This window comes from Pseudoprimorskyibacter insulae (genome assembly GCF_900302505.1).
In the GTDB taxonomy this organism is placed as follows: Bacteria; Pseudomonadota; Alphaproteobacteria; order Rhodobacterales; family Rhodobacteraceae; genus Pseudoprimorskyibacter; species Pseudoprimorskyibacter insulae.
The window spans coordinates 57,672-512,064 of the sequence record NZ_OMOJ01000002.1; the positions used below are offsets into that span (position 1 = coordinate 57,672).

General features: G+C 60.6%; 425 protein-coding genes, 2 tRNA genes and 2 pseudogenes (2 of these 429 only partly in view). 204 read left to right on the plus strand and 225 right to left on the minus strand.

The annotated features are described in order from the left end of the window. The 16 genes and pseudogenes from PRI8871_RS05830 to pip all read right to left on the minus strand — a co-directional run. A protein-coding gene (locus PRI8871_RS05830; protein ID WP_108885268.1) for a hydrogenase expression/formation protein HupK crosses the window boundary here: on the minus strand, positions 1–347 show its 5' end (the start). Its footprint begins 526 nt before the window's first position; 347 of the gene's 873 nt are visible here — the first part of the coding sequence; its start codon is at positions 345–347; its stop codon lies off the left edge, out of view. Next, positions 347–1,132, minus strand: a complete 786-nt coding sequence (gene hybE, locus PRI8871_RS05835) for a [NiFe]-hydrogenase assembly chaperone HybE (RefSeq protein WP_108885269.1) — start codon at positions 1,130–1,132, stop codon at positions 347–349. The genes PRI8871_RS05830 and hybE overlap by 1 nt, the downstream gene beginning before the upstream one ends. After that, positions 1,129–1,968, minus strand: a complete 840-nt coding sequence (locus PRI8871_RS05840; RefSeq protein ID WP_108885270.1) for a hydrogenase expression/formation protein — start codon at positions 1,966–1,968, stop codon at positions 1,129–1,131. Before PRI8871_RS05840 ends, hybE begins: the two co-directional genes overlap by 4 nt. 18 nt (positions 1,969–1,986) lie before the next feature. Then, positions 1,987–2,370, minus strand: a complete 384-nt coding sequence (locus PRI8871_RS05845; RefSeq protein WP_108885271.1) for a thioredoxin domain-containing protein — start codon at positions 2,368–2,370, stop codon at positions 1,987–1,989. A 9-nt stretch (positions 2,371–2,379) separates the two neighbouring features. Then, positions 2,380–2,751 carry a HypC/HybG/HupF family hydrogenase formation chaperone gene (locus PRI8871_RS05850; protein ID WP_370741875.1) on the minus strand — a complete coding sequence of 124 codons (372 nt, stop codon included), beginning with the start codon at positions 2,749–2,751 and terminating at the stop codon, positions 2,380–2,382. After that, entirely contained in the window at positions 2,702–3,310 is a 609-nt protein-coding gene (locus tag PRI8871_RS05855; RefSeq protein WP_108885273.1) for a HyaD/HybD family hydrogenase maturation endopeptidase, read from the minus strand. The genes PRI8871_RS05850 and PRI8871_RS05855 overlap by 50 nt, the downstream gene beginning before the upstream one ends. 281 nt (positions 3,311–3,591) lie before the next feature. Beyond that, a complete protein-coding gene (gene cybH / locus PRI8871_RS05860) occupies positions 3,592–4,335 on the minus strand; it encodes a Ni/Fe-hydrogenase, b-type cytochrome subunit (protein ID WP_108885274.1) in 744 nt (247 codons plus the stop codon). Between the two features lie 10 nt (positions 4,336–4,345). After that, complete coding sequence (locus PRI8871_RS05865) at positions 4,346–4,546, minus strand: HupE/UreJ family protein (protein ID WP_108885275.1); 201 nt, start codon at positions 4,544–4,546, stop codon at positions 4,346–4,348. Between the two features lie 14 nt (positions 4,547–4,560). After that, on the minus strand, positions 4,561–6,354 hold the full coding sequence (locus PRI8871_RS05870; RefSeq protein ID WP_108885276.1) for a nickel-dependent hydrogenase large subunit: 1,794 nt from the start codon (positions 6,352–6,354) through the stop codon (positions 4,561–4,563). A gap of 3 nt (positions 6,355–6,357) precedes the next feature. After that, entirely contained in the window at positions 6,358–7,446 is a 1,089-nt protein-coding gene (locus PRI8871_RS05875) for a hydrogenase small subunit (protein WP_108885277.1), read from the minus strand. Positions 7,447–7,701: 255 nt separating this feature from the next. Then, a pseudogene (gene hypF / locus PRI8871_RS05880) lies at positions 7,702–9,937 on the minus strand (carbamoyltransferase HypF). A 73-nt stretch (positions 9,938–10,010) separates the two neighbouring features. Next, positions 10,011–11,444, minus strand: coding sequence for a nickel-dependent hydrogenase large subunit (locus PRI8871_RS05885; protein WP_108885278.1), 1,434 nt, complete (start codon positions 11,442–11,444; stop codon positions 10,011–10,013). Beyond that, on the minus strand, positions 11,441–12,433 hold the full coding sequence (locus PRI8871_RS05890; RefSeq protein ID WP_108885279.1) for an NADH-quinone oxidoreductase subunit B family protein: 993 nt from the start codon (positions 12,431–12,433) through the stop codon (positions 11,441–11,443). The genes PRI8871_RS05885 and PRI8871_RS05890 overlap by 4 nt, the downstream gene beginning before the upstream one ends. Continuing rightward, positions 12,430–13,764: a PAS domain-containing sensor histidine kinase gene (locus PRI8871_RS05895; protein ID WP_108885280.1), complete on the minus strand. Its 1,335-nt coding sequence runs from the start codon at positions 13,762–13,764 to the stop codon at positions 12,430–12,432. Before PRI8871_RS05895 ends, PRI8871_RS05890 begins: the two co-directional genes overlap by 4 nt. 113 nt (positions 13,765–13,877) lie before the next feature. Continuing rightward, a complete protein-coding gene (locus PRI8871_RS05900) occupies positions 13,878–15,404 on the minus strand; it encodes an ABC transporter substrate-binding protein (RefSeq protein WP_108885281.1) in 1,527 nt (508 codons plus the stop codon). Positions 15,405–15,422: 18 nt separating this feature from the next. After that, positions 15,423–16,403: a prolyl aminopeptidase gene (gene pip, locus PRI8871_RS05905; RefSeq protein ID WP_108885282.1), complete on the minus strand. Its 981-nt coding sequence runs from the start codon at positions 16,401–16,403 to the stop codon at positions 15,423–15,425. Between the two features lie 51 nt (positions 16,404–16,454). On the opposite strand from pip, the gene ubiG reads away from it, so the two are divergent. Further along, entirely contained in the window at positions 16,455–17,192 is a 738-nt protein-coding gene (ubiG, locus tag PRI8871_RS05910; RefSeq protein WP_108885283.1) for a bifunctional 2-polyprenyl-6-hydroxyphenol methylase/3-demethylubiquinol 3-O-methyltransferase UbiG, read from the plus strand. On the opposite strand, the gene PRI8871_RS05915 is transcribed toward ubiG, so the two are convergent. The 4 genes from PRI8871_RS05915 to PRI8871_RS05930 are packed head-to-tail and all read right to left on the minus strand — an operon-like array spanning position 17,193 to position 19,461. Continuing rightward, positions 17,193–17,636, minus strand: a complete 444-nt coding sequence (locus tag PRI8871_RS05915; RefSeq protein WP_108885284.1) for a MarR family winged helix-turn-helix transcriptional regulator — start codon at positions 17,634–17,636, stop codon at positions 17,193–17,195. After that, positions 17,633–18,466, minus strand: coding sequence for a carbon-nitrogen hydrolase family protein (locus tag PRI8871_RS05920; protein WP_108885285.1), 834 nt, complete (start codon positions 18,464–18,466; stop codon positions 17,633–17,635). Before PRI8871_RS05920 ends, PRI8871_RS05915 begins: the two co-directional genes overlap by 4 nt. Continuing rightward, positions 18,466–18,723: a glutaredoxin 3 gene (grxC, locus tag PRI8871_RS05925; RefSeq protein WP_108885286.1), complete on the minus strand. Its 258-nt coding sequence runs from the start codon at positions 18,721–18,723 to the stop codon at positions 18,466–18,468. The genes PRI8871_RS05920 and grxC overlap by 1 nt, the downstream gene beginning before the upstream one ends. A gap of 18 nt (positions 18,724–18,741) precedes the next feature. Next, on the minus strand, positions 18,742–19,461 hold the full coding sequence (locus PRI8871_RS05930) for a double zinc ribbon domain-containing protein (RefSeq protein ID WP_108885866.1): 720 nt from the start codon (positions 19,459–19,461) through the stop codon (positions 18,742–18,744). Positions 19,462–19,491: 30 nt separating this feature from the next. On the opposite strand from PRI8871_RS05930, the gene PRI8871_RS05935 reads away from it, so the two are divergent. Together PRI8871_RS05935 and hemH are read left to right on the plus strand one after the other, a co-directional pair. Next, on the plus strand, positions 19,492–20,307 hold the full coding sequence (locus tag PRI8871_RS05935) for a methyltransferase domain-containing protein (RefSeq protein ID WP_108885287.1): 816 nt from the start codon (positions 19,492–19,494) through the stop codon (positions 20,305–20,307). Positions 20,308–20,371: 64 nt separating this feature from the next. Further along, positions 20,372–21,421, plus strand: coding sequence for a ferrochelatase (gene hemH, locus PRI8871_RS05940; protein ID WP_108885288.1), 1,050 nt, complete (start codon positions 20,372–20,374; stop codon positions 21,419–21,421). Between the two features lie 80 nt (positions 21,422–21,501). Here hemH and PRI8871_RS05945 read toward each other — a convergent pair whose 3' ends face one another. Further along, positions 21,502–21,687 carry a hypothetical protein gene (locus PRI8871_RS05945; protein WP_108885289.1) on the minus strand — a complete coding sequence of 62 codons (186 nt, stop codon included), beginning with the start codon at positions 21,685–21,687 and terminating at the stop codon, positions 21,502–21,504. Positions 21,688–21,842: 155 nt separating this feature from the next. Then, positions 21,843–22,445 (minus strand): L,D-transpeptidase, encoded by a 603-nt coding sequence (locus tag PRI8871_RS05950; protein ID WP_108885290.1) that lies wholly within the window; start codon positions 22,443–22,445, stop codon positions 21,843–21,845. 164 nt (positions 22,446–22,609) lie between these two features. Between PRI8871_RS05950 and dalA the strand changes: the two genes are divergently transcribed. Continuing rightward, complete coding sequence (gene dalA, locus PRI8871_RS05955; RefSeq protein ID WP_108885291.1) at positions 22,610–23,125, plus strand: divisome-associated lipoprotein DalA; 516 nt, start codon at positions 22,610–22,612, stop codon at positions 23,123–23,125. Between the two features lie 72 nt (positions 23,126–23,197). Here the strand turns inward: dalA and PRI8871_RS05960 are convergent, their stop codons facing one another. Both PRI8871_RS05960 and PRI8871_RS05965 read right to left on the minus strand, forming a co-directional pair. Beyond that, positions 23,198–23,866, minus strand: a complete 669-nt coding sequence (locus PRI8871_RS05960) for a YiaD family glycine zipper/OmpA-like lipoprotein (RefSeq protein ID WP_108885292.1) — start codon at positions 23,864–23,866, stop codon at positions 23,198–23,200. Positions 23,867–23,968: 102 nt separating this feature from the next. Further along, a complete protein-coding gene (locus tag PRI8871_RS05965; protein WP_108885293.1) occupies positions 23,969–24,814 on the minus strand; it encodes a methylated-DNA--[protein]-cysteine S-methyltransferase in 846 nt (281 codons plus the stop codon). Between the two features lie 95 nt (positions 24,815–24,909). Between PRI8871_RS05965 and nth the strand changes: the two genes are divergently transcribed. Together nth and PRI8871_RS05975 are read left to right on the plus strand one after the other, a co-directional pair. Continuing rightward, entirely contained in the window at positions 24,910–25,554 is a 645-nt protein-coding gene (gene nth, locus PRI8871_RS05970) for an endonuclease III (RefSeq protein ID WP_108885867.1), read from the plus strand. Then, the gene (locus tag PRI8871_RS05975; RefSeq protein WP_108885294.1) at positions 25,551–26,543 is read left to right on the plus strand and encodes an adenosine kinase; all 993 of its coding nucleotides are present in this window, start codon (positions 25,551–25,553) and stop codon (positions 26,541–26,543) included. The genes nth and PRI8871_RS05975 overlap by 4 nt, the downstream gene beginning before the upstream one ends. Here PRI8871_RS05975 and PRI8871_RS05980 read toward each other — a convergent pair. After that, positions 26,540–27,295, minus strand: a complete 756-nt coding sequence (locus PRI8871_RS05980; RefSeq protein WP_181389388.1) for an SDR family oxidoreductase — start codon at positions 27,293–27,295, stop codon at positions 26,540–26,542. The two genes, PRI8871_RS05975 and PRI8871_RS05980, sit on opposite strands and share 4 nt — an antisense overlap. 92 nt (positions 27,296–27,387) lie before the next feature. Here PRI8871_RS05980 and PRI8871_RS05985 point away from each other — a divergent pair, with 92 nt between their 5' ends. Beyond that, the gene (locus PRI8871_RS05985) at positions 27,388–27,984 is read left to right on the plus strand and encodes a TetR/AcrR family transcriptional regulator (protein ID WP_146188658.1); all 597 of its coding nucleotides are present in this window, start codon (positions 27,388–27,390) and stop codon (positions 27,982–27,984) included. Here the strand turns inward: PRI8871_RS05985 and PRI8871_RS05990 are convergent. Next, positions 27,981–28,799, minus strand: a complete 819-nt coding sequence (locus PRI8871_RS05990) for a sulfotransferase family protein (RefSeq protein WP_108885297.1) — start codon at positions 28,797–28,799, stop codon at positions 27,981–27,983. The two genes, PRI8871_RS05985 and PRI8871_RS05990, sit on opposite strands and share 4 nt — an antisense overlap. Before the next feature lie 123 nt (positions 28,800–28,922). Here PRI8871_RS05990 and PRI8871_RS05995 point away from each other — a divergent pair, with 123 nt between their 5' ends. Together PRI8871_RS05995 and PRI8871_RS06000 are read left to right on the plus strand one after the other, a co-directional pair. After that, the gene (locus PRI8871_RS05995) at positions 28,923–30,500 is read left to right on the plus strand and encodes a DUF5928 domain-containing protein (protein WP_108885298.1); all 1,578 of its coding nucleotides are present in this window, start codon (positions 28,923–28,925) and stop codon (positions 30,498–30,500) included. Between the two features lie 12 nt (positions 30,501–30,512). Continuing rightward, positions 30,513–30,881: a histidine triad nucleotide-binding protein gene (locus tag PRI8871_RS06000; protein ID WP_108885299.1), complete on the plus strand. Its 369-nt coding sequence runs from the start codon at positions 30,513–30,515 to the stop codon at positions 30,879–30,881. A 37-nt stretch (positions 30,882–30,918) separates the two neighbouring features. Here PRI8871_RS06000 and PRI8871_RS06005 read toward each other — a convergent pair whose 3' ends face one another. Together PRI8871_RS06005 and PRI8871_RS06010 are read right to left on the minus strand one after the other, a co-directional pair. Continuing rightward, a complete protein-coding gene (locus PRI8871_RS06005; RefSeq protein ID WP_181389389.1) occupies positions 30,919–31,410 on the minus strand; it encodes a YqhA family protein in 492 nt (163 codons plus the stop codon). Positions 31,411–31,477: 67 nt separating this feature from the next. Continuing rightward, positions 31,478–32,413 carry an ABC transporter ATP-binding protein gene (locus PRI8871_RS06010; RefSeq protein ID WP_108885300.1) on the minus strand — a complete coding sequence of 312 codons (936 nt, stop codon included), beginning with the start codon at positions 32,411–32,413 and terminating at the stop codon, positions 31,478–31,480. 74 nt (positions 32,414–32,487) lie between these two features. On the opposite strand from PRI8871_RS06010, the gene PRI8871_RS06015 reads away from it, so the two are divergent. Beyond that, entirely contained in the window at positions 32,488–32,667 is a 180-nt protein-coding gene (locus tag PRI8871_RS06015) for a zinc-finger domain-containing protein (protein WP_108885301.1), read from the plus strand. 94 nt (positions 32,668–32,761) lie between these two features. After that, a complete protein-coding gene (gene polA / locus PRI8871_RS06020) occupies positions 32,762–35,560 on the plus strand; it encodes a DNA polymerase I (protein ID WP_108885302.1) in 2,799 nt (932 codons plus the stop codon). Positions 35,561–35,563: 3 nt separating this feature from the next. On the opposite strand, the gene PRI8871_RS06025 is transcribed toward polA, so the two are convergent. The 5 genes from PRI8871_RS06025 to PRI8871_RS06045 form a co-directional block, all read right to left on the minus strand. Next, a complete protein-coding gene (locus PRI8871_RS06025) occupies positions 35,564–36,661 on the minus strand; it encodes a flagellar basal body P-ring protein FlgI (protein ID WP_245897784.1) in 1,098 nt (365 codons plus the stop codon). Positions 36,662–36,666: 5 nt separating this feature from the next. Further along, positions 36,667–37,620 (minus strand): flagellin, encoded by a 954-nt coding sequence (locus tag PRI8871_RS06030; protein ID WP_181389390.1) that lies wholly within the window; start codon positions 37,618–37,620, stop codon positions 36,667–36,669. A 60-nt stretch (positions 37,621–37,680) separates the two neighbouring features. Continuing rightward, a complete protein-coding gene (flgK, locus tag PRI8871_RS06035; protein ID WP_108885304.1) occupies positions 37,681–39,129 on the minus strand; it encodes a flagellar hook-associated protein FlgK in 1,449 nt (482 codons plus the stop codon). Positions 39,130–39,153: 24 nt separating this feature from the next. Next, positions 39,154–40,455, minus strand: a complete 1,302-nt coding sequence (locus tag PRI8871_RS06040; RefSeq protein WP_181389391.1) for a flagellar hook protein FlgE — start codon at positions 40,453–40,455, stop codon at positions 39,154–39,156. Between the two features lie 91 nt (positions 40,456–40,546). Continuing rightward, complete coding sequence (locus PRI8871_RS06045; RefSeq protein WP_108885305.1) at positions 40,547–41,374, minus strand: flagellar motor protein MotB; 828 nt, start codon at positions 41,372–41,374, stop codon at positions 40,547–40,549. A 288-nt stretch (positions 41,375–41,662) separates the two neighbouring features. Here PRI8871_RS06045 and PRI8871_RS06050 point away from each other — a divergent pair, with 288 nt between their 5' ends. Both PRI8871_RS06050 and PRI8871_RS06055 read left to right on the plus strand, forming a co-directional pair. Beyond that, positions 41,663–43,684, plus strand: coding sequence for a YjbH domain-containing protein (locus tag PRI8871_RS06050; protein ID WP_281258615.1), 2,022 nt, complete (start codon positions 41,663–41,665; stop codon positions 43,682–43,684). After that, a complete protein-coding gene (locus PRI8871_RS06055) occupies positions 43,681–44,364 on the plus strand; it encodes a YjbF family lipoprotein (RefSeq protein WP_108885307.1) in 684 nt (227 codons plus the stop codon). Before PRI8871_RS06050 ends, PRI8871_RS06055 begins: the two co-directional genes overlap by 4 nt. Here PRI8871_RS06055 and PRI8871_RS06060 read toward each other — a convergent pair. Next, positions 44,346–44,972, minus strand: a complete 627-nt coding sequence (locus PRI8871_RS06060; protein WP_108885308.1) for a sugar transferase — start codon at positions 44,970–44,972, stop codon at positions 44,346–44,348. The genes PRI8871_RS06055 and PRI8871_RS06060 overlap by 19 nt on opposite strands. Before the next feature lies 1 nt (position 44,973). Then, positions 44,974–45,786 (minus strand): NAD-dependent epimerase/dehydratase family protein, encoded by an 813-nt coding sequence (locus tag PRI8871_RS06065; RefSeq protein ID WP_181389392.1) that lies wholly within the window; start codon positions 45,784–45,786, stop codon positions 44,974–44,976. A gap of 118 nt (positions 45,787–45,904) precedes the next feature. Between PRI8871_RS06065 and PRI8871_RS06070 the strand changes: the two genes are divergently transcribed. Next, a complete protein-coding gene (locus tag PRI8871_RS06070; RefSeq protein ID WP_108885871.1) occupies positions 45,905–47,032 on the plus strand; it encodes a polysaccharide biosynthesis/export family protein in 1,128 nt (375 codons plus the stop codon). Between the two features lie 66 nt (positions 47,033–47,098). Here the strand turns inward: PRI8871_RS06070 and PRI8871_RS06075 are convergent, their stop codons facing one another. Next, a complete protein-coding gene (locus PRI8871_RS06075; RefSeq protein ID WP_108885310.1) occupies positions 47,099–47,509 on the minus strand; it encodes a c-type cytochrome in 411 nt (136 codons plus the stop codon). Positions 47,510–47,657: 148 nt separating this feature from the next. Here PRI8871_RS06075 and idi point away from each other — a divergent pair, with 148 nt between their 5' ends. Then, complete coding sequence (gene idi, locus PRI8871_RS06080) at positions 47,658–48,206, plus strand: isopentenyl-diphosphate delta-isomerase (protein WP_108885311.1); 549 nt, start codon at positions 47,658–47,660, stop codon at positions 48,204–48,206. Here the strand turns inward: idi and PRI8871_RS06085 are convergent. From PRI8871_RS06085 to PRI8871_RS06095, 3 genes are read right to left on the minus strand one after another with little or no spacing between them, the layout of a single operon-like run. Then, a complete protein-coding gene (locus PRI8871_RS06085; RefSeq protein WP_108885312.1) occupies positions 48,203–48,796 on the minus strand; it encodes a Smr/MutS family protein in 594 nt (197 codons plus the stop codon). The two genes, idi and PRI8871_RS06085, sit on opposite strands and share 4 nt — an antisense overlap. Continuing rightward, entirely contained in the window at positions 48,793–49,833 is a 1,041-nt protein-coding gene (mltA, locus tag PRI8871_RS06090; protein WP_108885313.1) for a murein transglycosylase A, read from the minus strand. The genes PRI8871_RS06085 and mltA overlap by 4 nt, the downstream gene beginning before the upstream one ends. Next, on the minus strand, positions 49,830–50,489 hold the full coding sequence (locus PRI8871_RS06095; RefSeq protein WP_108885314.1) for a Tim44/TimA family putative adaptor protein: 660 nt from the start codon (positions 50,487–50,489) through the stop codon (positions 49,830–49,832). The genes mltA and PRI8871_RS06095 overlap by 4 nt, the downstream gene beginning before the upstream one ends. 100 nt (positions 50,490–50,589) lie before the next feature. Between PRI8871_RS06095 and PRI8871_RS06100 the strand changes: the two genes are divergently transcribed. Further along, a complete protein-coding gene (locus PRI8871_RS06100; RefSeq protein ID WP_108885315.1) occupies positions 50,590–51,075 on the plus strand; it encodes an FxsA family protein in 486 nt (161 codons plus the stop codon). Positions 51,076–51,133: 58 nt separating this feature from the next. Beyond that, entirely contained in the window at positions 51,134–51,640 is a 507-nt protein-coding gene (gene secB / locus PRI8871_RS06105; protein ID WP_108885316.1) for a protein-export chaperone SecB, read from the plus strand. On the opposite strand, the gene dnaQ is transcribed toward secB, so the two are convergent. The 4 genes from dnaQ to PRI8871_RS06125 are packed head-to-tail and all read right to left on the minus strand — an operon-like array spanning position 51,641 to position 54,384. Beyond that, positions 51,641–52,372 carry a DNA polymerase III subunit epsilon gene (dnaQ, locus tag PRI8871_RS06110; RefSeq protein ID WP_108885317.1) on the minus strand — a complete coding sequence of 244 codons (732 nt, stop codon included), beginning with the start codon at positions 52,370–52,372 and terminating at the stop codon, positions 51,641–51,643. It lies immediately after the preceding gene. 1 nt (position 52,373) lies between these two features. After that, the gene (coaE, locus tag PRI8871_RS06115; protein WP_108885318.1) at positions 52,374–52,958 is read right to left on the minus strand and encodes a dephospho-CoA kinase; all 585 of its coding nucleotides are present in this window, start codon (positions 52,956–52,958) and stop codon (positions 52,374–52,376) included. Next, a complete protein-coding gene (locus tag PRI8871_RS06120; RefSeq protein WP_108885319.1) occupies positions 52,955–53,788 on the minus strand; it encodes a shikimate dehydrogenase in 834 nt (277 codons plus the stop codon). The genes coaE and PRI8871_RS06120 overlap by 4 nt, the downstream gene beginning before the upstream one ends. After that, a complete protein-coding gene (locus PRI8871_RS06125) occupies positions 53,785–54,384 on the minus strand; it encodes a Maf family protein (protein ID WP_108885320.1) in 600 nt (199 codons plus the stop codon). Before PRI8871_RS06125 ends, PRI8871_RS06120 begins: the two co-directional genes overlap by 4 nt. Positions 54,385–54,801: 417 nt before the next feature. Between PRI8871_RS06125 and hemJ the strand changes: the two genes are divergently transcribed. The 7 genes from hemJ (at position 54,802) to PRI8871_RS06160 (ending at position 62,177) form a co-directional block, all read left to right on the plus strand. Beyond that, on the plus strand, positions 54,802–55,251 hold the full coding sequence (hemJ, locus tag PRI8871_RS06130) for a protoporphyrinogen oxidase HemJ (RefSeq protein WP_108885321.1): 450 nt from the start codon (positions 54,802–54,804) through the stop codon (positions 55,249–55,251). 114 nt (positions 55,252–55,365) lie between these two features. After that, on the plus strand, positions 55,366–56,637 hold the full coding sequence (rho, locus tag PRI8871_RS06135) for a transcription termination factor Rho (protein WP_108885322.1): 1,272 nt from the start codon (positions 55,366–55,368) through the stop codon (positions 56,635–56,637). A gap of 21 nt (positions 56,638–56,658) precedes the next feature. Further along, positions 56,659–57,930: a tRNA uridine-5-carboxymethylaminomethyl(34) synthesis GTPase MnmE gene (gene mnmE, locus PRI8871_RS06140; RefSeq protein WP_108885323.1), complete on the plus strand. Its 1,272-nt coding sequence runs from the start codon at positions 56,659–56,661 to the stop codon at positions 57,928–57,930. 11 nt (positions 57,931–57,941) lie between these two features. Then, positions 57,942–59,810 carry a tRNA uridine-5-carboxymethylaminomethyl(34) synthesis enzyme MnmG gene (gene mnmG / locus PRI8871_RS06145; RefSeq protein WP_108885872.1) on the plus strand — a complete coding sequence of 623 codons (1,869 nt, stop codon included), beginning with the start codon at positions 57,942–57,944 and terminating at the stop codon, positions 59,808–59,810. 1 nt (position 59,811) lies between these two features. Then, positions 59,812–60,426, plus strand: a complete 615-nt coding sequence (gene rsmG / locus PRI8871_RS06150; RefSeq protein ID WP_108885324.1) for a 16S rRNA (guanine(527)-N(7))-methyltransferase RsmG — start codon at positions 59,812–59,814, stop codon at positions 60,424–60,426. Then, a complete protein-coding gene (locus PRI8871_RS06155; protein ID WP_108885325.1) occupies positions 60,419–61,228 on the plus strand; it encodes a ParA family protein in 810 nt (269 codons plus the stop codon). The genes rsmG and PRI8871_RS06155 overlap by 8 nt, the downstream gene beginning before the upstream one ends. A gap of 31 nt (positions 61,229–61,259) precedes the next feature. After that, positions 61,260–62,177, plus strand: coding sequence for a ParB/RepB/Spo0J family partition protein (locus PRI8871_RS06160; RefSeq protein ID WP_108885326.1), 918 nt, complete (start codon positions 61,260–61,262; stop codon positions 62,175–62,177). On the opposite strand, the gene hemW is transcribed toward PRI8871_RS06160, so the two are convergent. From hemW to rph, 3 genes are read right to left on the minus strand one after another with little or no spacing between them, the layout of a single operon-like run. Then, positions 62,171–63,361: a radical SAM family heme chaperone HemW gene (gene hemW, locus PRI8871_RS06165; RefSeq protein WP_245897787.1), complete on the minus strand. Its 1,191-nt coding sequence runs from the start codon at positions 63,359–63,361 to the stop codon at positions 62,171–62,173. The genes PRI8871_RS06160 and hemW overlap by 7 nt on opposite strands. After that, on the minus strand, positions 63,324–63,935 hold the full coding sequence (rdgB, locus tag PRI8871_RS06170) for an RdgB/HAM1 family non-canonical purine NTP pyrophosphatase (protein ID WP_108885327.1): 612 nt from the start codon (positions 63,933–63,935) through the stop codon (positions 63,324–63,326). The genes hemW and rdgB overlap by 38 nt, the downstream gene beginning before the upstream one ends. After that, entirely contained in the window at positions 63,932–64,645 is a 714-nt protein-coding gene (rph, locus tag PRI8871_RS06175; protein ID WP_108885328.1) for a ribonuclease PH, read from the minus strand. Before rph ends, rdgB begins: the two co-directional genes overlap by 4 nt. Before the next feature lie 116 nt (positions 64,646–64,761). Here rph and hrcA point away from each other — a divergent pair, with 116 nt between their 5' ends. Both hrcA and PRI8871_RS06185 read left to right on the plus strand, forming a co-directional pair. Next, complete coding sequence (hrcA, locus tag PRI8871_RS06180; protein ID WP_108885329.1) at positions 64,762–65,826, plus strand: heat-inducible transcriptional repressor HrcA; 1,065 nt, start codon at positions 64,762–64,764, stop codon at positions 65,824–65,826. A gap of 9 nt (positions 65,827–65,835) precedes the next feature. After that, positions 65,836–66,393 carry a nucleotide exchange factor GrpE gene (locus tag PRI8871_RS06185; protein ID WP_108885330.1) on the plus strand — a complete coding sequence of 186 codons (558 nt, stop codon included), beginning with the start codon at positions 65,836–65,838 and terminating at the stop codon, positions 66,391–66,393. A gap of 49 nt (positions 66,394–66,442) precedes the next feature. Here the strand turns inward: PRI8871_RS06185 and PRI8871_RS06190 are convergent, their stop codons facing one another. Next, positions 66,443–67,918, minus strand: a complete 1,476-nt coding sequence (locus tag PRI8871_RS06190; RefSeq protein ID WP_108885331.1) for an NAD-dependent succinate-semialdehyde dehydrogenase — start codon at positions 67,916–67,918, stop codon at positions 66,443–66,445. A gap of 100 nt (positions 67,919–68,018) precedes the next feature. Here PRI8871_RS06190 and PRI8871_RS06195 point away from each other — a divergent pair, with 100 nt between their 5' ends. From PRI8871_RS06195 to PRI8871_RS06230, 8 genes are all read left to right on the plus strand, one after another. Beyond that, a complete protein-coding gene (locus tag PRI8871_RS06195; RefSeq protein WP_108885332.1) occupies positions 68,019–68,807 on the plus strand; it encodes a hormone-sensitive lipase in 789 nt (262 codons plus the stop codon). 158 nt (positions 68,808–68,965) lie between these two features. Beyond that, positions 68,966–70,042, plus strand: coding sequence for a GumC domain-containing protein (locus tag PRI8871_RS06200; protein WP_108885333.1), 1,077 nt, complete (start codon positions 68,966–68,968; stop codon positions 70,040–70,042). Further along, on the plus strand, positions 70,032–70,313 hold the full coding sequence (locus PRI8871_RS06205; RefSeq protein WP_108885334.1) for a hypothetical protein: 282 nt from the start codon (positions 70,032–70,034) through the stop codon (positions 70,311–70,313). Before PRI8871_RS06200 ends, PRI8871_RS06205 begins: the two co-directional genes overlap by 11 nt. Then, on the plus strand, positions 70,310–71,428 hold the full coding sequence (locus tag PRI8871_RS06210) for a hypothetical protein (protein WP_108885335.1): 1,119 nt from the start codon (positions 70,310–70,312) through the stop codon (positions 71,426–71,428). The genes PRI8871_RS06205 and PRI8871_RS06210 overlap by 4 nt, the downstream gene beginning before the upstream one ends. 69 nt (positions 71,429–71,497) lie before the next feature. Continuing rightward, positions 71,498–73,417, plus strand: a complete 1,920-nt coding sequence (locus tag PRI8871_RS06215; RefSeq protein ID WP_108885336.1) for an AAA family ATPase — start codon at positions 71,498–71,500, stop codon at positions 73,415–73,417. After that, complete coding sequence (locus tag PRI8871_RS06220) at positions 73,417–74,748, plus strand: DUF6638 family protein (protein ID WP_108885337.1); 1,332 nt, start codon at positions 73,417–73,419, stop codon at positions 74,746–74,748. Before PRI8871_RS06215 ends, PRI8871_RS06220 begins: the two co-directional genes overlap by 1 nt. Before the next feature lies 1 nt (position 74,749). Continuing rightward, positions 74,750–75,016, plus strand: a complete 267-nt coding sequence (locus tag PRI8871_RS06225) for a hypothetical protein (RefSeq protein WP_108885338.1) — start codon at positions 74,750–74,752, stop codon at positions 75,014–75,016. Positions 75,017–75,026: 10 nt separating this feature from the next. Continuing rightward, the gene (locus tag PRI8871_RS06230; protein ID WP_108885339.1) at positions 75,027–75,674 is read left to right on the plus strand and encodes a DUF1523 family protein; all 648 of its coding nucleotides are present in this window, start codon (positions 75,027–75,029) and stop codon (positions 75,672–75,674) included. Here the strand turns inward: PRI8871_RS06230 and PRI8871_RS06235 are convergent. Further along, the gene (locus tag PRI8871_RS06235) at positions 75,634–76,560 is read right to left on the minus strand and encodes a nuclear transport factor 2 family protein (RefSeq protein ID WP_108885340.1); all 927 of its coding nucleotides are present in this window, start codon (positions 76,558–76,560) and stop codon (positions 75,634–75,636) included. The two genes, PRI8871_RS06230 and PRI8871_RS06235, sit on opposite strands and share 41 nt — an antisense overlap. Before the next feature lie 183 nt (positions 76,561–76,743). Between PRI8871_RS06235 and PRI8871_RS06240 the strand changes: the two genes are divergently transcribed. Beyond that, a complete protein-coding gene (locus PRI8871_RS06240; RefSeq protein ID WP_108885341.1) occupies positions 76,744–78,141 on the plus strand; it encodes a hypothetical protein in 1,398 nt (465 codons plus the stop codon). Beyond that, positions 78,138–79,436 carry a glycosyltransferase family 4 protein gene (locus tag PRI8871_RS06245; protein WP_181389393.1) on the plus strand — a complete coding sequence of 433 codons (1,299 nt, stop codon included), beginning with the start codon at positions 78,138–78,140 and terminating at the stop codon, positions 79,434–79,436. Before PRI8871_RS06240 ends, PRI8871_RS06245 begins: the two co-directional genes overlap by 4 nt. Here PRI8871_RS06245 and PRI8871_RS06250 read toward each other — a convergent pair whose 3' ends face one another. Together PRI8871_RS06250 and PRI8871_RS06255 are read right to left on the minus strand one after the other, a co-directional pair. Then, complete coding sequence (locus PRI8871_RS06250; RefSeq protein WP_281258610.1) at positions 79,437–79,925, minus strand: serine O-acetyltransferase; 489 nt, start codon at positions 79,923–79,925, stop codon at positions 79,437–79,439. It lies immediately after the preceding gene. Positions 79,926–79,952: 27 nt separating this feature from the next. After that, complete coding sequence (locus PRI8871_RS06255) at positions 79,953–80,711, minus strand: WecB/TagA/CpsF family glycosyltransferase (RefSeq protein ID WP_108885342.1); 759 nt, start codon at positions 80,709–80,711, stop codon at positions 79,953–79,955. A gap of 259 nt (positions 80,712–80,970) precedes the next feature. Between PRI8871_RS06255 and PRI8871_RS06265 the strand changes: the two genes are divergently transcribed. The 6 genes from PRI8871_RS06265 (at position 80,971) to PRI8871_RS06290 (ending at position 89,249) form a co-directional block, all read left to right on the plus strand. Next, complete coding sequence (locus PRI8871_RS06265) at positions 80,971–82,095, plus strand: Gfo/Idh/MocA family protein (RefSeq protein WP_108885344.1); 1,125 nt, start codon at positions 80,971–80,973, stop codon at positions 82,093–82,095. After that, positions 82,083–83,051 carry an NAD-dependent epimerase/dehydratase family protein gene (locus PRI8871_RS06270; RefSeq protein ID WP_108885345.1) on the plus strand — a complete coding sequence of 323 codons (969 nt, stop codon included), beginning with the start codon at positions 82,083–82,085 and terminating at the stop codon, positions 83,049–83,051. The genes PRI8871_RS06265 and PRI8871_RS06270 overlap by 13 nt, the downstream gene beginning before the upstream one ends. Beyond that, positions 83,048–84,307 (plus strand): glycosyltransferase family 4 protein, encoded by a 1,260-nt coding sequence (locus PRI8871_RS06275; RefSeq protein ID WP_108885346.1) that lies wholly within the window; start codon positions 83,048–83,050, stop codon positions 84,305–84,307. Before PRI8871_RS06270 ends, PRI8871_RS06275 begins: the two co-directional genes overlap by 4 nt. Continuing rightward, positions 84,297–85,265, plus strand: a complete 969-nt coding sequence (locus tag PRI8871_RS06280; RefSeq protein ID WP_108885347.1) for a glycosyltransferase family 2 protein — start codon at positions 84,297–84,299, stop codon at positions 85,263–85,265. Before PRI8871_RS06275 ends, PRI8871_RS06280 begins: the two co-directional genes overlap by 11 nt. Before the next feature lie 11 nt (positions 85,266–85,276). Further along, positions 85,277–87,382 carry an NAD-dependent epimerase/dehydratase family protein gene (locus tag PRI8871_RS06285; protein ID WP_108885348.1) on the plus strand — a complete coding sequence of 702 codons (2,106 nt, stop codon included), beginning with the start codon at positions 85,277–85,279 and terminating at the stop codon, positions 87,380–87,382. 172 nt (positions 87,383–87,554) lie between these two features. Beyond that, the gene (locus tag PRI8871_RS06290; protein ID WP_108885349.1) at positions 87,555–89,249 is read left to right on the plus strand and encodes an SMC family protein; all 1,695 of its coding nucleotides are present in this window, start codon (positions 87,555–87,557) and stop codon (positions 89,247–89,249) included. On the opposite strand, the gene PRI8871_RS06295 is transcribed toward PRI8871_RS06290, so the two are convergent. From PRI8871_RS06295 to PRI8871_RS06340, 10 genes are all read right to left on the minus strand, one after another. Beyond that, positions 89,250–90,566 (minus strand): GumC family protein, encoded by a 1,317-nt coding sequence (locus PRI8871_RS06295; protein ID WP_108885350.1) that lies wholly within the window; start codon positions 90,564–90,566, stop codon positions 89,250–89,252. A 255-nt stretch (positions 90,567–90,821) separates the two neighbouring features. Continuing rightward, the gene (locus PRI8871_RS06300; RefSeq protein WP_108885351.1) at positions 90,822–91,514 is read right to left on the minus strand and encodes a 4'-phosphopantetheinyl transferase family protein; all 693 of its coding nucleotides are present in this window, start codon (positions 91,512–91,514) and stop codon (positions 90,822–90,824) included. Between the two features lie 3 nt (positions 91,515–91,517). Beyond that, the gene (locus PRI8871_RS06305; RefSeq protein WP_108885352.1) at positions 91,518–94,844 is read right to left on the minus strand and encodes an AMP-binding protein; all 3,327 of its coding nucleotides are present in this window, start codon (positions 94,842–94,844) and stop codon (positions 91,518–91,520) included. A 15-nt stretch (positions 94,845–94,859) separates the two neighbouring features. Beyond that, the gene (locus tag PRI8871_RS06310; RefSeq protein ID WP_108885353.1) at positions 94,860–95,843 is read right to left on the minus strand and encodes a glycosyltransferase; all 984 of its coding nucleotides are present in this window, start codon (positions 95,841–95,843) and stop codon (positions 94,860–94,862) included. Between the two features lie 3 nt (positions 95,844–95,846). Continuing rightward, positions 95,847–98,183: a thioesterase domain-containing protein gene (locus PRI8871_RS06315; protein ID WP_108885354.1), complete on the minus strand. Its 2,337-nt coding sequence runs from the start codon at positions 98,181–98,183 to the stop codon at positions 95,847–95,849. Between the two features lie 30 nt (positions 98,184–98,213). Beyond that, positions 98,214–101,837, minus strand: coding sequence for an SDR family NAD(P)-dependent oxidoreductase (locus tag PRI8871_RS06320; protein ID WP_108885355.1), 3,624 nt, complete (start codon positions 101,835–101,837; stop codon positions 98,214–98,216). A gap of 140 nt (positions 101,838–101,977) precedes the next feature. Beyond that, positions 101,978–103,342, minus strand: a complete 1,365-nt coding sequence (locus PRI8871_RS06325) for an oligosaccharide flippase family protein (protein ID WP_108885356.1) — start codon at positions 103,340–103,342, stop codon at positions 101,978–101,980. Further along, positions 103,339–104,217: a glycosyltransferase gene (locus PRI8871_RS06330; protein ID WP_108885357.1), complete on the minus strand. Its 879-nt coding sequence runs from the start codon at positions 104,215–104,217 to the stop codon at positions 103,339–103,341. The genes PRI8871_RS06325 and PRI8871_RS06330 overlap by 4 nt, the downstream gene beginning before the upstream one ends. A 124-nt stretch (positions 104,218–104,341) precedes the next feature. After that, entirely contained in the window at positions 104,342–106,384 is a 2,043-nt protein-coding gene (locus PRI8871_RS06335) for a calcium-binding protein (protein ID WP_146188659.1), read from the minus strand. 56 nt (positions 106,385–106,440) lie between these two features. Then, on the minus strand, positions 106,441–107,370 hold the full coding sequence (locus PRI8871_RS06340) for a LysR substrate-binding domain-containing protein (RefSeq protein WP_108885359.1): 930 nt from the start codon (positions 107,368–107,370) through the stop codon (positions 106,441–106,443). A gap of 101 nt (positions 107,371–107,471) precedes the next feature. On the opposite strand from PRI8871_RS06340, the gene PRI8871_RS06345 reads away from it, so the two are divergent. From PRI8871_RS06345 to PRI8871_RS06405, 13 genes are all read left to right on the plus strand, one after another. After that, positions 107,472–108,473: a class 1 fructose-bisphosphatase gene (locus tag PRI8871_RS06345; protein ID WP_108885360.1), complete on the plus strand. Its 1,002-nt coding sequence runs from the start codon at positions 107,472–107,474 to the stop codon at positions 108,471–108,473. 14 nt (positions 108,474–108,487) lie between these two features. Continuing rightward, positions 108,488–109,360 carry a phosphoribulokinase gene (locus PRI8871_RS06350; protein ID WP_108885361.1) on the plus strand — a complete coding sequence of 291 codons (873 nt, stop codon included), beginning with the start codon at positions 108,488–108,490 and terminating at the stop codon, positions 109,358–109,360. Between the two features lie 10 nt (positions 109,361–109,370). Next, the gene (gene tkt, locus PRI8871_RS06355; protein WP_108885876.1) at positions 109,371–111,368 is read left to right on the plus strand and encodes a transketolase; all 1,998 of its coding nucleotides are present in this window, start codon (positions 109,371–109,373) and stop codon (positions 111,366–111,368) included. 3 nt (positions 111,369–111,371) lie between these two features. Next, positions 111,372–112,373, plus strand: coding sequence for a type I glyceraldehyde-3-phosphate dehydrogenase (gene gap / locus PRI8871_RS06360; RefSeq protein ID WP_108885362.1), 1,002 nt, complete (start codon positions 111,372–111,374; stop codon positions 112,371–112,373). Next, complete coding sequence (locus PRI8871_RS06365) at positions 112,370–113,581, plus strand: phosphoglycerate kinase (protein ID WP_108885363.1); 1,212 nt, start codon at positions 112,370–112,372, stop codon at positions 113,579–113,581. Before gap ends, PRI8871_RS06365 begins: the two co-directional genes overlap by 4 nt. A 13-nt stretch (positions 113,582–113,594) precedes the next feature. Further along, positions 113,595–114,674 carry a class II fructose-bisphosphate aldolase gene (gene fba / locus PRI8871_RS06370; protein WP_108885364.1) on the plus strand — a complete coding sequence of 360 codons (1,080 nt, stop codon included), beginning with the start codon at positions 113,595–113,597 and terminating at the stop codon, positions 114,672–114,674. Positions 114,675–114,695: 21 nt separating this feature from the next. Further along, the gene (locus PRI8871_RS06375; protein ID WP_181389395.1) at positions 114,696–116,165 is read left to right on the plus strand and encodes a form I ribulose bisphosphate carboxylase large subunit; all 1,470 of its coding nucleotides are present in this window, start codon (positions 114,696–114,698) and stop codon (positions 116,163–116,165) included. Positions 116,166–116,242: 77 nt separating this feature from the next. After that, a complete protein-coding gene (locus PRI8871_RS06380) occupies positions 116,243–116,632 on the plus strand; it encodes a ribulose bisphosphate carboxylase small subunit (protein ID WP_108885365.1) in 390 nt (129 codons plus the stop codon). Positions 116,633–116,729: 97 nt separating this feature from the next. Next, complete coding sequence (cbbX, locus tag PRI8871_RS06385) at positions 116,730–117,659, plus strand: CbbX protein (protein ID WP_108885366.1); 930 nt, start codon at positions 116,730–116,732, stop codon at positions 117,657–117,659. After that, positions 117,656–118,339, plus strand: a complete 684-nt coding sequence (gene rpe / locus PRI8871_RS06390; protein ID WP_108885367.1) for a ribulose-phosphate 3-epimerase — start codon at positions 117,656–117,658, stop codon at positions 118,337–118,339. The genes cbbX and rpe overlap by 4 nt, the downstream gene beginning before the upstream one ends. Before the next feature lie 15 nt (positions 118,340–118,354). After that, entirely contained in the window at positions 118,355–118,912 is a 558-nt protein-coding gene (locus PRI8871_RS06395) for a thioredoxin family protein (RefSeq protein WP_108885368.1), read from the plus strand. Continuing rightward, positions 118,912–119,571, plus strand: coding sequence for a phosphoglycolate phosphatase (gene gph / locus PRI8871_RS06400; protein WP_108885369.1), 660 nt, complete (start codon positions 118,912–118,914; stop codon positions 119,569–119,571). The genes PRI8871_RS06395 and gph overlap by 1 nt, the downstream gene beginning before the upstream one ends. Next, the gene (locus tag PRI8871_RS06405) at positions 119,568–120,254 is read left to right on the plus strand and encodes an HAD-IA family hydrolase (protein WP_108885370.1); all 687 of its coding nucleotides are present in this window, start codon (positions 119,568–119,570) and stop codon (positions 120,252–120,254) included. Before gph ends, PRI8871_RS06405 begins: the two co-directional genes overlap by 4 nt. On the opposite strand, the gene PRI8871_RS06410 is transcribed toward PRI8871_RS06405, so the two are convergent. The 6 genes from PRI8871_RS06410 to PRI8871_RS06435 all read right to left on the minus strand — a co-directional run bounded on the left by PRI8871_RS06410 (position 120,251) and on the right by PRI8871_RS06435 (position 126,682). Further along, positions 120,251–120,991, minus strand: a complete 741-nt coding sequence (locus PRI8871_RS06410; protein ID WP_108885371.1) for an ABC transporter ATP-binding protein — start codon at positions 120,989–120,991, stop codon at positions 120,251–120,253. The two genes, PRI8871_RS06405 and PRI8871_RS06410, sit on opposite strands and share 4 nt — an antisense overlap. Before the next feature lie 2 nt (positions 120,992–120,993). Beyond that, entirely contained in the window at positions 120,994–121,707 is a 714-nt protein-coding gene (locus PRI8871_RS06415; RefSeq protein ID WP_108885372.1) for an ABC transporter ATP-binding protein, read from the minus strand. Further along, positions 121,704–122,690 carry a branched-chain amino acid ABC transporter permease gene (locus PRI8871_RS06420; protein ID WP_108885373.1) on the minus strand — a complete coding sequence of 329 codons (987 nt, stop codon included), beginning with the start codon at positions 122,688–122,690 and terminating at the stop codon, positions 121,704–121,706. The genes PRI8871_RS06415 and PRI8871_RS06420 overlap by 4 nt, the downstream gene beginning before the upstream one ends. Before the next feature lie 3 nt (positions 122,691–122,693). After that, positions 122,694–123,650 (minus strand): branched-chain amino acid ABC transporter permease, encoded by a 957-nt coding sequence (locus PRI8871_RS06425; RefSeq protein WP_219929007.1) that lies wholly within the window; start codon positions 123,648–123,650, stop codon positions 122,694–122,696. A 78-nt stretch (positions 123,651–123,728) separates the two neighbouring features. After that, entirely contained in the window at positions 123,729–124,982 is a 1,254-nt protein-coding gene (locus PRI8871_RS06430; protein ID WP_108885374.1) for an ABC transporter substrate-binding protein, read from the minus strand. A gap of 71 nt (positions 124,983–125,053) precedes the next feature. Further along, entirely contained in the window at positions 125,054–126,682 is a 1,629-nt protein-coding gene (locus PRI8871_RS06435; protein ID WP_108885375.1) for a GMC family oxidoreductase, read from the minus strand. Positions 126,683–126,926: 244 nt separating this feature from the next. On the opposite strand from PRI8871_RS06435, the gene PRI8871_RS06440 reads away from it, so the two are divergent. The 9 genes from PRI8871_RS06440 to PRI8871_RS06480 all read left to right on the plus strand — a co-directional run bounded on the left by PRI8871_RS06440 (position 126,927) and on the right by PRI8871_RS06480 (position 136,437). Next, positions 126,927–128,333 (plus strand): AfsR/SARP family transcriptional regulator, encoded by a 1,407-nt coding sequence (locus PRI8871_RS06440; protein ID WP_146188660.1) that lies wholly within the window; start codon positions 126,927–126,929, stop codon positions 128,331–128,333. A gap of 85 nt (positions 128,334–128,418) precedes the next feature. Continuing rightward, positions 128,419–129,660, plus strand: coding sequence for a cytochrome P450 (locus PRI8871_RS06445; RefSeq protein WP_108885377.1), 1,242 nt, complete (start codon positions 128,419–128,421; stop codon positions 129,658–129,660). Positions 129,661–129,662: 2 nt separating this feature from the next. Continuing rightward, positions 129,663–130,730, plus strand: coding sequence for a PEP/pyruvate-binding domain-containing protein (locus PRI8871_RS06450; RefSeq protein ID WP_108885378.1), 1,068 nt, complete (start codon positions 129,663–129,665; stop codon positions 130,728–130,730). Positions 130,731–130,770: 40 nt separating this feature from the next. After that, positions 130,771–132,585 carry a PEP-utilizing enzyme gene (locus PRI8871_RS06455; protein WP_108885379.1) on the plus strand — a complete coding sequence of 605 codons (1,815 nt, stop codon included), beginning with the start codon at positions 130,771–130,773 and terminating at the stop codon, positions 132,583–132,585. 53 nt (positions 132,586–132,638) lie between these two features. Next, entirely contained in the window at positions 132,639–133,244 is a 606-nt protein-coding gene (locus PRI8871_RS06460) for an HD domain-containing protein (RefSeq protein WP_108885380.1), read from the plus strand. Positions 133,245–133,254: 10 nt separating this feature from the next. Continuing rightward, positions 133,255–134,694, plus strand: a complete 1,440-nt coding sequence (locus PRI8871_RS06465) for an aldehyde dehydrogenase family protein (RefSeq protein WP_108885381.1) — start codon at positions 133,255–133,257, stop codon at positions 134,692–134,694. After that, a complete protein-coding gene (locus tag PRI8871_RS06470; RefSeq protein WP_108885382.1) occupies positions 134,691–135,347 on the plus strand; it encodes an HD domain-containing protein in 657 nt (218 codons plus the stop codon). The genes PRI8871_RS06465 and PRI8871_RS06470 overlap by 4 nt, the downstream gene beginning before the upstream one ends. Next, on the plus strand, positions 135,341–136,102 hold the full coding sequence (locus PRI8871_RS06475) for an SDR family NAD(P)-dependent oxidoreductase (RefSeq protein WP_245897788.1): 762 nt from the start codon (positions 135,341–135,343) through the stop codon (positions 136,100–136,102). The genes PRI8871_RS06470 and PRI8871_RS06475 overlap by 7 nt, the downstream gene beginning before the upstream one ends. A gap of 11 nt (positions 136,103–136,113) precedes the next feature. Further along, the gene (locus PRI8871_RS06480) at positions 136,114–136,437 is read left to right on the plus strand and encodes a 2Fe-2S iron-sulfur cluster-binding protein (protein WP_108885383.1); all 324 of its coding nucleotides are present in this window, start codon (positions 136,114–136,116) and stop codon (positions 136,435–136,437) included. A 2-nt stretch (positions 136,438–136,439) separates the two neighbouring features. On the opposite strand, the gene PRI8871_RS06485 is transcribed toward PRI8871_RS06480, so the two are convergent. The 7 genes from PRI8871_RS06485 to PRI8871_RS06515 form a co-directional block, all read right to left on the minus strand. After that, a complete protein-coding gene (locus PRI8871_RS06485) occupies positions 136,440–137,213 on the minus strand; it encodes an SDR family NAD(P)-dependent oxidoreductase (protein ID WP_108885384.1) in 774 nt (257 codons plus the stop codon). Further along, positions 137,210–139,204 (minus strand): acetoacetate--CoA ligase, encoded by a 1,995-nt coding sequence (locus PRI8871_RS06490; protein ID WP_108885385.1) that lies wholly within the window; start codon positions 139,202–139,204, stop codon positions 137,210–137,212. The genes PRI8871_RS06485 and PRI8871_RS06490 overlap by 4 nt, the downstream gene beginning before the upstream one ends. Beyond that, positions 139,201–140,034: an HAD-IIA family hydrolase gene (locus tag PRI8871_RS06495; protein ID WP_108885386.1), complete on the minus strand. Its 834-nt coding sequence runs from the start codon at positions 140,032–140,034 to the stop codon at positions 139,201–139,203. The genes PRI8871_RS06490 and PRI8871_RS06495 overlap by 4 nt, the downstream gene beginning before the upstream one ends. Next, entirely contained in the window at positions 140,031–141,500 is a 1,470-nt protein-coding gene (locus PRI8871_RS06500) for a biotin carboxyl carrier protein (protein ID WP_108885387.1), read from the minus strand. Before PRI8871_RS06500 ends, PRI8871_RS06495 begins: the two co-directional genes overlap by 4 nt. Further along, positions 141,497–142,861 (minus strand): acetyl-CoA carboxylase biotin carboxylase subunit, encoded by a 1,365-nt coding sequence (locus tag PRI8871_RS06505; protein WP_108885388.1) that lies wholly within the window; start codon positions 142,859–142,861, stop codon positions 141,497–141,499. Before PRI8871_RS06505 ends, PRI8871_RS06500 begins: the two co-directional genes overlap by 4 nt. Positions 142,862–142,865: 4 nt before the next feature. Beyond that, entirely contained in the window at positions 142,866–143,318 is a 453-nt protein-coding gene (accB, locus tag PRI8871_RS06510) for an acetyl-CoA carboxylase biotin carboxyl carrier protein (RefSeq protein WP_219929008.1), read from the minus strand. A gap of 71 nt (positions 143,319–143,389) precedes the next feature. Then, positions 143,390–144,223: a helix-turn-helix domain-containing protein gene (locus PRI8871_RS06515; RefSeq protein WP_181389396.1), complete on the minus strand. Its 834-nt coding sequence runs from the start codon at positions 144,221–144,223 to the stop codon at positions 143,390–143,392. 73 nt (positions 144,224–144,296) lie between these two features. Here PRI8871_RS06515 and PRI8871_RS06520 point away from each other — a divergent pair, with 73 nt between their 5' ends. After that, the gene (locus PRI8871_RS06520) at positions 144,297–144,755 is read left to right on the plus strand and encodes a GFA family protein (protein WP_108885390.1); all 459 of its coding nucleotides are present in this window, start codon (positions 144,297–144,299) and stop codon (positions 144,753–144,755) included. On the opposite strand, the gene PRI8871_RS06525 is transcribed toward PRI8871_RS06520, so the two are convergent. Together PRI8871_RS06525 and ahcY are read right to left on the minus strand one after the other, a co-directional pair. Next, a complete protein-coding gene (locus tag PRI8871_RS06525; protein ID WP_108885391.1) occupies positions 144,752–146,239 on the minus strand; it encodes an aldehyde dehydrogenase in 1,488 nt (495 codons plus the stop codon). The two genes, PRI8871_RS06520 and PRI8871_RS06525, sit on opposite strands and share 4 nt — an antisense overlap. A gap of 138 nt (positions 146,240–146,377) precedes the next feature. After that, positions 146,378–147,766, minus strand: a complete 1,389-nt coding sequence (gene ahcY, locus PRI8871_RS06530; protein ID WP_108885392.1) for an adenosylhomocysteinase — start codon at positions 147,764–147,766, stop codon at positions 146,378–146,380. Between the two features lie 159 nt (positions 147,767–147,925). Here ahcY and PRI8871_RS06535 point away from each other — a divergent pair, with 159 nt between their 5' ends. Then, the gene (locus PRI8871_RS06535; protein ID WP_108885393.1) at positions 147,926–148,522 is read left to right on the plus strand and encodes an HD domain-containing protein; all 597 of its coding nucleotides are present in this window, start codon (positions 147,926–147,928) and stop codon (positions 148,520–148,522) included. Beyond that, complete coding sequence (locus PRI8871_RS06540) at positions 148,519–149,007, plus strand: GNAT family N-acetyltransferase (RefSeq protein ID WP_108885394.1); 489 nt, start codon at positions 148,519–148,521, stop codon at positions 149,005–149,007. Before PRI8871_RS06535 ends, PRI8871_RS06540 begins: the two co-directional genes overlap by 4 nt. A gap of 159 nt (positions 149,008–149,166) precedes the next feature. On the opposite strand, the gene PRI8871_RS06545 is transcribed toward PRI8871_RS06540, so the two are convergent. Next, positions 149,167–149,721 carry an ActR/PrrA/RegA family redox response regulator transcription factor gene (locus tag PRI8871_RS06545; protein ID WP_108885395.1) on the minus strand — a complete coding sequence of 185 codons (555 nt, stop codon included), beginning with the start codon at positions 149,719–149,721 and terminating at the stop codon, positions 149,167–149,169. Between the two features lie 72 nt (positions 149,722–149,793). Further along, a complete protein-coding gene (locus PRI8871_RS06550) occupies positions 149,794–150,417 on the minus strand; it encodes an SCO family protein (RefSeq protein WP_108885396.1) in 624 nt (207 codons plus the stop codon). Positions 150,418–150,504: 87 nt separating this feature from the next. Here PRI8871_RS06550 and regB point away from each other — a divergent pair, with 87 nt between their 5' ends. From regB to radC, 13 genes are all read left to right on the plus strand, one after another. Next, on the plus strand, positions 150,505–151,896 hold the full coding sequence (regB, locus tag PRI8871_RS06555; protein WP_108885397.1) for a sensor histidine kinase RegB: 1,392 nt from the start codon (positions 150,505–150,507) through the stop codon (positions 151,894–151,896). 64 nt (positions 151,897–151,960) lie between these two features. Further along, entirely contained in the window at positions 151,961–153,487 is a 1,527-nt protein-coding gene (locus PRI8871_RS06560; protein WP_108885398.1) for a PAS-domain containing protein, read from the plus strand. Positions 153,488–153,527: 40 nt separating this feature from the next. Continuing rightward, positions 153,528–153,989: a tRNA (adenosine(37)-N6)-threonylcarbamoyltransferase complex ATPase subunit type 1 TsaE gene (gene tsaE, locus PRI8871_RS06565; protein WP_108885882.1), complete on the plus strand. Its 462-nt coding sequence runs from the start codon at positions 153,528–153,530 to the stop codon at positions 153,987–153,989. Next, entirely contained in the window at positions 153,986–154,951 is a 966-nt protein-coding gene (locus PRI8871_RS06570) for an aminoglycoside phosphotransferase family protein (protein WP_108885399.1), read from the plus strand. The genes tsaE and PRI8871_RS06570 overlap by 4 nt, the downstream gene beginning before the upstream one ends. Next, positions 154,948–155,631, plus strand: coding sequence for a nucleotidyltransferase family protein (locus tag PRI8871_RS06575; protein WP_306418440.1), 684 nt, complete (start codon positions 154,948–154,950; stop codon positions 155,629–155,631). Before PRI8871_RS06570 ends, PRI8871_RS06575 begins: the two co-directional genes overlap by 4 nt. After that, positions 155,624–158,551, plus strand: coding sequence for a double-strand break repair protein AddB (gene addB, locus PRI8871_RS06580; protein ID WP_108885400.1), 2,928 nt, complete (start codon positions 155,624–155,626; stop codon positions 158,549–158,551). The genes PRI8871_RS06575 and addB overlap by 8 nt, the downstream gene beginning before the upstream one ends. Next, positions 158,548–161,955, plus strand: coding sequence for a double-strand break repair helicase AddA (gene addA / locus PRI8871_RS06585; protein ID WP_108885401.1), 3,408 nt, complete (start codon positions 158,548–158,550; stop codon positions 161,953–161,955). Before addB ends, addA begins: the two co-directional genes overlap by 4 nt. A gap of 46 nt (positions 161,956–162,001) precedes the next feature. Further along, positions 162,002–162,325, plus strand: coding sequence for a thioredoxin (trxA, locus tag PRI8871_RS06590; RefSeq protein WP_108885402.1), 324 nt, complete (start codon positions 162,002–162,004; stop codon positions 162,323–162,325). Between the two features lie 63 nt (positions 162,326–162,388). Next, positions 162,389–163,534, plus strand: coding sequence for an amidohydrolase (locus PRI8871_RS06595; RefSeq protein WP_108885403.1), 1,146 nt, complete (start codon positions 162,389–162,391; stop codon positions 163,532–163,534). 76 nt (positions 163,535–163,610) lie between these two features. Then, positions 163,611–164,165 (plus strand): ATP-dependent protease subunit HslV, encoded by a 555-nt coding sequence (gene hslV, locus PRI8871_RS06600; RefSeq protein WP_108885404.1) that lies wholly within the window; start codon positions 163,611–163,613, stop codon positions 164,163–164,165. Between the two features lie 44 nt (positions 164,166–164,209). Beyond that, positions 164,210–165,514 (plus strand): ATP-dependent protease ATPase subunit HslU, encoded by a 1,305-nt coding sequence (hslU, locus tag PRI8871_RS06605; protein WP_108885405.1) that lies wholly within the window; start codon positions 164,210–164,212, stop codon positions 165,512–165,514. Positions 165,515–165,633: 119 nt separating this feature from the next. Continuing rightward, a complete protein-coding gene (locus PRI8871_RS06610; RefSeq protein WP_108885406.1) occupies positions 165,634–166,311 on the plus strand; it encodes a D-lyxose/D-mannose family sugar isomerase in 678 nt (225 codons plus the stop codon). Between the two features lie 60 nt (positions 166,312–166,371). After that, positions 166,372–167,106 carry a RadC family protein gene (gene radC / locus PRI8871_RS06615; RefSeq protein WP_370741961.1) on the plus strand — a complete coding sequence of 245 codons (735 nt, stop codon included), beginning with the start codon at positions 166,372–166,374 and terminating at the stop codon, positions 167,104–167,106. On the opposite strand, the gene PRI8871_RS06620 is transcribed toward radC, so the two are convergent. From PRI8871_RS06620 to secA, 3 genes are all read right to left on the minus strand, one after another. Continuing rightward, positions 167,107–168,666 (minus strand): substrate-binding domain-containing protein, encoded by a 1,560-nt coding sequence (locus tag PRI8871_RS06620; protein ID WP_108885408.1) that lies wholly within the window; start codon positions 168,664–168,666, stop codon positions 167,107–167,109. Positions 168,667–168,687: 21 nt separating this feature from the next. Continuing rightward, positions 168,688–169,644: a translocase gene (locus tag PRI8871_RS06625; RefSeq protein WP_108885409.1), complete on the minus strand. Its 957-nt coding sequence runs from the start codon at positions 169,642–169,644 to the stop codon at positions 168,688–168,690. Positions 169,645–169,787: 143 nt separating this feature from the next. Then, positions 169,788–172,508, minus strand: a complete 2,721-nt coding sequence (gene secA, locus PRI8871_RS06630) for a preprotein translocase subunit SecA (RefSeq protein WP_108885883.1) — start codon at positions 172,506–172,508, stop codon at positions 169,788–169,790. Positions 172,509–172,696: 188 nt separating this feature from the next. Between secA and PRI8871_RS06635 the strand changes: the two genes are divergently transcribed. The 4 genes from PRI8871_RS06635 to PRI8871_RS20115 all read left to right on the plus strand — a co-directional run bounded on the left by PRI8871_RS06635 (position 172,697) and on the right by PRI8871_RS20115 (position 175,442). Next, entirely contained in the window at positions 172,697–173,533 is an 837-nt protein-coding gene (locus PRI8871_RS06635) for a peptidylprolyl isomerase (RefSeq protein WP_306418441.1), read from the plus strand. Then, positions 173,534–174,760 carry a bifunctional glutamate N-acetyltransferase/amino-acid acetyltransferase ArgJ gene (argJ, locus tag PRI8871_RS06640; protein WP_108885411.1) on the plus strand — a complete coding sequence of 409 codons (1,227 nt, stop codon included), beginning with the start codon at positions 173,534–173,536 and terminating at the stop codon, positions 174,758–174,760. It begins immediately after the preceding gene. After that, positions 174,757–175,155: an 8-oxo-dGTP diphosphatase MutT gene (mutT, locus tag PRI8871_RS06645; protein ID WP_108885412.1), complete on the plus strand. Its 399-nt coding sequence runs from the start codon at positions 174,757–174,759 to the stop codon at positions 175,153–175,155. The genes argJ and mutT overlap by 4 nt, the downstream gene beginning before the upstream one ends. A 152-nt stretch (positions 175,156–175,307) precedes the next feature. After that, positions 175,308–175,442, plus strand: a complete 135-nt coding sequence (locus PRI8871_RS20115) for a hypothetical protein (protein WP_281258612.1) — start codon at positions 175,308–175,310, stop codon at positions 175,440–175,442. A gap of 88 nt (positions 175,443–175,530) precedes the next feature. Here the strand turns inward: PRI8871_RS20115 and glpK are convergent, their stop codons facing one another. Both glpK and glpD read right to left on the minus strand, forming a co-directional pair. Beyond that, positions 175,531–177,018, minus strand: a complete 1,488-nt coding sequence (gene glpK, locus PRI8871_RS06650; protein WP_108885413.1) for a glycerol kinase GlpK — start codon at positions 177,016–177,018, stop codon at positions 175,531–175,533. A gap of 22 nt (positions 177,019–177,040) precedes the next feature. After that, complete coding sequence (glpD, locus tag PRI8871_RS06655; protein WP_108885414.1) at positions 177,041–178,624, minus strand: glycerol-3-phosphate dehydrogenase; 1,584 nt, start codon at positions 178,622–178,624, stop codon at positions 177,041–177,043. A gap of 179 nt (positions 178,625–178,803) precedes the next feature. On the opposite strand from glpD, the gene PRI8871_RS06660 reads away from it, so the two are divergent. Further along, positions 178,804–179,568 carry a DeoR/GlpR family DNA-binding transcription regulator gene (locus tag PRI8871_RS06660; protein ID WP_108885415.1) on the plus strand — a complete coding sequence of 255 codons (765 nt, stop codon included), beginning with the start codon at positions 178,804–178,806 and terminating at the stop codon, positions 179,566–179,568. 56 nt (positions 179,569–179,624) lie between these two features. On the opposite strand, the gene infB is transcribed toward PRI8871_RS06660, so the two are convergent. The 5 genes from infB to PRI8871_RS06685 all read right to left on the minus strand — a co-directional run bounded on the left by infB (position 179,625) and on the right by PRI8871_RS06685 (position 187,760). After that, positions 179,625–182,156: a translation initiation factor IF-2 gene (gene infB / locus PRI8871_RS06665; protein WP_108885416.1), complete on the minus strand. Its 2,532-nt coding sequence runs from the start codon at positions 182,154–182,156 to the stop codon at positions 179,625–179,627. 9 nt (positions 182,157–182,165) lie between these two features. Beyond that, positions 182,166–182,801 carry an RNA-binding protein gene (locus tag PRI8871_RS06670; protein WP_108885417.1) on the minus strand — a complete coding sequence of 212 codons (636 nt, stop codon included), beginning with the start codon at positions 182,799–182,801 and terminating at the stop codon, positions 182,166–182,168. A 22-nt stretch (positions 182,802–182,823) separates the two neighbouring features. Next, positions 182,824–184,443, minus strand: coding sequence for a transcription termination factor NusA (gene nusA, locus PRI8871_RS06675; protein WP_108885418.1), 1,620 nt, complete (start codon positions 184,441–184,443; stop codon positions 182,824–182,826). Positions 184,444–184,448: 5 nt separating this feature from the next. After that, positions 184,449–185,030 carry a ribosome maturation factor RimP gene (rimP, locus tag PRI8871_RS06680; RefSeq protein WP_108885419.1) on the minus strand — a complete coding sequence of 194 codons (582 nt, stop codon included), beginning with the start codon at positions 185,028–185,030 and terminating at the stop codon, positions 184,449–184,451. Between the two features lie 96 nt (positions 185,031–185,126). Beyond that, positions 185,127–187,760 (minus strand): hybrid sensor histidine kinase/response regulator, encoded by a 2,634-nt coding sequence (locus PRI8871_RS06685; RefSeq protein ID WP_181389397.1) that lies wholly within the window; start codon positions 187,758–187,760, stop codon positions 185,127–185,129. A 200-nt stretch (positions 187,761–187,960) separates the two neighbouring features. On the opposite strand from PRI8871_RS06685, the gene PRI8871_RS06690 reads away from it, so the two are divergent. Further along, positions 187,961–188,566 (plus strand): response regulator transcription factor, encoded by a 606-nt coding sequence (locus tag PRI8871_RS06690; RefSeq protein ID WP_108885421.1) that lies wholly within the window; start codon positions 187,961–187,963, stop codon positions 188,564–188,566. A 4-nt stretch (positions 188,567–188,570) separates the two neighbouring features. On the opposite strand, the gene PRI8871_RS06695 is transcribed toward PRI8871_RS06690, so the two are convergent. The 3 genes from PRI8871_RS06695 to PRI8871_RS06705 all read right to left on the minus strand — a co-directional run bounded on the left by PRI8871_RS06695 (position 188,571) and on the right by PRI8871_RS06705 (position 189,610). Further along, the gene (locus tag PRI8871_RS06695; protein ID WP_108885422.1) at positions 188,571–188,921 is read right to left on the minus strand and encodes a hypothetical protein; all 351 of its coding nucleotides are present in this window, start codon (positions 188,919–188,921) and stop codon (positions 188,571–188,573) included. Positions 188,922–188,942: 21 nt separating this feature from the next. Then, positions 188,943–189,206 (minus strand): hypothetical protein, encoded by a 264-nt coding sequence (locus tag PRI8871_RS06700; protein WP_108885423.1) that lies wholly within the window; start codon positions 189,204–189,206, stop codon positions 188,943–188,945. Positions 189,207–189,277: 71 nt separating this feature from the next. Next, positions 189,278–189,610: an ElaB/YgaM/YqjD family protein gene (locus PRI8871_RS06705; protein ID WP_108885424.1), complete on the minus strand. Its 333-nt coding sequence runs from the start codon at positions 189,608–189,610 to the stop codon at positions 189,278–189,280. Between the two features lie 171 nt (positions 189,611–189,781). Here PRI8871_RS06705 and PRI8871_RS06710 point away from each other — a divergent pair, with 171 nt between their 5' ends. Continuing rightward, positions 189,782–189,958, plus strand: a complete 177-nt coding sequence (locus PRI8871_RS06710; protein WP_108885425.1) for a DUF1328 domain-containing protein — start codon at positions 189,782–189,784, stop codon at positions 189,956–189,958. A gap of 69 nt (positions 189,959–190,027) precedes the next feature. Here PRI8871_RS06710 and PRI8871_RS06715 read toward each other — a convergent pair whose 3' ends face one another. Beyond that, positions 190,028–190,840: a response regulator gene (locus PRI8871_RS06715; RefSeq protein WP_108885426.1), complete on the minus strand. Its 813-nt coding sequence runs from the start codon at positions 190,838–190,840 to the stop codon at positions 190,028–190,030. A 102-nt stretch (positions 190,841–190,942) separates the two neighbouring features. On the opposite strand from PRI8871_RS06715, the gene PRI8871_RS19540 reads away from it, so the two are divergent. Genes PRI8871_RS19540 through PRI8871_RS06725 form a run of 3 tightly spaced genes read left to right on the plus strand, consistent with a single transcriptional unit; the run spans position 190,943 to position 193,408 of the window. Further along, positions 190,943–191,110 (plus strand): NepR family anti-sigma factor, encoded by a 168-nt coding sequence (locus PRI8871_RS19540; RefSeq protein WP_181389398.1) that lies wholly within the window; start codon positions 190,943–190,945, stop codon positions 191,108–191,110. Next, the gene (locus PRI8871_RS06720) at positions 191,100–191,681 is read left to right on the plus strand and encodes an RNA polymerase sigma factor (RefSeq protein ID WP_108885427.1); all 582 of its coding nucleotides are present in this window, start codon (positions 191,100–191,102) and stop codon (positions 191,679–191,681) included. Before PRI8871_RS19540 ends, PRI8871_RS06720 begins: the two co-directional genes overlap by 11 nt. A 59-nt stretch (positions 191,682–191,740) precedes the next feature. Next, positions 191,741–193,408, plus strand: a complete 1,668-nt coding sequence (locus PRI8871_RS06725; protein ID WP_146188661.1) for a sensor histidine kinase — start codon at positions 191,741–191,743, stop codon at positions 193,406–193,408. Positions 193,409–193,464: 56 nt separating this feature from the next. Here PRI8871_RS06725 and PRI8871_RS06730 read toward each other — a convergent pair whose 3' ends face one another. The 5 genes from PRI8871_RS06730 to PRI8871_RS06750 are packed head-to-tail and all read right to left on the minus strand — an operon-like array spanning position 193,465 to position 197,927. Next, positions 193,465–194,409 carry a Gfo/Idh/MocA family oxidoreductase gene (locus PRI8871_RS06730; RefSeq protein WP_108885429.1) on the minus strand — a complete coding sequence of 315 codons (945 nt, stop codon included), beginning with the start codon at positions 194,407–194,409 and terminating at the stop codon, positions 193,465–193,467. A 12-nt stretch (positions 194,410–194,421) separates the two neighbouring features. Then, positions 194,422–195,276 (minus strand): class III extradiol dioxygenase subunit beta, encoded by an 855-nt coding sequence (locus PRI8871_RS06735; RefSeq protein ID WP_108885430.1) that lies wholly within the window; start codon positions 195,274–195,276, stop codon positions 194,422–194,424. After that, complete coding sequence (gene ligA / locus PRI8871_RS06740) at positions 195,276–195,680, minus strand: protocatechuate 4,5-dioxygenase subunit alpha (protein ID WP_108885431.1); 405 nt, start codon at positions 195,678–195,680, stop codon at positions 195,276–195,278. Before ligA ends, PRI8871_RS06735 begins: the two co-directional genes overlap by 1 nt. 24 nt (positions 195,681–195,704) lie before the next feature. Further along, positions 195,705–196,652 (minus strand): DUF1932 domain-containing protein, encoded by a 948-nt coding sequence (locus PRI8871_RS06745; protein ID WP_245897789.1) that lies wholly within the window; start codon positions 196,650–196,652, stop codon positions 195,705–195,707. Between the two features lie 30 nt (positions 196,653–196,682). Then, positions 196,683–197,927: a LysR family transcriptional regulator gene (locus PRI8871_RS06750; protein ID WP_108885432.1), complete on the minus strand. Its 1,245-nt coding sequence runs from the start codon at positions 197,925–197,927 to the stop codon at positions 196,683–196,685. Positions 197,928–198,064: 137 nt separating this feature from the next. Between PRI8871_RS06750 and PRI8871_RS06755 the strand changes: the two genes are divergently transcribed. The 6 genes from PRI8871_RS06755 to PRI8871_RS06780 all read left to right on the plus strand — a co-directional run bounded on the left by PRI8871_RS06755 (position 198,065) and on the right by PRI8871_RS06780 (position 203,018). Continuing rightward, positions 198,065–198,802: a PIG-L deacetylase family protein gene (locus tag PRI8871_RS06755; protein WP_108885433.1), complete on the plus strand. Its 738-nt coding sequence runs from the start codon at positions 198,065–198,067 to the stop codon at positions 198,800–198,802. Next, on the plus strand, positions 198,799–199,491 hold the full coding sequence (locus PRI8871_RS06760) for a 4-carboxy-4-hydroxy-2-oxoadipate aldolase/oxaloacetate decarboxylase (protein WP_108885434.1): 693 nt from the start codon (positions 198,799–198,801) through the stop codon (positions 199,489–199,491). Before PRI8871_RS06755 ends, PRI8871_RS06760 begins: the two co-directional genes overlap by 4 nt. A gap of 96 nt (positions 199,492–199,587) precedes the next feature. Further along, positions 199,588–200,643 (plus strand): 4-oxalomesaconate tautomerase, encoded by a 1,056-nt coding sequence (locus PRI8871_RS06765; RefSeq protein WP_108885435.1) that lies wholly within the window; start codon positions 199,588–199,590, stop codon positions 200,641–200,643. A gap of 4 nt (positions 200,644–200,647) precedes the next feature. After that, positions 200,648–201,538 carry an amidohydrolase family protein gene (locus tag PRI8871_RS06770; RefSeq protein WP_245897790.1) on the plus strand — a complete coding sequence of 297 codons (891 nt, stop codon included), beginning with the start codon at positions 200,648–200,650 and terminating at the stop codon, positions 201,536–201,538. Positions 201,539–201,797: 259 nt separating this feature from the next. Next, entirely contained in the window at positions 201,798–202,157 is a 360-nt protein-coding gene (locus PRI8871_RS06775) for a protocatechuate 4,5-dioxygenase subunit alpha (protein WP_108885436.1), read from the plus strand. Positions 202,158–202,169: 12 nt separating this feature from the next. Beyond that, the gene (locus PRI8871_RS06780) at positions 202,170–203,018 is read left to right on the plus strand and encodes a class III extradiol dioxygenase family protein (RefSeq protein ID WP_108885437.1); all 849 of its coding nucleotides are present in this window, start codon (positions 202,170–202,172) and stop codon (positions 203,016–203,018) included. Here the strand turns inward: PRI8871_RS06780 and PRI8871_RS06785 are convergent. After that, a complete protein-coding gene (locus tag PRI8871_RS06785) occupies positions 203,015–203,857 on the minus strand; it encodes a helix-turn-helix domain-containing protein (protein ID WP_181389399.1) in 843 nt (280 codons plus the stop codon). The genes PRI8871_RS06780 and PRI8871_RS06785 overlap by 4 nt on opposite strands. Before the next feature lie 101 nt (positions 203,858–203,958). Between PRI8871_RS06785 and pobA the strand changes: the two genes are divergently transcribed. Beyond that, complete coding sequence (gene pobA, locus PRI8871_RS06790; protein WP_108885438.1) at positions 203,959–205,131, plus strand: 4-hydroxybenzoate 3-monooxygenase; 1,173 nt, start codon at positions 203,959–203,961, stop codon at positions 205,129–205,131. Here pobA and PRI8871_RS06795 read toward each other — a convergent pair. Further along, positions 205,128–205,793 carry a TetR/AcrR family transcriptional regulator gene (locus PRI8871_RS06795; RefSeq protein ID WP_108885886.1) on the minus strand — a complete coding sequence of 222 codons (666 nt, stop codon included), beginning with the start codon at positions 205,791–205,793 and terminating at the stop codon, positions 205,128–205,130. The two genes, pobA and PRI8871_RS06795, sit on opposite strands and share 4 nt — an antisense overlap. A 98-nt stretch (positions 205,794–205,891) precedes the next feature. On the opposite strand from PRI8871_RS06795, the gene PRI8871_RS06800 reads away from it, so the two are divergent. Further along, a complete protein-coding gene (locus tag PRI8871_RS06800) occupies positions 205,892–207,781 on the plus strand; it encodes a bifunctional sugar phosphate isomerase/epimerase/4-hydroxyphenylpyruvate dioxygenase family protein (RefSeq protein WP_108885439.1) in 1,890 nt (629 codons plus the stop codon). On the opposite strand, the gene PRI8871_RS06805 is transcribed toward PRI8871_RS06800, so the two are convergent. Both PRI8871_RS06805 and PRI8871_RS06810 read right to left on the minus strand, forming a co-directional pair. Further along, positions 207,778–208,182: a YbaN family protein gene (locus tag PRI8871_RS06805; RefSeq protein WP_108885440.1), complete on the minus strand. Its 405-nt coding sequence runs from the start codon at positions 208,180–208,182 to the stop codon at positions 207,778–207,780. The genes PRI8871_RS06800 and PRI8871_RS06805 overlap by 4 nt on opposite strands. Positions 208,183–208,377: 195 nt before the next feature. Next, positions 208,378–209,367, minus strand: coding sequence for a complex I NDUFA9 subunit family protein (locus tag PRI8871_RS06810; protein WP_108885441.1), 990 nt, complete (start codon positions 209,365–209,367; stop codon positions 208,378–208,380). Positions 209,368–209,511: 144 nt separating this feature from the next. On the opposite strand from PRI8871_RS06810, the gene PRI8871_RS06815 reads away from it, so the two are divergent. The 4 genes from PRI8871_RS06815 (at position 209,512) to PRI8871_RS06830 (ending at position 215,707) form a co-directional block, all read left to right on the plus strand. Continuing rightward, positions 209,512–209,598, plus strand: a tRNA-Leu gene (locus PRI8871_RS06815). Between the two features lie 93 nt (positions 209,599–209,691). Further along, a complete protein-coding gene (locus PRI8871_RS06820) occupies positions 209,692–211,062 on the plus strand; it encodes a site-specific integrase (protein ID WP_108885442.1) in 1,371 nt (456 codons plus the stop codon). A 63-nt stretch (positions 211,063–211,125) separates the two neighbouring features. Then, positions 211,126–214,578: a class I SAM-dependent DNA methyltransferase gene (locus tag PRI8871_RS06825; protein ID WP_306418442.1), complete on the plus strand. Its 3,453-nt coding sequence runs from the start codon at positions 211,126–211,128 to the stop codon at positions 214,576–214,578. A 223-nt stretch (positions 214,579–214,801) separates the two neighbouring features. Then, positions 214,802–215,707 carry a ParB N-terminal domain-containing protein gene (locus PRI8871_RS06830; RefSeq protein ID WP_181389400.1) on the plus strand — a complete coding sequence of 302 codons (906 nt, stop codon included), beginning with the start codon at positions 214,802–214,804 and terminating at the stop codon, positions 215,705–215,707. 537 nt (positions 215,708–216,244) lie between these two features. Here the strand turns inward: PRI8871_RS06830 and PRI8871_RS06835 are convergent. The 3 genes from PRI8871_RS06835 to PRI8871_RS06845 are packed head-to-tail and all read right to left on the minus strand — an operon-like array spanning position 216,245 to position 219,803. Further along, on the minus strand, positions 216,245–217,321 hold the full coding sequence (locus tag PRI8871_RS06835) for a DUF1513 domain-containing protein (RefSeq protein ID WP_108885887.1): 1,077 nt from the start codon (positions 217,319–217,321) through the stop codon (positions 216,245–216,247). Positions 217,322–217,323: 2 nt separating this feature from the next. Continuing rightward, positions 217,324–218,292: an imelysin family protein gene (locus PRI8871_RS06840; protein ID WP_108885445.1), complete on the minus strand. Its 969-nt coding sequence runs from the start codon at positions 218,290–218,292 to the stop codon at positions 217,324–217,326. Then, complete coding sequence (locus PRI8871_RS06845; protein ID WP_108885446.1) at positions 218,292–219,803, minus strand: di-heme oxidoreductase family protein; 1,512 nt, start codon at positions 219,801–219,803, stop codon at positions 218,292–218,294. Before PRI8871_RS06845 ends, PRI8871_RS06840 begins: the two co-directional genes overlap by 1 nt. A gap of 230 nt (positions 219,804–220,033) precedes the next feature. On the opposite strand from PRI8871_RS06845, the gene hemP reads away from it, so the two are divergent. The 4 genes from hemP (at position 220,034) to PRI8871_RS06865 (ending at position 224,112) form a co-directional block, all read left to right on the plus strand. Continuing rightward, positions 220,034–220,210, plus strand: coding sequence for a hemin uptake protein HemP (gene hemP / locus PRI8871_RS06850; RefSeq protein ID WP_108885447.1), 177 nt, complete (start codon positions 220,034–220,036; stop codon positions 220,208–220,210). Between the two features lie 5 nt (positions 220,211–220,215). Then, on the plus strand, positions 220,216–220,689 hold the full coding sequence (locus PRI8871_RS06855) for a hypothetical protein (protein ID WP_108885448.1): 474 nt from the start codon (positions 220,216–220,218) through the stop codon (positions 220,687–220,689). A gap of 21 nt (positions 220,690–220,710) precedes the next feature. Beyond that, entirely contained in the window at positions 220,711–221,967 is a 1,257-nt protein-coding gene (locus PRI8871_RS06860; RefSeq protein WP_108885449.1) for an imelysin family protein, read from the plus strand. Between the two features lie 120 nt (positions 221,968–222,087). Next, a complete protein-coding gene (locus tag PRI8871_RS06865) occupies positions 222,088–224,112 on the plus strand; it encodes an NADPH-dependent 2,4-dienoyl-CoA reductase (RefSeq protein WP_108885450.1) in 2,025 nt (674 codons plus the stop codon). On the opposite strand, the gene PRI8871_RS06870 is transcribed toward PRI8871_RS06865, so the two are convergent. The 5 genes from PRI8871_RS06870 to deoC all read right to left on the minus strand — a co-directional run bounded on the left by PRI8871_RS06870 (position 224,109) and on the right by deoC (position 229,022). Beyond that, positions 224,109–224,555 carry a hypothetical protein gene (locus PRI8871_RS06870; protein WP_108885451.1) on the minus strand — a complete coding sequence of 149 codons (447 nt, stop codon included), beginning with the start codon at positions 224,553–224,555 and terminating at the stop codon, positions 224,109–224,111. The genes PRI8871_RS06865 and PRI8871_RS06870 overlap by 4 nt on opposite strands. A 179-nt stretch (positions 224,556–224,734) precedes the next feature. Further along, positions 224,735–225,274 carry a hypothetical protein gene (locus tag PRI8871_RS06875; protein ID WP_108885452.1) on the minus strand — a complete coding sequence of 180 codons (540 nt, stop codon included), beginning with the start codon at positions 225,272–225,274 and terminating at the stop codon, positions 224,735–224,737. Positions 225,275–225,387: 113 nt separating this feature from the next. Then, positions 225,388–227,727 (minus strand): aldehyde dehydrogenase family protein, encoded by a 2,340-nt coding sequence (locus PRI8871_RS06880; RefSeq protein ID WP_108885453.1) that lies wholly within the window; start codon positions 227,725–227,727, stop codon positions 225,388–225,390. Continuing rightward, positions 227,724–228,023: a hypothetical protein gene (locus PRI8871_RS06885; protein WP_108885454.1), complete on the minus strand. Its 300-nt coding sequence runs from the start codon at positions 228,021–228,023 to the stop codon at positions 227,724–227,726. The genes PRI8871_RS06880 and PRI8871_RS06885 overlap by 4 nt, the downstream gene beginning before the upstream one ends. A 3-nt stretch (positions 228,024–228,026) precedes the next feature. After that, positions 228,027–229,022, minus strand: coding sequence for a deoxyribose-phosphate aldolase (gene deoC / locus PRI8871_RS06890; protein WP_108885455.1), 996 nt, complete (start codon positions 229,020–229,022; stop codon positions 228,027–228,029). A 193-nt stretch (positions 229,023–229,215) separates the two neighbouring features. Here deoC and PRI8871_RS06895 point away from each other — a divergent pair, with 193 nt between their 5' ends. Beyond that, positions 229,216–232,140, plus strand: a complete 2,925-nt coding sequence (locus PRI8871_RS06895; protein ID WP_108885456.1) for an error-prone DNA polymerase — start codon at positions 229,216–229,218, stop codon at positions 232,138–232,140. Here PRI8871_RS06895 and PRI8871_RS06900 read toward each other — a convergent pair. Both PRI8871_RS06900 and PRI8871_RS06905 read right to left on the minus strand, forming a co-directional pair. Continuing rightward, complete coding sequence (locus tag PRI8871_RS06900; RefSeq protein ID WP_108885457.1) at positions 232,137–232,475, minus strand: DUF2794 domain-containing protein; 339 nt, start codon at positions 232,473–232,475, stop codon at positions 232,137–232,139. The two genes, PRI8871_RS06895 and PRI8871_RS06900, sit on opposite strands and share 4 nt — an antisense overlap. A gap of 164 nt (positions 232,476–232,639) precedes the next feature. Continuing rightward, entirely contained in the window at positions 232,640–234,295 is a 1,656-nt protein-coding gene (locus PRI8871_RS06905) for a Y-family DNA polymerase (RefSeq protein WP_108885458.1), read from the minus strand. A 117-nt stretch (positions 234,296–234,412) separates the two neighbouring features. On the opposite strand from PRI8871_RS06905, the gene PRI8871_RS06910 reads away from it, so the two are divergent. Continuing rightward, on the plus strand, positions 234,413–234,847 hold the full coding sequence (locus PRI8871_RS06910) for a c-type cytochrome (RefSeq protein WP_108885459.1): 435 nt from the start codon (positions 234,413–234,415) through the stop codon (positions 234,845–234,847). Between the two features lie 2 nt (positions 234,848–234,849). Here the strand turns inward: PRI8871_RS06910 and zapE are convergent, their stop codons facing one another. Next, the gene (gene zapE, locus PRI8871_RS06915; RefSeq protein WP_108885460.1) at positions 234,850–235,911 is read right to left on the minus strand and encodes a cell division protein ZapE; all 1,062 of its coding nucleotides are present in this window, start codon (positions 235,909–235,911) and stop codon (positions 234,850–234,852) included. Positions 235,912–236,131: 220 nt separating this feature from the next. Here zapE and PRI8871_RS06920 point away from each other — a divergent pair, with 220 nt between their 5' ends. Next, complete coding sequence (locus PRI8871_RS06920) at positions 236,132–237,370, plus strand: MFS transporter (protein WP_108885461.1); 1,239 nt, start codon at positions 236,132–236,134, stop codon at positions 237,368–237,370. On the opposite strand, the gene PRI8871_RS06925 is transcribed toward PRI8871_RS06920, so the two are convergent. The 4 genes from PRI8871_RS06925 to PRI8871_RS06940 are packed head-to-tail and all read right to left on the minus strand — an operon-like array spanning position 237,367 to position 240,284. After that, positions 237,367–238,278 carry an ornithine cyclodeaminase family protein gene (locus PRI8871_RS06925; RefSeq protein WP_108885462.1) on the minus strand — a complete coding sequence of 304 codons (912 nt, stop codon included), beginning with the start codon at positions 238,276–238,278 and terminating at the stop codon, positions 237,367–237,369. The genes PRI8871_RS06920 and PRI8871_RS06925 overlap by 4 nt on opposite strands. Before the next feature lie 14 nt (positions 238,279–238,292). Then, the gene (locus PRI8871_RS06930) at positions 238,293–238,895 is read right to left on the minus strand and encodes an HAD family hydrolase (protein WP_108885463.1); all 603 of its coding nucleotides are present in this window, start codon (positions 238,893–238,895) and stop codon (positions 238,293–238,295) included. 7 nt (positions 238,896–238,902) lie between these two features. Beyond that, positions 238,903–239,352: a YaiI/YqxD family protein gene (locus PRI8871_RS06935; protein ID WP_108885464.1), complete on the minus strand. Its 450-nt coding sequence runs from the start codon at positions 239,350–239,352 to the stop codon at positions 238,903–238,905. 2 nt (positions 239,353–239,354) lie between these two features. Beyond that, positions 239,355–240,284: an AEC family transporter gene (locus PRI8871_RS06940; protein ID WP_108885465.1), complete on the minus strand. Its 930-nt coding sequence runs from the start codon at positions 240,282–240,284 to the stop codon at positions 239,355–239,357. A 203-nt stretch (positions 240,285–240,487) separates the two neighbouring features. Here PRI8871_RS06940 and PRI8871_RS06945 point away from each other — a divergent pair, with 203 nt between their 5' ends. Beyond that, on the plus strand, positions 240,488–242,293 hold the full coding sequence (locus PRI8871_RS06945; RefSeq protein WP_181389401.1) for an autotransporter assembly complex protein TamA: 1,806 nt from the start codon (positions 240,488–240,490) through the stop codon (positions 242,291–242,293). A 44-nt stretch (positions 242,294–242,337) separates the two neighbouring features. Next, the gene (locus PRI8871_RS06950) at positions 242,338–246,369 is read left to right on the plus strand and encodes a translocation/assembly module TamB domain-containing protein (protein WP_219929009.1); all 4,032 of its coding nucleotides are present in this window, start codon (positions 242,338–242,340) and stop codon (positions 246,367–246,369) included. A gap of 2 nt (positions 246,370–246,371) precedes the next feature. Here PRI8871_RS06950 and PRI8871_RS06955 read toward each other — a convergent pair whose 3' ends face one another. Next, a complete protein-coding gene (locus PRI8871_RS06955; RefSeq protein ID WP_108885468.1) occupies positions 246,372–246,854 on the minus strand; it encodes an RNA pyrophosphohydrolase in 483 nt (160 codons plus the stop codon). 8 nt (positions 246,855–246,862) lie between these two features. Then, complete coding sequence (locus tag PRI8871_RS06960) at positions 246,863–247,861, minus strand: asparaginase (protein WP_108885469.1); 999 nt, start codon at positions 247,859–247,861, stop codon at positions 246,863–246,865. A 165-nt stretch (positions 247,862–248,026) separates the two neighbouring features. Between PRI8871_RS06960 and PRI8871_RS06965 the strand changes: the two genes are divergently transcribed. Then, positions 248,027–248,557: an invasion associated locus B family protein gene (locus PRI8871_RS06965; protein ID WP_108885470.1), complete on the plus strand. Its 531-nt coding sequence runs from the start codon at positions 248,027–248,029 to the stop codon at positions 248,555–248,557. Between the two features lie 128 nt (positions 248,558–248,685). After that, positions 248,686–249,870, plus strand: a complete 1,185-nt coding sequence (gene rlmN / locus PRI8871_RS06970) for a dual-specificity RNA methyltransferase RlmN (protein WP_108885471.1) — start codon at positions 248,686–248,688, stop codon at positions 249,868–249,870. On the opposite strand, the gene PRI8871_RS06975 is transcribed toward rlmN, so the two are convergent. From PRI8871_RS06975 to PRI8871_RS06985, 3 genes are all read right to left on the minus strand, one after another. Beyond that, positions 249,871–251,646 carry a hypothetical protein gene (locus tag PRI8871_RS06975; RefSeq protein ID WP_108885472.1) on the minus strand — a complete coding sequence of 592 codons (1,776 nt, stop codon included), beginning with the start codon at positions 251,644–251,646 and terminating at the stop codon, positions 249,871–249,873. 172 nt (positions 251,647–251,818) lie between these two features. Further along, entirely contained in the window at positions 251,819–252,799 is a 981-nt protein-coding gene (locus PRI8871_RS06980) for an SLAC1 anion channel family protein (protein ID WP_108885888.1), read from the minus strand. Between the two features lie 71 nt (positions 252,800–252,870). Continuing rightward, positions 252,871–253,842, minus strand: a complete 972-nt coding sequence (locus PRI8871_RS06985) for an aldose epimerase family protein (RefSeq protein ID WP_108885473.1) — start codon at positions 253,840–253,842, stop codon at positions 252,871–252,873. A gap of 141 nt (positions 253,843–253,983) precedes the next feature. Here PRI8871_RS06985 and PRI8871_RS06990 point away from each other — a divergent pair, with 141 nt between their 5' ends. Beyond that, positions 253,984–255,231, plus strand: coding sequence for an MFS transporter (locus PRI8871_RS06990; protein ID WP_108885474.1), 1,248 nt, complete (start codon positions 253,984–253,986; stop codon positions 255,229–255,231). A 42-nt stretch (positions 255,232–255,273) separates the two neighbouring features. Here the strand turns inward: PRI8871_RS06990 and trhO are convergent, their stop codons facing one another. Continuing rightward, the gene (trhO, locus tag PRI8871_RS06995; protein WP_108885475.1) at positions 255,274–256,200 is read right to left on the minus strand and encodes an oxygen-dependent tRNA uridine(34) hydroxylase TrhO; all 927 of its coding nucleotides are present in this window, start codon (positions 256,198–256,200) and stop codon (positions 255,274–255,276) included. A 115-nt stretch (positions 256,201–256,315) separates the two neighbouring features. Between trhO and pncA the strand changes: the two genes are divergently transcribed. Both pncA and pncB read left to right on the plus strand, forming a co-directional pair. Further along, positions 256,316–256,912 carry a bifunctional nicotinamidase/pyrazinamidase gene (pncA, locus tag PRI8871_RS07000; RefSeq protein WP_108885476.1) on the plus strand — a complete coding sequence of 199 codons (597 nt, stop codon included), beginning with the start codon at positions 256,316–256,318 and terminating at the stop codon, positions 256,910–256,912. Positions 256,913–257,046: 134 nt separating this feature from the next. Next, positions 257,047–258,339: a nicotinate phosphoribosyltransferase gene (pncB, locus tag PRI8871_RS07005; RefSeq protein ID WP_108885477.1), complete on the plus strand. Its 1,293-nt coding sequence runs from the start codon at positions 257,047–257,049 to the stop codon at positions 258,337–258,339. Positions 258,340–258,408: 69 nt separating this feature from the next. On the opposite strand, the gene PRI8871_RS07010 is transcribed toward pncB, so the two are convergent. The 3 genes from PRI8871_RS07010 to smpB all read right to left on the minus strand — a co-directional run bounded on the left by PRI8871_RS07010 (position 258,409) and on the right by smpB (position 261,028). After that, positions 258,409–259,596, minus strand: a complete 1,188-nt coding sequence (locus PRI8871_RS07010; RefSeq protein ID WP_108885478.1) for an amino acid aminotransferase — start codon at positions 259,594–259,596, stop codon at positions 258,409–258,411. Further along, positions 259,596–260,453 (minus strand): 3-mercaptopyruvate sulfurtransferase, encoded by an 858-nt coding sequence (gene sseA, locus PRI8871_RS07015; protein WP_108885479.1) that lies wholly within the window; start codon positions 260,451–260,453, stop codon positions 259,596–259,598. The genes PRI8871_RS07010 and sseA overlap by 1 nt, the downstream gene beginning before the upstream one ends. Before the next feature lie 101 nt (positions 260,454–260,554). Next, positions 260,555–261,028 (minus strand): SsrA-binding protein SmpB, encoded by a 474-nt coding sequence (gene smpB / locus PRI8871_RS07020; protein ID WP_108885889.1) that lies wholly within the window; start codon positions 261,026–261,028, stop codon positions 260,555–260,557. A gap of 130 nt (positions 261,029–261,158) precedes the next feature. On the opposite strand from smpB, the gene PRI8871_RS07025 reads away from it, so the two are divergent. Continuing rightward, positions 261,159–262,508, plus strand: a complete 1,350-nt coding sequence (locus tag PRI8871_RS07025) for an aminotransferase class III-fold pyridoxal phosphate-dependent enzyme (protein WP_108885480.1) — start codon at positions 261,159–261,161, stop codon at positions 262,506–262,508. A 3-nt stretch (positions 262,509–262,511) separates the two neighbouring features. Here the strand turns inward: PRI8871_RS07025 and mtgA are convergent, their stop codons facing one another. The 4 genes from mtgA to PRI8871_RS07045 form a co-directional block, all read right to left on the minus strand. Further along, positions 262,512–263,222: a monofunctional biosynthetic peptidoglycan transglycosylase gene (gene mtgA, locus PRI8871_RS07030; RefSeq protein ID WP_108885481.1), complete on the minus strand. Its 711-nt coding sequence runs from the start codon at positions 263,220–263,222 to the stop codon at positions 262,512–262,514. 327 nt (positions 263,223–263,549) lie between these two features. Then, positions 263,550–268,088, minus strand: coding sequence for a glutamate synthase large subunit (gene gltB, locus PRI8871_RS07035; protein WP_108885482.1), 4,539 nt, complete (start codon positions 268,086–268,088; stop codon positions 263,550–263,552). 88 nt (positions 268,089–268,176) lie between these two features. Beyond that, complete coding sequence (locus tag PRI8871_RS07040; RefSeq protein WP_245897791.1) at positions 268,177–268,632, minus strand: GFA family protein; 456 nt, start codon at positions 268,630–268,632, stop codon at positions 268,177–268,179. Between the two features lie 9 nt (positions 268,633–268,641). Then, positions 268,642–270,075 carry an NAD(P)-dependent oxidoreductase gene (locus PRI8871_RS07045; RefSeq protein ID WP_108885484.1) on the minus strand — a complete coding sequence of 478 codons (1,434 nt, stop codon included), beginning with the start codon at positions 270,073–270,075 and terminating at the stop codon, positions 268,642–268,644. 222 nt (positions 270,076–270,297) lie between these two features. Here PRI8871_RS07045 and PRI8871_RS07050 point away from each other — a divergent pair, with 222 nt between their 5' ends. After that, complete coding sequence (locus PRI8871_RS07050; RefSeq protein WP_108885485.1) at positions 270,298–271,101, plus strand: undecaprenyl-diphosphate phosphatase; 804 nt, start codon at positions 270,298–270,300, stop codon at positions 271,099–271,101. On the opposite strand, the gene rlmH is transcribed toward PRI8871_RS07050, so the two are convergent. The 9 genes from rlmH to PRI8871_RS07095 form a co-directional block, all read right to left on the minus strand. Then, positions 271,102–271,572 (minus strand): 23S rRNA (pseudouridine(1915)-N(3))-methyltransferase RlmH, encoded by a 471-nt coding sequence (gene rlmH / locus PRI8871_RS07055; protein ID WP_108885486.1) that lies wholly within the window; start codon positions 271,570–271,572, stop codon positions 271,102–271,104. 2 nt (positions 271,573–271,574) lie between these two features. Further along, a complete protein-coding gene (rsfS, locus tag PRI8871_RS07060; RefSeq protein ID WP_245897792.1) occupies positions 271,575–271,940 on the minus strand; it encodes a ribosome silencing factor in 366 nt (121 codons plus the stop codon). Between the two features lie 189 nt (positions 271,941–272,129). After that, a complete protein-coding gene (locus PRI8871_RS07065; protein ID WP_108885487.1) occupies positions 272,130–273,464 on the minus strand; it encodes a lytic murein transglycosylase in 1,335 nt (444 codons plus the stop codon). Between the two features lie 83 nt (positions 273,465–273,547). Then, entirely contained in the window at positions 273,548–274,228 is a 681-nt protein-coding gene (locus PRI8871_RS07070; RefSeq protein ID WP_108885488.1) for a helix-turn-helix transcriptional regulator, read from the minus strand. Positions 274,229–274,444: 216 nt separating this feature from the next. Further along, entirely contained in the window at positions 274,445–276,724 is a 2,280-nt protein-coding gene (rnr, locus tag PRI8871_RS07075; protein ID WP_108885489.1) for a ribonuclease R, read from the minus strand. A 137-nt stretch (positions 276,725–276,861) separates the two neighbouring features. After that, positions 276,862–277,434: a TIGR04282 family arsenosugar biosynthesis glycosyltransferase gene (locus PRI8871_RS07080; RefSeq protein ID WP_108885891.1), complete on the minus strand. Its 573-nt coding sequence runs from the start codon at positions 277,432–277,434 to the stop codon at positions 276,862–276,864. Then, positions 277,434–277,856: a GNAT family N-acetyltransferase gene (locus tag PRI8871_RS07085; protein ID WP_108885490.1), complete on the minus strand. Its 423-nt coding sequence runs from the start codon at positions 277,854–277,856 to the stop codon at positions 277,434–277,436. Before PRI8871_RS07085 ends, PRI8871_RS07080 begins: the two co-directional genes overlap by 1 nt. After that, positions 277,853–278,992, minus strand: a complete 1,140-nt coding sequence (gene dapE, locus PRI8871_RS07090) for a succinyl-diaminopimelate desuccinylase (protein ID WP_108885491.1) — start codon at positions 278,990–278,992, stop codon at positions 277,853–277,855. Before dapE ends, PRI8871_RS07085 begins: the two co-directional genes overlap by 4 nt. Then, positions 278,989–279,321: a DUF8846 family protein gene (locus PRI8871_RS07095; RefSeq protein ID WP_108885492.1), complete on the minus strand. Its 333-nt coding sequence runs from the start codon at positions 279,319–279,321 to the stop codon at positions 278,989–278,991. Before PRI8871_RS07095 ends, dapE begins: the two co-directional genes overlap by 4 nt. A 93-nt stretch (positions 279,322–279,414) precedes the next feature. On the opposite strand from PRI8871_RS07095, the gene PRI8871_RS07100 reads away from it, so the two are divergent. Then, positions 279,415–280,473, plus strand: coding sequence for a transporter substrate-binding domain-containing protein (locus tag PRI8871_RS07100; protein ID WP_245897793.1), 1,059 nt, complete (start codon positions 279,415–279,417; stop codon positions 280,471–280,473). 59 nt (positions 280,474–280,532) lie between these two features. On the opposite strand, the gene dapD is transcribed toward PRI8871_RS07100, so the two are convergent. After that, a complete protein-coding gene (dapD, locus tag PRI8871_RS07105; RefSeq protein ID WP_108885493.1) occupies positions 280,533–281,360 on the minus strand; it encodes a 2,3,4,5-tetrahydropyridine-2,6-dicarboxylate N-succinyltransferase in 828 nt (275 codons plus the stop codon). Between the two features lie 137 nt (positions 281,361–281,497). Between dapD and PRI8871_RS07110 the strand changes: the two genes are divergently transcribed. Continuing rightward, the gene (locus tag PRI8871_RS07110) at positions 281,498–282,343 is read left to right on the plus strand and encodes an LOG family protein (RefSeq protein WP_108885494.1); all 846 of its coding nucleotides are present in this window, start codon (positions 281,498–281,500) and stop codon (positions 282,341–282,343) included. A gap of 16 nt (positions 282,344–282,359) precedes the next feature. Here PRI8871_RS07110 and PRI8871_RS07115 read toward each other — a convergent pair whose 3' ends face one another. After that, positions 282,360–284,228 carry a polysaccharide biosynthesis protein gene (locus PRI8871_RS07115; RefSeq protein WP_108885495.1) on the minus strand — a complete coding sequence of 623 codons (1,869 nt, stop codon included), beginning with the start codon at positions 284,226–284,228 and terminating at the stop codon, positions 282,360–282,362. 348 nt (positions 284,229–284,576) lie between these two features. On the opposite strand from PRI8871_RS07115, the gene PRI8871_RS07120 reads away from it, so the two are divergent. After that, entirely contained in the window at positions 284,577–285,599 is a 1,023-nt protein-coding gene (locus PRI8871_RS07120; protein ID WP_108885496.1) for an aspartate-semialdehyde dehydrogenase, read from the plus strand. A 393-nt stretch (positions 285,600–285,992) separates the two neighbouring features. Next, a complete protein-coding gene (locus PRI8871_RS07125) occupies positions 285,993–286,334 on the plus strand; it encodes a hypothetical protein (protein WP_245897794.1) in 342 nt (113 codons plus the stop codon). A gap of 2 nt (positions 286,335–286,336) precedes the next feature. On the opposite strand, the gene PRI8871_RS07130 is transcribed toward PRI8871_RS07125, so the two are convergent. Further along, positions 286,337–286,987 carry a carbonic anhydrase gene (locus tag PRI8871_RS07130; protein WP_108885497.1) on the minus strand — a complete coding sequence of 217 codons (651 nt, stop codon included), beginning with the start codon at positions 286,985–286,987 and terminating at the stop codon, positions 286,337–286,339. Positions 286,988–287,127: 140 nt separating this feature from the next. Here PRI8871_RS07130 and PRI8871_RS07135 point away from each other — a divergent pair, with 140 nt between their 5' ends. Genes PRI8871_RS07135 through PRI8871_RS07145 form a run of 3 tightly spaced genes read left to right on the plus strand, consistent with a single transcriptional unit; the run spans position 287,128 to position 289,775 of the window. Next, entirely contained in the window at positions 287,128–287,508 is a 381-nt protein-coding gene (locus PRI8871_RS07135) for a hypothetical protein (RefSeq protein ID WP_146188663.1), read from the plus strand. A 57-nt stretch (positions 287,509–287,565) separates the two neighbouring features. Further along, positions 287,566–288,951 (plus strand): leucyl aminopeptidase family protein, encoded by a 1,386-nt coding sequence (locus tag PRI8871_RS07140; RefSeq protein WP_108885499.1) that lies wholly within the window; start codon positions 287,566–287,568, stop codon positions 288,949–288,951. Beyond that, entirely contained in the window at positions 288,948–289,775 is an 828-nt protein-coding gene (locus PRI8871_RS07145) for a C40 family peptidase (RefSeq protein ID WP_181389403.1), read from the plus strand. Before PRI8871_RS07140 ends, PRI8871_RS07145 begins: the two co-directional genes overlap by 4 nt. 67 nt (positions 289,776–289,842) lie before the next feature. Here the strand turns inward: PRI8871_RS07145 and arfB are convergent, their stop codons facing one another. The 6 genes from arfB to PRI8871_RS07175 form a co-directional block, all read right to left on the minus strand. Beyond that, on the minus strand, positions 289,843–290,262 hold the full coding sequence (arfB, locus tag PRI8871_RS07150) for an alternative ribosome rescue aminoacyl-tRNA hydrolase ArfB (protein ID WP_108885501.1): 420 nt from the start codon (positions 290,260–290,262) through the stop codon (positions 289,843–289,845). Positions 290,263–290,520: 258 nt separating this feature from the next. Beyond that, positions 290,521–291,171 carry a queuosine precursor transporter gene (locus tag PRI8871_RS07155; RefSeq protein WP_108885502.1) on the minus strand — a complete coding sequence of 217 codons (651 nt, stop codon included), beginning with the start codon at positions 291,169–291,171 and terminating at the stop codon, positions 290,521–290,523. Between the two features lie 91 nt (positions 291,172–291,262). Further along, on the minus strand, positions 291,263–292,156 hold the full coding sequence (locus PRI8871_RS07160) for an esterase-like activity of phytase family protein (RefSeq protein WP_108885503.1): 894 nt from the start codon (positions 292,154–292,156) through the stop codon (positions 291,263–291,265). After that, entirely contained in the window at positions 292,129–293,031 is a 903-nt protein-coding gene (gene mepA, locus PRI8871_RS07165; protein ID WP_108885504.1) for a penicillin-insensitive murein endopeptidase, read from the minus strand. Before mepA ends, PRI8871_RS07160 begins: the two co-directional genes overlap by 28 nt. Then, the gene (locus PRI8871_RS07170; protein ID WP_108885505.1) at positions 293,006–294,397 is read right to left on the minus strand and encodes an MFS transporter; all 1,392 of its coding nucleotides are present in this window, start codon (positions 294,395–294,397) and stop codon (positions 293,006–293,008) included. The genes mepA and PRI8871_RS07170 overlap by 26 nt, the downstream gene beginning before the upstream one ends. Positions 294,398–294,452: 55 nt before the next feature. Continuing rightward, complete coding sequence (locus PRI8871_RS07175; RefSeq protein WP_108885506.1) at positions 294,453–294,989, minus strand: acyl-CoA thioesterase; 537 nt, start codon at positions 294,987–294,989, stop codon at positions 294,453–294,455. A 133-nt stretch (positions 294,990–295,122) separates the two neighbouring features. Here PRI8871_RS07175 and PRI8871_RS07180 point away from each other — a divergent pair, with 133 nt between their 5' ends. Continuing rightward, the gene (locus PRI8871_RS07180; protein ID WP_108885507.1) at positions 295,123–295,410 is read left to right on the plus strand and encodes a YggT family protein; all 288 of its coding nucleotides are present in this window, start codon (positions 295,123–295,125) and stop codon (positions 295,408–295,410) included. 74 nt (positions 295,411–295,484) lie between these two features. Continuing rightward, entirely contained in the window at positions 295,485–297,533 is a 2,049-nt protein-coding gene (gene recQ, locus PRI8871_RS07185; protein WP_108885508.1) for a DNA helicase RecQ, read from the plus strand. Positions 297,534–297,543: 10 nt separating this feature from the next. Here the strand turns inward: recQ and PRI8871_RS07190 are convergent, their stop codons facing one another. Beyond that, positions 297,544–297,795, minus strand: coding sequence for a hypothetical protein (locus tag PRI8871_RS07190; RefSeq protein WP_108885509.1), 252 nt, complete (start codon positions 297,793–297,795; stop codon positions 297,544–297,546). Between the two features lie 154 nt (positions 297,796–297,949). Here PRI8871_RS07190 and yaaA point away from each other — a divergent pair, with 154 nt between their 5' ends. Beyond that, positions 297,950–298,723, plus strand: coding sequence for a peroxide stress protein YaaA (yaaA, locus tag PRI8871_RS07195; RefSeq protein WP_108885510.1), 774 nt, complete (start codon positions 297,950–297,952; stop codon positions 298,721–298,723). Here the strand turns inward: yaaA and PRI8871_RS07200 are convergent. Continuing rightward, positions 298,660–300,897 (minus strand): ATP-binding protein, encoded by a 2,238-nt coding sequence (locus PRI8871_RS07200; RefSeq protein WP_108885511.1) that lies wholly within the window; start codon positions 300,895–300,897, stop codon positions 298,660–298,662. The genes yaaA and PRI8871_RS07200 overlap by 64 nt on opposite strands. 128 nt (positions 300,898–301,025) lie before the next feature. Here PRI8871_RS07200 and PRI8871_RS07205 point away from each other — a divergent pair, with 128 nt between their 5' ends. Beyond that, positions 301,026–306,458, plus strand: coding sequence for an alpha-2-macroglobulin family protein (locus PRI8871_RS07205; protein WP_108885512.1), 5,433 nt, complete (start codon positions 301,026–301,028; stop codon positions 306,456–306,458). Beyond that, positions 306,458–308,488: a penicillin-binding protein 1C gene (pbpC, locus tag PRI8871_RS07210; protein ID WP_108885513.1), complete on the plus strand. Its 2,031-nt coding sequence runs from the start codon at positions 306,458–306,460 to the stop codon at positions 308,486–308,488. Before PRI8871_RS07205 ends, pbpC begins: the two co-directional genes overlap by 1 nt. Here pbpC and PRI8871_RS07215 read toward each other — a convergent pair whose 3' ends face one another. Both PRI8871_RS07215 and PRI8871_RS07220 read right to left on the minus strand, forming a co-directional pair. Further along, positions 308,489–309,667, minus strand: a complete 1,179-nt coding sequence (locus tag PRI8871_RS07215) for an acetyl-CoA C-acyltransferase family protein (RefSeq protein WP_108885514.1) — start codon at positions 309,665–309,667, stop codon at positions 308,489–308,491. A gap of 151 nt (positions 309,668–309,818) precedes the next feature. After that, positions 309,819–310,688, minus strand: coding sequence for a LysR family transcriptional regulator (locus tag PRI8871_RS07220; RefSeq protein WP_108885515.1), 870 nt, complete (start codon positions 310,686–310,688; stop codon positions 309,819–309,821). Positions 310,689–310,784: 96 nt separating this feature from the next. Here PRI8871_RS07220 and PRI8871_RS07225 point away from each other — a divergent pair, with 96 nt between their 5' ends. Further along, the gene (locus PRI8871_RS07225; protein ID WP_108885516.1) at positions 310,785–311,066 is read left to right on the plus strand and encodes a DUF1330 domain-containing protein; all 282 of its coding nucleotides are present in this window, start codon (positions 310,785–310,787) and stop codon (positions 311,064–311,066) included. 6 nt (positions 311,067–311,072) lie between these two features. Here the strand turns inward: PRI8871_RS07225 and fdhF are convergent, their stop codons facing one another. Then, the gene (fdhF, locus tag PRI8871_RS07230) at positions 311,073–313,832 is read right to left on the minus strand and encodes a formate dehydrogenase subunit alpha (protein WP_108885517.1); all 2,760 of its coding nucleotides are present in this window, start codon (positions 313,830–313,832) and stop codon (positions 311,073–311,075) included. Between the two features lie 242 nt (positions 313,833–314,074). On the opposite strand from fdhF, the gene PRI8871_RS07235 reads away from it, so the two are divergent. The 5 genes from PRI8871_RS07235 to PRI8871_RS07255 all read left to right on the plus strand — a co-directional run bounded on the left by PRI8871_RS07235 (position 314,075) and on the right by PRI8871_RS07255 (position 317,844). Continuing rightward, on the plus strand, positions 314,075–315,370 hold the full coding sequence (locus PRI8871_RS07235; RefSeq protein ID WP_108885518.1) for an NAD(P)/FAD-dependent oxidoreductase: 1,296 nt from the start codon (positions 314,075–314,077) through the stop codon (positions 315,368–315,370). Beyond that, entirely contained in the window at positions 315,367–316,116 is a 750-nt protein-coding gene (locus PRI8871_RS07240) for a DUF1365 domain-containing protein (protein WP_108885519.1), read from the plus strand. Before PRI8871_RS07235 ends, PRI8871_RS07240 begins: the two co-directional genes overlap by 4 nt. Before the next feature lie 28 nt (positions 316,117–316,144). Further along, positions 316,145–316,705 carry a DUF3833 family protein gene (locus PRI8871_RS07245; protein WP_108885520.1) on the plus strand — a complete coding sequence of 187 codons (561 nt, stop codon included), beginning with the start codon at positions 316,145–316,147 and terminating at the stop codon, positions 316,703–316,705. Next, entirely contained in the window at positions 316,702–317,436 is a 735-nt protein-coding gene (locus tag PRI8871_RS07250) for an SDR family NAD(P)-dependent oxidoreductase (RefSeq protein ID WP_108885521.1), read from the plus strand. Before PRI8871_RS07245 ends, PRI8871_RS07250 begins: the two co-directional genes overlap by 4 nt. A gap of 78 nt (positions 317,437–317,514) precedes the next feature. Beyond that, positions 317,515–317,844 (plus strand): DUF3775 domain-containing protein, encoded by a 330-nt coding sequence (locus PRI8871_RS07255; protein WP_108885522.1) that lies wholly within the window; start codon positions 317,515–317,517, stop codon positions 317,842–317,844. 3 nt (positions 317,845–317,847) lie between these two features. On the opposite strand, the gene PRI8871_RS07260 is transcribed toward PRI8871_RS07255, so the two are convergent. Continuing rightward, positions 317,848–319,101, minus strand: coding sequence for a DNA polymerase IV (locus PRI8871_RS07260; protein WP_108885523.1), 1,254 nt, complete (start codon positions 319,099–319,101; stop codon positions 317,848–317,850). Between PRI8871_RS07260 and PRI8871_RS07265 the strand changes: the two genes are divergently transcribed. Then, positions 319,100–319,612 carry an NUDIX hydrolase gene (locus PRI8871_RS07265; protein ID WP_306418444.1) on the plus strand — a complete coding sequence of 171 codons (513 nt, stop codon included), beginning with the start codon at positions 319,100–319,102 and terminating at the stop codon, positions 319,610–319,612. The genes PRI8871_RS07260 and PRI8871_RS07265 overlap by 2 nt on opposite strands. Before the next feature lie 38 nt (positions 319,613–319,650). Here the strand turns inward: PRI8871_RS07265 and PRI8871_RS07270 are convergent, their stop codons facing one another. The 3 genes from PRI8871_RS07270 to PRI8871_RS07280 all read right to left on the minus strand — a co-directional run bounded on the left by PRI8871_RS07270 (position 319,651) and on the right by PRI8871_RS07280 (position 320,992). Continuing rightward, positions 319,651–319,902: a hypothetical protein gene (locus PRI8871_RS07270; protein ID WP_108885524.1), complete on the minus strand. Its 252-nt coding sequence runs from the start codon at positions 319,900–319,902 to the stop codon at positions 319,651–319,653. A 77-nt stretch (positions 319,903–319,979) separates the two neighbouring features. After that, positions 319,980–320,669 (minus strand): orotidine-5'-phosphate decarboxylase, encoded by a 690-nt coding sequence (gene pyrF / locus PRI8871_RS07275; protein WP_108885525.1) that lies wholly within the window; start codon positions 320,667–320,669, stop codon positions 319,980–319,982. A 71-nt stretch (positions 320,670–320,740) separates the two neighbouring features. Further along, positions 320,741–320,992 carry a hypothetical protein gene (locus PRI8871_RS07280; RefSeq protein WP_108885526.1) on the minus strand — a complete coding sequence of 84 codons (252 nt, stop codon included), beginning with the start codon at positions 320,990–320,992 and terminating at the stop codon, positions 320,741–320,743. A 327-nt stretch (positions 320,993–321,319) separates the two neighbouring features. Between PRI8871_RS07280 and clpB the strand changes: the two genes are divergently transcribed. Continuing rightward, positions 321,320–323,935 (plus strand): ATP-dependent chaperone ClpB, encoded by a 2,616-nt coding sequence (clpB, locus tag PRI8871_RS07285; RefSeq protein WP_108885527.1) that lies wholly within the window; start codon positions 321,320–321,322, stop codon positions 323,933–323,935. Between the two features lie 48 nt (positions 323,936–323,983). On the opposite strand, the gene PRI8871_RS07290 is transcribed toward clpB, so the two are convergent. Then, positions 323,984–324,421, minus strand: coding sequence for a DUF302 domain-containing protein (locus PRI8871_RS07290; protein WP_108885528.1), 438 nt, complete (start codon positions 324,419–324,421; stop codon positions 323,984–323,986). Positions 324,422–324,536: 115 nt separating this feature from the next. On the opposite strand from PRI8871_RS07290, the gene PRI8871_RS07295 reads away from it, so the two are divergent. After that, on the plus strand, positions 324,537–326,009 hold the full coding sequence (locus tag PRI8871_RS07295) for an FMN-binding glutamate synthase family protein (protein ID WP_108885529.1): 1,473 nt from the start codon (positions 324,537–324,539) through the stop codon (positions 326,007–326,009). 10 nt (positions 326,010–326,019) lie between these two features. Here the strand turns inward: PRI8871_RS07295 and PRI8871_RS07300 are convergent, their stop codons facing one another. From PRI8871_RS07300 to PRI8871_RS07310, 3 genes are all read right to left on the minus strand, one after another. Next, positions 326,020–326,790: a FadR/GntR family transcriptional regulator gene (locus tag PRI8871_RS07300; RefSeq protein ID WP_108885530.1), complete on the minus strand. Its 771-nt coding sequence runs from the start codon at positions 326,788–326,790 to the stop codon at positions 326,020–326,022. Between the two features lie 116 nt (positions 326,791–326,906). Beyond that, positions 326,907–328,124 (minus strand): TsoY family (seleno)protein, encoded by a 1,218-nt coding sequence (locus PRI8871_RS07305; RefSeq protein ID WP_108885531.1) that lies wholly within the window; start codon positions 328,122–328,124, stop codon positions 326,907–326,909. A gap of 141 nt (positions 328,125–328,265) precedes the next feature. Next, positions 328,266–328,718: a GNAT family N-acetyltransferase gene (locus tag PRI8871_RS07310; protein ID WP_108885532.1), complete on the minus strand. Its 453-nt coding sequence runs from the start codon at positions 328,716–328,718 to the stop codon at positions 328,266–328,268. 188 nt (positions 328,719–328,906) lie between these two features. On the opposite strand from PRI8871_RS07310, the gene smc reads away from it, so the two are divergent. After that, positions 328,907–332,365, plus strand: coding sequence for a chromosome segregation protein SMC (gene smc, locus PRI8871_RS07315; RefSeq protein ID WP_108885895.1), 3,459 nt, complete (start codon positions 328,907–328,909; stop codon positions 332,363–332,365). 3 nt (positions 332,366–332,368) lie between these two features. On the opposite strand, the gene PRI8871_RS07320 is transcribed toward smc, so the two are convergent. Together PRI8871_RS07320 and PRI8871_RS07325 are read right to left on the minus strand one after the other, a co-directional pair. Continuing rightward, on the minus strand, positions 332,369–333,871 hold the full coding sequence (locus PRI8871_RS07320) for a calcium-binding protein (protein ID WP_245897795.1): 1,503 nt from the start codon (positions 333,869–333,871) through the stop codon (positions 332,369–332,371). A gap of 16 nt (positions 333,872–333,887) precedes the next feature. After that, positions 333,888–335,060, minus strand: a complete 1,173-nt coding sequence (locus tag PRI8871_RS07325; protein WP_108885533.1) for a lytic murein transglycosylase — start codon at positions 335,058–335,060, stop codon at positions 333,888–333,890. A 209-nt stretch (positions 335,061–335,269) separates the two neighbouring features. Between PRI8871_RS07325 and PRI8871_RS07330 the strand changes: the two genes are divergently transcribed. Continuing rightward, positions 335,270–335,632 carry a response regulator gene (locus tag PRI8871_RS07330; RefSeq protein WP_108885534.1) on the plus strand — a complete coding sequence of 121 codons (363 nt, stop codon included), beginning with the start codon at positions 335,270–335,272 and terminating at the stop codon, positions 335,630–335,632. A gap of 2 nt (positions 335,633–335,634) precedes the next feature. Here the strand turns inward: PRI8871_RS07330 and PRI8871_RS07335 are convergent, their stop codons facing one another. The 3 genes from PRI8871_RS07335 to PRI8871_RS07345 all read right to left on the minus strand — a co-directional run bounded on the left by PRI8871_RS07335 (position 335,635) and on the right by PRI8871_RS07345 (position 339,187). Further along, on the minus strand, positions 335,635–336,609 hold the full coding sequence (locus PRI8871_RS07335) for a glutathione S-transferase family protein (RefSeq protein ID WP_108885535.1): 975 nt from the start codon (positions 336,607–336,609) through the stop codon (positions 335,635–335,637). Positions 336,610–336,701: 92 nt separating this feature from the next. Then, on the minus strand, positions 336,702–337,961 hold the full coding sequence (gene chrA / locus PRI8871_RS07340; RefSeq protein WP_108885897.1) for a chromate efflux transporter: 1,260 nt from the start codon (positions 337,959–337,961) through the stop codon (positions 336,702–336,704). 47 nt (positions 337,962–338,008) lie between these two features. Then, complete coding sequence (locus PRI8871_RS07345) at positions 338,009–339,187, minus strand: MalY/PatB family protein (protein WP_108885536.1); 1,179 nt, start codon at positions 339,185–339,187, stop codon at positions 338,009–338,011. A 103-nt stretch (positions 339,188–339,290) separates the two neighbouring features. Here PRI8871_RS07345 and def (PRI8871_RS07350) point away from each other — a divergent pair, with 103 nt between their 5' ends. The 5 genes from def (PRI8871_RS07350) to PRI8871_RS07370 are packed head-to-tail and all read left to right on the plus strand — an operon-like array spanning position 339,291 to position 341,764. Beyond that, entirely contained in the window at positions 339,291–339,809 is a 519-nt protein-coding gene (def, locus tag PRI8871_RS07350; RefSeq protein ID WP_108885537.1) for a peptide deformylase, read from the plus strand. Next, positions 339,806–340,303, plus strand: a complete 498-nt coding sequence (def, locus tag PRI8871_RS07355) for a peptide deformylase (protein WP_108885538.1) — start codon at positions 339,806–339,808, stop codon at positions 340,301–340,303. The genes def (PRI8871_RS07350) and def (PRI8871_RS07355) overlap by 4 nt, the downstream gene beginning before the upstream one ends. A gap of 60 nt (positions 340,304–340,363) precedes the next feature. Next, on the plus strand, positions 340,364–341,275 hold the full coding sequence (gene fmt, locus PRI8871_RS07360) for a methionyl-tRNA formyltransferase (RefSeq protein ID WP_108885539.1): 912 nt from the start codon (positions 340,364–340,366) through the stop codon (positions 341,273–341,275). Between the two features lie 3 nt (positions 341,276–341,278). Continuing rightward, a complete protein-coding gene (locus PRI8871_RS07365; protein ID WP_108885540.1) occupies positions 341,279–341,515 on the plus strand; it encodes a hypothetical protein in 237 nt (78 codons plus the stop codon). Positions 341,516–341,524: 9 nt separating this feature from the next. After that, positions 341,525–341,764: a GlsB/YeaQ/YmgE family stress response membrane protein gene (locus PRI8871_RS07370; RefSeq protein ID WP_108885541.1), complete on the plus strand. Its 240-nt coding sequence runs from the start codon at positions 341,525–341,527 to the stop codon at positions 341,762–341,764. Between the two features lie 123 nt (positions 341,765–341,887). Here PRI8871_RS07370 and rnhA read toward each other — a convergent pair whose 3' ends face one another. From rnhA to ispH, 3 genes are read right to left on the minus strand one after another with little or no spacing between them, the layout of a single operon-like run. Continuing rightward, a complete protein-coding gene (gene rnhA / locus PRI8871_RS07375) occupies positions 341,888–342,340 on the minus strand; it encodes a ribonuclease HI (RefSeq protein WP_108885542.1) in 453 nt (150 codons plus the stop codon). 39 nt (positions 342,341–342,379) lie between these two features. Continuing rightward, positions 342,380–342,829: a DUF3429 domain-containing protein gene (locus PRI8871_RS07380; RefSeq protein ID WP_108885543.1), complete on the minus strand. Its 450-nt coding sequence runs from the start codon at positions 342,827–342,829 to the stop codon at positions 342,380–342,382. Positions 342,830–342,889: 60 nt separating this feature from the next. Beyond that, positions 342,890–343,834: a 4-hydroxy-3-methylbut-2-enyl diphosphate reductase gene (gene ispH, locus PRI8871_RS07385; RefSeq protein ID WP_108885544.1), complete on the minus strand. Its 945-nt coding sequence runs from the start codon at positions 343,832–343,834 to the stop codon at positions 342,890–342,892. A gap of 113 nt (positions 343,835–343,947) precedes the next feature. Here ispH and PRI8871_RS07390 point away from each other — a divergent pair, with 113 nt between their 5' ends. After that, positions 343,948–344,388 (plus strand): c-type cytochrome, encoded by a 441-nt coding sequence (locus PRI8871_RS07390; RefSeq protein ID WP_108885545.1) that lies wholly within the window; start codon positions 343,948–343,950, stop codon positions 344,386–344,388. Positions 344,389–344,466: 78 nt separating this feature from the next. On the opposite strand, the gene PRI8871_RS07395 is transcribed toward PRI8871_RS07390, so the two are convergent. Next, positions 344,467–345,039 (minus strand): LabA-like NYN domain-containing protein, encoded by a 573-nt coding sequence (locus tag PRI8871_RS07395; RefSeq protein WP_108885546.1) that lies wholly within the window; start codon positions 345,037–345,039, stop codon positions 344,467–344,469. 91 nt (positions 345,040–345,130) lie between these two features. Between PRI8871_RS07395 and folK the strand changes: the two genes are divergently transcribed. The 8 genes from folK to PRI8871_RS07435 all read left to right on the plus strand — a co-directional run bounded on the left by folK (position 345,131) and on the right by PRI8871_RS07435 (position 351,849). Next, positions 345,131–345,736, plus strand: a complete 606-nt coding sequence (folK, locus tag PRI8871_RS07400) for a 2-amino-4-hydroxy-6-hydroxymethyldihydropteridine diphosphokinase (protein ID WP_245897796.1) — start codon at positions 345,131–345,133, stop codon at positions 345,734–345,736. A 78-nt stretch (positions 345,737–345,814) separates the two neighbouring features. After that, on the plus strand, positions 345,815–346,168 hold the full coding sequence (gene rpoZ, locus PRI8871_RS07405) for a DNA-directed RNA polymerase subunit omega (RefSeq protein WP_108885547.1): 354 nt from the start codon (positions 345,815–345,817) through the stop codon (positions 346,166–346,168). Positions 346,169–346,188: 20 nt separating this feature from the next. Next, positions 346,189–348,327 carry a RelA/SpoT family protein gene (locus PRI8871_RS07410; RefSeq protein ID WP_108885548.1) on the plus strand — a complete coding sequence of 713 codons (2,139 nt, stop codon included), beginning with the start codon at positions 346,189–346,191 and terminating at the stop codon, positions 348,325–348,327. Between the two features lie 18 nt (positions 348,328–348,345). Further along, positions 348,346–348,996: a DUF2062 domain-containing protein gene (locus tag PRI8871_RS07415; RefSeq protein ID WP_108885549.1), complete on the plus strand. Its 651-nt coding sequence runs from the start codon at positions 348,346–348,348 to the stop codon at positions 348,994–348,996. A gap of 32 nt (positions 348,997–349,028) precedes the next feature. Further along, a complete protein-coding gene (locus tag PRI8871_RS07420) occupies positions 349,029–349,778 on the plus strand; it encodes a pyridoxine 5'-phosphate synthase (protein ID WP_108885550.1) in 750 nt (249 codons plus the stop codon). Further along, positions 349,778–350,080, plus strand: coding sequence for an RNA 2'-phosphotransferase family protein (locus PRI8871_RS07425; RefSeq protein WP_108885551.1), 303 nt, complete (start codon positions 349,778–349,780; stop codon positions 350,078–350,080). The genes PRI8871_RS07420 and PRI8871_RS07425 overlap by 1 nt, the downstream gene beginning before the upstream one ends. 27 nt (positions 350,081–350,107) lie before the next feature. Beyond that, complete coding sequence (acpS, locus tag PRI8871_RS07430; protein WP_108885552.1) at positions 350,108–350,515, plus strand: holo-ACP synthase; 408 nt, start codon at positions 350,108–350,110, stop codon at positions 350,513–350,515. Positions 350,516–350,580: 65 nt separating this feature from the next. After that, positions 350,581–351,849, plus strand: coding sequence for a PAS domain-containing protein (locus PRI8871_RS07435; RefSeq protein ID WP_245897797.1), 1,269 nt, complete (start codon positions 350,581–350,583; stop codon positions 351,847–351,849). A 1-nt stretch (position 351,850) separates the two neighbouring features. Here the strand turns inward: PRI8871_RS07435 and PRI8871_RS07440 are convergent, their stop codons facing one another. Further along, positions 351,851–352,717, minus strand: coding sequence for a branched-chain amino acid aminotransferase (locus tag PRI8871_RS07440; protein ID WP_108885553.1), 867 nt, complete (start codon positions 352,715–352,717; stop codon positions 351,851–351,853). Between the two features lie 148 nt (positions 352,718–352,865). Here PRI8871_RS07440 and PRI8871_RS07445 point away from each other — a divergent pair, with 148 nt between their 5' ends. The 6 genes from PRI8871_RS07445 to dxs are packed head-to-tail and all read left to right on the plus strand — an operon-like array spanning position 352,866 to position 358,173. Further along, positions 352,866–353,378 (plus strand): MarR family winged helix-turn-helix transcriptional regulator, encoded by a 513-nt coding sequence (locus PRI8871_RS07445; RefSeq protein ID WP_108885554.1) that lies wholly within the window; start codon positions 352,866–352,868, stop codon positions 353,376–353,378. Continuing rightward, positions 353,375–354,076: a response regulator gene (locus PRI8871_RS07450; protein WP_108885555.1), complete on the plus strand. Its 702-nt coding sequence runs from the start codon at positions 353,375–353,377 to the stop codon at positions 354,074–354,076. Before PRI8871_RS07445 ends, PRI8871_RS07450 begins: the two co-directional genes overlap by 4 nt. Positions 354,077–354,122: 46 nt before the next feature. After that, positions 354,123–355,049, plus strand: a complete 927-nt coding sequence (locus PRI8871_RS07455; protein ID WP_108885556.1) for a histone deacetylase family protein — start codon at positions 354,123–354,125, stop codon at positions 355,047–355,049. Beyond that, positions 355,046–355,288 carry an exodeoxyribonuclease VII small subunit gene (locus PRI8871_RS07460; RefSeq protein WP_108885557.1) on the plus strand — a complete coding sequence of 81 codons (243 nt, stop codon included), beginning with the start codon at positions 355,046–355,048 and terminating at the stop codon, positions 355,286–355,288. The genes PRI8871_RS07455 and PRI8871_RS07460 overlap by 4 nt, the downstream gene beginning before the upstream one ends. Continuing rightward, entirely contained in the window at positions 355,288–356,187 is a 900-nt protein-coding gene (locus tag PRI8871_RS07465) for a polyprenyl synthetase family protein (RefSeq protein ID WP_245897798.1), read from the plus strand. The genes PRI8871_RS07460 and PRI8871_RS07465 overlap by 1 nt, the downstream gene beginning before the upstream one ends. Positions 356,188–356,244: 57 nt before the next feature. Then, a complete protein-coding gene (gene dxs / locus PRI8871_RS07470; RefSeq protein ID WP_108885558.1) occupies positions 356,245–358,173 on the plus strand; it encodes a 1-deoxy-D-xylulose-5-phosphate synthase in 1,929 nt (642 codons plus the stop codon). Here the strand turns inward: dxs and PRI8871_RS07475 are convergent. Together PRI8871_RS07475 and PRI8871_RS07480 are read right to left on the minus strand one after the other, a co-directional pair. Beyond that, positions 358,170–358,760 carry an exopolysaccharide biosynthesis protein gene (locus PRI8871_RS07475; RefSeq protein ID WP_108885559.1) on the minus strand — a complete coding sequence of 197 codons (591 nt, stop codon included), beginning with the start codon at positions 358,758–358,760 and terminating at the stop codon, positions 358,170–358,172. The two genes, dxs and PRI8871_RS07475, sit on opposite strands and share 4 nt — an antisense overlap. Positions 358,761–358,798: 38 nt before the next feature. Beyond that, complete coding sequence (locus tag PRI8871_RS07480) at positions 358,799–359,656, minus strand: SDR family oxidoreductase (RefSeq protein WP_108885560.1); 858 nt, start codon at positions 359,654–359,656, stop codon at positions 358,799–358,801. 169 nt (positions 359,657–359,825) lie between these two features. Between PRI8871_RS07480 and PRI8871_RS07485 the strand changes: the two genes are divergently transcribed. From PRI8871_RS07485 to PRI8871_RS07495, 3 genes are all read left to right on the plus strand, one after another. After that, the gene (locus PRI8871_RS07485; protein ID WP_370741914.1) at positions 359,826–360,278 is read left to right on the plus strand and encodes a lytic transglycosylase domain-containing protein; all 453 of its coding nucleotides are present in this window, start codon (positions 359,826–359,828) and stop codon (positions 360,276–360,278) included. 95 nt (positions 360,279–360,373) lie between these two features. Then, positions 360,374–361,858 (plus strand): AMP nucleosidase, encoded by a 1,485-nt coding sequence (locus PRI8871_RS07490; protein WP_108885561.1) that lies wholly within the window; start codon positions 360,374–360,376, stop codon positions 361,856–361,858. Between the two features lie 128 nt (positions 361,859–361,986). Further along, entirely contained in the window at positions 361,987–362,274 is a 288-nt protein-coding gene (locus PRI8871_RS07495; protein ID WP_108885562.1) for an HU family DNA-binding protein, read from the plus strand. Between the two features lie 61 nt (positions 362,275–362,335). Here PRI8871_RS07495 and PRI8871_RS07500 read toward each other — a convergent pair whose 3' ends face one another. Together PRI8871_RS07500 and mutY are read right to left on the minus strand one after the other, a co-directional pair. Next, positions 362,336–363,463, minus strand: a complete 1,128-nt coding sequence (locus PRI8871_RS07500) for an alkane 1-monooxygenase (RefSeq protein WP_108885563.1) — start codon at positions 363,461–363,463, stop codon at positions 362,336–362,338. A 47-nt stretch (positions 363,464–363,510) separates the two neighbouring features. Further along, positions 363,511–364,557 (minus strand): A/G-specific adenine glycosylase, encoded by a 1,047-nt coding sequence (gene mutY / locus PRI8871_RS07505; RefSeq protein WP_108885564.1) that lies wholly within the window; start codon positions 364,555–364,557, stop codon positions 363,511–363,513. Between the two features lie 91 nt (positions 364,558–364,648). Here mutY and PRI8871_RS07510 point away from each other — a divergent pair, with 91 nt between their 5' ends. From PRI8871_RS07510 to PRI8871_RS07550, 9 genes are all read left to right on the plus strand, one after another. Continuing rightward, the gene (locus PRI8871_RS07510) at positions 364,649–365,155 is read left to right on the plus strand and encodes a DUF721 domain-containing protein (protein WP_108885565.1); all 507 of its coding nucleotides are present in this window, start codon (positions 364,649–364,651) and stop codon (positions 365,153–365,155) included. Between the two features lie 61 nt (positions 365,156–365,216). After that, the gene (locus PRI8871_RS07515) at positions 365,217–365,804 is read left to right on the plus strand and encodes a DsbA family protein (RefSeq protein ID WP_245897799.1); all 588 of its coding nucleotides are present in this window, start codon (positions 365,217–365,219) and stop codon (positions 365,802–365,804) included. Beyond that, complete coding sequence (locus PRI8871_RS07520) at positions 365,804–366,922, plus strand: CaiB/BaiF CoA transferase family protein (RefSeq protein ID WP_108885567.1); 1,119 nt, start codon at positions 365,804–365,806, stop codon at positions 366,920–366,922. The genes PRI8871_RS07515 and PRI8871_RS07520 overlap by 1 nt, the downstream gene beginning before the upstream one ends. Positions 366,923–367,158: 236 nt before the next feature. Further along, on the plus strand, positions 367,159–368,079 hold the full coding sequence (locus tag PRI8871_RS07525) for a manganese-dependent inorganic pyrophosphatase (RefSeq protein ID WP_108885568.1): 921 nt from the start codon (positions 367,159–367,161) through the stop codon (positions 368,077–368,079). Positions 368,080–368,218: 139 nt separating this feature from the next. After that, positions 368,219–369,091: a TIGR01459 family HAD-type hydrolase gene (locus PRI8871_RS07530; protein WP_108885569.1), complete on the plus strand. Its 873-nt coding sequence runs from the start codon at positions 368,219–368,221 to the stop codon at positions 369,089–369,091. Positions 369,092–369,193: 102 nt separating this feature from the next. Continuing rightward, on the plus strand, positions 369,194–369,637 hold the full coding sequence (locus tag PRI8871_RS07535) for a MaoC family dehydratase (RefSeq protein WP_108885570.1): 444 nt from the start codon (positions 369,194–369,196) through the stop codon (positions 369,635–369,637). Positions 369,638–369,798: 161 nt separating this feature from the next. Further along, the gene (locus PRI8871_RS07540; protein ID WP_108885571.1) at positions 369,799–370,731 is read left to right on the plus strand and encodes a bifunctional riboflavin kinase/FAD synthetase; all 933 of its coding nucleotides are present in this window, start codon (positions 369,799–369,801) and stop codon (positions 370,729–370,731) included. Further along, positions 370,728–371,198, plus strand: coding sequence for a YcgN family cysteine cluster protein (locus PRI8871_RS07545; protein ID WP_108885572.1), 471 nt, complete (start codon positions 370,728–370,730; stop codon positions 371,196–371,198). The genes PRI8871_RS07540 and PRI8871_RS07545 overlap by 4 nt, the downstream gene beginning before the upstream one ends. 21 nt (positions 371,199–371,219) lie before the next feature. Further along, the gene (locus PRI8871_RS07550) at positions 371,220–372,263 is read left to right on the plus strand and encodes a threonine aldolase family protein (RefSeq protein WP_108885573.1); all 1,044 of its coding nucleotides are present in this window, start codon (positions 371,220–371,222) and stop codon (positions 372,261–372,263) included. 31 nt (positions 372,264–372,294) lie between these two features. On the opposite strand, the gene PRI8871_RS07555 is transcribed toward PRI8871_RS07550, so the two are convergent. Genes PRI8871_RS07555 through PRI8871_RS07565 form a run of 3 tightly spaced genes read right to left on the minus strand, consistent with a single transcriptional unit; the run spans position 372,295 to position 374,962 of the window. Continuing rightward, complete coding sequence (locus tag PRI8871_RS07555) at positions 372,295–373,665, minus strand: glutamate--cysteine ligase (protein WP_108885574.1); 1,371 nt, start codon at positions 373,663–373,665, stop codon at positions 372,295–372,297. A 59-nt stretch (positions 373,666–373,724) separates the two neighbouring features. Then, a complete protein-coding gene (locus PRI8871_RS07560) occupies positions 373,725–374,243 on the minus strand; it encodes a hypothetical protein (RefSeq protein WP_245897800.1) in 519 nt (172 codons plus the stop codon). Then, positions 374,240–374,962 carry a 16S rRNA (uracil(1498)-N(3))-methyltransferase gene (locus tag PRI8871_RS07565; RefSeq protein ID WP_108885902.1) on the minus strand — a complete coding sequence of 241 codons (723 nt, stop codon included), beginning with the start codon at positions 374,960–374,962 and terminating at the stop codon, positions 374,240–374,242. Before PRI8871_RS07565 ends, PRI8871_RS07560 begins: the two co-directional genes overlap by 4 nt. Positions 374,963–374,974: 12 nt before the next feature. On the opposite strand from PRI8871_RS07565, the gene ubiA reads away from it, so the two are divergent. The 3 genes from ubiA to PRI8871_RS07580 are packed head-to-tail and all read left to right on the plus strand — an operon-like array spanning position 374,975 to position 378,213. Next, a complete protein-coding gene (gene ubiA / locus PRI8871_RS07570) occupies positions 374,975–375,934 on the plus strand; it encodes a 4-hydroxybenzoate octaprenyltransferase (RefSeq protein ID WP_108885576.1) in 960 nt (319 codons plus the stop codon). Positions 375,935–375,992: 58 nt separating this feature from the next. After that, positions 375,993–377,900, plus strand: coding sequence for an OmpA family protein (locus PRI8871_RS07575; protein WP_108885577.1), 1,908 nt, complete (start codon positions 375,993–375,995; stop codon positions 377,898–377,900). Next, positions 377,887–378,213, plus strand: coding sequence for a hypothetical protein (locus PRI8871_RS07580; protein WP_108885578.1), 327 nt, complete (start codon positions 377,887–377,889; stop codon positions 378,211–378,213). Before PRI8871_RS07575 ends, PRI8871_RS07580 begins: the two co-directional genes overlap by 14 nt. A gap of 53 nt (positions 378,214–378,266) precedes the next feature. Here PRI8871_RS07580 and PRI8871_RS07585 read toward each other — a convergent pair whose 3' ends face one another. From PRI8871_RS07585 to PRI8871_RS07605, 5 genes are all read right to left on the minus strand, one after another. Then, positions 378,267–379,928 (minus strand): KpsE/RkpR family capsule polysaccharide export protein, encoded by a 1,662-nt coding sequence (locus PRI8871_RS07585; RefSeq protein ID WP_108885579.1) that lies wholly within the window; start codon positions 379,926–379,928, stop codon positions 378,267–378,269. After that, complete coding sequence (locus PRI8871_RS07590; RefSeq protein WP_108885580.1) at positions 379,906–380,565, minus strand: ABC transporter ATP-binding protein; 660 nt, start codon at positions 380,563–380,565, stop codon at positions 379,906–379,908. The genes PRI8871_RS07585 and PRI8871_RS07590 overlap by 23 nt, the downstream gene beginning before the upstream one ends. Before the next feature lie 175 nt (positions 380,566–380,740). After that, positions 380,741–381,988, minus strand: coding sequence for a Na+/H+ antiporter NhaA (locus PRI8871_RS07595; protein WP_108885581.1), 1,248 nt, complete (start codon positions 381,986–381,988; stop codon positions 380,741–380,743). A gap of 228 nt (positions 381,989–382,216) precedes the next feature. Beyond that, positions 382,217–383,239, minus strand: a complete 1,023-nt coding sequence (locus PRI8871_RS07600; protein WP_108885582.1) for a permease — start codon at positions 383,237–383,239, stop codon at positions 382,217–382,219. Further along, the gene (locus PRI8871_RS07605; RefSeq protein ID WP_108885903.1) at positions 383,232–383,573 is read right to left on the minus strand and encodes an ArsR/SmtB family transcription factor; all 342 of its coding nucleotides are present in this window, start codon (positions 383,571–383,573) and stop codon (positions 383,232–383,234) included. Before PRI8871_RS07605 ends, PRI8871_RS07600 begins: the two co-directional genes overlap by 8 nt. Positions 383,574–383,670: 97 nt before the next feature. Here PRI8871_RS07605 and PRI8871_RS07610 point away from each other — a divergent pair. Together PRI8871_RS07610 and PRI8871_RS07615 are read left to right on the plus strand one after the other, a co-directional pair. Next, positions 383,671–384,255: pseudogene (locus PRI8871_RS07610) on the plus strand (uracil-DNA glycosylase family protein). Further along, on the plus strand, positions 384,252–385,043 hold the full coding sequence (locus tag PRI8871_RS07615; RefSeq protein WP_108885583.1) for an SseB family protein: 792 nt from the start codon (positions 384,252–384,254) through the stop codon (positions 385,041–385,043). Before PRI8871_RS07610 ends, PRI8871_RS07615 begins: the two are co-directional and overlap by 4 nt. Before the next feature lie 13 nt (positions 385,044–385,056). On the opposite strand, the gene PRI8871_RS07620 is transcribed toward PRI8871_RS07615, so the two are convergent. The 11 genes from PRI8871_RS07620 to PRI8871_RS07670 all read right to left on the minus strand — a co-directional run bounded on the left by PRI8871_RS07620 (position 385,057) and on the right by PRI8871_RS07670 (position 397,024). Next, complete coding sequence (locus PRI8871_RS07620; protein ID WP_108885584.1) at positions 385,057–386,061, minus strand: P1 family peptidase; 1,005 nt, start codon at positions 386,059–386,061, stop codon at positions 385,057–385,059. Between the two features lie 113 nt (positions 386,062–386,174). Next, positions 386,175–386,915, minus strand: coding sequence for an SDR family oxidoreductase (locus PRI8871_RS07625; protein ID WP_108885585.1), 741 nt, complete (start codon positions 386,913–386,915; stop codon positions 386,175–386,177). Positions 386,916–386,927: 12 nt separating this feature from the next. Continuing rightward, positions 386,928–387,665, minus strand: coding sequence for an SDR family NAD(P)-dependent oxidoreductase (locus PRI8871_RS07630; protein WP_108885586.1), 738 nt, complete (start codon positions 387,663–387,665; stop codon positions 386,928–386,930). A 15-nt stretch (positions 387,666–387,680) separates the two neighbouring features. Then, positions 387,681–389,126: an aldehyde dehydrogenase family protein gene (locus PRI8871_RS07635; RefSeq protein WP_108885587.1), complete on the minus strand. Its 1,446-nt coding sequence runs from the start codon at positions 389,124–389,126 to the stop codon at positions 387,681–387,683. Continuing rightward, positions 389,104–390,807 (minus strand): ABC transporter ATP-binding protein, encoded by a 1,704-nt coding sequence (locus PRI8871_RS07640; RefSeq protein ID WP_108885588.1) that lies wholly within the window; start codon positions 390,805–390,807, stop codon positions 389,104–389,106. Before PRI8871_RS07640 ends, PRI8871_RS07635 begins: the two co-directional genes overlap by 23 nt. Beyond that, positions 390,804–391,619 carry an ABC transporter permease gene (locus tag PRI8871_RS07645; RefSeq protein WP_108885589.1) on the minus strand — a complete coding sequence of 272 codons (816 nt, stop codon included), beginning with the start codon at positions 391,617–391,619 and terminating at the stop codon, positions 390,804–390,806. Before PRI8871_RS07645 ends, PRI8871_RS07640 begins: the two co-directional genes overlap by 4 nt. Next, positions 391,616–392,563, minus strand: a complete 948-nt coding sequence (locus PRI8871_RS07650; protein WP_108885904.1) for an ABC transporter permease — start codon at positions 392,561–392,563, stop codon at positions 391,616–391,618. Before PRI8871_RS07650 ends, PRI8871_RS07645 begins: the two co-directional genes overlap by 4 nt. A gap of 65 nt (positions 392,564–392,628) precedes the next feature. Then, entirely contained in the window at positions 392,629–393,093 is a 465-nt protein-coding gene (locus tag PRI8871_RS07655) for an acyl-CoA thioesterase (RefSeq protein ID WP_245897801.1), read from the minus strand. Beyond that, complete coding sequence (locus PRI8871_RS07660) at positions 393,051–393,818, minus strand: TIGR02186 family protein (RefSeq protein ID WP_108885591.1); 768 nt, start codon at positions 393,816–393,818, stop codon at positions 393,051–393,053. The genes PRI8871_RS07655 and PRI8871_RS07660 overlap by 43 nt, the downstream gene beginning before the upstream one ends. After that, entirely contained in the window at positions 393,815–394,729 is a 915-nt protein-coding gene (locus PRI8871_RS07665; protein ID WP_108885592.1) for a sulfite exporter TauE/SafE family protein, read from the minus strand. The genes PRI8871_RS07660 and PRI8871_RS07665 overlap by 4 nt, the downstream gene beginning before the upstream one ends. 102 nt (positions 394,730–394,831) lie before the next feature. Continuing rightward, positions 394,832–397,024 (minus strand): primosomal protein N', encoded by a 2,193-nt coding sequence (locus tag PRI8871_RS07670; protein ID WP_108885593.1) that lies wholly within the window; start codon positions 397,022–397,024, stop codon positions 394,832–394,834. 103 nt (positions 397,025–397,127) lie between these two features. Here PRI8871_RS07670 and fsa point away from each other — a divergent pair, with 103 nt between their 5' ends. From fsa to PRI8871_RS07695, 5 genes are all read left to right on the plus strand, one after another. Continuing rightward, a complete protein-coding gene (fsa, locus tag PRI8871_RS07675) occupies positions 397,128–397,781 on the plus strand; it encodes a fructose-6-phosphate aldolase (RefSeq protein ID WP_108885594.1) in 654 nt (217 codons plus the stop codon). 169 nt (positions 397,782–397,950) lie between these two features. Then, positions 397,951–398,655 carry a DUF484 family protein gene (locus tag PRI8871_RS07680; RefSeq protein WP_108885595.1) on the plus strand — a complete coding sequence of 235 codons (705 nt, stop codon included), beginning with the start codon at positions 397,951–397,953 and terminating at the stop codon, positions 398,653–398,655. Then, positions 398,652–399,578, plus strand: a complete 927-nt coding sequence (locus PRI8871_RS07685; RefSeq protein ID WP_108885596.1) for a tyrosine recombinase XerC — start codon at positions 398,652–398,654, stop codon at positions 399,576–399,578. Before PRI8871_RS07680 ends, PRI8871_RS07685 begins: the two co-directional genes overlap by 4 nt. Next, positions 399,550–400,203: an FMN-binding negative transcriptional regulator gene (locus PRI8871_RS07690; protein ID WP_370741915.1), complete on the plus strand. Its 654-nt coding sequence runs from the start codon at positions 399,550–399,552 to the stop codon at positions 400,201–400,203. Before PRI8871_RS07685 ends, PRI8871_RS07690 begins: the two co-directional genes overlap by 29 nt. A 57-nt stretch (positions 400,204–400,260) precedes the next feature. Continuing rightward, positions 400,261–400,863, plus strand: coding sequence for a glutathione S-transferase (locus PRI8871_RS07695; RefSeq protein ID WP_108885598.1), 603 nt, complete (start codon positions 400,261–400,263; stop codon positions 400,861–400,863). Here PRI8871_RS07695 and uvrC read toward each other — a convergent pair. The 13 genes from uvrC to PRI8871_RS07755 all read right to left on the minus strand — a co-directional run bounded on the left by uvrC (position 400,860) and on the right by PRI8871_RS07755 (position 413,647). Next, entirely contained in the window at positions 400,860–402,746 is a 1,887-nt protein-coding gene (gene uvrC / locus PRI8871_RS07700) for an excinuclease ABC subunit UvrC (protein ID WP_108885905.1), read from the minus strand. The genes PRI8871_RS07695 and uvrC overlap by 4 nt on opposite strands. Positions 402,747–403,053: 307 nt before the next feature. Further along, positions 403,054–403,833 (minus strand): SDR family oxidoreductase, encoded by a 780-nt coding sequence (locus PRI8871_RS07705; protein ID WP_108885599.1) that lies wholly within the window; start codon positions 403,831–403,833, stop codon positions 403,054–403,056. 8 nt (positions 403,834–403,841) lie between these two features. Next, positions 403,842–404,780: a calcium/sodium antiporter gene (locus PRI8871_RS07710; RefSeq protein WP_108885600.1), complete on the minus strand. Its 939-nt coding sequence runs from the start codon at positions 404,778–404,780 to the stop codon at positions 403,842–403,844. Between the two features lies 1 nt (position 404,781). After that, positions 404,782–404,949: a hypothetical protein gene (locus PRI8871_RS19545; protein WP_219929010.1), complete on the minus strand. Its 168-nt coding sequence runs from the start codon at positions 404,947–404,949 to the stop codon at positions 404,782–404,784. Position 404,950: 1 nt separating this feature from the next. Then, on the minus strand, positions 404,951–405,748 hold the full coding sequence (locus PRI8871_RS07715) for a S49 family peptidase (protein WP_108885601.1): 798 nt from the start codon (positions 405,746–405,748) through the stop codon (positions 404,951–404,953). Positions 405,749–405,851: 103 nt separating this feature from the next. After that, entirely contained in the window at positions 405,852–406,817 is a 966-nt protein-coding gene (locus tag PRI8871_RS07720) for an ABC transporter permease (RefSeq protein WP_108885602.1), read from the minus strand. Positions 406,818–406,820: 3 nt separating this feature from the next. Further along, positions 406,821–407,915, minus strand: coding sequence for an ABC transporter permease (locus tag PRI8871_RS07725; RefSeq protein WP_108885603.1), 1,095 nt, complete (start codon positions 407,913–407,915; stop codon positions 406,821–406,823). Beyond that, positions 407,908–409,473, minus strand: coding sequence for an ABC transporter ATP-binding protein (locus PRI8871_RS07730; protein ID WP_108885604.1), 1,566 nt, complete (start codon positions 409,471–409,473; stop codon positions 407,908–407,910). Before PRI8871_RS07730 ends, PRI8871_RS07725 begins: the two co-directional genes overlap by 8 nt. Positions 409,474–410,064: 591 nt before the next feature. Next, positions 410,065–411,069, minus strand: a complete 1,005-nt coding sequence (locus tag PRI8871_RS07735; RefSeq protein ID WP_108885605.1) for a BMP family lipoprotein — start codon at positions 411,067–411,069, stop codon at positions 410,065–410,067. Between the two features lie 150 nt (positions 411,070–411,219). After that, positions 411,220–411,639: a GNAT family N-acetyltransferase gene (locus tag PRI8871_RS07740; protein WP_108885606.1), complete on the minus strand. Its 420-nt coding sequence runs from the start codon at positions 411,637–411,639 to the stop codon at positions 411,220–411,222. Beyond that, positions 411,629–412,285, minus strand: coding sequence for a tRNA (adenosine(37)-N6)-threonylcarbamoyltransferase complex dimerization subunit type 1 TsaB (gene tsaB / locus PRI8871_RS07745; protein ID WP_108885607.1), 657 nt, complete (start codon positions 412,283–412,285; stop codon positions 411,629–411,631). The genes PRI8871_RS07740 and tsaB overlap by 11 nt, the downstream gene beginning before the upstream one ends. 75 nt (positions 412,286–412,360) lie before the next feature. Further along, positions 412,361–412,924 carry a NifU family protein gene (locus tag PRI8871_RS07750; RefSeq protein WP_108885608.1) on the minus strand — a complete coding sequence of 188 codons (564 nt, stop codon included), beginning with the start codon at positions 412,922–412,924 and terminating at the stop codon, positions 412,361–412,363. Positions 412,925–413,029: 105 nt separating this feature from the next. After that, positions 413,030–413,647 carry an FMN-dependent NADH-azoreductase gene (locus PRI8871_RS07755; RefSeq protein WP_108885609.1) on the minus strand — a complete coding sequence of 206 codons (618 nt, stop codon included), beginning with the start codon at positions 413,645–413,647 and terminating at the stop codon, positions 413,030–413,032. A gap of 131 nt (positions 413,648–413,778) precedes the next feature. Here PRI8871_RS07755 and PRI8871_RS07760 point away from each other — a divergent pair, with 131 nt between their 5' ends. Beyond that, complete coding sequence (locus PRI8871_RS07760) at positions 413,779–414,348, plus strand: CGNR zinc finger domain-containing protein (RefSeq protein WP_108885610.1); 570 nt, start codon at positions 413,779–413,781, stop codon at positions 414,346–414,348. Between the two features lie 17 nt (positions 414,349–414,365). Here the strand turns inward: PRI8871_RS07760 and PRI8871_RS07765 are convergent, their stop codons facing one another. The 6 genes from PRI8871_RS07765 to panB all read right to left on the minus strand — a co-directional run bounded on the left by PRI8871_RS07765 (position 414,366) and on the right by panB (position 419,394). After that, positions 414,366–415,409, minus strand: coding sequence for an alpha/beta hydrolase family protein (locus tag PRI8871_RS07765; protein WP_108885611.1), 1,044 nt, complete (start codon positions 415,407–415,409; stop codon positions 414,366–414,368). A gap of 40 nt (positions 415,410–415,449) precedes the next feature. Further along, positions 415,450–415,905, minus strand: coding sequence for a universal stress protein (locus PRI8871_RS07770; RefSeq protein ID WP_108885612.1), 456 nt, complete (start codon positions 415,903–415,905; stop codon positions 415,450–415,452). 55 nt (positions 415,906–415,960) lie between these two features. Beyond that, on the minus strand, positions 415,961–416,728 hold the full coding sequence (locus PRI8871_RS07775; RefSeq protein WP_108885613.1) for a hypothetical protein: 768 nt from the start codon (positions 416,726–416,728) through the stop codon (positions 415,961–415,963). Beyond that, positions 416,725–417,585, minus strand: a complete 861-nt coding sequence (locus tag PRI8871_RS07780) for a branched-chain amino acid aminotransferase (protein ID WP_108885614.1) — start codon at positions 417,583–417,585, stop codon at positions 416,725–416,727. Before PRI8871_RS07780 ends, PRI8871_RS07775 begins: the two co-directional genes overlap by 4 nt. A 124-nt stretch (positions 417,586–417,709) precedes the next feature. Continuing rightward, complete coding sequence (gene panC / locus PRI8871_RS07785; RefSeq protein WP_108885615.1) at positions 417,710–418,561, minus strand: pantoate--beta-alanine ligase; 852 nt, start codon at positions 418,559–418,561, stop codon at positions 417,710–417,712. Then, a complete protein-coding gene (gene panB, locus PRI8871_RS07790; RefSeq protein ID WP_108885616.1) occupies positions 418,558–419,394 on the minus strand; it encodes a 3-methyl-2-oxobutanoate hydroxymethyltransferase in 837 nt (278 codons plus the stop codon). Before panB ends, panC begins: the two co-directional genes overlap by 4 nt. 205 nt (positions 419,395–419,599) lie before the next feature. On the opposite strand from panB, the gene PRI8871_RS07795 reads away from it, so the two are divergent. Then, the gene (locus tag PRI8871_RS07795) at positions 419,600–421,057 is read left to right on the plus strand and encodes an ABC transporter substrate-binding protein (protein WP_370741964.1); all 1,458 of its coding nucleotides are present in this window, start codon (positions 419,600–419,602) and stop codon (positions 421,055–421,057) included. A 126-nt stretch (positions 421,058–421,183) separates the two neighbouring features. On the opposite strand, the gene PRI8871_RS07800 is transcribed toward PRI8871_RS07795, so the two are convergent. The 3 genes from PRI8871_RS07800 to PRI8871_RS07810 all read right to left on the minus strand — a co-directional run bounded on the left by PRI8871_RS07800 (position 421,184) and on the right by PRI8871_RS07810 (position 424,899). Beyond that, a complete protein-coding gene (locus PRI8871_RS07800) occupies positions 421,184–422,089 on the minus strand; it encodes a LysR family transcriptional regulator (RefSeq protein WP_108885618.1) in 906 nt (301 codons plus the stop codon). A 222-nt stretch (positions 422,090–422,311) separates the two neighbouring features. Continuing rightward, on the minus strand, positions 422,312–423,013 hold the full coding sequence (locus PRI8871_RS07805) for a response regulator transcription factor (protein ID WP_108885619.1): 702 nt from the start codon (positions 423,011–423,013) through the stop codon (positions 422,312–422,314). Continuing rightward, positions 423,010–424,899, minus strand: a complete 1,890-nt coding sequence (locus tag PRI8871_RS07810; RefSeq protein ID WP_108885620.1) for a hybrid sensor histidine kinase/response regulator — start codon at positions 424,897–424,899, stop codon at positions 423,010–423,012. Before PRI8871_RS07810 ends, PRI8871_RS07805 begins: the two co-directional genes overlap by 4 nt. A 200-nt stretch (positions 424,900–425,099) precedes the next feature. Here PRI8871_RS07810 and PRI8871_RS07815 point away from each other — a divergent pair, with 200 nt between their 5' ends. The 9 genes from PRI8871_RS07815 to PRI8871_RS07855 all read left to right on the plus strand — a co-directional run bounded on the left by PRI8871_RS07815 (position 425,100) and on the right by PRI8871_RS07855 (position 435,608). Beyond that, positions 425,100–427,064 carry an AMP-binding protein gene (locus PRI8871_RS07815; protein WP_108885621.1) on the plus strand — a complete coding sequence of 655 codons (1,965 nt, stop codon included), beginning with the start codon at positions 425,100–425,102 and terminating at the stop codon, positions 427,062–427,064. 127 nt (positions 427,065–427,191) lie between these two features. Continuing rightward, positions 427,192–428,010 (plus strand): ABC transporter ATP-binding protein, encoded by an 819-nt coding sequence (locus tag PRI8871_RS07820; RefSeq protein WP_108885906.1) that lies wholly within the window; start codon positions 427,192–427,194, stop codon positions 428,008–428,010. 12 nt (positions 428,011–428,022) lie between these two features. Then, entirely contained in the window at positions 428,023–429,009 is a 987-nt protein-coding gene (locus tag PRI8871_RS07825) for a branched-chain amino acid ABC transporter permease (protein ID WP_108885622.1), read from the plus strand. Between the two features lie 22 nt (positions 429,010–429,031). After that, positions 429,032–429,289 (plus strand): hypothetical protein, encoded by a 258-nt coding sequence (locus tag PRI8871_RS07830; RefSeq protein WP_108885623.1) that lies wholly within the window; start codon positions 429,032–429,034, stop codon positions 429,287–429,289. Next, positions 429,289–430,365: a branched-chain amino acid ABC transporter permease gene (locus tag PRI8871_RS07835; RefSeq protein ID WP_108885624.1), complete on the plus strand. Its 1,077-nt coding sequence runs from the start codon at positions 429,289–429,291 to the stop codon at positions 430,363–430,365. Before PRI8871_RS07830 ends, PRI8871_RS07835 begins: the two co-directional genes overlap by 1 nt. Before the next feature lie 83 nt (positions 430,366–430,448). Next, a complete protein-coding gene (locus PRI8871_RS07840; RefSeq protein ID WP_108885625.1) occupies positions 430,449–431,732 on the plus strand; it encodes an ABC transporter substrate-binding protein in 1,284 nt (427 codons plus the stop codon). A 71-nt stretch (positions 431,733–431,803) separates the two neighbouring features. Next, the gene (locus tag PRI8871_RS07845) at positions 431,804–432,631 is read left to right on the plus strand and encodes an ABC transporter ATP-binding protein (protein ID WP_108885626.1); all 828 of its coding nucleotides are present in this window, start codon (positions 431,804–431,806) and stop codon (positions 432,629–432,631) included. A 49-nt stretch (positions 432,632–432,680) separates the two neighbouring features. Beyond that, on the plus strand, positions 432,681–433,904 hold the full coding sequence (locus tag PRI8871_RS07850) for a phenylacetate--CoA ligase family protein (protein WP_108885627.1): 1,224 nt from the start codon (positions 432,681–432,683) through the stop codon (positions 433,902–433,904). Positions 433,905–433,964: 60 nt separating this feature from the next. Then, a complete protein-coding gene (locus PRI8871_RS07855; protein WP_108885628.1) occupies positions 433,965–435,608 on the plus strand; it encodes a peptidoglycan-binding protein in 1,644 nt (547 codons plus the stop codon). Here PRI8871_RS07855 and PRI8871_RS07860 read toward each other — a convergent pair whose 3' ends face one another. The 3 genes from PRI8871_RS07860 to PRI8871_RS07870 form a co-directional block, all read right to left on the minus strand. After that, on the minus strand, positions 435,609–437,312 hold the full coding sequence (locus PRI8871_RS07860; RefSeq protein WP_108885629.1) for a PHA/PHB synthase family protein: 1,704 nt from the start codon (positions 437,310–437,312) through the stop codon (positions 435,609–435,611). A gap of 155 nt (positions 437,313–437,467) precedes the next feature. After that, on the minus strand, positions 437,468–437,593 hold the full coding sequence (ykgO, locus tag PRI8871_RS07865) for a type B 50S ribosomal protein L36 (RefSeq protein ID WP_008562923.1): 126 nt from the start codon (positions 437,591–437,593) through the stop codon (positions 437,468–437,470). Positions 437,594–437,666: 73 nt separating this feature from the next. Continuing rightward, a tRNA-Val gene (locus PRI8871_RS07870) sits at positions 437,667–437,741 on the minus strand. A gap of 147 nt (positions 437,742–437,888) precedes the next feature. On the opposite strand from PRI8871_RS07870, the gene PRI8871_RS07875 reads away from it, so the two are divergent. Then, positions 437,889–438,749 carry an N-formylglutamate amidohydrolase gene (locus tag PRI8871_RS07875; protein WP_108885630.1) on the plus strand — a complete coding sequence of 287 codons (861 nt, stop codon included), beginning with the start codon at positions 437,889–437,891 and terminating at the stop codon, positions 438,747–438,749. A 4-nt stretch (positions 438,750–438,753) separates the two neighbouring features. Here the strand turns inward: PRI8871_RS07875 and lpxK are convergent, their stop codons facing one another. From lpxK to PRI8871_RS07890, 3 genes are read right to left on the minus strand one after another with little or no spacing between them, the layout of a single operon-like run. Continuing rightward, positions 438,754–439,749 carry a tetraacyldisaccharide 4'-kinase gene (gene lpxK / locus PRI8871_RS07880; RefSeq protein WP_108885631.1) on the minus strand — a complete coding sequence of 332 codons (996 nt, stop codon included), beginning with the start codon at positions 439,747–439,749 and terminating at the stop codon, positions 438,754–438,756. Continuing rightward, positions 439,746–440,960, minus strand: a complete 1,215-nt coding sequence (locus PRI8871_RS07885) for a 3-deoxy-D-manno-octulosonic acid transferase (protein WP_181389406.1) — start codon at positions 440,958–440,960, stop codon at positions 439,746–439,748. Before PRI8871_RS07885 ends, lpxK begins: the two co-directional genes overlap by 4 nt. Positions 440,961–440,970: 10 nt before the next feature. Further along, a complete protein-coding gene (locus tag PRI8871_RS07890) occupies positions 440,971–441,210 on the minus strand; it encodes a DUF4170 domain-containing protein (protein ID WP_108885633.1) in 240 nt (79 codons plus the stop codon). A gap of 131 nt (positions 441,211–441,341) precedes the next feature. Between PRI8871_RS07890 and PRI8871_RS07895 the strand changes: the two genes are divergently transcribed. Continuing rightward, a complete protein-coding gene (locus tag PRI8871_RS07895; protein WP_108885634.1) occupies positions 441,342–441,941 on the plus strand; it encodes a DNA-3-methyladenine glycosylase I in 600 nt (199 codons plus the stop codon). Here PRI8871_RS07895 and PRI8871_RS07900 read toward each other — a convergent pair. Then, entirely contained in the window at positions 441,938–442,711 is a 774-nt protein-coding gene (locus tag PRI8871_RS07900; RefSeq protein ID WP_108885635.1) for an inositol monophosphatase family protein, read from the minus strand. The two genes, PRI8871_RS07895 and PRI8871_RS07900, sit on opposite strands and share 4 nt — an antisense overlap. Then, on the minus strand, positions 442,698–444,044 hold the full coding sequence (locus tag PRI8871_RS07905) for a TldD/PmbA family protein (protein ID WP_108885636.1): 1,347 nt from the start codon (positions 444,042–444,044) through the stop codon (positions 442,698–442,700). Before PRI8871_RS07905 ends, PRI8871_RS07900 begins: the two co-directional genes overlap by 14 nt. A 117-nt stretch (positions 444,045–444,161) precedes the next feature. Here PRI8871_RS07905 and kynU point away from each other — a divergent pair, with 117 nt between their 5' ends. From kynU to holA, 5 genes are all read left to right on the plus strand, one after another. Then, positions 444,162–445,355, plus strand: a complete 1,194-nt coding sequence (kynU, locus tag PRI8871_RS07910; protein WP_108885637.1) for a kynureninase — start codon at positions 444,162–444,164, stop codon at positions 445,353–445,355. Between the two features lie 27 nt (positions 445,356–445,382). After that, a complete protein-coding gene (locus PRI8871_RS07915; RefSeq protein ID WP_108885638.1) occupies positions 445,383–446,135 on the plus strand; it encodes an SDR family NAD(P)-dependent oxidoreductase in 753 nt (250 codons plus the stop codon). Between the two features lie 226 nt (positions 446,136–446,361). After that, a complete protein-coding gene (gene leuS / locus PRI8871_RS07920; RefSeq protein WP_108885639.1) occupies positions 446,362–448,923 on the plus strand; it encodes a leucine--tRNA ligase in 2,562 nt (853 codons plus the stop codon). Beyond that, positions 448,910–449,401, plus strand: coding sequence for an LPS assembly lipoprotein LptE (lptE, locus tag PRI8871_RS07925; protein ID WP_108885640.1), 492 nt, complete (start codon positions 448,910–448,912; stop codon positions 449,399–449,401). Before leuS ends, lptE begins: the two co-directional genes overlap by 14 nt. Further along, on the plus strand, positions 449,398–450,429 hold the full coding sequence (holA, locus tag PRI8871_RS07930) for a DNA polymerase III subunit delta (RefSeq protein ID WP_108885641.1): 1,032 nt from the start codon (positions 449,398–449,400) through the stop codon (positions 450,427–450,429). Before lptE ends, holA begins: the two co-directional genes overlap by 4 nt. Here holA and PRI8871_RS07935 read toward each other — a convergent pair. Genes PRI8871_RS07935 through argH form a run of 3 tightly spaced genes read right to left on the minus strand, consistent with a single transcriptional unit; the run spans position 450,426 to position 452,289 of the window. After that, positions 450,426–450,728, minus strand: a complete 303-nt coding sequence (locus PRI8871_RS07935; RefSeq protein ID WP_108885642.1) for a DUF2834 domain-containing protein — start codon at positions 450,726–450,728, stop codon at positions 450,426–450,428. The two genes, holA and PRI8871_RS07935, sit on opposite strands and share 4 nt — an antisense overlap. Further along, the gene (locus PRI8871_RS19550; RefSeq protein ID WP_181389407.1) at positions 450,728–450,901 is read right to left on the minus strand and encodes a hypothetical protein; all 174 of its coding nucleotides are present in this window, start codon (positions 450,899–450,901) and stop codon (positions 450,728–450,730) included. Before PRI8871_RS19550 ends, PRI8871_RS07935 begins: the two co-directional genes overlap by 1 nt. After that, on the minus strand, positions 450,898–452,289 hold the full coding sequence (gene argH / locus PRI8871_RS07940; protein WP_108885643.1) for an argininosuccinate lyase: 1,392 nt from the start codon (positions 452,287–452,289) through the stop codon (positions 450,898–450,900). The genes PRI8871_RS19550 and argH overlap by 4 nt, the downstream gene beginning before the upstream one ends. 22 nt (positions 452,290–452,311) lie before the next feature. Between argH and PRI8871_RS07945 the strand changes: the two genes are divergently transcribed. The 3 genes from PRI8871_RS07945 to PRI8871_RS07955 form a co-directional block, all read left to right on the plus strand. Further along, positions 452,312–452,878, plus strand: a complete 567-nt coding sequence (locus tag PRI8871_RS07945) for a TlpA family protein disulfide reductase (RefSeq protein WP_108885644.1) — start codon at positions 452,312–452,314, stop codon at positions 452,876–452,878. A gap of 161 nt (positions 452,879–453,039) precedes the next feature. Beyond that, positions 453,040–454,305: a diaminopimelate decarboxylase gene (lysA, locus tag PRI8871_RS07950; RefSeq protein ID WP_108885645.1), complete on the plus strand. Its 1,266-nt coding sequence runs from the start codon at positions 453,040–453,042 to the stop codon at positions 454,303–454,305. Between the two features lie 37 nt (positions 454,306–454,342). Next, a protein-coding gene (locus PRI8871_RS07955) for a TIGR02302 family protein (RefSeq protein WP_108885646.1) crosses the window boundary here: on the plus strand, positions 454,343–454,393 show its start. Its footprint extends 2,511 nt past the window's final position; the window shows 51 of its 2,562 coding nt (coding positions 1–51); its start codon is at positions 454,343–454,345; its stop codon lies beyond the right edge, outside the window.

A 454,393-nucleotide genomic window follows, 5' to 3' on the forward strand; every position in this document is an offset into this window, starting at 1 on the left:
TCAAACCCGTCAACGGGGAACCGATCCTGCCCGAACAAGGCCCAACGCTGTTCCGCCGCATCCTGCGGCAGAACCAAGCGCGGGGCGCCAAGGCGCGACGGCAGGATGACCGCTAGGCGCAAGGCATGTTCACGGCAAATCTCGGCCCGAAGGGCTTGCTTATCCGTGGGCGTAATCGCCCAACCAGCGGCAGCTTTGATCGCCAAAGTCTGTGCCATCGGGCACAGGTTGAATATGCGGGGAATGATCGCCGCAACCTCTTCGACCGGGCGGCCAAGCACAAGCCGCGCAACAGGGGGCGTGGCCCCCGCAACGGCCTGAAGCCGGATATCCGCCCGATCAAGCATCACTCTGCCATCCCTGCCGAGATGATCTGGCGGCGCGTTGGAACAACGGGCTCTGCATCGGCCTCCGCCTGTGCTTCGGCCTCTTCGACCGCTGCAACCTCGGCTTCACGCGCAGCGCGGATATCGGCGGACCGATCCGTCTCCGCGCGGTTTTCCTCGTTGAACAAGGCCGTCATCACCGCATTGGCCACATCAACGGCCTGCTGCTGCGATTTGAATTCCCCCATCGGCGAGAACAGCGAACAGGCCTTATAGCCCCCAGTCATCTCGCGGACGTTGTGGATGAATTCATACTCACCCGACGGGAAGCCGATCACCTCTTTCGCGGTGGCGGTCAGGCCCGACCAATCCTCGCCCTCAGCCGGAAGCAGCACGAGATTCATGAACCACGGGCTGATCAACACACCGAGCGGGCGACCTTCGTGCATACGCCAACCCGTGGCCTGCACGTGCAGCACTTTGTTGACCATGGGCACATCGCGCATTTTGGCGTGCCAGACTTCGGTGAAATCCGATACCAGCGCCTTGGTCTTTTCGTTCAAAAACGCCGCTTCGCGCAGCAGGTCCGAACCGGGATCTTCCAGCACCATGAACTGCTCTTTCGGGGCTGAACAATTCGGGCAGGACCAATCATGCGGCAGCTCAATGAACGGCGTACCTTCAAGGATTGAGCGCGTGTCGTCCCCTTCCGCCGGATCGTAGGGCGTCCAGCATATCTTACACTCCATGATCGCCATCGGGCTGATGCGGTCATTCGCGCCAAGGTAAGAGCCTTCGAAGCTCATCGGATCGCCTCCAACACTTCGAGGATGCGGCCCGCGCTGTCGCTTAGGTCTTCGTCGGCGGCAATCACCACCTCGGGGAAATCGGTGATTTCGAACGTATCAAGGATCAGCGTGTCCATCGAGTTGAAGAACTGCACGCGCCAGACATGCGCCTGCCCTGTCGCCGTCACACGGCAGTTTCCATAGCCGCGCGACAGAATATCGACCGAGCCTTTGCCCATCGCCTCATCCAGCCAGACCAGATCTTCTTCGGTGTGGGGCAGCAGGCTCAGGTTGATGACATGGACCTCATCGCCGTCTTTGTAGTTCCGCGAACGGTCCATCAGCTCAACCGCGATAGACGGCGCATTCAGCACACCGATTTTCTTGGGCGTCAGTGGGCCAGCGGCGGGTTGACGGGCTTGGAACGCACGTTCCGCGGCCATCTCGGGCATTTTGCCGACTTCGACGGCATCCAGCCCCGCGCCTTTCAGCACCCAAACCCCGGCAAACACACTTTCTTGCGCTGCAACCGCAGGCACGCCGTGCATCTTTACCGAGACTTCACCCTCGCCCATCGTTTCGGCGATCAAGTCGCGGTTCGGCTTGTCCAGCTTGCTCAGATCAAAGCGCACGTTGTCGCCCGTTTTGGCCGCATGGGCCGCCGCATCGGCGATGTCCTTCAGCAGGTTCATCGCGGGGCTGAGCGCCTCAGTCACCTCAACGTATGGGACATGCGCCGAATACGCGCGCATATTCTGCGGCATTTGCAGATACTCCAGTTCGCTGCCGTCTTCTTCGGGCGGTTGCGAACCGGGGCCATAGCCCATCGGGGGCATGTGGAAATTGCCAACCATCGTGTCTCTCCTTCGGGCTTATTCGGCGGCGACGGGCGTCGCCAGGATTTGTTGAATGCGGGCCATGTAGTCATCCCAATCCCGCACCTTGGGGATACCGCCGATCATCTGCCCTTCGCGGTAGAAGATCAGGCTGGGGGTTTTCAGAACGCGGGTGTCTTCACGCAGCCATGTTTCGATGGCATCGCCCACGACAGCACAGTCGAACTGGCCCTGAAAGGCGATGCGCAGTTCAGGCAGGATCACAGCCACATCGGCACTTTCCAGATTACGGTTGAAATCACCGGGCACGAACAGCGCGTGGTTTCCGGGGCGCGATGTGAACTCGGTCAGATCGTTTTCGTTATCAAGAACCGGCCAGCCGAATTCGGTGGTCAAACGGTCAATCAAGGGGTGAGACATTGTTCCTCCTCAGGCCTTTGTCTGGCCGTTGTCCAAAGCAGCTTGCAGGTGGGGCGGCAGTTGCGGGCCGCGCGCTTCGAGATCGGCAAAAGCGTCGCCCAGATCGCCACCGTTCATAAGCGAGCGCAGCCCGTCCAAGGCGTTGCCGATCTTCTGCGCCTGATCTTCGGTGATGACTTCGCGGGCGGTGCCAAGAAAGGTCAGCACCCAGTCACCCACCGGCACAGGGCCGGTCAGCGACAGGTCGATCAACTCGACGGTCCGGCCATCGCTGGCCTTAGCCGCCAACCCATCGACCGACTGGATTTGCATGGGCACACCAACGCACATCTCAGCCGGCCTTCGGGAAGAAACGGTCATCGCCTGTCCGACAGGCGTCATCGGCGCTGGGGCGGCCGCCTTCGTAGGCGTCCAACGTCAGCGAGGCGTCGGGCATCTGGCTGGTGTCGCCCTTGCCAGCGGTCGCGGTGATCCCCCAGCTTTCCAGCTTTTCCAGTGCGATCTGAATGGACGGATCAATCTGGGCGGCCACGATATCGCGCAGGCTGCCGCCGTAATCCTCAAGCTCTTCTGGTTGGCAGCCGATCAGCAGCAGCGTTTCGGGGCAGTAACCCATCAGTTGCGCGGTGGCGATGACGTCCTGAAACCCGGTCTGGTGCAGGCTCATTTTCTTGGCGCCCATGAAACGCGGCACCTCGTCATTCTCGACGATTTTCAGCGTTCCGGGCTCCAACCCGTAATCGACCGCATCAAAGACGACCAGAATGTCTGCGGCCTCAAGAAACGGCAGCAAGTAAAGCCCCTGCGTACCACCATCGAGCAATTGCACATTCGGACCAAAGGCATGGGTTTCGGCCAAGCGTTCGACGCAACGAACCCCAAAGCCCTCATCGGCCCAAAGCACGTTTCCGATGCCAAGGATCAGCACATTGGCTGTCATATCTCTCCTCCCACGGTTTGGCTGGTTGCCAGCTTACCGGTTTTGTTCTGTTCTGAGATCTTACCTGCGCAATGCACCAAGGATACAAAAAGGCACTTTCGGAAGTTAGGATTTAATAAAACGTATTCTCAGTGGCTTAGCGAAACTTCGGCAAACATCACATACAGAAAACTGGAAAGTTACTTTTCATTCATCCATGATTTTGAAACACGACCGACCAAATCAAAAAGGCGGACCGTTGGCCCGCCTTCCTGTGCTGCTCGATTCTGGTAGGTCCGTAATCAATCGGGCCGGTCGTCCTTGAAGGTCCGGTGCCCCGAAATCATCGTCGACACGATGGACTGGCGCGACATGATATCTTCGCGGATGGCCACGTAGATGTGCACGATCATAAAGATGATGATCCACCACATGCCCAGGTGATGATACGTGTGAACGTAGTGAGAGTTCTCGCCAAAGATCGTCAGAACCCAGCCAAACAGGCTATGCAACAGGCTGTCCTGCCCAAGTCCTTCCGAATACAGCGCAAGGCCCGTGAAGATCATGAAGGTCACGCCAAGCGTGATGAAGCAGAACATCGCCATCTGAGCCAGCGGGTTATGCCCCACGTATTTCTTCGGCTCTTTCTCGATGAAAAGATACCAGCGCACTTCGAAGAACAACTCGCGCCAGAAGTGGCCGCTCCAGAACGGAATAAAGAACAACTGACGGGCGTGGTGGTTGCCGAAGATGGCCCAGTAGATGCGGCCCAGAAAGCCGACGGCCAGAATCCAGCCCGCCGCGAAATGGGCAAAGCGGATATATCCGAACACGAACTGGTGGGTGGCTTCCCCGATCTGCATAGACGGCAGCGGAGAGCCGATGAAATAGCCGGTGACACACAGGACAAGGATCGCCAAAGCGTTGATCCAATGCCAGATGCGCACCGGGGCCTCATAGACGTAGACGCTGGTCTGGCGGCTGACGCTCGCCAGATCTGTTGCGTCGGCGTCATGCAGGCCAGCGGTGTTTTCCGTGGCTGACATGACGACCCTCTTACGCTTTGGCCCGGCGCGCTTTCAGCGCGTCACGAACATAGCCCACACCGATCGAGGCCAGCGCCCCAAGGGCGGCGACCACCAGAAGGTGATCGGCCTGAATAAGCCAATGCGAGGCCCCATGCACAACGGCGGCATCATGGCCGGTATGGGCAAAAGCCGCGCCCGGCATCAGGGCAAGAAGAAGTGCTTTTTTCATTCTGGTGTCCTCCCTTAACGCACTTTGACGGTGGTCAGCTCTTCGCCATCCGGCGACATGACGTGGGTCGAGCAAGCCAAGCACGGGTCGAAGCTGTGCAAGGTCCGCAGAATTTCCACGGGCTCCTCGGGGCGCTCCATCTTGGTGTCCATCAAGCTGGCCTCGAACGCGCCGATATTGCCGGCGGTGTCGCGGGGCGAGCCGTTCCACGTGGTAGGAACCACGCACTGATAGTTCTCGATCCGGCCATCCTTGATCTTGATCCAGTGGCCCAAGGCGCCACGCGGCGCTTCTGTCATGCCCACGCCCTTTGCCTCTTTCGGCCAAGTGCTGGGATCCCACTTTTCGACGTTCGCGGTGCTTTCGTCGCCGTTCTTGATGTTCTGCACCAGCTTATCAAAGAAGTGCTTCTGCAAACGGCCACAGTATTCAGACTCAAGCGCGCGGGCGGCGGTGCGGCCCAGCGTCGAGAAGACAGCCGACAGCGGCAGGTTCATATCGCGCAGCAGGCCGTCGACCTGATCCTTGATATCTTCGTGACCCTTGGCATAGCCCACGACGTAACGGGCCAGCGGGCCCACTTCCATCGCGTGACCTTTCCAGCGCGGAGCCTTGATCCACGAGTACTTGCCGGCTTCATCCAGCTCTTGGATGTTGGTCTTGGTGCCCTTGGCGTTCGGCCCAAGCTCATACTTCGGCTCAGTGACGCCATCCCACGGGTGCAGACCTTTGCCCGCCTCGCCATAGCTGTACCAGCTGTGGTCAACGAACTCCTGCACCTGTTCAGGATCACGCGGATCAACGTCGTGCACCTCGTTGAGGTTGCCGTTGATGATCGCGCCGCGCGGCAGGTGAAGCTGCTCGGGCGAAAAGTCGTTCGGGTTCTCGGGGATATCGCCATAGGCCAAACACGCCTGAGACGACAAACCGCCACCATAGAGCCAGTTCTTGTAGAACCCGCCAATGGCCTTCACGTCGGGAATGTAGACGTTCTTGTTGAACTCGATGCACTTGTCGATGATCGACGACACAAGGTTCAGGCGCTCCATGTTGATCGCGCCAACGGCCCCGGTGCTATGCACGTTGATCGGGCAAGGCACGCCGCCCACCAGCCAATTCGGGTGCGGGTTCTTACCACCGAAGATGGTGTGAACCTTGACGATCTCTTTCTGAAGATCCAGCGCTTCAAGGTAGTGGGTGGTCGCCATCAGGTCTGCCTCGGGCGGCAGCAGATAGGCAGGGTTGTCCCAGTAGCCGTTCTTGAACAGGCCAAGCTGACCCGATTCCACGAACTTCTTCAGGCGGTTCTGCACATCGCGGAAATAGCCCGGCGACGACAGCGGGTGCGACGGGCTAACAGCCTGTTGCAGTTCCGAGGTGGCCTTGGGATCGGCGCGCAGCGCGTTGACCGGGTTCACCCAATCCAGCGCGTGCAGGTGGTAGAAGTGCACAACGTGGTCATGGATTTGCAGGTTCAACTGCATCATGTTGCGGATCGAGTTCGCGTTGTCGGGAATGGTGATCCCCAGCGCGTCTTCCACCGCACGCACCGAGGTCAGCGCGTGGGTGCCGGTGCACACACCGCAAATCCGTTCGGTAAAGGCCCAAGCGTCACGCGGATCGCGGCCCTTCAGGATCACTTCCAACCCGCGCCACATGGTGCCGGTCGAAACTGCGTTGCGGATGATGTTGTTCTCATCCACGTTCACTTCGCAGCGCATGTGGCCTTCGATACGGGTCACCGGGTCAACAACGATACGCTGGCCCGAGTTGTCGAGGTTAAAGCCGTTCGGCGTTTGTACGACCATGGCTTACGCCTCCTCTTTGTGGGATTGGGTCTTTTTCTGTGCAGCCTTGAGCGCGCTAATGGCGGCATGGGCCGCGACGCCTGCGCCCACGACACCAGCAGCGGCCATCCCCACTTTGTCCGCGTTGGCTTCAACGCCGAACTGGGTCAGATCGGTGACACGGTTGTAGAAACTGCCCTGATCCCAGAACCCATCTTCCGAACAGCCGATACAGCCGTGACCGGATTGGATCGGGAACGAGGTGCCTTCGTTCCAGCGGATGGTCGAACAGGCGTTGTACGTGGTCGGGCCTTTGCAGCCCATCTTGTACAGGCAGTAGCCCTTGCGCGCGTTTTCATCGTCCCATGCTTCGACAAACTGACCGGCGTCGAAATGCGGCCGGCGATAGCATTTGTCGTGGATGCGCTGGCCATAGAACATCGCGGGGCGGCCCTGACGGTCCAGCTCGGGCAGGCGGTCGAAGGTCAGCATATAGGTGATAACGCCGGTCATAACCTCGGCGATGGGCGGGCAGCCCGGAACCTTGATGATCGGCTTGTCGGTGATGACTTTGTGCACCGGAGTGGCCTGCGTTGGGTTCGGCTTAGCCGCCTGAACGCAGCCATAGGACGCACAAGCGCCCCAGCTGATGATCGCCTTTGCGTGCTCGGCTGCATGGCGCAGTTGTTCGACAAAGGGCTTACCGCCGATGATGCAGAACATCCCGTCTTCGTTCAGGGGCGGATTGCCCTCAACGGCCAGAATGTAGTTGCCCTTGTACTTCTCGATGGTCTCTTCCAGCGCCGCTTCGGCCTGATGCCCTGCGGCCGCCATCAGCGTGTCGTCGTAGTCCAGCGAGATCATCGACAGAACCACGTCTTTCGCCAGCGGATGCGCCGAGCGAATGAAGCTTTCCGAACAACAGGTGCATTCCAGCCCGTGCACCCAGATCACCGGCGTGCGGGGTTTGGTTTCCATGGCATGCGCGATCTTCGGCACGAACGAGGGCGACAAGCCCAACGCCGCCGCCGTGAGCGAGCAATATTTCATGAAGCTGCGGCGGGTAATCCCCTGCCGACGCATCACGTCATAAAAGGTTTCGATCTGGCTCATTGGTCCTCCCGTGAAAGACGATTCGGCTGGATGCGATTGCATACAGAACGCGCATTGGTCTGATTTCACATGCGAAGAGGGGGCCGTTCCAAGGAAATGCGCAAAACCTGTGCACCTTGAGAAGGTCTATGTTTTACAGATATTTAAGCGAAAATTTGGGGGGATTTCTGCACCCGCAATCGGGAAGGTGGTAACCAATTTTCCGAAATAGGTGATAAGCGGCTTACCGATTGCGGGCCGCCGTAGGGTGGGTTTTCAACCCACCGCCCCCTGCGCAGCAGCGATCACCGCCTGCCCCAGGGCCAGACCGCCATCATTCGCGGGTGTCCGTTCGTGCAGCAACACCGGCAAGTCGCCCAAGGCTTTGCGCGTCAGGGTCAATAGCAGTGCGTTCTGGAAACACCCACCGGATAAGGCCGCAGCCTTTGCCGCGCCATCCGCAACCAAACCACGCGCTTGCGCCGCAAAGGCCCGTGCAAGCCAATCGTGAAATGCCCAAGCCAAGCGGTCCGGGCACTCCCCCGCCTCAAGCCCGGCCACCAAAGCGCGGATCATCGCGACGGGATCAATCTCGGCCCCATCCGGCACGTCCCACAAGGGCCCAAGACCAGACCGCGCTGCCATGGCCTCAAGCCGCATGGCCGCCTCACCCTCATAGCTTTGCGCCTCAGGACAAATGCCCAGAATCGCCGCCACCGCATCAAACAGCCGCCCCGCGCTGGACGACATCGGCGCATTCAGCCCCTTGTCCGCCGCCATCCGCGCCATCGCCAAGGGCAGCCCTGCAAACACCCGATCCGCCCAATCGCCAAGGCCCGCCTGATCGAGCCGCACCAAAGCATTGCGCCAAGGCTCGGCCTGCGCGCGGTCACCGCCGATCAAGGGCGCAGGCTTCAGCCAAGACCGCCGCTCATACCCCCGGTAATCGCCCAGCAACACCTCGCCGCCCCAAACGGTGCCATCGGGACCAAGCCCCAGCCCATCCAAGACGATCCCGGCCACTTCGCCGCCTTCCAATGGCCAGCCATTTTCGGCCAAGCAAGACGCCAAATGCGCGTGGTGATGCTGCACCTCAATCAGCCGCGCCCCCCTCCGCCTCGGCCCGCGCGGCCCCATGCCGCGAGGGACGAAAATCGGGGTGCAGATCCACAGCCACAACCGTAGGCTTATGGTCAAACAGGTCTGCGTAGTCCCGATCTGCGGCCAAGAACGCATCCCAGGTCAGCGCCTCATCCAGCTCCCCCAGATGATGCCCCAGCAGCGCCTGCCCGTTCTTCAGCAAACAGATCGCGCCTTTCATCTGCCCGCCATAGGCCACCACCTGCGGCGCATCCTCAAACCCATTGGGCAAAGGCACTGTCCCAGGCACCCGCCCCCGCGCCCGGCGCAGCACCATCGGCGGATCGGCGCGCTCAACGCTGTCATCCAAGCGCCGCGCGATATCGCGGTCATGCATGAGGAAGGCATCGGCAAAAGCGCTTAGCTTGTCGCGTGCCTCATCATTGCCAATCACCTGCGGCTCACCCGAGAGGTTGCCCGAGGTCATCACCAAGGGCCGGCCAACCGCCTCCAACACCAGATGATGCAACGGCGTATAGGGCAGCATCCACCCCAGCTGCCCCTGCCCCGGGGCCAGCGCCTCAGGCAAAGGCTCACCTTCAATCGGCAGCAACACAATCGGCGCGGCAGGATCGGCGAGCAAAGCCTCTGCGCTCTCCGATAGATCCGCATATCTGCGCACCATCTCCAGCGTGCCCATCAAGGCCAATGGCTTCCCCGGACGGCGCTTCCGCTCGCGCAATAGATCCACAGCCACCGCATTCGTCGCATCCACAGCCAAGTGAAACCCGCCAAGCCCCTTGATCGCCAGCACCTGCCCCGCCAACAATCGCTCCGCCGCCGCTGCAATCGGATCATCGGCCTCCGGCTCAATCCAAACACGAGGCCCGCACACCGGGCAGGCCACCGGCTGCGCGTGAAACCGTCGATCCGCCGGATCGCCATATTCCGCCGCGCAGTCCGAACAGAGCGCAAACCGCGCCATCGTTGTCCGCCACCGATCATAGGGTAGTCCGGTCACGATCGTGAACCGCGGCCCACAATGGGTACAATTCACAAACGGATAGCCATACCGCCGGTCTGAGGCATCGCGCATCTCGGCCAAGCACGCCTCGCAACTCGCCGCATCCGGCGTCACCCGCGTTTCGGCCCCAACCCCTTCGCTGGCACCGATCTCGAACCCCTCACCAATCTCAACGCGCGCCGCCGCGACCTCAACGGCGTCCACCCGCGCCAAGGGTGGGGCCTCGTCCCGCAACGCCGCTGCGAACACAGATACATTCGCACAAACACAGCGGATCAAAACACCTTCAGGATCGTTCAGAACAACGCCGCGCACCCCCATCCGCCGCGCCAAAGCCCAAACAAAGGGACGAAATCCAACCCCCTGAACCTGGCCCCGCACCCGGATAAGAAAACCGTCCTGCTGCATTTTCTGACCTCAAATATTCCTCGGGGGTGAATGCGCCGCAGGCGCAGAGGGGGCAGACAGCCCCCTTGCCCGGTCAATGCACCGTGCACACCATGCAAGGATCAAAACTGCGCACGATATGCTGCACGGCGATGGGCGTGTCTTCGCCGGGGCGCACAGGTGCACCAACCAAAGCGGCCTCAACCGGCCCAGCAACACCGCGATCATCGCGCGGACTAAAGTTCCAGGTCGTGGGTGCGATGATCTGATAGCCGGTGATCTTTCCGCCTTCGATGGTGCACCAATGCCCCAGCGCGCCGCGTGCTGCCTCAACCATACCGGCGCCCTGCCCATCACGCGGGGCTGCGGCCTCGACCATAAACCGCTCTGCCGGATCTATCCGCGCCAACAGCGCCTCAAGCGCGATCTGCGTCTGCGCCAGTTCCAGCAATCGGCCCATCACCCGCGCCCGCACGCCGCCTTCAGCCGCAAGGGCCAGCGCCAGTGGGTGGCCATCGACGATCTGCCGCGCCAAGGCGCCGGTCTCAACCGTTTGGCCGTTCAGGCGCGGGGCCTTGCACCAGCTATAGGCCGCATCCCGCATCGCCTCATCGGGCAGTGTGTCGCCCTGCGACGGATGCGCCGCCGATCCCAGCATCCAGCTATGACCCAGCTCTTCAACGATGCCGCCGGCGTCAACCGGGCGCACTGCGCCCCCATCCCAAACGCCCGAGGCAAAGATCGGCCCTTCGGGATGCGGATAGGCCCCGAAGGACATATAGCGCCCCTCGCCCTTGCCCATCGCCTCTAGCCCGCAATCCCGCGCGATGGTCACGAACAGGCCCAGATCGCCGGTATCCCACGCCTCAAGCTGATCGAGCGTCGTCAGGTCGGCCACGGCCTCAACCGGTGCGCCAAAAACCTGATCCTCAAGATATCGGCGGAAGGCCCGCAGATCCGCGCCAATGCGGATCTTGTCGCGCATGGTGGGCGCACGTGTCACCCCGCCGGGCTGAATGGCCAGCGTATGCGGCCACTTGCCCCCCAGAAGCCCAACGATATGCAGCAGCTTGGCCCGCGCTTCGATCGAGGCACGCAGGGCCGATCCGCGCTGCGCGGTAAAGCGGTCCACCGCCGCACTGTGCCAAGGGCGATCTGCATACACCGGTCGGGCAAAATCCGGCATAAAGAACAGGTTAAAGTGGGTCACATGGTCAGCCACGTTTTCAACCGCATGCAATAGGGCCGCCACCCGCGCCCCGTTCGGCGCAGGCGTCACCCTGCCCGCATCGGCCAGCGCCAAAGCCGCCGCCATGGATTGGCTGATCGAACAAATCCCGCAGATGCGCGGCGTGATCGTCAGGGCATCCATCGCGCCTTTGCCCAGCAGCATCCGTTCGAAGCCGCGAAACAGGGGCGAATTGACATAGGCCGCGCCGACCGCGCCATCGGCCACATCCAACCGGATTTCCAGATCGCCTTCGACGCGGTTGAACGGGCCAACAAGCAAGGTGGTGTCTTCGGTCATGGTTTCGGCTTCTTCAGGCTGGGCGGAACGGCGATACGGTCCTGCGTGGCATTGACCCCGATCCGGTGCGGTGTCGCCGCCTTGGACAGTGACGCCAGCGCCATGAACCACGCTTTGGGCATGTCAGAGGGCAAGCCAACGGGAATGCCCGCGAACTTGGGCGTTTCGGTAAAGCCGTGGCCGGGGTCTTCGAATTCGGGGGCGGTGCAGTTGATGCAGGGATAGCCCGCACGGGTGCAACTGCCCGCGCCATTCCAGCCGCGAATGTTGCAATCGCCAACCGCCTGCGTGCCGATGCAGCCCAAATGCTCCATCATGCAGCCCATTTCCGACAGTTGCGTTGCGCTGGCTTTGTATTCGTAGAATTCGTTCTTGGGGCAGGCGTGATGCACCAGATTGTCGGCGTAGAACCGGGGCCGCCCATAGCCGTCCAGCGCATCAGAGCCCATGGCCCCTTCGGCCAGCATCAGCAGCGTTTCGGTCACCCAATCGGGATGCGTCGGGCAACCCGCGATATTGATCACCGGCAGCCCGGATTTGTCGCGAAAATCGGCAGGCAGCGCGCCACCAATGTGCGATCCGTCATATTGCACGCCAATCGCATCGGCGGGGTTCTCACCGGCGGTGGTGATGCCGCCATAGGTCGCGCAAGTGCCAACCGCCACCACGTGCCGGGCCAGCGGGGCCAAGCTGCGCAGCCAGTCCAGCATGGACCGGCCAGTGCCTGCCAACATTTGATAGCGGCCCGAGCCATTTGGCCCCATCAGGATCGAGCCTTCGACGCAAAGGATATCCAGCGGGATTTCCCCCGCCTCAACCTGCGCCAGCAATCGCCGAACCTCGGCGCCGGTCGCCTCGCTCAGCGAAGGGTGCCACAGGAAGTGCAAGCCTGCGCCGTCCAGCAAATCAAAGACGTTTGGATCTTCGGCACAAAGCAGCGACATCGTGCAGCCGCCGCAGCCCGCCGATTGGAGCCACAGGATATTCATTTTTGTGCGCCTCCACGGCCCAGCGTCAGGCGAAAGCACGCGCCCTCCCTGCCCTGAACCAGTTCTAGCTGACCGCCGTGTTCTTCCATGATCTTGTGCGAAATCGACAGGCCAAGCCCGGTGCCGCGCCCGGCGGGCTTGGTGGTGAAGAACGGATCAAAGATGTGCTGCGCCACATCCGGCGGCACGCCCGGCCCGGAATCGCGGATGGTCAGAACAGACCAAGGCCCGTCATAGGCCAGCGTGATCGCGATCTTGGGGGTTTCCACCCCCTCCATGGCATCAACGGCGTTCTGCACGAGGTTCATCAGCACCTGCTGGATGTGGCCGGGGCGACCCATGGCCATGCACTTCGCCTCGCCCTGCCAGTGGATATCAACCTTGGACTTGGTCCCGCGCTCTACCCAATTGACGGCGATCCGGGCGGTGTCGGTCAGATCGAACAGGGTCATTTCCCCGGCCCCATCGGCGGACAGGCGGCGCAGGTCTTCGACAATGTCGCGCACCCGCTCAGCCCCATCCCGAGCGCCCACAATCGCGGTGCGCAGGTTCTTCAGGTCGCGATCCAGCCGCAGTGATTGCCGCAGATCGACCAGTTCGCTGCGCGGCGCACCGGCTTGCACCCGTTCGAAGTAGGTTTCAAACCGGTTCACGTATTTTTCCAAGGCATGGGCGTTGGCATAGACAAAGCTGATTGGGTTGTTCAGCTCATGCGCGACACCGGCCAGAAGGCGGCCAAGCGAGGCCAGCTTTTCGTTGCGCACCAACTGGCTTTGAGCGTCTTTCAGGTCTTTGTGGCTGGCCTCCAACTCAGAATAGGCACGGCGGAGTTCACCCAAAGGGCGGCCCGTCAGAACAACTCCCGTCGCCTTGCGCCGCCGATCCAGACGGGGCGCGACGCGAAATTCCACCGGATCGGGGCCTTTGTCGGTCATCAACTCGGCCTCGATCGTGGCGGGCTGGCGCGTGGCGAAGACCGTTTCAATGGTGTGTTGCATGCGGGCGCGGGCCTCGGGGTCAAAGAAATCACCCAATTGTCGCCCTGACAGTTCGTGGATCGAGGTCGAGACCATGTCGCAGAAAGATGCGCTGGCATCGGCGATTTTGCCATCCCGGCCCGACACGATCAGCAAGTCACTGACAGACGCCATGACCGACCCCAGAAACTCACGCAATGCGGTCAGTTCGGTGTTTCGGGCTTCTAGCTGTTCCTGATACTCGACCAGTTCGGCATAGGTCCGGTCAACGGCCAACAGAACATCAGCCCACGCGCGGTCCCCCATGTCCGCAGGGCGATCAGACGAGTCTGGGCTAAGTCCTTGGTCTACCATGAAGGACAGCCTATTGGGGGTCGCGAAAAATGGGAAGCCGTCGCGTTGTGCGATTTTTCCGGCGCTGCGGCCGCAAGTGGAAAGCGATCAGCCAATTGCGCCCGAATGCGCGATCAGGCCATCCACCACCGTTCAGCCAAGCGCGCATTGTCCAGCGGCCAGTGGCTGCCGACGGTTGCACCATGGGCGATGCGTTTGGACACGCCCTGAACATCGGCCACAAAGGCCGGAATCAGCATATTGCCTTCGTCGCGCAGGATGAATTGCAGTTCGGCATAGATGTCTTGGCGCTTGATGCTGTCCAATTCCGACCGGGCCGAGGCCAGAAGCGATTGGAAGCGTGGGTGATCCCATCCGCCAAAGTTCCACGGTGCGCCGGCGGCATAGGCTGTGGTCAGCATCCAATCTTCGGTCGCGCGGCCAGACCACCGGGCGGCGCAGCAGGGCCGTTCAAAGCGCAGATCGCTGATGTCGCTTTGAAGATGCAGCGCGATCCCCGCCGCCTCAGCCGAGGCGCGGAACACCTCGCCCGCCTCTTCGGCCTGTGCGAAATCGGTGGGCGCAATGCTCAGATCCAGCGATAGCCGATCAAGCCCGGCTTGACGCAAGTGATACCGCGCCAGATCCGGGTCATAGGGAATGGCGGGCAGATCTACGTAATACTGGTTGGCCGGGCCAACAGGGCTATCGGCCGCCACTTGCCCGCGCCCGCCCAGCGCAACATCAAGCATGGTTTCGCGGTCGATCCCGTGTTTCAGCGCCTTGCGGACAGACAGTTGATCCAAGGGTGACGCGGACATGCGCAGCCCAAAGCTGACATGTGCGTTGCCGTTGGTTTCCAGCAGGTTCAGGCCCGGATGCGCCTGAACTTTGGGCGCAAGGGCCGGGTCCACTTGGTCGATCACATCGACACGGGCCGCCATCAAGGCGCGGGCGCGATCGCGGCCATGCGGCACGGCGGTCAGCTCAATCCGGTCAAAGAACCCGGCGCTATCGCCCTTGTAGTGGCTGCCGACGCGCTGGGCGGTCAGCAATTTACCCGGCTCAAACCGATCCACGCGATACAGCCCCGTGCCGATGCCCCGCGCAATGGCGGCTTCGATCTGGCCTTCGGGGTAGATCAGCAGGTGATAATCCGACAGCAGATAGGGGAAATCGGCATTGCCTTGGTGCAGCGTGATCTGCATCTGATGCGGGCCCAGCGCGGTCATGTCTTCGATCATCGCAATGATCGGACGCGCCGGGGAGGCGACAGCCGGATCAAGGTGCAACTGGAACGAGGCGATGACATCGCGCACGTTGAACGGCTTGCCGTTGTGGAAGGTCACGCCTTTGCGCAGGTCAATGGTCCAGACACGCGCATCCGCACTGGCCTGCCATTGGGTCGCCAATTCGCCGCGCAGCGATCCATCGGCCGCGATCTCGGTCAGGGTGTCGAAGACCGCGCCTTGCCCCGCGACCATCATGAACAGGTCACGGTGATAGCGGGCGTCCCACGTATCATGCACCGACGCGCCCGACAGCCCAACCCGCAGCGTTCCGCCACGCCGGGCCGAGGCCGACAAGGGCAGACCACTGGCGGCCAGCACACCTGCCGCAGCACCCGAGGTCAGAAGGCCGCGTCGGCTGATACGGGTCATGTCTGCGCGTCTCCTGTCTTAGGCCACCGAGAGGCTGGCGATTTGGTTCATGATGCGGACCAGTTCGGCACTGATCCCAGGTTCTGACAGAGCATGGCCCGCATTGCGTATCATCCGCAAGTCACAACCCGGCCAAGCCTTGGCCAAACCATAGGCTTTGTGCGGCGGGCAGATCATATCGTAGCGTCCCTGAACGATGAAACCGGGGATATCGGCCAGATTGTTCACGCGGTTCATGATCCAGTCGTCTTCCCCAAGGAAGCCGTGATTGACGAAGTAATGATTCTCAAGCCGGGCAAAGGCCCGCGCGTAATCCCCCGGAGATTCGCCGCCCTGCCCGTTGGAATAGACCGAAGCCAGCGCATTTTCCCATGCGGACCATTCGCGGGCGAACCGCGTTTCCTGCGGCAGATCGCCACTGAACAGCCGCCGGTGATAAGCCGCGATCATGTCGCCGCGTTCGTCTTCGGGGATGGGGGCGGCGAACCGCGCCCAGGTTTCCGGCCAGAACTGCGCCGCGCCGCCACCATAGAACCAGTCCAACTCGCTCTGTGTCATCAGGAAGACACCGCGCAGCACCACCGCTGACACGGCCTGCGGATGGGTGATCGCATAGACCAACGCCAGCGTCGCGCCCCAACTGCCGCCGAACAAAATGACCTTATCTAGGCCCAGTTCGGCCCGGATACGCTGCATATCCTCGACCAGATCCCATGTCGTGTTGTTCTTGACGCTGGCATGGGGCGTGGACCGCCCGCACCCGCGCTGATCGAACAGGACAACGCGATAGAACGCCGGATCGAAATACCGGCGCATTGCAGGGCTGCATCCACCGCCCGGCCCGCCGTGACAAACGATCACCGGCACGCCCTGCGGATTGCCGCATTGCTCGACATAGACTTGATGTCCATCACCTGTGTCGATCATCCGCTGATCGAACGGATCAATCGGGGGAAAGAGATACTGGGTTGCGCGCATTTGGCTCGGGAAATTATTCATGCGCCAACTATATTGGGCATATGTCCGAAAAGACCATGGGATTTCTCAGCAATGAGCACAACGACAGTCGACCCCGCAGAGATTGCCAAGTTTGAAGCAATGGCCGCCGAATGGTGGGACCCGAATGGCAAGTTCAAGCCGCTGCATATGCTGAACCCCTGCCGGTTGGATTACATCACCACGCAAATCGCGGGCGAATATGGCCGCGATCTGAACACCGCCCGCCCGTTCGAAGGGCTGCGCCTGCTGGACATCGGTTGCGGCGGCGGATTGCTATGCGAACCCATGGCCCGGCTTGGGGCCACGGTGATCGGCGTTGATGCGGCCGAGCGGAACATCCCCGTCGCAAAAGCCCACGCCGCGCAATCGGGTCTTGAGATTGACTATCGTTTCACCACCGCCGAGGCGATGGCCGCCGCGGGCGAACAGTTCGACGTGGTGCTGAACATGGAAGTGGTGGAACATGTGGCCGACCCGCTGGCCTATCTGACCGCCTGCCAGCAATTGCTGAAACCGGGCGGGCTGCACCTGTGTTCGACCATCAACCGCAACCCCAAAAGCTTTGCCATGGCGATTGTTGGCGCGGAATACGTGATGCGTTGGCTGCCCAAGGGCACGCATGAATGGCATAAGTTCATCACGCCCGATGAACTGTTCGACCTGATCCGAAATGCAGGGCTGGACCCGGTTGACCGCAAAGGGTTTGTCTTTAACCCGGTGACTTGGGGCTGGAAGATTTCAGACCGGGATCTGAGCGTGAACTACGTCACCGCCTCGATCAAACCATAATCAGCTCGTCTCGATCTCAAGCTTGACGCGCAATTCGCGCAGAATGGGCAGGGCGGACCGGACTTTCTGGTCGCCCAGTTCGTCCACCATTTCCGTGATGATCGGCGTGATCACCGCCATGGCCGCATCCCGCGCGGCCAGACCCGCCGGGCTGATCGACACCATCTTGCGGCGGGCATCGTCCCAATCAGGGCGGATGTGCACATATCCGGCCAGTTCCAATTTGCTCAGTGTGTTGGTCATTGCCCCGCGCGTGACGTGAAAGCTGCGGGCCAATTGGGCGGGCGTGCGTTCGGAATTGCCACGTGCCAAATGATTGAGCACCGAGAAGTGAGAAATTTCCATCTTGTTCGGCAAAACGCGCGTCAGGCGGTTCCGAAGAAGCTGATCCGCTGTCAAAAGCTCACTGAACAGCGAAATGGCAAGGGCGTTGCTGTCACTCATTCAGGGCCTTTAAACGAAATATCATGTTGTAATGACGGAATTTTATGACGGGCTTGGGCAACCTCGTCGAGGTCCAAGTCTACAATGTGGACGCCGGGTGCCATTTTTGCATCACACAAAACCTCCCCCCACGGGGAAATCACCATGCTGTGCCCATAAGTTGTGCGTTGACGGCCAACTTCGGCTGAATGCGTGCCGGTTTGTGCAGGCGCAATCACGAAACAGCCTGTCTCAATCGCACGCGCCTTGAGCAGTGGTTCCCAATGCATCGGGCCAGTGCCGGGTGAAAACGCAGCAGGCACCGTCAGGATCTGTGCACCGGCCTGCGCAAGGGCGCGATAGAGATAAGCGAACCGCACGTCATAACAGATGGTCAGGCCAAATTTGCCCAAAGGCGTGTCGGCCAGAACCGCCTGATTGCCCGGCGCATACCCGCTCGATTCGCGGTAAGTTTCCGCCTCGCTGACTTGCACGTCGAACATGTGCATCTTGTCATAGCGGGCCACGATCGCGCCATCCGGGCCAATCAGGAAAGACCGGTTGGCAAAGCGTTCTTCGGGTGGGTCGGATTTGAGCGCCACTGACCCAATCAGCAGCCAGACGCCATGCCGCTTGGCCGCATTGCGCAGACCGGCCAGCGTGGCATCTTCGGCCTCAGTGCGCAGAACTTCTGCCTGATGCGCACGGCTGGCGGAAACGCAGTTCGTGACCTCAGGCGTTGCGATAAACTCTGCCCCCTGAGCCACGGCATCGGCAATCATCCCGGTCACCATTTGCAGGTTCGCGGCAGGATCGTCGGACGACGTGATCTGAAGCAGAGCGACGCGCATCAGCTTTGCAGCAGCGGGTCAAGCTTGCCCGCTTTGTCGAGGGCATAAAGGTCGTCGCAGCCACCCACATGGGTGTCGCCAATGAAGATCTGCGGAACGGTGCGACCACCATTGGCGCGCTCGATCATTTCGGGCTTGCGCGCGGGATCTTCCCAAACGTCGATTTCCGTGAACTCGACGCCCTTTTGCTTCAGCAGGCGTTTGGCGGCGTGGCAAAACCCACAAAGGGGCGAGGTATAGATTTCGACAGCAGGCATAGTGCGGACCTTTCTTGTTCAGGTCTTTATGTAAGCCTCCTTGGTGACACGCGCCAGTGCTGCAACGCATACATCTTTTGCGCCCGCAGCATAGGCCGCTGTTGTTGTGGCAGAAAAAGTTGCCCCGCTGGTCATCACATCATCCACAATCACAACTGCGCGACCTTGCAAACTGTACTTGGGGTTCGGGGCGATTGCATCGGACATCAGCGCGTGCCGTTCATCCCGTGTCAGCCCGCCAAGACTTCGGGTGCGGGTCGTGCGGCGCAAGGCATCGGGGGCCCAGTCGCACCCCAGAACATCCGCCAGATCCTGCGCAATCAGCGCCGATTGGTTGAACCGCCGCGCCAGCCGCCGCCACGGGTGAAGCGGCACGGGCACCAACACTGTGTCCGCCGTCACCAGATCGCGCAGCGGGCGGGCCAGCCATGTGGCCGCCGGTTTGCTAATGTCGTGACGATCCCCATGTTTTAAGGCCAAAACCAACTGCCGTGCCGTACCAGAGTACCCCAGCGCCGCCACCCCCCGCCGCCACGGGCGCGGCGCGGTCAGACAATCGTCGCAATACGCCTCCTCGCCCGGTTGAAGGGACGGAAGCGGCGCGGCACAGCCATAGCACCCTGCCCCAAGCAATGGCAGATCGCGCCAGCACGGGCCGCACAGCCCGTTCAGACCATCCACCATGCCGCCACAGCACAGGCACCGCGCCGGATAGAGCAACGAAAGCGATGATTGCATCAAAGACGTCAGACGCATAAATACCGCCCCATGAGCCAGGATCTGATCGACCGCCACGCGCTGATGCGCCAAAGGGCCCGGATTTCCGGCAACCCGGTGACATTTCTTCACGAAACCGCGTGCGACGATGTTCAGGATCGCCTGATGATGGTTAACCGTTCGTTTACGGCGCCAGCAATTGTCACGCCCTTCCCCGAGATTTGGCGAGCGGCTTTCCCGGATGCGGTGATTGTCCCCGATGATGATGTCTTGGCGCTTCAGCCCGGTGCGCATGATCTGGTGATCCACGCACTTTGCCTGCATTGGTCGAACGATCCGGTGGGCCAGTTGATCCAATGCCGCCACGCGCTTCGGCCCGATGGGTTGATGATGACAATCACCTTTGGCGGCCAAACGCTGAATGAGTTGCGCACCGCACTGGCCGAGGCCGAAACCGCCGTGACGGGCGGGTTGTCGCCTCGCGTTCTGCCCATGGGCGAGATCCGCGACTACGGCGGGTTGTTGCAGCGGGCCGGGTTTGCCCTGCCGGTCGCCGACAGCCTACCGCTGAAAGCCAGCTATGCCTCGGCGCTGCATCTGATGCGCGATCTGCGCGGGATGGGCGAAGGCAATGCCATGACCGCCCGTCTGCGCCGCCCGTCACGCCGCGCTGTGTTGCTAGAGGCCGCCCGCCGCTATTCCGACGCGCATGCGCTGCCCGACGGGCGCATTCCGGCAACGTTTGACCTGATCACCCTGACAGGCTGGGCACCCGACGCCAGCCAACCCCAGCCCCTGCGGCCCGGATCGGCGGCGGCCCGTCTGGCCGATGCGCTGGGAACGCAGGAAAAAGCGCTGCGTGATTGAACTTTGATCCAAAGCCGATCACCCTGCGTATAAATCAAAAAACACCGAAGCCAGGACAGTGACCATGAGCGCAGCCAAGCCCCCTTTCGCCCCTGCCAATCACCCGGCCATGCCGGCCAGCAAGGTTGGCGTGTTGCTGGCCAATTTGGGCACGCCGGATGCCTATAGCTATTGGCCAATGCGCCGGTATCTGAACGAATTCCTGTCGGACCAGCGGGTGATTGATTACCCCAAATGGAAATGGCAGCCGCTGCTTCAGTTGATCATCCTGACCAAGCGGCCGTTTTCATCGGGCAAGGCGTATAAATCGATCTGGAACGAAGAGCGGAACGAAAGCCCGCTGATGACGCTGACCAAACAGCAGACAGCGGCGATTGCCGAGCAGATGAAGGCCCGTTACGGCGACTCAGTCATGGTGGATTTCTGTATGCGCTACGGCAATCCCTCGACCAAGTCCAAGGTCCGCGAGATGGTCGAGGCGGGCTGTCACAAGATCCTGTTTTTGCCGCTTTATCCGCAATACGCGGGCGCGACCTCTGGCACGGCCAATGACCAATTCTTCCGCGCCTTGATGGAGGAAACATGGCAACCGACGGCCCGCGTGGTCGATCCTTATTTCGAAGATCCGAAATACATCGACGCCTTGGCCCAATCGGTTGAACGCGCCTATGCCAAACTGGACCATGACCCGGACCTGCTGATCGTGTCCTATCACGGGATGCCGAAACGCTATCTGATGCAGGGCGATCCCTACCATTGCCAATGCCAGAAAACGACGCGTCTGCTGAAGGAACGTCTGGGCTGGGCAGATGACCGAATCCGTACGACGTTCCAATCGGTCTTTGGGCCTGAGGAATGGCTAAAGCCCTATACCGTCGAAGAAGTGGCGCGTGTGGCCAAGGATGAAGGCAAGAAGCGCATCGCGGTCATCGCCCCTGCCTTTTCGGCCGACTGCATTGAGACGCTGGAAGAGATCAACGAAGAGATCCGCGAAAGCTTTGAGCATGCAGGCGGCGAGAGCTTTACTTACATCCCCTGCCTGAACGACGACGAAGCCCATATCGGGGCGCTGTCGGACATCATCAGCGACAATCTCAAGGGCTGGCTGGACTAAGCCGCCCGACCATCCCCCGGAAAAGAAAAAGGCGGAGCAAACGCTCCGCCTTTCTCATATTCATCCAAGTCAAGAATGACTTAGTTGTTTGCAACTGCTGCTGCGATGGCGATCAGAACCAGCGGAACGATCAGACCAGCCGACGACGACGAAGCGGCTTGCTCTTCAACAACAACAACCGGCTCCATTACGGGCTCGGCCATGTTGCCAGCGAATGCGGTCGAAGCAGCGGCGGTCAGAGCAGCGGCGAGAACGAGTTTTTTCATAGTAGTATCCTCCAGATATTCGCCTGGCGTCTCCCACAACGGGAACAAGAACGACAAGCACCCAAGACTTACCTCGTAACTTTTGTCTAACCAGTAAATCCTTGGGAATGCAAACCCATCTTTAAGGTTAGACCCTGTGGGCTGCTAAAATGTCGTCAAATTAGCAACACCTGAGTGCCTACATTCGCAAGGCTAAAAAGTTCGGCAATATGTTCATTATAAAGCCCGATGCAGCCGTTCGAAGAACGCCGCCCGATCTTGCGCGTGTCGTGGGTGCCGTGAATCCGGTAATATTGCCAACTTAGGTACAAAGCATGGGTCCCAAGCGGGTTATCAGGCCCCGGCCCAACGTAGTCCGGCCACTCGGGATTGCGCAGTTTCATCGACGGAGTCGGGCGCCATTCCGGGCCTTCGACCTTGCGCACAACATTTGTGCGGCCACGGCGCGTCAGATCCTCGGTAAGCGGCACAGAGGTGGGATAAAGCTTATAATTTTCCCCGTCAGCCGACCAGTAATGCAGCGCCCGTGAGGTGATATCGACAAGAATCGCCCCGTTGTTCAGGTTGCTGAAATAGGGTTGCCAATCCAGCGTCCGAAAGCTGGAGATGTTGCGCCGCACGACGGTCGAGATGTCGCGTTCGATTTCAACCGTGTCCGCGCCGTTCAAGTCCTGCGCCACGGCCGGAACACCAACGGTGGCCGCTGCGCCCGCCAGAAAAGCCCTGCGGTTAAGGGCGGTATGTGCCGGTTTGGCCATGACCTGTAACTCCGTTCAGTAAAACTGCCTGTGTCATTTTTATGGCGAGAATGCCTCAGTCGCAAATCAAAGACTTGTCAGGTGGCGTGTTCACGCTGTTGTGGGTTTGATTAGCCACTTTGAACGCGCTATCTCAGGTCTAGCAAGATCAAAGGTACTGCTTAATGACCAGAATTTCCGCGTTGCTGTCCGTCCTATTGCTGGTTCTGGCGTCATGCACCACCACAACCACTGCGCCGACCCTTGGGCCGGATGGCAAACCGCTGCCCCGCGTCTATCGGATGAGCGCGCGCGATGAAGGCAAAATCCAGTTCCGTATGCTCGACTCGGTCAACTCGCTCCGCACCGCAGCGGGGGATGCGCCCGTTCAGCTGAACGCGCAACTGAACGCCGCTGCCGCGACTCACGCGCGCGATATGGCGGTTCAGAACCGTCCTTGGCACTTCGGGTCGGACGGGTCGTCGCCGATCGACCGTGTGGCGCGTGTGGGATACCCCGGCACCCTTCTGGGTGAGACGATCTCGGAAACCTATGAGACCGAGCTTGAGACCCTCAGCGCCTGGATGGAAGAACCTTCGACCCGCGCGATCCTGCTGGATGCGAATGCCCGCGACATGGGCTTTGCCTGGTACCAGGAGGCCAATGGCAAGATCTGGTGGACGTTGGTGATGGGCGGCTGATCCGCCCCACATTTGGACAAACGAAAAGGGTGCCGCGATTGCGACACCCTTTTTTGTTGCCCGCAAATCAGATCAGGCGTTCGGCAGGATCACGATTTCCACGCGGCGGTTCTGCTGACGGCCTTCCGGGGTCAGGTTGCTTGCCACAGGCTGCGACTCGCCCCGGCCAAAGGCCTGAACGCGGTAGGACTGAACGCCTTCGCCAACCAGAACATTGGCAACCGAGCGAGCGCGGCTAACCGACAGGTTTTGGTTGTAGGTGGCATCGCCCGTGTTGTCGGTGTGGCCGATGACCTGAACCGTGGTGTCCGGGTAGGCGATCAGGTTCTGTGCCACCGTGCGCAGATCACGCGTCAGGTCCGGGCGCAGCGTCGCGCTGTCGGTCGCAAACAGGATGTCCTGCGGCATGGTCACGATCAGGCGGTCGCCGGTGTTTTGGATCGTCACATTGTCATTGCCAAGCTGGTTGCGCAGATCGGCCTCTTGCTTGTCCAGCTGGTTCCCGATGATCGCGCCGCCCGCGGCGCCGATGATGGCGCCTTTGATGGCGTTCTGGCGTTTTTCGGCGCCATTGTCGCCCGACATGGCGCCCAGCAGGCCACCGATGGCCCCGCCCAGCAACGCGCCTTTTTGCGTTTTGGTGGCAGGCTGCGGGTTAGGTTGATAGGCCGGCTGGCTACAGGCGGTCAGAGTCAACACCGACAGGGTGACGACGGTCAGGGGAATGCGTGCTCGAATCATAGGTGCCCTTCTCGTGGCAGATGTCTGTTCTGCCTTTGTGTTTAGCGCAGGCGAACCAAAAACGCACAATAAGGCTGATTGGTTCCGGCAAAGATCCGCCAATTATGCCTCAAGTCGGGCAGCTTCCCACGCAAGCAGGCATCTTTTCACCGGCAAGCCCCAATGATAGCCGCCCAATCCGCCCGATTTCCGCAAGGCCCGGTGGCAGGGAATCAGATAGCTGATCGGGTTGCGCCCCACGGCCGTTCCCACCGCGCGCACCGCTTTGGGGTGGCCAATGTGCTGAGCGATCTCGGAATAGGTGGTGACATGACCTGAGGGAATGGCCAGCAGCGCCTCCCACACTTTGATCTGAAAGGGCGCGCCAATCAGATAGAGCGGCGTTTCGGTCAAATCCCCCGATTGCCCAAAGGCCGCCAGAACCCAAGGCCGCAACCGCATCGGGTCTTCGACGAAATCCGCCTTGGGCCAGCGACCTACCAGATCCTCCATGGCGTGGGCCTCATCGACTTCAGACGCAAAGCCGATGCCGCAAATGCCCTTCTCGGTGCCCATCACCAAGGCCGGGCCAAAGGGGCTATCGAACCAGCCCCAGTAAATGGTCAGCCCAGCGCCCTGTTTTGCGTAGTCGCCGGGGCTCATCGCCTCCCACCGCACAAACAGATCATGCAGGCGGCCAGACCCCGACAGGCCAACCGAATGCGCCGCGCTTAGCGTGGTGAACCGGTCTTGCAGCAACGCCTTGGCATGGCCAAGCGTCAGATACTGCTGATACCGCTTTGGCGACACGCCCACCCAGCGCGAAAACACCCGCTGAAAATGGGCGGGGCTCATGTTCATGTCACGCGCCAGCGCCTCCAGCGTGATGTTGGGCTCGGCCCCGTCGATGGCGTCCAATGCCCGGCGCATGACGTGGAAATGGTAGCCTTGGTCGTCTGAAGTGCTCATGGGGCCTCCTATCGGTGCAAACATACTGAAAGATTGCACCGCGTCACGCGACCCGATTGTTGCGCATCATGCGCGGCCAAGGCATAGACAATGCGATGGCCAAACAACTCGATTATCACACGATCCGCGAGATCTTTACCCGCTTCCAAGCGTCCGAGCCCGAACCCAAGGGCGAGCTGGAGCATGTGAACGTCTATACCCTTGTCGTTGCCGTGGCATTGTCGGCGCAGGCGACAGATGCGGGTGTGAACAAAGCCACGCGCGAATTGTTCAAAATCGCCGATACGCCCGCCAAGATGCTGGCCTTGGGCGAAGAGGGCGTGATTGAACATATCAAGACGATCGGCCTGTATCGCAACAAGGCCAAGAACGTCATCAAGCTAAGTCAGATCTTGGTCGATCAGTACGGCGGCGAGGTGCCCAATTCCCGTGCCGCATTGGAAAGCCTGCCGGGCGTGGGCCGTAAAACCGCGAATGTGGTGCTGAACATGTGGTGGGGGCATCCGGCGCAGGCCGTCGATACCCACATTTTCCGTGTCGGCAACCGCAGCGGCATCTGCCCCGGCAAAGACGTGGTGGCCGTGGAACGCGCCATCGAAGACAACATCCCCGCCGATTTTCAACGCCATGCGCATCACTGGCTGATCCTGCATGGCCGCTACACCTGTGTCGCGCGGAAACCGAAATGCAACGCGTGCTTGATACGCGACCTCTGTGAGTTCGAGGATAAGACCCCATGAAAAAGTATCAGGTTGTCGGTATCGGCAACGCCATCGTTGACGTGCTGACCCGCGCCGAAGACACCTTTCTTGAGATGATGGGCATCCAGAAAGGCATCATGCAACTGGTCGAAAAAGACCGCGCGCAGGTGCTGTATGGAGCTATGGAAAGCCGCGTTCAGGCACCCGGCGGATCGGTTGCCAACACCTTGGCGGGTCTGGGCAATCTTGGCCTGCGCACCGCGTTTATTGGCCGCGTCCATGACGATGCCTTGGGCCGTTTTTACGCCAGCGCGATGGAGAAAGACGGCACCGATTTCGTGAACGCCCCTGTTCCGGGCGGCGATTTGCCAACCTCGCGCAGCATGATCTTCGTCTCGCCCGATGGTGAGCGGTCGATGAACACCTACCTTGGGATTTCCGCCGAACTTGGCCCCGAAGATGTGTCCGAAGACGTCGCCGCCGAGGCCGAGATCGTGTTTCTTGAGGGCTATCTGTTCGACAAGCCCAAGGGCAAAGAGGCGTTTATTCGCACCGCCCGCACCTGCCGCGCGGCGGGTGGCAAGGCCGGGATCGCGATCTCTGATCCGTTCTGCGTTGAACGTCACCGAGAGGACTTCATCAAGCTGATCCAGAACGAAATGGACTATGTCATCGGCAACGAAGACGAGATCCGCTCGCTGTTCCAAGATCAGGATCTGGATGCCGATCTGGCCCGCGTTGCCGCGATTTGCCCGTTGGTTGTTTGCACCCGTTCTGGCGATGGTGTGACGATCGTCCATAACGGTGTGCGCACCGATGTGCCGGTGAAAAAGGTGATCCCCGTTGATGCGACCGGCGCGGGCGACCAGTTCGCCGCTGGCTTCCTTTATGGGTTGGCCACGGGCCGCGATATGGAAACCTGCGGCCGCATGGGCACGATCTGCGCGGGCGAGGTCATCAGCCACATGGGCCCGCGCCCTGAGGCCAATATCGCCTCGTTGTTCCGCCACGCTGAGTTGATTGGCTAAGCCTGCATCCGGCGCATGATCCGATGGGTCAGCGCCGGAGACACCAGCATCAAGCGCGGCAGCAACCGCGCTTTGCCGATCAAAATCTCATGCTTGTTCCGGGCCACCCCATCCAGAATGGCCGCTGCCGCCTCGGACGGGGGCATTTTCCGTTCAGGCCGACCGCGTGACAGCGTGGTATCAACCACTGGCAGAATGGCTTCGAACGTTTGAATGCCTAAATTGGCGTCTTCGATCTGATAGCGCAGCGTCCGGGTAAAGCTGCGCATTGCAGCCTTGGTGGCGCAGTAAACCGGCGCGTCCGCCTTCGGTGCAATCCCAAGCCCCGAGGTCACGTTGACGATAAACCCGCCGGGTTGGCCCGCCAGAACTTGAAGCATACCGGTCGCCAATTGCATCGCCGAGATAAGGTTGATCTGAACCTCTTCCGCGATCGCATCGTAATGCTGGTCAGGCGTATCGGTCAGAACCGGGTAGTTCATGATTGCCGCGTTGTTCATCAGCCCCGCGCAAGTGGGATGCTGATCCAGAACCCAGTTCACCACCCCCCGCGCGATGTCCGGTTCGACCAAATCCGCCTCTAGCACATCGACGACGCAAGCCTCTTGAGATTGGAGCCTTGCAAGCGCCGCCGGATCACGCGCCACAGCCAAGACCTTGCCGCCCCGCGCCCCGATCTGGCGCACCAATTCGCGCCCAATGCCACGTGTCGCGCCCGTCACCAGAATGCGTTTCCCTGAAATATCGCCCATACCCAAACCTTTGAATTGCACATGCCCTAACTGGCCTTCAGAATGTGAGGAATTGCTCAGATTCTCTACTCGCATTGGGGGATATCGCCGAAATGACCGAAATTCTTTTGCGAAAACAACCGCTTCAGGCGCGATCCAAGGCCAGCTTTGAAGCGATCCTAGAAGCAGCGGCTCAGATTTTGGTGGGGGCGGGGTTTGCCGCGTTCAACACAAATACGATTGCCGAACGGGCCGGCGTTTCGGTTGGCACCTTGTATCAGTACTTTCCGGGGAAAGAGGCGATCTTGGCCGAGTTGGTCGCGCGTATGCGCCAGCAAATGCTTGCCGATCTGGCCGAGGCAAACCGCCAATCCGAAGGTCAGACTTTGGCCGAAGTCGCGCATCTGTTCATCAACGCCTCGCTTCGCCACCATCAACGCAATCCGGCGCTTGCCGAAGCACTGGAACAAGCCGAATGCGGTCTGGCGCTAGAGGACGGGTCGTGCGAGATCAAGTTTCAAATCAATGACTTGATCATCGCTCAGTTAGAGCGGTTTGAGGTGCCCGATCCGCAGATCGCCGCGCGGGATCTGTCGGTCATGGTCCAAGCCATGGCAGATGCCGCCACCCAAGCGGGCGAGACCGATTTCGACGCCCTAGCCAAGCGCTGCGGACGTGCTGTGAAGGGCTATCTGAGGATCGCCCCTTAGTCGCCCAGCTTGGCGTGAATTTCGTCCAGATCGATTTCACCGATCGGCAACTTGTTGGCTGGGTTTTCAAAGTCATACTTAAACAGACGAAAATCGCGTTTGTAGATCTCATACATCAGGTGCATCGACAGGTCGTCGAAGTAGTCCTCGACCGGGTGGGCGCGTTTGGGGCCGTGACCCTCGGATTCATTGAAGCGCGGAATAGACGCCAGATCGACCTTATGGGGCGTCTGGATGTTAGACAGCACCTCAGCCATGCCGTCATTGAACTTTTCGGTCCACATGATCTTGTCATAGTGGCCGCCGTTCACGATGAAGGTGCTGACATGGCCCGACGTCGCCGACCAGTGAATGTCGGGGTCCATCGGGCGGCGCCAGCGAATGGTATCACGGACAAACAGCAGAAACCGGCGGAAGCTTTTGATCTGGTCAAAGTCTTGCGTGCCGCCATCGCCGCCAACATCCACCCCGTATTTCTGCACCAGCATCGGCACCAGATTGCCCCGATAGCGGCGGCCATTGCGTTGAATTCCGCAGATTTTATCGAAAAACGACGACAGAATTCGGGTGTATGGATTGCGGACGCAGGTAAAAGAATAGGACTTATGACCGGCGACATTGGCTTGGATCAAAGCCTGACTGCTTTCTATGCCCCATTTATGAAGACCGGACTGGGCGTCATGAATGTCGCCGTCAAAGAATTCGCCGTGGTCTGAGTAGTACAGGATCTGCCCGATGGTCGAACATGCGCATTTCGGCACTACACGATACACGACGCTTTCGCTTTCTGTCATCCAAGTGCCGGGGAAACCCATTTTTTACTGCCTCTGCTCTGACGTTGTGCTACCCGTGATCCAGACCTGTATCAAAAGCCCGTGGTGGATCGCAGGTAAAATAAATAAAACAATCGGGCAAAAATAGGGCGTATCGTTTCTGTAATGGCAAGAATTGCCTTCATACTGTTGTGTCACCGCGACCCGGAAGCCGTCATCAAACAGGCCAGGCGCCTGACCGCGGCTGGTGACTACATTGCGATTCACTTTGACGGCAACGCCAATGACGATGATTTCCGCAAAATCACCCAAGCCTTGCAGGACAACCCCAGCGTTTGTTTCGCAGATCGGCGGGTGAACTGCGGCTGGGGTGAATGGTCTTTGGTCGAGGCCACGTTGCAGGCCTTGAACGCCGCCGTCCGGTCCTTTCCGCGCGCCAGTCATTTCTATCTGATGTCCGGCGATTGCATGGCGATCAAGTCCGCCGAATACGCGCATAACTTCCTCGATGCCGCCGACCAAGACTACATCGAAAGCTTCGATTTCTTCACTTCGGACTGGATCAAAACCGGGATCAAAGAGGAACGCCTGATCTACCGCCATCTGTTCAACGAACGGAAGAACAAGAAACTGTTCTATGCCTCGATGGCGCTGCAAAAGCGGATGGGGCTGCAACGAAATCTGCCCGACGACATGCAGATCCAGATCGGCAGCCAGTGGTGGTGCCTGCGCCGCCGAACGATTGAAACGATCCTGGACTACATCGCCAAGAACCGCCGGATTGTCCGGTTCTTCCGAACGACTTGGATCCCGGATGAGACATTCTTTCAGACGCTTGTCCGTCACCTTGTTCCCGCCAGCGAGATCAATTCGCGCACGCTGACGTTCTTGATGTTCACCGATTATGGAATGCCGGTGACCTTCTACAACGATCATTATGACATGTTGCTGAGCCAGGATTTCCTGTTCGCCCGCAAGATCAGCCCCGATGCCCGCGAGTTGAAGCGGCGGCTGGGCGTTCTTTATTCCAGCAAGGGCACGACCTTCGAAATGTCGAACGAAGGCCGCACGCTGTATGACTTCCTGGCCAAGAAAGGCCGGATCGGGCACCGCTTTGGCCCGCGTTTCTGGGAGACCGAGGCAACACTGGGCCGTTCGCGCGAACTGCTGATTGTCGTGGCCAAGAAATGGCATGTGGGCAAACGGTTTACCAATGCCGTTCGGGCGCACACCGCCATTCCCGTGGCCGAATATCTGTTCAACGAAGAAACGCTCAACCTGCCGGATCTGGGCGGGATCGAAAACAGCCTGCTGAAACGGCACCGCCATCGCCGCGCCCTTCTGCGGCTGATGTACAGCTACTACAAATCGGACCGCTTGCTGATCTGTATGGACCCGTCCTCGACCGAGTTGATCGAGGATTTCTGTACCGACAAGGCAACCGTTCGCCTGCTGGAAATTGAGACCGAATTTACCGACGATTACCTGACCGGCCATGCCAAGCGCGTGGGGCTGGCGGGCCCGCATACGCCGCGGGACACCTTCCAGCGCTTGCTGCCCAGCATCCGCAACGACCTTGCTCAAGAAAGCGAGAAACTGCGCGAAATGAAGTACTCGTCTTTCAATAAGATCCGTGAAACAAACAGGCTCGAAGTGAATGCCCGCGCGCTGGCTGAGTTTCTGTCGACGACCGAAGACACGGCCACCCGGATCGCAAACACCGACGAATTGTTCAAAGACTAAGGACCGCGCCGCATGGCCTATACCTATGACGATGAAAACATTTTCGCCAAGATCCTGCGCGGCGAAATTCCCAACCAGACCGTTCTGGAAACGGATCACAGCCTGGCCTTCCGCGATATCTATCCGCAGGCCCCGACCCATGTGTTGGTGATCCCCAAGGGCAAATACGTCTGCTACGACCACTTCGCCCAAGAGGCGACGGATGCCGAGATCCTCGATTACACGCGGACGATTGGCGAGGTGTGCAAGATGGAAGGCGTGGCCGATGGCGGGTTCCGCATGATCGCCAATGCGGGCGAAGCGGGCGTTCAAGAAGTGCCGCACCTGCATGTGCATATTCTGGCAGGCCGCCCGCTGGGCCGGATGCTGCAAAAGGCCTAAAACGCCCCTTGGCGCAGCGGGCAATCGTCGGCTGCGCTTAGTCCTGCTTGTCCTTCGGGGCGGGTTTACCGGGCTTTGCGCCCATGAACCACGCCAGCGCCGCGATCACTGCGCCGATCCCGACACCGAGGCCCATCACGTCGGATTGGCCATCCCACGACACGACATTCCCCAAAAAGAGCACCGCCAGAACAACAATTACTACCGAGATCAGCTTGGTCTTCAGATCGTCCAGCGTTTTGATGGCCAGCCATGCCGGCAGCTTGACCCGGCTGTCGATAAACAGCTCATACAAGCCAAGCGCGACGATATAGAACACCGTTCCCATCAGGAACATGTCAATAATTTCAATGCTTTCAAGCGCAATTGCCTTGGCGGTTTTTCGGCTGACATAGTCTTCGGCCAGCGTTGCCTGAACCAGATGAACGGCTTGCGCGAACCCGTAAACCAGCAACAGCGTGGCCGCCACAAACGCCCCTGCCACGGCGATCAGGATCAGATATCGGCTTAGGCCCAAGACCTTGTTCATTGCGCGCTCCCTTCGATGTGCTGGCCTTTATGCCTATCACAAACCCGGTTGAGGCCCTGCCAAAACGTCACGCCGAGGACCGCGTCAGCGACAGGAATACATCTTCGAGGTCCGCCTGTTCCGTGCGCACATCACGAATGCGGATGTTTTGGTCGCGCACGGCGGATAACACATCCTCTGCCGTGGTTTTTGTGGACCGGTAGGTGATCGCGATGGCGCCGCCCTGACGTTCCTCAACACTTAGCCCAACTGCACTGGGCAGTTCTGCAATCGGATCTTCGGGGTGAATGACCATAGTTTTCGCATCAAGTTGACCCAGCAGATTGGCCGTGCTGTCGCGTGCAACAAGGCTACCTTGGTTGATAATCGCGATCTCGTCGCACATTTCCTCGGCCTCTTCGAGGTAATGCGTCGTCAGAATGATCGTCATCCCTTCTTCGCGGTTCAGCTTGCGAACATTGTTCCACAGCATTTGACGCAATTCGATATCAACCCCCGCCGTCGGTTCATCCAGAACCAGAACGTTGGGATTGTGGACCAGCGCCTTGCCCAACAACAGCCGCCGCCGCATCCCGCCCGAAAGCGTGCGCGCATAGGCGTTGGCTTTGTCCTCAAGGCCAATCATCCGCAAAATTTCATCGCTGCGGCGTTTGGATTTCGGCACGCCGTACAGGCCCGCCTGCACCTCAAGCGCGGCGCGGGGCGTGAAGAACGGATCAAGGTTCAGCTCTTGCGGCATCACCCCGATTGCGGCCCGCGACTGGCGCGGGTTGTCATCCTGATCCCAGCCCCAGATCTGCACATTGCCCGCCGTTTTCACCACCAAACCGGCCAGAATATTGATCAGCGTGGATTTTCCCGCACCATTCGGCCCCAGCAAACCAAAGACAGACCCCGACGGAATGGTCAGATCAATGCCTTTCAGCGCCTCTTTCGGCCCCTGCCCCTTTTGCGAGGCGTAGGTTTTGCGCAGCCCTTCGATCCGAATTGCATCCTGTGTCATCGCGTGTCTTGCTCCTCTGCGTCGGATCGCTCATAACGCAGGTAGTGCATCGAAAGCCAAAAGGGAACGCCGCGATGACCACGCAAGCGCCGGAAACCAAGATCGTAGACGCCTATCGCATTGCCTGTGACGGTGGTGAGGGGGCCCTTGGCCATCCGCGCGTCTGGCTGCAAATCCCGCATGACACAGGCTATGTGGAATGCCCCTATTGCGATGCGAAATACATCCAGAAGGACTTTGAAGGCAAAGTCTGAGACGGGCAAAATCCTGCCCTTCTAAAACTGTCGCTGGAAGATTGGCGCGACCCATGGCAAACCGTTGGCACACGCGACGGGAAGGAATAGCGCCATGGGTACGTTCGGCAAAGACAGCCATCTGCATCTGATCGACGGATCGGCCTTTATCTTTCGGGCCTATCACGCCCTGCCGCCTTTGACGCGCAAATCCGATGGCCTGCCGATTGGCGCGGTCAGCGGCTTTTGCAACATGCTGGACCGCTATGTTGAGGGCAAAACCGGCGACGATGCCCCGACGCATATTGCGGTGATCTTCGACAAGGGCAGCCACACGTTTCGCAACGATATGTACGATCTGTACAAGGCCAACCGCGAAGCCATGCCTGAAGATCTGCGCCCGCAGATGCCCCTGACCCGCCGCGCGACCGAAGCGTTCAATATCGCCTGCAAAGAGCTTGAGGGCTATGAGGCTGATGACATCATCGCGACCCTGTCCTGTCAGGCGCGGGATGCGGGCGGGCGTGTAACCATCATCAGTTCTGACAAAGACTTGATGCAACTGGTGGGCAATGGCGTCGAAATGTTCGACGCGATGAAGAACAAACGCATTGACCGCGAAGGCGTGTTTGAAAAATTCGGCGTTTACCCCGAAGGCGTGGTTGATGTGCAATCGCTGGCCGGGGATTCCGTCGATAACGTGCCGGGCGCGCCGGGGATTGGTGTAAAAACCGCGGCCCTGCTGATCAACGAATACGGCAGTTTGGAAGCGTTGCTGGAACGCGCCGAGGAAATCAAGCAGCCCAAACGCCGCCAGACCCTGATCGACAATCGCGCCCAGATCGAGTTGTCGAAGCGGCTGGTCGCCCTGGATTGCAACACGCCGCTGGATTTTACGCTGGATGATCTGGAAGCGCGGCAACCAGTGCCGGAAACCCTGCTGGGTTTTCTGGCGGAAATGGAGTTCCGCACCCTGACCAAGCGGATCTCGGACCGGTTCAACGTTGATGCGCCGGTCATTGCCGATGCGCCCGCGGCTGAGACACCCGCCGCTGCGCCCGAATTTCCAACAATCGCCCCGGATGCCTATGACTGTGTCCGCAGCCTTGACGACCTCGATGCATGGATCGCGCAGGCCCATGAAACGGGCTGGGTCGCTGTCGATACCGAAACCACCGGGCTGAACGAAATGCGGGCCGATCTGGTGGGGATCAGCATGGCGATCGTGCCGGGCAAGGCATGCTACATCCCGCTGACACATAAAACCGGGAATGCCGATGACCTGTTCGGCTCGGACGAGCTGGCCGAGGGGCAAATCCCGCTTCAGGCTGCGTTGGACCGCTTGAAACCGCTGCTGGAAGATCCGTCCGTGATCAAAATCGGCCAGAACATGAAGTACGACGCCAAGCTGCTGTCGCGCTATGGGGTCGAGGTCGCGCCGATCGACGACACGATGCTGATGTCCTACGCGCTGCATGGTGGCGAACATGGGCATGGCATGGATCTGTTGGCCGAAAAATACCTGGGCCACCAAACCATTCCGATCAAAGATCTGCTTGGAAGCGGCAAAAGCCAGATCACCTTTGACCGCGTCGGGATTGACGATGCGGTGAAGTATGCCGCCGAGGATGCCGATGTCACGCTGCGCCTGTGGCATCTGTTCAAGCCGCAATTGCATCAGGCCAAGGTCACCCGCGTTTACGAAACCATGGAGCGCCCCTTGGTGCCCGTGCTGGCCAAGATGGAAATGTCGGGAATCAAAGTAGATCGCGATACGCTGTCGCGCATGTCTAACGCCTTTGCCCAGAAAATGGCCGGGCTTGAGGCCGAAATTCATGAACTTGCGGGCGCGTCCTTTAATGTTGGGTCGCCCAAACAGTTGGGCGAAATCCTGTTTGACAAAATGGGCCTTGAGGGCGGCAAGAAGGGCAAGACAGGCGCCTATGCAACCGGCGCCGATATCTTGGAAGATCTGGCAACAGAACATGAATTGCCGCGCCGCGTTTTGGATTGGCGGCAACTTAGTAAGTTGAAATCGACCTATACAGACGCGCTTCAAGAACATATCAACCCCGAGACCGGCCGTGTGCACACATCTTATGTGATCGCCGGGGCCAACACCGGGCGCTTGGCGTCGACCGATCCGAACCTTCAAAACATTCCGGTACGCACCGAAGAAGGCCGCCGCATTCGCGAAGCGTTCGTCTCAGAACCCGGTAAAAAACTGGTATCACTCGATTATTCCCAGATTGAATTGCGTATTCTGGCGCATGTGGCGGGGATTGATTCCCTCAAACAGGCGTTCCGCGATGGCGAAGACATTCACGCCATGACCGCCAGTGAAATGTTCAATGTCCCGCTGGACCAAATGACGCCGGAAATTCGCCGTCAGGCCAAGGCGATCAACTTCGGTGTGATTTATGGCATTTCCGGCTTTGGCCTTGCCAGGAACCTGCGCATTCCCCGCGCCGAGGCGCAGGCCTTCATCGACCGTTATTTTGAACGCTTCCCCGGCATCAAGACCTATATGGACGACACGATTGCCTTTGCCAAAGACAACCAGCGCGTGGAAACCCTGTTTGGCCGCGTGATCCACACGCCCGAAATCGCCGCCAAAGGCCCTCGCGCCGGTTTCGCACGCCGCGCCGCGATCAACGCGCCGATCCAAGGCACCGCCGCCGATATCATCCGCCGCGCGATGATCCGCATGCCGGACGCAATTGCCAAATTGCCCGCCAAAATGTTGCTTCAGGTACATGACGAATTGTTGTTCGAAGTGTCGGACGAGGCCGTGGACGACCTGATTTCCGTCGCCAAGGATGTCATGGAGGGCGCAGCCCATCCGGTTGTGCACCTGGATGTGCCACTGGTTGTTGACGCGGGCGCAGGGGATAATTGGGCAGCAGCGCATTAACAATCATCTGACCACGAATTCCGCATGAAGCGCCCCAGCGGCCTTTATGCTTTTCAGAATGTCGATCATGTCGCGTGGGCGCACGCCCAGCGCGTTCAGCCCTGCGACGACTTCGGACAAGGACGTACCTTCCGGGACTTCGGCTAAAGAAATGCCAGGGTCTTCGGTCAGGTCAGCATTGGTTCGCGGAACGACAACGGTTTCACCATCCGAGAACGGGTTCGGTTGAACGGCTTGCGGCGCCTCTTCAATTCGGAGGGTCAGGTTGCCCTGCGACACCGCCACGCGCGAAATGCGTACATCCTCGCCCATGACGATTGTGCCAGACCTTTGATCGACGACGACCCGCGCCCTTTGCTGCGGTTGGACGGCGATGTTTTCAATCCGCACAATGGCATGCGCCGGACTAGCCAGACCCGTTTTGCCCAGATCAAGGGCAACGGTGCCCGCATCCGTCATCAGCGCCGCGCGGCGGCCAAAGGTCTGATTGATCGCGCGTTCGATCCGGTTTGCCGTGGTAAAATCCGGCTCGCGCAGCGCAAGGCGTATGCGGGTCATTTGGGTGAAGTCAAACTCAACTTCCCGTTCGACCCGCGCACCTGCAGGAATAACGCCAGACGTCGGCACGCCCTTTACAATGCGGGCGGCGTCGCCTTCGGCTTCGGCGCCGCCTGCAATCACCGTTCCCTGCGCGACCGCATAGATTTGACCATCCGCAGCATTAAGCGGCGTCATAATCAGCGTGCCGCCCAGAAGGCTCTTGGCGTCGCCGATTGCAGACACCGTAACGTCAACTTTGCTGCCTGACCGCGAAAAGGCATGCAATTCCGCAGTCACCAGAACGGCCGCAACATTCTTGGGCCGAAATTGTTCGCCCGTTACATTCACACCCAACCGCTCAAGAATGTTGGACATGATTTCTTCGGTGAAGGGCGCGTTCCGCAACCCATCGCCAGTCCCGTTTAAACCGACGACCAGGCCATAGCCGACCAGATCGTTGGCGCGGACCCCATCGAACTCGACCAAGTCCTTGATCCGAACAGTCTGCGCATTTCCGATCGAGGCCCATAACGCGACAAACAGCGGTAAAATCCAGCGCAACACCGTCACCGCAAGTACTCCACCAACGACAGGCGCGAATTCCGGGCCGTGATTGCATATAGGCTTTCAAGTTGGAACTGCACCGCGTTCAGCTTTCCCGCAGCTTCGTATGGATCGGCCCCGATTAGGGCATTTCGTGTCATTTGAAGCGCTGATACCTCGGTCGCGTTTCGGGCCATCGCGTTTTCAATCCGTTCCTGGCTTGCGCCCAGTTCGGCCCGCAGCTCAACCAGCCGGGTCTGGACCGACAAAAGCTGATTGCCCGCCGCTGAAAGCATGGCGGATTGTAACTCATCCGTTGCGGCAATATCCGGATCGCCCGCCAGTTGGCCCATGACGGTCGCCTGCAGGATGTTTCGGAACACAACATGATCCGCGCGTAGGTCTAGTTGAACCGATTCCGTGTCGCTTAACGCCGAGGGGCTGCGTGACTGGTCGGCCCCTTTGTAGGCAAAGGTTGCAAACCCGCCGCCCGGCGCGTTGAACCAATCGGCCAGGCGCTGCTGAACATCAGACAAAGTCGTCGCGCCGGACAATTCGGATTTGACCGCCTGAACAATGGCATTCGGATCGGCCAGCGCCGACATGTCCGTTGCCACCCCTGCAAATAGCGAACGCCCCCCAACTTGGGTGTTCAGCTGTGACACCAAAGCAGAAAATGTCTGTTCCGCCGTTGCGGCAATTGCATTGCGTGCAGACCGGGCCGTCGACAGATCCGCGTTCAGGAAATCTGTTGTCAGATTGTCCGTCAAGGTTTGCGCGGTTTCCAAAACCGCCTGCGTAGAATCCGCCATCGCCTTGGTTTCGGTATTGGCAATTTTAAACGCCTCCGCCCGATTCAACGTGGCTTCGATTGAGGCGATGGTCATGAGGTTGCCAGAAAAATGTGATGCCAGATCTGTTTGCAGGCCGGTGGTCACCTGTTGCGACAGGTCGTTCATCTGGGTTTTCAGGCGCATTTGGTTTGCGCGGGACACAAGCGATTGTGCCAAGTCTCCTATGGTCAACATCGGCTACCCTCAAATACTTAGAAGTCGTTGGATCAGATCGTTGGCGACAGAAATGACCTGCGCATTGGCGGCGTAGTTCTGTTCGATCATCATCAGCCGCTCTAACTCGGCGTCGCTATCGACGCCGCCTGCGAATTCCAACTCTTTCAGGGCGGTCCGTTGCGCATTGATCGACGCCAGAGATCGATCTGAATCGACACGCGCATCGGCGACTTCGGTCATCGCCTCCGCAAATCGGACGAACAGAGTTTGAGATATCTGCGGCAAGTTCTCAGAGGCCGGGCTTGTCGCCGTATTCAGACGATCCCGCATGGCGGTTAACAATGCGCCATCGCCCGCTGCACCGGGGGATGCCGCGAAAAGCCCCGCACGCAGGCGCCACGGTTGCCCTTCGTTCGGCGCGACGGCGACATTCAGGCGCAATCGTTCGGCAAGACCGGTTTCATTTGCTGCAACGGCTTCGCTGCCAAGGTCGGTAAACAGGCCTGCCTGTCCAGGTGGAACTGTTGTATCCACGCCGCCGGGGCCGAAAGCCGCAGCAAGATCCAACGCAAGGGCATCGAGCCGGGTCTGGGTGGCTGGTGCCAGCTGGTCGCGAATTTCAAATTGCGCCGCCAACCGCCCGCCTGCGAAGGGTCCGGAGCCGCCCATATTAACGGGCCGTCCATTCATTGACAGGGGCGACAGCGCGCCATCTTTTGCGGTCATCTGCGCAGTGATTTCATTGGCACGGGTGAAGCTGAATTCCGCCGCGTTTCCGTCCAGCAAGATTGCGCCGCCGGTGGTGACAATCGCCACCGTATCGCGGTCGCGGGGAAGCAGGCGAATGGGCACCAATTCGGAAATGCGGTCAACCGCCTGTTGACGCTGGTCAAGAAGCGCAGAGGCATCTTGGCCGGTGTGCAGCGCGGCTGAGACCCGTTTGTTCAGATCCTCAACCACCTTTAGATTGTCGTTCAACTGATCGGTCAGGTTGGCGATGGTAAATTCAGCCTCGCTGCGGACATCCTGAACGCGTTTGGCTACGGCGTTCAGCTTGTCCGATAGCGCAGTTGCCGCTTGGGCCACGTTGGTCAACCGCTGGTTTGATGACGGATCGGCGGCGGCGGTGATCAAGGACGTTTCAAATTGAGTGAGCCGCCCGGACAAAGACGTTTCATCGGTGATCTGGCCAAAGATCCGCTCCATCTCGGTGTGGAAGGTTTGTAAATCGCCCGCTTGACCGGATTGACCATCGGCAATGCGGCGTTGCGCCTGAATAACGGGGTCAACGTGGCGCAAGACGCCGTTCACGCGCACGCCCCCATGCGTGGATGTTGCATCGGAGGACACGACCAATTCTCGCCTCGCGTAGGATTCGGTCAATGCGTTGGCGATATTCGACGACACGATCGCCGCGGAACGGGTGTTGGCGGTCAACCCTCCGACGGCATTGTTGATGGCACCTGACAAAGTCATGTCGGCCCTCCGATCTGTTTAGGGTTATCGTTTGATGTTCGTCGTTTCCTGCAGCATTTCATCCACGGTCTGGATGACTTTGGCGTTCGACGAATAGGCTCGCTGCGTCTGGATCATGTCGGTGAGTTCACTGGCCACGTCTGTTGCGCTTTCTTCAAGCGCGAAGGCGACAATGTCACCGGTTGGGCCATCACCTGCGTTCCAAAGGAAATAACTGCCGCTTTCGGGGGAGGGCATGTAGGTTTGCTTATCCAAGGCGACCATGCCGTTTGGATTGGGCAGATCCACCAACGGCACCTGATAGATGGGGCGTGTGATGCCGGTGTCAAAGAAGGCATAGACAACGCCCGCCTCATCCACCTCGACCGAGGTCATATTCCCCACGGGCGAGCCATCTTTGGAGATGTTCAGCGGCGCGAAACTGTCTGAAAGCTGGGTCAAGCCGCTGCTTTCGCCGGGTTTTCCGATATTAATCTCAATCGGGCCGCCCGCGACTTCGACAATCAGTGATCCGGTGGCCGGATCATATGTCCCACCCGAGGTGGTTGAGACATTGGCCAAAGTCCCGCCAGAGGTGCGCGAGGCATCAAAGCTCAGAACATATTCACCGATGATTTCACCAGGACGCGCCGTATCTTCCAGCACCATGTTCCATTCGTTTGAGGTACCGTTGTCGGGAACGGTGGGGGTGTAGGTGATTTTAACGTTCTCTGACCGGCCCAGGTTGTCATAATATTCGACCGACAGTTCCAACGGGTCACCGGTGCTACCAGCGTATGTTTCTGTCGCGGGCAGGTTCACGCCCAATGTCATCCGGGTCGTCGGTTCGCCCGAAAATTGGTTGACGTTGATTTGCACGGGTTCCAGCCCATCAACCGTATCGCGCGGATAGGTCGGCACGGTGCCATCCGCCAAAGCAGGCCAGCCCAGCAACATCAGGCCGCTTTGCGTTCGTAGATACCCGCTGGCATCGGTGCGGAACGATCCGGTGGTCGTCAGGAACATCTGGCTGGCACCATTACCGCCTTCGACATCCGTTGCCTTGGCCACAGGCAGAAACCCGCGCCCGCGCACGGCAAGATCGGTCGCATTGGATGTCGCCACCAGCGAACCGCCCTGATCGATCAGGCGCTGGGTTTCGACCCGAACGCCGCCAGCCGCATAGTTGCCGCCGCGCGAGGACATGACCATCGACTGAAAATCAGTTTCGACCCGTTTGTAGCCATGCGTGGCCGAATTCGCGATGTTGTCTGAAATAGCGGCGAGCCGGCTGGCATTTGATGCAAGTCCGGCCACACCTGCGTTAAGCGACGAAGAAATTGTCATGAACACGCCTTTCTGATGGTTCAAATCTTTGACCACAGTTACGCACGCTCAATTAATGCCGCCCTAACGATTCAAATTTTCGCAAATCGGCTCAGTACCCCTCCCTCAGAAAGACGATCTCAACACGGTTGTTGCGAACGGACATAGGGTTGTAGTTGGCAAGTTCCTTGTCGGCATGCGCGGTTGTGCGGACGATCCGATCTTCATCCAAGCCCGATATGCGAAGCTGTTCACGCACGATTTCAGCCCGCCGCGCAGAAGATGCCCAAACCGTGTTTCTGGTCAGAACAACCGGTTCCGCGCTGACATGCGTTTCGACAGCAACCTTGTTTATCAACCCGTCCGCCACGCGGCCAATGGCGCGCAACAGGCCGCGCATCAGATCTGTCGGCTTGTCTTGGTCGGTGAACAAGGGCGAGCCGGGGGCGTCAAAAAACTCAATGATCAGCCCTTCGTCGGTTAGCCGAGTTTGAACGTGGCGCAATTGGTTGTCTTCCAACAGCGCATCACCGCCCCGCCCCATCAGTGCCTCTTCTACTGTTTTAAACTCCTCTTCTCCTTCTCCCGCTGTCTGAGCGTCGACACCCCGTGCCTTGTCTTCAACAGAAGGTCGCAAACTGGAAGCGCCGGTTCCGACACGCGGCAAAGTGTTTTCGGAAAAAACCGAATGCCCGCCAAGGCTGCCATCCCCGCCGCCCGACATCCGCGATACGGCAATCGTCGGACTGAAGTAATCAGCTATCCCTTTGCGTTGCTTTTCGGTTGTTGCGTTCAGAAGCCACATCAACATGAAGAAAGCCATCATCGCGGTGACAAAGTCGGCATAGGCCACTTTCCACGCGCCGCCATGGTGCCCGCCACCGGCAACGACCTTCTTACGCTTGATGATTATCGGCGGCACATTGCTGCCCGCTGTCATAGTTCACCCCTTTCTGCCACCCGAGGCAAACCTGCGCCGCCAAGCGTTTATGGGGCCTTAACAATTCAAAATGTCCGGTTAATTGCTGATCAGAAATCGGCAACACTGTGGAAAACTATTTGTGGCAATGTTTCCCAAATATAGACAGAAGGCGCCTGTTCGCGTAGCAGATAAGAAAATCCCTCAAAGGGAACTGGGCAGATGTTAGATTTTTTCCGTTCTGGGAAAGTACTTAAAAGATCCTCGGTCAGCGGCATTGCGCTTGTTCTGGCTCTTGCGTCTCCGGCGATGCCGGAGGGCCGGGTCAGCTATAACCTCTATGGTTCACCCGGACTTGTGGATATGCCGACGGCGAACGAAAGCCCGGACGCCACCCTGACGACCACGATCTCAAAGGTGGGCGACGCCCAGCGCACGACCATCGGGTTTCAGATCACCCCGCGCCTGTCCGGTGCGTTCCGCTATAGCGGGCTGTCCAACTATACCAGCCCCGCCAGCGTCAAAGGCGTCTACTATGACCGTAGTTTTGACCTGCGCTATAACCTGCTGACAGAAACCGCATCGCGCCCGGCGGTGACGATTGGCCTTCAGGATTTCATCGGAACCGGCCTTTATGGCGGCGAATACGTCGTTGCGACCAAGTCCTTTGCCAAAGGGATCACCGTGACAGGTGGCGTTGGTTGGGGCCGGCTTGGCAGCCATGGGGCGATTGGCAAGACCGGCACACGCACGGCTGAGCTGTTGGGTCAGGGCGGCATCCCCACCTATGACCGATGGTTCCGCGGCGATTTCGCGCCCTTTGGTGGTGTGTCTTGGGCCGTGAATGACCGGATGACCGTCAAGGCGGAATATTCGTCGGACAACTACACGACCGAACGCAAAGACGCGCAGTTCAACGGCACCAGCCCTTGGAACTTTGGTCTGGACTACACGTTCAAAAGCGGCACGCAGCTGTCGCTGTACCACGCCTATGGCAACCAATTCGGCGCTCAGGTGACGTTCGCGACCGATCTGCGCTCGGCCAAGATCCCCGGCGGGCTGGAAAAAGCGCCGGTTCCGGTTCTGGTGCGCCCGGTTGGCGCGGCCAAGGATCTGGGCTGGACGCAAGAGGCTGGCAAGCGTGATGCCACCTTCCAAGCGTTGAAGGCCGGTTTGGCGAATGAAGGCTTGGTACTGGAAGGGCTGGACCTGAAGGCGCAGCGCGCCGTCGTCCGCATCCGCAACCCGCGCTATGGCAATGAGGCCGAAGCGATTGGCCGGACCGCCCGCGCGATGACCCGTGCGATGCCTGCCTCGGTTGAAACCTTTGTCATCGTTCCGACGGTGAATGGCAGCGCCATGTCCGGGGTTGAGCTTCAGCGGACCGATATCGAGCGCCTCGAACATGTTGAGGCCAAGGCGATCTTGCAAAAGACGGTGGTACGCGACGCGTTCAAACTGGCGCCGCCGGTGGAAAAGGGCATCTATCCGAAATTCACTTGGTCCCTCGCCCCTTACACAAAGCTGAGCGTTTTTGACCCCAACAGCCCGGTGCGTGCCGATTTCGGGGCGCGGTTGAAGGCGGATTTCTGGGTGGCCCCAAATCTGCGCCTGTCCGGTTCGATCACCAAGAAGGTCGGCGGCAACCTGGACAAAAGCAACCGAAACGACAAATCCAACCTGCCCCGCGTGCGGACGGATTACGCCAAGTATTCGATCCAAGGCGATCCGGCGATCGAACGTCTGACCATGTCGGCCTATGGGCGCCCCGGTCCGAACCTCTATAGCCGCTTTACCGTTGGCTACCTCGAAGAGATGTATGGCGGCGTGTCGACCGAACTTCTGTGGAAGCGCGTCAACAGCCCGCTGGCCCTTGGGGTCGAGCTGAACTACGTCAAGCAACGCGATTTCGATCAGATGTTCGGCTTCCGCAACTATGAAACCTTCACCGGCCATGCCTCGGCCTATTATGCCTTTGGCAATGGGTTCCACGGGCAAGTGGATGTTGGCCAATATCTGGCCGGTGATGTCGGCGCGACCCTGTCGCTTGACCGTGAATTTGCCAATGGCTGGCGCGTTGGCGCCTATGCCACCTTCACCGATGCCTCGTTCGAGGATTTTGGCGAAGGGTCGTTCGACAAAGGCATTCGCATTGCCATTCCGATGCAATGGGTGCTTGGCACCGCATCACGTCAACGCAATACCGTACAGATTCAGTCGCTTACACGCGACGGCGGCGCACGTCTGAGCGTCAATGACCGCCTTTACGAACAAGTGCGCGACTATCACCAGCCCGAGTTGGACAAGCAGTGGGGTAAGTTCTGGCGATGATCCGGTCCTTCAAGAAAATCGGGCTGATGTCCGTTGTCTGTGCTGCGCTTCTGGCCGGGTGCGGCAATAGCGAAGACGTGGCCGGGATGAAGCTGTTCCGTGCAACCGCCACAGCGGCCTTTAAAGGCAAACGCGCGGCCAAACAGCCGACGGTCATCCCCCCGCAGGCCATTGCGCAGGCCCTTGGCGCCACCACGCAGCCGGTGTTTTTGGTCGAGATCGAGAACCGCAAAGCCCAGGCTTTGTTGCTGGAGATCGCCAAGAACGGCGCCTATTCCACCTTCGCCACGTCAGAACGTCAGACAATAACGTTTCTGAACGGGATGATCACCTCAACCCGTGGTCTTGGCGATGATCTGATGTCATCGGATGCCGCGAAGCTGAGCGATCTGGTTGGGTCCAAACAATCCGGCGTCGCGCCCTACACCATTCGGTTCCTGAACGGTGAAGACATCACCTACGCCTACACCTACCAATGCCGCGTGACGCGCGGGTCCAAAATGCCGGTTATCGCCGGAATGGTGAACACGACCGCCACCTTGATGACCGCCGATTGCAAAGGTGATGGCCCAGACCTGCAAAACCGCTATCTGGTTGGTGCAAATGGCCAAATTCTGGGCGCACGTCAGTGGATCGGCAATTTGGCAGGCTACGCCAGCTCTCAGGCTTTGCGTCTGTGATGAAGTGAGATGCGGCGGAACACCGTTGCAACCATCAGCTTGAAGTCGCTGCACACCGTGCGGCGGCGGGCATAAATCAAATCCAGTTGCGCTTTGCGCGGCACACAGCGGCGGCAGTAAACCTCTTCGGTTTCTTCCGCCGTTTGGCATTCGGCCAAAAGCCGTTCTTCGGTCCGGTGAAAGGCCAGCGTGGCAAGGCCGGTCAGGCCGGGGCGGCTTTGCAGAACGGGGCCGTAAATCTCGGGGAACTTTTCGACGTAGTGACGCAATGGCGGGCGCGGCCCGACAAAGCTGATGTCGCCGCGAAACACGTTCCAAAGCTGGGGCATTTCATCCAGCCGATAACGGCGCAAAAACCGGCCTGTGTCGGTGATGCGGCTGACCTTATCGCCGCCAGACACGCCGCTGTCGTTGCGATCCGTCGTCATGGTGCGGAACTTCCACAGGGTAAAGCCCTGATCCGGGGTCTTCATCCGTTCCGACAGGTACAAGATCGGGCGACCATCGCGGATCAGAATTGCAAGGGCCACGCCCACGATCAGGGGCCAAAGAACCGCTGTCAGAAACACAGCGCTGGCCAAGTCGAAGGCCCGTTTCAAAGGTGTCATCTTAAATTTCCCGCTTGCGCCAGTCCTGAACCAGCCAATCCGCATCGGTACTGTTTTCGGGCAAAGGGCAGATGCTTTGCAAGAGCGTGGTGTCAAATCCAACGATCTGATTTGCGCCATTGGGGGCAGGGCGCCAATGCACGGTCCGGCCCGCAGCATCGGCAATCGCCTGCATCGCCGTGGCCTTGGGCGCGGCTACGTTCAGCACCGGCGGCAGAGCAGCTGGCATTGTTGCCAAATGCGCAAGAACCCGTGCCAGATCGGTGGGGGCGATATAACTGCGTTCGGGTCCGTGTCCGTTCTCAAATTGATCCAAAGTCAAAGACGCGCCGCGCTTGATGGCGGCAAACAGGCTATCGGCCCCGGCAACGTTGCCGATCCGCAAACAACAGTGATGTCCGGGCATTTTGGCAACCGCCTCCTCCATCGCGACCTTGGCGCGGCCATAGTCGTTCTGGGGATCAACGGGCGTTGCCTCAGTCGCCGGGTCGGTAGACGGTCGGTAAACCGCCGCGCTGGAACAATGAAGCACGCGCGTTGCGCTGACCTGCTGCGCCAAGCTTTGGGCAGAGGCCGCCAATTTTACGTTATCCATCAAATCCTTATCAGGCCCCGGCGTGACCCCCCAAAGCGCAATCACGCAATCGGCCCGTAGCCCCTGCGGGACAGGATCGCCCGGCGACCACAAGACATCACAGACCCCGGCATCACGCCCGATCGACGTCACGGCAACCGTGGCCGCAATTTCCCGCAAGGCGGGCAATACCATGGTTCCAACATTGCCCGTGGTGCCGGTCACCAGAATTCGATCCATCTGCCTCACTTCCGCGATAAGTGCCATTCCAGAGACAATTGGACTTGCCCCACGCGCACCCATTGTGACATGACATCGAAGGGGTGACTATATCTTGAGGTCCGCAGTGAACACGACGATGTCTTTTGATTTCGCATTTCGCCGTATTCTCGGTTTCCTTGCAGTGGTGCTACTGGTGTCTGCCTGTAGCTTGCCGCGAGGCGCGGCGCTTCAATCCGAAATCCTGAAAGAAGCAGACAAAGATCTGCCGACCTTCCAAGTGGTCGCTGTCACCCGCGCGACTGTTCCGCATCTGAACGACTGGCCCCTGACGGGATGGGCAGGGCAGCGTGGCTGGCTGAACCGCAAGGCCGGTGCATCGACGCCGATTATCCAATCGGGCGACATGGTCGATCTGGTGATCTGGGACAGTCAGGAAAATTCGCTTCTGACGCAAAGCAATCAGAAGGTCATCGACATGAAGGGGCTTATCGTCTCGGATCAAGGGACAATCTTTGTACCCTATGTCGATGAGGTCCATATCCGCGGTCTGACGGCCAGCACCGCGCGTCAAACCATTCAGGAAAAGTTGCAGCCGGTGGTTCCGTCGGCTCAGGTGCAACTGTCCGCCCAACCCGGCATCATCAATTCGGTTGATCTGGTCAGCGGCGTGAACAAGCCCGGCACCTATCCGCTTCCGAACCGCAATTATTCGATCCTTAGCCTGATTTCCCAAGGCGGCGGGATTTCGAATAGCCTGCGCAATCCGCAAGTTCGGCTGATCCGGGGCGATAAAACCTATGAAATCGCGGCCAGCGATCTGTTGGCCAGCGCGACCAAGAACACCACGCTGCGCGGCGGCGACAAGGTCGTTGTCGAAGAGGATGAGCGCAGCTTTACCGCGCTTGGCGCATCCGGCATCGAAAACCTGATCTACTTCCCGAAAACGCACCTGACCGCTCTGGAATCGCTGTCGCTTATGGGCGGGCTTTCGGATTTCCGTGCCGATCCAAAAGGCGTTCTGATCCTTCGTGAATACAGCAGCAAGCAACTGCGCGGCGACCTGAAAGGCCCGAATATGACGCAGGTCGTGTTCACGCTGGATCTGACGACGGCGGACGGGCTGTTTGCCGCGCGGAAATTCCACATCAATCCGGGCGATACGGTTCTGGCGACGGAATCACCGGTGACCAAGGCGCAGACCATCTTCCGCCTGATCGGAAGCGCGATTGGCGTGTCGGCGCAGGTTCAGAACCTAGCCAACTGATTGCATCAGACATGAAAAAGGGCGCTTCGATCCGAAGCGCCCTTTGTTTTTGTCGGTCGGTTGCGATTACTCGGCGACGCTGACCAGATAGGCGTAGACGTCCTCGCCGCCCTTAGCGAGCTTGAACGACATCTTCGAACGGGCTGCGCCATCGTTCAAGTATTCAGCCAAGAAGCCCTTGGGGTCTTTGACATAGGCCTCAAAGGTTTCCTCGTCCCAGACCAGACCGGCTTCGCCAGCTTTCACCAAGTCAGCGCCATAGCCGAAATCGGCATAGCTGCCTGCGGTGCGGCCAATAACGCCGTACAGGTTGGGGCCAGTTTTGCCACCTTTCACGATGGTATCATCCCCATTCGTGATGGCGTGGCAGGCTTTGCACTTCTTAAATGTCTTTTCACCCTTCGCGGCGTCACCTTCTGCGAAGGCAGTTGTGGCGAGGGATGCAACTGCCAGTGCAGTAGCGATCGTCAGTTTCATGTGTAAACTCCCATGACACGTCTCCGAAGCGGAACCTAAGGGCTGTCACGGTCTCAAACAACAGATTTTGCGCTCAAAACCCTGCGACCAATGGGCGGGTAGACGTAGGCGGATTGACGAACCCGGCAAAAATTTACATGAAGCCGGCATGAATTCGCGCATTGACACAAACCAAACTGAAATCCCTGCTTGGGTGAACGGCACGCTTGTCCCGATGGACAAACTTGCCGTCCATCAGCAGGGCCTGAAACACATGGCCATTTCGGTCTTTGTCTTGTGTGGTGACAAGATCCTGCTGCAACAACGGGCGGCGGCCAAGTATCACACCCCGAACCTATGGGCGAACACCTGTTGCACCCATCCGCATTGGGGGGAAGCCAGCCTCGATTGTGCAAATCGTCGGCTACAGGAAGAACTGGGGATCGCCGGGTTAGATCTGATCCATCGCCAGCAGGTGGAATACCGCGCCGATGTGGGCGGCGACATGATCGAACACGAATTGGTTGAGATTTACACCGCCATCGCGCCCGAAACGCTGGATATCTCGTTGAACCAAGATGAGGTTCAAGCTGTGCGGTGGGTGTCAGTGTCAGAGCTTGAACAGCAGATCGAGGAAACGCCCGATGCGTTTACGCCATGGCTGAAGATCTATCTGGATCAGCACAAGTCGGCGATTTTCGGCGAAACTCCGGCCTAGCGACCCCGCCGCAGATAGACGTAATAGGCACCAGCCCCGCCGTGTTTGATATGCGCTTCGGTGACTTGCAGCACGACATGGGTCAAGGGCGACAGCCGGAGCCATTGCGGCACTTGCCGTTTCAACACGCCGCGCCGCAAGGGCATTGGGTCATGCGGATCATCGCGTTGGCCCTTGCCGGTGATCACCAGAACCAGCCGAAACCCCCGCATATGCGAGGTTAGGATAAAGCGGTTTAGCACCGGATGCGCCTGATCGAGCGTCATTCCGTGCAGATCGATCCGCGCCTCAGGCACCAATTTGCCGCGACGCATCCGGCCAAAGGCCTTTTTGTCCATGTGCACGCCTGAGGTGGCCAGTTGCTGCGACACCGTTTGCGGCATTGCGGTTGATTCCGGCTTGGGCTTGGCGACTTGGCCCACACGAAACCGGGGCAGGGGGGCCGGATCGGCGGCAGGCGCTTCAAATTGCGTGGGCATTTCGTCGGGGTCGCGCTTGGCCAAAGGGGACCGCCTTTGCAAACGGTCCGTCGATTTGGCGACCAGTTCCCAAAGTTCAAGGTCTTCTTTTCTAAGGCGTCGCCGGCTCATTGAATGCCTTCCGGCAACAAAGCATAGGCGCGTTGGATCGGCATCAGAACGACCATACGGCCGGGATCTTTCATCCGGCCAGCGGTGCGGCCCGCTGCATCACCCGTTCCCATGAAAATATCGGCACGTTGCGCGCCTTTGATCGCGGACCCTGTGTCTTGCGCGACCATCAAGCGGCGCATCGCATTGTCACCGCCTTTTTCAATCCAAACCGGCGCGCCCAAGGGCGTGTAACGCGGATCAACAGCGATGGACCGCAGCTTGGTGATGGAACGGTTCATCGCGCCAAGCGGCCCCAGATGTGCGGGAACTTGGTTCACTTCGCGGAAGAACACGAACGATGGGTTGTGATACAGCAGTTCGGCCCCATCGCGCGGATTGCGTCGGACCCAGGATTTGATCACCTGTGCGGACACCTGATGAGGCTCATAGATCCCGCGTCGCACCAGTTCTTGGCCGACAGATCGGTAGGGGTGCCCATTTTTGCCGCCATAGCCCACGCGGATAAACCCACCATCGGGCAGGCGGATACGTCCAGACCCTTGTATTTGAAGAAAAAACAGCTCAACCGGGTCGTCGACCCATGCGATTTCAAGCCCACGCCCGTCCATCACCCCGGATGTCATGATTTGGCGACGGCTGATCCAGCTTCCATCCCGCGCTTCGGGCGGAAGGCGGTAGATCGGGTATTTGTATCGACTGGTTGGGGTACGCGATCCGTCAAGTTCGGGTTCAAAATAGCCTGTAAACAGCGCTTCACTTCCGTCGGACACCAGAACCGGGCGGAAAAACAGTTCAAAAAACTGCTTGCCGTCGTCCAAATCGCGTGCGGCAGCGCAAAGCGTTAACCAATCAGGCTCTGACAGATCGGCGCAGGTGTTGCGAAACACCTCAAGCGCGGCGTTGTGATCGTCATCTTCCCACCCGTTCAGATCCTCAAACCCGAGGATCGAATAGCTGTGTTCGGTTTCCGCTTCGGACTCTGATCCCGCCATGACTAACCCCAGCAACAAAAGAGCCCAAAGCGATCTGATCATTCGCCCGTGGCGACAAGCTGCCAGTTCGGATCGGACGCGCCCATGCTGCGGGCAAAGGTCCAGACATCTTTCTGACGTTTGATCTGTGTCGCACTGCCTTCGATGATTTCACCCGCATTGTCGCGCACTGCCGAGGTCAGCTCACCAATGAATTTGACCGAAACCTCAGCCGTTTGCGTTGCATCGTCAAAGGTCGCATCGGCCAGTGACATTTCGCGAACGCCGATGAATTCGGCCTCAATCGTCAGGCCCTGCGCGTTGCGTGCTTCAACCACCTCGGCAAAGGTGGCGTAGACGTCTTCATCCAGAAACGGTTTGATTTCGGCCAGATCGCCGCGTTCAAACCCCATCAGGATCATTTCATAGGCACCGCGCGCCCCGCCCAGAAATTCACCCACATTGAAGGATGGTTCAGCGCGTTTCATTCGGGCCAACGCATCAGCGGCGTCGCTGCCTTCGGGCACATGGTCGATGATATCGCGGTCCGGGCCACCATCGATTACTTCAAACTCGGGCTTAGGCGCACGACGTTCAACCGGTTTGACGACCGGAGGCTCTTCGTAGCCGTCACGTGTTCCCAGCACGCTTTTCAGGCGCAGGATCAGGAAAATTGCGACAGCGGCCAGGGCCAGAAGCTGAAAAATAGGCGAGTTCATTGATACCTCTTGTTGCACACGTGGTAACTACGGCGCTCTGCAACTATGTAGGGGCTAGGCGGGTTCAAGTCTACTATGCGACCCGCGAAAGGAGACCAAGATGTGGATGTTGCTAGCCTTCGTCGCAGTGCCGATGATCGAAATCGCCCTTTTTATCCAAGTTGGCGGCCTAATCGGGCTATTTCCGACGCTTTTGATCGTTGTCATTACGGCGATTATTGGCACGTCACTTGTCAGAAGTCAGGGCGCGATGGCGATGAAGGGGCTACGATCGTCGTTTTCGCGGCTGGATGATCCGACGCGGCCCTTGGCCGATGGCGCGATGATCCTTGTGGCCGGGGCCTTGTTGCTGACGCCGGGGTTTTTCACCGACTTTGTCGGATTCTCGCTTCTGATGCCGCCGGTCCGCGAAGCAATCTACCGACATTTGCGCAAACGTATCCGGGTTCAGCAGTTCGAAATGGGCCAACGCGGCGGGTTTGACACACACAGACCGCGCGATCCGAATGTGATCGATGGATCTTACGAAGAGGTGGAAACGGCCAAAAAGCCCAGCGACGGGCCTTCTGGCTGGACGAAGCATTGAGACCGGGCCTGTGACCTGATAAAGCCAAATGCGACCACATTTCTTGGGAGAAATTTAGATGGCCGAAAACGAAAACGCACAGGCCGCTGCACCGCAGGCGCCTCAGGTTAAGATGAATGTTCTGGCTCAGTTCATTCGCGACATGTCGTTCGAAAACATCCTGTCGCAAAAAGGCGCGACCGGTGAAGTGCAGCCCGACGTCAAAGTCCAGGTCAATCTGGATGCCAAGAAGCGTCAGGCCGACAACCAGTACGAAGTTGTGCTGAAGCTTAAAGTCGACTCGACCTCGAAGTCGAACGGCGAACACCTGTTCCTGCTGGAGCTGGACTATGTTGGCGTGTTCAACATCGAAGGCATCCCGGAAGAGCAGCTGCACCCCTATCTGCTGATCGAATGCCCGCGCATGCTGTTCCCGTTCGTGCGCCGCATCGTGTCGGACGTGACCCGCGACGGTGGCTTCCCGCCGCTGAACCTGGAAACGATCGACTTTATGGCGCTGTACCGCAACGAACTGCTGCGCCGTCAGGCTGCAACGGCTGCAGGCGAGGTCAAGGCAGACGCCTGATCAGACTTTGCGCCACAGCGCTTTGTCCCCCATCTTCTCGACAAAGGCGGCGTGAGCCGCCTTTTCTTCGTCCGTGATCCGGGACGGCAATGGGTTTGCCCTCTTTTCAGGGCGCCATGTGGATTGATCGCCCGCCGAACCAGCGGCACCCGACGATTGAGTCGACAGGCCGAAATCGGGCTGTTTGCCGCCAATCAGCTCAAGATACACATCCGCCAGGATTTCCGAGTCAAGCAACGCGCCGTGCAAGGTACGTGACGTGTTGTCGATTCCGAACCGGCGGCACAGGGCATCCAACGACGCGGGCGAGCCGGGAAAGCGTTTGCGCGCAATGGCCAGCGTATCAAGCGCCTGATCCCACGGCAGTTCCCGTAAGCCCATGCGCCGCAGTTCGAAATTCAGGAACTTCATGTCAAAGCTGGCATTGTGGATCACCAGCTTAGCATCGCCGACGAAATCGAGGAATTTTTGCCCAACCTTGGCAAACACCGGCTTATCGCGCAGCAATACCGCACCGGGCGCGGGCGGTTGCGGCGGTTCGAGCAAATCCGGGCCAATGCCGTGCACTTTGAAAGCGTCCATCGGCATGGACCGTTCGGGGTTGATATATTCGTGGAACGTGGCCCCCGTCGGAACGTGGTTGAAAAGCTCCAGCCCCCCGATTTCAACAATCCGGTCGCCCTGTTCGGGATCAAACCCCGTGGTTTCGGTATCGAGAACGATTTCCCGCATATCAGACCCTGCCTTTGATCTGGCTCAGCACGTCCTGCACCGCAGCCTGTGCACCCTCAAGTGTGTCGGTTGGTATGATATAGTCTGACCGGGCGCATTTGTCCTCAATCGGCATTTGCTTGGCCAAGATCTGCTCAAACTGCGCCTCAGACATCGTGCCGCGCGCCATGACACGGCTGCGCTGTTCGTCCGGCCCAACAAACACGCAAGCCACAGCGTCAAATTCGCCCTCAGACCCGGTTTCAAACAGCAAAGGGATGTCGAAAACGGCGATATCGGCCTTGGTTTCGGCTGCAAACGCCGCGCGATCATCGCGCACCAGCGGATGAACGATGGACTCAATCCGGGGCAGGGCGGTGCGATCGGCCTGAATGATGGTGCGCAGCGCGTCACGTGAAACGCTGTCATCCCGGATCGCCAGAGGGAAGGCCGCCGCCATAGGGGCAACCGCCGCGCCGCCTTTGGCATAAAGGCGATGAACCGCCGCATCCGCATCCCAAACGGCGCACCCCGCCGCCGCAAACATTGCCGCGGTGGTGGATTTGCCCATTCCAATGGATCCCGTCAGGCCGAGCTTGAACGTCACCCCAAAACCACCCGGCGCAGATCTTCGGTCACTTCAGGGCGGACGCCAAACCAGCGTTCAAACCCCGGCACGGCCTGATGCAGCAACATACCGACACCGTCCACGATACGGCAGTCTTTGTCCTTGGCGGTTTGCAGCAGTTTGGTCATCATCGGGGTATAAACCAGATCTGACACCACGGTGCCGGGCCGCAGGCCATCCAGCGGAATGCGCATTTCGGCCTTGCCGACCATGCCCAAAGACGTGGTGTTCACCAGAAGAACCGCGTCTTCGATCGCATTGCCGACATGCACCCAATCCACAACCTCGACACGCTTGCCGAATTCGTCTTTCAGGTTATCCGCCCGAATGCGGGTGCGGTTCGAAAGAATGATGCGCTGAGTGCCTGCATCCAGAAGCGAGGCAAGCACAGCACGCGCCGCACCGCCTGCGCCCAGCACAACGGCGGTTCCGGCGTCGGCTTTCCAATCGGGGAGGGTTTGGCGAATGTTCTGAATAAACCCGTAACCATCTGTATTATCGGCGTGAATCTGACCGTCAGGACGGAAAATCAGCGTATTCGCAGCGCCGATCAGGGTGGCGCGATCTGTCACCAGATCGGCGATTTCTAACGCTTTTTCCTTATAGGGAATGGTGACGTTGAGACCGACAAAGCCCAGTTTGGGCAACATCCGCAGGGCAGATTCCAGATCGTCGGGCATGATCTCCATCGGGATGTAGTGCCCGCGAATTCCCAGTGTTCGCAGCCAATGGCCATGCAGCCGAGGGGACTTTGAATGCGCAATCGGCGATCCGATCACACCTGCCAAGGGCACTCTTGTTTCACTCATCCTTCAATGTCTCCTCTTACGGTCAGGAAGCCAAGAAGCTCTACCAATGGCAGCCCGAGGACATTGAAATAATCCCCGTCGATTCGAGCAAACAGCCTGACGCCCTCTTCTTCCAGTTTATAGGCTCCGACGGAATGGCGAATGCTGTCCCAGTTCCGTTCAATATACCCGTTCAAATATGTGTCGCTGGCGCTGCGCATCTGAAGCCGCACTTGGCCCACATGACGCCAGATCGGTTTCCGGTCATGGTAGAGCACCGCCGCAGACAGCAGGCTGTGCCGGTGACCGCGCAACGCCTGAAGCTGGGTTAACGCATCTTGAGGCGAGGAAGGTTTGCTGAAGATCTGACCTTGGAAGTCCAGCACCTGATCGCAGCCCAGCACAAGCGTATCAGGGTTCTTGTCACTGACTTTGGCGGCCTTAGACTCGGCCAAAGCATCGGCCACATCGCGGGGCGAGGCACCTTCGGCAATCAGCGCGTCGCGGATCATGTCTTCGTCCACGCGTGGCTTGATCACGTCAAACGCGATACCCGCATTCCGCAGCAATTGCGCCCGGATTTCGGAACCAGACGCCAAGATGATGGTCTGAGACATGTGGATAGGTCCGTTCATAACCCTGCAGATAGACTATCTGATCGTTTTGGGGAAAACGGCCCGTCTTTGCAAGCAGAGGACAACCACCTGAGTCGCGCACCGGATCAGGGTCATTGTTCGGGCTGTTAGGAGGATAAGCGAGCAGAGGCTAGGATCTTTCGAGTGCACCCTTTCGCCAACAAAGTTATCCACAAACTGATGCAACTTAGCGTCACGTTAAACATATGATGTATATGAAAAAAATTCGTTATCGAAAAACCGGGCAAACAGCCCTACTGTTTGTCCACAGCGAAACAGTCCGTTGATAACTTCGTTAACGATTCATTAATCCACAGACTCTGGTCCCACCTAAGACATCATCATCTTTTTCTTTATATAATTTTTTATTAATGAGTGTTCAGGTCTAAGGAGCCCACCATGTCTGATATCCTGATCATCGCCTATCCATGGGTAAAAGCCCTGCATGTCATGGCAGTCTTGTCCTGGATGGCTGGCCTGTTCTATCTGCCCCGACTCTTTGTCTATCACGCTGAACGCGCAACACGCGGCGATCAGCTGGATGAGACGCTGCAAGTGATGGAACACAAGCTGCTGCGCTTCATCATGAACCCAGCAATGGTTGTGGCGTGGGTCTGCGGGCTTATCATGGTTTTTACGCCCGGTATCGTCGGCTGGGACTGGGTTTGGCCGTGGACCAAGGGCGCAGCCGTTCTAGCGATGACATGGTTCCACCACTGGGCTGCGAAGGAACGCAAAGTCTTTGCTAAGGGAACGGCATCGAAAACGGGCCGACAGTACCGGATGATGAACGAACTGCCGACCTTGTTCATGGTGGTGATCGTCCTGTCGGTGATCGTCAAATTCTGAGGCCGATTGACTCAGAAGGGTGTTGAGATTATACGGCGAACGCTGGTCCGTCCGGGCCAAAGCACTTCCTGTTTAGTATTTTCGATGACGCCCGAAGATGGGCGAGGAGGGCATATGTCCGAAGAACGCCTGAATCTTGCCGATCTGAAAGCGAAAAGCCCCAAAGACCTTTTGGCGATGGCCGAAGAGCTTGAGATCGAAAATGCCTCGACCATGCGTAAGGGCGAGATGATGTTCCAGATCCTGCGCGAACGTGCAGATGAAGGCTGGGACATTTTCGGTGACGGTGTTTTGGAAGTGCTTCAGGACGGGTTCGGTTTTCTGCGTTCGCCCGAAGCAAACTATCTGCCGGGCCCTGACGATATTTATGTCTCGCCGGACATGATCCGCAAATTCTCGCTCCGCACCGGTGATACCATTGATGGAGCGATCAAAGCCCCCGAAGAAAATGAGCGTTACTTCGCCCTGATGGACGTGACGCAAATCAACTTCGAAGATCCCGAGCGCGCGCGCCACAAGATCGCCTTCGACAACCTGACGCCGCTCTATCCGGATGAACGCCTGAAAATGGAGATCGAAGACCCGACCATCAAAGACCGCTCGGCGCGGATCATTGATCTGGTTGCACCGATTGGTAAAGGCCAGCGATCGTTGATCGTGGCACCGCCGCGGACCGGTAAGACGGTTCTACTTCAGAACATTGCGTCCTCGATCGAAAAGAACCATCCAGAGTGCTATCTGATCGTTCTGCTGATCGACGAACGCCCTGAAGAAGTGACCGACATGCAGCGGTCGGTGAAGGGGGAAGTCATTTCCTCGACCTTCGACGAACCGGCAACCCGTCACGTCGCCGTGTCGGAAATGGTGATCGAAAAAGCCAAGCGCCTGGTCGAGCATAAACGAGATGTTGTGATCCTTCTTGATTCGATCACAAGACTTGGTCGTGCGTTCAACACGGTTGTGCCGTCATCGGGCAAGGTTTTGACCGGTGGTGTGGACGCAAACGCGCTGCAGCGCCCGAAGCGTTTCTTTGGCGCAGCGCGGAACATCGAAGAGGGCGGATCGTTGACGATCATCGCGACTGCACTGATCGAAACCGGCAGCCGGATGGACGAAGTGATCTTTGAAGAATTCAAAGGCACCGGTAACTCGGAAATCGTGCTTGATCGTAAGGTCGCAGATAAGCGCGTCTTCCCGGCGCTTGATATTCTCAAGTCCGGCACGCGTAAGGAAGATCTGCTGGTTGATAAAGTCGACCTTCAGAAGACCTTCGTTCTGCGCCGCATTCTGAACCCAATGGGCACCACAGATGCGGTTGAGTTCCTGATTTCCAAGCTGAAACAGACCAAAACCAACTCTGAATTCTTTGATTCTATGAATACCTGACACGCGTAGCCGGAGGCCGCGATGGATACGATTTTTGCCCTTGCCACGGCTCGTGGGAAGGCCGGAGTGGCTGTCGTGCGCATCTCGGGTGCGGACGCGTTTTCTGTTGCGTCGAAGTTCTGTGATTTGCCACCAATGCGGCGTGCGGGCGTGCGCACAGTTTGCAGCTCGGACGGTGCTATGTTGGATGAGGCTTTGGTTCTGTGCTTCGAGCAGGGGGCGAGCTTTACCGGGGAACCCGTTGTAGAATTTCAACTTCATGGTAGCACAGCAATCGTATCTGCAGTGCTTCGTGAGTTGGGGAACACATGTGCAAGGTTGGCAGAGCCGGGGGAATTTACCCGCCGCGCTTTGGAGAACGGACGTTTGGATTTGACGCAGGTCGAAGGGCTTGCAGATCTGATTGACGCAGAAACAGAGTCTCAGCGGTTGCAGGCGCAGCGGGTATTGTCTGGTGCCATTGGTCAGAAGGTTGACCAGTGGCGAGAGGCCTTAATCCGCGCAGCATCATTGATCGAAGTGACGATTGATTTTGCGGATGAGGACGTTCCGGTTGATGTGTCGCCTGAGGTAATGGGTTTGTTGGAGGGCGTTGTTTCGGACCTTCGCCAAGAGCTATTGGGCTATTCTGCGGCTGAGCGCATTCGTGATGGGTTTGAAGTGGCAATTGTCGGGGCGCCCAACGTGGGTAAATCGACGTTGTTGAACCGGTTGGCGGGGCGTGAAGCTGCGATTACCTCTGACATAGCGGGAACGACGCGCGACGTGATCGAAGTGCGGATGGATCTGGGCGGTTTGCCCGTGACCATTTTAGACACGGCGGGTGTGCGCGAAACCGAAGATGTGATTGAAGCCGCTGGTGTGCGTTTGGCAGAGGTCCGTGCGATGGCTGCGGATATACGTGTGTTCTTAGTTGAGGAAGGATCGTCGCCGGTTTTTGAACCCAAAGCGGGCGATTTGCTTTTGAAGGCCAAAGATGATGCGGGGCTTTGTGGGGTATCCGGAAAAACCGGGGCAGGGGTCGATCAATTGATTGCAAACTTGCAATCCGTTCTTTCTCACCGCGCGGGATCTGCTGGCTTGATTACGCGAGAGCGGCAGCGCGTCGCTATGTCATCGGCTGTCGATAGTTTGCAAGCCGGAATCGGGTTGGTCGAATCGGGCCCGGATCTGTACGATTTGGCAGCGGAAGAAATCCGCACTGCGGTGCGGCGCTTGGAAATGCTGGTCGGCCGAATAGACGTTGAGAATTTGTTGGACGAGATATTCTCGCGTTTTTGCTTGGGCAAATAGGAGTGTTTCACGTGAAACAAAATGACTTCGATGTCGTCGTGATAGGAGCCGGTCACGCAGGAGCGGAGGCGGCAAGCGCGTCGGCACGCATGGGCGCGCGGACTGCATTGATTACGTTGAAGTTGGACGGCATCGGCGTGATGTCCTGTAACCCGGCCATTGGTGGTTTGGGCAAAGGGCATCTTGTGCGTGAAATTGACGCCATGGGTGGAGTCATGGGAGTTGTTGCTGATTACGCAGGGATCCAGTTTCGACTGTTGAACCGCCGCAAAGGACCAGCAGTTCAAGGGCCGCGTGCCCAAGCCGATCGTTACCGTTACAAAACCGAAATGCGCCGTCAGTTAGAGGCCCAAGAAGGGCTGACGATTATGGCGGGCGAAGTTTCTGATCTTATATCAAAGGGTGATCGTGTAACGGGCGTCGTTTTAAGCGATGGTGCCGAGGTACATGCTGCGTCAGTTGTATTGACCACGGGCACCTTTCTCAACGGTACCATCCACATCGGAGAAAAATCTTACCCTGGTGGGCGCATGGGAGATAGACCTTCGATCGCATTGGCCGAGCGAATTCGCGGATTCGATCTGCAGATGGGTCGCTTGAAAACTGGGACGCCACCGCGGTTGGACGGCCGCACGATCAATTGGAATATTCTTGGGCAACAGCCCGGAGATGACGTTCCCAGCATGTTCTCTTACCTGAGCAACGCACCTGTCTGCGCGCAGGTGAACTGCGGGATCGCGCACACCAATGAGAAAACGCATGAAATTATCCGTGCGAATTTGGATCGTTCTGCTATGTACGGCGGTCATATCGAAGGTATTGGTCCGCGATACTGCCCTTCGATTGAAGACAAGGTTGTGCGATTTGCCGATAAAACCTCGCACCAGGTTTTTCTAGAGCCTGAGGGTCTGAACGACCACACAGTATATCCCAACGGAATCTCAACTTCGCTTCCTGTTGATGTACAGGAAACATACATCGCGTCGATTGAGGGACTGGAAAAGACGGTCATTCTTCAGCCGGGATATGCCATCGAATACGACTATGTCGATCCGCGGTCATTGAATAGCGATTTGTCGTTGAAAGCTTTGGGCGGACTGTATTTGGCGGGCCAAATTAACGGCACGACGGGGTACGAAGAGGCGGGCGCTCAAGGCCTTGTTGCTGGGCTGAACGCGGCGGCACGTGCTTTGGGGCGCGATAGAATTAGTTTTAGTCGATCAGAAAGCTATATTGGTGTGATGGTCGATGATCTCATCACACGCGGAGTGACGGAACCGTACCGAATGTTTACGTCTCGGGCGGAATTCCGATTGTCGCTACGGGCGGACAATGCCGACCAGCGTTTGTCGCCCAAAGCGATTGATCTCGGATGCGTTTCCGAACGGCGTCGCTTTGCGTTTGAAGAAAAGCATGCCAACCTTGGCAACGCCACCGCGTTGTTAAAAGGAAAGTCGTTTACACCGAAAGAGGTTGGCGCTGTTGGTATTCGGTTGAACCAAGATGGGACGCGTAGATCAGCATTCCAACTTCTGGCTCTTCCAGATGTTGGTGTTGAAGAAATCTTGAATTTGGTTAAAGAGGCTTCGGAGTTTTCTTTAAGTGTTTTGGATCAAGTGGCCAAGGACGCCCTGTATTCAAATTACATAGACCGGCAAAAATCAGATGTAGAAGCGCTGCGCCGTGACGAGAATTTGAGGATTCCACAGGGTTTCGATTTTTCGACTGTTGAAGGGCTATCAAATGAGCTGAAGACGAAGCTTGTTCGTTTGCAACCAGAATCGATTGCTCAAGTTGGTAAAATTGAAGGTATGACGCCAGCAGCCATAACACTGCTGATTGGACGTGTACGGAGAAGTGAAAAGCGGCGGACTGCGTAGTATGGAAGAGATTGTTTCGGGCCTGAATGTTTCACGTGAAACATATGACAGCCTTCGTTTTTATGAAACTCTCGCAAGAAAATGGACTAGAAAAATAAATCTGGTCAGTCCATCTACTGTAAGTGACCTTTGGCGCCGTCATATTGTCGATAGCGCCCAAGTGTTTCACGTGAAACAAAATCCCGGGGCTATCTGGCTAGACATCGGCAGTGGAGCGGGATTTCCCGGCTTGGTGTGCGCGGTATTGGCTAAGGAACTCTCCCCAGCAACTGAGTTCCACCTGATAGAATCCGATCAACGAAAATGCGCTTTTCTCAGAACCGTAAAGCGAGAGCTGGGATTAAAAGCAACGATTTGGGCTCAGAGGATTGAAGCTGTCGAAACAATCAATGCAAACGTGGTTTCCGCCCGCGCATTGGCCGATCTCGATACTTTGCTTAGCTTCGCGGATCACCACATGGCGGAGTCCGGGGTTGCGCTGTTTCAAAAAGGCGAGACCTGGGAAAAAGAGGTTGAAGCCGCCAAAGAAAAATGGCGATTCACTCTGAATCCGCATAAAAGCAAAACAAGCAGTAACTCCACCATCCTCGAAATCGGAGGCATTGAACGTGTCTGATCTTAGCAGGTCTGCGGCTCCCAAAATCATCGCGATTGCGAACCAGAAAGGCGGCGTCGGGAAGACCACCACGACGATTAATTTGGCCTCCGCGCTAGTGGAGCAGAATTGTCGCGTCTTGGTCGTTGACCTTGATCCTCAAGGTAACGCTTCGACTGGCTTGGGTATCGAGGTCGATGACCGTCAGATGACGACTTATGAGTTGCTACTGGAAGACGTCGATCTTGATGAGGTTATTCTTAACACTCAGATTGACGGCCTTAAACTTGTTCCTGCTACGGTGGACCTCAGCTCCGCGGATATGGAGCTTATGGCGAACGAAAAGCGCAGCTTCCTTCTTCATGACGCACTTCGGCAGGTTGCAATGGACCGTTACCAGTTCGACTTTATTCTGATCGACTGCCCGCCGTCTCTCAACCTTTTGACTGTCAACGCGATGGTCGCAGCACATGCCGTTCTGGTGCCGCTGCAAAGCGAGTTTTTTGCGTTGGAAGGGTTGTCACAACTGATGCTGACAATCCGCGAGGTGCGCCAGACCGCAAATCCCAATTTGCGGATCGAAGGCGTCGTTCTAACAATGTACGACGCGCGCAACAATCTGTCGCAACAGGTCGAGGCTGATGCCCGCGACAATCTTGGGGATCTCGTGTTTGAAACAGTCATCCCGCGAAATGTCCGAGTCAGCGAGGCACCGTCCTTCGCAATGCCGGTTCTGAGCTATGACACCAATTCCAAAGGTGCGGCCGCTTACAGAAATCTGGCCAAAGAGCTGATGCGCAGAAACGCTTCGGTTGCGGCATAAACAATAAACGACAAACAGGAAGGTCGAATAAATGGCAGATAAAAAAGACCAACGTCGCGGACTGGGTCGTGGGCTATCGGCCCTTATGGCAGATGTTGAGGCCGCGCCGACCGAAGCGTCAGGCGGGGCAGAGCAGGCGCGACAGCCGGATCGCCGCATTCCCATTGAGGATATTGTCGCAAACCCGAACCAACCGCGCCGCAAGTTCACTCAGGATCAGCTTGAAGAACTGGCCAATTCAATCCGAACCAAAGGCGTGATCCAGCCGCTGATTGTTCGACCGCATCCTGATGCGCCGGGAAAATTCCAGATCGTCGCCGGTGAACGTCGTTGGCGCGCGTCCCAAATGGCGCAATTGCATGAACTGCCTGTCATCGTGCGCGACTTTGATGATACAGAAGTTCTTGAAGTTGCGATCATCGAGAACATTCAGCGGGCTGACCTGAACGCCATCGAAGAGGCGGCGGGCTTCCGCCAGCTGATGGATCGGTTTGGACATACGCAGGAAAAGCTGGCCGAAGCGCTGGGCAAAAGCCGTAGCCATATCGCGAACTTGCTTCGACTTTTGAACCTGCCGGATGAAGTTCGAGACCTGGTCGAAACTGGCAAGCTGTCCGCAGGCCACGCGCGTGCGCTAATTACATCTGAAAACCCGATTGAGTTGGCCAAGAAAGTTGTGGCTGAGGCTCTATCGGTTCGTCAAACTGAGAAGCTGGTTAAAGGCGAAACAGAGCCGAAAAAGGCTCCGACGCAGTCTGGTGCTTCCCGTTCTGTTCCCGCGGAAAAAGATGCAGACACCCGCGCTTTGGAAGGGGATCTGTCCGCAGCCTTGGGGATGAGCGTTTCAATTGAGCATGATACAGGCGGGGAGGGCGGTCGTGTTGTGATCCGCTATCATAGCCTGGATCAGCTCGATGATGTTTGCATGCGCCTAAGCGGCGGTCACTGATCTGGCATCAGTTTTTCGATCACAGCATTCAGCACCATTCGGCCCGCCCGTGTGGTGCTGATTTCATTTGGGGTGGCGGTTACCATTCCCCAATCAAGAAGATCGCGCAGCCCATCCTGATTGATCGATTGTCCGGCCAAGGCTTCAAAGCGAGTGACATCTATCCCGTCGTTGATACGCATCCCCATGATCAGGTATTCGCCGGCCATATCTTGCGGCGTCAGCGCCCCGACAACACTATCCCCATTGCCGCCAAGCGCACGTTCCAGCCATAGGTTGGGCTGACGAAATGCCTCAGTCGCATGTTTCTTGCCGTTCAAAGTCAGGCGTCCATGCGCACCCGGTCCAATGCCGGCATAATCTCCGTACCGCCAATAGATCATGTTGTGCCGAGATTCCGCGTCTGGCCGGGCATGGTTTGACACTTCATAAGCTGGCATACCGAAGGCATCGCAAACCTCTTGCGTGATCTCGTACATTTCAGCCGCGGCATCATCGTTTGGCAGGTCGCGTAATTTGCCCGCGTTGTAGCGATCGCCAAAAGCCGTGCCTTGTTCGATCGTCAACTGATACAGCGATAGATGATCAACCGCCATGTTCAGCGCTTCGGTCAACTCAGCACGCCAATCCTCAGGCGCTTGTTCTTGGCGAGCGTAGATCAGATCAAAGCTGACGCGCTTGAAAGTGGACCGCGCAATGTCAAAAGCGCGGCGGCCTTCCTCAACTGTGTGGATTCGACCCAAACGCCGCAGATCGCGATTGTTCAGAGCCTGAAATCCCATCGACACGCGGTTCACACCAGCCTCGGAATAGGCTTTGAACCTGCCTGCCTCGACGGATCCGGGGTTGGCTTCAAGCGTTACCTCCAGATCATTGGCTAAGGTCCACGTGTCACGGATTTTTTCCAGAATGGCATCCACCAAATCCGGGTTCATCAGGCTCGGTGTGCCGCCACCAAAAAAGACCGAGTTTAAAACCCGGTCCTTGGTCAATGCGCCAACACGCTCAATTTCGGAAAGATAGGCGACCTGCCACGCGGTCTGGTCAATCTGACGCGACACGTGGCTGTTGAAGTCGCAATAGGGACACTTCGCTTCGCAGAACGGCCAATGCAGATAAAGCCCGAACCCGCCGTTCCGCCAATCTTCAATCAAAGCAGCCTGCCACGAATTTGCGGAACGCATCGGCGCGGTGGCTGATCTTGTTCTTTTCCCAACGGTCCATTTCGCCAAAGGTGATGTCGTAGCCGTCCGGTTGGAAGATCGGATCATATCCATGGCCCTGATCGCCGCGCATTGGCCAAACCAGTTGGCCGGGCATCACGCCGGGGAACACCTCGTCGTGACCATCGGGCCAAGCCAAAACCAGCGTGCAGCAGAACTGAGCCGTGCGCGGGTAGGGGGCGTTGACCGCCTCCAGTTTGTCATGGGTCTTGGTCATGGCCATCACGAAATCGCGGCCACTGCCGGTTTCGGCCCAATCGGCGGTATAAACCCCCGGCGCGCCATCCAGCGCATCGATTGCGATCCCGCTGTCATCGGACAGCGCCGGAAGTCCGGTCGCCTTTGCGGCGGCATGCGCTTTGATCCGGGCATTGCCGACAAAGGTGGTTTCGGTCTCGTCCGGTTCCGGCAGGTTCATTTCCTTGGCGCCGACAACCTTGACGCCGAAAGGCTCAAGTAAATGGGCAATCTCATCGAGCTTGCCCTGATTGTGCGTTGCCACCAAAAGCGTATCGCCGGTGAACTTACGGGTCATTTCGTCGCCTGCAATTGCAGCTCAACCAGTTCGGACACGCCCTTGTCGGCCAGATCCAAAAGCTGGTTCATCTGATCGCGCGAGAAGGTTGCGCCTTCAGCTGACATCTGGATTTCGATCAACTGGCCATCTGCGCGCAGGATGAAGTTGCCATCCACGCCCGCATCGCTGTCTTCGGGGTAATCAAGGTCCAGCACGGCCTGACCTGCATAAATCCCACAGCTGACCGCTGCGACCGGCGAAATCAGCGGATCGGAAATCACGTCACCCGCTTTCATCAGTTTGTTCACAGCCAGACGCAACGCGACCCAACCGCCGGTGATCGAGGCGCAGCGCGTGCCGCCATCGGCCTGAATGACATCGCAATCGACGGTGATTTGGCGTTCGCCAAGCGCAACGCGGTCAACGCCTGCACGCAGGGCGCGGCCGATCAAGCGCTGAATCTCAACCGTGCGGCCACCTTGCTTGCCCATGGCAGCTTCGCGGCGCATCCGCGACGAGGTCGAGCGCGGCAGCATTCCGTATTCCGCCGTCACCCAGCCAAGGCCCGAGCCTTTGATAAAGGGCGGCACGCGATCTTCGATGGTGGCGGTGCACAGCACATGCGTGTCGCCCATCTTTATCATGCACGATCCTTCGGCATGCTTGGTCACATTGGTTTCAATTGAAACCGGGCGCATTTGGCTAAGTTCTCGTCCTGAAGGTCGCATGGTATAATCCCTGTAAACTGGCACCGCCGGGATATATGGCCAGCTGGTGTAGGCGCAACCCTGATTGACCTTTTGCACGGACCGCATTTAAGTCCTAGGCTGACAGAGCAGAGACCATGGCTGACAGGACCAACATACTCAACGAAATGAACGATCGGTCGCGCGAAGTGTTTCGCCGCGTGGTCGAAGCCTATTTGCAAAGCGGTGAGCCGGTCGGGTCACGTACCCTGACACGGTCGCTGAGCGAAAAGGTATCCGCCGCGACCATCCGCAACGTGATGCAGGATCTGGAATATCTGGGCCTGCTAAATAGCCCGCATGTTTCAGCCGGGCGTATTCCTACGCAGATGGGTTTGCGCATGTTCGTTGATGGGTTGCTGGAGGTCGGCGATCTGGATGCCTCTGACCGTCAGGCACTGGATGCGACTGTTGGCAATCGTGGCAATGATGTTACCGGTTTGCTTGATAAGCTCGGCACGGCTTTGTCGGGCGTGACGCAGGGTGCGTCGCTGGTTCTGACGCCCAAGCATGAAGCCCCGATCAAGCATATTGAATTTGTGTCGCTTGGCGCGGAACGGGCGCTGGTCGTTTTGGTTTTTGCCGACGGCCATGTTGAGAACCGCCTGTTCACGCCGCCGGTTGGCCAGACACCAAGTTCGATGCGCGAGGCGGCGAATTTCCTGAACGCCTTCATCGAAGGGCGGACCCTGTCCGAATTGCGCGGCGTCATTCAGGCCGAAATCGCGCGGCGCCGCCAAGAGCTGGACAAGCTGGCGCAAGAGCTGATCGAAAATGGCACCGCGATTTGGGAAACTGCAGGCGTGCAAGGCGAACGTTTGATTGTGCGCGGCAGGTCGAATCTTTTGTCGGGAACGCCCGAGGAAGAGGACTTTGAACGCGTCCGAGAGTTGTTTGACGATCTTGAACGCAAGCGGGACATTGCCGAGTTCCTCGAATTGGCCGAGGACGGCGAGGGTGTGCGCATTTTTATCGGGTCAGAGAACAAACTTTTCTCACTTTCGGGTTCCTCTTTGGTGGTCTCTCCATATATGAACGCTGACCGAAGGATCATCGGTGCGGTCGGGGTCATCGGACCCACGCGTCTGAATTACGGGCGGATCGTACCGATAGTTGATTACACGGCGCAGCTGGTCGGCAGGTTGCTGGCCGAACGCGGTTAGAGGTGAAGAATGGCAGACCCGAAAAACGACGATTTTCTGGATGACGTAGAAACCGCCGAAGCAGAGGCCTACGCGGGTGAGATGGAAGAAATCGATGGCGAAGCGTTGGAGCTGGAACAGCTGCGCGCCGAACGCGATGAATACCATGATAAATTCATGCGTGCGCTGGCTGAGGCCGAAAACGCGCGCAAGCGTGCGGACAAACACCGCCGCGAAGCCGAACAATACGGCGGCTCGAAACTGGCGCGTGATGTGCTGCCGGTTTACGATAACCTGAAACGTGCCGTTCAGGCCGCAGGCGAAGAAGAGAACGTTTCGGCGGCGCTGATGGAAGGTGTTGAACTGACCCTGCGCGAATTGCTGAACGTGTTCAAAAAGCACGGCATCGAAGTGATCGCGCCGCAGGTTGGCGACCGCTTTGATCCCAAGATGCATGAAGCGATGTTCGAAGCGCCGGTTCCGAACACCAAGGCCGGCGACATCATTCAGGTTTCGACCGAAGGCTTTATGCTGCACGACCGTTTGATCCGCGCGGCACAGGTTGGCGTTTCGTCCAACCCTGCGTGATCTGGATTGTTTCATGTGAAAAGGGCGGCCAGTTGGCCGCCCTTTTTGTTCATACGCTAAGGCAGACGTATTTCATTTCGAGGTAATCCTCGATGCCGTGATGGCTGCCTTCGCGGCCAAGGCCGGATTGCTTGACTCCGCCGAACGGTGCCATCTCGGTAGAGATAATGCCGGTGTTCACACCCACGATCCCGTATTCCAATTCTTCGGCCACTTTATACACGCGGCTAAGGTCTTTGGCGTAGAAGTAGGAGGCCAGACCAAAGATCGTGTCATTGGCCATTTCGATCACGTCGTCCACGGTTTCAAACTTGAACAGCGGTGCCAGCGGTCCAAAGGTTTCTTCGGTGGCCACGGCCATATCCTGGGTCACGCCCGTGACAATGGTCGGCGGCAAGAAGTTGCCCGGACCCTGTGTCGGCTGACCATCGCCCAGAATGACCTTTGCGCCCTTGGCAGTTGCGTCGGCGATATGTTCCTGCACCTTGGTGATCGCGTCGGTGTTGATCAGCGGACCAAGATCGGTGCCGGCTTCCAGCCCGTCGCCTACCTTCATCTTTTTCACAGCGGCGGCCAGCTTTTCAGCAAAGGCGTCATAGACACCGGCCTGCACATAGATCCGGTTGGCACAGACACAGGTCTGCCCATTGTTGCGGAACTTGCACAGGATCGCGCCTTCGACAGCGGCATCAAGATCTGCATCATCGAACACGATGAACGGCGCGTTGCCGCCCAGCTCCATCGAACATTTCATCACCTGATCGGCAGCTTGGCGCAGCAGGATGCGGCCAACCTCGGTGGACCCGGTGAAGGTCAGTTTCCGAACTTTCGGGTTTTCGCAGAATTCCTTGCCGATGTCCGACGACCGCGACGATGGCACCACGTTGAACACGCCCGCAGGAATGCCCGCGCGTTCGGCCAGAACGCCCAGAACAATGGCCGACAACGGCGTTTCTGCCGCGGGGCGGGCGACAAAGGCACAGCCCGCCGCCAGCGCAGGTGCGGCTTTGCGGGTGATCATCGCGTTGGGGAAGTTCCACGGCGTAACCGACGCCGCGACCCCGATCGGTTGCTTCATCACCTGAATGCGCTTGTCGCGCTGGTGGCCGGGGATCAATTCACCGTAGATGCGCTTGGCTTCTTCGCCGAAGAATTCGACGAAAGACGCACCATAGGCAATCTCGCCCTTGGCCTCGGCCAGCGGCTTGCCCTGTTCGGCGGTCAGGATAGTGCCCAGATCGTCCTGGTTTTCCATCATCAGGTCGAACCATTTGCGCAGAACCTGCGCCCGTTCTTTCCCGGTCCATTTTGCCCAGTCTTTTTGGGCTTTGTACGCCGCATCTATCGCGCGGCCACAGTCGTCGCGCGTCATGTCGGCGATTTGCGCAATCACATCGCCCCGCGCGGGGTTGGTCACCTCGAACGTGCTGTCACCAGAAACCCATTCGCCGTTGATATAGGCGCGGGTCTCTAGCAGGGTCGGGTCTTTCAGAAGTGATTTCAGATCGGTGGTTTGCTTGGACATAAAGCAGGCTCCTCCATTAAGGTTGGCGTATTCTCACCACGACGCTGCGCCGGTGTCTAGGACAGGGCTACAGTGTCTTCCAGCAGACGGAGGTCGCGCCATGGATTTTGACGACGCCTATTCAAATGCGGCCTATATCCCTGGCGCCGCCGACTACCCTCCAAGGTGGGAACAGCAGGCCGCCGAGTTCAGATCGCGGATGGCAGATCTTGGTCGGGCTGATTTGGGCGCGCCCTATGGGCCTTCGGATCGGCAAGCCTATGATCTGTTCCGTCCCGAGTCTGATTCGCGGGGGTTGGTGATCTTTGTCCATGGCGGATATTGGATAAGGTTCCACCGACACTTCTGGTCGCATCTGGCGGCGGGCCCCTTGGCGCGGGGCTGGACGGTCGCGATGCCAAGCTATGATCTTTGCCCTGATGTCAGCATTGCCCAGATCTCGCTGCAAATCGCGTCCGCGATTACTGCAATTGCCGCCACGGTGTCGGGGCCGATCCGGCTATGTGGTCACTCGGCCGGGGGCCACCTTGTTTCACGTGTGACGCAGGATGACCTGCTGCCAGACGATGTCCGGGCCCGTATCGAACTGGTGATGCCAATTTCGCCCGTCACCGATCTGCGTCCGCTGATCCACACTGCGATGAATGTCGATTTCAAAATGACCGAGGCTTCCGCCGCTGACGAAAGTCCGGCGATGAAACCGGCCCCTGATATCCCGTCGCTGGTCTGGGTTGGGGCAGATGAACGGCCCGTTTTCTTGGATCAGTCGCGCTGGCTTTCTGAGGCGTGGAAGGTGCCAATGGTGGTTGATCCGGCGCGCCACCATTTCGATGTGATCGACGGGTTGGCTTTGCCGCGCAGTGCGATGACCAATATGCTGCTCATGTGACCTATGCGGCCACGTTTTCCCCGATAGGCGGAGTGAATCCCTACTTTTCAACCCTTTGCAGTTTTGCCACAGTTCCCCCAAATCCGCGCATATGCCCGGTGTAAAGCAGATTAACATTACCCATATCTCTGAAAAGACTTTCAGACAGGAGGTGGCCCATGGCCGATTTTGAAACACAGGTTCGTCAGTCACAGGCACAAGTTGCCGCCGCGCAGGAACAGATTACCGAACTCACCACCCGGATCGAAACCGCGCGCTCAAAGATGAAGGCCGGCGATGATGTCAGCATCGATATCGAAAACGCTTCGCTGGAAGACGTTCATGCCCATACCGACGTGATGAACGCGAACATCGCCGAGCTGATTATGGGCCTCGACGATGTGACCGCCGCGTTTTCGAAAGATTTCGACGACATGCGGTCCAAGACGGGCTGGGAAAGCTTTGTCGGCATCTTTTCAAAGGGCAAATCGGATTCGATGCGCCAAGACCGGATCAAGACGGCGAACATTGATGACAAACTGCAAGACTTGATCGCCAAGTCCGACGTCATCGTTCGTTTGCTCGAAGGTCAGTTGGACCTGCTGACCGACCAGAAAACCAAGGTTGAGGCGAACCTGTCGGAAACCTTGACCGAACGTGAAACCACTGTGGCCGAACTTGAAGCTGTGAAGGCTGAAATCGCGGGCATGGACCCGGCGATTATCACGCTGGAAAACAAGATCGCCGTGGAACAAGACGCGGCAGCCCGCACCGCGCTTGAATCTGAGCTTGCCGCAATGAACGCCAAGTACAACGAACTGGTGCAGCAAGAGCAGGTGAAACTGGCCAAAAGCCAGACGTTGGAACGTTACATCGAGAAGGGCAAAACCTGGATCGACTCGCTTCAGAACCAAGCCGCTACGCAGATGGTGCTGATTAACAAGCTGCAAACAGACACGAAACAGCGTGTGGTTCTGTATGATGCCCTGACCAAATCGTTGAAGACGGCGCAGCAGCAGGACGTCGCGCACCGGATCAACGAAATCGGCGTCGCGACCGACAAAGAGGCGCAGACCGCGATGGCGGCGATTGGCTCGGCGACGAACCAGAAAATGGCCGACATGCTGGAAGCGCACGAAGGTCATATGGTCTTTGCCCGGAACATTCTGGAACAAAAGGCCAAGGCGGATGAACGTTTTGCCCGCCGGTTCGCCAAGATCGTCGAAAAGCACGACAAGAACCTCTATGGCAATTGATCTGGCTTCAGTCGGCGCGTCCCTTGTGGGTTTCACTGCGATCTTTTCGCTGTTTGAAGCTCACAAGGCAGGAGGCTGGCGCGCGTTGTTTTCAGGCAAGCGGTGGCACCCGTTGGTCATCGCGGCCATACTTTTTGGCTTGGCTGGAATCGTCGGCGACGTGGTCGAGGCCCGATACAGTTTGCAGGCTCGCATGGTCTTCCTGTTTGGCGTTGCCGCGCTCGCCGTAGGGTTTGCAATGTTCAAAAAGCGTCGAAAGGCAAACGCATGAACAATCCGTCCGCCGATCATCGGGGTATCACCGATACCTTTGCCAGTCGGCGCTACTTTGCGAAATTCGAGTCTATTACGGCCCATTTGGGTCGAGTCGCTGCCGTTCTTCAGGCCGAAGGCGCACTGACCAAAGAAGAAGTCGCGGTGATGAACCGCTACATTCGCGGCATTGCCTATACGTTCAAGGCGCTCAGCATGAAGTACCTGTTGGTGGGCCGCGATACCGGGCAATTCTTCGGCTCGCTCAATATGGACACCACCGAAAGCGGTTTCCCGGTGTTCAATGAACTGCTGGTTATGGCCAATGATGCGCAACAGGCTGATCGTCATTTGGCGGGGATGCCTTCGGTTGAGGCGTTGAAAGACCAGATGGTTGAAACGATCATCGGGGAACAGACAATCCCGACGCGGTTGCAATTTGCCCTGTCGCAGCGGCTCTATTACGAGGAATTGCAGCGCGGACACCTGTTCTGGGCGCAGAATGATCCAGTAGTCACATGGCTAAGCGGCGTTGGCGACCGGCGCACCTATCTGGTGCATTGGGCGGTTTATGACAGCCAGGTCAACCTGCCGACCATTTACCTGATGGAATTGCAGGACACAGGCCGCGTTGCATTGCCCAAGGATCAACGTCGCTGGCCCGAAGTGCAGGCGCATCTAATGGGGCAAGCGCTTGGCGGGTTGAAATTGCTGACCATCGCCAAGGGCTTTGATGAAAGCTTCGACGATCTGCACCCCAAACGGCTGCGTCGGTTCCACATCGGGCCGATGTATTCGCACAGCTACACCCAACAATTCGGCCCGATCCGTGAAGTTCTGGAAAAGGCCGACGCGCCGGTTGGCCAAGATTGGGCATTGGCCTGGACAGAAGAGACGCTGGAAAGCGAACGGGTCGAAAGCGAACGGTCCGGTTGGTTCGGCACGGTCGAACGTGAGGTCTTCGCGCTCGATCCATTCTCGGGCCGCGGGGCCGATCTGGGCGCGACCCGGATGGATCGGGCCATCATCTTGCCGGAACGCCCGTTTCAGCAATTGGCCGAGCTGAACCCGCCCGGATTTGCATCAGTGCGGAAATTCGTGGTCAGCGATACGGGCCGGGTTCTGAGTTACTGAGCCTGCACTTGCCTTGCGACGGGGCGTCCGACGCAAAGGTTGATGGATTTCTAAAGGAAGGGCGCGATTATGAGCCTGACAAGCGATTTGATGGAACTGCGCGAAGAAGACATTCGTGCGCATTACGCAGCGGCTGCGGCTATGTTGGCTGGCTTTGACCACGCGCCGCGTATTGGCAAACCGGTGGCCCAAACCGCTGAGGTGCGTTCGCCCGGCATTGTGCAAACCCGGCGGTTCCGATCGACAACACCGGGGTTGGCCACACGTCAGACCGCGCGACCCGAAGGCGTACAGATCATCGCCCGGATCGAAGCGGCGGATGACGATGATCCGCTTGTCTCTCCCGTGCAGGCAACTGCCATTCAGGCCCTGCGCCGGGCTTTGTCCGTTGCATTGGCCATTGGTGAAACGATGAGCGAGGCAACGGGCCTTGCCGATCTGAAACGCGCCAACCTGCAAGGATCGTTGCCTGCGGATCGCAAAGTCGCGTTTTCGACCCTTCTGGCACAAGAGGCGCTGGCCGTCGGTCATGTGTTTGCCAATGTGCTGGCCTTCTTGATGGGGCCGCATGCGTCAGAGGCATCGGTTGAGGTTGGCGACGTCCAAGAAGTTCTGACCGACAACGCGCCGTTGATGTTGCACGGGCTGCTCTGGGAATTGGATCAGGACATTGCCAAACATGCCTCCGACGATGCGCGGCTGGTGGCGACCCTGATTGCCTTCGCCGATCAAGTGATGGAGAAAATAGGGCTCAGAGACGATTTGGGCTGGTTTAGTGACAGATCTTTCCGAATTGAGGCCGATGATCTGACCCTGCGCGGCTATACCCCTGCGCGTAAGGGCAAGGGCACGACCCTGACCATGCAGTTCAAAAAACCGACCGAGGTTGTGGGCAACCATATCGCAAAATATCAGGCGATGCGTTTGGCCAAGATGCTGATGGCCTATGATTTTGATCGCCGCCTGAACCCGTTTGCCGAATTGGGTGGGTTCATCTTTACCTTCATGGGCGATGGCAAGCCGGGCACCGGCAAAACCACTCTGATCCAGATGATGGCGGGGCTGATCAACGATTACTGTCAGGTCGCGGGCTACACGTTCCGGTATCAGAACTTCGGCATCGACAATATCGACAGCTATCAGGGCAAATCGGGCCAGAACGCGAAGGCGTTTGTGCAAAATGTGCTTGATCCCGGTGTGATCGGCTTTGGCACCATCGACGATATCGATCAAATCGCCGGTAAACGCGGGGACCGTCAGTCCAGCGCTGGCCAGCAAGAGGTGACCGCCGTGTTCATGGAGGCATTTGCCGGGGCCAATACCGTTGTGCGCGGCAATTGTACCTTTGGCATGTTCTCGAACTACCCCGAGAACGTGGACGATGCGCTGCGCCAACGGGCCGGGGCGCGATTCTTGGTCGATGGCCCACAAACCCGCGAGGATTACATCGACATTCTGTCCTTGCTGATGGGCAAAAAGCACAACATCCCGCTGGGCGATCACGATTTGATGGCCGCGCAAGAGATCAAGCGCGCCGTCGCTCGCAGCTTTGAAACCCACAATCGCCCGCAAGAGGCGGGGCTTTTGGCCGTTTTCGACCGTGTTAGAGACGATGTCGGCGATCTGACCACGCTAGCGAAAATGGGTGCCTACCTGAAAGCGATCCAACAAGCGGATGAGCGCTTCACCGGTCGCGCGATCAAGAACATCACCGATGCGGTGAAGGTTCGCGCGATGGATTTCGAACTGCCTGACGAATGGATGGAGCAGCCCGACCTGTTCCTGACCAAAGACTACGCCACCAAAACCGCGATGATCGAAGAGCTGCGCAAGCCCATCACCGCCGACATGGTTCTGCAAGAAATCAACCGCTACGCCGACAGCGAATTCCGCTATGCCGATAAATCTGACGAGGTCGCCATCGAAACCATGGTCCGCGACTTTGGCCGTCAGGAAGAGGCAAAGCGCCGGTATCTGGGAGGGAAGTGATGCAACGCCTCATCCAATCTGGCCTGATGTTTGGCAACCTGATCCCTGTCACCAGCCCCGCGTTGGTGGAGCGGTACAATCGGGCGCTTCAGCACTTGACGGGCAAGACGACTGGTCTGACCGATTTCCATATCGACATCTCGGGCTTTTCGCCGGAAATCGGGGATGAGTTTGATGACCCGCTCTACCTCAACCAAAATGGGGTGAACCGGCAGTTCATCTTGCTGACCACTCGCCAGAAAACCGCGCCATTGCTGAATGCCCAGTTCTCGGCCAGCCGGTCCATTCTGCGGCGGTTCATTGAGACGAACGAAAGCCAGTTGTTTGCCCTGACCGCACGGGACGTGGTGATTGGCGAATTGCTCAATTCCGTGTTCATGGCCGATACGCCGCGCCGGTTGTTCGCTATCCGCAAGCTGACGGTTGAGGCGGATACGGTCGGCGGCACGGTGCGCGATGCCACTGCGCTGGGCCAGAAGGTTGATCAGTTCAAATCGCGCGAAGATGCGTGGTTCGATGATGTGCTGATCGCTGAGATGATCTCGCTCTCCAAGCGGACGGGGGACATTGTGCGCAATCCGGTAAGGCTCAAACATATGGAGTTTGATCTGCCGAATTTCTGGACGGCGCATTTTGGCGGTCTGTACCTGTTTCGCGGTCCGCAAGAGCCTGCGCTGATCTGCGCGGGCGATAAGGTGACCGATGTGCCGATTGACCGGGTGATCGGCCTGCAAGATCGCAACCGTTTGGCCATGTTCCTTGAGCGGAACAATCTGGCCGAACCCTTGGTGCGGTCGCGCGGGATCAATGCCGCCGATATTCTGCGTCAAAAGATGGATTTCATCGTCGTCGATGTGGCGCAGGATCTGGGCATTGATCTGGCCGGGGCGACGCGCAGCGATATGCGCCGGATCACCCGTCAGGTCGCGGGCCAACTGCCCGAGGAATGGCATGGGCTGGATGCGCTGCTGCGTTGGGCTGAAGGCACCGGGGCTTGGCCGCGCATCACCTCCGATCATCCGGCGTATTTCTATTCGCTTCGGGCGTCGGACCATTCGGATGCGGCCTTGGTCAATCGCTTGCTGGCCGAGCTGACAACCAAGGACGTTCGGCAGCTTTTCATCTGCCACAAAGAACTGTTCTATAGGCTCTATTCCACGTGGAACGACACGAAGCGCGCCTATGTGGCCGATTTCCTGAAACGGGAATATCTGGCAGATAAGGCCGGGGCCCGTGCCGCGCTATTTGGTCATGATGCCCCGATGGAGGCACCCGAGCCGGATGATTTGATCGACCGTGTTGGCCCTTGGGGCGCAGTCAGGAGGACGTGAAATGCTTGCTTTAGCCCGATTGCTGATTATGGCGTTGATCGCGTTGACCGTGGTCTATGTTTCGGTGTCGCTTTATTCGCGTGCTGTCCGGCGCGGAAAACTTTCACGCGCTTGGGACGAAGAGGGTTTGTCCGGCGACCGTGATACCTATATCCGAGAGGGGCTTGAGGAATACGACCGGTCCCTGCGGCGCAAGCTGATCTTGGGCGTGTATATCGTTCCGCTCGCCCTTGTGGCGCTTATCGTCTATCTGACCAATTTTCACTGAAAGGACGGTCATGACCTATGTGAAATGGATTTTTGCAATCCTGTTCTGGGGGCTGGTGGCGGCCTTCTTCCACTATACGCTGCCGCAGCATGACGTGGCGCAGATTGTCGGCACCGAAAACCGCCGGATTGATTTTGGCGAAAACTCGATCTTCTGGGCCGCGCCGGATGCCGGCACGGCGGCGGGTGCCAACCGCGATGTGTTCTTCATTCAGACCCGCACGCCCGATGGTAATGTGATGGTCTACCGGAATGAGGATACGGGCTGGGGGTGGCCGCCGTATTTCAAGTTCGACACCTCGAACCTACAGGCCGAGGCGCAATCGCTTGTATCGACCTCGGGTGCGCCCCAGTGGGTTGTTGTGACGCATTACGGCTGGCGCAATGAATTCCTGACGATCTTCCCCAACGCAATTGGGGTGAAGGCGGTGGACCGGCCCGATCTGAATATCATTCCGTGGCTGAACATCATCATCCTGACCGTGTTTTTCGCGATTGTCTGGGCGATCTGGTCGCGCTGGCGCAGGTTCCGCCGCAACCGCATCGACCCGGTGCTGGAAGATGTCGGCGACAGTTTTGAGGCGGCGGGCGATTCATTCGCCGAAAAGCGCGGACGGTTCAGCCGCTGGATAGACAGTTGGCGGTCGAAAACGCGCTGATTTGACGCCAGACCGCAAGGTCATCAATAATGGTCCACTCGCGGCGCAGGCCGCGGGGGCCGAATTCGGCGAAGGTTGCGCCGTTGATGCGAATGGCCGCGCCACTGGGTGCGCCATACCGTCCCCAACCGTCATGCTGCCCGGATAGGGACCAAAACGCTGCAGCACGCGGCGGGGTTAACGCATCTTCCTGACCCAGCGATGTATTCACGTGAAACGTTGCCGTCGGAAGCGCGGCGCGAAGCGATAGCCAAAACCGTTCGGCCTGGTGCGGGCCAGCGGCGGCCTGACCGGGGTAGAGCAGTTCGACCGCGGGATCGTAGCCGCGATGTAGAACGGACAGATCGCCATCCATCGCCGTTGTCAGCACTTCGGCCAAGACACCGCCCCATGGGCTGCTGTCATGGAAATCCATCCGATCCGGTTGCAACGCTGAGGCCGGGGCCGCATTCGCCATATGCCGCACATCCAAACCGGCCTGCCCAAGCAGGGCAGTGTTGTCGAGCAGGATTGTCGCCGCAGTCAGGTCAGCGCCATCAAGATGCAGCTCCAACACAGATCGGAACAAGGCGCGTTTGTTCGTTGGGGCGCCGTATCGCCCATGCCCGGAATGCGTGCCTTGATGCCGAAGGCGCAGCAGCGCGACGGATGATCCATCATCTTGGTCTGAGGTCAGACAATCTTCGACACGGGTTTGGAAATCGGAAAACGCTGCGTGAAAATCGAACACCTGCCGCGCGTGGCTGCGTAGGGTGACGGCCCGGTCGCAGGCATCTCGCAGATCGGTGTCGAGCGTAACGCCCGCAGGCATGCGCCCCGCGCCGGTGTTGGCCCAAAGCCCAACGGCCAGTTGGCCGATATCCTGATCGCTATCATCAAGCGGCATGTCACGGGTGCCTTGTCTTAGGTGATGCAAAACTGACGCAGCGTGGTTAAACGACCGTTAAACGAGGCGGTTTTGCCGCCGATACACGTGAATTTGTCCTGCATTCCACGACATTGCCCTGATTGTCTGCGATAGAAGGCGAATCCGACCCAGTCGGCCCCGAATAGGAGTGACGCCGCCAAGATGCCCAATGCCTTGGCCAATCTGGTTCTTTTGCTGTGGCCCGTGGTCACGGTTTACCTGTTTCGTAAATACGAACCGGGCAGGGCGCTTATTCTCTCGATCCTGGTGGGCTATCTGTTTCTGCCGGAACCGCCGACGGCCTATGACTTTCCGCTGATTCCGCCGCTGACCAAGCACACGATCCCGGCGCTTGCCGCCTGTATTACGTTATTGGTCCGGGCTGATCCGCCGTTCGAATGGTTGCCAACATCGACCCTTGGCCGGGTTCTGGTGCTAATTTTCGTCTTTTCGCCAATCGTGACGACGCTGACCAACGATCAAGTCACGGTCTATGGCGCCTTGTTCATGATCAAGGGGCTGGGCATCAAAGACGGGATCGCGATGGTCATTCAGCAGATGCTGTTGATCTTGCCCTTCCTGATGGCCCGCCAGCATCTGCGCAGCGCCGAGTCCCATAAGGATCTGCTTAAGACCTTCATGATCATGGGGCTGGTCTATTCGCTGTTCATGCTGGTTGAAACTCGGCTGTCACCGCAGTTCAACATGTGGATCTACGGGTTTTATCAGCACGATTTCGGCCAATCCATCCGCTTTGGCGGCTATCGGCCCGTGGTCTTTTTGTACCACGGTCTGTGGGTCGCGTTCTTCTGTCTGACGGCCTGTATCGCCGCCTTTGGCCTTTGGAAGATGGACAGGGCCAATTCGCCCAATTGGTACTTGCTGGCGGGTCTTTACCTGTTCGTGGTGCTGTTCTTGGCCAAATCGCTTGGGTCTTTGGCCTTTGCTTTGCTGCTGGTGCCTTTGGTTTTGTTGCTGAATGGGCGGCTGCAAATGACGGCGGCGGCGATATTGGCCATCATCGCCATCAGCTATCCGGCCATGAAAGGCGCAGGCATTGTGCCTGAAACGCAGATCATCGCCAAAGCTGCCGAGATTAGCGAAGACCGCGCCGGGTCGGTGAAGTTCCGTTTTGACAATGAAAACACCCTGCTGGCCCGATCAGACCAACGCCCGCTTTTCGGTTGGGGCAACTGGGGCCGCAACCAGGTCTATGATGGGCTGTCGGGCAAATTGCTGACCGTGACCGACGGGCGCTGGATCATCACGATCGGCGTGTTCGGCTGGGTCGGGTTTATCGCTGAATTCGGGCTTTTGTTGATGCCGATCTTCCTGTTATGGCGCGAATATATGCGCCGCCATGACATCCCCCTATCGCCCTTTGTTCCACCTATGACGTTGCTTTTGGCCATTAATGTGATTGATATGATTCCGAACGCCACCCTGACTCCGTTGACCTGGCTGTTTGCCGGGTCGCTTCTTGGGTATGCCGAGTTTTTGAAGGCACATCGCGTGGCCAAAGGCCCCGCTGTTCAATTGAAGTGGCAATCCGTTCTATGACGTCCCCCGCAATTCGAAAGCCCCGCGTTCTTGTCATTGCCGAAGCTGCGAATCCCGAATGGGTCAGTGTGCCTTTGGTCGGGTGGTCCTTGGCCAATGCGCTGCGCGAGGTGGCGGATGTTCACATCGTCACCCAGATCCGCAACCGCGATGCGATCTTGCGGGCAGGCCTGATCGAAGGGCGTGATTTCACCGCCATCGACTCCGAAAAGCTGGCCGAGCCGATGTGGAAACTGGCCGAAAAGCTGCGCATGGGCGAAGGCAAGGGCTGGACCACGATCCAGGCGATCAACGCTATCAGCTATGTCTACTTTGAACGCCTGATCTGGAAGCAATTCGGCCCTGCGATCCGGCGCGGCGATTATGATTTGGTGCATCGGGTGACACCGCTTAGCCCGACGATTTCCAGCAGCATCGCAGGCAAATGCCGCCGCGTGGGCGTGCCGTTTGTCATGGGGCCGCTGAATGGCGGTGTGCCATGGCCCAAAGGGTTTGATGCAGAACGGCGGCGCGAAAAGGAATGGCTCAGCTATATCCGCAGCGCCTATAAACTGCTGCCCGGACGCACCGCGACGGCCCGAAATGCCAGCGCGATCATCGTCGGCTCGCAGCACACAGCGTCGGAAATGCCCGCCAAATGCGCCCGGAAACTGGTCTATATCCCTGAAAACGCAATTGATCCTGAACGGTTCAGCCTTCAGGCCGCCCCGGCCAATGGCCCGCTTCGGGCGTCTTTTGTGGGGCGTTTGGTGCCGTACAAAGGCCCGGATATGTTGCTGGAGGCCGCCGCCCCCCTGCTGCGCGATCGCCGTATGACGATCGAGATGATTGGCGACGGTCCAATGGGCGATGACCTAAAGGCGATGGCGCGGGATCAGGGCATTGACCACGCCGTCACCTTCCATGGCTGGATGGATCACAAAGACGTGCAATCAGTGCTGGCCAGCACGCAGGTTCTGTCCTTCCCGTCGATCCGCGAATTCGGCGGCGGTGTCGTGCTAGAGGCGATGGCGCTGGGCGTGGTTCCGTTGATCGTCGATTACGCCGGGCCGGGCGAATTGGTGGTGCCGGGCGTCGGTGTCAAAGTGCCGTGCGGCACGCGTGCGGGCATTGTCGCAGATTTCCGCGCTGAGCTAGAGAAGATGGCCGCAGATCCGGCGGCCCTGTGGCCAATGGGGCAGGCCGCGCGGGACCGCGTGCATGCGCTTTTGACGTGGGATCGCAAGGCGCGCCAAGTGCTTGAAGTTTATGACTGGGTGCTGGGCAAACGCCCCGACAGGCCGGTGTTTTTCTAATTACCGCTGCCCGATGATCCGGGCAGGGGCGCCAACGGCAACGGCTCGGGGCGGCAGATCTTTGGTCACCACCGCGTTCGCGCCCACCTCGGCATGATCGCCGATGGTCACGCCGTTCAGGATTTTCGCACCGGCCCCTAGATCGACATGACCGCCAAGGGTGACGGGTCCGGCCAAGGTGACCTGTTGGAAGATCAGGCAATTCGCCCCGATCTTTGCATCCGGGTGAATGACGATCCCATTGGGATGGATCAACAAAAGCCCGCCGCCGATTTGGGTGTTCAGGTGAATTTCGCACTGCGTGATGACCGACCAGAACCGGTGGTTCAGCGCCCAATAGCGTGAGGCAAGGAAACCCAGCGTTCCGCGCTGTTTGCAGGACTGATAGCGACGGATGGATCGCAGCAGTTTCGGCGCGGGATCCCAGAACCGGGTGATCGCCTCGCGGGACCAATCTGGAACGGTCGCGGAATGTTCTTGTGTCATCATGAAATCCGAAAAATCACTATCTGCGCGTCAGCCTTGGCTGAACCGCATGAATACTGCCCGTATCACCTGACCGGGCAGAATGGCGATACATTTCAGATACCGTGGGCCAAGCCGCTTGGGGCTAGACAGCGCCCGCCACAGCCATTCCATCGCAAACTTGCGCACCCATTCCGGCGCGCGGGTTTGTGTTCCGGCAAAGAAATCCAGCCCCGCGCCAATGCTGGCAAACCCGATTGTGGGCGATTTCTGGCGGCCAGCGGCGGCGAATAGCTCTTGTTTCGGTGCGCCTAGGGCGATCAGGCACAGACCTGCGCCCGATTGGTTTAGATTATCGAAGATCGCGGCGGCCTCCTCTCCGTTTGGGTCAAAGCCGAAGGGCGGGGCGATCTTGGCGACAACCGTCAGGCCCGGCACCTGCGATTGAAGGTAGTCCGCCGCAGCAGACAATGACGCCTCGGTGCTGCCAACAAGGGCTAGGGTCACGCCTTCTTCGGCGGCGACACGGCATAGCGGCAGGATCGAATCCGACCCCGGCACCAGTGACATATCCTTGCCCGCCAGCCGGGACAGCCAAACGATAGGGTTGCCATCTGCCGTCACCAGATCTTGTGCGGCATAGGCCGCGCGGAATGAGGCCGAGCTGCGCAGCTTCACCAGATGATCAAGGTTGATCGTGGCAAGGGCAAACCCTGCCTTGGCCCGGAATCGGTCGCGCACCTCGCGCAGCAACGTCGCCTGATCCGGCACGTTGACGGAAATCTCAGTGGTATCAAAAATGAATCGCATTGAATCGTCGCCTTGTACTTGGGGAAGGGTGTAGACGAACAAACGGGCAAATTCGGGGCCTTGCCAAAAAACCGGTAAACCGATGCGGTTTTATCGCATAGCCACGGAAAATCCCCAAGCCAGTGCAAGGAAAGCGCGGAATCGCCTGATTGTCGTCACCTTTTTCTGGTGCAAGGCTGGCATCAGGTAGATTGTTTTTAGGTTGATCCATGCGATATTTTTCTCATCAGCGACCGGCGCGATCCACGACGGGGGCGGAATGAGCGTTATTGCCATCATTGGCTGCGGGTTTGTGGCCGATCTTTATATGCGGTCGCTCGCGACCTTTCCCGACATTCGACTGCATGGTGTGTTCGACATCAATGCTGCACGGCTGGCGCAGTTCTGCGACCACTGGAAGGTTCCGGCCAAGCCGAGCTATGAGGCGTTGTTGGATGGCTTGCCGCCTGATGCCGTCATTCTGAACCTGACCAACCCTTCCGCACATTATGAGGTGAACCGCGCCTGCCTTGAGGCGGGCCATCACGTCTATACCGAAAAACCGTTGGCGATGGAGGTGGCGCAGGCCAAAACGCTGTATGATCTGGCCGAGGGCAAGGGGCTGATGCTGGCCTCGGCACCTTGTTCGCTGTTGGGCGAGGCGGCGCAAACGCTGGGCCATGCGATCCGAACCGGCGTTGCTGGCACACCTCGCGCGATTTACGCCGAATTGGACGACGGGTTTGTGCCGCAAGCTGCTTATCGCAAGTGGCTGTCCGAAACCGGTGCGCCCTGGCCCTATGAGGATGAGTTTAACGTTGGCTGCACGTTGGAACATGCCGGGTATTATCTTGGCTGGCTGATGTCGTGGTTTGGCAGTGTGCGCACGGTTGTGGCCGCTTCGGCTGAAACGATCCCCGATAAGATCGGCAAGGGCGCAATGGCCCCGGATCTTTCGGTTGCCACGTTGTTTTTCGAAAACGGCCCGGTGACGCGCCTGACTTGTTCCATCGTTGCGCCGCATGATCACCAGATCCGGGTCTTTGGCGATGGCGGTGTGTTGCAGTGCAAAGCGGCATGGGACAATTCGGCTAAGGTGCGATTCTCAAAGCGTATGACCATTCGCCGGAAACTGCTGGAAAGCCCGCTGAAAAAGCGGGTTAAGCTGGCCGGTCCGACCCATCCCAAAGTGGCCCGTTGGGGCGCGGCCGAAATGAACTTTATGCTCGGCCCGGCCGAGATGCTGCAATCCTTGGTCGAAGATCGCCCCTGCCGTTTGACCAATGAATTCGCCCTCCACATGACCGAGGTGACCTTGGCCATGCAAACCGCGGGCGAGATGTCGGGCGCGCAAGCGATGACCACGCGCTGCAATCCCGTGGAGCCGATGCCATGGGCCAAATAGAGACTGTATTAATCACCGGCGCGGCTGGCTTTATCGGGCGGGCGACTGTTGTGGCCGCGCGTTTGGCCGGTTTGAAGGTCGTCGCCGTCACGCGGCGGGACATTCCCGAGGCGTGGCAGGTGGACCCCGGTATCACGCCGCTGGTTTGCGATCTGGCGGCCAAGGATGCGCAGGACCGTCTTGCCAGCGCATTGCCGGTTGATGCCGTCATCCACGCCGCTGCGCATCTGGGCGATGATCCGGCCCGGCATGAGGCCGAAACCCTGACCGCCACGCGCAACGTTCTGGCGGCGATGCCGGTTGATGTGCCGATCGTTCTGGTCAGCTCAATCTCTGTTTATGATGCGATGCCCCTGCCTGCGCACGCGCCATTGACCGAAGATTCCGCCCTGCAACGGGTCGAAACCGCCCGCGATGCCTATAGCGCCGCCAAGCTGCAACAAGAGGCGATCTGCGCCGCGTCGGGCCATCCGGTCTGGATGCTGCGGGCTGGCGCGGTTTATGGTGCGGGGCGCACGTGGCATGCCCATTCCGGCCCGTCCTTTGGCCCGGTTCACATGGTCATCGCATCGGATGGTGAGGTGCCGCTGACCCATGTCACGCATCTGGCCAATGCCTTGATTGCCGCCGCAATGGCCGACCCCGATCATGCGCAGCCGCTGAACGTTGTGGATGACGATCTGCCGACCCGTCTGCGGTTTCTGGCGGCCCATCGCAAGGTGGGCGGCTGGCCCAAGATCGTTTTGCCGATGCCTTGGCGTATATGGCTTGGCCTGTCGCGCCTGCTGAAACCTGTGCAATCGCATCTGCCGGGCCTTCTGTGCGAACCCACCTTGCGCGCCCGCGTCATGCCGCTGACCTATCCGAACGCCCGGTTGCGTGCCGTGCTGGGCGGCGCCGATTCCGCCGGATTTGAGCAGCTTATGGAACATTCGATTAAGGGGGGCCGTTCATGAGCCTGCCAAAACTGGCATACCTGACGGGCGAATATCCCCGCGCGTCTGACACCTTTATCCAACGCGAAGTCGCGGGCCTGCGGGATCGTGGGCATGAGGTGCTGACCTGTTCGATCCGGCGCACCGGGCCGGAACATCTGGTCGGCCCGGAACAGCGCGAAGAGCACGCCCGCACGTTCCAAGTGCTGCAAACCGCCAAGAACCCCAAGCGACTGATCAAGGCGCATCTGCGCTGGATGAAAACGCCGGGGCGCTACCTGAATGCGCTTCGATTGGCGTGGCGGACCGCGCCCAAGGGCATCCGGGGCCGCGCCTATCAAATGTTCTATTTCCTTGAGGCAGGCGTTCTGGCGGCCAAGTTGCAGGACGAGGGCGTCCAGCATTTGCACAACCACATTGCCAAAGCGTCGTGCACCGTGGCGATGCTGGTCAACGCCCTAAGCGGTCTGCCTTATAGTTTCACGATTCACGGGCCCGACATCTTCTTTGCGCCGGATCACTGGCGGATCGACGAAAAGGTGGCCCGCGCGGCCTTTGTCGCCTGTATCAGTGACTTCTGCCGCTCTCAGGTCATGTGTTTTTCCGGGCCAGAGCATTGGTCAAAACTGCATATCGTGCATTGCGGCGTCAATCCGGCACGGTATAGCGCGGCACCTGCCCATGACGGGGCGCATCTGCTGTTTGTTGGGCGCTTGGCTGGGGTCAAGGGCGTGCCTGTTCTGCTAGAGGCGCTTCAATCGCTGCGCGATGCTGTGCCGGGGTTGAAGGTCACCTTTATCGGCGATGGGCCTGAACGTAGGTCGCTTGAGGCGGACGCATCGGCGCGCGGTTTGACCGATATCGCGTCCTTCGTAGGCTACAAATCCCAGTCCGAGGTGGCCGAGGCTTTGGCCCAGACAGATCTGTTTGTCCTACCCAGCTTTGCCGAAGGCGTACCCGTAGTCTTGATGGAGGCGATGGCCGCGCAGGTGCCTGTTGTCACAACGCAAATCGCCGGCGTGCCGGAATTGGTCGTCTCTGGCCAGTCGGGTATTCTGGTCCCGCCGGGGGACGCGCCGCAGCTGGCGGCAGCGATCAAAACGCTTCTGCAATCGCCTGATCTGCGCCGGACCATGGGCGCGGCGGGCCGTGCTAAAGTGGTCGAGGAGTTCGACATCGCCAAAGAAACCGCATGGCTGTCTGACCTGTTCACCGGTTATGCAAGCGGGCAGGGCGATCTGCCCAAACGGCCCAAGGGGGCAAGCCATGCAGGTTGATGTTGTTCTGATTGGCCGGAACGAAGGCCAACGCCTTGTGAATGCGCTTGCCGCTGTTCAGGGGCAGGCGCGGCGTGTGGTCTATGTGGATTCAGGCTCTACCGACAACAGTCTGGCCGAGGCGGAAAAGGCCGGGGCCTTGATCGTCAATCTGGATATGACCATTCCCTTTACCGCCGCCCGCGCCCGCAATGCCGGGTTTCAGGCGCTGGCCGATAGCGACACGCCGCCAGAGTTGGTGCAGTTCATTGATGGTGATTGCGCGGTCGTGGATGGCTATATCGCCAAGGCCGCCGCACATCTTGCGGCGGATGATGGGCTGGGCGTTGTCACCGGCTGGCGGTCTGAGATCTATCGCGACAAGACGATCTATAACCAGCTGTGTGATTTCGAATGGCGCCGCCCCGCTGGCCCGATCGACGCATGCGGCGGTGACATGATGGTCCGCGCCAATGCCTTTGAGGCGGTGGGCGGCTTTGATCCGACCGTCATCGCGGCCGAGGATGACGAATTCTGTACCCGTCTGCGCAAGGCAGGCTGGCGGTTGGAGCGTATCCCGCAGGAAATGACGCGGCATGACGCCGACATGACCAGCTTTGGCCAATGGTGGCAGCGGGCAGTGCGGTCCGGCCATGGTTTTGCACAGGTCGGCCATCTGCATCCCGATTACTTTGTCCGCGAACGGCGGCGGGTGATGCTGTGGGGCGCGATCCTGCCGTTTGTCGCCCTTGTCGGCGCGTTCATCACATGGGTGATCCCGGCGCTGATCTTGGGCCTTTATGCGGTGTCCTATCTGCGCACAGCCAAAGGGCTAGGCCGCGAAGGGCTGCCGAAATCCGAGGCACAGCGCCATGCCGCTTTGCTGACCCTATGGAAATTTCCCAACCTGATCGGAATGGCCAGATTTCACTGGCGCAGGTTGCGGCGCGCGCAGATGCGCATCATCGAATACAAGTAAGGATTTTCAGGATGACCAGTAAACCCATCCGTATTGGCCTGATCGGGGCCGGGTATATCGCCAGTTGGCACGCCGCCGCCATTCGCGGCACCAAGGGCGTGCAGCTAACGGCGATCTGCGATGTCTCCATGGGCGCGGCCAAGGCGCTGGCCGATGGGTTTGGCGTCGCGGCCTATGGCTCGGTCGAGGATCTAATTGCCGCCGGTGTCTGTGATGCCGTGCATATCCTAACGCCGCCGCATCTGCACAAACCGCTTGCTATCCAATGCCTTGAGGGCGGGCTGCATGTGTTGGTCGAAAAGCCCGTCGCCGAAAGCGCCGAGGACACCCGCGCCATTGCCGCCGCCGCCGAAGCATCGGGCAAACGGTTTCACGCGGGCCACAACTTCCTTGGGATGCCATCCTATGTGCGGCTGAAAGACAAGGCCGAAGCGGGCGAATTTGGCCGCATCTCGGGGGCGGATATCAACTGGTGCTTCCCGCTTGCGCCGCTGCGGTCGGGGCCGTTTGGGCTTTGGCTGCTGCGCGAGCCGAAGAACCTGTTGCTTGAATTGGGGCCGCACCTGATGGCCTTTGCCGTTGACCTGTTCGGAGAGGTCACGGTCCAAAGCGTTGAGATCGGCAAGCCGATTGACCTGCCCGGCAAGGACACCCGCAACCAAAGCTGGCGCATCTTTGCGCAGGCTGGGGATGTGGACCTGACCTTTACCATTTCGCTGGTCGAAACCGTCGATGACCGGTCTGTGACGCTGCGCGGATCGTCGGCGCGGGCGCGGTTTGACTATGCGGCGGATACGCTGGTGGTGGACCGCGAAAACGCCTCGGATCTGGTGGTGAACCCGTTGCGCAGGCAGCTGGCCATGGCATGGGAGCATTTCCGCGAAGGCACACGCAATGCGGCGGTGCAGATTGCATCGTTGAACCGCAAATCGCCCTATGGGCTTAGCTTTTTGGGCATGGCCGATGCGGTTTATGGCGGGCTGAACAGTGCCAAGCCCGACCCGCGTTTCACCGGGGCCAATGTCACCGCCGTAATGCAGGCGCTGGATGACGCGCTCGCCAAACTGCCGCCCGAAGCGCTGACCAAAGCGGCCCCTGCTGTGCAAACCCGCGACCCGCGCCCGACGGCGATGGTGATCGGCGGCACGGGGTTTATTGGCCGCGCGCTGACCCGCCGCTTGGTGGCCGATGGGCGCGATGTTCGCGTTCTTAGCCGTGGGCGCAGCGGGCCGTTCCCCGACTTGCCGGACAATGTTGAAACCGTTGGCGTGTCGCTGCATGACAAGGACGGGCTAGAGCAGGCCATGCAGGGCGTGGACGTGGTGTTCAACCTTGCCAAGTCGCTGGACAAAACCTGGGGCGAGGCGCTTCAGAATGACGTGGGTGTCGCCCTGCGCGTTGCGGCAGCGGCGGAAAAGGCCGGGGTCAAACGGCTGATCTATACCGGCACCATTGCCAGTTACGATATGTCGGACCCATCGCAGAATATCACTGAGGCCACGGGCTTTGGTGAGGATATGACCAAGCGCAATCTTTACGCCCGGTCGAAGGCCGAATGTGAACGCAAGCTGTTGGAAATGCACAAGACGCGCGGTCTGCCGCTGGTCATCGCGCGGCCCGGCATCGTGGTGGGTGAAGGCGGCCCGCTGCAACATTGGGGCATAGGCCGTTGGCACGGGGCCGGGGCCGTCCGCATTTGGGGCAAGGGGCAGAACATTCTGCCGTTCGTCCTGATTGATGACGTGGTCGATGGTTTGGTGCGGATGATCGACAATAACGCGGCGCTGGGCGAATCCTTCAACCTTGTCGGCGATCCGATGATGACCGCACGCGACTACTTTGACGCGATTCAATCGGAACTGGGTGCGCGTATCCGCGTCAGTTCGGGCAATTTGACCGCGTTCTACGCGATCGATCTGGTGAAACAGGTGCTGAAGAAGCATGCGCTGGGCCGAAAGGATGTGCCTAGCCCGTCGCTGGCTGATTGGAAAAGCCGGGCGCATTATTCGCCCTTCGTCAATGACAAGCCCAAGCAAATGCTGGGCTGGACGCCTGAGGCGGACAAGGCCAAGTTCATCGAAGAGGCGATCACCAAGGCCAATCTGTTCGGGTTTTGACGCACGGGCGCAGTGCGTCAACAATACTCTCGGAATCGACTTATTCCTGACAGAAAGTTCCGTATTAACTGCGTTGTCCAATAAGGTCTGGGGCGTTTTGCGCCCCGGTCAATTTAGGTAAACAAGTGCCGGATGCGGGAATTATCCCCGCTTTGAGGTTGAGTATCGACGCATGAGTGAACGCCGTAAATTCACACGCAAGAAAACGCAGGGTGCCGCCTCTTCGGCTGCGCTGGCCCCAGAGTCGCGCCCAGTTGTGAGTGAAGAAGAACGCCGCGAACAGATCGTCGCTGAAAAACGCCGCCGCGCCGAAGAATCTCGTCAGCAGCGCGTCGCCATGCGTCAGGCCGAGGCCGAAGCCCGCAGGCAAGCCGAGGCCGAAGCCCGCAGGCAAGCCGAGGAAGAAGAGGCTCGGCAACAAGCGGCTGCGCAAGCCAAGGCCGATTTGCAGCGCCGCAAGGCCGCCGCCGCTGCCCGCCGCCGTGCCGAAGAACGTCGTGCCGCAGAGGAGCAGGCCCGCCAAGCAGCCGAGGCCGCCGAGGAACGCGCACAGGCGAAAGCCGCCGCTTTGGCCCGTCAAAAGGCCGAAGCCATCAAACGCGCCAAGGCTGAAGAGGCCGAAGAACAAGCGCGCCTGAAAGCAGAAGCGGCCAAACGTGCGCAAGCCGAAGAGGCCGCACGCCTTCAGGCCGAAGCAAAGGCGCGTGCCGCCGAAGACGCCCGCAAACAGCATGAGGCCGAACAAGCCGCCCGCGAAGAAGCCGAAGCGCAGGCGCGAGCCAAGGCGCTGGCCGACGAACGCGCCAAGATCGAGGCCGAGGCAAAAGCCGCCGAGCAGACGCGCCAAAGCCAAGTCGCGCGGGCCCGCACGCTGAAAGAAGAAAAAGCCAAGGCGCTTCTGGTCGCTGCCGAAAAGGCCGAACAGGACGCCGCCGCCGAAGAAGACGCCTTGAACGAGGCCAAGGAACGCCTGATCGCGGCACGTCGCCGTTTGAAGATCGCGGCCCTGACACGCAAAAAGCTGGAGGCTGAGCTTCAGCGAACCGAAGCCGCGATTTCGGAAACCGAGGCCGAAGAACCGGCCGCCGAACCTGCGCCCAAACTGGCCGCTCCGGCAAAGGTGTCTGCGTCCGCAGATTCTGAGGCCGCGTGGGAAGCGCTGCGCAGCTTCCCGGTGGATGAAAAGCACTTGGAACGCCAGCGGATCATCACCGCCGCCCGCCGTGAACCATCACATGCGACATTCGATGTGCTGCGCACCCGTCTGTTGCAGGCCCTAGCCGATAAAGGCTGGTCGCGCGTGGCTGTGACCTCGCCCACCAAGAACTGCGGCAAGACCTTTGTTGCCGCCAATCTGGCCATTAGCCTGTCACGGCAGGAAAATTGCCGGACGATGGTGTTTGATTTCGACCTGCGCAAACCGTCCATGGCGGCGGTGTTTGGCCAGTCTGAGCCGGGGTCCATCGGGGCGATGCTGCGCGGGGAAACCGATTTTCAGGATCATCTGCGCTGCATGGGTCGCAATTCGATCCACGCTGGCCGCAAGCTGTGCTTTGGCCTCAACGACACCCAGGAATCCTATGCATCTGAGCTGTTGGCCGATCGGTCCACGGCTGACTTGCTCAACAAGATCGAAGGCCATTATCAGCCTGATGTGATGCTGTTTGACCTGCCGCCCGCGCTGTACTTTGATGACGTGCTGGCGATGCGGAACAATTTTGACGCTGTTTTGCTGGTCGTGGGGGGCGGTGTGACCAAACCCAAAGAGATCAAGGAAGTCGAACAGCGCCTTGGCCCGGACGTGCCGTTGCTGGGCACGGTTTTGAACAAGGCCGAAGGCGCCGAAGTCGAACGTTACACCTACTGATTAGTTCTGATCTGCCGCGACCCACGGCAGAAACGTCAGCCCACCCATTTTATCCTGAGCGATGCGCAACGCGACACCTGCGCTGGCCAATACGGCCAGCAGGCCAAGGACGCGCGTCCACACGATGCGGCGTTTGTCGGCCTTGCTTTGGATGGTCGGGATCTCGATCACCGGGCGCAGACCGATGGACCGTTCCATCTGGGCCGAGCTGCGGATGACCGGGTTCAGCATTTCCAGCGCCAGTGCCAGACCAAGCCCGCCGATCACCGAGGCGACAAAGCCCATCATGGCAACCTTCTTGCGGCTGCGGCTGATCGGGTCTTCGGGGGTGATGGCCGATTCCAGCACGTCAAAGCGCCCGCCCTGCTGACGATCGTCCAGGATCTGGCCCATCTCTGCCTCAGCCTTGCGGACGTTCAGCGCGGCGTACTGGCTTTGCAGGGCTTGCAGATCGCGTTCCTTGGCGGCGATGTCGCGTTCAACGGCGGGGGCGGCCAGCAATTTGGCCTCAATTTCGGCCATGCGGGTGTTCAGCAGGGATTTCTGGTCGTTGAGCAGGCCAACCTGCTGTTCCACCAAACCCTGACGCTGACGGGCCGAGTTGCTTTGCAGCGATACGATTTCCTGTTCGACCTTCAGTTCCGCATCGCGCAGGTCGGTCAGCTGCTTACGCAACTCGGCCTGACCGGCGGGCAGGGCGTCGGCGTTTTCCGTCTTCAGCGCGGCCAGCTCATCCGACAGCGCGTCAAGCTGCGCTTTGGTGCGGGCCTCTTCCTGAAGGTAGAAGCTTAGGGTGTTTTGGGCACGCGATGCAGTGCGTTCACGCGAAAAGGCGATCACGTTCGCCATAAATTCATTGGCCAGATCTGCGGCCATCTGCGGATCATTGCTTTGCGCCATGATGGTCAGGCCCGACGGCATCGGGTTGGGCTGCCACGCCTGCTGGGCGGTCAGGATTTGTTCAACGGTCACAGCTTCGCGCAGAGCGACGACCTTATCGCTAAGCGTAAAGCCGTCTTCACCGGCATAAACACCCAGCTTTTCAATCACCGCTTCCAGATTGTCCCGCGACATCAGGCGCTGTTCGATCAAACGCACACGCAGCGCGGCATCAGACGAAGCGCTGCCCTGACCACCAAGGCTATCGGAAATTTCCGCGCCTTCGATCTGAACGACCGCGACGGCCTGATACAGCTTTTCGGTTTTGAGAGCCATGTACACGCTTGCGATGCTGCCAAGTGCGGCAGCGGCAAGGATCAGGAAAAAACGACGCTTGAGGGCAGAAAATACTTCCCCAATGGACTGAAACTGATTCATCTCAATGCTCCCGCAAAGTGGCCCCCAATGCGTTCGAAAAGAGAGTGTCCGTCAGCAGCAGGTCGATCTGATCTGGGCTGAATAACGCCTCTTTCGTGACACAATTTAGAGCCTCCGCCACATTTTCGCCATCTGATTCCGGCGCGGATTCGGAAACAGAGCATTTCTATATCGTCCCAATCAGCCTTTAAAATGGCGCAATTGCAGCAGCTTGGGTAAAAATTCTGATCAATGCGCAAGATGCTGGCCAATTGTTCAAGCAAAGCGTGGCAGCGGGCCGCGCGATGGCAAAACGGCTAAGGATAAGATCATGGCATCATTGTGCCACTGCCGAATCGTAATCCGCTCGCCTTTGGCAAATGGAGTAACGGCCCGCTGGAACGTCAGGTGCAAATGCGTGCCGTCTGTTGCGCTCAGTTCGAGCCCGTTGAAGCCGAACAGCGTGCGGCTCAGCATGAACTGCGCTTTGTAGGCGGCTTCCTTGGCCGAAAACAACATCCGTTCAGCGATGGCCGGGTCATGCGGCATCCGCGCCAATTCCCGGCTGGAACAGACGGCCCCGTCTTGGTCAAAGCCCATGGGTTGGGCCGGTTCCAGATCAATCCCAATCGCGCGGACGTGCAGATCATGGGCGGCCACGGCGATACAGGCGGTATCGGTATGCGAAATGCTGCCGGTGAACCCGCGCGGCCAAACCGGGGATCGGTCCTCGGCCATGGGGATTTCCACATCAGGCAAGCCAAGTTTGTTCAGCGCCTTACGCGCAGCGGTGCGTCCGGCGGCAAATTCACTACGGCGGCGAACAATTGCGCGGGAAATAGACGCCTTTTCAACAGGGTAAAGGCCGCTATCATCCGCATCCTGAGGATCGGAAGTCGCGACCGATAGCCATTTCGGCATGTGGTCGCCAGAGGCCCTTAGCAGCCGGGTTAGCCCATCCAATGGCATATGTTACCCCGCCAAAGCCTGACGCATGGCGCGGCGACGGCGAATGGTGTCATCGCGGTTGGCGGCCAGAACGGTTGTGCGATTTGCCTGATGGCCCGGCGCGGGATGGCGGGCATCTAGCAAGGTTTGAACGCGGCAGGCAAACGCCGATTGCATGGGCGTGCTGAACAGATCGACCAGTGACAGGCGCGGCAGGTTCAGTTCGGTCTGCAAGGTCCGGCAAATGCGCAGGGCCTTTTCCCAATCGCCGCCAGCTGCGAAGAAGTCTTCGTCGGCAGATCCAAGGGTTTGGCCCCAAACCGCCGCCACGGCTTCGGCCCCGGTGCGGGCCTGCGATAGATCGACCACCGGCAATTCAGCCTTTTCTGTCGAAGCCGGGGCGGGCAAGGCGCCCCGGTTGACCTTTTTGTTCGGGGTCAGCGGGAATTCGTCCAGCTCAATAAAGTGGTTGGGGATCATGAAAGACGGCAGGTTCGCGCCAATCGCATTGCGCAGCGTCGCATGATCCACGGGCCGGTCCGTGGTGTAGTAACCGACCAGACGCATATCGCCCGGCGTGTCTTCGCGGGCGACAACCACCGCTTGGGTCACGCCTTCATTCTTTTCGATCTCGGATTCAATCTCGCCCAGTTCAATCCGGTAGCCGCGCAGTTTCACTTGGAAATCCACGCGCCCGATAAAGTCGATCCGGCCATCCATGCGGCGGCGCACCAGATCGCCGGTGCGGTACATGCGGCCGGGGTGGAACGGGTTGGGCACAAAGCGTTCGGCGGTCAGTTCCTCGCGCTGCCAATAGCCACGTGTCACGCCATCGCCGCCGATCCAAAGCTCTCCGGGGATGCCAAGGCCAACGGGCTGCTGCGCATCGTCCAGCACGTAAAGTTGCTGGTTGGCGATGGGCAGGCCGATGTTCACCACCTTTTCCGACGAACTGCCGGTCTGGGTGGACGACCAGATGGTTGTTTCGGTTGGGCCGTACATGTTTTCCATGCTGGCCGAGGTGATCTTTTCGTATTCTTCCACCAAAGCGCCGGGCATGGGTTCGCCGCCCAGCATGATGTGTTTCACGCGGGTCAGGGCAAGGCGGGCTTCGTCGTTCAGCGCGATCATGCGGGCCATGGACGGGGTGCACTGCAAATGCGTCACACCATGGCGGAAGATCTGCGCCGCGATGGAAAAATCGTCCGCCTCAAGGTCGGGCGTGGGGACGATGCCATCCGGCCCGGCGACCGGCACGTCACCGGGGAACGGCCCGCGCGAAATCAGCGCGCGCGTTTCGTCCGAAGTCAGCACAACGCGGAAGCCGCGGGCGGTGGTGTAGAACAGTTCCAGCACCGAAATATCAAAGCTCAGGCTGGTGACGGCAATCCAGGTTCCCGGCGGCGTATGCGCCACGCGGTCATCCATCCCGAGGTAGAAGTTGATGACATTGCGGTGTTCGATCATCACGCCTTTGGGCAGGCCGGTCGATCCCGAAGTGTAGATCAGATAGGCCAGATGATGCGGCTCGCTGGTGTCCGGCAGGTTGCCCGACGGGGCGGCAGGAATGCGCGGATCGGTGTCGATGAACAGGGTTTCGCCTTCGTGATCGGGCAGCGTTTCGGCCAGCACCGATTGCGAGATGATGACAGGCGCTTGGCTGTCCTTGGCGAAATGCGCCAGACGGTCGGCGGGATAGGCCGGGTCCATCGGAAGGTAAGCGCCGCCCGCCTTCAAGATACCCAAAGCGCCGACCAGCAGATCCACGGACCGTTTGGTGCACAGGCCAATGATCTTGTCCGGCCCAACGCCCATGTCACGCAGCACATGGGCCACTTGATTCGCGCGGGCGTTCAGCTCGGCGTAGGTCAGGGCGGTGTCTTCGAAGATCAGCGCGACATCGTCGGGCGTCTTGGCAACCTGCGCCTCAAACGCGCGATGCATGGTCAGATCGCGGTCATAGTCTTCGTCGGTGGCGTTCCAATGGTTCAGAACCTTGGCAATTTCACCCTGCGGCAGATCATTGGACCCAATGGCGCAAGCGTGGTTCAGGCGCGCGGCCAGCACTTCGGCGAATGCCAGATCCATCCGGTCGGCATCGACGTGCAGCACCGGCGCATCGCTCAGTTCCAGCGTCAGGATACAGCCCGGAACGGGGCCCGCGCCAAGCGACAGGCCAATCTGCGGGGTGTCCGGTGCCTCAAGCCCCGGAACGCTGGCAATCAGGTCAATCGCAAAGCCAAGCGACTGCTCGGCAAAGGTCAGTTCCTGCGCCAAATCCGGGTTGGCTTTGGACACGCGCACAGGGGTCCAGCCTGCCAGAACGCCGATTTCGGCGGCGGATTTCAGCGCCGGGGTCAGCAAGGCAATGTCCGAAGGTTCGGTCTGCGCACATGTTGCGGCCCAGCCTGCGATCAGCGCAAGGTCAGGCGACGGGCCAATGGTCAGCGGCAGTTGGTGCCAACCTGCGGCATCCCCGCGCGTGTCGGGAAGGGACGCGGGTTCAAAGGCCCCCATCCGGTCAATCATCTGCGCCTGATGGGCTGCGGCGGTGGTCGCGGCGGCCAGCGCTTGGGCCGCCAATTCTGTGGTGATCTCGGGCAGGACGGTGCCAACGGCGGGCAGTGCGCCGTGCAGGTCCGACAGTCGGATCGCGCCATCGCCGCAAGCCACGGTCAGCGTATTCGCATCGGCGGCAAGTACGGTGCCGGGCGCACCGGTGTCTTCGGTGGCCTGCGCGGCGCCAACAAGCAAGACACCTTCAGCGGTCAGCAGCTTGGCCCAGCCCAGCGGGCGGCCAAATCCGCCCATATCGAGACCGCGCACCGTCCGCGCCAGATCCTCGGCGGGGTGGGCAAAATCCAGCAGCCCAGCAGCAGCGGGGCGTGCATGGGTGGTGCGCCCCTCGTCTGAACCCTGAAGAATGGGCGATGCAACAACCGTTCCGGTTTCCAGCTGCATCAGAAGCCGGGCAAAGCTGTCTTTGCCGGCCTCATGGGCGCGGGCGGTCAGGGTCAGCGCAGTATCCTCGGGGGTGATGTCGAACCGGTCTTGCAGCAACACCGCCTCGGCCGCGCCGTTGCTATCCAGTTGCACCCAAGTGCAACCATGCTGCGACGCACCGTCGATCAGCGCCCAACAGGCGGCATTGGGATCATCCTGCGCCGGGGCCAGCCCTTGGCGAAAGGCGATGACGCCCTTGGCGGCAGAAGGCAGGTCGCCTTTGGCCGCTCCAATCACAAAGACCCAATCCGCGCCGGTGTCGTCCAAAGAATACCCCTTGTCCAAAAGAACATCGCGGCAGTCAGATACAAGCGGGTGGTCTCCGATCACTTGGGCAGACAAAGGCATTGGGACACTCCGGGATTACGCTTTACGGGGAAAAGTCGAGGCAGGAACAGGTTTGACCATGGCGGCCAAGTCATGGCGCACCAGATCGCGGAAAAAGCGGTGCGGGTCGATGCGCGGCTTGCCTTGGATCAGGCGGCGCAATTGCCAAACCAGTGATCCAAGCAGGCGAAAGCCCGTGGCTGACACGGCATAGGCGCGGCCACGGCATTTGCTGAAATAGTACCAACGGCTGTTGTACCAATAGGCTGGCACGCGGTCCCATACATCCATGCCGGTTGAGACGCCACTTTTGTGCATGACACGGCTTTCGCGGACAAAATGCGCCAGATGCCCGGCCTGTTTGGCGCGGTAAAACAGCTCGGTCTCTTCGAAGTACAAAAAGAACGTCTCATCGAACAGGCCGATTTCGTCCAACGTGGATTGGCGCGCCATCATCGACGCACCGGCCAGCCAATCGACCGGGCCGCTGGCATCGGGGATCGGCATCCAGATGGTGTGGCGGCCAAACAGGCGCGTGATCAGGCCGGTTTTGGCGGATTCCACGAATTCGGACCAAATGGTTGGAAAGCGGAAGGACGACACATGATCCGTTCCATCCTCATACCGCAGGTAGCTGCCGACCAAGGACGCATCTGCGTTGCGATCCAGATAATCGCGCAACGCGTGAATCGCACCTTCGTCCGGGAAAGCGTCCGAGTTCAGCAGATAGACATAATCCGGGGCCGACCCATCGGGCAGGCCCGCCAGAATGCCAAAGTTGTTGCCCGCGCCGAACCCGCCGTTGCGGCCCGCGTCCAGCACGCGGATGGGCGTGCCTTCGGACCAGTCGCACACCTCAATCGCGGCGCACATTTTTTCGTACGACCCATCGCCTGAATCGTTGTCGACTATGGTGATCGCGCCATCAATCCCGCGCATGGCACGGGCCGCCGCGCGGGCGGCATCCAGCGTCATATCGGCGGTTTTGTAGTTCAGAATGACTGTAAGAACGGTGGACATTATTTATTGCGCGGCCTGATGGTGGGAGGAGGGTCGAAAAGGGCTTCCTTTCTGAAGCGAGGCGTCTGCTTCGTTCAGGATTTCGCCCATGATGGCGGCCAATACGCGAACATTCGGCTCTAGCACAATGGTGTCGTGATCGCCGGGCACTTCGTGCACTTCGATGTTCGCGGCATACTGGCCCCAATCATTGTCGTGGAAGACATAGGAACGCTGATGGTCAACCATACGGCCCCCGGCCACGGTCCAATGGGCGGTCATTGGCGGGCGGAACACCAGAACGCGGCCATCATAGGGCTGCACGTCATAGACAGATGCGGCGTTTTCCCAACCAGCCTCAACCTCGGCGTTGTGGAACTGATGTTCGGTCTCGGCGGCTTCGAAGGTGCCGCGATGCTTGGTCAGTTCCCAGCGAATGCGGTTTCTGATCCAGATATAGGGGTAGGCAATGCCTTTGCGGCGGATTTCCTGCAACTGGATCATCACGCGGTCGATCGCCTTCAGCGGACGGCGGCGCGGCAGGGCGGAATCGAGGATCACCGTGACAGTGGCTTCTTCGCCCATGGCCTTCAGCTGCTGCGCGATTTCATAGGCTGTCACGCCGCCACCTGAAAAGCCGCCGATCATATAGGGGCCTTGCGGCTGCACCTGCTTCATCTCGGCGATATAGTCGCGGGCGGTGTCTTCGAAGGTCTGGTGCGGTTCTTCTCCGCCAAACAACCCCTTGGCCTGCATGCCATAGAACGGACGGTCGCCGCCCAGCAGGTGGCCAAGGTGGCGCAGGTTCAGCACATTGCCAAAGCACCCGGCCACTAGGAAGAAGGGCGTGCCCGGTCCCGGTGCGCCGTCATGCATTGCAACCACGTGTTTCAGGTTGGCCTGATCCACGCCATCGCCGGCATCACCGTCCGACCCGATCCGCTTGGCGATCAGATCAGCACAGGCGCGAATGGTGGGGGCCGAGAATAGAACCGAAATCGGGAATTCAACCTTGTAGGTTTTGCGGATCAACGCGAACAGCCGCACCGCGATCAGCGAATGCCCACCAAGGTCAAAGAAGCTGTCCTCGACGCCGATGTCGGGCAGGCCAAGCAGTTGTTCCCAGAAGGCCAGAAGCCGCGCCTCGATATCGTTTTCCGGCATGGCGCGGGTCGCGGCACCTTCGGCATCGTCGGCGGTGGCTTGCGGGGCATCCGGCACGCGTGCGGCCTCATGCGCGGCAAGGCTGGCCGGATCAACAGAAGACACGACCACGTTTGGTAAGTTCGTCGCCAAGGCCCGCATAAAGGCGGATGCGCCTTCTGCCGAGGTCAGGCCAACCGCCGAAAGCGCCTCTTGATAGCGTTCTTCTGCAGTCGGGATCGTCGGCTCTGGCACGTCCATGCGCACGTCCGCGCGGTCGGGCGCAGGGGCGTTTAGCAGGTCGGCCACGTTGTCGAACCGTTTCAGCGTGTAGCCCCTGATCTCAATGCAAACCGCGCCTGTTTCGTCGGACAGGGTGATATCAAACCGGGCGCTATCTTCGCTTGCGCTGGCGGCATCTGCAATCCGCACCCAGCTATAGAACGTGGTTGGCAGCGGCCCGTGGATGCGCAACTCAGAGCAGGACGTCGGCGCCCAGAAATCGGCCTCGGAATAGCCGTCAATCAGGGCAAGCGCCCATCCCATCGCGCTATCCAGCACGGCGGGGTGCAGGCCGTAGCCTTGATCATTTGCGGCCTGTTCAGGCGTGATGAACTGCGCCAGCGCTTCACCTTCACCGAAAAGGGTTGTTGCAGGCGCGTACCAACGGTCGCCATAGGCCAGATGCGCCGTTTGCATCAGGGCCGGTGTTTCAGCCTTCGGGCATCGTTCGGCGATTGCAGCGATATCCAAACCGGCCGGGCGTTCATGCGCCGGAATCGGGGCAAGCGTCGTTTGCGCGGTCAGCACATGGCAGGGTTCCCCGTTCCAGCGGTCGCTGGCCAGAATATCCAAGGCGGTTCCGTCATCGCGTTTGGTCAGGTGCAGTTTGATTCCGCGATCTTGGCCCGCAGGCAGTAGGAAGGGACGCAGCGCCAGCAGATCCGATAGTTTGAACGGGCCGGTAGCCCCGTCCGCAATCATCGCCTGCGCGGCAAGCGACACATAGGCAGTGCCGGGCAAAAGCGCGGTTCCACTGCGGGCGGCATAGCCCTTGGCCAGCCAATGGTCGGCTTTGATGCTTCCGATCATCTCTCTGGGCGCGGATTTCGGGCTGCGCTGGGCGGTCAGCAGGGCGCTGCCGTCAATCGGGCTGTCGAAGGTATCGGCGGAATGCGCGGGATCATCGGCCCAGCGGCCCCAATCTACGGAAAACACTTTGGTCTGACCGCCTTGCCGCGATTGCGCTCAAGCGTTCAGATAGGCATCGGCGGCAATACGGTCGACATGCCCGGCAGCGGCGGTAAAGACATCCACAGATCCGCACAGACCGATCCAATCCACGGACCCGTCCGGGAAGACGGTATCAAGTGTCTGTTGCCCCAGAACCTTTGGGGCAAACACGGTTTCGGCGGCACCAGCGGTCAGTTGACCGATTGGGCCTTTGCGGGTTGTGCCAGCGGCATGGATGACGCCGTTGATCCGGCCAAAGCTGCGCGTTGCGGCATCTGCGGCCTGTTGCAGGGCAACTGGGTTTGCCAGATCGGCGTTATACACTTGAACGGTTGCGCCTGCGTTTTCCAACTGGCGCACCATTTCGATCCGCCGTTTCAGCGCGGGGGCGGTGACCGTATCCCACGCGTCACGCTCGGGCATCGCGGATTTGGACAGCAGCACCAGATTGGCACCGCGCGCGGCGAAATCCTGCGCCAGCGCATATCCGATCCGGCCAAAGCCGCCAGCAATCAGCACCGTTTGCGGGGCGTCGCTTTGCGGGGCTTCGGGCAGTTTGACGGACCGCAGGCTTTGTTCATAGCGGCGGGGCCCGCGCAGGGCAGCTATGCCGTTATGCGGCTCTGACAGCAATTCTTCGAGAAGGGCATCAATCAGCGTTGTCCGCTGCGCCTGATAGGCGATCCCTGCCTTGGTCCGGTTCCAGATCGACTCTTTGGGCGGTTCGGGCAGTTCGATATCCAGATGGGCGGCGGTGACTTGCGGCAATTCACGCGGGATCACGCCAATCGGGCCAGTGATCATCGCCTTGGCGGGGTAGGGCAGGGCCTCATCATGGACACGCACCGCGCCATTGCTGAACGACGTGATCTGAACGGGCACGGGCAGTCCCTGACGAACCATCGCTTGGGCCAGATAGAACAGCGCGTAGAAACCCTGCTCCTCGATCCGGTGGAAGAAGCTGGATCCGGGGCGCGAATCCTCGGATTCGGTAATCATCCAGAAATGGCCGATGCGGCTTGGCACTAACCCGCGCGATAGGGCATCGCGCAGCAGGTTGTCATAGGTTTCAAGACCATGTTCGGGCGCAACCAGATAGCTGAGATCGCCCGTGCGCGAATAAAGATCGCCCACATGGACCTCGATCACCGTATGGCCCATGTCGCGCAGACGGGCACAGCAGGCCGCGCCGACCCCGGCCTCATCCAGGAACATCAGCCAGGTCTGCGGCTCCAGATCGGCGGCATCGCGGGTCAGATCCACCTCAACCGGGGCAGTCCGGGGCCGCCAAACCGGACGCCATGCGGTGGCATCGGGCGCATCAATGCGGAGAAGTTCAGTCGCGGCGGCGGCTTGTTCGGCCTCTTGCCGTTCGATCAGGAAAGGCGCGTGCCGGAAGGCATAGGTGGGCAGGTTCACACGGTTGCGTGTGGTATCATCCCAAAGCTGGCCCTTGTCGAAGGTGCCGCCAACGGCCCAGATCTGGCCCAAGGTGCCAAGAATTTGCGCATCTGCTGGGCCTTCGGCCCCAAACCCGGCAATCGCTTGAGTCGGGCGCAGCGCCGGATGGGCCGCTGCAAAGTCCGCCAGATCTGTGCCACTGCCGACTGTCAGCAGCAAAGCGTTGTCTTTCGCCACAAGGCCAAGCGCATTGGCGAATTGAACAGGCGCATTGATGCGGGTTGCCCAATAGGCCGGATCGGTGGCCTGCGCCGGTGTCAGCAATTGGCCCGTCTGACCCGAGACCATCGGAATCATCGCTGCGGCCAGTGGTGCGCCTTTGATGGCGGTGGCCAGTTTGGTGGTGGCCCACCGGGTGGAATGCCCGGTTGCGGTCAGGTTCGATGCTACCTCAATGCCTTCGGCGTTCAGGTCTTGGGCCAGTTTCGCGATGGCATCCGCCTGGCCGATCACATCGCAAGACGCGATGGAGTTGATCGCCGATAGGTCAATCCCGTCCGGCAGGCGGTCACGCAACGCGCCGGGGGTCATCCCAACGCGGCAGCGCGCCATGCCTTGATCTGCGGTGCAGCTGGCCTGAGCCAACGCCAGCGCCAAAGCGGTTTCAAGCGACATCACGCCCGCAATGCAGGCCGCCGACAATTCGCCAACGCCATGGCCGATCATGTTGACGGGGGCAATGCCCCAGCCCATCCACATCCGCGCCGCCGCGACCTCGGTCAGAACGGCCAAGGGCAGGCGCAGCGCCTCTGGGCAATCCTGCGCACTCGGCAAGGTCTTCATCTTGGTGCCGGTCAGTTTGGACAGATGCGCGAGCCCGCGCTTCACGGTGTCGGCATAGATCGGTTCGCGCTGGTTCAGCTCATTGGCGACGGTCAATCCGCCAGCCAAATCGCCGGGAAAGACAAAGATGGTTTCCGGCGCGTGCATCGTTGTTGTCAGCCCGGTCGGGGCGGCAAGCGCTTCGATCGCTTGGTCAGCGCTATCGGCAACGATAGCCAAACGTAGATCAAAGGCGCGGCGTCCTGAAATCAAGGTCTGAGCGACATCTGCCAGATCGGCCTGAGGGTTGGCGCGTAGATAATCGGCCAAGCGCTGGGCGTTTTCATGCAGCGCGGCCTCATCGCGGCCCGACAGGGTCAGCAGGTGATGGTTCCAGCAGGGTGGGGTGGCGGCGGGTCGTGCGGGCGCCTGTTCAAGCAAGACCCGCGCATGTTCGCCTTCGCGGCCAACGGTTTGAACCATGGCGCTGCGTTTTCCAGATGCCTCCCACGCGGGGGTTTCCGCAATCGGGAACGCGCCGTGATGCAGCGCAAGGCAGGACTTGATCAGACCGGCAACGCCAGCAGCTGCGCCCAGATCGCCGAACATGTCGCCCAATGTGCTGGACACAATGCCGTTTGGCAGATCGGCCGTGCCGCCTTGGAGCTCAATATAACCGATATCCGATGGGGTCACGGCGATGCCGCGCGATAGGGTGGACCCTTTGATGACGCCCCAGATCTGGTCGCCATCCTGAACCGCATCGGCAAGGCGTCGCAGAACAACCGCACCTGCGCCTGCACCTTTGCCGGCTGTGGTCAGCGCAGGGTCAATATCGACACCGCCGCACAGGGCCATATCACACGCGCCGTCTTGCAAGGCGGTGCACGCAAAGTGGACCGCAGCCAGCGAGGTCGCATCAAGCGCCTGCACGCCGACGGTCGGGCCGGTTGCACCAAGGAATTGGGCAAGGCGGGCAACCAGAAAATCTGTGTCATTTCCAACGCGGCGCAGGTCGGTTTGGCCATTGTTGGCCAAAAGCGCGGCATTGCTGGCAAGGTTCTTTTCCAGATAGGTGTTCGGCCCGCACCCGGCGAAAATGCCGATCGAACCGTCAAAGGATTCGGGCATATGGCCCGCTGATTCCAGCGCTTGCCACGCCACTTCCAGCATTTGGCGGTGCTGCGGGTCCATCAGGGCTGCGTCGTCTGTCGAAATTCCAAAAAACGCAGGATCAAATTGTTCAAACCCGTCTAGCGGGGCGCTCAAATTGCCGTTTGCTGCCGGGCGGAGAAAGGATTTGCCTTCGGACAGGGCCGTCCAAAACGCCTCAAGACTGGATACGCCCGGAAGCCTTGCCGACAGTCCGACGACCGCGATGTCACATTCTTTCCAGCTGTTTTGGTCTACAATCATCACATTCTACCAATCTGCATCAAAAGACATCTCTAACGAACAAAAGCGGAAAAACTGGGGCAGATTGCGCCGGTGGCACGCAGAAAAGCGGGCAATCTTTTGATAAAATCACCAATGTTGCGCATCTTGCCCAAGCCTTTCTAGGGAACGGCCAACCCAAGTGAGGCGACGACATCCCAGTTGATCCAAAGGGCCAGTGCGCTGACCGATAGGCCGATGGCCATGAACAGCGCATCATGGGCGGCATCCCAAACGGACATGCGCCGCGCCAGCCAGACCACGACCGGATAGGCCAGCACCATCGCCGCCCCTTGTGCCACGATCCCGCCGATCAGACCTGCGGTTTCAAGCCCGACAATCAGGGCCACCACCATCAGCGTGGCACGGGTCAGGGCCAATGCGAAGAACCGTTTTGAATCGCCCGCCGCCAGCGCCGCCTGATCGTAGGTCATCACCACGATTTGCGGCAAATGCATGCAGGCCATCAGAACGGCGACGCCCCCAGCGGCGGCATAGCGGTCATCATACATCAGATCGACCAGCCAACCGCCAAGGCAGGCGAAAGACGCCAGCAGCACCATCAGCAGGCCGGTTACATAGCGCCGCATCCGGCACAGCTTGTCGTAGTTGGCGCGTGACTCCTCGGGCGGGGTTTCGCGGTAGATCGGGATCAGCACCTTGCGCGTCACCATAAAGCCCAGCATTAGCGGGAAAGAGGCCAGAAAATAGCCGATGTTGTAGACGCCGAACTGATCCAAGGGCAGGTATTTGCCAAAGATGATCTTGTCTGCCTGATTGACGACAAAGCCGCAGGCGGTGGACAGAAAGATCCATTTGCCGAAGGATATCAGCTCTTGCGCGGCGGGTTTTTCCCAATCGAACCGGTTGTGAACGCCCGGCAGATACAGCGTGGTCAGGGCCAACAAGGCAACCGCGCTGACAAGGCCCGAGACGACCAGCGACCAAAGCGATCCGGTGATCCAAGCCAAAGTGACGGCGACAATCAGGCCGATGACTTGTGCGGTGATTTCCAGCGCGGTCAGACGGCCAAGCAAAAGGTTGCGGTTGGCGGTGTCCATGCGCGTCGGGTTGAACCCGGCAATCACCAGCGCGAAGGACGCGGCGGGCAGGACCTGCGCCAATTGCGGTTCGTCATAGAACCACGCCAATGGCCACGCCGCAGCACAAGCCGCCAGCCACAGGCCAAAGCCGCGCATGGCCTGAATGGTCCAGGCGGTGTTCAGAAAGCGCGGATCATCGCCGCGTTTGCTTTGCAGAATGGCCGGGGTCACGCCGACATCGGAAAACATCGACAGGCCAACGACGATGGTTGTGACCATGGCCATCAGGCCGAAGGCTTCGGGAAATAGAAGCCGCGTCAGGATCAGGTTGGACGCCAGCCGCAATGCCTGACTGCTGCCAAACCCGCCAACGGTGACGAAGGCGCTGCGCAAGGCGCGGGCCGAAAGGGATCCGCCCCGGAACTTTGCCAGCACCGCGTTCATCGTCCGCGACTCCAGCCCGAGGATTGCGACCGCGTCAGCCGAACCGCCACCGAGACGCCTGCATAGACGGCAAAGCCGATGGGGTCGCGCAAGGCCATCGCGATCTTACGGCTGGTGGGAAAGGCGGGTTTGTCGTCGTTGGGCAAAAGTTGGGGATAAGCTTTGCGGATTTGGGACACGCCTGCATCCTGACGGCGGCGCACCCGAACCAGCGTCGAAAACCCTTCAACGATGGGCCAGTCATAGCTGGCGGGCACTTTGATCCGCTCATCCGGTGCAAAGCTAAGGCGGACAAATGTATCGTCCGAGATGATATCGGGGAAATCCCCCCAACGCGCACGCCCGGCGGCATTCACCGCAAACAGCCCGCAGCCCGGCACGCCATGGGTCATAAACGGCACTTGTTCATAGATCCGGCGATAGGCGCGGCTGGCCCAGCTTTTGGGCTTGGGAATATGCACCTGCCCGCTGGCATAGCGCGGCATGTCGGTGGAAAGCGCCTGATAGATCTGTTGAAGCACATCCGCCCCCAAGACCACATCTGCATCCAGATAAGCACGGATCTGCGCTTTGGCCAGATGGTCGCCATGGTTCAGCGCACGAAGTTTTCCGCCCTGTGCCAGATCCTCGACAATCAGCGACCAGCCCCGTTCGGCAAAGCGGTCCTGAAATGCGCGGGCGGCCCCGGCGGTCCAATCGCGGCAGCCGTTGGCCACAACGATGACTTCGATGCTTGGCGCATCATCCGCCCAGTTAGAAGCAAGAACAGCCGACAGGCAGGTGCCGATCAGGGCCTCTTCATTGCTGGCGGGCAGGATAACGCTCAGTCCGGGCAATGTGATGCCGGGTGCGGTGGGGGCGGAATAGTCAGGCATTGGTCCAATCAATTCGTGACGCCAAACTGAATTGCACCGGCGCCGGATTGCCGGGTTTTCTCAGCGAACTGTGGCTAAAGAATGGAGGTTTCCCGCCACACGCTGGACGTGTTGCGCTGTGGCCTCAGTCCGCCGCGCCCTGTAGCAGATCGCTTAGATCAATCACCGCGTCCGGTGCGTCGGTGAACGCAATCTGCTCAACCCCGTGCAGAACGGCGGTGCCAAATGGGCTACTGGCCAGTGTCAGATCGCCGTAGGGGACAAAGCTGTAATCATCGCGCGTGCCGTAAAGCGTTGCCAGATCGGTGCCATCACCGCCGATCAGATGGTCGTTGCCCGCACCCGCCCATAGCCTGTCATTCCCAGCGCCGCCGATCAGGATGTCTTCTTCCACCGTTCCTGCCAATTGGTCATTGCCGGGGGTGCCGATCAAATAAGCACCGTTCTCAAACGTCGCGGGATCGCGGGCCTCCCAGCGGGTCGGGGCGGCGGCGTTATAGGCCATCAGCGCCGACCAGCGCGGGGTTTCATCCGCCAGATGCCGCAAGGCGCCCCAGCTGCCCCATTTCGACGGCGGCGCCACATCGACGAAGGCGTTGAACATGGTGCCGCCCACACGCAGCCACCCTTCCAGAACTGAAGCATACAGATCGCCCATTTCTGGCCGGTAGCTGAATTCGGTCAGAAAGGCGGTTACCCGCTCATCTTCGCGCAGATCGCCCGCTGCCACCACATGCGTGCCGCCTTCGTACATGGTCAGGCGCAGGCCTGCGGCTTCGGCAGCTTCGGCATGGGCGGGGAAGGTCTTTTCGATCAGGTCGGAAACCGCACCTTCTTGCAGGGCCAGCGCCAGTTTGGGGAAGGCATCATCAAACCGATGCTGGCGCACATATTCGCGCAAGGCCACGCGGCGCAGCCCTTCGGCCTCGCCCGCTTTGGTGGCATTGGCTTCGCTGTCATCCAGCCATTGCAGCAACTGACCGGCGTTTTCATCGCTGGCGATGTCGTGGCCGAAATACCCGGTGATCGCATAGGCATCGAACGCCTCCGCCGGGGCACGGCCCAAGGTTGCCGTCGCCTCAGCCCCGAACAGCGCCGCGCGTTCCAGCCCCGGCCAGCCGGTGTGCGTGGCGAAAACGCGAACCAGTCGGTCGGCCTCGCCGCCATAGACATCGGTCCAAATGTCCATCACCTGCGCCGCGCGCAGCCCGTAATATTGCATCCAAGCGGCCTCAGCATCTTGCCAGAGCGCTTTGGCCTGTTCATCGGCGTCGCGGGCTTGGGCGAAGGCGAAATTCCAAACCTCGTTTGAATATTCGATATAGGCCTTAAGGCGCGGATCGAGCGCGAAATACACCTGTTCGGCAAAGGCGGCGACATAGTCGTCATCGGCCAGATGGGGCATATTAAACCAAGGGTCCGCCCCGATCTGATTGGACAGGGCCAGCATCACCTCAAGCGGGACACCGCGCCGCGCATAGGTATAATCGGTGACCCTAGGCCGCTGGTCCCAGTTTGTCAGTGGCGAGGCGTTGGTGCCCATCCAATCCATAAACCGCAGCGACCGCATGTCTTGGATGCGGGCGATCCAGTCGGGGTTAAACAGAACACCGGCTTTCAGCAGGGTTTCATGCTCTTCCCTTACAACGCGGATGTTGCGGATCGGGTCATCTGCATCTGTCGCCTTCAGCACGACTGACACCAGACCTTCGCCCGGCTCATAGCTGAAGCGGATCATGCCGGGGGTGGCCACCGCCCGCCGCGCCAGCCCGCCAACCGCAATATCGCCTGTCCCGTCATAGGTCAGTACATATCGGCCCGTCAGATAGGTCGCCTCGGGCGGTTGATCGGTCAGGATGAAGGTTTCCAGCTTTTCGGCCTGATCGGGGATCAAGATCGGCCAGCCGTCGTCATCCAGATAACCGCCCAGTTCCAGCGTTTCGGCATCAATCCCGCCCCATTGGCCCGGCAGATGGCCGACCCAAGGCCGCGCTGTTTTCATCAGGTCAAGGATCGGCAGTTGCGTCGACCAGTCGGAAATGCCGTTTAGCCCGATGGCCAAAGCCGGTTGCGGCGCGTTTTGCGCCCGCGCTGGCAGGGAAAGCGCCAGCACCGCCGCACAAACCGTCAGGCACCGGCCAATCTGATTCCATATTCTACAAGTCATGCGCCCACCTTGCCCGGATCGCAGGATTTTTCCAGTCGCCGCTGGGGGGAATGTGCCTAAAGCCCAACTTGTGGCAGATAGCTGTCGGCGTTCCGCACCAGCCAGTCGCTGACCTTTTCGGCGATGAGCGTCTTGCGCAGGTTCACCGGGCTGATGACGTACCACGTCCGCTGGATCGGCAGGCCGACCACATCCAGCGGCACCAAGCGCCCGACCTCCAATTCAAACGCCACCGTATGGGCCGAGATCAGCGCAATCCCAAGCCCATGGATGACCGCCTGTTTGATCGTCTCGTTTGAGGTCATTTCCGTTGTGGCAATCGTATCGTCGCCGCCCACCTCGGCCAGAAAGCGTTCGGTCAGAATGCGCGTGCCGGACCCGTGTTCGCGCAGCACAAAGCGTTCGGCGGCCAATTCGCGCGGGCGCAGGTGGCGGCGACCGGCCAAGGGATGATCGGGCGGGGCTATGATCACATGGGGGTGCGGCCCGATGGATTCGGCCTCAACCAGCGGATCGCGGGGCGGGCGGCCCATGATGCACAGGTCAAATTCGCCGTGCCGCAGGCTTTCAATCACTTCCTCGCGGTTACCAACTTTCAAGCTGACCTGCACATCTGGAAGTTCTTTTGCCAGTCGGGCGACGATCGCGGGGGCGAAATACTTGGCCGTACTGACCACGCCCAGCGTCAAACTGCCACGTGTGCCAGCGCGCAATGCCTCAATTTCTGCGAAAGCACGGGCCAGCGTCGATTGGATTTCGTCATAGGCCCGCAGCATCGCCTGACCCTGCGGTGTCAGGGTTCCGGTGCCTTTCGCTTCGCGGTCGAAGACGTCTGATTCAATTGCTTCTTCTAGCTTTTTCAACTGGTTATGAACGGCAGGCCCTGTCAGGTTCAGTACATCCGCGGCGGCGACAATGGTCCGGTGTTCGGCCACCGCCTTCAGCGCCTTGAGCTGACGAAGGGTGATTTGATCTGTGTAGCTCATTCAGAAAAATTTACACCGCAGTCAGTTTTTCGAAATTTTCTTAACAGATTGGCGACGGCTATTCAAAACCTGTCTTCGGACTTGGAGGGAGGCCAGTCCAAATGTTTATCGAACCAAAATCTGACCGGGCGATCCCCGGCGATTTGCAGCCCGCCATAAACGCGCTGTGCAATGTGGCGGCCGATCTGTCGAACCGAATTGCACTGGGTCCGCTTGGGGCGGATCTGGCGCAGGCCGTCGGCGCAAACACGGATGGCGACCAGCAAAAGGCGCTCGATCTGATCGCGGACGATGCGTTCATGGCTGAAATGGCCAAGGTTGGCGTGCGCTGGTACGCCTCAGAGGAACGTGACACCGTCGAACAGCTGGATCCGGTCGGGGCGCTGGCGCTGGCGATTGATCCGCTGGACGGGTCGTCCAACATCGATGTGAACGTGTCCATCGGCACGATTTTCAGCCTTCAGCCCGCGTTGGCAGATGGGAATGACACCTTTCTGCGCAATGGCCACGCGCTGCGGGCGGCGGGGTATTTCATCTATGGCCCGCAAACCGCGTTGGTGGTCACCTTCGGGGAAGGCGTGCGCCTTTTTGTTCTGGACCGCAGCGCGGGCCGGTTTGTCGAAGCGCCCGATCTGATGGTGCTGTCGCAAGACGCCGGAGAGTTCGCGATCAATGCCTCGAACTACCGCCATTGGTCCAAGACGGTGCGGGCCTATATCGACGATTGCCTTGCCGGGATCGACGGGCCGCGCGGCCGGAATTTCAACATGCGCTGGGTTGCATCGCTGGTGGCCGAAACCCATCGGATCATCAGCCGTGGCGGGATCTTTCTGTACCCTGGTGACGGCCGCGATGGCTATGCCAATGGGCGGTTGCGGCAGGTCTATGAATGCCAGCCCATCGCCCTGTTGATCGAACAGGCCGGGGGCAAGGCGACGGATGGCGTGCAGCGCATCCTCGACAAAGTGCCGCCGCACCTGCACGCGCGCACGCCCTTGGTCTTTGGCGCCTCCGATCACGTGGACCGCGTCGCCACCTATCACGATCTGCCAGACCAAGAGGTCTCGGCGCTGTTTGGAAACCGCGGTTTGTTCCGCGCCTGATCTGAAAGCACATCATGTCTAAGAAACACCCCATCATCTCGGTGACGGGCTCGTCCGGTGCGGGCACCACGACCGTCAAAAGCACCTTCGACCAGATCTTTAGGCGCGAGGGCGTGAACACCGTTTCCATCGAGGGCGACGCCTTTCACCGCTATGACCGCGCCGCCATGAAGGCCGAGCTTGAGGCCCGGAAAACCGCCGGGGACGAAACCTTTAGCCACTTCAGCTATGATGCCAATGAACTGGCCAAGCTAGAGGAGGTGTTCCGCACCTATGGCCAGACCGGCAAGGGCCAGACCCGCCACTACATCCACGACGACGAGGAGGCGGCGCGGTACGGTTCTTCGCCCGGCACCTTCACCGATTGGGCCCCGTTTGAGGAAAAGTCCGACCTGCTGTTCTACGAAGGCCTGCACGGCGCGGTCGTGAACAATGATGTCGATCTGGCCGCCCATGCCGACCTGAAGATCGGCGTCGTGCCGGTGATCAATCTGGAATGGATCCAGAAGATCCACCGCGACAAGGACAAGCGCGGCTACACGACCGAGGCGGTGACTGACACGATCCTACGCCGGATGCACGCCTATGTGCACTGCATCTGTCCGCAGTTTTCCGAAACGGACATCAACTTTCAGCGGGTGCCGGTGGTCGATACGTCGAACCCGTTTACCGCGCGCTGGATTCCGACGGCGGATGAAAGCCTTGTGGTGATCCGCTTCAAGAACCCGCGCGGCATCGATTTTCCGTACCTGATGTCGATGATCCATGACAGCTGGATGACCCGCGCCAATTCCTTGGTGGTGCCGGGCGGGAAGATGGATCTGGCGATGCAGCTGATCTTTACCCCGATGATCCTGCGCCTTGTCAGCGAATCCAAGCGTGCGTGAGGGCGATCTGATGAACGATCAAACCAACATTCTGGCTACCGAAACCGCCATGGCCAACGCCATTCGCGTTCTGGCGATGGACGCGATTGAGGCGGCCAATTCGGGCCACCCCGGTGCGCCTATGGGGCTGGCCGATGTGGCGACCGTGCTGTTCAACCGCTTTGTATCGGTTGATCCCACAGCGCCCGATTGGCCCGACCGCGACCGCTTTGTTCTGAGTGCCGGGCATGGGTCGATGCTGCTTTATGCGATCCACCATCTGCTGGGCTATGACGACATGCCCGCCAAGGAACTGGCCCGGTTCCGCCAGCTTGGCGCACGCACCGCAGGCCACCCCGAATACGGCCATGCCAAGGGGATTGAGGTTACCACAGGCCCGCTGGGGCAGGGGATTGCGACCTCGGTCGGGATGGCCTTGGCGGAACGGTTGCACAATTCGCGGTTTGGCGACGATCTGGTGGATCACTGGACTTACGTACTGGCGGGCGATGGTTGCCTGATGGAGGGCATCAGCCACGAAGCGATTGATATGGCCGGGCATCTTGGCCTGTCGCGGCTGGTGGTGTTCTGGGATGACAACCAAATCACGATTGACGGAGCGACCGCGCTGTCGACCTCCACCGATCAGGCCGCGCGGTTTACTGCGGCGGGCTGGCATGTGCAGCGCGTGGATGGTCACGACAATGACGCCATCGCAGCCGCGACTGAGGCGGCACGCGCCGACAAACGTCCGTCGCTGATTGCTTGTCGCACGGTGATTGGCAAAGGTGCCCCCAACAAGGCCGGATCGCATAAAGTGCATGGCGCTCCGCTTGGGGCAGATGAAATTGCCGCCGCCAAGGCCGCCATGGGCTGGACCGCCCCCGCGTTTGAGGTGCCCGCCAACATCCGCGCCGCTTGGCAGACCGTGTCGCAGCGCGGAGCCGCCAACCGGGCCGCGTGGGCAGATCGCTTGACGGCATCGGATCAGGCCGGGGCTTTCCGCGCCTCGCTTTCTGCGCCGGACAAGGGCGCACTGGTGCAAGCCATCGCCGCCTATAAGGCCGACCTGATCGCCAAACAACCCAAGGTCGCCACGCGCAAAGCCTCGGAAATGGCGCTGGAAGTGGTCAATGCCGCCCTGCCGAACATGATCGGCGGATCGGCCGATCTGACCGGATCGAACAACACGATGACCAGCGACATGGTGCCGGTCACGCCGGGGGATTTCCGGGGGGATTACATCCACTACGGCATTCGCGAACACGGCATGGCCGCCGCGATGAATGGCATCGCGTTGCATGGGGGCTTTCGCACCTATGGCGGCACGTTCCTGGCTTTTGCCGATTATTGCCGCCCGTCGATCCGCCTGTCTGCGCTGATGGGTGTGCCGGTGACCTATGTGTTGACGCATGACAGCATCGGCCTAGGCGAAGACGGCCCGACCCACCAGCCGGTGGAAACCATCGCCAGCCTGCGTGCCATGCCGAACCTGACGGTGATGCGCCCTGCCGATGTGGTTGAAACCGCCGAATGCTGGGAAATCGCCGCCACGTCGGACCGGACCCCGGTGGCCATGTGCCTGTCGCGTCAGGGTTTGCCCTGCATCCGCAAGGATGCGAGCGGTGAAAACCAAAGCGCACGCGGGGCCTATGTTCTGTCGGAACCGGAAGGTGGGCGCGATGTGACCCTGTTTGCCAGCGGCAGCGAAGTTGAATTGATCCTGAACGCCGCCGCAACGCTGGCCGATCAGGGCATACGCGCCGCTGTGGTGTCCGTCCCGTCGTTTGAGCTGTTTGCCGCGCAAGACGCCCAGTACCGCGATCATGTGCGCGGCACCGCCCCCCGCATCGGGGTTGAGGCCGCCATCCGCCAAGGTTGGGATCTGTTTCTGGACCGCGATGATGCCTTCATCGGCATGACCGGCTTTGGCGCCTCTGCCCCGGCGGACCAGCTTTACCAACATTTCGGAATCACCGCCGAGGCCGTTGTGGCCGCGGCCACAACTGCCGTTCAGAAAGGAATGTGACCCATGACAACCAGGGTTGCCATCAACGGGTTTGGCCGCATTGGCCGCTGTACGCTGCGCCACATCGTGGAAAGCAAGCGCAACGATATCGAAGTCGTTCGGATCAACGCCACCGGCCCGATTGAAACCAATGCCCATCTGCTGCGCTATGATAGCGTGCATGGTCCCTATCAGGGCGACATCAAAGTCGCCGGGTCCACAATGGATCTGGGGCGCGGGCCGATTGACGTGCAATCGACCTATGACATGACCGAGCTGGACTGGACCGGCGTTGACGTTGTGCTGGAATGCACCGGCAAATTCAACAGCCGCGATGCCAGCTCTGTGCACCTGTCGCGCGGGGCCAAGCGGGTGCTGATCTCGGCCCCGGCGACAAGCGTCGATCGGACGGTCGTGTTTGGCGTCAATCACCGCGATCTGGTGGATGAGGACGTGATTGTCTCAAACGGGTCCTGCACCACCAACTGCTTGGCTCCGTTGGCCAAGGTTCTCAATGACACCGTCGGTATCGAACACGGCATCATGACCACGGTTCATTCCTATACCGGCGATCAGCCGACGCTGGACCGTCGCCATGGTGACCTGTACCGCGCCCGTGCTGCTGCGATGAACCTGATCCCCACCTCAACTGGGGCGGCCGCCGCCATTGGTGAGGTCCTGCCGGAATTGGCGGGCCGGTTGGACGGGTCTGCGATCCGGGTGCCGACGCCCAATGTCTCGGCGGTGGATCTGACCTTCCGTGCATCGCGCGACGTGACCGAGGATGAGGTCAACGCGCTGGTCGCCGAAGCCGCCAGCGGCACCATGCGCGGCATCATGAGCTATGAGACCGAGCCCAAGGTTTCAATCGATTACAACCACAACAGCCATTCGTGCAATTACGCCAGCGACCAGACCAAGGTTATGCATGGGCGATTGGTGCGCGTGCTGGCGTGGTATGACAACGAATGGGGCTTTTCCTGCCGCATGGCGGATAATGCCGCCCGTTTGGGATTGCTGGCATGAACCGGTTTCGCACTTTGTCGGGTGTCGATCTGCGCGGCAAGCGGGTGCTGGTGCGGGCTGATCTGAACGTGCCGGTCGAAGACGGCCAGGTGACGGACGCCACACGCATCGACCGGTTCGCCGCTGGAATGCGCCCACTGCTGGAACAGGGTGCGCGGATTGTCATCCTGACGCATTTCGGGCGGCCCAAGGCCAATGTTCTGGACCCGGCTTTTTCGGTCGACAAGCTGCGCCCGGCCTTGGCCAAGGCGCTGGACCGCCCGGTTGCCTTTTCCGATGTCTGCATCGGCGCGTCAGCCGAGGCGCTGGCCGAGCGGATGAAAGACGGTCAGGTGCTGCTCTGCGAAAACCTGCGCTACCACGCGGGCGAAATGGCCAACGATCCGCAATTCGTGCGGGACTTGGCGCGGCTTGGGGACATCTACGTCAACGACGCGTTCTCTTGTGCGCATCGGGCCCATGCCTCGACCACGGGTCTGGCGCATGTGCTGCCGTCTTTCGCTGGCCCCTTGCTGCAAGAGGAACTGTCGGCCTTGTCGGCGGCCTTGGATGCACCTAGCCGGCCATCTGTGGCGATTGTTGGCGGGGCCAAGGTGTCGACCAAGATCGCGGTTCTGAAGAACCTCGTGACGCGCTTGGATCACGTCATCATCGGTGGCGGAATGGCGAACACCTTCCTGTTTGCTGATGGCGCGGTCATGGGCCTGTCGCTGCATGAAGCGGGCGAAGTGGACACCGTGCGCGAGATCCGCGCGCAGGCGGCGGCTTCGGGCTGCACGATCCATCTGCCCAGCGACGCGGTGATCGCCACCGAATTTTCAGCCAGCGCCGAAGCGCGTGTCGTGGCGCCAAATGCCTGCCCGGCGAACGCGATGATCCTTGATGCCGGACCCGCCTCGGTGGCTGCGTTTGCCGCGGTGCTGGAGGAGTGTCGGACGATCCTCTGGAACGGCCCGCTGGGCGCGTTCGAGCTGGCCCCGTTTGCCGCCGCGACCCGTGGTCTGGCGCAGGTGGCCGCGCGTCTGACGCAGACCGGGCAAACCGTCAGCGTGGCGGGCGGGGGTGACACGGTTGCCGCCCTGAACGCAGCCCGCGTGACCGATCAATTCACCTATGTCTCCACCGCTGGTGGGGCGTTTCTGGAATGGCTGGAGGGCAAAACGCTCCCCGGTATCGCGGCCTTGCAAAGCGCCGCCCACGCAGCCTGAGGGAGGATGCACAATGGCACTGATTACTTTGCGCCAGCTTTTGGACCACGCCGCCGAGAGGGGCTACGGCGTTCCGGCGTTCAACATCAACAATATGGAACAGGGTCTGGCGATCATGAAGGCCGCCGCCGCATGTGACGCGCCGGTGATCCTGCAAGCCAGTCGCGGTGCCCGGTCTTATGCCGGGGACATCATGCTGCGCCATATGGTGACGGCACTGGCCGAGATGAACCCGACCATTCCCGTGGTTCTGCACCAAGATCATGGCAACAACGATGCGACCTGCCTGTCGGCCATCCGTCACGGGTTCACCAGCGTGATGATGGATGGCTCGCTTGAGGAGGATATGAAAACCCCCGCCAGCTATGACTACAACGTCGATATCACCGCCCGCGTGACCCGCGCCGCCCATGCCGTGGGGGCCTCGGTCGAGGGTGAGCTGGGGGTGCTGGGATCGCTGGAAACCGGCGAAGCGGCGGCCGAGGATGGGTCGGGCGCGGAAGGCAAGTTGAGCCATGACCAGTTGCTGACCGATCCCGATCAGGCGGTGGATTTCGTGTTGCGCACCAAGTGCGATGCGCTGGCCATTGCCTGCGGCACCAGCCACGGCGCCTATAAGTTCAGCCGCAAACCCGACGGCGATATCCTGTCGATGGAGACGATCCGCCGGATCAACGAAAAGATGCCCGGCGTGCATCTGGTGATGCATGGCTCCAGCTCGGTTCCGCAGGACTTGCAGGATCTGATCAACGCCCATGGCGGGGCCATGCCGCAAACCTATGGCGTGCCGGTCGAAGAGATCGAGCGCGGCATCAAGCTGGGTGTGCGCAAGGTCAATATCGACACCGACTGCCGGATGGCCATGACCGGCCAATTCCGCAAGATCGCGCAGGACAAGCCCGACGAATTCGACCCGCGCAAGTTCCTGATCCCGGCGATGAAAGAACTGGAGGCGCTCTGCCGTGACCGGTTCGAACGCTTCGGCGCGGCCGGTCAGGCCAGCCGCATCACCCCAATTTCCATGGATGACATGGCCGCCCGCTATGCCGCTGGCGCGCTTGATCCGCAAATCACAACGCAAAAAGCCGCGTAAGGCCCAACAGGAGATCGTGCTATGAACGACATGACCAATCCGACCGAGATCAAGGACCAGAAAAAGCGCTATGCCGCTGGTGTCTTGAAATACGCCCAGATGGGGTATTGGGATGGAGACTATCAGCCCAAAGACACCGACATTCTGGCCCTGTTCCGCATCACCCCCCAAGAGGGCGTGGACCCGATTGAGGCCGCCGCCGCCGTTGCGGGCGAAAGCTCAACTGCGACCTGGACCGTGGTCTGGACCGACCGTCTGACCGCCGCCGACCAGTACCGCGCCAAGGCCTATAAGGTCGAGCCGGTGCCGAACAACCCCGGCCAGTATTTCGCCTATGTGGCCTATGACCTGATCCTGTTCGAAGAAGGATCCATCGCCAACGTCACTGCGTCGATCATCGGCAATGTGTTCAGCTTCAAACCGCTCAAGGCGGCGCGTCTGGAGGATATGCGCTTCCCTGTGGCTTATGTGAAAACCTTTGCGGGTCCGCCCACCGGTCTGGTGGTGGAGCGCGAGCGTCTGGACAAGTTCGGCAAGCCGCTTCTGGGCGCGACCACCAAGCCCAAGCTGGGCCTGTCAGGCAAGAACTATGGCCGTGTGGTTTACGAGGGCCTGAAGGGCGGTCTGGACTTCATGAAGGATGATGAAAACATCAACAGCCAGCCCTTCATGCATTGGCGCGACCGGTTTCTGTACTGCATGGAAGCGGTGAACAAGGCGACGGCGGAAACCGGCGAGGTGAAGGGCCATTACCTGAACATCACCGCAGGCACGATGGAAGAGATGTACGCCCGCGCCGAATTTGCCAAGCAGCTTGGGTCGGTCATCGTAATGGTGGACCTGATCGTTGGCTGGACGGCGATCCAGTCCATTTCCAAGTGGTGCCGCGACAATGATATGATCCTGCACATGCACCGCGCGGGCCACGGCACCTACACCCGCCAGAAGAACCACGGCATTTCCTTCCGCGTCATCGCCAAGTGGCTGCGCCTTGCCGGGGTTGACCATCTGCATTGCGGCACCGCCGTGGGCAAGCTGGAAGGCGATCCGCTGACCGTTCAGGGCTATTACAACGTCTGCCGCGAGACCCATAACACGGTGGATCTGCCACGCGGGATCTTCTTTGACCAAGACTGGGGCGATCTGAAAAAGGTGATGCCGGTGGCCTCGGGCGGGATTCACGCAGGCCAGATGCACCAGTTGTTGACCCTGTTCGGCGACGATGTGGTGTTGCAGTTCGGCGGCGGCACCATCGGCCACCCGATGGGCATTCAGGCCGGGGCAACGGCGAACCGTGTCGCGTTGGAGGCGATGGTGCTGGCCCGCAACGAAGGCCGCGACATTGCCAACGAAGGCCCTGAAGTGCTGCGTGAAGCGGCCAAGTGGTGCAAGCCGCTGGAAGCTGCGCTCGATACCTGGGGCAATATTTCGTTCAACTACACCTCGACGGACACGTCGGATTTTGTGCCGCTGGAAACCCCGGCGATGTGATCCCATTCGGGCGGCCCCGCGCCGCCCGGACCAAACATGGCCGTGGTTCCGCCCGGCCCCGTCAACAGGAGACAGACATGCGTATCACTCAAGGCTGCTTTAGCTTTCTTCCCGATCTGGACGATGCCCAGATCACCGCTCAGATCGAGTATATCCTTAGCCGCGGCTGGGCGGTCAGCCTGGAATTTTCCGACGACCCGCACCCGCGCAACACCTATTGGGACATGTGGGGCCACCCGATGTTCGATCTGCGTGACGCCAAGGGCGCGATGATGGAATTGGAGGACTGCCGCAAGGCGCATCCCGACGCCTATATCCGTGTTCAGGCCTTCGACAGCACGCGCGGGTTTGAGACGGTGATGATGAGCTTTATCGTCAACCGCCCCGCCAGCGAGCCGGGCTTTGCCATGCATCGAAGCGACTATGAAGGCCGGTCACAGAAATATGGCTGGAGCCTGAGCCGCTGATCCTTGGTTTCGGATCGGCTTTGCCGATCCGACCGGCGGGGGGCGATGCCCCCCGCACCCCCCTGCGTATTTGGAAAGAGAAGAAGGACAAGGCGCAATGACCGAGACCGGTGCACCCAAAACAACCGTTGATCTGGCGGCGGAGTATCAAAACTCGGGCGTGGCCGAGGTTCTGGCGGATCTGGACCGCGACCTGATCGGGCTGGCCCCGGTCAAGCAGCGCATTCGCGAAACGGCGGCGCTTTTGTTGGTGGATAAGGCCCGGCGCGAGCTGGGATTGGCGCAGGAAACGCCGACGCTGCATATGTCGTTCACCGGCAACCCCGGCACGGGCAAAACCACGGTGGCCAAAATGATGGCCGGGTTGCTGCACCGATTGGGCTATGTGCGCAAAGGGCATTTGGTCAGTGTCACGCGCGATGATCTGGTCGGGCAATACATCGGCCATACCGCGCCCAAGACCAAAGAGGTGCTGAAAAAGGCCATGGGCGGGGTGCTGTTTATCGACGAGGCCTATTACCTTTACAAGCCGGATAACGAGCGGGACTACGGGCAGGAAGCCATCGAGATCTTGCTGCAAGTGATGGAGAACAACCGCGATGATCTGGTGGTGATCATGGCGGGCTACGCCGACCGGATGGACAGGTTTTTCTCGGCCAATCCGGGGTTCCGGTCGCGGATCGCGCATCACATCGACTTTCCCGATTACAGCAATGAAGAGCTTTTGCAGATCGCGGCCGGCATGTTGGATCAGCAAAGCTATGCCTTGGACGATGCCGGGTCTGCGGCCATGGCCGAATATATCGGGCTGCGCCGGGCGCAGCCGCATTTCGCCAATGCGCGGTCTATCCGCAATGCGCTTGATCGGGCGCGGCTGCGGCAGGCCAATCGCTTGTTCACCGAGAGCACCGGGCCGTTGGACGCGGCGGCATTGTCGCGGATCGGGGCCGAGGATATCCGCGCCAGCCGCGTGTTCAGCGGCGGTTTGGATGTGGATCGCCCCACCGCGAAGGAGGCCGCAGAATGAGCTTTGACCGTTCTATCAAGATCGCTCCGTCGATCCTGTCGGCTGATTTTGCCAACTTCGGCGCCGAGATCCGCGCGATTGAAGCGCAAGGGGCCGATTGGGTGCATGTGGACGTCATGGACGGGCATTTCGTGCCGAACCTGACCTTTGGGCCGCCTGCGGTGAAAGCGTTCCGCCCGCATGTGAAAACCGTGATGGATGTGCATCTGATGATCGCGCCGGTCGATGCCTATATCGACGCCTATGCCGATGCAGGGGCCGATATTTTGACCGCGCATGTCGAGGCAGGACCGCATCCGCACCGGACATTGCAGGCCATTCGCGGGGCGGGGATGAAGGCCGGGATCGCGCTGAACCCCGGCACGCCTGCGCAGGCGGTGGCGCATTTGCTGGATCTGGCCGATGTGGTTTGCGTGATGACCGTGAACCCTGGTTTTGGCGGGCAGAGCTTTATCGACATGACGGCCAAAATCGCCGAGTTGCGTGCGATGATTGGCGACAGTCCTGTGCATATTCAAATCGACGGCGGGGTCGATCCGGTCACGGCGCCCAAGGTCGTGGCCGCCGGGGCGGATGTTTTGGTCGCCGGGTCGGCGGTGTTTCGGGGTGGCAGCGTTGACAAGCCTGGCGTCTATGGCGGCAATATTGCGGCGATCCGTGCCGCGGCAACTGCGGCCTGACCTGAGGAGAGTTCTATGGCCGCCACCCCCCCTGTCTGTGACTTCGATTGGCCCGCGCCCGATTTCACATTGCCCGCGACCGACGGGCGGACCGTTTCATTTGCCGATGTAGCCGGGCCGAAGGGCACATTGGTGATGTTCATCTGCAATCACTGTCCTTACGTGCTTGCGGTTTTGGACAGGATTCAGCGCGATGCGCGGGATCTGGTGTCCTTGGGCATCGGCGTCGTCGCTATCTCGTCCAACGACGCCGATGCTTATCCGAAGGACAGTTTCGACAATATGACAGCGCTGGCCGAAGAACGGGGCTTTGTCTTTCCGTATCTCTATGACGAAGATCAGAGTGTTGCCGCCGCGTATGGCGCGGTTTGTACGCCGGATTTCTTTGGTTTTAATGCGAACGGTGGCTTGCAGTATCGCGGGCGGTTGGATGCATCGGGCCGTAATGCCGCGCACGAGGACATGCGGCGCGAACTGTTTGAGGCGATGAAGCAGGTGGCAGACACCGGGCGCGGGCCTGCGGATCAGATCCCGTCGATGGGCTGTTCGATCAAATGGAAGGGCAAGGTGTAATGGCGCATATCGTTTTCGATCTGGACGGTACTTTGATTAACAGCGCCCCGGATATTCAGGGCGTCGCCAACGGCTTGCTGCAAGAGGCCGGGCTAGAGCCGATCACGCTTGATCAGACGCGGTCCTTTATTGGCAATGGCGCGGCGGTGTTCGTGGAGCGGATGCGCAAGGCGCGGGACGTACCCGATGACCGTCAGGCGGAAATGCATAAGGCGTTCGTGGCGTGGTACGATGCGGCGGTGACGCGCACGGTGATCTATCCGGGTGTTGAACGCGCCTTGGACGATCTGGCATCGGCCGGTTTTGCGTTGGGGATTTGTACCAATAAACCCATTCGCCCTTGCCGCGCGGTGCTGGATCATTTTGGCCTGACCGGACGGTTTGCCACGATCTGGGGCGGCGATAGTCTGCCGGTGCATAAACCCGATCCCGCGCCGCTACATGCGGCCTATGAGGCGCTAGGGGGCGATGCGCCCAGGATCTATGTCGGTGATAGCGAAGTGGACGCCGAAACCGCGCAGCGGGCGGGCGTGCCGTTCCTGCTTTATACCGAAGGCTATCGGAAGACGCCGGTCGCGCTCATCCCGCATCACGCGGCGTTTTCGGACTTTGCCGAGCTGCCGGCGCTGGTGGCGGGCGTATTGCTGGGCGCGGAATGATGCTGGCGGCGCTGATCTTCGATGTGGATGGCACTTTGGCCGAAACCGAAGAGGCGCATCGCGCGGCGTTCAATCGCTGTTTCCTTGAGGCGGGCCTTGATTGGCATTGGTCGCAGGCCGACTATGCCAAGCTGCTGAAGGTCACGGGCGGGAAGGAGCGGATGCAGCATCACCGCGATGCCTGCGGTTCCGGCCCGTGCGATGATCAGATCGCAGCGTTGCATCGGCGGAAGACGGCGATTTACGGCGATATCATCCACGGCGGGGGCTTGGCGCTGCGGCCGGGGATTGATGCGCTGATGGGATCGGCCCGGGCGGCGGGTCTGAAACTGGCGGTGGCCACGACCACGTCGCGCGCGAATGTCGATGCACTGACGCGGGCGTGCTGGGGCCGTGATGCGGCGCATGTGTTCGACGTGATCGCCGCCGGGGATGAGGTGCCACGGAAAAAGCCCGCGCCCGATGTGTACGATCTGGCGCTGTCGCGCCTCGGTCTTCCACCTGATCAATGCATCGCGCTGGAAGACAGCCGCAACGGTTTGGTGTCTGCCAAAGGGGCAGGGTTGCGGGTGTTGGTCGTTCCCGCAACCTATACGCAGGACGAAACCCACGATGAGGCCGACTGGCAGGCCCGCAGCTATAACGCCGCCGACCTGCCAGCCGATCTTAGGTTTGCCGGTTAATGCGCTTCTAGCTTGGCACCGCGTTCAGCGGCTTCCAGCCCGAAATAGGCGCGGTCCAGCAGGGCAGGATCGCTCAGCAGGTTTTCCGCCCGGCCGCTGTAACGGATGATCCCGCCGCGCAGCACAAAGGCGTTTTCGGATATCGACAGGGCCATATCGGTGAATTGTTCGATCAGCAAAATGCCAACGCCCCGGTCCTTCAGATCCGTGACAAAGCGCATCAGCCGTTTGACCACCAGGGGCGCAAGGCCAAGGGACATTTCGTCAATCAACAGGTAACGCGGGCGGCACATCATTGCATGACCCAGCGCCAGCATCTGTTGCTGCCCGCCCGACATGGTGCCCGCCAATTGGCCCTTGCGTTCTGCCAGTTCGGGGAACAGGGCGTAGGTGTCATCTAGCGTTTGGTCCAACCCGTCACGCAGCAGGCTGCCCGCGGCACGAAGATTGTCATCAACGCTCAGCTTGGTCAGCACGCGGTGGCCTTCGGGCACGGCGGCGATGCCTGCGGCGCGGATTGCATCCGGGCCTTTGCCGGTCAGGTCTTGACCGTCCAGCATCATCCGGCCCGCCGTGATCGGCAGCATCCCGGCCATGGCCAGAACCAGTTCGGATTTCCCGGCGCCATTCGCCCCAAGAACCGCCGTGACGGACCCCGGCGACAGGTGCAGATCAAGGTCGGACAGGATCGTCCGATCACCCTTGGATACGCGCAGTTTTTCCAGATCAAGCGCCATTGTCAGACCTCCTCGGTGCCAAGATAGGCGGATTTGACCTTTGGGTCGGCCAGCACGTCGCGGGTGGGGCCAAAGGCGATGCGCTTGCCGAAATCCAGCACCAGCGTTTCAGAACATATGCGCGAAATCAGTTCGACATCGTGGTCGATGACCAGAACCTGCGCGCCGGTGCGGTCGTGGACTTGCAGGATCAAATCGCCCAGCCGCTGCGTTTCATCCACCGACAAGCCGCCCGCCGGTTCATCGAACATCACCAAACGCGGCTGGCCTGCCATGCATTTGGCGATATCGGTCAGGCGACGTTCAAAGCTATTGAGCGACCGTCCCGGTGTATCGGTCTTGTCTGCCATCCCGACAAAGGCCAACAGGTCATGCACCTGCGCCAGTTTATCGGCGGTGTTGCCCGGCACGTGATCGGCCTGAACCAACACGTTTTCCAGCACCGTCAGATCGTTTGCAATTTCCTCTTTCTGAAAGGACCGTCGCAGGCCCCATTTGGCACGTTTGTGCGGGGCCATCGACAACAGGTTCACCCCCTGACAAATCACCGATCCGCTATGCACCTGAACAAAGCCCGACAGGACGTTCATGAGGGTTGTTTTGCCAGCGCCATTCGGGCCGATGATGCCGCTGACGGGCTGGCTGAAACTGGCCTGAACCGCGTTCAGCGCGACCACCCCGCCAAAGCGAACCGTGACGTCGTTTACCTCGATCATGATGCTCTTCCTTTCGCGGCCTTGCGGGCCTTTAGGGCTCCGGCGATCTGGCCCGCGATGCCGTCGGGCGCGGTGATGACCGCATGCAGCAGGCCCGCGCCAAAGATCACAAAGCTGAGGTCCGCATCGACGCCCCAGTTGTTCAGAAGGGCGGGCAGAATGCGATAGAGCGTGGCCGCGATCAAAGCGCCGTACCAGTACCGCGCGCCGCCAACGACGGCCAAGGCAAATATCAGAACGCTTTCAGAGGCGCGGAAGGTCGCGTCATCCAGCAGGCCAAGCGATCCGGCCAACAGCCCGCCCGCGACACCGGCCAGAAGCCCGGCGATGCCAAAGGCCCAGGTCTTATAGAACGTGACATTCACACCGGCCGCCATGGCCGCAGCCTCGGACCGCCGGATCATCGCCCAAGCGCGGCCCGGTTTCATCCGGCGATGCGCTTCGATCAGAAGGAAACACAGCAGCGCGATGACCACGACATATCGCAGATAAGCCTCGGGCGTGGTGGCCAGAGCAGGCCGGGTGAAGGGCGCGGCGGACCCTGTTTTGACGCCCCAGAACCCGTCACCGCCATTGGGGAATTGATAGGTGGCGAACAGGATTTCCAACCCGCCCGCCGCCATCAGGGTGACCAGCGCCAGATACAGCCCGCGCATCCGCATGGCGGGCAGGGCCATGATCCAGCCGCAGACCATGGTGACCAAGGCTGCGAGGATCAGGTTGACCTCAAACGGCAAGCCGTAGGCGTGGTTCAGCCGCAGCATAACCCAACCGCCAAGGCCCATCAGGCCGACTTGCGTCAGGCTGACCATGCCAAGGCGCGCATACATAAAGCTGACGCCTGCGACGGCAATTGTGAAACACCCGGTTGAGATAAAGACCGACAGCCAAAGGTTGCCCGCCAAGGCCGGAAACAGGAAGAACGCCAGCGCCGCAAAGATCAGGCCTGCCCAGCCTGAAGGGGTGATGTGCCAAAGTCTCATGGCTCAGTCCCTCCCGCCGAAGGTCAGGCGTGCGCCGCGTTGATACCAAAGCAGCACCAGCGCAGCGATGACGAAGGGGGCGATGGGGCGTGCGCCTTTCAGCGTGCTGGACAGGGTCAGCATGCTTTCGACAACGCCCATCGACAGCCCGCCGATCAGGACAATTGCCAGATTTTCCAGACGCCCGCAGATGGCGGCGGCGATTGAGGGGATGACCATGAAGGTGATGACCGTCGGCTCTAGCCGGATCAGATCGGCGAACATCAGGCCAGTGAATCCCGCGATCACGCCCGCGATGCCCCAGGCGATGGTCTCAACCCGCAGGATCGGAATACCGATCAGGGCCGATAGGTCGCGATCATTGGCAAGGCTGCGCATTTGCAGGCCCACCTTGGTGCGGCTGAGGAACAGGTGGATGCCGATCACGATGCCGATGGCCGCGCCCAGTACGATCAGCCGGGTTGCGGTGACGCGCAGGCCAAGGAATTTCACGCCGATCTTGTCGGTGGGCAGGGTGAGGGAGCGTGGATCGTCGATCCACAGAAAGGAGACGAGGCCAAGGATGATCAGCGCAAAGCCCAGCGTTGCCACGGCTTTGACCACCGTTTCGCGCCACGCCAGACGCGGCGCGATATAGCGGCCATAGGCCAGCGTAATCAGCAGCGCGACCAAAATGCAGGCGACCCAAGTCAACGGCGCCCACAGGCCCCATTGGCCCAATTGCCACGCCACCATCGCGCCTGCAGCCCCCGCCGCGCCGGACGAAAAGTTCAGCACGCCGGTCGCGCGGAACAGCACGACCATGCCGATCCCGCCAAGCGCATAGAGCGATCCGACCGCAAGGCCCGAGGTCAGGAACAACCCGACAATCTTGAACGGTTTGCCGGACCCAAGCCAGCCCAGCGTTCCCGCCATCAAGGCCACGTAAAGCAGCCAGTTGAGCAATCTGTTTTCCACCATTTGGACCTACGCCCCTCCCAAAGCGCAGACCGGCCGGGGAGGCCCCGGCCGATGCTGTTGTGTTGTCTTAGGGGTGGATCACTTCAGACCCATTTCCTTTTCAATCGCGTGGTGCGGATCGAAATAGGCGGCTTCATATTCGTAGCATTCGCGCACGATTTCGTAACCGCCCTCGACGATCTTCACCATGTAGCCCGCGTGGTTCGGCATGTGGAAATCGGCGTCGCCCACATAGTACGGGCCGCACATCAGGTCCGAGGTTTTGCCTTTGATTGCGCGGATGGCGTCGGACACCTTGGCGCGGTCATCCACGTCTGCCGGGTCCATTTCCATCAGCGTTTCAGTGAAGAACTTGGCCGACAGATAGCCCGCCTGCGCGAAGGTATCGCGCGGATCTTCTGGGCGTGCATGGGCATCCATTACGGCGATCCAGTTCTGCGCATCCGGGCCATTTACTTGGAACGGGGCCAGTTCAGCGTTCACATAGATGTGGCCGTGCCAGTATTCACCGACCGCATCCGGCACCGACAGATCGTAAAGCGGTGTCGGGGCGATCCAGTTGAAGGCATCGCGCAGGTCTTGTTCTTCGGCGGCCTTCAGGATGGCCAGCGCCAGACCGGCAGGCTGGTTGATCAGGATGGTATCCGCGCCCGAAGACACGGCCTCAAGCAGGGCCGAGTTCACGTCCGGCGCACCGGGGTTCAGCAGCGCCATCGACCCATCGCCGCCATGCGACTTCATGTAGTTGATCGAGGCTTCGCAGGACCAGATCCCGTTGTTGGGGATGTTCAGGCCGATACAGGCCACATTGGTCGCGCCCAGTTCTTCGCGGGCATACATCACCGCGCCAAGGTTGGACGGAAGCGGGCCTTGGTTGGTCGACACGATGTTCGGCGTTTCAAAGCATTCCGAAATCGCGCAAGCCGAGGCCATGACCATAATATCGGCGTCTTTGTAGGTGCCCGCGTTCACGGCCATTTCGATGAACGACCCATTGCCGACAAGGGCAACCGACTTGGTGTCATTCACCAGTTTGGCAGCGGCCTGAGCGGCCAGTTCTGGGTTCCACTGGTCGTTTTCGACCCGGTAGTCAATCGGGCGGCCATTGATCCCGCCATTGGCGTTCACACAGGCGAAATAGGCGGCGGCGGCATCGGTGGCGGCGGAAAAGTCGCCGGGTGCTGCGTTGCCGTGGATGCCGCCGACGATGATCGGATCACCGCTGGCGGCTTGGCCGGTGTTGGCACCACAGCTGGGGGCGGCCATCGCTTGGCTGGCGGCAAAAGCGAAGGGTAGCGCGGCAAGCACCGCTAGGGTTTTGGTCTGTTTCATTGCACTCCTCCCTGAGTGTGTTGGACAGTTTGGGTTCCCCGCTCTGCGGCGGGTAATTGCGGTGGGCCGTGTCAGGCAGCGGCCCGGTTGTTCAGGTTTTTTCGGTCTTCCAGGATCATGTCGGCGGCCTTTTCCGCGATCATGATCGTTGGGGCGTTGGTATTGCCGGACACCAGCAGCGGCATGATCGAGGCATCGACCACGCGCAGTCCGCCGATGCCGTGAACGCGTAGACGCGGGTCAACCACCGCCTCTGGCCCGGTGCCCATCGTGCAGGTGCCAACGGGGTGATAAACGGTGCGGGTCTGGCTGCGGATATGGGCCAGCAGCGCCTCATCCGATTGGGCGGCGCGGCCCGGTACGATTTCCTCTAGCCCAAGGTCGGCCATAGGCGATTGCGCCAGAATGGACCGACCCAGCTTTAGCCCACGCAAAAGGCGCATCGTGTCGCGGTCGTCCTGCAGCAGGCCAAGGTCGATTTGCGGCGCGCCATGCTGCGATATGCGCGTGACCGACCCCCGGCTGTGCGGGCGCAACACACAGGTGTGCAACGAAACGCCATGCCCATATTCGATCATCCGCCCGCGATGGCTTTTGCGGCCCGGAATGATGTGGAACTGAATGTCGGGGCGATCCTCGGTCGGGGAGGAGCGGACAAACCCGCCGGCCTCCACCATGTTTGACGACAACAGACCGCGATTGCCCGTCACCCAGCGCAGCGCATCCATCGACAGGCGCGGCAAGGCCCGGACGGAAATGCCATGCGGTCGGGTGGATTGGCTTTTGCAGATGATCATGCAGTCGACGTGATCTTGCAGGTTCTGGCCAACGCCCGGCAGGTCATGCGCCACCGCTCCGCCTGCTTGTCGGATCTGGTCGCCGGGGCCGATGCCCGAGCGAAGCAGAATATCGGGCGACCCGATGGCCCCAGCGGACAGGATCACCTCGGCCCGCGCGGCAATCGTCTGGGTCTGGCCGTCGCGGCGCAATGTGATCCCCGTGGCCTGAGCGCCGTCAAGCGTGATGCCCGTCACCTCGGCGCCGGTCAGAATGGTCAGGTTGGGGCGCTGGCGGACGGATTTCAAAAACGCCTCGGCAGTAGAGTGGCGTTTGCCGTCCTTTTGGGTGACCTGATAAACGCCGACGCCTTCGGGTTCGGGGTTGTTGAAATCGGGGCAGGGGCGGATTTGCACGCGGCTTGCGGCGTCGATGAAGTCTTGGGAGACCGGGCTGGGATCGCGCAGATTGGCGACGTGCAGCGGCCCGCTGCGCCCGTGCCACGCATCGTCCCGGCCTGCGTCGGCATTGGCTTCGGACCGTTTGAAATAGGGCAGCACATCGTCATAGCCCCAGCCCGTGCAACCCAATGCGGCCCAGTCGTCATAGTCGGCCCGGTGCCCGCGAATGTAGATCATCCCGTTGATGGCCGATGATCCGCCCAAAACCTTGCCGCGCGGCACGCTGATTTCACGTCCGTCTAGGGCCGCTTGTGGTGTCGATTTGAACAGCCAGTTGTGCTTGGGGTCTTTGTTTAGCCAGATCACCCCCAGTGGCACGCGAATGATCGGGCTGCGGTCGGCGGGGCCTGCTTCGATCAGGCAAACGGTCACAGAAGGATCGGCAGACAACCGATGCGCCAAAACGGCCCCGGCCGAGCCGGCACCGACAATCACGTAATCAGCTGACAGGTCAGTTTGCATTAACCGCAAGCCACGCCAAAGCCGCAGAGCCCACGCGGGGCCCTCGCAAAACGGATGTCATCGTAGTCCTCCCAATGATGGCGATTTTCACGCCGATCATGAGAATCACGCTAAAACGCTTGCTTTGGTTTTTCTTTGGCGTTTTCCTAGTGAGACGGTCTCGGCGATAGGTTGTGCGATGCAAAACGGGGAAAATCCGCGTAGTACCAGTGGTTTAGAAAAATTTAACATCTTCAATATTGCCTTGTTTGACGATTCGAACGTCCTTGGCTTTCTGGAAGATGCGCTGACATGTGTGCCCAGTCATGGCCGCCCGGTGATCGTTGTGTCGAATGAACCGACCTTTGCGCGCCGTATTTTGCCGACCCTGCGCCTGACCCTCGGGGATCTTGGGCTGGATGGACGCAGCCTTGAGCCGGAGGAGTTTGCCACGCTTCTCCGCCCGCATCTGGCGCGGATTGGGGCGGCCGGGACGCTGCTGGTGGATATGCGCTGGCTGATGAACATGGTGCAGGGCAACGGTAATATCCGCACATGGGGCCAGATGGCCGAAAGTCTGGCCAAGGATATGGGGCTGACCGTCATTTCCCGCTATGACCGAGAGCTTTTGATCGAAGAACAGGTCCAAGCAGCCTTTCGCGCCCATCGTCAGTTCCTGGCCCGGTCGGGGCTATATGACAACCCCTACTGGATTCCAGACGATCTTCGATTGGCCCCTTGGGGCGAACAGATGTCATTCCTGTTGGGTCGTGTGGTGCCGGACTATGCCAATGTCAGCTTTTTCATGCGCGATGACCGGTTTGCCGCCCATGGGGCAGATCCCGAATGGGTCGCCAAGCCGCGCGGTATGACCATTGGGCAGCGCAAATCCGACGTTTGGCAGATCTACTGCTTTGGGCAGCTGCGGGTGTACCGGAACGGGCGCGAACGCATTGAATGGAAGCTGAAAGGCGGCGCCCCCAAGAAAACGCGCACCCTGTTTGCCTACCTGCTGACCTGCGGTGAAAAGGGGGCGCATGCCGACCGGATTGCCGAATTGCTTTGGCCCGATGACACGATCGAGGACGGCAAACGCGCCCGTCTGCACCACACGATTGCGATGTTGCGCAAGACGCTCGGCCATGGGGACAGCGTGTTGCGGTCGGGCGATTTCTATCGCCTCAACCCGCCCGAGGGCAGTTGGATCGACATCACCAGCTTTGAACAACTCTGTCGGCGCGGGCTATCCTTGGTCAAACGCGGCCAGCGCAAAGAGGCGCTTCAGATCTATCACACGGCGGAACGGCTTTATGCCGGGGATTTGTTTGAGGACATTCCGCTTGAGTATGTGGAAAGCGATCAGGAAGATTGGTGTTTGCCCCGCCGGGTGTGGCTGCGCGAAATGGCGATCAAGTTGCAGCGCGACATGTCGGTGCTGCTGCGCGAAGACGGGAATTTGCGCGAAGCACTGGACCATTGCACGAAGGCGCTTGCGCTCGATCCGACCAGCGAAAGCGCCAACATTGAGGCGATGCGCGTCTTTCATGCGCAGGGGCGGCCAGACACGGTCGCGCGGCAATACCGCCAATACCGCAAAGCGGTCGAAGCCATGGACGCATCGCCCGAAGGATCTGAGGTGCAGGCACTTTTCCGCGCTTTAACAAGGGTTTGAAGGCGGCGTGACTGCGCCAAAGAAAAACCAAAGTGGGCAGGGTAGGGTGATTCTTAAGGGCCGATTGCGGCTATGGGAGGATATCATGAACGCTTTGGATGCCATCCGCGCTGCGGATGCATACGATCCTTTTGACCTTAACAAACCCCATCCGACTTGGGCCGCTTTCCGCGAAGGCAGCCCGCTGTTTTATCATGAGCCGTCGGGGTATTGGGTCGCGTCCCGTTATGAGGACATCAAAGCCATTTTCGACGATTGGAAGTGCTTTTCATCCGAGAACGCGCAAAAGCCGATGCGCCCGATGTGCGAGGCGGGCCGGCAGGTACTGAAGGATGGCGGGTTCACCGCCTATTCCGGCCTGACCGCGCGGGTTCCCCCGGATCACACGCGCATTCGCAAGATCGCGCAGGGCTGTTTTGGCCCCCGCCGGTTCAAATCGATTGAGCCGCAGATCGAACAAATCGTCGCCCGCCATCTGGATGTCTTGCAAGAGGCCGGCAAAACCGGCCCCGTCGATTTCTGGAAAGAGGTCGCCTATCCGGTGCCGGCCCATGTGCTGTTCACGCTGATGGGCATCCCCGAAGAAGACGTGCCCAAGATCAAGCGCTACGGCGAGGCGCGGGTTGCCATGACCTGGTCGGACCTGACCGACGAAGAGCAGATCCCCGTCGCCCATGCGATGGTGGAATATTGGAACTACATCCACGACCTGCTGGACAAACGCCGCAAAGAACCGGGCGATGATTTCCCGTCGGACCTGCTGCGCCTTCAGTCCGAAGGGGCCGAGATCACCGACGATGAAATCGCAGGTGTTCTGTATTCCACGCTGTTCGCTGGGCATGAAACCACATCGACCTTGATGGGCAATTCCATCATCACGCTGATGAGCAATCAGGACGCGTGGGACGCGATCAAGGCCGATCCGGCCAAGATCCCCAATGCGGTGGAAGAGATCCTGCGCTATTCGCCCTCGGTCGTCGGTTGGCGGCGCAAGGCGCGCTATGCCACCAAGGTTGGCGATGTCGAGCTGCCGGAAGGCGCCGAAGTGCTCATGCTGACCGGGTCGGCCAACCGCGATGAAGGCCAGTTCACGAACGGTGAAGCGCTGGACATCGAACGCAAGAACGCCCGCACGCACCTCAGCTTTGGCTACGGCATTCACTATTGCCTTGGGTTCCAACTGGCCAAGATGGAGGGGCAGATCGTTCTGCGCCAATTGGCCGAACGCTTCCCGTCATTGCGCCTTGCTGACGGGTTTGAGGCGACTTTCCTAAGAAACATCACTTTCCGTGTTCCGACATCCGTCATGGTGGACTGGGACAGGTGAGTATGGGGGACAATTTGTACACACTCGACTTTTCGAACATCGGTTCTGCCGATCATGCCCGCGTGGGCGGCAAATGCGCTTCGCTTGGGGAAATGACCCAAGCGGGCGTCGCCGTGCCTCCGGGGTTTGCTGTCACCACCGAAGCCTATTCGGCGATGCTGGATCACCATGGGCTGCGCGATGAAATCGCACGGCACCTTGCGGGCGTTGATCCCGAAGATCTGGATAGCGTGGACCGCGCGGCGCAGGCGATCCGCATCCGCATCCGGTCACACCGTTTGCCGGATGAGGTAGAGGCCGGCATTCGCACTGCCTATGCCGCTATGGGCGAAGATATGCCCGTCGCGGTCCGGTCCTCGGCCACCGCCGAAGACCTGCCGGACGCCAGCTTTGCCGGGCAGCAAGACACCTACCTGTGGGTCAAAGGCGCCGATGATGTTGTCAGCCATGTGCGGGATTGCTGGGCCTCGCTTTATACCACGCGGGCCGTGGCCTACCGCGAAAAGAACAACATCCCGCATATCGATGTGCTGATGAGTGTGGGCGTTCAGAAGATGGTTAACGCCCGCGCCGCTGGCGTCGCCATGACGCTGGACCCGGGCACGGGCGACCGCACGCGGATCGTCATTGATGCATCTTGGGGGCTTGGGGAAATGGTGGTTTCTGGCGTTGTGACGCCGGACAATTACAGCGTCGAAAAGGTGCTGGAAGAAATCATCGACCGCAAAATCTCGGACAAGCATGTCGAGCTTGTGGGGGACGCCGCCGCCGGTGAGGCCGTGGAGCGCGAGGTGGAGGACGCGCGCCGCAAAGTGCCTTGCCTGAGTGATGCAGAGGTTCTGGCCGTGGCCCGTTTGGCCAAGCGGTTAGAGCGTCAGAACAAATGCCCACAAGACGTGGAATGGGCAATTGATGCCGACCTGCCCGCCGGGGAAAACCTTCTGGCGCTGCAAAGCCGGCCTGAAACGATCTGGTCTCAGAAAAAGAAAGACAAACCAAAGTCGTCCTATTCGACCGGCATGATGTCGATCGTCGGGACACTGAACAACCCTTACGGGGCGCGTTCCTAGAGGCCGGACAAAGTAATCCATTCAGGGAGGATCTGAGAGAATGGACGTAAAAGCATCGCTGTTTCCCAGCGCATATGACGTACCCGCCCCGCAGGGTGCGGAAGATTGGAAAAGCATCTATCCCTACTACATGCAATTCCAACCCTCGCGCCGCGAAACAGAGGACCAGAAGTTCTGGTTCTGCAATAGTCAGCACTGGCCGACGCCGTTCAAGCCGTTTGACTGTGTCATGGTTGAATTCGCCACCAAGTGCCTTGGCCAATACAACACCCGTCACCTTCTGGTGCCGCCCGCGAATGGCGTCGATTACCGTATCCTGAATGGCTATGTGTATTTTTCGCCTATCGGGGTGGAGCCGAGCAAGATTGAGGCGCGTATTCCCGAATTCCTCGACCGTGCGGGCCACTATTATCAGAACTGGGATAGTCTTCTGGCCAACTGGAAGAAAAAGGTTCTGGCCACCATTGATGAGTTGAACGCCCTGTCGTTTGAGGCTCTGCCGGACGTGGTGGACGCGGAAAAGGTTAAGGGCGGCGTTGGTCTTGACCCGACAACCGATCTGTTCGCGACCTACGATAAGGCGATCCACCTGTGCTATGTCACTTGGCAGTATCACTTTGAATTTCTGAACCTTGGCTATGCCGCCTATCTGGATTTCTTCGGCTTTGTCAAAGAACAGTTCCCCTCGATCCCCGATCAGGCGATTGCCAAGATGGTGCAGGGTGTCGATTCCGAACTGTTCCGCCCGGATGATGAGCTGAAAAAGCTGGCCAAGCTGGCGGTTGAGCTGGGTTTGGTCGATGCGCTGAACACCGGGTCGGTTGACGATGCCTTGGCCGCCGTTGCCGCTGCGCCGAATGGCCAGAAGTGGCTTGATGCGTGGAAAGCATCGCAAGATCCGTGGTTCAACTTTACTTCTGGTAACGGGTTCTATTCGTCCGACAAATACTGGATCGACCATCTGGATATCCCGATGGGGTATCTGCGCGACTATATTCAGCGCCTGTTGGACGGCGATGAAATCATGCGCCCGACCGAAAAGCTGTTGTCGGAGCGTGACCGCATCACCGCCGAATACCGCGAGATGATGGACGAAGAGGCGCAGGCTGTCTTTGATGGCAAACTGGGCCTGTCGCGCACCGTGTTCCCCTATGTGGAAGATCACAACTTCTATATCGAGCATTGGGCGCTGGGCGTCTTCTGGCGCAAGATGCGTGAACTGTCGCAGCTTCTGGCCGATCAGGGCTTCTGGCAGAACCCGGATGATATGTTCTACCTGAACCGCAACGAAGTGCGCGATGTTCTGTGGGACTATTCCAGCGCATGGGCGACGGGGGGCGAAAAGGCCGGGACCGACTATTGGCCCGCCGAGATTGAGCGTCGCCGCAAGATCGTCGACACGCTGGCCGCGCAGCCTCCGATCCCGGCGCTGAACAATCCGCCAGAGGTGATTACCGAACCGTTCACCATCATGCTTTGGGGCATCACCTCGGAATCGATCCAGCGTTGGGCGCAGGCCGATACCGCGGGCGATGATCTGCAAGGCATGGCCGGATCGCCGGGTGTGGTCGAAGGCGTGGCGCGGGTTCTGCGCAGCCCCGACCAATTGGGCGAGCTGCAAAAGGGCGAAGTCCTGGTCACCCCAGTCACAGCACCGTCATGGGCCCCGGTCTTTGGCAAGATCAGCGCCGCCGTCACCGACATTGGCGGCATGATGAGCCACGCAGCCATCGTGTGCCGGGAATACGGTCTGCCTGCTGTCACCGGCACTGGCAACGCTTCGTCGCGGATCAAAACGGGGATGCGCGTGCGGGTGAATGGCAATGACGGCACCGTCACCATTCTGGACGAATAAGACAGGCAGGCGGGGCGCTTCGGCGCCCCCCAGTTTCCACCGACGGGGTCACCATGTCTGACGATGCGACGAACCTGAAACGCTACGACCCGGTTTGGGCCGCAGCCGAGCCTTACATGCGGGCGCGCAAGAACGACATTCACATCCCGCTGTCTTTCGCCTGGGCCAAGGTACTGGTGGATCACTACACGGATGCCGACCGCGATATCTGCCTTTTGGCGATCCTGCTGCATGACATCGGGTGGTATTCCATCGACATGGATCGGATCATCGCCGAAGGATTCCGGTCGGAAAATGTGCTGCAATCGGATGTGCGCTATCTGCATGAGGCCGAAGGCGTGCGACTGGGAGCCGAAGTGCTGCGCCAGACCGGCTGGTCCGAAGATGTCATCGCCGCCGTTTGTGAAATCATCGACGGGCATGACACCCGCCCCGACCCGCGCCACCTGAACGACCGGATCGTGCGCGATGCCGATAAGCTTTGGCGGTACGAAGTCACCGGGATCGGTGTGGCCGCCGATTGGTTTGGCGTGACGCCCCATGCCTATGCCGACCGGCTTGAAGGCGAATTGGCCAAGCTGGAAACCGAACTGGGCCTTGAACTGGCCACTGCGGAACTGGCCCGCAGCCGCGCCCGCCTGATGCTTCACGTGCTTTAGGATACAGACGATGCAGATGTTTATTGACGGCGCATGGGCCGAGGCCGCCGAGGGCGGACGCCTGTCCGTGACCGACCCGCAGACCGGGTCTGAGGTGGACAGCGTGCCAAGCGGCACCGCCACTGATGCCGACCGCGCCATTCGGGCGGCAGATCGGGCCATGGCCCTATGGCGCAAGGTGCCGATGATCGAACGGGTGCGCATCCAAAAGGCCTGCGCCGAGGCGATGCGCCAGCACGCCGATGAGGTCGGCGTTTTGCTGCACCGCGAATTGGGCCGCCCCCTTGCCGCCTGTCAGGCCGAAATTGCCCGTTCCGCCGATCTGCTGGACATCTACGCCGAGGAAGGCCTGCGCCTGTCTGCGACCATGCCGCTTGGTGGGGCGGACGGGGAACGCACCATCGTGACGCGCGAACCGGTTGGTGTTGTGGTGGCGATTGCGCCGTTCAACTACCCGGTGACGCTGTTGATGTTCAAACTGGGCGCGGCGCTGATTGCGGGCTGTACCGTCGTGGCCAAGCCCGCCGAGGATACACCGCTTTCCACCCTGCGACTGGCCGAGATTTTCCATCAGGCGGGACTGCCCAAGGGGTGTTTCAACGTGGTGACGGGAACCGGGGTGGGGATTGGCGCGGCGCTGGTCGAACATCCCATCCCCCGTAAGATTGCCTTTACCGGTGGCACCGCAGCGGGCAAGGCGATTGCTGCCGCCGCCGCAGGAACGTTGAAACGCCTGACGCTGGAACTGGGCGGGCATAGTGCCGCGATTGTCTGCGCCGATGCGGATATCGACAAGGCCGCCGCAGCGATCTGCCGCCATGGGTTCGCCAATTCGGGGCAGTTTTGCTATCGCGTCAACCGGGTCTTCGTGGAACGCCCCGTCTATGACGCGTTTCTGGCGGCGCTGGCGCAAAGGGCGAAGGCGCTGACCGTTGCGCCCGCTGGTGGCGTTGGTGATCTGGGGCCGTTGGTCAATGACAAGATCCTGTCCACCAGCATCCGCCAAAGCGACGATGCCCGCGCCAAAGGCGCCCGCATTCTGACGGGCGGGGCGCGGCTGACGGGGGCGGGCTATGACGGCGGGTGCTATTTCCCGCCGACGCTGATTGCCGATGCCACACCTGATATGCTGGTGATGCGCGAAGAAACCTTTGGCCCGCTGATCGGGATCACGCCCGTCGATACCGCCGCCGAGGCGCTGCGCCTGACCAATGACAGCCTGTATGGTTTGGCGGGCTTTGTCTTTTGCCGCGATCTGGCCAAGGGGCTGGCCCTTTGCGAAGGGATCGAGGCCGGGTCGGTCTGGCTCAATGATATTCAACGCTCATCGCATCACGTGCCGTTCGGCGGCATGAAACAGAGCGGGATTGGCCGCGAAAAGGGGCGCTACGGCGTTGAATCCTATCTGGAATACAAAACCATGTACTTAAGCTACGAGGTGCCGGAATGACCCCGGAACAGGTGTTTGAACCCCGCGATTTGCCCTTGTGGGACGCCGCAAAGCCATTCCTGGACGTGCGCAACAACGACGAACACACGATCATTGCCTATGCGCTGGCCAAGGTGCTGTTGGCCGAAACGCCCGAAGCGGATGAAAGCGTCGTTCTGCCTGCGATCCTGCTGCATGATATCGGTTGGAAAATGATCCCCGAGGATCTGCTGTTGCAGGCCATCGGGCGGCGGCCAACGCGGCTTGATCTGGTGCGCGACCATGAACTGCACGGCGTTGAAATGGCGCGTGAGATCCTTGAGCGTCTGCGCCCCGAAGGCGTCGATATCGCGGCGGTGCTAGAGATCATCGACGGGCATGACACGGTCAAGCACGCCAAATCCATCAATGACGCCGTGGTCAAGGATGCCGACAAGGGCTGGCGGTCTACCCCGCACGGGATGCGCACGATTGCCGGCTGGTACGATGTGCCGCTGTCGGAAATCGTGCTGATGCTGGCCGAACGGTCAAACCCCCTGATGCTGACCCCCGCAGGCCGCGCCATGGCCGAAAGCCAGACCGCCGCCATCAAGGCCGAGATCATGATCTCGCATTACTTGGGCCGCGGCCCGGAATTTCCGAACTACCGACTGACAGGAGGCAACGCATGGTGAAGGATTTGGGCCTTGCGGGCAAACGGGTGATTGTCACCGGGGCCGCTGGCGGCTTGGGCCGGGCCTTTGCGCAGGATTTCTGTGATGCCGGGGCGCAGGTGCTGGTTGCCGATATAAACGCCGATGGCGCGGCAAAAACCGCCGCTGACCTGTCGAAACATGGCACCTGCTTTGGTGCGGCTGTGGATGTCAGCAATACCGAAAGCTGCCGGGCCTTGGCCGATACCGCCAAGCAAACCATGGGCGGCGTCGATATCCTGATCAACAACGCCGCGCTTTATGCCGGTCTGGAACGGCGCAACTTTGAGGACATTGACGAAGATGTCTGGGACAAGGTCATGGCCGTCAACATCAAGGGCGTTTGGCAAATGTGCCGGGCCGTGTCGCCGCTGCTGCGGGCGGCGGGCGGTGGGTCCATCGTCAATGTTGCCTCGGCCACGGTGTTTTCAGGATCGCCGCAATGGATGCATTACGTCGCCTCAAAAGGTGCGGTGATCGCCATGTCGCGGGTGATGGCCAAGGAAATGGGCGGTGATCAGATCCGCGTCAACGTGCTGGCACCGGGGTTCACCCTGACCGATGCCAGCTTTGACCATATCGCCGACGCGCGGGGCTATGGCGTGGATCGGTCCTCGCTCAAACGTAATGCCGAGGTGGGCGATATCACCGGGGCCGCGCTTTATCTGGCGTCGGATCTGGCCGGGTTTGTGACGGGTCAGACCCTGATCGTCGACGGCGGCAAACAATTCATCTGAGGAGCAGAGACATGGTCAATGTCGTATTCATCGAAGCGTCGGGCAACCGGCGCGACATCGACGTCCCCGAGGGCGAGCCGTTGATGTATGCCGCGCGGGACGCGGGCGTTGTTGGGATCATTGCGGAATGCGGCGGATCGGCCATGTGCGCGACTTGCCATTGCTATGTGGTCGAGGCCGCCGATGGGGCCTTGCCCGCGCCTGAGGCGAATGAGGCCGACACGATTGAATTCATGGGCAATGAGCCGCGCGAAAACAGCCGCCTGATGTGTCAGGTCAAGGCGACCCCGGCGCTGGAAGGCGCGGTGTTCGAAGTGGCCACCGGGCGGAGCTGATTTCAGCGCGCCAAGACCCCGCCATCAATCGTCAGCAGGCTTCCGGTCATGAAGTCGCTGGCGGGCGAGGACAGAAAGACCGCCGCGCCCTTGATTTCATCGGCGTGGCCCAACCGGCCAAGGGGCGTGTAGGCGGCCATGCGGGTGGCATCGTCTTCGGTGCGGGGGCGTGTTGGCGTGCGAAAGAACCCCGGCAGGATCGCGTTCACCTGAATATTCGACGGCGCATATTCCAAGGCCAGTTCCCGCGTCAGATTGGCAATCGCGCCTTTGGCGGCGGCGTAGGCGGGGCGCGGAAACAGACCCGCAGGGGCGGCCAGTCCGAACATCGACCCGATCAGGATGACCTTGCCATAGCCTTGGTCCACCATCAGCCGCAGCGCGGGCTGCAGTGTGTGAAACACACCGTCCAGATTGACGTTGATGACATGTCGCCAATCCTCGGGCGTCAGGTCATGCAGCGGCGCGGGGGTGCGTTCGGACACGCCGGCATTGGCGATGACGATATCCAACGCACCTGCGCGGCCATGACAATCGGCAATCGCTTGGGTCAAGCCCGGCGCATCCGTCACATCGCCCTGCACGCCGATCGCATGGTGCCCGTCGCTTCGCAGATCAGCCATGGTGCGCGTCAGGTCGCCAGCGCTTCGGTCGAACAGCGTCACCTCGGCCCCGGCTTCGGACAGGCCAAAGGCCATGGCGCGGCCCAGCCCGCTTGCCCCGCCGGTGACAAAGGCCGACCGCCCCGCAAGGCCGAACATTGCCTGAAGGGTCATGACGCGTCCCGCTTGGCTATGTGGGCTGTTGCGAAATCGGCAAACCAATCCAGCACATCCGGGTTGCGCGTGGCATCGCGGCTGGCGACCTTGGCCAGCGGTTGGCCCAGCAGCAGTTTGCGCACCGGCACCTCCATCTTTTTGCCGGTCAGCGTCATGGGAATGGCCGGGGCGGCGATGATCTGGTCAGGCACATGGCGGGGGCTGCGTTCGGTTTTCAGCCGCTGGCGGATCTGCGCTATCAGATCGTCGGTCAGGCGCTTGCCATTCGGCAACTGTACGAACAGCGGCATGTAATAGCCGCCGCCCGGTTCTTCGACGCAGACCACCAAGCTATCGGCAACTTCGGGCATCGCCTCCATCGTGCGGTAAATCTCGGCTGATCCGATGCGCACGCCGAACCGGTTCAGCGTCGCGTCTGACCGGCCCAGCACAAAGCTGCCGCCATGATCGTTGAACAAAACGCGGTCGCCATGATGCCAGACGCCGGGGTAGGTTTCGAAATAGCTGCTGGTGTAGCGGGTGAAATTGTCATCCCCCCAGAAGAACAGCGGCATGGATGGCATGGCTTGCGTGATGACCAGCTCGCCTTCTTGGTTCACAACAGATTTCCCGCTTTCATCAAGGGCGCGCGCATCCGTGCCAAGGGCAGGGGCCTGAATTTCGCCAGCATGGGTGGGCAACAGGGGCGAGCCTGCCAGAATGCCCGAACAAAACTCGGTCCCGCCGGATTGCGAGGTGGGCCAGACATCGGGTTTGACGGCGGATAGCACCCAGTCAAACACCTCGGGCGTGGCGGGCGATCCAACCAGCATGACCGATTGCAACGCCTCAAGCGCGTATTTGCTGTTCGGCACGATCCCTTGGCCGCGCACGATCTGCAAATAGGTTGGGCTGACGCCAAGGGTGGTGGTGCGGGTCTCATCCGCAATGCGCCAAAGCAGGCTGGCATCGGGATGGGCCGGGTGCCCATCATATAGAACCGCCCGCCCATTCATCAGCGGCCCCCACATCAGCGTGTTCCAGACCATCCAGCCGGTGGTGGAATAGAAGAACAGCGCGCCATCCTGCGGGATTTCAAAGTGGAAGGCGGCGGATTTATAGTGTTCCAGTACAATGCCATGGTGGCCGTGCACGATGGGTTTCGGAAGGCCCGTGGTGCCAGATGAAAACAGCACCCAAAGCGGATGATCTGACGCTACGCGGGTGTACTCAAATCCCTCGGGGGCGATGTCTGGCCCGGTGAGCATATCCGGCCAAGCCAGCATGTCGCCCGCCCAATCGGGCGCGTGGCGGGCCGTGGGTTGATAGTTCAGCATCACCAGATGCTGCGCTGTCGGCAGCGCCTCCATGATGCGGGTCAGGTCGCCGGTGCGGTCAAAATCCTTGCCGCTATAGCGATAGCCGTTTACGGCAAAGACCAATTTTGGCGCGATCTGGCTAAAGCGGTCGATCACCGTCTGCGCCCCGAATTCCGGGGCGGCGGATGACCAAGTGGCCCCAATGGCCGTTGTCGCCAGTTTGGCGATCACCGTCTCGGGGATGTTGGGCATATAGGCGACGACCGTATCGCCCGGACCAATGCCCATGGCACGCAGGCGTGTGGCCAGTTTGCGCACGGCGCCCCCGACCTCGGCCCAGCTGATCGTGCCCATCAGGCGCAGTTCGGACCCGTGGTGTAGCATCGTGCGCTCTGGGTCGCCGTTTCTTTCATGCCGCAGGACATGTTCGGCGTAGTTTAGCCGCGTGCCGGTGAACCAACGGGTGCGGGGCATGGGATCATCGGTCATCACTTGCTGGCAGTCGCCATCGGCGATGATGTCGAAATAATCCCAGATCGCTTGCCAGAACGCAGGCACATCCTGAACCGACCAGTCCCACAGGGGCCGATAGCCATCGAAGGCGTGCCCACGGTCTGCCAGCCACGCGATGAACCGGGTCAGGTGGCTGTTTGCAAGGCGGTCTTCGCTGGCTTGCCAAATCGCGGTCATGTGCTGCGTCCTCCGAATTGGGGCAGGTCCATCAGGCCCGTTAGATCGGGCAGGACGGTATGCGCCCGCTCGCCTTCGGGGAAGCTGTTGAACAGGGCGGTGTCGGCAATGCCGGTGGTCACGCCCACGCAGAACGCCCCCGCCTTGCGGCCCATTCGGATTTCCAGCTTGGGATCGTCGCCTATCACGGCCATCTGCCGGGGCGTTGCGCCGGTCAGGTCTGACACGATCTGAAGGCCCGCGACCTCGGGCTTGCCAAAGACGGTGACCTTGGTGTCAGTGGCGTTCTCCAAAGCGGCGGCAATCGCGCCGGAAATACCCAGCATCCGCCCCTTGGACGATGCGAAATAGGGCGCAACAGAGCCTGCATAGGGTGTGGCACCGTCCCAAACGGCCTGAACCACGGCCTCAAGCTCGGCCGCGCCGAAATCGCGGGTATAGCCAAGCAGAACCGCATCGACCTTGGGCGCATCGGAGGTTGGGTCGATCACCTCAATCCCGGCGTCTTGTACCGGAACGCGGGTTCCGTCACCGCCCATCACCATGATCCGGCGATAGCCCTTGCGCGCCAAGGCCTGCGCCGCCACGGCGGCGGGCGTCAGGATATGGCCTTCGTCCAGAACAAGGCCCGCATCGGCCAGCAAGGGGTAGTAATGCGCCGGCGGGAAGAACGTGCCGTTGGTGTAGGCCACCGGGGCGATCCCACGATCGCGGCAGGCGGTCAGGGCTTCAATCGCGCCGGTCAGGGCGCTGAACGTGCCCTGTTCCTTGTTCATCAGCGCCAGCGTTCCGTCGATGTCAAAGACGGCTGCCTTGATCTGGTTTGTCATGCCTGACCTCCGTTCAGTTCGAGTTTGAACCCGGCTTTTTCTATCTTCACGCGGCCCAGCCCTTTGCGCGCGGTCAGTTCGCGCACCAAGTCCATCACAGGTTTGGATTTCGGGTCATAGCCGCGCCGGGCGGGGCCTGCGGCCTTCATCGCGTCAACCTGATCGGCGGGCATGGTGGCACGCAGCAGGAATTCTTCGTCCGAATACTGCTTGCCGATCTTGGCCCGTAACTCATCGATCGATCCCATGGTGGCCTCGGCCTCAAGCTCTTTGGCGCGTTTTGAGCTGCGGATTCGATCCTCGACATTGGCATCCATCGGCATGGCGGGCGTGCCGAAGCGGCCCAGCACATAGCGCGTCACCTCATCAGGAACGGTCTGATAGCGTTCGTTCGAGGTGACGTTCAACATGGCTTGGGTGGCGACCAACTGGCTAAAGGGTGTGACCATGATCGGATAGCCAAACTCGGCCCGAACGCGCACGACCTCCTCCAGCACTGCTGGCAGCAGATGTTCGCGGCGGGTTTCCTTCAGTTGCCGCATCATCGTGCCCATCACCCCGCCGGGGATCTGGTGCTGGAAATAGCGGCGGTCATAGTCGCCGGGGCCGCGATCCGACAGGCCCTCAGCGGCCGCCAGCGCGGTGAAATAGGCATCCATTTCGGCCACGGCTTCGTCATCGACATCCACCGTCATCCCCATATCGCGCAGGTTGGCGATGGTGGGCGACATGGCGGGCTGGCCCGTGCCATTGGCCGCCGAACTGGCCGAGGTGTGCAGGCAAGGCGCGCCGTTCTGCGCCGCCTCAAGGTAGGAAAAAGCGGCCAAGCCAATCGTGGTGTGCGAATGGAACTCCAACGGCACGCCGCCCGCCGCGACCTTGAGCGCTGGGAACAGCGCCGCCGCCCGTTCCGGCGAAATCAGGCCGCCGGGGTCTTTGACATACAACTTGTCAAACTTGCCCGAAGAACACAGCGCCTTGGTCTTCTCAACCCAATGCGCATCGTCATGCAGCGGCGACAGCGTAAAGGTCAGCGCCGCGACGATCTGATTGCCGCCCGCCTTACGCGTGATCCCGGCCATGTTCAGCATGGCGGGCACGTTGTTCATCGGGTCCATCACCGCGAACCGGCTGATCCCGTTCTTGACCAGCAGGCGGAAGGCAAACTCCATCAGCTCTTCGGTCGCTTTTTCCCAGCTGATAAAGCGCATTCCCGTGGTCAGGAACGACAGCGGTGTGTTCGGCGTCGCCTCTTTGAACAGGCGCAGGCGTTCCCACGGGTCTTCTTTCTTGAAGCGCACCGCCACGGCCATATGGGTCGAGGTGGTGAAGTCGATAGCCTCAAAACCCACACGCTCCATCACGGGGGCGATTTGCAGCATCATGCCGGTGTCCAGCCCCGTGGCGCCCCAGTTCGACTGGTTGCCATCGCGGACGGTGGTGTCGATCAGTGTGACATTGGTCATGCTTTGCCCCCTTGTTGGATGCGGGCCAGAAGGCCGGGCAGATAGGCGGTATCAACACCGCCCTGTTGGAAGGTCTCGTCGCCCATAATGGCGGCATGCAGCCCCGCGTTGGTTTTCACGCCCGTCAGCGCGCAAACCTTCAGGGCGGTTTGCATTGTGGCAATTGCCTCATCGCGGGTGGTGCCGTGGGTGATCAGCTTGGCGACCATCGAATCGTAATAGGGCGGGATCATCGCGCCGGGCGTCATATGCGTATCGACGCGCAGCCCCGGCATCGACGGGAACCACGCCTGCGACACGCGGCCGGGCGAAGGCATAAAGCCATTGTCCGGGTCTTCGGCGTTCAGCCGGCATTCGATGGCATGGCCAGTCAGGACGATGTCATCCTGCGTCATGCCCAGCGGGCGGCCTTCGGCAATTGCGATTTGCAGCGCGATCAGGTCAAGGCCGGTGATTGCTTCGGTCACCGGGTGTTCGACCTGCACACGGGCGTTCATTTCCAGAAAATAGAACTCGCCCCGTTCCACATCGACAAGGAATTCCACCGTGCCAAGCGAACGGTAGTTGATGTGCCGCGCATAGGCGATGGCGGCGTCATGCAGCCCTTTGCGCATGGCTTCGGGCAGGTGTGGGGCGGGGGCCTCCTCGACCACTTTCTGATAGCGGCGCTGAACAGAACAATCGCGTTCGCCGGCGTGCAGGATCGCCTCGCCATCCGACAGGATCTGCACCTCAACATGGCGGCCCACGGTCACGTAGCGTTCCAGATAAACGCGCCCATCACCAAAGGCTGCGGCGGCCTCAGAAATCGCCAGATCCAGTTGCGCGGGCAGATCCTCGGCGCGGTCCACGCGCTTCATGCCACGTCCACCGCCACCGGCGACGGCCTTGATCAGCATGGGGAAGCCAACGGCTGTCGCCAGCGCTTGCGCTTCCTCCACCGTGTCGACCGATCCGCCGGGGACCAAAGGCACCTTGGCGTTCTCGGCATGGGTGCGCGCGGTCAGCTTATCGCCAACGGCGTCAAGGTTGTCTGGCGAAGGGCCGATAAAGATCAGGCCTTCATTCGCGCAAGCCTCGGCCAGTGCCTTGTTTTCCGACAGGAACCCATAGCCGGGGTGGATTGCATCGCAGCCGGTGCCAAGCGCCGCCTGCACCACGGTGCCAACCTTCAGATAGCTTTGCGTTGACGGCGCAGGGCCCAGCACAACGGCCCGGTCGGCCAGTTGCGCGCCAAGGCTGTCTCGGTCCGCTTGGGATACGCCCAGCACCGTTTCGATGCCCAAAGCGCGGCAGGTGCGAATGATCCGCACCGCGATCTCGCCGCGGTTGGCGATGAAGATACGTTTGATCGGGGTCATGGCGTCAGACCGGCTGAACCTTGATCAGCGCTTGGCCGTGTTCGACCAATTCGCCATTCGGGGCAAGGATTTCGGTCACGGTGCCAGCCACGCCAGCGGTGACTTGGTTCATCAGCTTCATCACCTCGATGATGCCGATCACGCTGTCTTCGGTCACGGTGTCGCCGACTTTGATGAACGGGGCCGCGCCCGGTTTCGGCGCGTGGTAGAAGGTGCCCAGCAGCGGCGCGGGCACTTCTGATCCGCCGCCCGAGGCGACGACCGGCGCGGGAACCGTTGCCGCCGGTGCAGCAGGGGCTGCCGGGGCGCTTGGTGCCGGTGCTGCCGTAGCCGGGCCAGCGCCTTTGCGGCGCAGTTCCAGTTTCAGATCGCCGGTTTCCAGCTTGAGACTGTCAAAGTCCGACCCGTCGATCAGCTTTAGAATATGGTCGATATCGTCACGGGTCAGCCCGGTCATGGCGCGTGTCCTCCCTCAGCGTTTGGGGTCACGCTAGGGGGCGCGGCGCAACCGCTCAATCGGTCGGCGCGTCAGATTTCACCAGGTGAAACGGTAATGTCTTCGTTCATCCGTTGCGCGATGTCCAGCGCGGCTTGCATAACCGGTTCGGCGAAATGGGCAATCGCAGCGTCGCGGGTAAAGACGCGCCGTGCCCATGTGACGTTGATCGCCCCCGGCACATGGCTGCCCAGCCGGATCGCCACGCCAAGCGAGTCGCGGGCGTCATCGGCGGCGCGGCGCGGATTGTCGTAATCGCCTCCGAAATCCAGATCGCGCAGGGCATAGCCGCGCTTCCGCGTGTCGCGAAGAATTTGGTCCACGTAGTCCGGGCTACGCGCCCAGCGATCGCCGGGGCGGCGCGACCGGCGCAGGCGTTCCAGCGTGGCTTCGCGCACGGCGTCTTCGCAGTTGGCGATATAGGCCCGCCCCGAGGCTGACCGCAGCATGTTGATCTGAAACCCAACCGGACCCAGCGGGATATTGTCGATCATCGCGCGGGATGCGTTGGTCTCAATCACCTCCATATGGGTGACGCGCGGCACGGCCAGAACCGACGGCCATTTCACTGCCTCGGACAGGCGTTCCAACACGGGCGATGCGGCCTCGGCCAATTCGGACTCGCGGTCCATGCGGCGGGCCAGTTCGGACAGGGCGTAGGATGGGATATAGGCGTTGTCGGCCATGCGCTGCCAAATTGCGCCCTGTTCCAGCAGGGTCTTGAGGATGCGCAGCAAACTGGCCTTGGGGATGCCAGACAGGCGGTGCAGATCGGCCAGCGCAAGCCCGCCCGTGGTTTGCAGCAGCTGCAACACCTCAAGCCCGCGGGCCAGTGACTGAATGGATTTGACCTGAGGCGTCTTCATGATTGCCGAAACGATAGACAGCGGCGCAACAGGGTGCAATCGTTTGCCCAATGCTGCGAGGGGAGGAGTGCGCATGTCAGACGATCTTCATCAGGGCGGATGCCTGTGCGGCGCGGTGCGGTATGAGACCAAGGGCCAGCCGGTCAAGGCGGCGGCCTGCCATTGCCGGTACTGTCAGTTGCGCAGCGGGTCGGCCTTTGGCGTGTCGGTCTATTTCGCAGCCGAGAACGTGACGATGCTGCGAGGCGATTTGCGTGATTACACGTTCCAGACGGAATCGGGCCGGTCGTTTACCACGCGGTTTTGCACGACCTGCGGCACAACGGTGTTCTGGCAGCTAGAGGTGTTTCCCGGCCTGACAGGGGTCGCGGGCGCGACGTTCGACCCGCCCAGTTTCTGGTACGGGATCGAACGCGAAGTCTTTGCCCGGAACCGTGCGCCTTTTGTCGGGCTGCACGTCAAAGACAGCTCAGACGCCTCCTCCAGCTATGTGCCGAAGGTGGCCGATCCGGGGCGGCTTTCAAGCGGTTAAAGCTTGATCCAGGCGGTTTTCAGGTCGAGGTACTTTTCGAACGCGTGCAGCGATTTGTCATGCCCGTTGCCCGATTGTTTGACCCCGCCCAGCGGCACGGTGATGTCCGATCCGCCATAGGTGTTGACGTGGACAACGCCCGCTTTGATGCGGCGCACCATCTTGTGGGCGCGGCTTAGGTTGGCCGTCCATACGGCTGAGGCCAGCCCGAATTCCGTGCCGTTGGCGATGCGCAGGGCTTCTTCCTCGGTGTCGAAGGGAATGACGGCCAGAACCGGGCCAAACACCTCTTGCTGCGCGATGCGGTCTGATGGTTCGACCCCGGTGACGATGGTTGGCTCCATGAAATAGCCGCCGGTGTCTTCGAGGATGCGTTTGCCGCCAAGCGCAATGGTGCGACCCTGTTCATGTGCTTCGGCCACAAACCCAAGGTTCTGTTCCAACTGGCGCAGGCTATTGACCGCCCCGGCATTGGTGGTTGGGTCCAGCGGATCGCCGACCTTCATCGCCTTGGCGTGATGGGCCAGCAGTTCGACAAATTCGTCGTGGATTGATCGTTCGACCAAAAGGCGCGACCCGGCCACGCAGACCTGGCCAGAGTTGCGGAAGATCCCAGCGGCAGAAACCTTTGCCGCCTCATTCAAGTCAAGTGCGTCGGCAAAGACGATGTTCGCCGATTTGCCGCCCAGTTCCAGATAGACGCGTTTCAGGTTCGACCGCGCTGCGTTTTCCAGCAGGCGGCGGCCAACCGGGCCAGACCCGGTGAAGACCAGAACATCCACGTCCATTGAGGTTGCCAGCGCTTCGCCCACAACCGCCCCTTCGCCGGTCACCACGTTCAATACGCCATTCGGCATTCCCGCCTCAACCGCCAGTTCGGCGATGCGGATCAACGCAAGCGAAGCGGTCTCCGCCGGTTTCAGCACCACAGTGCAGCCCGCCGCCAGCGCCGGCCCCAGTTTCCAGGCACCAATCATCTGCGGAAAGTTCCACGGCACGATGGCCGCCACCACGCCCACCGGTTCGCGGTGCACCAGCCCCAGCGCATCGGGTGCGGTCGGGGCGATTTCGCCGGTCATCTTGTCAATCGCCTCGGCGTAATAGCGGATCGACCCGGCGGCAGACAGGGGTTCAGCCTTCAGCGCCATGCCGATTTCGGTGCCGTTGTTGCGCACCCCCAGAACCGCCAGTTCCAGCGCGTTCTGTTCGATCAGGTCGGCCCATTTCAGCATGACCTTGCGCCGCTGCGCCGGGGCCAGTTCAGACCAGCGCCCATCGTCAAAGGCGCGGCGGGCAGCGGCAATCGCGGCATCGGCATCTTGTTTGGTCCCGCGCGCCATGGTCGTCAGGACGGTGCCATCCAAAGGCGAGATGACGTCCATCACTTGCCCGTCAGATGCGGCGCAGATCTGACCGTCGATCAGATGGCCTGCGGGGGGAACGGGGCTATGGCGAAGGGCGTCGATACGCGATTGGTCCAGCATTTTGGCCTCAGAGTATGAATTTCAGGGAAAAGCGAGCGTCGTAAGCATACCTATCTTAACGCGGTCAGATACTGGCAAATAAAAAGCCCGCCCGTCAACGGTTGTGACGGGCGGGCCAAGAAATCGCGTTTGGAACACTTAGTAGCGGTAGTGTTCCGGCTTGAACGGGCCTTCGGGCGTGACGCCGATGTAGGACGCCTGATCCGAATTCAGCTGAGTCAGCTTCGCGCCGATCTTGGCAAGGTGCAGACGCGCGACCTTTTCATCCAGATGTTTGGGCAGGATGTAGACGTCGTTCTTGTACTGATCGCCTTTGGTCCACAGTTCGATCTGCGCCAGCACCTGATTGGTAAAGCTGGCCGACATCACGAAAGACGGGTGGCCCGTTGCGTTGCCAAGGTTCAACAGACGGCCTTCGGACAAAAGGATGATCCGGCTGCCCGAGGGCATCTCGATCATGTCGACCTGTTCCTTGATGTTCGTCCACTTGTGATTGCGCAGGTTGGCGACCTGAATTTCGTTGTCGAAGTGGCCGATGTTGCCGACGATCGCCATGTCCTTCATCTCGCGCATATGCTCGATGCGGATAACGTCCTTGTTGCCGGTGGTGGTGATGAAGATATCGGCGCTATCGACCACATCCTCCAGCACAACCACTTCAAACCCGTCCATCGCGGCTTGAAGTGCACAGATCGGATCGACCTCAGTTACTTTCACGCGGGCGCCGGCACCGCGCAGCGACGCGGCCGAGCCTTTGCCCACATCGCCATAGCCGCAGACCACGGCAACCTTACCGGCCATCATCACATCGGTCGCGCGGCGGATGCCGTCGACCAGCGATTCCTTACAGCCGTATTTGTTGTCGAACTTCGACTTGGTGACGGAATCGTTCACGTTGATCGCGGGGAAGGGCAGTTGGCCCTTCTTCACCAGCTCATAGAGGCGGTGAACGCCGGTGGTGGTTTCCTCGGACACTCCCTTGATCTGGTCGCGCATCTTGGTGAACCAACCGGGGCTGGCCGCCATGCGCTTCTTGATCTGGGCTTTGATAACCTCTTCTTCTTCGGATTGCGGCACGGGGATGATGTCTTCACCCGCTTCGGCGCGTGCGCCCAGCAGAACGTACAGCGTCGCATCGCCGCCATCGTCCAGGATCATGTTCGGGCCGTCGGCAAACTGGAACGATTTGTCCAGATAATCCCAATGTTCTTCAAGGCTTTGGCCTTTGATCGCAAAGACCGGAACGCCCGCTGCGGCAATGGCCGCCGCCGCGTGATCTTGGGTCGAAAAGATGTTGCACGACGCCCAACGCACATCGGCGCCCAAGGCCACCAGCGTTTCGATCAGAACGGCGGTCTGAATGGTCATGTGCAGGCTGCCGACAATGCGCGCGCCCTTCAGCGGCTGGCTCTCGCCATATTCTTCACGGCAGGCCATCAGGCCCGGCATTTCCGTTTCGGCGATGTCCAGTTCCTTGCGGCCAAAATCGGCCAGCGCGATGTCCTTGACGATATAGTCCTGGCCCATGATCGGCTCCTGTATCTGATGTTGGCCCGCACCTAGCACTGTCTGGGTCATTCGGCAACGATCCGGCACTTAAGAGGTAACCGGGAGATGAATAGGGGTATTCCCGCTTGCACCATATCGGGCGGGCTTTTACCCAATTGGAAAACACAGGACACCGGCATGGCCAAACAACCCCGCGCATGGCAACGGATGCTCTCTGGGCGCCGTCTTGATCTGCTCGACCCGACCCCGGTCGACATCGAGATCGAGGACATCGCCCATGGCCTTGCCTTTGTCGCGCGCTGGAATGGCCAGACCAAGGGCGATTTTGCCTATTCGGTGGCGGAACATTCGCTTCTAGTGACTGATTTATTCATCCGACTGAACCAAGAATTGCCGGTGAAATGGCGGTTGGCCGCGCTGCTGCATGACGCGCCAGAATACGTGATCGGCGATATGATCTCGCCGGTCAAAGCCGCCGTCGGCCCCGATTATGGCAAGCTGGATGATCGTCTGACTGCCGCCATTCATATCCGGTTTGGCTTGCCCGCCAAGATCCCCGGATCGGTTAAACGCGCGATCAAGCAGGCCGACAATATCAGCGCCTGGATGGAGGCGACGCAAATCGCCGGTTTCACCGAAGACGAGGCGGATAACCTGTTCGGGCGGCCCGATGCCAAGGTGATCGACGGCTTGACGATTGTTCTGCGTCCGCCGGTTGAGGCCCGAAATGACTATACCGCCCGTGTGGCGGAATTATTGGATCAAATGAAATGACAGATATCACTGTTCGCCGCGCAGGCCCTTTGGATGCCCGTCCCATCGCTGATCTTCTGAACGATGTGATCGAAGTGGGCGGCACAACGGCCTATACCCAGCCCGTCAGTGCGGACTATATCGCCGGCCGGATCACCAATGGGCGTCGCGCGTCGTGGCACATTGCCGAGGATGACAGCGGAGACTTGGTCGGTTTCCAATGGATCGAAGAGATTGACGAGCTTCCAACCGAAGCCGCCAGCATCGCAACATTCGCCCGGATTGGCCGAACCGGTCTTGGGATCGGCTCAAAGCTATTCGCAGCGACGGTCAAATCTGCACGTGATCTGGGCTATACATGGATCAACGCCGATATTCGCGCCGACAATGAAGGCGGGCTAATCTATTACCAATCGCGCGGCTTCGAAGACTACGGGCGCAAAACCGGCATCAAACTGGAAAATGGCCTTATCGTCGACAAAGTGCTCAAGCGCTACGATCTGTGACCGTCCCTGCGCTTCTTCTCTTTCCAAATACGCCAAACCCCGATCAACGCAGTCACGACGCCTAATATCCGGGCGCCAAAAACGCCGAGGCCCCGCATATAGCGGGGCCGAGATTTCGCGCCGCGCGTCAGCGCGTCCGCTGGATCAACAACTGGAACGTCAGCGGGGCGAGCGTTTTGCCAGAATGCGCTGCAACGTCCGGCGGTGCATGTTCAACCGTCGCGCGGTCTCAGATACGTTCCGATCACAAAGCTCATAGACCCGCTGGATATGCTCCCAACGCACGCGGTCGGCGCTCATTGGGTTTTCCGGCGGTGGCGGCAAATCGTCGGTCTTGGCCAGCAAAGCGTTGGTGATGTCCGTGGCGTCGGCGGGTTTCGACAGGTAATCCGTCGCACCGATCTTGACCGCGGCCACCGCCGTAGCAATCGCGCCATAGCCTGTCAGAACGACGATCCGGCTATCGGGGCGTTTGTCGCGGAGCACTTCGACCACATCCAGCCCGTTTCCGTCTTCCAGCCGTAGATCAACCACAGCGTAAGCGGGTGGACGTGCGGTGGCGACGGCTTTGCCTGCGGCAACGGACCCGGCCATTTCCACGTCAAAGCCGCGTTTTTCCATCGCTTTGGCCAGCCGTTTCAGGAATGGCTCGTCGTCATCGACAAGCAGCAAGGATTTGTCTTCTCCGATGTCCTGAAGTGCGCGTTCAGCCAAGTGGAGCCCTCCCACAGTGCGTTTCCCCTAAATCCTCATAACCTGCTGCCAGCAAAGCGTCAAACGTCGCCGCTATTTAGCGGCATCAATGAAGCAGGCTGTGCGCTCGGCCATTTGCTCGGGCGTGTCATCGCGGCGGAACAGTTCGACAAAGCCGTGGCCCGGCAGTGTGAGGTAGGTAAAGGTCGAATGATCGACCAAGTAATACTCATCATCGCCGGGTTGTTTCTTGTAATAGGTGCGATAGGCCATGCTGGCGGCTTTCACCTGTTCGGCGCTTCCGGTCAGGCCGATCATTTTCTCGTGCAGGTTGCCCGCAAAATCGCCAACCGCTTCGGGGGTGTCGCGATCGGGGTCGATGGAAATGAACACCGGCGTGACCGAATAGCCCATTTCATCAAGCACATCGACCGCATCGGCATTGCGGGCGGTGTCCATCGGGCAGACATCCGGGCAGAAGGTATAACCGAAATAGACCAGCGACGGTTCTGTGATGACGTCTTTGTCGGTCACGGTTTGGCCGGTTTTGTCGATCAGGGTAAAGGCTCCGCCGATCTGTTCCGCCCCGCCCGCAATGCGCGAGGTGCGGCACTGGGCAAAGATATCGCTGTCCGGCGCGGGGCGCGATATGTACCAGATCCCACCAAGAAGCGCGGCAACCGCGACAGAGGCCGAAATAGCGGCGATACGGACCATAGGATACCTTTCCGAGTTCAGCGTTGATCGTTTGCTACGGCACACCTAACAATTGCCCAAAGTCATGCAAGGGGCGAATGGGCGCAGATGGTTAGCGACGAACTTAGTCTTTTCAGGGAACACAAGCGCAGCAACTGGATTCGCCTGCGGACGATGATCCTGCTGCGGTGGGTCGCCATCGCGGGGCAGATCATTGCGCTGATCGTGGCGCAGCGGCTGTACAATCTGCAATTGGAATTGGGGCTGTGCTATCTGGCCGTCGGCGTTTCGGTGATTGGCAACCTGATTGCCATCTTCGTTTTCCCGGAAAACAAGCGCCTGTCCGAGAGTGAAAACCTGCTGATGGTTATGTTTGACCTGCTTCAGCTGTGTTTCCTGCTGTTCCTGACCGGAGGTCTGCACAACCCCTTTGCTGTGCTGGTGCTGGCCCCCGTGACCGTGTCGGCGGCGGTGTTGCCGCTGCGGTCCACGGTGGTTCTGGGGGCGACCGCCTTGTTGCTGATCTCGCTGCTGGTGGTGTTTCACCTGCCTTTGCGGACGGAACAGGGGTTCGTCCTGCGCATTCCCGACATTTTCGTCTTTGGCCAATGGACCGCGATCACCATCGCGCTGGTGTTCATTTCGATCTATTCGCGGCGCATCACGGTCGAAATGCACTCGATGGGCGATGCATTGACCGCCACACAAATGGCGCTGTCCCGCGCGCAAAAGCTGAACGATCTGGGCGGGGTTGTTGCGGCCGCCGCACATGAGCTGGGCACGCCCTTGGCAACGATCAAACTGACCAGCGCCGAGTTGATCGAGGATTTGGACGACCGTCCCGATCTGCAAGAGGATGCGCGCCTGATCCGGGACCAAGCGGACCGATGCCGCGATATTCTGCGGTCGATGGGGCGGGCTGGCAAAGACGATCTGCATATGCGCACCGCCCCCCTGTCCGAAGTGATCCGAGAGGCCGCCGAGCCGCATGAGGGGCGGGGCATCCAAATTCTGCTGGAACAAACGCCCGGCCCGGACGGGGATCCGGCGCAGCCGCAAATCCTGCGCCGTCCCGAGGTGATCCACGGGCTACGGAACCTCATTCAGAACGCTGTGGATTTCGCGGAATCGTCGGTCTGGGTCGAAACGATGTGGACGGATGACGTGATCTCGATCCGGATTGTTGATGATGGCGAAGGCTTCCCGCCGCATTTGATCGGACGGATTGGCGACCCCTTTGTGCGCCGACGGAAAACCGAACGTGAAGTCTCGAAGCGGCCCGAATATGAAGGTATGGGGCTTGGTCTGTTCATCGCCAAGACTCTGCTCGAACGATCCGGGGCTGAACTTAGCTTTGCCAACGGCTCGGCGCTGTTTGCCCGGTCCGAGGGCAAGGGCAATCGCACCGGCGCCATAGTTGAACTGGTTTGGCCAAAATCGCGGATTGTGGCCGAGCCAAGTGCCTCTCCTATCGGGGAAAATCTGCCTTTCCTGCCGTAGGCGTTAACCATTCATTAACCATTTTGGCCCCACGCTTTTCGAAGAACGAACACGAGGGTGCTGAATGCAGGTCATACCGGGCGTGGCCCTATTGGGTGGGTTTTTAGCCGGGATTCCGGTTTGGGCCATGTTTCAAAGACGTTGGCAGACCGTGCTTTGTGGTGGGGGTGCGCGCCCGCTGGATACGTCACATGCGTCGATGGTGTTTCGCAATGGCTTTCTGGTGGATGCCTCGCCCGCTTTGACCCGCAGCCTTGGGCTTGATCCGTTGCGTCCAGTCGGCTGGGCCGAAATGGCAAACCTGTTCAACTGGCGCTTTCCCGATTTTCCGGCCCGCCCGCCCAAAACATCAGTGACCGTCTTTGCCAAGGGCGATGACGCCGCGCAGATGGATATGATCGTATCGGACAAGGCTGTGCGCCTGACGCTGGCAGATGGGCAGGTTCCCGTTGGCGACGGACATGCGAACCTACGGTCGCACCGCGATCTGGAGCCGCTTCGCGCCGCAATGCTGAGCGCACCGAACCCGATTTGGCGGCAAGGCCCGTCTGGTAACGTGCTGTGGGCCAATCCGGCCTATTACGATCTGTGCACGTCGCTTGGCCATGTGGATCCGGGCACGCTGCCGCGCGGTGTCGAGGGCTTGGCCGATGCGCCGCCGGGTGAAACCCTGCGCTGCCGCTTGATCGGAGAACAAAACGATGCGCCGGGCCACTGGTTTGAGGTGACGGCCACCGATTATGCCGGGGAAACCGTGTGCTTTGCCAATGACATCAGTGCACAGGTCCAAAGCGAAGCCGCACAGCGAAACTTTGTTCAGACACTGGCCAAGACCTTTGCGCATCTTCCCATCGGGCTGGCCATCTTTGACCGCAAGCGGCAGCTGGCGTTGTTCAATCCGGCGCTGATTGACCTGACACAGTTGTCGGCTGAATTCCTGTCGGCACGTCCCAGCCTGTTTTCCTTTTTCGACCGGTTGCGTGAAACCCGGATGATGCCTGAACCCAAGGACTATACCCATTGGCGGCAGGATATGGTTGATCTTGTCCGGGCTGCCACCGATGACCGGTATTGCGAAACATGGTCGATGCCCTCGGGGTTGACCTACAAGGTAACGGGGCGGCCACATCCCGACGGGGCCATTGCCTTTCTGATCGAAGATATCAGCGCCGAAATCAGCCTGACACGGCGGTTTAGGGCCGAATTGGACCAATCGCAATCGGCGCTGGATGCGCTTGATGATGCTATCGCGATCTTTTCGCAGATCGGGGTCATGCTGATGTGCAATCAGCAGTTTTCGTCCCTCTGGGATTGCGACCCGGATCAAAGCCTTCAGGACATGACCGTCATCGACATTAGCCGTAAGTGGCAGCTGTTAAGCGCGCCGAACCCAGCATGGTCCGATTTGCGCGACTTTATCCAAGCCAGCACAGACCGCGCCCCGTGGGAGTCTGAGGTGATGCACCGCCGCGATGGTGCCTTGCGGCTGCGGGTGTCGCCGATCAAAGGCGGCAACACGATGGTGCGGTTTGAACGGATTGCGCAGGCCGCAGAACCGCAGGTGGAACAGGCCCGTGAGGTTGCGCTCTGACGGGGTTGCGGGCGGGCATGTTACGCGTCATCTTCGCGCCATGCATCACGCCGTGATTTCCCATTCGCCCGAACAGACAGCCGACCTTGCCCGCACCATCGCCCGCGATTTGGCCGCTGGCGATGTGATTTTGCTGCATGGTGAGATCGGTGCAGGCAAGACCCATTTTGCCCGTAGCCTGATCCAATCTCTGCTTGAGGTGCCCGAGGATGTGCCGTCGCCAACCTTCACCTTGATCCAGACCTATGACACCTTGAAGGGTGAGGTTTGGCATGCCGATCTGTACCGCCTGTCCAGCCCGGATGAGGCGGTGGAACTGGGGCTGGATGAGGCGTTTGAGACAGCGATTTGCCTGATCGAATGGCCGGACCGGCTTGAGGATCTGACCCCGGCATCGGCCCTGACCATGCGCTTTGCCGCGCGGGATGATGACAGCCGGTCGATTGAACTGGACTGGTCCGATCCGCGTTGGACGGGTCGTTTGAACAAGGTGCTGTCATGACCGCAACCCGTGATTTTCTGCAAACCGCCGGTTGGGATGGGGCCACCGTCGCGCCGCTGGCGCAGGATGCGTCGTCGCGCAGCTACACGCGCCTGACGGGGCCGCAAGGCACCGCCATTCTGATGGAAGACCCCGATGGCGACGCGGCGACCTTTGCCCGGCTCGCCCGCCACCTGACGGGCATTGGCCTTAGCGCGCCGCGCATTCTGGCGGATGATGCCGGGCGGGGCTTGCTGTTGATCGAAGACTTGGGTGACGGGCTGTTCGCCCGGCTGGCCGAGGCGGCCCCGACCCAAGAGGCGCAGCTTTATGCCGTGGCCGCCGATGCCCTGGCCGAGGTTCAGGCCGCGCCCGCGCCGCAGGGGTTGCCGGTTGCCGATCCTGACACCTTGGCCGATATGATTGCGCCGGGGGTGGACCTTTATTTGCCGGACTGTTCCGCAGGCGCAAAGGCCGATCTGACAGCCCGCTTTGCCGAGGCGCTGCACCGCCATGCGCCGGACCCGTCGGTGATGATAATGCGGGACTATCACGCCGAAAATCTGCTTTGGCTGCCGGATCGGGACGGCGCCGCACGGGCCGGTTTGCTTGATTTCCAAGACGCCATGCTGGGCCATCCGGCCTATGATCTGGCCTCGCTTCTGCTGGATGCGCGGCGAGTTGTGTCGCAGCCGGTGCAGCAAGAAACCTTCCGCCGGTTTCTGGACCGGACCGGCCACGCGGCTGATGCCTTTGGCGCGGCGTTCGCCGTTCTGGGCGCGCAGCGCAACTTGCGTATTCTGGGCATTTTCGTGCGCTTGGCGCAGGCGCGGGGCAAACCGCATTACCTTGACCTGATCCCCCGGGTTCAGGCCGATTTGCAGATCTGTCTGGACCATCCCGCCACGCGCGATATCGCAGACCTGTTGCGGCCCGCCTTGCCCGATCCAACGCCGGACTTCCTAAGGACGTTTCGCACATGATGCCGGATGCGATCATGCTTTTCGCGGCCGGGTTCGGCACCCGGATGCGGCACCTGACGCAGGACCGGCCCAAGCCCTTGGTGCCGGTGGCGGGCAAGCCGCTGTTGCAGCACGCGTTGGATCAGGTGGCGGGCTACGGCCCGCTGCGCTGTGTGGCCAATGCCCATTACCACGCCGATCAGGTTCAGGACTATCTGCGCGGCACCGATGTTGCGGTGTCGGTTGAGACGGGAGAGATCCTTGATACCGGGGGCGGGCTGCGCAGGGCGCTGCCGCTGCTGGCGTCACACACGGTGTTCACCATGAACACTGACGCGGTTTGGAAGGGTGCCAATGGTCTGGCACAACTGTCCAAGGCGTGGAATCCGTCGCGCATGGATGCGCTGATGCTGTGTGTGCCAAAGGCACAGACCTTTGGGCATGATGGTGACGGGAATATCACGCTGGGGGCGGATGGCCGTCTGCGCTGGGGGCAGGGGATGGTCTATTCCGGCCTTCAGATCATCAAGGCCGATGCGCTGGATCTGGTGCCTGCCCCGATCTTTTCCCTGCGCCGGGTCTGGGACGCGCTTGAGGCGCGGGGGCGATTGTTTGGCGTGGCCTATAGCGGCCAATGGTGTGATGTCGGATCGCCCGAAGGGGTGGAACTGGCCGAAAAGATGTTGAGTTCAGATGTTTGAAAATACCGGAAACGCGCGGGTTTTCGCGCTGCCGCCCGGCGTGGATTTCGCCCAAGCCTTGGTGGATGGGCTGCGCGCCCGCATGGCCGACCAGCCACCGCATGCCATGGCGCGTGTGCGGCTGATCGTCAACACAACGCGGATGCAGCGCCGTGTCCGGCAGGTCTTGGCGGAAGGGCCCGCAGGATTTGCGCCGCAGGTTAGCCTGTTGACCGGCTTGGCCGATCCGCGTGATCTGGCCGGTTTGCCTGCGCCGGTGTCGCCGCTACGTCGCCGCTTGGAACTGGTAGAGTTAATCGGGCGGCTGCTTGATGCCGACCCGACGCTGGCGGCGCGGTCGTCGCTATACGATCTGGCGGAATCGCTGGCCGGCTTGATGAGCGAGATGCAGATCGAAGGCGTCCCGCCCGAGGCGATTGAGGCGTTGGATGTGTCGGATCAATCGGGCCACTGGCAACGGGCGTTGACCTTTATCCGCATCGTACAGCGGTTCTTTGACCAATCGGGCGAGCCGCCGGATAAGGACGCGCTGCAACGTCTTGGCACCATGGCGATGCTGGACCGTTGGCGCGATGACCCGCCGCAAGATCCGGTGATCCTTGCGGGCTCTACCGGGTCGCGCGGATCGACCGGTTTGCTGATGCAGGCGGTGGCGCGACTGCCGCAAGGGGCGGTGGTTCTGCCGGGGTTCGATTATGACATGCCCCAACAAGTGTTCGACACGCTGACCGATGCCCTGTCGGGCGAAGATCACCCGCAGTTCCGGTTTGCCCGGCTGATGGCGCAGCTTGATCTGACCAAGGCCGATATTCGCCCGTGGCACACGGCCCCGGCCCCCGCGCCGGATCGCAATAAGGTCATGTCGCTGGCCCTGCGCCCTGCGCCGGTCACGCACCAATGGCTGATGGATGGCCCAAGCCTGCCGGACCTGCCGCAGGCGATGGCGGATGTTACGCTGCTGTCCGCGCCGACCCCGCGCGAAGAGGCGCTTTGCATCGCCATGCGGTTGCGCCAAGCGGCTGAGACTGGGCAGCGGGCGGCGCTGATTACGCCGGATCGGATGCTGACGCGGCAGGTCACGTCCGCCTTGGCGCGGTGGAACATCCTGCCAGACGATTCCGCCGGGACGCCGCCGCAGCTGACACCGCCGGGGCGGTTTCTGCGGCATGTTGGGCAATTGCTGCGTCAGGGGCTGACAGCGGATTTGCTGCTGACCTTGCTGAAACATCCGCTGGCCCATAGCGGCGCGGATCGCAACATTCACCTGCTGCACACCCGTAACCTCGAACTGCACATCCGCCGCAAGGGCTGGCCCTTTCCGAGTGCCGAGCAGATCATTGCTTGGGGCGCGGCGGCCAAGGCCGAAGATTGGGCCGCTTGGGTGGCGGCCTGTTTCACCGCCGAGGTGCGGGCAGGGGACCATCCGCTTGGGGACTGGGTGACGCGCCACATTGCGCTGGCCGAACAGATCGCGGCGGGCAGCACCGGCGGCACCAGCGCCGAACTTTGGGCGCAGAATGCGGGCCGCGCGGTGCGCGAAACCGTTGATGAACTGACGCAAGAGGCCGAGCATGGCGGCGCACTGGACGTGGCCGATTACACCGATCTGTTCGGTGCGATTTTGGCCCGAGGCGAGGTGCGTGACCGCGATGCGCCGCATCCCAATATCCTGATCTGGGGCACGCTAGAGGCGCGGGTGATGGATGCCGACCTGCTGATCCTTGGCGGGCTGAACGAAGGAAGCTGGCCCGAACTGCCCGGTGCCGACCCGTGGCTGAACCGGAAAATGCGGCTGGATGCGGGTCTATTGCTGCCCGAACGGCGTGTCGGGCTGTCGGCGCATGACTTCCAGCAGGCCTTTGGCGCGCATGAGGTCTGGCTGACCCGCTCGGTCAAATCCGCGGATGCCGAAACGGTGCCGAGCCGCTGGCTCAACCGATTGTCGAACCTGATGCTGGGTCTGAAAGTGCGCGGCGGGGATCAGGCCATGGCGCAAATGCAGGCGCGCGGGCAGCGCTGGCTGGATATAGCGGCCGAGGTTGAACGCCCCGTGCCGATCCCCAAGGCCGACCGCCCGTCGCCTTGCCCGCCCGCGCTGGCCCGTCCGACGCAGATCTCGGTGACGGATGTCAGCAAGCTGATCCGCGATCCTTACGCGATCTATGCCCGCCGGGTGCTGCGGCTTCAGCCGTTGGACCCGCTGCAAAAGGCGCCCGATTTCCTGCTGCGGGGGACGGTTCTGCACAAGGTGCTGGAACTGTTTGGCAAACAGTTGCGCGATAAATCCGCGCCGCTGACCGCTGATCATCTGCGCGGGCTGGCGGGGCAGGTTCTGGCCGAACAGGTGCCATGGCCCGCCATCCGCCACGTTTGGCAGGCGCGGATTGATCGAGTCGCCGATTGGTTTGTCGCCACCGAAGCGCACCGCGCCGATGTCGCCAACCCCCGCCATTTCGAAGTGGCGGGTGAACGGCGCATCGATAGGCTTGGCTTTGTGCTCAGGGGCAAGGCCGACCGGATCGACATCGACGGCCGTGGCTGTGCGCATATCTACGACTACAAGACCGGCAATCCCCCGTCCGAGGCGCAGCAGCTTTACTATGACAAGCAGCTGTTCCTTGAGGCCGCAATGATCGAGGCGGGCGGGTTTACCGACCTTGGGCCGCTGCATGTGGATCGCGCCGTTTACATCGGGCTTGGCCCGTCCCCGTCCGAGGTGTTCGCCCCCTTCGACAAACAAGCCCCGGCTGAGGTGTGGGCGCAGTTTGAAACTCTGATCGAAACCTATCTGTCCGAGGACACGGGATTCACCGCGCGGCGGGCGATGTTCAAGGAAGACGATCTTGCCGACTATGACCACCTGTCACGCTTTGGCGAATGGGACATCACGCAACCGGCCAAGCGCGAGGTGCTGACATGATCCGCAATGAGGCGACCCTGCGCCAGATTGAAGCCGCCATTCCGCGCAATTCCACCTGGCTAAGCGCGAATGCCGGGTCGGGCAAGACGCGCGTTCTGACCGACCGTGTGGCGCGGCTTTTGCTAGAGGATGTGCTGCCGGAACACATCCTGTGTCTGACCTTCACCAAGGCCGCCGCCTCTGAGATGCAGAACCGCCTGTTCAAGCGCTTGGGCGAATGGGCGATGCTGGAGGATGCAGAACTGCGCGATGCCCTGTTGGACTTGGGCGTTGAGGCCGATCTGAGCGGCGATTTCCTGCGCAATGCCCGCACGCTGTTTGCCCGCGCGATTGAAACGCCGGGGGGGTTGCGGATTCAGACGATCCATTCGTTCTGTTCATCCTTGCTGCGGCGCTTTCCGCTTGAGGCACGCGTCAGCCCGCAGTTCCAAGAGATCGAGGACCGGACCGCCGAAATCCTGCGCGATGAGATCCTGAACCGGATGGCCGAAGGCCCCGAGGCGGGCTGGGTCGCGGATATGGCGGCGCTGGATACAAGTGTCGATCTAAGCGGTATGCTGGCCGAAATTGTCGGCAACCGCCGCGCGTTTGAGGGCGTGTCCGAAGACGATCTGCGCAAACGCTATGGGCTGGGCGAGGACGGCGACAGCATCGAGCGTATCCTTTCCTATGTCTTCCCCGAGGGTGAAGTTGAATTTATCGCTGATCTGGTGCCGCTGCTGAATGGCAGCGGATCGAATGACCAGAAGGCGGGTGCCAAGTTGCTGGGGCTGAAGGCCGATCTGGCGGGGCTTTTGGCGCTGGAGGATGTGGGCCTGTTCGGTGGCAAGGCCAAAGATCCCTACGGCCCGAAAGTCGGCGCGTTCCCGACCAAGGCCCTGCGCAACAAGCATATGGCCGGGATGACCGGGCGCATGGATGATCTGCTGATCCGCGTGGCCTCAGCCCGGTTGCGGCGGATTGCTGTGTCGGCCTTCCGCGGTGACAGCGTGCTGTTCCGTTTCGCGCAGGCGTTTTTGCCGCTTTATGAGGCGGAAAAGCTGCGCCGGGGTTGGCTCGATTTCGACGACCTGATCGAAAAAGCGCATGAGCTTTTGTCTGATCGAGATGTGGCGGAATGGGTGCTCTACCGGCTGGACGGCGGGATCGACCACATTCTGGTGGATGAGGCGCAGGATACCAGCCCGGTGCAATGGCAGGTCGTTCAGCGGCTGGCGCAGGAATTCACCTCAGGCGAGGGGGCGCGGGCCGACAAGGTGCGCACCATCTTTGTGGTCGGTGACAAGAAACAGTCGATCTATTCTTTCCAAGGCGCCGACCCGGATGAATTTGACCGAATGCAGGCCGATTTCGCCGACCGGTTGGAGCCGACAGGCGAACCGCTGCATCGGTTGTCACTGGCCTATTCCTTTCGGTCGGCAGAACCGATCTTGCGCGTGGTGGACAAGACCTTTGAGGGGCTGCAACGCGCTGGATTTGTGCCGGAGGAAACGCATAAGGCGTTCAAGGAACAGATGCCGGGGCGAGTGGATCTGTGGCCGCTGATCGACAAGACCAAGTTGGACAACGATGACGATTGGTGGAACCCCGTCGATCTGGTGGGCGATCACCACCATACGGTGCTTTTGGCACGGCGGGTGGCGGCCTTTATTCGGCAAACCATAGATAGCGGCCATCCCATGCCGGTTGAGAACGGCCACAGCGGCACCTATGCCGCACGGCCGGTTCAGGCGGGTGATTTCCTGATCCTCGTGCGCAGCCGTGGCACGCTTTATTCTGAGATTATGCGTGCCTGCAAGCAGGCGGGCCTGCCGATGGCCGGGGCCGACCGGCTGAAGGTGATGTCGGAACTGGCGGTGCGCGATCTGGCGGCGCTGCTGTCTTTCCTTGCCACGCCCGAAGACAGCTATTCGCTGGCGGTGGCGCTACGCTCGCCCCTATTCGGGCTGGAAGAACAGGCACTGTTTGACCTGTCCCACCGCCGCGAGGGGCCGTTCCTATGGGAAGCGCTGCGCAAACGGCGGGATGATTTCCCGCATGTGATGGCGGTGCTGGATGACCTGATGGGCCAGACGGATTTCCTGCGCCCCTATGACCTGATTGACCGTATCCTGATACAGCACGACGGGCGCAAACGCCTGCTGGGCCGTCTTGGCGAAGAGGCCGAGGACGGGATCAACGCCTTCCTGCAACAGGCCATCGCCTATGAGCAAACATCCGTTCCCAGCCTGACCGGGTTCCTGCAATGGATGGAAACCGACGATCTGGAAATCAAGCGCCAGATGGAAAGCGCGGGCGACAAGGTGCGGATGATGACGGTGCATGGCTCTAAGGGGTTGGAAGCGCCGATCGTGATCTTGCCCGATACCGCGCAAAAGCAGGACCGGCGGCGCGGGTCGCTGCTCAAAACCGAAGGCTCGGTGCTTTGGGCGGCTTCGGGCGATGACGCCTCGGAGGCGCAGGAGCAAGCCAACCAAGCCCGCCGTGACGCCGAACAGCAAGAACTGGCGCGGCTGCTGTATGTCGGGATGACGCGGGCCGAGAAATGGCTGGTCGTCGGGGCCTATGACGATTTGGGCAAGCAAGGCGACAGCTGGTACGAGATGGTGCAGCGCGGGATGCTGGCCTCGGGCGCGACCGAACATCTGATGCAGTTCGGCCCAGAAGGGCAGGGCAAAGGGCTAAGGCTGGATAATGGCCTGTGGGACGGGCTTGAAATGACCGTGCCAGAGGTGCCGGACGTGCGCCGGGTCGATGTGCCGGATTTCCTGCATCACGCCATCCCTGACATGCCGCCCCATGCCGAACCCCTGACGCCGTCCAACCTTGGCGGTGCCAAGGCGCTGCCGGGGGCAGATGGGGATCTGGGCGATATCGCCATGCACCGCGGCACGATGGTGCATGGGTTGCTGGAAACCCTACCCGATGTGCCGGTGGCGGATTGGCCGGACACTGCCTTGGCTATTCTGCGGCAGCTTGATCCGACCGTGCAGCCCGAGGCGCTGGCGCCCTGGCTGGCGGAGGCGGAACAGGTGCTGACCGCGCCTTCGCTGGCGCGCTATTTCGCAGGTGATACGCTGGCCGAAGTGCCCGTGGTTGGTCCGGTTGGCCCGCTTGGCCCGATGCATGCCATTCTGGACAGGGTGATTCTTGAATCGGGCCGCGTCACGGTGGTTGATTTCAAAACCAACCGCACAGTTCCGGGTCGCCCCGAGGATTGCCCGGAAGGAATTTTGCGTCAAATGGGCGCGTATGCGGTCATCCTGTCGCAGATCTATCCGGGGCATGTCATTGAAACTGGTGTGATCTGGACGACAACGGCCACTTATATGGAACTACCGCACGATCTTGTGATGGCCGCCGTTGAAAGAGCATATCTTGACCTTGCCCCGGCGGCTCCCTAGGTTTTGCCCCCGTACAAGATGCGCCCAAGCCGCAAGGAGAACCGACATGGCCACCGTCGCAGTCACCGACGCTACCTTTGAAGAAGAAGTGAAGAACTCGGACATCCCCGTTGTGGTGGATTTCTGGGCTGAATGGTGTGGCCCGTGCCGCCAGATCGGTCCGGCTCTGGAAGAGCTGTCGAACGAACTGGGTGGTAAGGTCAAGATCGCCAAGGTCGACGTTGACCAGAACCCGAACACCGCCGCCATGATGGGCGTTCGCGGTATTCCGGCGCTGTTCGTCATCAAAGGCGGTCAGGTCGTTTCGAACCGCGCAGGTGCCGCGCCGAAGGCCGCTCTGCAAAGCTGGATCGAAGAAAGCATCGCCTGATTTGGGCAATATGCTGTAAGAAGGGGCCGCCTGAAGGGGCGGCCTTTTTGCATTTGGGGTGCCATGACGTTAACCAATTCCGATATCGCCGAGTTGATCGCGCTGCGCCGTGATCTGCACCGCAGCCCCGAAGTTAGCGGGCAAGAGGCCGGGACCGCCCGCCGGATTGTCGATGCCCTGACGCCGCTGGCGGATGAGGTGATCACCCGGCTTGGCGGCCATGGGGTCGCGGCGGTGTTCGTGGGTGCGGGCGACGGTCCGACGGTGCTGTTTCGGTGCGAATTGGACGCGCTGCCCATCGCCGAACGGTCGGGCGTTCCGCATGCGTCTGAGGCGCGCGGTGTGGCGCATCTATGCGGGCATGACGGGCATATGGCCATTCTGGCGGGCTTGGGGCGTTTGATGGCGCGTCAGCGGCCTGCACGGGGGCGTGTGGTTCTTCTGTTCCAACCGGCTGAGGAAACCGGCGCAGGGGCGGCGGATGTGATTGCCGATGCGAACTTCGACTCTATTGCACCAGACTATGCCTTTGCGCTGCACAATCGCCCCGGCCTGCCGCTGGGCCATGTGGGGCTGACCGACGGGCCTATTGCCTGCGCATCGCGTGGGATGCGGATCACCTTTCGCGGGAAAGAGGCGCACGCGTCCGAGCCTGAAAATGGCACCTCGCCCATGCCTGCGATGGCTGATCTGATGCCCGCGCTTGCGGCCCTATCGCGGGGCGCTTTGGGCGATGCGGAGTTCCGGTTGGCGACCGTGACGCATGCCCGGCTGGGCGAACCTGCCTTTGGCATTGCCCCCGGCGACGGAGAGGTTTGGGTGACCCTGCGCACGCTGGTGGATGCGCAGATGGATGCGCTTTGCACAGCGGCTGAGGCGTTGGCGCAAAGCGCGGCTGATGCGCACGGGCTGGTCGTGAATTGGCAGTATGAGGACGTGTTCCTGCACAGCGAAAACCACCCCGAGGCAACGCAGATCGCGCAAGCCGCCGTTGCGGCGCTGGGGATGTCGCAGGACGGGCAAGGCTGCCCCATGCGCGCGTCCGAAGATTTCGGGCGGTTTGGCCATTCGGCCAAGGCGGCGATGCTGTATCTTGGATCGGGCGAGGTGCATCCGGCGCTGCACAATTCCGATTACGATTTCCCCGACGATCTGATTGCCATCGGCGCGCGGATCTTTGACCGGATTGCCCGCGACATCCTCGGCTAAACCCTGCGCAAAAAGCTCCGGGCCTTGTCTGCCCCGCCGCGCCCTTCCATATAGGGTGCAAGACAAAGGAGACCCCATGAGCGACGATTTCCCCGGCTGGCACGGCACAACGATTATCGGCGTCCGCAAAGGCGGCAAGGTGGTGGTGGCCGGTGACGGCCAAGTCAGCCTTGGCCAAACCGTCATCAAAGGCGCCGCCCGCAAGGTGCGCCGCCTGTCCCCCGGTGGCTATGACGTGGTGTGCGGCTTTGCCGGATCGACCGCCGATGCCTTCACCCTGCTGGAACGGCTGGAAGCCAAGCTAGAGGCAACGCCCGGCCAATTGCAGCGCGCGAGCGTGGAGTTGGCCAAGGATTGGCGCACCGACAAGTACCTGCAAAAGCTGGAGGCGATGCTGATCGTCACCGATGGCCGCGAACTGTACGTGATTACCGGCGCTGGCGATGTCCTGGAGCCGGAACATGACGTGGCCGCCATTGGTTCGGGCGGGAACTTTGCCCTCGCGGCTGCCCGCGCGATGATGGACAGCGACAAGGATGCCGAAACCGTGGCGCGTGATGCGATGGCGATTGCCGCCGACATCTGCGTCTACACCAACGGCAAGCTGACCGTCGAAACGATTGAAGGCTGAACCTCGGACCCCGAGTTGAGCAGCCGCACAGACAAGGAAAACCTATGACCGACCTGACCCCGCGCGAGATCGTTTCTGAGCTTGATCGCTTTATCATTGGCCAAGGCGATGCGAAGCGCGCCGTTGCCGTGGCCCTACGCAACCGTTGGCGGCGCAAGCAACTGCCCGATGATCTCCGCGATGAGGTGTATCCCAAGAACATCCTGATGATCGGGCCGACCGGCGTTGGGAAAACCGAGATCAGCCGCCGCCTTGCCAAGCTGGCCCGTGCGCCGTTCATCAAAGTTGAGGCGACGAAGTTCACCGAAGTGGGCTATGTGGGCCGCGATGTTGAGCAGATCGTCCGCGATCTGGTGGACGCGGCCATCGCGATGACGCGCGAACACATGCGCGAGGATGTCAAAGCCGCCGCGCACCATAATGCCGAAGAGCGAGTGATTGACGCGATTGCCGGTACAGATGCCCGCGACGGCACCCGCGATATGTTCCGCCGCAAGCTGAAGACGGGCGAGCTTGATAACACGATGATCGAATTGGACGTGGCGGACACATCGAACCCGCTGCCGATGTTCGACATTCCCGGCCAGCCGGGTGGTAATATGGGGATGCTCAATCTGGGCGAATTGTTCGGCAAGATGGGTGGGCGCACTCAGCGCCGCAAGATGACCGTGGCCGAAAGCTATGAGGTGTTGATCGGCGAAGAGGCCGACAAGCTGCTGGATGATGAGGCGGTCAAGACTGCCGCGCTTGAGGCGGTTGAGCAAAACGGCATCGTGTTTCTTGACGAGATCGACAAGGTTTGCGCTCGGTCCGATGCGCGAGGCGGCGATGTCAGCCGCGAAGGTGTGCAGCGCGATCTGCTGCCGCTGATCGAAGGGACCACCGTGTCGACCAAGCATGGCCCGGTGAAGACCGACCATATCCTGTTCATCGCTTCGGGTGCGTTCCACATTGCCAAGCCTTCGGACCTGTTGCCGGAATTGCAGGGCCGTTTGCCGATCCGGGTGAACCTGCGGGCGCTGACCGAGAAGGACTTTGTGCGCATTCTGACCGAAACGGACAATGCGCTGACCCGTCAGTATACTGCGCTGATGGCCACCGAAGAAGTGACGGTGACCTTTACCGACGATGGCATTGCCGCGCTGGCGCGTATCGCCGCGGAGGTGAACCAGAGCATCGAGAATATCGGCGCGCGTCGTTTGTATACGGTGATGGAACGGGTGTTCGAGGATCTGAGCTTTTCGGCTCCGGATCAGCCAGGGCAGGCCGTGACCGTGGATGCCGGGTTTGTGGATCAGCATTTGGGCGAGTTGACCAAATCGACGGATCTGAGCCGTTACGTTCTTTAAGGGGCTTTGCCCCCGCCGCCTTTTGGGCGGCTCCCCCGAGTATTTAAGAGAAAGATGAAAGGGCTGGGCAGCGCACCAGTCCTTTTGTATGTTTGCGCAATCAGTTTTGGGAGGCAGCGATGAAACGGTCGCGCATCAATGAGATTTTGAAGGAAAGCGACGCGTTCATCCGCTCGCACGGGTATGTCATGCCGCCCTTTGCCTATTGGACGCCTGAGGCGTTCAAGGCCAACGATCATGCCCAGATCAAGCAGCGGCGCATGGGGTGGGATATCACCGACTATGGCGCGGAAAAGTTTGATGAGATGGGGCTGTTCCTGTTCACCACGCGCAATGGGCTGAACGCCGATTTGGGCAAGCGCAGCGCGATGCTTTATGCTGAAAAGATCATGATTTCCCGCAAAGATCAGCTGAGCCCGATGCACCGGCATGAGGTGAAAGTCGAAGACATCATCAACCGTGGTGGCGGCAAGCTGGTGCTTGAGCTGTATAAGATGTCAGCCGATGGCGGTGTGGATCGCGGATCGGCCGTGTCTGTCATGGTCGATGGGATTGTGCGGACGGTTCAGGCGGGCGGCTTGCTGAAGCTGGAGCCGGGCGAAAGCGTGACCTTGAACCCCGGCGATTGGCATGCGTTCTGGGGCGAGGGCGGCGATGTGCTGATTGGCGAGGTGTCGACCGTGAATGACGATCTGACCGACAACATCTTTGAAATGCCGATTGGCCGGTTTTCGAATGTCGAAGAGGATGAAGCGCCGGTTCATCTGTTGGTGTCGGATTATGACACACATCTCTAGGCATTAACGGCCTGTTTACCAGATTTGCGCCAGCCTGTGGTCATGAGCGACTCGATGCACATGGCCGAATCTGGGCTGCCGCTGTTTGAAGGGACGCCGGTTTTGGTGCCGGGGCAGCGGTTGCCATCCTATATCGCGGATCACCGCAAACGGTTGCGTGCGCGGTTTCGCGACGGCGGGGCCGATGCCATGCCGGATTATGAGCTGCTGGAGCTGGTGCTGTTCGGGGCGCTTCCACGCGGCGATGTGAAGCCTTTGGCGCGGGCGCTGTTGGATCAGTTCGGCGATTTCAATGGCGCTGTTTCGGCCCCTGCCGATCGCTTGCTTGAAGTGGCAGGGGTTGGGGAATCGGTCGTGACACAGTTGAAAATCGTTGAAGCCGCAGCGCACCGGCTTTCGCGGGCGCGGGTGATGCGGCGGCATGTGCTGTCCAGCTGGGACGCGCTGCTTGGCTATTGTCAGACCACCATGGCGCATCGGTCGCGCGAACAGTTTCGGGTGCTGTATCTGGACCGCAAAAACGTGCTGATTGAGGATGAGGCGGTCGCCGAAGGGACGGTTGACCATGTGCCGGTTTATCCGCGTGAGGTGGTCAAACGGGCCTTGGCGCTGGATGCTTCAGCGTTGATTTTGGTGCACAACCATCCGTCGGGTGATCCGACGCCAAGCGCGTCGGACATCGATATGACCCAGCAAATTGATCGCGCGGCCAGTGCCTTGGGGATTGTGTTGCACGATCATCTGGTGATCGGGCGGTCGCGTGAGGTGAGTTTTCGTTCTGAAGGGCTGCTCTAGTTACTGCACCCAAACCTCGACCCGGCGGTTGACCTGGCGGCCCCATTGCGTGTCATCGCAGGCCATCGGCATGGCTTCGCCAAAAGCGTCGATATCCACGTCCAGCCGGTTCAGATTGGCGGTCTCGGCGGCCTCAAGCACGGCATTGCGCACCGCTTCGGCGCGGCGGCGGGCGATGGTCAAGTTGGGTTCAGCCGGGCCGACGCCATCGCTGAACCCGACAAACAGCAGGCGGCGGGTGTCATATTCGCCCGCCTCAAGCGATCGGGCCAATTGCTGCACGTTCGACCGGCTTTGCGCATCGAGCCGGGCCGAGCCTGCCTCAAACCGGAACGATGTGGTCAGGCGCTTCATCGGGGTCAGCACGTCAATCATGCGCTTGAGGTTTGCAAGGCCATCGTCGCCCTCGGCCACCAGAACGGCATTTGCAAGGCGGTCGCCCTGATTGTCGATTGGCACTTCCTCGGGGGCTTGGTCGACGAACCCGGCGCGGCGGATCACGATTTGGGCGACGGGGCTGCGGGTGAAGGACAGGAAATCGCGCCCAAGTTTCGGCAGGCGCCGCGCGGGCATATAGAGGAACATCGGCGCGGTGAGCGGGTAGTCCTCGGTTTTGATGGTGCGGCGGGTGCTGCGCAGGGAAAAGCCGCATTCGCCGATTAAAATCAGTGGCTTGGTATTGCCAATCTCGGAATAGCTGACAATGCCCAGCCCGAAGGGATCATCGGCAATCGCCTGCGCCAGCGCTTCGTTCGTGCCGTGTCGCGTCAAAGTGGCGGATAAGACCAGATCGGCGGGCAACAACAGTCGGTCTTCAACCGCTTGGGAAATGCCGGACCGTTCGTCGCGCAGGTGGACGGTCATCGGGGCATCTTCGCCGCCCAGTTGCGCCCAGTTGGTGACTTGCCCGCCCAGAACCCGCGCCAGATCGTGCAAGGATATCGCGTTGACCGGATTGGCGGGGGCGACGACAGGAACCATGGCATCCAGCGCCAGAACCCGGTTGCGGTTGGGGCCTTGCAGATCACCTAGGCCCGCCTCGCGGGCCAATACCGTTTCGGTTTCGCGAATTTCGCGCAGGGACATCACGATGTCGGCCTCATCGGCCAGCAGGTCGGCAAAGCCTTCGTCGGTATTGGTCACCCGGAACAGGAACCGGCCTTTGACATCGCCACTGTCTTTTTCGGACAGGGTATAGGTGAATTGGCCGTCTTCATTCTGTGCACGGTCGGCGCGCAGGTTGTTGCGCAGGGCGAAGGCTTCGATCAGGGCGGGCATCAGAACCTGACCAATGGTCGACGACCCCGAGACCGTCATTTCCGCCACGAAGTTGAGCAAATCCGGGCAGCCCGGCCCCTCGCAGGATACGCCCGACCCGTCGACCGTCAGTTCGCCATAAATGCTATCGACGCGATAGAACTCTCCGTCGAACCCAAGCAGGGTGCCAGAGATTTCGACCGCGCCATCGTGCGACCGCAAGTTCACGTCCTGCGCTGCAAGCCCGGTTGCAACCCATAAAAAGAAAAATGCGGCGTATCCCGCCGCACGCAGTGCTTTCATGAAGCGCCCGCCTACACCCTGTTAGTTGAGGGCGATTGTCAGGTCTTCGAGCATGTTTTTCAACACCAGAAAGTCGCCAGTGGCCGCACAATCCGGGATTTCGACCGTCAGATCCTGCGTTCTGAGCGCACCGCCTTCGCGCAGTTCCAGCGTTTGGGCCTCAATCGGCTTGCCGCAGTTGGCTTCGGTGATCTCGGTTTCGACCGTCAGGGCGATTGTACCTTCCAGACGGGTGGTTCCGGCGGGGTAGCTGTAGATTTCAGCCTGAAGCGCGGTGGTCGACTGGGGCGTGCCCAGTTGGGTCAGAAAGCCGCTTTCGCCCGTTGATGCGGTGACAGGATCGCCCGCGTTGTCGTTCCAGATGTGACCGGCTGACCAATAGGCGGCCCCGAACTGGCGGGCATGAAGCTGAACGCCTGAGGTGCCGCTCCATTGGACGGCGACGCGGTCATAAAAGGGCAGAGAGGGCACCTGAGTCTGTGCAACAGCGCCATCGCCCGAATCGAAGGCGGCGATAAAGACCGCCGCTTCGGACAGGGCAGGCACCTGAACGGTCAGTGCGCCGGCATCGTCGGTTTGCGCGTCGAACATCAGGCCGGAATGGTGGAAGGTGACAAAGCTGTTGGGCTGGCACGGGGCAGACAGCGCCAACGTTACCATGGCAGCCGGGGCGGCGGTGGCAGTCAGGCTGATGTCGCAGGCCGGTGCCGCAGTTTCAGCGGTCTCAATGGGGGCCAAAGGCTTGGTCGTCTCGGTCGGCGCGGGCGCCGGGTCCAGCGTGACGGCTGCCAGAATCACCGGTTCTTGCGCGGCTTCCTCAACCGGGGCGTCGGTCACAGCCGATGAGGTTGGGACAAAGCTAGCCACCGTGTATTCGCGGGAATCTGCCACCGGGGCGGATTGTTGCATCACGAATCCGATCGCCAAGGCCATCATCATGGTGCCAAGAGCAAGAATTGCGGATCTAACTTTAGACATGTCTCAACCTCTTCGGATCGATTCCGATAACGTTGGGACATTGATTCATAAAGAGGGCGGGTCAGTGGCCCGAATCTGTTCAGAGCGGGGCACTTGTGCGACCACGGGGACAATCCGCCCCCGTGATCCTGTTCGGTTTCGCCTTAGGCCAGACGGCCGTGGCAATGCTTGAACTTGTTGCCCGAGCCGCAGGGGCACGGGTCGTTGCGGCCCGGATTGCCCCAAGTGGTCGGGTCGGTTTCATCGAATCCGGCCAACAGCGGGGTGGGGGCCTCTTGCGGGGCGTCACCGGCGGCTGGTGCGGCGGCAGGGGCTGCGGCTGCCTGAACAGCGGCTGCCTGCTGCGCCAAGGCTTGCTGCATCATTTCGCGCTGCTCTTCCTCGGTCATCGGACGCACGTGGCTGAGCTTTTGCGAAACGTCGACGCGCAGGCTTTCGAGCATCGATTCGAACAGCTGGAAGGCTTCGGTCTTGTATTCGTTCAGCGGGTCACGCTGCGCATAGCCACGGAAGCCCACGACCGAGCGCAGGTGTTCCAGCGTCAGAAGGTGTTCACGCCATTTGCCGTCGATGGTCTGAAGCAGAACCTGCTTTTCGATCTGGCGCATGGTGTCGGGGCCAAAGGCCTCTTCCTTCTCGGCCATGAACTTTTCGGATTCTTCTTCCAGACGTTCGCGGATGACGGCATCGTCTACGCCTTCTTCGGCAACCCAAGCGATGACCGGCACATCCATGCCCAGCTTTTCGATCACGGCGGCGTAAAGACCTTCGCCATCCCATTCATCGGCATAGCTTTTGGCGGGGATGTATTGATCCACCAGATCGTCGATCACATCAACGCGCATGTCGCGGATGATTTCGTTTGAATCGGTGGCCTCCATGATTTCGCGGCGCTGGCTGAAGATCACCTTACGCTGATCGTTCATCACGTCGTCGAATTTCAGAAGCTGCTTACGAATGTCAAAGTTACGACCTTCGACCTTGGCCTGAGCGCGTTCCAGCGATTTGTTCACCCAAGGGTGAACGATGGCTTCGCCTTCTTTCATGCCCAGCTTGGACAGAACGTTTTCCAGACGCTCAGACCCGAAGATGCGCATCAGGTCGTCTTCCAGCGACAGGAAGAAGGATGACCGGCCCGGATCCCCCTGACGGCCCGAGCGGCCGCGCAGCTGGTTGTCGATGCGGCGCGATTCGTGGCGTTCGGTGGCCAGAACGAACAGGCCCCCGGCGTCCTTGACCGCTTGTTCGTCGGTCTTGTGCTCTTCTTCGATCTTGGTGCGGATCTCTTCTGGGTCGGCCTCAGGATTGGCGGCGATGGCCTCCATGATCTTGAATTCGACGTTGCCGCCCAGTTTGATGTCGGTCCCGCGACCGGCCATGTTGGTGGCGATGGTGATCGCGCCCAGCTTACCGGCATCGGCGACGATCTGCGCCTCTTGTTCGTGCTGACGCGCGTTCAGAACGTTGTGCTTCAGTTCGGCCTGCGTCAGCAACTGGCTGAGCATTTCGGACTTTTCAATCGAGGTGGTGCCCACAAGGATCGGCTGCCCGCGCTCATGCGCTTCGCGGATGGTGCGCACGATGGCTTCGTATTTTTCGCGGGCGGTGCGATAGACTTGGTCGTCTTCGTCAATCCGCGCGATGGGCTTGTTGGTCGGAACCTCAACCACACCCAGCCCGTAGATCTGGCCGAATTCTTCGGCTTCGGTCAGGGCCGTGCCGGTCATACCGCCCAGTTTTTCATACAGGCGGAAGTAGTTCTGGAAGGTGACCGAGGCCAGCGTGACGTTCTCAGGCTCAATCTTGCAGCCTTCTTTGGCCTCAATCGCCTGATGCAGACCGTCCGACAGGCGGCGGCCCGGCATCATGCGGCCGGTGAATTCGTCGATCAGCATCACTTCGCCGTCGCGGACGATGTAGTCCTTGTCCTTGGTGAACAGCTTATGCGCCGACAGCGCTTGGTTCACGTGATGGACCAGCGTGGTGCTTTCAGGATCATACAGCGATTGCTCTTCGGGCAGCAGGCCGCGCATGCGCAACTGCTGTTCCAGGAATTCGTTGCCTTCGTCGGTGAAGGTCACGTTGCGTGATTTTTCGTCGATCGTGTAGTGATCGTCGTGCAGTTCGGGAACGATGCGGTCGATCCATTTGTACAGATCGCTGCGGTCTTGGCTGGGCCCCGAGATAATCAGCGGCGTCCGAGCTTCGTCGATCAGGATCGAGTCGACCTCGTCCACAATCGCGAAATAGTGGTTGCGCTGATACATCTGGCTGAGTTCGGACTTCATGTTGTCGCGAAGATAGTCAAAGCCAAGTTCGTTGTTCGTGGCATAGGTGATGTCGCAGGCGTAGGCCTCTTTTTTCTCGGCCTCGGGCTGACGCGGGTAGATGACGCCGGTGGTCAGGCCAAGCGCGCCGTAGACCTTGCTCATCCATTCGGCGTCGCGACGGGCGAGGTAATCGTTCACCGTAACAACATGCACGCCTTTGCCGGTCAGTGCGTTCAGATAGGCCGCGAAGGTCGCCATCAGCGTTTTACCTTCACCGGTCTTCATTTCCGAGATGTCGCCTTGATGCAGGAATATCCCGCCCATCAGCTGCACATCAAAGGCACGCAGGCCCAAGGCGCGTTTCGCGGCCTCGCGGCAGGTGGCGAAAGCCTCGGGCAGAAGCTGGTCCAGCGTTTCGCCATTTTCCAGCCGACCGCGGAATTCGACGGTTTTGGCTTGTAGATCTTCGTCCGAGAGCGGCTCGAAGGTTGCTTCCAGATCGTTGATCTTGGCAATCAGCGGTCGGGTCGCCTTGATTTTCCGGTCGTTCGCAGTTCCGAACACCTTGGTGGCGAGTTTTCCGATACCCAGCATAAGCTCTCTTTCACGTCTGACATCATCGTGTGCGGCATCTGCTTGCCCGTCCTTCGTATCACCCATATGAAACAGGGCAATGATCGGTCTTACAGCGCCTTTCGCGATGTAAGGGTCGGTCTGACCCGTGTCAACGCCGCCGACCGCGCGGCCTGCCCAGAAGGACGACACCGATGTCGAAACGTCTCATGAAAATTTCTGCAATTGCCTGCGCTATGGCCTTTGCTGCGCCCGCCTTTGCCGAGGATGCGCCGAACGCCAACACGGTTATTGCCACCGTGAACGGTGCGGACATCACCCTTGGCCACCTGATCCTTGTTCGCTCGACCCTGCCTGAACAGTATGACCAGCTGCCTGCCGAGGTGCTGTATAGTGGCATTCTGGATCAGCTGATCCAGCAGGAGTTGCTGTCGCAAGACGAAAAAGCGGTTGAAACGCTGCGCGTCCGTCTGGCTGTCGATAACGAGCGCCGCGCCGCCATTGCCAGCGGTGTGGTTGATCTGGTCGCCTCTGAGGCCGTGACGGATGAGGCGCTGCAAGCCGCCTATGACGCGCAATACGCCAGCGCCGCGATGGGCACTGAATACAACGCCTCGCATATTCTGGTGGAAACCGAAGAAGAAGCCCAAGCCATCGTCGATGAGCTGAAAGCGGGCGCAGATTTCGCCGAAACCGCCAAGGCCAAATCGACCGGTCCGTCTGGCCCGAATGGCGGCGAGTTGGGCTGGTTCGGCCCCGGCATGATGGTTGAGCCGTTCCAGGCCGCCGTTGAAACGCTGAAGCCCGGCGAAGTGTCTGGCCCGGTTCAGACGCAATTCGGCTGGCACGTCATCATCCTGAACGAAACCCGTGTCCAAGAGGCCCCGTCGCTTGACAGCGTTCGCGCCGAATTGGCCAATGGTGTTCAGCAAGAAGCCGTGAAAACCTATCTGGACAACCTGACGGGCGCGGCCAATATCACTCGTGTCACCGAAGATCAGATCGACACCGCCCTGATCGGCAACATCCAGCTTCTGGAGGAATAAATGGCCAAAATCACATCCGTTTCGCCCCTTGCCCCTGCGGCTTTTCCGAACCTGCCCGTCATTGATGGTGTTCGCTTTGCAACGGCTGAAGCCGGGGTGCGATATCAGGGTCGGACCGATGTGATGCTGGCGATGCTCGATCCGGGTAGCGTGGTGACCGGGGTATTTACCCGGTCGGCCACGCGTTCCGCGAACGTGCTGGATTGTCAAAAGAAAATTGGCACTGACAGCGATGCCGGTGCCGCGATTATCGTGAACTCGGGCAACTCCAACGCCTTTACCGGGCGTGCCGGTGAAGGGTCGGTTGATGCCATCAGCGAGGCGGTCGCCGCCAAGACGGGCCTACCTGCAAACCGTGTCTTCACCAGCTCGACCGGGGTGATTGGCGAACGTCTGCCGCATGACCGCATCATCGCCAAGATCGATGATCTGGTGGGGGCGCTGGACGCGGGCAAAATTGCCCCCGCCGCCAAGGCCATCATGACCACCGACACCTTCCCCAAAGGTGCTTGCGCCGAGGTTGAGGTGGACGGCAAGACCGTGCGCATCGCCGGTATGGCCAAAGGCTCGGGCATGATCGCGCCGGATATGGCGACCATGCTGGTTTACGTGTTCACCGATGCCAAAATTGGCCGTGCTGACTTGCAGGCCATCGTTTCGGACGCGGCGGACAAGACCTTCAACTGCATCACCGTGGATAGCGACACCTCGACCTCGGACACGCTGCTGATGGGGGCAACGGGCGCGTCGGGCGCGGATGTCACGGGCAATGCCGCGTTCGCGCAAGCGGTGCATGACGTGTTCCTGGATCTGGCGCATCAAGTCGTGAAAGACGGCGAAGGCGCGACCAAGTTCGTTGAGATCACCGTGACCGGCGCAGCAACCGATGCCGATGCCCGCACCCACGCCATGGCGATTGCCAATTCGCCGCTGGTCAAAACCGCGATTGCCGGTGAAGACCCGAACTGGGGCCGTATCGTTATGGCGATCGGCAAATCCGGCGCGGCGGCAGACCGCGACCTTCTGAGCATCCGCTTTGGCGATATCGTGGTTGCCGAAAAGGGTTGGGTGTCAGCCGAGTATCGCGAAGCGCAGGGCGCCGCGATCATGAAGCAACAGGAAATTCCGATCACCGTGGATCTGGGTCTTGGGACGGGTCAGGCCACGGTCTGGACCTGTGATTTGACCCACGGTTATATCTCGATCAACGCGGACTATCGCTCGTGAAGGTTGTACTGGTCTCGGCTGTCGCGCTGATTGACCGCGATGGCCGCGTTCTTTTGGCGCAGCGTCCCGAAGGCAAGTCTATGGCGGGCCTTTGGGAGTTTCCGGGCGGCAAGGTTGAGCCGGGGGAAACCCCGGAACAGGCCCTGATTCGCGAGCTAGAAGAAGAGCTGGGAATCAACACATGGGCGAGCTGCCTCGCTCCGCTGACTTTTGCAAGTCACAGCTATGAAGATTTCCACCTTCTTATGCCGTTATTTGCTTGCCGGAAGTGGGAAGGAACCCCGATTTCGCGCGAAGGCCAGGCGCTAAAATGGTGTCGTGTCAATGAGTTGCGGGATTATCCGATGCCCGCCGCAGACGTGCCGTTGATCCCAATCCTGCGCGATTGGCTTTAGGCGACAATCTGTCCGTTCTGCTAATATTTGTGCGTTTTTCCCCTTGGATGCTCAAAAGATCTACTGCCGATGCGCAAATGAATTATGGATTTGTTCACCGTCCTGTCATAAATTTGTCGTGCAGATCAACGTGTTCCGGGGGAGGAAGACAGATGTTGAAGACAATCGAAGTTGGCAGCCGGATCTCGGTTCAGGGCATCGTGGAAAAAAGCTGGCCGGATGGCCGTCTTTCCGTCCGCGTTGGCACCCAAGTGTACACCGGTCGTCCGGTTAACGCTGCCGCATAAGGGTATCTGGCCGCTATCTCACTCCGGCGGTTGGGTCCATGTAATGATTTCTGAAAGGTGCGCCCACTCAGCGCACCTTTTTTGATGGCTAAACCGCCAGTGTCGCCTGTACGGCGCGCTGCCACGCCTGATACTTGGTATCCCGTTGATCCTCGGGCATTGACGGGGCAAAGGACCGCTCTAGCGCCCAGCTTTCGGCAAAGGCGTCTTGGTCTGGCCAAACCCCCGCGCGATGCCCTGCCAGCCATGCCGCGCCTAAGGCGGTTGTTTCCGTCACCTTCGGTCGATCTACCGGTGCATTCAGGATGTCTGACAGGAATTGCATCGCATAATCGCTATTGGCCATGCCGCCATCGACGCGCAGCACCCGATTGCTCATCTCCGCGCCCCAGTCGGCTTGCATCGCCTCTAGCAGGTCGCGGGTCTGATAGCCGACGCTTTCCAGCGCCGCCCGCGCAAATTCGGCAGGGCCTGAGTTGCGGGTCAGGCCAAAGACTGCGCCGCGACAATCGGCGTTCCAATAGGGGGCGCCAAGACCGGTGAAGGCAGGCACCAGAATGACGTTCTGCGACGGGTCGGCGCGTTCGGCCAAGGGCTGGGTTTCGCCCGCGCTGGATATCAGTTTCAGCCCATCCCGCAGCCATTGCACCACCGCACCGGCAACAAATATTGACCCTTCCAGCGCATAGGTCGGCTTGCCGTCCAACTGATAGGCAATGGTCGTCAAAAGCCGGTTTTCGGACACAACCGGCGCTTCGCCTGTATTGAGCAGGGCAAAGCAGCCCGTCCCGTAGGTCGATTTCATCATGCCGGGCGCGAAACAGGCCTGACCAACGGTGGCGGCCTGCTGATCCCCAGCGACGCCAAGGATGGGGATTGCGCCGCCAAACAAGGCCGGGTCCGTTGTGCCAAAATCGCCTGCGCAGTCTTGGACCTTTGGCAGCACGGTCATCGGGATTTCAAGCAGATCGCTAATGGTGCGGGACCAGCGGCCTTTGCGGATGTCGTATAGCATCGTGCGCGCGGCGTTGGTGGCGTCGGTCACATGCGCCCGCCCGCCCGTCAGGTTCCAGATCAGCCAGGTGTCGACGGTGCCAAAGGCCAACTGCCCGGCGGCGGCCTTGTCCCGCGCGCCGTCGACATGGTCGAGCAGCCAACGCAGCTTGGTCGCGCTGAAGTAAGGGTCCAGCAATAGGCCCGTCCGGTCCGAGATCATCGGCCCATGGCCGTCACGCTCCAGTTTGCGGCACAGGTTCGCCGTGCGACGATCTTGCCAGACAATGGCGTTGTGCAGCGGCTGGCCGGTTGTTTTGTCCCAAAGCAGAGTCGTTTCGCGTTGATTGGTGATACCGATACCCGCGATTTGGCTGGCGTCGATCCCGGCCTTGGCAATCGCGTCGCGGCAGGTGGTCAGGGTGGTGGTCCACAAGTCGTTTGGATCATGCTCGACCCATCCATTGGCGGGGAAGTGCTGGGGGAACTCTTGCTGGGCCTGCGCGAGGGCTTGGTAATCCGCGCCGAACACGATTGCACGGGTCGAGGTCGTGCCCTGATCAATGGCCAGAATATATGTCATATGCGCTCCTCCCTCGGTGTGATTATTCCGTCGCGGGCGACTTGGTTGCAAGGCGCTGCGCGATATAGTTGCCCAGTTTGTCTGTGTCCTCTGGCGTCATGCGCAGGCCCAGTTTGCTGCGCCGCCATAGGATATCCTCAGCGCTTTGGGCGTATTCCTTGTCGATCAGCCAATCGACCTCGGCGGCGGTCAGGGTCGCGCCAAGACTTTGGCCAAGGTCTGTGGCGGCTTTGGCCGTACCAAGGATCAAGCGCGCTTCGGTGCCATAGGCACGAATCAGACGCGCGGCCCAAGGGGCGGTCAGAAACGGGTAGTCCTGTCGCAGCGCCTCCCTCAGGGCCTGCACCCCATCCATTGGGAAATCGCCACCGGGCAGGGGAATGCCTGCGGTCCAGTCAGTTCCGACATTCGGCAGATACGCCCCGATTTTCCGCAGCGCCGATTCCGCCAGTTTGCGATAGGTGGTAATTTTGCCGCCGAAGACGTTCAGGATTGGCGGCCCGTCTGCATCCAACGTCAGCGTGTAATCGCGGGTCGCGGCAGATGCGCTGCCAGCGCCGTCATCGTATAGCGGGCGCACACCCGAATAGGTCCAAACCACATCGTCAGGCGTGATCGCGGTTTTGAAATACCGGCTGGCAAAGGCGCAAAGGTAGTCGCGTTCCTGATCGGTGCAGCGCGGGGGCTGGTCAGGATCTGCGTGGTCGGTGTCGGTGGTGCCGATCAGGGTGAAATCACCCTCATAGGGAATGGCAAAGATAATCCGGCCATCAGTTCCCTGAAAGAAATAGCATTTGTCATGGTCGAACAGGCGGCGCGTGACGATATGGCTGCCACGCACCAACCGAATGCCCGCTCGGGTTGGCAGTTTGGCGATATCCCCCAAAACATGTGCTGACCAAGGGCCTGCCGCGTTGACCAACATGCGGGCCTTGATCGTTTGGGGCTGGCCGTTACGCATTACCTCAACGTCCCATAGGTCGCCTTCTCGCCGCGCCTGAGTGACCTCGGTGCGGGTTAGGATGGTTGCGCCGCGTGCTTCGGCGTCACGGGCGTTCAGGACCACTAGGCGGGCATCCTCAACCCAACAGTCCGAATACTCATAGGCGCGGCGGTAGTGGTCTTGTAGCGGGGCACCTTCGGGCGTGCCGTTCAGCGATAGGCTGCGTGTTCCGGGCAGGATTTCACGGCCGCCCAAGTGATCGTACAAAAACAATCCCAGCCGGATCAGCCACGCGGGCCTGCGCCCCTTCATCCAAGGCATAACCATTTGCAACAGGCGCGATGTGGGGGTTGAGCTGTCAAAGCGCATGCCGCTGTGCAGGGGCAGGACAAAGCGCATCGGCCAGCTGATATGCGGCATGGCCCGCAACAGCACTTCGCGTTCGATCAACGCCTCACGGACCAGTCGGAACTCAAAATACTCAAGGTAGCGCAGCCCGCCGTGAAATAGCTTGGTCGAGGCGGAGGAGGTGGCCGAGGCCAGATCGCCCTTTTCAGCCAGCCCAACGCTTAGACCGCGCCCCGCTGCATCCCGCGCGATGCCGCAGCCATTGATACCGCCGCCGATAATGAACAGATCATATGCGTCATGTGGGTGTGCCATGGCGGGCCCCAAATGGTTGAAATGTGCGTTATGACTAATAAATTTTGCGAAATTCGCAAGAAATTATTTCGATAAAGTTCTATAATGTTCGTTATTGCCATAAATCGAACATTGCGATCAGAAAATCGCTTGGCGTTGCCTTGCCGCGCGTCTAAACAAAAATGCAGGAGGGCCGCGCCATGTCTCAATCGCTTCGGCACACGCAGATTCTGGATATTGCCCGGCGGGAAGGGGCCGTGAAGGTCGAGGATCTGGCCCAGCATTTTGGTGTCACGCTTCAAACCATCCGGCGCGATCTGGCGGAAATGGACGAAAACGGGCATTTGGAACGCGTTCATGGTGGCGCGGTTTTGCCTTCGGGCACGGTCAATATCGGGTACGAATACCGACAGTCGATGAATGATGAGGCCAAGCGCGCCATCGCCAAAGCCTGCGCCGCGCAGGTGCCGGGCGACTGTTCCTTGTTCCTGAACATCGGCACCAGCACTGAGGCCGTCGCGCGGGAACTTCTGGCTCATCGCAGCTTGATGGTGGTGACCAACAATATGAACGTCGCCAACATTCTTGTGAGAAACCCCGATTGTGACATTACGCTAACGGGCGGAACGCTCCGGCGGTCAGATGGCGGATTGGTCGGCCCGCTGACGCAGGATGCGGTGGCGCGTTTCAAGTTCGATATTGCGGTGATTGGCTGTTCGGCCTTGGATGAAGACGGCGACCTGCTCGATTTCGATTTCCAAGAGGTGGGCGTCAGCCAGACGATCATTCGCCAAGCGCGCCGTGTTTTTCTGGTGGCCGATCATTCCAAAATATCGCGCCATGCCCCCGCCAAAATCGCCCCATTGTCTGAGGTCGATGTTCTGATCACCGATTTGCCACTGCCGGAACCACTCAGGGCCAAGTGCGCAGAATGGGGCGTTGAGGTCATCTACGCCGAGGCATGAAAAAAGCCCCGTCATCATCTGACGGGGCTTTCTTTGTTCGTTTGATCAACAGGCGATCAATCCAGCGTGCGGATGACTTCTTCGCGTTCGAAGATTTCGATCACGTCACGTGGGCGGATATCGTCATAGGCTTCGAAGGCCATGCCGCATTCCTGACCCGACTGAACTTCGCTGACTTCGTCTTTGAAGCGCTTCAGGGTCTTCAGCGTGCCTTCGTGGATCACAACGTTGTCGCGCAGCAGGCGGACGCCAGCGGAACGACGCGCGACGCCTTCGGTGACCAGACAGCCAGCAACCTTGCCGACGTTGGACACTTTGAAGACTTCTTTGATCTCGGCGTAGCCGATGAACTTTTCGCGGATCTCGGCGGACAACAGGCCCGACGCGGCGGCTTTGACGTCATCCACAAGGTCATAGATGACCGAGTAGTACCGGATCTCAACGCCCTTTTGGTTGGCGCTGTTCCGGGCGGGCGCGTTGGCCCGCACGTTAAAGCCAAAGACCGGCGCGCCTGAGGCTTCTGCCAGACCGACGTCGGATTCGGTGATCGCACCAACGCCCGAGTGCAGAACGCGGACGCGCACTTCGTCGTTACCGATCTTTTCCATCGCCTGAACGATGGCTTCGGCCGAGCCCTGCACGTCGGCTTTGACGAGGATCGGAAGTTCGGAAACATCCTTGTCGTCCTTGGCCTTCTGCATCAGCTGTTCCAGCGTGGTCGCGGCACCGGCAGCGGCGCGCTTATCTTTCGCGGCCTGAGCACGGTATTCAGCGATTTCACGCGCCTGCGCTTCGGTTTCCACAACGTTCAGCACGTCGCCCGCTTCGGGAGTGCCGTTGAGGCCAAGAACCTCAACCGGGACCGAAGGACCGGCTTCCGGAACGCGTTCGCCTTTGTCGTTCACCAGCGCGCGGACGCGGCCATACTGTTCGCCAACAACGAAGATGTCGCCCTGACGCAGCGTGCCGGTCTGAACCAGAACGGTCGCAACCGGGCCACGGCCCACGTCAAGCTGTGCTTCGATGACGGCACCCTGTGCGGCGCGGTCCGGGTTGGCGGTCAGTTCAAGGATTTCCGCCTGAAGCGCGATGGCTTCCAGCAGTTCATCAAGGCCTTGGCCGGTGTGGGCCGAAACTTCGACGTCCTGAACTTCACCCGACATGGCTTCGACGACGACTTCGTGCTGAAGCAGTTCGGTGCGGACCTTGGTCGGGTTGGCTTCGTGTTTGTCGATCTTGTTGATCGCGATAATCATCGGAACCTTGGCCGCCTTGGCGTGGTTGATGGCTTCAACCGTCTGCGGCATGACCGAGTCGTCAGCCGCAACAACCAGAACCACGATGTCCGTTACCTGAGCGCCGCGCGAGCGCATCGAAGTAAAGGCCGCGTGGCCAGGTGTGTCAAGGAACGACAGAACGGCGCCGCTTTCGGTTGTTACCTGATAAGCCCCGATGTGCTGGGTAATACCGCCCGCTTCGCCAGCGGTGACTTTCGTCTTGCGGATCGCATCCAGAAGCGAGGTTTTACCGTGGTCAACGTGGCCCATGATGGTGATGACCGGCGGACGCGGCTTCAGATCTTCGGCCTTGTCGGTTTCGGTCTGGATCACGTCTTCAACGTCAGAATCCGACACGCGTTGAATGCGGTGGCCGAATTCTTCGATGATCAGTTCGGCAGTGTCCTGGTCGATCGTCTGGTTCTGAGTGACCATCATGCCCATCTGCATGAGCGATTTGACCACATCCGCCACACGTTCGGCCATACGGTTCGCCAGTTCCGAAACAACGATGGTTTCGGGCACCTGAACGTCACGGACGATCTTTTCGCGTTGCTGCGTGCCCATGGCTTTCTGACGCGCACGCTCTTGCTTGCGCTTCATCGCGGCCATGGATTTCTGACGGCCACCTTCGCCGGAAAGCGCTTGGTTCAGCGTCAGCTTGCCTGCGCGGCGGCCAGAATCGTCGCGACCACGGGTGCTGCGACCACGCTCTTCGCGTTCACGTTCGGCTTTGCGCGGCTGTGCAGCCTGCGGGCCGGGCTTGTTCGCACCGGGCGCGGGGCGTGCCGTACGTTCTGCAGGCGCGGCGGCGCCAGCTGCCGGAGCAGCAGCGGCGGGTTTGGCAGCCTCAGCCTTTTTGAGAGCGGCTTCACGCGCGGCCTCTTCTTGGGCCTCACGCTGGCGGCGCTCTTCTTCTTCGGCTTTCTGACGGGCCTTTTCTTCGGCCTCGCGCTGTTCGCGTTCCTTCGCCTCTTTCTCGGCGCGCATACGCTCACGTTCTTCGGCGCGGGCTTTCTCTTCGGCTTCACGCTGTGCGGCTTCTTCGACTTCACGCGCTTTCGCGGCCTGAACGGCCTTCAGGCGACGAGCCAATTCAGCGTCGGAGATGCCGCCGGGACGAGGGCCACCGCCGGTCTGGTTTCCACCGCCGCCAGACTTTGCGGCACCCGGCTTGGGCACCACAACGCGCTTGCGCTTGGTTTCTACCACGACGTTCTTGGTGCGCCCATGGCTGAAGCTTTGCTTCACATTCCCCGAGCGGGATCCACCGCGCAAACCCAATGTCTTTTTACCGTCGTTATCGCTCATAAAGCTCTCTTATCCTTTCCGACGGCCCTTGCCGCCGACATCTGCGTCGGACCTTCCGACACGCACGCCCTTTAATCTTTGGGCTTCCTCTACAACACGTTTCGTGAGTCCGCCAGCACCTAGCGCGGCGTGTATCACAGTTTGTCGCCCAAAGGCCAACCCAAGCTCTTCCGCAGCAAGCCAGCCTATGTAGCTTCCGAAATGCGGTGTGCTCAGTTTCGTTTTACCACGTTCCGACCCGTCTGTTGCTTGGATCAGGACTTCGGCCTCTTCCTTGTCGAGCCAGGTTTTAACCTTTTCATAGCCCGCAACCGCCCGTCCCGATTTCCGGGCCAGACTAATCAGATCGACAACACGTCGTACCAATTGGCGTTCCACATCGGCCAGCAGACCATCGGGAATGCTGACCGGTTGTTTGGCTGCGCGGGAAAACAGCTTTTTCGCAATCGCTGTTTCCAGTGCTTCCTTTTCCGCCGATACCCAGATGCCCCGACCCGGAAGACGTTCCAGGATATCGGGATACACCTGCGTGTCCGGGCCTACCACAAAGCGGATCAACCCAGCCTTCGGAGCCGTTTCGCCGGTCGCAATGCATTTGCGTTCCGACAGGGCATCCCCTTCGCTATTTTGACCGCCACGTGACATTTCAGGCCCTCTGGTTTCTGGATCAGACGTCTTCGCCGTCTTCTTCGTCGGCGTCTACGTCTTCTTCGGCGTCTGCCGCCAGTTCCTCGGGGTCGACCCAGCCCAGCAGAATACGGGCTGTCATGACCAGATTTTGCGCCTCTTCGAGCGAGACGTCAAATTCTTCCAGCAGGCCGTCATCCTTGGAGCGTTCGCCGTTTACCGTGGTCCAGCCGCCAGCCAGTTCCCAATCGGCGCAGGTGGCGAAGTCTTCCAGCGTCTTGATGCCATCCTTTGCCAGCGCTTCCACCATTTGGGGTGTCAGGCCGTCAAATTCAATAAGGCTGTCCTCAGCGCCCAGTTCGCGGGCCGCTTCCAGTGCTTTGCGGGCCTGTTCTTCCAGGAATTCGCGGGCACGGGTTTGTAGCTCGTCCGCAGTGCTTTCGTCGACGCCGTCGATAACCAGCAGTTCATCCAGTTCGACATAGGCGACTTCTTCGAGGTTGGTGAACCCTTCCGAAACCAGCAGCTGAGCGAAGAATTCATCAAGGTCCAGCGTGTCCATGAACAGCTTGGTGCGTTCTTCGAATTCCTTCTGACGGCGGGCCGAATCATCGCTTTCGGTCATGATGTCGATGTCGAGCGCGGTCAGCTGCGAGGCCAGACGCACGTTCTGACCGCGGCGACCAATGGCCAGCGACAGTTGTTCGTCAGGAACCACGACTTCGATACGCTCGGCGTCTTCGTCCAGAACCACTTTCGACACTTCGGCGGGCTGCAGCGCGTTCACAAGGAAGGTCGGCACATCTTCGTTCCACGGGATGATGTCGATCTTTTCGCCCTGAAGTTCGTTCACAACGGCCTGAACACGGCTGCCGCGCATACCAACGCAGGCGCCGACCGGGTCGATCGAGCCGTCAAAGGACACAACGGCGATCTTGGCGCGCGAACCTGGGTCACGGGCTACGGCCTTGATCTCGATGATGCCGTCATAGATTTCCGGCACTTCCATCTTGAACAGTTCGGACATGAATTCCGGCGCGGTGCGCGACAGGAAGATCTGCGGACCACGGGTTTCGCGGCGCACGTCCTTGATGTAGCAGCGGATGCGGTCGTTCGGGCGATAGCTTTCGCGGCCGATCTTTTCGTTGCGGCGCAGGATGGCTTCGCCGCGACCTACGTCAACGATCACGTTGCCATATTCTTCGCGCTTCACGACGCCATTGATGATGGTGCCTTTGCGGTCGATGAATTCGTCATACTGACGATCACGCTCGGCCTCACGGACCTTTTGCAGAATCACCTGCTTGGCCGATTGGGCAGCGATGCGGCCCAGATCGACGGGCGGGACTTCTTCGACGAACTGATCACCCACTTCGGGGTTGGCCATGTATTGCTTGGCGGTATCAACCGTCATTTCGGCCTGGTAGTTTTCCAGATCTTCGTCGGCAACCACGGTGCGCACGCGGGTAAAGGTCGCTCGGCCGGTTTTGCGGTCGATCTTGACGCGAATGTCCATCTCGGAGCCGTAGCGGCTCTTGGCGGCGCGGGCGAGGCTTTCTTCCATCGCTTCGACGACCAGACCGGGGTCGATCATCTTTTCGCGGGCGACGGCCTCAGCGGTCTGTAGCAGCTCCAGCTGGTTTGCGGAGGTAATTGCCATTGTCGTTACTCCTCGTCCTGGCCTTCGGCCTCGATTACATCGTCAAACTTGGTTTTATCCGGCGTGTCGTCTTTGCGCGCCTTCAGCATTAGGCGGATCAGTTCGTCCGTCAGGACAAGCTTGGCTTCGCTCAACCATTCGAATTTCAAGCCGACCGTGACGTCTTGGCCCTGATCTTCGATGTTGATCAGAATCTCATCCTCTTCGATCCCAGCCAAGATCCCACGAAACCGCTTGCGGCCGTCGATCAGTTCGGCGGTTTCAACCTTGGCCTCATAGCCTTCGAATGTGTCGAAGTCTTTCAGGCGGGTCAGAGGGCGGTCGATGCCGGGGCTGGACACTTCAAGCGTGTAGGTGTCGAGGATCGGGTCTTCGACGTCCAGCACGGCGCTGACGGCGTTGCTGATGTCGGCACATTCATCCACTTCGATGCCGCCGCCGGGCCGTTCGGCCATGATTTGCAGCGTTGGGGTATTGCCGCCCATCAGGCGGATGCGCACGAGTTCGAACCCCATGTCTTCGATGACGGGGCCGACGATTTCCGCCAGACGGCGGTCCATTGCGGCTTTGGCGATCAGATCGGTCATATTGTCCAAACACAAAAAAACGGGCGCGCGGCCCGTTGCATTATCCGGTGGAGCGTGGTTTCCCGCGCGCCGCTGTTGAGGGGCGTATAGCCCAGTTCAGCTGTCTTCGCAAGCGTCAACTCTCTGCGTGACAAATCGGGGATGTTTTTCCATTGCTTCCAATGTGTCGGCCCAGCATTCTTTCAGGTCTTGCAATTGCGCCCTGAGCGCCGCCGGGTCCAACTGGTCGGCTTTTAATTCCAGATCGTTCAGGCTTTGACGGAATCGCTTGGCCCCGAACACCGCCGCCGTGCCTGCCAGTTTATGCGCTTCTTTTGTGATGTCCTGAACGGCCAAGGGTTCATCCAATTCGTCGGGCAGGGTCGCAAAGAAATCCGTGGCATCTTGTTCAAACCGGATCATGGTTGAATTCAAGATCTCTTCTGGCAGTTCGTCGCGGATTTCCTCCAGTCGCTCTTCGTCCAAAAGTTCGGCTTTGGCGGGGGCGGTTGGGGCCGGATCACTGAGAGACGACCCATCAGACGTGTCGGCAAGGATTTTGCGCAAGGTTGCCCGCGACAAGGGCTTGGCCAGTACGTCGTTCATGCCTGCATCGCGGAATGCAGCAATTTCATCGGGAAAGGCATGCGCCGTGGTCGCTACAACCGGCGCGAGGGCCGATGCGCAGTTCAATTTGCGGATGGCCCGTGTTGCTTGCAGCCCGTCCATGCCCGGCATGGAAATGTCCATGAGGATCAAATCCACGTCATTGGCCTGGGCGGCGGCAATCCCGGCGGCGCCGTCATGCGCCTCGATCACGGTATGGCCTTCTTGTTCGAGGATCGACCGGGCGACAAAGCGGTTGATTTCGTTGTCCTCTACCACCAGCACCGTTATCGGGTCAATGATCGGTGTCAGCGCTTCGGTTGGTTGCGGCAGAGTGACCGGGCAGATGACCTCATCCTCGGGGGGCATTAGCGGAAGGGTGATCCAAAACACACTGCCTTCGCCCGGTTCGCTCTCAACCCCGATTGTGCCGCCAAGCAAGGTGGTCAGGCGCTTTGAAATCCCCAGACCAAGACCCGTGCCGCTGTTGCTTCGGGAATAGGCGGTGTCGATGGTTTCAAAATCGCCAAATATCCGCTCTTGGTCTTCTTCGGGGATGCCAATACCGGTGTCGATCACCCGAATCATCACCTCGTCGCGGCCCTGAAGGCACTCCGCCTCAAGCGTGACGCGGCCATTGCGGGTGAACTTGATTGCGTTGCCGATCAGGTTCAGCAGCACCTGTTGCAGGCGGTGGGGATCAGAATAAACATGGTGCAGATCGGGGTGGGGCGGTGCCAGAACCAGTTCAGTGCCACCCGCACGGGCCCGCCCGGTCTGCGTTGCGATCACATCCTCCATCAGCTCGACCAGATCGAAGGATTGTTTGTTCAGAACGACCTTGCCCACGTCCAGCCGCGAAATCTCTAGCACATCATTCACATGGCCTAGCAGCAGCTTGCCGGACTTGCGGATAATCTCCATGAAAGCGCGGTGTTTGGGCGGCAATTCTTCGAAATTGATCAGCTCTAGTGTGCCCAGCAGCCCGTTCAGCGGCGTGCGCATTTCATGGCTCATGACCGCCAGAAGTTCGGCTTTGGATTTCTCGCCAGCAATCGCCTTGTCGCGGGCTTGGCGCAGGTCGTTTTCGGCCTGTACCCGATCCGAGATATCACGGATGAAACTGACGAAGATCTCTCCGGTCACGGTATGGGCGCGCGACAGGGTCAGATCGACCGGAAAGATCGACCCATCCTTGCGCCGACCCTCAAGCTGGACGATCCCTTTGCCAATGACATGACGTTTGCCGGTTTTACGATAACGCGACATGCCCGCCACGTGGGCCGCTTTGAATTTATCCGGGATCAGCAAATCGGACATTTCGGCCCCCATCGCTTCGGCGCGCGAGTAGCCAAATATTTTCGAAGCGGCATCGTTGAACACGATAATATGGCCGTCGCGGTCGATCACGATCACGGCGTCAAGGGACGTGGCAACAATCGACTCCATCCGGTCGCTGATCAGCCGCTGAGCCAGCGCACTGCGCCGCATCGCGCGGTTCAGGCGGATCAGCAGGACAATCGTTCCGACGAGCACCAGAACCAGCGCGGCCAATAGGGTCGTCAGGCGTACAATGGTCTGAAGCAGGCTGTCTCGTCGTTCGGCGGCGTCTATCGAAAAGGACTGAATGCCGACGGCGGTGATGCCCCGGATCAACTGACGTGCCGTTTGGGTGTCCGCCGCCAGATCGGGCAGTCGCGCAAGCAGCGTTTCGTCGGGGCTGTCGATTAGCGTCACATTTTTGTCGATGAAGGCATTCAGCGCGGCCAGGTTTGGTTCAACCCGGCGTTCCTGCCGCAGATCGGCGTAAGGTTCGCTGATCGACAGGGTTTCAACCCGGCTGTACAGGATGTCAAATCTTTTGCGGATCTCATTCAGATTTGGCTCATCCTGCGTGAGCGCGACCTGCAAGGTCATCTCTAGGCTGGTGATTTCGATCTCGGTTTGGGACAGAACCCAAAGGATGTTGTCCGAATTGGCGGATTCCAGCTGCCGAAAGTCGCGGCGAAGATCTACGCCAAACAGGCCCAACGTGACCAAGATCACACCGGATGCAAACACCACCGCCAACCGCTGTGCGACCCGACCGGCAGGAAAGATCGCTCGAACTGAGTTGATGGGACCAAGAATAAACGTTTTAGCCATGCGACCTAACATTTAACGCCACCGTAAGGCTATTTTATGGAGTAAATTCTCAATCTGGATAGAACTATCTTTAGATAGACCGTATTTTGTCCAAGGTTGGTTGAGTCTACGAATGGTGCGACGGAAATATTGTTTTGGTTGTTTTCAGTGGCTGGGCGACCGTCCGACGGGGCGCCGATTATTGATAGGATGCTGATTGAATGAGACTTTTGATTGCAGACGACCACGATTTGGTGCGCGATACCGTTGCGGCCTATCTGTCCTCTGGCGGATTCGAAAGCGTCAGCACCGTGCCAAATTTAGATGAGGCGATCGCCCGCACCGTGTCGGAAGGCGCTTTTGACCTGGTGTTTCTGGACTACAACATGCCCGGTATGAACGGCTTGTCGGGCCTTGATCGGATGATAAAGGCCAATCAGGGCAAGCCGGTTGCCATTCTGTCTGGCTCGGCATCCAGAGATGTGGCGCAGGCGGCTTTGGCCGCAGGGGCCAGCGGGTTCATTCCCAAGACCCTGAGCGCCAAAGCGTTGATCTCGGCCGCCCGGTTCATGCTGTCCGGCGAAGTATACGCCCCGTTCGAATTCATGCGTGGCACTGATCAGAACGGTGACCATCCGCAGCTAACGCGCCGCGAATTGGACGTGTTGCGCGGCATCTGCGCGGGCAAGTCGAACAAGGAAATCGCGCAGGATTACGGGTTGCAGGAAGTGACGGTCAAACTGCACGCCAAGACGCTGAGCCGAAAGCTCGGGGCACGTAACCGGACGCATGCGGCGATGATCGCCCGTGACAGGTGTTTGGTCTGACGGTCTAAAGCTGGGCGTGCACCACCATTTCTGACGCGCCGACGATTTGAAGCCGGTAGGCTCCGTCGTTCAATTCTCTGGTTCTGCCAAGAAACGGGAAAAGCGCGAATTCGGATACGATCAATCCGGTCACATCGCCGTTTGGCGCAATGACGATTTCGGAGATATAGCCGATCCGGGATTGTCCTGCGTCAAAAACGGGTGCGTCTAACAAGGCGTCCAAATTAAGATATTCGAAATTCATCAGTTGATCTGGGACATAGGAGACCGCCGTTCCTGTCGTTTGCAGCTTGGACGGTTCAGGACTGGGATGCAGGTGCAGCGCGGTAATAATGGCCAGCAGAGCGTTCAACATCCCATATCCTTTCCGTCCGTTTCAGTGCCGCCTGTGTTTGACCGATGACCCCGCGCCATAGCCTTGGGCAAAGGCGGCGGCGAGGCCGGTCCAATCCGCTGCGGCGGTGTGTGTCGGCTGTGTTGCGGGCCTGTGTTTATGTGACGCCGCTGCGAAGGCAGCCAGTATCAGCCCACCTCCTGCATAAGCCGTACCAAGCACGACGCAGGCCGTGATAACGCCCGCTGAGACGGTCAGCGCAATGAAGGCCGCGGCGGTTAGAAACCCCAGTCCGACCGCCAGCATGACAGTGGCCGCTGCTCCGAAGGCTGTCCTTCGGAGCGTTGATTTCGCAGCATTTTTCATGCGGTCAAACATTATCGACGGGTCGCCAGAATACCGGCCAGAAACCCAAGGCCTGTGGCGATGGCGACCGCAGTTCCCGGATTTTCCTTGATTGCGGTTTCGGTCTTTTGGGCTGCGTCCTGCGCCGTGGTCTTGGCCGATGCCAGAACCTCATTTCCCTTTGCGACCAGCGCGTCGGCGTTTTGACGCGCTTGTGCTGCGACCTCGGTAGACCGTGATTTGCCCAGTTCGGCAATTACCTTGGTCAGCTCCGAAATGTCGGACTTGAGCGTTGCAATCTGGGCTTCGACATCCTGGGCCGAAACGTCTTTGCCATTTGCGATTGATGTCGCTGTACGAGCCATGTTTATTCTCCTGATTTACCAAAAGGCTTGTCAATTAAACGCGGCAGGTCGAAATTGGTTTCATTTGAAATGTCAAAATATGGCCGGAACTTTTTTGGCCCGGCGCACGTTGTTTTTCCAGATCGCGCCGAATGAAGGCGCATTCCTTAGGCACTTGTATTGGAGGCTATTATGCTTGGTTGGGCTGTTACTTTTCTGATTGTCGCGCTGATTGCGGCTTTGTTTGGCTTTGGCGGTATTGCGTCGGCGTCGGCCGGTATCGCACAGGTTCTGTTCTTCCTGTTCCTGATCCTGTTTGTGATCGCGGCGGTCGCTGGTGCGGTTCGCGGACGCAGCCCGCGCATCTAAACAGAGCGACGTGACACAGAACGCAAAAGGGCGCCGAAAGGCGCCCTTGGCTTGTTCAGATCAGCAATTTCAAAGGCTCAGTTCTTTGGTCGAAGAAAAGAACATCGCTTGGCTAACGGCAGATTGGACCTGCTCTTCGGAATAGGGCTTGGTGATGACAAACGCAGGTTCGGGCCGTTCGCCGGTCAGCAGGCGTTCGGGGAAAGCGGTGATGAAGATCACCGGGATATCCCCTGCGGCTTTCAGGATGTCATTGACCGCATCGATCCCGGACGACCCATCAGCCAGTTGGATGTCGGACAGGATCAGATCCGGGCGTTCCATACCTGCCAATTTGACCGCGCTATCGGCGGTTCTTGCAACACCCGTGATCGAGTGGCCCATCTCGGCGACAATATCCTGAAGGTCCATGGCGATGATCGCTTCGTCTTCGATGACCAGAACCCGGCCAGAGATGCTATCACCCATTTCGCGGCGTGCGATTTCAATCAGGTGGCCAGCTTCGTCTTCGTCGATAATCATGATATCGGACACATCCTTGATCGAGAATTCCTCAACCGTATGCAGAAGCAGCGCTTCGCGGGTGTTGGGGGTCAGTTTGGACAAATGGCCCTGTGCGCGTTCCGCCATGCCGTGTTCTTCGACTTCAACCGGCGCGCCTGCGCTGCTCCAGATCGTGTGGAAACACCGGAACAGGGCAACTTTGTTGGATAGTCCCATTTCAAAAACAGAGCGGTCGCTCAGTAGGGCCTCAAGCGTCGCAGCGGCGTAAGAGTCGCCGGTCTTTTGGCTGCCCGTCAAAGCGCGGGCATACCGGCGAAGATAGGGAAGCAGGTCGGCAACGGCCAACGACAGGTAGGATTTCCCGGTATCTTGCGGCATTTATTTGACCTCATCATCAATTTTTCTTGGAACCAAACGCACCCGAGCGGCGTTGGTTCCGGTGACAGGCAAAGAAATCGTAAAAAATTGCGGGATGCTAGGATGGACAACTCAAACAGAAGGTCTCGGCTAGAGCGGCAGATCGACGAGAACCTACGCAAAGTGTATCATAATGAGGAAGAAGACGCGCCTGTGCCGGACAGGTTTCTAGACCTACTTGCCCAATTGAAAGAGCAAGATATTGCCGGAGACACCGAGAATGACGCGTAAAGTGCCCGGTCCCGCAGACCCACGCGACGAAATTCTGGAACACCTGCAAGGCATGCGGGCCTTCGCCATGAGCCTTACGCGCAATTCGGCAGCGGCCGATGATCTGGTGCAGGACACGATCGTAAAGGCATGGAAGAATTTCGGCAGTTTCCAGCAAGGCACCAACATGCGGGCATGGCTGTTCACCATTCTGCGCAACACGTTCTATTCGGCCAAACGCAAAAGCAACCGCGAAGTCGAAGACGTGGATGGCGTGTTTGCTGCGACCTTGTCGGTAAAGCCCAGCCATGACGGGCGCTTGGCCATGAAGGATTTTGAAAAGGCATTTGCCTTGTTGCCTTTGGAACAGCGCGAGGCATTGATCCTGATCGGCGCGTCCGAGCTGACCTACGAAGAGGCGGCGGAAACATGCGGCGTGGCCATCGGAACAATCAAAAGCCGCGTGAACCGTGGCCGGGCCAAATTGGTCGAACTGCTGGACATGAGCAACGATGAGCCGATGGAATTGACAGACAATGCCACTGTTGCTGTCATCACGGCTGGCTTGTCGGTGCGAAAGAACATCGCTTGATAAAAACGCTTCGTTACAAAAGCCGTACCTTAACCTTTCGGATCGGAGCCCTGCTTGCAGTGGCTCTGCTTCCGCTTGGGCTTTTGTCTGTAAACCAAAACATGCTGCTTTTGGATGAGGCGAACCGAAAGCTGGAAACCACCCTGCTTGCCCAAACCGCAGAAGCGGCTGGGGAGGAGTCTGCCCTGTTCCGCACGGCCCTTGGCGTGGTCGAGGCGGTGTCAGCCGTCTTGCCGCGCCTTGTTGAAACCTCGGACGGCTGTGAGGCGTTTCTGGGCGAAATCCTGACCTTGTCGCCGGCGCTGACCTTTGTTGGGTACACAAATCGCGATGGGATTGTTGAGTGCGGCTCGGCGGGCAATGGCGTGGATGTGTCGTCGAACCCGTTTGTTATAAACATGGCCGCAGATCCAGCGCGCCGGGTCAGTGTGATCAAGGACGCGCCGATTTCGAAGGTGCCCACGGTCGTTGTGGCGATTCCGGTTTTTCAGGGCGACACCTACGATGGGCTTGTGTCTGTCTCTATCCGGCATGGACATTTTTTCAACCGTGACAACCTTTTGCCCAGCCAAATGGATGACGAAGGGTTCGACGTTCTGACCTTCAATTCCGAAGGTGAAATCCTGACAGGCAATGCGGATCTTGCGCATTTGGTCGAAATTCTGCCGCAGGGAAAATCGCTGGAATACCTGACCAAGTTTGGCCGCATGGCCTTTACCGAAACGACGGTGGATGGTGAGGCGCGCATCTATGCGGCGGTGCCGATCATCGACGGGACGGTTTATGCGCTTGGCACCCGCGCCAAAGAGGACGCGTTTGCGTGGTTCGGCGTTGGCGGGATCGTCAATTCGTTGCTGTTTCCGGTGGCAATGTGGCTATGCAGCCTTGGCGTCGCGTTCTTTGCCGTGCAGCGCATGGTGATCCGTCCCATGCGGAACTTGCGGGCCCGAATGCTGATGTTCACGCGAAACAGGTCCATTCTGGAGCCGCAAGATTTGCCGATGCGGCCCGTCGAACTGGTTGAGATGGACGAAACATGGGAACGGATCGCCACCAGCGTTCTGCGTGATGAGGCCGAGCTTCATAACGTGATCCATGAAAAGACCGTGTTGCTGAAGGAAGTGCACCACAGGGTTAAGAACAACCTTCAACTGATCGCGTCGATCCTGAACATGAAGATGCGCAAGGCCGATTCCGATGAATCGCGGTCAGCCCTGACAGACATCCAAAACCGGGTTATGAGCATCGCGCGGGTGCATCAGAAGCTTTACGAAACCTCGACCGAAGAACGCGTTCGCGTCGATGAATTGCTACAATCCATCGTGTCGCAATTCATGGAAACCGCGGGGCGCGACCAGAACGATGTTCGCATCGAACATGATCTTGATCCGATTGTGCTATACCCCGATCAAGCCGTCCCGATGAGCCTTGCCGCCTCAGAGCTTTTGTCCAACGCTTTGAAGTACTTGCGCCCTGATCCCGTGCACGGGCTTTGGATCAAGGTGTCGCTGAAACGCATGCAGGGGGCGGGGGCCGAATTGACGATTTCCAACAGTTTGGGCGGAGCGCAGCAGGCGCGGCCAGAACCGGGAAGCGGGCTTGGGCGGAAACTGATCGCGGCTTTTGCCCAGCAAATGGAAGGGCATCTGGAAGAAGTGTTCGAACCCGGCGCATGCCGCGTCTCGATCACGTTTCAAATCTCGGGGTTTCACGACGAAGAGGCCTGAGGCGTTGCGGAGGCCCAAAGTGTAAGGGCGCACCGATGTGGCGCGCCCTTGTTTGCTCAGTTGAAGCTCTGCTCGATCTTGTCGAGGGTCTTCATCGCAGCCAGCACGTCATGCACCGACCCGTTGGGTTCGCGGCCTTCTTTGATCGCGGCGATGAATTCGCGGTCGATCAGTTCGATCCCGTTGTTCGAAACCGCCACGTCCGACAGGTCGATCGGGTTTTCGCGGCCGTCGAATAGATCGTCATAACGGGCGATGTAGGTGCCGTTGTCGCAGATGTAGCGGAAGAAGGTGCCCAGCGGGCCATCGTTGTTGAACGACAGCGACAGGGTGCAGATCGCGCCAGAGGGGGTTTTCATGCCGATGGACATGTCCATGGCGATGCCCAGTTCGGGATGGTGCGGACCTTCAAGGCCAAACGCCTGCGATACGGTTTCGCCGGTCTGGTACTGGAACAGGTCAACGGTGTGGCAGGCGTGGTGCCACAACAAGTGATCCGTCCACGACCGCGGCTCGCCCTTGGCGTTCATGTTCGAACGGCGGAAGAAGTAGGTCTGAACGTCCATCTGCTGAACCTTCAACTCGCCCGCGTCGATCTTGTTCTTGATCCACTGGTGCGACGGGTTGAAACGGCGCACTTGGCCAGCCATGGCCAGAACGCCGGTTTCTTTCTGCGCGGCGCAGATCGCTTCGGAATCTTCCAGCGAATCTGCCATCGGGATTTCGATCAGCACCGGCTTGCCCGCCTTCATGCAGGCAATGGCCTGCTCGGCGTGCAGCTGGGTCGGGGTTGCCAGAATGACCGCGTCCACGTCATCGCGGGCAAGGCATTCATCCAGCGAGGTGGCGGCATGGCCGATGCCGCGTTCTGCGGCAAGGGCGTCGATCTTGGATTGGGTCGGACCCATCACCGAAGTGACGGTCACGCCCTCAATGGCTGCCAGGGCATCAAGGTGTTTGATGCCGAACGCGCCATAGGCGCCTGCAACACAAATGCGCATTAAGAGATCCTCTTACTTTGCTTTGTTTTCAAGAATGATATGACCCACCGCCGTGTTCGAGGCGGGGACATGGTAGTGGCGGTGAATTTCGGTGACATCGTCATCCAAAGCGCCGCGCATCACGTGCCACATGACCATCTCAACGCCTTCCGAGCCTGCTTCGCGCAGGTATTCGACGTGGGGCATCTTGGACAGGCCAACCGGATCAGAGGTCAGCTTATCAAGGAATGCATTGTCCCACTCGGGGTTGATCAGGCCAGCGCGCTTGTACTGAAGCTGGTGGCTCATGCCGCCGGTGCCGAAGATCACGACGTTCAGATCTTCGTCAAAGCTTTCAACGGCTTTGCGGATGGCTTTGCCAAGGTTGTAGCAGCGGTTGCCGGTGGGGGCGGGGTACTGAACCACGTTCACACACAGCGGGATAACCAGCGCGGGCCATTCGCCATCCTGAGGAACTTCGCCGTACATCACCGAAAGCGGCACGGTCAGGCCGTGGTCGACTTCCATCTCGTTCATGATGGTGATGTCGAATTCATCCAGGATCAGCGACTGAGCCACGTGGCTTGCCAGCTTTTGATGGTTCTTCACGACCGGCACAGGGCGCGGGCCCCAGCCTTCGTCGGCGGGCACGAATTCAGCCGCGCAGCCAAGGGCAAACGTCGGGATGCACGAAGCATCGAACGCGGTGCAGTGGTCGTTGTAGACAAGGAAAATAACGTCGGGCTTTTGTTCCTTCATCCACTCGCGCGATTTTTCAAAGCCTTTGAAAACCGGCTGCCAGTAGGGTTGATCGGTGATCCCGGTGTCCATTGCCACGCCGATGGCGGGCACGTGGCTGACGCCAACGCCTGCAGTAATCTTAGCCATTATTCTTCTTCCTTGCCTTCCCATTCCGACGCATAGCGGTTGCCCTCGATCGAGCGGCCGCCGTTGACCATCATTTCGCGGTACGCTTCCACGCCCATGCCGGTCATCAGGCCAGCGAGGTTTTGGAAGTTGATACCGTCATTCGCGGCCAGTTTGCTGGTGTAGTAGATGTTGCCACCCAGTTCGAGCAGCCCGTTCCAATCGCGGCGCAGCACGGCGGCACGCTGTTCGGGCGTCATCGGCCAATTGTCGAGATAGGCTTCTTCATCTGCATTGAACGCGTCGCGGTTCTTCTGAAGCCGCAGCGAGATGCAGAACTGGTTGAGGTGATACCCCTCCCGGCCACGATCGGCATCGAAGACGAACGTCCCCGGAATGTCCTCGTAGTCTTTCTTGATTGCCATTTGGTTGCTCCTGTTCGCAGGTCTTTAGTCCAGTTGTCCCAGTGCCTTCAGTATGGCGTCGGCGCGGGCGTGGTGGTTGTTGTCGCCGGGCGGCAGGCCCAGCATTCCGATTTGGTGCTGCCAGTCCACGATGGCGCGGCTCATGCGTGGATCAAAGCCCAGGTCTTCGACGGTGCGGGCCACTTCGCGCATTTCGGCGGCGCGGCGCTTGCCGTGGGTGGTGACACGTTCCATCATATAGGCGGCCTTGGCGGGCCAGTCGAAACCGGGATAGGTCGCGTCAAGCGAGGCCAGGACATCGTCTTCGACCCCGGCCTTGCGCGCGGCCAAAACCGATTCCAGCACCAGCGCCTCTAGCCCCTTCATGATAACAGATCGCAGCATTTTGCGCGTCGATGCCGTGCCGATCTGATCGTCGGCGATGGTTGTGACCATGCCAAGTGCGGTCAGCGTTTCGGCGGCAACATCCGCATGCGGGCCGGACAGCAGAAACGGCGTCTTGTGCAGCGCAGGGTGCACCGGGGCCATGACGGCCGCATCGACGTAGCGCCCGCCCGCGGCTTCGATCACCGTGGCCGAGCGACGTTTCGCGCCGGGCGCACAGGAATTGCAATCCAGAAACAGCCCGCCGTTCAGCACTGATGCGGCGGCGGCTTGGGCGGCCAGTTCGGCCTGATCCGCCGTCACGGTGCAAAAGACGATCTGGGCGCTCGCGGCCTCGGCAGCGCAGGTCAATGCCTGCACATCGTGACCGGCATAATCCGCCAGTTTTGCGGCCTTGGTGGCATCATCATCGGTCTTGATGTCGTAGGCCCCGACGGTCAGGCCCGCATTCTCCTCGCGCAGCCCGGACAGGAATGCCTGCCCAGCTTCGCCGAAGCCAATAAAGCCGATATCGAGCGCGTTACGTGACAGGGGCCTGCCTCCTTGGTGATTGCAAATACCTAAGGGCTGGGGGGGCGAAAGACCCAATTCAAACGGTCGGCCTAGTATTGGATTATTCTATACCGCTGCATTTGGCACATCCTCGACCCGCTGACTGGCCAGTGCGACCCGGCGAAGTTTTTCAATGAAATCCTTCTGTGTCGCGGTGGGGCGCCAATTGCTCCGGTAGGTCAGACCAATTGCGCGGGCGTTGCCTTCTAGGCGGATGGGCAGGGGTAGGATTTTGCCCAAACCCTCTTCGACGCTGATCTGGTGACGTGAGATGATGGTGATGTAATCCCCAAGCGCCAGCGTGCCGCGCAGAAACACCAGCGAGGATGAGACAACCCGCACCGGCGTGACCGCGCGTTCGTGGATGCGCAGTGTTTCGTACAGGTATTGCCCAGCCGGTGTTTCGCGGGGCGGCGCGACCCAAGGATAGTTTAGCGTGTCGTCCAGCGTGACCTCAGCCTTGCGGAACAGCGGGTGTTGGGGGCGGGCGACGATTGCCAGATCGTCGTGAAATAGGGTTTCCTGCACCACATCTTCGGCGGGGCAGGGGCTGCGCATCGCGCCAATCAGCAGGTCCAGATCGCCTTCGCGCAGACTGCGCAGCAGCTGCGGGTAACGGCCATCGACGACCCGAACCTGTGCGCCTTCGGTCGATTGCACAAAGTCATGAACCGCGCGCGGCACGATGGACGTCCGGGCCAAAGGCATGCTGCCAAGGTTGATGGTGCCGCGATCTTGGCCAAGTTCGGTGCCGATTTCCTCAATGCCTTGGCGAATTTCCGAATGCGCCAGCTTGGCCCCCAGCACCAGCGCTTGCGCGGATGCGGTCAGTTCAACACCGACAGCGGTGGCGGTGAATAGGGGCACGGCGGCCAGCGCCTCAAGATTGCGGGCGGCGCGGTGGACGGTGGGTTGCGACAGGCCAAGCTGCATGGCGGCGACCGTAAAGCTGCCGGTGTTGGCGATTGCGATCAGGGCGCGAAGCTGCGCCGCCGTCATTTGTGTGTCGAAGGGATGGGCGCGTTTCCGGGCCTCGCCGGTGGCGGCCCGCTGCGCGCCGCGTGCGCCAAAGCGCAGATGTTGCAAGGCGGCTTCAACCCGCCGGACGAACATTGCGCCGCAGGGCGTCGGCACCAGATCGCGGGTGCGCCGGACCAATAGCTGCGCGCCGACCTCGGCCTCTAGGCCCGCAATGGCCTGCGAGGCGGCAGGCTGCGACAGGTGGCATTCCTGCGCGGCCAGCGAAATTGAGCCTGTCTGAACGGCCACCAGAAAGACGCGCATATGGCGGATGTTCGGGATGCGCAGCATGAGGACTCCGGGTAGGTGGTATAGCCAAAAATTATGCTAGAACCCTCATTCGAAATAGGCAAGCGCAGCCTCTTGCGCCATGTTCCCCGCGAACCTCAAAGGGCCGTTCGGCCCGTTCCAAGACATAAGTGGACCCCATGAGCGACAAGAAAACCGCCCTCGTCATCAGTGCCCATTCCGCCGACTTCGTCTGGCGTGCCGGTGGTGCCATCGCCCTGCATCAGGCCAAGGGCTACGAAGTGACCGTTGTCTGCCTGTCCTACGGTGAGCGCGGCGAAAGCGCGAAACTGTGGAAGCAGGAAGGCATGACGCTGGACAAGGTGAAAACCGCACGCCGCGTCGAGGCTGAAAATGCTGCCGCCGCGCTGGGTGTGAACGACATCCGCTTCCTTGACCGTGGCGACTATCCGCTGGATCTGGGTCGCGAAACGCTGGACCAGATGGTTGATATCATCCGCGAAGTGCAGCCCAAGTTCATGTTCTCGCACTCGAAGTGGGATCCCTATAACACCGACCACATGCGCACCACCGACTTCGCGCTGGAGGCCCGCATGGTCGCGCAGGCATGGGGCCACAACCCCGGCCAGAAAGTTCTGGGCGCACCGCAGCTGTATCTGTTCGAGCCGCACCAGACCGAGCAGATGGAATGGAAGCCGTCGGTCTTCCTCGACATCACCCCGGTTTGGGACAAGAAATGGGCCGCGATCCAGTGCATGCAGGGCCAAGAGCACCTGTGGCGCTTCTACAAGAACGTCGCTGAGAACCGTGGCAACCACTTCCGCCGCAACTCGGGCGGGCAGTCGGGCGGCCGTGACAGCCGTTACGCCGAAGGCTTCCAGACCATCTTCCCGCGTACCGTGGACGAACTGGAATGAGCAGTTTGATCGGAAAAGCGGGCGTGGTCGTTCAAAACATCGAACGCGCCGACCCCGCCGTTGTCGAAGCCTTGGGCAAATGCGGTGTGGCCACTGTGCACGAAGCGCAGGGCCGCAAGGGCCTGCTGGCCAGCTACATGCGCCCGATCTATCGCGGCACGCGTCTGGCGGCTTCGGCTGTGACCATCTCAGCGCCGCCGAATGACAACTGGATGGTGCATGTCAGCATCGAACAGTGTCAGGCGGGCGATATCCTTGTTCTGGCGCCGACCTCGCCTTGTGAGGATGGCTATTTCGGCGACTTGCTGGCGACATCCGCGCAATCGCGCGGTGTGAAGGGCTTGATCATCGACGCAGGTGTGCGCGACGTGATGGATCTGACCGAGATGAATTTCCCGGTGTGGTCCAAGGCGATCTATGCCCAAGGCACGGTGAAAGAGACGCTGGGATCGGTCAACGTACCGATCGTTTGCGCCAATGAGCTGATCAATGCAGGCGATATCATCGTTGCCGATGATGACGGTGTCTGTGTTGTGCGCCGCGAAGAGGCGGAAGATGTCTTGGCCAAAGCGCAGAAGCGTGAAGCCAATGAAGAGGACAAGCGCGTTCGGATGGCGAAGGGTGAATTGGGCCTTGATATCTACAACATGCGTGGGCGTCTGGCCGAGAAAGGCCTGAAGTACATCTGATTGGGTTCGGATCGCTGGCGCGATCCGACCGGGTGGGGGGCTTTGCCCCCCACACCCCCCAGAGGTATTTGGGGGAAAGATGAAAAGGAGGCTGGGATGGCCGGTATTCGGTGTATGTGGATGCGGGGCGGCACCTCAAAGGGCGGATATTTTCTGGCCCAAGATTTGCCTGAAGATGTCGCGGCGCGGGATGCGATTTTGCTTGGGATGATGGGCTCGCCTGATATTCGTCAGATCGACGGGATGGGCGGGGCTGATCCGCTGACCTCAAAGATTGCGGTGGTCAAAGCGTCAGAGCGCGCGGGCGTGGACGTGGATTACCTGTTCTTGCAGGCCTTCGTGGATCAGCCGATCATCACCGATGCGCAGAATTGCGGGAATATTCTGGCAGGGATTGGCCCCTTTGCGATTGAGCGCGGGTTGGTTCAGGCCAAGGGCGATGTGACGCCCGTGACGATTTATATGGAAAACACGGGCCAAGTGGCGGTGGCCGAGGTTCAGACACCGGGCGGTGTGGTGCGCTATAAGGGCGAGGCCAAGATCGACGGCGTGCCGGGCAGTTCAGCCGCTGTGCCGATCGAGTTTCGCGATACGGCGGGGTCGTCCTGCGGGGCGCTGTTGCCGACGGGGAATGCGGTGGATGTTGTCGAGGGCGTCGAGGTGACGATGATCGACAATGGTATGCCCTGCGTGGTGATGCGGGCCGCTGATATGGGCATTTCGGGCGATGAGACGCCCGAAGAGCTTGAGGCGAACGCGCCGCTGCGTGCCAAGCTTGAGGCGATCCGTCTGGCGTGCGGGCCGATGATGAACCTTGGCGATGTCGAGAAGAAATCGGTGCCGAAGATGACGATGGTCAGCGCCCCGAAGGGCGGCGGCGCGATTGGCACGCGGACGTTCATTCCGCATCGCTGCCACAAGACGATTGGCGTGTTGGGCGCAGTGTCTGTGGCGACGGCCTGTTTGCTCAAGGGCTCGCCCGCGGCTGAGATGGCCGTTGTGGGCGAGGGCGATACGCGCAGCCTTGCGATTGAACACCCCACGGGCGAGATGACTGTCATCGCCAAGCTGGATGAAACTGGAACCCCGACCTCGGCCGCCATTTTGCGCACAGCGCGCAAGCTGATGGATGGCGTGGTTTTTGCGGAGTAAGACGATGACCGAAGTACAAGTGATGGATGCCGATTGGCTGGAATTCCACCCCAACCCCAAGAAGCCGGATTTCATCCTGCCCAAAGGCGCGGTGGATGCGCATTGCCACGTGTTTGGCCCGTCGCCGGAATTCCCTTATGCGCCCGAGCGGAAGTACACGCCCTGCAATGCGGGCAAGGACAAGCTTTATGCGCTGCGCGATTTCCTTGGCTTCGACAAGAACGTGATCGTTCAGGCGACTTGCCACGGTAAGGACAACCGCGCGATGGTGGATGCTTGCCGTACTGCTGGTGACAAGGCGCGCGGGATTGCCAGCGTTGGCCCCGATATCACCATGGACGAGCTGCGCGATATGGACGAAGCCGGGGTTCGCGGTGTTCGGTTCAACTTCGTCAAGCGTTTGGTTGATGCGACGCCGAAAGAGGTGTTTCTTGGCATCGCCGAGAAGATCGCCAAGCTGGATTGGCACATCGTGGTCTATTTCGAAGCCGCCGATCTTGAGGAATTGACGCCTTTCCTGAAGCAGTTGCCGACGACCATCGTTGTTGATCACATGGGTCGCCCGGACGTGACCAAGGGCGTGGATCACCCCGATTTTCAGCGCTTTATCCAGCTGATGGAAGACGTGCCGACCATTTGGTCGAAGGTCACCTGCCCTGAGCGTTTGACCAAAGCCGGATACCCCTATGACGATGTGGTGCCGTTCTATCAGGCTATCGTGGATCGCTTTGATGATCGCGTGTTGTGGGGCACCGATTGGCCGCATCCGAACATGAAAACGCATATGCCGGACGATGGCGCGCTGGTGGATTACATCCCCAGGATTGCGCGGACGGCAGAGCAGCAGAAGAAGCTGCTGGTGGACAACCCGATGCGCCTTTACTGGGCGCGCTGAGGTCTCCGAAAGCGCCTGTGGGGCCATCAGATTTGTATTCACAATTGCTTGGAAAGGGCTGCGCCAGGGCGCGGCCCTTTTTGCATTATCCTGAGAATGGCCATGTTTATATGGGCAATTCCGCGAAGGTCGGTCTGGTTTAGTATAAGTTTTCCGTCACATCTATTCGTTATATGCGCGGGGCAGGGGGGACTTGATCTATGTCAAACCCGCGTCTTTCAGCGCGTTGCACAAAGCGTTCAGAAAGTAGGAGGACACAATGACAGACCTACCTGGACACCACTATCATATCGAGATTCCGGGCACGACGATCTTTGACGGCAAGCAGGCGATGAAAGGCTATGCGCTGAACAAGATGTGTTACGACTTCAACAAAGCCGAGAACCGCGAAGGCTTTAAGGCCGATGAAGAAGGCTGGATGGAGAAGTACGGCCTGAACGACGAACAAAAGACGGCCTGCCGCAATCGCGACGTGCTGGGCATGATCAACGCGGGGGGCAATATCTATTACCTCGCCAAGTTCGCCGGCATATTCAAACTGTCGGTGCAGGACGTGGGCGGGCTGCAAACCGGCCGCACCACCGAGGAATTCCAAGACTTCCTGCAAAGCCAAGCGTGAGGAGAGCGGACCATGGCGAAAATTCTAGGCGGTATCACCACCTCGCATATTCCGGCGGTGGGCAACGCAATTCAAAAAGAACTGTATGATGATCCCTATTGGAAGCCGTTCTTCGATGGCTATCCCAAGGTTCACCAGTGGATCAAAGACACCAAGCCCGACTATGTGATCAACATCTACAACGATCACGGCCTTGGCTTCTTTCTTGACCGGATGCCGACCTTTGCGATCGGTGCGGCGCATGAGTATCGCAACGAAGATGAAGGCTGGGGCCTGCCCTCGCTTGATCCGTTCCCCGGTGCGCCGGAACTGAGCTGGCATATCATTGAGTCGATGGTATCGGATGAGTTTGACATCACCTCGTGCCAGGAGCTGGCGGTCGATCACGGGTTTGTCGTGCCGATGCAGCTGTTCTGGCCGGGGGCGCCGAACAACCCCGATATGCCGCGCGCTGTGCCGATCTCGGCCAATACCGTGCAGCACCCGATCCCCACGCTGAAGCGTGCGCTGGATTTCGGTAAGGCCTTGGGCAAGGCGCTGCGTTCGTTCCCTGAGGATGCGAAGATCGTGATCCTTGGCACCGGTGGCCTTAGCCACCAGTTGGACGGCGAGCGTGCGGGCTTCATCAACAAAGAGTTCGACCAATATTGCCTTGAGAACATCGTTTCGAACCCCGAAGAGCTGACCAAGATCACCCGTATGGAGCTGGTGGAGAAGGCAGGCGCACAGGGCACCGAGTTCCTGATGTGGATGATGATGCGCGGTGCGCTGGGCGACAACGTGACCGAGATCACGCGGAACTATCATATTCCGATCTCGAACACCGCCGCTGGCACCTTGCTGCTGGAATGCGCCGCCTAAGGGCGCGCGGATTTTGACCGAAACGCGCTGGGCGGCATTCCTGTCGCCCGCGTGAACACCCGGCTGAAATAGGCCGGGTCTTTGAACCCCAATTCATAGGCAATCGTGGACACTGGCAGGTTGGTATAGACTAAGTTGCGCCGCGCCTCGCGGATCAGACGTTCTTCGATCAGGGCCGTTGCGGGTTGGCCCGTGGCCGTGCGTGTGAGGCGCGACAGATGGGTCGGCGTTTTGGCCAAAGCCTTGGCGTAATCGGCCACCGTCCAATGATCGCGGTAGTGCTTTTCGAGCAGGGATTGGAAGCGGGCGAGAAGGTCTTGGCCCTGTTCAGCGGGCGATTGATCGCCTGCCAAATCTCGTGCGATCTGTCCAAGAAGCAATCCGGTCAAAGAACGTAAAACCTGCGCGCGGGCAAAGTCGCGGCGGGCGAAGTTGATGCTGATCTGTTCGATGGTGTTCACCACGTTTGGCCGGGCGGATACCACGGCGGGGCGGGCCAACACTTGCCGCAAGCCTTCCGCCGGATGCAGCACCACATCAAGGATTTCCACGGGCAGCGTTACAACATGCCCCGTGGTGCCGGGGGTGAAGTTGAAGCCGTGAACGCAGCCCATTGGCACGTTCACGACACTGTTTTCGCCTAAATCCAGCGGTTCGCCGTCCATCGTCATCCGGCCCGATCCGCATTGCAGTAGAAGAACCTGATGCAATCGCGCGTGGCGGTGTGGCGCGAATTCCCAGTCGTGCAGGCGCGATCGCGCCTCGATCGTTTCGCAATGCACAACGTCAGGCAGATCGCCCACCTCGCCGAACAGATTGTAGGTTTGAATCGTGGTCATCGCGCCGCCTCCATGTTCGATTTGTACAAAACTCTGGCGACTCCATCCATTCCAATTTGGCCTGCCCCGCGTAGGTTGGCAAAAACATGGAGGAGTTTTACATGAAAACCCAAGTTTGCATTATCGGCGGTGGCCCATCGGGCTTGATGCTGTCGCAGTTGCTGCACCTCAAAGGTATTGAGACCATCGTTCTGGAGCGACAAAGCCGTGAATACGTGCTGGGCCGTATCCGCGCGGGCGTGTTGGAGCATGGCTTTGCCAAGCTGATGCGCGAAGCCGAGTGCGGCGAGAGGATGGACCGCGAAGGCGAGATCCACGAAGGCTTTTATATCGCCCATGACGGCATCATGGATCGCGTGGACCTGCACAAGTATTCCGGCGGCAACTCGGTTGTGGTGTACGGCCAAACCGAACTGACCCGTGATCTCTATGAAGCTCGCGACAAGATGAATGGCATCGTCATTCACAATGTCGAGGACGTGAAGCTGCACGATCTGAAGGCCGACAAACCGCATGTGACCTACCGCCAAGGTGACGAGGTTAAGCGCATCGACTGTGACTATGTCATCGGCGCCGATGGCTTCCATGGGGTCAGCCGCAAGTCGATCCCGGCGGATGTTCTGAAAGAATACGAAAAGGTGTACCCGTTCGGCTGGCTGGGTGTTCTGTCGCGCACAAAGCCGGTGAACGATGAGTTGATCTATGCCAAGCACGACCGCGGCTTTGCCCTGTGTTCGCTGCGCAGCCAAGTGCTTAGCCGTTACTACATTCAGGTGCCGCTGACCGATAACGTCGAAGACTGGTCGGACGATGCCTTCTGGGACGAACTCAAGCGCCGCCTGCCGACCGAGGTTGCGGGCCGCCTGGAAACTGGCCCGTCGATCGAAAAATCCATCGCCCCGCTGCGCAGCTTCGTGGCCGAACCGATGCGCTATGGCAATCTGTTCCTGGCTGGCGACGCCGCGCATATCGTGCCGCCGACGGGCGCACGTGGCCTGAACTCGGCCGCGTCGGACATCTACTATCTGTACCACGCGATGATGGATCACTACCTGAACGGCGATGACACCGGTCTGGAACAGTATTCGCAAAAGGCCTTGGCCCGCGTTTGGAAGGCGCAGCGCTTTAGCTGGTGGATGACCACCATGCTGCACACCTTCCCCGACAACATCGAATACGATCAGCGCCTGCAAGAGATCGAGATGGAGTACCTGTTCTCGTCCGAGGCGGCGCAAAGCTCGCTGGCGGAAAACTACGTCGGTTTGCCGTTCTAAACGGTTTTGGCAAAGGCCTTGGGTTTCAGAACAAGGCCGAACACCATACGAACCAGGGCGTCCCTCAGGGCGCCCTGTTGCGCATCTGAGCGGACCTCTTCCCCGAAGATGAGCGGGAAGGTGTGGCGGTTGGATGTGTTGTAAAAGCTGACGCCGGTCATCGTCATGTGCAGGATCACTGGATCGACACCGGTGCGGAACACACCTTCGTCCACTCCGCGCGTCAGAAGGTCTTGCAAGGGGCCAGTCACCGCCGCGCCGCGCCCATCCATGGTTTTGGACTGCCTCAGATGGCGTGCACCAAGGGCGTTTTCAATCACGACCATCCGCACGAAATCCAGATTGACCCGGTGCCAGTCGAACATGAACTCTGTCAGCTTCCGCAACGCCTCAATCGGGGGCAGGGCATCCAGCTTGAGCGCGGCGCGGTCATCGCGCAGTCGGTCATATTCACGCTGCAAGGCATTCTGATAGAGGCCCTCTTTGTCGACGAAATAGTAGTAAATCATCCGCTTGGACGTGCGCGTCTTGCGGGCGATTTCATCGACGCGGGCACCAGACAGGCCATGTTCGCCGAATTCGCGGATGGCCACGCTCAGAATGTCCTGACGCACGGCGTCCGGGTCTTGTTTCCAAGATGTTTTGCGCTGCGGTTCGGTCATGGCGGATCTTTCAAGAGTCGGGCGCAGATTGACAAATTTAACCAGATCGTTCAATAGTGACTACCTTTGTACCGCGTCGAACATTTGGAGGCCCTGCCATGAAGACCTCGATTGCTACGGTAACTGTTCCGGGAAACCTTCGCGAAAAGCTTGAAACCATCGCCGCCGCCGGGTTCGATGGGGTTGAGATTTTTGAGCAGGACTTCGTGGCCTATGACGGATCGCCCGCCGACGTTGGGAATCTGGTCCGTGATATCGGTTTGGAAATCACGCTGTTCCAGCCCTTCCGCGACTTCGAAGGCCTGCCAGACCCGATGCGCCGCAAGGCCTTTGACCGGGCCAAGCGCAAATTCGATCTGATGACGCAAATGGGCGCGGACTTGGTGTTGATCTGTTCCAACACGCATCCGCAGGCGCTTGGCGGGATTGATCGCGCCGCCGACGATCTGCGCGAGCTGGCCGAAATCGCCGCCACGCGCGATCTGCGCATTGGCTATGAGGCGCTGGCATGGGGGCGGCATGTGTCCGACCATCGCGACGCATGGGAGATTGTGCGCCGTGTCAATCACCCGAACGCGGGCCTGATCTTGGATAGCTTCCACACGCTGTCGCGCAACATCGACCCGAATACGATCCGCAGCATTCCCGGCGATAAGATCTTCTTTGTTCAACTCGGCGATGCCCCCAAGATCGACATGGATCTGCTGTATTGGTCGCGCCACTTCCGCAATATGCCGGGTGAGGGCGATTTGGACGTCACCGGCTTTATGCGGGCGGTGATGGCGACGGGTTATTCTGGCCCGATTAGCCTTGAGATTTTCAATGACCAGTTCCGGGGCGGCACGCCGCGTTTGGTTGCGGTCGATGGGCACCGGTCCTTGGTCAACCTGATGGATCAGGTGCGCCGCGCCGAACCCGCGCTCAAAATCCCCGGCCCTTCCCTGCCCGCGCCTGTGGTCTGTGATGGCGTCGCGTTTATCGAATTTACCACCGATACTGCCGGGTCTGAACGTCTTGGGAACCTGCTGCGCAGCATGGGCTTTCAGCACGCGCGCCAGCACATCGCCAAGGCAGTTTCGGTCTGGGAACAGGGCGATATCCGAATTGTCATCAACACTGACCCGACCGGTTTTGCCCATAGCGCATTTGTGATGCACGGCACGTCGGTTTGCGACGTTGGTCTGCAAGTCACCGATGCCGAGGCCACGCGCGAACGCGCCGAAGCCATGGGCGCCGAGCCGTTTTCGCAGCCTATCGGGCCGGGTGAATTGCCGGTGCCTGCGGTGCGCGGTGTGGGCGGCAGCGTCATGCACTTCATCGATTCTTCGCCCGACCTCAGCCAGATCTGGACGACCGAGTTCAACGCCGTGGCACCGGCGGGCCGTGCCTCGGCGGGTTTGAAGCGCATCGACCATCTGGCGCAGACCATGAACTACGACGAGATGCTGTCTTGGTCGCTGTTCTACACCTCGATCTTCGATACCAAGCGTTCGCCCATGGTCGATGTGGTTGACCCGGACGGGCTGGTGCGCAGTCAGGCGATCCAAGGGCCGGGCGGGAATTTCCGCCTGACGCTGAACGGGGCCGAATCGCATCGCACCTTTGCGGGCCGTCACCTTGCCGACAGCTATGGATCGGCGGTGCAGCACGTCGCCTTTGCCACGGATGATATCTTTGCCACGTCACAGTCGCTGCGCCGCTTCGGGTTTGAGCCGCTGAAGATCTCGGACAACTACTATGACGATCTGGCCGCCCGATTCGACATTGATGAGGACGAGCTGGCAAAGATGAAAGCAGGCAGCATCCTGTTCGATATGGATGAAAACGGCGCCTTCTATCAGGTCTATTCCCGGACCTTTGGCGAAGGCATGTTCTTTGAGATCATCCAGCGGGTCGCAGGGTACGATGGTTATGGCGGCCCGAACGCGCCGTTCCGTGTGGCCGCGCAAAAACGCGATCAGCGCGCCAAGGGCATCCCCAAAGCCTAAAGCGGGCCGTTCGGGCGGGTCAGCACGTAGGTTGCCGCCGCTAGCAAGCACAGGCCTTGGATCGTCAGAACCTTGGCCGACATCCCCATCGCCAGGCTCAGCCCAAAGGCTGACACCATCATCGCCACCGCCAGCGCTTTGATGCGCGGGGCGATGGCCCCATGTTCGCGCCAATCCGCGATCAACGGGCCAAAGGTTTGTGTGTTCTCCAACCAGATCTGCAAGGCCGGGACGCTGCGACCAAAGCAGAAGGCGGCTAGGATCACGAACGGGGTGGTTGGCAAGACCGGCAGAACCACGCCGATTGCCCCAAGGATCAGCGCCACCGCCCCTAGTGTGAACCAAAAGGCGCGGCGAAGGCTGAATTCCAGTGTGGGCAGAAAGGCGATCCAACGGTTCATGATGATCTCCAGCGACGCGGGACAAAGTCTATCCCGCACCGAAGCAAATTCAATGCCAGCGGGTATTTTTGCCGTGGATTTGTGCCATTGGTCAGGGCAATGGCCAAAGGTGGCCTACAATTCCGACAGGTGCCAAAGAAAAACCCGCGCCTCATGAAAAGGCGCGGGTTTGACACTTCAGGCGTTCGGCCAAGATCAGCCGTGCGTGCGCAGATTGGCTGCGGATTCTTTGATCGCGTCGTACTGGCCCGTCGGACGGAACCGCCAAAGGTAGCTGTCCAGAACCGCGTTCATCGCCACAGGTTCGATCCCAAGATCAGCCAGTGTCTTGGTGTTGCCGGTCACAACGTTGTCGTGGCGCAGCTGCTTTAGCTGATCGCGGGTCAGAATGCCGTTGGTGAACAGCCCGCCCGTCAGCGTCTGCGCCAGATCCAGCGACCACGCCATGATGCCGCCAATAAAGAACGGCAGGTTCGGAACAGCGCGGCGACGGCGGATCGTGGTCAGCATCTCGCCGATCAGTTCCGACAGGCTGGCCGCATCGGGCCCGCCCAGCTCATAGATGCCTGCCTCGGCCTGACCCAGAATGCCTTTGACCGCAGCCTTGGCCACGTCATCCACATAGACCGGCTGGAATTTGGTCGCGCCGCCAACCAGCGGCAGAACCGGACCAAGCCGCGACATCGAGGCAAAACGGTTGAAGAACCCGTCTTCGGGGCCGAAGATCACCGAGGGGCGCAGGATAACAGCGCCGGGGAAGGCCGCCAGAATGGCCGCTTCGCCTTCGCCCTTGGTCTTGGCGTACTGGCTCTCGGCGGCAACATCCGCGCCGATGGCCGACAGGTGCACCAGATTGGCAACGCCGTTTTCTGCCGCCAGACGTGCGATCCGCGCCGCGCCTTCGTTCTGGATGGCGTCGAAGTTGTTCTTGCCTTTGGCGTCGAAGGTGCCAACGCAGTTCACGACGGCATCCGCGCCCCGCATCACGGCGGCAACACTGGCGTCGTCGCGGATGTTGCAGAACACAGGCTCAACCTGGCCGACGGCGCCATACGGCTTTACGAACAGCGCCTCATTCGGACGGCGTGTGGCAATGCGCACGCGCCAGCCTTCCTTGGCCATGCGGCGCGCGATATAACGGCCGACAAAGCCGGAGCCGCCATAAATGGTTACGAGCTTGGACATCGTGAACACTCCTAGCGTTTGTTGGCCCCTGAATAGCCCTCAAACTGGTTGTGAACAAGAGATTGGATTGTCGCGCGAAAAAAGTTGTGGAATCCCGTTGACACTCCCCTCCGGCAACTTTAAACGCTCGCTTCACCAACCCGTGCCCAGATGGCGGAATTGGTAGACGCGCTAGCTTCAGGTGCTAGTGTCCGTAAGGACGTGGAGGTTCGAGTCCTCTTCTGGGCACCATAAATCTTCGACTAACTTGTTGAGATTTATAGGTTTTTCTACCCCTTATAACGCCATTGCATACACGCTTGCTTACACAAAGCAGGTGATTTGATGCGGAACTTGACCGTGAAGTACCTTAAGTTAGATGCGGTTCGGAACAAATACTTCTATCGCCGTCGGGTTCCAGCGGCCCTAGTGACTATGATTGGTCGAGCAGAGTTCAATCGTGTCCTTGGAAGAACCTTTCAAGAATCCATCACCCTATACGGCCAATACCATCAAGAGATTGAACACATCGTTCAGTTGGCCAAGGTTGGTGTAACTTCGAAGTCTCCGGCAGAAGAGCAAAAGGCGTTGGTGGCTTTTCTAAAGGTCTGGGGAGCGGACCCTCACTCGAAAGGCCGCGACGACAACGAGCACACTTGGCGGTCTTTTGTTGCTGACCGAATGTTGGACCCATATCAAGATTCGGACACGGGGGAGTTCCTGAACGTACCAGCTGAGGTTGGCGCGGTGGCAGGTGCTTTGCTTGAGGGCGTTCCCGTCGAATTGCCCGAACCTACCATTACGGATGCCTTCAAGGTTTACCTAGAAGAGAATGCGAAGCCGATCCCGGAGCAGCGAAAGAAGCAGGAAGCGAGGTTCCGTCGAAGTGAGCGGAATCTCATAGGCGTGATTGGGCGAGACAAGCTGGTGTCCGAACTGACCCGCCAAGATGCACGGGCTTGGCGTGATCGCCGCCTACAGCAAGGCGTGTCACCATCGACGGTGACAAGGGAGAGGAACGATATTAGCGCGGTAATCAGTTTTGCGATTAGTGAACTGGATGCGGGCGGCGAAAACCCGTTCAAAGGCGTTAAGATGCCCAAAAAGGTAACGTCTCGCCAGAAAGAGCGAGAGGCTTTGCCCGATGATGTCATTCGCTCAATGTACGAAACGTTGAAGGCCAAGCCTGATCTTTGGCAAATTTGGACCCTTTTGGATCACACAGGCGCACGGCCAAGTGAAATCCGAATGCTGCGTCGAAACGAAATCGTCTTGGACGACCCAATCCCGCACTTGGTGATCCAACTTCATGAGGACCGGACGTTGAAGACCACTTGGTCGGAACGCAAGATCCCTTTGGTTGGCTTGGCATTGAAAGCAGCACAGGACGCACACAGCGGGCCGCACAGAGGCGAGTTCGCTTTCCAGCGCTATGCCTCTGCGGGGGGAATGGATCGCCTGTCCAGCGCCCTCCAATCGCGTCTGAGGCGCTTCACCAAGGACACCAAACACACCGCATATTCGTTGCGCCACAACATGAAAAACCGCATGAGGGCCGCAGAGATTTTCCCTGAGACTGCGAAGTCTATTGAGGGTCACTCTTACGGCGCTGGGCAGGATGCCTCCTACGGCGGCGAAAGAAGCGGGATGCACTGGTCAAGGCGATGGCACCCTATTCGCCGTGAGGTGGCTGCAAAGATAACAACTAAAGATTGAAAAACACAAAAGTCTCTATTAGCGTTTCGCGATATTACGTGTGCACTTTTGTGGATTTTCGCATTGTCACTAATTGCTGGTTTTATCGACCGTTGGAGTGCATCCGGCGGAAATGAGATGGCTAATTTTCAAGCATTCGCCAGCGAACTGACGGATTTACTTGGAGTGCCGCGCCCTTTGCCAGCGACGAGTGACGGTCAAAATAACTCATACCGTTTCGAGCGCCCCGTTACTTTCACACATACTGGTAAGACGCGCCGTGGCCGGATCGACTTATATCGAAAAGGCTGCTTTGTGCTTGAAGCGAAGCAAGGCTCTGACGCCACATCTGAACCTGATGACCAGCTTACTCTACTGACAGACGAACAAGCGCCAAGGACGCATGTGGGACATGGCAGGCGTGGGTCGGCCAAGTGGGATGATACGATGCTCAAGGCGCGTAACCAAGCCGATGGCTACGCCCGTGCCGTCAGTAAGGAAGATGGATGGCCCCCCTTCCTCATGGTTGTTGATGTTGGGCATGTAATTGAATTGTACGCGGACTTCTCCGGGCAGGGTCAAGGCTATGCCCAATTTCCTGATGGGAACCGTTACAGGATTACCTTGGAAGATCTGCGGAACGAACAAACCCGCCAATTGCTGCACACAATCTGGACAGACCCAGCATCGCTCAATCCGGCACTTAAGGCGGCAGAAGTCACACGCGAGATTGCAGACCATCTTGCTCAACTGGGCCGCAGCTTCGAAGCGCAGGGCCATGATAGTGAGACCGTAGCCAATTTTCTGATGCGATGCCTGTTTACGATGTTTGCAGAGGATGTTGAGCTAATCCCTAAGGACAGTTTTGCAAATAAGCTGAAGGAACTTAGGGGGCACCCACAACACGCTGAACCAACGCTGAAGGGCCTTTGGGAGGTTATGAATTCAGGCGGCTTCTCTCAGGTTCTTATGACGGACTTGAAGCGGTTCAATGGGGGGCTTTTCAAGGATGCCACGGCGCTGCCCTTGAACGAAGTGCAACTGTCGCTGTTGATCGAAGCGGCCAACGCCGATTGGCGGCAAGTAGAGCCTGCGATCTTTGGGACGCTGCTAGAACGTGCTTTGGATAAACGCCAAAGGCATAAGCTGGGGGCGCACTACACGCCACGGGCCTACGTGGAGCGCCTGATTACCCCAACGATTATGGACCCGCTCAGGGCCGATTGGAGGGACGTGCAGACGGGTGTGCAAAGGCTCATGGCGGATGGCAAGAGCAAAGACGCATTGGCTTTGGTGCATGAATTTCACCACAAGTTATGTTCGGTTCGGGTGCTGGATCCGGCCTGCGGATCGGGCAACTTCCTTTACGTCGCACTTGAGATGATGAAGCGCCTTGAAGGTGAAGTTACGGCGCTGATGAAAGAGCTTGGCGAAGATCAGGGTATGTTGGGCCTGTCTGGCATGACTGTAGACCCGCACCAGTTTCTAGGGATCGAATTGAACCCATGGGCCGCTGCCGTGGCAGAACTGGTCCTATGGATCGGATATCTTCAGTGGCATTTCCGAACACACGGACAAGCTGCGCCATCTGAACCCGTTCTGAGGGACTTCAAGAATATCCAATGCCGTGATGCCGTACTTGAATGGGAAAGCCGCAAGCCGCGAATGGATGAGCAAGGGCACCCTGTAACGCGCTGGGATGGGATCACCACAATGCGCCATCAGGTGACAGGGGAAGAGGTGCCAGACCCGTCTGCCCGCATTCAGGTGTATGACTATGCCAAGCCCCGCGCGACCACTTGGCCGGATGCAGAGTTCATCGTCGGCAATCCGCCGTTCATTGGGGCTAGCCGCCTGCGCAGTGACCTAGGTGACGGCTATGTTGAGGCGTTGTGGAAAGCCTACCCCAAGATGCCGCAAAGTGCGGATCTGGTCATGTTCTGGTGGGAAAAGGCCGCGTTGCAGGCGCGGGGATGGGACGCGAAAACCAGCAAGGGGTGTCGCAGGTTTGGGCTGATTACCACCAATTCCTTGCGCCAGACGTTCAATAGGCGTGTGCTGGAACCGCACCTGAACGATCCGAAAAAGCCCTTGTCGCTGTTGTTTGCCATCCCGGATCACCCGTGGGTCGATACCCAGTTCGGCGCGGCGGTGCGGATCGCCATGACCGTGGCAGCAGCGGGCAACCGCGCTGGGCAGTTGAAGACGGTGGAGACGGAAACCAAGGAGCGGAACGAGGCGGATGGCCGCGCTGTCAGCTTTGCCACGCAGATCGGAAAGATCTTTGCGAACTTGCAGATTGGGGCGGATGTCGGCAGCGCGAAGCCTTTGAAGGCCAATGCTGGTCTGTCGTCTCCCGGCGTTAAGCTGCATGGCGCGGGCTTCATTGTGACCCGTGCAAAAGCTGCCGCACTGGGCCTTGGTACGATTCCGGGGCTGGAAAAGCACATCCGCGAATATCGCAATGGCCGCGATCTGACCGCCATTTCCCGTGATGTCATGGTCATTGACCTGTTCGGCCTGACCGAGGAAGAGGTGAAGAAGACCTACCCTGCCGTCTATCAACATGTCTTGGACAACGTGAAGCCGGAGCGGGATCAAAACAACCGGGAAAGCTATAGGAAAAATTGGTGGGTGCACGGTGAGCCAAGACGAGACCTAAGGCCCGCACTGGCAGGATTGCTGCGCTACATTGCAACCGTTGAAACGACAAAGCACCGCGTCTTTCAATTTTTAGATGCATCTGTATTGCCGGATAACATGCTTATTGCATTCGGCATTGAAGACGCTGCGGCGCTTTCAGTGCTGTCTAGCCGTTTCCATGTCACTTGGGCGCTTGGCAGCGGTGGCACATTGGAGGACAGACCGCGTTACAACAAATCGCTTTGTATCGACCCGTTCCCCTTCCCTGACCTTACCGATCCGCAACGCGCCACCCTTCGCGCTTTGGGCGAGGAATTGGATGCGCACCGCAAGCGGCAACAGGCGCAGCACCTGAAACCGACCCTGACCCAGATGTACAACGTGCTGGAACTGCTCCGTGCGGGCGAGGTGATCGAAGGCAAAAACAAGGAAATTTATGATCAGGGTTTGATTGGTATCCTGAAAGATATTCATGACCGCATCGATGCCGCCGTGGCGGATGCCTATGGGTGGCCAGTGGACCTGTCCGACGACGAGATCCTTTTCAACTTGGTCGCCTTGAACAAAGAGCGTTCCGAGGAAGAGGCCCGTGGCCTTATTCGCTGGCTGCGGCCCGACTACCAGAACCCGGATGGCAAAACTGCTCAGACCACGAAAACCGACGATATGGAACTCGCTGCGGTGGCCACATCCGATAAAGCCGCCTTTCCCAAGCTATTGCCCGATCAGATCGCCGCAGTGCGGGAGGCGCTTTCCGAAATGGGCGAAGCCACCCCGACCGAAATCGCCCGACGCTTCAAGAACACCCGCGTCACGCGCATTGCACCGCTCCTTCAAAGCCTTGCCGCGCTGGGCCATGCTGAACAAGTCGGTGAGGATAAGTTCGCCGCATAACGGGAATGTTTTTGGGTCGCATTTTCGTGACCCCTTATCCTTTAGAGTGCATTGCAAGTTTCCCCCCATCGTCCTTTCTATCGCCGCATAAGCTGAAATCCGTATCCGGTTTGCACCCAGACTGACGGGTGTAAAAGGTTGCAGGTTAGGAACAAAAAGAGAACATATATTCTGCAACGGGTCTGGCCATCCGGGCGACCCTTTCCCTATGAGGCCTCTAATCTTGAAGAACCCCAGAGCGCTATCGCTAGAAGCACTGATTGTTGACCATAAGGTCGGGTTGGTGCCCCCGGATCCTTCCCCCACTGTGCTGCCGCTTGACGTTCTTAAAACAGAGCGAGGGGCGTTTCAGATGAGAGAGAGGGAATTGCCCGAATGGGTAGACGATTTGCTCGTGACGCTCCGGCAAGGGAACGGAACACTAGATCCGCTGTTCGTTTGGTGGACGGGTCGTCGTTGGGTCGTTCTTGACGGTCATCACCGATTGGAAGCCTACCGGAAGCTATCCGAAGCCACAGGAAAGCCTGTCTTGGTTCCCGTCAAGGTTTCACAAGCCAAGGATTCCGAACAGGCCATTCTGGAGGCCAATCGTGAGAACTCGAAAGACAAGCTGAACACCACTCTGGACGACAAGCACAGGCAGGCTTGGTACATGGTCGTCATGGGTATTGGTGGATCAGTCAGAGCCATCGCGGAAGCCACGGGGTCAAGCAAATCGACCGTCGGGCGAATGCGCAAGATTCGCGATCAGTTGAAGCTCATGAAGTATTCCCAGAACAGGCTACTGGGACTGTCTTGGGAACAAGCCGTGCAGTGCTCCAAGGGCGACCAGAACGGAAGTTATAGGGGCGTGATTGACGAAGACGAAGGGTTGAAAGACGAAGGTACCCGTTGGGCCGAAAGGCTTTCGAAACTGTTTGGCAGCAAGCTAAAAGACGCCCCGGATATCGCGGCACTCATGCTGTTGAGTTACGGAAGAGCGACAACCAAACGGATCCTTCAAAGTCGGTTCTTGTGGAAAATTCGAACAGAAATCGAACAGGAAGAGCAAGCTGAAGCCTTGGCGGAAGACTTTGATGGGGACGTGTTGGAGGACATTACGACGGTCCCTGAAGGGTCTCCTTTGTAGGGTCGTATGGGAACATATGTGAGAGAGGGTGGGTCGTGAGCAGAACCACGGGAACATTAAGCTCTCGACACTGGTCACTTCGAACGGCCTTGATGAGAAACTCTCAGGGACGTGAAGTGGTGACTCTTTGAGGATACCTTCGAATTACTTGTGTGGTGTCCCTTAACAAGGGATGTCCCACTGGGACACAGGGCGAGCAGCATAGCCCATCTTCGCGGTCGTCACATGATTGCTAGCCAAGGAAAAGGCCACCGAAACTGTTGGATCGGACCCATCAGTCCGCCTTGGATCACCTCAGATTTTGCTTACACAATGGCCTACACATTCGCTTGCATTGGTGTGAATATCTGTTTTAAATCAAAGGATAAGCGTGTTGCAGTAGGCCTCTTCTGGGCACCATGAAAAGTCCCAAAGGTTTTGGCCTTAGGGACTTTTTTGGTTTTTGGGGATTCGGTTGCTTGGTTACGTGATACCGTAGCCTGCATCGCCAATAAGCGGTCGGTCAGACCGCCTTAGGTGTTTCGTGCCGCCGCACCCTTAGCCGATCGGGATCAGGTGGTTGTCGAATGAAAGGCCGTGCCGGGCGATTGGCGTGGCCGCGCCGTCGGCGATGCGGAACACACGGCCTGCGCCATCGGTGGCCAGCCCGCCAAAACTTGCCCGTCCGACACCGCAGATATCGGCATGCCGCGTTTGGGTTTGGACTTGGCCGTCGCGGTCGAACAGCGTCAGCGTGCCGCCCACGGGCGAGGTCAGCGCGATGCCTTCACCTGCGTTCAGCAAGGCAACGCTTCCGGCATAGCCGCTCATCTGGCGCAGAATGTCGTCGGGCATGTCGACAAATTGCAGGCCGGTGTCGGCGCGGTACAGGGCCATTAAAGGCGGGCTGTCGAACACATCGCCCTGCCATTGCAACGCGCAAGCCACCAGACCATCCGGCGCGACCGCGATGTGGCGCAGCGAGTTTTGATGAATGTCCCGCGGCACCTCGGCCAGTGTTTGCAGCGTCCCGTTTTCGTCCAGCAGGGCAAGGTTCGGCTGCATGGTCTCAAGGTTCAGCTTGTCGCGGCCTTCATCGGGGTTGGTCAGGATGCCACCGTTGGCGACAACCAGCACCTCTTGCCCAGGAATCCGGGCGATCTCATGCGGGCCGATCCCGTGCGAGGGGAAATCGCCCAGACGTTTGTAGCCTGCGGCCCGGTCCCAGATACCGATCCGGCCTTCTCCGGTTGCGATGTGGTTTTCGGTGGTGAACAGCGTCTGACCGTCCAGAGAAAACACCCCATGCCCATAGAAATGCATGCCGTCAGGCGAATCGAGCCTGTGCAGAACCGTGCCATCGGCGCAGTCGATCACCAGCGCAAACCGCCCCGGACGGCGGGCAAAGGCCACGGCCTCGGGCGCGGTCGGGTGGGCGGCGGCGGCATGGCCTCGGTCGGGCAGGGGCACGCGGAAACGGATCGCACCATCCTCGGTCAACCCATAGAGCGCATAGTCGCCCGAAGCGTCACGCGCGGCGGTCAGATGGCTGGGCGACCCAGCGGCGGCCCAAGTCAACGATGGCAGGCTGGCGGACGCCAGAACCGAAGCCAGAAATGTGCGGCGGGTGGTCACGATCAATCACCGTCCAATGCGTTGAACCCAGCGCTCAGGCCCATGGGCAGGCCGATTTCGTCGCTGATGACGGAAACGACGGTTTGAACCTGATGTTGTAGAACTTCGACCCGGAAACGGCCTGACACATCGGCAACGCCTTCGAAGGTCGGGTCTTCAAGCGCGTTCGCCATCTCCAGCGCTTGGTCATAGGCCAGTGCGGTGTCGGGGGCGGGTTGGGCGCTCAGGGCGAAGGCCAGATCGCGGGTTGCCTCAAGGCTGAGGACGACGTTGCGCAGGCTGCGGCCAGAGCGCCGGGCCTCGGCCATTGTGGGGCGGGGGCGGTCAAAGGTGCCCAAGGGGCGGCCAAGACGTTGGTCCTTGGTGAATTCCAGCCCCGTCATCAGCGAGGTGTAGATCGCGCCCAGCACTTCTTGGTTCGACAGAAAGCGCATGTTGCCGGGCGCGCCCGCCGTGCGCATCTGGTCGGCAAAGGCGGGCCATTCGGCAACCATTTCGTCGGCGCTATCGGCCAAGGCGCGGGCGGCGGCACGGGTCAGGGCGCAGGCGTAGTCGGGGTTGTCCTGCGGGTCGAACAGCAGACGTTCCAGCGCGAACAGCCCATGGGCCGCGGCAGAGACTTCGGCAAAGCCCTCAGCCGTGTCGATGATCGGGTCTGCATCAGCAATCAGGCGCGACAGGGCCTTGCCCACGCGGTTCTTGGGGTCGGGCCAAAAGGCGATGGCAACCACACGGCCGTCCTCTTCGATCGGGCCGAACTGGATATGGCTGATGCCCATCCACGCATCGAACGCCGCGCCATAGGCCGGGGCCAGCGCCGCCATATCACAGGTGGATGCGGCGGCGTCGGCCAGCGCGTTGGTTTCGGCGGCGAACCTGTCGTAGCCGGGCAGGATATGTTGGTCGATCACCTCATCCACGCCGGCAAAGGCCGTTGCGGGAAGAAGGCAAAGCAGCAGGGCGCGTAGCATCAAAGGCTCTCCAGAAAGCGAATAAGCGCGTCGCGGTCGGGTTTTGGCATATCGATCACGGCTTGGCGATGGGGGGCGGCCTCACCTCCGTGCCACAGAACAGCCTCCAGCAAGGACCGGGCACGCCCATCATGCAGGAAATTGCTGTGGCCGGAAACCTGCTGAGTCAGGCCGATGCCCCAGAGCGGCGGCGTGCGCCATTCCTGACCATCGGCGCGACCATCGGGGCGTTTGTCGGCAAGGCCGGGGCCCATGTCGTGCAGCAGCAGATCGGAATAGGGCCAAATCAGCTGAAAGCTTTGTTCCGGCTGGTCTTCCAGCCGGTGCGTGACGTGTTTGGGCGTGTGGCAGTCGATACAGCCGGTTTCATAGAACACCTGTTTGCCGCGCAGCACTTGGGTGTTGTTCAGATCGCGCCGTGCCGGAACGCCAAGGTTCTGGCTGTAGAAGGTCACGAGGGTCAGGCCGTCGTCGCCGATTTCGGCGTTGTCATGGACCTCGGTCGCGCCATCGGGGGCAGTGCGGCAGGCGGTTTGCGCCTCGGTGCAATCGCCGTAACCTGCGGGGTGCAGCGTGGTTGAAATGCCAATATCGCCCGCAAAGGCCCCGGCGGATTGTTCCCAGATGCTGGGCTTACCCGCCTTCAGGCCAAACCGGCCAAGCATCGGTTGATCGTAAACCGCCGACATGACGATTTGCGCTTTGCCTGAAATCCCGTCGCCATCCGCATCATCGGGATCGGCGTTGGCCAGAATGTCGGCTGCGGGAATCGCCTCTAGCAACCCAAGCCCGATCATTTGCGGCGCGATGCGGGGGCTGATCATCAGGTCATCGCGAAACGCGCCGTAGCCGGGGTTGGTCAGCGTAAAGGTGGGGGTGCGCAGATGGGCAACTTCCCCATCCGAGAGCGCGACCGCCTCCTCAGAGTAAGTGACGTTAACTGTCGCCTCAGCCGGGTGGCCCGCGATGCCAAAGTCCTGAATCTGCCCGCCATAGGTCGGGTCGGGCATGGTGGCAAAGTAGCCTTCGATCTCGGCGGCGGTGGGGGCGGGGACCGATACGCGAATCAACAGCGAAACGGCGCTGTCATCGGCGGTTTCGGGCGGGTGGCCGCGCCCGTCCTTGAGGTGGCAGCGTTGGCAGGACCGCGCGTTATAGAGCGGGCCAAGCCCGTCTGATGCCAGCGTCGAAGAGGGCGAAGACACCCAAAGCTTCTTGAACAGCCCGTTGCCCAGTTTGAAATCCAATTCCCGCTCAAAGCTCATGTTGCCAGAAGCTTGGCTAAAGGCATCGGCATTGGCGCGCGGGCGCACGGTGGCAGCGCCTGCTGAGTTGTCTTCGAACTTTTCAGGCTGGGTGAAGTCCGTTGTCGGGGCGATGACTGACGCGATTCGGGCAGCCTCGGCATCGGTGCGGGGCACGATGTTCAGATGCAGATCGGCGAGCTGTTCTGCGCTGGCGGCCCCGGCAGTCAGGGTCAGGCACAAAATGGCGGTGCGGTGTAGGGTCATATCACGTCCTTTTATCCGACAAAAGAAGTCAGAATACTTTCGCCTACACCGATACTGGGGATCCGCGCAAGACTACGGGATAAAAACTAAGTAAAAAACTCGGGATTGACAAAGCTGACAATTACAGTCAACAAATAGGCCATGCCCAGCCACCCAAGTGGGGAGCCCGGACCAAACGAGCGCAACCAACCGACCGGACAAACCGGCCATAGACAGTCAAAGAGGATTCCATGACGCTCATGACCACTCCGACTCCGGCCCCTGATCAAAGCCCGCTGGCCGCCGCGATCGAGCAATATGACGCTCGCACGCTTATCACCAATGGCACTCAGGCGCAGATCCGGCTGGACGACCAGATTTACACCCTGCGGATCACCCGCGCTGGCAAGTTGATCCTGACCAAATGACCCAGATGACACGTATAGACGCCGGGGGCGTCGCGGTCGGATCCTTGGATCATTTGGCCGGATGGGAAGCGACGTTGGTCACACAATTGCGGTGCTGGTGCGACGGCGATCAGGGGCGGACCACCGTCTTTGACACCTTCGCCCGCTGTTTTGATCCGAATGAGGCCGAACGCGCCTTTGCCGCGTTTGAGGCGCTGGTGACGACGCTGATGCTTCATGCGCATCGGCCCTTGGTGCGTCACTCGGTTCAGTGTTCGTGCCTCGGCGCCGATGAAAGCGTTTTCATCCACTTCATTAGGCTGGCCGAGGCCGGGCAGTTCAACGACGCCACCTTGGTCGCGACGTTGATGATTGGTGCGACCTATGCCGAACACTTGACCCTGATCGCGGGCGAGGTGGGCCACACCGCGCGCCAGATGTCGCAGTACATTTCTACCCCAATCAGCCGCGCCTGCCCCTCCGCTGCGCTGCTGCACTAACCAACCAAAAAGGACGAGACAATGAAGACCCTGACCCTTGCCGTTAGCATGACGGCTTTGGCCGCAGCCCCGGCATTGGCCGACAAAGCCGCCGTGCTGGACACCTATGCCGATATCGCGCAGGCCGCCTATGAGGACAGCCTGACCACCGCGACGGCATTGCAGACCGCTGTGGATGCCCTGATCGCCGCGCCCTCTGCCGAAGCGCTGCAAGCGGCCAAGACCGCATGGCTTCAGGCGCGTGTGCCCTATCAGCAGACCGAAGTGTTCCGTTTCGGCAATGCAATCGTCGATGATTGGGAAGGCAAGGTAAATGCCTGGCCGCTGGATGAAGGTCTGATCGACTATGTGGATGCGGCCTATGGCGGCGCGACGGACGAAAACCAATACGCCGTTCTGAACGTGGTCGCGACGCCCGAATTCACCCTGTCGGGTGAAACCGTTGATGCAAACGACATCACGCCGGAACTGCTGGCCAGCACATTGCACGAAGCCGACGCGGTCGAAAGCAACGTTGCCACCGGCTACCACGCGATTGAGTTCATGCTTTGGGGGCAGGATCTGAACGGTCACGCAGCCGGCGCGGGCAGCCGTCCTTGGACAGACTACGCCGGGGGCGACGCCTGCACGAACGGCAACTGTGATCGTCGCGGCGCTTACCTGAAAGCGGCGACCGATCTGCTGGTGTCCGATCTGGAATGGATGGCCGCTCAGTGGGTGGATGGCGGCGACGCCCGCACCGCGCTGACGGAAAACGAAACCGCCGGGATCGCGACCATTCTGACCGGCATGGGTTCGCTGTCCTATGGCGAACAAGCGGGCGAGCGCATGAAGCTGGGCGTGATGCTGAACGACCCCGAGGAAGAGCATGACTGCTTCTCGGACAACACGCACAACAGCCACTACTACGATGCGCTTGGCATTCGGAACGTCTATGTGGGTGAGTATATCCGCGTTGACGGGTCGATTGTGTCCGGCACTTCGCTTTCGTCGCTGGTTGCCGCTGCGGATGCAGGCGTCGATGCCGAGCTGACCAACAAGCTGAACGCAACGATGATCGAGATGTCGCAGATGAAATCGGCGGCCGAGGCGGGCTTCAGCTATGACATGATGCTGGAGCGTGGCAACAAGGAAGGCGAAGCGCTGATTATGGCGGCGGTTGACGCCCTGATCGATCAGACCCGGTCGATTGAGCGTGCGGTTGCCGTGCTGGGGGCCGATCAGATCGAATTCGAAGGATCGGACAGCCTCGATAATCCGGGCGCAGTGTTCGAATAATCTGACAAGGGTCGCCTTCGGGCGGCCCTTTCGCTGCGTCCCGGTGGTGTGACGCAGCGTTGCCCGGTGACAGGCGGGCAGGGATGGTATGTGCTGCCCTCCAATTATGGGAGGCCGCACATGTCGCATTATCCGCATCTTCTTGCCCCGCTGGACCTTGGGTTCACCACGCTGAAAAACCGCGTGTTGATGGGGTCAATGCACACCGGACTTGAGGAAACCAAGGATTGGAACCGCGTGGGCGAATTCTATGCCGCGCGGGCCAAGGGCGGGGCTGCCCTGATCGTAACCGGCGGCATGGCCCCCAACCGTGAAGGCGGCGTATTCCCCGGTGCGGCGGGGCTGTTCACCGATCAGGACATTGCCAACCACAAGGTCGTGACGGACCGCGTGCACGAAGCGGGCGGCAAGATCGCGATGCAGATCCTGCACGCAGGCCGCTATGCCTATGGTCCCGATTGTGTGTCGGCCAGCCCGGTGAAATCCCCCATCTCGCCCTTCCCGCCGAAAGAGCTGGATGAAGAGGGCATCGAAAAGCAGATCGCGGATATCGTGACTGCTGCGGTGCGTGCCCAAGAGGCGGGCTATGATGGCGTCGAGGTCATGGGGTCTGAGGGGTATTTCCTGAACCAGTTCATCGTCACCCATACCAACAAGCGCACGGATCGCTGGGGCGGCAGCTATGAGAACCGCATCCGTCTGCCCATCGAAGTTGTCCGCCGTGTGCGTGAAGCCGTGGGTCCGAATTTCATCCTGATTTATCGCCTGTCGATGATTGATCTGGTGCCCAATGGCTCGACCCATGAGGAGGTCGTGAAACTGGCGCAAGAGATTGAAAAGGCAGGCGCGACGATCATCAACACCGGCATTGGCTGGCATGAGGCGCGTATTCCCACCATCGCCACAAGCGTGCCCCGCGCCGCCTTTGCGTGGGTGACGAAAAAGCTGATGGGCAAGGTGGGCATTCCTGTCATCACCTCGAACCGGATCAACACGCCCGACGTGGCCGAAGGCGTTCTGGCCGATGGCTGCGCCGATATGGTCAGCATGGCGCGTCCGTTCCTTGCCGATGCCGATTTCGTCGCCAAGGCGACGGCAGGCCGCGCTGATCTGATCGCGCCTTGTATCGCCTGCAACCAAGCCTGTTTGGATCACACCTTCAGCGGCAAAATCAGCTCCTGCCTTGTGAACCCGCGTGCGTGCTTTGAGACTGAGCTGGCGCTGGAGCCTACCGCGGCACCCAAGACGATTGCCATTGTTGGTGCCGGGCCTGCGGGCCTGTCCACCGCCATCACCGCCGCGCAGCGCGGACATAGCGTGACCGTCTTCGATGCGGCCTTGGAAATTGGCGGCCAGCTGAACATGGCCAAGCAGGTGCCGGGCAAAGAAGAATTCTACGGGCTGGTGGATTGGTTCGCCGCAATGGTCGCTGAAACGGGTGTGACGCTGAAATTGGGTAAGCATGTCTGGGTCGAGGATCTGACCGGCTTTGATGAGGTGATTGTCGCCACCGGCGTGTCGCCGCGCGATCCGCAAATCCCCGGTCAGGTGGAACACGCCGTGAATTACATCGACGTGCTGAGCCACCGCGTTGAGGTGGGCAAGCGCGTGGCCGTGATTGGCGCGGGTGGCATCGGCTTTGACGTGGCCGAATTCCTTGTGCACGAAGGCGATAGCCCGACCGAAAACCTGCCCGATTGGATGCGCGAATGGGGCGTGTCTGACCCGTCCGAAGATCGCAGCGGCTTGGCCCCCGAAGGCCCGCAACCCAGCGCCCCCGCGCGTGAGGTCATCTTGCTGCAACGCAAGGCCGAAAAGCCGGGCAAGCGGCTGGGCAAAACCACGGGCTGGATTCACCGCACGGCGCTTCAGATGAAGAACGTGACGATGAAAGGCGGCGTGAACTACGAACGCATCGACGCCGAGGGGCTGCATGTGACATATGGCGAAGCACGCGAACGGCCCGAAGTGATCCCTTGCGATACGGTCGTTCTATGTGCGGGCCAGCTGTCGAACCGGGCCTTGGCCGATGCGTTGATTGAGGCGGGCGTCACCCCGCATGTGATCGGCGGGGCCGACTTGGCCGCCGAACTGGACGCCAAACGCGCGATCAACCAAGGCGTCCGGTTGGCTGCAACGCTTTAGGCCAGCGCTGGCGGCGGGGCGGAATACAACGTGCGAATGCGGTCCAGCCACGCCTCAATGGTCATAAGCGCCTTGCCTGCGGTCTGCACGGCCACAAGGCGACGGTCGATCGGGCCGTCGCCACTGGCATCCGGCCAGACCGTGCGCCAGATCAGCTCGGACGCATCCGGTGCCATTGATGTTTTGTGAATCCCAAAACTCTCGGGTCCGGGCAAAAGCCCGTTCAGCGCGTCATGCCGTTCTGCCAGAGTCTTGGTGATCTTGCGGATCAGCAAAGGCACCAGAAATTTGCGATCCTCGAGCGCCGGATCGTCGGCATTTTGGGCCAACGCATCCAAGGCGCGGATTTCCTGAAGAAGGCCGGGCGCCTCTAGCCGTTCTTTCATCTGGAAGAACAGAAAGTCAGGCTCCAGCGGAGTGTGTAGGTAGAAGTTCGGGGCCATCGGTAACCATCTCAATCGAAGATGCGACGCCATCGCCGCACACCATGCTCTCAGGTTGAACGGCCGAACCTTAATGAAATGTTTCGGGCCTCGGCGGAGGCCTGCCGAAACCCATGCGAAATGCCGAATTTATGACTCACCTGACCAGTAGTCGCACAACAACTGGGCGATTGGCGAATTCATGTGCAGGGATCAAGCAGCAAACGGTCGTTGCCGCCGGTCAATAGGACATTGCGCACAGCCGTGGGTGGAACGATCTGGCGCGTACTGCCGTCTGAGGCGGAAATCAACGAAACGGACATGGTGTCATCTAGGTTCGGCCCGGCCCCAACCCGGCACCCTTTCACATCAACCGAGAATTGCGCGATGCCGGTCCCGCCAAGTGCATCGCTCCAATCCGCGATCAGGGCTTGCTGCGCTTTCAGGCGTGGCAGATCATCCGGCGCGATGCGAAATTGCACTGTTCCCGCGCCCGCATCCAGCCGTTGCAGAACATAGATTTCGCGGCTGGCGGCATGGGTGTCATTGCGCTGTGCCGCCACCGACAGAACCGCGCCGCCGGGTTGAACATCCAAGCCTTCGGGCAGGGTGGCGCGAACGGTGTAATCGCCCGGATCGGCCTTCAGCGGCGATATATTGGCGATCCGTTCCACGGTGTCGGAACTGATGTAGCTGCACCCCGCCAACAATGCTGCAATTGCGAAAAACCGAAATGTCATGAATGCCTCCCTGCTCAAATGCCTGCCCGAGTCCGATAATGGTCTCGGGCCAAGTGTTGCAGAGATTCCCGGCCAAGGCTACGGATTTGCGCGGCAAGGCCGGGAATGCGCCGTTATGCGCCGTAGGGCACCCAGACGGTCTTGACCTCGGTCGCGGCCTCTAGGAAGGGGCGGCCTTCGCCCTCGGCGGCAAACCAATCCCGCGCTTGGCCGTTGTTGACCCAAGTGCGTTTCAGGTTGCCCGCCGCCGCCTTTTCGATGCTGGCTGAGATGTCAGCGCCCGAGAAGCTCCAGACAGCCTCGATATCCATGTGGCTTGCCATTGGCACGGCCAGATCCTTATGGCTGCCGGTCAGGATGTTCACCACGCCGCCGGGCACGTCAGAGGTGTCCAGGACCTGATAGAAATCCGTCGCCACCAGCGGGAACGGCTCTGACGCCACAAGCACCACGCGGTTGCCCATCGCAATGGCCGGCGCCATGAGCGAGACAAGCCCCAGAAGCGGCGCATCATCCGGGCAGAAAGCCCCGATCACGCCGCAGGGTTCACGCATGGCCAAGGCCACGGTGCGCGAGGGCACGGCGCGGACCTGACCGTCGAACTTATCGGCCCAAGCGGCATAGCTGAACAGGCGGGTAACAGCGGCGTCGACCTCTTTCGCGCCGGTCTTGCCGCCGGTCATCTGGTTGATGCGTGCGGCGAACTCGCCTTCGCGGGCGGCAAGGTTTTCGGCGATGTAATACAGGATCTGCGCCCGCAGATGTGCGGTGCTGCCCGCCCAACTTTTGGCTGCTTGCGCCGCCTCAACGGCATTGCGCACATCCTTCCGGCTGCCGATGGGGGCCTGGCCCAGCAAGGTGCCGGTTTTGCCGTAGATATCCCGCGCATAGCCGCCGTCCGGGCGGGCCTGCTTTCCACCGATATACAGCTTGGCGGTGCGGTCCACGGGTTGCGGCTCGGTCTGGTCGCCCTTGAACGGGGCAATGGGTTTCAGCGCTTTGGGCTTGGCTGCGGATTTGGTGTAGGCGGTCAGCCCCTCCCATCCGCCTTCACGGCCAAACCCGCTTTCGCGCACACCGCCAAAGCCCGCTGCGGCGTCGAACATGTTGGTGCCGTTCACCCAGACAACGCCCGCGACCAGTTTGGGCGCGACGTCCAAAGCGACATTGATGTTTTCCGACCAAACAGAGGCCGCAAGCCCGTAGCGCGTGTTGTTCGCCACGTCGATCGCCTCGGACGGGGTGCGGAAGGTGGTGGCACACAGAACGGGGCCAAAGATTTCTTCCTGCATCAGCGTGTCGGCGGGGTGCAGGCCGGTGATCAGCGTCGGCGGGTAATAGCACCCGGCCTCGGGCAGCGGGCAGGGCGCTTGGAACACCTCGCCGTTTGATCCTGCGACCATGCCGCGAATACGTTCAAGCTGTACGGGGTCCACCACCGCGCCCACGTCAATCGACTTGTCCAGCGGATCGCCAATGCGCAGCGTTTCCATCCGGCGCTTCAGCTTGGTCAGGAACGCATCGGCGACGCCCTCTTGCACCAGCAAGCGCGACCCGGCGCAGCAAACCTGCCCCTGATTGAACCAGATCGCATCAACCAGACCTTCGACCGCGCTATCAAGATCGGCGTCGTCAAACACGATGTAGGGGCTTTTCCCGCCCAGCTCCAACGTCAGGGCCTTGCCGCTGCCAGCGGTCGCTTCGCGGATCTTGCGGCCCACCTCGGTTGAGCCGGTAAAGGCGATCTTGTCCACGTCCGAGGCGACGATCATTTCACCCACGGCGCCATCGCCGGTAACGATGTTGACCACGCCGTTCGGCAACCCGGCCTGACGGCACAGATCGGCAAACAGCATCGCGGTGAGCGAGGTAAACTCAGCCGGTTTCAGAACCACCGTGTTGCCCATGGCAAGGGCCGGGGCGACCTTCCACGCCAGCATCAGCAGCGGGAAGTTCCACGGGATGATCTGCCCGCACACCCCCAGCGCCGCACGGCCCGGAAGCTCGGCCTCCATCAGTTGCGCCATGCCCGCGTGATAGTAGAAATGCCGCTGCGCCAGCGGGATATCAATATCGCGGCTTTCGCGGATCGGCTTGCCGTTGTCCAGCGTTTCCAGCACGGCGAACAGGCGGGCGTGTTTCTGCATCAATCGTGCAAGGGCGTAGAGATATCGCGCCCGGCCCGGCCCGCCCAGCTTCTCCCACTTGGGTTGGGCCTTGCGGGCGGCGGCAACGGCGGCCTCCACATCGGCCTTGGTTGCTTGGCTCAGATGGGCCAGCACTTCGCCCGTGGCGGGGTTGCGGCTTTCGAACACCTCGCCGGGCGGGGTGAAGGCCCCGTCGATGAACTGACCAAAGCGGTCGCCCTGATCCACCAGCCACGCCAGCGCATCGGCGGCGCTTTCGGGGGCTTTGCCATAATCCATGGTTTCGTAAATCTCGGAGACGGTCATAGGAACTGCTTTCTCAGGACGAGGAAGATCGAATACAAAAGCCACAGGCCTGCGATCCATCGGATGCTGCGACGGATCAATTCTGTGCGGCGATAGAGGCGGGCGAAATCCGCCAAACCATCGGGCAGGCGGTCGCTTGGTGGCGGGGTGAAGTCAGGCTCAGGGCCCAAAAGGCGGCGCATCGCTGTCGGCAAGTCGCGCACGGCCCGTTTCAGCTTGTTCTGTCGCCATGTCTTGGCCCCAAGCCAAAGGGCAATATAGACGCCGAACAGCAGGATATAGGGGTTGTTCTGCATCCCTTATCCCATCGCATGCCGCCAGTTGGCGGAATAGGCCCCGGTCACTTGATGCTCTAACTGGCGTTCGATATCGCCCAGCAGCGACGACGCGCCAAAGCGGAACATGTCATTGCGCAGCCAACGGTCGCCCAGTTCCTCTTTCATCAGCGACAGGTACACCAGCGCGTCCTTGGCTTTGGAAATGCCGCCTGCAGGCTTGTACCCAACGCGGTATCCGGTGCGGTCATAGTAATCGCGAATGGCACGGATCATCACAAGGCTGACGGGCAGGGTCGCGTTGACGCTTTCCTTGCCGGTCGAGGTTTTGATGAAATCGGCCCCGGCCATCATGCAAATCAGCGACGCGCGGGCGACGTTTTGCAGCGTGCCGAGTTCGCCCGTGGCAAGGATCGCCTTCACATGGGCATCGCCGCAGGCCGCGCGGAAGGCGCGCATTTCGTCATAAAGCCCTTGCCAATTGCCGGTCAGCACATGGCGGCGGGAAATCACGATGTCGATCTCGGCCGCGCCAGCCTTTACGCTTTCCTCGATCTCGGCCACGCGCAGGTGGAACGGCGACAGGCCTGCCGGGAAACCGGTAGACACAGCCGCCACCGGAATGCCCGAGCCTTGAAGCGCGGCAACTGCGGGTTCGACCATGTCGTGGTAGACGCAGACCGCACCTACGGTCAGCCCTTCCATTCCCAGCGCGGCCAACAGATCGGCGCGCACCGGCTGGCGTGCTTTGGCACACAGACGTGCCACGCGGCCCGCCGTGTCATCGCCCGCAAGCGTGGTCAGGTCGATGCAGGATATCGCCCGGCACAGCCACGCGGCTTGGTTGTCTTTCTTCACAGACCGGCGGGCCGGCAAGCTGGCAGCGCGGCGTTCAATTGCAGAACGGTTGGCCCGTGCCTGCATCACCCAGTCAAGATCCAGCGCCATCCCGGGATTGCGCGGCTCAATCGTCTGGGGCAGGTGATGGGTGCCGAGCGCGGTGGCCTCGGTCGTTGTCATCGGGGATCCTCCCTTGAGGTGTTTGCCCTGATTGTGGCCTTGCTTCTGCTGCGCTGCAAGAGGAAGCAGGACAGCGTCGGGCCTAACCCCGCGTCGTCGCGCCTGCGGCCAAGGTGGTCTGTGCGTATTTAAGAAAGAGAAGAAACAGGGGACTCGGAAAAGGAACAAAACGTGAATATACTACCGAGTCACCATGTATGCAGAACTGTCGGCCTTATCCAACTTTACCTTCCTCACCGGGGCATCCCACCCCGAGGAGTATATGGAGCGTGCCTCGCTTCTGGGGATCGGGGCGGTGGCCATTGCCGATGAAAATTCGGTTGCGGGGATCGTGCGGGCCTATACGCAGGGGCGGGTGATTGCCCGCGAATTGCAAGACCGGCAGGATCTTGAGGCAGCGCAGGGCCTGATTGGGCCGCCCTGCCCCAAAGGGCTGGCCCGGCCCGCGCAGATGATCGCGCCGCGCCTTATTCCGGGCGCGCGTTTGGTGCTGGCCTGCGGGATGCAGATGACGGCCTTGGTGGCCACCCGGCAGGGCTGGGCCAGTCTGTGCCGTCTGTTGTCAAAGGGGCGGCTGCGGGCCGCCAAGGGCGATTGCGACCTGCGGCTTGAGGATTTGCTGGAGTTGGCGCCGGGCGGGCTGCGCTTGCTCCTCCACGGGTCGCCACAAGATCAGGCGGGGCCGGGCGGCGCGGGTGGATGGGTGGCAAGGGCGCAACGGGTGGCGCGCCGCTTTGCTGGGCAAACCTATCTGGTGCTGTCGCCCGCCTATGACGGGCAGGATGCGGCGCGGTTTGATCGTGTGGCGGGTTTGGCCGCGCGGCTTGGGGTGCCGACCATCGCCTCGGCCATGCCCATCATGCACCACGGGCGGCGGCGGCGGATGGCGGATGTGCTCTCGGCGGTGCGCTTGGGTTGCCGGGTGGATCAGCTTGGCGTCTCGGCGCTGGCCAATGCCGAACAGCGCCTGCGGTCCGAGGACGAGATGCGCCGTTTGCTTGGTCCCCATGCCGATGCGGTGGATCGCGCGTGGGCCTTGGCCGAGGGGTGCACCTTTTGCCTGTCGTCCCTGCGCTATGAATACCCGTCTGAGATTGCCGAGGGCGAAACCGCGACCGAGCGTTTGGCCCGTTTGGCGCGGGCCGGGCTGAAGTGGCGCTATCCCTATGGTGCCCCCGACAAGGTGCGCGCCATGTTGGAGCATGAGCTGACCTTGATCGGCAAGCTGCGCTATGAGCCCTATTTCCTGACCGTCCGCGATATCGTCGCCTTTGCGCGGGATCGCGGGATTTTGTGCCAGGGGCGTGGGTCGGCGGCCAATTCGGTGGTGTGTTTCTGCCTTGGCGTGACCTCGGTCAGCCCTGAAATCGGCACCATGGTGTTTGAGCGCTTTGTGTCTGAGGCACGGGATGAGCCGCCCGATATCGACGTGGATTTCGAACATGAACGCCGCGAAGAGGTGATCCAGCACATCTATGAGCGCTATGGCCGTCACCGCGCGGGCCTCTGTGCAACTGTGATCCACTATCGCGGCAAGCGCGCCATCCGCGAGGTGGGCGCCGCCATGGGCCTTAGCCAAGATACCATAGGGGCGATGTCATCGCAGCTGTGGGGCTTCTTCAGCGCCAAGGGCCTAGAGGCGCAGCGCATGCGCGAAATCGGCCTTGATCCGAACGACCGCCGTCTGCGCCAGACGATGGAGCTGGTCTATGAAATCATCGGTTTCCCGCGCCATCTGTCCCAGCATGTGGGCGGGTTCATCATCACCGAAGGGCGGTTGGATGAACTGGTGCCGATCGAAAACGCCAGCATGGAGGACCGCACCGTCATCTGCTGGGACAAGGACGATATCGACAGCCTTGGCATCCTCAAGGTCGATGTCCTCAGCCTTGGGATGCTGACCTGCATCCGCAAAAGCTTTGATCTGCTGCGTCTGCATCACGGGCAGGCGCATACGCTGGCCACGCTGCCGCCCGAAGACCCGCGCGTCTATGATATGCTTTGCAAGGCCGATAGCGTGGGGGTGTTTCAGGTCGAAAGCCGGGCGCAGATGAACTTTCTGCCGCGGATGAAACCGCGCTGCTTCTATGATCTGGTGATCGAGGTGGCCATCATCCGCCCCGGCCCGATCCAGGGCGATATGGTCCATCCCTTCATCCGTCGCCGGAACGGCGAAGAACAGGTCAGCTTTCCCTCCGATGCTTTGGGCGAGGTGCTGGGAAAAACGCTGGGCGTGCCGCTGTTCCAGGAGCAAGCGATGCAGATCGCCATCATCGGCGCGGGCTTCACCCCGACCGAGGCGGACCGCTTGCGCCGCTCGCTCGCCACGTTCAAGAAGCACGGCAATGTCAGCGAATTCCGCGAACGGTTCCTACGCGGCATGCGGGCCAATGGCTATGACATGGAGTTTGCCGAACGCTGTTTCAGCCAGATTGAGGGCTTCGGCAGCTACGGCTTTCCCGAAAGCCACGCCGCCAGTTTTGCGCTGCTGGTTTATGCCAGCGCTTGGATCAAATGCCACCATCCGGGGGTTTTCGCCTGCGCTTTGCTGAACTCGCAGCCAATGGGCTTTTACGCCCCTTCGCAGATCGTGCGCGATGCGCGGGAACATGGGGTGACGGTGCTGCCCGTGTCGATCAACGACAGTTTCTGGGACAATGTGATGGAACCGGACGGGCAGGGCGGGCTGGCGCTGCGGCTGGGGTTCCGCCAGATCAAGGGACTGCGCGAAGAAGACGCCACATGGATGACGGCTGCGCGGGGCAACGGCTATCAGACGGTGCGCGATGTCTGGCGCCGGGCAGGCACGCCGCCGCCCGTTCTGGCCCGTCTGGCCGAGGCGGATGTCTTTGCGCCCATGGGCCTGAACCGCCGCGATGCGCTTTGGCAGGCCAAGGCGCTGACGGCCGACAAACCCTTGCCGCTATTTGCAGGCGATATCGACGGAGAGGCGATTGACGAACCCGCCGCCCATCTGCCTGCCATGACCGAGGGCGAAGAGATCGTCGAAGATTACGTCGCCATGCGCCTGACCCTGCGCCGCCACCCGCTGGCGCTGCTGCGTCCTTTGCTGACACCCGAAGGGCCGGAAGGCCGCGCCGCCCTGAGGGCGCGTTAGTCCACGGCGCGGATCAGTTTGCGTTCCAGCACCCGCAGCACGGTTTTCAGATCTGCGCCGCGCTTCAGAACCTGCCCATCAACCCCGATCACCGCGTATTGGCCTTGCTTGCTGCGCAGCTTGGGGCGCTTTTCGATCCGGTAGAGCGGGTTTTCAGCGGTGCGGCGGAACACCGAAAACACCGCCACGTCGCGCAGACTGGAAATGCCGTAGTCGCGCCACTCACCGGCGGCGACCATGCGCCCGTAAAGCGATAGGATCACGGCAAGTTCCGTGCGGTGAAACGCGACCTGCGATGTCTGGCTGCCTGAGGGAAAGGGCGTAATGCTGTTCATAAGAAAACAGTTGCGCCGAATGCGCCTTAAATCAAGAGGTTTGCATCTGGCGCCCCCTTGGATAGCGCCGCCAAAGGCGCGGTTGCCTGCCGATGTGGCGCGTCCCCCCCTGCTTCTTCTCTTTTATAAATACGCACTTCCCGGCCCGCCCCATGCGCAAGCGTTCAGGCAAAGCTTCCCTGACAGAACCAGCCGGACGACAGGGCTGCGCCATGGGCATAATACAGCCACAGCCGATCCCCCTGATCGGTGTCCACCCGCCAATAATCCCGCTGGCCGGTGCGCCAGTCCGGGTCGTCCAGCCACCATTCGGGCGCGATCCGCTCCGGGCCTTCGCAGGCCAGCGCGTCAAAGCTGCGCCCGCGCCACCGGAACTGGGATGGCGGGGCGGGGGTGTCATGGGCCTGAACCGGCTCAGACCGCCACAGCAGCAAGGGCCGGGGCCGCGTGCGTTCGGGCCAGTCTGGCGCGGGTTCTGACCAGGCGGCGGCCAGAACCTGCGCGGATTTCTCGGGCAGGTGGCTTTGCCCCGGATGGCGGCGGGTGATCGCCTCTAGCCCGATCCGCGCGCCAAGCCGCCCGATCAGATCGTCCAGAACATGGGCTTGGGTCTGGCGTTTGCGGGCATCCCCCAGCGCCCCGGCATGGCCGGTCATGGTGCGGGCGTGCAGCGGTTCGTGGCGGATCACCTCAAGGCGCAGCATGTCGATGCCAAAACCGGCCTCTACCTCATCCAGCTTCATCGCCAGCAGGGGGTGAATGCGCTCGGGCGTATCGGCGGGCCGCGCCAGACTGACGGTCAGCCATTGCATCGTGTCGTCACAGCGATAAGCCTCAAGCCGCAGGGTTCGCGCGCCGCGTCCGCGTTGCTTGAGCCGGTCGCACAGGCGGGGCAGCATTTTGTCCAGCGCCGCCAGCAGATCATCCGACAGGCCAATCGGTTCGGGCAGGTTCAGCCGGGCGGCGAAATGGTCGGGTGGGGCGGCAGGGCTGACCGGTTCGGGCGTTGACCCCAGCGCTTGGCCCAGTCGCAGCACCAGATCCTGGCCGAACCGCCGCGCCAGCGCCGCGCGGGGCTGGCCGGTCAGATCACCGATCCGGCGCAGGCCAAGCCGGGCCAGATCTTCGGATGTTTTGGCAGGCAGGCGCAGGGCGGCGACGGGCAGGGGGGCTAGCGCGGCATGGGTTTGCCCCGGCGGGGCGATGCGCCCATGCGGGCCGGGCCGCGCAAATGCCACGGGGGCAGCCCCGCCACGTTCCCAATGCCGCCGCTTGCCCGCACGGGCACGGGTGGCGCGCGCCTCTTGGTCGATGGCATCGCCATTGCGGTGCGATGCGCCCGATTGCCCCGAATACCGCGCCAGCGCCCAAGCCGCGCCCAGCGTATCGGCCACGCCCATCCGCACGGTCAGGCCCAGCCCGGCACAATCGCCATCCACCTCGGCCAAAAGCGCCTCTTCTCCGCCGAACAGATGGGTGCAGCCGGTCAGGTCAATCACCAGAGAGTCGGGGGTCTGCTGGGCAATCCACGGCGAAAACTTCCCGGCCCAGCGGTGCAGAACCCCCAGAAACGCCGCCTCGGCATGGGGGTTGTGCAGGCGTGTCACCAAATTGGCGCACATCGCATGGGCATCGCGCAGCGGCTGGCCCACATGAACCCCCGCGGCAGACGCCACATCCGACACAGAACACACCACCTGCATCTGCCCTGTGTCGCGGACAACGGCAAGCGGTTGATCGGCCAGCAACGGATTGCGGCGGATCAACCGTTCGGCCCCCAGTCGTGGGAACCAGATGGAAAGGATTCGGCGGTTTGGCATCGGAACACTGGCAGATTGTTCTGTATTTGTTCTACTCGAGTCGTATTGCCGGAGTCGAGTCGCTTGGCATCGCTCTTTCGCTATGCCACCCTCCCCCGAAAGAGGAGCGCACCGCATATGAGATTGATCACAACGACCTTGGTCATCGCCGCCTTGGCGACAACGGCCTTCGCCCATGGCGGTGTGCGCAATGCGGCTGTGAAGGCCCGTATGGATGTGATGGTCACGATCAAGGACGCCACGGGTGTTCTGGGCAATATGGCCAAGGGCAGCACGCCCTATGATGCCGCGCAGGCCGCGGCGGCCAAGGCTGCCCTGATCGCCGCAGGGGCGCAGGTGGTCCCCTTGTTCGAAGCGCAGGAAAAAGACCCCAAGTCCGAAGCGCTGCCTGTGATCTGGAAACAGTGGGACGACTTCGCGGTGAAATCGGCCAATATGGTCAAAGCGGCAGAACAGATCGATACGGCGTCACTGGATGGCATTCGCGGCACGCTTGGTCCCTTGGCCAAATCCTGCCGGCAATGCCATGCCAAATACCGGATCGAAAAATAGGGCTAGCCCTCAAGCCCCCAATTGGCATCCTGCATTTCGCGCAACCGGCTGGCGGTGCGTTCGAATTCGAACGTGCCTTCGCCTTCGACATACAGCATCTCAGGCACCGCCGCCGCACTGGCGATCAGCTTGACCTTCGCCTCATAGAGCGCGTCGATCAGCGTGACAAAGCGCTTGGCTTCGTTGAAGTTCTGACGGCTGAGGCGGGGGATATCCTCAAGGATGAGAACGCGCACGTTTTCGGCTAAAGTCAGATAATCACCGGGGCCAAGCATCCGCCCGCACAGATCATAGAACGGCACGCGGGCCATCCCGTTGTGGAACCGTTCCAGCACCAATTGGCGGCCTTTGACGGTCAGGATCAGCTGTTCCTGATGGCCCTTGGTCAAATCGGCCCAGATCGAGTCAATCTCGCGCCGCGCCTCGGGTCCGACAGGGGTGAAATAGACCGGCGATCCGGCAATCCGGTCCTGACGGTAGTCATGCGGCGATACCAGCTCGTGCACCACGAGGGTCTGTTTGATCAGGTCAATGAACGGCAGAAATAGTTGCCGGTTCAGACCGTTCTTATACAGGTCATCCGGCACGCGGTTCGACGTGGTGACCACCACAACCCCGGCCTTGAACAGCGCCTCAAACAGGCGGCCCACGATCATCGCATCGGTGATGTCGGTGATCTGCATTTCGTCGAAGGCCAGAACCTTGACCTCAGAAATCACCTGCTTGGCCACCGGGGCAAGGGCATCCTCGATCCCGGATTTGCGGGCCTCATGCATGCCGGTGTGGATCTCTTGCATAAAGGCATGGAAATGCACCCGGCGCACCGGCACCGTCAGCGCATCGACAAACATATCCATCAACATGGATTTGCCGCGCCCGACCCCGCCCCACAGATACAGGCCTTTGGGCGGCTCTGGCGCTTTGCGGAACAGGCCACGCTTGACGGGTTCGGCCAGTGCGGCGCGAATACGCTCGAACTCGGGCAGGACCGCTTCTTGTGCGGGGTCTGGCGTCAGGGCGCCATCTGCCACAAGGCGGGCATAGATCTGAGGCAAGGATTCCATGTCTCGCCATACCGCGCCCGGCGCCGCTTGTGTAGAGGGCAAGGCCGCGATGTTGTGCGCGTCCCCTGCTTCTTCTCTTTCTTAAATACGCAAAACACCCTTCTGCGCACAGGCGCCGGTTCTCAATTCATTCCGATCCGTGACGCACCGTATCACAAACGGTGAATTGACGCGCCTTATCCGGTGCTTAATGTGGCGCGGCGAACAGGAGACCCCCCAAATGCAAGACCGCGCGCCTCTTATCACCCCCGTCCTTATTGTGTCCGCCATCATTGTCATGGTGGCCTTCGCGGTGCGTGCCAGCTTTGGGGTGTTCCAGATCCCCATCGCCAATGAATTTGGCTGGCCGCGCGCGGAATTCAGCCTTGCCATTGCGATCCAGAACCTGGCCTGGGGCATTGGTCAGCCGATCTTTGGGGCCTTCGCCGAAAAAATGGGCGATCGGTTGGCGATCATTCTTGGCGCGGTGATCTACGCGTTGGGGCTTGTGTTCTCGGCCTTTGCGATCACGCCCGAGGCGATGCAGTTCCACGAAATCCTTGTGGGCTTTGGCATCGCGGGCACTGGCTTTGGCGTGATCTTGGCCGTTGTGGGCCGCGCCGCGCACCCCAAGCACCGGTCCATGAGCCTTGCGATTGCCACGGCTGCGGGCAGTGCAGGTCAGGTGTTTGGTGCGCCGGTGGCCGAATGGATGCTGACCTTCATGAGCTGGCAGAACGTGTTTATCACCTTTGCCGCCGCCATCCTGCTGACGCTGTTGACCCTGCCGATGATGCGCGCACCTGCTGTGGCGTCAAAGGCCGAGCTTCAGGAAACCATGGGCGATATCCTGAAAAAGGCGTTCAAAGATCCGTCCTATACGATGATCTTCCTTGGCTTCTTTAGCTGCGGCTATCAGTTGGCCTTTATGACCGCGCACTTCCCGGCGCTGGTCACTGAAATGTGCGGCCCGCTGTTGCCCGGTGGGGTGCTGCATTCGATCGGGATCACCACGACCTCGGCGCTTGGGGCGGTTTCGATCTCGCTGATTGGTTTGGCCAACATCGCGGGCACTTTGCTGGCCGGATGGGCGGGCAACCGTTGGAGCAAGAAATATCTGCTGGCAGGCATCTATGCGGGCCGGACGATTGCAGCGGCGATGTTCATCCTGCTGCCGATCACGCCGATGACGGTGATCGTGTTCTCGGTTGTCATGGGCTCACTCTGGCTGGCAACGGTGCCACTGACCTCGGGGCTTGTCGCGCATCTGTATGGGCTTCGCTACATGGGCACGCTTTACGGCATCGTGTTCTTTAGCCACCAGCTTGGCGGCTTCATGGGCGTGTGGCTGGGTGGCCGGATGTACGACATGTACGGCAGCTATGATGCGGTCTGGTGGATCGGCGTGGCCGTGGGCGCGTTTAGTGCCATCGTACACCTGCCGATCAAGGAAAACCGCCCCGAGGCCGTGCCTGCCTAAGCGCGCCAGCGGTCCAGAATATAGCGGGCGGTCATCAGATCTAGGTGAGCGCCCCCGCCATTCTTGAACAGGGTGATATCGTCATCTTCGCGGCGAAACGCGCCCGGCGTGTAATAATCGGCCAGAACATCGCTGCGGGTGATGACCCCTTGGTCCAGCGGCGTTTTCAGCTCGCCGATATGGGCAATCGTCGTGTCGAAGCTATCGACAAAGATCCGGGCGCGGGTCAGGGCGGTGTCGTCGGCTTCGCGCATGTCGGGGCGGTATGCGCCGATCAGATCAATATGCTGGCCGGGGCGCAGCCAGTCGCCGCGCAGCACGGGTTCGGTGCTCATGGTGGCGCAGGTGATGATATCGGCCTGCTCCACGGCCTTTTTCAGATCAGTCACAGCTTCGGTATTGGGCAGGGTTTGGGCCAGTTCCATGGCCCGTGCGGCAGTGCGGTTCCAGATCCGAAACTGCGCGCCGGGAAAGCCTGCTGAATAGGCCTCATGCAAGGACCGGGCGACGGTGCCTGCGCCGACAATCAGGATGCGCTTGCTATCGGCCCGCGCCAGTTTCAGCGCGGCACACAGGCTATCGCCTGCCGTTTTCCATTTGGTCACTAGGTGGAAATCGACGATGGCTTGCAAGGTGCCGTCTTGGTCGGAATACAGACACATCCCGCCATTGACCGCAGGTTTGCCAAGCGCATTGTTGCCCGGAAAGATCGTGGCGGATTTCACCGCCAGCCCCAGCCCATCAATCCACGCGGCCCGGTTCAGCAGCGTATCATCGCCCCGGTACAGAAAACTGTCGGTGATTTCGGCCTTGGGGCGTGTGTGCCCGGCGTCCAGCGCATCGACCAGCCCGCGCCAGTCCAATTTTGCCTGACCTTCGGCAAAGGGGATGATGTCGGGCTGGTCCATAGCGTTGTCCTTTTCTACAGCAAGCCGTGGCGTTTCAGGCAGGCCTCCCACCCGGCGGGGCCTTCGAACAGGTGGGTGTTCCAACCACGTGCCTTGGCGGTGGCGATGTTGTCGTGACGGTCGTCGGTAAACAAAAGCCGATCCGGCGCGACGCCGCAATCGGCCTCAAGCGCGGCAAAGATATCATGGTCGGGCTTGGCCATTTTCATATGGCCAGAGATATAGCGTTTGTCGAATTCGGTCAGGAAGGGATAGGCCTTTTCGGCCACCTCAAACGTGCCGACGCCGAAGTTGGTCAACGCAAACACCGGAATTCCCTTGGCCCGGAGCGCCCGCAGCAGGGTGACGGATTCAGGGATCGCGGGGGATGCCATTTGCAGCCAATTGTCGTGCCACATACGGATTTCGTCGCCCCATTCGGGGTGCTGATCGGCAAAGTCGTAAACCGTCTGGCGGAAATCCGCGCCGCGGTCGATCTGGTCGTTCATTTCATGCAGGGGCAGCGCATCGAACAGCGCAATCCGGCGGTCTTTGCCAATGGTGGCGTCATAAAAGACTTCGGGTGCCCAGTGCAGCACCACATTGCCAAGGTCATAAACGACGGCATCAATAGTCATGGAAATCCTACTTTTTCGCGAAGCGCATTTCACGCTCCAATGCTTCTAGAAATCGAGATCGGTCGGCCTTGGAAAATGCACGGCCACCGCCTTGGCGGAAGGGGTCAGCGGCACGAAGGTCGGCCATCAGGTCGCGCATGGCCAGTTGCTGGCCGATGTTCGCCTCGGTGAAGGCGTCGCCATTGGGGCGCAGCACGCGGGCGCCATTGGCCACGCATTTCGCCGCCAGCGGGATGTCAGAGGTGACGACCACATCACCCGTCTTGGCGCGTTCGGCGATCCACATATCGGCCACGTCCGGGCCGTCCGGCACGACCACGGTTTGCACGAAGGGGTTGGACGATGGGCGCAGGCCACCGTTGGATACCAGATGCATGGTCACGCGGTGGCGCGTTGCGACCCGCTCGGCCTCGGCTTTGACGGGGCAAGCGTCGGCGTCGATAAAAAGCGCGGTCATGGTTATCCTCCGGTGACCCAAGCGATGATAAGCGACACGGTGCCGATGCTGATCGCCGTGGAAATCAGGATCGAGGCAGACACGCGTTGTGGCGCGATCCCGTAGTGCTGGGCCAGAATAAAGACGTTCCCCGCCACCGGAAGGGACGCCGCCGACACGATGACGGCCGCTTTGAAATCATCGACCGGGAACAGCAGAAACGCCCCGATTGCGACGAACAACGGGTGCAGGATCAGCTTGCAGAAACTCAGCCAGCCCGCGATTTCAAGCCGTTCTGCCGATTTCGACGCCAGCGACGCGCCAATGGCGAACAAGGCACCGGGGGTGGCCGCACTGCCTAGGATCGACACGAATTCAGTCACCGGTTCGGGCAAAGGCATGGCAAGGCTCGATACCAGAAGGCCAAGCGAGATCGAGACGATCATCGGGTTTTTCAGAAGGCCAATAGCCACGGTGCGAAAAATGGTGATGTCCATTTTGCCTTGGCGCGATCCGGTGACAAGGATCACCAGCAGCGATGAGAACACGATCAGGTCAATCGCCAGCACCAGAATGATGGACCCAACCGCCTGCTGGCCCAGCAACAGCCCAAGCATTGGTACGCCCAGAAAGCCGGTATTTCCAATGGCCGCGCATTGCGCCTCAATCGCGGCGGTAGATGTATCAAGCCGCCGCATGAAAGAAACCGCCATGGCAATGCCATAGGTAAAGGCTGTCCCCCACAGATACGCCGCCGCCAGCCATCCGTCGAAGATTTCACTGAATGACAGGGTGGCCGAAAACCGGAACAGCATCGCCGAGAGGGCGAAATAGAACACGAACTTGGTAAGGTAGGCGGTTGCCTCCTCAGAGAAGAACTTGGTCCGTCCCGCCATGTATCCCAAACCGATCAGGGCGAAAAACGGCAGGGTTTTCAGAAAAATCGCCAGCATAGCAAAGTGGTACCACGCAGCGTTGGGCCGTCAATCGCCATTGCGACCAGATGGGCAGGATTTTAAACGCACAGAATAAGCGATTCGCCGCCGTAAAACGTCGCGGCGCATGTGGATATCTTGTTCTTCGGCCTGTGATAGCTCAGGCTTTGGACTAGATGTCACAAAAGACACGATCGCGCGGTAAGGGGCAAATTTTTAGCATGACTTTGACTCGGTTTCCTTTGGCGGCGCGTGTTCTGGCCTTTGGGCTGGCAATTGGGCTGACCGGTGCGGTTCAGGCGGCCAATATCGAATTGACCGTTGGCAGCGGCGGCGACGATCTTCGCAGTGATCTGCTGGGCGCGCTTGGGGCGCAGGAACTGGTGGCCGATGGGGATACCAGCGGTCAGGATCTGGTCGCCGCGGCGCGGGCCGATTATGCCCGTTTGCTGGCCGCGCTTTATGATCGTGGCTACTATCAGCCGCGCGTGTCGATCCTTGTGGATGGGCGCGAAGCTGCGGCGATTTCGGCCTTCGAAGAACCGGCAACCGTGCAGACGATCAAGGTGGACGTCGACCCCGGCATTCAATTCACCTTTGGCCGGACCCGCGTGGCCCCGATGCCCGCAGGACAGCCCACCCCCGAGGCGCTGACATCTGGCCAAATTGCGGCTTTGGGCAACATCAAGTCGGGCGCACAAGAGGCGATCTCGGCCTGGCGCGACCAAGGCTATGCCAAGGCCGATATTGCACGTCAGTCCATCGTGGCCGACCACCGTCAGGCCCAGCTTGACGTCGACCTCGAGGTCAGCCCCGGCCCGCGCGTCACCTTCGGCAACCTGAACATCAGCGGCACGACCCGCACCCGCGAAAAGCGCGTGCGCGAAATCGCCGGTCTGCCCACGGGTCAGGTGTTTGATCCCAAGGCGGTCGATAAGTCGGCAAACCGCCTGCGTCGGACGGGCGTTTTCTCGATCGTGTCTCTGACCGAGGCCGAGGCGGTGTCCGAAGGTCAGACCCTCGATATCAATGCCGAACTGTCTGAGCGCAAGCCGCGCCGGATCGGGTTGGGGCTTGAATATGACACTGTCGAAGGCGGGCGGATGACCACCTTCTGGATGCATCGCAACCTGTTTGGTGGGGCCGAACGGTTCCGCGTCGAAGGCCAGTTGGCCGGGATCACCGGCGATCTGGAAGGGCTGGATTATTCGGCCAAGGTCAGCCTGTCGCGTCCCGGCACCTTTCACCCGGACAACACGCTGACCGGCACGCTTGGTTACAGCTTTACCGACGATCCGGCCTATAACGCGGAACGGGTCGAAGCCTCAGTAGAAATGCTGCGTCAGATCTCAGACACGCTTGAGGTCAGTTATGGCGTCGGGCTGGTCGGCGAACAGGTCAGCGATGCTTTTGGATCGCGTGAATTTCGGATGCTGACGCTGCCCCTGTCCGGCACGCTGGACAAGCGCGATGACAAGCTGAACGCGAAACAGGGCTATTACCTGAAACTGAACGCCACGCCCTTTGCCGGGATCAAAGGCACGGATAGCGGTCTACGCATGGCGGCGGATGCGCGTGGATATTACGCGCCCGGCGCACAGGACCGGTTCGTTCTGGCGGGCCGGTTGCAGCTTGGGTCGGTCGTGGGGCCGAACACGCGCAATGCACCGCCGGATTTCCTGTTCTATTCTGGCGGCGGCGGTACCGTGCGCGGTCAGGGCTATCAGTCACTTGGCGTGACCCAAGCAGGCGGGCGCACCTCGGGCGGGCTTGGCTTTATCGGCCTGTCCGGCGAATTGCGCGTTCAGACGACGGAAAAGCTGTCGTTGGTGGCCTTCTATGACACCGGTTTCGTCGGCGATAGCCCGACCCCCGGCCAAAACGGCAAATGGCACAGCGGCGCAGGGCTTGGCGTGCGCTATAACACAGGGCTTGGGCCGATCCGGTTGGATGTGGCCGCGCCCGTATCGGGGGGCAAATCGCTTAGCGGTGTGGCCTTCTACGTAGGTTTGGGGCAGTCGTTCTGATGCGTTTTTTGACGGTTTTTCTTTTTGTTGTTGGCCTGGTGTCGATGCCCTTGCGGGCGGTCGCGCAGGATGACGCGGGCTTTCTGGTCAATCTTTTGCAAAAGTCGCTGTCTGGCGCTGGGCGTGAGGTGCGGATCACCGGCTTTGAGGGCGCGCTGAGTTCAAACGCCACCTTGAAACAGCTGACCGTGGCCGATGACAGTGGCATCTGGCTGACCGTCAATGACGTGGTGCTGCGCTGGAATCGCGGTGCCTTGCTGCGCGGGCGGGTCGAAGTGTCCGAACTTTCCGCCGCCGAAATCCTAATGCCGCGCATGCCAACAGCGCAGCCCGCCGCCCCGTCGCCCGAGGCGGGCAGTTTTAGCATTCCTGAACTGCCGGTGGCAATTTCGGTGGAAAAGCTGTCCATCGGGCGGGCCGAACTGGGCAAATCCGTGCTGGGCCAGCCCGCAGTTCTAAGCCTTGATGGTGCGGCGCTTCTGGAAGGGCAGAAGGCCGATATCACGCTGGCATCGTCCCGCGTGGATGGGCGGATGGGCCGGTTTGATACACGCGTGGCCTATGATCCTGACACCCGCAACCTGACGGTTGGCCTGACCTTCGAAGAAGAGGCCGACGGCATCGCGGCCCACGCGCTCAACATCCCCGGCACCCCGGATCTGAACCTGACGGTGCAGGGCGACGCGCCGATTGCCGATTTTCTGGCGCAAATCGCGCTTGAAACCGCAGGCGAGCCGCGCCTGTCTGGCACTGTCCGCGCCGAATTGACCGGCGCTGCGCAGGCGATCACGGTTGACCTTTCCGGTGCGTTAGAGCCGCTTTTGCAGCCTGATCAACGCCCCTTCTTTGCCGGGCAATCGACCATTCAGGCCCGCTATAGCAAGGCCGAAGATGGCCGGATCACGGTAGAGGATCTGGCGCTGCGCAGTGCTCAGTTGGATGTGACAGGCGCGGTGCGGCTTGATGCCGACCGTATGCCGGAATTGGTCGATGTGACCGGTGTGATTGCCGATGCCGCCGGCGGGCCGGTGCGCGTGCCCTTCGCGGGCAAGGCCGAGATTGGCAAGGCCAGTTTTGATCTGTCCTTCGACGCGGGCAAAGGGCAGGGCTGGACCGGCTCTGTCATCGTTGACGGGCTTTCCGCGGAACAGGCGCAGATTGACCAAGTGACTTTGGATGGCACCGGCACGATTGAGCCGGGTCATGTGACCGCCGATCTGACCTATGCAGCGACCGGTGCCAAGCTGGCCAATCCCGATTTGGCGGTCGCCTTGGGCGATGCGATTTCCGGGCAGGTGCAATTGGTGCAGACCAAGGATGCGCCCTTCGACATTCCGTCCTTTGTGCTGATTGCGGCGGGCAGCGTGCTGCGCGGCACAGCATCGATTGCCGATCACGAAAGCGGCGTGATCGTGGATTTGGCCGCCAATCTTCAGACCGATGACCTGTCGCGCTTCTCGGCTCTGTCTGGCCAAGATCTGACCGGCGCGGCGACGCTGGATTTGTCGGGGCAAATCGTTCCGATTACGGGCGCATTCGATCTGTCACTGACTGGGCAGGGCGACGGGCTGGCCGTTGGGCAGGCGCAGGCCGATGCGCTGATGGCCGGAACGGTCGATCTGGCGGTCGATGCCCGCCGCGATGGCCAAGGGTTGGCCCTGCCGCGTCTTGATCTGCGGTCGGATGCGGTGACGCTGGCGGCGAATGGCACCTTGGCCACCGATCAGGCGCAGCTTAATTACGCCCTCACCCTGAACGACATCGCCGATCTGATCCCCGAGGCGCAGGCGGGTGCAGGCTCTGCCGATTTGACCGGCAAGGTCACGCTCGGGGCTGACAACCAACTGACCGGGTTGGAAACGCGCGGGCACATTGGCAACGGCGATGCGCCGGTGCGCATTGCCCTGCCGGACCGCACGGTGACGATGCGCGGCGCTGATCTGACCTTGCTGGCAGATGCCGCTTTGCAGACGCTGAAGCTTGCCGTCGCCGCCAATGACATCAGCACCGCCGAGGCGCAATTGGGCGAGGCGGCTGTGACGGCTGACATTCAATACGGCCAGACGGATAAGGGCGGGCTGGCGTTTGCCAAAGGCCCGGTTGAGGCCACGCTGTCCGGCATTCAGCTATTGGATGCCGCCGTGGCGCAGGCCATTGGCCCCAATGCCACGTTCAAGACCGATCTGACCTTTGAATCCGGCGCACCGCTGACGCTGCGCGATATCACCGGCACGGCGCGAGGGCTGGAAGTCTCGGGTCAGGCGGACGTGCCAATGGGCGGCGATACGCCCCTGCGCTTTGATCTGAGGGCGGCGCTGGCCAGCCTGTCGCAATATTCAGCCCTCGCAGTATCGCCACTGCGCGGGGCCGCCGATCTTCGGGCCGTTGGCACGCAATCCACTGATGCCGGTCTGGCGGTGCAAGTGACCGGCGCGCTTCAGGATTTCACCACTGGCGATGCCGCCGTTGGCCAGTTGATGGCCGGGCGCACCGTGATTTCGGCGGATCTGACGCTGAAAGACGGCGTGCTGCGGTTTGATCCGGCTGAAGCCAGCAACGCCAATGCGTCGGTGCAAGTGACCGGCACGCCCGAAGCGCTGCGCTTTGACGCGCGGTTGCGCAATGTCGGGCTGTTTGCCCCGGACTTCCCCGGCGCGGCGACGGCGACGGGCACTTTGACAAAGACCGGCAACGGCTATCGCGCCGCTGCGGATGTGACCGGGCCAAATGGCACGGCAGCGACGGTTGGTGCGCAATTCGGTGGCGGGGCGCCTATTGCGCTGACGGCGAACGGCTCTGCGCCTCTGGGCTTTGCCAACCCCTATATCGCGCCGCGCCGCCTGTCTGGGGTGGCGCTGTTCGATCTGGCCGTGTCGGGCGGGTTTGCGCCTGCCAATGTCACGGGCACTGTGCGCACGACAGGGGCGCGGCTATCGGCCCCGTCCTTGGCGGTGGCTTTGGCGGATTTGAACGCGACCATCACTTTGGCGGGCGGATCGGCGCAGGTTGCCGTCACCAGCGGCATCACCCCCGGCGGTCGCATGACCGTTGACGGCACCGTGGGTTTGACCGGCGCCATGCAGGCCGACCTGACCGCGCGTCTGACCGATGTGATCGTGCGCCGCGCCGATCTGCTGGATGCACGGCTAGAGGCGGGCGAGATCTTTGTGCGTGGCCCTCTGGCGGGCGATGCGGCGATCACGGGCCAGCTGAACCTGGCGGAGGCGGAAATTCGCGTTCCCAATTCCACCGTCACCGCCTTGGGCGAGATCCCGGATATCACGCATGTCGGCACGCCCGCAGGGGCGGCACAGACGCTGGCCCGCGCGGGATTGTCCCAAACACCGAGCGTCAGCACGGGCAACGGCGGGTCCGGGGTGGCCTATCGTCTGGATGTTTTGCTGAACGCGCCGGGGCGGATTTTCGTGCGTGGGCGGGGGCTTGATGCCGAACTGGGCGGGCGTTTGCGCATCCAAGGCACCACGGCCAATATCCTGCCAAATGGCCAGTTCAACCTGATCCGGGGGCGGCTTGATCTGCTGACCCAGCGGTTCGAACTGGATGAAGGTTCGGCGCAATTGGTTGGGTCGTTCGATCCGACGTTGCGATTGGTGGCGCGGACCGAAAAGTCCGAAACCACCATCAGCATCATCGTGTCTGGCCAAGCCAGCGCGCCGGCGGTGTCGTTCCAATCCTCGCCCGAACTGCCCGAAGAAGAAGTTCTGGCGCTGTTGATCTTTGACAAATCGCTGACCAACCTGTCGCCCTTCCAGGCGCTGCAACTGGCGTCTGCTGTGGCGACACTGGCGGGCAAGGGCGGCGTCGGGACGCTTGAAAAACTGCGCAAGGGGTTTGGTCTGGACGATCTGGATGTGACCACGGCCGAGGATGGCACAGCCGCCGTGAAAGCCGGGAAATACATTTCGGAAAACGTCTATTCAGACGTCACGGTGCGCGCCGATGGCAAGGCCGAGTTGAACCTGAACCTTGATTTGTCGCGCTTTGTGACGGCCAAAGTGGGCCAACGCTCGGACGGTGGGTCGAGCGTTGGGGTGTTCTTTGAAAAGGACTACTGAGGTTACAGCCGGTCTTTGAACGCATCCAGAACGCGGGCATACACCTCGCGTTTGAAGGGCACGATATTGTCCACCAGATCAGCGGCGGGCAACCAGCGCCATTCGCTGAATTCGGGGTGTTCAGTCGCGATGTTGACCTGATCGTCAGTGCCGTGAAAGCGCAGCAGGAACCATTTCTGTTCCTGCCCGCGATAGCGCCCCTTCCAGATGCGCGGCACGATGTCATGCGGCAAATCATATGGCAGCCAATCGGCGGTTTCGGCCTCAACCGTCACAAACTCGGCCAGAACGCCGGTTTCTTCCCAAAGTTCGCGCAGGGCGGCGTCACGCGGGTCTTCGCCTTTGTCCACACCGCCTTGCGGCATTTGCCAGGCGGGTGTGTCGTTATCAAGCCGCTGGCCGACAAAGACATGGCCGTCCTGATTGACCAACATCACACCGACGCATTTGCGGTAGGGCAGCTTGGCGATTTCTTCGGGGGTCATGGCGGGCCTCACATCAATCCGGGGGCAGGGCGGATCGAGCCAGTTTCGACCCCGCGCCAATTGGTGACAGTGGTGTTCATGCGGCGCAGCGTGGCCGGGTGGTCTGCATCGAGCGCGCCAAGGCGGACCAGCAGGGCCGCCGTCGCGCATTCCGCTGCGCGGGTGGCACCATCGGCGGCCTTGATGGCAAAGCCAATGCCGCGTTCTGGCAGGATCGCGATGAAATACCCCTCGGCCCCGGTCTTCAGGGCGACCGGTTCGGAGGTGGCCTGCATCAATTCCGTGCAGGCGCGGCCTTCGCCAGCCACCAGCATCGGGTTGGCGATCATCGCGGCGGTCAGGCGGGCGGCGGCATTGGCCATGGTGCCGGATTTCTTATGCGCCGAGGCAAAGAACGCCATTGCGCGGGCCATTCCGTGCATGGTCGTGGCGTGGTTCGGGGCGGAACAGCCATCAATGCCAAAGTACGGCGTGTCCTGGCCCGTCACCTCCTCAAAAGCGGTTTTGCAGGCAACCTGCACCGGGTGATCCGGGTCAATGTATTCGGGGCCCGCGCCAAGGTGCTTGCCCAATGTCAGGAAGCCCGCGTGCTTGCCGGAACAGTTGTTGTGCAACTGGCAAGGGCTGTCGTCGGTCTTGATCATCTGGCGTTTCAGCGCAGCGTCGCGGGTGGGCTGCGCCCCACAGCGCAGGTCGGGTTCGGCCAGTCCCAGATCTGCCAACCAGCGCGACACCGCATCGACATGCAGCGGCGCCCCTTCGTGCGATGCACAAGCCAGCGCCAGTTGCGCCGATGTCAGCCCAAAGGCATCCGCCGCGCCCGAGGTCACAAGTGGCAGCGCCTGAAGCATCTTGGACGAACTGCGCGGATAGACCACCGCATCGGGATTGCCCCAACTTTCGATGATTTGGCCGGTGTCATCACAGATCACGGCATGGCCAAGATGGACGCTTTCCGCAAGCGGACCGCGCCAGACTTCGCAGATCGGAGCAGCAGTTTGTGTCATAGGCCCTCACAAAGCGGCGATTTGTTGCCAATGGGTGTTTTACGGGGGTGATATTTCAGGCTAAACTGCGCAAGTCGAGTTAAATTTGGCCAAGCCGCAGAACAAGTCCGAACGGGCAGGCGCGGCCAAGGTATTTGAGGCGAAGGACAGCTGGAGGCTGGACATATGACTTCTTTCGTTTTGCGGGTTGCTGCCGCTGGCATTTTGGCACTGGGCGCACATGGTGCATTGGCGCAGGATGACAGTTCGAACCGCGTGAACAACATCACGGATTGGAGCGTTTTCGAAGAAGAAAACCCCAAAGAATGCTGGGCCGTGACCACGTACAAGGAAAGCGTGAACACCAAGGAAGGCCGCGTTGTTGCCGTAACGCGTGGCGATATCCTGTTGATGGTGTTCTACCGTCCCGAAGCGGGCGTCAACGGGCAGCTGGCCTTTACCGGCGGCTATCCATTCGCGTCCGGGTCAACGGTCAACGTGAACGTCGATGGCAATGAGTTTGAGCTTTTCACCGAAGGCGAATGGGCTTGGCCCGCCACGCCGCAGGATGACGCCAAGCTGATCGCTTCGATGAAGCGTGGCCGGTCGGCGGTGGTGACCGCGTTGTCCAGCAAGGGCACTGCGACCAAGGACACATTCTCGCTTTTGGGTGTGACGGCGGCCATCGACGAAGCCGAATCGCGCTGCAAAAAGTAATCCGCCCCGCTGACGGGCCGGACAGATGAAACGCACGAAGCGGGCAGGGGTGACCTTGTCCGCAAAACGCCTTTGGCAAACGCGCACGAATCCTGTATGGAGCGTGCTTCTTTCGAAGGATGACTGTCATGACCGCTGATACGCCCATCACTCAGGACGTTCTGACCATTCCGCGCAAACTGCCGGATGCGAAAAAGGTGAACATTGTGGGCCTGACCCGCGATGGCCTGCGCGATGCGTTGTTGGCGGCTGGCACACCGGAAAAGCAGGTCAAAATGCGGGTCGGTCAGATCTGGCAGTGGGTCTATCAATGGGGCGTGCGCGATTTCCACGCCATGACGAACCTGTCCAAGGCCTATCGCGCCGAATTGGACGACAAGTTCGAAATCGCCCTGCCTGAAATCGTATCCAAACAGCTGTCGGCCGATGGCACGCGCAAATATCTGGTCAAGATCGCGGGCGGCCATGAGGTTGAGGTGGTCTACATCCCCGAAACCGATCGCGGCACGCTGTGTATCTCGTCTCAGGTGGGGTGCACGCTGACCTGTTCCTTCTGCCACACCGGCACGCAGAAACTGGTGCGGAACCTGACGGCGGGTGAAATCATCGGTCAGGTGATGCTGGCCCGCGATGATCTGGACGAATGGCCGGAACCGGGCACCGGAACGGGTGAAAACGGGCCGCGCCTTCTGTCGAACATCGTTCTGATGGGGATGGGCGAGCCGCTGTATAACTTCGACAATGTGCGTGATGCGATGAAGATTGCGATGGACGGCGAAGGCATCGCCCTGTCGCGCCGCCGGATCACGCTGTCGACATCGGGCGTGGTGCCCGAGATTGCCAAGACTGCCGAAGAAATCGGTTGCTTGCTGGCCGTCAGCTTCCACGCCACCACCGATGAGGTGCGCGATAAGCTGGTGCCGATCAACAAGCGCTTCAACATCACGACCCTGCTGGACGCGTTGCGCGAATATCCGCGCCTGTCCAACTCGGAACGGATCACGTTTGAATATGTGATGCTGAAGGATGTGAACGACAGCGACGCCGATGCGCGACGTCTGGTGAAGCTGATCCAAGGCATTCCGGCCAAGATCAACCTGATCCCGTTCAACGAATGGCCCGGTTCGCCCTATCAGCGCAGCGATTGGAGCCGGATCGAGGCCTTTGCCGATATCATCTATAAGGCTGGCTATGCCTCGCCCATTCGCACCCCGCGCGGCGAGGATATCATGGCCGCCTGCGGGCAGCTGAAGTCGGCAACTGAGCGCGAGCGGAAATCCCGCGCCCAGATCGAAGCCGAGGCTGGCCTGTAATCAGGCCAGCAGGTCGAAGAGGTCCGCCCCGGCCTTGACGTTTAGCGACGACTGACCGTCACCATCGACCAGCGCCCACAGCAGGACGCCTGTGGTCTTGTGCGTGATGAACACCTCTTGTGTGCTGGCCGTGCCTGCGCCGTCAGTGCTGGCGCGTTGCACAAGGAAATCGTCCTTGCTGGCCGCGGTGCCATAGAACAGCACATCGCCTTCGGCGGCGTTATAGTCCTGAATCCAGTCCGACCCGTGACCGGCATTGCCGATATGGAAAAACTGATCCGCGCCGGTGCCGCCGTTCACGCGGTCATAGCCAAACCCGCCGTTGATAAAGTCGGCCCCATCGCCGCCAAACAGCACATCGCCCCAGGCCGAACCTGTGACTTGGTCGTCGCCGTCGCCGCCGATCATCGTGTCGGCCCCAAAGCCGCCCGCCAGCGTGTCATTGCCTTCGTCGCCGCGCAGTTCATCATTGCCGTAGCCGCCTTCGACATAGTCGTTGCCAGCCCCGCCATAGACCACGTCGCGCAGGTCGGATTCTGACGCGCCGCCGTAGATGAAGTCATCGCCGTCCCCGCCGATCAAGGTATCGACACCGTCACCGCCAAAGATGAAGTCACTGCCGCCGTTGCCTTTGATGTTGTTGTTGCCATCATTGCCGATCAGCAGATCCTCAGCCGAACCGCCGGATGCGTTTTCGATCTGCGCGCCCTGCGCGATCGAATAACCGCCGGGCAGGCGCTTGCCCGTTTCGGTCAGAACCGAGGAAAAGAACCCGCCCGCCTGCGCTGCGGTGTTCGTCAATTCGGTTTGGGTTGAGGCGTCGATATAGTTAAACACGCCCGAGTTCTGGACCTGCGAAATCAGGTCGGTCACCTTGCTATTGGGAGTTAGCGTCAAGGTCGCGGGCATGAGGTTGATCAACGCATTCGCGCTGCCATCATAGGCGATGCTGTCGGTGCCGCCGGTGTCCCAGATGCCATAATAGGCCCGGCCAACGGACACCGACCCATCGCTGCCATCTACATCCAGTGCTGCGCTGCCCGCGTCGGTCAGAGTGTAGGTTGTCGCGGTGTTGTGGGTCGTGGTGTTCGCGCCATACATGCGTTGCAGCGCGGCGATGTCCAGCGCCATCGGTGTGACAGATCGGCCAAATTCGAACGCTCCTTGCGCGCCGTGGCTGGGGGCGTCGGGTGCCGAGGTGTAGGAAATGATCGTCTGATGCCAGCGATACGGGTCTTGCATGCTTTCGCCGTCTGACGTGGCCCCGGTGCCAAGCGTGGTGCCGCCGCCTTCGTCATGCGGGTGGTTGATGCCAAGCGTGTGCAGCACTTCGTGTACGATGGTCTGGAACCGGTCACTGCCGCCGCCAATTTCCGGCTGCGTCGTGTGTTCGGTCGTCAGGATGTTGAACATCATGATCGGGCGATAATCGTCGACGGGATCTTCGGGGGTGTTCGCCGCGCCAAGGCTTTGATCGTTGCGTTCCTGACCTACTAGATAAGTCGCGTTCAGATCTTCCGACATTTGAAGATCAAGGCCGATATAGGCCTTCACGATGTTCAGCGACAGTTCCAGATCAGTTGCCCAATAGCTGGGCATGTCTTCGGTCATCGAGGTGCTGGCCGGCATTTGGGAATTGAACGTGTTCAACTCATCCGCGTTGTTAAGCTGAACGATGTTGTAGGTCACCGGCCCGTTGGACCAAATCCGATTTCCTTCAATCGGCCTTAGAATGTCAGATGTGGTTGTGTTGTCATGGTCGATTGCGTTGGCCATGCTGTTCCCTCCCGAATAGTGAATAGAATAAATCTTGTATTTTCATGGTCTTGCGAAAATGCTGAAAGTATAATGGCCAGTTTTCCCAAGATTGCACGAAGTTTTGAACGACATATACGAATGACCGGCCCCCAAGGGTGGGGACCGGTCTAGCGTTCTAAGAATTAAGAATTCATTCAGGCAGGCAGATTTCGCGGCGGATCGCCCCAAGGATCGTGCGGCCCACTAGGGCGGCGACGATGACCACCAACAGGATCAGGCACAGTGTCGCCAGCCACAGGTGCGGCGAGGATTGCGTCAGCTCGGCAAAGCGGAACGATGCGATGGTCAGGGCTGCTACGGGGAAGCTAAGCGCCCACCAAGACAGGGCAAAGGGCAGCTTGGCAAAGCCCGGCGCCTGAACCGCGACGATTACCGCAAAGGTCACCGCGCCGTAGTACAGGATGCGTGCCAGCGTATCGAGCTGTCCGCCGTTCAATTGCAGCCATGCGACAAAGGCAACGGCGGGCGGGGCGATCAAGATGACCAGCGTCGGCAACAGCCGCCCCGGCAGCGGATCGTGGAAGATCAGGCGGTTCATCACCAGTGTCAGCAGGATGATCCAAAAGATCAGCCCGGCCGAAAAGAACAGCCAGCTCAGCTCGACAAAGCCCAGGCCAACGCCCGCAATCGGCACAACCACGTTGCCCACCGCCGGAATGAACCACGCGGGTGAAATGTGCATGGGCTGAAACGGTCTGCGTCCAATCCAGCCCGAGATGACGGCGATGGTCAGAACGCCTTGGATGGCGGCGCCAGTGATCCAAACGGCATTGGCGGCTTGCGGGTATCCATTGCGCAGCGCCGTCGCGATCAACAGAAGCGAGATCGAGATGGCCGGAAAGAACGCCAGTTTGACCGGGTGGTTCCATTCGGCGGCCACAGCACCGGGGAAGCGCAGGGCCTTCATCATGTAGAGAACGCTGATCAGGACGAAATCAATCAGCGTCACCAACAAGAACGCATCAGATGCGGTATGCGACCAGCCAAACTGCAATTCGGCCCGGTGCGTGGCCAGTGTCAGCCCCGCCAACCCCATGACCGAGGCGAAGAAGGTGATGTGGAAATGGGCCAGCTGGCTGGTGGGGGCGGCAGGATGCGCTTTGTCGTTCATGGCGTCCGCTTTCGTTTCGAATAAGATATCTATGAAATGGAATTTATCTGGCTCGGCTGCGTTGACGCAGATCAAACGCCCCCGCTGTTCACGTCAGCCTTGATACAGATCTTGGTGATTTGCCGATACGGGCGGTCGGGCGTGCAGATCTGGCTGGGGAACGATTGTTGGTTGACCGCATCGGGAAAGCCCTGGGCCTCGATCGCCAGTCCGGTGCAGGGGGCGTGGGACTGACCGCCATGGGCCGGGGCCTTGGGGCGCAGCGCTTGGCCAGTGTAGATCTGCAATCCCGGCTGATCGGTGGTCAGCGTCAGGCGCATACCATCGGGGCTTTGCAGGGTGCAGGCCGGGGCCGCGCCGGTCAGCGCAAAGTTCACATCCGTAACGCCTAGATCGGGATCGTTCGCGCGTAGCGTCCGGGGGGTGCTGTAATCATATCGCGTGCCAGCCACGGGCGCGACATGGCCCAGCGGGATCTTTTCGTCATTCGTGGGGGTATAGCCATTGGCGGCAATGGTCAGCCTATGATCCCAAATCTCGCCTTCTTCGGACAGGTTGTAGTAGTTGTGATTGGCCATGCTGATCGGAGTTGGCCGGTCTGGCGTGGCGGTCATGTCATAGGTCACCGTATGCCCATCGAGTGCGATGATCACCTCGGCCTTAACCTGCCCCGGAAAGCCCATATCGCCATCGGGCGAAGTCAGCGAAAGGCGCAATGCACGCGTGCCGTCTGGGTCGACCTGCCAGATGCGCCGCTGCCAGCCGTCCGGCCCGCCGTGCAGCTGGTTGCGGCCCTCATTGGCGGCCAATTGGTAGCGGGTGCCGTCCAAATCAAACCCCGCGCCACCGATCCGGTTGGCAATGCGCCCTACCAGAACCCCCAAAGTGCCGGGGTGCGTCAGGTAAGATGCGGGATCGGTGTAGCCTAGAACCACATGCCGCCCGGCCACCTGCCAATCTTGGGTGATCCCACCCAGCGACAGAATGGACAGGGTCGCCCCGCTGCTTTCCAGAGTGAAACGATCAATGCTGGACTGTGTCATCAAGGCGGCCTTTCGCGCGGTGTTGCGCTTTGGATAGCGCTACCGCGTGGCCCTGCGCAAGGGGCAGGGCGCGGGCAAAATATTGTACCGGTACAGAGAATTTTCTGTCCATCCGGGCCAGTCGAAGCGTAGCTTTTCGCCATGGAACAGATCTCTGAACTCGATAGCCGATATTCCTGGGTGCGGCTTTCGCTGACCTTGCTGATTGCCATCACTGGCAATGTCGGCATGTGGTCGATCATCGTGGTCATGCCGGATGTACAGGCCGAGTTTGGCGCAGGGCGCGCGGTCAGTTCCTTGCCCTATGCAGTGACGATGATCGGCTTTGCCATTGGCAACCTGATCATTGGCCGCGCGGTGGATCGCTGGGGGATGGCTGTATCGCTGTTTCTGGCGGCGGGATTGATGGCCGCAGGCTATGTGGTGGCGTCGCACAGCCCGTCCTTGGTTGCCCTGTCGGCGGCGCAACTGGCGATTGGCTTTGGCACCTCGGCTTGCTTTGGGCCGTTGATTTCAGACATCTCGCAATGGTTTCAGCGGCGGCGCGGCATAGCCGTGGCGATTGCCGCCTCGGGCAATTATCTGGCCGGAGCATTCTGGCCGCTGGTCTTGGGCTGGATGGCCGGAGACGAGGGCTGGCGCTGGATCTATATGGCGCTGGCGGTTCTGACGGTGGTCTTGGTCATGCCGATGTCGGTGCTGCTGCGCCGACGGGTGACGGAACTGGCCGATGCGCCCAAAGCCCTGCCCACTGGCCCGCGCCGCGCGGTTCTAAGCCCGGTGCGCCTGCAATGGTTGCTGGGGCTTGCCGGTGTAAGCTGCTGCGTCGCCATGTCTATGCCTCAGGTTCATATCGTGTCGCTATGCGTGGACTACGGGTTTGGCGCGACCGCCGGGGCCGAGATGCTGTCGCTGATGCTGCTGGGCGGCGTGGTGTCGCGCGTGGTGTCGGGGATGTTGGCCGATAAGCTGGGCGGGGTACGGACGCTTTTGATTGGGTCGGCGTTGCAGGCCGTCGCGCTGTTCTTGTACCTGCCTGCGGGCGAGCTTGCCTCGCTCTATGTGGTGAGCCTTGTGTTTGGCCTGTCGCAGGGCGGGATCGTGCCCAGCTATGCGGTGATCGTGCGCGAATACCTGCCCGCAAAAGAGGCCGGTGCGCGGATTGGCTTTGTGATGATGATGACCATCGCCGGGATGGCGCTGGGTGGTTGGATGTCCGGTTGGATTTACGATGTCACAGGCAATTACCAATGGGCGTTTCTGAACGGCATCGCGTGGAACGTGCTGAACGTCGGTATCATGCTGAGCATCCTGTTTGCGGGACGGTCAGCGGGGTTTGGGGGCTCTGCCCCGTCGATGCCTTCGGCACCGACTCCCCGGGATATTTAAGGTCAGAAAATACATAAGGGGGCGCGGCGGCCCCCTTTGTTTTTACATTTCTGCGTCGTCGATGACGTCGGCGTGCAGGTGCCGTTCGCCGCGTTCGGCCGCCAGCGCGATTTGCTTTTGCCGTTCGCGGAAGCGGGCTTTGTCCTCATCTGAGGTTTCAGTGATGCACTGGTGGCAGGATACGCCGTGTTCGTAATCGGCGTGGTCGCGATCGTGCGGCAGGATCGGGCGGCGGCAGGCGTGGCACAGAAGGTGCGGGCCTTCCTCTAGCCCGTGCCCGACCGAGACGCGCCCGTCAAAGACAAAGCATTCGCCCTGCCAGGTGCTGTCTTCTTTGGGCATCTCTTCGAGATATTTCAGAATGCCGCCCTTGAGGTGGAACACCTCGTCGACGCCTTGCTGGATCAGCCAGTTGGTGGATTTTTCGCAGCGGATGCCGCCGGTGCAGAACATGGCTATGCGCTTGTTGTGGAAGCGGTCTTTGTTCTTTTCCCACCAGTCGGGGAATTCGCGGAAGGTGGCGGTGTGCGGGTCAATCGCGCCTTCGAAGGTGCCGATGGCGATTTCGTAATCGTTGCGCGTGTCGATTACGGCCACATCGGGGCTGCGGATCAGGTCATTCCAGTCTTTGGGATCGACGTAATGCCCGACCGTGGCGCGCGGATCGACATCGGGCTGGCCCATGGTGACGATCTCTTTCTTCAGGCGGACTTTCATCCGTGCGAAGGGGCGCTGTTCGGCGGTCGACAGCTTGTATTCGAAATCGGTGCAGCCGGGCAGGGCGCGGATATGGGCGATGAGCGCGTCGATCCCGGCCTTGGGGCCGGCGACCGTGCCGTTGATACCTTCCTTGGCCAATAGCAAGGTGCCGGTGATGGCCTGATCGCGGCAGAGCGTCAGAAGCGGGCCGCGCAGCGCGGCGGGATCGTCGAAGCGGGTGAAATGATAGAGAGCGCAGACTGTAAACATAATTTGCGCCTTACGCCTGTCACGTCCACCGGGCAAGGGGATTTGCCGTCGCAGGGCTTGCTTGACGCGGGCAGGGCGTGGGATAGGCTTTGTTCAAGCATTGCAGGAGATCCATATGACCGACGCTTTGATCGTGATTGATGTTCAGAATGATTTCTGCCCCGGCGGATCTTTGGCCGTGGCGGGCGGCGACGAGATTGTGGATGGCATCAACGCGCTGATGCTTGCGGCGGGCGCGGTTGTTTTGACCCAAGATTGGCACCCCGGCGATCACAGTTCATTCGCGTCACAGCATGAGGGGCGCGCGCCCTTTGACCTGACCGAAATGCCTTATGGTCCGCAGGTGCTCTGGCCGGATCATTGCGTTTGGGGCAGCGAGGGGGCGCAGTTTCATCCCGGCTTGCACATTGACCCGGCCGATCTGATCATCCGAAAAGGGTTTCGGCGCGAGATCGACAGCTATTCGGCCTTCTTTGAGAACGATCACAAAACGCCCACGGGGCTGGAGGGATATCTGCGCAGCCGCGGGATCATCACGTTGACGATGGTCGGGCTCGCCACGGACTTCTGTGTGAACTTCTCGGCGGTGGATGCGGCCAAACTGGGGTTCGATGTGACCGTGCGCACCGATCTGTGCCGAGCGATTGATCTGGACGGATCATTGGCGGCGGCGATAGCTGGCATGGCCGAAGCCGGGGTCAAGATCGTCTGACGGTGGTGCCGGTTTCCAATCGTCGCCGCGAACCATCACTTTACAGTGGTTTTTTCGCCAAAAATCCCTTTTGCGCCGCTTGTCAGCGCGTTAGCGCCCTGTTTTAACCGTCGGGCGCTACAGGAGGCTTGCCCATGGTTGATATCGCGACCCGCGTTTGGAACCATAAGTGGAGAATTGACCCGATTGTCCGGTCGTTGATCGACACGGATTTTTACAAGCTGCTGATGTGTCAGTCGGTCTTTCGCAACAAGCCAGACACGCAGGTCACGTTCAGCCTGATCAATCGCACCGCCTCGGTTCCGCTGGCCAAGCTGATCGACGAAGGCGAATTGCGCGAACAGTTGGATCATGTGCGGTCCTTGTCGCTGACGCGGGGTGAAAGCACCTGGCTGCGCGGGAACACCTTTTACGGCAAGCGGTCGATGTTCCGCCCTGACTTCATGGAGTGGTTCGAAAACCTGCGCCTGCCCCCCTATGAACTTGAACGCGTCGGCGATCAGTATGAGCTGACGTTTGAGGGCAGCTGGCCCGAGGTGATGCTTTGGGAAATCCCCGCGCTTGCGATCCTGATGGAGCTGCGGGGCCGCGCCGTACTGAACGATATGGGCAAGTTTGAGCTTCAGGTGATGTATGCCCGCGCCATGACGAAGCTTTGGGAAAAGGTCGAACATCTGCGCCAGATCCCGGACCTTCGAATTGCCGATTTCGGCACGCGCCGCCGCCATTCCTTCTTGTGGCAGGATTGGTGCGTGCAGGCGATGCTGGAAGGGCTGGGCAACAATTTCATCGGCACGTCCAACTGTCTGATCGCCAAGAACCGCGACCTAGAGGCGATCGGCACAAACGCACATGAACTGCCGATGGTCTATGCCGCGCTGGCCGAGGATGACGCGGCGCTGGCGCATGCGCCCTATAACGTTTTGGCCGACTGGCACGAAGAACATGACGGAAATCTGCGCATCATTCTGCCCGACACCTACGGCACCGAAGGGTTCCTGAAGCGTGCGCCGGATTGGCTGGCGGGTTGGACCGGCATTCGCATTGACAGCGGCGATCCCGCCACAGGTGCGGAAACGGCGATCAAATGGTGGAAGGACCGGGGCGAGGATCCGACCAAGAAGCTGGTCATTTTCTCGGATGGGTTGGACGAACAGAAGATCGTTGAACTGCACCGCCAGTTTCAGGGGCGAGTGCGTGCGTCCTTCGGGTGGGGCACTTTGCTGACCAATGATTTCCGGGGCCTTGCGCCGAATGATGGGCTGGCGCCGTTCAGTCTTGTCTGCAAGGCGATTTCGGCCAATGGGCGGCCCACTGTGAAACTGTCGGACAACCCGAACAAGGCCATGGGCCCAGCGGAAGAAATTGCGCGATACAAACGTGTGTTCGGGGTTGGGGAACAAACCCGCATGGACGTGGTGGTGTAACGCAAAAGGCCGGGCAATCGCCCGGCCTTTGTTCTTGGTGGCGGTGGGGTGAAACCCCACCCTACGGCGTTAGCTTTTGACGACCTGCGCAATCGCGTCAGCCAGAACCGGAACGGTCTTACTGTTCAGGCCTGCGATGTTGATGCGGCTATCACCGACCATGTAAATCGCGTGGCTTTCGCGGATCTTCAGCACGTCGGCCTCTGACAGGCCAAGCCGCGAGAACATGCCGCGGTGTTGGGCGATAAAGCCGAAGCGGTTCGAGCCGGTCTTGGCTTGAAGTTCGTCCGCCAGCTGCTGGCGCAGGGTCAGCATCGACAGGCGGGTTTCTTCCAGTTCCGTGACCCAATCGCCGCGCAGTGCGTCGTCGTTCAGAACCATGGTGACCAAGCGCGCGCCGTGATCCGGCGGGAACGAATAGTTCTGACGGTTCAGATAGGCCAGCGTGCCTTGGTTGATGGCGGTGCGGCTGGTGTCTTGCGACACGACCATCAGCAGGCCGGTACGTTCGCGGTAGATGCCGAAGTTCTTCGAGCACGAGGCCGCGATGATGGTTTCCGGCAGCGACGAGGCCACAAGGCGGGTTGCGGCAGCGTCATCATCCAGACCGTCGCCAAAGCCCTGATAGGCGATGTCGATCATCGGGGTCGCGCCGGTTTTTTGCAGCAGGGCCACGACCTCTTGCCACTGGGCCATGTTCAGGTTGGCACCGGTGGGGTTGTGGCAGCAGCCGTGCAGCAGAACCACATCACCGGGTTTTGCAGCGGCCAGATCGGCCATCATACCGTCGAAATCCACGCCGCAGGTTTCTTCGTCGAAATAGCGGTAGGGAACCGTTTCGATCTCCATGTGCTTGAGGATCGACAGATGGTTCGGCCAGGTCGGGGTTGACACGAACACGCGCACATTGCGGTTGGCCATGCGGGCGAAATCAAACGCCTGACGCACGGCACCGGTGCCGCCGGGGGTTGCTGCCGAAGCGACGGCTTTCCGCTCAACAACGCCGTCCAGAACCAGCTTGATCATCGCGTCCGAAAACGCCGGATCGCCGATCAGGCCCACGTAGGTCTTGGTGATTTCGGCTTCCCACAGCTGCTTTTCAGCGTCTTTGATCGCCTTCATGACGGGCGTCACGCCGTCGGCGTTCTTGTACACGCCGACGCCAAGGTCAATCTTGGCCTCGCGCGGATCGTCGCGATACAGCTGCATCAGAGCGAGGATTTTATCGCCCGGAAGTTCTTTGAGGGTTTCAAACATTAGTCGTCTCCGGTGGCGACGGGCAGGGTGGGGAAGGCCCCCCATTCGGCCCAAGACCCGTCGTAAAGCGAATGGTCGGACTTGCCGAAGCAGGTCATGGCAAGGCTGAGGATCGCGGCGGTGACGCCCGACCCGCAGGAGGTGATTGCCGGCTTGCTAAGGTCGACGCCGGCGGATTCAAACACCGCTTTCAGCGCCAAAGGGTCCTTCATGGTCTGATCTGCGTTCAGCAGATCGGCGTAATAGACGTTTCGCGCGCCGGGAATGTGGCCCGCCCGCAGGCCGGGGCGCGGTTCGGCCGCATCGCCACGGAACCGGGCGGCGGACCGCGCATCAATGATTTCATGGTCGCGCAGCTTGGACGCCGCAGACACTTGCGTGACGTCCTTCACCATGTGGTTCTGGCGGCGCACGGTCATGTGGCGGTCGCGGATCATCGGCGGCAGATCTTCGATCGGGCGACCTTCGGCCTGCCACTTGGCAAACCCGCCGTCCAACACGGCAATATTGTCCTGACCCATCAGCTTGAACATCCACCACACGCGCGGCGCGGAAAAGATGCCCATGCCGTCATACACGACGATCTGGTGGCCATCGCCTACGCCCATGGCGCGGCAGCGGCTCATGAATTTTTCGATCGGAGGGATCATGTGCGGCAAGTCGGACCGCAGGTCGGAAATTTCGTCGATATCAAAGAACCGCGCACCGGGAATATGCGCATCGTCATATTCCGCCTTGGGATTGCGGTTCATCGTGGGCAAGTACCACGATGCATCCAAGACCCGCAAATCGGGGTCTTTCAGGTGCTTTGCCAGCCATTCGGTCGAGACCAGCGTCTTGGGATCATCATAAGCCATGGAACCCCCGCGGGTTAAACGTTCGGCCTTGCCTACATCCGGCGGCCATGCGTGGCAAGTCCGGTGGGACGGAAACCACGCAAATGCGACTTAAAACGGGGTCAGTGGCTTTCCTTCAGCAACCGCTGTTTCTGGCGGTTCCAATCACGCTTGGCCTCTGATTCGCGCTTGTCGTGGTTCTTCTTGCCTTTGGCGATGCCGACCTTCAGCTTCACCTTGCCGCGATGGTTGAAATACATGACCAGCGGAACGATGGTCATGCCCTTGCGCTGGGTGTCATTCCACAGGCGGGCCAGTTCTCGCCGGCTGACCAGCAGCTTGCGGCGGCGGCGTTCTTCGTGGCTGAACATGGCGCGGTCATAGGGCGCGATATAGCTGTTCACCAACCACAATTCGCCGTTTTCCACTGCTGCATAGCTTTCGGCAATGTTCGAGGTGTTTTCGCGCAGCGATTTCACCTCGGACCCGGTCAGGATGATGCCGCACTCGATATCGTCCTCGATTGCGTAATCGAAACGGGCACGCCGGTTTTCGGCGATGACTTTGTAATTGGGATCTGTCGTTTGTTTAGCCATGGTGGGCCAGAGATAATGCGCCGCTGCGGCTGTGTCCATGGAGGGCGCAAAGTTTCCCACAATGTCGGTTGCAGGCTGGACAGCGTCGCACAGAACGGGTTCGGTGGTCTCAATATCAAAGGAGCGCCCTATGCGAGACGACAACTTTCTGAAAGAGAACAACGCACGCCACCTGTGGCACCCAATGGCGCATCCCGGCGATCAACAGAAAAACCCGCCGCGGATCATCACCAAGGCCGAAGGCGTTCGGATCACCGATATTGACGAGCATTCGGTGGTGGATGCGGTTGGCGGGCTTTGGTGCGTCAACCTTGGCTATTCGAACGACGTGGTCAAAGAGGCGATCAGCAAGCAGCTTTACGATCTGCCCTACTATTCGGCCTTTGCCGGTACCACGAACCCCACCGCGATTGAGGCGAGCCTTGCCGTGCGCGAATACTTTGCCGACGATGGCATGGGCCGGGTGTTCTTTACCTCGGGCGGATCGGATTCGGTCGAAACCTGTCTGCGACTGGCGCGTCAGTACCACCGCCTGCGCGGCGAACCGACGCGCACCAAGTTCCTGTCGCTGAAAAAGGGCTATCACGGTACCCATTTCGGCGGGGCCAGCGTGAATGGCAACAACCGCTTCCGCACCAAGTACGAACCGCTGTTGCCGGGATGTTTCCACTTGCCGTCGCCTTACACCTATCGCAACCCGTTCAACGAACGCGACGGCGCGGCGTTGGCGCAGGCGATTGCCTGTGCGATGGAAGATGAGATCGCCTTCCAGGGGGCCAATACCATCGCGGCCTTGATCATGGAGCCGATTCAGGGCGCGGGCGGCGTGATTGTGCCGGACGAAACCTTCATGCCGCTGATGCGCGATATCTGCGACCGTCACGGCATTCTGCTCATCTCGGATGAGGTGATTACCGGGTTTGGCCGGACGGGCCATGGCTCGGGCGCGCGGCATTGGGGCGTGAAGCCCGATATGATGAGCACGGCCAAGGGCATCACCTCGGGGTATTTCCCGGTGGGCGCGGCCATGTTCAGCGAGGCCGTGGCAGACGTGTTCGAATCCTCGGGCGAAGAGGGCGGCATCTATCACGGCTACACTTATTCGGCGCATCCGGTTGGCTCGGCGGCTGTTGTGGCGACATTGGCGGAAACCAAGCGTTTGAACACGCAGGCCAATGCCGCCGAACGCGGAACGCAGCTTTATGAAGGTGTGCTGGGGCTGGCGGAAAAGTACGACTTCATCGGTGATGTACGCGGTGGCCATGGCCTGATGACCGGGATCGAGCTTGTGTCGGATTCGGCGGCCAAAACGCCGATGGACGGGGCCACGATGACCCGCATTCAGGACGCCACCTATGAGGCGGGCGCGATGGTGCGGATCGGGATGCACAACATCCTGATGTCGCCGCCGCTGACGATCACCGCCGACGAGGTAGACGTGATCATCAACGCGCTTGATGCGGGCTTCTCGGTGGTCTGAGGCCTATTCGAAACAAGCGGCGCGGCCATCCCTTTGGATGGTGGCCGCGCCGTCGATGATACTGGCCGCACGGCGGCGCACATAGCTGCTGGGGTTGCTGGCAGATCGCGTTTTCGGGGCGGGCAGAATGGCCGCCAGACGGGCGGCCTGCGTTGGCGACAGCGCCTCTGGCCCGACGCCAAAATAGTGACGGGCCGCGGCTTCGACGCCAAACACACCTTCGTCAAATTCGGCCACGTTCAGATACACCTCAAGAATACGGCGCTTGGACCAAAGACCTTCCACGACCGGTGTCAGGATCGCCTCCAGTGCCTTGCGGGTGTAGGTGCGGCCATGCCACAGAAAGACGTTCTTCACCACTTGCTGCGAAATGGTTGAGGCACCCCGCGCCCCGCCGTCTTCGATCGCGGCCTTCAGCGCGGCAACGTCAAAGCCCCAATGCGTGCAGAAATTGGCATCTTCGGCGGCGACAACGGATCGGAACATCACCGGGGCGATCTGATCGGCATCCACCCAGATATGGTCGATCTGCCCAAGGCGCAGCTTTTCCGATGACATGTAGTAAGTGGTCGGCGGGTTAAACAGGCTGAACAACAGGATAACGGCCAACACCAAGGCAACCACCAGCGCGACAAGACGCGCCAGCCATTTGGTGAGCCATCGAACCGGGTTGAAGCGCTTTTTGCTGCGCTTCTTCTTTGCCGCTTTGGCCATGTTTGCCTGTACCTGCCCAATCTTCGGTTTGTCGAACTATAGACCGGGTTGGCGGCGGGGAAAACAATCATGGGTCGAAAGGACAACAGACCTGTGCGCTGGAGATCGCACAGGCCTGTTAAGGTCTTACATACACATGAGCAAAGCTCGCTCTGTTTAGGGAGGTAAATCAGAGCATGCTACAAGCATAGGCTGCAAACGAGCCAAAATAGCGCAAGGTTTGCGGCGATAAAAAGGTTAATCAATTATTAAGGGAGTTGGTGCCGAGGCGCACACGGACCTGTGCGGACCAGAAAAAGGGCGGCCACTTGGGCCGCCCTTGGTGTTTTATTCCGCCGGAATGGCTTCTTTTTCGATGCCGATCGGGTTGTCCAGCTTGTTCAGCATCTCGATCGGGCAGACCTGCAAGAACTTCGGCAGCTCTTCGTCCCAGTGCTGAAGCAGATCCAGCGCTTTGCGACTGCCGGTCTCATCCGCATGACGCTGAACAAGCGAGCGTAGAACCTCGGTCCAGTGGTCCGTGGTGACCGGGCAGGTCACCAGCGATTCCATGTTCATCAGCGATTCTGCCTCTCCGTTCGGATCGTACAGGAACGCCATGCCGCCGGTCATTCCCGCGCCAAAGTTCGCGCCGATGGGGCCAAGGATCACGGCCATGCCGCCGGTCATGTATTCACAACCGTTCGATCCGCAGCCTTCGACAACCACGCTGGCACCCGAGTTACGGACGGCGAAACGTTCGCCCGCGCGGCCTGCTGCAAACAGGAAGCCATCGGTTGCGCCATAAAGCACGGTGTTGCCGATGATCGTGTTCTCAGATGCCACCAGCGGCGAAGCCATCGGCGGACGCACGACAATCGTGCCGCCCGACAGGCCTTTGCCGACATAGTCGTTGGCATCGCCCGAGACTTCGATCTTCAGACCCGGCGCCGCAAAGGCCCCCAGCGACTGACCGGCAGAGCCCGTCAGCTTGACCGTCAGGTGATCCGGCTGAAGCGCGTTGCGCATGCCAAAGTTCCGAACGATGTGCGACGAGGTGCGCGTGCCCACGGTGCGGTGCGTGTTCTGCACAGCATAGGACAGTTGCATCTTTTCGCCGTCCCTCAGGAAGCGGGCCGCGTCACGTACGATTTCGGCGTCCAGCGTGTCCGGCACGGCATTGCGCGGGCGGTCACGGTTGTACTCGATATCGTCCGAGCCATCGACACGGATCAGAAGCGGGTTCAGGTCCAGATCATCCAGGTGATCCGAGCCACGCGATACTTGACGCAGCAGGTCAGCACGGCCGATGACATCATCCATCGAACGTGCGCCAATCGACGCCAGAATCTCGCGCACTTCTTGTGCGTAGAAGGTGATCAGGTTGACGACCTTATCCGCGGTGCCGGTGAACTTGGCACGCAGGGCCGCGTCTTGGGTACACACGCCGACCGGGCAGGTGTTCGACTGACACTGACGGACCATGATGCAGCCCATCGCGATCAGGGCGGCGGTGCCGATGCCGTATTCTTCGGCACCCATCATCGCAGCCATGACAATGTCACGACCCGTGCGCAGGCCACCATCCGTCCGCAGCACAACGCGCGAACGCAGATTGTTCATTGCCAGAACCTGATGCGCTTCGGTCAGGCCCATTTCCCACGGCAGACCTGCATACTTAATCGAGGTCGCAGGCGATGCGCCCGTGCCGCCGTTGTGGCCCGAGATCAGGATGATGTCGGCCTTGGCCTTGGCCACGCCTGCGGCGATGGTGCCAACGCCCGAAGATGCCACCAGCTTGACAGTTACTTTCACGGTCGGGTTGATCTGCTTCAGATCATAGATGAGCTGGGCCAGATCTTCGATCGAGTAGATGTCGTGGTGCGGCGGCGGCGAAATCAGCGTCACGCCTTTGGTCGAGTGACGCAGACGCGCGATCAGGTCGGTGACTTTCATCCCCGGCAGCTGGCCGCCTTCACCCGGCTTGGCACCCTGCGCGACCTTGATCTCAAGCTCTTCGCAGTGGTTCAGGTATTCAGCGGTCACACCAAAGCGGCCCGACGCCACCTGCTTGATCTTCGCAGAGGGGTTGTCGCCGTTGGGCTCCGGTACGAAATGTGCCGGATCTTCACCGCCCTCGCCCGAGTCGGACTTGGCGCCGATGCGGTTCATGGCCACGTTCAGCAGTTTGTGCGCTTCGGGCGACAGGGCGCCAAGCGACATACCGGGCGTAACGAAACGCTTGCGGATCGAGGTGATGCTTTCGACCTCTTCGATCGGAACCGGCTTGCCCAGCGGCTTCATGGCCAGCAGGTCACGCAAGTGGATCGGCGGGTTGGCCTGCATTGCTTTCGAATACTGCTGCCACAGGGCAAACGACGCCTTGTCACAGGCCGCCTGCATCAGGTGCATGGTCTGCGCACCCCAAGCATGGGTTTCGCCCGACTTACGTGCCTTGTAGAAGCCGCCGATCGGCAGAACGTCCTGACCGCCGCCAAGCCCGAGGCGGTGAACCTCTTCGGCTTTGGTCTGGATGCCCGAAACGCCGATCCCCGAGATGCGGGAAATCATGCCGGGGAAGAACTCGGCGCACATGGCGCGGCTCAGGCCGACAGCTTCGAAGTTCAGACCGCCGCGATAGGACGAGATGACCGAGATGCCCATCTTGGACATGATCTTCAGCAAGCCCTGATCGATGGCTTCACGGTACTTGCTGACCGCTTCTGTCAACGAGATGTCCAGCAGGCCACGGTTGATACGGTCGGCCAACGAATCTTCGGCCAGATAAGCGTTGACCACGGTGGCACCGGCTCCGATCAGCACTGCAAAGTAATGCGGGTCGATACATTCCGCCGAACGCACGTTCAGCGAACAGAAGGTGCGCAGGCCCTTGCGGGTCAGGTGCGAATGCACCGCCGATGTCGCGAGGATCATCGGCATGCCAACTTTGTCGGCATCGGCGTGGTGGTCTGTCAGGATCAGGTGGCCAGCACCCGAACGCACGGCGTCTTCGGCCTCAATGCGGATCCGCTCAAGGTGTTCGCGCAGTGCGCCGTTGCCCGAACCTGCCGGGAAGGTACAGTCGATCTCAACGCAATCGGCATTGAAATGTGTCTTCAGGTCTTCGAACTGTGCGTTGCCGACAAAGGGGCTGTCCAGAACCAGGATCTCGGTCTGGGCGCTGCTTTCGTCCAGCACGTTCTTGAGGTTGCCAAACCGTGTCTTCAGGCTCATGACGCGGAATTCGCGCAGGCTGTCGATCGGCGGGTTGGTCACCTGGCTGAAGTTCTGGCGGAAGTAATGCGACAGCGGGCGGTACTTTTTCGAAAGCACAGCCGACGGCGTGTCATCACCCATCGAGGCGATGGATTCCTTGCCGTCCTCGGCCATCGGCGCGAGGATCTGTTCCAGTTCTTCAACGGTGTAGCCTGCCGAAATCTGGCGGCGGCGCAGCTCAGCACCCGAGAACATCGGGGCTTCGTTCACCTTGGCCAGCGCATCGTCCAGTTCGTTGATCTTGCCGACCCAGTCGCTGAAGGGCTGGCTTGCGGCCAGACGGTTCTTGATTTCGACGTCGTGATAGAGCTTGCCCTCTTTCATATCGACGGCAATCATCTGGCCCGGTCCAAGCGCGCCTTTTTCACGGGCGGTCGCCTCATCCGTCGGAACCATGCCGATTTCCGAACCTGCGATCAGCATGTTGTCACCGGTCACGACATAGCGCATCGGGCGCAGGCCGTTGCGGTCCAGACCGCCACAGACCCAACGACCGTCGGTCATGGCCAGCGCAGCGGGGCCGTCCCACGGCTCCATCACGCTGTTGCAATAGCTGTACATGTCCTGCCACGCCTGCGGCAGTTCGTTGGCCTGCTTGGACCACGATTCCGGCACCAGCATGGTTTTCGCCATGGGCGCGTTGCGGCCCGCGCGGACCAGGACTTCGAACACGGCGTCAAGCGCGGCCGAGTCCGAAGCGCCGGTTGCAATGATCGGCTTGATGTCTTCAGCATGATCGCCAAAGGCAGAGGAAGCCATGCGGATCTCATGGCTCTTCATCCAGTTGACGTTGCCTTTCAGCGTGTTGATTTCGCCGTTGTGCGCCAGCATGCGGAACGGCTGGGCCAGCCACCACTGCGGGAAAGTGTTGGTCGAATAACGCTGGTGATAAATGGCGAAGGCCGATTCAAAGCGTTCGTCCTGAAGGTCGGGATAGAAGTCCGCAACCTGTTCGGCCAGCATCATGCCTTTGTAGATGATCGAACGGCAGGACAGCGACGCGATGTACAGCTGGCCCACGCCAGCGGCAGCCGCGGCCTTTTCGATGCGACGACGGATGACATAGAGTTCACGCTCGAACTCTTCTTCGCCGATGCCTTTGGCGTTCGAGATCAGGATTTGTTCGATTTCCGGGCGCGTGGCGTTTGCCTTTTCGCCCAGGCAATCGACGTTCACCGGAACGTGGCGCCAACCATAGATGTAGTGGCCCATGCGCAGAACTTCGGTTTCCACAATGGTCCGGCAGGTTTCCTGCGCGCCAAAATCGGTGCGGGGCAGGAAGACCTGACCCACGGCCATCAATTCGTTCATGCGCGGCTTGTGGCCGGTGCGGTCGATCTGGTCGTAGAAGAAGGCCACCGGGATCTGCACGTGAATGCCCGCGCCGTCACCGGTTTTGCCGTCGGCGTCAACAGCGCCACGGTGCCAAATGGCTTTCAGCGCGGTGATGCCTGCATCAACAACCTTACGGCTGGGCTTGCCATCCAGCGAAACAACAAGGCCAACGCCGCAGGACGAATGCTCTTCCTCTTCCGAGTAAAGACCGTTCTCGGCCAGCCATTTGCGCTTGGCTTCCATTTCGGCTGCCCAGTTTGCGTCGAATGTGGTCATGGCTTTGATCCTCCATGCAGTGCCGCAGGTGCGGCGGTGAAATCTTTGCTAGACCGCCCGTGCGGGCGTTCCATTAGGTCTGTTCGGGTCAGCCCGCCTTAAGCGGGCCGTCTTCGTCCAACACCGGAAACTTGGCCACGCAATCCGCGCGGGTCAGTTGGGTCCGATCCGTCCCGGCAAAGCTGTAGCTGTCCGGTTTGTGGTCGAAGTATATTTCGTTCGTGATCTCGAACCCGTTGGGATCGTCAAACAGTCCCATGGGCAGTTCGTAATTGCCCGACCATTCGCTTTCCATTGTGACCCTGAAATACAGGTTCGAACCACATTGTTTGCACCAGGCCCGTTCGGCCCAGCGGGAACTTTGCAGGCGGGCGATGTTGTGTTCGCCCTGCCAAACCACCTTGTCCGCAGGAACCGTCACGCCGATCAGGGCCGAGCCGGTCCACCGGCGACACATCGGGCAATGGCAGATGCCTGCCGTGCTGGGCACATTGCGTGCGGTGAAGATAACCGCGCCGCACATGCATCCTCCGGTTCGCTGCATCGCTGCTCCTTACTCGGCCGCTACGGCCTTGGCCGACAGGTCGGCCAGAATGGCATCGGCGCAATCGCGACCGTCGCGGATGGCCCACACAACCAGCGATGCACCGCGCACGATGTCGCCAATGGCATAGACGCCGGGCAGGGCGGTGCGGCCACTGGTGAATTCGGCCTTCACGGTGCCCCAACGGGTCACTTCCAGTTCCGCGCAGCCCCAGAGCGTCGGCAGGTCTTCGGGTTCAAAGCCCAGGGCCTTGATGACCAGATCCGCCGGTTCGGTGTAATCCGACCCTTCGATCAGTTCCGGGCTTTGACGGCCCGATGCATCGGGAAGGCCCAGACGCATTTTCTGCGCCATCACGCCTTCGACGGCATCACCGGTAAAGCCCTTGGGGGCGGTCAGCCATTCGAACACCACTCCTTCTTCTTCGGCGTTCTGCGTTTCGCGCTGCGAGCCGGGCATGTTGGCGCGGTCACGGCGATACATGCACTTCACGCTTTCGGCGCCCTGGCGGATCGCGGTACGCACGCAGTCCATCGCGGTGTCACCGCCGCCGATCACGACGACCTTTTTGCCGTTTGCGTTCAGCTCGCCGCTTTCGAACTCGGGCACGGTGTCTCCAAAGTTCGACGCGCGGTTGGACGCGGTCAGATAGTCGATGGCGCGGACGATGCCCGTGGCACCCGAACCGGGGCCTTGAAGATCGCGCGATTTGTAAACGCCCGTCGCGATGATCACCGCGTCATGGGTGCTGCGGATTTCTTCGAATGTTATATCTTCGCCGACGGCGCAGTTCATCTTGAAGGTCACGCCGCTTTTTTCGAGCAGCTCAACACGGCGCATGACCACGTCTTTTTCCAGCTTGAAGCCCGGAATGCCGTAGGTCAGCAGGCCGCCTGCGCGGTCGTACCGGTCGTATACGGTGACTTGAAGGCCCGCGCGGCGAAGCATGTCCGCGGCGGCAAGCCCGCCGGGGCCCGCACCGATGATGCCAACGCTTTCGGCGCGTTCCTGAACCGGCGCGATCGGCTGAACCCAGCCTTTTTCCCACGCGGTGTCCGTGATGTACTTTTCAACCGAGCCGATGGTCACGGTGCCGTGGCCCGATTGTTCGATCACACAGTTGCCTTCGCACAGACGGTCTTGCGGGCAAATGCGGCCGCAGATTTCCGGGAAGGTGTTGGTGGCCTGGCTGACGCCATATGCCTCTTCCAGGCGGCCGGTCGCGGTCAGGCGAAGCCAGTCGGGAATGTTGTTGTGCAGCGGGCAGTGGCTTTGGCAATACGGCACACCGCACTGGCTGCAGCGGCTGGCTTGCTCTTCGGCTTTGGCAGCTGCAAACTCGGCATAGATCTCATCGAAGTCCTGTTTACGGTCTTCGGCGGCACGCTTGGACGGCATGTCGCGGTTGATCTGTACGAATTTCAGCATCGGCTGTTTCGCCATGTTGCGTCACTCCCGGAATCTGGTCTGAGCGCTTCTATTACGAGAACGCGAAAAGAAAGAAAAGTCAGTCGTGCTGACCTATATTGAGAAAGTTTCTCTGCATTTGCAAGGTTCTGGGGAAATAATCGAAAATTTATAGTCCGAAGTGGACCTAAATCCGCCCTTCCGATTGAAATTGCTTGGTTTATACCAGTGGCACAAATTTCTGCACAGGCAAACCCAATGAGCCTTCTCTACCTATCTATTCTTGCCCTAATTCAAGGCGTTACCGAATTTTTGCCCATTTCCTCATCTGGGCACCTGATTCTCTTGCCAAAATTGACCGGGCATACAGACCAGGGGCAGGTGATCGATGTCGCAGTGCATTTGGGCACTTTGTTCGCCGTCGTTCTGTTTTTCTGGGCCGATGTGCGGGACGCCATCATCGGACTGGGGCGATTGCTGCGGGGCAAGGCCGATACGCCGGGTGCGAAACTGGCGCTGATGCTGATCGTGGCGACGGTGCCGGTGATTGTCGCAGGCTTGGCATTGAAGGTAACGGGTCTGGACGACGCGCTGCGGTCTGTGGCGGTGATCGGCTGGACAATGCTGATTTTCGGTCTGGTACTGTTTTGGGCTGACCGGACCGGGGCCGAGGTCAAGCGCGATGCCGATTGGACGATGCGCGACGCGATTGTCATGGGGCTGTGGCAGGCGATTGCGCTGATCCCGGGCACCTCGCGGTCGGGCATTACTATCACGGCTGCGCGTCACTTGGGCTACAAACGTCAGGACGGGGCCAAGCTGGCCATGCTGATGTCGATCCCGACGATCATCGCATCTGCCACGCTTTTGGGGCTGGAGGTCGCGGCAACGGCGGATGCGGCGGCGGCCAGGGACGGTGCGATTGCCGCCGTTCTGTCGTTCGTGTCGGCGCTTGGGGCGCTGTGGCTGATGATGCGGCTGCTGCGGTCGGTCAGCTTTACACCTTACGTCATCTACCGCGTGATCCTTGGGCTGGTCCTGCTGTGGATCGCTTACAGCTGATCAAACGCGGTGATAGGGGCCGCCCGCAAGGATCGTGGCCGCGCGGTAGATCTGTTCGCTTAGCATGACGCGAGCCAGCATGTGCGGCCAGACCATTTTGCCGAAACTCAGCAGCATATCGGCCTCGGCCCGCAAGGTCGGGTCGATCCCGTCCGCGCCGCCAATGATAAAGGCCAGATCGCTGGTGCCGGTGTCGCGCCATTGCGCGATCCGATTCGCGAACTGAGGAGAGGTGACCAGCTTGCCCCGCTCATCCAGCGCACAGATGCGCGCGCCTTTGGGCAGGGCCTTGCGCAGCAGCGCTGCCTCGGCGGACATGCCGCCGCCCTTTTTGTCTTCGACTTCGGTAACGGTGACTGGACCAAGCCCCATAGACCGGCCTGATTTGTCGAACCGATCCAGGTAGTCGTCGATCAAATCCTTCTCGGGGCCGGAACGCAGCCGGCCCACGACGCATAGATGGACACGCATTCTTAGGCGGTCGGGGTCGCCCCTGCGGGCAGCCACATCTTTTCGAGCTGATAAAACTCTCGCACTTCGGGACGGAAGACGTGGACGATAACGTCGCCCGCGTCGATCAGAACCCAATCGCCGGTTTCCTTGCCTTCGACCTTCGAGAAGACCCCGCGATCGCGCTTCAGATCCTCGACGACCTTATCGGCCAGAGCGGCCACCTGACGCGATGACCGGCCCGAGCAGATCACCATGAAATCGCCAATAGCCGATTTGCCGCGCAGGTCGATCTGCACGATGTCTTCGGCTTTGTTTTCAGTCAGAATGGACAGAATTGCGTCAAGCGTTTGCTTGCTTGCTGCGCCATCGGGTGCGGTTCCTGTCATGGAAGCGCCCGTCTGAACGGCGTGCGCCGTGTCTGCGGAAAGAGACAGGACATAGTCCTCCTTGGTTGCGCGCCGCCTGTGCCCCGACGCTGGGCCTACCTGAAAAGCTAGCATTTTTTCGCCCACTTCTCAACGCCGGGCACGTTTGCCCCCGGCAGAGGGCGCATTTATGCGCGAAAGGCAGGCGGATCAACGCAGTTTTTGCAAAATTCGTAACGAAGGATATCCGTCGGGCGTCATGCCGCGGCTCATTTGGAAGGCGCGCACCGCTTCAATCGTCAGCGGGCCCATCTTGGCATCGATGTTGTAGGAATAGAGTCCAAGCGCCTTCAGGCGGCGTTGCAGCTCCTTACGCTCGGCGAATGTCAGCACCCGGTCGCCGCGCGGCCACTTGGCTTTGATCCCGGGGCCGCCGCGCAGACGGTCGGCCAGATGTCCCACCGCAATCACATAGGCGTCGGCGGTGTTATACGTCTCGATCACTTTGAAATTCTTGAAAATAAGAAAGGCAGCGCCTTGCGATCCGGCGGGCACCAGAACGGATGCTGACCCGTAATCGCGCACCGGTTTGCCCGACATATCGGTGATGCCCAGCTTGGCCCAATCCGACGGCATCCGCTTGATGCTGCGCTTGGCCAGACGGTAATCAAAGCCCTTGGGCAGCTTCACCTCCACCCCCCAAGGGGTGCCTTTGCGCCAGCCATTTCGTGACAGATAAGCGGCGGTTGAAGCCAGCGCGTCGGTGGGATCGTCCGACCAAATATCTTTTCCCCGCTTGCCATCAAAATCGACCGCGAAGGCCGAATAGGAGGACGGCATGAACTGCGTATGCCCCATCGCGCCCGCCCAACTGCCGGTAAAACGCGATGCGGACACCACGCCGGATTGAAGGATTCGCAGGGCGTGAATCAGTTCATTCTCAAAGAACTTGGCGCGGCGTCCGTCATAGGCGAGCGTTGCCATTGCGCCGATCACAGGCGTGCTGCCCCGGATCGCACCGTAAGACGATTCCAGCCCCCAGACCGCAACGACCACCTCTTTGTCGACGCCATACTTGGCCTCAATCCGGTCCAGCAGGGTGCGGTATTTGCGCAGCGCGGCCTTGCCGTTGCGAATGCGCGTGTCAGACACGGCTTTGTCCAGATAGTCCCAAAGGATCTTGGTGAACTCTGCCTGCGATCGGTCGCGGCGCACGATGTCGGGGTCATAGGCGGCGTTGCGAAAGGCCAGATCATAGGTCCGGTCAGTGATCCCGGCGGCGCGGGCCTTGCGGCGGAAGGATTTGACCCACGCGCCAAAGCCTGCCGGGTTCGAGGCAACTTTGGTCACCTCAGGCACCGGGGCGGGCAACGATACATCCGGGCGAATGCGCGGCCGGGCCGAGCGTTGTACCGTGACTTGCGCGGTTTGGATTTCGTCAACTGGCCGCGCTTGGGGGCGTGCCGACACCTCAACCGAGGCAGCCGCGACAGAGGTCAAACCAAAAAGAACCGCGATGGCGGCAAAGAAAGATGTGCTGCTCATGACAGTGTCCTGTCAGATTATCATTAAGGGAAGGGTAACCCGCTTCGCACAATCTGAGAACCTGTTCGAACGATGGCCCGCAACTATCCGCCGATCATCTTTAGGTAGTCGCGCAGCATCGCAACCCGCTTTGGGCGGAAACTGGTGGTTGTCACCTCAAGCGCCGACATACGGTCCAGCCGGAAGGCGCGGAAATCTTGGCGCAACAGGCACCACGCCAGCAGGCAGTGGCTGGCTTGGAAGAATACCACACCAAGCGGTTTAACCTCGCGCTCGGACGGTTGGCCGAACTTGTCGCTGTATTGAAACCGCACCTGTACTTCGTCCCATGCCGCGCGGCGCAGCAGTCTTGCGTCAACGGTGGGCGCGGGCGGGCGCTCAAACCGGCGGGCGGACAGAATCGCGTGTTTCAGGCGGTGCGCCTGACGGTCTGGCAGTCGGGCGCGCAGCTTGGTAAGGGCGGCGTGGGCGGCATCGGCCAAAGCGGGGTCTCCGACCTGTTGCACCTCTTGCAGGCCCAGAACCAAGGCTTCGATTTCTTCGTCGTTGAACATCATCGGCGGCAAGGCCGCGTCTTCAATCAGGGTGTACCCAAACCCTGCCGCGCCTTCGATATTCGCACCCAGCCCGCGCAAGGCGTCGATGTCGCGATACAGGGTGCGTTCCGACACGCCGGTTTCATCAGCCAACTGCTGCGCCGTGACGGGCGGCGTCATGCTGCGTAGGGCTTGCATCAATTGGAACAGGCGGGCGGTGCGGGACATCTGGATCGCTTTTGGCTGCTGTCAAAAGGTGACAGGCCGTGCCGAATGTGTCGAGGAGGATTTGCAGAAATAGGCGCAGCATTTTTCGATGCTGCGTTGCGGCATTCTTGCGTGGGTCGGAGGGATTTTCTGCGCGGATTCTGCGCAGCATTGGACGAAAAATGCTGCGCAGCAATTGTTTGAAAACAGATGGTTACCAGGGGCGTTCTGACACCCTTAGCGGCGGGTGCGTTTGACCTTCGCCGTGGTCTTGGAGGCCTTCTTTTTGGCCCGCGCCAATTTCCGCTTGGGGCTGCCTTTTCCCGACTTGCCCGAGCGGTTGAACCGAGGCGCGCCGCGCCCTTTCGGCAGGGCTTCACCCTCGATATCAAGCAGCTCTAGCCCGATGCCACCGGTCACCGGCGTGACGTCAGACAACCGAACCGTGACGCGCAGGCCAAGGCTGATAATGCGGCCACTGTCGGCCCCCATCAGCGTGCCGTTGTCGCGGTCGAAATGGAAATACTCGTTGCCCACGGCGCTCATCGGGACCAGCCCATCGGCACCAGTTTCATCCAGTCGCACGAACAGCCCGAACTTGGCGATGCCGCTGATCTTGCCCGTGAACTCGGCCCCGATCCGGTCGGCCAGATAGGCGGCCAGATAGCGGTCGGTGGTGTCGCGTTCGGCCATCATCGACCGGCGTTCCGTGTCCGAGATGTGCTGCGCCGTGGTGTCCAGCTTGTCGATGTCTTCGGGGCTTAGACCGTCCTTGCCCCAATCATGCGATTTGATCAAACCGCGATGCACGATCAGATCGGAATAGCGCCGGATGGGCGACGTGAAATGCGCGTAGTTCTGCAAGGCAAGGCCGAAATGCCCGAAATTCTCGGGCGAATAATAGGCCTGCGTCATGCTGCGCAGGGTCGAGATGTTGATCAGCTCGGCCTCATCCGACCCGGCGGCGTCATGCAGCAGACGGTTCAGGTGGGCGGTTTTCAGCACCTGACCCTTCGCCAGATTGAACCCCGCCGATTGCGCGGTTTCGCGCAGCGAATCGAGCTTTTCGGGCGGCGGTTCTTCGTGCACGCGGAACAGCAGCGGCGTGCGCTTTGCCTTCAGGGTTTCGGCGGCGGCGACGTTGGCCAGAATCATGAACTCTTCGATCAGGCGGTGCGCGTCCAGCCGTTCAGAGAAGTTGACCGATTGCACCTGCCCGTCATCGTCCAGAATGATCTTGCGCTCGGGCAGGTCCAGATCCAGCGGCTGGCGACGATCACGGGCGCGTCGCAGAGCGTGATAGGCGGCATAGAGCGGCTTGATCACGTCCTCCATCAAGGGCGCGACCTTGTCGTTAGGCGCGCCGTCCATACCTTCTTGCACTTCGCGGTAGTTGAGCGAGGCGGGCGACCGCATCAGCCCGCGCACGAAGCGATGGCCGATCTTATTGCCGTCATCGTCGATTTGCATACGCACAGCGATACAGGCACGTGGTACGCCTTCGTGAAGCGAGCACAGGTCGCCCGACAGGCGGTCCGGCAGCATCGGCACCACCCGGTCGGGGAAGTAGCTGGAGTTGCCGCGCTTGCGGGCCTCACGGTCTAGGGCGGAGCCGGGGCGCACGTAATGCGCCACATCGGCAATCGCAACCCAGATGACATGACCGCCCGCATTTTTGGGGTCGTCATCGGCATGGGCATAGCAGGCATCGTCGTGGTCACGGGCATCGGCCGGGTCGATGGTGATCAGCGGCAGGTCGCGCAGATCTTCGCGCCCGCTGAGGCCTGCGGGCTTCATGCTGTCGGCCTCGGCGACGACATCATCGGGGAAATCGTCGGGAATGCCGTGCTGGTGAATGGCAATCAGCGACACAGCGCGCGGCGCGGATGGATCGCCCAGACGCGCCACGATCCGGGCTTTGGCCAGCCCGAGGCGGTTCTTGGGGCCGGCCTGTTCGGCCTCGACCAATTCGCCGTCCTTCGCGCCGCCGGTTGCGCCTTCGGCGACGCTCCATTCCTTGGCCGGGCCTTTGTCGATGGCGACGATGCGCCCGCCTTCGGCCCCTTTGCGGAATATGCCGACCACCTTTGCCGGGTTGGTGCCGATGCGGCGGATCAGGCGGGCCTCATAATTGTGATCTTCGGCATGGACCAATGTCAGGCGACCAAGGATGCGGTCGCCTTCGCCCAAAGCCGGGTCTGAGGCGCGGGGAATCACCAGGATTGTCGGTTCGACCCCTTCGCCATGCCATTCAAGCGGACGGGCGAACAGATCGCCGTCGGGCGTGGGTTCTTTGATTTGCAGCACCGAGACCGGCGGCAAGCGGTCCGGGTCACGATAGGTTTTGTGGCGCTTTTCAAGATGGCCTTCGGCCTCAAGCTGGCGCAGGATGCGCTTCAGCTCAATCCGGTCGGCACCTTTGATGCCGAATGCCTTGGCGATGTCTCGTTTCGCGGTGAGTGTCGGGTGGGCCGAGATCCATTCAAGGATTTCGTCCCGTGAGGGGATCCGTGTCATGAGATTTGCCTAGCACGGGTCTGCGTTGCCGTCATGTGGATTTGTTCAAATGTGCGTGCTGACGCACGCGCATGATGTCTCGGGGGGCGGCCTACGGCCTTGCCCTCGGGGTTTGCCTCCGGCGGGGATATTTTTGGTCAGAAAATGCGGGGAAGGTCGGCGGCGGTGTCGACGTCGCGCAATGTGTCGATCAGGGCGATGCGTTTTCCGGGAAGGGTGGCGATGGTGTCTGTCAGCGCGTGTTCCGTGGACCAGCGGGTGTTTTGGAACAGCGTGGCGGGGGGCGTGTGTTTGAGGCCGATTAGCCAATAGCCGCCGTCATGGGCGGGGCCGAAGACGGCGTCGTTTTGGCCAAGTGCGCGGAAGGCGCGGGCGATGTGATCGGGCTGGATGCCGGGGATGTCGGCGCCGATGATGGCGGTGGGGCCGGGCAGGCTCCGGAAGATGCGGGCCATTCGGTCGCCCAGATCGCCCTGGCCTTGCGGGAGGCGCGGCAGGTGCGCGGGCCATTTTCGGCTGGTGAGGCCTGCGCGGTCCGGTGAGACGGCGAGGAATAGGTGCCAGCGCGGATCGTCGAGGCGGCGCAGCAGGCGCGTGCATTGATGGCGGAACCACCAAGCGGCGGCGGTTTGGCTGATGTCGCGGCCAAGGCGGGTTTTGACGCGGCCTGCGCGGGGTTCCTTGACCATCACCACCAGCGTGGGGCGGATCACAAGGGGCGTTCCATGTCGTGGTGGGGGATTCCGGCGTCATCGTATTGGTCGCTGATGACGCTGAAGCCCAGCTTTTCGTAGAAGCCCGTCGCGTAGACTTGGGCCGAGAGGCGGACGGTGGTCAAGCCGGGGATCTGGGCGAGGCGTTGGATGCCTTCGGCCACCAGAGCCGCGCCAAGGCCGGTGCCGCGTGCCGGTTTGGCGACGCAGATGCGGCCGATTTTGCCGGTGCTGCCCGAGGTGAGCAGGCGAGCCGTGCCGAGGGGTGTTTCGCCTTGGTAGGCGACGAGGTGGATGGCCTGATCGTCAAGGTCATCCCATTCCTCGGCTTCCGCGATGGCCTGTTCTTCGATGAACACGGTGCGGCGCAGGGCGTGCGCGTCGGTCAGATCCGATGTTTCGCGGATCTGCCATGTCATGCGAAATAGTCCCGCAGGATTTGCGTGTAGATCGCCTTGAGCTGGTGTATCTGGGCCACCTCAACACGTTCGTCCACTTGGTGCATGGTTTTGCCGACCAAGCCAAACTCGACCACGGGGCAGTGGTTCTTGACGAAACGCGCGTCCGAGGTGCCGCCCGAGGTTGAGAGTTCAGGCGTGACATTGGTTTGATGCTGAACGGCGCGGCTGACCATGCCCGACAGCTCACCCGGCGGGGTCAGGAAGCTTTCGCCCGAGATCTTGATCGTCACGTCGGTCTTGGTGCCGAAAACCTCGTCAATCGCGGCGGCCTCAGACCGGAGCCAATCTGACAGGCTTTGGCCGGTGTGCAGATCGTTGAAGCGGATGTTAACAGTGGCCTTGGATTTGGCCGGGATCACGTTGGTTGCCGGGTTGCCGGTGTCGATGGTGACGACGGCCAGAGTTGAGGCGTCGAAATGGTCGGTGCCTTGGTCCAATTCGTGGCTGGCCAGCCCGTTCATCAGGCGGGCCATGGCGTTCAGCGGGTTGTTGGCGCGGTGCGGGTAGGCGGAATGGCCCTGCACGCCGGTTACGGTGAACCACGCGGTGAGCGAGCCGCGGCGGCCGATCTTCATCATCTCGCCCATGTGGTTGGGGCAGGTGGGTTCGCCCACGAGGCAATGCGACATGCGTTCGCCCTCGGCGTCCATCCAATCCAGCAGGGCAACGGTGCCATCGGTGGCGTCGCCCTCTTCATCACCGGTGATGGTCAGAATGATCGCGCCATCGGGTGGCGTGTCCTTGACGAAATCCACGGCGGCGGCGGCAAATGCGGCGACGCCCGATTTCATATCGGTGGTGCCACGGCCATACATGAAGCCGTCTTTGATCTCGGCGCCGAAGGGGGCCATCGTCCAGTCATCGGGGTTGCCAAGGGGCACCACATCGGTGTGTCCGTTAAAGCCAAAGCTGCGGGCATGGCCCTTGTTGCCCCAGCGGGCGAACAGGTTCGAGGTGACGCCGCGATCGACGCGGGTGCAGGTGAACCCCGCCTCGGTCAGTAGGTCCTGAAGCAGAACCAATGCGCCGCCCTCCTCGGGCGTGATCGAGGGGCATTGCACCAAACGGGCGGTCAGATCGACGGGATCAATCATGCCTTATCCCCGAAGAAGGGGGTGACTTGGGCCACGATGACCGAGTTTTCTTCCAACGCGCGCTGCATCAGTTCGGCCTCATCATCGTCGATGTCATGGCCTTGGGCCTCGCGTTCTTCGCGGGTGCCATAGCCGGTGACATCCAGCGGGGCCATGTCGGCCTGCTTGAGGATCGCGACGGTTTCGCGCACGGCCTCGGCCTCATCAATTCCGCTGGAGTAGCACATCAGCCCGGCCCCGGTGCAGCCATCGGGCAGGCCATCCCCATCCCTGCGCCCAACTTGCACAAGAAGCGTATAAACCTTTTGTTGTGACGGTTTCTTGGGCATTGAGGCACCTGTTCCCCTTGGTTTTCGTTGCGCCTTGTTTGTCAGACCCATAAGGAAAGTTCCAGCAATTGCTTTCGGAGGAAGGGGGGCCATTTGCGCTTACTACAGGTTCTGACCGTCCTGATCGGGATGTTGGTGGCGAATAGCGCCGCGTCGCAAGATGCGCCGTTGGTGTTTGCGACCGTGGATCGCCCGCCCTTTGCCTTTGCCGACAATCGCGGGGTGACCGGGTTTAGCATCGATCTGATGGAGGCCATCGGCAACGAGATTGGCCGCGACATCGAATTTCAGATGCAAGACACCTTTCCGGCGATGTTGTCCGCAGTGCAGGACCAGACGGTAGACGGGGCGGTTGCCAATATCTCGATCACAGCAGACCGCGAAGTTCGGATGGATTTCACCCAGCCGATTTTTGAAAGCGGATTGCAGATTTTGGTGGCGGGCAAAGCCGAACAGGCCAGCATTCTATCGCTGATCCTGACGCGCGAAATTGTGGTGTCTTTGCTGTTGGCTTTTGTCCTGCTGCTGGGCGGCGGGATGCTGATGTGGGTGTTCGAACGCAAGCGCCAGCCCTATTTTGACCGCCCCTTGGACGAGGCGATGTTTCCGTCCTTCTGGTGGGCGCTGAACCTTGTGGTGAATGGCGGGTTCGAAGAACGGATGCCGCGGTCGCCCTTGGGGCGAGTGTTTGCCGTGATGCTGGTGGTGTCCAGCCTGTTCATCGTGTCGATTTTCGTGGCGCAGATCACTGCGGCGCTGACCGTGGGGGCGCTGAACAATCAGATCGATTCCATCAATGATCTGGACCGCAAAGAGGTGGTGACCACCGAAGGGTCGACCGCCAGCGCCTTCCTAAGTGCGCGGGACGTGCGGCACCGGACGGTTGGCACGTTCAACGACATGATCCAAGCGATGGAGCAGGGCGATGCTGATGCCGTGTTCTTTGATGGGCCGCTTTTGCAATACTACCTGATGACCCATCCGGGGCTTGAGGCCTATCTGGTGGACCGGGTGTTCAAAGCGGAAAACTACGGGATTGCCTTGCCATCCGGCAGCCCGATGCGCGAGCCGATGAATCAGGCGTTGCTGAAGATACAGGAAAGTGGGCTTTACGGCGCGATCTACACTAAGTGGTTTGGCAACCCGCAATAACAAAGCAGTATACAAAAAAGGCGGCCAACGGGCCGCCTTTTCGCTGAATGCTTTGCGGATCAGTCGCGCAGCAATTCGTTGATCCCGGTCTTGGAGCGGGTCTTTTCGTCCACGCGCTTCACGATCACGGCGCAGTACAGGTTGATCCCGTTCTTCGACGGCATCGAGCCGGACACGACGACCGAATAGGGCGGCACTTCGCCGTACATCACTTCGCCGGTTTCGCGGTCAACGATCTTGGTCGACTGGCCGATATACACGCCCATGCCCAGAACCGAACCTTCGCGGACGATGCAGCCTTCAACCACTTCAGACCGCGCACCGATAAAGCAGTTGTCTTCGATGATGGTCGGGCCGGCCTGCATGGGTTCCAGCACGCCGCCAATGCCAACGCCGCCCGACAGGTGCACGTTCTTACCGATCTGTGCGCAGGAACCGACGGTGGCCCATGTGTCGACCATGGTGCCTTCGTCAACATAGGCGCCAAGGTTGGTGAAGGACGGCATCAGAACCACGCCTTTGGCGATATAGGCCGATTTGCGCACGACGGCGTTCGGCACGGCGCGGAAGCCAGCGGCTTTGTACTCGGCCTCGCCCCAGCCTTTGAACTTGCTGTCGACCTTGTCCCACCAGCTGTGACCCTGCGGGCCGCCGGCTTGTAGCTCCATGTCCTTGATGCGGAAGCCCAGCAGAACGGCCTTCTTGGCCCACTGGTTCACGTGCCAATCGCCGTTGGCCTGCTTTTCCGCAACGCGAAGCGAACCGCTGTCCAGCGCGTTCAGCGTTTCTTCAATGGCCTCGCGGGTTTCGCCGGTGGTGGCGGGGGTAATCGTGTCGCGCGCCTCCCAGGCGGCTTCGATGGCGGCTTCCAGAGCTGCGTTCGACATGGGGTCTCCTCGGGTTACAATTTCCCAACCGTATAAAAGGCGCGGGCAAGCGGCGCAATGCGGGTGTCGTGGCGGCGTGCTGGCCTATTGCGGCCAGAGCCGTTACGCATAAAGCGACATATGACAGGACGCTTTTCATGACCGACGACCGCCACAGCATTCTTCGCGACGCCCACCACGACATTGATACCGCCTCCCACGTTCCCGACACACCGCAAACCCGTGCGCCGTCGTACCGGCTGGCCTTTGCCGATGACGATTTTCTGTGCCGCGAAGATCTTCGGCCCGTGCGCCTGCAATTGGAATTGCTGAAGCCAGAATTGATGCTGGATGAGGCGGGCGTGCAATCAACCGTCGTGCTGTTTGGCGGCGCGCGCATTCCTGAACCCGCCAAGAAAGACACCGCCCGCACCAAAACCTTGGCCGAGCTGACGCATTTCTACGATGTGGCCCGCGACTTCGCCTATCAGGTGACTGAGCTGTCGATGGAAAGTGGCGGGCGTGAAAACGTCGTCGTCACGGGCGGCGGCCCCGGCGTGATGGAGGCAGGCAATCGCGGTGCGAAAGAGGCGGGTGGCCGGTCTATCGGGCTGAACATCGTGCTGCCGCATGAACAAGCGCCGAACCCCTACGTGACGCCGGACCTGTGCTTTAACTTCCACTACTTCGCCATTCGCAAGATGCACTTTCTGATGCGGGCGCGGGCGATCTGCGTGTTTCCGGGCGGGTTTGGCACATTGGATGAGCTGTTCGAATCGCTGACGTTGATCCAGACCGGACGGATGAACCGCGTGCCCTTCTTGCTGTTTGGGCGGAAGTTCTGGGAAGGGATCATCAATTGGGATGCCCTACGCGAGGCTGGCACCATTTCGCCCGAAGACCTGACCTTGTTCCGATTTGTCGAAACCGCCGAAGAGGCAATGGAGGCGATCGAAAACTGGGATATGTCAGGAATGCGAGAGAAGATTCCGGGGCGCGATTGATCCGCGCCCCAAAGACTCAGGCCATTTGGACCGATGTTTCGTCTTCGGACGATTCGACCCAACGGCCGATAACTTGCATTGCGCCATCTTCGTCGCGCTGTTCGACCGCGCGGCGCAGATCTTTCAGCGCATTGGCGATCTCAAGCTCAGACAGATAGTGTTCCTGCGCGCGCAGGATCTTGTTGTGCGGCGTCGTCAACATGTCGGAGCTGATCAACAGTTCTTCGTGCAGCTTTTCGCCGGGGCGCAGGCCAGTGACCTTGATTTCGATGTCGCCGCTTGGATTGCTGGAATCCTTGACCGAGAAACCCGCGCCTTCGATCATCTGGCGGGCCAGTTTCTTGATCGGAACCGGGTCGCCCATATCGAGAACGAACACATCGCCGCCACGGGCGAACGAGCCTGCAAGCAGAACCAGTCGCGCCGCTTCGGAAATGGTCATGAAGTACCGGGTGACTTCGCCATGTGTCAGGGTCACCGGGCCGCCACGCGCGATCTGTTCCTTGAACAGCGGAATAACCGACCCGGACGAGCCAAGAACATTGCCGAAACGAACCATGGAAAACCGGGTGTTTTTGCTGCGGGTGGACAGGTCTTGGACCACCAACTCAGCCAAACGTTTGGACGCGCCCATGACATTGGTCGGGCGCACGGCCTTGTCGGATGACACCAGAATGAACCGTTCGACCCCGGCTTCACGGGCTGCATCGGCCACGGTTTTGGTGCCGAAGACATTGTTGTTCAGGCCGACAATCGGGTTCAGCTGCACCATCGGCACGTGCTTATAGGCGGCTGCGTGCAGAACGACGTCAATCGTGTTGTCCGACAGGGTCTGGCGCACCATGTCCTTGTCGTTCACCGATCCAAGAACCGGAACGATCTTGATACCGTTGGCGATATCGCGCAGTTCCTTGTCGATGTTGTACAGGTTCAGTTCAGAGTGATCGAGGATCACCAATCGGTTCGGACGACAGGCGATCAACTGACGGCACAGTTCCGACCCGATGGATCCACCAGCCCCGGTGATCAGAATGTTGCGGCCACTGTAGGCATGGCTGACGCTGGGCAGTTCCGATTCAAGGCGGCCTCGGCCAAGCAGGTCATCCAGATCCACAGCGGCGGTGCGACCTGCCAAATCGCTGCTGCTGACCAGATCGGCAAAGGACGGCAAAGCATGCACTTGGCAACCCAGTTCGCGCAGCCCATGGGCGATCCGCGCCTGACGCGGCTGGCCAAGGGACGGCATCGCCAGAACCACACGGTCGATCTTTTTGTCAGCGATCAGTTCCTTGATGCTGCTGGGGGCATAGACCCGCAGGCCAAGGATTGTTGTCGATTGCAGCGTCGGGTTGTCGTCTACGAAAGCGACCGGAACAATCGCGTCGTCGGTCCGTAGGGCGGCGATCAACTGTTGGCCGGTTTGGCCCGCGCCATAAACCAGCACCCGCATCCGCGATCTGTTGTTTCGGTAAATCCACGTGGTGACGTGGCGCAGAGCAATTCGCCAAGCGACGGCGGTCACCAGAAAGATCAGCGAAAAGATTGTGAACACGCCCGGCAATAGCTGCGGATCCAGAAAGATATTCAGCGCGGCGCCTGTCAGGCCGGTAACCACGGCAAAAACGGCAGTGCGGGTGACGCCCCGGATTTCATAGGCATTCAGCTTGATTGCGTTGAGGCCAAGCTGAAAGGAAACGCCCGTCGCGACCAGCGACATGGCAATCATCAGGGGAATCGATTCGGCGAAATGTGTGGTTGCGGAGCCGATGGGGGACATCAGCAGCAGCGCGAAAAACATAGCTACAGGCACACCAATCACGTCAATCAGGGCGAAAATTACCCGTTTTTGATGCCGCGAAAGCTTGGTAGCGAGTGCGTACAGCATTTTGAAAACCCAAACTTTATTGTTTATTCTTCTGTGGCCTTAAAAGGCGATATCGTTAAAATATGACAACAAAACTCAACAATGTTGGCGCTGTCATCTTCGACATGACTATGTAGCAACTTGCTCAATCATTAAACAAGTATGGAATTTCTGCATCTGCAAAAATTGGCAGTTTTTTACCGATTGGTGCCAAAAGTTTGGCAAAGAAACGGCTGCTGGCCTTCCGTTGGGTCACTTTCGGCATGCTACGCGGCCAAATCGACCCTTTCTTAACCCTTGGTGCTGCGGTATGCACCGCGCCAACCCGCGCACAGTGGTGGTGCCGGTACATGCGAAAAGGAGAGCCTGATGGGCTACAAGGTCGTCGTTGTTGGCGCCACCGGGAATGTGGGCCGCGAAATGTTGAACATTCTCGCAGAGCGTGAGTTTCCGGTAGATCAAATTGCTGCGCTTGCATCGCGCAAATCGCTGGGGACCGAGGTCAGCTTTGGCGACAAGACCATCAAGACCCAGGATCTGGCGGCATTCGATTTCACCGGTTGGGATATGGCGCTGTTCGCCATCGGCTCGACCGCGACCAAGGAGTTTGCACCCAAGGCCGCGGCGGCAGGCTGCGTGGTCATCGATAACAGCTCGCTCTATCGCTATGACCCGGATGTCCCGCTGATCGTGCCCGAAGTTAACCCCGAAGCAGTGCACGGCTATTCCAAGAAGAACATCATCGCCAACCCCAACTGCTCGACCGCGCAGATGGTGGTGGCCCTGAAGCCCTTGCACGACCGCGCCCGCATCAAGCGCGTTGTCGTATCGACCTATCAGTCGGTGTCGGGCGCAGGCAAAGAAGGCATGGACGAGCTGTGGGATCAGACCAAAGCGGTCTACAACCCGACAGATGATAAACCGGCCAAGAAGTTCACCAAGCAGATTGCCTTCAACGTGATCCCGCATATCGACGTTTTCATGGAAGACGGCTCCACCAAGGAAGAGTGGAAGATGGTCGCGGAAACCAAGAAGATCCTCGACAAGAGCATCAAGCTGACCGCGACTTGTGTGCGCGTGCCGGTGTTCGTTGGCCACTCCGAAGCGCTGAACATCGAATTCGAGGACTTCCTTGATGAAGACGAGGCCCGCGACATCCTGCGCGAAGCGCCGGGCCTGATGGTGATCGATAAGCGCGAAGACGGCGGCTATGTGACCCCGATTGAATGCGTCGGCGATTTCGCCACCTTTATCAGCCGGATTCGTCAGGACAGCACGATTGAAAATGGCCTTAACCTGTGGTGCGTCAGTGACAACCTGCGCAAAGGCGCGGCCCTGAACGCTGTACAGATTGCCGAATTGCTGGGCCGTGAGGTTCTGAAAAAGGGCTGATAAAACAGCGCTTAGACCAATAAGTCATATCGGCCTATCTCTTTGGATAGTTCGATATGACTAAAGCGAATTAAATTGCGCCTTTGAAGGCGTGCTTTATTTGCGATTGTGCGCGACACTGAAACTACGCTGCAAGGGTGCATCTGTGGCGCTGAAGTCAGATCGGTTGGCGTACCTCCACCTCACGCGTTCTGATTCTGTCGCGGCTCCGCATCCTTGCAGGCCCAGAATATCGCTCACTTGCTCCAAAGGTGCTGGGCCGGTTTCCTCGGAAACCGGCCTCCTTTGCATTTGTTGGCGCAATCATGTGGCATTTGCCGCAAATTGCGCGGATCAGGCCCAGATTTCGCCCAGAAGCGCACGGACCCTATTCGTATTAGAGGAGTAGGTACAATGAGCATTCACCCACTGCACGAAGCGACATTCGGAGACGCGCATCTGGCCGCCAGCCTGCCAGCGCCGCTTGATATTGAAACGCAGGTGTTGTTGCGCACTTTCCTTGTGCCGGTCATCGAAAACGCGACGTCTTGGCCGGATCTGCGCAAGGCATTGGCCGCCAAGGGATATTCCATCGGCTTCCGACATGGGCGTCTTGTGCTTGTGTCGTCTGACACAGGCCAGCCCGTTTGCACCGGAAAAGGGCTGGGTGTGCCGCTGCGCGACTTGGCGCAACGGCTTGGGCGTCCGATCGTGACGATGAACCCCGGCGGATTGACCGCCGAGCTACGCGCCTGAAATCAGACCGGCTGATAGGTGCCCGACTTCGTGTCGTAATATTCCAGGCTGCCTTCGCCGATATCTGTCCAAAGCCCGTGCAGTGTCAGTGCGCTGCTTTCGACTTTCTCCTTCACGAAGGGGAAGGTCATCAGGTTGGACAGCGACACCAGCACCGATTCCTTCTCCAGCGCACGCGCTTGGTCGGCCTCGGCATGGCTGTCTTTGACCCTTTCGTAGCCGGGGCGCAGGATGTCCATCCAACGGCCCACAAAGCTGGTCTTTTCCTCAAGCTGGGGCGCTTTGCCTTGGCACATGTCCAGGCACCCCTGAACGCCGCCGCAGCTGGAGTGACCCAAAACAATCAAATGCGACACGTTTAGTGCGGTGACGGCATATTCTACCGCCGCCGATGTGCCGTGGTGATCGCCATCGGGTTCATAGGGTGGTACAAGGTTGGCGATATTGCGGTGAATAAAGAACTCACCCTGATCGGCGCCAAAGATCGACGTGACGTGCACGCGCGAATCGCAGCAGGAAATCACCATGGCCCGCGGCCGCTGGCCTTCTGTCGCCAAACGGCGATACCACGCGCTGTTTTCCGAGTATGTCGTTGCCTTCCAGCCTTGGTAGCGCTGGATCAGATAGTTTGGCAGTGGGCGAGCGGCCTGCATGTCGTCCTCCGGGTTTGGTTATCTGGTCGCGTTGGATACGCAAAAACTTAGCACATTTCGAGAGAAAAACCCCCTTGGCCCTAACCATTTCTGAAATCCTTCGCGTCAAACCTGTTTCTCGGGTGAGAAAGGGAGTTTTCGTGGAACAAGTTACGGTCCTACCGGTGAGTGAGTGCGCGTCGCTCGATCCGATGAATTTGCATTATCTGAATGCGCAATACGGCACTGCGGTTGCCGAAAATGTCATTTGCCGCACGATGGAAGATCTGGCCGTGCGGCTGTCCGAGGCGGAAAAGGGCTTTCGCGACCAGAACGATGAAGCGATGCGGCGGCATTGCCGGATTGTGGGTGCAACGGCGGAACAATTGGGCATGACGACCTTGGTTCAGGTCACGCAGGATGCCTTGGCCAAGATCGGCACGCGCGATCAAATCGCCTTGGCCGCGATCTTGGCGCGGATGATCCGTTTGGGTCAGGCGTCCATTTCCGCGGTTTGGGATCATCAGGATGACCCGTTTTGACCTTGCGGGCGCGGGTGGCCGCGATAGGCTGGCGGCATATTCTGATTGAGGACCGCAATGCCCCTGACATTCGCCGCCGCTGACCCCGCATCGCTTCCACTTCATGTGATCCCCTCGGACGGGTTAGAGGCGTTTCACGAGGAGCAGCCAGAACATTGGGACAAATGGCTGGAGGCTTCGGGGTTTTCTGGCGCCTTGGGCGAAGCGCTGCTGATTCCGGGCGGTGACGGCGCCCCCATCGCGGCGGTCGCAGGATACGGCACTGCCGCGCAACGCGCTCGCGTGCGATTTCCGCTGGCTGCGGCAACGGCGAAGCTGGGCGCGCATGTTTACCGCATCGCATCGGGCCTGCCCGAGGATGTGGCCGCGCAGGAATGCCTTGGTTGGTTGCTGACGGGCTATGCCTTCGACAAATACAAAGCGCAGTCCGGCAGCAAAGCGGGCCTTATCGCGCCGGACGGCGTCGACGCCCAAGGGATTGAGATTGCCGCCGCCGCCGAACAGCGTATTCGCGATCTGATCAACACCCCCGCCTCTGACATGGGGCCGAGCGAGCTTGAGGCGCATATCGCGGAAATGGCCGACGCCTTTGGCGCATCGCTCACCGTGACGCGCGGCGATGACCTGCTGGATCAGAACTTTCCGATGATCCACGCCGTTGGCCGGGCCAGCGATGACGCCCCGCGCCTGATGGATATGCGCTGGGGCGCGACCGGGCCAAAAATCACCCTCGTCGGCAAGGGCGTGTGCTTTGACACCGGGGGCCTGAACCTCAAACCCGGCGCGTCGATGGGTCTGATGAAAAAGGACATGGGCGGCGCGGCCAACGTGCTTGGGCTGGCCCATATGATTATGTCGCTCGGGCTGGCAGTGCAGCTGCGCGTTCTGATCCCGGCGGTGGAAAACGCCGTCAGCGGCAATAGCTTCCGTCCGCAAGACATCCTCAATAGCCGTAAGGGTCTGACGGTTGAAATCAACAACACCGATGCCGAAGGGCGTTTGGTGCTGGCCGATGCGCTGGCCCTGGCGGATGAGGATAAGCCCGATCTGATCCTGTCGATGGCGACCCTGACGGGCGCGGCCCGCGTGGCCGTTGGCCCCGATCTGGCCCCCTATTTCACCGATGACCAAGCCTTCGCCACTGCGCTAGAGGCGGGCGCCGCAGCGCAGGCCGATCCGGTCTGGCGCATGCCATTCCACACGCCGTATGAGGCATTGATCGAACCGGGCATCGCCGATCTTGACAACGCCCCATCGGGCGGGTTTGGCGGCGCGATCACGGCGGCCCTGTTCCTGCGCCGCTTTGTAACCGATACGCCGCGCTACGCTCATTTCGACATCTATGGATGGCAACCCACCCCAGCACCGGGTCGCAGCAAAGGCGGCTTTGGCCAAGGTCCGCGCGCCATCCTCGCCGCGTTGCGGTCGCTTTACGCGGTATGACCGACCCACGCACCACGTTCGCCAACGGGTTCGTTGCGCATAGCACTCTGCGCGGGACAGTCACGGCGCAGCGCTATACGGATGGAATGCTGATGTGCGTGACAACCCCCGTCGCGCCCATCCATCGAAGCGCCACAACGCCCGATCTGGACCGCCAGGTGCAATATGGGCGCACGGTGCGTGTGTTGGACAAACAGGGCGAGCGGTGCTTCGCACGGGATGAAGCGTCGGGCCATGTCGGCTATATCCCGCACGCCGCGCTTGGACCGGTGGCGCGCAGCACGCATGTGGTCGCGACCCGCCAGACGCTGCTGTTTCGCGCCCCAGATATCAAATCGCCTGAACCGATGCCGCTGGGCCTCGGCGCGCAGCTAACGATCACTGCGCATGACGGCAAATTCGCCGTCACCGATCACGGGTTCTACGCCGTCGCCAGCCACCTGCGGCACCGCGATATGCCCAGCACGGATTTCGTTGCCGTGGCAGAAAGCCTGCTTGGCGTGCCATACCTCTGGGGCGGAAATTCGGCTTTTGGCATAGATTGTTCCGGCCTTGTGTCCATGGCGCTGGAAAATAGCGCCATGTCTTGTCCTGCCGACAGCGATCAACAGGCCGAAGCCTTGGGCGCGGATGTCACAGACGGCACCTACCAGCGCGGCGATCTGCTGTTCTGGCGCGGCCATGTGGCCATTCTGGTCGATCCGCAAACGCTGATACATGCCAACGCCCATCACATGGCGGTGGCCTATGAACCCTTGGATCAGGCCATCAAACGCATTGCAACGCAGGGCGATGGCCAGCCTATAGCGCACAAGCGCCCTTAGTATTTTCTGACCATAAATATTCCCGGGGAGTGTGAGGGGCAGCGCCCCTCACGTATCAGCCACAGGCTCAGTCGCCATCCACCTTACCGCGCATGGCCTTCACTTCGCCGCGGATCTTTTTCGCCTTGATCCGCCGGTTTTTTGACCCAAGCGTGGGCTTTGTGGCGATACGCCGTTTCGGCACCACCAGCGCCTTTTGGATCAGCTCAACCAAACGTTCCCGCGCCAAATCACGATTGCGCGCCTGACTGCGGGTGTCATCGACCTGCAAAACAATCGCGCCTTCCTTGGTCCAGCGCCGCCCCGCCAAGCGGCGCAAGCGGTTCTTCACCGGGCCGGGCAGGGATGGGGACCGCTCGGCCTCAAAGCGCAGTTCGACCGCCGTGGACACCTTGTTCACGTTCTGGCCGCCGGGGCCAGAGGCGCGGATGAACTGTTCGGTCAGTTCCCAATCCTGAATCGCGATGGTGTCTGAAATCTGTAGCATGGTGTGGATCTAGTACTTCAATACGAAAAGGGCCGTCCAGATCAGACGGCCCTTCGAGAATCTGAGGAGGCGAGGCTGGTTAGGCCTTGGCCAATCCGGGCGTCAACCGCCCTGAAGGGGCTGCCCTAACAGCGAAGCTCCCGAACTGTTCCAACACCTCTCTCCAATGCTTCTCTCGACACTGGATCACCTCCTTTCATCTGTTGACGTTAACAACAGCGTGGCACGCAATTCAGAAATCGCAAAGCACTTTTTTTGTCAGGCGGTTGCCGTCCGCGAGGTTGCCCAAGAAACGATCACTCGGAAGGGGATCAACGCGATCAAGGCAAGCGCCAGCTTGACGCCCCAATCGGCCACGGCCAGCGACACCCAAAGCGGGGCTTCGGGGCCTGCGCTCATGAAGGGCATCGCCTCCCACGCCCAGCTGATTTCCATATCGGCGTTCTCGCCAAAGAAGGCGACCGATTGCGAAAAGGCCAGCGTAAAGAAGATGGCGGTGTCCAGTGCCGATCCGATCAGGGTGGACGCCAGCGGCGCACGCCACCAAGTCCCGTTCCGCAGGCGGTCAAAGACAAAAACGTCGACCATCTGGGCAATCAGGAAGGCGGTTGCGGACCCCACGGCCACACGCAGCGCCACGGCCGCATATTCGTACCCATCGCCTTGCAGCATGATTTGCGTGCCGATCAGCGAACAGATGATACCGGTCACGAAACCGGCCAGAATAACCTTGCGGGCGGCGGGCGCGCCGTAGACGCGGTTCATCACATCGGTGACCAAGAAGGCCAGCGGATAGGTAAACGCGCCCCAGGTCAGCAGACCGTCAAGGATCAGGAATTGAACGAGGATATTGGAGGCCACGACAATGGCGGCCATGGCAAGAATGCCAGGAAGGTACGTGCGGTTCATGGATATAGCCCGTTTTTTCATGGTAGCGGCGACATGGTCCCCCGGAATGGGGAACGCGCGGGCATTAATCCTGTTGCCGATTCAATGCAAGCTATTCCTGCACGACGTATTCGACGAACTCGGTCCGCTGAAGAAAGTGATAGTTGTCGTCGGCGATCATCAAAAGGCGCATATGTCCGGCTTGGTCGCGCCAAACGGCCAGCCCTTCTAGGTTGCCATGTTGGCCGAAACTTGACCGGAACAGCTCTGCCTCATTGGTCAGGGCCGTTTCGCCCAGATCAAAGCGGCGCACGCGGGATTGAAAGCTGAATCCGGTGAACACCCGTTCCAGCAGGTAAAGCCGCCCATCCGGCCCAATGTCTGCCCCGACAGGCAGGAAATTGTCGCGGCGTGGAATGCCAAAGGGGGTCGTCCATTTGCCATTGTCATAGCGGAACACCGGGAAAGGCCGGGTTAGCATGCCGGACCGTTCGGGGATCACATAAAGCCGGTTGCGGTCATCGACGGCCAGGGCCTCAAACGACGAATTGGGCGGGAAGTCGGACAAGGCCCAAGGGCGCGGCATCTGCGCGGCGCGCTCCGGCGTCAGATAGGCCCAGACGCGGTGAACGTTTTCAAACGACACATAGCGCCGCCCGTCCTTACGTATGGCCAGCCCTTCGGAATCCTTCTGGCTGTCTGGCGAAATCAGATTGCCATCCGGGCCGCGCAGGGGCTGGATCGGGTCCGACACGACGCCTGTGATCTTGCCGTTCTGGCCGCGCATCAGGCGGCCTTCGACATAGATCCCGCGGTCGCCGATGGTGACAAAGCTGACGCCATCGTCGGCCACTTCCAACCCGGAAAAGCCGCCATGCCCCGGATCGGGGTCACGCCACGTGTATTGACTGTCTAGCTGCGCAAGCCCGCCCTCATCGGCATGGCCGATCAGGGCAAGAACCGCTGCCAGACCCGCGCTTAGCGCGAGGACAGGACGGATGCGCATTGTGCGGGCAGATCCCCCAGTGTCAGCGGGCGTTTGGGTTTGGGCTTGGGCGCGTTGGGGTCAACGGGCTTGGGGTTCAGAATGTCATACACCCACTGGTCGGCATCGGCGCAGCCATCCCCGGCGGGGGGCGGGGCTTGATCGACGCAGTTCTTCATGCCCTTGGGGCAGTTCAGGCGCACGTGGAAATGATAGTGGTGGCCCCACCACGGGCGGATTTTGCGCAGCCAAGCGCGGTCGCCCTTTTCATCCTTGCACATCTGCACCTTGGCGCCGGGGAAGACAAAGATCCGGGCAACGCGCGGGTCTTGTGCGGCGGCTTTCAGGATCTCGTGATGGGCGCGGGTCCAACTGCTGTTGGTGTAGGCCCCGTTGGCGCGGCGCATCGAATCCGACGAGACGTTTTCGCGGTCGGTTTCGCTCAGCGTCAGATTGTTGGCCGGTTTCATCCAGATATCGATGTCCAGACCGATCTGGTGGCTGGCATGGCCGGTCAGCATCGGGCCGCCGCGCGGCTGGCTGATGTCTCCGATATAAAGCCCGCTCCAACCCGGCTGTTTGGCGGCTTTGGCGGACAGATCTTTGATCAGGTCGATGGTATCGGGATGGCCCCAGTTGCGGTTCCGGCTCAGGCGCATGGCCTGCCATGTCGGCCCGGTTTCGGGCAGTTGTTCGGCACCAGCCAGACAGCCCTTGGCATAAGATCCCAAGGACTCGGCCTTTTGCGCCGATCCTTGCAGGACATGCCCGAATAGTTCTTTGGCGTTCTTGGTGCTGAGCACACCAGCCACACGGGCAGCAGGTTCAACGGCTTTGCCGCCGCCACATGCCGCCAAAACGGCGCATAGGCTAATGACTAATATGGGTCGGATCATCTGCTCGATCTCCCTCGCTTTTGACGGATCGTAGCAGATACAACCCCAGCAGGAAAAGGAGGATCACAGGCAGAAAGCCCAACTGATTGCTTTGCGTCGTCGTTGTGAAGATCGCAATCAGCGCAGGGGCCAGAAACGCCGTGGCGCGTCCGGTCAGGGCGAACAGGCCAAATGCTTCGGCGGCGTGGTTCGGATCGATGTGGCGGATCATCATCGTGCGCGACGCCGAATACAGAACGCCGCCCGCGCCGCCCATAATCACCCCGCAGACATAAAAGATGATATCCGGCAAGGCCGATCCTTCGGCCAGCGGAATGCCAAACAGTTGCGTGCGCGACATGCCGACGATGATGGCGCTGACCAAAATCAGGACGATCACGCAGAACCGAATGACCGGCTTGGGCCCAAAGCGGCGGTCGGCAATGCCGCCCACATAGCTTAGAACAGCGGCGGCAATGGCGGCGATGATGCCGAAAATGCCGATCTGAACGATTTCCCAGCCCAGCACCAGCTTGGCGTAGATCCCGCCATAGGAATAAAGCGCGGTTAGGGCGTCGCGATAGAACATCGAGGACAGCAGAAAATTGCGGTAGGATTTGCGCTTGGACACCCGTCTGATCGTTTGGCCGAGATTGCGCAGCACCTGCCCAAAGGACGGGCGCGACCGGGCGGCATTGGGCGCATCGCGGGTCCACAGAAAGAACGGGATCAGAAACACCACCCACCAGATCGCAATGAACGGCCCGGTAAACCGAGTGCCTTCCCGCGCTTCGGGATCAAGGCCAAACAGCGGGGGCTGCCCGATCAGGGTGACGCCGTTTTCGTTTTCGGCAAATAGCAGCAGAACGATAAACAGGGCCAGAACACCGCCCCAATAGCCAAAAGCGATGGCTGAACCGCCGACTTTGCCCACATCTTCGGTGTTGGCCAATGACGGCAGGATCGAATTGTTCAGACTAAAGGCGCTTTCTGAGGCGATAAAACCCACCCAGAACAGCACCAGAACCATCATCAGCCCGGTGCCATCGGGTTGCAGGTGCCACAGGCCAAAGGCGCAGATGGCGGTGACGATCGCCAGCGCCCAGAAGATCGGCATCTTGCGCCCCGCCGCATCGGCATAGGCCCCCAGCAAGGGCGCGGATAGCGCGATGAACAGCCCGGCGATGGATTGGGACGACGACCAAAGGCTTTGCGCCTGTGCGTTGGCGGCTTGTTCGCTCAGGCCTGAGGCCAGGAAATACCCGGCGGCGACAGCGGCGAAATACGGGCTGAACACAAAGGTCAGGCCAAGCGTCGCATAAGGCTGCTGCGCCCAGTCAAAGAACATCCAGCCCCAGATGCGCCTGCGTTGTGAAATCTCGGCCATGCGTCCCTCCGTATCCCCGAAGTTGGTATGACCCGATCACATGTTCAGTAGCAAGTTAATCCTGCATAGGCGGCCAGGGGCGCAGCGCCTCGGTTTCGCACCATTTTTGCAGCCATACGGGCATGTCGGGGTTCAGATCAGCCATTCCCAGCGCTTCGACAACCTTGGCCGGGGGAACGATGCCTTGCGCGCTGGTGACGGCGGCGCGGTACACCGCATGGTTGGCACATTCGCCGTCGCGCCGCCACATGGACTGCTCCAGATACATGAACTTGTCGTCAAAGCACACAGCCCGGCCTTTGATGGTGACCCGGTCAAAGGCGCGGATGCGGCGGCGATAGCGCACCATGACACCGGCCATGGTCAGACCCCATTTTTCCTGTCTCAAAACGCCAATCAACCCGGTGCGGACAGCCAGCGGAATGCGGTTCAGATCGTAGATCGTCAGCGTGCGGCCATTGTTCAATTCGTTCCACAGATCCAGATCCCAAGGCATGCAGATGTGGTCAGACGAATGGATATCGGTCAGGGCGAGGGGCGGCAGTTTGCGCGAACCGGCCATGGCGTAGAACATGCGAATGAAAGGGTACACGGGCTATCTCCTTTGTGGCCTTTGCTGGTGCAGCATTCCCCAAACGTCAACCAAGACCTCGCGGCACTCTTGCCCTTTCGGGCAGCGACCCTTACCTGTTGGCTCAAATGCCATCAAATAAGGGCCAGCTCCTATGCAATCGTTGTTTCAGATCCTCATGCTTGTTTTGGACATTGTGTGGTTCTTCGTGATCGCCCATGTGATCATGAGCTGGCTGATCAACTTCCAGGTGCTGAACCTGCGTCAGCCGCTGGTCGGGCAGATCTGGGATGGCCTGAACCGCATACTTGAGCCGATCTATTCGCGTATTCGCAGCGTTCTGCCGGCGATGGGCGGGATGGATTTTGCACCGCTGGTGTTCCTGATTGGCCTTTATGCGCTGCGTATCGTGCTGACCAACAACGCCGGTCTGTTCTACTAAGCTGGCCTTGTACAACTACCCGTCGTGTGGGATTGTCTGAGCAAGAGCAGATCTTGTGACAAACAGGCCCATTTATGCCCCGCGACCTGACGGCTGACGCGTTATTGCGCGATATCTTCGGCTTTGATGCCTTTCGCCCCGGACAGGGCGAAATCGTCGATGCCGTGGCGCAAGGGCGCAATGTCTTGGCCATCATGCCGACGGGCGGCGGGAAATCCCTGTGCTTTCAATTGCCTGCCTTGATCCGGTCCGGCGTGACCGTGGTTATCTCTCCGCTGATTGCCCTGATGCGCGATCAGGTGCGCGGATTGAGAGAGGCGGGCGTTGCCGCCGGGGCGCTGACCTCGGGCAACACCGAAGACGAAAACAACGCCGTTTGGGATCAACTGCACACGGGCCAGCTAAAGCTGCTGTACCTTGCGCCTGAACGGCTTGCCTCTAGCGGGACACAGCGGATGCTGGCGCAGGCGGGCGTTTCGCTGATCGCCGTGGATGAGGCGCATTGCGTCAGCCAGTGGGGCCATGATTTCCGCCCTGATTACCTGCGAATAGGCGAATTGCGCCGGGCGCTGGATGTGCCTTTGGCCGCGTTCACCGCGACGGCGGATGCCGAAACGCAGGACGAAATTGTGTCGCGCCTGTTCGACGGTCAGCAACCCCAAACCTTTCTGCGTGGCTTTGATCGGCCCAATATCCATCTGGCATTTGCCACCAAGGACGGCCCGCGCGGTCAGATCCTTGATTTCGCGGCGGCCCGCAAAGGGCAATCGGGGATCGTCTATTGCGGCACCCGCGCCAAGACCGAAGGCATTGCGCAGGCATTGCGGCAAGACGGTCATGCGGCCTGCCACTATCACGGCGGGATGGAGGCAGACGACCGCCGCGCCGTCGAGGAACGCTTTGCCACCGAAGACGGGTTGATCGTTGTCGCCACGGTGGCCTTTGGCATGGGCGTGGACAAACCCGATATCCGCTGGGTCGCGCATGCCGATTTGCCCAAGTCGATTGAGGCTTATTACCAGGAAATCGGCCGCGCGGGTCGCGACGGCGGCCCTGCCGAAACCATGACCCTGTTTGGCCCCGAAGACATCCGTCTACGCCGGTCGCAGATCGACGAAGGCGCGGCCCCGCCCGAACGGCGTATGGCCGACCACGGACGTCTAAACGCGCTGCTGGGTCTGGCCGAGTCGCTGGAATGCCGCCGCAAAACGCTGCTTGGCTATTTCGGCGAAACCGATACCACTTGCGGCAATTGCGATCTGTGTGACGCCCCGCCTGACACGTTCGATGGCACCGAGGCCGTGCGCAAAGCCCTGTCCGCCGCTTTGCGGACCGAAGAAAGCTTTGGCGCGGGTCACCTGATCGACATTCTGATGGGCAAAGCCACCGACAAGGTGCGGGACCGGGGGCATGACACGCTGCCGACCTTTGGCGTCGGTAAGGACCTGAGCAAACCGCAATGGCAGGCCGTGTTCCGCCAGATCATGGGCCATGACCTTATGCGCCCGGACCCGGAACGGCACGGGGCCTTGGTGATGACCGATGCCGCCCTGCCGATTCTGCGCGGCCAAGACAGCATCACCCTGCGCCGCGATAGCATCCGCAGCGCCAAGAACCGCCCGGCGGTCAAGGCGATGGTGTCCGACGAAGACGCGCCGCTGCTGTCGGCGCTCAAGGCCAAGCGGCGTGCCTTGGCCGAAGCCGCCCGCGCCCCGGCCTATGTGATCTTCCCGGACAAGACCCTGATCGAAATGGCCGAAAAGCGCCCCGCGACCTTGGACGACATGGCCCGGATCAGCGGGGTTGGCGCGAAAAAGCTGGAACGCTACGGCGATGCCTTCCTGTCGGTGATCGTTGGGGCCACGCAGGACATGCACCCGACCCGGCGCAAATTGGCCGGGCGAGAGGCCGGAACGCTGTACGATCAGTTGATGGAAGCGCAGTCGCGCCTGATGCGCGGTGAGGCGGGATTGGATAAGCCGCTATCGTGTTCCGCGTCGCAATTGGCGCAGGTGGCGCAGCGGCGGCCGGGGTCGCTTGATGAAATAACGCGCCTTTTGGGGGAACGCCGCGCCGAACGGTTTGGCCCGGCGTTCCTGTCTTTGATCGAAGACCTGACCTAGGTCTGTCGTCTTATTTCTTGATGTGCTTGTGCGGCACACACTTCAGATGGCCGTTGACGTAGGTCAGGAACTTGGCCGGGTCCGCGCATTTCAGATAAGAATAGTGGCCGTTCATGTAGGACGTATAGGGCGCATAGCAGTTGTGCTTGTCGCAGCCCTTGTCCCACGGGTACGGCGTATAGGTGTTTTCCCAAGCCGCAGCGGCCCCGGCGAATTGCGTCAATGACATGGCCGATAGGGCGGCAATAGCGAAAATTTTCATGGTAATCGTCCTTAAAAATGATGATTGAACGCGAAAATCGTATCCAAATTCGCCCAGAAACAAAGCGATTCGGTCAATTGTGTCTTAATTGTGGCCGATCTGGACCTGTGCGCCCGGACAGACTACATCAACGGAAACAATTCGGAGGGACAGGATGCTTGTGGTGATCTCACCGGCCAAACGGCTGGACTGGTCAGAGGTGGAAACCGCGCCGACTCAGCCTGATTTTCAGGAAGACGCGGTGCGTTTGGCCAAGACGGCCCGGAACCTGACCCTGACGCAGTTGAAATCGCTGATGGATCTGTCCGACGATCTGGCCCGCCTGAACCGCGACCGGTTCAAATCGTTTGAGGCCGATCCCGCGGCAGAGGTCGTGCGCCCGGCGGCGCTGGCTTTTGCGGGGGACACCTATCAAGGGCTTGAGGCCGGATCTCTGGATGCCGATGAAATGGCTTGGGCGCAGGATCATTTGCGCATTCTGTCCGGACTATATGGCGTGTTGCGTCCGCTTGATGCCATTCAGGCCTATCGTCTGGAAATGGGCAGCCGTCTGAAAACCCGGCGCGGCGCATCGCTTTACGATTATTGGCGCGATTCCCTGTCCAAGGCCTTGCGATCGCAGGCCGAGGCGCTGGGCACAGATGTCTTGGTGAATTGCGCCAGTCAGGAATATTTCGGCGCGGTGCCGCTGAAACCGCTGGGCCTGCGGGTCATTACCCCGGTGTTCCTTGAGGATAAGCCGGGCGGGCCGAAGATCGTCAGCTTCTTTGCCAAGAAGGCGCGGGGCAGCATGGCTCGTTATATTATTCAGCGCCGGTTGACGGACCCTGCGTCGCTGCTTGAATTCGACCTAGGCGGCTATGCCTATCGCCAGGATCTTTCCGAACCGGACAAGCCTGCGTTCGTCCGAGCCGAGCCCGCGACCTGAGCAGCGGGCGACCATCCCAGGTGATGGTCGATCTTGGCCAGCAAATCGGCCTTTCGCAGGGGTTTTGACAGGTAGTCATCCAGCCCTGCCGCAAGGATGCCATCGGCGTCACCGTCCAGCGCATGGGCGGTGACCGCAACGATGGGCGTGCCCGTATCGGGATCATATTCCCGGATCAACCTGGTTGCGGTTTTGCCGTCCATCTTGGGCATCGAGATATCCATGAATACAAGGTCGGGGGGGTCGGATTTGTACGAGGCGACCGCCTCAATCCCGTTTTTGACGAAGGTCACGTCAAAATCATTGAGCCGATCCCCCAGCATTTTACGGAAAACCAGTTGGTTTGTGGCGTTGTCTTCGGCCACCAAAAGGCGGGCCTTGCGCCGGTAAGGGGCTGCGGGCGCAACGGGTTCCGGGGCTGGCCCGGCCCGGCGCCGACTGCTGAACAGGGTGGTCACCGGGGCGGGCATATTGGCCGTCGCGCGTTCAACCGCCGACAACAGCGCTGAGCGCAAAAGCGGTTTTTGCAGCAAGGTCAGATCGTCCAATTCGGGCGCGCGGCTTTGGGCGGCGTTTGTGCAGATGATAAGATGCGTGTCCGGCCATTGCGCGCGGAACTGGCTGTATTCGGCATCTTTCGGGCCGCTGACGATGACCTGATCGACAATTGCAAAGGCCGGTTGCAGCGATGGGGCCTGATGGATTGAGGGCACACAGACCGGATCATAGCCGATTGCCTGAACCTGTTTCTTCAGGATCGCGCCAGACCATTCATCGGGATCGACAATCAGCACCTGGCCCTTTTCGGTGGTAGATGCCCCGCCAAGCGCGGGTTGTTCGCCGTCAATCGGCAGGGTCAGACGGAAGCCAAAGCACGATCCGACGTTTTCCTCGGAGGTGACCCAGATTTCGCCGCCCATCATTTCGATCAGGCGGCGGGTGATTGCCAGGCCAAGCCCCGTGCCTTCGAACTGGCGATTGCGGTCGTCATCGACCTGATTGAATTCGCCGAAGATCAGGCTTTGCTTGTCTTGGGGGATGCCGATTCCGGTGTCTTCGACAGTCACGTGAATGGCGCAATTGCCATCGGCGCGATGTTCGCCAACGATGCGGATCAGGACATGGCCCTTGGCGGTAAATTTGACCGCATTGCCAATCAGATTGGTCAGCACCTGCCGGAACCGCCCTGGATCGGCGACAAAGCGCGTGGGCAGGAACATGTCATAGTCGATCAACAGATCAAGGTTCTTTTCCCGCGCCATGGATTGCAGCAGCGTGACCACCTCATGCACGCATTTTTCCAGATCGAAGGGTTCGGGATGCAGGTCCAGCCTGTCGGCCTCAATCTTGGAATAGTCCAGAACGTCATTGATGATCACCAAAAGCGCCTCACCCGAATTGCGGATGGTTTCGACATAAAGCTGCTGTTCGTCGGTCAAATCGGTGTCGTTCAGCAGTTCGGACATGCCGACAACGCCGTTCATCGGCGTGCGGATTTCATGGCTCATATTCGCGAGGAAGGCTGATTTGGCCCGGTTCGCGGCTTCGGCCTTGCTGCGGGCGTCGCGCAGTTTCTGTTCATATAGCACGCTGGATGTGATGTTCAGCGCAAGGCTGACCACGTCGCCGCCAATGCCGCGATGGTCGATCAGTTTGATGTATTGTTGGTTCCACAGCCGGATCACGACAGGTTCCGGCGCGGGGGCCTGCCAGCGTTTGATCATCCGGTTGCGCCATTCGGCGGGGCGTTCGCCTTCGCAATCAACGATGCCTTCTTCGGTCAGCAATTGCAGAATGCGGGGATAAGTGATGCCGGGCCGCGCCTCCTCCAACTCCTCAAACACGCCCAGATAGGCGTGATTGGCCGCGATCAGCATGTTGTTTTCATCAAAGATGGCAAAGCCGTCCTGAATGGTTTCGATGGATTGCCAAAGCCGCCGCTCCACCACCTCGATTCGTTGGTTGGCTGCGTTCAGGTCGGATTTGACCCGCTGATTTTCGGACCGGACATTCGCCACCTCAGCGCGGGTTTCGACGATTTCATGGCTGAGTTTCTGGGCATGTCGGCCCAGTTTTTTATTGGCGGAAAATAGCTCTGCCTGCTTCAGCTCAAGCAAGCGTTCTGCCGCCAATCGCGCCCTGCGTTCCTGCGCAAGTTTGTCTGCAAAGGTCATCGTCCGCTCCGTCCTGTCAGGGGGACCGTGCCGTGTTTTGGTGAACATGTGTTTAAGATCGAAAAAGCCGAACCTTGCCCGACTCCTGCTGACATGGCAGCATGATCGCAATTGAGAGGGAGGCGATCATGCTCCGCGTCATTTTTCTGATTTTAAGTGCTTGTTTGATGTCTGGTGCCGCTGCGGCGCAGGATTTGGTGCCCGACCGGCGGCTGATCGTTTCGCGAAACGTCGATTTCTACGGCTCGGACCTACAACCGATGTTCGACACCACGCTTCAGGCCTGCCGGACGGTTTGCATTGCCGATGATCGGTGCACGGCCTTTACCTTCAACACCAAATCGAACGCCTGTTTTCCCAAGACCGCCGTATCAGACCGCGTGCCATATGAGGGCGCGATCTCGGCCACGGTGATTGAGGTCGCAACTGCGCTGCAACAACAGGCGCAGACCCGGTGGCAGGGGCTGACGGATATTCCGGCCCGTTATGCCCAGACCGCCCGGAATGAGGCCGATCAGATCGGTTTGCGCCATTCCGCAGGGGATTGGGCGGTGGACCGTCTGCTGGACGGTGCACGCGATCAGGAAAACGCCGGCAATGTGGTGAACGCGATGAACTGGATTGGCGCGGCGGTGGCGCAAACCGATGCAGCCGACCAATGGGTTGAATACGCCCGTCTGGCGCTGGCTTCGGCGGCCAGCGCAGCGCGCAGCGACGACCGCAACCGCTATCGCGAACGGGCGGTTGGGGCCGCGATCAACGGTTACTTGCGAGCAGCCGTTCCCGCCGGTCAGGTGCAAGCGCTGGCGCTATTGGCTGAGGCGCTAGAGGCCGATGAGAATGGCCGCGCCATGGTGCCGGTGCTGCGCCTGGCGCAGTCCTTGGGCGGTCGGGCCGATGTCGACCAAATGCTGGATCGCGCGATAGCCAAATACGGGTTCCGCATCACCGAACATGAGGTCGAGTCGAACACGGCCGATCCTCGGATCTGCGCTGTGTTTTCCGAGGATCTGATCACCTCGGGGCAGGATTACACGCCATTCGTGCGCGTGCCGGATGCCACCATCGCGGTTGAGGCTGAACAGCGCCGGATTTGCCTGACCGGCCTGCGCCATGGTGACCGTTATACCGTGACCTTCCGCCGGGGCCTGCCATCCAAAGCGGGCGAGGCGCTGATCAAGGACGTGCCGCTGACAGTCTATGTGCCGGACCGTGCGCCCTCGGTTGCCTTTTCGGGTCGGGCCTATGTTCTGCCGAAAACCTCGGACGCTGGGATTCCGATTGAGACGGTCAACCTGACCCGCGTGAACCTGACCTTGCGCCGGGTGAGTGACCGCAATCTGCTGCGCGCGGTGCAGGACGACTATTTCGGGCGGCCGCTGTCCTATTGGCAGGAACAGTATTTCAGCGAAGAAATCGCCGAGGATGTCTGGTCCGGCATTGGAGAGGTGCAGAACCAGCTGAACCAAACCATGGTCACCCGTCTGCCGATGGGGCAGGCGATCCGTGACCTGCCAGCCGGGGTCTATGCGCTGACGGCCTTGGCCGACGGGCAAGACCCATATGACGATCCGGGCGCAACGCAGTGGTTTGTGCTGTCTGACATCGGTCTGACCACGATGGCAGGCAATGACGGGTTGCATGTCTTTGCCCGCCACCTGACCGACGCGACAGAATTCGAAGGGCTGACTGTATCGCTGTTGTCCAAGGCAAACCGCGTTCTGGGAACGGCCCAGACCGATGCGCGGGGCTATGCGGTGTTTGATCCGGGCCTGATGCGCGGTACGGCGGGGGCTGCCCCTGCGATGGTCATGGCCGAGGCCGGGCAGGATGATTTCGCCTTTCTGTCGCTAACCGACCCGGCCTTTGATCTGTCTGATCGCGGGGTAGAAGGCCGCGCGCCCGCCGGGCCGGTGGATGTGTTTGTCTCAACCGACCGGGGTGCCTATCGCGCGGGCGAACGTGTTCGGGCCACCGCGCTGGTGCGTGATCCGCGTGTGGCGGCGGTGAATGACCTGCCGCTGACTGCGATCCTGACCCGACCTGATGGCGTAGAATACAGCCGCCATATCAGCCAAACCCCGGTTGCCGGAGGCCATGTGTTCGACATGCCGATTGCGCCCACGGCGGCGCGGGGCAAATGGACCTTGGCGCTGTTCGCGGATCTGGATGCGGCGGCCTTGGCCACCCAAAGCTTTCTGGTCGAAGATTTCATCCCCGAACGGATCGATTTTGATTTGGCCTTGCCGGATGGCCTGATCAACCCGCTTAGCACGCCTGATCTGACCATCGATGTGCGCTATCTGTTTGGCGCTCCGGGCGCGGCCCTGCCAGTTGAGGGCGAGGTCCGCTTGGTGTCTTTGACGGCGCTGCCGGACCTTCCGGGATATCGCTTTGGCCAACACGACGCGGCCCAAAGCGCCCGCGTGAAATCCCTGACCGGCCCGATTGAAACTGATTCTGAGGGCAAGGCATCCGTTGCGCTGATCCTGCCTGAGGCGGACGGCCCCGCCCAGCCGCATCAGGCTGAGGTGTTCGTGCGCGTTTCCGAAGGGTCGGCCCGCCCGGTGGAACGGCGGATCGAACGGCTGGTCGCCCCGTCCGGCCCGGTGATCGGGATCAAGCCGCTGGCCGATGGCGTGGTACCCGAAGGCACAACCGCGCAGTTCGAAGTGATGGGCTTTGGCCCGTCGCTGGACCCGCAACCTATGCAGGCTGTTTGGACGCTCAATCGCGTGCGCACCCAGTATCAGTGGTATCAGGAATACGGCAATTGGCGATGGGAGCCGATCACCACCCGCACCCGCGTTGCGGGCGGCGACGTGACGCTTGGCGCGCAGCCCGTGACGGTATCGGGCCAAGTGGAGTGGGGAAGCTATGAGTTGTTGGTTGAATCCGCCGACGGCCCCTATGCCGTCAGTTCGGTCGGCTTCTACGCCGGGTGGTATGCGCCTGCCGATACATCGGCCACGCCCGACACGTTGGAATTGTCGCTGGACAAGCCGAAATACCAAAGCGGCGACACGGCGACCCTGCGCTTGGTGCCGCGCTATGCGGGCAAGGCGCTTGTGTCCGTCCTCAGTGACCGGCTGATTTCCATGACTGCCGTGGACGTGACCGAGGGCGAGAACCTGATCGTCCTGCCGGTGACGGATGATTGGGGCGGCGGGGCCTATGTGACGGCCACCGTGATCCGCCCGATGGATGTTGCCGCAGGGCAGAACCCGTCGCGGGCGCTGGGGTTGGCCCATGCCGCGATTGATCCGGGCAGCCGCCGCTTGAACGTGTCCTTCGATGCGCCGACGCAGTCCGCGCCGCGCGGCCCGCTTGAGGCGTCGGTGGTCGTGGATGGCATCGCGCCGGGCGAAGCGGCCTATGTCACCGTGGCTGCCGTGGATCTGGGCATCCTGAACCTGACCGGTTTCCAAAGTCCCGATCCCTCGGGTCATTACTTTGGCCAGCGGCGCTTGGGCATGGACATCCGCGATGTCTATGGCCGCCTGATCGATGGGATGAACGGGGCGATGGGCACCATCCGGTCGGGCGGCGACGCCTCAGCCGAGGTGCGCCTTGAAAGCCCGCCCCCAACCGAAGAATTGGTGGCCTATTTCTCGGGACCGGTTGCCGTTGGCCCGGATGGTCGCGCGACAGTTCGTTATGACCTGCCTGAGTTCAACGGCACCGTGCGCCTGATGGCCATCGCGTGGACCCCAACGGCGGTGGGGCAGGCCGAGGCAGACGTTCTGGTCCGTGATCCGATCGTCGTCACGGCAAGCCTGCCGCGCTTTCTATCGCCGGGCGATCAAAGCCGATTGCTGCTGGATCTGGTCCATACCGATGGTCCGGCGGGCGCAGTTGGCCTGACGGTTCGCGCCGATGGTCTGACGCTGGATGCCGCCGCGGTTCCGGCCTCATTTGACATTGGGGCTGACCAGACGCTGCGCTTTGCCATGCCGATCACGGCCGGGGCCGAGGGCGATCATAGCATCACCGTAGTGCTGACCGCGCCGGGCGGGCAGACCCTGACCAAGACCGTTGCCTTGGGCGTTCGGCAGCTTGATCCACCGGTATCGCAAACGCGGCGCGTGGCCTTGGCGCCCGGTGCCTCCTTCACGCTGGATGACAACGTGTTCGCCGGATTGCGCCGGGGTAGTGCCGAGGCGGTGATCTCGGCCGGGCCATTGGCGCGGTTCGATGCGCCGGGGCTTCTGGCGTCGCTGGACCGCTACCCCTACGGCTGCACCGAACAGGTGACGTCGCAGGCGATGCCGCTTCTGTATTTGTCCTCGGTGGCCGAGGCGATGGGCATGGGCGACCAGAGCCAGATGGATCTGCGGATCTCGCAGGCGGTGACCAAGGTTCTGACCCGGCAAGCGCCGAACGGGGCATTTGGGCTGTGGCAGGCGCAGTCGGGGGATTTCTGGCTGGACACCTATGTCACTGACTTTCTAAGCCGGGCACGGGCCGCAGGCCATGACGTGCCCAAGTTGGCCTTTGATCGGGCCTTGGACAACCTGCGCAACCGTGTGGCCTATGCCCCGGACTTCGACAATGGCGGCGAGGATATCGCCTATGCGCTGATGGTTCTGGCTCGCGAAGGGCAGGCCAATATGGGCGACCTGCGCTACTATGCCGACACCCGATCCGAGGCGCTGGCAACGCCCATGGCGCAGGCCCAACTGGGCGCGGCATTGGCGCTATACGGCGATCAGACCCGCGCGGACCGGCTGTTTAGCCAAGCGGCCCGCAGGGTCGCGCGGCAGGCCCCTCAGGCCAGCGAATACCGTATCGATTACGGCAGCCCCCTGCGCGACGCGGCTGGCGTATTGTCCTTGGCGGTTGAGGCGGGCAGCAACGCGGTTGACCGTCAGGCCCTTCAGGCGCGGCTGACCGCCCAAGCGGCGGGCATGTCGACCCAAGATCAAAGCTGGGCGCTTTTGGCGGCGCATGCCATGGTCCAAGATCCGGCGGTCTCGGGCCTGCTGATTGATGGAGCGCCCGCCAAAGGCCCGTTCGTGCGCAGGCTTGAGGGGGCCTTGGTTGATCCGCTGGTTCTGACCAATTCCGCGCAGGCCCCGACCGATGTGACTCTGACCACCATCGGCGTGCCGGAAGGCGCGACCGATAGGGGCGGCTACGGCTATGTGCTCGAACGTGATCTTTATGACATGACGGGCCTGCCGATTGAGGGGCCAATCACCGTGGGTGACCGCATGGTCGCGGTCATCACCGTCACCCCGGCAGAAGCCACGGGTGCACGGTTGATGGTCGATGTGCCATTGCCTGCGGGTCTTGAGATCGACAACCCGAACCTGATCCGGTCGGGCGATCTGCGGGATATGGACTGGCTTGAAACGGCGCAGCCCGAACATTCCGAATTCCGGGCCGAACGGTTCCTTGCCGCCGTGGATTGGAGCGGGACAGACCCGATGCGTCTGGCCTTTGTGGTGCGGGCCGTGTCGCCGGGGATTTTCCATGTGCCTGCGGCGGTGGTCGAAGACATGTACCGCCCGGCCTATCGCGCGTGGACGGCTTCGGGCGATGTCGTGATCGGTGAGTGATGCGGGCCCGGTTTTGGATCATCTGCGTTGTCGCGCTGTGGTCCGTGGCAGTGCTGCGCGATGGGTTCGACGATTGGGTCAGGCGCACGCCCTTGCCCGTTCTGGCCTATGAAACCGCCACCGAGGTGCGGGACCGCAATGGCGTGCTGTTGCGCCCCTATCTGGTGGCGGATGGGCGCTGGCGGTTGCGCACGTCGCTGGATGGCGTCGATCCGACCTTCATCGCCCGCCTGATCGCCTATGAGGACAAGCGGTTCTATACCCATCACGGAGTGGATTGGCTGGCCATCGCGCGATCTGCGGGGCAGATGGCGCGGCACGGGCGGATCGTTTCGGGCGGGTCGACCCTGACGATGCAGGTTGCGCGGCTGGCCGATGGCGGCGGCACTGGGCGCTGGGTTGGCAAGGCGCGGCAAATCCGGCTGGCCTTGGCGTTGGAGCGGCGTCTGAACAAAGCCCAGATCCTCGATCTGTACCTGCATCTTGCGCCCTATGGCGGCAATCTTGAGGGCGTGCGCGCCGCCACTCTGGCCTATCTTGGCAAAGAACCGCGCCGCCTGACCCCGGCGGAGGCCGCCTTTCTGATCGCCTTGCCACAAGCGCCCGAGGCCCGCCGCCCGGACCGCAACCCCAAAGCGGCGGCTACGGCGCGTGATCGGGTGCTTATGCGTTTGTCGGGCAGTGATGCCCTTAGCGCCGATGCCGCCCGCGCGGCCCTGCGTGATCCGGTGCCGGGCGGGCGCATCGCCTTTCCGCAACTGGCCCCGCATCTGGCAGATCGGTTGATCGCGGGCGGGCGCGACTATGTGCAGACGACGATCGACGCGGGGCTGCAAGCCTCAATCGAGCAGTTGGCGCAGGCCCAGATGATTGGCCGCGATCCACGCATGTCCGTGGCGATTTTGGCCGCCGATCACACCACGGGCGAGGTACTGGCCGCCGTCGGGTCGCCCGGTTATGATGAGGGTCAGGGCCGTCCCGGTTTCGTGGACATGACGCGGGCGTCGCGGTCGCCGGGGTCAACGCTGAAACCGTTGGTCTATGGGTTGGCGTTCGACCGTGGGCTGGCGCATCCCGAAACGCTGATCGCCGATACGCCGGTGCAATTCGGAACCTACGCTCCGCAGAACTTTGACGGGGTGTTTCGCGGCGATGTGCGAGTCGTCGATGCGCTACGCCTGTCGCTCAATATCCCGGTGGTGCGGTTGCTTGACGCGATTGGCCCGGCGCATCTGATGGCGGCGCTGCGCAAAACCGGGGCTGACCCGCAATTGCCTTCGGGGCAGGCAGGGCTGGCGATTGCGCTTGGCGGTGTGGGGCTGACGCTGAGCGATCTGGTGCAAAGCTATGCCATGCTGGCTGAGGCAGGGCAGGCCCGGCCCCTGCGATGGGAGGCCGATCAGGCCGTGTTAGAGCCTGTTTCCGTACTCTCCGCGCGGGCCGCTTGGCAGGTCGGGCATATGATGGCCGCCGTCACGCCGCCACGAAACGCGGGTCCGCGCGGGCGTGTGGCCTATAAGACCGGCACGTCCTACGGGCATCGCGATGCTTGGGCGATTGGCTTTGACGGGCGCTATGTGGTGGGCGTTTGGATGGGGCGGCCCGATGGTACGCCGGTGCCGGGGGCCTTTGGCGGGGATCTGGCCGCGCCGGTTCTGTTCGACGTGCTGGCCCGGATGCGGGCCGAGCCTGTGCCATTGCCGCCGCCGCCCGCAGATACGCTGATGGTGCCGAATGCGCGGCTGCCGCTGCCGCTGCAACGCTTTGGCGGGGCTGCGCGCGATTTGGTGGCTGGCGTCGCGGTGACCTTCCCGCCCGATGGGGCGCGGGTGGCGCAAATGCCCGAAGGTCTGCCGATCAAGCTAAAGGATGGGACGCCGCCCTATACGGTTCTGGTGAACGGGGCCGTGGTGTCCAGCGGTCTGCGCCGTCCCGAGCTGCTGTTGCCGCCGGTCGGGCGCGGGTTTTCAACCCTGTCGGTGATCGATGCACGCGGGACATCTGCCCGCGTGCACATTGAGGTGCGGTGATTACAGGCGCTCAATCGCCACGGCGATGCCCTGACCGCCGCCAATGCACATGGTGATCAGCGCGCGTTTGCCGCCGACCCGCTCCAGCTCATACAGGGCTTTGACGGTGATGATCGCGCCGGTTGCGCCAACCGGGTGACCAAGCGCAATCGCGCCGCCGTTCGGGTTGACCTTGGCCGGATCAAGCCCAAGCCCTTTGTTCACCGCCAGCGCCTGCGAGGCGAAGGCTTCGTTGCTTTCGATGACGTCGAAATCGGTGATCGACAGGCCAGTGCGGGCCAACAGGTTTTCGACCGCAGGCACCGGGCCAATGCCCATGACTTCGGGGCGCACGCCTGCGTGGGCGTAACCGATCACGCGCGCTTTGGGCTTCAGACCGGCCTTTTCGGCGGCGCTGGCGCGGGCCAGCACGATGGCCGCCGCACCGTCGTTGATGCCCGAGGCATTGCCCGCCGTCACGGTGCCGTCTTTCTTGAACACGGTGCGCAGGCCCGAGAGCGCCTCAAGCGAGGTGGCTTTGGGGTGCTCATCGGTGGCGAAATCGACCATGTCGCGCTTCACCTTCACCTGAACCGGCACGATCTGCGAGGCAAAGCGCCCTTCGGCAATCGCCTTGGCGGCGCGTTCCTGGCTTTCCATAGCAAAGGCATCTTGCGCTTGGCGGGTGATGTCATGCTCGGCCGCGACGTTTTCAGCGGTCACACCCATGTGGCCCGTGCCAAACGGGCAGTTCAGCGCGCCCAGCATCATGTCAAGCGTGCGGATATCGCCCATTTTCGAGCCCCAGCGCTGATCCGGCACGATATAGGGACTGCGGCTCATGTTCTCGGCGCCGCCTGCCAGTGCGAAGTCGGCATCCCCCAGCATCAGCGATTGAACCGCCGACACGACGGCCTGAGCACCCGATCCGCACAGACGGTTGACGTTCATCGCCGGGGTGGTGTCGGGAATGCCGGCCTGCATGGCGGCAACCCGGCTGAGGTACATGTCGCGCGGTTCGGTGTTGATGACGTGACCGAACACAACATGGCCGATCTGCCCGCCCTCGACGCCAGAACGCTCCAGCGCGGCTTTGGCTGCCGCCGTTCCCAGCTCAATCGGCGGGGTGTTGGCAAATGCGCCGCCAAAGGTGCCGATTGCGGTGCGTGCACCATCAAGAATGACGATATCGTCTGACATATGGGCTTTCCCCCTATAAATGAATTGCCACTACTATGGTCGTGCAATGGGGTTGTGTCAGCCGAGACGTTCCGTCATTTCTTTGCGCCACGTCAATGTGTGCGCTACCAACAGAAGAAATCCTGATCGCATCTTCGGGCCCGCCCGAAAATCAGGTGAATTGATCGCGGTTTTCACGGAAATAGGCGACCAATGCCTCGCGGAAGGCGCGGACCTTGCCGCCTTTCCAAACGTCGCGATGGGCGACGCACCAGATCGGGATATAGGGCTGCGGTGGCAGGATCGGCACTTGCACCAAACCCGGTGTGGACCGGCCCAGGAACATCGGCAGGCGCACCACGCCTAGTCCCGCCTGCGCGGCCCCCAGAATGGCGACCATATCGTCCAGCCATAGCTTCACCCGCGCATTGGGATGGCTGGCAAGCGAAGGTTTGGGCGGGCCCTTGGCCGAAACATGCATGACCCACTCAACGCAAGCGGCGGGATCGGCGGCAATTCGGTTTGCCAAGTCGGGTGTGGCGAAACTGGCCTGGGCCTGCTCGGCCAACCGCAGGCCGGTCAGCGTATCGCCGGGATCATTGCTGACGCGGATCGCCAGATCGGCCTCGCGCCGGTTCAGGTCCAGCAGATCATTCGTTGCGCGGATCGTCAGATCCACGTCGGGATGGGCATCGGCAAAGGCCCCGATGGGTTTGGCCAAACACGCAGCGATCAGCAATTGCGGCGCGGTGACGGTCAGGCTGCCGCGTAGGTGCTGGTCCTGCCCGGCCAAGCGCCGTTCCAGCGCGATATGCTGCTGTTCCATCTGTTCGGCGTGATAGGCCACCTCGCGGCCCGCCTCGGTCACGCGGTAGCCATCGGTCAGCCGTTCGAACAGCGGGGTGCCGACCGCCTTCTCCATCCGCTCCACCCGACGTGCCACGGTGGTATAGGCCACGCCCAAAGCGCTGCCCGCAGCGGCCAAGGTGCCGTGGCGGACCAGAAACAGCACCGCTTTCAGATCGTCCCAATTGCTTTCCATGCCGTGCAGTATCGCATGTGCGGGATGCAAACTCACGCGTTTTCGCATGTGTCGGGCTTGGATAAATCTGGGTTGTCACCAAAACAGGAGAGTTTCATGACCCATGTAGTTGTTCAATTGACCATTTCTGACCAAGACGCGCTGATGGCCTACCGCGCCAAAGCAGCCGATGCCATGGCGGTGCATGGTGGGGCCTTTTTGCAAGTGTCTGGCGACCTTGCTCAGTTGGAAGGGGAGGCGCCGTTGCCCACGATAATGGGTGTACTAACCTTTCCAAGCGCAGATGATGCCAAGGCGTGGATCAATGACCCGGCGCTGGCCGAGGTACACGCCTTGCGCAACAAGGCGGGCACCTCAACGATCACTTTGCTTGGCTAGGGGCAGCTATTCCGCCGCCACCGCCTGTGCCGCCTCGACCCGCACCGCCGCGAATTTGAACTCGGGGATTTTGCCATAGGGGTCCAAGGCCGGGTTGGTCAGGATGTTTGCCGCCGCCTCCACAAAGGCAAACGGCAGGAACACCATGTCCGGTGATATGGCGCGGTCCGCCCGCGCCATCACCTCAACCGAGCCGCGGCGCGTGGTCAATCGTACCATGCCGCCCGGCTCAACCCCCAGCTTTCGCAGGGTCGAGGGGTGAAGCGAACAGTTCGCCTCAGGCTCGACCGCGTCCAGCACCGCTGACCGACGCGTCATGGATCCGGTGTGCCAATGTTCCAGTTGACGGCCCGTGGTCAGGATCATCGGGTAATCGGCGTCGGGCGCCTCATCCGGTGCAATCACACTGGCGGGCGTGAATTTGGCGCGGCCACCATCACGCGGGAAGCCATCGCCAAACACAATCGGCTGGCCCGGATCTTCGGGCGAAAGCGACGGATAGGTCACCGCGTTTTCGCGCGCCAAACGATCCCACGTGATATTGCTAAGCGACTTCATGTTCAGCGCCATTTCCGCGAATACATCCGCAGGCGTTTCATAGGCCCAATTCAAGCCGCAGCGTTTGGCCAGTTCAACCTCGATCCACCAATCTTCCTTCGCCTCACCCGGCGGCGGTACAGCGGGACGGCCCATCTGCACCTGACGGTTGGTGTTGGTCACCGTGCCCGATTTCTCGGCAAAGGCCGAGGCGGGCAGGATCACATCGGCATAGTTCGCGGTTTCGGTCAGGAAGATATCCTGCACCACCAAGTGATCAAGCTTGGCCAGCGCCTCACGCGCATGTTCGACATCGGGGTCCGACATGGCCGGGTTTTCGCCCAGCACATACATCGCTTTGATGTCGCCATGATGCACGGCATCCAGGATTTCGGTTACGGTCAGACCCTTTTCAGCCGAGAAGTCGCCGCTGCCCCAAACTTCGGTAAATGCGCTGCGCACGCCGTCATCCGTCACCGTCTGGTAATCGGGCAGGAACATCGGGATCAGACCGGCGTCCGACGCGCCCTGCACATTGTTCTGACCGCGCAACGGGTGCAGGCCCGCGCCCGGTTTGCCCACATTGCCCGTCATCAGTGCAAGCGAGATCAGGCAGCGCGAATTATCCGTGCCGTGGATGTGTTGCGACACGCCCATGCCCCAGAAGATCATGCCACCCTTGGCCCCGGCAAAGGTCCGGGCCACGTCGCGTAGCACCTCAGGCGCGATGCCGCAAATCTCGCTCATTTTCTCGGGCGTGAACTGGGCCAGATGCGCCTTCTCGGCCTCCCAATTCTCAGTGAAGCGGTCGATATAGCCCTGATCGTAAAGGCCCTCTTCGACGATCACATGCATGATCGCATTCAGCATCGACACATCGGCACCGGGGCGGAACTGCAGCATGTGGCTGGCGTGGCGTTTCAGCGCCGTGCCGCGCGGGTCCATCACGATCAGCTTGCCGCCGCGCTTGGCGAATTGCTTGAAATAGGTCGCCGCAACCGGGTGGTTCTCGATCGGGTTCGAGCCGATAACGATGGCCACATCGGCGTTCTCAATCTCGTTGAACGTGGCCGAAACGGCCCCGCTGCCGACGTTCTCCATCAATGCCGCAACGGAGGATGCATGGCACAGCCGCGTGCAGTGGTCGACATTGTTGTGACCAAAGCCCTGTCGGATGAATTTCTGGAACAGATAGGCCTCTTCGTTGGTGCATTTGGCACTGCCAAAGCCCGCCACCTCGCGCCCGCGGCCCTTCAGGCCCTTGGCGGCGAAATCCAGCGCCTCGTCCCATGTGGCTTCGCGAAACACCTCGCCCCAATTGCCGGGATCCACGTTCAGCCCTTTGGGCGCGCCTTCGCGGCGGATCAGCGGCTTGGTCAGGCGGTGGTCGTGGTGAATATAGTCAAAGCCAAAGCGGCCCTTCACGCACAGACGGTTTTCGTTGGCCGGGCCGTCGATGCCTTCTACGTATTTCACGCGGCCATCTTTGACCTTCAGGCTGATCTGGCAGCCGACGCCGCAGAACGGGCAAACGCTTTCGACCTCACTGTCATAGTCAGCGCTGTCGCCTTGCTGCGCGTCGTCCAGAACCGTCGCGGGCATCAAGGCCCCGGTCGGGCAGGCTTGCACACATTCACCGCAGGCCACGCAGGTCGACGCGCCCATCGGATCGGCAAAGTCAAAGGTCGGATAGGCGTCATGGCCACGGCCCGCCATGCCGATCACATCATTGACCTGCACTTCGCGGCAGGCGCGCACGCAAAGACCACATTGAATGCAGGCATCGAGATTGACGCGCATGGCCACGTGGCTGTCATCCAACAGAGGGATGCGTTCGGCCTCTAGCGTCGGGAAACGGCTCTCGGAAATGCCAGTCGCTTCGGCCATGTCCCACAAATGGGATGAGGCATCATGCGCGGCGTCCCGCTCGGGCTGGTCTGCCAGAAGCAGTTCAACCACCATCTTGCGGGCGTTCTTGGCGCGGGCCGACTGGGTGGTGACAACCATGCCTTCGCTGGGTTCACGGATGCAGGAGGCGGCCAAAGTCCGCTCGCCCTCGATCTCAACCATACAGGCGCGGCAGTTGCCATCGGGCCGATAGCCCGGCGCAGGTTTGTGGCATAAGTGCGGGATCACAAGGCCACGGCCATTGGCCACTTCCCAAATGGTATCGCCCTTGCAGGCCTCGACCTGCTGGCCATCCAGTGTGAATCGAATTGTATCGGTCATGTCGCGTCTCCCTAAGGGAAGGGTAAACCACGGCGGTTTTCATTCCAGAACCATGAATCCGACCGTTTGGCCGGATTTTCCGCCCCGCGCCGTTTCCCATAGTCACCAAACTGTAACGACCGGGGACAAAGGTGCACGCCGCGCCGCAGCATGCCAAATTCAGAATATTTTGGTGGGTGATGCATCCAATCCGGGCGTTGAGCCGTAAAGAGATAGAACACCTATGACAGGAGCGGCCCCGAATGCCCTTTGAATCCTTTCCAGACCCACGCCGAAAGATCGCCGTCATCGGAGGCGGCATCTCAGGCATGGGCGCGGCGACCATGCTAGGGCAGGCCCATGACGTCACCCTGTTTGAGGCCGAGTCGCGCTTGGGCGGCCATGCGCGGACCATCGTTGCGGGTCGCAATGGTGACCAGCCGGTGGATACCGGGTTCATCGTGTTCAACTATGCCAATTATCCGCACCTGACCCGGCTGTTCCAAACGCTGGATGTGCCGGTGGTCAAAAGCGACATGAGTTTTGGCGCGTCTTTGCAGGGCGGGCGGCTGGAGTATGGTCTGCGTGATCTGAAAGCGGTGTTCGCGCAGAAGCGCAATGTGGTGAATCCGCGTTTTCTGGGGATGCTGAGCGATGTGCTGCGGTTCAATGCCCAAGCCTTGGACATGGCGCGGGATGAAAGCCTGACGCTGGGCCAGTTCTTGGAAAAGCTGGGAACCGGCGATTGGTTCCGCGACTACTATCTGTTGCCGCTGTCGGGGGCGATCTGGTCTACGCCGACCGAAAAGATCCTGGACTTTCCGGCTTATGCCCTGATCCGGTTTTTCGAAAACCACGCCCTGCTGAGCCACGAGGGCCAGCACCAGTGGTATACAGTCAAGGGCGGTTCGGCCGCCTATGTGTCGCGGCTAGAGGCGCAGATGCGCAGGCAGGGCGTTGTCATTCGCACCGGAACCCCGATTGCAGGGGTGCGCCGGTCACCCGGCAAGGCCGAGGTGCGCGCGCATGGCGGCGACTGGCAAGCCTTTGACGAGGTGGTGTTCGCCACCCATTCCGATGACGCGCTGGCCTTGCTGAGCGATCCGACCGCGCATGAAGCGCAGTCACTGGGCGCAGTTGCCTATCAGCCGAACAAGATCGTGCTGCATGCCGATGCTTCGGTCATGCCCAAGCGCAAGCGGTGCTGGTCGTCGTGGAACTACACCGAAACCGCCCGGAAAGAGATGAACGCAATCGATCTGACCTATTGGATGAATTGCCTTCAGCCCATCCCGGAAAGCGACCCGATGTTTGTGACGCTGAACAGCACCCGGCCCATTCGCGAAGACCTGATCTATGACGAATGCACCTTGCGCCACCCGGTCTTTGATCTGGGGGCGCTGGCCGCCCAGAAGAAGATGGCGGCGATGAACGGGCTGCGCCGGACGTGGTTCTGCGGCGCTTGGATGAAGAACGGCTTTCATGAGGATGGGCTATCGAGCGCGGTTGACGTGGCACGGGCCATTCTCGACCGGCACCGCATGGCGGCGGCAGCATGACAGGCATCGATCACATCAGCGGAACGACATGGCACGGGCGGCATGGGGATCTGTCGCACGCGTTCCGCTATTCGGTTGACTATGTGCTGTTCGATGTAGACGCATCAGCCAAGGCACCATTCCTGTTTTCCCGCAATCGCCGCAATCTGGCATCGGTCCAAGACCGGGATCATGGCGGTGCAGTCGGGCAAGGGCGCGGCGCGGATTGGGTGCGTGAGGTGCTGGCCGAGGCAGGCATTCCCGTCGCCCGGATCGAGCTGCTGACCCAGCCGCGCCTGCTGGGCCATGTGTTTAACCCGGTTAGCTTTTGGCTGTGCTATGACGTATCGGGCGCGTTGACCTGCGTGATTGCCGAGGTGTCGAACACCTTTGGCGACCGGCATTCCTATCTGTGCCGGCGACCCGATGGCGGGGCGATTGGCCCGTCAGATCGGCTCTGCGCGGCCAAGCTGTTCCACGTCTCGCCGTTCCAGCCGATTGAGGGCGGATACGTGTTTCGCTTTGATATCAGACCCGACAAGATCGGCATCTGGATCGATTTTGACGCCTCGCACGGCGGGATGCGTGCCAACCTGACCGGAACGCGCAAACCGCTGACGAACCGATCGGTGCTGTGGTCCTTGTTGCGCCGCCCGTTTGGGTCGCGTCGGGTGCTGGCGCTGATCTACTGGCAGGCGCTGCGGCTGAAGCTGAAGGGCGCGCCCTACCGCACAAGGCCCGAGCCGCCAGCGGAAGAGATTTCATGAAGGTGCTTTCAAGCCGAATGAGGATGGCATGACATTGCTTTGGATCGCGCTTGGCGCGGGGATGATGTTGGCTGCATTTGCGGCCTTTGGGCGGTTCGCTGGCTTTCATGCGCAGCGGCCCGAGGATTACGCTAAAACCGGACAGGCCATTGACCTGCGCCGCGATCTGAGCGGGCCGATTCTATGCGAAGGGGTGATCTATGGCCCCACCGGGCGCGTGGTGTCGCGGTTCGTCGGGGATTTCCACGCACGTTGGAATGGCAATCATGGGATCATGGAAGAACGCTTTGCCTATGACAGCGGCCGAAGCCAAACCCGCGTTTGGCAGTTGCATCTGAACGACGACGGCACCCTGCAAGCCGCCGCCGACGATCTGGTTGGGGCGGGGCAGGGCCGTCAGTCGGGCAGCGCGGCCTGTCTGAACTATCGTATCCGGCTAGAGGAAGACGCAGGCGGGCATGTGCTGAATGTGCGCGACTGGATGTATTTGGCGCCCAATGGAACCATCGTGAACCGCAGTCAGTTTCGTAAATACGGCCTGAAGGTCGGGGAACTGGTGGCAACGATGCGACGGAAGGAAGTGGCGTGAAAACATGGGCGGGCAAGTCCTATTGGCTGATCGGGGCGAGTGAGGGGCTGGGGGCCGCGCTGGCCCGCGTCATGAGCGCGTCGGGCGTGTCGCTGATCCTGTCGGCGCGGGGCGAAGATGGCCTTCGGGCGGTCGCGGATGGTCTGCCCGGTCCGGCCGAGGTTTCGCCCTTGGATGTGACGGATCAACAGGCGGTCACGGATGCCGCTGCCCGTATTCTGCCGCAGGTGGACGGGGTGGTGCACTTGGCCGGGGTCTATTGGCCGGTTGACGGCAAGGACTGGAACGCCGGCTACGTGACCACCATGGCGCAGGTGAACTTCCTAGGGGCGCTAAACGTCGCGGGGGCCGTGGTGCCGCATATGGTGGGCCGTGATGCCGGGCATTTCGTACTGACCGGGTCGCTTTCGGGGTTTCGCGGCTTGCCCGGTGCCATTGGCTATAGCGCGTCGAAGGCCGGGGTTATGTCACTGGCCGAAAGTCTGCATTGCGACCTGCGCGGTACAGGTGTTCAGGTGCAACTGGCCAATCCGGGCTTTATCAAGACCCGTCTGACTGACAAGAACGATTTCAAAATGCCGATGCTGATGAGCCCAGACAAGGCCGCGCGGCTGATGTTTGAACATATGACCACGGACAATTTCAGCCGCAGTTTTCCTGCGCCGTTTTCCTGGGTCTTCCGGCTGGGGCAATTCCTGCCCGATGGGCTGTACTACCGCATCTTCGCCTGAGCATGGGCACTTGCGCAGGATCAAAGACGCCACGCGCCGCCAATCGCAAAGTAAGCTGCGACTGGAAGGAGACGCGACATGAAGGATATCAGCTCTAGCAAGGTGGCCCAGATCATTCTGATGGGCCGGGAATTGCACCGCGCCGAAGGCGAAATGCGGGCGTTTATCGACGGACTGAACGAAGATGAGGCCGTCGCGCTTGTTGCGATCATGTGGATCGGGCGGGGCAGCTTTGATGCCGAGGAATGGGACGAAGCCGTCGCCACTGCCAAGCAAGAAGCCAGCACGCCAACCGCCGATTACTTGATCGGAACGCCGCATTTGCCCGACCATCTGGAAAACGGGATGGAGGCTTTGGGCGTCGCCGTTGCCGATGCCGAAGACGACTTGATGATGCGCGGGTCGTGACCCCTATCGCAACGACCGACCTTTGATAATGGCATCGGGGCCGAACTTGTTGCGGATCTTGTCCGCCGCGCGTTCGGCCTGACCACGCCGCCCGGCGTTCGGGTCCAGCAGATCGCCAGTGCGGTCGGCAATACCTTCGGCCACCAGATCCGAAATGCCTGCCCCGATCAGGCGATAGGGCCCCTGATCGCCCACTTGATCGAACAGGTTCCGCGCCACGCGGTAAATCCGGTCGGCCAATTGCGTGGCGTCCCCAAGCGACTGGCGGCGGGTGATCTGGCTATGATTGCCGCGCTTTAGTTTGAGCGTCACCACCCGCCCGGCCAGTTGTTTGGCCTTGGCCCGGTCGGCCACTTTTTCGCACATGCGCCACAGGTGGCCGTCAAGGATATCTGGGTCGCCCGTGTCTTCGAAAAACGTGGTCTCATTTGAGATAGACTTCATCGGCTCATGCGCGCTGACCCTGCGTTTGTCTTGGCCACGGGCCAGATGCCAAAGCCTGTCGCCCATGCCGCCGAACCGGGCGGTCAGGTCGGCCTTGTCCCAGCGCAGCAGGTCCTGGAAGGTGCGAATGCCCGCGCGGTCCAGCGCCTCTTGGGTGGCACCGCCTACGCCCCAGATCATCCGCACCGGCTTGGGCCGCAGAAAGGCCTGGGTTTCGGTCTGTCCGATCACAGCAAACCCGTGCGGTTTGTCGAGGTCCGAGGCGATCTTGGCCAGAAATTTGTTATGGCTCAGCCCGATAGACCCGGTCAGCCCCAGTTCACTGCGCATGCGGCGCACCAGACGGGCCAACATCACAGCGGGGGGATGGCCGTGCAAACGCGCGGTTCCGGTCAGATCCAAAAACGCCTCATCCAGTGATAGGGGTTCGACCACGGGCGTCAGCTCATCCATCATCTGCCGAATCTGGCGCGAGGCTTCGACATAGGCCTGCATCCGGGGGCGGATCACCACCGCATCGGGGCATAGCTTGAGTGCCTGAAACATAGGCATGGCCGACCGAACGCCGCGAATTCGGGCGACATAACAGGCAGTGCTGACCACCCCCCGACGCCCGCCGCCGATGATGACGGGTTTATCGGCCAGCTCGGGGTTGTCGCGCTTTTCCACGCTTGCGTAGAATGCATCGCAATCCATATGTGCGATGGACAGCGACCACAGCTCGTCATGGCTGACGACGCGGGGGCTTCGGCAGGTGGGGCAACGGGTGCCGGTTTCAAATTCGGACAGGCAGTCGCGGCAAAGGGCGGGCATGGATCGTTCCGCGTATCTTGGGCAAGGCAAGGATAAGGCGATGGACGGTGCAACTCCAGCGGCAAAGCAAGGCGATTTCACCGGCGCGAAGTTAATCGTGTTCATCGGCGATCAGATCGTTGCGCTGCGCCGTGATGACACACCGGGCATTCCCTATCCCGACATGCTCGATTTTCCCGGCGGTGGCCGGGAAGACGGCGAAACGCCTGCAACCTGTGCCCTGCGTGAGGCACGGGAAGAAATCGGTTTGGCGCTGAGCGAGGATCAGATCGTTTGGTCCAATCGGCTCGACCGGGACGGGCAGATCAGTTGGTTTTTCGTCGTCCATTTGCCCGCGGGGGCCGAGGCACGAATCGTCTTTGGCAATGAGGGGCGGGGATGGTCGTTGATGGACCCGGCCGAATTCATCGCCCGTGACGATGCCATCCCGCATTTCCGCGATCAGTTGGCGCAGTATCTGGGACATCGCGACAGAAAAAACCGGGATGAGGCAGGCTCATCCCGGCAGTGACGAACCCGGGACAGGATGGGTTCGTTGCAGGCGTCAGATCACATAGGTGATCCAACAGGGACAGCTGCAAAGGACGAGCAAGCGGCCTTGCGGCGGGACATAACGATATCGGTGGATTTGCGTTGACGGCGCGCGTCTTTCAAAAGTGCGCGGATCGTCACCAAAAGCGGTGTGTTCAAAGGGGCGGTAAATTGGCAGGCGATGCGGTCGCAACGCGTGTCCGTTGAATGTGTTGCCAGCGCCTCAAACGCGCCTTGCGATGGATTGTAGGTGATTTCGCCAAGTTGCATGGTGCACCTTTCGATCTCGGTTCGAAGGATGAACACCGGAACAGGCGGGAAAGTTCCCCGCCTGTGGATAAAATCTGTCAGGGAAATTCGGCAATGATTGCCTTGGCTGCGGCGCGCGGGTCTGCGGCCTGCCAGATCGGGCGGCCCACGACGATGTGATCTGCGCCTGCTTCAATCGCGCTGCGCGGTGTTGCGATACGCTTTTGGTCGCCTTTGTCGGCCCCCAAGGGGCGCACGCCGGGGGTCACGATCAGCTTGCCCGCCGCCTCGGGCAGGGCGCGGATCAGCGCGGCCTCATTCGGCGATGCAATGACACCATCGGCACCGGCGTCAAAGGCGCGGCCTGCGCGTTCGACCACCAGATCGGCAATGTCGCCTTCGCGGATCAGGCTGTTGTCCAGATCCTGCCGGTCGAGCGAGGTCAGGATGGTAACGCCAAGGATCTTCATGTCGGATTTGGCCGCGCCCTGTTTGGCGGCTTTGACCACATGCGGGTCGCCATGCACGGTCAGGAAATCAATGTCGAACTGCGCAAGACCGCGTACCGCAGCCTCAACCGTGGCACCGATATCGAACAGCTTCATATCCAGAAAGATGCGTTTGCCGTGTTCGGCCTTCAGCTCATTCGCGAGGGCAAGGCCGCCGCCGGTCAACATGCCCAGACCGATTTTATAGAACGACACCGCGTTGCCCAGTTTCTGAGCAAGTTCCAGCCCTGCGACGGCGTGTGGCACGTCCATCGCCACGATTAGTCTGTCGTCAGACATGGCAACCCCCGAATTTTGGATGAAATCGTGGCGTTGTCCCTGTTACGTGGCTTTCTGTCAACCCTAGCCCGTCAGACCAGCCCTGGTGCAAAGCGGAAATCACGGTGCCCGGCGCGGAATTCCGGCATGCGGCGCAATTGCCGAACGGCATCGCGGATTAAGCTGCTGCGCATCACCTCGGTCGAACGGGCAAAGAGGTTGGCCGCCTTGCAGGCGATATGAATGGTCGAGTCTTCCGTCAGGAACGCAACAATCGCGTGGGATACCCCGATTTCGGCGTCATTGTGAGACAGGTCGCTCACCTCAATTTCCTTGATCAGCATAGACGCACCTCCTGCCAGAACTCGTAGGTCTTCGGTGTTAACCAGCGATGAAGGCGCAAATTTGAATGATCTTGCCCGGAAATATGGCCTTGGACATTTTATGGTGTTTAAAGCTTCGGGAATTCGGCACATCACGCGTGATTGTTTCCGAATCCGCACAATTGTTACGTGTGCGACACATTCAAAAAATCATTCAAATTAACCCTAAACATCTTGAAAGGGGGGTGTTTGCCGCCCATCTTTTGACCGAGGCCCGACACCGGGGCGTGCCGCAAAGCGGGCGCCGCCAAATTGTACAATCGGGCGCTTTATGGAAGGAGATACACCATGAACTTGGAGAAGTTCACGGAGCGGTCGCGCGGCTTCATTCAGGCGGCCCAGACGATCGCCATGCGCGAAGGCCATCAGCGTCTGAGCGCGGAACATGTTCTCAAGGCATTGATGGATGACGATCAGGGGCTGTCCAGCAACCTGATTTCGCGGGCTGGCGGTGCGCCGGATCGCGTGCGCCAAGTGCTGGATACCAAGCTGGCCAAGATCCCCAAAGTGTCGGGTGACGCGGGTCAGGTCTACCTGGACAACACCACCGCCAAAGTGCTGGCTGAGGCCGAAAACATCGCCAAGAAAGCGGGCGATAGTTTTGTTCCGGTGGAACGGGTGCTGATGGCGCTGGCCATGGTCAAATCCCCCGCGAAAGAGGCGCTGGAGGCAGGGGCCGTCACGCCGCAAAAGCTCAATGAAGCGATCAACGACATTCGCAAGGGCCGCACAGCCGATAGCGCCAGTGCCGAAGACGGCTATGAGGCGCTGAAGAAATATGCGCGCGATCTGACCGAAGCCGCTGAGCAAGGCAAAATCGACCCGATCATTGGCCGGGACGAAGAAATCCGCCGCGCGATGCAGGTGCTTAGCCGCCGGACCAAGAACAACCCCGTTCTGATCGGGGAGCCGGGCGTGGGTAAAACCGCGATTGCCGAAGGTCTGGCCTTGCGCATTATCAATGGCGACGTGCCGGAAAGCCTGCGCAACAAGCGCCTGATGGCGCTGGATATGGGCGCGCTGATTGCCGGTGCCAAATACCGCGGCGAATTTGAGGAACGCCTCAAGGCGATCCTGTCGGAAATCGAAGCTGCGGCTGGTGAAATCATCCTGTTCATCGACGAAATGCACACGCTGGTTGGCGCAGGCAAATCCGATGGCGCGATGGATGCTGCGAACCTGATCAAACCTGCGCTTGCGCGGGGGGAATTGCACTGCGTCGGCGCGACCACGCTGGATGAATATCGCAAGCATGTGGAAAAAGACGCGGCTTTGGCCCGACGGTTCCAGCCTGTGATGGTGACGGAACCAACGGTCGAAGACACGATCAGCATCCTGCGCGGGATCAAGGAAAAGTACGAACTGCACCACGGTGTGCGGATTTCGGACTCGGCGCTGGTGGCGGCGGCAACCCTGTCGCATCGCTATATCACCGACCGTTTCCTGCCGGATAAGGCGATCGACCTTATGGATGAGGCCGCGAGCCGCCTGCGTATGGAGGTGGACAGCAAACCCGAAGAGCTGGACGCGCTGGATCGTCAGATCCTGCAAATGCAGATCGAAGTGGAAGCGCTGAAACTGGAAGACGACGTTGCGTCCAAGGACCGGCTGGAAAAGCTGGTGCGCGAACTGGCCGATCTGAAGGATCAATCCGCTGAAATGACCGCCAAATGGCAGTCTGAGCGGGACAAGCTGGCCTCGGCCCGCGAACTGAAAGAGGAGCTGGACCGCGCGCGCGCTGAGTTGGAAGCCGCTAAGCGTGAAGGCAACTTCGCCAAAGCGGGTGAGCTTCAGTATGGCCGTATCCCGGATCTGGAACGCCAGTTGGGTGAAGCCGAGCAGGCCGAAAACGACGTCATGGTCGAAGAGGCCGTCCGCCCTGAGCAGATCGCGCAGGTGGTTGAGCGTTGGACCGGTATCCCGACCAGCAAGATGCTGGAAGGCGAACGGGAAAAGCTGCTGCGGATGGAAGACGGATTGCACAAGCGGGTGATCGGCCAGGATCAGGCCGTGCGGGCGGTGGCCAATGCGGTGCGCCGTGCGCGGGCCGGGCTGAACGATGAAAACCGTCCGCTTGGGTCGTTCCTGTTCCTTGGGCCGACTGGCGTGGGGAAAACCGAACTGACCAAGGCCGTGGCCGAATTCCTGTTCGACGACGACAACGCGATGGTGCGTATCGACATGTCGGAGTTCATGGAAAAGCACGCGGTGGCCCGTCTGATCGGCGCGCCTCCGGGCTATGTCGGCTATGACGAAGGCGGTGTTCTGACCGAGGCGGTGCGGCGTCGGCCCTATCAGGTTGTCTTGTTCGATGAGGTCGAAAAGGCCCACCCGGATGTGTTCAACGTGCTGCTGCAAGTGCTGGACGATGGTGTTCTGACCGATGGTCAGGGCCGGACCGTGGACTTCAAGCAGACGCTGATCATTCTGACGTCGAACCTTGGGTCGCAAGCGCTGAGCCAACTGCCGGAAGGCGGGGATGCGGCGCAGGCCAAGCGCGATGTAATGGACGCAGTGCGGGCACACTTCCGCCCCGAGTTCCTGAACCGTCTGGATGAGACGATCATCTTCGACCGGCTTCAGCGCAAGGATATGGACGGGATCGTTGATATCCAAATGGCCCGCCTGCTCAAGCGGCTTGCCGCCCGCAAGATCGAACTGTCGCTGGATGACGGTGCGCATAAGTGGCTGGCTGAAGAAGGCTATGACCCGGTGTTCGGGGCGCGTCCGCTGAAGCGGGTGATCCAACGGTCGCTTCAGAACCCGCTGGCGGAAATGCTGCTGGCTGGTGACATCAAAGACGGCGACGTGGTGCCGGTGACGGCTGGGTCGGATGGTCTGTTGATCGGTGAAAAGCTGGGGGCCTCAAACCGACCGAAGCCGGATGGTGCGGTCGTCCATTAATAGCAAAGGGCCGGGGAAATCCCCGGCCCTTTTTCTATGCGGTTTTGGTTATTCGCCGATGGCGGCTTTGGCGATATCGGTCAGCAGATCCTCGACCGCCTGCATCGGGCCTTCGGGGAAATTGCGGAAGCCAATGACCGTGACATCGGGCCGTTCGGGCTGAACCATGACGAAGATGTCATAGGGGCAGAACACCAGGTTCATCGGATCTGCCTCCATCACCTGGCGTGACACCGCAGCCGAGCAGAAGCTGAACACCTCGGCGTTGGTGAACAGGACCACATCCGACCCGACATCGGCGCGGGTGCGTTCCAGCATATCGCCTGTGTGGCTGACACTGTCGATGACAAGGCCCTTGTCGACGATGGCGCTTTCCAGGCCAAAGACCACATCGTCAAAGGATTGATCGGTTTCGAAGGTAATGGCCTCTTGTGCTGCAAGGGGCGATGCAAGCGTCAGAGCCGCTGCGAGCAAAAAGTTTTTCATGGTCTCCTCCCACTGAACCGGGTTGCCGGATTTGGTACGCCGGGTAGTGTAGCGACAACCTTGTAGAACGAATTGATGCAAATCAACGAATATGTAGATCCGGGGCTGGGACAACATGTATATTCTGGAAATTCTTGCGTTGTGCTTTGCTGTGGCCATTGGCGCCGCTGTGCTGGCGATCCTTGCTTTGTTTGTCATTGACCGGGTTCAGACCTCGGATGCGATCCGCCGCAACTATCCGGTGCTTGGCCGGTTTCGGAGCCTGTTCACCACGTTGGGCGAATTCTTTCGGCAGTATTTCTTTGCCATGGACCGCGAAGAGCTGCCCTTCAACCGGGCGCAGCGCGATTGGGTCAATCACACCAGCGATGGGCGCGGAAATATGGTGGCCTTCGGGTCAACGCGAAACCTGTCGATCCCCGGCACGGCCCTGTTTGTAAATGCGCCCTTCCCGCCGATTGACGACCAATTTGCCAGCAGCGAACCGCGCGTCATCGGGGCCGGTGCCCGCGTTCCCTACACGGCGAAATCGTTCTTTAATCTTTCGGGCATGAGCTATGGGGCCTTGTCTATGCCTGCGGTCCGCGCCCTAAGCCGTGGTTGCGCCAAGGCGGGGATCTGGATGAACACCGGTGAAGGCGGGCTGTCGCCGTTTCACCTGGAAGGCGGGTGCGACATCGTCTTTCAGATCGGAACGGCCAAATACGGTGTGCGCAATGACGAGGGCGGTTTGGATGATGACAAACTGCGCGCGATGGCTGCCCATGACAGCGTGCGGATGTTCGAAATCAAGCTGGCGCAGGGGGCCAAGCCCGGCAAGGGCGGCATTCTGCCGGGGGCCAAGATCACGCCCGAAATCGCGGCCATTCGGGGCATTCCGGTGGGACAGGACAGCATTTCGCCCAACCGCCATGTGGAGGTCGATGACTGGGAAGACCTGCTGGATATGATCGCCCATGTGCGCGAGGTGACGGGCAAGCCCGTTGGCATCAAAACCGTGATCGGGTCGCGCGAAGGGATCACCGGGCTGTTCGACGCGATTGACGAACGCGGGGCTGCATCTGCGCCTGACTTTCTCACCATAGACGGCGGCGAAGGCGGAACCGGCGCGGCGCCCATGCCATTGATGGATCTGGTCGGCATGTCGATCCGCGAAGCCCTGCCCATGGCCGCCGAGTTGCGCGAGCGCTATGGGTTGCGCGACCGCATCCGCCTTGTGGCCAGCGGCAAGCTGGTCAATCCCGGCGATGTGGCTTGGGCGCTGGCGGTGGGCGCGGATTTTGTTACCTCAGCGCGCGGGTTCATGTTCTCGCTCGGGTGTATTCAGGCGCTCAAGTGCAACAAGAACACCTGCCCGACCGGGATCACCACGCATGATCCGCGACTACAAAAGGGGCTGGTGGTAGAAGCGAAAGAACAGCGCGTGGCCAATTATGCCAAGGGTGTCATTCATGAGGTGGAAACCATCGCCCATTCGGTTGGTGTGGCCGAGCCGCGCCTGATGCGGCCCCATCATGTGCGGATTGTGCAGCCTGATGGCCGGACGGTTCTTATGTCGGATCAGTGGCCGCGCGCCTCTATCGGATAGGATCGGGCGGTTAGGATCGGGCCTTTTCGTACTCAAGGCGGCGCTTGGCCATTTCTTCGTTCTGCGCCGCTTTTTGTTCTTGGGCCAAGGACTGTTCGACGTAGTCCAAATGCGCCTCAACCGCCGCGCGGGCGCCTTCGGGGTCGCGGTCCTGCAAGGCGTCATTGATGCGGGCGTGTTGGTCCAGCAGAGCATCGCGGGTGATGCGCTGTTTGAACATGATCGACCGGTTGTAGAACACGCCTTCGCGCAGCAGCTGGTACATCGACCGCATCATATGCAGCATGACGACGTTATGGCTGGCCTCGATGATCGCCAGATGGAAATCGGCGTCTAGCTGCGCCTCATCCGAAGGGTCGCGCTTGGAATGGGCGGCCTGCATTTTGTTGAACACGGTCTGGATCACCTCCAGATCGGTATTGGTGCCAAACCGGGCGGCGCGTTCGGCGGCAAGCCCTTCCATGTCGCGGCGGAAGGACAGGTAGTCAAAGACCGCCTCTTCATGGGTGGCGAAAAGCTTGATCAGCGCATCGGAAAAGGCCGAGCCCAGAACATCAGCCACATAGATCCCTGATCCGGCCTTGCTGGTCAAAAGCCCGCGGTCTTGCAGGTCCGAGATTGCCTCGCGTAGCGATGGGCGGCTGACGCCCAAGCGTTCCGACAATTCACGTTCGGCAGGCAGGCGTTCGCCGGGCCGCAGAATGCCGCGCAGGATCAACTGCTCGATCTGCCGGGTGACCGCAGTGGCCAGTTTTTCGGGCTGAACCTTGTGAAAGGGCATAGCGTTTTCCTGTGTGCGCCCGAACAGGTTTATGGGGCAGGCCGCGCCCGTGCAAGGGACAGCACAAAAAAGACCGCGCCCCGAAAGGCGCGGTTTTGGTTTGATTTGAGTTGGTCTTATTCGGCCGGAACGGCCTTGGCTTCGACCTTTTGGCGGGTGAAGTGCTGACTGTTCAGGCGCAGGACCAGCAGGATCGCAATCGCCTGAGAGATCAGGGCCAGCGCGGTCACGGCCCAATAGGCGGTGCCGAACTTGTCGATCATGCCAGTGGCGACCATGCCCTTGTTGACGAAGAAGTGGATCATCACCGACAGGGCCACGGCAGGGCAGACCAAGGCGTAAGAGCCGGGCGAGGTTTTGATGCCAGTCACAAAGTCGGCAAAGTAGTTCTGACGGCGCAGCACCAGCAGGCCAAGGCCAAGGAAGGTGACTTGGATCGCCAGCAGGCGGGCCAGCAGGATCATTGTGTCGGCATCGGTGCCATGGGCTTCGAAGGTGGTGTGCAGGCCGTGGTTCTGGCGCAGCAGCATGATACCAAGCACCGTGACAATCGGGACGATGATCATCAGGGTCGGCGCGGCTTCGCGGGCGGTGCCGTGTTGCAGCATCGAGGTGAAGGCCGTCGCAGAGGCCAGCAGGGTGTAGATGATCGCGGCAACACCCAGCAGGGTCGAGGCGATCAGGCTAACGCCAACAGTCGCTGGCGAATGGCTCATCGCGGCGGGGGCGGAGAAGCCCACGGCAATCATCGAGATGGCAAAGGCCGGCAGAAGCTGGGCAAAGCTATTGTGCGCGGTGACGTCAAACAATCCGCCCTTCGACAGCACGCGGCCCAGGAAATCGGCCAGGATCGAGAAGGCAAGCCAAGCAATGGCCGCAAAGGCAATCATCGCCAGTGGGAAGAGATACTCAACCACCGTCCACAGGCCGGGAACAAATACAAGGCCCACGATAAACATCGCGTTCACGGTCATCGCCAAGGCCAAGGGCTGGGCCATCAGCGTGGATTCGGCGTTCGAGTTGCGCAGTTTCTGATAGCTTTCGGTCTTCTTGAAGGCTGACAGGGCCGACAGGTTCCAAAGCAGGGATTTGACGTTCAGGACGGCAAAAACGGCGATCCCGATATAGGCGATGATAATCGCAGCCTGAAGGGCCGTGCCGCCCGTTGCGAAGGCTGCGGCAACGTCTTCAAAGATCGGCACGGGGCGGCCGGGGTGCGGCACCCAGAACATCAAGAACATGAAGAACGAAACAGTCACACCGCCTGCGCCCAGTGATGCGAGGAAATACAGGGGCGAATATTGATCCGCCGGTTTTTTGTAGATGTCAGCCATGGCGGCCTCCGGATTTACATTCCAATGATGGAATATAATTGACATTCCAAAACCAGAATGTAAATGCCAAATTTTGAATATGTTCCACCGCCGCGCCCGGAGTGCACGGTTCGTCTTTTTAAAATAATGATTTACGGTGTTCTAGCCGAGCGACTTTTCATAAAAAATGCTGGCCGGAACGGCCTTGTAGCTGCCAAACGGGCCGCATAGGGTGAAGCCGTGACGCTCATACAGGCGGTGTGCGGCGTGCAGGACATGCCCTGTTTCAAGGCGCAGAACCGGGATGGATTCGCCCCGCGCCGTGGCTTCGATCTGATCGACGATCAGGCTGGCAACGCCCTTGCCGCGCGCCTCTGGGGTCGTGAACATAGACTTCAACTCGGCATATCCGTCTTTGCGAGCGATCGCGCCGCAGCCAAGCGTGACCCCGTCCTCTTCAGCCAGAAACAGCGTAATCGACGGCACGCAAAGCTGATCGACGTCCAGATAGTGGCATTCCTCGGGGGAATAGAGCGATTGCATCAAGGCATGGCTGGCGGCCAAAAGCGCCAAGGCCTCCGGTTCTTTCGGTGATGCCGCGCGGATCGTGATCATGGAACACCTCATGGTATAGCTGGCGGAACACTAGCCAAAAGGGCAGGATTGCTGTCAATCGAGAATGCGCCTATCGCAATATCTTGTGGATAAATGACGCTGACCGACAAAATAATCGCCGCATTTATTGACACTCAGGCGGCCCACTTTCCAAAATGGCGGTCACCGGAATCAGAGGCAGCACCCGCGTGCGATTTAACAAGCTCAGGCTAACAGGCTTCAAAAGCTTCGTAGACCCGACCGATCTGTTGATCGCCGACGGGCTTACGGGCGTGGTTGGTCCGAATGGCTGCGGCAAGTCGAACCTGCTGGAGGCGCTGCGCTGGGTTATGGGCGAAAACCGCCCGACCGCCATGCGCGGCGGCGGGATGGAAGACGTGATCTTTGCCGGTGCCGCCACCCGCCCGGCCCGGAACTATGCCGAAGTTGCCCTAACGATGGACAATAGCGATCGGGTCGCGCCGTCTGGGTTCAACGATAGTGACCAGCTTGAGATTGTGCGCCGCATCACGCGGGATGTGGGCAGCGCCTATAAGGCCAACAGCAAAGACGTCCGGGCCCGCGACATTCAGATGCTGTTCGCCGATGCCTCGACCGGGGCGCATTCGCCCGCGTTGGTGCGGCAGGGGCAGATTTCAGAACTGATCAACGCCAAACCCAAGAACCGCCGCCGCATTCTTGAAGATGCCGCCGGGATCGGGGGGCTGTATCAGCGGCGGCATGAGGCCGAGCTGAAGCTAAAGAACACCGAAGCCAACCTGCTGCGCGTCGATGATGTGATTGAACAGCTGGCCGCCCAGTTACAGCAATTGGCCCGTCAGGCCCGCCAAGCGCAGCGCTATCGCGCCATTGGCGAAGAACTGCGCCGTGCTGAGGCGATGCTGCTTTATCGTCGCTGGCGTGAGGCCGACATGGTCCGGGCTGAGGCGGAAAACGTCATGCGCCAGCGTGTGCAGGACACGGCGCAGGCTGAACGTGCCGCGCGGGAGGCTAACCAAAAACGCGAAGCGCTGGAACAGACCTTGCCACCGCTACGCGAGGAAGAAGCGATTGCCGCCGCCGTGCTACAAAGGCTTGTGGTGCAGCGGGACGCGATGTCAGAACAAGAGGCGCGGGCGCAGGAAACCATCGACACGCTGAAACGCCGCATCGTTCAACTGTCGCAGGATATTGAGCGTGAATCGGGTCTGAATCGCGACGCCGGCGAAACCATCGAACGGCTTGAGTGGGAGGCGAGGGAACTTGCCAAGGCCAGCGAAGGCCATGATGACAAGCTTGCCGAAGCCGCCGAAGCGGCCCGCGATGCGGCCTCGGTTCTGCAAGAACGTGAATCCGATCTGGCGATCCTGACCGAAGACGTGGCCCGTTTGGCCGCCCGTCACCAATCGGCGCAGCGGGCTGTGACCGATAGCCGGACGCGGCACGAAAAGGTCTCGCTTGAATCGGACAAGGCGCGGGACGCTGTTGAAGGCGCGCGCGAGGCGGTCGATCAAGCGTTGGAATTGCGCGAAGAGGCTGAGGAAAAGCAAGAGGCCGCCGTTCACATGGCCGAACGCGCCGAGGCCCTGTTGGTTGAGGCCGAAGCCGCCCGCGCCGAGGTGCAAACCCGAGAGGCCGACGCCCGCGCCGTGCGATCTGAGGCGGATGGCGAGGCGAACGCGCTACGGGCTGAGGTTTCGGCGCTGGCCCGCTTGCTGCAACGGGACACGGCTGAGGGTGGCCAGATCCTTGATGCCCTGCGCGTGGCGCCCGGCTTTGAGAAGGCGTTGGGCGCAGCCTTGGCCGATGATCTGCGGATGCCCGAAGTCCCGATTGAGGATGGCCCGTCCGGCTGGGCCAGCCTGCCTGCCTATGACGCGCCGCAGGCCTTGCCCGGTGGGGCGACGCCGCTTGCGCTGCATGTGACCGCGCCGCAGGTGATGGCGCGGCGCTTGGCGCAAATCGGGGTGGTTGATCCTGATGTCGGCAACGCGCTGCAAGCGCAGCTGTTGCCCGGCCAGCGGCTGGTTAGCCTTGAGGGCGACATGTGGCGCTGGGACGGGTTCCGCGCTTGGGCCAAGGATGCGTCTTCCTCGGCGGCGATGCGGCTTGAGCAGGTGAACCGGCTGGAACAGTTGAAGCAAGAATTGGAGCGGGCCACCGTGCAATCGGATGCTGCCCGCGCCGCGCATGAGTCGTTGACGCGCCGTTTGGCCGATCTGAGCCGTGCCGACAAAGAGGCCCGCGAAGCCCGGCGTGAGGCCGATCAACAGGTCACCCAAGCCACCCGCGCGTTGAACAAGGCCGAATCCGATTGCGACATGGCCCGCAATCGGCTGGAAAGCCTGACCATGGCCGTCAAACGCTATGATGATGAACTGACTTTTGCCCGCCAGCAGATGATTGAGGCGGAACGCGGCGTGTCGGAGTTGCCGGATCTCGACGCCGCCCGCGATCAGGTTGAGGCGGTGAAGGTCACGGTCGAAGCGTCGCGCATGATGATGATGACCAAACGGTCTGCCCATGACGAAATTCGCCGCGAAGGCGATGCGCGGACTGGCCGTGCGCAGCGCGTGACCAAGGAACTGAGCGGCTGGCGCCACCGTTTGGACACCGCCGAAAAGCGCAGTTCTGAATTGATGGAACGCCGCGAGGCGACCGAGGAAGAGCTGTCCGAAGCGCTGGAAGTGCCTACCGAACTGGCCGAAAAGCGCGAAGAACTGTCCGAGGCGATCGAAACCGCCGAAGAGCGCCGCAGCGCCGCCGCCGATAAGCTGGCCGAGGCCGAAACGACCCTGCGCGATGCCGACCATGCGGCCCGTGATGGGGACCGCATCGCGTCGGAAGCACGAGAAGCGCGGGCGCGGGCCGAGGCCAAGACCGAAGCCGCCCGCGAAGCGGTGCGCAGTGCAGAGGCGCGGATCGCTGAGGAACAAGACACCAAGCCCGCCGTCTTGTTGGAACGGCTGGCGGTTGATCCTGATGACATGCCCGATGCCGAAGGGCTGGAAAATGACATTGGCCGTCTAAAGCGCCAGCGTGACGCCTTGGGCGCGGTGAACCTGCGGGCAGAAGAGGACGCCAAAGAGGTTCAGACCGAACACGATACTTTGGTTTCGGAAAAGGCCGACCTGGAAGAGGCGATCAAGACCCTGCGCACCGGCATTTCCAGCCTGAACCGCGAAGGGCGTGAACGCCTTCTGACCGCCTTTGAACAGGTAAATAGCAACTTTTCGCTGCTGTTCACGCACTTGTTTGGCGGGGGTGAGGCCAATCTGGTGATGGTCGAAAGCGAAGATCCGCTGGATGCCGGTCTGGAAATCATGTGTCAACCGCCGGGCAAGAAGCTGTCGACCCTGTCGCTGCTGTCGGGCGGGGAACAGACGCTGACCGCGATGGCGCTGATCTTTGCGGTCTTCCTTGCCAACCCCGCGCCGATCTGCGTGCTGGACGAAGTTGACGCGCCGCTGGACGATGCCAACGTTACCCGTTTCTGCGACTTGCTGGACGAAATGACCCGCCGGACCGAAACGCGCTTTTTGATCATCACCCACCACGCCGTCACCATGAGCCGGATGGACCGGCTGTTTGGGGTGACGATGCAGGAACAGGGCGTCAGCCAGCTTGTTTCGGTCGATCTGAGCAAGGCCGCCGCGATGGTGGCCTAAGGCTCAGGCCAGCAGGTCGAACGCCTCCGCCCCTGTGACTTGGACCATCAGGCTGGTTTCGGCGGCGCCATCCACCAAAGCCCAGATGATCTGGCCGGTTGGTTTGTAGATCACGAACGCCTCTTGCAGATCGGCCTGACCTGCGCCCGTGGTGTTGGCAAGGTTGACCTGGAAGTTGGCCTTGGTCGCGCCCGACTGGCCAAAGACCAGAACGTCACCATCGGCGGCGCTATAGTCCTGAAGCCAGTCCGATCCGTGCCCTTCCACGCCCAAGTGATAGAACCGGTCCGCGCCGTCGCCGCCATTCACCCGGTCATAGCCGAAGCCGCCGTTGATGAAGTCATTGCCCGCGCCGCCAAAGATCAGGTCCGACCACGCGCCGCCTGACAATTCGTCATCGCCGCCTTGGCCGATCAGCTCATCGACGCCAAACCCGCCCAGCAGGGTATCATTGCCGTCCATGCCGTAGATCAGGTCGTTGCCATAGCCGCCATCGACATAGTCGTTGCCCGCGCCGGCATAGACCAGATCGCGCAGATCATAGGCCGAGGTGCCGCCATAGATCATATCGTCGCCATCGCCGCCATTCAGCGTGTCTTTGCCATCGGCACCATCCAGCGTGTCATTGCCGCCGTTGCCGTTTAGCGTGTCATCACCATCAAGGCCTGTCAGGCTATCGGCGGCATCCGTGCCGTTGCGTTGAACCGGGGCGGCGGAGGCCTTAATCCGCAGGTCATCGTAGCTATAGGTCAGGACAGATGGATCACCGGCGAAGTTCTGATAATTCAGTTCAATCGCTTCGACATTTGTGATGGTCAGCGCATCCCATCTGCCGCGCGATAGGGTCAGCTCGCCTTCGGTCAGCGAAAGCGTATAGCCGGACAGTTCATAACTGTCATAAAGCATGACAGTATCAAACCCCGCGCCGCCGTTCACAGTGACCAATCCGTCGTTGTAGGTGACATGATCGTTGCCCTGCCCGGTGGCATAGGTCTTTTCCTGAAGCGCCCAGAAGGTGTCATTCTCGGTGATGATCGGGTTTGTCAGATCCTGAAGCGATATGGGCGTGCTGGGGGCAAAACTGCCTTGGGCCGTGCCTGCGCTGGAAATGGACTTGTTGAAGGCCTGAACATCGGCAACTGAATTGAACGGCCCGATCTGGTCGCCGCCAAGGCTGAAGACGTAGGACTTCATCACATTTACGTTGTCGACGGACAGGATCACGCCGCTAAAGCCGCCGCCGCTGATTTGACCAAGGCGGTAATCGGCGAAGGTGCCGGGATAGGTTTGCAAGGTGCCGTAGTCGTCGATGGTCATCGACGCGATTTCGCCTAGGCCCAGATAGACGAATGGCAGCTCGCCCGATGGGGCCATGCCCACCGTATAGCTTAGGTGGCTGTTGTGTTCGTTCATTGCCACGATATGCGCCTGCGTTGGCGCGACACCGATCAAGGTATCGTTGCTGTCATAGGACAGAACGAACCCGTTCAACGTATAAGTTGTCATTTATGTTTTGATCTTATTACAGGCGGTTAAGCAGGGCAGGGGTTGGCCAGGCGTCGACGGGCATGCCGAGTTTTGCTTGCACGTCGCGCACAGCGGCCCGGGTGTTTGCGCCAAGGATTCCGTCAATTTTACCAACGTCATAGCCGCGCGCGGACAATTTCTGTTGCAGTTGCTTCATCTGGTTGCTGCTTAGACCCGGTTCAGGGTTGCCCGCATCATAGATCGGCGCACCTTCTAGGCGCGTGGCGAAATAGGCTGCGGTGGTGACATAGACAAAACTCTGGTTCCACTCGAAATACACATTGAAGTTCGGGTAGGCGATAAAGGCCGGGCCTTTGCGCCCCTGCGGAATGATGACCGAGGCAGGCAGGTTGCTAGCGCCCAACGACCCGCTGCGCGGACGCACGCCCAATCGCGCCCAGTCCGAAACAGAGCGCGTGGTTTCCAGACCGGTCAGTGACCAATCCAGATTGTCCGGCAGAACCACCTCCTGCAGCCACGGCTCATTCGCGCGCCAGCCAAGGCTTTTGAGCATTTTGGCCCCGGACAACAGCGCATCCGCGGCTGAGGTTTTCAGCGTGACATGGCCGTCGCCATCACCGTCCACACCATTGGTCAGGATGTCTTCGGGCAGCATCTGCACCATCCCGATTTCACCCGCCCAAGCTCCCGTGGTTTGGGTCGGGCTGAAATCGCCATGTTCATAGAGTTCCAGCGCGGCAAAGATCTGCGGGCGGAACAGTTCCGGGCGGCGGCAATCATGGGCCAGCGTGACCAGCGAATTGAGCGTGTTGAAATTGCCCTGAAACGCGCCGAAATCGGTTTCAAACGCCCAGAAGGCGGTTAGAACCCCGCGCGAAACACCGTATTCACGCTCCATCCGATCAAAGATCGAGGCGTATTTGCGCAGGTTCGCCCGCCCCCCGTCGATCCGGTTCTGGCTGATCAGCTTGCGGGAAAAGTCGACAAAGGTCGATTGAAAGATCCCTTGCGCCCGGTCGGCCTTAAGCGTGGCGCCGTCTTGGCGGGCAGAGGCAAAAAACCGGTCTACGGTCGCGCTGTTGTGACCTTTTTGGACGGCTTCCTTTTTTAGCCCTGCCACAAAGGACGAAAAGCTGCCGCCGCAGGGCACCTGAGCCAAGGAAGGTGTTGCCAATGTCAGTGCTGCAATAAGTGCCAGTGCCCGCATGAAAAGCCCCTAAGATCTATACGTTTGGGGCACATTACCAATCCGGCGTGCTTTGGCAAAGTCACATCCACATGACGGGGCGGCATATTTTCGCCAAATACGCGGCGTTGTCGCACGTTCTTTTAATGTCCGGTTAATGTTAACGGAATGTTATTGATTTGCAGGTCATCTGTTCAAAGAGGTGGGCCAACACCACCCGGATCAGGTACATGAACATTCTTATCGTAGAAGAGCAGCCCGAACTGGGGGCCTTGTGGGCCCGTCATCTATCGCGTTTCGGCGCGCAGGTGCGGCTGGCCACGTCGGAACAGACCGCGTTTCAGGCGTTGCGCGAAGATGCGTTTGCGGTTGTCGTGCTAGACCTTGGGCTGGCCGACAATGGCGCAATGTCGGTGTCCGACTTCGCCAGTTATCGTCAGCCAGACGCCCGGATCATTTTTGTCACCAACGCCACCTTCTTTTCAGATGCGGCAATCTTTCGGCATTGCGCCAACGCCTGTGCCTATGTGCCGTCCTACACCCCGCCCGAAGATCTGGCCGCGATCGTGGAACATTACGCGACCCGCGCCTAAGCTCAGCCGCGCCCGTGCGGTGCGTTGAAATCGGGGCGCGGATTGATCGGAATGATCCGGTTGGGATTAATCGTGTCGTGGCTATAGTGGTAGTGCCGCACGAAATGGTCGAAATGCACGGTGTCCGCGACGCCCGGCACTTGGTACAGTTCGCGCAAATATCCCCACAGGTTCGGGAAATCGACGATCCGGTTGCGGTTGCACTTGAAGTGTTGGTGATAGACCAGATCAAACCGGATCAGCGTGGTGAACAGGCGCCAGTCGGCCTCGGTCAGGTGATCACCGGTCAGATAGCGGTTCTCGGCCAGCAGCCCTTCGATCCAGTCCAGACTGTCGAACAGGGGGTAAACCGCGCCGTCATATGCCTCTTGCGAGGTGGCGAACCCAGCTTTGTAGACGCCGTTGTTCACGGTGTCATAGATGCGGGTGTTGATCGCTTCGATCTGGTCGCGCAGGGCCTCGGGCCAATAGTCCGCCGTGTTCCCGGTGATGCCATCAAAGGCGCTGTTGAACATGCGGATGATTTCCGAACTTTCGTTCGACACGATGGTTTCGCGCTGTTTGTCCCACAGGATCGGCACGGTCACGCGGCCCGAAATGCCCGGATCGGCCTTGAGGTAGATGTCCCGCAGGAATTTCTTACCATAGAGCGTGTCGCCCGTGGCCCCGTCGAAATCATCGGCAAAGGTCCAGCCGTCTGTCAGCATGTCGGGATGCACGACCGACACCGTGATGTGATCTTCCAGCCCTTTCAGCGCGCGGAATACCAAGGTGCGGTGCGCCCATGGGCAGGCATGACTGACGTATAGGTGATAGCGCCCGGTTTCGGCCTGAAACCCGCCCTGACCCGAAGGCCCGGCGCTGCCATCCGGGGTGATCCAATTGCGGAAACCGGCTGTGCTCCGCACGAACTTACCCCCGGTCGATTTGGTATCGTACCAGATGTCTTCCCATTTGCCGTTCACCAGCTGGCCCATCGCCGCCTCCTGTCATTGCTGCCCTAGACCTAGCCGAAATCCCACTTGGGAAAAGCGCCACAGCCGCGCAAATGCTCTGCGTAGGTGCACAGTTAGATCAGAACGCCGCCAAGAAACCCCAAAACCGCGCAAGTGGCCAGTGTCAGGAGGACGCCGTGCTTCATCCACAGCAGCAAGATTCCCGCAACCAGTGCGAGCATGGCGGCCAGAGGGTTGAGGCTGGCCACGTCCGGCGCCAGAACCTGCATCCAGCCGACGGTCAGATCCGATGTTTCAGTGAACAGCGTGTGGATGGCAAACCAGATCGACAGGTTCAGGATCACGCCAACAACCGCCGCCGTGATCGCCGCCAGCGCGGCCCGCAATCGATGGCGCGAGGCGATCCAGTCGATATAGGGCGCACCTGCGAAGACCCACAGAAAGCAGGGCGCGAAGGTGGCCCATAACGTGACCACGGCTGCGAACGTTCCAAACCAAAGGTTCAAGGCCCCGTCCGCGCGGGCTCCCGCCAGAAAGCCCACGAACTCCGTCACAAGGATCAGCGGGCCGGGGGTGGTTTCGGCTAGGCCGAGGCCGTCGATCATCTCGGGCGCGGAAAGCCAGCCTTTGGCGTGCACAGCATCTTGCGCCATATAGGCCAGAACCGCGTAGGCCCCGCCGAAAGTGACGGTTGCGAGCTTTGAGAAGAACACGCCGATCTCGGCAAAGATCGGCATCGGCCCAAAGGCCAGCGCGCCAATCGGCAGCCACCAGATCGCCAGCCAGATCAGGATCGTGCGCAGGGTGTCTGTGGGCTTGACTGTCACGGGCGCGTTGGCAGGATCAGCCTCGCCGCCCATGGCCAGCCCGTACAGGCCAGCGGCCAGAACCACCAAGGGGAAGGGCAGCGCAAATGCGAAAAGTGCGAGGAAGGCCAAGCCCGCAATGATCCAATGCGCCCGCGCCTTCAGCCCCTTTTTCGACACCTTCACCAACGCCTCGAACACCATCACCATGGCGGCGGCTTTGATGCCGGTAAACACCGCTTCCCACGCGGGAACGGCGCCGACCAGCGCATAAAGCATCGACAACGCAAGGATCACAAACGCGCCTGGCAGCACGAACAGAAGGCCAGCCGTCAAGCCTCCGCGCACCCCGTGCATTTTCCAGCCGCAATAGGTGGCAACCTGCATCGCCTCTGGCCCCGGCAGCAACATGCAGAACGACAGCGCGTTCAGGTACTCACGTTCCGTCAGCCAGCGGTTCTCATCGACGACGATCCGGTGCATCAGCCCGATTTGCGCGGCAGGCCCGCCAAAGGACAGAATGCCGATCTTGGCCCAAACCGGCAGGGCGTCGCGCAACGAGGTCATCTTGGTCTCCAATAGGGGCCGCGCCCCGTTACGCGATGTTTATGACGCTACTGCAAATCGCCAAAGGCTTTTTGCATCCGCTCGACTGCCTCGATGATGCGGGCGCGGGGGGTGGCGAAGTTGAAGCGCAGATAGCTTTCGCCGCCGGTGCCGAAGGTGCCGCCGTGGTTGACGGCGATCTTGGCGTCCTTTTCGACCCGGCGGGCGAATTCGGCTTGCTCCATCCCGGTGCCGGCGAAATCGACCCACGCCAGATAGGTGGATTGCATCGCCATGGATTGCACGCCGGGAATGGCGTTCAGCCCTGCATCAAGGATCTTTCGGTTCTCATCGAGGTACAACACCAGCTCATCGACCCACGCCGCGCCCTCGGGCGAATAGGCGGCAGTGGCGGCGAAAATGCCAAAGCTGTTGGGCGAAATGCCCATGCCCATCATCGTTTTGGCAAAACGCGCGCGCAGTGCCTCATCCGGCACGATCACGTTGCCGATATGGGTGCCCGCAATGTTGAAGGTTTTGGTCGTGGCCGTCATCATCACCAGCCGGTCCAGGATGCTGTCATCGACCAAGGTCATCGGCGTGTGATGGTTGCCCGGCATCACCAGATCGTGGTGAATTTCATCCGACACAAGGATCAGGTCGTGGCGCTTGCAGAAATCGGCGACGCCTTGCAATTCTTCACGCGTCCAGACGCGGCCACCGGGGTTGTGCGGGGAACACAGGATCACCATGGTTTCGGACCCGGTCATCTGCGTGTCATAGGCGTCGAAATCCATGCGGTAGGTGCCGTCTTCCAGAACCAGCGGACATTCCACCACAGTGCGGCCGGATGCTTTGATGGTGCGGGCAAAGGCATGGTACACGGGCGTGAACAGCACAACGCCGTCGCCGGGTTTGCTGAAGGCATCAAGGCAAAGCGCCGTGCCGTTCACCAGCCCATGGGTTGAGAAGATCCATTCAGGCTGAATGGACCAGCCATGGCGGGTCTGCATCCACCACTGGATCGCGGCGGTATAGTCCCGATCATCGCCGAAATAGCCGTAAACCCCATGGTTCAACACATCCTGCAACGCGGTCTGCACGCAGGTCGGCGGACGGAAATCCATATCGGCCACCCACATGGCAAGGCCGTCTTGGGGCGACACGCCATAGATCGTTTCCATCTTGTCCCATTTCGAAGAATGGGTTCCGACACGGTCGATGATTTCATCAAAACGGCTGGTCATGGGGTCTTTCCTTTCGAATAGCAGGCGGACGCTATACGAATAGGCGGGGTGTGCAAGGGGGCGAGATATTGCGCGGCGCTGGCACTTCGCCTAAGTGGAGGGCATGAAACGCCCTATTCTGATCCATCCCGACCCGCGCTTGAAAAAAGTCTGTGATCCTATCCCGGATCTTTCGGACGAATTGCGCAAGCTTGCCGACGACATGCTGGAAACCATGTATGACGCGCCGGGCATTGGCCTTGCTGCGCCCCAAATCGGGGTGACGCAACGCTTGATCGTGATGGATTGCGTTAAGGACGACAAAGAAGCGCCGCGCCCGATGGTGATGTTCAATCCCGAGGTTCTGCAAAGCTCGGACGAAAAGAATGTCTACGAAGAGGGCTGCCTGTCGATCCCGGATCAATACGCCGAGGTTGAGCGCCCGAAGATCGTGCGCGTGGGCTGGATGGATGTGAACGGCAATCCGCAAGAGGCCGAGTTTGACGGCCTTTGGGCGACCTGTGTTCAGCACGAGATCGATCACCTGAACGGCAAGCTGTTCATTGATTACCTCAAGCCGCTGAAGCGCCAGATGATTACCCGCAAAATGCAAAAGCTAAAGCGTGAGCGTGCCCGCGTATGACCGTCCGCCCCTGCCTGCCGTGGCCCAATAAGTGCCTGCGCACGCCTGCCGCACCGGTTGAGGCGATCACGGATGAGATCCGCGCCATCTGGACCGACATGATCGACACGATGGAGGCGATGCCCGGTGTGGGCCTTGCCGCCGTGCAGATCGGCGTGATGCAGCGTTTGGCCGTGGTCGATGCCTCGGAGGAACGGGGCAAGGTTGTGCGTATGGCCAACCCCGAAGTGCTTCACGCTTCGGTTCAGCCGCGCGATCACGAAGAAGCCTCGCCCAATTTGCCGGGCCTGTCGGCCAAGATCACCCGCCCCCGCGCCGTGACGGTGCGCTTTATGAATGAGGCAGGCGAGGTGGTTGAGCAAGATTTCGTCGGCCTATGGGCGACCAGCGTTCAGCACCAGATCGACCATCTGAACGGCAAGATGTATTTCGACAACCTGTCGAAAACCAAGCGCGACATCCTTCTGCGCAAAGCCAAGAAGCTGGGCCGTTAAGCCTGTTCCCTTGCGCTTTGCCCTGCGGTAGGACCGGGGCGCAGCAAAAGGGGACACAGGATGCGCGTCATTTTCATGGGAACGCCCGAATTTTCGGTGCCAGTGCTGGATGCCTTGGCAGGCGCCGGGCATGAGATCGCCGCCGTCTATTGCCAGCCGCCGCGCCCTGCGGGCCGTGGCAAGAAGGAACGCCCAACCCCCGTTCACGCCCGCGCGCTTGAGCTTGGGTTTGATGTGCGCCATCCAGTGAGTTTGAAGGGCGAGGATGAACAAGCCGCGTTCGCCGCGCTGAATGCCGATGTGGCGGTGGTTGTGGCTTATGGCCTGTTGCTGCCCCAAGCCGTTCTGGATGCGCCCGCGCAGGGGTGTCTGAACATCCACGCCTCGCTTTTGCCGCGTTGGCGTGGGGCCGCGCCGATCCATCGCGCGATTTTGGAAGGCGACGCCGAGACCGGCATTTGCATCATGCAGATGGAGGCGGGTCTGGATACAGGGCCAGTACTGCTGCGCGAGGCAACGGCGATCGGGGCCGAGGAAACAACCGAGCAATTGCACGATCGCCTCAGCGCCATGGGCGCGGGTTTGATCGTTGAGGCGTTGGATCGCCTGCCGGATTTGACGCCTGAAGTGCAGCCCGATGCGGGCGTCACCTATGCCAAGAAAATCGACAAGGCTGAGGCCCGGATTGATTGGACCCAGACCGCCGAAGTGGTGGATCGCCAGATCCGCGGGCTATCGCCCTTCCCCGGCGCTTGGACCGAGTATCAGGGCGAGCGGGTCAAACTGCTGGGATCGCGCCTTGCCCAAGGGGCGGGCGCTGCCGGTCAGGTGTTGGACGATGCGCTGACGGTGGCCTGCGGCTCGGGCGCGATTGAGATCACCCGCTTGCAACGCGCAGGCAAAGGGGCGCAGGATCGGGAAACGTTTCTGCGCGGGCTGGCGATTCCGGCGGGCGCACAGTTCGGGGGCTAGGCCATGTTTCCAGTGATGATCGGAACAATCGTAATCGCGGGCATTGTCGGCTATGCGTCCGAGCGCAGCGGATTTACCCATAACGGCGTGCTGGCTTCGATTATCATTTGCGTCGGGGGGGCGTTCTTGGCCTATTTCCTTAGGCTGATGTTCGGGATCGGCTTTGCCTCGCCGGGGCTGAACGCCATCGCATCCTCGGTTGGGGCGTTGATCATTGTCCCGTTCCACTGGCGCAAATAGGGGGAAATTATGGGCGTTGTTTGGTTGATTATCGTCGGGGCCGCAGCTGGGTTCTTTGCCACGCGGATCATGAAGGTCGAGGCGGATGTGATCACCACAGTTGTGATCGGCATCGTGGGGGCCGTGATCGGCGGCTTGGTGATCCGGTTTCTGATCGCGGTGACGGGCCTGTTTGCCGGGCTTGTCGGGGCGGTTTTGGGGGCGCTGGCGGTCTTGTGGATGTGGAAGACCTATATCCAGCGGAAATAAACGCGGTCTGACCTGCCTAGGCCGGGGTAGGGGGCTTTGCCCCCTCTGGCCTGCGGCCATTCACCCCCAGCGGTATTTATCAAAGAGAAGAAGCAGGGGACGCGGCCTTTGAGGCGGCGCGGCTTATTTTTTGAACGGGGCCATGCCTGCGCGGGCCAGTTCATCCGCGCGTTCGTTTTCCGGGTGGCCAGCGTGGCCCTTGACCCATTTCCACGTGACCTGATGGCGGGCCTGTGCGGTATCGAGGCGTTGCCAAAGTTCGACGTTTTTGACCGGTTTCTTGGCGGCGGTTTTCCAGCCGTTTTTCTTCCAGCCGAAGATCCAGCCGGTGACGCCGTTTTTCACATAGGCGCTGTCGGTCACAACGGTGATGGTGCTGGGGCGCTCCAGCGCTTCGAGTGCGCTGATGGCGGCCATCAATTCCATCTGGTTGTTGGTGGTGGTGGCTTCGCCGCCTTTGAGTTCGCGTTCCTTCAGAACGCTGTCGCCATCAGTGGCTTGCAACAGGACACCCCAGCCGCCGGGGCCGGGATTACCGGAGCATGCTCCGTCGGTATATGCGTAGAGTTCGGGCATGCGCGGTCAGAACCACGCGCCGGGCGGGGCGTCAAGGGGTCACAGAATGGCGATGGCCAGACTGAGGACGACGACGGCGGTCAGGGCGCTGCGCAGTGGCATCCACCAGTGTGGCGCTAGGTTCCAGCGCCAGAACTGCCAATCGATCATCAAAAGGCCCAGAAAGCCGGTGATCAGGTTGGTCGCCGCCGAGGTGGGGCCGCCGCCCGTCATGAAGAACGCCCAAAGGGCGGGGATAACCGATAGCGTATAGGCGATGGCGGCCTGTCGTCCCTTGGCCCGGGTGGCAAATCCCCAAAGCACGCCGGACATGAAGGACAGAATGACACTGCCATAGAACAGGCCGATATAGGGGCCGGTGAACCGAGGGCCGAGCAGACGAATGCTATGGTCGGCCAGATCCGGCGACAACTGCGTGGCCGCACCCCACAGAAATGGCAGCAAGCCAGCAAGGCCCAGGATCAGGGCGGGGCGTGGAATAGGGGTCATGGCGAACCTGTTGGCAGCTTGCGTTTCATCGGATCTAGTGCGCCCCGCCAAAGGGCAAGGTCAGGCGCGCAGCACGCGGGGGACTTTGAACTCGATCGTTTCCTGCGCGGTTTCGACCAGTTCGACTGTAACGTCATAGCGGTCGCGGCAGGCGTCGATCACCTCGTCTATCAGCACTTCGGGGGCCGATGCGCCTGCGGTGATGCCAAGGCTGGTGATGCCGTCCAGGGCGCGCCAGTCGATGTCGGTGGCGCGTTGCACCAGCTGCGCATATTGGCACCCGGCCTTGCGGGCGACCTCGACCAGACGTTTGGAGTTGGACGAGTTCGGAGCGCCAACCACCAGCAGCGCATCGGCGCGTGGGGCGACGGCTTTGACCGCGTCTTGGCGGTTGGTGGTGGCGTAGCAGATGTCTTCTTTGTGCGGGCCGACGATGGCAGGGAACCGCGATTTGAGCGCGGCGACGATATCGGCGGTGTCATCCACGCTTAGCGTCGTTTGCGTCACGAAGGCCAGTTGCGCCGGGTCGCGCACGTCTAGCGTGGCAACGTCGTCGACGGTTTCGACCAGCAGCACCTCGCCCTCGGGCAGTTGGCCCATGGTGCCGATGGTTTCGGGGTGGCCTTCGTGGCCGATCATCACCATTTGCAAGCCGTCGGCATGGTGGCGTGCGGCTTCGATATGAACTTTGCTGACCAGCGGACATGTGGCATCGACATAGACCATTTCGCGGCGCGCGGCCTCTGCCGGGACGGTTTTTGGCACGCCATGGGCCGAAAAGATCACCGGGCGGTCGTCGGGGCAGTCAGACAGGTGTTCGACAAAAACCGCGCCTTTGTCGCGCAGGCCGTCGACCACGAATTTATTGTGCACGATTTCGTGCCGCACATAGACCGGCGCGCCCCATTTCTCCAAAGCCATTTCCACGATCTTGATCGCGCGGTCGACCCCCGCACAGAATCCGCGCGGGGCGGCTAGAAGAATTGACAAGGCGGGTTTGGTCATCGAATGCTCCTGTGACGTTAAGACGTAGCTAAGCGGCTTCTGTTCTCAGGGCAAGTTTGCCCTTAATGTAATCCGGGTGGGGCAGTACGCGAATAACAGGTAGAGGCTACAGAATGAAGACGATGGCATTTGCCGCAGCCGTGGCAATGGCGACACCCGTATCCGCAGCAGGTGTCTTGCCATATGATGATGCTGAACGGGTCGCCAATGGGCTGACGGTTTACCAAGAAAATTGCGCAGCGTGCCATCAAGTAGATCTGACCGGAGAACAGAACTGGAAGTCGCCGGGCGAAGACGGGCTGATGCCTGCGCCGCCGCATGATGTGTCAGGGCACACGTGGCACCATGATGACTTTTTGTTGCTTCAGATCGTGGCGCTTGGCACCGAGCTGGTGGTCGGCGGCGACTACAAATCGCGGATGCCGGGATTTGGGCAGGTTCTGACGCCCGACGAAATTATGAACGTTCTGGCCTATATCAAAAGCACCTGGCCAAACGAGGTGATCGAGCTGCACAACGACATCAACATGCGCCGCGGAGTTGGCCGGAAATGAACAAAGGCCCGCAGATGATGCGGGCCTTTTCGCATTTTTCAGATGACATGCCCCCCATCGGCATGCCCTGATCCATGGTCACCCGTTGGTCGCAGCCTCAAGGTTGCGTTCGGGCATGTTTTCACGCGGCGGACGACCGATGACTTCTTTCAGTTCGTCCAGTTCGATGAAGTTGTCAGCCTGACGGCGCAGTTCATCGGCAATCATCGGCGGCTGGCTGCGGATTGTCGAAACCACCGACACCCGAACACCTTGCCGTTGCAGGCTTTCGACCAACGGACGGAAATCGCCGTCACCCGAAAACAGAACGATGTGGTCGACGCGCGGTGCCAGCTCCATCGCATCGACGGTAAGTTCGATGTCCATGTTGCCTTTGACTTTGCGGCGGCCTTGGCTATCCGTGTATTCTTTGGCCGGCTTCGTGACCATGGTGAAGCCGTTGTAGTGCAGCCAATCTACCAGCGGCCGGATCGGAGAGTATTCATCATTCTCCAACAAGGCTGTATAGTAGAACGCGCGCAGCATCTTACCCCGGCGCAGAAATTCCTGACGCAGGAGCTTGTAATCGATGTCAAACCCAAGTGCCTTGGCGGCTGCGTATAGGTTTGAGCCATCGATGAACAGCGCAAGCCGTTCGTCTTTGTAAAACATCAATCATCCTTCCAATCAAAGCATTCCGCCAAATGTTTCCGTGAGTGAAATGCGGCGGATCTGAGGATCAAGAATTTATAGTATCTGACAAATGTCGCAAGGTTTTCCCCCTAAATATCATATGCATCCTGTACCTTCGGATCAAGAATTACTAGTTGCCGTTGGGTCAAATATGCATTGGAGAGCGCTTACACCCGAAAGAGTGGTTGAAAGTGCAATCAAAACGGTCGCCGATCGCGGCGTTTCGATTCGAAAGGTCAGCACTTATTACCAAACGCCATGTTTCCCGGCCGGTGCAGGGCCGGATTACGTGAATGCGGCCTTCTCGGTGTCGTGGTCTGGAACAGCCCAAGAGCTGCTATCAGTGTTGCATGAGGTCGAACAAGAACACCAGCGCATGCGCACGGTGCGTTGGGGGATGCGGACGCTGGATCTGGACCTGATCGCCTTTGGGCAGCAGGTGTCACCGAGCCGCGAAGTGTTCGACCATTGGCGCAGGCTGGACCCGGCAAAACAGCAAGTTGAAGCGCCGGATCAACTGATCCTGCCGCATCCGCGACTGCACGAACGCGCCTTTGTACTGATTCCCCTCAATGACATCGCCCCTGACTGGACGCACCCGGTTTTGGGCCGCACCGTGCGGCAAATGCTTGACGATCTGCCGCAAAAAATGCTTGACGAGGTGGTGCCCCTGTGAATCGCGTCTTGTAATTTTACAAGGCTGCGTTTAGGTGTTTGCTTTCTGAAAGACGTCCCAGATAAATCGGAGTAACCCATGGCCCGCGTTACGGTAGAAGATTGCGTTGACAAGGTCCCGAACCGGTTCGAGCTTGTGATGCTCGCCGCGCACCGTGCCCGCGAAGTCTCGGCTGGTGCCGCGCTGACCATCGACCGCGACAACGACAAGAACCCGGTCGTTGCTCTGCGTGAAATCGCCGAAGAAACACAGTCGGCGGATGAGCTGCGCGAACGTCTGATCGAATCGAACCAGACCCAGATCGAAGTCGACGAGCCGGAAGATGACGCGATGGCCCTGTTGATGGGTGCCGAAAGCGACAAACCGGCAGAAGACGACATGTCAGAAGAAAAGCTGCTGCGCGCGCTGATGGAAGCGCAGAGCCAAGGCTGATCTGAACGGAGCAACGGGGCATGATCGCCGCAGAAGACCTGATTGCCCTTGTCCGTAACTACAATCCAAAGACCAACGCGGATCTAATCCGCGCGGCCTATGACTATGGGCGGGACATGCACGAGGGGCAGTTCCGCCACTCGGGCGAGCCGTATTTTACCCACCCTGTCGCGGTGGCGGCCATCCTGACCGAACAGCAACTGGATGATGCAACGATCATCACCGCGCTGCTGCACGACACCATCGAAGATACCAAATCAACCTATTCGGAAATCTCATCGCGTTTTGGCGAAGAGGTGGCCATGCTGGTCGATGGTGTCACCAAGCTGACCAACCTTCAGCTGTCGAGCACCGAAACCAAACAGGCCGAAAACTTCCGCAAGCTGTTCATGGCGATGTCCAAGGATCTGCGGGTGATTCTGGTGAAGCTGGCCGACCGTCTGCACAATATGCGGACGATCAAGGCGATGCGACCGGACAAACAGATCCAGAAGTCGCGTGAAACGATGGACATTTACGCGCCGCTGGCGGGGCGGATGGGCATGCAGTCCATGCGCGAAGAGCTTGAGGATCTGGCCTTCCGCGTGCTGAACCCCGAGGCGCGGGCCTCGATCATTCGGCGGTTCATCACGCTGCAAAAGGAAACCGGCGATGTGATCCACCGGATCACGTCCGACATGCGGGCCGAACTGGAAAACAACCAAATCGAGGCCGAGGTCTTTGGCCGGGCGAAAAAGCCCTATTCGATCTGGCGTAAGATGCAGGAAAAAGGCCTGAGCTTTTCGCGCTTGTCCGATATCTACGGGTTCCGCGTCATCACCCGAAACGAAATGGATTGTTACCGGGCGCTCGGCGTTATTCACCAGCGCTGGAAATCCGTGCCGGGCCGGTTCAAAGACTACGTCAGTCAGCCGAAATCGAACGGTTATCGGTCGATTCACACCACGGTGTCTGGCCGTGATGGCAAGCGCGTTGAGGTGCAGATCCGCACCCGACAGATGCATGAAGTTGCCGAAACCGGCGTTGCCGCGCATTGGTCATACCGTGACGGCGTGCGCGCGCAGAACCCCTTTGCCGTTGATCCGGCGCGCTGGATTGCGTCGCTGACCGAACAGTTCAACCACGAAGAAGACCACGACGAATTCATGGAAGCTGTGAAGCTTGAAATGTATTCGGATCAGGTGTTTTGCTTCACACCTAAGGGCGATGTTGTCAAACTGCCGCGTGGGGCCACGCCCTTGGATTTCGCCTATGCGATTCACACCCGGATTGGCTCGGCCTGCGTTGGGGCCAAGGTGGACGGGCTGCGCGTGCCGCTGTGGACGCGTCTGAAAAATGGTCAATCGGTTGAGATTATCACCGCCGAAGGCCAAGCGCCGCAGATGACCTGGCTGGACATCGCAACCACCGGCAAGGCCAAGACCGCCATTCGCCGGTCACTGCGCGAATTGGATCGTGAACGGTTCATTCGGCTTGGCCGTGAATTGGCGCGATCGGCCTTTGATCATGTGGGCAAAAAGGCCTCGGACAAGGCGCTGGAAAAAGCGGCGCGTACCCTGCGGCTTGAAAGCAAAGAGGTGCTGTTGGCCCGTCTTGGCAGCGCCGAATTGACTGCGCATGAGGTCGTGCACGCTGTCTACCCCGATCTTGTCCCCGATGAGACCGAAGAAATCGATCGTAAGCGTGCGGTGATCGGGCTTGATCACGGACAAAGCTTTGATCGTGCGCCGTGTTGTCAGCCGTTGCCGGGCGAACGGATCGTGGGAATCACCTGGCGCGGCAAGGGCGTTGAGGTTCACGCGATTGATTGCGCGGCCTTGGCTGCCTACGAAGACCAGCCTTCGCGCTGGATGGACCTGCATTGGGCCTCGGGGAATCACCCGCGTGCCTATGATGTGAGCATCGAATTGACCATCGGCAACGATGCAGGTGTGCTGGGACGTATTTGCACATTGATCGGAGAGCAGAAGGCCAATATCTCGAACCTGCAGTTTATTGATCGAAAACCGGATTTCTTCCGCTTGCAGATGGATGTCGAACTGCGGGACGCCGAGCATCTGCACTCCGTCATTTCGGCCCTTGAGGCCGAAAGCGACGTGGCCGCGGTTCACCGCTTGCGCGACCCCGCACTGGCGACATCTCCTAAAGTGGCGGAATAGGTCCAGAAAGGTCTGAGAGTGGTTTTCAAACGCCGAGACCGGCGACCCGTTTGGCGGATCGTATGGGAAGGGATCTGGCCTCGTGGTGGCTGGCGGCGTTCGGCGATGTACGTCAAGCACCGCCTCAGGCGATTGCCAGATACGCCCGAAAAGATCGCGCGCGGGATATTTGCCGGGGTCTTCACCTCATTCACGCCGCTCTATGGGTTACATTTTGTCGTCGCCGGACTGATCGCGACAGTGATGCGCGGCAATATTCTGGCCTCCCTCTTGGCCACCTTCTTCGGCAATCCACTGACTTATGTGCCCATCGGGGTTATCTCGCTCAAGACCGGGTATCTGCTGATGGGGCTTGACCGCCCGCCCGCTGAACATGGAAACCTTGTCACCAAATTCGTTCGCGCCGGTGAAAGCGTTCTACAGAACCTCAAGGCCTATTTCACCGATGACGTGGCGAACTGGCGGGATCTGGATGTCTTTTACCACGATGTGTTTTTCCCCTATCTGATCGGGGGCATTTTGCCCGGTATCATCTGCGGAACCATCGCATATTACCTGTCGGTGCCATTGCTGCGGGCCTATCAAAAGCGGCGGCGCGGGCTGCTGAAGGCCAAGCTGGCCTCGCTCAAGAAAAAGAAAACGGCTGACGGCAAGCCGCGCGCTGACTAATCTGCGGCGCGAAAGACCAAAGGAACACGAACATGGCGTATCTTGGCAAGCTGCGGCTTGGGGTAAACATCGACCACGTGGCCACCGTGCGCAATGCACGCGGTGGGGCCTATCCTGACCCGCTGCGCGCGGCGAAAATCGCCGAAGAGGCCGGGGCCGATGGCATCACCGCGCATCTGCGCGAAGATCGCCGCCATATCTCGGATGTCGATATCGATGGGCTGATGGAGGTTCTGTCGGTGCCGCTGAACTTCGAAATGGCGGCGACGGATGAAATGCAGGCCATCGCCCTGCGTCACAAGCCGCACGCGGTTTGCATCGTGCCGGAAAAGCGTGAAGAGCGGACGACCGAAGGCGGGCTGGAAGTGGCCCGCGAAGAAAACAAGCTGGCCCATTTCATTGCCCCCTTGCGCGAAGCCGGGTGCCGTGTGTCGATCTTTATCGCTGCCGATCAGCGCCAGATCGAAGCCGCCGCGCGGATCGGGGCGCAGGTGATTGAACTGCATACTGGCGGCTACTGTGACGCCCATGCCGAAGGCCGGTTTGACGACCGCGACCGCGAATTAGACGCACTGCGCGAGATGTCGGCCTATGCCCATTCGCTGGGCCTTGAGGTGCACGCGGGCCACGGCCTGACCTATGATACGGTCAAACCCATTGCCGAATTCCCCGAGGTGATGGAGCTGAACATCGGTCATTTCATCATTGGCGAGGCGATCTTTCGTGGGCTGGCCCCGTCGATTGCCGAAATGCGCCGCCTGATGGACGAGGCGCGGGCCTGATGACCAAGGCCGCCGCGCGAAAGCTGGACAGTGTTCAGGCAACTCCGCCTGAAACGCTGTATTACGGGACAGATTCTGATGGGATGCGGACGGTTCTTATGGAAGGTCTGGCGGCGGATCTGCCGTTGCATGCTGACTTGTCAGACGCGCGATCCGGCGGGGCCGACGTCGTTTTTGCCGTGTTTGCGCAGGCTGCCCATGCCGAAGGTCAGGCGTTTTCACAGGTTTTGGATGGCAGCTGGCGGACCGGTGCGCTTGAGGTGGACTACCTCTATTTGCCCCCGGTTCGGGGCGAAGAGTAGTCACGGCTTGAAGCGCGGACCTTTGACATGATTCTGGGCATCGGAACTGACCTTGCGAATATCGACCGGATCGCCGGCACGCTGGAACGCTTCGGCGACCGGTTTCGCAATCGCGTTTTCACCGAGGTGGAACAACGCAAGGCCGATCGCCGCGCCGATGTGGCGGGCACCTATGCCAAACGCTGGGCCGCGAAAGAGGCGTGTTCAAAGGCGTTGGGGACGGGTCTGCGCATGGGGATTTCGTGGAAAGATATGGCCGTCAGCAACCTGCCCACGGGCCAGCCGGTGATGCAGGTGACGGGCTGGGCCGCCGAACGGTTGAAGGACATGACGCCGCCGGGGTATGAGGCAATCATCCACGTCACCCTGACCGACGATCACCCCTGGGCACAGGCCTTTGTCGTGATCGAAGCGCGGCCAATCGCTAAAAATTGACCTTTCATCAATTGCTAAGGTCCGGTGCGCAGAGTGTGCCGGTCAGCAATTGGAAAGGTGACGCGATGAAAGAACGGACCGTCGATCAGGTCTCGGAAAAGGTGCGCGTGGGCGAGGTGCCCTTTGACGTGGCTGAGATGTTCTTTAGCCGTACAGACGACCGCGGCATCATTCAGGCGGGCAACGGCGTGTTCCGGCGCGTCTCGGGCTTTGATTGGGATACGCTGCGCGGGGCGCCGCATAAATTGGTGCGCCATCCCGATATGCCCAAGGCGGTGTTCTACCTGCTGTGGAAAACCCTTCAGGAAGGCTATGCGCTTGGGGCCTATGTCAAAAACAGGTCGCGCGATGGGCGGCATTATTGGGTGTTCGCCGTCGCCTCGCCGGTGGATGGCGGCTATATGTCGGTGCGCATCAAACCGACCAGCGAATTGCACCAAAAGGTTATCCGTATCTATGACGACGTGCGCAGCGCCGAACAGGGCGGAATGGTGCCTGAGGATAGCGCCGAGTTGCTGCTGAAACGCCTGCGCGAGGCGGGGTTTGTCAACTACCGGGTGTTTGAATCCATCGCATTGGCGACTGAGCTGAAAGAACGCGCCAGCCGTCTGGATAAGACGCTGAATTCAGAACAGAATCGGTTCAACATGATGTGCGACGCGATCATGCAGATTCAGGCCGAAACGCTGGATATGCTGGATGCGTTCAAAGCCATTCGCACGGTTCCGATGAACATGCGCATTCTGGCGTCTCGGCTGGAAAATGCAGGCGGCCCGATCAGCGCGATTTCGGTGAACTACGGGGCGATGCTGGATGAAATGACGAACTGGGTGCAGGCGTTTTCCAGCGGTCAGAACAGCCCATTCGCTCGCATCCGCGATTCGATCCTGACGGGGCAGTTCCTATGCTACGTCGCGCATTTGCAGCTTGAGATGATTAAGCGGTTCGGATCGCAAACCGCGACGGGCAGTCACCATGTCGATATCCCGGCGGAAACCGGATTTATGCAGCGGCAGGCGGATGAATACCGTGAACGGGCGACGACGGCGCTCAAGCTGGTGGAGCTTGAGACAGGGCATCTGGCCCGCAGCGTGTTGGACATGAAGCGCTATGTGACCGGGCTTAGTTCGACGCGGATGATGTGCAAAATCGAAAGCGCGACACTAACCGATAGCGGCGATGCCTTGGGCGGGATCGTGGACCAATTGGACCTGTGCCAAACCCAGATCGAAGAACGGCTTGCCCGGATTTCCGAATTGAACGGGTTGATTCAGTCCAACACGGCGATGTTGCGTGCCACCGCGCCGGGGGCGGTTCGGCGGCACGCAAGCTAGCTTATTCGCGAACCAGCTTTTCGTAGGCCTGCGACATTTCCTTGGTCAGCGCGCCGACCTCAAAGTTGTAGTCGCCGATTTGACCAACCGGGGTCACTTCGGCGGCCGAGCCTGTCAGCCAACACTGCTCAAAGCTTTCCAGCTCTTCGGGCATTATGTGGCGTTCGTGCACGGTGATGCCGCGGTCTTTCAGCATGCCAATGACGGTCTGACGGGTCAGGCCGTTCAGGATGGCATCGGGCAGCGGCGTGTGCACTTCGCCGTCCTTGACGAAGAAGATGTTCGCGCCGGTCGCTTCGGCCACGTAGCCGCGATAATCAAAGAACATCGCGTCTGAACAGCCCTTCGCCTCGGCGGCGTGCTTGGACATTGTGCAGATCATGTACAGACCGGCGGCCTTGGCGGCGGTGGGAATGGTCTCGGGCGACGGGCGTTTCCACTTGGCGATGTCCAGCTTGGCGCCTTTCATCTTGGCGTCGCCGTAGTAATCGCCCCACTGCCATGCGGTCACGGCCATGCGAACCGGGTTCCGTGCAGATGAGACACCCATATCCGGGCCAGCGCCGCGCCATGCAACCACGCGCACATAGGCGTTGGTCAGGTCGTTTTCCTTCAGAACCAACTGCTTGGCCGCTTCGATCTGATCGACCGTGTAGGGGATCGCCATATCCATCATCTCGCCCGACTTCAGCAGGCGTTCCGAATGTTTGCGCGACAGAAAGACTTTGCCGTTGTAGCAGCGCTCGCCCTCAAAGACCGACGACGCATAGTGCAGCGCGTGGGTCAGGACGTGGATCTTGGCGTCGCGCCAATCCACCAGCTGGCCGTCCATCCAAATTTTCCCGTCGCGATCGTCGTATCCAGTCATCTGCGCTCTCCTTCCTTGAGCTTTTCGAAAGTTGCGCTAGAAAAGGCCGGTTCGGTCATAAAGTTGCGCAAAATCTGGGATTCGCTACCAGTTCAGGCTTGGAATGTCAACAAGGCTGACATAAGTTGAGGCAAACGGAGTAAAACACATGACAGATGGCATCAGCGGGCGCGGGCGGGGCAGTGAAAGCCTGCTGTTCCTGACCGATGAACAATTGCGTCAGGGCATCGAAGCGATGTTCTTTGCCTATCGCGGGTTCACCGCCGATCCTGACCGGATTCTGGCAGAGCTGTCATATGGGCGGGCGCATCACCGTGCCCTGCACTTCATCAATGCCGCGCCGGGAACGACGGTGAACAACCTTCTGTCGATTTTGGGCGTCACCAAACAGTCGCTGAACCGCGTCCTGCGCACGCTGATCGATGACGGGCTGGTCGAAAGCCATGTGGGCCGCGTGGATAAGCGCGAACGCAATCTGTTTCTGACCGAAGCGGGCAATGAGTTGGAGCGCCGGTTGTCCGATGCCCAACGCGCCCGGATGCGCGACGCCTATCGCAGTGCCGGCCCCGAGGCCGTCCAGGGCTTTAAAAAGGTGCTTGAGGCGATGATGGACACGGATCTGCGCCGTCATTATCTTGAGCTGAGGGAGGGTCGGGAATGAGCGAGCAGGATGCGCATCTTCTGATCGTAGACGACGATGAGCGGATTCGCGGGCTGTTGCAAAAGTTCCTGATCCGCAACGGGTTTCTTGTCAGCGCGGCACGCGATGCCGCCCATGCCCGACGGATTCTGGCCGGGCTGGATTTCGACATGATCGTGCTGGATGTGATGATGCCGGGTGAAGACGGGATCAGCCTGACCCGATCTCTGCGCGAAACCCGCCGCACGCCGATCCTGCTTTTGACCGCCAAGGCCGAAACCGAGGACCGGATTGCCGGGCTTGAGGCCGGGGCCGACGACTATCTTGCCAAACCGTTTGAACCGAAAGAGCTGTTGCTGCGCATCAATGCCGTATTGCGCCGGATGCCCGACGTGCAGGTTGAGGCGGCTACGCCCAAGCTGCTGACGCTTGGCCCGATCCGCTATGATATTGAGCGCGGTGAGATGTGGCAGGGCGAAGACTTGGTCCGCCTGACCGCAACCGAAAGCCAGCTGATGCGGATCTTCGCCGCCCAGCCCGGAGAGCCGGTGAGCCGGACGAAGCTGGTTGAGGATTTGGGCCGTGATCGCGGACAGGCGCAGGAACGCGCGGTGGATGTTCAGATCACCCGGCTTCGTCGCAAGATCGAGGCCGACCCGAAACAGCCCCGCTATCTGCAGACGGTGCGCGGCGCTGGCTACATGCTCGCCCCTGACTGATCGGGATTTGCGTATTTAAGCAAGAGAAGAAGAGGGGGGACCAGCCGTGACCACAGCCTTGATCACACATGCAGATTGCCTTGGGCATGTGACGCCCGATGGCCACCCAGAGCGGGTCGCGCGGCTGGAACATGTGCTGCACGCGCTGGAATCGCTGGACCTGATGCGGGTGACTGCGCCTTTGGCCACGGATGATGATCTGCAACGCATTCATCCGGCCAGCTACATGCAGATGTTGGCCAGCAAACTGCCCGGCGGGGGCTTTCAGCAATTGGATGCCGACACACATATGTCGCCCGGCAGCCTTGAGGCCGCCTATCGCGCGGCGGGGGCGGTGTTGAAGGCCGTGGATATGGTTCTGGCAGGCGAGGTGGGCAACGCCTTTTGCGCCATTCGCCCACCCGGCCACCACGCGGAAACAGCGATTCCGATGGGGTTTTGCCTGTTTGGCAATGCCGCGCTGGCGGCGAAACATGCGCTGGACCACCATGGGCTGGACCGCGTCGCGGTGGTGGATTTTGACGTGCACCACGGCAACGGCACGCAGGATCTGCTGTGGAACGAACCCCGCGCCTTGGTGGTGACAAGCCAGCAGATGCCGCTTTGGCCAGGCACCGGCAAGCCCGAGGAAACCGGCCCGCATGGCAATATCCTGAACATCCCGCTTGCGCCTGAGTCTGACGGCACCGTGATGCGGGCGGCCTATGAGGCCCAAGTCTTCCCCCGCCTGCGCAATTTTGCGCCGGACTTGATCATCATTTCGGCGGGCTTCGATGCCCATGCCGACGACCCCTTGGCCCAGCTGAACTGGCAGACCGAGGATTTCACTTGGCTGACCGATCAACTTTGCGCATTGGCGGCAGAGCTTTGTGGCGGCAGGGTGGTCTCGACTTTGGAGGGGGGGTATGATTTGCAGGCGCTGGCGCAAAGCACCCGCGCCCATGTTGAAGCATTGATTGAGGCTGCACGATGACCGACCTACCCGTAGAAGAAATGAGCTTTGAACAGGCCATGGCCGAGTTGGAGCGCGTGGTTGGTCAATTGGAACGCGGCGATGTCCCGCTTGAGGATTCCATCGCGCTTTATGAGCGTGGCGCGGCGTTGAAGAAACGGTGTGAGACCAAGCTTAAAGAAGCCGAGGAAAAGGTCGCCGCGATCACCTTGGACGGCAATGGGCAACCCAAAGGAACGACGCCGGTCGAGGGGCTGTAATGTCGGCCACGACTATGGGCGATACAGCGGCGCTGCCGTTTCAGCAGGCATTGGCGCGGGCGCAGGATATGTCGCAGGCGCGGATTGCTGCCGCGCTGGCCGGGCTGGATGGGGATGTCGCGCAGGCGATGCTTTATGCGGTTGAGGGCGGCAAAGGGCTGCGGGCGTTTTTGGTGATGGAAAGCGCGCGGCTGTTCGGTATTCCCCGCGACGTGTCGGCCACCCCTGCCGCCGCGATTGAGGCGATGCATGCCTATTCGCTGGTGCATGACGATCTGCCTTGCATGGACGATGACGACCTGCGTCGGGGCAAGCCGACGGTGCACCGCAAATGGAATGAAACCACCGCAGTTCTGGCGGGCGATGCGCTGCAAACGCTGGCCTTTCAACTGGCGGCCGAAACCGATTGCTCGGCGCAGCAGCGCGTTGGACTGGTGTCGCGGCTTGCGGGCTGTTCGGGCATTCGCGTGGGCATGGTGGCCGGTCAGGAAATGGACATCGCGGCAGAAACCGCCAATGCGCCGCTGACGCTGGCCCAGATCACCGCCTTGCAACGGGCCAAAACCGGTGCCTTGATCGTTTGGTCGGCGACAGCAGGGGCCGTGATGGCCGGAGAGGCGCTTGAGCCTTTCGTCGTTTACGGCGATAACATCGGGCTGGCCTTTCAGATTGCTGATGACATTCTGGATGTCGAAGGCGATGCCGCCACGGTGGGCAAGGCTGTGGGCAAGGATGCGGATGCCGGCAAGGCAACCTTTGTATCGTTGCTGGGCCTGGACGAGGCGAAAAACCGCGCAGCGCAATTGGTCGAAGATGCTTGCGACGCCCTGTCCCCCTACGGTGATGACGCCGAAACCTTGAAGCAGGCGGCGCGGTTCGTTATTTCGCGCAGCAGCTAGAGACAAACAACGGGGCGCCCTGCGCTGCCCCGCCCGATCAGCGGAGCCGCCGAGGACATGCAAGATACCCCCAAGACGCCCCTGCTGGACCGTGTAAACACCCCTGCGGACATGAAGCGCTTTTCCGATGGGGAACTGACGCAATTGGCGCATGAGCTGCGGCAGGAAACGATTTCCGCCGTGTCGGTGACGGGCGGGCATCTGGGCGCGGGTCTGGGCGTGGTGGAATTGACCGTCGCGCTGCATGCGGTGTTCGATGCCCCGCGCGACAAGATCATCTGGGACGTGTCGCACCAAAGCTATCCGCATAAAATCCTGACCGGGCGGCGCGACCGCATTCGCACCCTGCGCATGAAAGACGGTCTGTCGGGCTTCACCAAACGCAGCGAAAGCCCCTATGACCCGTTCGGCGCGGCGCATTCCAGCACCTCGATCAGCGCGGCCTTGGGCTTTGCCGTAGCGCGTGATCTGGGCGGGGCTTGCGACACCGGGCATGGCGATGCGATTGCCGTCATCGGCGACGGCAGCATGAGCGCGGGCATGGCCTTTGAGGCGATGAACAACGCAGGCCACTTGAAAAAGCGCCTGATCGTCATTTTGAACGACAATGAAATGAGCATCGCCCCGCCGGTGGGCGCTTTGTCCAACTACCTCAGCCGTCTTTACGCCGAAGCGCCGTTTCAGGATCTGAAGGCCGCCGCAAAAGGTGCGATTGGCTTCTTGCCCGAACCCTTCCGCGAAGGGGCCAAGCGGGCCAAGGAAATGCTGAAAGGCATGGCCGTTGGTGGCACCCTGTTCGAGGAACTGGGCTTTTCCTATGTCGGACCGATTGATGGCCACGACATGGATCAGTTGCTGCCGGTGCTGCGCACAGTGCGTCAGCGGGCGACCGGCCCGATCTTGATCCATGTGATGACCAAGAAGGGCAAGGGCTATGCCCCCGCCGAAGCGGCGGACGACAAGGGCCATGCCACGGGCAAATTCAACGTCATCACGGGCGAGCAGAAAAAAGCGCCAACCAATGCGCCCAGCTATACCAGCGTCTTTTCGGATGCCTTGTTGCAGGTTGCCGCCGACGATCCGCAGGTCTGCGCAGTTACGGCGGCGATGCCCGATGGCACCGGGCTTAGCCTGTTTGCCGAACGCTATCCCAGCCGGTGCTTTGACGTTGGGATCGCCGAACAGCATGGCGTGACCTTTGCCGCCGGTCTGGCCGCAGGTGGGATGAAGCCGTTCTGCGCAATGTATTCGACCTTCCTTCAGCGCGGCTATGATCAAGTTGTGCATGACGTGGCCATTCAGCGCCTGCCGGTGCGGTTCGCGATTGACCGTGCGGGGCTGGTCGGGGCCGATGGCGCGACCCATGCGGGCAGCTTTGACATCGCCTTCATGGCCAACCTGCCGGGCATGGTGGTGATGGCCGCCGCCGATGAGGCCGAGCTGAAGCATATGGTCGCCACCGCCGCCGCCTATGACGATGGGCCCATCGCCTTCCGCTATCCGCGCGGCGAAGGCACGGGTGTCGATATGCCTGAACGGGGCGAAGTGCTTGAGATTGGCAAGGGCCGCATCGTGGCCGAGGGCGCCCGCGTGGCAATCCTGTCCTTTGGCACGCGCTTGTCGCATTCCATCGAAGCGCGTGAGGCGCTGATGGCCAAGGGCATCACGCCCACCGTGGCCGATGCCCGCTTTGCCAAGCCCTTGGACGAAGATCTGATCCTGTCACTGGCCCGCGATCACGAAGCGCTGATCACGATTGAGGAAGGCGCGATTGGCGGCTTTGGCAGCCATGTGGCCCAGCTTTTGGCGGAAAAGGGCGTGTTCGACACGGGGCTCAAGTTCCGGTCCATGGTCCTGCCGGATATCTTCATCGACCAAGCCAGCCCTGAAGACATGTACGCCGTCGCCAAGCTAAGCGCGGCGGATATTGAGGCAAAGGTGTTTGAGGTGCTGAACGTGACTGCGATCGCGGACAAACGCGCCTAGGCCATCCATTCGGCGATCATGCCGAATCCCGCGCCGTAGAACAGCGCCAAAAGGGCGTAGCCTGCCAGCACGAACACCCCGTCGCGGGTCATCAGCCCAAAGGCGATCAACGAAACGCAGCCTGCGCCGATGGATGTGACCATCGGCAGCAATTCCAGAAACGGCCATGTAGCCGCGACCACGGCGATCATCAGCAGCGCCAAGATGCGCAATGGGCCGACGGTCAGGAAGATCAGCCTGCGGCCTTCGGTATAGCCATCAACCCATTTGGCCGGGCGTTCCAGAAAGTCCACCGCTCGAAGCATCCGCACCGAGGACACGCTGCGCCGCATCAGGAAGCGGGGCAGCCACAGGTGTTTGCGCCCCGCCGCGCCTTGCAGGGCGATCAGGATGATGATGAACGCGCCCAGCGTTGGCGTGCCGGGAATGCCCGAAAGCGGCGAGACCAGCAAAAGCGCCGGAATCAGGATCGCCGGGGAAAACGACCGGTCGCCGATCCGCTCCAGGATATCGCGCACTGATACGGCGGCATCGCCAACCTCAGGCTCCATCGCGTCCAACAGATCTTCCAAGGATTCCGGTGCCATGTGGGCCTCAATGACGAACTCTATCTTGGATGAACGCCCTAAGCCCGTTCTTGTTCCAACAGGGCGGCCAACCCGTCTTTGTAGGTCGGATAGGCTAGACCAATGCCAAAGGTGTCCTTGGCCTTCTGGTTCGAAACACGTTTGGATTCGGCGTAAAAGCTGCGGGCCATGGGGGTGAATTCGGCCTCTTCATACGGAATGCCCGGCGGACAGGGCAGGCCCAGCAGATCGGCGGCATGGGCAATCACATCCTGCGGCGGGGCGGGGTCATCGTCGCATAGGTTATAGGCCTCGCCGGGGGTTGGGGCGTTTAGCGATGCCTCAAGATAGCGGGCGATGTCTTCGACGTGGATGCGGCTGAAGACCTGCCCTTGCTTGATGATCCGCCGCGCGGTTCCGGCCCGGACCTTGGCAAAGGGGCCGCGCCCCGGCCCATAGATGCCCGCAAGCCGGAAGATATGCAGCGGTAGGTTCGGGATGGCCTGCCACTCGGCCTCAGCCGCGACGCGGCGCTTGCCTCGGACGGTGGCGGGGGTCAGCGCGGTATCCTCATCGACCCAGCCGCCCTGATGGTCGCCGTAAACGCCGGTGGTCGACAGATAGCCCGCCCATGTCAGATTTGGCGCGGCCTGCCGGATCGCATCGCCGCATAGGGCAAGCGATGGATCGCCCGCCTCATCCGGGCCGACCGAGATCAGCAGATCGGTGGCTGTCGTCAGCGCCTCTGCCACTGCATCGCCGGTCCAAGCTACTGGGGTGATTCCCGCCGCCGCAAGCGCATCGCGCTTGGTTTCGTCGCGTGCCGTGCCAGCGATGTGCCAGCCCTTGGGCTGCAATCGCGCCGCCAGCGCCTGAGCGCTGTATCCATATCCGAGGCAAAGTAGATGTCGTGTCATCCCTCAGAGGTGGCCCGCGGACCGGCATTTGGCAAGCCCCGACGGCGAAAACCGGCCAATTGGCCATGGCCCGGAATTCCGCACTAGCGCAAGCGGGTGTGTTGCGCCATCCATGCGCCACGACAAACGCATAAGGGTTGAGTGGATGCCGCATTATTCACGGCGGGCAATGATCTTGATGTCTATGGCGGCGCTGGCCGGATGTGGCGGGCGGCGCGACCGTCCCAGCGATAGTGGGGGCAATCCGGCGCTGCATCCCAATGAAACGCCCGAGCTGCGACGACAAATCAACTATTGGGCGGACTACCATGAGGTGCCCCGATCCTTGGTGCACCGGTTGGCCATTCGCGAAAGCAGTCACCGTCCATGGGCACGCAATGGCCCCTACTACGGTCTGTTGCAAATCCTGCCGCAGACCGCCCGCACCATGGGCTTTTCCGGTCAGCCCGATGATCTGCTGGATGCGTCGGTCAACCTGCAATACGGCGTCAAATACCTGCGCGGGGCTTGGCTCTTGTCGGACGGAAACCACGACACGGCGATTATGTGGTACGCCAAGGGCTATTATTATGAGGCCAAGCGGCGGGGCATGTTGGTGGAAACCGGGCTTAGGTCCGGCTGACGCGGTGTTTATCGGGGCTTGCCGCTTTGCGGCGGCTTGCACCTTGGCCCCACACCTGCCAACGTTTGCGCAATCATTAAGCGAAAGAGGCTAACATGCAGGATCGGCTCGTCAATCTGGATCTGGTGACCCCACAGGCGCAAGACCCGCGCTTGTTCGACAATCCAGAAGCGGCGGTCGAGGCCCTGATCGCGCTTTATCACGATGCGGCGGCGTTCCTGCGCGATGCGTTTCTTGGGGCGATGCGCAAAGGCCATCCCGGTGTGCGTTACCGTGCGTTCTACCCCGAGGTGCGCTTTGCCACGACCAGCTTTGCCAGCGTCGACAGCCGCCTCAGCTTTGGCCACGTGTCGCACCCCGGCACCTATGCCACGACAATCACCCGGCCTGACCTATTCCAACACTACCTGACCCAGCAGCTTCGCCTGTTGATCGAAAACCACAATGTGCCGGTGCAGGTGGGCGTGTCCGACACGCCGATGCCGGTGCATTTTGCTGTGGCCGCCGACCCGACAGTGATGGTGCCGCAGGAAGGTGCGGCGGCCTTTCCGCTGCGCGATGTGTTCGATGTGCCGGACCTGACCACCACGAATGACGATATCGTCAACGGCTTGGCGCAGCCCGCCGCCGATGGGGCCTTGCCGCTGGCACCTTTCACCGCGCAGCGCGTGGATTATTCGTTGGCGCGGTTGGCGCATTACACCGCGACCGACCCCAAGCATTTCCAGAACCACGTTCTGTTCACCAACTATCAGTTCTATGTCAGCGAGTTTGAGGCCTACGCCCGGTCGCAGCTGGCCGATCCCGACAGCGGCTACACCAGCTTTGTCAGCACCAACAACCAAGAGATCACCAAGGCAGATGAGCCTTTGCCGATCCCGGTGAAGATGCCGCAAATGCCGACCTACCACCTAAAGCGGGCCAACGGGTCGGGCATCACGCTGGTCAATATCGGTGTCGGCCCGTCTAACGCCAAAACGGCAACAGACCACATCGCGGTTTTGCGCCCGCATGCTTGGCTGATGGTGGGCCATTGCGCCGGGCTGCGCAGTTCGCAAAGCCTTGGGGATTTTGTGTTGGCCCATGCCTATCTGCGCGAAGACAAAGTGCTGGACGATGATCTGCCGGTTTGGGTGCCGATCCCGGCGTTGGCCGAAATCCAGATCGCGTTGGAAACGGCGGTGGCGACGGAAACCGAACTGGATGGCTATGACCTGAAGCGGGTCATGCGGACCGGCACCGTGGCCAGCGTTGACAACCGCAACTGGGAACTGCGGGATCAGCAAGGCCCGGTGCAGCGCCTGTCGCAAAGCCGCGCCGTGGCGCTGGATATGGAAAGCGCGACGATTGCCGCAAATGGCTTCCGGTTCCGGGTTCCATATGGAACGCTTCTTTGTGTATCTGACAAGCCCCTGCACGGCGAATTGAAGCTGCCGGGCATGGCGTCTGAGTTCTATACCAAGCAGGTTGCCCGCCATTTGATGATCGGCATCCGCGCGATGGAAAACCTACGCGAAATGCCGCTTGAACGTATCCATAGTCGCAAGCTGAGGAGTTTCGATGAAACTGCTTTCCTTTGACGCAACGCAAACGCCTCAAAATCCATGTTTTCGCCTTGTGGGAAAACACTATTTGTTGTGTTAGCAGGCGATATCCCGTTAAATATGCGGGAAGAGGCCCAAGAGGGGCAGATTAAGGAGACCATGAAATGGCGAAACCCATGACCAAGACCCAGCTTGTTGCCGCTCTGGCCGAAGAGATGGACGCGGACAAGAAAGCCGCTGGTGCTGCACTGGACGCGATCTGTGCGCTGATCACCCGCGAAGTCGCCGCTGGCGGCGCAGTGACCCTGCCGGGCGTTGGCAAGATCTATTGCCGTGAACGCCCTGAGCGTATGGTCCGCAACCCCGCCACGGGCGAGCAGTTCAAGAAGGAAGCCGACAAAGTGGTCAAGATGACCATTGCAAAGGCCCTGAAGGACAGCGTGAACGGCTGATCCCAGCCAAAGTTTTGTTCCAGTTTGACACCGGTCGCAGGCGGAAGCCTCGGCCGGTTTTTTACGTCCGGGGGGCCGGGTTGGTGGCCTTGTTGTAAGGCGTCCAATCGGTGATTTCCGGGTAATAGGTTTTGCGCCATGCCCGAACGCGCGGGTTCATCACCCGGCGCCAGATCGGCGGGGCCATCGCGGCCATGGTCATCAGCGGATAGCCATAGGGCAATTGCGGCGCGTCCTCGGCGGTGTAGGTTTGCAGCAAGGGGAACCGCCGGTCGGGTTTGTAATGGTGGTCCGAATGGCGCTGTAGGTTGATCAGCAGCCAGTTGGTCGCGGTGTGATCGGCGTTCCAGCTATGGCGCGGCAGGACATGTTCATATTTGCCGTCGCCAAGGTGTTTGCGGGTCAGCCCGTAATGTTCGACATAGTTGACGATCTCCAGCTGCCAAATAGCAACACCCGCCTGAAGAACAAACAGGCCAAGCCCCAGCAATCCGCCAATCCCAAAGGCCAGCGCCAACATCGCCAGTTGCAGCGCCCAGTAGCGCCAGAACGGGTTGCGGCGATTGTGCCACGGCAATTGCTTTCGGGCCAGCATCGCCTGTTCCGCGCGGAACGATGACACCAGCGATTGCCACAATACGCGCGGATAAAAGCGGTGGAAGCCTTCGTTATAACGGGCGGTCACCGGATCACGCGGCGTGCCGACATGGCGGTGATGCACCAGCAGGTGTTCTGACCGGAAATGCGAATAGAGCACCATGGCCATCAGCATATCGCCCAGCCAGCGTTCCAGCCGATTGCGTTGGTGCATCAGCTCATGCGCGTAGACGATGCCGACTGTGCCAGTCATCACGCCCATGCCAAAGAACACCCCGACCAATTCCCACGGGCCAAGCGTGGCCACATGCGTCGCGTACCAGATCAGCCCGAACAGGTTGACCCATTGCAGCGGCACCCAGATCTGCGTGATCGCGCGATACCAGTACAGATCTTTGTCCGGCACCTCGGTATCGGGGTTGTTGGTGTTGGCACCCAAGATCGCATCAAGACCCGAAAACAGATACCACGCGACCAAGGGCGTGGTCAGAACCCACCATCCGCCCAAGACCGCGCCGATCCAAACCGATGGGATCAGCAACAGCGACAGCCAATAGGGCAGGGGCGTTTTCGGGGGCTGGGCCTTGGTCATATCGTGGCTCCGGGTTCGGTCTGCGCCCACCATGCGGCGGCGCGGCGTTATTTGCTTTGCGTCAGGTCAAAGGCCTTTCGCATAACAGTTGGCAGATCTGCGGGGCGAAAGTCTGACAATTCGATGAATTCCCCGCGTTGCGGCGTCCGGTCCATGGGCACCAGCGCGGTCTTCACCGTCAGGCGTAGGTGGAAATGGGTGAAGGTGTGGCGGGCCTCGGTGTTCAGGGCCTTCCATTCAGCGCGGATCGGCGGGTCTTCTTTGGGCGCGTCGTTCCAATCGGACCCCGGCCAGCCCAGCATGCCGCCCAGCAGCCCCTTGTCGGGGCGGCGCTCTAGCAGCCACGCGCCATCCACGCGCCGCGCCAGATAGGCGATGCCAAGGCGGGTGGGCTTTTTCTTGCGCGGCTCTTTCTTCGGCAGCTCGGCGGCGGTGCCCGCATCCCACGCGGCGCAGCCTTTGCGCCAAGGGCATAGCCCGCAGGCCGGATTGCGCGGGGTGCAGATGGTCGCGCCAAGATCCATCACCGCTTGGGCATAGCAGCCGGGCCGGTCCTGCGGGGTCAGCGCGGCGGCGTAGTCCGTCAGGATCGCCTTGGCAGTAGGCAAGGGCGTGTGTTCATCGTGCACGCGGGCCATGACCCGTTCGACATTGCCGTCAACCACGGTGGCAGGCACGTCAAACGCGATCGAGGCCACGGCGGCGGCGGTATAGGGGCCAACGCCGGGCAGGGTTAGCAGCGTGTCCAGATCGGTCGGGAACTGACCGCCAAAATCACCGGCGATCAGCCGCGCGCATTTCAGCAGGTTGCGGGCACGGGCGTAATAGCCAAGCCCGGCCCATGCGGCCATGACCTCTTCGTCGGGGGCGGCGGCCAGATCCTGCACGGTGGGCCAGCGGGTCGTGAAGTCGAGGAAATAGGATTTCACTGCCGGAACAGTGGTTTGCTGCAACATGATTTCCGACAGCCAAACGCGATAGGGATCAGGGCGCAGGCCAGCCTTGCGCGCCGCAGGCCCAACGCGCCAAGGCAACGCCCGCGCGTGGCGGTCGTACCAGTCCAGCAGATCAATGGCGCGCACAGGTTCACGCAAGAGTGAAAATCCTTGTCAAAGTTCTGGCAACTCCGGGCTGGCGCCCGTCGCAGGCCTCACTAGAATAGCGTTTCAGAGAAGGATTCAAGTGATGGCAACGCGGCGATCAACCACCTATGGGTTCACCAGAACCTCGGGCCTGCTGCAAGAGCAGATCCGCAAGGCCAGCGAAACGCGCGGCTTTGCACAATCGCGTGTTCTGACCCACTGGGCCGAGATCGTGGGCGATGATTTCGCCGGTGTGTCGCGCCCGGTTGATGTCAGCTATGGGCGCGGCGGGTTTGGGGCCACGCTGACCGTGCTGACCACCGGGGCCAATGCGCCGATGCTGGAAATGCAAAAGGAACAATTGCGCGGCAAAATCAACGCAGTTTATGGATATAACGCCATCACCCGCGTGCGCATCACACAAACATCGGCCACCGGGTTTTCCGAAGGCCGCGCCTCATTCCAACACCGTCCGGGGGCGGCGCAAACCGCGCCAAACCCCGCAGCGGTCGCCGAAGCCAAAGCCGCGTCAGACGGCGTTCAAAGCGAAGAGTTGAAAGCCGCGCTTGAACGACTGACGCTGAATTTCATATCTAAGAAGAAAGGCTAAGCAGACCGCTTGGCACAGAAAAAGGATCACGCATATGGATCGCAGGACTTTTGTCGCCCTGATGGCAGCAGGAACAGCCGGCTTTAGCGGGCTGCCCGCATTCGCGCAGGACGCCGAAGCCCCCGTCATTGAGGATATGGTCCTCGGGAACCCGGACGCCGCGGTAGAGGTGATTGAATACGCCTCTTATACCTGCCCGCATTGCGCCAACTTCCACAAGACCGTGTTCAAGGATCTGAAGGCCAATTACATCGACACCGGTAAGATCAAGTTCGTGTACCGCGAAGTCTATTTCGACAAATACGGCATGTGGGCGTCGATGATCGCCCGCTGCGGTGGCCCCGAAAAGTTCTTTGGCATCACCGATATGATCTACAAAACCCAATCCGACTGGGCGCGTGCTGGATCGGACGCGGCGATTGCTGACGCGCTGCGCAAAATCGGCCTGTTGGCCGGAATCGAAAAGGACGAGCTAGAGGCCTGCCTGACCGATGGCGACAAGCTGCGCGCGCTGGTTGGCTGGTATCAGGAAAACGCTCAGCGGGACGATATCACCTCGACCCCGTCATTCATCGTGGATGGCAAAAAGCAATCCAACATGAACTACGCCGACTTCTCGGCGCTTCTGGATGAGGCGCTCGGCGCCTGATGGTAGCCGCGCCCAATGGCCCCTTGGCGGGTCTGAAGGTCATCGAACTGGCGCGGATTCTGGCTGGCCCTTGGGCCGGTCAGACCTTGGCCGATCTTGGGGCCGAGGTCATCAAGGTTGAGGCAGTGCAGGGCGATGACACCCGCAAATGGGGCCCGCCCTTTATTGATCGCGAAGATGATCGGACGGCGGCCTATTTCCATTCGTGCAATCGCGGCAAGCAATCAGTTGTGGTCGATCTGGCCTCGGCCGAGGGCCAGCAGCAGCTGCGCGATATGGTGCGCGGTGCGGACATCCTGATCGAGAATTTCAAGGTCGGCGGGCTGAAGAAATACGGGCTCGATTATGCCAGCCTGTCTGAGGTGAACCCCGGCCTGATCTACTGTTCGATCACCGGGTTTGGTCAGGATGGGCCTTACGCGCATCGCGCGGGTTATGACTACATTATCCAAGGCATGTCTGGGCTGATGTCGATCACCGGCGATCCCGATGGGCAGCCGCAGCGGGCGGGGGTTGCGATCACGGATCTGTTCACGGGGCTGTATTCGGTCACAGGCATTCTGGCGGCCCTGCACCAGCGCAGTCAGACCGGCAAAGGCCAGCACATCGATATGGCGCTGCTGGATTGCGCCGTGTCCGTGACCGCCAATCAGGCCATGAACTATCTAAGCACAGGCACCCCGCCTGGGCGGACCGGGAACTATCACCCGAATCTGACGCCCTATCAGGTGTTTGATTGCAAGGATGGCCATATCATCATCGCGACGGGCAATGATGCGCAGTATCAGCGCCTCTGCCGGTTGCTGGGCCTGCCCGATATGGCCGAGGCACCCGAATTTCTGAGCAATGCCGACCGGATTGCCAACCGCGAGGAAATGATCGGCCTGTTGACCGAGGCCACCCTGCGTCGCACGCGGGCGGATCTTTTGGCGGCTTGCGAGGCCGAGGGCGTGCCCGCCGGGCCGATCAACGATATGGCCGATGTGTTCAATGACCCGCAGGTCCAGGCACGCGGGATGCAGATCGCGCCCGATGGCGTGCCGGGGGTTCGCTCGCCTTTCCGGTTTTCGGATGCCGATCTGGTGCTGAACCGCGCGTCACCCAAGCTGGGACAGTAAGCCAATTGTGCGGGCCTTGCGGCCCGCGCAGGATCAGCCTGCCGGATCGGCAGGCGGGTGTGGGAGGCGCTGCCTCCCCTTGGCCTTGCGGCCAATTCCCCTCCGGAGGATTTTTGGAAAGGTGAAGATGTGGGGGCTAGACCCATGGTCGCAGGCCTTTTTGGGCAGGTGACAAGCAATGCTGCACTGCATATAAGCGCGGAAAATGCCGCATTTGACAGTTTGAGGATATGCACATGACCACGCTTGTTTTCGGCCACAAATCGCCTGACACCGATAGCACCGGGTCTCCGATTGTCTGGGCCTGGTACCTGAACGAAGTAAAGGGCGAAGCTGCCAAGCCCGCGCTGCTGGGCGAGCCGAATACCGAAGCCGCTTTTGTTCTGACCCGTTGGAACCTCGATAAGCCGGAAATCATCAGCGGTGTTGAGGCCGGTGCCCCGGTTGTGATCGTTGATACCAACAACCCGGCGGAATTGCCCGCCGATATCAATGACGCCGATATCCGCGCGATCATCGACCACCACAAGCTGGTTGGTGGTCTGGAAACCAAAGGCCCGATCGATATTACGATCCGTCCGCTGGCTTGCACCGCGACTATCATGTACGACCTGATGGGCGATGACGCCGCCAAGATGCCGGAAGCGATCAAGGGCGCGGCCCTGTCCTGTATCCTGTCCGACACGCTGGAATTCCGGTCGCCCACCACCACCGACCGCGACCGCGAAGTCGTGGCCGCGCTGGCCGCTGAACTGGGTGTGGATGTCACCGAGTACGCCGCTGAGATGTTTGCGGCCAAGTCGGACGTTTCGGCATTTTCGGATGCCGAGCTGATCCGCATGGATTCGAAAGAATACGAAGTGGGCGGCAAGAAATTCCGCGTTTCGGTTCTGGAAACCACTGCGCCGCAGATCCCGCTGGACCGCAAGGACAGCCTGATGGAGACCTTCAAGACCGTTGAGGCCGAAGATGGTGTGGATCAGGTTCTGCTGTTCGTGGTGGACATCCTGAAAGAGGAAGCAACGCTGCTGGTTCCGAACGATCTGGTGAAGACCGTGGCCGAGAAGAGCTTTGGCGCCACCGTTTCGGGCGACACCGTTGTTCTGCCGGGCATCATGAGCCGTAAGAAGCAGATTATCCCGAACCTGACTCTCTGATCCGGTTTCACAGACATTTCGATGGGCGTCTGCAACCTTGCGGGCGCCCATTTTGTTTGGGGGGAAGCCTGTTGACCCTTTGTCACGCTTTGACGATACCCTTCAGGCACCGACCGCCATGGCATCAGAAAGGCCGACCATGACCCAGATCGTCGAAACACTCGCTAAGATTTCCTCCAATTACGACGCGCTGTTCGTTGATCTTTGGGGATGCGTGCACAACGGGGTGACGGCCTATCCTGAGGCGGTTGCGGCGCTTCAGGCCTACCGGGCGCAGGGGGGCACAGTGTGCCTGTTGACCAACGCGCCGCGGTCGCGCCATGAGGTGGCCAAACAGCTTGAGCGGTTCAACGTGCCGGCGGATGCCTATGACACCATCGCGACCAGTGGCGATTCGGCCCGGTCTGCCATGTTCCGAGGGGAGATCGGCAAAAAGGTCTGGTTCATCGGGCAAAAGCACGACCTGCCGTTCTTTGAGCCGCTGTCGTTGATCGAGAACCCGGTTGAGATTGAGCAGGTTCCGCTGGAAGAGGCCGAGGGCATTGTGTGTTGCGGCCCGTTTGATCCCTTTGCCGATCCGTCGGTCATGCGGCCTGAATTCTTGCTGGCCAAAACCAAGGGGCTGCCCTTGCTTTGTGCGAACCCCGATCTGGTAGTGGATCGGGGCGAAACGCGGGAATGGTGCGCGGGGGCTTTGGCGGCGCTTTATACGGAAATGGGTGGTGAAAGCCTGTATTTTGGCAAGCCGCATCCGCCGGTTTACGATCTGGCGCGCCGCCGTTTGGCCGAGATCGGCAAGCCCACCGATGACCGCCGCATTCTGGCGATTGGCGATGGCATTCTGACCGATGTCGCGGGCGCGATGGGCGAGGATATCGACGTTTTGTTCATCAGTGGCGGGCTGGCCAAGGATGAGACGGGAACGGATCGTCAGCCTGATCCGGCCAAGTTGTCGGCCTATCTGGATCAGCAGAAATCCGCCCCGACTTATACCATTGGCTACCTTAGGTAACACAGATTTTCCTTGAAATTGCTGCAGTCGCAAAGTAACAAAATTGCGTAATGGAGCAATCGAGCGCCTTAAAATTGCCGGGGCGTTCTTCGGGAGACTGGGATGTTGGACAACCTGCCGCGCGGAACGATCTGTATCGAAGACATCGAAATGGGCATGAGCCGTCATTTGCGAAAGCAGATTACGGACAGGGATATTGAGATGTTTGCCGAGGTGTCCACCGACCGCAATCCGGTGCACCTTGATGACGAATATGCCCAGGACACGATCTTTGAGGGGCGTATCGCCCACGGGATGCTGACGGCTGGTCTGATCTCGGCTGTGATCGGCGAACAGCTTCCGGGGCATGGCACGGTTTACATGGGCCAGTCGCTGAAGTTTCTGGCCCCCGTTCGGCCCGGTGATGTGGTTTATGCTGAGGTGAAGGTCATCGATATTGACCACGCCAAGCGCCGGGTGACGCTGGATTGTCATTGCTCTGTCAATGGCAAGAAGGTGCTGATCGGCGAGGCAAAAGTTCTGGCTCCGTCGCGCAAGTTCGACTGAGCTATTGGCGGGGCGCCCACCGTCCCGCCTGCCATATCCTTGTTGACTGGGGCGGTCGGTTTGCCATCCTGCATTGTCACAAATGTGAAAGATGAGCGGCGGCGCTGCGTTCTTTCAGGTTGGGCTTGCACCGGTCGCGGGGGGCCGCTAGGCCTTTGGCCATGCGCATCATTCGTGACTATCAATACGTGAAACCCGAGGACCGCGGCGCGAGCGCGGCCATCGGTAATTTTGACGGTGTTCATCTGGGCCATCGGTCGGTGATCGAACTGGCGCGCAAGGCCGCGCCGGATGCGCCGCTTGGCGTGATGACCTTTGAGCCCCATCCCCGGCAGTATTTCGCGCCTGATGCGCCGCCGTTCCGGCTCATGAGCCGTGAGGCTAAGGCCACTCGGCTGGCCAAGCTGGGGGTTGAGCGGCTTTATGAGATGAACTTCAACGCGGCGTTGGCGGGTCTGACCCCCGAAGGGTTTGCGCGGGGTGTCATCCGCGATGGTCTGGGCCTGCGCCATGTGGTCGTGGGCGCTGATTTCTGCTTTGGGCGTGGCCGAAAGGGCACCGCCGAAGATCTGGTGCGGTTCGGCGAAGATATGGGTTTTGGTGTGACCATCGCCCGCATCCTTGAGGGCGAGGCCGGGCGCGTGTCATCGACCAACATCCGCCAAGCGCTGAGCGATGGGCGTCCGGGCGATGCGGCGACGATGTTGGGCCATTGGCACCGGATCGAAGGCCGCGTCATCGGCGGCGAACAGCGCGGGCGCGAACTGGGCTATCCCACGGCGAATATGTCGATTGACGGGCTGCATCCGCCCAAACATGGCGTTTATGCCGTGTTGGTCGATGTGCAGGACGGCCCGCACAAGGGCAGCTATCACGGCGCGGCCAGCCTTGGCGTGCGTCCGATGTTTGGCGAAAACAAAGCCAACCTTGAAACCTTCCTGTTTGATTTCACGGGCGATCTATATGGCGCGACCCTGTCGGTTGGTCTGGTGCAATACCTGCGACCGGAGTTGAAGTTTGACGGGCTGGATGCGCTGATCACCCAAATGGACGCCGATTGCGCCGAGGCTCGCAGCATTCTGGCCGCGCTATGAGCGACCCGATCCAACGCACTGGTCTGAGCCGGAAGTTCTGGGAAACCAAACCCATGGCCAAGATGTCGCCCGAGGAATGGGAGGCGCTTTGCGACGGGTGCGGGAAGTGCTGCCTCAACAAGCTTGAGGATGAAGAAACCGGCGAGGTCGCGCTGACCCGTGTGGCCTGCCGCCTGTTTGACGATTCGACCTGCCGCTGTTCGCAATATGAGATCCGGCATCAGTTCGTGCCGGAATGCATCGTGATGACACCGGCCACCATTGCCCAGCACGCCTATTGGCTGCCGCAGACCTGCGCCTATCGCTTGTTGACCGAGGGGCGGCCGCTGTATAGCTGGCACCCGCTAATCTCGGGCGATCCCGACACAGTGCACCGCGCGGGCGTGTCGATGCAGGATCGCACCGTCCCCGAATTTGAGGTGGACGAGGAAGACTGGGAAGACCACATTATCGACGAGCCGCTCTGACGCGGCCAGAAAGGGCGCGCCATGTTTTTTGCTTCAGACAATTCCGGTCCGGTTCCGGCGCAGGTTCTTGCGGCTTTGGCCGAGGCCAATCAGGGCTATGCCATGGGCTATGGTGCCGATGCCTTGATGGACGAGGTGCGCCAGCGCATCCGCGATCTGTTCGAAGCGCCCGAGGCGGTGGTGCATCTGGTGACCTCCGGCACGGCGGCCAATGTCTTGGCACTTTCCAGCATTTGCCAGCCCTTTCAGACGATCTTTTGCAGCTCGGTCGCCCATATCCACGAAGACGAGTGTAACGCGCCGGAATTCTACACCGGCGGGGCCAAGCTGACTCTTGTGCCGGGGGATGACATCATCACGCCCGAGGCGCTGATCGCAACGATTGAGGGCGAAGGCAATCGCGGCGTGCATGGGCCTGCGCGGGGGCCTGTGTCGCTGACCAATGTGACCGAGATGGGGAACCTCTATTCGGTCGGTCAAATCGCCGCCCTTGCGAAGATCGCCAAAGGCTATGGCCTGCCCGTGCATCTGGATGGCGCACGGTTTGCCAATGCTGTTGTCGCGCTTGGCTGTACGCCTGCCGAGATGACGTGGAAGGCGGGCGTGGATGTCGTCAGCTTTGGCGGCACCAAGAATGGGTTGATGGGGGTCGAGGCGGTGATTTTCTTCAACCCCGACCACGCCGCCAGTTTTGAGCATCGCCGCAAGCGGGGTGGGCATTTGCTGTCTAAGCATCGCTATCTGTCGGCGCAGATGGCGGCCTATCTGCGCGATGATCTGTGGCGCGATCTGGCAGCCCGTGCCAATGCCAATATGGCGCGTGTGGCGGGGGCCTTGCGCACGAACAACCAAGTGCGGTTCCTGAATGAACCGCGCGCCAATATGCTGTTCGTGGAATGGCCCCGCGCATGGCACCAACGTGCCTTGGGCGGCGGGGCGATGTATCACCTGTGGGGCGGAACGCTGGAAGGCGAGGCGGACGCGCCTTTGACCTGCCGCTTGGTAGCGGACTGGTCGATGACGGATCAGGCCATCGACCAATTCACGCAACTGGTTCTACCCTAAAGAAAAAGGCCGCATCGCGCGGCCTTTGATCTTAGTAGCTATAGGCTTTGTAGATCTTCGACAGATCGCCGTTCCAATCGCCGTGGTAATGCTCCAGCAGCTCATCCGCCGGGGTCTTGCCCGATTCAAGGCTGTCTTTCAGCGCGTTCAGGAAATGCGTTTCGTCGGGCACCAAACCGCCCGCACCGGGCCGGGCGCGGTTGCGCAGGCCAAGATCGGCGATTGCCACGACCTCGCGGGCCAGATCATGCATCGAGATATTGCCGACCTTGCCGTGAAGCCCCTGTTCTCCTGCCGCGACGCGCAGTCCTTCGCGGGTTTCGGCGTCCCAGCCCTTGACCAGATCCCACGCGGCATCCAGCGCTTCTTGGTCATAGGTCAGGCCGACCCACAGCGCGGGCAAGGCACACAACCGGCGCCACGGGCCGCCATCGGCCCCGCGCATTTCGATGTACTTCTTCATCCGGGCTTCGGGGAAGACGGTGGTCAGGTGATCGGCCCAATCCGACAGGGTGGGCGTTTCGCCGGGCAGGGCAGGCAGTTCGCCCTTCAGGAAATCGCGGAACGACTGGCCAAGCGCGTTGATGTAAGTGCCGTCGCGATAGACAAAATACATCGGCACATCGAGAACGTACTGAACCCACGCCTCAAACCCGAAGCCATCCTCAAAGACGAAGGGCAACATGCCGGTGCGGGCGTCATCCAGATTGCGCCAGATCCAAGACCGGTAGGATTTCATGCCATTGGGTTTGCCCTCAAAGAAGGGCGAGTTGGCGAATAGCGCGGTTGCCACGGGCTGCAACGCCAAGGCTACGCGCATTTTCTGCACCATGTCCGCCTCGGACGAAAAATCTAGGTTCACCTGAACGGTGCAGGTGCGGCGCATCATCGATCGGCCAGCGGTGCCGACGGTCTGCATGTAGTTGTCCATCAGCTTGTAACGGCCTTTGGGCATCAGCGGCATTTCTTCGTGCGACCATTCGGGGGCCGCACCAAGACCGATAAAGCGCACGCCGATATCGTCGGCAATGCTTTTGACTTCGCGCAGGTGTTCGTTCACCTCATCGCAGGTCTGGTGGATGGTTTCGAGCGGTGCGCCCGACAGTTCCAACGCGCCGCCCGGCTCAAGGCTGATGTTCGCACCGTTCTGCGTCAGGCCGATCAGCTTGCCGCCTTCGCGCACTTCGGCCCAGCCATAGCGGTCGCGTAGCCCATTCAGCACCGCCAGAATCGACCGTTCGCCTTCGTAGGGCAGGGGGCGATGGGTGTCTTGGCAATAGCCGAACTTTTCGTGTTCGGTGCCGATGCGCCAATCTTCCTTGGGTTTGCACCCCGAGGCCAGGTATTCGGCCAGTTGTTCATGCCGTTCGATCGGGCCGCCGCCGGACTGAGGGATGGACATATGCGTAAGCTCCGATCTGTTCGTTACGACGTTAGGGATGGTCACATTTGCCGCAGGTGTCAATGCAGGCGGCGAGCCTTCGGAGTTGTAGGGCCAGCTTGCCAGATGACAATCGAGTGATCGCCGCCCGCCTCAAGCTGCGCCAACATATGTTCAATCCGAATGCCGGGCAGGGTGGCGTAGGCGTCAAACAGGGCCTCGGCCCCTTCGGCCTTTAGCGGAATATAAAGCGGCATATGCCCTTCTTGCCGCAGTTCCCAACGCTGTTTCCCTGAATTGAGCGTCAGGCTGCGCAGGTCCGACAGATCCACTACACCCCCGGTTTCGGGGCCGAAATAGCTGACTCGGCCTTCGACGATCTGCACCAAGCCGGGGCCACCTCCGCCTTGGGCAAAGCGGGCGCGTTGCACGCCGGAATAGACCATCACCGCCCCCAGCAGCAGGACGGCATAGCCGATGTAATGCAGCAGGCCCCCGCCGGTGAAAAAGCCCCAATAGACCCCAAGCAAGGCCACGCCCGCGCCGATCAAGGGTTCGGACCAGCGGCGCAGGGTTTGGGCGGCTTCGGGGCGGATCATCCCCAATCTCCCAAAGCCTGCTGCCAGACTGTCATGGCTGCAACGGCGGCGGTATCGGCGCGCAGGATGCGCGGGCCAAGGCTGACAACGCTGGTTTGCGGCAAGGCGGTGATGCGGCGGCGTTCGGCCTCGGAAAAGCCGCCCTCGGGCCCGATCAGAATTGCCCATGGGCCGGGGCCTGCATCGCCCAGCACTTTGGATGCGCCCACCTCGGCCTCATCGCAGAACATCAAGCGCCTGTCTTCAGGCCAATCGGCCAATAGGCGGTCCAGCTTGGTCAGGTCCGCCACCTCAGGCACAAAGGTGCCGCCGCATTGTTCAGCGGCCTCAACGGCATGGGCTTGCAAACGGTCCTGCCGGATGCGTTCGGAATTGGTGAATTCGGTCTGCGCGGGCAGAATGCGCGCGGCCCCCATCTCGGTCGCCTTTTCGACGATGAAATCGGTGCGGGCCTTCTTGATCGGCGCAAAGATTAGCCACAAATCGGGCGGCAATTGCAGCGGGCGGGACTGTTCGGCGCAGACCAGTACGCCGCCCCGTTTGCCTGCCTCGGCCACTTCGGCCTGCCATTCGCCATCTTGGCCATTGAACAGGGCAACCTTGTCGCCTTGGCCCAATCGCATTACGCCGAACAGGTAATGCGCCTGGTCCCGCGTCAGAGGGACAGGTTGTGCTGGCCCCAAGGGCTGATCTACATACAAACGAGTTTTTGCTGTCATGGGGCGCAACATATGACCGGACCTGCCGCAACACCAGAGGGCCAGGTGGCCGATGCTGTCAAAGGCAATTGGGTCGACAAATACGCCCCGCGCTGGACACGCCCCTATTTACGTCTCAGCCGCGCTGACCGGCCCATCGGAACTTGGCTGCTGCTGCTGCCCTGCTGGTGGGGGCTGTTTCTGGCGATGGTGATGGACGGACAGGCCAGCCTGTATGACGCGTGGATTTTCGTCGGATGCGGTATTGGCGCGGTTCTGATGCGCGGCGCGGGCTGCACGTGGAACGATATCACCGACCGCGACTTTGACGGATCCGTCGCCCGCACGGCATCCCGGCCTATCCCATCGGGGCAAGTTACGGTGAAACAGGCCCTGATCTGGTTGGTTTTGCAGGCACTGGTGTCCTTTGCGATTCTGCTGACGTTCAAGCCGATGGCGATTGTCTTGGGCATTGTCGCGCTGGTGCCGGTGGCGATCTATCCCTTTGCCAAGCGGTTCACATGGTGGCCACAGGTGTTTCTGGGTATCGCCTTCAACTGGGGCGCGTTGCTGGCTTGGACGGCGCACACAGGGTCGCTGCAATGGCCTGCGGTCGTTCTATACGTGGCGGGCATGTCGTGGACGCTGTTCTATGATACGATTTACGCCCATCAAGACAAAGAAGACGACGCCCTGATCGGGGTGAAATCCACGGCGCGATTGTTTGGCGATGCCACGCCGAAATGGCTTCGGTGGTTTTTGGTCATCACCGTCACGCTCATGGGGGTTGCGATCATCCTTGCCGCGCCGAGCGGGGAAATTCTGCAATTGGTACTTTGCCTGATCGGCCCTTGGGCGATGGGCTGGCACATGGTCTGGCAATTGAACCGGCTGGAGCTGAACGACACGAACCGTTTGTTGATGCTGTTCCGCAGCAATCGGGACGCCGGATTGCTGCCTGTGCTGTTTTTCGCCGTCGCCTGTCTGGCGTGATTGAACCAAAGCGCTTAGCGGCGTATCACGTCCCGAAAGATACAAAACAGGGTCACACATGCGCCTGTCACTCAAGTTGCTGGTCCCCGTCGCCTTCCTGTCGGCCGGAACCATGGCGGTTGCTGCTGCTTACGTCTCTTCGCTATTGGTGGAGGATATCAGCAAGACAGCCGTCCGCAGCGAACTGGACCGCGATGCTATCACTTGGGCTGGCGTGGATACGGATGGGCTTCAGGTCTATCTGAACGGCACCGCGCCGAATGAGGCTGCCCGTTTTCAAGCGCTGACCGCCGCAGGCCGCGCCGTAGATTCGGCCCGTGTGCTGGACCAGATGAACGTCGAAGAAAGCGCCGGGCTGACGCCGCCGCGGTTCTCGATTGAGGTTTTGCGCAACGATGCCGGTCTGTCGCTGATTGGTCTGGTGCCCGCCAGCATGGACCGCGATGCGCTGATGGCGCAGATCGAACGCCGTGTGGGCAAATCTGTCCCGGTGCAGGACTTTCTGGAAACCGCCGACTTCCCCGAGCCCGAGACATGGCAGGACGCAATTGATTTCGCCATGATCTCAATCGAACGGCTGCCGCGCTCCAAAATCTCGGTTTCGGCGACGACGGTCGATGTGACGGCAATGACCGACAGCGCCGAAGACAAAGAGCGGATCGAAGCCGAACTGACGCGCCGCACGCCCGAAGGGGTAACGGTCGATCTTGATCTGATCGCCCCGCGCCCGGTGATCACGCCCTTTACCATGCGCTTTGTCATCGACGAAGACGGCCCGCGTTTTGATGCGTGCTCTGCCGGGACCGAAGCCTCGCGCCAGCGCATTCTGGCGGCGGCGGCCAAGGCCGGTTTGCAGGGTGAGGCCGATTGCCTGATCGGGCTGGGTGCCCCATCGCGTAGCTGGCCCGACGCGTCTGAGCTATCTATCGCGGCGCTGGCCGAACTGGGCGGCGGATCGGTCACCATTTCGGACGCCGATATCAGCCTTGTCGCCAATCAAGGCACGGACCCTGATCTTTATGCCCGCGTTGTGGGCGGGTTGGACAATGCGCTGCCCGATGCCTTTGTTCTGACCGCAGTCCTGCCTGAGCCGCCCGCCGAGGCCGGCGCGGAAGGCCCGGTTGAATTCGTGGCCAGCCTTAGCCCCGAAGGCAATGTGCAAATGCGCGGTGTGGTGAATAGCGAAATGGCCCGCGTCACCACCGATAGCTTCGCCCGCGCTCGTTTCGGCTCGGAAAACATCCGCGCGGCGACCAAGGTCAAAGAGGGCATGGATGCCGGTTGGTCGATCCGCGTTCTGGCGGGGCTAGAGGCGTTGGCCCGTTTGTCCAATGGGGCGGTTGTGGTCACGCCTGATACGATCAAACTTCGCGGCAATACCGGAAATGAAAGCGCCAACGCCGAAATCGCCGGGCTTTTGTCCGAAAAATTACCAGATGGGGCCGATTTTGAAATCGACGTCACCTATCAGGAGCGGCTGGACCCACTGCTTGGCATTCCAACGCCTGAGGAATGTGAGAAATCCATCGTCGAGATCATCGGCGCGCGCAAGATTTCGTTCGAACCGGGCGCGGCGACCTTTGACGCTGAGGCCGACGCCATTCTGGACGATCTGGCCGAACTGCTGACCAAGTGCGGGGAGATCCCGCTTGAGATCGGCGGCCACACCGACAGTCAGGGCCGCGAATCCATGAACCAGCAGCTTAGCCAAAGCCGTGCGCAGGCGGTTCTGGACGCCTTGCACGAACGCCGCGTTCTGACCTCAAGCTACACCGCAGTCGGCTTTGGTGAGGCGCAGCCCATCGCCGACAACGGCACCGATGCTGGCCGCGAAGCCAATCGCCGGATCGAGTTCCGGCTGATTCAACCCGAGGCCGACACCGAATCCGCACTTGAAAGCGACGCGCAAACGGGCGAAGAGACCACACAACCGGCCGAGGACAGCACCGACAATGGACAGAACTAAATTCATCGTCGCGACCGCGATTGTGCTTTTCATTGCGTTTTGCGTGGGATGGTTCGCCAATTGGCTGGTGCATCGATTTTCGCGTGTCAGTCAGGATGACGTGAACCAGCTGGAAAAGATGAGCCAGGAATTGCACGAGGCCGAAGAGACCCGCGATCAGGCCATCACCTATTTGCAGCAGCGCGAGGCCGAACTGACCAACCAACTGGCCCAGACCGAAGCCGAACTGGCCGCCGCGATGGAAGGTCTGCGCGATGCCCGGCAAGAGGCCGAAGAATTGCGCGCCTATGTCGAACGGATGCGCACCGACTGAATGGCCGAACAGGGCAATGCGAAAAGGTCAGGGTGTCCCCTGACCTTTTTTGTTTAGGACGACACCTGTTCGCGCAGGATCGACGCGGTCAGCGACAGCAGCAGGTAAATGCCTGAGAAGATCAGGAAGGCCAGCAGCGTGTCTTCGAATTTGCGTGGATAGCTTGGGTCTTGCGAGGCAACGGGCACAACGCTGGTCGTCAGATAGCGGGCTTGGCTATCGGCATCTCGGCGGGCGGTCTCCAGCCTTTCCAGCGCGGCCTGAAGCATCATGTCACGCGTGGCAAGGTCGGCCTGCGCAAGCTGGATCTGGACAGCCGTTTCCGCCAGCGAGTTTTCGCCTTGGGAGGCCGAAGTCATCTGGGTGTTCAGTTCTTTCAGCAGGGCCTCTAGACGGCGCACGTCACCTTGCGCGCCTTCGACCTTGGCGGCGTTCGGGCGGCGGTTGTCCAGCTGCGCCTGCAAGGCCAGCCGCTTTTCCTGAAGCTGCACTTCGACGTTGTTGATCTGGCCGCGAAGGGCGGCAATCCGGCCCTGCGGGTCAATGATCGCGCCTTCCTGCTGCATTCGAACCAGCTTTTCCTGTGCGTCCAGACGGGCTACGCGGGCCTCCTCCAAGCCTTCTTCGGCATCGGTCAGGGCATTGGCACGCTTGCGCAGCGACAGCTGGTCAACGCGTTCTTCGGCGTAGCTGATCAAAGCACGGGAAAATTCTGCCGCCAGTTCCGGGTCAGCGGCGGTGACTTCCATCTTGATGACGCCTTCGGTCGGGTCGTAACCGATCTCGATATTGCGCTTATAGGCTTTGTACGCCTCCTCGTTCGAGGGATCGTCGCTCAGGCGCTGGATCGGGTCGATCCAATCTTGGTTGAAATGGCTTTTGAAGCCTTCGTCTTCATCCAGACGCAGCATGGCGTCCTTGGATTGCAGGTAAGACTGCACCGCGATGGCATCTTGGTTGGTGGCAAATTGCGTGCCGCTCAGAAGACCGCCAAAACCGGCACCGCCACCATCGTTCTTGAGGATCAGGAATTCGGCGCGGGTCGTGTACATCGGGGTGGCCACGGCATAGTAATAATACCCTGCCAGAAGCGTCGGCAGCATCACAAAGAACGCCAACCGCGTCAGCAGCAGCATGGATTTCTTGCGGCGACGACGGGCGATATCGCGCTGGATCTCCATGATCTCATGCGAGCGGCGCTCGGACGGTTTCATCGTTTCGGTCGAAGGCAGTCCGACCTTTTTCGGGTCGATCCGCTGCGGCAGTTGTATGCGCCCGGCGGCGCTATCGGCCTGATCTTCGGGATCGTCCGACACAACAAGCGCCAGCATGTTGGACCGTTGGAACGGATCGATGCCCTTGGCGCGCAATTGCTGGACGGCCTCGTAGTCGGTCTGCGGGTCAAGCCCGTGCTTTTGCGCAACGCGGCGGGCCATGCGCAATTGGCGACCCGTCAGGCCCTCGCGCTGAATGACTGCCAGATCGGTCGACCCGATGTCCGACTTGGCCTCAGCCGGTTGCGGCGTCGGCTGTGCGGGGGGCTGCGACGCTGCGGGCGGCGCTGCGGGGGCTTGTGCAGGCTCGGGCGCTTTGGCTGCGGGGGCTGCCGGTTGTTCGGCGGCGACCGTTTCCGGGGTGTCACGCTTCGGCTCTGGCGCTGAAGTGGCGCTGGGGCGGCGAATGCGAAACTTCTTAGCTTTGGGTTTCGTAGTCATAGAGCAGTTTCGCTTCTTCAAGGGTGTCAAACATATGGAGCTGTCCGTTCATCAATACAGCCGCCTTGCGGGCGAATTTCTGAAGGATCTCCGGTTGGTGAGACACGATGATCATTGTCGTTGTCCGAAGACGTTCGGCCAGAATTTCCCCGGCCTTGCGGTTGAATTCCACGTCGGTCGAAGCGGGCATGCCTTCGTCGACAAGGTACATGTCAAAATCCAGCGCCAACATCAGCGAGAAGGTAAACCGCGCCCGCATCCCCGACGAATAGGTGCCGATCGGCTGGTCAAAATATTCCTCTAGCCCGCAGAGCCACCGGCAGAACGCCTCGACATAGTCGGGGTCCAGCCCATAAAGCCGCGCGATAAAGCGGGCGTTTTCGCGGGCCGACAGGCGGGTCACAACACCGCCCATAAATCCCAGCGGAAAGGATACCCGGCAATTGGTGCGAATCTCGCCCTCATCGGGCTTTTCCAGCCCGGCCATCATCTTGATCAGGGTGGTTTTGCCGGTGCCGTTCGGCGCAAGAATGCCCAGACTTTCGCCGATGTTCACGCGAAAGGACACGCGGTCCAGAATGACCTTGCGCTGTTTGCCTGTCCAAAAGGACTTGCTGACTGTGTCGAACTCTAGCATCCGAATGTCCTGAAACCGCTCATAGGACTCGTTAACGAGGTAGCCTTAATCCGGTATTATTCGGCAAACTTGTTCTTATTGTGGCCCGTTTCGGAAACAAAAGCCACGGTTTGGGGGAATAGAAAAGGCCGGCGCACGGGGCGCCGGCCTTTTTATGCTCACTCTGTCGGTTGGATCAGAGTTCGTGCTTTTCCACGCGGCAAATCTTGCCAACAACGATCGATATGATCGCAGCGGCAAAGCTGAACAGCGCGCCCATCTTGGCCGCATCCTGAACCGGACCGGCGTCGAAGGCGACCGAAGCCACGAACAGCGACACGGTAAAGCCGATGGCTGCCACAAAGCCGATCACGACAAGGTCGATGATCCGCATGCCTTGCGGGATGCCAAGGCCCAGCGGCCGCGCGGCGATCCAGCCAAAGATCAGAATACCAATCGGTTTACCAATCAACAGACCAGCCAGAACCAGCCATGTCGCATCACCCATCGACGAGAATTCGACACCGGCGTTCAGCAGGCCAAAGAAGAACAGGATGATCTCAACCGGATGCTTCAGCGCGTGCTCGATCATGTTCAGCAGGTCGTGCAGGTGTTCTTCTGCGGCGCTGAAGATGCCGAAGGCGCGGTCGGCGTGCGGGATGGTCGGAACGATCGGCAGCAGGCCAAGCGCCGGGTGGATGCCCGATTCCTGGAACCCGTACCAGCTGGCGCAAGCGGCAATCAGGTAGGGCCAGAACGACAGGTACTTGCGCATCCAGGTCGAGTTCGGGCGGTCTTGGTTGCCACGGTCCAGGTAGCGCGGCAGCCAGTTGGCCAGCACAAAGACGGCGACGGCGGCAGCCAGCGACAGCAGCAGCCATTCCGGTGCCAGTTCAGCCGACGGATAGAAGATCGCCAGAATGATCAGGCCAGCCGCGTCGTCGGCGATGGCCAGCAACAGCAAGAAACGCACGGCGGGGTGGCCTGCGCCGAACACGATCCGGCCAACAAGGTAGGAAAACGCGATGTCGGTCGCCGTGGGGATGGCCCAGCCGTTCGCGACGGCGTCATAGGTCGTCGAGCCCATGATCATTGCCAGACCAAGGTAAACGCTGATCGGGCCAATCATGCCGCCAAGCGTTGCAAACAGCGGCGTTGCGGCTTTCTTGCCGCGCAGCGATCCGTTTTCAAGGATGACAGCTTCCCAAACTTCTTTCGCCGCGATGGCGAAGAACAGTGCCATAAGCACATCGTTGACGAGGTAATGTAGGGTCAGCGTGCGATGCCCATCATGCAGATGGCCAATCGGCGCGTGATCCCAGATCACAAATTCGACGAAGTGGTGGTAACTATCGGGGTTTGTGTTCGCCCATCCCAACGCGATCAAAGCGCCGATGATCAGCAGCAGCGAATAGTTGGTCAGAAAATTCCAGACGCGATACATTGTATTTCCGGCCCTTTTGCAACTCTGAGGTTTCTGGGCGTTTACCGGATTGTCATAAGTAGGGCAACGCAGCGCAAGAGGAAGAGCCCGTAAAAACGACACAGATTTGCATGCGTTAGATCAGTTTAGATCAGCCTTCGCGCATAGGTGGTGTCTTTTGCGCCGCAGTCTATCGCCCAAGGCGCGAGTCGCCCGCTGCGGTATCTTGTGACGCAGCGGGCAGGTTTGTCAGGCGATTGCCGCCCACGCGGCCCCGGCCAGCACTGCGCCAAGGATGGCATAGCCCAGATAGGCCGCAAAGACGCGCGGTTTGACCAGCGCCCAGACCGCGACAGCGGCGGGGATACAGCTGACGCCCCCGGCGATCACAAAGCTCATGGCGGCGCCCTGCGACATGCCTTGTGTCAACAGCGCATCCACCAGCGGAACCGCCGCGTAGCCGTTCAGATAGGCGGGCGCTCCGACAAAGGCCCCAAGGATGATCGGCCAAACACCAGTGCCACCCAGAACGCCCGCGATCCAATCGGCAGGCACGTAGCGGATCATCACGGCCTCTAGCACATAGGCCAGCGTCAGCCACTTCAGCAGGAACAGTGCGTTTTCCAATCCGGTGTCGCGGAATGTGGCGCGACGGGCGTCATCGGTCCAGAACCGCCAGACCGGCGCACCGCTGAAGGGCTTCTTGACGCCGCAACATCCGCCCACCTTGGGCTTTTCGCGCAATGGGTCGCGGAACACGGGGCTGGTGGCGAAGGCCATGGTGCCAAGCCCGCCCAGCAGGCCAATGCCCACGGCGGCCACGGTTTTGGCCATGGCGAAATCCCAGCCAAGCGTGCCTGAGGTGACAAGAAACATCGCCGGGTCCATCAGCGGCGACGCCAGCCAAAAGGCCATGACCGCACTGAGCGGCGCACCGACGGCCAGCAAGGCCGCGATAAAGGGAATCACCTCGCACGAACAGAAGGGCGACAGCCCACCCAGCAGGGCAGCCATTACGATCATCCGGGCCTCGTTGCCCTCAAAGGCTTTGGCAAGCAGGGTCTCGGCCCCGCTGGCCTTCAGATAGGCGACGGCCAGAACGGCGAAGGCGATGAAGGGCAGGGTGTGCCAGATGGCTCCGATTGCGAATTCCACCGTTGGCCAAAGGGCGGGCATGTCCAGCACGGCCACCGCGACCAGCGTCAGTGCGGTGGCGGCCCATGCTTTGTCAATCTTGGGCCAGCCCCGGCCCGGCGCGGCTGTGTCAGCCATGGTCATGTCCTTCCTTGGAACAATCGGCGCAGCATTCGGTCAGCAGGAATTCCGACAGGGCGCGGACCTCATCATAGGCCGCGCCAGCGCATAGAATGCTGCGGCCCTTGCGGGTTTGGGTGATTAGTTCGGCCTGAGCCAAGATTTTCAGATGGTGGGTCAGGGTCGATCCGGTGACGCCCGATTTTTCGCCAAGCTCGCCGATGGTCAGACCATCCGGCCCGGCCCGCACCAAAGTGCGCAGCACAAGCAAGCGCTGTTCCGATCCAAGCGCGGCGAATTTCGAAGCGGCCACTTCAAGCGGCATATGCGGGAGGGGCGAATCCATTTTCATATTTCTAGAATTATCGAATTGAAGGGTGTTGGCAAGGTTTATTTCGACAATCATCGAAATATTGGCAGGGTTGGCGAATGCCCTTACATCTAACCCAATGACAAACCTGACCGATCAAATCCGCGCCTGCACACTTTGCGCTGACCGGTTCGCCGCCACGGCGACGGCCCACCGTCCGCGGCCGGTGGTGTGGTTCCGCCCCTCGGCGCGGCTGCTGATCGCGGGGCAGGCCCCCGGCGCAAGGGTGCATGAAAGCGGCAAGCCGTTCGACGATGCCTCGGGCGACCGGCTGCGGGACTGGCTGGGCGTCACCCGGGATGAGTTCTACGACCTAACCCATGTCGCCTGCATTCCGATGGCGTTTTGCTTTCCGGGCTATGACGCCAAGGGCAGCGATCTACCCCCGCCGCCCGCTTGCCGCAACACGTGGCATGGCCAGATCATGGGCACGATGCCGAACCTGCGCTAAACGGTTCTGGTCGGCGGCTATGCTCAGAAATACCATTTGGGCGCAAAAACCGCCGTAACAGAGACTGTTTTGAACTGGCGCGACCATCTGCCGGGTGCAATCCCCTTGCCTCATCCGTCGTGGCGCAATACCGCATGGCTGCGGCGCAACCCGTGGTTCGAAACCGATCTGCTGCCGGTGCTGCGCCAGCGCGTAAAGGAGGTCATGCAATGACGGAACACACCCCGCTCGACACCGCCCACCAAGCGATGGAGGCCGCGCCCGAGGATCATGCCGCCCGTTTGCGCTTCTATGAACGTCTGGCGGATTCTGAGCTGTTCCTGATGCTGACCGAAGAAGCGCAGGGCGACCAAATTTCGCCCGAGTTGTTCGAATTGGCCGACGCCTCGTTCGTGCTGGTCTTTGACCGAGAGGAACGCTTGGGCCAGTTTGCGGGCCGCCCGGTGCCCTATGCGGCGCTGTCGGGCCGCGCGATTGCACAGATGCTGGGCGGGCAGGGCATTGGCCTTGCCGTCAACCCCGAGGTCGCGCCCTCGTCGATCCTTTTGCCGCCCGAGGCTGTATCGTGGCTGACCCAAACGTTGGATCATGGCCCGCAACAGACTGAGGCACGTCCGGTTGAATTCAACACGCCCAAGGGTCTGCCTGATGTTCTGCTGACTGCGCTGGATGCCAAGCTGGCCACCGCCGCCGGATTGGCGCGCAAGGCCTATCTGACCGAGGTCACCTATGACGATGGCACACGCGGGCACCTGCTGGGGATCACCGGCGCGGTTGACGGCGCCGAGGCCCCCTTGGCCCGCGCGGTGAACGAAGCGCTGGTGTTTTCGGGGATCGAGGCGGGCGCACTGGACGTGGTGTTTCTGTCCGACAGCGATAGTGCCGCCGCGCAATTGGCCCGCGTTGGCCTGCGCTTTGATCTGCCCGAGCCGCAGAAGGCCGAAGAAATTGCCCGCCCCGCACCGGGGAGCGATCCGGAAAAGCCGCCGATTCTGCGCTAAGCGACGCCCGGCGCTAGGTTAGCCCCATCTCAGACCGGAAAGTCGGCAGGGTATCGTCATCCGCTGGCGTCGCCTCCCATACGGCGCGGGCAATAGCGCGGGCAAGGCATACGGCGGCTGCGTGGCCGATCTCAGTCACCTCTAGCGGCGATGCCATGGGCCTGGCGCCTGTGCTGGCGGCAAAGATCAGATCGCCGTCGTGGGGCGTATGCGCAGGCACAATCGCACGGGCCATACCGTCATGCGCGGCGGTGGCCACGCGCTTACACTCGGCCTTTGTCAATGCGACGTCGGTGGCGACGATTGCGATGGTGGTGTTGGCCAGTTCCATCATCGCGGTGAATTTGCGGCTGGGCGGATTGGGTTGAAACCCTTGCGTGGGATCGGGGCCAAGTGCGCCGAATTCGCCGCCCATCTCATAAGGGGCGGCGTGGAAATGACGGCCCGACGGGGTCGTGACGCTGCCCACCGGGTTCGCGGCGACCAATGCGCCCACGGTTGCCCCCGATGGCAAAACCACCGAGGCCGAGCCAAGCCCACCCTTGTGCATCGCCGTCTGCGCGCCCGTTCCAGCGCCGACCGATCCAAGGTTGAAGGTGGTTCCCGCATTGGCCAATGCCGCGCGGCCAAGCGCGGGGTAGGGGTTTTCGCCCCAATCCTTCTGCCCGCCGTTCAGCAGATCAAAGATAATGGCCGAAGGCACGATGGGCACGCGGGCAGTGAACACCGGAAATCCGCGCCCCTGTTGGTATAGCGCATCCATGACCCCCTGCGCTGCGGCAAGGCCAAAGGCACTGCCGCCGGATAGGACCAGCGCATCGACCCCGGCAACGGATTTGTCCGGCTCCAAAAGGTCAGTTTCGCGGGTGCCGGGGGCGCCACCCATGACGGAATAGGAACAGGCAAAAGGCGCATCCGCCGTCAGAACCGTGGTGCCGGATTTCAGCGTATCGTCCTGCGCATTGCCCACGCGGAGCCCCGTGACATCGGTGATCAAGTTCAGGGGGCCGGGCTTCATCTTGGGCGTTCCTCGTGACGGCAAGCGGTGCTTTTGCGTATTTGGAAAGAGAAGAAGCAGGGACGCAAGGCGAAAGGGCCGCGCGGCACGCAATTGGCACCGCGCGGGTTGTTCTAGATGCAGCGGCCGCCGTCGACCTGCATGCAGACGCCCGTGACCATGCTGGCCTCATCCGAGCACAGATAGAGCGCGGCGTTGGCCATATCTTCGGGCGTGGAAAAGCGGCCAATGGGGATGGTCGACAGGAACTTGGCGCGCATTTCCGGCGTGTCGTCGCCAAGGAAGCTGGGCAGCAGCGGCGTGTCGCCTGCGACCGGGTTGATGGCGTTGACGCGGATGCCTTCGGGGGCCAGTTCCACCGCCATGGCGCGGGTCGCGGTGTTCATCCACCCTTTGGAACTGTTGTACCAGTTCAGGCGCGGGCGTGGCGAGACGCCAGCGGTTGAGGCAACGTTGAGGATATTGCCCGCTTTGCGGCTTTTGAAATGGGGCACCAAGGCGCGGGCGGTCAGGTAGACGGACTTGCAGTTCACCGCGAAGACGCGGTCAAAGTCATCCTCGCTGACCAACTCCATTGCGTTCGGCAGGTGGGTGACGCCCGCGTTGTTCACCAGAATATCGACATGGCCGAATTCGGCGATGGCGCGGTCCACCATGTCGTTCACGCTGGGGCCGTTGGCCACGTCGACACGCTGCGCCAGCCCGCCGAATTCGTGCGCGACGGCCTTGGCGTTGGTCTCATTGATGTCGGCGATCATGACTTTCGCGCCTTCTTCGAGAAAGCGTTTGGCGATGCCCGCGCCAAAGCCTGAACCTGCGCCGGTGACGATGGCGGTTTTTCCCTCAAGTCTCATGTCGTGTCCTCCTCAGAACGTGGCGCGGCCGCCGGTTTGGTCAAAGACGGCACCCGTGGTGAACGAGGCTTCGCGGCTGGCCAGCCAGCAGATCATGTTCGAGATCTCATCGACGGTGCCGAACCGGCCCATCGGGATTTTCGACAGCATGAAGGCGGTGAATTCCGGTGTCATCTGGTCGAAGATCGCGGTGCGCACGGCGGCGGGGGCCACGGCGTTGACGGTGACGGCCGTGTCGGCCAGTTCCTTGCCCAGCGATTTGGTCAGGCCGATCACGGCGGCCTTGGACGCGGAATAGGCTGGGGCTTTGGGGTTGCCTTCCTTTCCCGCGATCGAGGCGAGGTTGATGATCCGGCCATAGCCGCGTTCGCGCAGGATCGGGGCGATGGCGCGGTTGCAGTAGAACACCGCGTTCAGGTTCAGGTTCATCACCTTCAGCCAATCGGCGTCCGAGTATTCCCACGTGGTGACGTTCGGGCCTGTGATACCAGCCGAGCACACAAGGATATCAAGCCCGCCGTAATCATTGGCGTCTTGGGCCATGGCGGCGTTGACCGCGTCGCTATCGGTCACGTCGATCTTGCGGCCACGGATGTTTGGTTCGTCCGACATGCGGGCGATGGCGTCGTCGTTGATGTCCCAGATGATGACGTTTGCGCCTTCGCGGGCAAGGCGGCGGCTGACCGCTTCGCCGATGCCCGATCCGCCACCGGTTACAATGGCCGTCTGGCCTTCAAATCGTTTGTCCAAAATATCCTCCCATGGTCAGCCGTGATAGGCGGCGACCGTCTTTACTGTTGAAAAGCCATAAAGCGCTTCGAAGCCTTTTTCGCGGCCATGGCCAGATTTGCCGACGCCGCCGAAGGGCAGTTCGACGCCGCCACCGGCCCCGTAATTGTTGATGAACACCTGACCTGAGCGCAGCGCCTTGGCGAGGCGCATTTGCCGGGCGCCATCCCGCGTCCAGACGCTAGAGACGAGGCCGTAATCGGTGCCGTTTGCGATGGCGATGGCCTCTTCTTCGGTGTCGAAGGGGATCATCACCTGTACCGGGCCAAAGATTTCATCCTGCGCCAGCGGGTGATCTGGCGACACAGGGCCAAATAGCGTGGGCTGCACATAGCTGCCGCCCTTTGGCAGGTCTGGGGCCAGTTGCGCCTTGGCCAGCACCGGCAGGTCTGCGCCTTTGTCAAGGAAGCCTTGCACCCGGGATTTCTGGACGGCCGAGATCAGCGGTCCGACATCCAGATCGTCGGTGGCCGGGCCAACCTGCTTGGCAGCATAGGCCGCTGCCATGCGGCGGGCGACGTCGTCATAGACACCGCGCTGCACCAGAATGCGCGATGAGGCCGAGCAGGTTTGCCCGCAATTCTGAAGCCCGGCATTCACGAGGAAGGGCAAGGCCGCATCCAGATCGGCGTCATCGAACACCAGTTGGGGCGACTTGCCGCCCAGTTCCAGCGTCACTGGGATCACGTTATCGGCGGCGGCGCGTTGCACAGCGGCCCCGGTGGCGACCGAACCGGTAAAGCTGATGTGGTGAATGCCGGGATGCGAGGACAGCGCCGCGCCCGCCTCGGATCCCAAACCGGGCACCACGTTCAGAACGCCGGGCGGAAAGCCCGCCTGTTCGGCCAGCCACGCATAGGCCAACGCGGTGAGGCAGGCATCTTCGGCGGGTTTCAGAACGCAGGTGTTGCCCATGGTCAGCGCGCCGCCGACAGATCGGCCGATGATCTGCATTGGGTAGTTCCACGGCACGATATGGCCCGTCACCCCATGCGGTTCGCGCATCGTGTAAACGGTATAGCCATCCAGATAGGGAATGGTCTGGCCATGCACCTTATCCGCCGCCCCGCCGTAGAATTCGCAATAGCGGGCCAAGGCCACGGCATCGGCGCGGGCTTGCTTCACCGGCTTGCCCACATCGACGGCTTCCATCTCGGTCAGCAGGTCGACGTTGTCTTTCACCAAGCGGCCCAGCTTGGTCAGAAGGCGGCCCCGCTCTGCGGCGGTCATACGGGCCCATGGCCCGTGGCGCGCGGCTTCGGCGGCCTTGACGGCATCGTCGATGTCAGCTGCGGTGCCACGGGCGATGCGCCCGATTTCGCGCCCGGTGGACGGGTTGGTCAGCGGCAGCGTGTCCGCCGTTTTACGCCATTCTCCGTTGATCAGGATGCAGGACGGGTCAAAGGGTAGGATCGGCAGCATGGTCTCCTCCTCCAGTTGCCGGGGGCAGCGTTGGCGCGGCCTCTAGGAGAGATTTGGTATACCATTCGCTCGGGTTGTCAAACACCGATGCCGTTGGCCCCTGCTCGATGATGCGGCCAGACTCCATGACCATGACCTTATCGGTGATCGAGCGGACGACCGACAAATCGTGGCTGATGAACAAATAGGTCAGGCCGTAGTCGCGGCTGAGGTCGGCCATCAGATCAAGGATCTGAGCGCGAACCCGCACGTCGAGGGCGGAAACGGCTTCGTCAAAGACGATCAGTTCCGGGCGAATGATCAGGGCGCGGGCGATGGCGATGCGTTGCCGCTGCCCGCCGGAAAAAGCGTGGATGTATTTGCCCGCGTCGTCCGGGTGCAGGCCGACAGCGGTCAGAGCCTCGGCCACAGCCTCGCGGCGTTTGGTCCCTATGGGCGGATCGGGCAGCAGGTGGAACGGCTCGGTGATCAGGCGCTCGACCTTGTGGCGGGGGTTGAAGCTGCCGTAGGGATCTTGGAAGACGACCTGCATCTTGCGGCGCACATCAAGGTTTGTGTTACCGTGGGTGAAAACGGGTTGGCCATCCAGCAAGATCGCGCCCGATTGCAGTGGCTCAAGCCCCAGAATAGCCCGGGTTAGGGTCGATTTTCCGCAGCCAGATTCGCCCACCAGCCCGACACGTTCGCCCTTGTTGATGGTGAAGGACACGTCATCGACGGCGCGAAAGCTGCCTTGCGGGCCAAACAGGGTTTTGCGGGGGGTGCGATAATCGCGGCAGGCGCTTCGGACTTCGAGAAGGGCGGAGCCGCCGGGCTTGTCCTCAAGCGCGGCTTGGTGGCGAGAGGCCTCAAACAGCGCGCGGGTATAGGGGTGCTGCATATTGGCAAAAAGGGCGCGGGTCGGGCCCTGTTCGACAATCTCGCCGTGGCGCATGACGACGATCCGGTCGGCCATGTCCGAGACAACGGCCAGATCGTGGGTGATCATCATCAGACCCATACCATCCTCGCGAACCAGCTTTTGCAGCAGGTCAAGGATTTGCGCTTGGGTCGTGACATCAAGCGCGGTGGTCGGCTCATCCGCGATCAGCAGTTTGGGGCGCAGGGCGATGGCCATGGCGATCACCACGCGCTGCCGCTGCCCGCCCGAGAGTTCATGCGGGTAGCGCGACAGCGGGAAGCGGTCTTGCGGCAGGCCGACGCGGGTCAGCACCTCAGCCGCGCGTTTGAACGCCTCCGCGCGGGGGGTATTGGTGTGGATCAGGATCGTTTCAGCCACCTGATCGCCGATGGACTGCACCGGGTTCAGCGCGGTCATCGGTTCCTGGAAGACCATGCCGATTTCATTGCCGCGCAACTTGCAAAGCTGGGGTTCGGTGAGGGTGAGCAGATCGTCTTGGTTGCAGCTGAGGCAGCCTGACGCGTCTGAGCCATGAGGCAGAAGGCCGATGGTGGCGAGCGCGGTCATGGATTTGCCCGAGCCGCTTTCGCCGGTGATGGCAACGATTTCGCCCATGCCGATGGTGAGAGAGATGCCTTTGAGGATGGGTTTGCCGTGGATCGCAACCGAGAGGTTTTGGATGTCGAGCAGGGGTTTCGGATCGTTTGCGCGATCCGACCGATGCGAGGGGCTCTGCCCCTCGCGCTCCCCGGGATATTTTGGGTCAGAAAATACGGTCATGTGCGCAGAACCCTCAGACGTGGGTCCAGCCAATCGCGCAGGCCATCGCCCAGAAGGTTGAGCCCGAGCACCATGGCGACGATGGTCAGGCCGGGGACAAGGGCGACATGCGGGGCGAGGGCGACCATGGTTTGCGCATCGGCCAGCATCCTGCCCCAGCTGGGGATGGGGGGCTGTGCGCCGAGGCCCACGTAGCTGAGGCCGGCCTCAGCCAGAATGCCAAGGCTGAACTGGATGGTGCCTTGGACGATCAGCAGGTTGGCGATGTTGGGCAAGATGTGTTCGGCGCTGATGCGGGCGGCGGATTTGCCGGACACGCGGGCGGCCATGATGAATTCCCTTTGCCAAAGGCTGAGGGCTGCGCCGCGGGTCAGGCGGGCGAAGACGGGGATGTTGAAGATGCCGATGGCGATGATCGCGTTGACTGCGCCAGGGCCGAAGATCGCCGTGATCAGGATGGCAATTACAAGGCTGGGGAAGGCGAAAACCAGATCGTTGCCACGCATGATGACCTCATCCAGAAGCGAGCCTTTGCGGGCGGCGGCGGCAAGGCCAAGGGGCACGCCAAGGCCCATGCCGATGCCGACCGCCACAAGGGCGACCGCGATGGAGGTGCGTGCGCCGACCATGATCATGCTGAGCATATCGCGGCCGAAATGGTCGGTGCCGAACGGGTGGGCCATGGACGGGGGTTTGAGCCGGTCGGCAATGGCCATTGTGTCGATGGCGTAGGGTGTCCAGAGGTAGGACAGCAGCGCGGCGAGCAGGAACAGGGCGGATAGTGCGAGGCCGAGGATCAGTGAGGGTTTCATGCGCGGGCCCTCAGCCTTGGGTCGACGATGGCATAGGCCAGATCGACGAGGAAATTCACCACGATCACCGCAAAGACCAGTAGCATGACGACGGATTCAACGACGATCAGATCGCGCTGGCCGATGGATTGAAAGATCAGGCGGCCAAGGCCGGGCAGGTAGAAGACTTGTTCGATGATGATCGCCCCGGCCAGCAGGAATGAGAACTGCAGCCCGATGATCGTAAGCACAGGGATCAGCGCATTGCGCACGCCGTGTTTCCACAGCGCTTGGCGATAGCTGAGGCCTTTGGCGCGGGCGGTGCGCATGAAGTCCTCGCCAAGGATATCAAGCAGGGATGAGCGCATGACGCGCGCCAGAATGGCGGCTTGCGGCAGGGCAAGGGCGATGGCGGGCAGGGTCAGGGCCTTGAGGCCGGGAAGCAGGCCGCCCTCCCACCCCGGAAAGCCGCCCGCGTTGAACCAGCGCAGGTTGATGGCGAAGACAAGCACCAGCATCATGGCGAACCAGAAATTCGGGATGGCAACGCCAAGCTGCGTCGCGCCCATGACGGCCAGATCGCCCGCCTTGCCGCGACGGGCGGCGGCGTAGATCCCGGCGGGGAAGGCGATCAGGGTCGAAAGCGTCAGGGCATACAGGGCCAGCGGCAGGGACACCCATAGCCGGTCTGCGACCATCTGGCTGACTGAAGTGCGATAGGTGTAGGAGGTGCCGAAATCGCCCGTCACCATACCGCCCGCCCAGGCCAGAAACCGCTGCCATTTGGGCACGTCCAGCCCTAGTTCGGCGCGCAAGGCGGCGACGGTGTCGGGCTGGGCGTTGATGCCAAGCATGTAGCTGGCCGGATCGCCGGGGGCGACCTCAACCACCAGAAAGATGACAAGTGAGGCAATGGCCAGACTGACGATCAGGGATGTTAAGCGTTTGAAAAAATAGCGCAGCATGGCCCCGACGTTACCCGACTTCTGCAACTTGGCAAGCACCCGATTTTCTGCGGCGCGTCAGAACCTTATGCGGGCGTGGCAAGGCGCTGGAAAATTGCGCGGACCGGATCGGGCAGGGGGGCGGATTGACCGGTGTCGCCGACATGGACCATGGCAAAGAAGCCCGTCGCGCAGGGGGTGTCCTGATCGTCTTGGAACAGGCCCAGATCAAAGCGGACCGAGCTGCGGCCGATATGCGGGATGCGCAGGCCAATCTGAAGCGGGTGCGGATAGCCGGTTTCGCGGTGATACTTGCAGCCGTTTTCCACCACGACAAACCGCGTGGCATTGGGGCCGCGAATGATCAGGCCGTTGTCCTGTTGCCAATTGCTGACGGCGGTGTCGAACAGTTGGTAATAGGCGGCGTTGTTCATGTGCCCGTATTCGTCATTGTCGGACCAGCGGGTCTGAAGAGCGACAAAGGCGGGGTATGCAGCGCGGGTGGTCATCAGCCGTTGCGCAGCAGGCGGAATATGGTGGATGCGCCCCATCCTGCGATGGTGGCAATCAGCAGAGACAATAGCCCGTAGTAGAACGCGTTGTCGCGGGACAGGTTGAAGAGCCAGCGTTCCAGCCCGACCTTGCCGACGGTGATTTCGGTTTCATAAAGGTCGACCACCTCGCCGCCGCGGGTCAGGAAGATCCGGGTGCGATAGGCGCCTTCGGTCAGGTTGGCGGGCATGTTCACCGAAGCGCGGAACAGGGTCTGATCTTCGATCGTGACCGCGCCTTCCAGCAACTTATATAGTCCGCTGTTTTGCTGAAGGCGGATCGCGGCGTCGGTAAAGCTCTGGCTGGCGACATCGCCGCGTGCCATGCCCATGGCCCGTATGGCCAGATCGACCGACACATTGTGCGCCTTGTCTGCGGCGGCGCTCATGACGTTGTCCCAGCTTGCACTGGTGGCGACGGCGTAGAAGGTGGGCGCGGCGGGCAGTTCCGCGGAACGGGCGTTGACCCAGATCCCGGCAACGCGTGCTTTGCGGAAGATTGTGATGGGGCGGTCCGGCCCGGCGATGGTCACGACCACTTGCAGCGGGTCGCCTGTGGGGATGGGGGTTTCGCGTTTGACCGCGCCAAAGATCAGGATCTCTGAGCCGTCGAAATTGGGGGTGATCCGCACGCGGTCTTGGCTGAGGCCAAGCACGACCGTTTCAGTCTCGGCTGTCGCGTGGGTGGCCAATAGCGCGAGGATCAGCAGCAGCCAGCGCATCATTGCGCCCCGCCCACGGTCAGCGAATACAGCTCGGACGGGCGGATCAGCAGGTCCAGCGCCAGTTTTCCGCAGACCGCGATGACCAGAAGGGCCAACAGGACGCGCAATTGTTCGGCCTTGAGCAGCAGGCCAATGCGGGTGCCGACCTGCGCGCCAATCACGCCGCCGATCAGCAGAAGGAAGGCCAGCACGATGTCCACGGTATAGTTCGTCGTGGCGTGCAGCATGGTGGTGAAGCTGGCGACAAAGATGATCTGGAACAGCGAGGTGCCGACCACCACTTTGGTTGGCATGCCCAGCAGGTAAATCATCGCAGGCACCATGATGAACCCGCCGCCGACACCCATGATGGCGGCCAAGACCCCCACGCTCATCCCGACCAGAACAGGCGGGATGACCGAGATATAAAGCCCTGAGACACGGAAGCGCATTTTCAGCGGCAGACCATGCACCCAGTTGTGTTTCTTGCGGGTGGGCGGGCCGCCACGGCGTGATTTGCGCATGGCCCGCAGGCTTTCGGACAGCATCAAAAGCCCGATCACGCCAAGGAATAGCACATAGCAAAGCTGTACCAGCAGATCGACCTGGCCCAGTTCCTTGAGCATGTTGAAGATATAAACCCCAATGGCCGCGCCAATCAGCCCGCCGCCAAGCAGCACGGACCCCATCTTGAGATCAACCGTGCGCCGTTTCAGATGCGCCAAGACGCCCGAAATGGACGAGGCGACAATCTGGTTGGCCCCGGTTGCCACGGCCACGGCGGGCGGGATGCCGACAAAGAACATCAACGGGGTCAGAAGAAACCCGCCGCCCACGCCGAACATGCCGGACAATACCCCGACAAGGCCGCCAAGGCCCAGCAGCAGGAAGGCATTGACCGAAACTTCGGCTATGGGCAGGTAGATTTGCATAGACTTGTTTTTGCGCCTGAGTTGTTCCAAACGCAACTGACCAATCGGAAAAAATTTCTAAGGCCGTGTGAATTTCTGGTGACTGCCCAAGGGCTGCCCGGATCAGAAGAAGCTTTGCGGGTCGATGTCGATGGCCATGCGCAACTGGCCCTTCAGCCGGAATTGCGCCACCCATTCCGACAGGGCGGGCTGGAGGGCGGTGCCTTTGGGTGCTTTGACCAGCAGGCGCACGCGATGGCGTCCGCGCACGCGGGCAATGGGGGCCGGGGCCGGGCCAAAGACCTGCGCGCCTACACGGCGCAGCGGCGCATCTTGGCGGGCCATGGCATTGCCTAGGTCGAACACCTCTTGCACATCGGTGGACGACAGGATGATCCCCGCCATGCGCCCATAGGGCGGCACGCCCGCGGCGCGGCGTTCCTCGGCCTCGGCTCGCCAGAAGCCTTCTTCGTCGCCCGACAGGATCGAGCGGATCACCGGGTGTTCGGGCTGATAGGTTTGCATCAAGGCGGTGCCCGGCTTTTCGGCGCGGCCCGCGCGGCCTGCGACCTGTCGCATCAGTTGGAACGTGCGTTCAGCGGCCCGCAGGTCCGATCCCTGAAGCCCAAGATCGGCATCAATCACGCCGACCAAAGTCAGCAGCGGAAAGTTATGGCCCTTGGCCACCAATTGCGTGCCGATGATGATATCCGCGCCGCCATTTGCGATATTCTCAATCTCGACCTTCAATGCGCGGGCCGATCCGAACATGTCTGAACTGAGCAGCGCCACGCGGGCGTTCGGAAACAGCTCGGTTGCTTCTTCGGCGAGGCGTTCAACACCGGGGCCGACCGGGGCAAGGCGGCCCTCGACTTCGCATTTCGGGCAGACCTCGGGCATGGGTTTGGTTTTGCCGCATTGATGGCACACCAGCCGCTTCAGGAACCGGTGTTCGACCATCCGCGCATCGCAATGGTCACAGCCGATCTGATGCCCGCAGGCCCGGCAGATGGTCACGGGCGCATAGCCGCGCCGGTTCAGGAACAGCAGCGATTGTTCTTGTCGTTCGATCCGGGTGGCCACCGCGCCGCGCAGCGCCTCTGAGATCCAGCGATTGCCCGGCAGCTTTTCGGCCCGCATGTCCAGCGCGCGCATGTCGGGCATGACCGCTGGCCCAAACCGCGACGTCAGATCGACTCGGTCATATTTACCCGCGTCCGCATTGGCCCATGTTTCAAGGCAGGGCGTGGCCGAGGCCAGAACAACCCGCGCCCCGATGATCGACGCCCGCAGCACGGCCATGTCGCGGGCGTTGTACAGCACGCCGTCCTCTTGCTTATACGAGGTGTCGTGTTCTTCATCGACGACGATCAGCCCAAGGTTCTGGAACGGCAAGAATAGGGCCGAACGCGCCCCAATCACCATTTGTGCGCCGCCTTCGCCGACCATCCGCCAGACGCGGCGGCGTTCTGTCATGGTGACGCCCGAATGCCATTCCGCCGGGAAGGCCCCGAACCGCGCTTGCACCCGCGACAGGAATTCCGCGGTCAGGGCGATTTCCGGCAGCAGGACCAAGGCCTGTTTGCCTTGGCGCAGGCATTCGGCCACGGCTTCCAGATAGACCTCGGTCTTGCCTGACCCGGTGACGCCTTTCAGTAGGGTCGTGCCATAGTCGCCCGATTGCACCCCGACGCATAGCTTGGCCGATGCGGCGATCTGGTCTTCGGTCAGATCTTTGGCGCCAAAGTCCGGGTCCAGACGGGGAAAGGCCGTGTCGCGCGGGGTGTTTTCTTCGCGTACGACGCCCTGTTTGACCAAGCCTTTGACCACGGAACTTGTCACGCCCGCCTGTTCAGATAGCTCATTCAGCGTCAGGGACAGCCCGCCCATGTCCTTGAGCACGGCCAGAACCCGGCGGCGGGCATCGGTGTCTCGGTCAGGGGTGCCTTCGCCAAGACGATAGATCTTGCGCATGGATTGCGGATCGCCCAAGCCCGGCGCACGGGTGGCAAGGCGCAGCATCGCGCTCATCGGGGTCAGGGTGTAGGCCCCGGCCTTTTCTAGAAAGGCCTGCATTTCGTCGCGCATGGGCTGGGCATCCAGCACGCGGATCACGGACCGCACCTTTGAGATATCCCAATCGCCCTTGCCCGGTCCCCAGACCACGCCAAGCACTTTGCGCGGGCCAAGCGGCACCTCGACAAAGGCCCCGGTGAAGCATCCGCCATCGGGGGCTTTGTAATCCAGAACGCGGTCCAGCGGCTGTGCGGTCAGCACGCCGACAAGCTCACCCGGCTGAAAAAAGCTCCGATCCACGCTCAGACTCCGTTAGCGCCAACATATAGGGGCTTTTGGCCAGCCCCTCTCTGGGGTATGACACGCGCAACCGAATGCCAAGCGATGCAAAGGAAACCTTGTCATGAAATTCTTTGTCGATAGCGCAGACGTCGATGCCATCCGCGAGCTGCACACTCTGGGGATGGTCGACGGTGTGACCACCAACCCGTCGATCATTGCCAAGTCTGGCCGTGACATCATCGAAGTCACCAAGGAAATCTGTAGCTTTGTCGAAGGCCCCGTTTCGGCCGAAGTCACCGCCACCGATGCCGACAAGATGATCGAAGAAGGCCGCAAGCTGGCCGAGATCGCGGAAAACATTGCCGTGAAGGTTCCGCTGACCTGGGACGGCCTGAAAGCCTGTAAGGTGCTGTCGGACGAAGGTAAAATGGTCAACGTGACCCTGTGCTTCTCGGCCAATCAGGCACTGCTGGCCGCCAAAGCGGGCGCGACCTTCATTTCGCCGTTCATTGGCCGCCTGGACGATATCAACCTTGATGGCCTGGACCTGATCGCCGATATCCGCGAAATCTATGACAACTACGGCTTTGAGACGCAGATCCTTGCTGCCTCGATCCGTACCGCGAACCATGTGTCGGAATGCGCCAAGATCGGCGCCGATGTCATGACCGCCCCGCCGGCGGTGATCAAGGCCATGGCGAACCACGTTCTGACCGACAAAGGTTTGGCTGCGTTCCTGGCTGATATCGAAAAAGCCAACATCAAAATCGTCTGAGCGATTTAGCGCTCAGCTATCGAAAGACACTGTGATTGATGCGCCACCCTGAAAGGGGTCTGGCGCATCTTTCATTGACAGGTGGGGTGTCTTTGCGACATGCCAAAGAAAACAACCATAAACTGAGCAGGACTGAAGGGCAGGAAATGCCCATAGGACAGGCGGATATATGAACAGTTTGAAGATCGACGAAGACCTTCGCGAAGCGATCATGACGCGGCCGGATGTCATCCTAGACGACAAGGAACTGATGCAGGCGCTGATCGCGGCCAATGAACGGGCGATGGGCGGGAATATCGTCGATCTGCGCGGCATCGCGATGGAACGGCTAGAGGCGCGTCTTGACCGGCTTGAGGACACGCATCGCAGTGTCATCGCCGCGGCCTATGACAATCTGGCTGGCACCAACCAAGTGCACCGCGCCATCCTGCGGATGCTGGACCCGGTAGAATTTGAATCCTTCCTGCAAAACCTTGGCGGCGAAGTGGCCGAGATTTTGCGCGTGGATGCGGTGCGGCTGATCCTTGAATCGGCGCATACCCAGACGGACCCATCGGTCAAACGTTTGGCGCATGTGTTGTCTGTGGCCGAGCCGGGCTTTGTATCGGCCTACTTGGGCGAAAACACCGGCGTGCCAGTGCGCCCTGTTGTGCTGCGCCAGGTGCAGGACGCCGAGGCGAGCATTTACGGCCAAAAGGCCGATTGGATCCGATCCGAGGCTTGCCTGCGTTTGGACTTTGGCAAAGGCCGCCTGCCGGGGCTGTTGGTGCTGGGCGCGGAAGATCCGCATCAGTTCTCGCCGCAGCAGGGGACGGATTTGCTGGGCTTCTTCGCCGGTGTGTTTGAACGCGCCATGCGGCGCTGGCTGGCGTGAGCCTAGAGATTTCACCCGCAGCGCGTGATGCGCTGGAAGGGTGGCTTGACCATGGCCGCGCCCTGAAGGGCGCCGCCGACAATACACTGACGGCCTATCGGACCGATGTGCTTGAATTCATCGTGTTCATGACGGGCTACCATGGCCAGCCGCAAGGGCTTGGCGCATTGGCGCGGATCACCGTGACCGACATGCGCGCCTGGATGGCCAACCAACGGGCCAGTGGCACAGGCGCACGGTCGCTGGCCCGCAAACTATCTGCTGTGAAAACCTTTTACCGCTGGCTTGCCGAACGCGAAGGGTTTGAACCCACGTCGGTTCTGTCTGCGCGGTCGCCGAAGTTCACCAAGAAACTGCCCCGGCCCCTTAGCCCCGATGCCGCCAAAGCGATGATCGACACTGTTGAGGCGCAATCGGTCAAAGGGTGGGTCGGCGCGCGCGACGCGGCGGTTGTCACCCTGCTGTACGGCTGCGGTTTGCGGATCTCCGAGGCGCTGGGCCTGACAGGCAAAGACCTGCCGCTGGGCGACACGCTGCGCATTATCGGGAAGGGCGGAAAGGAACGGATCGTGCCGGTTCTGCCTGTGGCCCGCGCCGCCGTGGCCCGCTACCTTGATATGTGTCCGCACGACCCCGCGCCGGATAAGCCTGTGTTTCGCGGTGTGCGCGGCGGTGCGCTGAACCCGCGTTTGGTGCAAAAAGTAACCGAACAGGCGCGGCTGCAACTGGGCCTGCCCGCAACGGCCACGCCCCACGCCATGCGCCATAGCTTTGCGACGCACCTTTTGGCGGCGGGCGGCGATCTGCGGGCGATTCAGGAATTGCTGGGCCATGCCTCGCTTTCGACGACGCAGGCCTATACCGCCGTTGACACCGTGCATCTGATGCAGGTCTATGAGCGGACCCACCCAAAGGCCCAGTGATATGCATCCCAATCCGACCTTCCATTCCGCGGATCATGCCAAAGATCTGGCGCTTGTTCGCGCCCGCGCCTTCGGGACCCTGGCCGTCAATGGCGCGGAATGGCCTGAAACGGCGCATGTCCCGTTTCTGCTGTCGGACAATGGCCAGACGATTGACCTGCATCTTGTGAGGTCCAACCCAATCGCCCGCCTGCTGAAAGACCCGCGTCCGGCGCGACTGACGGTGCTGGGGCCGGATGGCTACATCTCGCCCGATTGGTACGGGATCGACGATCAGGTGCCGACATGGAACTATGTGGCGGTGCGCTTGTCCGGTCGGCTGGAGCTGCTGCCGCAGGACGATCTGCCCGGCTTGCTGGACCGCCAGTCAGACGCGTTTGAGGCGCGGCTTCTGCCAAAACCGATATGGCGGATGAGCAAGGTCAGCGATGATGTGATGACCCGTTTCCTGCGGATGATCGTCCCGTGCCGCTTCCATATCGCGCAGGTCGAAGCCACGTGGAAACTGGGCCAGAACAAGCTCGACGCGGTGCGCTTGATGGCCGCCGATCATGTGGCGCAATCCGCCTTCGGAGCGGACATGGCAGAGCTGGCCAAGCTGATGCAGGAACCGCCCGAACTTTAGCGCTTGCCTCTGCCGGTGCGCGGCCTAGTCTTCCCGCAGATCCATGGGAGGACCACAATGAAACTTATAAGCTCACCCGCTTCGCCATTTGTGCGTAAGGTCCGGGTTTTGCTATTGGAAACCGATCAGGCCGCCGATGTCGAAGAGGTCGTCATCGCGACAACCCCGTTTCAGACGGACACGGGCCTGAAGGCCGCCAACCCGCTGGGCAAAATCCCCGCGCTGATCCGCGATGATGGCCCAGCCATTTACGACAGCCGGGTGATCTGCCGCTATCTGGACGACCGCGCCAAGGCTGGCCTCTATCCCGAGGCGCGTCTTTGGGATGTGCTTACGCTGGAAGCCACCGCCGACGGCATCATCGAAGGCACGCTGGCCACCGTCTACGAAAACCGCTTCCGCGATGAAGGGATGCGGATGCAGTCGTGGATGGATGCGCAGTGGGACAAAGCCGCGCGTGCGCTGGACGCCGTGAATGACCGCTGGATGAGCCATCTGAACGGCCCGGTCGACATGGCGCAAATCGCCATTGCTTGCGCGCTCGGCTATGCCGATTTCCGCGTCCCGGATCGGAATTGGCGCCAAGGCCGCGATGCGCTGGCCGCATGGTACGCCGAGTTTGAAAAGCGCCCGTCGATGCAGGCCACGATCCCGGCCTAACCGTTTTCGTGGAAATGGGCGTAGATCCGTTCGGCCAGCGCCGCCGAGACGCCCTCAACCGCCTTCAGGTCAGCCAGGTTCGCCCGGCTGACCGCCTTGGCCGAACCGAAATGCGCCAGAAGCGCGCGTTTGCGTGACGCCCCGACCCCAGCGATATCATCGAGCGGATTGGCGGCCATGGATTTGGCCCGCTTGGCGCGGTGCGTGCCAATGGCAAAGCGGTGTGCCTCGTCGCGCATGCGCTGAACGAAGTACAGCACCGGATCGTTGCGTTGCAGGGCAAAGGGCCGCTGGCCGGTGCGGTAGAATTCTTCTTTGCCGTGGTCGCGATCAACGCCCTTGGCCACGCCCACCATCGGGACATCTTCGACGCCATATTCGCGCATGATCTCGGCCACGGCCGAAACCTGCCCCGCGCCGCCGTCGATCAGCAGAAGATCAGGCCACAGGCCCTTATCGCGGTCGGGGTCATCCTTCAGCAGGCGTTTGAAGCGGCGGGTCAGCACCTCTTTCATCATGCCGAAGTCATCACCGGGCGTCAGGTCTTCGCCCTTGATGTTGTACTTGCGGTACTGGTTCTTCATGAACCCGTCCGGCCCCGCCGCGATCATCGCGCCCACGGCGTTGGTGCCCTGAATGTGGCTGTTGTCGTAAACCTCGATCCGCTCGGGCGGGGTGTCGAGGCCAAAGGCCTCGGCCACGCCGCGCAGCAGTTTGGTTTGCGTCGCCGATTCCGACATTTTGCGCCCAAGGCTTTCGCGGGCGTTGCGGGTGGCGCCCTCGATAAGCTCGACCTTTTCGCCGCGTTGGGGCACGGCAATTTCAACCTTGCGGCCCAGCTTTTGGCTCAGCGCCTCTTCCATCAGGTCGCGGTCTTCTATGTCATGCGACAGCAGCAACATGCGCGGCGGTTCCTTGGTGTCGTAGAACTGGCCGATGAAGGCCTCTAGCACCTCGGCCTCGTCGACATCCGCCCCGACGCGCGGATAGAAATCCTGATTGCCCCAGTTTTGGTTGGCCCGGATAAAGAACACCTGAACGCAAGCCTGCCCGCCTTCCATGTGCAGGGCGATGATATCGGCCTCGGCCACGCCGCGCGGGTTGATGCCTTGGTTCGTCTGCACCTGTGTCAGGGCGCGAATGCGGTCGCGCAGGGCTGCGGCGCGCTCAAACTCCATCGCCTCAGACGCCTCGGCCATCTGAGCGGCCAGCGTTTCCTGAATTTGCGTGGTGCGGCCCGACAGGAAATCCTCGGCCTCTTTGACGGTATGGGCGTAATCGGGCTCGGATATCTTGCCCACACAAGGGCCTGAGCAGCGCTTGATCTGGTATTGCAGGCAAGGGCGCGTGCGGGTGTCGAACATCGAATCCGAACAGTTGCGCAGCAAGAACACCTTTTGCAATTGGTTCAGCGTGCGGTTTACCGCGCCCGCGCTGGCGAAGGGGCCGTAGTAGCTGCCCTTTTCCTTTTTCGCGCCGCGATGCTTTTTGATCATCGGGTAGGGGTGATCGCCGGTGACCAAGATATTCGGAAAGGATTTGTCATCGCGCAGCAGCACGTTGAACTTGGGCTTGAGCTGCTTGATCAGGTTCTGTTCCAGCAGCAACGCCTCGGTCTCGGTGCGCGTGGTCAGGAACATCATCGACGCGGTTTCCGAGATCATCCGCGCAATGCGCGGGCTGTGTCCCATGGGCCGGGCATAGTTCGACACCCGCGCCTTGAGGTTCCGCGCCTTGCCGACATAGAGCACGCGGCTTTCCGCATCGAGCATCCGGTAAACGCCGGGACTGCTGTCGAGCAGCGGCAAATAGGACTGCACGCAGGCATGTCCGGTGGGCCGGTTTTGCTGCGAATCGTCGGGTGAATCGGGGTGCTGCGTCATGGGGTGAAACGTATAGCCCAGCTGGGGGTGATTCCAAGGCGTTGGCTGCACCGGCTGGCAGTCAGGCACAAGGCAAATTACATCCACCATTTCTGTGGATAAGTCGGTATATAAAATCTTGGCAGAGCGGATTTTTCGTTGTTTTACGGGGGGTTTTACGTGTTTGCCTAATTTTTGGGCGGTACCATAACTATTTGAATTTGTTAGTGAAAATACTTTGCGCGGTACAACTGATTGAGTTCCTTAAAGTTTTTGTAACGCTTCCGTAACGTCGCCGTGAGGAGTGCAAAACTTTCATTCGATACCCCTATTCAACCCCCAAGATATCGGGTGTTTTCCATCCTAGGTGTTGACCCCCATCAACGCATAGCAGTTGCCCCGTCACCCCCGGCGAATCGAGGAAAAACCCAAGCGCCGCGACGATATCGGCGGGGTTTGAGCCGCGCTGCAGCACGGTGCTGGCGCGTTGGCGGGCGAAGTGGTCTTCGGTCTGGCGACCGCCGCGCAATGTGGGTCCGGGACCAATGGCATTGACGCGCACGCGGGGGGCCAACCCTTGCGCCGCAGTCTGGGTAAAGGCCCACAGCCCCATCTTGGCGATCGTGTAGGTCATGAACTCGGGTGTCAGTTTGCGCACGCGCTGGTCGATCATATTGATGACCAAACCCTGCGCCACCGGTTCGCCCATGTCGTCGTCAACGGGTTCGGGAACATGCTCTGCCATGGCCTGCGTTAAAACGAAGGGCGCGCGCAGATTGCTTTCCAGATGCCGGTCCCATTTTTCGCGGGTCGCGGTCTGGATATTGTCGTATTCGAAAATCGAGGCGTTGTTCACAAGGCAGCTCACCGGGGCGCCAATGGCCTTGATCGCGCTTGGCACCAAGGCTTGGACCTGCGCTTCATCCAGCAGATCGGCCTGAAGCGTGACCGCCTTGCGCCCCATAGCGCGGATCTGTGCGGCGACTTCCTCGGCGGCGTCGGCGGAACTGGCGTAATGCACGGTGACGTCATAGCCGCGCCGGGCCAGATACAGTGCCATATCGCGGCCAAGCCGTTTGCCAGCGCCGGTTACCAATGCATGGGTCATGTTGGGCCTCAGGTCAGGATCGAGAACATATAGCCGCCATATAGAGCCAGAAGTCCAATTCCCCAGATCTTATTCAGGTCTTGCCGCAAGAAAACGAACGGGATCAATAGCAGCGACGCGCCCAGCATCACCCATAGATCAACCTGCAAGAAGGACCGTTCGACCGGGATCGGCGCGATCATGGACGCGACGCCGATGATGGCCAGCAGGTTGAACATGTTCGACCCGATCACGTTGCCAAGCGCGACATCGGCCTGACGGCGGATCGCGGCCATAACGGTGGTGGCCAGTTCCGGCAGCGATGTGCCGATAGCCACAAGCGTCAGGCCAATGACCGTTTCGCTGACATGGAACATGCGGGCGATTTCAATGGCGCTATCGACCAGAAGATCGGCCCCAACGGGCAACCCGATCAGGCCAAGACCAAGGAACAGCAGGATCTTCCACATCGGCATTTCAAGATCGGCACCCTCAACATCTTCGTCAGGGTCGCCTGCCTTGCGGTGGGCCAGCGCGTCGCGGGCCGAGTCGAACAGAATGCCAGCCAGAACCAGAAGCAGCACAACGCCCGAGATCCAGTCAAACACCCCGCGAAAGGCCATCGCGATGAACAGCAGCGTCGCGCCGATCATCAGGACATAGCTTTTGCGGGTGTTGCATTGGCTGGTGTGCATCACGGCCAGCATGGCGGGTGCGCCCAGGACCAACAGGACATTGGCGGTGTTCGATCCAACCACGTTGCCAAGCGCGATGCCCGGTGCGTTTTCCAGCGCGGCGCTAATCGAAATCAGCAGTTCCGGCGCAGAGGTGCCAAAAGCGACGACAGTCAGGCTCACGATCAGGGCGGGGATGCCGACGCGCAGCGACAGGTTCACCGCGCCTTTCACCAGCGAGTCGCCCGCGAGCAATAGAATAACGAGCCCGAGCGCAGCCAGTAGCCAGACCATATTAGCGTGTCTTTCCTTTGCAGGGGCAGCGGCCCTTGCCAATGCGGTAGCGGCCACATGACGTGCATTTGGCCGAAGCTAGTTTTGCCTGACCGGGGAAGCGCAGCTTACCGAACATGGCCATTACACCCATGACGATCAGGAACAGGAAGATGATTTTTACGATCACGTCAGAGGCCGAAACGCGCGTAGGCCGCACGCTCCTCTATGGTGATCAGGGCGTCTTGGGCCATCTGGGCGCCAAAGCGCTGAAGGATCGGGCGGCGTGCCTCATAGCGGCGGAACCGAACCTTTTTGCCAAAGCGTTGTTTCATCACCGGGGCAAGGTGGCCGATATGGTCGGCCAGACCGACCGAGATCGCCGACGATCCAAGCCAGACTTCGCCGGTGAACAGATCAGGGTTGTCGGCCAGTTTGCCTTTGCGGCGGGTCTGGACATGACTGATGAAAGTTTCGTGCAGCTGCGCCAGCAGTTTGCGCAGGCGGTCCACGTCTTCTTCTTTTTCGGGCTGGAACGGGTCCAGCATGGATTTGCTCCGGCCAGCGGTATAGACGCGCCGTTCGACCCCTTGGCGGGCCAGAAACACATGCGCGCCGAACCCGGCGGAAATCACACCAATCGATCCAATGATCGAGGATTCGTCGGCATAGATTTCATCGGCGGCGGCGGCGATCCAATACCCGCCCGAGGCGGCCACATCTTCGACGAAGGCATAAACCGGAACGCCCGTTTCATCCGACAGGCGGCGAATGCGGGCGGCGATCAGCGAGGATTGAACAGGCGATCCACCGGGGCTGTTCAGCTCCAGCGCGACAGCGGCGGGTTTGCCTTTGCGAAAGGCTTTCTCAAGGATCGGGCGCAGGGCCTGATCGTTCAACACGCCGCGTCCCGATTGCGCGATCGTGCCCTGTAGGCGCACAACAGCGACGACCGGTTCGGCCTTCATGAATGGGATCCAACGCTTCATGTTGGGGATTTAGAATGCGCAGGTTGCACAAACAAGGTGTCTGGCGAAAGAAGTCTGCATGGTGTTGCAAAGGCCGCGTCCTTTTTCGGCGCGGCCCTTGGGATTACCGTTCTTTCACGTAGGGTTGCCCGCCCGCACGCGGCGGGATCGCCTTGCCCACGAACCCGGCCAGCACAACGACCGTCAGGATATAGGGCAGGGCCTGAACAAATTGCACCGGCAGAATAAAGCCCGCGATGTCGATGTTCTGGAACCGTGTTTCGATGGCGAACAGGAACCCGAACAAAAGGCAGGCCCCCAGCGCATACCACGGGCGCCACTTGGCAAAAATCAGCGCCGCAAGGGCGATATAGCCCCGGTTCGCGGTCATTTCCTTGGTAAAGCTGGCCTGAAGCCCCATCGCCAGATAGGCCCCGGCAATACCGCAGAGCACGCCGCAGATCAGAACGGCGGCAAATCGCATCCGCACGACAGACACACCAGCAGTGTCCACGGCCTCGGGCGCTTCGCCCACGGCGCGCAGGCGCAGGCCGAACCGTGTGCGATACAGAACCCACCACGTCAGCGGCACGGTCAGCATGGCGACATAGACCAAGATGGCGTGACCCGAGATGAGTTCGGAATAGATCGGGCCAAGGTAGGGCACATCAGCCAGCGCATCGGCGAAGGGCAGGGTGATCGGCTCAAACCGGGCGTTGCCTTCCAGCGTCGGGGTGCGGCCCCCTTGGCTGAACAGGTGCTGCGCCACAAGCACGGTCATGCCTGAGGCCAGAAAGTTGATCGCCACACCGGAAATCAACTGGTTGCCCCGGAAGTTGATCGAGGCCACGCCGTGGATCAGTGACAGCGATAAAGCCGCCAGAATGCCCGCGCCAAGCCCCATCAGGGCCGATCCGGTCAACGCAGCGATGGCCGCCGAAAAGAAGGCCGCCGCTAGCATCTTGCCTTCAAGCCCGATGTCGAAAATCCCGGCGCGTTCGCTGAACAGGCCCGCAAGGCACGCCAGCAAAAGCGGCGTTGCGCTGCGTACGGTGGAGTCCAGAAGCTGGATGAAGGTGATGAAATCCATGTCTCAGGCCTCTTTCTTGCGCAGCGACAGGAACAGCCGTTCCAGCGGCATTCGCACCATATTGTCCAGCGCCCCGGTGAACAGGATGACCAAGGCCTGGATTACGGTGATCAATTCGCGCGGAATGTTCGTCCAAAGCGCCAGCTCGGCCCCACCTTGATAGAGGAACCCGAACAGGATCGCCGCCAGCAGAACGCCAATCGGATGGTTGCGCCCCATCAGGGCCACGGCAATGCCGATGAACCCTGCGCCCTCGGTGCCGTTCAGGATCAGGCGCTCGGCCTCGCCCTGCGTGGCGTTCACGGCCATCATCCCGGCCAGCGCCCCCGAGATCATCATTGCGATGATGGTGATGCGCACAGGCCGAATCCCGGCATAGCGTGCGGCGCTTTCAGAAAAGCCAAAGGCGCGGATCTCATAACCCAGCTTGCTTCGCCACAGCAGCAGCCAGACGACCACGCAAGCGATCAGCGCAAGGAAAAAGCTGACGTTCGCCGGTGCGCCACGGAACAGGATCGTATCCGCGGTTGAGAACATATCGCGGAAGGTGGGCAGGTGCGTCGCCTCGGGGAAGACGGCCGTAGACGGCTCCATCGACCCGGTGGGGCGCAGCACGTTCACCAGAACGTAGTTCAGCAGCGAGGCGGCGATATAGTTGAACATGATCGTGGTGATCACGATATGGCTGCCGCGCTTGGCTTGCAGATAGGCCGGGATCAGCGCCCAAAGCGCCCCAAAGGCCGCCGCCGCCATGGCCGAGCCGAGAATCGCCAGTGACCAATGCGGCCAAGGGATGAACAGGCAAACCAGCGCCGTTCCCAGACCGCCCAGCATCGCCTGCCCTTCGCCGCCGATGTTGAACAGCGAGGCATGGAAGGCCACCGATACCGCCAGCCCGGTAAAGATGAAGTTGGTCGCATAGTAGAGCGTATAGCCCCACCCGGCCGACCGCATCAGCGCCCCATCAACCATCAGTTTGAAGGCATCCACCGGGCTTTCACCGATGGCCAGAATGACCAGTGCGGACAGGATCGCCGCCAGAATGATCGAGAACAGAGGAACAAGGACCGCATCGGCCCAGGCGGGCATCTTATCCATTCTGCTTGGCCTCCATTTGGGCATTTGATGTGTCGGTGATCCCCGCCATCAGAAGCCCCAGTTCTTTTTCGTTGGTGGTTGCCGGATCGCGTTCGCCCATGATCTGACCGTCGAACATCACGACGATCCGGTCGGACAGGCTAAAAATCTCGTCCAACTCGACCGAGACCAGCAACACCGCTTTGCCCGCGTCGCGCAGGGCGACGATTTGTTTGTGGATGAATTCGATCGCGCCGATGTCCACGCCGCGCGTCGGCTGACCGACCAACAGGATGTCAGGGTTGCGCTCAATCTCGCGGGCGACCACGATTTTTTGCTGGTTCCCGCCCGAGAAATTGCGGGCCTTCAGCTTGGGGTTCGGCGGGCGGACGTCAAACCGCTCCATCTTGGCGGCGGTGTCGGCCTTGATCGCGGCATTGTTCATCAGGATGCCGGATTGATACTTGGCTTCGTGGTGATAGCCAAAGGCCACGTTTTCCCACGCCGCGAATTCCATGATCAGGCCTTCGTGCTGACGGTCTTCGGGGACATGGGCAATGCCACGCGCCCGGCGCGATTGCCCGTCTGAATTTTTGCCGGTCAGGTCGATTTCCTGACCGTTGACGCGCACGGTGCCGGTGGCGGGGATCATCCCGCCCAAGACTTCCAGCAGTTCCGACTGCCCATTGCCCGCAACCCCGGCGATGCCAAGAATTTCGCCCGCGCGGACGTTCAGCGACACGCCCTTCAAACGTTCGACCTTGTCTTCGTCGACGACGCGCAGGTTTTCGACCTCAAGCACCTTGTCGCCCGGATTGGCCGCCTCTTTGGCGACATGCAGCAGAACCTTGCGGCCCACCATCAACTCGGCCAGTTGTTCAGGGCTGGTTTCGGCGGTTTTCACGGTCGCCGTCATCTCGCCTCGGCGCATCACGCTGACGGTATCGGTGATCTCCATGATCTCACGCAGTTTGTGCGTGATCAGGATGATCGTTTTGCCTTCGGCCCGCAGGTTATCAAGGATGCGAAACAGGTGGTCGGCCTCAGCCGGGGTCAGAACGCCAGTAGGCTCATCCAGAATCAGGATATCGGCCTGACGATAGAGCGCCTTCAGGATCTCAACCCGCTGCTGGTGGCCGACGCTGAGGTTCTCAATCAGTTCCTCAGGATCGACGTTCAGTTCGTATTCCTGGGCCAGTTTCTTCAACACGCCGCGCGCCTTGGACAGCGAGGTGTTGAGCATGGGGCCATCCTCGGCCCCGAGAATCACGTTTTCCAGAACCGTGAAGTTCTGAACCAGTTTGAAGTGCTGGAACACCATGCCAATCCCTGCGCTGATCGCCGCTTGGCTGTCGGGAATTTCGGTCTTTTTGCCGTGGATGAAGACCTCTCCGGCGTCGGCTTTGTAAAATCCGTACAGGATCGACATCAGCGTGGATTTGCCCGCGCCGTTTTCACCGATAATACCGTGGATCGTGCCCGGCATGACCCGGATCGAAATGTTCTTATTCGCCTGAACGGGCCCAAAGGCCTTGGAAATACCCTTGAGTTCGATGGCGGGGGCGGTGCTTTGCTCCATTTGCGACCTTCTATTCCTGCGAGAACGGTTTCCCGGCTATTTCGGGTTTGCTACGACCCAACGAGAGCCAGACGTCTGAACTGCGCAAGACGTTTCTGTCAGGTTCGCGGTGCGGCTAGTGAGCGTAATTTTCTTTTTCTGCTCGGGAGAGCAGGTTGGGAGAGAAACAAGCGTATAGCCCAAAGTGGCCATGCATTGCTGCACGACTTGTTCGCGCAATCCAGCGTTGGCGTCAAAACTGTATGTGTCTCCACCATATACGTCCCCGCCTGTTGAGGTGCATTGGACAGAGTTTCCATACCGATAGCAGCTTGTCTGTACGGGCGTGACGTAAGTAGGCGTTGTTCTAATTTGAGAGTTCACAGGAACTCGCTGTGCAGCTCGAACCAAGCAGTCGGTCTGGTCGTTCTGAAGGCGTTGAACACTAATGTTTTCTTTGTGCCAGACTTCGACTGGTACACAAGCCGAGACCAGCAATAATGTCGCCGACACAGTTAGCGCAATTTTCATAATGAGTATCACCCGGCATATGATCAAATGAATTTCGCCAGCCGCTAGACGACTGGCGAACTAATTCAGACAGTGCCAACCTTAGAAGGTCAGGGCCGGGCAGGTGTCGTCGCTCATGTAGTCGTGGACCATCAGTTCACCTGCGATGATCTTCTCGCGGGCGGCGTCAACGGCGGCTTTCATGTCTTCCGACACGAGCGAGGCGTTGTGTTCGTCCAGCGCGTAGCCCACGCCTTCCTGAGCGAGGCCCAGAACCTTCACGCCGGTTTCCATGTCTGCGCCTGCCGACATTGCGTCATAAACGGCAACGTCCACACGCTTCAGCATCGAGGTCAGAACCGAACCGGAGTGCAGGTAGTTCTGGTTGCTGTCCACGCCGATCGACAGGATGCCCTTGTCGGCTGCGGTTTGCAGAACGCCCAGACCGGTGCCGCCAGCCGCGGCATAGACCACGTCAGAGCCTTGGCTGATCTGTGCCAGCGTCAGTTCTGAACCCTTCACCGGGTCGTTCCATGCCGACGGGGTGGTGCCGGTCATGTTGGAAATCACGGTCGCGTCGGGGTTCACGGCCTTAACGCCCTGTGCATAGCCGCATGCGAACTTGCGGATCAACGGGATGTCCATGCCGCCCACGAAGGACACGGTGCCGGTTTTCGATGCCATGCCGGCCATCATACCAACCAGGTACGAGCCTTCATGTTCCGAGAACAGAACCGACAGAACGTTCGGGTGTGCGGCGGGATCGACGAAGCCGTCAACAGTGACGAACTTGGTGTCGGGGTAATCGGCGGCGATGTTCGCGATCGGGGTCGAGAACGAGAAGCCGGTGGTCACAACCGGGTTGTAGCCCGCTTCGGCAAAGCGGCGCAACGCCTGTTCACGCTGGGCTTCGGACTGCATCTCGATGTCTTTATAGGCACCGCCGGTGTCCTTGGCGAAACGCTCTGCGCCGTTGAAGGCCGCTTCGTTGAAGGATTTGTCAAATTTACCGCCAAGATCATAGATCAGCGCGGGGTCGGCAGAGGCCACGCCTGCGGTTAGCGCGAGGGTGGCTGCAGCACCGAGAAATTTCTGCATAAGGGTCATGGTTCAGCTCCCAAGTTGGTCGAGCCGTGCGGATCACTGGCGCCGCACGTTGTCGGATCTGAGCAGATCAGCTTCGATTAAGGCCGTGAGTCCATGGGGCGGTCAACCGCTTTTTGACCAAAACGTAAAATGTCGTCGCGGAGGGGCGGTTTAACCTTGGGTCAATGCGCGGGACATAAGCACGGCGTCCTGTGCCGGGCCGTCCGGTTGGCGGTAGTAGCCCTTGCGCCGCCCGCAGGGGATATAGCCCAGTTTGGTATATAATCCGATGGCCGGGGCGTTATGGGCGGCCACATCCAGAAACACGGTCGCCGCACCGTGTTGGGCGGCTTGGTCGTGGAACAGGTGCAGGGCTTGTGCCGCTTGGCCGGCGCGTTGGTGGTCCGGGTCGCAGGCGACGGCCAGAATCTCGGCCTCATCGACAATGACCTGCCCCAGCACAAAGGCGTGGCCCGTGTGGGCCAGAAGGGTCACAGGGCGGTCCAGCGCGGTGGCGAAATCAGCCAAGGACCACGGGCGCATGTGGCTATAGGCCCGCGCCGCGATATCGGCCATGGTTTCAGGCGTCATCAAGGATCACCGGCGGGGTGTCGCGGCCGGGCGCGGCATCGGCGGGGCGCAGGTACATCGGTGCCGGGCGTTCGGGCGATGATTGCCAGCGCTGCGCGGTGATGCGGGCAATGGCGGATGCAGGCGCAAAGGTCGCCGGGGCATGTGCCGCGCCCAGAACCTGCGCCGCTTGTTCGGCGGCAGTGCCGATGCAGGTCAGGCCGGGTTCGGCCCAGTCCGCCGAGACCGATGCCAGCGCGATCAGCGCCGGATCAACCGATGCGGCCATGTCAAAGGACTGTACGTAAAGCTGATCGCGCGGCGCTCCGACGCAGGCCAAACGCGGGCCGGGTGTGCCAAAGCTCACCGCCTCAAGCATCGAAACGCCCACCGCAGGCACCCCAAGGCCCAAGGCCAGACCCCGCGCGGCGGACACCGAAATGCGAATGCCGGTGAAATTGCCGGGGCCGATGCCTACGCCAATCGCCGCCAAATTGGCCCATGTGGCCCCTGCCTGCGCCAAGGTTTCTTCTAGTAGAGGCATCAGCCGCTCGGCTTGGCCGCGCGCCATGTCCTCATGCGCCGCGGCAATCAAATCAGAGCCGTCAAATAGCGCCGCGCCCACATGGGCGGCAGAGGTGTCAAAGGCAAGGATAAGCGTGCTCATAGCGCCTCATAGCGGCTGAGGGGGCGAAACGCAAAAGGCGCCGCGAACGGCGCCTTGGGCATAGATCGGGCCGGATTACACGGCGACGGGGCGAACCTCGGTCACTTCGGGGATGTAATGGCGCAGCAGGTTTTCGATGCCCATTTTCAGCGTCAGCGTCGAGGACGGACACCCGGCGCACGCGCCCTGCATGTGCAGATAAACAACGCCGCGTTCAAAGCCGTGGAACGTGATGTCGCCGCCATCCTGCGCCACAGCGGGGCGCACGCGGGTGTCCAGCAGTTCCTTGATCTGAACGACGATATCGGCGTCTTCGCCGTCATGGTCGCGGTGGCCCGAGGCTTGCATCACATCGCCCGCCATGACCGGCTGGCCCGACTGGAAATGTTCCATGATCGCGCCAAGGATGGCCGGTTTCATGTGGTCCCAATCGACCGCGTCGTCTTTGGTGACTGTCACAAAGTCATTGCCAAAGAACACGCCTTTTACGCCGGTGACGCCGAAAATGCGTTCTGCCAATGGTGACTGCGTCGCGGCGTCGGCCGAGACAAAATCGGCGGTGCCAACGTCAAGCACGGTCTGACCCGGCAGAAACTTCAGCGTTGCGGGGTTCGGGGTGGATTCGGTCTGGATGAACATGGCTCACAATCCTTATCGCTTAACTCAGATATGCGCGTCACGGGCAGCGATGTCAACGGAGCGGCAGCGGATAGGGCAGCGCGCCGTGCGGCTGCCCCCGATGTTTCATGCCAAGACCGAAGCCTTTTGGCGTGCTGCGGCATAGCCAGCGGCCGGATCTGCCGTCAACACGGTGGGTTGAAAGCGCAGGGTGTCCACGTTTTGGACGCCGATGAAGCCCAGCCACCACTCCATGTAATTGGTGTGAAAATCGACGCCATAGGCCGCCGCCGCGCCCGGCGACCAGACGCCGCTTGTCACCACCAAAGTGGCGCGTTTGCCTTCCAGCAGGCCCGAATAGCCCGTCGCCGGATCAAAGCCGAACAGCATGCCGGGCTGCGTGATGATGTCGATGTACTGCTTGAGCCGGTAGGGCACGCCGCCGTTCCACATCGGAACCGAGATCACATAGTGATCCGCCGCGATGAAGTGGCGGGTCAGACGGGCAACCTCGGCCCAAGCGGTGTTTTCCGCCTCTGTCATGTCCACGCCGCCGAACACGGCCATCTTGGCCGATGCGGGAATGCCGCCAAAGTCGGGCAAATCTGCTGCGAACAGGTCAAGCGTATCAACCTCCAGGCCGGGGTCGCGCAGGCGTCGGTCGGCGATGTGGCCCTCGGCCAGCGCGGTTGATTTGCTGTCCTCGCCACGGGGGGATGCGACGATGTGAAGAAGTTTGGTCATGAAGTCCTCGCGATTTGTAACCTTTTAAAGTAAAAATAAGGGTTACATGATTCGCGTAACTTGTAAATTGGGTTTTAACCGGTTACTTTCGATTTGACGGTGACGTGACCGAAGGTGAGCAGAGCGCCCGAATGACTGACCTACCCAGCCCCTTTTTGATCGGCGACCATCCGGGCGCTGATGCGCTCAATTCCCGCTGCGCGCCGTCCGGCGAATGGCTGGACTGGTGGCGCGATGGGGCGTCTTTTCTGGATTGGATGCGCGTGGCGGGACGGTTGGACCGTGTGCCGGTTGCCGATCAGGCGATGTTGGACGAAATTGCCGCCGAGGCCCGCGATCTGAGGGAAGCGGTGCGCACGCATCTGGATGAGGGTGCGCCAGTTCCATTGCAGGCGCTGAATGCCGCGCTGGCCCGTGCGCCATGGGCCGATCAGTTGCTGATTGGGGATGACGGGGGGGTGAAACCGGCCTGTCTGGCCTCGGGTGCGGATCGTTTGCTGGCAACGGTCGCACGCGATATGGCGAATTTCCTTAGCCTCGATAACCCTGAACGCACGCGCCAGTGCCAAGGGCCGACCTGCACCCTGTGGTTCCGCGACACCTCGCGCACCAATCGGCGCCGTTGGTGCAGCATGGCCGTATGTGGAAACCGGGCCAAAGTTGCGGCGCATCGCGCGCGGACGCGCGACGCTGAGGTGTAAGGGGCCTTTGCCTGCGATCACTGCGCGGGCAAGATAGCGTCGATTGCGGATAGAACCTCTGAATGGATCTGGTCGCGCGGGCGCAGGCCACGATCTGAGCAGATGTTGTCATCGCCAGCCAAGCCAATCATGACATTGCCAAACAGGCTGCATCGCGGCAGGGCGCTGAAATGGGCAGCCCCGTCGATGCTGGTGTATTGGGCTTGCGGGATTGCCTCGGCCAAGGCATCCGCGCGCATTGCTGGCGGGATCGTATCCGGCTGGCCAAGGTTTACGATCAGGACTGCGGGGGCAAGCTCCGAAAGGCTTTCGCGCGTTGCGGCCTGCGGCAGCGCGGGATCAAGCGCGATGGTCCGTGTGACCCGTGGATCGGATAGATCGGCCTCGTACTTGCTGGCATCGATCGCGGCAAAGTCTACGCCGCCCGCTGTCAGCCAGCCACAGTCTACCAGACCGGCATTGCGGTCGCAGTAGTCGATAAAACGGGACTTGGACACTTTCAGCCCCGCCATGGCCAGCGCGGAATGACCGCCCAGCGAGAAGCCAAGTGTGGTGACATCGCCATTGGGAGCAAAACCGGCCAGACCGCCGCCTTGCAGCCAATTAAGCATGGCCGTCAGATCCGCCGGGCGTTCCCAGATCATGACGGTGCGTTCGGGAAGGCTATCGCGTGAGGTGGTGCCGGGGTGGTTGGTGCCGATGACCAGATACCCGCGATTGGCCAGATGCGCGGCCAGCCAGCCCAGCTGAACGGCATTGCCGCCAGACCCGTGCGACAACAGCACAACCGGGGCTGATAGGGGAAGCGGTGCATCGGGGCGGACGTGATGCCCGTAGAACAGCGCGTTTTGGCCGATCAGCTCGGGCGTGCCTTCGGTCGCGGGATACCAAATGTGCAAGGGCAGGGGCACATCGCGATGCGCGACGTCCAGCCTGGCCTGACGATAGCCGGGCACAGCCAAAGGTGGATCAAAAGGTTTGGTAGAGGAAAGGATGACAAAGACGAAAAACAACGCAACAACGAGAACCAGCCCGCCGACGGCATAGAGTAATTTGCGCATAAAATAGTCCTAGATCTGCTATCTGGCAGATCTACAAATATCATGTGATCGCTTCAAGCCGTTCCTTGCTTAGATCACCGGGCACGATGGTGATCGGGATTGGCAGCGACCCGGATGCCCGTGTGAGTTGCGTGACCAGCGGGCCGGGGCCTTTCTTGTCGACACCCGCGCCCAGCACCAAAACGCCGATTTCCGGGTCGTCTTTGACCTGCGCCAGAACTTCGGAAACGGTTTCGCCTTCGCGGATCACCAATTCCGGGTCAACGCCTTGCTTGTCCCGCATCCACTTGGCGAAAACCTCAAAATGGGCGTGAATCCGTTCGCGGGCTTCTTCGCGCATGATGTCGCTGACGCCAATCCAGTGGTTGAACTCTTCGGGGGCGATGATCGACAAAATCTCAACCCCGCCGCCGGTCTTGGCCGCGCGCATGGCGGCAAAGCGCATGGCGTTCAGGCATTCGCGGCTGTCATCCAAGACGACAAGAAACTTGCGCATGGGCGTCTCCTTTCAGGGGATCATGGCGCAAGCAATGTCGCGGTGCAACAGAACGTTACTGGACCGGTTCGACCAGGCCGGGCGCCAGATCATGGATCAGCGAAGCCCCGTCGTCATCAAGGGCCAGCAGGCCAAAGGCCTGACCGTTGTCAAAGGTCCACAAGCGCCGGTCGGTCATCAGCGATTGGACGTCATGCATCACCATGACCAGAACTTCGGAATCAACCCATTTGTCCTCGACCACCGGGCTGAATTCGCGCCGGATGGTGCCGATCTGGTAATGCAGTTCGCCGCCTTCAGAGGAAGGCGAGACATTGTCTTGGGCCAGAGTGATCGCGTCTTCGACCCCGCCGATGCGGGCGATCTTGCGAACCAGCTGGCTATAGTCGCCCGGCCCGTTGATGCATTCGGTGTCGAACATGCCCGCACGGGGGCAGACCGGGTGCAGGTATTCACCGTCCGAGATTTCCTCGGCATAGACGAATAGGATTAGTCCGAACGGCCCTTCGGACAGGTCAGCCTCAGACGCGAAGGCCAAAAGGTGGTCGCGGGTCAGGCCCGGTGTCAGGTGCAGACCGGCCTGATCCAGCAATTCGATCTGCATATTGATCGGATCTTCGGGATCGTAGGGCGCAGGGTCTGCGGCTTGTGTCGGCGCTGCGGCTGGGCGCTGCGGCTGTCGTTCCGGCGCGGCGATGGGATCTGGCGGCAATGGGGTTGCCGCGTAGTCATCGGCATTCTGGCCTGCGCTGCGCCGGCGCAGCATGACAAAAACACCAGCCGCAACGACCAGCGCACCAATCAAAATGTAAACATATGTCATTTGGATGCTGCCCAATCCCAGTAAAGCTCTCGTGCGCGGCGAGTCATGGGGCCGATCTGGTACTGTGTTTCCTCGAACCCGGTAACCGGGGTGACTTTGTTCATATTGCCGGACAGAAACATCTCATCGGCGGCATGAACTCCGTCATAGGTCAGGACCGTTTCGTGCACCACGACGCCATCGGCGCGTAGGTTCTGCATATGGCGTGCGCGGGTGATCCCTGCAAGGAAGGTTCCGTTGGCAATCGGGGTGAACACGTCGCCATCCTTCACGATGAACACGTTGGACGTGGCCGATTCCGCGACATTGCCCATCGCGTCAGTGACCAACGCATTGCCAAAGCCGCGCGACCGCACCTCGGCCAACATGCGGGCATTGTTGGGATAAAGGCACCCAGCCTTGGCGTTGACCACGGCATCCTCCATCACGGGGCGGCGGAAACGGGTCTTGCCCAGCGTTGTTGCGGCTGCGTCGGGGGCCATGGGAATTTCTTCGAGGCAGAGCGCAAAGCCTGTCGAGCCGGGTTGCGGCACAATCGCCGTCGCATCCCCATCCAGCGCCCAGTACATCGGGCGAATGTATACGGCGGTGTCTTTGGCATAGGCCGACAGCCCATCCCACGCCATGGCGACCATGTCTTGGGTTGCGATGGTTGGGGTGATCATCAGTGCCTCGGCCGAGCGATTGACGCGGGCGCAATGGGCCTCAAGATCCGGGGCGAGGCCGTTCACGAAACGCGCACCGTCAAAGACCGAACTGCCCAGCCAAGAGCCGTGGTCGGCGGCGCGCATCACCGGCACATCGCCATCATGCCAAGTGCCGTTGAACCATGTGCGGATGTTTGTGCCTGTCGCCATTCCGAGCCGTCCTTTGTCTTTGGCCGGTACGGTAGGCGCGGGGCCTTGGCGCGTAAAGGGCGAAAGGTGGCGCAGGCGGCCGATCGCCGGGGGCTGTCTGCCCCCGGACCCCCGAGGAATATTTTTAGTCAGAAAATACAGGGATGTTGTCGATCAGTCGGATGTTATCAATCGTGGCAGCGGCGAAAATGCGCGAAGTTTTGGTGGCGGTTGTTTGCGGCGCAAGGCCCGCGCCGTCGCGCAGTTCGAGATAGTCGATGCTGTCGAACCCTGCGGATAGGATGGTTTCGGAGGCAGCTTTGGTGAGTTGGTCGATGGGCTGGTTCTGTTGCAGGCCATTGGCCAGCGTGCGCATGGCTTTGATCAAAGCGGGGGCGGCGCGGCGGGCGGCATCGGACAGGCGCAGATTGCGCGAGGACAGGGCCAGCCCATCGGCTTCGCGGATCGTTGGGCAGGGCACGACATCGGTCGGGATGTTCAGATCGGTTGCCATGCGTTTGACGATTTGCAGTTGCTGGTAGTCTTTTTCGCCAAAATAGGCGCGGTCGGCCAGCGTTTGCAGGAACAGCTTGGTCACCACAGTGGCGACCCCGTCAAAATGGCCGGGACGGTGCGCGCCGCAGAGCATGTCGGTCAGCCCCGAGACAGAAACCTTGGTGGCGAAACCGTTGGGGTAGACCTCATCGGGGTTGGGGGCAAAGATCGCGTCTACGCCGAAGGGCGCCAGTTTTTCGGCGTCGCTGTCTTCGGTGCGGGGGTATTTGGCCAGATCGTCGGGGTTGTTGAACTGTTTGGGGTTCACGAAGATCGTCACGATGACGCGGTCGCATTCGGTCTTGGCGCGGTCCACAAGGCTGAGGTGGCCTTCGTGCAGGGCGCCCATTGTGGGGACCACGCCCACGGTATGGCCGGCGCGTTTCCAGGCGCGGACTTCTTGGCGGAGGGCGTCAACGGTGCGATAAATCGGGGCGGTCATTTGGCGGCTCCTGTCGGGGCGTCGCTTGCAAAGATGTGTTCGGCGGCGGGGAAGCTGCGGGCGCGGACGTCATCGGCATAGGCTTGGATCGCGGCGCGGCCGTCGGTTCCAAGATTGGCATAGCGTTTGACAAATTTCGGTTTGAAGGCGGTGAAGAGGCCCAGCATGTCATCGACAACAAGGATCTGGCCGTCGCAGCCCGCAGATGCGCCGATTCCGATGGTGGGAATCGCGATTTCGGCGGTGATCTCATCGGCAAGGGCGGCGGGGACTTTTTCCAGAACGACGGAAAATGCGCCAGCCTCGGCCACAGCCTTGGCATCGGCCATTAGCGATTGGGCCGCCGCGCCGCGCCCCTGCACCTTATAGCCGCCAAGCGTGTTGATCGACTGCGGGGTCAGGCCGATATGGGCCATCACCGGCACGCCGCGTTTGACCAGAAAGGCGATGGTGTCGGCCATATGGACCCCGCCTTCGAGCTTGACCGCCGCAGCGCCGGTTTCCGACATCAGTCGGGCGGCATTGCGGAAGGCCAGCGCGGGGGATTCTTCGTAACTGCCGAAGGGCATATCGACGACCATCATGGTCTGCTTCAGGCCGCGCGCCACCGCCTTGCCGTGCAGGATCATCATCTCCATCGTCACGCCAAGGGTTGATGGCAGCCCGTGCAGCACCATGCCGACGCTGTCGCCGACCAGCGCGAAATCGCAGATCCCGTCCATCATCTGGGCCATGGGCGTTGTGTAGGCGGTCAGGCTGACCAGCGGTGCGCCGCCTTTGCGCGCTTTGATATCGTCGGGAAGGGGGGCGGTTTTTTTGGCCGTCGCACTCATTTTCCTTGCGTCTCCTCAGCGCAGGGGCGCGGGCCAAGGCGGCCTGCGCGCAATAATGTTGCGCGTCGATGTACCATTTGCTGCGGCGCGGCGCTAGGGTGGATTTTGGGCAGGGTTTGCCGTTTGGCGTCAGCATGCTTGCAACCTGCGCCGGATTGTCCAACACTTCCCCCACCATAACTGGGAGACCCACATGACCTTCCGCATGACCCTTGCCGCCGCTTTGCTGTGCGGCACCTCTGCCGTCGCGGCGCAGACGGATCTGACCATCGCCCTGCAATTGGAACCGCCGCATCTGGACCCGACCAGCGCCGCCGCCGGGGCCATTGACTCGGTGCTATATTCCAACGTGTTCGAAGGGCTGACGCGCTTTATGTCCGACGGCACGGTCGTGCCGGGGCTGGCCGAAAGCTGGGAGATCAGTGACGATGGCCTGACCTATACCTTCCATCTGCGCGACGGCGTCACCTTCCACGATGGCACCTCGATGGATGGTGAGGACGTCAAGTTCAGCCTTGATCGCGCCCGCGCCGAGGATTCGACCAATGCGCAGAAGGCGCTGTTTGGCGATATCGCGGATGTGACGGTGGTTGACCCGTTAACGGTTCAGGTGACCCTGTCGCAGCAGAACGGCAGCTTCCTGTTCAATATGGCTTGGGGCGATGCGGTGATCGTCGCGCCTGAGTCGATTGATGACATCAAGACCAGCCCGGTTGGCACCGGCGCGTTCAAATACGTGCAATGGGTGAATGGCGACCGGATCGATCTGGTGCGCAACGATGCCTATTGGGGTGACGCGCCCGCGCTGGAAAAGGCGACGTTCAAGTTTATCTCGGACCCGACTGCGGCCTTCGCGGCAATGATGGCGCAGGATATCGACGCGTTTGCGGGCTTCCCGGCGCCGGAAAACCTGCCGATGTTTGAGGCCGATCCGCGCTTCCAGGTGCTTGTTGGTTCGACCGAGGGCGAAACCATTCTGTCCACCAACAACAAGATGCCGCCGCTGGATGACGTCCGCGTCCGCGAGGCGATTGCCCATGCGATTGATCGTCAGGCGATCATCGATGGGGCGATGTTTGGGCTGGGCACGCCGATTGGCACCCATTTCGCGCCGCACAATCCCGACTATGTCGATCTGACCGGCATGTCGAACTATGACCCGGAGCGTGCCAAGGCCCTGTTGGCCGAAGCAGGCCATCCCGATGGCTTTACCACCACGCTGAAGCTGCCGCCGCCGTCCTATGCCCGCCGCGGGGGCGAGATTATCGCCGCCCAATTGCGTGCGGTTGGGATCCAGACCGAGATCACCAATCTGGAATGGGCGCAGTGGCTGGAGGAAGTGTTCCGTGGCAAGGATTTCGGCCTGACCATCGTCAGCCACACCGAACCGATGGACATTGGGATCTATGCCCGCCCGGAGTACTATTTCCAGTATGACAACCCGGCGTTCCAAGATCTGATGAAAACACTGAATGCCACCACGGACAGCGCCAAGCGGTCCGAACTGTTGGCCGAGGCGCAGACGATCATTTCGCGCGATTATGTGAACGGCTACCTGTTCCAGCTGGCCTTCCCGACCGTGGCGGATGCCCGTCTGGAAGGGCTTTGGCAGAACGCACCGACGCAGGCGACCGATTTGACCGGTGTGCGCTGGATCGATTGATCGCAGCTTACATCTTGAAACCGGGGGCCGCACAGCCCCCGGTTTTTTCATGCCTGCCAAACAGAAAAAGCCCCGGCAAAAGTGAGCCGGGGCAAAGGTTGCCTTGGGCAGGCGAGGGAAATCAAATTACCAGACGGTCGGTCCTTTGTCGGCAAAGGAGTGGACCAGAAAATCAATGAAGGCGCGAACCTTCGGCTGAGTGAAACGGCCCGGCGGGTAGACGGCATAGATGCCTTGGGTTTCTACCGGCAGATCGGGGATCGCATCTTCGACCAGACCTTTTTCCATGGCGTCGGCGTATAGGAACGACGGCAGATAGGCGATGCCAAGACCCGCGATGCAGGCGTTCAGCAGGGATTGCCCGTCATTCACCGACAGCCAGCCAGCGGTGCGAATCTGGCGCTTTTCGCCCGATGGGGCGGTGACCTTCCAGACGTTGCCGCTTGATTGGTTGGAATAATGCAGCAGTTTGTGTTCGTTCAGATCATCAATGCGCTGCGGGCGGCCAAACTTTTCAAAGTAAGACGGCGCGGCAATCATGCGCTTGGTGGTGTCTGTCAGCTTGCGGGCCCGCAGGGTGCTGTCTTCCAGCTCGCCAATGCGGACGGCCATATCGAACCCTTCCGAGATCAGTTCGACATAGCGGTTGTTCAGGACCATGTTCACCGTGATATCCGGGAATTCGGCCAGAAATTCACCCAGAACCGGGCTGAGGTGATTGACGCCGAAATCGGTCGCAACGGAAATCCGCAGCAGGCCAGACGGCGCCGATTGCATCGAGGTGACCAGCGCATCGGCTTCGCCTGCATCGTTCAGAACGCGGCGGGCGCGGTCATAATAGGCAAGGCCAATTTCGGTCGGTGACACGCGGCGGGTCGTGCGGTTCAGCAGACGCGCGCCCAGCCGGGCCTCCAGCGATGACACATGCTTGGAGACAGCCGATTTCGAAATTCCCATCTTCTTCGCTGCGTCCGTAAACCCACCTTGGTCTACGACAGTCGCGAATGCCTCCATCTCGGTCAAACGGTCCATCTGATACCCTCACGTTCTTCTGTGGACACCAGTTATCATAGCACAATCGGGCAGCACTGCGGCGGTTGCTCGACAATACGGGGGAATTTGCGATTAGTGTTCGAAAGCTGGAAACAGCGCTAAGGTCATGAAATGTACAGAAATTTGGAAACGGTACCGCCAAACTCATGCCCATTGTGCGCAGGCGAAAGGCGGCAATTTCAGGACAAAGCCCCGTCTCCCTTACGTCCAGGACACATCCCCAAGGAAGATATAACCCGCCCCGTAGATGGTTTTGATCAGCCGGGGATTCTTTGGGTCTTCCCTCAGTTTTGTGCGCAGGCGCGAAATGCGCACATCCATGGCGCGGTCAAAGCTTTCGCCGGCGGCCCCACCCAACTGTTCCTGCATATGCGCGCGGGTGATCAGCCGCTTTGGCGCCTCAAGGAACAAGCGCAGCACTTCGCCTTCGGCATGGGAAAAAGGCGTTTCTTCGCCCGCGTCATCGACCAAGGCGTAACGGTCGAAATGCGCAACCCATCCGTTGAAGCGTGCGGTTTCGCTGCGGGGGCGGGCGACCTTTGGGTCGCGCAGCCGGGCGCGAACGCGGGCCACGACCTCGGCGGGGGCGAAAGGTTTGATGATGTAGTCATCCGCGCCCAGCTCTAGCCCCGTCACCCGGTCCTGCACCTGCGCCCGGCCTGATATGATGATGACCGACGCGCCCAGTTCCAGCGCCAGACGGTGCACAAGGCTTAGCCCATCGCGGTCCGGCAGGCCAAGGTCAACCAAGCACACATCGGGCGTGGTTCTATGCAGCGCGGCCTCAAATTCGGTCGCGCGGGCGAAGGTCATGGTGCGATACCCGGCCTCTTGCAGGGCGTCGGCCAGCATGGTGCGGATGGCGGGTTCATCGTCAAGGATCGTGACAAGCGGCTGGGTCATGCGTCTGGCCTTTCATGCCCGAGGAAACCGGCCAATTGCGCGGTCGTGAAGGGTTTGGTCAACAAGGGCGCGGCGTGGCGCGCGGCCTCGTGCAGCGGATGGTCGGCGGGCAGCGATGTCATCAGGCGCACAGGCCGATCGTGCAACGCACGCGCAAGATCAACGCCGGTTTGTTCGCCTTCCAAGGTGATGTCAGACAGGATCAGAGCCACCTCGGGCAGTTCTTGGACCAGCTCCAACGCTTCGGCCACCGATGCGGCCTCAACCACCATATAGCCCAGTTCAACCAGCATATCGCGGATGCTGACGCGTAGATCGGCGGAATCCTCGACCAATAGAACCAATCCGCTGACCGGTTGCGCCTCGGCGCGGCGCAGGGGCAGGCGCAGGCGCACCTCGGCCCCGGAGGGGGTATTGCGCAGCCGCGCCTCGCCCCCGGCCAGCTTGGTCATGTCGTAGACCATTGCCAGCCCAAGGCCTGACCCGCCGTCGCCCTTGGTGGTAAAGAACGGGTCCAGCCCGTGGATCAGCGCCTGTTCAGTAAAGCCGGGCCCGGTGTCGGCGACGCAGAATTCGACCCATGTGTCCTGAACTTCGCGGCAAATCAGGCTGATGTTTCCATCTCCGTCACAGGCGTCGCGGGCGTTCAGGATCAAGTTCAGCAGGCTGTCTTGCAACATCCCAGCGTCCAGCAAAACGGCGCTGTGGGTGTCGTCCTGCACATCCAGCGTGATCCCTTCGGGCAGGGACGCGCGGGCGAGCGGGGCCAGATCCGCCAGAAACTCGGCCATGCGCACGGGTTGGGGCCGAAACGCGCGGTGGCTGGTGATATCGGCAATCCGGTTGAGCAACGTCCCGCCCCGCCGCGCGGCGGTCAGGGTTGCGCTGACCAACGTCTGCGCCTCTGGGGCCAATTCAATCCGTTGCAGGCGGGACTGCATCCCAAGGATGATGGTCAGCAGGTTGGAAAAGTCATGCGCCAAGCCGCTGGTCAGCTGCGCCGCGATTTCGCGTCGGCGCGTTTGCTGTAGGGCGGCGCGGGCCTGTGTTTCTTCGGTCACGTCGGTCGACAGGATATAGGCCCCGTTGTTCGACTGATCGGGGGTAAAGACCACCCGCACCCGGCGCGAGCTGTCTTCGTCGGAGAATTCGAAGGTGCTTTGCTGCCCGGCCAAGGCCAGCTCCAGATGCGGGCGCACCCGTTCATAGGCGGTGGGGCCAAGCGCCTCTGAGATATGCATCCCGATTATCCCGGACGGGCGACCCGGCAGGATGGCGTTCAGTCGGCGGTTGGAAAAGGTGTAATGCCGCGATGCGTCCACATGGGCGATATGGGCGGGCATCATTTCGGTGGTCTGGCGGGTGTGGGCCTCCATCGCGGTTAGCTGGCGGCGGGCCTCCTCCAGCGCGCTGATGGTGGCGGCAAGGTTGCGGTTGGTGGCGGCCAGTTCCTCGGACCGGGCCAGAACCTCTTCGGACAGCAGTTCAGACCGGGTGCGCAGCAGGCGTTCCTGTTCCTTGGTGCGGGTGATGTCGGTATAGACCGTCACCCAGCCCCCCTGCGGCAAGGGCGTGCCTTCAACGCTGATCACCCGGCCATTTGCGCGGGTGCGTTCCATGTAATGCGGCTCAAACGCCAGTGCGGTCCTGACGCGGTCTTCGGTGAATGTGTCCAGATCGTCGATGGGACCATATTCGCCGCGTTCTGCCAAATGGCGGATGGTTTCGGCAAACCCTGCGCCGGGCTCGATAAACCGGTCTGGCAGGTCGAACATTTCGACAAAGCGCCGATTGCAGACGACCAATTGCAGGTCGCTGTCATAAATCGTCAAGGCCTGCTGAATGAGGTTCAGACCAGCCGCTGTCAGCACATCTTTTGAGACCATGATCCCCTCCGATGGCTGTGGCTAGCACCGTCGGACGGCGGGGCAAACCCCCGATTGTTGCTCTGTTACAATTCGTAAGATTTGGGAAAAGATCAGGAAAAAGTTGACCGCCAGCGTAGGTGCTGACCAAATGGTACGCAGAATCGCAAAAGCGGTCAGTGCCCGAAATGGGCATACGGGAGGAGAACAATTTGGCTCACATGACGGAGGGCGCCGAGGGGCTGCGCTCGATCCCTGCCTTGTTGCATCGCAATGCAACCCGGTTCGCTAAAGCATCGGCGTATCGGGAAAAGGAATTTGGGATCTGGCAAAGCTGGACTTGGGCCGAGACTGAGAAACAGATCGAGGCGCTTGCGCTGGGTCTTTTGAACCTTGGTGTAAACGAGGGCGATTTTGTCGCCATTATCGGGCGCAATCGTCCGTATCTCTATTGGTCGATGGTCGCAGCGCAGTCTGTGGGCGCCATCCCGGTGCCTCTGTATCAGGACGCTGTTGCCGAAGAAATGGAATATGTCCTGAGCCATTGCGGCGCACGGTTTGTCATCGTGGCCGATCAGGAACAGGTCGATAAGGTGATCGAAGTGCAGGAACATCTGCACCAGTTCGAACATCTGATTTACCTCGATCCGCGTGGCTTGCGGAAATATGACCACACGCGCCTGCATCAATACAGCCACGTGCAGGATCAGGGCCGCGCCGCCTATGATGAATTCATCCCCGAACTGAAGCGCCGCCGCGAAAAGCTGGGGTATGATGACACTTGCGTCATGCTTTATACCTCAGGCACGACGGGCAAGCCCAAGGGCGTGGTGCTGTCGAACCGCAATATCATCGAAACGGCCAAGGCATCGTCGGAATTTGACCACCTGAAGCCGAATGACGAAGTGCTGGCCTATCTGCCCATGGCATGGGTTGGCGATTTCATCTTTTCGATCGGTCAGGCCTATTGGACGGGCTTTTGCGTAAATTGCCCCGAAAGCGCCGAAACCATGATGACCGATCTGAAAGAGATCGCGCCGTCGTATTATTTCGCCCCGCCGCGGGTGTTTGAAACGCAGCTGACCAGCATCATGATCCGTATGGAAGACGCCGGACCGTTCAAGAAACGAATGTTCCACTATTTCATGAAACACGCCAAAGAGGTCGGCCCCCGTATTCTGGACGGCAAGCCGGTCGGATTTGGCGAGCGTCTGAAATATGCGCTTGGCGAATTGATGGTCTATGGGCCGCTGAAAAACACGCTGGGCTTTTCCAAGGTTCGTGTGGGCTATACCGCTGGCGAGGCGATTGGTCCTGAGATCTTCAGCTTCTACCGGTCGCTCGGGATCAACCTGAAGCAGCTTTATGGTCAGACCGAAGCGGGCGTGTTCATCACCCAGCAGCCGGATGGCGAAGTGCGTGCCGATACGGTTGGCGTTCCGTCGCCGGGCGTGGAAGTGCGGATCGACGACAGCGGTGAAGTGTTTTACCGCTCGCCGGGGGTGTTCGTGGAATATTACAAGAACCCCGAAAGCACCGCCTCGACCAAGGATGCCGAAGGCTGGGTTGCCACGGGTGATGCGGGCTTTTTCGAGCCGGACACCGGACATCTGCGGATCATCGACCGGGCCAAGGACGTTGGCAAAATGGCCGATGGCAGCATGTTCGCCCCCAAGTATGTTGAGAACAAACTGAAGTTCTATCCCAACATCCTTGAGGCGGTGGTCTTCGGGAATGAGCGCGACAAGTGCACGGCCTTCATCAACATCGACCTGTCGGCGGTGGGCAACTGGGCCGAGCGGAACAACATCTCGTATGCTTCGTATCAGGAATTGGCGGGCCACCCCAAGGTTCTGGAGATGATCCAGAACCATGTGGAGGAAACCAATGCCAGCGTCGCGCAGGATGAGATGCTGTCGGGCTGTCAGATCCACCGTTTCCTTGTGCTGCATAAGGAACTGGATGCCGATGACGGCGAATTGACCCGCACCCGCAAAGTGCGTCGTAAGATCATCGGCGAGAAGTTCGAGGATCTGGTGAACGCGCTCTATGATGGGTCGGACAGCGTCTATACCGAGACCGAAGTGACCTATGAGGATGGCCGTAAGGGCAAAATCAAGGCCACGCTGAGCATTCGTGACGCAAAGGTCTTGCCGGTGGCGCCTAAGTCGATGGCGGCGGAATGATCGGGCGCTCGTGCTTGCGCGCATCGCCCCGCCCACCATCCCGCCAGCCCCAAAAAGCGCCAATGTTGTGCGCGGGGCAGGCCGGTCATTTGCGTATTTGGAAAGAGAAGAAGCAGGGGACGCGCCCATGAAAGACATGAGCGAAGGATACGTCACCGCGGATGGTCGCAAGATCGGCGGCGTTCTGATGGAGATGAAGAACATCACGCTGCGGTTCGGCGGTGTGGTCGCGATCAAGGATATCTCATTCGATATCCGCGAAGGGGAAATCCGTGCGATCATCGGCCCGAACGGCGCCGGTAAATCGTCGATGCTGAACGTCATCTCGGGGTTCTATATCCCGAGCGAAGGGGAGGTGTTCTATAAAGGGTCCAAGCGCCCGCAAATGCGCCCCTATCAGGTCGCCCAGCAGGGGATCGCCCGGACCTTTCAGAACATCGCCCTGTTCGAAGGTATGACCGTTCTGGACAACATCATGACTGGCCGTTTGACCAATATGAAGTCGAACCTGTTCCAGCAGGCGCTGTGGTACGGCAAGGCCAACGAAGAGGAAATGGCGAACCGCGAAAAGGTTGAGCGGGTCATCGACTTCCTTGAGATCCAGTCGATCCGCAAAACACCGGTGGGTCGTTTGCCCTATGGTCTGAAAAAACGCGTTGAGCTGGCGCGAGCCCTAGCGGCCGAGCCGAGCCTTCTGCTGCTGGATGAGCCGATGGCGGGCATGAACGTCGAGGAAAAAGAGGACATGAGCCGCTTTATTCTGGATGTGAATGACGAATTCGGCACCACGATTGCGCTGATCGAGCACGATATGGGCGTGGTTATGGATCTGTCCGACCGTGTGGTCGTGATGGATTACGGCAAGAAGATCGGCGACGGCACGCCGGACGAAGTGCGCAACAATCAAGATGTGATCGACGCCTATCTTGGCGTGGCGCACGATTAAGGGGGGACCGACATGCCCGATCAACTTCTTTTCGCGATGGAAGTCACCCTGAACGGCCTGATGGCCGGGGTGCTCTATTCGCTTGTGGCCCTTGGGTTCGTTCTGATCTTCAAGGCCTCTGGTATCTTTAACTATGCGCAGGGCGTTATGGCCCTGTTTGCCGCCATGACCTTGGTCGGCATTCAGAAAGGTCAGGTGCCGTTTGCGCATTTGATCAACGCCTTGCTGGGCACCGAGGTGCATCACTTTGGCTGGCATGTGCCGTCGATCCTGGCGATCCTTCTGACCGCGGGTGTGATGGTTGTGTTTGCCTGGATCGTGGAGCGGGTCGTGCTGAAGCACCTTGTGAACCAGCCCGATATCATCCTGTTCATGGCCACCATCGGGCTGGCCTACTTCATGGAAGGCTTTGGCGACCTGATGTGGGGCGCGGACATCAAGAAACTGGATGTCGGCCTGCCGCAGGGGATCAACATCGCGATTGATGACACCACCTTTGGCTGGTTCGGCTACGGCTTCTTTATCGATAACCTCGATATCGTGGCGACCGTGATTGCCATTTTGCTGGTGATTTCGCTAACGGTGTTTAGCCAGTATTCCAAGCAGGGCCGTGCGTTGCGCGCCGTGGCAGACGATCACCAGGCGGCGCTGTCGGTTGGCATTTCGCTGCGCTTCATCTGGGTGCTGGTCTGGTCGATCGCGGGCTTTGTCGCGCTGGTTGCGGGCATTATGTGGGGCGCCAAATCGGGCGTGCAGTTCAGTCTGTCGCTGATCGCGCTGAAGGCGCTGCCGGTTCTGATGCTGGGCGGGTTCACGTCGATCCCCGGTGCCATCATTGGCGGTTTGATTATCGGTGTGGGTGAAAAGCTGTTCGAATTCGCGATTGGCCCGCTAGTGGGCGGCGCGACCGAGAACTGGTTTGCCTATGTTCTGGCGCTGATCTTCCTCGTGTTCCGGCCGCAGGGTCTGTTCGGCGAAAAGATCATCGAGCGCGTGTGATCCGGGCGAGGGAGGAGACGACATGACAAAACTGATTGCCATTGTGAATGTGATCGCCTGGTCCGGCTTCTGGGCCTTTGGATACCTCGCCATGTCGGCCCGTGTGGAGGACACGAGCCAGATGGTCACAGCCGCGATACTGGCGGCGATTGGCGGCGCGATTGGGCTTTGGGCTTACTTCAAGCTGATCCGCCATACGGAAGACACCGGTTATGCGAAACGCCCGAACCGGGCCATGCAAGAAGAGACCCGCGATGTGGTCGAGTGGGGGATGGGTTAATGATCTATCGTGAGGCGGGCGAATACAAAACGTCCTATGACGCGGACAGCCGCACCTTTCCGATCAAGTTCGACCGGATGGGGTATTATACAGCGATGGCCGTGGCCTTCTTGGTGGTGCCGTTCATCATCAACGACTACTGGGCCTCGGCTGTGGCGGTTCCGTTCCTGATCTATGTGATCGCGGCGCTGGGGCTGAACATCCTGACGGGCTTTGCCGGGCAGGTGAGCCTTGGTACGGGCGGTTTCATGGCGGTGGGGGCCTATGCCTGCTACAAGCTGATGACCGGCTTCCCGGAGGTCAGCATCTTTTTCCACGTGCTGATTGCCGGGGGCGTGACGGCGATTGTCGGGGTTCTGTTTGGTCTGCCATCGCTGCGGATCAAGGGGTTCTATCTGGCGGTGGCAACACTGGCGGCGCAGTTCTTCTTGGTGTGGCTGTTCAACAAGGTGCCATGGTTCTACAACCATTCGGCATCGGGTCAGATCAACGCGCCGGAACGCACCGTGTTTGGCATCGCGGTGACCGGACCCAATACCGATGCTTGGGCCAAGTACCTGTTCTGTCTGATCTTCGTTGTGGTGCTGGCGTGGATCGCCCGCAACCTGACGCGCGGATCGGTAGGGCGTAAGTGGATGGCCATTCGCGATATGGACATCGCGGCCGAGATCATCGGCGTGAACCCCCTGATGGCCAAGTTGACCGCCTTTGCCGTAAGCTCGTTCTTTGTTGGGGTCGCCGGGGCGCTGTTCTTCTCGGTTTACCTTGGCGCGGTTGAGGTGGGCGAAGCCTTCGGTATCCAGAAATCGTTCCTTGTGCTGTTCATGATCATCATTGGCGGGCTCGGGTCGATCTTTGGGGCCTTCGCGGGCGCGGCCTTCATGGTCTTGTTGCCGGTTCTGCTCAAGAACATCCTTGTGGGCGGGCTTGGCTGGCCGACCGATCTGGCGGCGCATCTGGAATTCATGATCGTCGGGGGGTTGATCGTGGCTTTCCTGATCGTCGAACCCCATGGACTGGCGCAACTGTGGCGCTTGGCCAAGGAAAAACTGCGGCTGTGGCCCTTCCCGCACTAAGGGCCGCCGCACAACACCTACCGGGGGGCAAAACCCCCGGAGACTACACACATCGGACAACCATCTAGGGAGGAGAAAACCTGATGAAAAAGAACCTGATGACTTTGGCGATTGGCGCCACCATGCTGGCAGGCCCGGCACTGGCCGATCTGACCTTCAGCTCGCTCAGCTACCGGACCGGCCCTTACGCGGCAAACGGCATTCCTTTTGCTGATGGCTATGCTGACTACTTCACCCTGCTGAACGAACGCGATGGCGGCATCGGCGGCGAAAAAATCAATCTGGTTGAGTGTGAAACCGGCTACAACACCGAAAAAGGCGTTGAATGCTACGAGTCGACCAAAGGCACCGGTGCGCTTGTGTACCAGCCGCTGTCGACCGGCATCACCTATCAGCTGATCCCCAAAGCCACCGCAGACGGCATCCCCGTCCACTCGATGGGTTATGGGCGGACTTCGGCGAAGAACGGTGAAGTGTTCCGCAACATCTTCAACTATCCGGCAAACTACTGGGATGGTGCCTCGATCGCGGTCACCCACCTTGCTGACCTGAACGGCGGCGATCTGAGCGGTAAGAAAATCGCGCTGGTTTACCACAACTCGGCCTACGGTAAGGAACCGATCCGTACCCTGGAAGAGCTGTCGAAAAAGCACGGCTATGAGCTGAGCCTGCTGCCCGTTGACCACCCCGGTCAGGAGCAGAAGTCGCAGTGGCTGCAAATCCGTCGCGACAAGCCGGATTATGTTCTGATGTGGGGCTGGGGCGTTATGAACCAAGTCGCCATTCAGGAAGCCGTGAACATCCGTTTCCCGATGGAAAACTTCATCGGCATCTGGTGGTCGGGTTCGGAAAACGACGTGCTGCCCGCCGGTGAAGGCGCGCATGGCTACAAGTCGCTGACGTTCCACAACCTCGGTCAGGATTACCCGCTGTATGACGACATGAAGAAATATGTCGTTGATGCAGGTAAAGCCGCCGGTGCTGGCGATCAGGTCGGCACGGTTCTGTACAACCGCGGTATGTATGCCGCGATGCTGGCAGCCGAAGCCGCCAAGACCGCACAAGGCATCCACGGCACCATGACCCTGACCCCCGCGCAGATGCGTGACGGTATGGAAGCGCTGGAGATGACCGAAGCCAAAATGGAGGCCCTTGGCCTGCCGAACTTTGGCCCGACCTTCAACGTATCGTGCGAAAACCACGGTGGTAACGGCTTTGGCGCCGTTGCGCAGTGGGATGCGAATGCCGGTCAGTGGGGCCTGATCACCGACTACTTCCAGTCGGATCAGGACGTCATCATGCCGCTGGTGGCCGAAGACTCGTCGGCCTTCGCAGCTGAAAACAACATCACTGCGGGCTGTAACTAAGCCTCGTCGCCCTGCTCCGCCATCGTGCGGGGCAGGGCACCCAATGAAACGCTGACTGACGGAACTTGCCCATGCTAGACGCCGGACCGACCGAACAGGACACCGTGCTTGAGGTGAACAACATCGAGGTGATCTACAATCACGTGATCCTCGTTTTGAAAGGCGTCAGCCTGAAGGTGCCCAAAGGCGGCATCACCGCGCTGCTTGGCGGCAACGGGGCAGGCAAGACAACGACGCTCAAGGCCATTTCCAACCTGCTGCATTCCGAACGCGGCGAAGTGACCAAAGGCACGATCATGTATCGCGGTGAACGTGTTCAGGAACTGGACCCGGCCGAGATGGTGAAGCGCGGCGTGATCCAAGTGATGGAAGGCCGTCACTGTTTTGAACACTTGACTGTCGAGGAAAACCTGCTGACCGGGGCCTACACCCGCACAGACGGGCGCGGCGCTGTCAGTGCCGACCTTGAGATGGTCTACAACTACTTCCCGCGTCTCAAAGAGCGCCGGACCAGCCAAGCGGGCTACACCTCGGGTGGTGAGCAGCAGATGGTTGCGATTGGCCGCGCATTGATGAGCCGCCCCGAAACGATCCTTCTGGACGAACCCAGCATGGGCCTTGCCCCGCAGCTGGTGGAACAGATCTTTGAGATCGTGAAGTCGGTGAACGAGAATGAGGGCTACACCTTCCTTCTGGCCGAACAGAACACCAACGTCGCGCTGCGCTATGCGCATTACGGCTATATCCTTGAATCGGGCCGCGTTGTGATGGACGGACCTGCCGCCGAACTGCGCGAAAACCCGGACGTGAAAGAATTCTACCTAGGCATGTCGGACGAGGGGCGGAAATCGTTCCGCGACGTACGCTCGTACCGCCGCCGCAAGCGTTGGCTCGCCTAAAGCCAACACACACCACAACCTGCGCTGATTGACTGGCCCGGAGGATCCGATGAGCCATACCTACTTTGACGACCTTGAAACCCGCTCTGCCGATGCGCGTGCCGCCGCTTTGGCAGTGGATTTGCCTGCCCAGATTGCCCGCGCCAAGGCCTTGCCCGGCTATGCCGAGGCGTTGGCCGATGTCGATCCGGCTGCGATCACGTCCCTAGAGGCGCTGGCCACTTTGCCGGTGCTGCGGAAATCCACGCTAGGCGCGGCGCAGGCGGCATCGGCCCCGTTCGGCGGGTACACTGTCAAACCGGCGTCAGGCTTTGCCCATATCTTCCAATCGCCCGGCCCGATCTATGAACCCGGCGGAGCCGAGGCCGATTGGTGGCGCATGGGCCGTTTCCTGAAGGCGGCGGGCATTGGCGAGGGCGATATCGTCCAGAACTGCTTTGGCTATCACCTGACGCCTGCGGGCATGATCTTTGAGAACGGTGCACGGGCCGTTGGTGCGGCGGTTCTGCCTGCGGGCACGGGACAAACCGAACTACAGGCGCGCGCGGCCTATGATGTGGGTGTTACCGCCTATGCAGGCACGCCCGATTACCTGAAAATCATCCTGGAAAAGGCCGATGAAATGGGCCTGAAGCTGGGGATCACCAAGGCCGCTGTCGGCGGGGGCGCTCTGTTCCCGTCCTTGCGCCAGTATTACGCGGATCGCGGCATCCAGTGCCTTCAGTGCTATGCCACCGCCGATCTGGGCAACATCGCCTATGAAAGCGCGGCTATGGAGGGGATGATCGTCGACGAGCATGTGATCGTCGAAATCGTCACCCCCGGCACTGGCAACCCCGTGGCCGAAGGCGAGGTGGGCGAAGTGGTTGTCACCACGCTAAACCCCGATTACCCGCTGATCCGCTTTGCGACGGGCGATCTGTCGGCGGTTCTGCCGGGGGCAAGTCCCTGCGGACGCACCAACACCCGCATCAAGGGCTGGATGGGCCGAGCCGATCAGACGACCAAGATCAAGGGCATGTTCGTGCGCCCTGAACAGGTGGCCGCGCTGGTGGAAAAGCACCCCGAAATCGCCCGTGTCCGCGTTGTGGCCAGCCGTGATGGTGAAATGGACCTGATGACCGTGCGGATCGAGACCAATGCGACCGATGCCTCGGCCTATGATAAATCGGTGGCCGATGTGCTGAAGCTGCGCGGTAAGATCGAACTGGTGCCCATCGGCGGACTTCCGCGCGATGGCCTCGTGATCGAGGATATTCGCAAGTACGACTGAACGGACTTAATTGTCCTGTGGCGATTCCGCCTTAGCTTGGTGCTAAGGGGGAATCGATCCATGATCTACAAAACCACTGTCACAGCGATGGCGTTGTTGTTGGCCGGTCCTGCATTGGCCGACGGCGACGCCCTGTTTCTTCGGTCGGGCGGCGAAGCGCGTTCGGTACGATCCTCATTCGACGCCAGCCTGCAAACGCTGGGCGACCGTCAGTTCCAGATCACCAGTGGCACAGCATCCGACCCAGATGCGATGCGCGCGGCCTTGGCCGATTACATCGCCGGGCTGGATGCAGATACCGACATTGCGGTTGTTCTGTTGTCTGGTCGGTTCGCCAATGGCCGGACCGGGACGTATCTGTTGCCCGATGGGGTCACGGCGGCGGACCCTGCCGGGGTTTTGACCGATGGTCTGCCCGTGGACAATGTGCTGGCCGTGCTGGGGGCCTATCCTGGCCATGCCGCGCTTATTCTGGCCGAGGCCGCGCCGTTGGACGATGGCGGGTTCATCGTGGATCGCGGCATTGGCGCCATGACCATTCCGCAAGGGGTGACCGTGTTTGCGGGCCTGCCCGAAGACGTTGCGCCCTTTGTCGCGCGTGATTTGCCGCGCCGGGGCCTGAACCTGACCGAAGCGGGGCGCGTGCGCGGGCTTGAGGTGTCGGGCTATGCGCCGTCGTCCTTTGTGCTGGTGCCGATCCCCGATACAGTCGAGGGCCAGAACGACGCCGTGGCCGACGCCCGCGCCGAAGCGGATGAGGCGCTTTGGGACCGTGTTTCGCAGCGCGACGATATTGAGGCCTATCGCGACTATCTTGGCACTTTCCCGAACGGGCTCCATGCCAGCGCCGCGCGTCAGCGGATCGCCGCGATTGAGGCGGAACCGTTCCGCAAGGAACGCATCGCCGAAGAAGCGCTTGACCTCAGCCGCGATGCCCGCCGCGAAATTCAGCGTGATCTGTCCTTGCTAGGCTATAACACGCGCGGGATCGACGGCATCTTTGGCCCCGGATCGCGCGGGGCCATCCGAAGCTGGCAACAACAAAGCGGGTTTGCCCAGTCGGGTTATCTCAGCCGCGAACAGATCGTGCGCCTTGATGGACAGGCCGAAACCCGCGCCGCTGAGCTTGAGGAAGAGGCCCGCCGCAAACAGGCCGAACAGGAACGGCTTGATCGGGCCTATTGGGAAGAAACCGGCGCACGGGGCGATCTGCCCGGATTGCGCGCCTATCTGAAGCGTTATCCCGATGGCGTTTATGCCGAGGTCGCGCAGGACAGGTTGGCCGAAATTGAGGATCTGCAACGTGATCAGGCGGCGGAACAGGATCTTGGTGCGTGGAATCAAGCCAATGAGGCCGGCACGATTGAGGCGTATCAGTCCTACATCGACCGGTTCTCGGACGGCGCGTTTGTGGAACAGGCCCGCACGCGGATAGATGCCCTAAGCATCAGTGCCGAAGAACGCCGCGCAATTGAACGGGCGCAGGCCGAGGAGCAGGCGCTTGGGCTGAACCGCACCATGCGCCAATTGACCGAAGACCGCCTGACCGCGCTAGGGCTGAAACCCGGTGAGGTGGACGGGGCGTTTGACGATTCCACCCGCCGCGCCCTGCGCCGGTATCAGCAGGCGCGCGGCCTGACTGTGACCGGCTATCTGGATCAGGAAACCGTGGTGCGTCTGATGGCCGATAGCATTCTGCGCTGATCAGCGCTGAAACACATAGGTGCCCGGCGCGTCACAGAGCGCGTCTGGCACCGCAGGAGGGGCGACCATCGCGCCGCTGTGGTCAGCCAGCCAAGACTGCCATTCGGGCCACCACGACCCTTCCTGTGGGGCGTGCTGGGCCATCCAGCTATCGGGGTCCAGATAAAGCGCGCCGGGCACGCGATGGCCAATCCGGTAATGCCGATGGGCGTGGCCCGGTTCGGACACGATCCCACCGTTGTGGCCGCCCTTGGTCAGAACGAAATGCAAGTCCGCATCGGTGAACAGCTTGATTTTATAGACCGAATGCCATGGGGCAATGTGGTCCTTTTCGGTGCCGACCACGAACATCGGCACGCGGATATTCTTTAGTGCAACGACCCGGCCATCCACGGCAAAACGCCCCGCGCTCAGGCGGTTTTCCATGAACAGGCTGCGCAGATATTCCGAATGCATCCGGGCGGGCATGCGCGTGGCGTCGGCGTTCCATGCTGACATGTCGCTGGCCCGGTCCTCTAGCCCCATCAGATAGCGGCGCACGGCGCGGCTCCAGACCAGATCTTCGGAGCGTAGCGCCTGAAACGCCCCGGCCATCTGGGTGCGGTCCAGATAGCCCTGTTCCCACATCATATCCTCAAGAAAGGCGATCTGACTTTCGTCAAGGAACAGCAGCAACTCGCCCGCTTCGGTGAAATCGGTCTGCGCCGCCAGCAAGGTGACTGACCCAAGCCGCGCATCGCCATCCCGCGCCATGGTGGCGGCGGCAATCGACAGCATCGTGCCGCCAAGGCAATAGCCGCAGGCGTGGATTTTCTGACTTGGGACAATGGTGCCAATCTGGTCCAGCGCGGCCATCACGCCTTCGGTGCGATAGTCATCAAGCGAGATGTCGCGGTGTTCTTCGGTTGGATTGACCCAGGAAATGACAAAGACGGTATGCCCCTGCGCCACCAAATAGCGGATCAGCGAATTTTCGGGGCTGAGGTCAAGAATGTAGTATTTCATGATCCATGCGGGCACGATCAGCACCGGCTCTGCATGAACCTGCGGGGTTGCGGGGCTGTACTGGATCAGCTCCATGATCCGGTTGCGAAAAATCACCTTGCCGGGGGTTGCGGCGATGTCCTGCCCGACGGTCAGCCCGCCATTCGATGGCGCGGCCTTCGGGTCGCTGGCCTGCCGGGCGTCTTGTATCAACAGCTCTAGCCCCTTGGCAAAGGCCATGCCCTTGGTTTCGATCAGGCGGTGCATCACTTCGGGGTTCAGCGCGGGCATGTTGGAGGGCGAGGCCATATCCAGCAGTTGCCGCGCCATAAAGGCGGCCCTATCGCTGTTGCGCCTGTCTACGCCGGGTTGATGCGCTGTCGCGGCCTCCCAAAAGGCTTCGGCGCCCAGATAGGCCTGATGCCAATAGCAATAGGGCGGCTTGGCCCAATCGGGATGCGCGAATCGGTGATCGTCGGCTTTGGGGCGGAACGGGGCGGGGGCGTCATCGCGGGCGATGTAATCGGTCCAGTCGTGCAGGATTTTCCGAGCGGTTTCGCCAAGCGCGAATTGCTGCGCCGGCGAGGTGGCCAGATGTGTGGCCCAGTCTGCCATGGCAGCCCAAGCCGCGTAGGGCGACAGCCCCCCAGTATAGCGCGCGGCGGCGGCCCCAAGAACATGGGACAGCGATTCGTTCGAAGATGCGGGTGTTTGTGACATCGGCTCACCTGTTTTACGCGACCAAGCCTGTCACAGCTTTATGACGTGACGCCAACGAATACACGCGACGTGATGTCTCGGGCCGGTGCGGTTGGCCCAAAATGCAAAAAGCCGCGTCATATGACGCGGCCTTGCAGATCGTGATCGTGGTCGGATCAGCCCTGACGAGCCTTGAACCGGCGCTGGGTTTTGTTGATCACGTACACACGGCCCTTACGGCGCACAACGCGGCAGTCGCGGTGGCGGTTCTTGAGCGAGCGAAGCGAGTTCTTGACCTTCATGGGTCTCTCCTCAGTGTCGCGGCGCGCGAGCGCCTGGGTTGGCGGAGCCCCGACAAGCGGGACGGCGAATTCATGGTGGGCGGTACAAGGATCGAACTTGTGACCCCTTCGATGTCAACGAAGTGCTCTACCGCTGAGCTAACCGCCCACTGTACGTTGCGTTTTTCCGTTGAGCCCCAAAAAATGGGGCGCGAAATCACGCGCCGTGGCGGGGTCTATAAAACGAGTCGACAGGGGGATCAAGGGCTTTTGACACGAGAAAAAATCAGGCAAGGTGTTTTCTGAAGGAGACCGAATGCCAAAGTCTGCATTTCACGTAGAAGAACCCGAGTTTCTGACCTCTTGCGTGGTCTTTGCTTCCCCACATAGCGGGCGGGATTATCCTTGGTCTTTCATCAACCGGACCGAGCTGGACGAGACTTTGATTCGCTCATCCGAGGATGCCTATGTCGATCGGTTGTTCGATTGCGCCCCGGCCTTTGGGGCACCGCTGCTGTGCGCGGGTGCGCCTAGGGCCTTTATCGACCTCAATCGCAGCAGCGAGGAACTGGACCCGGCCTTGATCAATGGCGTGCGGCGCGGCGGGCACAACCCGCGTGTGGCCTCTGGGTTGGGTGTGGTGCCGCGTGTGGTGGCCAATGGCCGCGCGATTTATCGCGGTAAAATGTCGATGGACGAAGCGCGCGACCGGATTGATCGCTATTGGCGACCCTATCACGATCAGCTTCAGGCGTTGCTGGACCGGGCGCATGCGGAATTTGGTCAGGCGATTCTGATTGATTGCCATTCCATGCCGCGCGAAGCGGTCGAAGGCGTGGCCACGAAAACCGGCAAACGTCCTGAGATCGTGATCGGTGATCGATTCGGGGCGGCGGCCAGCACCCATGTCGTCGATCAGATCGAAGCGGCGTTTCAGCAAGCCGGGTTCGTGGTGTCGCGCAATGCGCCCTTTGCCGGGGCCTTCATCACCCAGCATTACGGGCGGCCGTCGCGCAATCAGCACGCCATCCAGATCGAAATCGACCGTTCGCTCTATATGGAAGAGGCATCGATTATGCCGCATGCGGGCTTCCGCCAGTTGCGCCAGACCTTACGCAACGTCATTGCGATGTTGTCGGGTCTGTCGGGCAAAAATCAGCAATTGGCGGCGGAATAACCGGTTAGCCTTTGGCGAACAGGCTGCCCAGCAGGTCGCGCAGGGTGCCGGGTTGGTCCAGTTGCAGGCGCACCGGCACCGTCAGAACCTTCATCCGAAAATCATCCGGCAGGCGCACCGCGTCTTTTTCGGTTGTGACCAGTTGCGCGCCGCTCAAGGCGGCATCGTTTTCCAGTCGGGCCATCAAAGCGCGGGTCAGCGGTTGGTGATCGTCAAGCGCGACGCTGCGGACCACCTCGGCCCCCATGCTGCGCAGGGTGGCAAAGAATTTATCCGGGTAGCCGATGCCCGCAAAAGCCAGGACGCGCTGACCTTCCCAATCCATGCCGGTCTGCAAGGGGGCCAGATGCCCGCGCAGGCGGGGCAGGGCGATATGGTCGCCCCAGCGGGCGTCAAAGCTGGCCTGATCGGGTTCTGGCCCGATGCTGAGGATGGCCTGCGCCCGCGTCAGCCCCTGCGCCACCGGTTCGCGCAGCGGCCCTGCGGGGATGCAGCGGCCATTGCCAAACCCGCGCCGCGCATCGACGACGATGATCGACAGGTCTTTGGCAACGCTGGGGTTCTGGAACCCATCGTCCAGGATGATCACATCCGCGCCCGCCTCTTGCGCGGCTTGCACCCCGGCGGCGCGGTCCTTGGCGACCCAGACCGGGCCAAAGGCCCCGATCAGCAAGGGCTCGTCCCCGACCTCGGCGGCGCTATGCTTGTTGATGATGACCTGAACCGGGCCTTCCAGCGTACCGCCATAGCCTCGGCTGACCACATGCGGGCGGTGGCCCATGGCCGTCAGCTCCATCACCAAGGCGATGACAGTTGGCGTTTTGCCGGTGCCCCCGGCATTCAGGTTGCCCACGCAGATCACCGGCACCGATACGGCCAGACCCGGCTGCGCCACGCGGCGGGCCGTCAGATGCGCATATAGCCAGCCCAGAGGCGCAAGCAGGCGTGCGCGCAGTCCGGGGGCGTCTGGGGCGGTGTGCCAATGGCGGGGGGCTTTCATGGGCGGGCCTCGGCGGTTTCGATGGTTTCAATGGCAAGCGTAACCAGCGCATCGGTCAGCTCGGCCCCGTCCGATACCACCGTCCAGCCTGCAAGCGCCATCGCCGCCGACACGTCGGGGGCAATGGTTGCACGGACGGCGGTGGCAAGGGAATCAGCGTCGCGCACAATGCGGGCCGCGCCCGCCTCGACCAGTGTCGAATAGGCCGACAAATAGGCCCCCACGTTGGGACCATACAAGATGGCCGATCCAAGGGCTGCGGCCTCATAGGGGTCGTGCCCATGTTCGCCAGTGACCAAGGATCCGCCAAGGAAGGTGACAGGGGCCAGTTGATACCAGACGCCCAACATGTCGGGGTCGCTGCTCAGGACGACTTGGGTGTTTTCGTCAATATCGTCGCCGTTGTCCCAGTCGCAGACCCTTAGGCCCGTGTCCTCAAGGGTGCGGGTTGCGGCGGCGCGTCCGCTTTCGTCCTGAAGGGCGGCAATCAGCAGGCAGCGGTGGGCATAACGGCTGACAGCGCGGTGGGCCATCAGCACCTGTTGAACTTCGCCCGGCGACAGATGGGCCGCCAGCCAGATGGGGCGGCCCGCGCACATGTCCTGAATTTCCTCGCGTAGATCCTCGGACCCGGTCAGGGGCAACCCCGCCCCCAACAATGGCCCGGAATTGTGCAGCTTGGCATGGGTCGGGGCCATCCGGCGCATGGATCGCATGGCGCTTTCGTCGGTGGCGAAAATGTCAGTGCACAGGTCAAGCGTCGCGGCGGAACAATCGGGCAGCCATCGGCGCGCCGGAATGCGGAACGCCCCATCGGTGATATCGGCGGCCACGATCCGGCAGCCGCGCCCCGCAGCCCGCCACATCAGCGCGGGCCTGAGGTTGTGGCCGGTCCAGATGCACAGAACCGGGCGGCACCAGTCCAGAAAGGCCTGAATATCGGCCTGCGCCTCTTCGGGGGCGTCAACGGAATACAGCCGGTCCATGGTCAGATCGCCCATGGCTCCGGTGATCACGAATTGTACGTCGTCCCGTTGCAACTGAATGCGGCGGCACAGATGTTCCAGCCGCCGCGCGGTGTCTGAACGCGCGGCATGGCACCACACCACCGGCAGATCCGGGTTCAGATCCGGGTAGATGTAGCTGCGGCCCGTTCCGGCGCGGGTTAGGGCCAGATAGGCCGACAGCCCCAAGGGACGACGATAGGGCAAGGCAGATGCCTTAGCCGAGTTCTTCGGTAGACGAAGCGGCGATTTCTTCGTCGCGCAGGCGGTGCAGGTGGGCGATGAAATAGCGCATATGCGCGTTGTCCACGGTCCGCTGCGCTTCGGACTTCCAAGCGTCATAGGCGGTTTGGTAATTGGGGTAGATTCCGACCACGTGGATATCGTCCACGTCCTTGAATACATTCTTGGTCGGGTCGACGAGCTCTCCGCCAAATACGAGATGCAGGCGCTGCATGGCTAAATCCTTCCTTGCTGGGCGCGGATGGCGCGAAAGTAGCCATGCTGGCCTAGACGTCAAGCGATTGCACTTGTTCCGGGGGGCGGGGCCGTTAACAAAGGCCGCATCCGAATTTCAGGAGTTGATTTATGCACATTGGAGACGACGGGCAGGCGCGGTGCGGATGGTGTTCGGCAACGCCTGACTATCAGGCCTATCATGATGACGAATGGGGCTATCCGGTTTCGGATGACCAGCGCCTGTTCGAAAAGATCTGCCTTGAGGGGTTTCAGTCGGGCCTAAGCTGGCGCACCATTTTGGAAAAGCGTGAAAATTTCCGCGACGCGTTCCACGGGTTCGACATGCACCGCATGGCCGCAATGACCGACGATGACGTGACCGCGCTTTTGGGCAATGCGGGGATTGTGCGGCACCGGGGCAAAATTCAGGCCGTCATCAACAATGCCGCCCGCTGTCTGGAGCTGATCGAGGCGGAAGGGTCGTTTGCCGCCTATGTCTGGCGCTATGAGGTGACGGGCGATGCCCGCCCCGGCCCGCAGGTGGTTGCCACGACCGAAGCCTCGGTTGCCATGTCCAAGGATCTGAAAAAGCGCGGCTGGAAATTCGTCGGGCCGACCACCGTTTATGCGTTTATGCAGGCGATGGGGTTGGTGAATGACCACGCCTTGGACTGCGCCATTCACGCCAAGGCCGAACAGGCGCGGGCGGGTTTTAAACCGCCAGTCTAGGCCAGCCTGTCCAAAACCGCGCGGTGCAGGGCGGCATTGCCCGCCACCACGCCGTTGGTTTGTGGATGACGGTTGTTGAACCGCAGCGGGCGCCCAGCCTTATCGGTTGCGATGGCGCCTGCCTCTTGCAGGATCAGCGCCCCTGCGGCGATGTCCCATTCCCAGCTGGGGCGGAAGGTCAGCATCATGTCAAACCGCCCTTGGGCCACAAGGCTCATGCGGTAAGCCAGTGACGGGCGGTGCGACCGTTGCAGCGGCGGGACGGCCCCGGACCAGTGATGTTCGTCCAAGGTGGGGCGCGCGGCCAGGACGCGGGCTGCGTTCAGGTCAGTGGTGCCAGAGGCGCGGATCGCATCGCCGTTCAGCGCAGCGCCCCCGCCCAGTTCCGCCGTATAAAGCCGATCCAGAAGCGGCAGAAACACCGCCGCAGCCACCGGTTTGCCATCGCGGACAATGGCCAATGAATGCGCCCAAGTGTCTTGGCCGTCGATAAAGCTGCGGGTGCCGTCGATCGGATCGACGATGAACACATATTCCGACCCAAGCCGGTCCGTGCTGTCGGGGCTTTCTTCGCTCAGCCAGCCGTAATCGGGGCGGGCGCTGCGCAGGCGGTCCTCTAGCAGGCGGTTGACGGCATAATCGGCCGCGGTCACCGGGCCTGCATCATCGTCCTTGTGACGAATGTCCAATGGGCCGCCAACAAAGCTGCGGGCGACATCCCCGGCCTCACGCGCGACCCCGATCAGAAGGTCCAGATCACTCGCCGGCAAGGGTCAACCCTTCGACCAACAGGGACGGGACCACGCGGCTTAGATAGGTGCGGGCGTCATTGGCGGGTACCACCGTGCGCAGCATGTCGCGCAGGTTTCCGGCGATGGTGACACCGCTGACCGTATAGGCCGGTTCCCCATTTTCGATCCAGACCCCGGCGGCCCCGCGCGAATAATCGCCCGTGTTCGGGTTGATGGTCGAGCCGATCATCGAGGTGACAAGCAGCCCGGTTCCCATATCGCGCATCAGGTCTTGCGGCGTCGCACTGCCTTGGGTCATGGACACGTTCCAAACAGACGGCGACGGGCCTGCACCGGTGCCGCGTGCGGCGTTGGCGGTGGATTGCATTCCCAGTTTACGCGCATTCGCCAGATCCAGCGTCCAGCCGGTCAAAACGCCGTTGTCCACCAGCGCCCGGCGGGCGGTGGGCAGGCCTTCGGCGTCAAACGGGCGGGATGAGGACATGCGCGGACGGTGCGGGTCTTCGATCAGGTCGATCCCGTCCGGCAGAACCTGTTGGCCCAGATTGTCACGCAGCCATGACGCGCCACGGGCCACAGCGCTGCCATTGGCGGCGGCCAGCAGATGCCCGATCAGCGACGACGACACCCTTTCGTCAAACAGCACAGGGTACGACCCGGTGCGCGGCTTGCGCGGGTTCATCCGGGCCAAGGCGCGTTCGGCGGCCAATGCGCCGATTTCTTCGGGGCTGCGCAGATCGGATTGAAAAACGCGGTAATCGCCGTCGTGATCCCGCTCCATCCCGGTGCCGGTGCCCGCAATTGCAACGCAAGACACAGACCGCGAGGTCCGGGCATAGCCGCCGGAAAAGCCGTTGGTGGCCGACAGGTGAACCCGTTGCATGCCATAACCTGCCGTGGCCCCTTGAACCTGCGTGATGCCGTCGACGGCCAGCGCGGTTGCCTCGGCGCGTGTGGCGTCGTCTTGCAGGGCGGCCGGGGCAGGCTCATCAGTTGGGTCGCACAGTTCCAGTGCGTCCAAATCCCAATCGGTGGCCAGCTGGCTGGGGTCGGCAAGGCCAATATAGCGATCTTCGGGGGCTTCCTTGGCCATGGCGACGGCGCGTTCGGCCATCGCAGCCATGGTTTCGGGGCGAGTGTCCGATGCCGAAACACAGGCGCTGCGCTGCCCGATCAGCACGCGCAGACCGATGTCCACAGCCTCGGACCGTTCGGCCTGTTCCAGCGCCCCGTGCCGCACGTCAATGGAAATGGACCGGCCATCAAGCGCCATGGCATCGGCGGCGTCGGCACCTGCGGCGCGGGCCGCTGACAATAGGGCTTGGGTCAGGTCTTCTAACGATTGGGGCATGGGAACTCCGGCATTTGTCCCCAAGTGAGGTAGAGGCTTGGCGGTCTCTGTGCAAGTCCACTGCTTGACACCGGGGCCAAGCTGCACAAACGTCTGCATCGGAGGTGGCTAGAATATATGACCAATTTTGACGAAACCCGCAGCCGCTTTCAGATTCCCGATGGTGTTATCTATCTGGACGGCAATTCGCTGGGGCCGCTGCCGCGCGGCGTGCAGGCCCGCGCCGCCGAGGTGATGCAGCACGACTGGGGCACGCAGCTGATCACAGCATGGAATAAGGCCGGATGGATGGATCTGCCGCGCCGTGTCGGTGACCGGGTGGGGGGCTTGATCGGTGCGCCCGCCGGGTCCGTGGTGATGGGCGATACCCTGTCGGTGAAGGTGTTTCAGGCCCTGTCGGCGGCGCTAAAGCTGTCTGGGGATCGCAAGGTGATTCTGTCGGACACCGGGAATTTCCCATCTGATCTGTATATGGCGCAGGGTCTGATTGCGGCCTTGGATCAGGGGCATCAGCTGCGCACCGTCGCGCCCGAGGCCGTGACCGAGGCGCTGTCCGAGGATGTGGCGGTTCTGATGCTGACCCATGTCGATTACCGTACGGGCCGGATGCATGACATGGCCGCGCTGACGCAAAAGGCGCAGGCGCTTGGGATCGTGGTGATCTGGGATCTGGCCCATTCGGCGGGGGCCGTGCCGGTTGATCTGACCGGGGCGGGGCCGGAATTTGCCGTGGGCTGTACCTACAAGTACCTGAATGGTGGCCCCGGTGCGCCTGCGTTCATCTATGTGCGCCCCGATTTGCAGGATACGGCTTTCCCGGTGCTGTCGGGCTGGCTGGGCCATGAGGCACCCTTTGCCTTTGATGCCGACTATCGGCCTGCCGCCGGGATCGAACGGATGCGCTGCGGCACGCCGCCGGTGATCCAGATGTCGGTTCTGGATGCGGCATTGGACGCGTGGGACGGTGTGACAATAGCAGAGGTGCGGGCGCAGTCGATTGCCCTGTCACAGCGCTTTATCGCGGCGGTTGAGGCGGCCTGCCCGGACCTGACGCTTGTGTCGCCGCGCGATCCTTTGCAGCGCGGCAGTCAGGTCAGCTTCGCGTTTGAACATGGCTATCCCGCGATGCAGGCCCTGATTGCGCGGGGTGTGATCGGCGATTTTCGCGCGCCCGACATCATGCGTTTTGGCATCACGCCCCTGTATCTGAGCGCGGATGACATTGATGCCGCCGCCGCGCAATTGGCGGCGATTGTGAATGATCGGCTATGGGACAGCGACCAGTATCGCGCCCGCAATGCCGTAACTTGATTAATCGGTTTCTAGGAGGAAAACCATATGACACAGAAAGTAGCCATCGTAACGGGCGCGGCCCGTGGGATTGGCCTGTCGACCACGGATATTTTGCTGGCTGAGGGCTATCGCGTTGCCATGGTTGACCGTGACGGCGATGAGCTGACGCAGGTCGCCGCCGCGCGCGAGAATGTCTTGGCCGTGATCCGCGATGTTTCGATTCCGTCTGAGGTGGAGGCAATCATCGCCGAGACCATGGCATGGGGCGAACGGATCGACGCGCTGGTGAACAACGCCGGTGTTGCCGATTTCGGCCCGATTGAGGAAACCACCTTTGAGCGTTGGCGTCGGGTGATGGATACCAACGTGGATGGCGTGTTCCTGATGTCGCAAGCCGCAATCCCCGCGCTGAAGGAAACGCAGGGCGCGATTGTGAACATCGCTTCGATCTCGGGCCTGCGGGCATCGACCCTGCGCGTGGCCTATGGCACTTCGAAGGCGGCGGTGATCCAACTGACCAAACAGCAGGCCGCTGAACTGGGCGAATACAACATCCGCGCCAACTGTGTCTGCCCCGGCCCGGTGAAAACCAAGCTGTCGATTGCTGTGCACAGCCAGGACATCATCAACGCCTATCACGATTCCATCCCGCTGAACCGCTATGGATCAGAGCGCGAGATCGCTGATGTGATCGTATTCCTGCTGTCGGAGAAGGCCAGTTATGTGACCGGGCAGATCATCGCCTCGGACGGGGGGTTTGATTCAACCGGCGTAGGCTTGCCAGCGCTGCGCAAGTAACAGGGATTGCGTCGCGCGTTGCGCGTCGCGGTAGGAGGGGGCGCTGCCCCCTCTTTGCCTTTCAGGCAAATTCACCCCCGGCGGTATTTATCAAAGAGAAGAAGCAGGGCGGCGGCGCAGAATTGGCCGGTGCGGGCCGCTCTTTGCCCAAAAGCGCCTTTACGGCGACGTTCATGCACAATATCACCCCTTCGACCTATTTTGCCGCTTTGCAAAGGATATGCGAATGTCGCGCTACGAGCCGTCCGTGATCGAACCCAAATGGCAAGCTGCCTGGGATGAGGCCAAGACCTTTGAGGCCAGCCGTTCGGAAGACAAGCCCAAGTACTATGTGCTTGAGATGTTCCCCTATCCGTCAGGGCGTATCCATATTGGCCATGTGCGCAACTACACCATGGGCGATGTGATCGCGCGATATAAGCTGTCGACCGGGCATAATGTGCTGCATCCCATGGGGTTCGATGCCTTTGGCATGCCGGCGGAAAACGCGGCCATGGCTTCGGGCGGGCATCCGAAGGACTGGACCTATTCGAACATCGACACGATGGTTGGCCAGATGAAGCCGCTGGGCTTTGGCCTTGACTGGTCGCGCATGTTCGCGACCTGCGATCCCGAGTATTACGGCCAACAGCAGGCGCTGTTCCTGGATATGCTGGACAAGGGTCTGGTGTACCGCAAGAACGCCGTCGTGAACTGGGACCCGGTTGATATGACCGTTCTGGCCAACGAACAGGTTGAGGACGGGCGCGGCTGGCGGTCGGGCGCATTGGTTGAGCGGCGCGAGCTGACGCAGTGGTTCTTCAAAATCTCCGATATGTCGGATGAGTTGCTCAGCGCGCTGGACACGCTGGATGACTGGCCCGCCAAGGTGAAGACCATGCAGGCCAACTGGATCGGGCGGTCGCGCGGGTTGCAGTTTGCTTTCTCGACCGTGGATGCGCCCGAGGCGTTTGACCGGATCGAGGTGTATACCACGCGTCCCGACACGCTGATGGGGGCGTCCTTCCTTGGGATTTCGCCGGACCATCCGTTGGCCAAGGCGCTGGAAAAGGACAACCCCGAGGTTGCGGCCTTCTGCGCCGAATGCCGTAAGGGCGGAACCACCGAAGAGGCGATTGAGACGGCTGAAAAGCTGGGTTTTGATACCGGGCTGACTGTGCGCCATCCGTTCGACACCTCGTGGGAATTGCCGATCTACATCGCCAACTTCATTCTGATGGACTACGGCACCGGCGCGATCTTTGGCTGCCCGGCGCATGACCAGCGCGACCACGATTTCTGCACCAAATACGGCTTGCCGATCGTCGACACCTTCTTGCCGGTTGAGGGCGACTGGGACATCCAGAAAGAGCCCTTCGTGCCGACCAAGGTTGAAAAGGTTCGCTACACGCGCGGCTTTGCGGGCGATGAGGTGCAGACCGGCAACGACGCGATTGATGCGGCCATTGCTTTTTGTGAAGGGCAGGGCGTTGGCCAAGGCGTGACCAAGTTCCGCCTGCGCGACTGGGGCTTGAGCCGCCAGCGCTATTGGGGCTGTCCGATCCCGGTGGTGCATTGCGACGATTGCGGCGTGGTGCCCGAGAAAAAAGAGAACCTGCCGGTGCGCCTGCCCGATGACGTCAGCTTTGACGTGCCGGGCAACCCGCTGGACCGCCATCCGACGTGGCGCGATTGTGCCTGCCCCTCGTGCGGCAAGCCAGCCAAGCGTGAAACCGATACGATGGACACATTTGTGGACAGTTCGTGGTATTTCGCGCGCTTCACCGCGCCGCGCGCGGGTACGCCGACCGATCTGGCGGATGCCGAATATTGGATGAACGTTGACCAGTATATCGGCGGGATCGAGCACGCGATCCTGCACCTGCTGTATTCGCGCTTCTTTGCGCGGGCGATGAACATCACCGGCCATCTGCCCGAAAAGTGCAAAGAGCCGTTCAATGCGCTGTTCACCCAAGGGATGGTGACCCATGCGATCTATAAGCGGGACGATCCGCAGACGGGCCGCCCGGTGTATTTCTACCCCGAACAGGTTGAACTGAAAGACGGCAAGGCGTTTTCCAAGGAAGACGGCGGCGCGCTCGATACCATCCCCTCGGCCAAGATGTCGAAGTCCAAGAACAACGTGGTCGATCCCATGGCGATCATCGCGACCTATGGCGCCGATACCGCGCGTTGGTTCGTGCTGTCCGACAGCCCGCCGGAGCGGGACGTCGAATGGACGGCCGCAGGCGCTGAGGCTGCGAACAAGCATCTGGCGCGGGTCTACCGCATTGCCGCCGAAGTGGCCGAACTGGACGCGCCCGCCAACGATCAGGACGAAGCCCTGCTGCGCGAGATGCACAAGGCGATCCATGATGTGACGCAGGGTGTGGAGAGCTTTGGCTTCAACGCGTCCATCGCCAAACTGTATGGTTTCACCAACACGCTCTCGAAATCCAAAGCCGGTGCTGCGGCCAAGCGCGAGGCGGCCAAGACGCTGGCGCAGCTGATGTCGCCGATGACACCGCACCTGTCCGAAGAGGTTTGGGCGCTGCTGGGCGGCGAAGGTCTGATTGCCAATGCGCCGTGGCCCGTCGCCGATGAGGCGATGCTGGTCGAGGATACGGTGACCCTGCCGATCCAGATCAACGGCAAGCGCCGCGCGGAAATCAGCGTGCCGAAGGATATGCCGAAGGACGAGGTTGAAAAACTGGCACTGTCCAACGATGCTGTGGTGAAGGCGCTCGATGGGGCGTCTCCGAAGAAAATCATCGTTGTTCCGGGCCGGATTGTGAATGTCGTCATCTGATCGCCGCGCGTTTCTTCTTTCTGTGCTGGCCCTAGGGGCCTGCGGGTTCACGCCGGCCTATGGGCCGTCTGGTGGGGCGGGCGTGCTGCAATCGCAGGTGCGCCTGACCGATCCGGTGGGGCGTGACGGCTATCTGTTGAACCGGCGACTTGAGGAACGCTTGGGCCGGGGCGGGCCGTCGGCGCGCTACGCTATGAAAGTGACGCCGATTGTGACGCAGTCGGGGATGGGCAGCACATCGCGCGGGTTGACCACGCGGTTTCAGCTGCTGGGCAAGGCCAAGTTCCTGATGACCGACCCTGTAACAGCGGATGTTCTGGCCGAGGGTGAGGTGCAGAGCTTCACCGGCTATTCGGCCACCGGCACGACGGTTGCGACGCTGGCGGCGGAACGCGATGCGCGGCAACGATTGATGACCATTCTGGCCGATATGGTGGTGGATCGCTTGTTGGTCGCGGCCTCTGGCCTTCCGTCATGAAGCTGTCGGGGCGCGATGCGCCAGCCTATTTTGCCAAACCTGACCCGGATAAGCTGGGTCTGCTGATCTTCGGGGCCGATGCGATGCGCGTTGCCCTGAAGCGGCAAGAGGTGATCGCCGCCCTGACCGGGCCGGGGGCGGATGAGGAAATGCGCATCACCCGGATGAATGGCGGCGAATTGCGCAAAGATCCGGCGATGTTGCTGGATGCGATCAAGGCGCAGGGCTTTTTTCCCGGACCACGTGTGGCTTTTGTTGAGGAAGCCACGGACGGTCTGGCCAAGATCATCGGCGCGGCGGTGGATGAATGGCGACCGGGCGATGCACAGATCATCGTGACGGCGGGCCAATTGACCGCCAAATCGGCGCTGCGCAAGGTGTTTGAGGGCCACAAGATGGCCTATGCGGCGGGGCTTTATGATGACCCGCCCAGCCGGGCCGAGATTGAGGCCGATTTCAAACGTTCGGGCCTGACGGACATCGGGCAAGACGCGATGGGCAAGCTAACGGCCCTGTCGCGGCAGCTTGATCCGGGCGATTTCCGCCAGACAGTTGAAAAGATTGCCCTGTATAAGCTGAACGACCCGTCGCCGCTGACCGCGGATGAGGTGGATTTGATGTCGCCCACCTCGACCGAAGCGGATGTGGACGATGTGCTTAACATCATCGCAGAAGGGCGCGTAGCAGAATTCGGGCAGACCATGCAGCGGCTGAAATCCCAAGGGGTGACGCCGGTGACGCTGATTATTATGGCGACCCGGCATTTCCGCTCCCTGCATGCCATCGCCTCGGACCCCGGCGGCCCTGCGCAAGGGATTGGCCGCGTGCGCCCGCCGATCTTTGGCCCGCGCCGCGACAAGATGCTGCGTCAGGCGCAAATGTTGGGCATGTATTTGCTCGAAGACGTGTTGAAGCGCCTGACTTCAACGGACTTGCAGCTGCGGTCTGCCGGGCAGACCGCGCCGCAAATGGCCGTGGTGGAACGTGCGCTGATGTGGATCGCCTCAAAGGCGGAACGTCGTCGCTAGTCGCGGCTGCGCAGGTATAGATACAGCGGCAAGCCGCAGCTGACCCCGATGCAGAAGGTGGCCGGAATGGCCCAAAGGCGGCGCCGCTCGCCGGTTTGGCGTGTTTCGGCCAAGGCCCAGACGGTCAGCGCGATAGCTGCGATCGTCAGATCCCATGTCAGCGCTGTTGTGGCTTGATTGACATACCAAGCGTCGATCATCGCGCCAAGGTTCCAGCCGTTTGCCATGAACCAGCCGATGAAGTGATACATCGGGTGCACCGCGCCCCAGATCGCCAAGGCAAGGAACACCCGGTTCATCAAAGGTCCAACGCCACAGTGACCGGCCCCTTGCGGACCGATGCGGTGGTGGATGTGGTCACGCCGCCGGTGCCAACGCTGATTGACGTGTTCAGCGAGGGTTTCAGCGGCGGGCCATCGGCCCCGCAGGCGGCAACAAGTGCCAGCGCGGCCAAGGCTGCGATACGGATCATGCCAGAACCTCTTTCCAGCGGGCGACTTGTTCGCGCACACGGGTCGGGGCGGTGCCACCATAGCTGAGGCGCGAGGCGACCGAGTTATGGACGCCAAGCACACCATACACCGCTTCGGTGATTCCGTCATGCACGCTGGTCATGTCCTCCAGCGTCAGTTCCGGCAGATCGCAGCCCTTGGCCTCGGCCTTGGCGACCAGCGCGCCGGTGACGTGGTGCGCATCACGGAACGGCAGGTTCAATTCGCGCACCAGCCAGTCGGCCAGATCGGTTGCGGTTGAGAACCCGCTTGCGGCGGCTGCCTCAAGCTGCGGGCGGTTCGCGCTCATGTCCTTGACCATGCCTTCCATCGCGGCCAGCGCCAGCATCAGGTTGTCGGCGGCGTCAAAGACCTGTTCTTTGTCTTCCTGCATGTCCTTGGAATAGGCCAGCGGCAGACCCTTCATCACCATCATCAGCGCGACATTCGCGCCGAAGATGCGCCCAATCTTGGCGCGGATCAGCTCAGCCGCGTCAGGGTTTTTCTTTTGCGGCATGATGCTGGATCCGGTCGAGAACCGATCCGACAGGGTCACAAAACGGAACTGCGCTGAGGACCAGATCACCAGCTCTTCGGCCATCCGGCTAAGGTGCATGGCGCAAATCGACGCCGCCGACAGGAACTCCAATCCGAAATCGCGATCCGAAACGGCATCCAGCGAGTTGGCGGTCGGGCGGTCAAAGCCCAGTTCGGCCGCGGTCATGTGGCGGTCGATGTCAAACCCGGTGCCTGCCAGCGCGGCCGAGCCGAGCGGACATTCGTTCATCCGCTTGCGGGCATCGCGCACGCGGCTCAGATCGCGGGCGAACATTTCCACATAGGCCATCATGTGGTGGCCCCAAGTGACGGGCTGTGCGGTTTGCAGGTGGGTAAAGCCGGGCATTACCCAATCGGCGCCCGCTTCGGCTTGACCCAGCAGCGCTTTCATCAGCGCCAGAAGGCCGCCTTCGAAAGCGTCGAACTGATCGCGCACCCAAAGTTTGAAATCGGTTGCCACCTGATCGTTGCGCGACCGGGCCGTGTGCAAGCGGCCAGCGGTAGGGCCGACGATCTCGCGCAGGCGGGCCTCGACGTTCATGTGGATGTCTTCCAAAGCGGTCGAATACTCGAAAGATCCGCCTTCGATTTCTGACAAGACCGTGAGCAGCCCTTCCCGAATGGCTTCGGCATCCTTAGGGTCAATAATGCCTTGCGCGGCCAACATGGCGGCGTGGGCCCTTGAGCCGGTGATGTCCTGCTTGGCCATACGTTTGTCGAAACCGATCGAGGCGTTGATCGCCTCCATGATGGCATCGGGTCCGGCGGCAAAACGGCCACCCCACATCTGGTTCGAGGTTTTGTCAGACATGCATCGTCCTTCCGGAGGCAAAATGAAACGAACGGTTCTTGCGCTGCTGTATACGGCCTTTGGCGTGCTTGCAAATCCGGCGCTGGCCGATATTGGCGCGGCGGCCGATCTGCGGGCCGGTGATATGAAGCGTTTGGTGGTGCATTCCGCGCCCAAAGACGTGGTTGAGGGCGATTTTCAGACCTTCGAAGACGCGCCTGTGTCACTGGCCGAGTATCAGGGCAAATACGTGTTGGTGAACTTTTGGGCGACATGGTGCGCGCCTTGCCGTAAGGAAATGCCCGCACTGTCGGCATTGCAGTCCGAACTGGGCGGCGATGCGTTTGAGGTTGTGACGATTGCCACCGGGCGCAACCCCAAGCCCGCCATGCAGAAGTTCTTTGGCGAGATCGGGGTTGAGAACCTGCCGTTGCATCGCGACCCAAAACAACAGTTGGCGCGGAAATACGCCGTGCTGGGCTTGCCCGTGACCTTGTTGCTTGATCCCGAAGGGCGCGAAGTTGCGCGTTTGACCGGCGATGCCGATTGGGGCGGGGCCGATGCGCTGGCGTTCCTGCGGGCAGTCCTGGGGGAAAAGGCGGGCGGTTAAGCGCCGCGCGGGGCATCGCCCTGCGCCGCGGCCGAAGTCCCCTCAATGGGGGGAAGGGCGCGTGCCCTTGTGTGAAACGGCGCTAAACACCCGTAGAATCAGGGTTCCGCGTGATGGTCGCCTAAGGTAAAGACGCGCCAAAGCAGAACAGAGGGCCCATCATGGATCATTTCCTTTACCGCGACGGCGAACTTTATGCCGAAGACGTTCCCGTCCGCGATATCGCGGCCTCTGTCGGCAGCCCGTTCTATTGCTATTCGACCGCCACTTTGTTGCGTCACTTCAAGGCTTTCGATGATGCCTTGGCCGGGACCGATCATCTGGTCTGCTATGCGATGAAGGCGGCGTCGAACCAAGCGATCCTGAAAACGCTGGCGCAGGCCGGGGCGGGTATGGATGTGGTGTCAGGCGGCGAATATGCCCGCGCTATCGCCGCAGGTGTACCGGGCGACAAGATCGTGTTTTCCGGCGTCGGCAAGACCCACGATGAAATCCGCACCGCCCTGACCACCGGCATTCGTCAGTTCAACGTCGAATCCGAACCTGAGATGCGCCGCATTTCGGACGTTGCGGTGTCGCTCGGCGTCGTGGCCCCGATCACCGTTCGGGTGAACCCCGATGTTGATGCCAAGACACACGCCAAAATCGCGACCGGCAAGTCAGAGAACAAATTCGGCATTCCGATTTCCCGCGCGCGTGAGGTTTACGCCGAAGCGACCAAGCTGCCCGGTCTGAAGGTTGTTGGCATTGACGTGCATATCGGCAGCCAGTTGACGCAATTGGAGCCGTTCCGGCAGGCCTTTTCCAAGGTTGCCGAGCTGACAGAAACCCTGCGCGCCGATGGTCATGACATTCGCCGCCTCGATCTGGGCGGCGGTCTGGGCATTCCCTACACCCGCTCGAACGAAGCGCCGCCGCTGCCGAATGACTATGGTCAGATGATCAAGGAAACCGTCGGCCATCTGGGCTGCGAGGTTGAGATCGAACCGGGCCGCTTGATCGCGGGCAATGCCGGGATTTTGGTCAGCGGCGTGGTTTTCGTGAAAACCGGCGAAGACCGCCAGTTCCTGATTCTCGATGCGGCGATGAATGACCTGATCCGCCCGGCCATGTATGATGCGCACCACGAAATCGTGCCTGTCAAAGAGGCAGAGCCGGGTGTCGAACTGCGCCCCTATGACATCGTCGGACCCGTCTGCGAAAGCGGCGATACCTTTGCCAAGGGCCGTTTGATGGCCCCCTTGGCCGAAGGCGACCTTGTCGCGTTCCGGTCCGCTGGGGCCTATGGCGCTGTTATGTCCAGCGAATATAACACCCGTCCGCTGATCCCAGAGGTTCTGGTGAACGGCGATCAATTCGCGGTTATCCGCCAAAGGCCCACCTTTGACGAGATCATAAATCGCGATACCATCCCTGAATGGCTGTGAGGCGACATCTCGCGGTCGCCTGACCGGGAGAGTTTGAATGCCGAACCGCGCCAAGACGACCGACCGTCTAACCGCCCTGACGTGGCCC

Coding starts and splice junctions, on each gene's coding strand:
- hybE (WP_108885269.1), bottom strand. CDS start 1,132: ATGAGCTTCGAAGGCTCTTACCTTGGCGCGAATGACCGCATCAGCCCG.
- PRI8871_RS05840 (WP_108885270.1), bottom strand. CDS start 1,968: ATGGTTGGCAATTTCCACATGCCCCCGATGGGCTATGGCCCCGGTTCG.
- PRI8871_RS05845 (WP_108885271.1), bottom strand. CDS start 2,370: ATGTCTCACCCCTTGATTGACCGTTTGACCACCGAATTCGGCTGGCCG.
- PRI8871_RS05850 (WP_370741875.1), bottom strand. CDS start 2,751: ATGACGCCTGTCGGACAGGCGATGACCGTTTCTTCCCGAAGGCCGGCT.
- PRI8871_RS05855 (WP_108885273.1), bottom strand. CDS start 3,310: ATGACAGCCAATGTGCTGATCCTTGGCATCGGAAACGTGCTTTGGGCC.
- cybH (WP_108885274.1), bottom strand. CDS start 4,335: ATGTCAGCCACGGAAAACACCGCTGGCCTGCATGACGCCGACGCAACA.
- PRI8871_RS05865 (WP_108885275.1), bottom strand. CDS start 4,546: ATGAAAAAAGCACTTCTTCTTGCCCTGATGCCGGGCGCGGCTTTTGCC.
- PRI8871_RS05870 (WP_108885276.1), bottom strand. CDS start 6,354: ATGGTCGTACAAACGCCGAACGGCTTTAACCTCGACAACTCGGGCCAG.
- PRI8871_RS05875 (WP_108885277.1), bottom strand. CDS start 7,446: ATGAGCCAGATCGAAACCTTTTATGACGTGATGCGTCGGCAGGGGATT.
- PRI8871_RS05885 (WP_108885278.1), bottom strand. CDS start 11,444: ATGACCGAAGACACCACCTTGCTTGTTGGCCCGTTCAACCGCGTCGAA.
- PRI8871_RS05890 (WP_108885279.1), bottom strand. CDS start 12,433: ATGAATATCCTGTGGCTCCAATCGGCGGGCTGCGGCGGCTGCACGATG.
- PRI8871_RS05895 (WP_108885280.1), bottom strand. CDS start 13,764: ATGGTAGACCAAGGACTTAGCCCAGACTCGTCTGATCGCCCTGCGGAC.
- PRI8871_RS05900 (WP_108885281.1), bottom strand. CDS start 15,404: ATGACCCGTATCAGCCGACGCGGCCTTCTGACCTCGGGTGCTGCGGCA.
- pip (WP_108885282.1), bottom strand. CDS start 16,403: ATGAATAATTTCCCGAGCCAAATGCGCGCAACCCAGTATCTCTTTCCC.
- ubiG (WP_108885283.1), top strand. CDS start 16,455: ATGAGCACAACGACAGTCGACCCCGCAGAGATTGCCAAGTTTGAAGCA.
- PRI8871_RS05915 (WP_108885284.1), bottom strand. CDS start 17,636: ATGAGTGACAGCAACGCCCTTGCCATTTCGCTGTTCAGTGAGCTTTTG.
- PRI8871_RS05920 (WP_108885285.1), bottom strand. CDS start 18,466: ATGCGCGTCGCTCTGCTTCAGATCACGTCGTCCGACGATCCTGCCGCG.
- grxC (WP_108885286.1), bottom strand. CDS start 18,723: ATGCCTGCTGTCGAAATCTATACCTCGCCCCTTTGTGGGTTTTGCCAC.
- PRI8871_RS05930 (WP_108885866.1), bottom strand. CDS start 19,461: ATGCAATCATCGCTTTCGTTGCTCTATCCGGCGCGGTGCCTGTGCTGT.
- PRI8871_RS05935 (WP_108885287.1), top strand. CDS start 19,492: ATGAGCCAGGATCTGATCGACCGCCACGCGCTGATGCGCCAAAGGGCC.
- hemH (WP_108885288.1), top strand. CDS start 20,372: ATGAGCGCAGCCAAGCCCCCTTTCGCCCCTGCCAATCACCCGGCCATG.
- PRI8871_RS05945 (WP_108885289.1), bottom strand. CDS start 21,687: ATGAAAAAACTCGTTCTCGCCGCTGCTCTGACCGCCGCTGCTTCGACC.
- PRI8871_RS05950 (WP_108885290.1), bottom strand. CDS start 22,445: ATGGCCAAACCGGCACATACCGCCCTTAACCGCAGGGCTTTTCTGGCG.
- dalA (WP_108885291.1), top strand. CDS start 22,610: ATGACCAGAATTTCCGCGTTGCTGTCCGTCCTATTGCTGGTTCTGGCG.
- PRI8871_RS05960 (WP_108885292.1), bottom strand. CDS start 23,866: ATGATTCGAGCACGCATTCCCCTGACCGTCGTCACCCTGTCGGTGTTG.
- PRI8871_RS05965 (WP_108885293.1), bottom strand. CDS start 24,814: ATGAGCACTTCAGACGACCAAGGCTACCATTTCCACGTCATGCGCCGG.
- nth (WP_108885867.1), top strand. CDS start 24,910: ATGGCCAAACAACTCGATTATCACACGATCCGCGAGATCTTTACCCGC.
- PRI8871_RS05975 (WP_108885294.1), top strand. CDS start 25,551: ATGAAAAAGTATCAGGTTGTCGGTATCGGCAACGCCATCGTTGACGTG.
- PRI8871_RS05980 (WP_181389388.1), bottom strand. CDS start 27,295: ATGGGCGATATTTCAGGGAAACGCATTCTGGTGACGGGCGCGACACGT.
- PRI8871_RS05985 (WP_146188658.1), top strand. CDS start 27,388: ATGACCGAAATTCTTTTGCGAAAACAACCGCTTCAGGCGCGATCCAAG.
- PRI8871_RS05990 (WP_108885297.1), bottom strand. CDS start 28,799: ATGGGTTTCCCCGGCACTTGGATGACAGAAAGCGAAAGCGTCGTGTAT.
- PRI8871_RS05995 (WP_108885298.1), top strand. CDS start 28,923: ATGGCAAGAATTGCCTTCATACTGTTGTGTCACCGCGACCCGGAAGCC.
- PRI8871_RS06000 (WP_108885299.1), top strand. CDS start 30,513: ATGGCCTATACCTATGACGATGAAAACATTTTCGCCAAGATCCTGCGC.
- PRI8871_RS06005 (WP_181389389.1), bottom strand. CDS start 31,410: ATGAACAAGGTCTTGGGCCTAAGCCGATATCTGATCCTGATCGCCGTG.
- PRI8871_RS06010 (WP_108885300.1), bottom strand. CDS start 32,413: ATGACACAGGATGCAATTCGGATCGAAGGGCTGCGCAAAACCTACGCC.
- PRI8871_RS06015 (WP_108885301.1), top strand. CDS start 32,488: ATGACCACGCAAGCGCCGGAAACCAAGATCGTAGACGCCTATCGCATT.
- polA (WP_108885302.1), top strand. CDS start 32,762: ATGGGTACGTTCGGCAAAGACAGCCATCTGCATCTGATCGACGGATCG.
- PRI8871_RS06030 (WP_181389390.1), bottom strand. CDS start 37,620: ATGCGCCTGAAAACCCAGATGAACGACCTGTCGCAACAGGTGACCACC.
- flgK (WP_108885304.1), bottom strand. CDS start 39,129: ATGACTTTGTCAGGTGCCATCAACAATGCCGTCGGAGGGTTGACCGCC.
- PRI8871_RS06040 (WP_181389391.1), bottom strand. CDS start 40,455: ATGACAATTTCTTCGTCGCTTAACGCAGGTGTGGCCGGACTTGCATCA.
- PRI8871_RS06045 (WP_108885305.1), bottom strand. CDS start 41,374: ATGACAGCGGGCAGCAATGTGCCGCCGATAATCATCAAGCGTAAGAAG.
- PRI8871_RS06050 (WP_281258615.1), top strand. CDS start 41,663: ATGCCGGAGGGCCGGGTCAGCTATAACCTCTATGGTTCACCCGGACTT.
- PRI8871_RS06055 (WP_108885307.1), top strand. CDS start 43,681: ATGATCCGGTCCTTCAAGAAAATCGGGCTGATGTCCGTTGTCTGTGCT.
- PRI8871_RS06060 (WP_108885308.1), bottom strand. CDS start 44,972: ATGACACCTTTGAAACGGGCCTTCGACTTGGCCAGCGCTGTGTTTCTG.
- PRI8871_RS06065 (WP_181389392.1), bottom strand. CDS start 45,786: ATGGATCGAATTCTGGTGACCGGCACCACGGGCAATGTTGGAACCATG.
- PRI8871_RS06070 (WP_108885871.1), top strand. CDS start 45,905: ATGTCTTTTGATTTCGCATTTCGCCGTATTCTCGGTTTCCTTGCAGTG.
- PRI8871_RS06075 (WP_108885310.1), bottom strand. CDS start 47,509: ATGAAACTGACGATCGCTACTGCACTGGCAGTTGCATCCCTCGCCACA.
- idi (WP_108885311.1), top strand. CDS start 47,658: ATGAATTCGCGCATTGACACAAACCAAACTGAAATCCCTGCTTGGGTG.
- PRI8871_RS06085 (WP_108885312.1), bottom strand. CDS start 48,796: ATGAGCCGGCGACGCCTTAGAAAAGAAGACCTTGAACTTTGGGAACTG.
- mltA (WP_108885313.1), bottom strand. CDS start 49,833: ATGATCAGATCGCTTTGGGCTCTTTTGTTGCTGGGGTTAGTCATGGCG.
- PRI8871_RS06095 (WP_108885314.1), bottom strand. CDS start 50,489: ATGAACTCGCCTATTTTTCAGCTTCTGGCCCTGGCCGCTGTCGCAATT.
- PRI8871_RS06100 (WP_108885315.1), top strand. CDS start 50,590: ATGTGGATGTTGCTAGCCTTCGTCGCAGTGCCGATGATCGAAATCGCC.
- secB (WP_108885316.1), top strand. CDS start 51,134: ATGGCCGAAAACGAAAACGCACAGGCCGCTGCACCGCAGGCGCCTCAG.
- dnaQ (WP_108885317.1), bottom strand. CDS start 52,372: ATGCGGGAAATCGTTCTCGATACCGAAACCACGGGGTTTGATCCCGAA.
- PRI8871_RS06120 (WP_108885319.1), bottom strand. CDS start 53,788: ATGAGTGAAACAAGAGTGCCCTTGGCAGGTGTGATCGGATCGCCGATT.
- PRI8871_RS06125 (WP_108885320.1), bottom strand. CDS start 54,384: ATGTCTCAGACCATCATCTTGGCGTCTGGTTCCGAAATCCGGGCGCAA.
- hemJ (WP_108885321.1), top strand. CDS start 54,802: ATGTCTGATATCCTGATCATCGCCTATCCATGGGTAAAAGCCCTGCAT.
- rho (WP_108885322.1), top strand. CDS start 55,366: ATGTCCGAAGAACGCCTGAATCTTGCCGATCTGAAAGCGAAAAGCCCC.
- mnmE (WP_108885323.1), top strand. CDS start 56,659: ATGGATACGATTTTTGCCCTTGCCACGGCTCGTGGGAAGGCCGGAGTG.
- rsmG (WP_108885324.1), top strand. CDS start 59,812: ATGGAAGAGATTGTTTCGGGCCTGAATGTTTCACGTGAAACATATGAC.
- PRI8871_RS06160 (WP_108885326.1), top strand. CDS start 61,260: ATGGCAGATAAAAAAGACCAACGTCGCGGACTGGGTCGTGGGCTATCG.
- hemW (WP_245897787.1), bottom strand. CDS start 63,361: ATGCGTTCCGCAAATTCGTGGCAGGCTGCTTTGATTGAAGATTGGCGG.
- rdgB (WP_108885327.1), bottom strand. CDS start 63,935: ATGACCCGTAAGTTCACCGGCGATACGCTTTTGGTGGCAACGCACAAT.
- rph (WP_108885328.1), bottom strand. CDS start 64,645: ATGCGACCTTCAGGACGAGAACTTAGCCAAATGCGCCCGGTTTCAATT.
- hrcA (WP_108885329.1), top strand. CDS start 64,762: ATGGCTGACAGGACCAACATACTCAACGAAATGAACGATCGGTCGCGC.
- PRI8871_RS06185 (WP_108885330.1), top strand. CDS start 65,836: ATGGCAGACCCGAAAAACGACGATTTTCTGGATGACGTAGAAACCGCC.
- PRI8871_RS06190 (WP_108885331.1), bottom strand. CDS start 67,918: ATGTCCAAGCAAACCACCGATCTGAAATCACTTCTGAAAGACCCGACC.
- PRI8871_RS06195 (WP_108885332.1), top strand. CDS start 68,019: ATGGATTTTGACGACGCCTATTCAAATGCGGCCTATATCCCTGGCGCC.
- PRI8871_RS06200 (WP_108885333.1), top strand. CDS start 68,966: ATGGCCGATTTTGAAACACAGGTTCGTCAGTCACAGGCACAAGTTGCC.
- PRI8871_RS06205 (WP_108885334.1), top strand. CDS start 70,032: ATGGCAATTGATCTGGCTTCAGTCGGCGCGTCCCTTGTGGGTTTCACT.
- PRI8871_RS06210 (WP_108885335.1), top strand. CDS start 70,310: ATGAACAATCCGTCCGCCGATCATCGGGGTATCACCGATACCTTTGCC.
- PRI8871_RS06215 (WP_108885336.1), top strand. CDS start 71,498: ATGAGCCTGACAAGCGATTTGATGGAACTGCGCGAAGAAGACATTCGT.
- PRI8871_RS06220 (WP_108885337.1), top strand. CDS start 73,417: ATGCAACGCCTCATCCAATCTGGCCTGATGTTTGGCAACCTGATCCCT.
- PRI8871_RS06225 (WP_108885338.1), top strand. CDS start 74,750: ATGCTTGCTTTAGCCCGATTGCTGATTATGGCGTTGATCGCGTTGACC.
- PRI8871_RS06230 (WP_108885339.1), top strand. CDS start 75,027: ATGACCTATGTGAAATGGATTTTTGCAATCCTGTTCTGGGGGCTGGTG.
- PRI8871_RS06235 (WP_108885340.1), bottom strand. CDS start 76,560: ATGCCGCTTGATGATAGCGATCAGGATATCGGCCAACTGGCCGTTGGG.
- PRI8871_RS06240 (WP_108885341.1), top strand. CDS start 76,744: ATGCCCAATGCCTTGGCCAATCTGGTTCTTTTGCTGTGGCCCGTGGTC.
- PRI8871_RS06245 (WP_181389393.1), top strand. CDS start 78,138: ATGACGTCCCCCGCAATTCGAAAGCCCCGCGTTCTTGTCATTGCCGAA.
- PRI8871_RS06250 (WP_281258610.1), bottom strand. CDS start 79,925: ATGATGACACAAGAACATTCCGCGACCGTTCCAGATTGGTCCCGCGAG.
- PRI8871_RS06255 (WP_108885342.1), bottom strand. CDS start 80,711: ATGCGATTCATTTTTGATACCACTGAGATTTCCGTCAACGTGCCGGAT.
- PRI8871_RS06265 (WP_108885344.1), top strand. CDS start 80,971: ATGAGCGTTATTGCCATCATTGGCTGCGGGTTTGTGGCCGATCTTTAT.
- PRI8871_RS06270 (WP_108885345.1), top strand. CDS start 82,083: ATGGGCCAAATAGAGACTGTATTAATCACCGGCGCGGCTGGCTTTATC.
- PRI8871_RS06275 (WP_108885346.1), top strand. CDS start 83,048: ATGAGCCTGCCAAAACTGGCATACCTGACGGGCGAATATCCCCGCGCG.
- PRI8871_RS06280 (WP_108885347.1), top strand. CDS start 84,297: ATGCAGGTTGATGTTGTTCTGATTGGCCGGAACGAAGGCCAACGCCTT.
- PRI8871_RS06285 (WP_108885348.1), top strand. CDS start 85,277: ATGACCAGTAAACCCATCCGTATTGGCCTGATCGGGGCCGGGTATATC.
- PRI8871_RS06290 (WP_108885349.1), top strand. CDS start 87,555: ATGAGTGAACGCCGTAAATTCACACGCAAGAAAACGCAGGGTGCCGCC.
- PRI8871_RS06295 (WP_108885350.1), bottom strand. CDS start 90,566: ATGAATCAGTTTCAGTCCATTGGGGAAGTATTTTCTGCCCTCAAGCGT.
- PRI8871_RS06300 (WP_108885351.1), bottom strand. CDS start 91,514: ATGCCATTGGATGGGCTAACCCGGCTGCTAAGGGCCTCTGGCGACCAC.
- PRI8871_RS06305 (WP_108885352.1), bottom strand. CDS start 94,844: ATGCCTTTGTCTGCCCAAGTGATCGGAGACCACCCGCTTGTATCTGAC.
- PRI8871_RS06310 (WP_108885353.1), bottom strand. CDS start 95,843: ATGTCCACCGTTCTTACAGTCATTCTGAACTACAAAACCGCCGATATG.
- PRI8871_RS06320 (WP_108885355.1), bottom strand. CDS start 101,837: ATGATTGTAGACCAAAACAGCTGGAAAGAATGTGACATCGCGGTCGTC.
- PRI8871_RS06325 (WP_108885356.1), bottom strand. CDS start 103,342: ATGAACGCGGTGCTGGCAAAGTTCCGGGGCGGATCCCTTTCGGCCCGC.
- PRI8871_RS06330 (WP_108885357.1), bottom strand. CDS start 104,217: ATGCCTGACTATTCCGCCCCCACCGCACCCGGCATCACATTGCCCGGA.
- PRI8871_RS06335 (WP_146188659.1), bottom strand. CDS start 106,384: ATGACTTGTAGAATATGGAATCAGATTGGCCGGTGCCTGACGGTTTGT.
- PRI8871_RS06340 (WP_108885359.1), bottom strand. CDS start 107,370: ATGAGCTACACAGATCAAATCACCCTTCGTCAGCTCAAGGCGCTGAAG.
- PRI8871_RS06345 (WP_108885360.1), top strand. CDS start 107,472: ATGTTTATCGAACCAAAATCTGACCGGGCGATCCCCGGCGATTTGCAG.
- PRI8871_RS06350 (WP_108885361.1), top strand. CDS start 108,488: ATGTCTAAGAAACACCCCATCATCTCGGTGACGGGCTCGTCCGGTGCG.
- tkt (WP_108885876.1), top strand. CDS start 109,371: ATGAACGATCAAACCAACATTCTGGCTACCGAAACCGCCATGGCCAAC.
- gap (WP_108885362.1), top strand. CDS start 111,372: ATGACAACCAGGGTTGCCATCAACGGGTTTGGCCGCATTGGCCGCTGT.
- PRI8871_RS06365 (WP_108885363.1), top strand. CDS start 112,370: ATGAACCGGTTTCGCACTTTGTCGGGTGTCGATCTGCGCGGCAAGCGG.
- fba (WP_108885364.1), top strand. CDS start 113,595: ATGGCACTGATTACTTTGCGCCAGCTTTTGGACCACGCCGCCGAGAGG.
- PRI8871_RS06375 (WP_181389395.1), top strand. CDS start 114,696: ATGAACGACATGACCAATCCGACCGAGATCAAGGACCAGAAAAAGCGC.
- PRI8871_RS06380 (WP_108885365.1), top strand. CDS start 116,243: ATGCGTATCACTCAAGGCTGCTTTAGCTTTCTTCCCGATCTGGACGAT.
- cbbX (WP_108885366.1), top strand. CDS start 116,730: ATGACCGAGACCGGTGCACCCAAAACAACCGTTGATCTGGCGGCGGAG.
- rpe (WP_108885367.1), top strand. CDS start 117,656: ATGAGCTTTGACCGTTCTATCAAGATCGCTCCGTCGATCCTGTCGGCT.
- PRI8871_RS06395 (WP_108885368.1), top strand. CDS start 118,355: ATGGCCGCCACCCCCCCTGTCTGTGACTTCGATTGGCCCGCGCCCGAT.
- gph (WP_108885369.1), top strand. CDS start 118,912: ATGGCGCATATCGTTTTCGATCTGGACGGTACTTTGATTAACAGCGCC.
- PRI8871_RS06405 (WP_108885370.1), top strand. CDS start 119,568: ATGATGCTGGCGGCGCTGATCTTCGATGTGGATGGCACTTTGGCCGAA.
- PRI8871_RS06410 (WP_108885371.1), bottom strand. CDS start 120,991: ATGGCGCTTGATCTGGAAAAACTGCGCGTATCCAAGGGTGATCGGACG.
- PRI8871_RS06415 (WP_108885372.1), bottom strand. CDS start 121,707: ATGATCGAGGTAAACGACGTCACGGTTCGCTTTGGCGGGGTGGTCGCG.
- PRI8871_RS06420 (WP_108885373.1), bottom strand. CDS start 122,690: ATGAGACTTTGGCACATCACCCCTTCAGGCTGGGCAGGCCTGATCTTT.
- PRI8871_RS06425 (WP_219929007.1), bottom strand. CDS start 123,650: ATGGTGGAAAACAGATTGCTCAACTGGCTGCTTTACGTGGCCTTGATG.
- PRI8871_RS06430 (WP_108885374.1), bottom strand. CDS start 124,982: ATGAAACAGACCAAAACCCTAGCGGTGCTTGCCGCGCTACCCTTCGCT.
- PRI8871_RS06435 (WP_108885375.1), bottom strand. CDS start 126,682: ATGCAAACTGACCTGTCAGCTGATTACGTGATTGTCGGTGCCGGCTCG.
- PRI8871_RS06445 (WP_108885377.1), top strand. CDS start 128,419: ATGAACGCTTTGGATGCCATCCGCGCTGCGGATGCATACGATCCTTTT.
- PRI8871_RS06450 (WP_108885378.1), top strand. CDS start 129,663: ATGGGGGACAATTTGTACACACTCGACTTTTCGAACATCGGTTCTGCC.
- PRI8871_RS06455 (WP_108885379.1), top strand. CDS start 130,771: ATGGACGTAAAAGCATCGCTGTTTCCCAGCGCATATGACGTACCCGCC.
- PRI8871_RS06460 (WP_108885380.1), top strand. CDS start 132,639: ATGTCTGACGATGCGACGAACCTGAAACGCTACGACCCGGTTTGGGCC.
- PRI8871_RS06465 (WP_108885381.1), top strand. CDS start 133,255: ATGCAGATGTTTATTGACGGCGCATGGGCCGAGGCCGCCGAGGGCGGA.
- PRI8871_RS06470 (WP_108885382.1), top strand. CDS start 134,691: ATGACCCCGGAACAGGTGTTTGAACCCCGCGATTTGCCCTTGTGGGAC.
- PRI8871_RS06475 (WP_245897788.1), top strand. CDS start 135,341: ATGGTGAAGGATTTGGGCCTTGCGGGCAAACGGGTGATTGTCACCGGG.
- PRI8871_RS06480 (WP_108885383.1), top strand. CDS start 136,114: ATGGTCAATGTCGTATTCATCGAAGCGTCGGGCAACCGGCGCGACATC.
- PRI8871_RS06485 (WP_108885384.1), bottom strand. CDS start 137,213: ATGACCCTTCAGGCAATGTTCGGCCTTGCGGGGCGGTCGGCCTTTGTC.
- PRI8871_RS06490 (WP_108885385.1), bottom strand. CDS start 139,204: ATGACCGCGATTTGGCAAGCCAGCGAAGACCGCCTTGCAAACAGCCAC.
- PRI8871_RS06495 (WP_108885386.1), bottom strand. CDS start 140,034: ATGACAAACCAGATCAAGGCAGCCGTCTTTGACATCGACGGAACGCTG.
- PRI8871_RS06500 (WP_108885387.1), bottom strand. CDS start 141,500: ATGACCAATGTCACACTGATCGACACCACCGTCCGCGATGGCAACCAG.
- PRI8871_RS06505 (WP_108885388.1), bottom strand. CDS start 142,861: ATGACCCCGATCAAACGTATCTTCATCGCCAACCGCGGCGAGATCGCG.
- accB (WP_219929008.1), bottom strand. CDS start 143,318: ATGACCGGGCTGACCCGTGACGATATCGACCATATTCTAAAGCTGATC.
- PRI8871_RS06515 (WP_181389396.1), bottom strand. CDS start 144,223: ATGAAGACGCCTCAGGTCAAATCCATTCAGTCACTGGCCCGCGGGCTT.
- PRI8871_RS06520 (WP_108885390.1), top strand. CDS start 144,297: ATGTCAGACGATCTTCATCAGGGCGGATGCCTGTGCGGCGCGGTGCGG.
- PRI8871_RS06525 (WP_108885391.1), bottom strand. CDS start 146,239: ATGCTGGACCAATCGCGTATCGACGCCCTTCGCCATAGCCCCGTTCCC.
- ahcY (WP_108885392.1), bottom strand. CDS start 147,766: ATGGGCCAGGACTATATCGTCAAGGACATCGCGCTGGCCGATTTTGGC.
- PRI8871_RS06535 (WP_108885393.1), top strand. CDS start 147,926: ATGGCCAAACAACCCCGCGCATGGCAACGGATGCTCTCTGGGCGCCGT.
- PRI8871_RS06540 (WP_108885394.1), top strand. CDS start 148,519: ATGACAGATATCACTGTTCGCCGCGCAGGCCCTTTGGATGCCCGTCCC.
- PRI8871_RS06550 (WP_108885396.1), bottom strand. CDS start 150,417: ATGGTCCGTATCGCCGCTATTTCGGCCTCTGTCGCGGTTGCCGCGCTT.
- regB (WP_108885397.1), top strand. CDS start 150,505: ATGGTTAGCGACGAACTTAGTCTTTTCAGGGAACACAAGCGCAGCAAC.
- PRI8871_RS06560 (WP_108885398.1), top strand. CDS start 151,961: ATGCAGGTCATACCGGGCGTGGCCCTATTGGGTGGGTTTTTAGCCGGG.
- tsaE (WP_108885882.1), top strand. CDS start 153,528: ATGCATCACGCCGTGATTTCCCATTCGCCCGAACAGACAGCCGACCTT.
- PRI8871_RS06570 (WP_108885399.1), top strand. CDS start 153,986: ATGACCGCAACCCGTGATTTTCTGCAAACCGCCGGTTGGGATGGGGCC.
- PRI8871_RS06575 (WP_306418440.1), top strand. CDS start 154,948: ATGATGCCGGATGCGATCATGCTTTTCGCGGCCGGGTTCGGCACCCGG.
- addB (WP_108885400.1), top strand. CDS start 155,624: ATGTTTGAAAATACCGGAAACGCGCGGGTTTTCGCGCTGCCGCCCGGC.
- addA (WP_108885401.1), top strand. CDS start 158,548: ATGATCCGCAATGAGGCGACCCTGCGCCAGATTGAAGCCGCCATTCCG.
- trxA (WP_108885402.1), top strand. CDS start 162,002: ATGGCCACCGTCGCAGTCACCGACGCTACCTTTGAAGAAGAAGTGAAG.
- PRI8871_RS06595 (WP_108885403.1), top strand. CDS start 162,389: ATGACGTTAACCAATTCCGATATCGCCGAGTTGATCGCGCTGCGCCGT.
- hslV (WP_108885404.1), top strand. CDS start 163,611: ATGAGCGACGATTTCCCCGGCTGGCACGGCACAACGATTATCGGCGTC.
- hslU (WP_108885405.1), top strand. CDS start 164,210: ATGACCGACCTGACCCCGCGCGAGATCGTTTCTGAGCTTGATCGCTTT.
- PRI8871_RS06610 (WP_108885406.1), top strand. CDS start 165,634: ATGAAACGGTCGCGCATCAATGAGATTTTGAAGGAAAGCGACGCGTTC.
- radC (WP_370741961.1), top strand. CDS start 166,372: ATGGCCGAATCTGGGCTGCCGCTGTTTGAAGGGACGCCGGTTTTGGTG.
- PRI8871_RS06620 (WP_108885408.1), bottom strand. CDS start 168,666: ATGAAAGCACTGCGTGCGGCGGGATACGCCGCATTTTTCTTTTTATGG.
- PRI8871_RS06625 (WP_108885409.1), bottom strand. CDS start 169,644: ATGTCTAAAGTTAGATCCGCAATTCTTGCTCTTGGCACCATGATGATG.
- secA (WP_108885883.1), bottom strand. CDS start 172,508: ATGCTGGGTATCGGAAAACTCGCCACCAAGGTGTTCGGAACTGCGAAC.
- PRI8871_RS06635 (WP_306418441.1), top strand. CDS start 172,697: ATGAAAATTTCTGCAATTGCCTGCGCTATGGCCTTTGCTGCGCCCGCC.
- argJ (WP_108885411.1), top strand. CDS start 173,534: ATGGCCAAAATCACATCCGTTTCGCCCCTTGCCCCTGCGGCTTTTCCG.
- PRI8871_RS20115 (WP_281258612.1), top strand. CDS start 175,308: ATGTTGAAGACAATCGAAGTTGGCAGCCGGATCTCGGTTCAGGGCATC.
- glpK (WP_108885413.1), bottom strand. CDS start 177,018: ATGACATATATTCTGGCCATTGATCAGGGCACGACCTCGACCCGTGCA.
- glpD (WP_108885414.1), bottom strand. CDS start 178,624: ATGGCACACCCACATGACGCATATGATCTGTTCATTATCGGCGGCGGT.
- PRI8871_RS06660 (WP_108885415.1), top strand. CDS start 178,804: ATGTCTCAATCGCTTCGGCACACGCAGATTCTGGATATTGCCCGGCGG.
- infB (WP_108885416.1), bottom strand. CDS start 182,156: ATGAGCGATAACGACGGTAAAAAGACATTGGGTTTGCGCGGTGGATCC.
- PRI8871_RS06670 (WP_108885417.1), bottom strand. CDS start 182,801: ATGTCACGTGGCGGTCAAAATAGCGAAGGGGATGCCCTGTCGGAACGC.
- nusA (WP_108885418.1), bottom strand. CDS start 184,443: ATGGCAATTACCTCCGCAAACCAGCTGGAGCTGCTACAGACCGCTGAG.
- rimP (WP_108885419.1), bottom strand. CDS start 185,030: ATGACCGATCTGATCGCCAAAGCCGCAATGGACCGCCGTCTGGCGGAA.
- PRI8871_RS06685 (WP_181389397.1), bottom strand. CDS start 187,760: ATGGCTAAAACGTTTATTCTTGGTCCCATCAACTCAGTTCGAGCGATC.
- PRI8871_RS06690 (WP_108885421.1), top strand. CDS start 187,961: ATGAGACTTTTGATTGCAGACGACCACGATTTGGTGCGCGATACCGTT.
- PRI8871_RS06695 (WP_108885422.1), bottom strand. CDS start 188,921: ATGTTGAACGCTCTGCTGGCCATTATTACCGCGCTGCACCTGCATCCC.
- PRI8871_RS06700 (WP_108885423.1), bottom strand. CDS start 189,206: ATGCTGGCGGTCGGACTGGGGTTTCTAACCGCCGCGGCCTTCATTGCG.
- PRI8871_RS06705 (WP_108885424.1), bottom strand. CDS start 189,610: ATGGCTCGTACAGCGACATCAATCGCAAATGGCAAAGACGTTTCGGCC.
- PRI8871_RS06710 (WP_108885425.1), top strand. CDS start 189,782: ATGCTTGGTTGGGCTGTTACTTTTCTGATTGTCGCGCTGATTGCGGCT.
- PRI8871_RS06715 (WP_108885426.1), bottom strand. CDS start 190,840: ATGCCGCAAGATACCGGGAAATCCTACCTGTCGTTGGCCGTTGCCGAC.
- PRI8871_RS19540 (WP_181389398.1), top strand. CDS start 190,943: ATGGACAACTCAAACAGAAGGTCTCGGCTAGAGCGGCAGATCGACGAG.
- PRI8871_RS06720 (WP_108885427.1), top strand. CDS start 191,100: ATGACGCGTAAAGTGCCCGGTCCCGCAGACCCACGCGACGAAATTCTG.
- PRI8871_RS06730 (WP_108885429.1), bottom strand. CDS start 194,409: ATGCGCATTTGTGTTGCAGGCGCCTATGGCGCGTTCGGCATCAAACAC.
- PRI8871_RS06735 (WP_108885430.1), bottom strand. CDS start 195,276: ATGGCTAAGATTACTGCAGGCGTTGGCGTCAGCCACGTGCCCGCCATC.
- ligA (WP_108885431.1), bottom strand. CDS start 195,680: ATGGCAATCAAGAAAGACTACGAGGACATTCCGGGGACGTTCGTCTTC.
- PRI8871_RS06750 (WP_108885432.1), bottom strand. CDS start 197,927: ATGCTGCGCATCCCGAACATCCGCCATATGCGCGTCTTTCTGGTGGCC.
- PRI8871_RS06755 (WP_108885433.1), top strand. CDS start 198,065: ATGAGCGACAAGAAAACCGCCCTCGTCATCAGTGCCCATTCCGCCGAC.
- PRI8871_RS06760 (WP_108885434.1), top strand. CDS start 198,799: ATGAGCAGTTTGATCGGAAAAGCGGGCGTGGTCGTTCAAAACATCGAA.
- PRI8871_RS06765 (WP_108885435.1), top strand. CDS start 199,588: ATGGCCGGTATTCGGTGTATGTGGATGCGGGGCGGCACCTCAAAGGGC.
- PRI8871_RS06770 (WP_245897790.1), top strand. CDS start 200,648: ATGACCGAAGTACAAGTGATGGATGCCGATTGGCTGGAATTCCACCCC.
- PRI8871_RS06775 (WP_108885436.1), top strand. CDS start 201,798: ATGACAGACCTACCTGGACACCACTATCATATCGAGATTCCGGGCACG.
- PRI8871_RS06780 (WP_108885437.1), top strand. CDS start 202,170: ATGGCGAAAATTCTAGGCGGTATCACCACCTCGCATATTCCGGCGGTG.
- PRI8871_RS06785 (WP_181389399.1), bottom strand. CDS start 203,857: ATGACCACGATTCAAACCTACAATCTGTTCGGCGAGGTGGGCGATCTG.
- pobA (WP_108885438.1), top strand. CDS start 203,959: ATGAAAACCCAAGTTTGCATTATCGGCGGTGGCCCATCGGGCTTGATG.
- PRI8871_RS06795 (WP_108885886.1), bottom strand. CDS start 205,793: ATGACCGAACCGCAGCGCAAAACATCTTGGAAACAAGACCCGGACGCC.
- PRI8871_RS06800 (WP_108885439.1), top strand. CDS start 205,892: ATGAAGACCTCGATTGCTACGGTAACTGTTCCGGGAAACCTTCGCGAA.
- PRI8871_RS06805 (WP_108885440.1), bottom strand. CDS start 208,182: ATGAACCGTTGGATCGCCTTTCTGCCCACACTGGAATTCAGCCTTCGC.
- PRI8871_RS06810 (WP_108885441.1), bottom strand. CDS start 209,367: ATGTCCAAGCTCGTAACCATTTATGGCGGCTCCGGCTTTGTCGGCCGT.
- PRI8871_RS06820 (WP_108885442.1), top strand. CDS start 209,692: ATGCGGAACTTGACCGTGAAGTACCTTAAGTTAGATGCGGTTCGGAAC.
- PRI8871_RS06840 (WP_108885445.1), bottom strand. CDS start 218,292: ATGCTACGCGCCCTGCTGCTTTGCCTTCTTCCCGCAACGGCCTTTGCC.
- PRI8871_RS06845 (WP_108885446.1), bottom strand. CDS start 219,803: ATGACCCTACACCGCACCGCCATTTTGTGCCTGACCCTGACTGCCGGG.
- hemP (WP_108885447.1), top strand. CDS start 220,034: ATGACGCTCATGACCACTCCGACTCCGGCCCCTGATCAAAGCCCGCTG.
- PRI8871_RS06855 (WP_108885448.1), top strand. CDS start 220,216: ATGACACGTATAGACGCCGGGGGCGTCGCGGTCGGATCCTTGGATCAT.
- PRI8871_RS06860 (WP_108885449.1), top strand. CDS start 220,711: ATGAAGACCCTGACCCTTGCCGTTAGCATGACGGCTTTGGCCGCAGCC.
- PRI8871_RS06865 (WP_108885450.1), top strand. CDS start 222,088: ATGTCGCATTATCCGCATCTTCTTGCCCCGCTGGACCTTGGGTTCACC.
- PRI8871_RS06870 (WP_108885451.1), bottom strand. CDS start 224,555: ATGGCCCCGAACTTCTACCTACACACTCCGCTGGAGCCTGACTTTCTG.
- PRI8871_RS06875 (WP_108885452.1), bottom strand. CDS start 225,274: ATGACATTTCGGTTTTTCGCAATTGCAGCATTGTTGGCGGGGTGCAGC.
- PRI8871_RS06880 (WP_108885453.1), bottom strand. CDS start 227,727: ATGACCGTCTCCGAGATTTACGAAACCATGGATTATGGCAAAGCCCCC.
- PRI8871_RS06885 (WP_108885454.1), bottom strand. CDS start 228,023: ATGCAGAACAACCCCTATATCCTGCTGTTCGGCGTCTATATTGCCCTT.
- deoC (WP_108885455.1), bottom strand. CDS start 229,022: ATGACAACGACCGAGGCCACCGCGCTCGGCACCCATCACCTGCCCCAG.
- PRI8871_RS06895 (WP_108885456.1), top strand. CDS start 229,216: ATGTATGCAGAACTGTCGGCCTTATCCAACTTTACCTTCCTCACCGGG.
- PRI8871_RS06900 (WP_108885457.1), bottom strand. CDS start 232,475: ATGAACAGCATTACGCCCTTTCCCTCAGGCAGCCAGACATCGCAGGTC.
- PRI8871_RS06905 (WP_108885458.1), bottom strand. CDS start 234,295: ATGCCAAACCGCCGAATCCTTTCCATCTGGTTCCCACGACTGGGGGCC.
- PRI8871_RS06910 (WP_108885459.1), top strand. CDS start 234,413: ATGAGATTGATCACAACGACCTTGGTCATCGCCGCCTTGGCGACAACG.
- zapE (WP_108885460.1), bottom strand. CDS start 235,911: ATGGAATCCTTGCCTCAGATCTATGCCCGCCTTGTGGCAGATGGCGCC.
- PRI8871_RS06920 (WP_108885461.1), top strand. CDS start 236,132: ATGCAAGACCGCGCGCCTCTTATCACCCCCGTCCTTATTGTGTCCGCC.
- PRI8871_RS06925 (WP_108885462.1), bottom strand. CDS start 238,278: ATGGACCAGCCCGACATCATCCCCTTTGCCGAAGGTCAGGCAAAATTG.
- PRI8871_RS06930 (WP_108885463.1), bottom strand. CDS start 238,895: ATGACTATTGATGCCGTCGTTTATGACCTTGGCAATGTGGTGCTGCAC.
- PRI8871_RS06935 (WP_108885464.1), bottom strand. CDS start 239,352: ATGACCGCGCTTTTTATCGACGCCGACGCTTGCCCCGTCAAAGCCGAG.
- PRI8871_RS06940 (WP_108885465.1), bottom strand. CDS start 240,284: ATGCTGGCGATTTTTCTGAAAACCCTGCCGTTTTTCGCCCTGATCGGT.
- PRI8871_RS06945 (WP_181389401.1), top strand. CDS start 240,488: ATGACTTTGACTCGGTTTCCTTTGGCGGCGCGTGTTCTGGCCTTTGGG.
- PRI8871_RS06950 (WP_219929009.1), top strand. CDS start 242,338: ATGCCCTTGCGGGCGGTCGCGCAGGATGACGCGGGCTTTCTGGTCAAT.
- PRI8871_RS06955 (WP_108885468.1), bottom strand. CDS start 246,854: ATGACCCCCGAAGAAATCGCCAAGCTGCCCTACCGCAAATGCGTCGGT.
- PRI8871_RS06960 (WP_108885469.1), bottom strand. CDS start 247,861: ATGACACAAACTGCTGCTCCGATCTGCGAAGTCTGGCGCGGTCCGCTT.
- PRI8871_RS06965 (WP_108885470.1), top strand. CDS start 248,027: ATGACTTCTTTCGTTTTGCGGGTTGCTGCCGCTGGCATTTTGGCACTG.
- rlmN (WP_108885471.1), top strand. CDS start 248,686: ATGACCGCTGATACGCCCATCACTCAGGACGTTCTGACCATTCCGCGC.
- PRI8871_RS06975 (WP_108885472.1), bottom strand. CDS start 251,646: ATGGCCAACGCAATCGACCATGACAACACAACCACATCTGACATTCTA.
- PRI8871_RS06980 (WP_108885888.1), bottom strand. CDS start 252,799: ATGAACGACAAAGCGCATCCTGCCGCCCCCACCAGCCAGCTGGCCCAT.
- PRI8871_RS06985 (WP_108885473.1), bottom strand. CDS start 253,842: ATGACACAGTCCAGCATTGATCGTTTCACTCTGGAAAGCAGCGGGGCG.
- PRI8871_RS06990 (WP_108885474.1), top strand. CDS start 253,984: ATGGAACAGATCTCTGAACTCGATAGCCGATATTCCTGGGTGCGGCTT.
- trhO (WP_108885475.1), bottom strand. CDS start 256,200: ATGTTTACAGTCTGCGCTCTCTATCATTTCACCCGCTTCGACGATCCC.
- pncA (WP_108885476.1), top strand. CDS start 256,316: ATGACCGACGCTTTGATCGTGATTGATGTTCAGAATGATTTCTGCCCC.
- pncB (WP_108885477.1), top strand. CDS start 257,047: ATGGTTGATATCGCGACCCGCGTTTGGAACCATAAGTGGAGAATTGAC.
- PRI8871_RS07010 (WP_108885478.1), bottom strand. CDS start 259,596: ATGTTTGAAACCCTCAAAGAACTTCCGGGCGATAAAATCCTCGCTCTG.
- sseA (WP_108885479.1), bottom strand. CDS start 260,453: ATGGCTTATGATGATCCCAAGACGCTGGTCTCGACCGAATGGCTGGCA.
- smpB (WP_108885889.1), bottom strand. CDS start 261,028: ATGGCTAAACAAACGACAGATCCCAATTACAAAGTCATCGCCGAAAAC.
- PRI8871_RS07025 (WP_108885480.1), top strand. CDS start 261,159: ATGCGAGACGACAACTTTCTGAAAGAGAACAACGCACGCCACCTGTGG.
- mtgA (WP_108885481.1), bottom strand. CDS start 263,222: ATGGCCAAAGCGGCAAAGAAGAAGCGCAGCAAAAAGCGCTTCAACCCG.
- gltB (WP_108885482.1), bottom strand. CDS start 268,088: ATGACCACATTCGACGCAAACTGGGCAGCCGAAATGGAAGCCAAGCGC.
- PRI8871_RS07040 (WP_245897791.1), bottom strand. CDS start 268,632: ATGCAGCGAACCGGAGGATGCATGTGCGGCGCGGTTATCTTCACCGCA.
- PRI8871_RS07045 (WP_108885484.1), bottom strand. CDS start 270,075: ATGGCGAAACAGCCGATGCTGAAATTCGTACAGATCAACCGCGACATG.
- PRI8871_RS07050 (WP_108885485.1), top strand. CDS start 270,298: ATGAGCCTTCTCTACCTATCTATTCTTGCCCTAATTCAAGGCGTTACC.
- rlmH (WP_108885486.1), bottom strand. CDS start 271,572: ATGCGTGTCCATCTATGCGTCGTGGGCCGGCTGCGTTCCGGCCCCGAG.
- rsfS (WP_245897792.1), bottom strand. CDS start 271,940: ATGACAGGAACCGCACCCGATGGCGCAGCAAGCAAGCAAACGCTTGAC.
- PRI8871_RS07065 (WP_108885487.1), bottom strand. CDS start 273,464: ATGAGCAGCACATCTTTCTTTGCCGCCATCGCGGTTCTTTTTGGTTTG.
- PRI8871_RS07070 (WP_108885488.1), bottom strand. CDS start 274,228: ATGTCCCGCACCGCCCGCCTGTTCCAATTGATGCAAGCCCTACGCAGC.
- rnr (WP_108885489.1), bottom strand. CDS start 276,724: ATGACACGGATCCCCTCACGGGACGAAATCCTTGAATGGATCTCGGCC.
- PRI8871_RS07085 (WP_108885490.1), bottom strand. CDS start 277,856: ATGACATGGCAGATCCGCGAAACATCGGATCTGACCGACGCGCACGCC.
- dapE (WP_108885491.1), bottom strand. CDS start 278,992: ATGATTGATCCCGTCGATCTGACCGCCCGTTTGGTGCAATGCCCCTCG.
- PRI8871_RS07095 (WP_108885492.1), bottom strand. CDS start 279,321: ATGCCCAAGAAACCGTCACAACAAAAGGTTTATACGCTTCTTGTGCAA.
- dapD (WP_108885493.1), bottom strand. CDS start 281,360: ATGTCGAACGCAGCTCTGGAAGCCGCCATCGAAGCCGCCTGGGAGGCG.
- PRI8871_RS07110 (WP_108885494.1), top strand. CDS start 281,498: ATGACCGACGACCGCCACAGCATTCTTCGCGACGCCCACCACGACATT.
- PRI8871_RS07115 (WP_108885495.1), bottom strand. CDS start 284,228: ATGCTGTACGCACTCGCTACCAAGCTTTCGCGGCATCAAAAACGGGTA.
- PRI8871_RS07120 (WP_108885496.1), top strand. CDS start 284,577: ATGGGCTACAAGGTCGTCGTTGTTGGCGCCACCGGGAATGTGGGCCGC.
- PRI8871_RS07125 (WP_245897794.1), top strand. CDS start 285,993: ATGAGCATTCACCCACTGCACGAAGCGACATTCGGAGACGCGCATCTG.
- PRI8871_RS07130 (WP_108885497.1), bottom strand. CDS start 286,987: ATGCAGGCCGCTCGCCCACTGCCAAACTATCTGATCCAGCGCTACCAA.
- PRI8871_RS07140 (WP_108885499.1), top strand. CDS start 287,566: ATGCCCCTGACATTCGCCGCCGCTGACCCCGCATCGCTTCCACTTCAT.
- PRI8871_RS07145 (WP_181389403.1), top strand. CDS start 288,948: ATGACCGACCCACGCACCACGTTCGCCAACGGGTTCGTTGCGCATAGC.
- arfB (WP_108885501.1), bottom strand. CDS start 290,262: ATGCTACAGATTTCAGACACCATCGCGATTCAGGATTGGGAACTGACC.
- PRI8871_RS07155 (WP_108885502.1), bottom strand. CDS start 291,171: ATGAACCGCACGTACCTTCCTGGCATTCTTGCCATGGCCGCCATTGTC.
- PRI8871_RS07160 (WP_108885503.1), bottom strand. CDS start 292,156: ATGCGCATCCGTCCTGTCCTCGCGCTAAGCGCGGGTCTGGCAGCGGTT.
- mepA (WP_108885504.1), bottom strand. CDS start 293,031: ATGATCCGACCCATATTAGTCATTAGCCTATGCGCCGTTTTGGCGGCA.
- PRI8871_RS07170 (WP_108885505.1), bottom strand. CDS start 294,397: ATGGCCGAGATTTCACAACGCAGGCGCATCTGGGGCTGGATGTTCTTT.
- PRI8871_RS07180 (WP_108885507.1), top strand. CDS start 295,123: ATGCAATCGTTGTTTCAGATCCTCATGCTTGTTTTGGACATTGTGTGG.
- recQ (WP_108885508.1), top strand. CDS start 295,485: ATGCCCCGCGACCTGACGGCTGACGCGTTATTGCGCGATATCTTCGGC.
- PRI8871_RS07190 (WP_108885509.1), bottom strand. CDS start 297,795: ATGAAAATTTTCGCTATTGCCGCCCTATCGGCCATGTCATTGACGCAA.
- yaaA (WP_108885510.1), top strand. CDS start 297,950: ATGCTTGTGGTGATCTCACCGGCCAAACGGCTGGACTGGTCAGAGGTG.
- PRI8871_RS07200 (WP_108885511.1), bottom strand. CDS start 300,897: ATGACCTTTGCAGACAAACTTGCGCAGGAACGCAGGGCGCGATTGGCG.
- PRI8871_RS07205 (WP_108885512.1), top strand. CDS start 301,026: ATGCTCCGCGTCATTTTTCTGATTTTAAGTGCTTGTTTGATGTCTGGT.
- pbpC (WP_108885513.1), top strand. CDS start 306,458: ATGCGGGCCCGGTTTTGGATCATCTGCGTTGTCGCGCTGTGGTCCGTG.
- PRI8871_RS07215 (WP_108885514.1), bottom strand. CDS start 309,667: ATGTCAGACGATATCGTCATTCTTGATGGTGCACGCACCGCAATCGGC.
- PRI8871_RS07220 (WP_108885515.1), bottom strand. CDS start 310,688: ATGGAAAGCAATTGGGACGATCTGAAAGCGGTGCTGTTTCTGGTCCGC.
- PRI8871_RS07225 (WP_108885516.1), top strand. CDS start 310,785: ATGACCCATGTAGTTGTTCAATTGACCATTTCTGACCAAGACGCGCTG.
- fdhF (WP_108885517.1), bottom strand. CDS start 313,832: ATGACCGATACAATTCGATTCACACTGGATGGCCAGCAGGTCGAGGCC.
- PRI8871_RS07235 (WP_108885518.1), top strand. CDS start 314,075: ATGCCCTTTGAATCCTTTCCAGACCCACGCCGAAAGATCGCCGTCATC.
- PRI8871_RS07240 (WP_108885519.1), top strand. CDS start 315,367: ATGACAGGCATCGATCACATCAGCGGAACGACATGGCACGGGCGGCAT.
- PRI8871_RS07245 (WP_108885520.1), top strand. CDS start 316,145: ATGACATTGCTTTGGATCGCGCTTGGCGCGGGGATGATGTTGGCTGCA.
- PRI8871_RS07255 (WP_108885522.1), top strand. CDS start 317,515: ATGAAGGATATCAGCTCTAGCAAGGTGGCCCAGATCATTCTGATGGGC.
- PRI8871_RS07265 (WP_306418444.1), top strand. CDS start 319,100: ATGGATCGTTCCGCGTATCTTGGGCAAGGCAAGGATAAGGCGATGGAC.
- PRI8871_RS07260 (WP_108885523.1), bottom strand. CDS start 319,101: ATGCCCGCCCTTTGCCGCGACTGCCTGTCCGAATTTGAAACCGGCACC.
- PRI8871_RS07270 (WP_108885524.1), bottom strand. CDS start 319,902: ATGCAACTTGGCGAAATCACCTACAATCCATCGCAAGGCGCGTTTGAG.
- pyrF (WP_108885525.1), bottom strand. CDS start 320,669: ATGTCTGACGACAGACTAATCGTGGCGATGGACGTGCCACACGCCGTC.
- PRI8871_RS07280 (WP_108885526.1), bottom strand. CDS start 320,992: ATGCTGATCAAGGAAATTGAGGTGAGCGACCTGTCTCACAATGACGCC.
- clpB (WP_108885527.1), top strand. CDS start 321,320: ATGAACTTGGAGAAGTTCACGGAGCGGTCGCGCGGCTTCATTCAGGCG.
- PRI8871_RS07290 (WP_108885528.1), bottom strand. CDS start 324,421: ATGAAAAACTTTTTGCTCGCAGCGGCTCTGACGCTTGCATCGCCCCTT.
- PRI8871_RS07295 (WP_108885529.1), top strand. CDS start 324,537: ATGTATATTCTGGAAATTCTTGCGTTGTGCTTTGCTGTGGCCATTGGC.
- PRI8871_RS07300 (WP_108885530.1), bottom strand. CDS start 326,790: ATGCCCTTTCACAAGGTTCAGCCCGAAAAACTGGCCACTGCGGTCACC.
- PRI8871_RS07305 (WP_108885531.1), bottom strand. CDS start 328,124: ATGGCTGACATCTACAAAAAACCGGCGGATCAATATTCGCCCCTGTAT.
- PRI8871_RS07310 (WP_108885532.1), bottom strand. CDS start 328,718: ATGATCACGATCCGCGCGGCATCACCGAAAGAACCGGAGGCCTTGGCG.
- PRI8871_RS07320 (WP_245897795.1), bottom strand. CDS start 333,871: ATGACAACTTATACGTTGAACGGGTTCGTTCTGTCCTATGACAGCAAC.
- PRI8871_RS07325 (WP_108885533.1), bottom strand. CDS start 335,060: ATGCGGGCACTGGCACTTATTGCAGCACTGACATTGGCAACACCTTCC.
- PRI8871_RS07330 (WP_108885534.1), top strand. CDS start 335,270: ATGAACATTCTTATCGTAGAAGAGCAGCCCGAACTGGGGGCCTTGTGG.
- PRI8871_RS07335 (WP_108885535.1), bottom strand. CDS start 336,609: ATGGGCCAGCTGGTGAACGGCAAATGGGAAGACATCTGGTACGATACC.
- chrA (WP_108885897.1), bottom strand. CDS start 337,961: ATGACCTCGTTGCGCGACGCCCTGCCGGTTTGGGCCAAGATCGGCATT.
- PRI8871_RS07345 (WP_108885536.1), bottom strand. CDS start 339,187: ATGACCAGCCGTTTTGATGAAATCATCGACCGTGTCGGAACCCATTCT.
- def (WP_108885537.1), top strand. CDS start 339,291: ATGAAACGCCCTATTCTGATCCATCCCGACCCGCGCTTGAAAAAAGTC.
- def (WP_108885538.1), top strand. CDS start 339,806: ATGACCGTCCGCCCCTGCCTGCCGTGGCCCAATAAGTGCCTGCGCACG.
- fmt (WP_108885539.1), top strand. CDS start 340,364: ATGCGCGTCATTTTCATGGGAACGCCCGAATTTTCGGTGCCAGTGCTG.
- PRI8871_RS07365 (WP_108885540.1), top strand. CDS start 341,279: ATGTTTCCAGTGATGATCGGAACAATCGTAATCGCGGGCATTGTCGGC.
- PRI8871_RS07370 (WP_108885541.1), top strand. CDS start 341,525: ATGGGCGTTGTTTGGTTGATTATCGTCGGGGCCGCAGCTGGGTTCTTT.
- rnhA (WP_108885542.1), bottom strand. CDS start 342,340: ATGCCCGAACTCTACGCATATACCGACGGAGCATGCTCCGGTAATCCC.
- PRI8871_RS07380 (WP_108885543.1), bottom strand. CDS start 342,829: ATGACCCCTATTCCACGCCCCGCCCTGATCCTGGGCCTTGCTGGCTTG.
- ispH (WP_108885544.1), bottom strand. CDS start 343,834: ATGACCAAACCCGCCTTGTCAATTCTTCTAGCCGCCCCGCGCGGATTC.
- PRI8871_RS07390 (WP_108885545.1), top strand. CDS start 343,948: ATGAAGACGATGGCATTTGCCGCAGCCGTGGCAATGGCGACACCCGTA.
- PRI8871_RS07395 (WP_108885546.1), bottom strand. CDS start 345,039: ATGTTTTACAAAGACGAACGGCTTGCGCTGTTCATCGATGGCTCAAAC.
- folK (WP_245897796.1), top strand. CDS start 345,131: ATGTCGCAAGGTTTTCCCCCTAAATATCATATGCATCCTGTACCTTCG.
- rpoZ (WP_108885547.1), top strand. CDS start 345,815: ATGGCCCGCGTTACGGTAGAAGATTGCGTTGACAAGGTCCCGAACCGG.
- PRI8871_RS07410 (WP_108885548.1), top strand. CDS start 346,189: ATGATCGCCGCAGAAGACCTGATTGCCCTTGTCCGTAACTACAATCCA.
- PRI8871_RS07420 (WP_108885550.1), top strand. CDS start 349,029: ATGGCGTATCTTGGCAAGCTGCGGCTTGGGGTAAACATCGACCACGTG.
- PRI8871_RS07425 (WP_108885551.1), top strand. CDS start 349,778: ATGACCAAGGCCGCCGCGCGAAAGCTGGACAGTGTTCAGGCAACTCCG.
- acpS (WP_108885552.1), top strand. CDS start 350,108: ATGATTCTGGGCATCGGAACTGACCTTGCGAATATCGACCGGATCGCC.
- PRI8871_RS07435 (WP_245897797.1), top strand. CDS start 350,581: ATGAAAGAACGGACCGTCGATCAGGTCTCGGAAAAGGTGCGCGTGGGC.
- PRI8871_RS07440 (WP_108885553.1), bottom strand. CDS start 352,717: ATGACTGGATACGACGATCGCGACGGGAAAATTTGGATGGACGGCCAG.
- PRI8871_RS07445 (WP_108885554.1), top strand. CDS start 352,866: ATGACAGATGGCATCAGCGGGCGCGGGCGGGGCAGTGAAAGCCTGCTG.
- PRI8871_RS07450 (WP_108885555.1), top strand. CDS start 353,375: ATGAGCGAGCAGGATGCGCATCTTCTGATCGTAGACGACGATGAGCGG.
- PRI8871_RS07460 (WP_108885557.1), top strand. CDS start 355,046: ATGACCGACCTACCCGTAGAAGAAATGAGCTTTGAACAGGCCATGGCC.
- PRI8871_RS07465 (WP_245897798.1), top strand. CDS start 355,288: ATGTCGGCCACGACTATGGGCGATACAGCGGCGCTGCCGTTTCAGCAG.
- dxs (WP_108885558.1), top strand. CDS start 356,245: ATGCAAGATACCCCCAAGACGCCCCTGCTGGACCGTGTAAACACCCCT.
- PRI8871_RS07475 (WP_108885559.1), bottom strand. CDS start 358,760: ATGGCACCGGAATCCTTGGAAGATCTGTTGGACGCGATGGAGCCTGAG.
- PRI8871_RS07480 (WP_108885560.1), bottom strand. CDS start 359,656: ATGACACGACATCTACTTTGCCTCGGATATGGATACAGCGCTCAGGCG.
- PRI8871_RS07485 (WP_370741914.1), top strand. CDS start 359,826: ATGATCTTGATGTCTATGGCGGCGCTGGCCGGATGTGGCGGGCGGCGC.
- PRI8871_RS07490 (WP_108885561.1), top strand. CDS start 360,374: ATGCAGGATCGGCTCGTCAATCTGGATCTGGTGACCCCACAGGCGCAA.
- PRI8871_RS07495 (WP_108885562.1), top strand. CDS start 361,987: ATGGCGAAACCCATGACCAAGACCCAGCTTGTTGCCGCTCTGGCCGAA.
- PRI8871_RS07500 (WP_108885563.1), bottom strand. CDS start 363,463: ATGACCAAGGCCCAGCCCCCGAAAACGCCCCTGCCCTATTGGCTGTCG.
- PRI8871_RS07510 (WP_108885565.1), top strand. CDS start 364,649: ATGGCAACGCGGCGATCAACCACCTATGGGTTCACCAGAACCTCGGGC.
- PRI8871_RS07515 (WP_245897799.1), top strand. CDS start 365,217: ATGGCAGCAGGAACAGCCGGCTTTAGCGGGCTGCCCGCATTCGCGCAG.
- PRI8871_RS07520 (WP_108885567.1), top strand. CDS start 365,804: ATGGTAGCCGCGCCCAATGGCCCCTTGGCGGGTCTGAAGGTCATCGAA.
- PRI8871_RS07525 (WP_108885568.1), top strand. CDS start 367,159: ATGACCACGCTTGTTTTCGGCCACAAATCGCCTGACACCGATAGCACC.
- PRI8871_RS07530 (WP_108885569.1), top strand. CDS start 368,219: ATGACCCAGATCGTCGAAACACTCGCTAAGATTTCCTCCAATTACGAC.
- PRI8871_RS07535 (WP_108885570.1), top strand. CDS start 369,194: ATGTTGGACAACCTGCCGCGCGGAACGATCTGTATCGAAGACATCGAA.
- PRI8871_RS07540 (WP_108885571.1), top strand. CDS start 369,799: ATGCGCATCATTCGTGACTATCAATACGTGAAACCCGAGGACCGCGGC.
- PRI8871_RS07545 (WP_108885572.1), top strand. CDS start 370,728: ATGAGCGACCCGATCCAACGCACTGGTCTGAGCCGGAAGTTCTGGGAA.
- PRI8871_RS07550 (WP_108885573.1), top strand. CDS start 371,220: ATGTTTTTTGCTTCAGACAATTCCGGTCCGGTTCCGGCGCAGGTTCTT.
- PRI8871_RS07555 (WP_108885574.1), bottom strand. CDS start 373,665: ATGTCCATCCCTCAGTCCGGCGGCGGCCCGATCGAACGGCATGAACAA.
- PRI8871_RS07560 (WP_245897800.1), bottom strand. CDS start 374,243: ATGATCCGCCCCGAAGCCGCCCAAACCCTGCGCCGCTGGTCCGAACCC.
- PRI8871_RS07565 (WP_108885902.1), bottom strand. CDS start 374,962: ATGACAGCAAAAACTCGTTTGTATGTAGATCAGCCCTTGGGGCCAGCA.
- ubiA (WP_108885576.1), top strand. CDS start 374,975: ATGACCGGACCTGCCGCAACACCAGAGGGCCAGGTGGCCGATGCTGTC.
- PRI8871_RS07575 (WP_108885577.1), top strand. CDS start 375,993: ATGCGCCTGTCACTCAAGTTGCTGGTCCCCGTCGCCTTCCTGTCGGCC.
- PRI8871_RS07580 (WP_108885578.1), top strand. CDS start 377,887: ATGGACAGAACTAAATTCATCGTCGCGACCGCGATTGTGCTTTTCATT.
- PRI8871_RS07585 (WP_108885579.1), bottom strand. CDS start 379,928: ATGACTACGAAACCCAAAGCTAAGAAGTTTCGCATTCGCCGCCCCAGC.
- PRI8871_RS07590 (WP_108885580.1), bottom strand. CDS start 380,565: ATGCTAGAGTTCGACACAGTCAGCAAGTCCTTTTGGACAGGCAAACAG.
- PRI8871_RS07595 (WP_108885581.1), bottom strand. CDS start 381,988: ATGTATCGCGTCTGGAATTTTCTGACCAACTATTCGCTGCTGCTGATC.
- PRI8871_RS07600 (WP_108885582.1), bottom strand. CDS start 383,239: ATGGCTGACACAGCCGCGCCGGGCCGGGGCTGGCCCAAGATTGACAAA.
- PRI8871_RS07605 (WP_108885903.1), bottom strand. CDS start 383,573: ATGAAAATGGATTCGCCCCTCCCGCATATGCCGCTTGAAGTGGCCGCT.
- PRI8871_RS07615 (WP_108885583.1), top strand. CDS start 384,252: ATGACGGAACACACCCCGCTCGACACCGCCCACCAAGCGATGGAGGCC.
- PRI8871_RS07620 (WP_108885584.1), bottom strand. CDS start 386,061: ATGAAGCCCGGCCCCCTGAACTTGATCACCGATGTCACGGGGCTCCGC.
- PRI8871_RS07625 (WP_108885585.1), bottom strand. CDS start 386,915: ATGAGACTTGAGGGAAAAACCGCCATCGTCACCGGCGCAGGTTCAGGC.
- PRI8871_RS07635 (WP_108885587.1), bottom strand. CDS start 389,126: ATGCTGCCGATCCTACCCTTTGACCCGTCCTGCATCCTGATCAACGGA.
- PRI8871_RS07640 (WP_108885588.1), bottom strand. CDS start 390,807: ATGACCGTATTTTCTGACCCAAAATATCCCGGGGAGCGCGAGGGGCAG.
- PRI8871_RS07645 (WP_108885589.1), bottom strand. CDS start 391,619: ATGAAACCCTCACTGATCCTCGGCCTCGCACTATCCGCCCTGTTCCTG.
- PRI8871_RS07650 (WP_108885904.1), bottom strand. CDS start 392,563: ATGCTGCGCTATTTTTTCAAACGCTTAACATCCCTGATCGTCAGTCTG.
- PRI8871_RS07655 (WP_245897801.1), bottom strand. CDS start 393,093: ATGGGGCGCATCCACCATATTCCGCCTGCTGCGCAACGGCTGATGACC.
- PRI8871_RS07660 (WP_108885591.1), bottom strand. CDS start 393,818: ATGATGCGCTGGCTGCTGCTGATCCTCGCGCTATTGGCCACCCACGCG.
- PRI8871_RS07665 (WP_108885592.1), bottom strand. CDS start 394,729: ATGCAAATCTACCTGCCCATAGCCGAAGTTTCGGTCAATGCCTTCCTG.
- fsa (WP_108885594.1), top strand. CDS start 397,128: ATGAAATTCTTTGTCGATAGCGCAGACGTCGATGCCATCCGCGAGCTG.
- PRI8871_RS07680 (WP_108885595.1), top strand. CDS start 397,951: ATGAACAGTTTGAAGATCGACGAAGACCTTCGCGAAGCGATCATGACG.
- PRI8871_RS07690 (WP_370741915.1), top strand. CDS start 399,550: ATGAGCGGACCCACCCAAAGGCCCAGTGATATGCATCCCAATCCGACC.
- PRI8871_RS07695 (WP_108885598.1), top strand. CDS start 400,261: ATGAAACTTATAAGCTCACCCGCTTCGCCATTTGTGCGTAAGGTCCGG.
- uvrC (WP_108885905.1), bottom strand. CDS start 402,746: ATGACGCAGCACCCCGATTCACCCGACGATTCGCAGCAAAACCGGCCC.
- PRI8871_RS07705 (WP_108885599.1), bottom strand. CDS start 403,833: ATGACCCATGCATTGGTAACCGGCGCTGGCAAACGGCTTGGCCGCGAT.
- PRI8871_RS07710 (WP_108885600.1), bottom strand. CDS start 404,780: ATGGTCTGGCTACTGGCTGCGCTCGGGCTCGTTATTCTATTGCTCGCG.
- PRI8871_RS07715 (WP_108885601.1), bottom strand. CDS start 405,748: ATGAAGCGTTGGATCCCATTCATGAAGGCCGAACCGGTCGTCGCTGTT.
- PRI8871_RS07720 (WP_108885602.1), bottom strand. CDS start 406,817: ATGGATTTCATCACCTTCATCCAGCTTCTGGACTCCACCGTACGCAGC.
- PRI8871_RS07725 (WP_108885603.1), bottom strand. CDS start 407,915: ATGGATAAGATGCCCGCCTGGGCCGATGCGGTCCTTGTTCCTCTGTTC.
- PRI8871_RS07730 (WP_108885604.1), bottom strand. CDS start 409,473: ATGGAGCAAAGCACCGCCCCCGCCATCGAACTCAAGGGTATTTCCAAG.
- PRI8871_RS07735 (WP_108885605.1), bottom strand. CDS start 411,069: ATGACCCTTATGCAGAAATTTCTCGGTGCTGCAGCCACCCTCGCGCTA.
- PRI8871_RS07740 (WP_108885606.1), bottom strand. CDS start 411,639: ATGACGCCTGAAACCATGGCCGATATCGCGGCGCGGGCCTATAGCCAC.
- tsaB (WP_108885607.1), bottom strand. CDS start 412,285: ATGAGCACGCTTATCCTTGCCTTTGACACCTCTGCCGCCCATGTGGGC.
- PRI8871_RS07750 (WP_108885608.1), bottom strand. CDS start 412,924: ATGTTCATCCAGACCGAATCCACCCCGAACCCCGCAACGCTGAAGTTT.
- PRI8871_RS07755 (WP_108885609.1), bottom strand. CDS start 413,647: ATGACCAAACTTCTTCACATCGTCGCATCCCCCCGTGGCGAGGACAGC.
- PRI8871_RS07760 (WP_108885610.1), top strand. CDS start 413,779: ATGACTGACCTACCCAGCCCCTTTTTGATCGGCGACCATCCGGGCGCT.
- PRI8871_RS07765 (WP_108885611.1), bottom strand. CDS start 415,409: ATGCGCAAATTACTCTATGCCGTCGGCGGGCTGGTTCTCGTTGTTGCG.
- PRI8871_RS07770 (WP_108885612.1), bottom strand. CDS start 415,905: ATGCGCAAGTTTCTTGTCGTCTTGGATGACAGCCGCGAATGCCTGAAC.
- PRI8871_RS07775 (WP_108885613.1), bottom strand. CDS start 416,728: ATGACATATGTTTACATTTTGATTGGTGCGCTGGTCGTTGCGGCTGGT.
- PRI8871_RS07780 (WP_108885614.1), bottom strand. CDS start 417,585: ATGGCGACAGGCACAAACATCCGCACATGGTTCAACGGCACTTGGCAT.
- panC (WP_108885615.1), bottom strand. CDS start 418,561: ATGACCGCCCCGATTTATCGCACCGTTGACGCCCTCCGCCAAGAAGTC.
- panB (WP_108885616.1), bottom strand. CDS start 419,394: ATGAGTGCGACGGCCAAAAAAACCGCCCCCCTTCCCGACGATATCAAA.
- PRI8871_RS07795 (WP_370741964.1), top strand. CDS start 419,600: ATGACCCTTGCCGCCGCTTTGCTGTGCGGCACCTCTGCCGTCGCGGCG.
- PRI8871_RS07800 (WP_108885618.1), bottom strand. CDS start 422,089: ATGGACCGTTTGACCGAGATGGAGGCATTCGCGACTGTCGTAGACCAA.
- PRI8871_RS07805 (WP_108885619.1), bottom strand. CDS start 423,013: ATGACCCAGCCGCTTGTCACGATCCTTGACGATGAACCCGCCATCCGC.
- PRI8871_RS07810 (WP_108885620.1), bottom strand. CDS start 424,899: ATGGTCTCAAAAGATGTGCTGACAGCGGCTGGTCTGAACCTCATTCAG.
- PRI8871_RS07815 (WP_108885621.1), top strand. CDS start 425,100: ATGACGGAGGGCGCCGAGGGGCTGCGCTCGATCCCTGCCTTGTTGCAT.
- PRI8871_RS07820 (WP_108885906.1), top strand. CDS start 427,192: ATGAAAGACATGAGCGAAGGATACGTCACCGCGGATGGTCGCAAGATC.
- PRI8871_RS07825 (WP_108885622.1), top strand. CDS start 428,023: ATGCCCGATCAACTTCTTTTCGCGATGGAAGTCACCCTGAACGGCCTG.
- PRI8871_RS07830 (WP_108885623.1), top strand. CDS start 429,032: ATGACAAAACTGATTGCCATTGTGAATGTGATCGCCTGGTCCGGCTTC.
- PRI8871_RS07835 (WP_108885624.1), top strand. CDS start 429,289: ATGATCTATCGTGAGGCGGGCGAATACAAAACGTCCTATGACGCGGAC.
- PRI8871_RS07840 (WP_108885625.1), top strand. CDS start 430,449: ATGAAAAAGAACCTGATGACTTTGGCGATTGGCGCCACCATGCTGGCA.
- PRI8871_RS07845 (WP_108885626.1), top strand. CDS start 431,804: ATGCTAGACGCCGGACCGACCGAACAGGACACCGTGCTTGAGGTGAAC.
- PRI8871_RS07850 (WP_108885627.1), top strand. CDS start 432,681: ATGAGCCATACCTACTTTGACGACCTTGAAACCCGCTCTGCCGATGCG.
- PRI8871_RS07855 (WP_108885628.1), top strand. CDS start 433,965: ATGATCTACAAAACCACTGTCACAGCGATGGCGTTGTTGTTGGCCGGT.
- PRI8871_RS07860 (WP_108885629.1), bottom strand. CDS start 437,312: ATGTCACAAACACCCGCATCTTCGAACGAATCGCTGTCCCATGTTCTT.
- ykgO (WP_008562923.1), bottom strand. CDS start 437,593: ATGAAGGTCAAGAACTCGCTTCGCTCGCTCAAGAACCGCCACCGCGAC.
- PRI8871_RS07875 (WP_108885630.1), top strand. CDS start 437,889: ATGCCAAAGTCTGCATTTCACGTAGAAGAACCCGAGTTTCTGACCTCT.
- lpxK (WP_108885631.1), bottom strand. CDS start 439,749: ATGAAAGCCCCCCGCCATTGGCACACCGCCCCAGACGCCCCCGGACTG.
- PRI8871_RS07890 (WP_108885633.1), bottom strand. CDS start 441,210: ATGCAGCGCCTGCATCTCGTATTTGGCGGAGAGCTCGTCGACCCGACC.
- PRI8871_RS07895 (WP_108885634.1), top strand. CDS start 441,342: ATGCACATTGGAGACGACGGGCAGGCGCGGTGCGGATGGTGTTCGGCA.
- PRI8871_RS07905 (WP_108885636.1), bottom strand. CDS start 444,044: ATGCCCCAATCGTTAGAAGACCTGACCCAAGCCCTATTGTCAGCGGCC.
- kynU (WP_108885637.1), top strand. CDS start 444,162: ATGACCAATTTTGACGAAACCCGCAGCCGCTTTCAGATTCCCGATGGT.
- PRI8871_RS07915 (WP_108885638.1), top strand. CDS start 445,383: ATGACACAGAAAGTAGCCATCGTAACGGGCGCGGCCCGTGGGATTGGC.
- leuS (WP_108885639.1), top strand. CDS start 446,362: ATGTCGCGCTACGAGCCGTCCGTGATCGAACCCAAATGGCAAGCTGCC.
- lptE (WP_108885640.1), top strand. CDS start 448,910: ATGTCGTCATCTGATCGCCGCGCGTTTCTTCTTTCTGTGCTGGCCCTA.
- holA (WP_108885641.1), top strand. CDS start 449,398: ATGAAGCTGTCGGGGCGCGATGCGCCAGCCTATTTTGCCAAACCTGAC.
- PRI8871_RS07935 (WP_108885642.1), bottom strand. CDS start 450,728: ATGAACCGGGTGTTCCTTGCCTTGGCGATCTGGGGCGCGGTGCACCCG.
- PRI8871_RS19550 (WP_181389407.1), bottom strand. CDS start 450,901: ATGATCCGTATCGCAGCCTTGGCCGCGCTGGCACTTGTTGCCGCCTGC.
- argH (WP_108885643.1), bottom strand. CDS start 452,289: ATGTCTGACAAAACCTCGAACCAGATGTGGGGTGGCCGTTTTGCCGCC.
- PRI8871_RS07945 (WP_108885644.1), top strand. CDS start 452,312: ATGAAACGAACGGTTCTTGCGCTGCTGTATACGGCCTTTGGCGTGCTT.
- lysA (WP_108885645.1), top strand. CDS start 453,040: ATGGATCATTTCCTTTACCGCGACGGCGAACTTTATGCCGAAGACGTT.